A 461,373-nucleotide genomic window follows, 5' to 3' on the forward strand; every position below is an offset into this window, starting at 1 on the left:
CGCGCTGCAACCGGCGCGGACGCTGCAATACGAATTGCTGATCCTCGGCGTTTTCGCCGCCATCGTTTTCGGCCTGGTGGCTTATTACCTGGCGCTGTACCTGAGTCGCCCGATCGAACAACTCGCGCACTCGGCCAAACAGGTGCAGAACAACCAGTCCGGCGCGCAATTCCAGCTCCAGCATCCGGTACTGGAAATTGCCCAGCTCGGCCAGTCCATCGACGCGATGACGCAATCACTGCTCGGCAAGGAACGCGAACTGCAGGAAGCCAACGCCTCGCTGGAAGCCACCGTGGCGCAACGCACCGCCGCACTCACCGAAGCCAATGCCGAGCTGCTGAGCCTGGCCACCCACGACGGCTTGACCGGCGTCTACAACCGCCGCCGATTTGACGAAAAAATCACTGAGTACTCACTGCTGTCCCGGCGCACTGGACGCCCGTTTGCCCTGCTGCTGATTGATGCCGATTACTTCAAACGCATCAATGACAGCCACGGCCACGCGGTCGGTGACGAGGTCCTGCAACAACTGGCGACCTTGATCCAGAACAGCGTACGCAGCACCGATTTCGTCGCTCGCTACGGCGGCGAAGAATTCGCCGTACTGCTGCCGGAAGTGGCGCAACCCGACACCCCGGAAGTCGTCGCTGAAAAGATTCGCGCAGCGGTAGCCGACGCGGAGTTTCCCGGCGTCGGCAACGTTACCGTGAGTATTGGCCTCGGCCTGGCAGATCCGGCAGACAACAACCACACGGCCCTGATCAAACGTGCCGATCAGCAGCTGTACCAGGCGAAGGCTGCAGGGCGCAATCAGGTTGCGTTTCATGCCCACTGACACCGGCGTAGACAGGTCGACTTGCCGGCCCCATCGCTGGCAAGCCAGCTCACACAGGGATTGAGTACACCTGCTATTCACCAGCGTTTTTGAGATACCTATCGCGAGCAGGCTCACTCCTACAAGAGCAAGAGCAAGAGATCGCAGCCTTCGGCAGCTCCTACAGTCCCACGTTCACCTATAGGCCGAGTGTCAGCTCGCCTGCTCTTGATCTTGATCCACCGGCGACGTCGGAAGGCTGAGTGGAGGGATTGATCCGGGCGTGGGAGCGCAGCGACCGTCTGGCGAAGCCAGACACAGCGGAAGGAGGTGCAGCGAAGCAAACCGTAGCCGCTGCGCCTGGATCGATCCCGCAGCGAAGGAACCCGAGCCTGCGAGGGCCGAACGTAGGAGCAAGCGTTTTTTTGCTTACTTTTTTTAGGCGTTTGTAAAAAAAGTGAGTCGCCGTAAGGGCGAAACCCTAAGCAGCCGTTACCGCAGCAATGGATATGTACCCGGTCAAAACTACCAAAACGCCCTGGAACGGCGCGTTCCCGTAATTATTCAGCACTGAACTTCTGCAGATAAGCCAACAGATTCTCCAGCTTCTCCTCATCACTCAGCCCCCAGAAAATCATCCGCGTCCCCGGCACCACCCCTTTCGGATCCTCGAGATACGCCTTGAGCGTCGCCCGATCCCAGGTAATCCCCGAGTTCTTCATCGCATCGGAATAAACATAATTGGCCGAAGTCCCCGCAGCCCGGCCAATGATGCCGTTCAACTGCGGACCAAACCCCGGACGAGCCGACTCGCCAACCTGATGGCAACCGCCGCACAGACGCGGAAAGATTTTCGCCCCGGCCTCAGGATCGCCTTCAGCCTGAGCGCTGGTGCTGAAGAGCAAAGCGAGAAACAGTGTTGTGGTGAATTTCATTGAACAGTCCAAACTGGCTTTTCATGGCGTGGGCGCAGTTTACAGATAAGCGCCGACAATCGTCCTGACAGTGATCAACGCCTGACGCAACACCTGCATGTCCACCGACCCGAGCGCCAGACGAATCGCATGGGGCGTATTGGCCAACAGCGAAAACGGCTCGGCGGTGGTTACGGAAATCTGCTGCTGCATCAACTCGACCACGACCTGATCGGCACGCACGTCTTCGGGCAACGGCAGCCACAGAAAATAAGAGGCCGGATGAGCGCTGTAGCGCAGCCCATTCAGCAACTCGGCCGCCAAGGCCTGTCGGGCCATGGCATCGTGGCGTTTCTGCTGTTCAAGCAGTGTCACTGTACCGTCATCGAGCCAGCCGCAGGCGATGGCGGTCATGACCCCGGGCGTGTTCCACGTCGTTGCGCGAATGATCCGCTCCAGTGCGGGCACTTGAGGCAGCGGCGCGGCAACGAAGCCGACCCGCAATCCGGTGGCAATGTTTTTCGACAGCCCCGATACGTAAAACGTCCGTTCCGGTGCCAGTTCAATCAGCGGACATGGCGGGTTCTCGACCAGAAACGCGTAGGCCGCGTCTTCAATGATCGTCAGATCGTGCCGACGCGCAATCGCGATCAATTGCTCGCGCTGTTCCAATGGCATGACCCAGCCCAGCGGATTGTGCAGCGTCGGCATGCAGTACACGGCGCGCACTGCACGCTGGCGACAGAGTCTGTCCAGTGCCGGCAAGTCCGGACCCTGTTGCGTCATCGGAATCGCCAGCACTTCCAGATGCAACGCGTCGGCCAGCACCTTGAACCCGGAATAGGTCAGCGCATCGGCGGCGATCACATCGCCGGGTTTAAGCAGCGCCATCAGCGTTACCGCCAGACCCTGCTGAGCGCCGTTGACAATCAGCACCTGCGCAGCTTCGACCGTCACGCCGCGTGCCGACAAATGTTGCGCGACCGCGGCGCGCTCGTGGGCACGCCCGGCGTGGGGCTGATAACGCAGCAGTGCTTCGAGATCACCGGACAACGCCAGTTGACGCAACGCAGTACGCAACAGCTCGGCCTGACCGGGCAACGATGGATAGTTGAAATTCAGGTCGATCATGCCGACCGCCACGTCCTTTTGATCGATGCCCTGCCCCGGCGCCAGCGACGTTTCCCGGACAAAAGTGCCACGCCCGGCTTCGCCGCTGACCAGGCCCATCGCCTCAAGCTCGGCGTAGACCCGTGATGCGGTCACCAGCGCCAGTCCTTCCTGCGCTGCCAGTTGCCGATGCGTTGGCAATCGCGTACCCGGCGCCAATCGTCCGCCACGAATGTCCGCCGCGTAACGGTCTACCAGAGTTTTGTAACGGGAACGGGGCATGTCGGCTGTATCCATGACAATTTTTTGATTGTGCTGATTCTCAGCCCTAGGATCACAGCGACACAAGCCACTTCTTGAGCGCGACCGACATGCACACAACATCGACTGCGGCCAACCCGACGCTGGAAAAAACCAGCGGCTGGATCAACGGTTTTATCGGCGTGCTGATTTTCAGCGGTTCGCTGCCGGCGACACGTCTGGCGGTGCTGGAATTCGATCCGGTATTTCTGACCGTCGTGCGAGCAGCCATTGCGGGAGCGTTGGCGGTGGCGCTTTTGCTGATGTTCAAACAGCGGCGACCGGCGCGTCATCAGTGGCTGTCGCTGTTGATTGTGGCGCTGGGCGTGGTGTTGGGTTTTCCGCTGTTGACTGCGTTGGCATTGCAGCACGTAACGTCGGCGCATTCGATCGTGTTTGTAGGATTGCTACCGCTGGCCACGGCGATGTTTGGAGTCTTGCGTGGGGGTGAGCGGCCACGACCGGTGTTTTGGATCTTCTCGATACTAGGCAGTGCGCTGGTGGTGGGCTTCGCCTTGTCTCAAGGGCTGAGCGCCTCGCCGACCGGGGACTTGCTGATGCTCGCGGCGATCCTGGCCTGCGGCCTTGGTTACGCCGAAGGCGCGAAACTGTCACGCAGCCTCGGCGGCTGGCAGGTGATCTGCTGGGCGCTGCTGTTGTCATTACCGCTGATGGCGCTGCTGAGCCTGTGGCTGGCGCCCGCCTCGTTTGCCAACATCAGCGTGTCGGCGTGGCTGTGCCTGGGATATGTGTCGTTGTTCAGCATGCTGATCGGCTTCGTGTTCTGGTACCGCGGCCTGGCTCAGGGCGGGATCGCCGCGGTCGGGCAGCTGCAGCTGCTGCAACCGTTTTTTGGTCTGGCACTGGCGGCGACATTGCTGCATGAGCAGGTCAGTGTCGGCATGCTCGGCGTCACACTGGGGGTGATTCTTTGCGTGGCCGGAGCGAAGAAATTCGCCAGGTAATGTTCAGTGTCCGGCTTTCCATTGCCGTGGACTGAGCCCGGTCTTGCGCCGAAACGCCCGGGCCAGCGCCGACGGACTTTCGTATCCAACCTCCTCGGCAATCAGTGCAATCGGGCGGCCTTCGCGCAGGCGTTTCTGCGCGAGGCTGACGCGCCAGCTCAACAGGTAATCGGCCGGCGTCTGCCCGACCACGCGGCGAAACTGCTCGGCGAAACCGGCGCGGGACTGGTTCGCTGCAGCGGCGAGGTCGGCAACGCTCCACGGTTTGTGGGGTTGCTCGTGAATCAGGTTCAAGGCGCGGGATAAACGTGCGTCAGCCAGCCCGGCCATCATGCCCGGCTGCTGATCGCGACTGCCAATCAGATGGCGCAGCAGCAAAATCACCAGCAATTCGAACAGGCGATCCATCACCGCCACCCGCCCACAGTGGCCCTCAAAGGCCTCGCTGAACAACCAGTCAAGGGTGCTGCGCAATTCCGGAATATCGGTGAGTTTCAGTACCAGATAGTCGGGTAACGCAGCGGCCAGGGCATTGCCCGAACCGCCGTCGAAGGTCAGCGAGGCGCACACCACTTGGCTGGCCATGGCTTCGTCGGCAGACATCCGGTGAGTGAAGGGCCGGGGAAAGAAAATCAGTGACGGTTCGTCCAGACGGATCTCCCGCTCGTTGCCCGGTTTGAGCAGCAACGCCCCGGCTTGCAGAACATGCACATGGCCGACCGGTTCGCCTTCGTGAATGCTCACGCCACAAAACGCGCCGCTATGGAAGGTGCCGGCGTTCACGCCGAAATGACTGAGTAATGTGGAAAGGCGATCCATGGCTGACTCCCGAAGGCATATCTGGACGATCTGCCGCATATCCTCGACGATTTGCCGCCAAAGCGCCATTGGCAGCCCCTAAGATCTCTCCATCGCCGCTGCACTTCGCTGCGGAATTTCGGAGAATCACCATGAGCCGCATCCCTGCAATCAGCCTCGACACCGCCACCGATGCCACCCGTCCTGCACTGGAAGGCGTGCAGAAAAAAATTGGTTTCCTGCCCAACGTTTTTACCACCCTCGCCCAGGCGCCGGTCGCCCTCGACACTTACCTGCAAGCCTCGGCCATCCTCGGCAAGACCTCGTTGAGCGGCAAAGAGAAAGAAGCCGTTTACCTCGCCACTTCGCAGGTCAACGGTTGCGACTATTGCCTGTCCGCACACACCGTGTTTGCCGGCAAGGCCGGGCTGTCGGCGGAGGACATCATCGCGGCCCGTCAAGGCGAACTGAATTCCTACGCCGCCCTTGCCCGCCAACTGACCGAAACCCGTGGCCACTTGAGCGATGAACAATTGGCCGCTGCCCGCGCTGCCGGTATCGATGACCGCAAGATCATCGAAGTGATTGCCCTGGTGGCCGTGCAGACATTGACCAACTACCTGAACAACACCGCGCTCACCGATATCGACTTCCCGGCAATCGATGCCTGAGCAGTGGTTCAAAAAACCGCGAAATAACCGCTGGCGAAGGGGCACCCACTTTCGCCAGCGCACATTTTTGCTGCCATCATGCATGTCCAGAGATCCTGTTGCGCAAACAAGTGCCTGCTGTGCTGAAACCAAACACCCTGCGCGAAGGTCTTTGTCTCAGACAGACGCCCGGAAAAGCACGAACCCCATGACAGACTGGTTGCAGGACAATGGCGAGATGGCCGGGCAGATTCGCCGTCACGACTGGGCGAATTCGCCCCTCGGCCCGTTGGAAAACTGGCCCGATGTACTCAAGACCACCGTCTCGCTCAGTCTCGCGTCGCATTTCCCTCAGGCGATCGTCTGGGGCCCACAACTGATCACCCTTTACAACGACGCCTTCGTACCGATTCTTGGCGACAAGCCGCACGCGTTGGGACGTCCTTTCAGCGACATCTGGAAGGAAGCCTGGCATGAGATCAGCCCGATCGCCGAGGCCGCGTATGCCGGCCAGGCCACTTACATCGAAAACTTCGCCCTGCAGATCGAGCGCGGCAAGGGGCCGGAGCAGGCGTTCTTCACTTTCTGCTACAGCCCGATTCGCGACTCCCACGGCAATGTCGTCGGCATGATCGACACCGTTACCGAAACCACCCAGACCGTTTATCTCAACCGCCGCCTGGCCGTCCTCGATGCCATTGGCAACGCGGTAACCAACGCTACGGATGCGCAAGCGATCCTGGCGGCGAGCACGCGGCTGATGGTCGAGCAATTGCAACTGTCCAACTGCGCCTACGCCGACATGGATGCCGACGAAGACGGTTTCACCATTCGTGGCGATTACGCGGCGCAGGGTTCACCGAGCATTGTCGGCCATTATCAATTGCGCGATTTCGGTGAGAAGGCAGTGCGTCTGCTGCGCGCCGGTGAACCGCTGGTCATTCACGACAACCGCAGCGAGTTGCCGCCGGAGGAATCGGCGACCTTCCAGGCCATTGGCATCACCTCCACCATTTGTGTGCCGCTGATCAAGCAAGGTCGCCTTACTGCGTTAATGGCCATCCACGACAAAGTACCGCGCATCTGGTCGGAATTCGAACAGGCGCTGCTCAACGAAGTCACCGAACGTTGCTGGGCGCATATCGAACGGGTGCGTGCCGACGCCAACGTGCGCGAAGGTTTACTGGCGCTGGCCGAACTGAATGCCACACTGGAACAGCGGGTCGAAGAACGCAGCCTGCGTCTGGCTCAGGCCGAATCGGCGTTGCGCCAGTCACAAAAGCTCGAAGCCATCGGTCAACTGACTGGCGGCGTTGCTCATGATTTCAACAATCTGCTGACGATCATTCGCTCGTCGGTGGATTTTCTGCGCCAGCCCAACCTCTCCGAAGAACGCCGCCAGCGCTATATGCGTGCGGTGTCCGACACGGTCGAGCGTGCCTCGAAACTGACCAGCCAACTGCTCGCCTTCGCCCGCCGCCAGCCGCTCAATCCGCAAGTGGTCGATGCCGGCGAACGTCTGGCCAATATCGGCGAGATGCTCGAATCGGTCACCGGCGCGCAGATACACGTGTGCGTCGAGCGCCCGGATCACCCCTGCTACATCCGTGTCGACCTCAGTCAGTTTGAAACCGCGTTGATCAACATCGCGCTGAACGCCCGCGACGCCATGGACGGTCAGGGTGAATTGAAGCTACGCCTGGAATGCCACAAACCGCTGCCGGCGATTCGCGGCCACGCCGGTTCCAACGGCCACTTCGTGTCGATTGCCCTGGCCGACACCGGTGCCGGCATCGACGCACACGCCCTGGAACATATTTTCGAGCCGTTCTTCACCACCAAAGCGGTCGGCAAGGGCACGGGGCTGGGGCTGTCGCAGGTGTTCGGCTTCGCCAAGCAATCCGGAGGTAACGTCGATGTCTCCAGCGTGCTCGGCCAAGGCACCGAGTTCACCTTGTACCTGCCGGAGGTACCTGCGGACGAGGCTGAGGTGGATGACACGAAGGACGATGGCGAGGTGCATGCGGCGTGCGAAAAACGCCGGGTGCTGGTGGTCGAGGACAATCTCGATGTCGGCCGTTTCGCCAATCAGATCCTCCAGGATCTGGGCTATGAAACCGCGTGGGCGACCAACGCCGAAGAAGCCCTGCAATTGGCCGGCAGCGATGCCATGGCGTTCGACGCGGTGTTTTCCGACGTGGTCATGCCGGGCATCACTGGTGTCGCTTTGGCCAAAGAACTGCGCCAGCGCCGCCCTGATCTGCCGGTGATTCTGACTTCCGGCTACAGCGAAGAGCTGGCTCGCAGTGGTTACGAAGGTTTCGAGTTTCTCGCCAAGCCCTACTCCGCCGAACAGGTCTCGCGAATTCTCGGCAAGACCTGGCTGAAGGACGCAACGCCAGCGGCGTCAGTCGTGATCGACGCCAGCGCGCTTGAGTAATTTCTTGCAGCGTTCCGACAGATGAAACACCTGTAAATGCTTGCCAGCCTTGGCGTAGCGTTCACGCAGGGTTTTCAACGCGGCGATCGCCGAATAATCGACAAAGCTCAGGTGTCGGCAGTCGAGAGTGACTTTGGCCGGGTCGTTGGCCGGATCGAACTGGTTGAGAAACGGCGTGGTCGAGGCGAAGAACAGCGTGCCGTGCAGGCGATAGAGTTTGCTGCCATCGGCCTCCAGATGTTCATCGGCGTACAGTTCGCGCGCCTGCTGCCAGGCAAAGTTGAGCGCGGCGATGATGATCCCGCACAGCACCGCCGTGGCCAGATCGGTGAACACCGTGATGGTGGTCACGGCGATAATCACCAGCACATCGTGCGCCGGCACCTTGTTGATCACGCGCAACGACGCCCAGGCGAAGGTCTGCTGCGACACTACGAACATCACGCCTACCAGCGCGGCCAGCGGAATACGCTCGATCAGCGGCGACAGAAACAGAATGAACAACAGGATCAGCACGCCAGCGACCACGCCTGACAAACGCCCGCGCCCGCCGGAGCTGAGGTTGATCACGGTCTGGCCGATCATTGCGCAACCACCCATGCCGCCGAACGCGCCGGACACCATGTTCGCCGCGCCGAGCGCCACACATTCACGATCCGGGTAGCCACGGGTTTCGGTGATTTCGTCGGTCAGGTTCAGTGTCAGTAAGGTTTCCAGCAGGCCGACCATCGCCATCAGAATCGCGTACGGGGCGATGATGCGCAGGGTTTCCAGGCTCCATGGAATGTCCGGCATGGCGAACGTCGGCAGACCGCCGGCAATGTGCGCCATGTCGCCGAGCGTGCGGGTCGGCAGGCCGAACAGGTAGACCAGCAGGCCGACACCAAGGATTGCCACCAGGGCCGGCGGCACCGCTTTGGTCAGGCGCGGCAGGATGTAAACGATGGCCATGGTCAGCAGTACCAACCCGGTCATCAGGTACAACGGCGTACCGCTGAGCCAGTGCTCGCCGCTCTTGAAATGCTCCAGTTGCGCCAGAGCAATGATGATCGCCAGGCCGTTGACGAAACCGAGCATCACCGGATGCGGCACCATGCGCACCAGTTTGCCCAGGCGCAACAGCCCGAACGCCATCATGATCAGACCGCCGAGCAGCACCGTCGCCAGCAAATACTGCACGCCGTGTTGCACCACCAGCGCGACGATCACCACCGCCATCGAACCCGCCGCACCGGAAACCATGCCTGGCCGGCCGCCGAACAATGCGGTCAGCGTACAAATGATGAACGCGCCGTACAGGCCCATCAGCGGGTTGAGATGCGCCACCAGCGCAAAAGCAATGCATTCGGGCAACAGGGCAAACGAGGTGGTGAGTCCGGCGAGGACATCGGCGCGCAGACGAATCGGTTTCATGGCTTACCTGACTGAGCGGCCGTCGGGCACGGCCGCTGTTTTCGCGAAAAAAGAGGGAGGCGAATGTTACGGAATTGTTCGGCCTCGGGCCAGTGAAACGCTGACACCGATTGGCGCGGGGCTTATCCTTGCCGACTTGCCCATTGAATCGAGTTGCAGCATGTCAGCGTCTTTGTCCGCCCGGGATGTGTGTCAGCGTTTGCGCGAAGTGGCGCTGGGCGTGCTTGCGTTCGAAGTCTGCGAGGTAATGTCCGAGTCCGGGCTGATTGCCGTTGATATCGAGGGTTGGCATCTGCTGCTGGACCTCGCCGACGGACACTTGCATCACTGTGAATTCGCTCGCAACTGGGCCGGGGATGAAGCGACGCTGGACACGTGGCAGCGTTATGGCACAGACCCGGTGAGCCTGCTCTGCACGTGGGAACTGGCGCAGATCGAGCGGTTATTGCGTGAGGCGAATCGGCTCGACGTTCAGGGCACCATTTCCAGAATCGGTGAATGATTTTCCTGCATGCGGTCGTACCAGCCCTGCAGCACATCGGGCAGGCGATTCTTCCACTTCGTCACGTTGGTGTAGTACCGCAGATGTTCCTGGCCCTGGTCATCGTAGCTTTTGAAGATCAGCCAGACCTGCGCGTCGGCCGCGCTCATCAGGATGCCGATGCCGCCGAGACCGCGCATCCACATTTCCACGACCTGTGTATCAGGTACATCCTTTGATTCCTCGCCGACCTGCAAGGAACCCGAGGTCTCTACCAGCTTCTGGTAATCATTCTTGAGCAGCGAACGCAATACCTGGTCTTCTGCGGGTGTGCGAGCCAGACCCAGGCTGAGCAGATCGTAATCCAGGGTCAGCGGTTGTTCGGAGGCGATATAGCGACCGGCGTAATACACGCCCATGCCACCGCCGCAGTCGGAATCCGCACCGGTTTGCGTGACGTTCAGTACGCCATTGATGGGCGTGAAGGTGAGTTTGCAGGCGTCCAGGGCGTAAACGGCTGTTCCATCCTTGAGCGTTGCGACTCCGGTCAGATCACCGGAATTGGCGCCCTCGCCCGCTGAGATATCGATGGCGATGTGCGTAGCATCGCGACGCTGCGTAACGATGGTCGCCGAAGTTGAGGTGCTGGGCGGGATCAATTGCCAAGTGGCGTCCCAACTGAACGGCTTGACCGCATGTTCGAGTTCGGTGAGGCGCATCAGATATTCACGACGCAGACACGCGCTCTGGGTACCGCAAGCGTTGCGGTTTTTCAGCCATTGGCGTTGGTCGGTTTTCAGGGCTTTGGGATCGGCAACGTTGCCCAGCGTGGTCCGCCATTGTTCAGCGAGTTTGTCGTCGAGGCTCGAGAGGTACGGGTCGTTGCAGACGGCTGTTTCGGCTTTGCCGGCGGCGCTGGTGCAATCGAAACTGCTGGCGTGGGTGCTGCAGGCCAGCGCGAGCGTTGCCAGCGCCAGGGTGTTACGCAGGGAGATAGCGAACATCGAGAGATTCCATTCTTCGGATGGCGGGGAGTATGCCGGTGCTGCTGCCGTAAATCGCCGTTGTCGTAGAACACTCAGTCACCTTGGAGCGAGCCTGCTCGCGAAGGCGGTGTGTCAGCCACAAATAAATTGCCTGACCTGCCGCCTTCGTGAGCAAGCCCACTCCCACAGGATTCCGCGCTACACCCGCGATCCCCGGCAACCCACAAAACCAATGTGGGAGCGAGCTTGCTCGCGAAGGCGGCGTGTCAGCCACCGATAAAATGCCTGACCTGCCGCCTTCGTGAGCAAGCTCACTCCCACAGGATTTCGCGCTACACCCGCGATCCCCGGCAACCCACAAAACCAATGTGGGAGCGAGCTTGCTCGCGAAGGCGGCGTGTCAGCCACCGATAAAATGCCTGACCTGCCGCCTTCGTGAGCAAGCCCACTCCCACAGGATTTCGCGCTACATCCGCGATCCCCGGCAACCCACAAATTCACTGTGGGAGCGAGCCTGCTCGGGAAAGCGGAATGTCAGCCACAAATAAATTGCCTGACCTGCCGCCTTGGTGAGCAAGCTCACTCCCACCAGATTACGCGCTACACCCGCGATCCCCGGCAACCCACACAACCAGTGTGGGAGCGAGCCTGCTCGCGAAAGCGGAATGTCAGCCACAAATAAATCGCCTGACCTGCCGCCTTCGTGAGCAAGCCCACTCCCACAGGATTTCGCGCTACACCCCGATTCCCGGCAACCCACAAAACCAATGTGGGAGCGAGCTTGCTCGCGAAAGCGGTGTGTTAGCCACAGATAAAATGCCTGACCGGCCGCCTTCGTGAGCAAGCCCACTCTCACAGGATTTCGCGCTACACCCGCGATCCCCGGCAACCCACAAAACCAATGTGGGAGCGAGCTTGCTCGCGAAGGCGGCGTGTCAGCCACCGATAAAATGCCTGACCTGCCGCCTTCGTGAGCAAGCCCACTCCCACAGGATTTCGCGCTACACCCCGATTCCCGGCAACCCACAAATTCACTGTGGGAGCGAGCCTGCTCGCGAAGGCGGCGTGTCAGCCACCGATAAAATGCCTGACCTGCCGCCTTCGTGAGCAAGCCCACTCCCCCAGGATTTCGCGCTACACCCCCGATCCCCGGCAACCCACAAATCCACTGTGGGAGCGAGCCTGCTCGCGAAAGCGGAATGTCAGCCACAAATAAATCGCCTGACCTGCCGCCTTCGTGAGCAAGCCCACTCCCACAGGATTTCGCTACACCCGCGATCCCCGGCAACCCACGAAACCAATGTGGGAGCGAGCCTGCTCGCGAAAGCGGAATGTCAGCCACAAATAAATTGCCTGACCTGCCGCCTTCGTGAGCAAGCTCACTCCCACCAGATTACGCGCTACACCCGCGATCCCCGGCAACCCACAAAACCAATGTGGGAGCGAGCCTGCTCGCGAAAGCGGTGTGTCAGCCACAGATAAGTTGCCTGACCGGCCGCCTTCGTGAGCAAGCCCACTCCCACAGGATTTCGCGCTACACCCCCCATCCCCGGCAACCCACAAATCCACTGTGGGAGCGAGCCTGCTCGCGAAAGCGGTGTGTCAGGCACAGATAAATTGCCTGACCTGCCGCCTTCGTGAGCAAGCCCACTCCCACAGGATTTCGCGCTACACCCCGATTCCCGGCAACCCACAAATTCACTGTGGGAGCGAGCCTGCTCGGGAAAGCGGAATGTCAGCCACAAATAAATCGCCTGACCTGCCGCCTTCGTGAGCAAGCCCACTCGCACAGGATTTCGCGCTACACCCGCGATCCCCCGGCAACCCACAAAACCAATGTGGGAGCGAGCTTGCTCGCGAAGGCGGCGTGTCAGCCACAGATAAATTGCCTGACCTGCCGCCTTCGTGAGCAAGCCCACTCCCACAGGATTTCGCGCTACACCCACGATCCCCGGCAACCCACAAAACCAATGTGGGAGCGAGCCTGCTCGCGAAAGCAGTCTGTCAGCCACAAATAAATCGCCCGACCTACCGCCTTCGTGAGCAAGCCCACTCCCACAGGGCAACCCACAAAACCAATGTGGGAGCGAGCTTGCTCGCGAAAGCGGTGTGTCAGCCACAGATAAGTTGCCTGACCGGCCGCCTTCGTGAGCAAGCCCCCTCCCACAGGGCAACCCACAAAACCAATGTGGGAGCGAGCTTGCTCGCGAAAGCGGTGTGTCAGCCACAGATAAGTTGCCTGACCGGCCGCCTTCGTGAGCAAGCCCACTCCCACAGGGCAACCCACAAAACCAATGTGGGAGCGAGCCTGCTCGCGAAAGCGGTGTGTCAGCCACAGATAATTGCCTGACCTGCCGCCTTCGTGAGCAAGCCCACTCCCACAGGATTTCGCGCTACACCCGCCATCCCCGGCAACCCACAAGGTGGGGTGTGTACGGTTAGAAAGTGATGTCGGCGGCCGGTTTTACGTCGATCCGAGCCACGGAACTGGTGAGGGCCGCAAAGTCCCTGTTGTGTTGGGCAATGATGTCGTCGGCGCTCATGTTGCCGTTGTCGACCGTCGAATGTGCATCTCTCGCAACAACGACGTCGTAGCCCAGCTCATGCGCACTGCGAACTGTGGCGTTGACGCAGTAATCGGTCTGCAAGCCGCAGATGACCAGTCGCTCAAAATCTTCGCTGGGCAGCAGCTTGCCGAGATCGGTCTGGTAGAAAGAGTCCCCGGTGGTTTTGTCTACGTTCAGGTCTTTCGTCGAAGTCACCAGATCTTTGGCCAGTTGCCAACCGTCAGCACCGCGCACAAACGGACCGTCCTTTTCTTCGTGTTGAATCAGCACCACCGGAACGCCGGCATCGCGGGCGCGTTGGCTCAGACCATTTATCGTGGCGATCACACGGTCGATTTCAAAACACTGATATTCACCAGCACACAACGCCTGCTGGACATCGATGATCAGTAATGCGGTGGTCATGTCGAGCCTTCCTTGATCAATCCTTGAGAATGGGGCGGACCTGAGCCCGCCCCTTTTTACTCCGCTCAGTAACCCAATGACAAGCCGGTATTACGCCGTGGATCGTTGGCGCCGTAGAAGCGATTCTTGCCAACCGGTTTGCCTCCCAGCGACGGCGCTCCCACCAGAATTGCAGCAATGTGGTTGGGGTCTTGCGGGCCGGCAAACTTGTGGCCCCAGCTTTCCAGGATCTTTTTCGTATCCGGGCTGGCGGCGAAGTCTTCGAGGTTGGTTTCTTCCGGCATCCATTGCTGGTGGAAGCGCGGCGCGTCGACCGCTTCCTGCAGGCCCATGCCGTAGTCAATGACGTTGAGCATGGTCAGCAAGGTTGCGGTGATGATCCGGCTGCCACCCGGCGTGCCCACCACCATCACCACCTTGCCGTCCTTGGTGACGATGGTCGGACTCATCGACGACAGCGGCGCCTTGCCCGGTGCGATAGCGTTGGCCTCGCCTTGAACGAGCCCATACATGTTCGGCACGCCGACCTTGGAGGTGAAGTCGTCCATTTCGTCGTTGAGGATCACCCCGGTCTTGCTCGCCATGACGCCCGCGCCGAACCAGTCATTGAGGGTGTAAGTCACCGAAACGGCATTGCCCCACTTGTCGACGATCGAATAGTGCGTGGTGTTGCTGCCTTCATGAGGCGCGACGCCGGGCTTGAGTTCAGCCGAGATGCCGGCCTTTTGCGGCTGGATGGCGTTGCGCAGTTTGGTCGCGTAGTTCTTGTCCAGCAGATGCTCGATCGGGTTTTTCACGAAATCCGGATCGCCCAGATAGCTGTTGCGATCGACGTAGGCATGGCGCATGGCTTCGATCTGGTAATGCATGCCCTGAGCCGAATGGAAGCCCAGGTCCTTCATCGGATAGCCTTCGAGAATATTCATGATCTGGCAGATCACCACCCCGCCGGAGCTTGGCGGCGGCGCCGAGACCACGTGATAGCCGCGATAATCGCATTCCACCGGGGCCAGTTCGCGGGTTTTGTATTTGTCGAGGTCAGCCTGGGTAATGATGCCTTTGTTGGCCTGACTGGAGGTAACGATGGCATCGGCGACCCAGCCTTTGTAGAAGCCGTCGGCGCCCTTGTCGGAAATCGTTCGCAGGGTTTTCGCCAGATCCTTCTGCACCAGTTTCTGCCCCACCTGCATCGGTTCGCCGTTGCTGAGGAAGATCGAGCCGGAATCGCGCATGTCCTTCTTGAACACGTCGGTGGCGTACTCCAGCAGTTCGACATCGCCCTGCTGCAGCTCGAAACCGTCTTCGGCCAGTTTGATCGCCGGGGCAATCATGTCCTTGCGCTGCTTGGTGCCGTATTTGCTCAGGGCCAGCTCCATGCCAGACACGGTGCCCGGCACGCCGACCGCCAGGTGACCGCGCGTGCTCAGGTCCGGAACGACATTACCGTCCTTGTCCAGATACATGTTCGCCGTCGCTGCCAGCGGGGCTTTCTCACGAAAATCGAGAAAGGTCTTGCGCCCGTCTGCCAGTTGGATGGTCATGAACCCGCCGCCGCCAAGGTTGCCCGCAGCCGGATAAACCACCGCCAGTGCATAGCCCACGGCCACCGCCGCATCCACGGCATTGCCGCCGTTTTTCAAAACGTCGACACCCACGTGGGTCGCCAGATGTTGCGCGGTGACCACCATGCCGTTTTCCGCCGCAACCGGCGCCACGGATGCCGCGTGAGCCATGAGACAGCTGAGCGCCAGGGAGGTCGCAATGAGCGATCTGGCCAAAGGTTCGTACTTCATGAGTCGATCTCTTTTTTGTTGTTGAGGACTGCGCCAAACGCAGGGCAACGCTTCAGGAGCAACAAGCAGTATGGTCGGCTTTGCGTATTGCGCCTCCCCGTTCAGCCAGTATGCTGGGCCGCATTAATGCCCAGCTCTGGAGTCGCCATCATGTCTTGCACGTTCATCACCCTGCCCTCGCCGGTCGGTGAGTTGAAGCTGGTCGCGAACGGCAGCCGACTCGCCGCCATCCTCTGGGAAAACGACAAACCGAACCGGGTGAGGCTGGGACCGATGAGCGAAGCCCCGGACAATCCGGTCCTCATGAAGACCGCGCGGCAACTCGATGAGTATTTCGCCGGCACGCGGAATCGCTTCGACCTGGAACTGGAATTTGTCGGCAGCGAATTCCAGAAAAAAGTCTGGGCCGCCCTCCTGACCATTCCGTTTGGCGAGACACGCACCTACAGCCAGATAGCGCTGCAAATCGGCCATCCGACGGCGGTCCGAGCGGTCGGCGCCGCCAACGGGCGCAATCCGATTTCCATTGTTGCGCCGTGTCATCGAGTGATCGGTGCTTCGGGAAAGCTGACGGGTTTCGCCGGTGGGCTGGAGGCTAAAGAGCGGTTACTGATGCTCGAAGGTGGCCAATGGTCAACGTTCGGGAAAACAGGCGAGCTGTTCTGACTCAAGCAACGAAGAGGTTATTCATCGCTGCGTACTGCAACAACATGATGGTCTTCGCATCGCAGATCTCGCCGCGCTGAAACGCCGCCAGCGCCTCATCGAATCCCCACTCGAGCACTTCCAGTTCTTCGGTTTCCTCTTGCAGGCCGCCACCCTCGCTGACCTTGGAGGCGGCATCGTATTCAGCGACAAAAAAGTGCAGCTTCTCGGTCACTGAACCGGGGCTCATGTACGCCTCGAATACCTTCTTCACGTCATGCACGCGGTAACCGGTTTCCTCCTCGGCTTCGTCACGAATGCGCTGCTCAGGCGCGGCACCTTCCAGCAACCCCGCAGCCACCTCGATCAGCAATCCATCGTGACCATTGACGAAGACTGGCAAGCGGAACTGTCGGGTCAGCACTACCGTGCGCTTTTCGCGGTTGAACAGCAGAATCGCCGCGCCATTACCGCGGTCGTAGACCTCGCGGGTCTGACGTTGCCATTCGCCATTGTTGCGGTGGTAATCGAAGGTGATTTTCTTCAGCAGATACCAGTCGTGGGACAACACCTGAGTGTCGACGATGTTGACCCGTTCGGCTGTGTTGGACATCGCGTCTGATCCTGTCTTCATGAATGGACGGCCATGGTCGGACAATTGCGCTGACAAAAAAAGCCCGGCAGCGCTACCGGGCTCGTTCAGCCGCCGCTGTTACTGGAAGTCGACGTCGAAGGCCTGATAGAACGCGTTGCCGGTGTTGGCAACGATCCACATCAGCACAATGACGTGGTGGCCCTTCTTGTTCGCCGGCAGTTGCACTTGGTGATCGACCTTCGCCTTCAATTCACCGGCATGGCTGTAATACGGCACCTGCGGGTAGAAATCCTCGAAGAACGGCTGGGTTTCCAGTTGTGCACGAGTGATGCGTTGCTGAGGATCCCAGCTGTCATTGGTGATCAGCCAGCGATAACCCCGAGTGGTGTGCGGCGCTGTGTAGGCCCAAGTGACTTTGAGCATCTGCCCCGGATCGACATTAAGCAGCGGCCAACTGAACGAACGACCGAGCTTCTTGCTCATCTCGTCGCTGGTGTAATTGACGCAATCGCGGGCATCGGTCTTGCCGCCGCTGAGAATGTAACCGTCGGCCGGCGGCGCGACGCTGGCGGAGTCTGTCTCGAAAGGTGACGGAAACGGTCCGGCTTCCATGGCCGGAAAGTTCTTGCCACCTTCCATTTCATTGACTTGCCAGGCGCCGAGCAAGCCGAGGTCGATGGCGACCGCGCCGCGACTCGCTGGCGAGATGACGCGACCGTGTTTCAGTTGGGTTTGTGCAGTTGCCTGATTCATGTTTTTCACTCCGTTGATTTGAGAACTCTCCTTCCCGAGGAGAGGCCTTCAAGCTAACGGAGGTGGATTTTTTGTCCATCGGCGCTTTTGTCGCAGCGCTACCGGAAGGACGAATGAAATCCTGCAAACACTGGATGAATGAACAGTGCTCGACGAAACTTCGTACTCAACGCATAGCTGAACACCTACACGTCAAGTTGACGAAACGGCTGGAGGCCGATCAACGCAGTTGCGCCTGATACTCCTTTTCGTACTGTCCAGCCAGTTGGGTTTTCTGTTTATCGTCGAGCAACTTGCCGGCCATCTGGAAGAACTTATGCTCTTCTTCCTCGAGGTGGTGATGGACCTTGTCCGATAGCTTCTTTGCCGTTGCCAGCCAGGCCGGGCTGGACATCTCGGTCTCGTCGAGCTCTTCCATCATCTCGTCCATTTCATGGTGTTCGGCGATGGCGTGGCGGCTCAGGTCAACGCCTTCGTCAATTTCCATCAACGGGATGTAGAAGTGCCGCTCTTCGGCGGTTTCGTGCGCTTGCAGTTCGGCTTTCAGTTGTTTGTAAGCCTCGACCCGCTCAGGGCTGTCGCCGCTGGTCGCGATCAGAGCTTTGGCATAAGTGCGCTGGCGCTCGTGGCTTTCGCGCAGGGCTTCAAAAATATTCACGGGATGTCCTCATCAATCGCGCTCAGGGAAAGACGCGATAAAAGCCTAGACCGCAGCGCTGGTTTGACGGTTCCGCTTGTTTGATCGGAGGGTTGGAGGCACCTGTGTGGACGCGGTAGGCTGACCGCTCCATTACACAAGGAAGTCATGCATGAACTTGCGTATCGAGTTGACGCAGAACCCTACCGAAGAACAGCGCGCAGCGATTCTTGCGCCCTTGCGCGCGCACAACGTTGCCAAGGCCGGGCCATCCACGTGGGAGCCGATTGCCTTGCTGGTGCGTAACGAAAACGACGAGATCCTCGGCGGCCTGTATGGCCACACGTTCTACCGCTGGTTGTTCATTGAATTGCTGGCGGTCCCGGAGCAAGGTCGTGGTCAGGGTATCGGCACAAAACTGATGCGCATGGCCGAGGACTTTGCCAGGGAGAAAAACTGCGTGGGCATTTGGCTCGACACCTTTTCTTTCCAGGCGCCGGCGTTTTACAGAAAGGTCGGATACAGCGAATGTGGCGAGATTGTCGATTATCCGCTGGGGCACAAGCGGCATTTTTTCCAGAAGCGGCTGATCGATTGACTGTGTCGCTCTTTTGCGCGAGCAGGCTCGCTCCCACACTGGAAAGCATTTCAACTTGTGGGAGCGAGCCTGCTCGCGAAAGCGCCAGCCGCCTCGACACACAGTCAGAGGCAGGTCGCCATCGCCGCCATCCGTCGCATCGCGACAAAATCACTCTGTTGTGCGTAGTAATTCAAAGTCGTACCCGAGGCTTCGGTAAGCACATCGACAAACGACTCTGCCGAACGCGTGTAGACCGTAGTGCCGCCGGACTCGCGCGGCTCCAGATAGGCCGCCGCGTCGACGCCAAACACCGCTTCGTCCTGCCAGGCGAATTGCACGCACCGGGCGACGTCTTTCTCCGGCTTGTCCGAGGTCAGGACCTTGTCCGGGCTCTTGGTGCGAGCCTCGTTCATCACCGAACCGGCACATCCGGCCAACAGGGCCGCCGCCAGCGCTACCATCAGCATTCGCATTGCATTCGCTCATCGAGAAAAAAGCGGACTGTAGCACTGCAAGGCAGCAAATCGTTCTGCTTTACTGTTTTTATGCGCGACACGCGCGAGCAGCTGCGGCACCCTGAGATCTTCAGCCACACAAGGACATTACATGGCGCCTAGCGACCAGCGACATGAACAGGCTCTGAAACTGTTTCTCGATGCGCGACCCGAATTGCGGGAAACCCTCGATCACCTCAACCCGCTGCTGGCTCAGGCCAAGGGCGAAACCCAGGCACAGTATCGCGAAGAACGCCTGCATGAGGCATTCGAGGCCGAGGCGGAAAGCCAGGGATTATTTGCCTGGGAACTGACACTGCAATTGACGGCTGACTCGCCCGAGGACTATCAGGCGCAACGGCTTGAGGTGCATCGGGAGGTTGCGGAGATGGCCGGGATGGACTGGGTCGAGTATTGCGATCTTTACGGCATTACCCCCTAATCGATGTAGGAGCAGCCGAAGGCTGCGATCTTTTGATCTTAATCTTGAAGAGCAGAATCAAAAGATCGCAGCCTTCGGCAGCTACTACAAAGGAATCTGCGTAAAACTGGGGTTTCGCGGCTGCCGCAATAAAGCTTTATCATGGCCGCAGTTTCGCTGATCGAGTCCATCATGAAGTTCGCCATTGCGCTGTTTTCCGCCGCCCATGCGCCCTCCTCGCGCCGTGCCCTGCTGTTTGCCCAGGCCGCGCTGGCTGGCGGACATGAGATTGTCCGGCTGTTTTTCTATCAGGACGGCGTGTTCAACGCCTCCGATGCGGTGGTGACGCCGCAGGATGAACTGGACTTGCCCAAGCAATGGCGCGCCTTTATCAACGAAAAGCAACTCGACGGCGTGGTCTGCATCGCCGCCGCGTTGCGCCGTGGTGTGTTGAACGAAGAAGAAGCCAAACGTTACCAGCGAGAAGCGACTTCAGTGAGCGCGCCGTGGGAACTGTCCGGTCTTGGGCAATTGCACGATGCCGTGCAGGACGCTGACCGCCTGATCTGTTTCGGAGGCGCGTGAACATGGCCAAATCGCTGTTGATCATCAGCCGCCAGTCGCCCTGGTCTGGCCCCGGCGCACGGGAAGCGTTGGATATCGTACTTGCCGGTGGCGCCTTCGATCTGCCGATCGGTTTACTGTTTCTCGATGACGGCGTGCTGCAACTGGCCGCCGGACAGAACGCCAAGGCCTTGCAGCAGAAAGACCTCAGCGCCAATCTGCAGGCGCTGCCGATGTTTGGTGTCGAAGAACTGTTTTATTGCGCGCAAAGCGCCAGTGCTCGCGGCCTCGGCAACGTGTCGCTGGAAGAAGCGCAGCCGCTCGCCGCTGAGCAAATCACCGCCCTTATTGACCGCTACGATCAGGTGATCACCCTCTGATGTCGACTTTGCATGTGTTGTCTCATTCTCCGTTCGGCGACGATCGCCTGAGCAGTTGCCTGCGCCTGCTCGGCAGCGCCGATGCTGTGTTGTTGTCCGGCGATGCGGTGTATGCGCTGCAACCGGGCACTGTGGCGTTTTCTGCTTTGCAAGAGCGAACCATCAAGCTGTTTGTATTGCTTGAGGACGCACAGGCGCGTGCGATCGACATTCCGGACTGGGCCGAGGCCATCGACTACCCGGCCTTCGTCGAACTGTCGATTCATCACGCCAAGGTCAACAGCTGGCTATGAACTCCCTTACCGTCGGCGCCCGCGCCATCGAACTGGACAAGGACGGCTTTCTCGTTGACCTCAACGACTGGTCGGCTGATGTCGCCAGCGCCCTCGCCGCCGCCGAAGACATCGAGTTGACGCCCGAACACTGGGAAGTCCTCGAGCTGCTGCGCAGTTTCTATGCCGAGTTCCAGCTTTCGCCGGCGACGCGACCGCTGATCAAGTACACCGCATTGAAACTCGGCGCCGACAAAGGCAACAGCCTGCACCTGAACCGACTGTTCAAAGGCACCCCTGCCAAACTCGCCGCGAAACTGGCGGGCCTGCCCAAACCGACGAATTGCCTATGAACGACTTTTCTGCATTGACCCTCGAAACGCCTGCCGAGCACCCGTTCGCACAATTCGTGCGCATTCTCGGCAAAGGCAAGCGCGGCGCCCGCGACCTGACGCGCGAGGAAGCCCGCGAGGCCATGGGCATGGTGCTCGACGACAAGGTCGAAGATACGCAACTCGGGGCCTTCCTGATGTTGCTGCGGCACAAGGAAGAAAGCGCCGAGGAAATGGCCGGATTCACCGAAGCCCTGCGCGAACGCTTGCAGGCGCCGGCATTGAATGTCGACCTGGACTGGCCGACCTATGCCGGCAAAAAACGCCATCTGCCGTGGTATCTGCTGGCAGCCAAGTGCCTGGCACTGAACGGCGTGCGCATCTTCATGCACGGCGGCGGCGCACACACGGGCGGGCGCCTGTACAGCGAACAACTACTGGGGGAACTGAACATTCCCCTGTGCCGCACCTGGCATCAAGTCGGCGCGGCGCTGGATAACGGCGGACTGGCTTTCATGCCGCTGATGGACTGGGCGCCGCAATTGCAGAAGATGATCGACCTGCGTAACACCCTGGGCCTGCGTTCGCCGATTCACTCGCTGGCGCGAATCCTCAATCCGCTCGGTGCACGTTGTGGCCTGCAGAGCATTTTCCATCCCGGCTACCAGGCGGTGCATCGCGATGCCAGCGGCTTGCTCGGCGACACGGCAATTGTGGTCAAGGGCGATGGCGGTGAAATCGAGATCAACCCCGATGCCACCAGTCATCTTTACGGCACCAGCGGTGGTCAGAGCTGGGACGAGGAATGGCCACAGCTGTCAGCGCAGCGCCACGTCAAACCCGCCTCGCTGGACATCGAACACCTGAAGGCCGTTTGGCGTGGGGACGTGGTCGACAGTTACCCGCAAATGGCCCTGATTGCGACCATGGCCCTCGCCCTGCGCGGCCTTGGTCAAGATCGCGAGCAAGCCTTCGCCACGGCCGAGCAGTATTGGGCAGCGCGAAATACATCGATCTAACCGATCATTAGCGCCCGATCTTTGCGCTTTTTGTTCGAACTCATCGGAATAGACTCGACTCCAACGAATATTGGTTTTCAGGAGTCTTGATCATGGGTTTACTCGTCGACGGCCACTGGCAGGACAAGTGGTACGAAAGCAGCAAGGACGGCGCATTCCAGCGCGAACAAGCGCAACGCCGCAACTGGGTGACCGCCGATGGTCAGCCAGGCCCCAGCGGTGAAGGCGGTTTTGCTGCCGAAGCCGGGCGCTATCACCTCTACGTTTCGCTCGCCTGCCCATGGGCGCACCGCACGCTGATTCTGCGCAAACTCAAAGGTCTGGAAAGCCTGATCGACGTTTCGGTCGTCAGTTGGCTGATGCTGGAAAACGGCTGGACCTTCGACAAGGCGCTCGGTTCGACCGGCGACAAACTCGATGATTTCGATTTCATGCACCAGCGCTACACCGCTGATACCCCCGACTACACCGGGCGCGTGACGGTGCCAGTGCTGTGGGACAAGCAGCTCAAGCGCATCGTCAGCAATGAATCGGCGGAGATCATCCGCATGTTCAACAGCGCCTTCGACGGGCTCACCGGCAACGATCTGGACTTCTACCCGGCGCCGCTACGCAACGAGATCGACGCCCTGAACGAGCGGATCTATCCGGCGGTGAACAACGGTGTCTATCGTGCCGGGTTCGCCACGTCGCAGCAGGCCTACGAACAGGCATTCGATGAAGTGTTCGCCGAACTCGACCATCTGGAGCAACTGCTAGGTGCCAATCGCTACCTGAGCGGCGAATACCTGACCGAAGCGGATGTGCGCCTGTTCACCACGATGATTCGCTTCGACGCCGTGTACCACGGGCACTTCAAGTGCAACCTGCGGCGGATTGCCTATTACCCGAACCTGTCGAACTGGCTGCGCGAGATGTATCAGTGGCCGGGAATCGCCGAAACCGTGGATTTCCAGCACATCAAGCATCACTACTATGGCAGCCACAAGACGATCAACCCGACCGGTGTGGTGCCGAAAGGTCCGAAGCAGGACTTCACCGGACCGCATGATCGGTCGCGCTTGAGCGGCAACGGCGTCTGGCGTCGAGGTTGATCGTCGACGAGCTTCTGTGGCGCGTGCTGCACTTGCACGCGGCCACAGGCGTTCGTACTGCCATCAGGATTCAGAGAGCCTTTTGAAACCGCCGAAGATCATCCGTTGGCCATCAAAACCCATCGGATTGACGTCGGGCCGCATGCGCGGGTCTTCCATCATTTTCGCCATACCTGCATCGCGGGTGGCCTTGTCTGGCCAGATCAGCCAACCGGACGAGACGGTTTCACCCTCCCTGAGTTTGACCGCTAGCGGGAACGACGTGAGCTTGCCCTCCGGTACGTCGTCACCCCAGCACTGGACGACATCCACGGCGCCATATTCCTTGAACAGCCTGGCGGCGATCTCACAGTGTTTTTTGTATTGCGCATGATTGGCGTCAGGCACCGGCGCCACGAAGATATCGATGTAAGCCATGTTCATTCTCCTTTCAGGTTGGGTTCGATCTGCTGACTGGTCGATTGCGGCGGGCGCCATTCGACGTGATTGTTTCCCAGCCCGACGGACGGCTCTGCGCCAGCGCTCAAATTGCCCTCGACCTGCCCGGCGATGTGCAACGTGCCCGCCATCACTCCTGTGGTCGGATTCTGCAGCAACTTCTGCCAGGCTTTGTCGAAGGTATTGCCGAGGCTGCTGCGGATCAGTGCTTCGCTGTCCGGACGGTCGTTGGCCTGGATGATTGCGCGGATGCCGGCCACACCGACGGAAATCATCGCCCCGGCCAGTTTCCCGGCGGCCGCCGCCACCGCACTGGCGGCGCCGCGTGGGGCCATTTCCGCTTCGATGCGCTGGCTGGCGCGCTTGGCCACCGGCGCCATCGCCGCGTCGGTGGAGGAAATGCCCTTGGCGCCGCCGTCCGTGTGGATCTTGTCGATCAGCGCGGCGTACGCCGGCAGGGTGTTCAGCGGCTCGGTGCTGATGACTTTGAACAATGAAGCATCCCGTGCCGGCGGTGGGCCGAGGGCAATGGCCGGGATCTGCTGCAAGCGTCCGTTGAGCTGTGCGATCGGCACGCCATGGCGCTGGGCGATGAGCGGCATCTGCTGCGCCATCAATTGCGCGTAGAACGCCGTGGACTGAGCCAGGATCGCGTCCGGATCAATCTCCACTGCCACCGGCGCAAGGACTTTTTCCTGATATTGCTCAAGTAGATACGCCGCCAGGCGTTTCGCCGAAGCGTCCTGCTCGCCGCCAGCACTGATCGTGTACCAGCTGACCTTCATCGACAGCCATTCCTGAGTCCAATAGCTGCTGAACCAAGGGATGAAATTTTCTTCAGTTTGCTGATAGATCCGCGTGCGCCAATGTTCCATCGAGCCACGAGCGAACAGCTTGACCTGCTCGGTGGCCTGCTGCGAGGCGCTGATGATTTCGCGGTCGATCTGCTGCCAGGTTTGCGCCGACACCACCACCGCCTGTGGCGCACTGACCGGTGCCCGGGCCGAGGTGGCGCAGCCAGCCAGCAGAAACAGTGCGGCGACGACCAGCGCGCGCGGGTTCACGGTGGTGGTGTCCTTTGGCTTGGGGAAGTGCAGCTTTGAGTATAGGCATGTGACTGCTTGGCTGATAACCAATGTGGGAGCGGGCTTGCTCGCGAAAGCGGTGCATCAGTCACCACATGTATCAACTGACACACCGCTTTCGCGAGAAAGCCCGCTCCCACAGGGGATCCTGTTCATCATCACTGTCGTCGATATCCACCATCGCCACGATTGCCTTCCGCCCACCCTTCATGAACGGCACGATTGGCACATCCGACACACAACGAGGCGTTCACATCATGACCCACACTCAAGTCACCCTCTCCGTGAGTTTCCCGGTGTTCGGCAGCAACTACTACCAACAGCACGTCGTGCCGCGCAAGGCGCAGACGCTGGTGTTCAACGAAGATTTCGACGATGTGCTGATGCCCGCCGCCAGCAACCACTTCAGCAATGAAGTGGTCGGCATCAACGATCAGTTCCGTTTTCTGAGCGACATCCTCGCCACCCATTTGCTCGATCACGAGGCCTCGGTGCCTGCGCGATCCCGCGTCCAGGCGAACGCTCGTTTTTTCAATTGAAGGCTGATGCACAGAGGGCGTTCCTTTAACGGGAACGCCCTCTTCATTCAATCAGTCGTCATCGCGATCACGGTAATAACGACGGCCATCGCGGCGGTCGTCATCGCGGTCATCCCAGCGTCGGTCGTGATCGTAATTGCGGCCATGGTCGCGGTCGTAATGCCGGCCGTGCCGGTGGTCATCATCAAAATCCGCAATACAGCCGCTGAGCAATACGGCGGCAGTCACAGTGAGCAGCATGGTTGTCGCTTGCTTCATTCAACACTTCCCTAAACGCAAGGTCTTGACGACGGAAATCGCCACGCTGCCCGCGTCTTCAGGACGCCGTGCGCGCAGCCGCAGATACGACCGGGCAAAAGCGCGTTGATTCACTGGCCACTATGGACCGTTTGTCGGCTCGTTCGTCGCAGCCGAACAGCGGCGTAACGCCACCTATACTGCTTGCAACCTACCCCCATGCAATGGATCTGCACCCTCAATAACAACAAGCAGAGGTGGACCATGGTCTGGCAGCAAATCTATGACCCGTTCGGCAATCCGGTGCTTTCCACGCTGATGGCTGCGGTGCCGGTGGTGGTAATGCTCGCGGCGCTGGCGTTCTTTCACGTCAAGGCGCATCTGGCGGCGTTGCTGGCGCTGGCGTCCGCCCTGCTGATCTCGATTTTCGCCTTCGACATGCCAGCGGGCATGGCCGGTTCGGCGGCGTTGTTCGGCGCGGCGAACGGCTTGCTGCCGATCGGCTGGATCGTCCTCAACATCATCTTTCTGCATCGCCTGACCACCGAGAACGGTTCGTTCAAAGTGCTGCAGGATTCCCTCGCGCGCATTACCGATGACCGGCGTTTGCAGCTGCTGCTGATCGCCTTCTGCTTTGGTGCGTTCTTCGAAGGCGCGGCGGGGTTCGGTACGCCAGTAGCGGTGACCGGCGCGATCCTGATCGGCCTGGGTTTTTCGCCGCTGGCCGCATCGGGCCTGGCGCTGATCGCCAACACCGCACCCGTGGCTTTCGGCGCCCTGGGCACGCCGATCATCACCCTGGCCAAAGTCACCGGGCTGGACGAAATGGAACTGTCGATGATGGTCGGCCGGCAGCTGCCGTTTTTCTCGGTGCTGGTGCCGTTCTGGTTGATCTGGGCGTTTGCCGGGTGGCGCAAGATGCTCGAGGTGTGGCCGGCGATTCTGGTGGCCGGGGTGAGTTTCGCCATTCCACAATTCCTCGTCTCGAACTATCACGGGCCGATGCTGGTGGACGTGATCGCCGCGCTGATTTCCATGGCCTGTCTGACGCTGTTCCTCAAGGTGTGGAAACCGGCAACCATCCACACTTCGGCGGCGCTGTCCGGTCGCGTCGACAACTCCAGAGTCGAGGAAGAAAAAGTCACCGCCAGCGCCGCGTTCAGCGATCAGGCGCGCCCGGCAGTGATGCGCGCGTGGATGCCGTGGATCATTCTCACGGTGTTCGTGTTTGCCTGGGGCACGCAGGGCTTCAAGAACATGTTCGATACGCGCCCGGTGATCGACCCGGTCACGCAATCGGCCAAGCTCGACCCGCAAGGCAAACCGGTACGCGAGGCCAATCCGATCTTCGCCCCGGCGGTAACCTTCACCAGCCTGCATCTGCAGATCGAGAAGGTGCCGCCGGTAGTCGCGGCGCCGAAAGCCGAGGAAGCGATTTACAAGTTCACCTGGCTCACCGCGACCGGCAGCGGAATCTTGTTGGCAGCGATTGTCGGCGGTTTGCTGATGGGTTATTCGATCCCGCAGCTGATCAAGCAATACCTGCGCACGTTGTGGGTGGTGCGGTTTTCGTTGATCACCATTGCGGCGATGCTCGCGCTGGGCTTCCTCACGCGCTATTCGGGGCTCGATGCGACCATGGGCCTGGCGTTCGCGGCGACGGGGATTTTCTACCCCATGTTTGGCACCCTGCTCGGCTGGCTGGGGGTGGCGCTGACCGGCTCGGACACCGCTTCGAACGTGCTGTTTGGCGGCCTGCAACGAGTGACCTCGGAACAGCTGGGTATCAGTCCGGTGCTGATGGCGGCGGCGAACAGTTCCGGTGGCGTGATGGGCAAGATGGTCGATGCGCAGTCGATCGTCGTCGCCTCCACCGCGACCCGCTGGTACGGGCATGAGGGCGAGATCCTGCGTTACGTGTTCTTCCACTCGATCGTACTGGCGATCCTGGTCGGCGGGCTGGTGACGTTGCAGGCGTATGTCGCACCGTTTACCTCGATGGTGGTGGGGCAGTAACTGAAAGAACACCTCTCTACTGTAGGAGCGAGCCTGCTCGCGATAGCGGTCTGTCAGTTGGACAGCTTCAAGCTTCAAGCGGCAAGCTTAAGGCGACCGCGTTCGCTTGAAGCTTGTAGCTTGCAACTTGAAGCTGCTTGGATAGACCGCTATCGCGAGCAGGCTCACTCCTACACAGTTTTGGGTGATCTGCAGATTGATGAGCTCAGCACATAACTCTTTAGCGCAAATCCGACAAAACCTTTTCCCTCCCGCTGCGGTCACTCCTTTTACGAGACTGGCATGCATGCCGGCGCGCCCGTTTGGGCCTTTTGCAATCCTGCCGCCCGATGAGAGACAAGGAATCGAACCATGCCGATTTCCCGACGCAATTTCATGATCCTCGGCGCCGTAACCGCGACGGCGTTCGCCATGCCCCCCTTTATCAGCCTCAAGGCCTACGCGGCCAGTCTGGAGCAACCGGCCATGAGTCAAGTAACCCTGCAAGTCAACGGCAAACCACAAACCCTCGAAGTCGACACCCGCACCACCCTGCTCGACGCCCTGCGCGAACACCTGCACCTGACCGGCACCAAAAAAGGCTGCGACCACGGCCAGTGCGGCGCCTGCACGGTGATCGCCGATGGTCGGCGGATCAACTCCTGCCTGACCCTGGCGGTGATGCACGAGGGCAGTGAGGTGACCACCATCGAAGGCCTCGGCATGCCGGACAAGCTGCACCCGATGCAGGCCGCGTTCATCAAGCACGACGGCTATCAGTGCGGCTACTGCACGCCGGGGCAGATCTGCTCGGCGGTCGCTGTGCTCAAGGAAATCCGCGACGGCATTCCCAGCCACGTCAGCCCGAGCCTGACCGAGCCGCCGAAGCTGATCGCCGCCGAACTGCAGGAGCGCATGAGCGGCAACATCTGCCGCTGTGGCGCTTACTCGAACATCATCGAAGCCATCACTGAAGTCGCGGAGGTGCCGGCATGAGAGCCTTCAATTACAGCCGCGCCGACTCGCCGGCGGCAGCCGCTTCCCAGGCTGCGCAAGTCGAGGGTGCCAAGTTCATCGCCGGCGGCACCAACCTGCTCGACCTGATGAAACTCGACATCGAAACCCCGGTGCACCTGATCGACATCAACCACCTCGGCCTGGACCAGATCGAAGCCACGCCCGAAGGGGGATTACGCATCGGCGCGCTGGTGCGCAACACCGATCTGGCCGCCGACGCGCGGGTGCGCAAGGACTACGCCCTGCTCTCCCGCGCCTTGCTCGCCGGGGCTTCCGGGCAGCTGCGCAACATGGCGACCACCGCTGGCAACCTGCTGCAACGCACCCGTTGCCCCTACTTTTACGACACCCACCAGGCCTGCAACAAACGCAACCCCGGCAGCGGTTGCGCGGCGATCGGCGGCGTCACCCGGCAGCTGGGGATCATCGGCGTCAGCAACGCTTGCATCGCCACCCACCCGAGCGACATGGCCATCGCCATGCGCGCGCTGGATGCGCAGATCGAAACAGTAAAGCCTGACGGCAGCACCCGCAGCATCCCAATGGCCGATTTCCATCAGTTGCCAGGCAACACGCCGCACATCGAAACCAGCCTGACGCCCGGCGAGTTCATCACCGCCGTGACCCTGCCCGCACCGGTCGGCGGTACGCACATTTATCACAAGGTTCGCGATCGCTCGTCTTATGCGTTTGCTCTGGTCTCGGTCGGTTTGATCCTGCAAAAGGACGGCACCGGCCGCGTCGCCGTGGGCGGCATTGCGCCGAAACCGTGGCGGGTCGAAGCCGCTGAAGCGCTGCTGCCCAAGGGTGCCAAAGCGGTCAGCGAACGCCTGCTTGAAGGCGCGACGCCCACCGAGGACAACCAATTCAAACTGACACTGGTCGAGCGCACGCTGGCTTCGGTGTTGGCGCAAGCGAGGGAAACCGCATGAAATTCGACACGCCCGCCACCACCAATCCCATCGACCGCCTGAAGGTCGTCGGCCAGCCCACCGCGCGCATTGAAGGCCCGTTGAAAACCAGCGGCCAGGCCACTTACGCCTATGAACAACATGAAGCGGCAGCCAATCAGGCCTACGGTTTCATGGTCGATTCGGCAATCGCCAAAGGGCGGATCAAAGCCATTCATCTCGACGAAGCCAAAGCCGCGCCCGGCGTACTCGCCATCGTCACTGCCGAGAATGCCGGCAAGCTCGATAAAGGTGATTACAACGCCGCGCATCTGCTCGCCGGTCCAGAAGTGCAGCATTACCAACAAGCCGTTGCACTGGTGGTTGCCGAGACCTTCGAACAGGCCCGCGCCGCTGCGCAATTGGTCAAGGTCGATTACGAAACCATTGAGGGCAAGTTTGATCTGGCCAGCGTCAAAGACCTCGGCGTCGAGCCGAAAGACGAGCTGCCGGACGTCAATCACGGTGACTTCGACAACGCTTTCGCCGCTGCACCGGTGCAGTTCGATCAGACCTACACCACGCCGGACCAGTCCCACGCGATGATGGAACCGCACGCCACATTGGCCGCATGGAAAGGCGATCAACTGACCGTTTGGACCTCGAACCAGATGGTCGCCTGGAGTGTCGGTGACATTGCGAAAACCCTCGGCCTGCCGAAGGAAAAAGTCCGTTTGGTCTCGCCGTACATCGGCGGTGGCTTCGGCGGCAAACTGTTCATCCGCGCCGACGTGATCCTCGCCGCTCTCGGCGCGCGCATGGCTGGACGGCCAGTGAAAGTCGCCCTCGCCCGCCCGCAGATGGCCAACAACACCACCCATCGCCCGGCGACGATTCAGCGCATCCGCATGGGCGCCACGGCCGATGGCAAGCTGACCGCCATCGCCCACGAAGGCTGGTCTGGCAACCTTGCCGACGGCAAGGTCGAACTCGCCGCGCAACCCAGTCAATTGCTGTACGCCGCCGAAAACCGCCGCGTCAGCATGCGCCTGGCCCCGCTTGACCTGCCCGAAGGCAACTCCATGCGCGCACCGGGTGAAGCGCCGGGGCTGATGGTGCTGGAAATCGCCATGGACGAAATGGCCGAACAGCTGAAGATGGACCCGGTGCTGTTCCGCATTGTCAACGACACTCAAGTCGATCCGGTGAAAACCGAGCGGCCGTTTTCTCAGCGTCAACTGGTGAAATGCCTGCGGATCGGCGCCGAGAAATTCGGTTGGGACCAGCGCAAGGCGCAGCCGGGCACACGGCGTGAGGGCCGCTGGCTGATCGGCATGGGCGTGGCGGCGGCGTTTCGCAACAACCTGCTGGTCAAGTCCGGCGCCCGCGTACGCCTGGAGCGCGACGGCAAGGTGGTTGTCGAAACGGACATGACCGACATCGGTACCGGCAGCTACACGATCATCGCGCAGACCGCTGCCGAGATGATGGGCGTCGGCCTCAAGGATGTCGTGGTGCGTCTGGGCGATTCGGACTTCCCTGTTTCGTCCGGTTCCGGAGGCCAATTCGGCGGCAACTGTTCGACCGCCGGTGTCTACGCCGCCTGCGTGAAACTGCGCGAAGCGGTGGCGGACAAGCTCGGGCTGGCGGCGGATCAGGCTGAGTTTGTCGATGGCCAGGTCCGCGTCGGCAGCAAGACCCTGCCGCTGCGCAATGCGGCTGAAGGCGGCGCGCTGGTCGGCGAGGACAGCATCGAATTCGGCGATCTGGCCGAGAAGTATCAACAGTCGACGTTCGGCGCGCATTTCGCCGAAGTCGCCGTCGATGCCGCCACTGGCGAAGTCCGCGTGCGGCGCATGCTCGCGGTGTGCGCGGCGGGGCGAATTCTCAACCCGACGTCGGCGCGCAGTCAGGTGATCGGCGCAATGACCATGGGTGTCGGCGCGGCATTGATGGAAGAGCTGGCGGTGGACAAGCGCCTGGGCTTTTTCGTCAACCATGACCTGGCCGGGTACGAGGTGCCGGTGCACGCCGACATTCCGCATCAGGAAGTGATCTTCCTCGAAGAAACCGACCCGATTTCTTCGCCGATGAAGGCCAAGGGCGTAGGTGAATTGGGGATTTGCGGCGTGAGTGCAGCGGTGGCGAACGCGATCTACAACGCCACCGGCGCGAGGGTGCGGGAGTATCCGATTACGCTGGACAAGATTCTGGATTCGTTGCCGGAGATGATCTGAAGAAACGTCGACGTTAAAACACCCCTGTAGGAACTGCCGCAGGCTGTGATCTTCTGATCTCCAAAGCAAGATCAAAAGATCGCAGCCTCGTTGCACTCGACAGCGCCTACAGGGTGTTTTGCTTAACGCGGGTATTGCTCATCGCTGACCTGCTCCATCCAGTCCACCACCTTGCCATCCAGCACTTCGGCAATCGCGATATGACTCATCGCCGTTGTCGGCGCCGCTCCGTGCCAATGCTTGGCGCCCGGGGCAATCCACACGGTATCGCCCGGGCGAATTTCACGAACCGCCTGGCCCCATTCCTGTACGAACCCAGCCCCCGAAGTCACGATCAACGTCTGCCCCAACGGATGGGTATGCCATGCCGTCCTCGCACCCGGCTCGAACGTCACGGTCGCGCCGCTGACCCGCGCATCGTCGGTACCTTTGAACGGCGCATCCACGCGCACCGTGCCGGTAAACCAGTCAGCCGGCCCTTTGGCCGATGGTTGCGAGCCATTTGGCGTGACGGTGACGCGTGGGTTTTCAGTGGCTTGTACCTCACCGGCCAGCAGCGAGAGCGTCAGTGCAGATGCAGCGATCGGGTTCATGGCGGTTCCTCCGGATAAATAATGCACCCACTCTAGCGAATCGCACTCATTGGATAATCGACTAGAATCCGAAAAAACTTATGCAGGACGATCATCAATGCTTCGCGAAAACGCCACCGACCTGCTCGCCTTTCTCGCCGTTGCCCGTGAGCGCAGTTTCACCAAGGCTGCGGCGAAACTCGGCGTGTCGCAATCGGCGCTCAGCCACACCATTCGCAGCCTCGAGGCGCGACTCGGCCTACGCCTGCTGACCCGCACCACGCGCAGCGTGTCGCCGACCGAGGCCGGCGAACACCTGCTGCAAACCATCGGCCCGCGCTTCGAAGAAATCGAGGTGGAACTGGCCGCGCTCAGCGACCTGCGCGAGACCCCGGCGGGGAAGATCCGCATCAGCGCCACCGACCACTCGCTGAACTGGATCCTGCGTCCGGTGTTGCAGACATTCCTGCCGCAGTACCCGGACGTCGCCGTCGAGGTCTGCTGCGATTACGGCTTCGTCGACATCGCCGGCCAGGGCTTCGATGCCGGCGTGCGCCTGGGCGAAGACGTCGCGCAGGGGATGATCGCCACACGCATCGGTCCCGACATGCGCATGGCCGTGGTCGGCTCGCCCGCCTACTTCGCCCGATGCGCTGCGCCGCAGACCCCGCGCGACCTGACCGACCACGCCTGCAACAACCTGCGCCTGCCAACCAATGGCGGACTGTACGCTTGGGAATTCGAAAAGGAGGGCGAAAGCCTGAAAGTTCGCGTCTCCGGCCAGGTCACCCTGAATGGCGTGTACCCGTTGCTCGACGCCGCGCTGGATGGTTTCGGGCTGAGCTACATCCCGGAAAATGTCGTTGCGCCATTTCTGGCCGACGGCCGCCTGATACAGGTGCTTGGGGACTGGTGCCCGGCATTCTCCGGTTATCACCTGTACTACCCGAGCCGACGCCAGGCAGCGCCGGCATTTGCGTTGTTGCTGGAGGCGTTGCGCTATCGCGGTTGACCCGGCTCAGCCGAGCAACGCAATCAACTGATGCCGCTGCGCATCGGTCAACGCTGGCCCGAAACCAGCCTTGACGTTGTCAGCCATGTAGCGCGGATTGCTGGTTCCCGGAATCACACAGGTCACCGCCGGGTGCGCCAGCAGAAATTTCAGTGCCAGTTGCGCCCAGCTGCTGACCTGCACGTCCGAAACCCATGCCGGCAGCGGCTTGCCCTTGAGCCGGGCGAGCAAATCACCGCCGCCAAACGGCCGATTACAAATCACCGCGACCCCACGCTCGCGGCACAGCGGCAGGATGCGTTTCTCGACCGCACGATCATCCAGAGCGTAGTTGATTTGCAGAAAATCCAGCTTCTCGGCTTTCAGCACGGCCTCGACATCGTCATAGGCCGACGAGGTGTAATGGGTGATGCCGATGTAGCGAATCCGCCCCTGCTCCTGCCATTCGCGCAGGGTCGGCAAGTGGGTTTGCCAGTCGAGCAGGTTGTGAATCTGCATCAGGTCGATGCGCTCGGTTTGCAGCAGTCTGAACGACTGCTCCATCTGCGCGATGCCCTCCTCGCGCCCGCGCGTCCACACCTTGGTGGCTAGAAACGCCGGCGAGCGCGGTTCGTGGATCGACAGCAGTTCACCAGTGGTTTGCTCGGCGCGGCCGTACATGGGTGAGCTGTCGATCAGCGTGCCGCCCTTCCTGAACAGCTCATCGAGCACGGCGGGCAATTGCCTGTACACCGGATCACCGGGCGCGACGTCAAAACCGCGATACGTGCCCAATCCGACCACGGGCAGTGCTTCGGCGGAGCTGGAAGGGATGACGCGGGTCTGCATGGTCTGGTCTCCTGCCATATGCGGCGCAGTGAAGGTTGGTGGCACGCCGCTGGCCAACGCCCGATCAATGGTAAACAGCGCCGCAGCCTCGGCAGCCAGCGTGAGCAGGCGGCGACGGGAATAACCCTCAGTGTGGCGCATGCGGCTCCTCCTGCTGCGCGGATCTGTTGCATCGTGTGTGCGCCGGCTGTCAGGCGCAGTCGCTGAACTGCACTGCCACAGCCAACCTTTCTCCCCGTTAAAAGTAGCCGAATGTCCCGAACCCTGATGTCACTCGTCGTTTTCATCGTTGCCGTGTACCTGCTGGTGTGCGCCGCGCTTTTCTTGTTTCAGCGTTCGCTGATCTGGTTCCCCCAGCCTGCCGCCGTGGTTACAGCGCACTCGCGAATGAAACTGTCGATGCCGGACGCCGAGGTCTGGGTGACAACTCGAGAGCGCAGCGGATCGCGCGCGCTGATCTATTTCGGCGGCAATGCCGAGGACGTCTCGCGCAATATGCCGGAATTCGCCGAGGCGTTCCCTGACTATGCGCTGTATTTCCCGCACTACCGGGGCTTTGGCGGCAGCACCGGCTCGCCATCGGAAGCGGCGATTGCCGAAGATGCGCTGGCGTTGTTCGATCAGGTCTATGCCAGCCATCCGCAAATTGCAGTCATCGGGCGCAGTCTCGGCTCGGGCGTGGCGGTGCGCCTGGCCAGCCAGCGACCGGTGCAGAATCTGATTCTGGTAACGCCGTTCAACAGCCTTGCGGAAATCGCCGAACGGCAATACCCGTGGGTGCCGGTGAACTGGTTGCTCAAGGACCGATTCGAATCGGGCAAGTATGCGGCGCATATCCGCGTGCCGACGTTACTGCTTGCGGCCAGTGATGACGAAGTGATTGGTCGCAGCAGCACGCAGCGGCTGCTCGAGAATTTTCCCGCGGGGGTGGCGACGCTGAAGGTGGTGCCGGAATCGGGGCATAACTCGATTTCCGAGCGAGGGGAGTATTTGTGGTGGATGGGGGATGTGTTGAATCGCTGAAGGATGCGGCGATCAAGCAGACGCCTTCGCGAGAAGGCTCGCTCCCACATGAGATTTTTTGTGTGGCCCGGATTTGAGTACAACCAAAAACCCTGTGGGAGTGGGCTTGCTCACGAAAGCGGCGGGTCAGGTGATTTAGCTGTGTCTGACACACTGCCTTCGCGAGCAAGCTCGCTCCCACATGAGATTTGTGGGGTTGCCGAGCTTTTGTGTACAACCAAAAACCCTGTGGGAGTGGGCTTGCTCACGAAAGCGGCGGGTCAGGTGATTTAGCTGTGTCTGACACACTGCCTTCGCGAGCAGGCTCGCTCCCACATCGGATTTGTGGAGTTGTCGGGCATTTGAGTACACCCGCAAACCCTGTGGGAGTGGGCTTGCTCACGAAGGCGGTGGGTCAGGTAATTTAGCTGTGTCTGACACACTGCCTTCGCGAGCAGGCTCGCTCCCACATCGGATTTGTGGAGTTGTCGGGCATTTGAGTACACCCGCAAACCCTGTGGGAGTGGGCTTGCTCACGAAGGCGGTGGGTCAGGTAATTTAGCTGTGTCTGACACACTGCCTTCGCGAGCAGGCTCGCTCCCACATGGGATTTGTGGGGTTGTCGGGCTTTTGTGTACAACCAAAAACTCCGTGGGAGTGGGCTTGCTCACGAAAGCGGTGGGTCAGGCAAATTATCTGTGTCTGACACATCGCCATTGCGAGCAAGCTCGCTCCCACATGAGCTAACGCTAGAGGCTAAGGCTGACTGCGGCTTCGGGCATTTTCATCGCCAGAGGTGGCCGGGCGCGGCATGACGTGTTGATGGCCGGTCGGGTCGTTGAGCTGCACGGCATTGCCCTTCTGCCACGCATCCGCTCCTGGTGCGACAGGCGCCGGTTTGATCTCGGAACGGGCCTTTTTCTTCTCGGCACTGTCAATGCCCAGCCGCTGATCGCGCTGCCGGACCATTTGTGCATCCGCTTGACCATCAGCGGTGAAGCCCATCATCAACTGCGGCACGCCCAGCGGGAGTTGCTTGTCCTGGTCGGTGTGCCAGGTGTGCCAGGTCTTGCCGTAGGTATTGGCGAGTTTTTCCATCAAGCGCGTTTCTGCCACTTGCGGGATGCCCGGCGCGACCAGTTGGCCAGAACTGACTTCGTGAGCGTGGCTGTGCCACAGGGCTCTTTCTTTCGCTGGCAATTGCGTGAACAGGCGCTGACTGATGATGTATTCGACGCCCATCAGCTTGGCTTCAGCAGTGTTGCCGTCGTAGATCACGCACTGGAAGACTTCCTCGTTCAGCGCCGAGCAGTAGTGGTGCGCTTCCATCTGCGCGCCGGGATGGCCGTTGTAAAAATGAAAGCCATCAAGGTACATGTTCAACGCGCGGATCGGCGGTTTGTCCTGCAACCACTGCGCGCCGACTTCGAGCATCTCAGTGTCGGAGGCCTTGGCCTGGCCGGGCGTCTGCACCGGCGAATCGGTATTGCTCATCGCGCAACCGGTCAACGCGGCGACCATCAAACCAACGGGAACCCAACGTCCCTGCGAGGTTGTCGTACGCATGTTTCACTCCTCGAACTTTCAGTGACGGGCGCATGCTGGCCCTGTTCTGCAACTGAAAGCAGGAGAACGGCAGAGTTCGAAAAAGCTGCGCGCGGATCAGACTGGAGAGATCGTCGCCAGCACGCCAATCAGAATGGTCAAGGTCAGGAAACCGCCGAGGAAAATCGCCATCTTGTACATGTTGCGCTCCTTGATGCTGAGTGTGCGGTGCACCGGACGCTGCGGGATGAGGTCGGAGGGTGATTGGCCGCACTGCCGGGGCATTCTGAGCCTGTCGCTGTACTGGATACAGAGGCAGATGAAACAGAAAAATACGGATCAGATACATATCTGATCCGCTTCGCGCATGAACCGGTATTCAGCCTCAAGCTTGAGGATCCGCTTTCTGCCCGGTTGATCTACAGTCATTGCCGACCGACAACAATAAAAACCGGAGTGACCATGCCCGACCTCGTTTTGCAGCCCAACGTCGCCGCGTCCCTTGAGCGCTGGCACGAGATGATCCGCAGCGGCAACCTCAAAGCCCTGCCTGAATTGCTCGATCCGCAAGCTGTGTTCCGCTCGCCCATGGCCCATACGCCCTACCCCGGCGCGCCAGTGGTGGCGATGATCCTCAATACCGTGTTCGAAGTTTTCGAAGATTTCGCCTATCACCGCGAGTTGTCGACAGCGGATGGCCTGAATGTGATCCTCGAATTCAGCGCCAGGGTCGGCAGCAAAGAACTCAAGGGCATCGACATGATTCGCTTTGATGAGCACGGCAAGATTGTCGAGTTTGAAGTGATGGTACGACCGCTGAGCGGGTTGCAGGCACTGGGCGAAGAAATGGGTCGGCGCCTGGGGGCCTACCTTGCTTCTGCAAAAGCCTGAATCCACCCCGAATAAAAAAACCCACTGACCGTCGCCGGTTCAGTGGGTTTTGTGTGTCAGGGTTCTAATTACAGAGCCATGTCACGTGCAGCATTTTCCTTCGGTGCTACGGCTTTTTCAGCCGCAGGTGCCGCCGGAGCAGCTACCTGACCGATCACCGGAGGCGTCGGCAGTTCGAGGATCTTCGCGGTGTAAGCCCACTCGGCAGCCACTTTGGCCGGATCGCTGTTCAGCTGGGTGCCGTAGCTTGGCACGATCTGGTGCAGCTTGGTCTGCCACTCAGGGGATGCGACTTTGTCTTTGAAGACTTTCTGCAGCACGCTCAGCATGATCGGTGCAGCGGTCGACGCGCCTGGCGAGGCGCCCAGCAGGCCGGCGATCGAGCCGTCTTGCGAAGCAACGATCTCGGTGCCCAGTTTCAGCACGCCGCCAGCGGCTTCATCACGCTTGATGATTTGCACGCGCTGGCCGGCTTGCCACAGGCGCCAGTCTTCGGCTTTGGCGTTCGGGAAGTATTCCTTCAGCGCGTTCAGACGGTCTTCATCCGACAGCATCAACTGACCGGCAAGGTACTCGACCAGCGGGTATTCCTTGATGCCGACCTTGGTCATTGGCCAGATGTTGTGGGTGGTGGTGCTGGTCAGCAGGTCGAAGTACGAACCTTCCTTGAGGAACTTGGTGCTGAAGGTCGCGAACGGGCCAAACAGAATGACGCGCTTGCCATCCAGAACACGGGTGTCCAGGTGCGGAACGGACATCGGTGGCGCGCCAACCGAAGCTTTACCGTAGGCCTTGGCCAGGTGCTGCTCGGCAATCGTCGGGTTCTCGGTCACCAGGAACGAGCCACCAACCGGGAAGCCTGCGTATTCCTTGGCTTCAGGAATGCCCGACTTCTGCAGCAGGTGCAGGGCACCGCCGCCAGCGCCGATGAACACGAACTTGGCGTCGGTTTCGGTCTTGGTACCGTCTTTGAGGTTTTTGTAGCTGACACGCCAAGTGCCATCGGCGTTCTTGGTGATGTCTTCGACTTCGCTCGACAATTTCAGATCGAAGTTAGGCTTGGTCTGCAGGTGAGCGGCGAACTGGCGGGTGATTTCGCCGAAGTTCATGTCCGTACCCAGCGGGCTCCAGGTGGCCGCGATTTTCTGGTTCGGGTCGCGCCCTTCCATCATCAGCGGTACCCACTTCTTGATCACTGCCGGATCTTCGGAGTACTGCATGCCGGCGAACAACGGGCTCGCCTGCAACGCTTCGTAGCGCTTTTTCAGGAACTTGATGTTGTCATCGCCCCACACGAAGCTCATGTGCGGAGTGGTATTGATGAACGAGCGAGGATTCTTCAGCACGCCCTGCTGAACCTGCCAGGCCCAGAACTGACGGGAGACCTGGAACGCTTCGTTGATCTCGACGGCTTTCGGGATCGTCACGTTGCCTTTGTCGTCTTCCGGGGTGTAGTTCAGCTCGGCGAGGGCGGAGTGACCGGTACCGGCGTTGTTCCAGCCGTTGGAGCTTTCCAGGGCGACGCCATCGAGGCGCTCGACCATTTCCATCGACCAGCTCGGTTCCAGCTCATTGATCCACACACCCAAGGTGGTGCTCATGATGCCGCCGCCGATCAGCAGGACGTCAACTTTCTTGGCTTCGGCAGCATTGGCAGACGACATCCCCATCGCCAAAGCCAGACCGAGCAAGGCTGTGTTCACTTTCTTAAACATCTGTTGCACCTATGATAAAACGCCTTCCGCCCGTCGTTGTTATCAGTCTGCGTTGCGCTTTGCTGACGCTCAGGCTGGCGTCGCGCAATCGGCACACTTCAATATTGACGGGTGGGCACACAAGGCCGACATGTGGCATCGACCTCAGTTAATGTCCCTTCTGAACTGACTTCTTATCATTATTGGCTTCAGCTGCTTGAGCGACAGGGATCCCGTCGGCCCGCCCGAAAGGCCGGCCAACCGAATTAGGTCAAAGCAAATTGGCGCGGAGAATATCACGTCAGGGCGAACTCGGGCGTCTGTTCCCGACTTGAAAGTCTTTTTCCGCTCAGGGACTTATCGGCCATCGCCGAGCAAACATGACTGCGATCAGGCATTGGTCTGCAAAGTTTTTTGCGCGATGCGCATCGCAACTTGATAAATCAGTGCCAAACGCGCGTTGTTCATGCAGAAAATAACCTGCTAAGTTGTACGATGACTGACGAACTACACGCCAGTCATCACGATCTCAATAACAACAAGGAAACAACATGACCAAGTCCCGCCTTCTCATCGGCCTGTTTTGCGCCTTCAGTGCCTGCGCCATCGCCGCCCCTGCCCCAGCGGAAAAAGAAGTGGCCCAAGCGGTTGATCACCTGACCCAAGCGATGCTGCACAAAGACATCCCCGAACTGAACGCTCTAACCGCGCCGAACCTGACCTACGGCCACTCCAGCGGCAAGATCCAGGACAAGCAGGAGTTCATCGCCGATATCGAAACCGGCCGCAGCGCATTCAAGACTTTGGAGATGCAGAAGCAGACCATCACGATGTCCGGCGATACCGCATTGGTGCGCCACCACTTCTCTGCGCAGGCATTGAAGGGGACCGAGGTGATTCCGACCGAGATCGAGAATTTTCAGATCTGGCAGAAACAGGGTGGGAAATGGTTGTTGGTCGGGCGACAGGCGTTCAGGTTCTGATTGAGGGCACATTGGCCTGATTCAGTGTTGCCCGAGCTGGCCTCATCGCGGGCAAGCCCGCTCCCACAGTGGATGATGGTCTACACACCGTTGCATTCACAACATCAGACCCTGTGGGAGCTGGCTTGCCAGCGATAAGGCCGTAATAGACACCAGAAATGTAATGGGTCCTACCGCTATCACAACCGAAACCGATCCACCGACCGCGCCAACTGCCCCGCCAGATTCGACAATTCATCGGTAGTCGTCGCCGTCTGCCCGATCACCCGGCTATTGCCCTCGCTCATTCCCGCAATCATCTCCACCTGATGGGCGATTTCGTTACTGGCCATGCTCTGCTCGCCAATCGTGCGCGTAATGTCATTGACCAGTTGCGTGGTGCTCAGCGTGGCATCAAGGATTTCGCGGATCGCCCGCTCGACTTCCGCCGTCACCGCCATCCCCTTGTCAACCTGCGCCACGCCCGCCTCCATGCTGCTGACCGCCTCGCGCGTGCTGTTCTGAATGCGCGCAACCATCGCTGCAATTTCCTGGGTCGAGGCGCTGGTGCGTGCAGCCAGACTGCGCACTTCATCGGCGACCACGGCAAAGCCACGGCCCTGGTCACCCGCCCGCGCCGCCTCGATCGCCGCGTTGAGAGCCAGCAGGTTGGTCTGGTCGGCGATGCTCTTGATCACCTGAATGATGTTAAAGATCGCCTCGGATTCCTGGTCCAGCGTGCGGATCACCTGCGCTGACTGCTGCGCCGAACGGGCGATGTCGTCCATATCGCTGACCACCTGGTGGATCACCCCGCCCCCCTCCTTGGCCAGGTTTTCGGCCTGATTGGCCATGCTCAGGGCGCGTTCGGCGTGACGGGTGATTTCTTCGATGCTGGCAGTCATTTGGCTGGCGGCGGCCGCCATGGTCCCCGCCGCGACGCTTTGCCGCTGGCTGCTGTCGGCGACCTGATGGCAGCCGTGGCTGAGCTGCTCGCTCATGCCGCTGACACCGTGGGCGTTGCGTCGAACCACGTCGATCATGTTGCGCAGGTCGCGCTGCATGGTCGCCAATGTGCGGATCAAGACGCTGGCTTCGTCCTTGCCGCCGGGCTCGACAATCGGCTCGCTGAGATTGCCATGGGCAATGCTCTCGGCGATGCGGCTGGCAGACTTCAGCGGCCCGAGGATGCTGCGCATCACCCAGCGGCCCTGGACCAGCAGCAACAGCAGACCGGCGATCAGCACGACGCCGAGGGCGAGATTGGCATTGCGAATGGCCGCTTCGGTGCCTTCGCTGGTTTGCCGGGTGTTGGTTTCGATCAACTCGCTGAGCGCCGCCATTTGCTCTTCGAGCTGAGTAAAGGCGCTATTGAACGTGCCCAGCTGCTGTTGCGCGGCATCCGGATTTTCCAGTGCCACGCCGACGATCTGCTCGGCGGATTTGATGTAGGTATCGAGGCTCGGCTTGATCTGCTCCAGCGCCGTGCGCAACTGCGGGTTGATCGGCAGCTTCAGGTTGTCACCCAGCACTTCACGAAAATGCCCGGCGTGCTCAGTGAGCGAATCGCGCACCTCAGCCGCACTTCCGGTGCTTTTGCCCAGGCCGACCAGCATCGCCGAATAGACATCGGCGCGCAGGGCGTCGTGCATCATGTCGGCTTCCATGTGATTGCGCAGCGCGCTCATGCTCACCGTGTTATCGCCGACCGCCGTGGCCATCCGCAGATTGCCGACGTAACTGACCAGACTCACGATCAGCGCCGTCAGCAGGCTGGTCGCAATCAGCAACACCAAACGCAGTTTGATCGACACCGTGGAATCTCCCGTGGGCACGCTGGATTGCGCTTGTCGGATTTCAGTTAAGCCTATGTACAGGGAACTGCCGACACAGAGCGTATCGGCTGATGTCAGCGGCGACTTGAATCCGGCAAAACTTTTGCATCGAGCGGCCAGTCACACCTTGCAGCACCGCTGGATAACGCCTTCATCGCCGGTTAATCGCGGCAGGCTATCAATCCGGCGTCTCGAACATTCATGCAGCTGAAGGAAACGCTTATGAAACGCGCACTGTGGTTTGGTCTGCTCGGCACCCTGGCAATCGGCACCGCACAGGCGGCAACGGAGAAAGTCGCGATCAATCTGGTCAGCGCCGACGGTGCGCCGCAGGCGATCGGCTCGATCACTGTCAGCGAGACGCCGTACGGTCTGCTGTTCACCCCGGACTTGAAATCGTTGCCGGCCGGCATTCATGGTTTCCATGTTCATGAAAACGGCAGTTGCGAAGCGGGCATGAAGGATGGTGTCAAAGGCGCGGCGCTGGCCGCTGGCGGACACTTCGATCCGGCGAAAACCGGCAAGCACCTTGGCCCGTACGCCGATGGGCACCTGGGGGATCTGCCGGCGGTGTACGTGACGGCTGACGGTGTCGCCAATTATCCGGTGCTGGCGCCGCGTCTGAAGAAGCTGTCAGAGATCAAGGGCCACGCCCTGATGATTCACGCCGGCGGCGATAACCATTCCGACATGCCCAAGCCACTGGGCGGTGGCGGTGATCGCATGGGCTGCGGGGTGATCTGATCCCTCAGCGCGGCGTGCGACGCCAGCGCGTCAACACCAGCAAGGACAGCCCGGCGCCCAGCAGCGCCAGGGCCATGTCCTTCTGCGAATCCCACGGATCATTCTGCGCACCGACGAAAGCCTGGCCGGTGTCATCGCCCAGATAAGCGCCGCCCACCCACTCGATCAATTCGTACAACGCCGACGTCGCCAGCACCACATTCAAGGTCAACAGCGCCAGCCATGCGCCGCGCAACGGTGTCAGGCGCAGCAGCATTTCGCGCATCGGCCAGACCAGCAGCAATCCATAGCTCAGGTGCACCAACCGATCATAGTGATTGCGCTCCAGGCCCAAGACTTTGTTGACGCTGACGCCGGTCAACAGCGTGCTCCATTGATCGTAGGGCACGCGGGAATAGGTGTAATGCGCGCCGACTTCATGGATGCACAGGAACGCGAAGATCATCCCCAGCGACAGTGTCGACAGGCGAAAACGCCGATGCGTCAAGAGCAGGGTCAATACCAGCGCCAGCGCCAGGACATTTTCCAATAGCCAGTCGACACGGCTGCGTGGGGAGATGCCGAGAGCAAAGGTCAGGAAGACGAATCCGCCGAGCAATAGCGCTTCGATTCGCGTGTCTGCCGGGCGGGCTACATTGTCGCTGACGCTGACGAGCATGGGGTCGATTCTCAACAATACGGGCAAGCGGTAGACCTTTCCCGGTTTTGCCCGGTTCCTCGCCGCTGCGTTTTCGACGCTTACGGAACTCCGGTGCACGGCGCACCTCTGAGCTAATGTAGTCCCTTCCCTTTTTGCTTAGCGCTTGTGGAGGAACACGTCATGCGCAAGTTAGTCCTGATTTCTTCTCTTATGCTTTGCCTGCCGGTCGGTTCGGCACTGGCCCGCGTCGATGCGGGTGACGTCGCCACATCGGCAGGTGTTTCCGCGTCGCTGTACTCGACCTTCAAGGACGACAAAATGGTGATTCCGGCCCGTGACGACGTGTCTGCGTTTGTCGCCAGCGGCGGGGCCATTCGTGGGGTTTATCTTGAGTCGGTACTGCAACAGGTGCGTCAGGCCAACCCTGGCTTGAACGCCAGCGATGAAGACCTGGCCAACGCCATCCTGGTGCAATACGAAGGCGTACATCAGTAGTCACCAGGGACGCAGCGGCCGATGGATGGCCGCTGAGTGCGCATAGGCAAAACCGTCCGACGGCCTCTATGATGGAGGCCATGACGACGACCGTACCCTTGCGTTCCCCCTGCCCACCCGGCGCCTGCATCTGCGGGCGCGATCCGTTGCTGGAATCGCCCGGCGCGGATCTGCGCATCCTGCGCCTGACTCGCGCCGAGGAAAAAATCCTCCTCGCGCGCCTGGAACAACTCAAAGATCTCGACGACCTCAAACGCCTGCAACAGCGCATGTACGAGCAACTCGGCATCCGCGTCGACGTTGCCCCTGGTTTCAACGAAGTACGCACCATGCGCGGCATTGCCATTCAGATCGGCGAATTACCGGGCCTGTGTCGCAAGACCCGGGCGGCGATCCCGGCGGCGATTCGCAAGGGCCTGGAAAACCACCCGCAAATCGCCTTCGAACTGCTCAACGCCCACGACTTGCTGCGCGACACCTGATCACTTTTTCATGCCGACGCGCTTGCGCATCTCGGCGGTGATGGTCTGACGGGTTTTCTTCATGTCCGCCCAAGGTTCATCGCCGACCTCGGTCAGACGCTCGTGAACGTTGTAGATGTTCCAGTGATTACCGCCCTTGATTTCAGCGACTTCCTCTCGGTACAGCGGCACCGACACCGGCATGCCTTCCCGCGCGCGTGCGGCGTAGGCGCAAATGGTGGTGGCGCCGAGGCCGTTGCGCAGGTAATCGATGAAGATCCGCCCGACGCGGTTTTTCGGCCCGGACACCGCTGAAATACGATCCGGCAGCAACTTGGCCATGTGGCTGACGATGGCGTGGCTGAAGTCCTTCACTTCGTCCCAGCCATGCTTGCGGGTCAATGGCACCACCAAGTGAATGCCTTTGCCGCCGCTGGTTTTCAGGAAGGCTTTGAGGCCCAACTCATCGAGCACGGTGAGGGTCAGTGCGGTGGCTTCCACCATGCTTTTCCATGGCAGCGCCGGGTCCGGGTCGAGGTCGAGGACGAAGCGATCGGGCTTGTCCAGATCCACTTTCGTGGCATTCCAGGTGTGCAGCTCCACCGTGCTCATCTGCACCGCGCCCACCAGCGCTTCGGGATTGTTGATCATCATTACCGGCTGGCCGGTAACGTCCTTGTCCAGTGCGGTGATGCCGGGAATGGCCAGGCGGTCGGCGTTCTTCTGAAAGAACAATTCGCCAGCGATGCCGTCCGGCGCACGCACCAGTGCCACGGGGCGATCCTTGAGTTGCGGCAGGATGTATTCGGCGACGCTGGCGTAATACTGCGCCAGTTGCATTTTGGTCGTGCCGCTGACGGCGTCGATCACCCGATCGGGGTGGGTGATGCGTACCTTGCCGCCGGCCAGTCCTGATTGCGACGGTGCAGTCTCGGCTTTTTTGCTGGCGGCGGTTTTCTTTGCCGGCTGCTTGTCGGCGGCTTTGGTCTTTTCGGTTTTTTCGGTCTTTTCGGACTTGGCAGCTTTCACAGGCTTCGCTCGCTCCTCAGTAATGTCCTTGGCAGGTTTGTCATCGCGCAAACCATGGAAGACGGCGTGGCGCACCGAACCGTCCTTGGTCATTTCGGCGAATGCCACCTCCGCCAACAATTTTGGTTTGAGCCAATGCACGCCCTTGGCCTCGAAACCGCTGGGCGGATTGACCACCGCCGCGCTTTTGGTTTGCAACGGTTTGAGTTGGGCGAGGATGCTTTTCAATGTAGTTTCGTTAAACCCGGTGCCGACCTTGCCGGCGTAACGCAACTCGCCGCTGTCACGGTCGTGCAGGCCCAGCAGCAAGGCACCGAAAGCACTGCGCGCACCTTTCGGATCGGTATAGCCGACGATGACGAATTCCTGGCGATGCTTGCATTTGAGCTTGATCCAGTCGCCGCTGCGCCGCGACACGTAAGGCGAGCCGAGACGCTTGCCGATCAGGCCTTCCATCTGCATCTGACAGGCGCTGTTGAGCAGCGCGTCCGGGGTTTCCTCGAAAGCTTCGGAGAAGCGCAGCGTTGACGATTCTTTCTGCGCGCCGAGGATGGTGCTCAGCGCGGCACGGCGTTCTTCGACCGGTACGTCGCGCAGGTCGACGCCATTGAGATACGGCACGTCGAACAGGTAATAGACGATGTTGCCGCTGCGCCCGGCATCGAAGGCATTCTGCAGCGCCTGAAAGTCCGGAACGCCCTGCTCGTTGGCCACGACCATTTCGCCGTCCAGCCAGGCCGATTCCAGCCCCAGCGCCGCCAGTGCCTTGGCCTGCTGCGGCAGTTTGTGCGTCCAGTCATGGCCATTGCGGGTGAACAGTTGCACCTCATCGTGATCGATCCGCGCCATGATCCGGTAGCCGTCGAATTTGATCTCGTAGCTCCACTGCCCTTCAGGCGCGCTGTCGACCAGCGTCGCCAGTTCCGGCTTGATCAGCGCCGGCAACTTGGCCTTGCGTGCGCCGGTAAGCTGCCCGGACGCCTGCTTGCGCGGCTTGGCCGGGGCTTTCTTCACGGGTTTGGCCTTATCGGCGGCAGTCGCCGATTTGCCGACAATCGTGCGCTCGCTGAGCACGCTGTCGGGCTCGGCGACCAGCACGTCGAAATCATCCTGCGGTCGCGCGGCGTTGTCCTGATGCTTGATCAGGAACCATTGCTCCTTCTTGCCCGGCATGTGCGTGCGCACCAGATTCCACACGCCGCCGAGCTTCTCGCCTTGCAGCTCGAACTTGAGCCGGCCCTTGGCGTAGGCCTTGTGCGGATCCTCGAGCGGAATCCACACGCCGCGATCCCAGACGATCACATCACCGGCCCCGTAATGCCCCTCGGGAATGCTGCCTTCGAACGTCGCATAATCGAGCGGATGATCCTCGACATGAATGGCCAGACGCTTGACCGAGGGATCCAGCGACGGCCCCTTCGGCACCGCCCAGCTCTTCAACGCGCCATCCAGTTCCAGGCGAAAGTCATAATGCAGGTGCGAAGCGTCGTGCTTCTGGATGCAGAACTGCAGCGCATGATCCTTGGCCGACTTGCGGCCCGAGCGCTTGACCGCGGCCGGTTCCGAAGTCGCAGAAAAATCACGCATGCGGTTGTAATCGTCGAGGTTCCTGTTCATGAGCACACCGATGGCAGACGGGTTCTGTTATGCAGAAGAGCGATACGGCGGCGGAAAAATTCAATCGACATAAAAAAGCCCCAGACGGATGGAATGGCCGGGGCTGTTGATGTCCGGGTTTTTTACAGCGGGTCAGGCTTGCCCTTTGGCCTGCTGTTCCAGATGGACCTGCAGATCCGGATCAATCTGTAAGGCCGCGGCCAGCTCATCGAGATAACTGCGTTCGGCGTCCTGTTGGTCGTCCACCAGCATGACGCTGGCCAGGTACATTTCGGCGGCTACGGCCGGATCACCATTAGCCGATTGCGCCACTTCGCTGGGATCCAGCGGCTTGGCGACTTCGGCGTCGAGCCATTGCTGCAACTGCGGGTCGGCGGTGTGTTTGCCGATTTCGCTGCTGATCAAGTGTTTTTCCGCTTCATCGATGCGCCCGTCAGCCTTGGCCGCGGCGATCAAGGCGCGCAGTACTGCGTGGCTGTGGGTTTCGATTTGCGGGCCGGCGAGCAGGTCGGCGGTTTGTGGCAGTTCTTGCGGCGCTTTGCTGGCCTGGCTGCGTTGCCAGGCTTGATACGCCTGGTAGGCCATCATCCCCAGCGAAGCGAGTGCGGCGTAATTGGTGCCGCCGGAACGACTTCGGCTACCGCCACCAAGAGCGCTTCCCAACCCGCCACCGCCGAGCAAGCCGCCGAGCAAACCACCCAGGCCGCCGAGGCCACCCGCAGCAGCCACGCTGCCCGCTCCGGTCTGACTGCCGCCGCCCAACAAGCCGCCAAGCAATCCGCCCAGGCCCTCGCCGGCTGAAGCCCCACGTTGTTGTCCCGCCGAGGCCTGGCCTCGCAGCAGTTGTTCGAGCAAATCGCTGGTGTTCATGACGTCATCCTCAAGGCCCCGGCCCGATTGCGTCAGGCAACAATAGACCGGCACGGCCATAGCGCCAGCACCGTTGGGCTGACGCCCGATAATCGATAAATCGCCGCGCGAGAAATTTTCCGCGAGCCAGCTAAGATTCAAGGGTGGTGAACCTTATCCTGGCCAAACCGGTCGATAGCTGCAACCCGACCCGGTTTGCCGGCGCCCTTTCTGACGATGGGCGATCCCGGCTTGCTTCACTTTCTGGAGAACGCCCCCGTGATATCCACCGTACACATCGCCAGGCTCAAAGCATGGGGCGCCCATGGTTTTACCGCGACCGGAGTGGTCACAGCCTTTCTGGCGACCCTCGCCCTGCTGGAAAACCAGCCGATCCATTGCCTGATGTGGCTGGGCGTGGCGCTGATCGTCGACGGCCTCGACGGCGCACTGGCGCGCAAGGTCAATGTGCAATCGGTGCTGCCGAGTTTCGACGGTTCGATCCTTGATCTGGTCATCGATTACCTGACGTATGTTTTCATCCCGGCACTGTTTATCTACCGCTACATTCCCCTGCCCGACTACACCCTGCTGCTGACGGTGTCAGTGATTCTGGTGTCGTCGCTGTTCTGCTTCTGCAACGTCAACATGAAGAGCAAGGACAACTACTTTGTCGGTTTCCCGGCGGCCTGGAACGTGGTTGCGCTGTGCCTGTACATCATTGGCCCGGGGCCGTGGATCACCTTTCTCACCGTGATCGGTCTGGCATTGCTGACGGTGACACGGATGAAGTTCCTGCACCCGTTCCGCGTGCGTCGTTTCATGCCAATCAATATCGCGGTGACGGCGATCTGGCTGTTATGCAGCCTTTCGCTGGTGCTCAATCACCCGGTAATCAACCCGCTGGTGATGGGCTTGTGGTTGCTGATGTCGGCTTATTTCCTGGGGATCTGCATCTGGCGCACGGCGCTGGAGTGGTTTGATCGACCACAGGTGAAATAGGAACCTGGACTGAAATACATATCCTGTGGGAGCGGGCTTGCTCGCTCCCACATTCGATTGTCGTAGCCTGACGAATCGAATCGAACGTCAGCGCTTGGTAATCACCACTTCCAGATACTCACTCGGCACCACCAGTGACGTCTCTCCCGCTCGATTCGATCGGTTGAGCAACTCGGTCAGATCCTCCTCCAGCGCTTGCCCGGCCTCCGGCGACAGCACCGCAAATGCCTTGTGCACCGGCCCGTACCAGTGGCGGAAGATGTCAATGAAATGCGCCGCCGAGCGATAGCGGAAATTGAACTGGCTGCGGGTGACCCGAACAAGAAAATCGCGATCATCGAACTGCTTGTGCAGCCATGCATCCGAGCCCCAGTTCGATGGTGGCTGGGCAACCGCAGGCGGTGGCAGATGCTGGCCGAGAATTTTGAACATCTGCCCGACGAAGCCCTCCGGCGTCCAGTTCGCCATCCCGATCCGCCCGCCGCGACGACAAACCCGTCCCAACTCACTCGCAGCAGTCGCCTGATCGGGCGCAAACATTACACCAAACGTGGACAGTACGGCGTCGTAGCTCTCGTCGGGAAACGGCAGTGCCTCGGCATCGGCTACCTGAAAAATCACCTCGAGATGCTCGGCCCGCGCGCGGTCCTGACCACGCTCCAGCAGTGCGGCGACGTAATCGGTCGAAGTCACCACACAACCGCGCCGCGCCGCTGCCAGGGTTGCGTTGCCGTTACCGGCGGCGACATCCAGCACTTGCTCATCGCAGCGCAGATCGCAGGCCTCGGCGAGGCTTTCGCCGACGATTTGCAAGGTGGTACCGATCACGGCGTAGTCGCCACTGGCCCAAGCAACTTTCTGACGTTCCTTCAGGGCAGTGAGATCAATCGGGGTACTCATGACAGCGAGCTCCGTGGCAGAGAGAAAGCACAGGCTGCGACGCGGACCGTGCTTGCTCACTATCGCGCCGAGGCTGCCCGGCGTCCCTGTCAATCGTCCGGCGAGCCCAGAAATAGGGCACTTTGCCGATGAGTGGCGCAAATCTGTCAAGCACCTGATACACCTTGCGCATTGCCAGCGTCGCGGGATTGGTTTCTGATGCCGGTTCGCCTCTGAAACGGATCTGACTGATGGCATTGCAACTGGATTGGCTCGCCGCACACATGCAGCACAGCGATCGCTATGCGGCGTGGATTCACCAACAATTTCATTACGAATACGCCGATCAACCTTTGGCTCGATGGCAACGAGAATTTGCCGAAGGCCAAAGCAATGGCGATTGGTCATGCCTGATTGCCCTCGACGGTGAGCGACTGCTCGGCGGTGCGGCACTGGCGCGGGATGACCTCGCTGATCGACCCGATCTCGGACCCTGGCTGGCCTGTGTCTTCGTGGATCCCGAGGCGCGGGGTCAAGGCCTGGCCGAGCGGTTGATTGAAGGGATATGCGAAGAGGCGAAAAAACGCGGGGTGGCGCGCCTGTATCTGCATACGCAGGACAAACACGACTACTACGGCAGACGCGGTTGGCAGTTTTTGGAGCGTTTCCGGGCGTGGGAGAAAACACAATGGCTCATGGTCCGCGACCTCTGAGCCATTGCGTTGTCTTGATCAGGCGGCCGGTGCCCTGGCCTCCTCCAGCAATTGCTTGATCATCTGCTCCTGCTCGGCATAGCGACCTTCACCAAAGTGGCTGTAACGCACCTGGCCCTTGGCGTCGATGAGGTAATGCGCCGGCCAGTATTGATTGTCGAAGTGGCGCCAGATCGCGTAGTCGTTGTCGATCGCTACCGGGTAGGTGATGCCGAGCTTTTTCACCTGTTCCTTGACGTTGTCGATGATGCGCTCGTAGCCGTATTCAGGCGTATGCACGCCGATGACCACGAGGCCGTCCTTCTCGTATTTCTTCGCCCAGTCTTTGACGTACGGCAGGGTGTGCTGGCAGTTGATGCAGTCGTAGGTCCAGAAGTCGACCAGCACCACTTTGCCGCGCAGGGATTCAGCGTTGAGCTCCGGCGAGTTGAGCCACTGCACAGCGCCTGACAGCGACGGCATCGCGCCCTGGGCTTGGTCCAGCATCGAATCGGCGCGGACCTTGCTGACAAAGTAGTCGACCACTTTCGGCACGTTCTCCAGAACGTTTTTCTCGACGCTGGCCACGCCTTCCGAAGAGGTACTGGCGAGCAGGGTTTTGTCAGCGCCGGTCGAAATCACCGCGACCGTAGCAAGTACCGCAACCCCGGCACCACGGCGCAACCAGCCACTGAACGGGATCGATGGTTTCAGCCGATTGACCAGACCGCGCCCGGCGAAAATCAACGTACCCAAGGACAAGGCACTGCCGACGCCATAAGCCAGCAGCAACAGGCTGGTCTGCGCATTGGCGCCTTGCAGCATCGCGCCGGTGAGAATCACCCCAAGAATCGGCCCGGCACAAGGCGCCCACAACAGGCCAGTGGCGACACCGAGCATGATCGAGCCCATCGGCCCCGCTCGTTTGCGCGTGTCTTGATCGAGGCGATTGCCCAGCGCGACAAAGGGCCGGGTCAACCAGTCACCAACCCGGGCCGAGATCAGCGACAGGGCGAACAATGCCATCACGAACAAGGCAATGTGGCGGCCGGTGTTGCTGGCCTGGATCACCCACTCGCTGCTGACCACGGCGAGGCTGGAGATCAGCGCAAAGGTCAATGCCATGCCGGCGAGGGTCAGCAAGATCGAGGAGCGTGTACGGTTGGCGCCAGCGAACAGAAACGGTACCACCGGCAGGATGCACGGACTGAGGACGGTGAGAAGACCGCCGAGAAATGCGATGAGGTACATAGGGTCACCTTGAAATGGGGGCTGGGCGCGCAACCGGGCAGCGAGGGAAACGCCCCTCGCTAGCCTGCTTTATTTACGCCATGGCTCATGCGGTCTGGCCGTCGAGCAACTGCCCTTGCGGCGTGCGACTGGCACCGTTCTCCGCGACCAGTTGGCCCTGCGGCGTGCGGCTTGAGCCATCAGCGGCAAGCGTCTGTCCCTGCGGTGTACGGCTGGAGCCGTCAGCGGCGATCAAGGCATCGCTGCCCTCCTTCGCTACCGTGGTCAGCTGGAAGCAGGTGCTGCTGGCGCAACTGCTTTGTTCTACAGCACTGTTGGCGTGAGCGGCGGCACCGGTGTAGGCGAAGGCGGCTGCGGTCAGAAAGCGCGAGACGTTGTTCATGGCAAAACTCCTTGCAGAAAAAGTGGGGGTGACTCAGTTCTGGTTGTTGCAGCCGTCAGCGAATTTGCTGTAATCCAGCTCGCGGGTTTTGCCGGCTGAATCGAGGTAGGTCATGCGCGCTTCGGTGATGCCGCAGGTCACCGAAGTGTCCTCGGTCATCGACAGCACTTTCTGGATATCCAGATGCGTGCCGTAGGTGTAGGTTTGCCGGCTGACGTCAGCTTCGGCGTGGGCCGACAGGGTGCAGATGTTCAGAGCGGCGAACAGGCAGGCGGCGAATACGGATTTGTTGTTCATGGTGTAGTCCTCAAGGCTTCAGTGGGTTTGAGCCGAGGCGGTCTGTGTGTGCCTCGATGGAGCCTATTTGAGGCCTTCGAGGTATCGCGTCTGTGTCAGGAAAGGACGAGAATCACTCGTTGTGTATCCATGCAGTGTGTAGATACACAGGGATACAAAACCCCGAAAAAATCGTGATTTTGCGTCGGTGTGTATCCGCCGTTGCGGCAGATACACTGCAATACAAAGGCAGGCAGGCGTGCGGTCAACGGCGCTATAGACTGCACGGCATTCCCCTTTTACAGAGGCTTGAACCGATGGAACATGTCGATCACATTCTCATCGTCGACGACGACCGCGAGATCCGTGAACTGGTAGGCAACTACCTGAAGAAAAACGGTCTGCGCACGACAGTCGTCGCCGATGGCCGGCAGATGCGCAGTTTTCTCGATGCCAATACCGTCGACCTGATCGTGCTCGACATCATGATGCCCGGCGACGATGGTCTGCAGCTGTGCCGCGAATTGCGCGTCGGCAAACACAAGGCGACGCCGGTGCTGATGCTCACCGCGCGCAACGATGAGACCGACCGCATCATCGGCCTGGAAATGGGCGCCGACGATTACCTGACCAAACCCTTCGCCGCCCGTGAACTGCTGGCGCGGATCAACGCTGTGTTGCGCCGCACACGCATGTTGCCGCCGAACCTGGTGGTCACCGAAGCCGGACGTCTGCTGGCGTTCGGTCGTTGGCAACTGGATACCTCGGCCCGGCACCTGCTCGACAGTGACGGCACCATGGTTGCTCTCAGTGGCGCCGAATATCGCTTGTTGCGGGTATTTCTCGACCACCCGCAACGAGTGCTCAGCCGCGATCAACTGCTCAACCTGACCCAGGGCCGCGAGGCCGATCTGTTCGATCGTTCCATTGATCTGCTGGTGAGCCGTTTGCGTCAGCGGCTGCTCGACGATGCCCGTGAGCCGGCCTATATCAAGACCGTGCGCAGTGAAGGTTATGTGTTTTCGCTGCCGGTCGAACTGCTCGGGGCGTCGGCATGAAACTGAAGCTGCAATGGCCGCGTACCCTTGCCTCGCGCCTGTCGCTGATCTTTCTGATCGGGCTGATTCTGGCGCAGGGCCTGTCGTTCGGCGCGCAGTATTACGAGCGTTACCAGAGCGCGAAAAGCACCATGCTCGGCAACCTCGAAACCGACGTCTCGACCTCGATGGCGATCCTCGATCGCCTGCCCGCCGCCGAACGCGAAGCCTGGTTGCCGCGTCTGGCCCGGCGCAACTACGGCTACCTGCTCAATGAGGGGGAACCGGGCATGCCGGTGACCTCGGCTGAAAAGTCCGTTGCAATCGCCTCGATTACGGCCGCCATCGGCGACACTTATCCCATCGTGTTTACCGAAGTTCCCGGCGGTCCGAGACAACATTTCCAGGGCCACTTGCGCCTGAGCGACGGCAGCCCGGTGACCATCGATATCCGTCCGGCGATGGTGCCGTTGTCGCCGTGGTTGCCGGTGGTGCTGCTCGGCCAACTGGCGTTGCTGATCCTCTGCACCTGGCTGGCCGTGCGCATCGCCATCCGTCCCCTCACCCGCCTCGCAAACGCGGTGGAAACCCTCGACCCCAACGCCCACCCGATCAAACTCGACGAGCAAGGGCCGACCGAAGTGGTCCACGCCGCACGGGCCTTCAACGCAATGCAGACGCGCATCGCCGCCTACCTCAAAGAACGCATGCAACTGCTGGCGGCGATTTCCCATGACCTGCAAACGCCGATCACCCGGATGAAATTGCGCGCAGAGTTCATGGACGACTCGGTCGAGAAAGACAAACTGAGCAGCGATCTCGGCGAGATCGAGCATCTGGTGCGCGAAGGCGTGGCGTATGCCCGCAGCATTCACGGCGCCACCGAAGAAAGCCGCCGTACCGATCTCGACTCGTTCCTTGACAGCCTGGTCTTCGACTATCAGGACATGGGCAAGGACGTGCAGCTCGGCGGCAAAAGCAAAGCGGTAATCGAAACCCGTCCGCAAGCCCTGCGTCGGGTGCTGGTGAACCTGACCGACAACGCCCTGAAATTCGCCGGCGCCGCGCAATTGCAGGTCGAAGCGCAGGGCAACAGCCTGTCGGTGAAAGTCCTTGATCGCGGCCCGGGCATCGCCGAGGCCGAACTGGCGCAGGTGCTGGAACCGTTCTACCGCGTGGAAAACTCGCGCAATCGCGACACCGGCGGTACCGGGCTCGGATTGGCGATCGCCCAGCAATTGGCGATGGCGCTGGGTGGCTCGCTGCTGTTGAGCAATCGTGAAGGCGGCGGGCTGTGCGCTGAACTGAAGTTGCCGCTGCACGGCTGACAGCCACTGTTTAAATTTCCCTCCTGCCGCCCTGCTGTTTCCATCCGAACAGCAGGCATCTGCCTACAACCTCGCCGGAATTTCCCGACTGTTGCGCCCGGGCGAAGCCCCCTATGGTTATGCATGCGCAGACGCCTCGCTACTGTCAGACCTGACAGTAGCGAGGCGTCTGCCCTGTGCTGTTTGATGACGGCTCGCGAACCGTAACGAGGATCAGCCATGACTCTGCTCGAATCCGTCACCCAGGTATGTCATCGGCTGGCGCCCGGCGGCTGGCGTTCGCTGATGTTGGCCCATGGCCTTGATCTGTTGGCAGAGCCACTGGCAGCCGAGCTGCGACGACCACTGACGGTTAATCGCTGCCTGAGCGGATTCGAAGATTTCGACCCCGACGGAGTCTGCGCAATCGAAGCGGCGGCGCCCTCGCGCAGCTTGCTGTATCACGCGCTGGCATCACCGCAAGTGACCGTCGACGAAACCGGAACGGATCTGCTGCTGTTGCCGACTCAGGGCGAAATCGAAACCGTTCTGAACTATGTCTACAGCATCGCCCCGCCCACCCTCGATCAACTGCGCCTGACCGCCGCTGGCGCGCCCTTGGCGGTAGTGGCCTTTGCCAGTGAATATCGCTGCGCGGCCGACACCGTGCACGGCCGACACGCCGATCTTTGCTTTTCGCGCACCGGCATTGCCCGCGTCGGCACGATGCCTGCCCGGTATGACGCCAGACAGCGATGCTTCCTGCCCTTTGTCGACGGCGACGCCCATGGCATCCGGGTCATGCCGGTGCGCTACAGCGCGTACATTGCCATGCAATTGCGTGGTGATGCGCAGCGCTTCGGGCCGATGGACTTTCAGGCCGACGTCGATCCCGAGCTGGATTTCTGGGTGCCGCTGCACAAGCTGTTCGATGGCGACCAGTGCCTGGCCGGCCTGCAACTGGCGGTGACCCTGGAAAATCATCAGATCAACGAGAAGTTGCGGCACATCCATTTACGTCACAGTGGCACCGGCTGGGCGGAACCGCAGATCAGCCAGCCGCCCTTTGTCGTGACCGATGATCTGGCTGCCTGGGCAACTGTGGAGGATTTCGGCACCGGCCTGCTGCTGCCAGAGCCGAAAGCACGGCTGGTCGAGCCCGCCAGACTCGAGGGCCGACCGCTATCGTTTCTGATGCCAGCCAACACCGGCGGCATGGTGCATGGCCGACACAAGGTTGACGCAGACGGCAGCATCAATGATTTGAACAACCACCCCGATGTCGAAGCGCTGGTGCGTGCAGGCGGTTATGAGGCCCTGCACTACCAAGACGCGACAGCTGACGGATGGGTTCGGCCACACTGCCCGGTCCTCAACGACCTGCTGCCGACGGTGGCTGCCTATTCGATTATCGGCCCTCCGGATTTTTACCCACTGTGCAGTCAGCGCAAACTGCTGCGCTGGGTCCGCGAAGAGCCGCTTTTCCCCGATCCCGACATTTGGCACGCCCGCCTCGAAGCGCTTTCCAACGTGCGGTATTGCGCCAACCTGAATTTCAAGGATCAGTTGTTTTCTGACAAGGATCGAGGGGTGACGGCGATTGTCGCTTCGGCTGAACCGCGCCTGCGCGCGTCATCGCATATGCCGCTCGCTCAGAGTTCGCGACCTTCCTCGCTGCCCGACGGCGCCGCCGGGGTTTTCGGTCCGGGCTGGGAAGTAGGCTGGATTCGACAGAAAACTTCCGATGCGCAATGGATCAATGTGTTGGCCGGCTATCAGATGGCAAGCCCGTTTCCCGAAGATGCGAAAATCTGCGCGGCTCTGGGCTCCTTCTGGCCGGGGGTGGCACCGGACTCGGTGCGCGTTTTCGAACCACGTTCAAGTCTGCACACCATCATCCCGTTGACCGATCAGGAAATTAACCAGCACGGAGCCATTGCCTGGGACGATCAGCCGGGTCCGCAACTCATCGTTCAAGACAATCGCCTGTTTGCCCAGTACCACGCCTATGCCCACGCCGATTACACCCAGGTCGCCCTGGACGGGCTTTTTTCCCTGAGCCTGACCGGCCGCACATCACAACCCGCGTATGAGCGGCGGGTCGTTTCGATGCATCGGGTTTATCAGGTGCTTGGCGCTGACGATGACAACGCCCAGCGCAATGCCTGGCCGCTGCTGTCGTTTCTCGAGGTGCAGCAACCGGACAACGAACTCGATACGGCCCAGCAGGAAGCCGGCGTTGTTCTCGAGGGCTGGGTGCAGCGTTTTTCGATGTACAAGCGCGGGGCTGTCAGCACTGCCGATGATGATTTCAAATTGCGTCACGTCGAAGTGGAGCGACAGGTCCTGTTGTTCGTCAGCGCCGATACCATCCTGATGAAACAGGATGCAGGGGCCTGGCAGATCGCTGATGAAACACTTTGATGTTGTGGTGATTGGCGCAGGCCCTGCGGGCTGCGCCAGCGCCATCAGTTGTGCCCGCCGAGGGTTGCGCGTGGCTTTGCTCGAACGGCACGCGTTTCCCCGATTCCGCCCCGGCGAAAGCCTGCATCCGGGGATCGAACCGTTATTGCGACAGCTCGGCATCGCCGATCTGCTCGGTGCCTCGTCGACTCTGCCCTTTGAAGGCCAATGGGTGCACTGGCACGGCCCGGCGCGTTTCAACGCTTTCGGCACGGATGCAAATGGCCCATGGCGCGGCTTCCATATCAGCCGCGCGCAATTGGACAGGGCGTTGTTGCAGCAAGCGGCGTCCACGGGGGTCGAGGTGTATCAGCCATGTCGGGCGCAGCAGGTGCTCACCCATGGGCGCCGAGTCATCGGTGTGGAGACCGACAGCGGCTGCCTTTCTGCCTCGTATTTGATCGACGCCAGTGGAGCTACCGGCTGGCTTGGCCGCAAACTGCACCTGACGGAACAAATCGATTCTCCTGCGTTGGTGGCTCGCTACGGTTATTTGCAGGGTCGCTGCGAGCCCTACGCAAGCCATCCGCATTTGCTGGCTACCCCTGATGGCTGGACCTGGATCGCTCAGGTCAAGGCACAGTTGCTGCACTGGACACACCTGACGCTGGAAGCCGAGGCTACGCCGGGGATAAATCCTTGCCTGCGAATATTGCCCGCAGACCTGCAGGCATTACCGCAGGCGGGCCCGATACGCGGTGCGGATGTGAGCTGGCGCATAAGCGAGGTTGTGGCCGGTGATGGGTACTTTCTTGTGGGTGATGCTGCAAGCCGGCTCGACCCGGCTTCGGCGCACGGGGTGCTCAAGGCGTTGATGAGCGGCATGCAGGCCGCTCAAGCCATTCACGACGGCTGGTTCCGACCGCTACTGCGACCGCTCGCACAAGCACAGTATCAGCGATGGCTGCGCTGCTGGTATGAACACGACCTGACACAGCTGCGCAGTTTCTATGGTCAACACCCGTTCCCGCCCCGATGGCTGGGCACTGATTGAGCAAAAGGAGTCTAGACTCATTCATTACCCAGTCGAGGGGGCCGCAGGACTTCTGCTGTGCCCTGCCCCTATCCGTGACCACCGCCCGGTGGCGCCTGCCTCGACATTCAACGCCGCCGGACGGTGATCCTGTTTCAGGAGCACACGTGATGAATGAGGCGAAGCTCAACGAATTCATGGGCAAACTGGTCAACGACATGGGTGGCGCGGCGATGCTGGCCAATGTCATCGTTGGCGAAGAGCTCGGTCTGTACCGGGCCATGGCCGACAGCCAACCGATCAGCCCCGAAGCCCTCGCAGCCAAAACCACCTGCAATCCGCGCCTGGTGCGCGAATGGCTCAGCGCCCATGCCGCATCGGGCTATATGGAACACCTTGACGGTCAGTTTCGCTTGCCGGAAGAACAGGCGCTGGCGCTCGCCGTGGAAGATTCCCCCGTGTACGTCGCCGGTGGACTCGGCGTGGTGGCGTCGTTTTTCCATGATAAAGACAAACTGGTCAAAGCCATGCGCGGCAATGGTGGTCTGTCCTGGGGCGATCACCACCCCTGTATGTTCAGCGGCACCGAACGCTTCTTCCGCCCCGGCTACAAAGGTCATCTGATCGCTGAATGGCTACCGGCACTGGACGGTGTAGTGGCCAGACTGGAGCGCGGCGCCAAGGTTGCCGACGTCGGCTGCGGACACGGCGCCTCGACGGTGATCATGGCTCAGGCGTTTCCCAAATCGCAGTTTTTCGGCTTCGACTTCCACGCGCCGTCAGTCACGGTCGCCACGCAACGCGCCGAAGAAGGTGGTGTGGGCGACCGCGCCACATTTTTCGAGGGCACGGCAAAAAACTACCCCCGTGGCGACTACGACCTGATTTGCTTTTTCGACTGCCTGCACGACATGGGCGACCCGGTCGGTGCTGCTCGGCATGCTTACGCATCGCTGAAAGACGATGGCACGGTGTTGCTGGTCGAACCGTTCGCCAACGACAAACTGGACGACAATCTCAACGCGGTCGGGCGTCTGTTCTACGCCGCCTCGACATTTATCTGCACACCCAATTCGCTGTCTCAGGAAGTCGGCCTGGGGCTCGGTGCACAAGCCGGGGAAATGCGCTTGCGCAAGGTATTCACCGAGGCTGGGTTCAAGCAGTTCCGTCGCGCCACGCAGACACCGTTCAACCTGATTCTGGAGGCGCGCAAGTAACCGATGCGGATCGCGTGCTAACCTGCGGGCACTGCCCATTCTGGAGTGCTGAGCATGCTTGACAGCCCGATCCGCGAACACTTCGACACGCTATTGCAGGCCATGGCCGAGGATAATTTTCTGGTATTGACCGGCGCTGGCATCAGCACGCCCTCGGGGATTCCGGACTACCGCGACAGCGACGGCGTCCGTCGCGGGCGGCAGCCGATGATGTATCAGGAGTTTCTCGCCGCCCCGGAATCACGCCGGCGCTACTGGGCACGGGCGATGCTCGGCTGGCCGCGCGTGCGCCAGGCCCGGCCGAACGCCGCGCATGAGGCGCTGGCGACGCTGCAGCAGCGAGGCCGGATCAGCGCGTTGATCACGCAGAATGTCGACACCCTGCACGATCAGGCCGGTAGCCACGATGTCATCGAACTGCATGGCAGGCTGGATCGTGTGCTGTGTCTGGATTGCGGGCAGCGCAGCCAGCGCGATGTGATCCAGCAGCAGATGGAAGCACAGAACCCCTATTTGAGAGGCGTCGACGCGATGCAGGCGCCGGATGGCGATACCTTGCTGGATCCAGCATTTGAAGCGCGCTTTCAGGTGCCGCAGTGCCCCCATTGCGCAGGTGAGCGGATGAAGCCGGATGTAGTGTTTTTCGGCGAAAACGTGGCGCAGCCGACGGCGGCACGGGCGATGGCGGCTGCCGAGAATGCAGCGGGGTTGCTGGTGGTGGGGTCGTCGTTGATGGCGTATTCGGCGTTTCGCCTGTGCCGGGTCATCGCCGAACGGGGCAAGCCGCTGATTGCGATCAACCTGGGCAAAACCCGCGCGGATGATCTGCTCGATTTGAAGATTGAAGGATCATGCGAAGCGCTGCTGCCGTTGCTGGCACAGCGACTCGACGCCTGAAACTCTATTGCAGGGGAGATCAGGGAAATAGACGTTCACTCAGGTTTTCCTGCTGGAGAATATCGAACAAGGCCTGCGCCGCCGCCGACAGCTCATTGCCCGGTTCGGTCAACACACCAATTGCCCGCTCGACCGAATCATTCAAGGTCAGACAGTGCGCGCCCAGCTCGCGCATTTGCCCCGCACACAACGCCGGCACCGCGCTGACTCCGAGCCCGCTGGCCACCATCCGGCCGACCGTTGCCAATTGGTGACTTTCGAATTCCACCGGCAATTTCATTCCACGCGCCTGCAGATGCTCTTCCAGCATGACCCGCACCGTCGATGGCCGCTGCAGGGTGATGAACGGTTCCTGCAGCAGGGTTTGCCAGTCGATATCAGAGCGCTCGGCCAACGCTGAATCCGCTGGCACCACAGCGACAAAACGGTCGACATACAACGGTGTGAAGTTCATCGAAGTGCTTTGCATCGGCGCGAACGCCACGCCAAGCTCGACCTGGCGATCGCGGACCATTTCCAGCACCTGCTCGTTGATCACGTCATTGACCGTCACGTTGACGTTTGGATAACGCGCGCGAAAAGTCTTGAGGATCGGCGGCAGCAGATTGCCGGCGAACGAAGGCATCGCCGCCAGCGTCACGCGCCCCCGTTGCAGGCTGAAACGCTGACGCATTTCGTCTTCGGCGTTGTCCCAGTCGGCAATCAACCGGCGCGCCAGCGGCAGCAGAGACTCGCCTTCCGGGGTCAGCGCGACATTCCGGGTGTTGCGGCTGAACAGTCGACCGCCGAGGCCCTCTTCCAGCGCTTTGATGGTCAGGCTGAGCGCCGATTGCGACAGGTGCAAGCGCTCGCAAGCCACGGCAAAGCTCAGGCTATGGGCGACGGCGAGAAAGGCACGGATCTGTTTGATGGTCATGGTCGCTTTGCTCCAGTTGCAAGCGTCAAGCTTTAAGCTGCAAGTCGTGATTACTGATCGTTCCCATGCTCTGCGTGGGAACGCAGCCCGTGACGCTCCACGTCACTGGACGCAGAGCGTCCCTAGAGGCATTCCCACGCAGAGCATGGGAACGATCATCTCAGCCACTGGTGAGTTTTATCAATCAATCAACCGTAAAAATCAACTTAACAAATATATCCCACAGAGCGACACTCCAGTCATTCGGCTAGCCAGCCGCCCGCAAATAATAAAAGAGGTGCCTATGGCAGGTTTCGACAAGCGTGTGTATTCCTACGAGGAAGCGATGGCCGGGCTGGAAGACGGCATGACCGTCATCGCCGGCGGCTTCGGCCTGTGCGGCATTCCGGAAAACCTGATCGCCGAGATCAAGCGCAAGGGCACCCGTGACCTCACCGTGGTTTCCAACAACTGCGGCGTCGACGGCTTCGGCCTCGGCGTGCTGCTCACCGACCGCCAAATCAGCAAAGTCATCGCCTCTTACGTCGGCGAAAACAAACTGTTCGAAGAGCAACTGCTCAAGGGCGACATCGAAGTCATCCTCACCCCGCAAGGCACCCTGGCCGAGAAGATGCGCGCGGGCGGTGCCGGCATTCCGGCGTTCTTCACTGCCACAGGCGTCGGCACCCCGGTTGCCGAAGGCAAGGAAGTGCGTGAATTCAAAGGGCGAAAGTACCTGATGGAAGAGTCCATCACCGGCGACTTCGCCATCGTCAAAGGCTGGAAGGCCGACCATTTCGGTAACGTCGTTTACCGCCACACCGCGCAGAACTTCAACCCGCTGGCCGCCACCGCCGGCAAGATCACCGTGGTCGAAGTCGAAGAAATCGTCGAACCCGGCGAACTCGACCCGACGCAAATCCATACCCCGGGCATCTACGTCGACCGGGTCATTTGCGGCACGTTCGAAAAACGCATCGAACAGCGCACCATCCGCAAATAATTCAGGCCTACGGAGAACAACAACATGGCACTCACCCGCGAACAAATGGCTCAGCGCGTCGCCCGCGAAATGCAGGACGGCTACTACGTCAACCTCGGCATCGGCATTCCGACCCTGGTCGCCAACTACATCCCCGAAGGCATGGAAGTCATGCTGCAATCGGAAAACGGCCTGCTCGGCATGGGCCCGTTCCCGACCGAAGAAACCATCGATGCCGACATGATCAACGCCGGCAAACAAACCGTGACTGCGCGAATCGGCGCGTCGATCTTCAATTCCGCCGAATCCTTCGCGATGATCCGCGGCGGCCATGTCGACCTGACCGTCCTTGGTGCCTTTGAAGTGGACGTCGAAGGCAACATCGCTTCGTGGATGATCCCGGGCAAGCTGGTCAAGGGCATGGGCGGCGCCATGGATCTGGTGGCCGGTGCCGACAACATCATTGTCATCATGACCCACGCATCGAAGGACGGTGAGTCCAAGCTGCTGGCCAAATGCAGCCTGCCGCTGACCGGCGCCGGTTGCATCAAACGCGTGCTGACTGACCTCGCCTATCTGGAAATCGAAAATGGCGCTTTTGTCCTCAAGGAACGCGCACCTGGCGTCAGCGTTGAAGAAATCGTCGCCAAAACCGCTGGTAAACTGATCGTCCCGGATCACGTACCGGAAATGCAGTTCGCTGCCGAGTGAGGAATTCGAAAATGCAAGACGTCGTCATTGTTGCCGCCACGCGTACCGCGATCGGCAGTTTTCAGGGCTCTCTGGCCAATGTATCCGCAGTCGATCTGGGCGCGGCGGTGATCCGCCAGTTGCTCGAGCAGACCGGACTGGACGGTGCGCAGGTCGATGAAGTGATCATGGGTCAGGTGCTGACCGCCGGTGCCGGGCAGAACCCGGCACGTCAGGCCGCGATCAAGGCTGGTCTGCCCCACGCGGTACCGGCGATGACCCTGAACAAGGTCTGCGGTTCGGGCCTGAAGGCGCTGCATCTGGGCGCGCAGGCGATTCGTTGCGGCGACGCCGAGGTGATCATTGCCGGCGGCCAGGAAAACATGAGCCTGTCCAACTACATCATGCCGGGCGCCCGCACCGGTCTGCGCATGGGCCACGCGCAAATCGTCGACACCATGATCAGCGATGGCCTGTGGGATGCGTTCAACGATTACCACATGGGCATCACTGCCGAGAATCTGGTCGAAAAGTATGAGATCAGCCGCGAACAGCAGGACGCCTTCGCTGCCGCGTCCCAGCAAAAAGCTGCGGCTGCGATCGAGGCCGGGCGCTTCGTTGATGAAATCACGCCGATCCTGATTCCCCAGCGCAAAGGCGATCCGGTGGCGTTCAAGGTCGATGAGCAGCCACGCGGCGATACCACCGCAGAATCCTTGGCGAAACTGCGCCCCGCGTTCAAAAAGGACGGCAGTGTCACCGCTGGCAACGCCTCATCGCTGAACGATGGCGCTGCTGCCGTGATTCTGATGAGTGCCGAGAAAGCCAAAGCGCTGGGCCTGCCGGTTCTGGCGAAAATCGCTGCCTACGCCAATGCTGGCGTCGACCCGGCGATCATGGGCATAGGCCCGGTATCGGCCACCCGCCGCTGCCTGGACAAGGCCGGCTGGAGCATCGATCAGCTCGACCTGATCGAGGCCAACGAAGCGTTCGCCGCGCAATCGCTGGCCGTGGCCAAGGACCTGCAATGGGATCTGGCCAAGGTCAACGTCAACGGCGGCGCCATCGCCCTCGGCCACCCGATCGGCGCATCAGGCTGCCGCGTGCTGGTGACATTGCTGCACGAAATGCTCAAACGCGATGCGAAAAAAGGTCTGGCGACCCTGTGCATCGGCGGCGGTCAGGGCGTGGCTTTGGCGCTGGAACGCGCCTGATACAGAGTTCAAGGTTGACGGCGGATCCACGACATCCGCTGTTGGCTGGCAACAAAAAACCCGGTGCGATTTGCGTTGCACCGGGTTTCTTTTTGCCTGTCCCAAATCGGCGGTGAATGTTCTGGCCCCTTCGCGAGCAGGCTCGCTCCCACATTCTTCAACGCATTTCTCTGTGGGAGCGAGCCTGCTCGCGAAAGCGCTTGTTCAGCCGCCAACCACTCAAGGCTTGCGCAGCAGATAGGTATCCATGATCCACCCATGCTCCGCCCGCGCCGCTTTGCGCACCCGTTTGATCTCATCGGCCACATCCGCCAGCCTGCCGCGGATCAGTATCTCGTCTGGCGTGCCCAGGTAAGCGCCCCAGAAAATCTCGGTCTGCCGATCTGCCACCTGCTGATAGGAATCTTCGGCATCGAGCATCACCACCAGACTGTCCGTCTCACTCACCTGCCCCGCCGCCAAACGCCGGCCTGTGGTGATTTCTACCGAGCGGCTAATCGTGTTCAAGGGTATTTTGTGCTGCGCAGCCAGGGCCTGAACGCTGGTGATCCCCGGTATCACCTCGTATTCAAACTCACGGCGGCCTGATGACTGGATCGCCTGAAGAATCCGCAACGTGCTGTCGTACAGCGCCGGATCGCCCCAGATCAGGAAACCGCCGCACTGGCCGTCAGACAATTCTTCATCGATCAGCCGCTCGAAGGTCTGTTGCTTGGCGCGGTTCAGTGTATCGACGCTCGCCGTGTAGTCGACATCGCCGCGCTCGCGCTCCGGACTGCTGGCTTCGACGAAGCGATAAGCGTGATCGGTAATGTAGCGCTCGCAAATCTCGCGGCGCAGATCGATCAGCGTCTGCTTGCTCTGGCCTTTATCCAGCAGGAAGAATACATCGACCCGGTTCAGCGCTTTCACCGCCTGCATCGTGATGTAGTCAGGATTGCCGGCGCCGATGCCGATGACCAGCAGCTGTTTCATCAGAATTCCTCTTCGAGGGCCATGCCCGGCAAGCGTAGGCGCCAGATGCCATTGAAGCGCAGGTCGATCGTCGCCAGCGGCTCGATGTCGATCGCATTGAACGCCGCGCTTTGCAGCACCTGCGTCAGCGCTGCGCGCATGACGAACGGATGAGTGATTGCCACGACATGCCCCGGCGTTGCAGCGATTGTGTCCAGCCACGTCGCTACTCGCTGCATCAGTTGCGAGACCGATTCGCCGCCATGGGGCATCATTTCTGGATCGGCCAGCCAGGCTTGCAACGCGTCGGCGTGATTGGCCTGCAAATCCTTGATCGATTGGCCGTGCCAGTGTCCCCAATCGCAATCGCGCAGGCTCTGGTCGATTTCGGCATCGGCCCCCAACCACGCTGCTGTTTGCCGAGTCCGCAACTCCGGCCCGCAAATCAACTGCCGTGGCGGGGCGAACCGCGCCTTGAACGCGTCAGAAACCTCAGGCAAATCTTCAACAGGCTCATTCGTAGGAAAACGCGCCAGTTTCTGTGCGACGGTTCGTGCATGGCAAATCAATGTCAAACGGCTACTTGGCACAAGCAGGTTTCTCGGTTGAAAGTTGAAACAAGCGACGGCAGAGCCGATCCGCTAGTCATTGTGCCGCAAACCGGAGGCCCTGAGCGTGACCGCCTGCCAGGCGCTCACTCGTCTATACGAAATGTCTGACACCGCCATCGGCAATGGACTACAACACTGAGCGACTCCGGCCTAAGCCTTATTAAACGGGCGCCTTGCACGCTTTTGGTGCTCGCTGAACCTATACAAAAATTCGCTAGACATGTAGCGCACATTACATAAATACTCTTTTAACGGATTGTGAAACGAATTCGACACCCCATCCAGCAGGAGCCCGGATGCCCCCTCTCAGAGACCTGATCACCGACCCTGGCCTGGACTTGACGCCGTCAGAGCGCAAAGTCGTCCGCGCCCTGCTCGATCAGTATCCGCGCAACGGTCTAGGGCCTATGGCGCGGCTCGCCGAACATGCCGGTGTGAGCGACCCGACCATCGTGCGTCTGGTGAAAAAGCTCGGTTTCGGCGGTTATGCTGAATTCCAGGAAGCCTTGCTCAGCGACATGGACCATCGCCTGCGCTCGCCACGCACGCTGTTGCAGCCGCGTTCGCAGCAGAACAAGGACGATGCATGGGCGCACTATCTGGCCGACAGTCAACGTTTGCTGGTCGACACTCAAGCCCTGACCCAACCCGAAGACGTGCGCATCCTCGTGGAGTGGCTGCTCGATAGCCGCCATCAGGTGTACTGCTTCGGTGGCCGTTTCAGCATTCTGATGGCCAATTACCTGCTCAACCACCTGCGTCTGCTGCGTCCCGGCTGCTTCGCCCTCGAAGACAACGCCCTGCTGCCTGATCGTTTATACGATCTGCAACGCCAGGACGTGGTGCTGGTGTTCGACTACCGGCGTTACCAGACCCAAGCCCTGCGCGTTGCGCAGGCGGCGAAGAACAATAACGCGCGGGTAGTGCTGTTCACCGATGTCTACGCCTCGCCGCTGCGCGAATTGGCCGACTTGATCATCAGCGCGCCGGTGGAGTCGGCCTCGCCGTTCGACACCATGGTGCCGGCGCTGGCGCAGGTCGAGGCGCTGATTGCCTGCCTGACCTTGCGCGTGCCGGACCCGGCCGATCGCCTGGAAGGCATCGATGCCCTGCGCAATGACTTTGCGACTCACCTGATGGAGGAAAAATAAGGATGTTCAGCCTTCCCCACCGCTCGCCACGGGACCTGCCGTTTGCGTTCGACCACACCGCTTTGTTGCTGGTAGACATGCAGCGCGCCTGGCTCGAGCCGCAATTCGACCCGCACCTGAGCGGGCCGGAGGCCGAATATTTTCTCCACCGCGCGCGCAGCCAGGTGGTGCCCAACCAGCAACGTCTGCTCGGCGCCTTTCGCCAGGCGCGGCAAAACGTACTGCACACCATCATCGAAAGCCTGACCGCCGACGGTCGCGACCGTTCGCTGGATCACAAGCTGTCGGACATGCACCTGCCCAAGGGCAGCGCGCAAGCGCAGGTCATCGCTGAACTGACCCCGGCCGAGAACGAAATCGTGCTGCCAAAGACCTCCTCGGGGGTGTTCAACTCGACCAACATCGACTACGTACTGCGTAACCTGCAGACCCGTCATCTGATCATCGCTGGCATCGTCACCGACCAATGTGTCGACATGGCCGTGCGCGACGCTGCCGACCGGGGCTATCTGGTGACGCTGGTCGAAGACGCCTGCGCCACTTACACAGCCGAACGCCACCACGCCTGCCTCAACGCGATCAAGGGTTACTGCTGGATCACCGACACTGAAACCGTGCTTGGCCGTTTACGGGAGATGCAGCCATGAGCGCACGCCTGACGCCGCTGCCGATGACTACGCTGGTCACCACCGACCTGATCGGCATTACCCGTGGCCGCTCGTTTCCTACCGATGAACTGGAGCACTACCAGGCAGCAGGTTGCGGCTGGGTTCCGGCCAACAGTGCGTTGACGCCGCAAGACATCATCGCCTCGAGCAGTCCTTGGGGCGCGTATGGCGACCTGCGGCTGATACCCGACCTGGACAGCCGCGTGACCGTCGGCAACGGCCCCGACGCCAATGCGCCGGTGCTGGATTTCATCCACGCCGATATTCGCGAGACCGACGGTCAAGCCTGGGGCGCCTGCCCACGTACGCTGTTGCGCGATGAAATCGAACGCTATCGCGATGAGCTGGGTTTGCAAGTCAACGCCGCCTTCGAACATGAGTTCAACCTGCACGCGGGCGTAGCCGAACATGCTGCGTTCTCTCTTGAAGCACAGCGTCAAGGCGCCGAGTTCGGCGGCTGGCTGCTCAGCGCCCTGCGCGCCGGCGGCGTCGAGCCGGAAATGTTCCTGCCGGAATACGGCAAGCACCAATACGAAATCACCTGCCGCCCGACCCTTGGCGTCGCGGCGGCCGATCGCGCGGTCAACGTGCGGGAAATCACCCGGGAAATCGCCCGGCAAATGGGCCTGGATCTGAGTTTTGCGCCGAAGACCGCCGCCGAAGCGGTTTGCAACGGTGTGCACCTGCACGTGAGCCTGCTCGATCTGGCCGGCCAGCCGATGCTGTACGAGGCTGGCACCAGCAACGGCCTGTCGAGCATCGGCCAGCACTGGGCTGCCGGCGTCCTGCATTATCTGCCGGCGCTGTGCGCGTTCACCGCGCCGACGCCGCTGTCGTACCAGCGATTGCAGCCGCACCACTGGAGCGCGTCGTACGCCTGCCTGGGGCAGCAGAACCGTGAAGCGGCGCTGCGCATCTGCCCGACTGTGACCTTGGGCGGCAAGTCTGCCGCGCAGCAGTTCAACCTGGAATTCCGCGCCATGGACGCCACCGCCTCGCCGCATCTGGCCATGGCCGCGTTGCTGATCGCCGGGCGGCTGGGCATCGAACAGCGTCTGGCGCTGAACGCGGTTACCGATGAAATTCCCGATTCACTCAACGACGAGCAACGCAAGGCCCGGGGCATCGTCGCCCTGCCCGCCTCGCTGGCCCAGGCGCTGGATTGCCTGCGTGACAGTGCAGCCTTCAACGAATGGCTGCCCAAGCCGTTGCTCGACACTTATTACGCCCTGAAAACCGAGGAACTGGCGCTGACGGAACAGCTCTCGCCCGCTGACCTGTGTGAGCACTATGCACGCCTGTACTGAATCCGCCGAGCTGGGGTTGTACACCCGACCGGTCTACAACCTGAGCCGCGAGGACTCGACGAATCCGTTGATCCTCGTGTGCGAGCACGCCAGTCGTTACATCCCCGAAGCCCTGAATAACCTGGGCCTGGACGAGGCGGCCGCGCGCGAACACATCGCTTGGGACATCGGCGCGCTGCAACTGGCTGAACAGTTGTCGCAACAGCTTGGCGCCACCCTGCTCAGCGCCAATTATTCACGGCTGTTGATCGACCTCAACCGACCGCGCCATGCGCCGGACAGCATCCCGCTGCAAAGCGAGGTCTACCAGATACCCGGCAATCGCGATCTGGACGAAGCGGCCCGAGAGTACCGGCGCCAAACGCTGTTCAAACCGTTTCATGCGCGCTTGCAGACGTTGATCGACGAGCGCATTGCCCAAGGCCGGCCGGTGCGTGTGGTCGGTATTCACAGTTTTACCCCGGTGTATTACGGCCAGCGGCGACCACTGGAAGTCGGCGTATTGTTCGGCCAGGCCAAAGACTATGCCGAGCGTCTGCTCGACGGGCTGCAAGCGCACCCGCTGAAGGTGGCGGGCAACCAGCCGTACAGAATTGATCCCTTGGGCGATATGACCGTGCCGGTGCACGGCGACGCCCGCGGCCTTGAAGCAGTGCTGATCGAGGTGCGCAATGACTTGCTGCGCAGCCCCGAAGCCGTATCGCGCTGGGCCGGCTACCTCGCGCCTTTGCTGTAGGAATCGCGGTAAATGATGGACCGATAGAACAACTAATACGACCGATGGCTGACAAGGAGTTGCGCTTCATGGAAATTGAAGAATTCGGCTACAAGCAAGAGTTGAAACGTAGCCTGACGCTGACCGATCTGGTGGTGTACGGGATGATTTTCATGATCCCCATCGCCCCGTTCGGTGTGTATGGCTACGTCAACGCCGAAGCACCGGGGATGGTGCCGCTGGCGTACATCATCGGCATGGTCGCGATGCTGTTCACCGCGCTGAGTTACGGCAGCATGGCCAAGGCCTTTCCGATAGCAGGCTCGGTGTATTCCTACGCGCAACGCGGCCTTAACCAACACGTCGGTTTCATCGCTGGCTGGCTGATGCTGCTCGATTACCTTTTGATTCCACCGCTGCTGTACCTGTATGCGGCGATGGCGCTCAACCACCTGTACCCGGACATCCCCAAGGTCGGCTTCATTCTGGCGTTCCTGGTCAGCGCGACATTCGTCAACCTGCGCGGCATCACCTTCACCGCGCGAATGAACATCCTGTTCCTGCTGGCACAACTGGTGGTGCTGGGCATCTTCCTGTTCTACGCCTGGAACGCCCTGCACAACGGTGGCGGTAACGGCGAGCTGACCATGGCGCCGCTGTATCACCCGGAAACCTTCAACTTCGCCCTGCTGATGCAAGCGGTGTCGATCGCCGTGCTGTCGTTCCTCGGCTTCGATGCGATCTCGACCCTCGCCGAAGAAATCAAGGAAGACCCCGGCCGCAGCGTCGGTAAGGCAGCGCTGATCACGCTGGCGGTGATGGGCACGATTTTCGTGGTACAGACGTGGATTGCCACCGATCTGGCGGCGGGCATGGGCTTCAAGTCCGCCGACACCGCCTTCTATGAAATCGCTGAAATCGCCGCCGGCAGCTGGCTGGCAACGCTGACTGCGGTGGCGACAGCACTGGCGTGGGGCGTCGCGGTGGCGATCACCTCGCAGGCTGCGGTGTCGCGTCTGCTGTTCGGCATGGCCCGCGACGGCAAACTGCCGAAGGTGCTGGCCAGGGTTCACCCGAAACACAACACGCCGTACCTGAGCATTTATCTGGTGGCGGTGCTGTCGCTGCTGATCTGCTACTTGTTCCTCAATGCGGTGGACATTCTCACCTCGCTGATCAACTTCGGCGCACTCAGCGGTTTCATGCTGCTGCACCTGACGGTGATCAACCACTACTGGCGTCGGCAGAAATCCGGGCAAGTTGTACGCCATCTGCTCTGCCCGGTGATCGGCTTCATCATCGTCGCCGCCATCATGTACAACATGGGCGTCGATGCGCAGAAACTCGGTCTGATCTGGATTGCCCTGGGCCTGATGTACCTGTTCTTCCTCAACAAGCTCGGCGCCAGCACTGCGCTGCCCGATCCGAGCAAAGGCTGACAAGAAAAAGAGCGGCGTCTGACAACAAATCAGGCGACCGCCGATTCAACGCGTGGAAACCGACAGTGATAGTCAGGTTCGGCGAACGGGCCGAACCTTTTGATACAGGAGTACATCCATGCTGGTCTTACGCCCAGTCGAGCAGAATGATCTGCCCCAGCTACAGCGCCTGGCTCGCGAGAGCCTGATCGGCGTGACTTCGCTGCCGGATGACAGCGAACACCTGCGCGAGAAAATCGCCGCGTCGTGCGTGTCTTTCGACAGCGCCGCGGCAGCGCAGGGGCCGGAGAACTATTTCTTCGTGCTCGAAGATCTCGAACGCCAGCAACTGGTCGGCTGCTCGGAAATCCTTGCCACCGCCGGTTTCAAGGAGCCGTTCTACAGCCTGCGCAACCGCCATTTCACCAGCGCTTCGAGGGAATTGAACATCGAGCACGGCGTGCCGGCGTTGTCGCTGTGCCATGACCTTAGCGGGCATACCTTGCTGCGCGGTTTCCACATCGACGCCACGCTGGTGCGCACGCCGTTTTCCGAACTGCTGTCGCGGGCGCGCCTGCTGTTCATTGCCGCGCATGCGCAGCGGTTCTCCGAGGCGGTGATCACCGAGATCGTCGGCTACAGCGACGAACAGGGGCATTCGCCATTCTGGGATGCGCTGGGCAAGCATTTCTTCGATCTGCCCTACGCGGAAGCCGAGCGTTTGTGCGGGTTACAGAGCCGCACGTTCCTTGCCGAACTGATGCCGCAATACCCGATCTATGTGCCGATGCTGCCGCAAGCGGCGCAGGACTGTATTGGCCGCGTGCATCCGGACGGCCAGGAAGCATTCGATATCCTTGAACGCGAGGGCTTCGAAACCAACAGCTACATCGACCTGTTCGACGCCGGCCCGACCCTCTATGCGCGCACCGCGAACATTCGCTCGATCGCTGACAGCCAGACCGCCGTCGTCCGCCAACAAGCATCGACTGACGCCTGTGGCCGTTACCTGCTGAGCAACGACGCCCTGCATGGCTACCGAGCGATCGTCACCGAACTCGACTATCAGCCCGACCAACCGCTGCCACTGACGCCTGCCATCTGCTCGGCACTGAACGTCAGCGACGGCAGTTCGATACGGTTGGTCGCACTGTGAGCCGCGTTTGCCGTCCGTGCCTGCAAGGAGTTGGAGCATGATTGTCCGTCCGGTAAAAGTCAGCGACCTGCCTGCCTTGATGACCCTCGTCGAACAAGCCGGACCGGGTTTTACTACCCTCCCGGTCAACGAGGACCGCCTCGCGCACCGAGTGCGCTGGGCGCAACGGGCCTTCGCCGAACAGGTGGAACGGGCCGATGCCGATTACCTGTTTGTGCTTGAGGACGATGAACAGCGCGTGGTCGGTGTCAGCGCGATGGCTGGCGCCGTTGGCTTGCGCGAACCCTGGTACAACTACCGGCTCGGCGTAACCGTCAGTTCGGCGCCGGATCTGGGCATTCAGCGGCAGATTCCGACGTTGTTCCTCAATAACGAACTGACCGGCCAATCCGAGCTGTGCTCGCTATTCCTGCGCCATGACCAGCGCAACGGCAGCAATGGCCGCCTGTTGTCGCTGGGGCGTCTGCTGTTCGTCGCCGAATTTCCGCACCTGTTTGGCGAGAAGATGATCGCCGAACTGCGCGGCAGTGCCGATGAAAACGGTTGCTCGCCGTTCTGGGACAGCCTCGGCCGGCACTTTTTCCAGATGGATTTCACCCACGCCGATCACTTGTCGGGCCTGGGCAACAAAGCCTTTATTGCCGAGCTGATGCCGCGCCAGCCGCTGTATACCTGCCTGTTGACCGAACAGGCGCAGGCCGCGATCGGCCAGACGCATCCGAACACTCAGCCAGCGCTGAAAATTCTTCAGGCCGAAGGCTTTGCGCACCAGGGCTACATCGATATTTTCGATGGTGGCCCGGTCATCGAAGCGCCGATCCGCAGCATCCGCACGGTGCGTGACAGTCTCGAACTGACACTTAGCCTCGGCACCCCGGACGAGCGGGCGCCGCTGTGGCTGATTCACAACCGCCGCCTGGAAAACTGCCGCATTACCGTGGCCCCCGGTCGACTGGTAGGCAACAGCCTGGTGGTCGATCGTCTCACCGCCAAACGCCTGCAACTTCAGCCGGGCAATTCGGTGCGTGCGGTGCTCCTGCCCCATCAACAGCAGCACGCCGTGGCGGCCTGATTTTTCCAGCGCAGGAGGTTAAACCTTTCAGCCGCCAGTCCCACTGAGCAAATTCGTCATGATTCTTGACCCATTCGCGTGATAGCCTTTTCATTCTTCGGCGTTGACACCTTTGCTCAAGCCTTTCCATTCCTTATGTATTGGTGGAACTCGTATGACCAGGCTTTCCCATCAAGATTTGCGCCGTAATTTCCGTCAGCTGCTGGCCTCCGACACCTGCTATCACACGGCTTCGGTGTTCGACCCGATGTCCGCCCGCATCGCCGCTGACCTGGGTTTTGAAGTGGGTATTCTCGGCGGTTCCGTGGCCTCGCTGCAGGTACTCGGCGCACCGGACTTCGCCCTGATCACCCTCAGCGAATTCGCCGAACAGGCCACGCGCATTGGCCGCGTCGCCCAATTGCCAGTGATCGCCGACGCCGATCACGGCTACGGCAACGCCCTTAATGTGATGCGCACCATCGTCGAACTGGAACGCGCCGGCGTTGCTGCACTGACCATCGAAGATACCCTGCTGCCCGCGCAATTCGGGCGCAAATCCACCGACCTGATCACCGTAGCCGAAGGCGTCGGCAAGATCCGCGCCGCGCTGGAAGCCCGGGTTGACACCGAGATGGCAATCATCGCCCGCACCAACGCCGGCATTCTGCCGATCCAGGAAATCATCAGCCGTACCCGCCAATATCAAGCGGCCGGCGCTGACGGTATCTGCATGGTCGGCGTGCAGGACTTCGACCAACTGGAACAAATCGCCGAGCACCTGACCGTGCCGCTGATGCTGGTCACGTACGGTAACCCGGCCCTGCGCGACGACAAACGTCTGGCAGAACTCGGGGTGCGCGTGACCATCGACGGCCACGGCGCCTACTTCGCTGCGATCAAAGCGACTTACGACAGCCTGCGCGAACAGCGGCAGATCTTCACCCAGGCCTCGGACTTGAGCGCGACCGAACTGACGCACACCTATACCCAACCCGAGGAATACATTCTCTGGGCCAAGGAGTATATGAGCGTCAAGGAGTAAACGTTGGCTGGGCCAGCGCCATCGCTGGCAAGCCAGCTCCCACAGGGTTTGCGTTGAACCATCGATTGATGTTTAACGCGCAACCTGTGGAGCCTGGCTTGCCAGAGATGAGGGTAGCCGTGACCGCGCTGAACCGGCGTAAGTAACTGAGCAACGTCTCGGCTAATCGATCAATACCGATAAACCGCTGCCGCCCCCGTCTCGGTCGGCATCGAGCGTTCCGGCGGTACAACCACCACCTCACCGCCCTGGCGGATCACCGCCAGAATCAGTTCGTCGAGTACGTCCTTCGAATGAATTTTGCGGCTATCGGCAGCCTCGCGGTTCAGCGCATTGGCCGCAATGGTCCCGGCAATTTCACGTTCAGCCTCAACCAGCAACAAAGCTACCCTGCCCTCTACCGCTGCCTGGGCAATCTCCGACAAATGTTGCCCCACCGCTCCCTGACCGAGCGCCACGCCATAGCGATCGAATGCTTTGTTCAGCCCATCGTCATGACGCTTGCGCAACACAACCGCGCAGGCTGCCGCCAGTTGCGCGGGCTGAAGCGTCGCCGGATCCCGCTCGATGCCGTCGGGTAACAGAAACGGGTTATGGCTCACCGTACGGAAGACCGCCTGGTTCTCCGGCAGCGCAACGAGCACCAGCGGCAGGCTGGACCGGCGCGAGCAATGCTCGGTGACAGCTTTATCGACCGCGCGGAAAAACCGCTCTCGATCGAGGTTGATTTCATCCTGCTTACCGCCACCACCCGACTCGTGCATCATCGGATCACCACGCTCCCCCCCACCGCTGAAGCCATCGGGGTGGCCCTGCTGATCACGTGGCGTGAGCTCGTTACCGAGCGCATCCGCCAGTCGGGTGGGCACCGCTTCGGGCAGCTCGACCTCCTGCATCTGCTGCCCCGTCCCTTGATACATCTGCACGCTGTCACGGGACAGGCACAGCACTTGGCAACGATCAATCACCGGCGCCAGGCGCAGCAACGGCTTGAGATACGGATGGCTGTTGACGATGACCACTTCGCGAACCGCCTGATGCAGGCCGACCACGATGAAATGCTCCTCGCCGCCGAAAACTGCGATGGACTCGGGGCAGGTGTTCCAGAAGGACTGATCGTCCAGCAGCTCATGAAATGGCGCGAGCACGATGTCCCTGGGCGACTCGGGAGAATGTTGTTCGAGCAAACTTTCGAGTTGCCTGACCAGATTCTTGAAACGGATCGGGTCTTGCGAGCGTTCCGGAAAGGTTCGATGCGCCGGCATGTACAGGCTGAGGTTGAGACGGTCATTCAGGGCCAACAGTGTGCTCAGCGTTTCGTGGGTAAAGGTTTGAATCCGGGCCATGACGACACTCCCTACTCTTTTTCCAGGTCAGCTTGTCTGGCGAGAAACTCGTCTTCGAGCATGGCGTCGATTTCCGCTGGCGAATCCTCCCGGACCGGCGGTGCCGTCAGGCGTCCGGTCGATTCGACGCGCGGCGACAGGCGCCCCACCAGGTGCTCCAGCGCATGGGCAATCTTTTTTGCCGCTCCGGCGACGGCCAGCTCCAGACTTTCGGCATGATGGCTGGCCGACAGCGAGGTGTGCCCTTTGGGATGCGCCTCGATCTGGCAGCGCTTGTCTTGCGCACCGGATTTCTGTGCGTTGACGTCGCCGACGTGGATCTCCAATCGGGTCAGAAAAGACGAATAGCGGTCCAGTTCATCGACCACCGTACTGCCCACCCAGTCCTGCAGTTCGGCGCTGCCTTCGATATGGTTGCTGTCTACTTGTACTTGCATGGTGAAATACTCCGCGTGCTCTGGGCTTGAGGGGCAATCAGCAGCTTCCCGGCGGGATGCCGTCCTTGTTGAAGTCCTTCAGGCGCTCGCGCTCCTCTTCGGTGGAATGCGCAGGCATGGTGTCGTTCGGCTGATTGTTCGGCGGGTTGTTCGGTTGATCTTTTTTTTCATCAGTCATGATGACGCTCCCGTTGGTTGATACACATGCGGCACCTTGCGGTCGCTGAGGCTGTTCGTCTTCGTGGCCTTTCGGTAGTCGAAGCGACGAGATTTTCAGACAATCGCGCTGCTCACGCGCGAGGCTCTCGAGGGTAAATTCACGCGCGTCATCCGCCGCGTTTATCAGCAACTGCCAATCGTCACGAGTGATCCATTCGTGCAGCAGCAATTCGTCGGCACGCTGGATCAGGGTGCGGTGATAATCCCCGGGGAAATCCAGGCGATAGGCGTCGTCCTCCAGCAACAGACGCCACGCTTTCAGTTCCATTTCAAGGTCGGTTTCACTCACGGCGGTGTCCTTCTCGGATCGGTGGTTGCACGTTGAACGCATCGTCGTCGAGCTTGCTGATCGGTTTGCCAGCGAGCTCTCGCCAAGTGAAAATCTGTTTGTCCAGCGGGGTGCCTTTGTTGTCCAGCAGCGTGTCAATTCTTGTCATCTGTCGCTCTCCTCATCAGTCAACACGCAGCGCCTGTCGAGGGTCACCGTGCAAAGTCGACTGCGCCTATCGTGCGCTCATTCCTCTGCGTCGACGGACGGCGTGATACAGCGAAACGGCCGTATTGAAAGGGCTGCGGTCTCATGGAGATGACAAGCAAGCAATCAGGAAGCTTCGGTTTTTTTGCACTGAAAACCGATGAGCGGTGTGTAGCTTTAATGGGATTGAAGCGCAGCGAGGTTGGCAGAACCGGCACAATCTCAGCGCTTGTGCCGGTATTCCAGTGCGCCCGGAACCGTCTCAAGCACAGGCGCAGCTCACTGAGGAGCCGCGCTCTGTTTTTTACCGACTGGTGTTCTGATCGTGCCCAAAATCAAGACACCCGTAGCTTCAACGCGGCTTGGCCAGTTCCATGATCATCCGCGACAACAGATAGATCCGCGGCGCCACGCTCGCCACTTCGGCATATTCTTCCGGCGTATGAATATTGCCGCCGACAATCCCGAAGCCATCCAGAGTCGGCGTGCCAACCCCTGCGGACAGACTGGCATCCGCCGCGCCACCACTGCCCTCCTCGGTCAGCTTGCGGCCAATCTCGCCGTAAATTCCCTGGGCCATGGCCATCAGGCGATCCGACTCGGCCGTTTGTGGCATCGGCGGTAAACCGCGCTGCAAGGACGTTTTCACTTCGGTCTCGGCAATCAACTTGTCCTGCGACACCCGCGCCAGATCCTTCTCGATGCGATCAAACTCCTCCGGCACCGCCGCGCGCACATCCGCCTTGGCCGTGGCCTGATCAGGAATTACGTTGGTGCGATCGCCGGCCTTGAGCACGGTGAAGTTGATGGTGGTCTTCTTCGCTTCATCGCCGAGCTTGCCCAGTTGCAGAATCTGATGCGCCGCTTCCATTGCCGCGTTCCGTCCCAGCTCTGGCGCGACACCAGCGTGGGCGGCTTTGCCTTTGACTTCGACCAGCGCCGTCGCACTGCCCTTGCGCCACACCACCAGGCCATCGGCCGGGCGGCCCGGTTCGAGGTTGAGGGTCACATCGTGCTGTTTGGCGGTTTTCTTGATCAGGTCGGTAGCGACGTCCGAGCCGGTTTCTTCGCTGGCGTCGAGCAGGAAGGTGATCTGCGCATAGTCTTTGAAATCGAGGTTCTTCAGCACTTTCAGCGCATAGATGCCGGCGACGATGCCGCCCTTGTCGTCCATCACCCCCGGCCCGTAGGCGCGGCCGTCCTTGATGTGGAATGGCCGCTCGGCAGCCGAGCCTTCCTTGAACACCGTGTCCATGTGCGCCATCAGCAGGATTTTTGCCTTGCCGGTGCCTTTGAGCGTGGCCAGCACGTGGTTGGATTTTTCCGGCGTGTTGGGTACCAGTTCGATGGTTGCGCCGAGTTTTTTCAGCTCATCGATGGCAATGTCGCTGACCTGTTTCAGGCCCGGTTCATAACCGGAACCGGAGTCGATATTGACCAGTCGCTCCAGTAACTTCAGGGCTTCGGGCTGGTACTGCTCGGCATCGGCGAGCACTTGTTTATGCGGTTCGGCGAAAGCGTTTACGGCCGAGAACGCGAGGGACAGACCGAGGCTGGCGGCCAACAGGGAGCGGGGAAATGAGAACGTCATGAAGCAGTCCTTGTTTCGTGTCGGAGGGATTCAACCGTAACCGACATTGGCGCAAGGCTCTATAGCGGATGCGACACTGATCTAACCGACAACACATACCCCGGTGGGAGCGAGCCTGCTCGCGAAGGCGTCGTGGCAAACGATATTGATACCGACTGACCCAGCGCTTTTGCGAGCAGGCTCGCTCCCACAGGCATCAGCAACCCTCGTCAGACCGAATCCAGCACCACCTGCCTCGGCTTGTTGTCGCTGTTGCAGATCACCCGATTGCGCCCACTGGCCTTGGCTTCGTACAACGCCTGATCGGCCTCATCCAGCCAACGCGTGGCGTCGGCATGGCCAGGGTCATACGCGGCCAGGCCAATGCTCAGACTTACCTTCAGCGCCGGGTTCTGCTCATAGCCCAGAAGCGCGAAACGCTCGCGCAAGGCTTCCATGGCTTGGGCGGCATTGAACAGCGGCAGCTCCGGCAGGATCACGCAGAACTCATCCCCGCCGTATCGTCCGGCCACGTCCGTGGCGCGCAGATTCTGTTTGAGCAGTTTGCTCAACTGGCGCAGGACAATATCGCCGGCGACGTGGCCGTAGGTGTCGTTGATCGCCTTGAAGTGATCGATGTCGATCAAGGCAATCGCCGCGCCCTGCTGCTGGCGGTTGCAGCGCTGGAACGCGAGGTTCAGTTGATCCTTCCACGCGCCGTGATTGAGCAGACCGGTGAGGCTGTCGGTACGACTCAACGCCAATAATTCACGCTTGTGCCGACCGAGGGTCGAGGCCTGACGAAAGCAGATCCAGCCCAGCGCCAGCGGATACAGCAACAGCAATGGCAAACAGGCGTAAAGCTGCAGCGCCGTTGTTGGCGGGATGAACGCCGGCGCAAACACCACCAGCCCGACGCCGATGCCCAATAGCTGCGCCACCGTGCCCGCCAGCAAAAACCGCCCACCGCCAATGGCGACGTTGTTCATCGCCATCATCGAAATCGTGGTCGCACTGGGCAGCGGATTGAACTGCATGGCGGCGACCCAGAAGCCGCCCATGAACGCGTCGATCAGCAAATTGCGGTGTTCGGCGCGAAACGGCACGCTCGAACGGCGCGCCCATTGAAAGGCCAGATGTGGCCAGACCAGGCCGTTGAACAGCATCAGACCCCACACCCACAGCGGCGGATCGAGCGCATGCATCGCCACACTGACACACATCAGCCCGAGCAGCAGCCCGAACACCCGCGACGTATACAGCCTCCTGGCCAGTGAAAGTCCCTTTCCTCGCGTATTTCCCATAAGGGCCTCGACCGCGCGATGCATGGTTACACCCAGACACGGTGTGTTCGGAGTCTATCAGGGCACCGTTAAATAGCCATCACCGGCCAGCGGCCTGAATAGAGCGCCATCAGCGCCGCACACGCGGCCCAGACTTGGCTATAAATGAAAGAGGGGAAATGGAAAAACAACTATAAAAAGGGGGCACATGCATACCTACGCTGTGTTGATCATCGGCAGCGGTTTCGGCGGCCAGTGCGCGGCCGTCAACCTGCTCAAGGCCGGGATCGACGACTTTCGCATTCTAGAGCGACGCGACTTCTTCGGCGGTACCTGGTGCCAGAACACCTACCCCGGCGCAGCGGTAGACGTGCCGTCGCCGCTGTATTCGCTGTCATTCGCACCCTACCGCTGGTCGCAGATGTTCGCCGAACAGGCGGAACTGCAGCGCTACACCGAACAGGTGATCGAGCAATTCGGTTTGCGCGAGCGCGTGGAACTGGGAGCCGATGTCGAGCGCGTCGAATGGGACGAAGCGGAAAAGCATTGGTTGGTGCACACCCGCGCCAGAGGTACTTTCCGAACCCAATTCCTCATCAACGCGTCCGGGCCGTTGAGTCAGCCGGTCATCCCACACTTTCCAGGGATGGATCGCTTTCAAGGCAAGACTTTTCACACAAATAATTGGGATCACAGCTACGACTATCGCGGTAAACGCGTGGCGATCGTCGGCAGCGGTGCCAGCGCCGCGCAGGTGATCCCGGCGATTGCGCCACAAGTCGAACACCTGCATGTGTTCCAGCGCACGCCACATTGGGTGCTGCCCCGAGCCGATCGCAAATTCGGCCGTTTCCAGCGCTGGCTGCTCGGCTTGAAGCCGGCTTACAAGCTCCTGCGCTGGCTGATCTACTGGCAATTCGAAACCCGGGTGATCGCTTTCAAATACTCGAAACCGGCGATTCACCTGGTTCAGCAACATGCGCTGCGTTTTCTCAAACGCCAGGTTCCAGACCCGCTGCTGCGACAGAAACTCACCCCGGATTTCACCATCGGCTGCAAACGGGTGCTGGTGTCCAGCACGTATTATCCGGCGCTGAGCCGCGCCAACGTCACACTGCACAGCCGCGAGCATGGCATCGCTTCGATCGATGAAAGCGGGATCAACACCGTGGACGGCGAGCATCTCGATGTTGATCTGATCGTCTGGTCAACCGGTTACGACGCCACCGATGGGGTGATTTCCTACCCGGTCAGCGGCAAAAACGCGGTGCAACTCAGAGATGTCTGGGCCGAATACCCGCGCGCCTACCTCGGCACCAGCCTGCCGGATTTCCCCAACCTGTTCATTGTCACCGGGCCGAACACCGGCATTGGCCACACCTCGGCGCTGTTCATCATCGAATCGCAGATGAACTACATCCTCGACTGCATCCGCACCGTGCAGGCCAAAGGCCTGCGCAGCATCGAAGTGCGCCCTGACGCGGAACGTACCTACACTGCAATGATCCACCGGGAAATGCAGCGCACGGTATGGAAGTCCGGTGGCTGCCACAGTTGGTACCAGAGCAAGAGCGGCCATGTAATCGCGATGTTTCCCGGCTTCAGTTTCAGCTATCACCTGCTGACCCGGGCGCTGAAACCGGCCGACCATATTTTGTCCTGAACACGTATAAGGAAGACGTCGATGCTTTTGCTGTTTGTCGCACTCGCGGTTTTCGTGGCCTGGAGCTGGCTGAGTTATCCGGCGGTCGGCCATTGGTTGTACAACCTGGCCATGGCCAGCGAGGCCAGGTTGTACAAATTGCACAAGATCGAAGTGCCGATCGCCGAGATGACCGTGTCGACCTGGCAAGGCGGGCCGTACGAGGCGTCCAGCGCGATCCTGATGCTGCACGGCTTCAGCGCCGACAAAAACCTCTGGCTGCGCTGCGCCCGGCACTTCGTGCGCCAGTATCGGGTGATCATTCCGGATCTGGCCGGCCACGGTGAGACTGGCTTCAAGGCTGGCGGCGGTTACGACATTGCGGTTCAGGCCAAACGCATGATTCAACTGCTCGATGTCTGCGGCGTGGAGAAAGTCCATGTCATCGGCAATTCCATGGGCGGCTATATCGCCGCGTGGCTGGCGGCGACCTATCCGGAGCGAATCGTTTCGCTGGCCTTGATCGACCCGGCCGGCGTCACCGCACCGGAGCCCAGCGACATGGAGCGCCATCTGGCGCGCGGGCACAATCCGTTCCTGATCAACTCCCGCGAAGAATTTCAGCGCTTCTACGCGATGACCATGGAGTCGCCGCCGTGGGTACCGAAGCTGGTGCTGGACGCCGTCGCCCAGCGCTATGAGCAACAACGTGACGAGCTCGAAGAAATCTTCCGCGACTTCCGCGCCAGCCCGCCGATGGAGCCGAAACTGGCCGAGATCAAATGTCCGGCGCTGTTGCTGTGGGGGCGCAAGGATCGCCTGATCGACGTCAGCAGCGTGCCGGTGTGGAGCAAAGGCATCGCCAATCTCGAAGTGGATGTGTGGGATCACGTCGGGCATATGCCGATGGTCGAACAGCCGGGAAATACCGCGCGGCTGTACGGGGAATTTCTGGAACGACAGCGATGAACCTGGATATTCGCAACGCCCCAGGTGGCGCAACTGATCGTTCCCATGCTCTGCGTGGGAACGATCAGCGGAGACAGAAGGTTGGCTTTCCCATGAACATCCTTTACGACGAACGCCTCGACGGCCCGTTGCCCGAGGTGAACAAGGGCGAATTGCTCAAGGCCCTGCAACAAGCCCTGCCGGACCTGGACATCCTCTGGCGCGAGGATGAACTCAAACCCTACGAATGCGACGGCCTCTCCGCCTACCGCACCACGCCGATGCTGGTCGCCCTGCCCCGGCGTCTGGAGCAAGTGCAAACCCTGCTGAAACTCTGCCATCAGAACAACGTGCCCGTGGTCGCGCGGGGTGCCGGCACAGGATTGTCCGGCGGCGCCCTGCCTTTGGAAAAAGGTCTGATGCTGGTCATGGCGCGGTTCAACAACATCCTGCACATCGACCCCGCTGCACGTATCGCGCGGGTTCAACCGGGGGTGCGCAATCTCGCCATATCTCAAGCGGCGGCCCCGTTCGGCTTGTATTACGCGCCCGATCCGTCGTCGCAAATCGCCTGTTCGATCGGCGGCAACGTCGCGGAAAACGCTGGTGGCGTGCATTGCCTCAAGTACGGCCTGACCGTGCACAACGTGCTGAAAATCGAAGTGCTGACCATCGAGGGTGAACGCCTGACGCTGGGCTCCGAGGCGCTCGATTCAGCCGGTTTTGACCTGCTCGCCTTGTTCACCGGCTCCGAAGGCCTGCTGGGGATCATCACCGAAGTCACGGTGAAATTATTACCCAAACCGCAAGTCGCCAAGGTCCTGCTCGGCAGTTTCGATTCAGTGGAAAAGGCCGGCCGTGCGGTTGCCGAAATCATCGCAGCAGGGATCATTCCGGGTGGTCTGGAAATGATGGACAACCTCGCCATCCGCGCCGCCGAAGACTTCATCCACGCCGGTTACCCAGTCGACGCCGAGGCGATTCTGCTGTGCGAACTCGACGGCGTCGAAGCCGACGTGCACGACGATTGCCAGCGCGTACGGGAAGTGATGACAGCGGCCGGCGCCAGCGAGGTGCGCCAGGCCCAGGACGAAGCCGAGCGCGTGCGTTTCTGGGCCGGGCGCAAAAACGCGTTTCCGGCGATTGGTCGGTTGTCGCCGGATTATTACTGCATGGACGGCACCATCCCGCGCCGCGAATTGCCCGCTGTGCTGCAAGGCATCTCGCGTCTTGGCGAAGAATACGGCTTGCGCGTGGCCAATGTGTTCCATGCCGGCGACGGCAACATGCATCCGCTGATCCTGTTCGATGCCAACCAGCCGGGGGAGCTGCATCGCGCCGAGGCACTGGGCGGCAAGATCCTCGAATTGTGCGTGAAAGTCGGCGGCAGCATCACCGGCGAGCACGGCGTCGGTCGCGAGAAAATCAATCAGATGTGCGCGCAGTTCAACAGCGACGAGTTACGGCTGTTTCATGCGGTGAAAGCCGCATTCGATCCGCAGGGCTTGCTCAATCCTGGCAAGAACATTCCGACCCTGCATCGCTGCGCCGAATTCGGCGCCATGCACATTCACGCCGGGCAACTGCCCTTCCCCGAGCTGGAGCGATTCTGATGGCTGATTTCGATGCCGCCGAGGCCCTGCTCGATCAGGTCAACGCCGCGCGGGCCAATGCCACGCCGCTGAAGATTCAGGGCGGCAACAGCAAGGCCTTTCTCGGCCGCGAGGTGGCCGGCGAAGTGCTCGACACCCGTGCTCATCGCGGCGTCGTCCAGTACGACCCGACCGAACTGGTGGTCACCGCACGTGCCGGCACGCCATTGTCCGAGTTGCTCGCGGCGCTGAATGACGCCGGGCAAATGTTGCCCTGCGAACCACCGTCCTTCGCCGACAGCGCCACGGTCGGCGGCATGATCGCCTCGGGACTGTCCGGACCACGCCGGCCGTGGTCAGGCTCGGTACGCGACTTCGTTCTCGGCACGCGGGTGATCACCGGCCTCGGTCAGCATTTGCGCTTCGGTGGCGAAGTGATGAAAAACGTCGCCGGTTATGACCTGTCGCGGCTGATGGCCGGCAGTTTCGGTTGCCTCGGAGTGCTCACCGAAGTGTCGTTGAAAGTCCTGCCGAAACCACGGCAGTGCCTGAGCATTCGCCTCGATATCGACTGCGCTCGGGCCTTGAGCAAACTTGCCGAATGGGGCCAGCAACCGCTGCCGATCAGCGCCGCGTGTCACGATGGCCAGAGTCTGTATCTGCGTCTGGAAGGTGGCGAAGGTTCGGTGACCGCTGCGCATCAACGCCTCGGTGGTGAGCCGCTAGATTCGGTTTTCTGGCGCGACCTCAACGAACAGCGCCTGAGTTTTTTCGACGAAGGTTTGCCGCTGTGGCGCCTGTCATTGCCGAACAACCTCGGCCCGCTCGAGCTGCCCGGCGAGCAACTGATCGATTGGGCCGGTGCGCAACGCTGGGTGAAATCCGAAAGCTCTGAAATTCACGCACTCGCCCATTCCTTGGGCGGCCATGCAACGTGCTTTACCCACGGCGTCACCGATTCGCCGTTTCAACCCTTGGCACCAACCCTGCTGCGCTACCACCGGCAACTCAAGGCACAACTCGACCCGCAAGGGCTGTTCAACCCCGGGCGAATGTACGCGGAGGTCTAGCCATGCAAACCACCCTCAGCGAGCAATCGCGCCAACTGCCCCGCGCTGACGAAGCGGAAAAGATCCTGCGCACCTGCGTGCATTGCGGCTTTTGCAACGCGACGTGCCCGACGTATCAATTGCTCGGCGATGAACTCGACGGGCCGCGCGGGCGCATTTATCTGATCAAGCAAGTGCTCGAAGGCACACCGGCCACCGAACAGACGCAACTGCATCTGGATCGTTGCCTGTCGTGCCGCAACTGCGAAACCACCTGCCCGTCCGGCGTCGATTATCACAACCTGCTCGACATCGGCCGCGCGGTGGTCGACAGCGCGGTGCCACGCCCCGCCGCACAGCGCTTGCTGCGCGAAGGCTTGCGCGCGTTGGCGCCGAATCCGGCTGTGTTCAAAGGCTTGCTGCGCATGGGCGCGACCTTTCGGCCACTGCTGCCGCGCCTGTTGGAAAGCAAACTGCCGCAGCGCTTGGGTGTTATGGGGTCGCGCCCTGCTCCTCGGCATACGCGCCGGGTGTTGTTGCTCGAAGGTTGCGTGCAACCGGGCCTGTCACCGAATACCAATGGCGCGACGGCGCGGGTGCTCGATCGTTTGGGCATCAGCGTCACCCCGGTGAGCGAGGCCGGTTGCTGCGGCGCCCTCGACTATCACCTCGACGCTCAGGCCAAAGGTCTCGACCGCGCTCGGCAGAACATCGACGCCTGGTGGCCTCATTTGCAGAACGGCGCCGAAGTCATCGTGCAGACGGCCAGCGGTTGTGGCGCGTTCATCAAGGATTACGGGCATATGCTCGCTGGCGATCCGGACTATGCCGGTAAGGCCCGGCAGATCAGCGAAATGACAAGGGACCTGGTGCAGGTCATCGCACAGGAACCGCTGGAACAAGTGTGCGCCGCCAGCGAACGACGCATCGCCGTGCATTGCCCGTGCACGTTGCAGCACGCGCTGAAACTCGGCGGCGCGGTGGAAGCAGTGCTGACCCGACTCGGCTTCAACCTCACGCCAGTGCCGGACGGCCATTTGTGCTGCGGCTCGGCGGGCACTTACTCGCTGACCCAACCGGTGCTGGCGCGGCAACTGCGTGACCAACGACTTAACGCCTTGGAAAGTGGCCGCCCTGAGTTGATCGTCACCTCCAATGTGGGCTGTCAGAGCCATCTGGCCAGCGCCGGGCGAACGCCGGTCAGGCACTGGATCGAGCTAGTGGATCAGTCATTGGCAGAATGAAGTCCGTAGGATTCTTCGTTTGCCCGCGTGGGCGAAGGCTGCGATCTTTTCCGGTATCCATTTCGTCACCGTGGCAGGAATTTTTTTCATGACCGTGCAGCCGTTCGTCAGCCCTGACCTGATCCGCCAACGCTTTTCCCGAGCGATGTCTGACATGTATCGCGAAGAGGTGCCGCTGTACGGCGCGCTGATGGAACTGGTGGAGAAAACCAACCGCGACGTGCTGGCACGCCAGCCTGAGATTGCCGGACAGCTCAAGCGCACCGGCGAAATCGAACGCCTGGACATGGAACGCCACGGCGCCATCCGCGTCGGCACCGCGAGCGAACTGGCCACCCTTGCCCGCTTGTTCGCGGTGATGGGCATGCAACCGGTGGGTTATTACGACCTGACTCCGGCCGGTGTGCCGGTGCATTCAACGGCGTTTCGTGCGGTGCATGAAGAGGCGCTGCAGGTCAGCCCGTTTCGCGTATTTACCTCGCTGCTGCGCCTGGAGCTGATTGAAGATGCTGAACTGCGTTCGTTTGCCGAGTCGGTACTGGCCCGTCGTTCGATTTTTACTGAAGAGGCGTTGCGCCTGATTGAACAGGCGGAAACGGCAGGCGGACTGAATGACGACGAAGCCGCAGAATTCGTCCGACAGGCACTGGAGACTTTTCGCTGGCGCCACAGCGCCACCGTCACTGCTGCGCAATACCAGAAACTCAGCGCTCAGCACCGCTTGATCGCCGATGTCGTTGCATTCAAAGGCCCGCACATCAATCATCTGACCCCGCGCACGCTGGACATCGACACCGTGCAGCAACAGATGCCCGCCCATGGCATTACACCCAAAGCGGTGATCGAAGGCCCACCGCGCCGCAACTGCCCGATCCTGCTGCGCCAGACCAGCTTCAAAGCGCTGGACGAGCCGATCGCCTTCACCGATCAGCCCGAAACCCGTGGCAGCCACAGCGCGCGGTTCGGCGAAATCGAACAACGCGGCGCAGCTCTGACACCCAAGGGGCGCGCGCTGTATGACCGTTTATTGAACGCCGCACGGGATGAACTGGGCGACTTTCCCAATGAAGCCAATGCCGCACGCTACAACGAGCTGATGACTCAGCACTTTGCCGAATTTCCTGACAGCATCAAGGGCATGCGCGAACAGGGGCTGGCGTACTTTCGTTATTTCGCTACGGAAAAGGGTTTGGCGGCGGACGGACCTGGCGAATTGTCACTGGAGGATTTGCTGCGCGAGGGCTACGTGAAAGCGGAGCCGCTGGTGTACGAAGATTTCCTGCCGGTGAGCGCGGCGGGAATTTTTCAGTCAAATCTCGGCGATTCTGCGCAGACTCACTACGCCGAACATTCCAATCGCCAGGCTTTCGAACAGGCACTGGGGCGTTCGACTATTGATGAGCTGGGCTTGTATGCCGAGACGCAACGGCGGTCGATCGAGGAATGTGCCGAAACTTTGGGTATCAAGCTGACCTGACGTTTTCCCTTGTAGGAGTGAGCCTGCTCGCGATAGCGCTGTAACAGTCACCCCTGCGTTGCCTGACCCGCCGCCTTCGCGAGCAAGCCCGCTCCCACATATTCCGGGGTGGGTTCAATATTGCGGGCAAACCACAGATCCCTTGCAGGAGTGAGCTTGCTCGCGAAAGCGGTGCGTCAGTCGCTGATGTTTTGCCTGAACAGACGCCTTCGCGAGCAGGCTCGCTCCCACAGGTGTTGTGGTGGGCTCAAGATTGCGGCTAGCCAAATCCCCTGTGGGAGCGAGCCTGCTCGCGAAGCAGTCACCTCGGTCCCGGCAAATCCCCAACTGCGCAAGAAGTTGCGCAGTAGGTCGTAATATTTCAGGGGTTAAATCCTCTGCAGCCCCCACCGTTCAAGCCCTGCAGCCAAGTGCGCAAGAAGTTGCGCAGTACTGCGCAACTTCTTGCGCACTTTCTCCCGGTTATCGCGGTGAAAATCGCCGCGAATGATGACCAACTACCGCGCCGCCCCCGCCATCCGGGCATCGCACAAAACCTGGCACGCTCCTTGATAACAGTCAGCCACCCACCGGGCGATTTCGCCTCCGGGCACCCTAACTTTATCCGCAAGGAGAGCACCCCATGGCAACACCAGCGTACATGTCGGTTACCGGCGAAAAACAAGGCCTGATCACTGCCGGCGCTTTCACCGCCGACTCCGTTGGCAACACCTACCAGGAAGGCCACGAAGACCAGGTCATGGTTCAGGCTTTCACCCACGACGTGATCATCCCGCGTGACCCGCAATCCGGTCAGCCAACCGGTCAGCGCGTTCACAAGCCAGTTGTGATCACCAAGGTCTACGACAAGGCTTCGCCACTGCTGCAAGCAGCACTGACTTCCGGCGAGCGCATGAGCGAAATCGTTATCCAGTGGTACCGCACTTCGGCTCAAGGCACCCAAGAGCACTACTACACCACCAAACTGGAAGACGCGATCATCGTCGCCATCAACAACAAAATGCACAACTGCCAGGATCCAGGCAACGCGCACTTCACCCACCTGGAAGAAGTGCAGTTCACCTACCGCAAAATCACCTGGACCCACGAAGTATCCGGTACTTCGGGTTCCGATGACTGGCGTGCTCCAGTCGTTTAATTACGGCTGACCGTTACACGCATCGGCCAGCTCTGCTGGTCGATGTTGTTTACGCCCCTCCAGAATTTCGCGTACGTTGAGCCGCTTTTTTGCGGCCGTCGACGAGCGCCGCTGTACAGCACGAGGAACAAGGGATGTTCGCGCCGGCCAATGAAACCCACTTTGCCCTGACCATCGAAGGGCTTTCCGCCGATTTTCAGGTATTCACCCTGACCGGCCGGGAAGCCATCAGCCAGCCTTTTGTCTTTGAGGTGGAGCTGGTCAGTGAACAGCCGTCTCTGGACCTCGAAACCCTGCTGCACAAACCGGCCTTCCTGCAGCTGTCGCCTGACGGCAGCGGCATCCATGGCCAGATCTACCGCGCCGCGCAAGGCGATTCCGGCAAGCGCCTGACCCGTTATTCGGTGACCTTGCGCCCGCAACTGGCCTACCTCGCGCACCGCATCAACCAGCGCATCTTCCAGAACCTCAGCGTGCCGAAAATCATCGGCATGGTGCTGGAAGAGCACGGCATCCAAGGCAACGCCTACGAATTCAAGACCGGCTCGATCTATCCCGAACGCATCTACTGCGTGCAATACGACGAGTCGGATCTGCACTTCATCCAGCGCCTGTGCGAAGAGGAAGGCATTCACTTCCATTTCCAGCACAGCGCCACGGCGCACAAGCTCGTTTTCGGCGATGACCAGACGGTGTTCCCGAAACTGGCACCCGTGCCCTATCAGCAAGACTCCGGCATGGTCGCCAGCAACCCGGTGATCAAGCGTTTCGACCTGCGCCTGGAAACCCGCACCAGCCGCACCACCCGCCGCGACTACGACTTCGAAAAACCGCGCCTGACCCTGGAAAGCGAGAACCGTGGCGACGCCCTGCCCGACCTTGAAGACTACGATTACCCGGGCCGCTTCATCGACCGTGAGCGCGGCAAGCACCTGGCCAAACGCGCCCTCGAACGCCACCGCAGCGACTTCCAGCTCGCCGAAGGCAAGAGCGATCAGCCGTTGCTGGTCAGCGGCCACTTCCTCGCCCTGACCGAACACCCGAAAGCCAAGTGGAACGACCTCTGGCTGCTCACCGAAGTCCTGCATGAAGGCAAGCAACCGCAAGTGCTCGAGGAGTCGGTGACCAGTGACACCACCGCACTCAAAGACGATTTCCACCAGGGCTACCGCAACCGCTTCCAGGCCACGCCGTGGGACGTACCCAATCGCCCGCCCCTGCGCCACCCGAAACCGCGCATCCTCGGCAGCCAGAGCGCCGTGGTCACCGGCCCGAAAGGCGAAGAAATCCACTGCGACGAATACGGCCGCGTCAAAGTCCAGTTCCACTGGGACCGCGAAGGCCAGGCCGACGACAAGACCAGTTGCTGGCTACGCGTCTCCAGCGCCTGGGCCGGCGCCCAATACGGCGGCATCGCCATCCCGCGCATCGGCATGGAAGTGCTCGTCACCTTCCTTGAAGGCGACCCCGATCAACCGCTGATCAGCGGCTGCCTGTACCACAAGGAAAACACCGTCCCCTACGCGCTGCCGGCGAACAAGACCCGCAGCACCTTCAAGACCCTGAGTTCGATGGGCGGTGGCGGCTACAACGAACTGCGCATCGAAGACAAAAAAGGTCAGGAACAGATCTACCTGCACGCCCAGCGCGACTGGGACGAGAACATCGAGCATGACCAGAAAATCCGCGTCGGTAACGAACGCCACGACACCGTCGAGCAAAACAGCTACAGCGAATTCAAAGCCGAAGAACACCACACCGTCTACGCCGACCGCAAAGTCGAAACCCGCGCCAACGACCACCTCACCGTCGGCGTGAATCAGCACATCAAGATCGGCACCGGCCAGTTCATCGACGCAGGCCAGGAAATCCACCTGAGCAGCGGCATGAAAGTGGTGATGGAGGCTGGTGCGGAGCTGACCCTGGTGGGTGGTGGCAGCTTCATCAAGATCGACGCCGGCGGCGTGACCATGAGCGGGCCGGTGATCAACATGAACTCTGGTGGCAGCCCCGGCAGTGGGACTGGTGCTGCGCCGTTGATGCCGGGCGTGTTGAAACAGGCGGATGCCGACAAGGCTGGTCAGGTCCTGACCCCGGCGCAAATCAACACCCTCAAACGTAACGCGCCGTTCTGCGAAGAATGCGAAAAATGCAAGGCAGGTGCCTGTGCCATCTGAACGAATCACCCCCAAGGACTGGCTGGCGCAACAGCCGCTGCAAAGCGGCGAGCGCCTGTACCTGATCATCAGCGCCGCCAGCGACGCCGATGCGCTGAAAACCCTGTACCTCACCGAACCCACCGCCCAGCTCATCCCGATTTGGGGCGGCACGCCCTACTCCACCTGGCAACCGGTGATGCCCTACCTCACCGAACTCAAAGCCAACTCCGCCTTCCTGCCATGGATCGCCGAAACCGACGCCCTCGACTGGGGCTGGCTGGCGGTATCGCGTTCAGAACCGAACGAAGTGTTCGAACATCTGCGCAGCCTGACGCAGGTGAAAATGCCGGATGGCACCGAGGTGTTTTTCCGGTTTTGGGATGGACGGCATATTTATCCGATTCTGCGGGGACTTGGGGAGAAGGCTGGAGAAGTGCTGCCGGTGTTTGAGCGGTATCTGATTAATGGACAAGCGCTGGAAGTGGGCACGCGGGTGGTGCCGAAGGTGCGGGACTGGCCGTGGTGGGAGGTGCCGAAGGGGTTGTTGGAAGGATTGAGCAAGGACAATCCGGCGACGCTGGTCAGCAACCTGATGCAATGGCTGGAAGAAGACCGCCCGGACCTCTACACCGCGTGGCCCGAGAACAATTTGAAGCTGAAAATCACCCGCTTCGTGCGCCGCCCGGATGCGCCGCAAAATCTTAAAGAAGCATTGATAAACCACCTGATTCTGGAGCAAGGCTGATGGATCGCGTTGCCTTTGTTGACAACCAACTGAACACCTTCAAGGACAGTCTGAAGCTGTATCAGGAGCAAACCAAAACCTGGTATGCACAGGCCCTCGACAAGGGTAGCCGTGCCGCTGACATGCCGTCTTTGCTGGGCATGGAGCGTGTCATCAAGGCGGGCAACACCAGTAAAGCGGTGAGCATGACCGACGGTAGTTTTACGTCGAACGTGGCTCAATGTCCGCTCAAGGGACCGTTGCTGATCGAGAGCAAATTCGAATCGGTTTACGACATTCCCGTCGGCGATATCGAAGTCGAAATCGTGGCGGTGGACGGTGGTGCGATCAGCAAGGTAAAACTCGACGCCCAAGGCAAGGCCGCGTGGACCGGGGGTGTACCCGGCAAGTTCTACACGATTCGCGTCCATAACGAAGTGACCCCGGCGCAGATCGACGCCCTCTTCAGTTCCTACAGGGGTGTGACTGCGGACCTTGAAGGTTTCCTACGCAAGGAATGGGCCGGCTTCAAACCGCAATGGTCGAATCTCTCAACCTCCGGCACAGCCATGGCCATCGGCAACGGCATTCTTGAAGGTGGCTGGGAAGCGATCAAGGGCGTATGGGACGGCATCAGTCTCGTGCTCGACATCCTCCAGGACCCAGGAAAGTTTGCGAAGGATCTCGGCGCTGGCGCAGACGAACTGATCAAAGTCGCCAAAAGCTCGCCTGACATCATGAAAAAAGCCATGTTGCTGGCAAGTGACGAAGCTGCTTTGTTTTTGCTGGTACGCAGTGCGGTGATCTGGCTGGCGGGCTTGCCGCCGATGAAAATGGCAGGCGATGTAGCAAAGATGACCACGGCAATTGTGGTTGGCATTGCGATCGACATCGTGATCGGCGTGGTATTGACCATCGCGGCAGAAGGTACCGGCGTCATCTACCTTGCGGCCCGACTGAAGAAGTACGGAGAGCTTGTCATCAAGGCCGTGATCGGCTTCGTGAAGTCGGTGTTCAAGATCATCAACGGCTTTATGGAGTATGTCGCCAAGTACACCGCAGTGGCCGCCCGAGGGGTGACGGCGAAGGTCAGGAACGGGATTTCCGAGTTGCGTTTTGATGGGAAGAAAAACGCCAGACTTGCTGAAGGCAGAGTCGCTGATGATGTATCGACCCAGGCGACAAATCCCGCCGAAAAGAGCGCAGAACCTGCTGCAAAGACTTGCACTAGCGGCTGCCCTGTTTCGATGGTCACTGGCGAAGAGTTACTGACGTTAACTGATGGCCACCTCGACGGCCTGCTCCCATTTGAATGGACCCGCCTCTATCGCACCAGTGCTGTGGAAATCGACTGCGGTCTGGGCTATGGCTGGAGCCACGCGCTCGCTCATCGCATCGAGATCAACGGCGACGAAGTCATCTGGACCGACCAGGAAAACCGCTCCACGGTGTTTCCGCTTCCAAGTGAGCAGCGTCCGGCCATCACCAACAGCCTTTCACGTGCTGCCATTTTCCTGGGTGACGATCCAGCCGAATTGATTTTGGCTCAGGCAGGCAAGCGTCCATCGTTCTACCATTTCCGTCATGACAGCAAAGGCGCCAGCCTGATCGCCATCAGCGACAGCTATGGCAATCGGCTGCACGTCACCCGCGACATCCACGGCCGCATCAAGCGCCTCGACAACGGCGCCGGTCGCGCCTTGCTTCTGCGCTATGACCGCAAGCACATCATCGCCGTCGATTATCAGCAGTTTCTGCCCGCCGATAATCTGGAAGACGTCTGGACTACCGTGCAAACGCTGGTCACCTATAGCTACGACGCGCAATATCGCATGGTCGAGGCGAAGAACCCCGCCGGCGAAGCCGAACGCTATCGCTACAACGACCAGCATGTCATTCTCGAGCGGCAATTGGCAGGCGGCGCGGCGTTCTATTGGGAATGGGAAAACGAAGGCAAGCTGTCTCGCTGCACCCGTCACTGGGCCAACTTTTCGCAGATGGAAGCGCAGTACATCTGGGACGACAAAGGCAGCGTCACCGTAACCAACGCCGATGGCAGCGAAGAGGTCTACACCCACGACGATCAGGCCCGATTGATCCGCAAGATCGACCCGGACGGCGCCGAGCATCTCAAGGCCTACAACGACAAAGGCCAATTAATCGCCGAAAAGGATCCGTTGGGCGCCGTTACCGAATATCGCTATGACGATAACGGATTGATAACCGCGGTCATCCCGCCGGAAGACGAAGCCACCACTTACGAATACATCAATGGTTTCGTCAGCGACGTTCGTCGCGGCAAAGCCAGTTGGAAGTATCAACGCAACCGACAGGGTGATGTCACTGCGCAGATTGACCCGGACGGCAATGCCACCCATTACAGCTATGACCCGCAGGGTCGTCTGTTGGAAATCCGTCACCCGGACGGCAGCCGTCATCAACTCGGTTGGAACAATCTCGGTCAACTGCTTGAAGAACGTCTTCCCGACGGAGGTCAGCGCAAGTACCGTTACGATGCACTAGGCAGGCAGATCACTCGCCAGGAAGAGTCCGGCGCGATCACTCATTACCAATGGGATGCTGCCAATCGCCTTGCCCAAGTTACGCTGCCCGGCGGCGCCACTCGCGCATTCAGCTACAACGCCTATGGCAATGTCACTGCTGAACGTGACGAACTTGGCCGTATCACCCGCTATGAATATGCCGACAATCTTCACCTCGTCAGCCGCCGCATCAATCCCGACGGCAGCCAACTGCGCTACCGCTACGACAACTCGCGTCTGTTGCTCACTGAAATTGAAAACGAGCGCGGCGAGCACTATCACCTTGATTACTACGCCAACGGCCTGATTCAACAGGAAACCGGCTTCGATGGTCGTCGGACTGGCTACGAGTACGACCTCAACGGCCAACTGCTGAAGAAAACCGAGTTCGGCGACGACGGCAGCGAACTGGTCACCGAATATCAGCGTGATGCCGCAGGCCGGTTGCTTGCAAAAACGCTGCCCGACGGCGAAGAGATTCACTACAGCTACGACGCGCTTGGCCGCCTCGTTAACGTTGACGACGGCCACTGGCCGCTCGCCTACAAATACGACCTGCAAGACCGACTCATCGAGGAGCACCAAGGCTGGGGCACTCTGCGCTACGAATACGATAACGTCGGCCAGCTCAAGCACTGCCGCTTGCCCGATGGCAGCAAACTCGATTACCGCCACCAGCCTGGCGGGCAACTCACCAGCATCGACCTCAACGGTTCTCGCCTGACCTCTCATCAGTTCAACGCCGGTCGAGAGCAACAGCGCCAACAAGGTCTGCTGCTTAGCCAATACCAATACGATGAACAGGGACGTCTGCAAGCGCACAGCGTTAGCCAACGGGACAAGCACCTGTTCCAGCGTCGCTACAACTACGACGCCAACGGCAACCTCGCCGGAATCGACGACAGCCGCAAAGGCAACCGCAGCTTTCACTACGATCCGCTCGACCGATTGATTAGCGTGCGCGGCGCCATGCCAGAGAGCTTCGCCCATGACCCGGCAGGCAATCTGCTAGGACAAAATGACCTGCCCGTTGCGAATCTCGCCAACGTCAAAGGCAATCGCCTGCTCATGCAAGGCGACCGCCACTACGATTACGACGCCTATGGCAACCTGACCCGTGAAAGTCGCGGCACCGGACAAAAACTCGTCACCGAATACCGCTACGATTGCCAACACCGCTTGATTGGCGTCAGCCTCCCAGGCGGCAGCACCGCCACCTACAAATACGACGCCTTTGGCCGCCGCATCGAGAAAACCGTCGACGGCCATACCACTGAATTCCTCTGGCAAGGCGAACGATTGATCGCCGAAAGCGCACAAAATCGTTATCGCAGCTACATCTACGAACCGGGCACCTTCCGCCCGTTGGCAATGCTCGACGGCGAAGGCCCGCTAAAAGCGGCCCCGTTCTATTACCAACTCGACCACCTCGGCACACCGCAGGAACTGACCGACTACAGTGGCGAAATCATGTGGTCGGCGAAGTACCGCGCCTACGGCAATCTCGCAGCGCTGGATGTCAGTGAAATCGACAATCCGCTGCGCTTCCAAGGTCAGTATTTTGACGCCGAGACAGGCTTACATTACAACCGCCACCGCTACTACAATCCGGGTACTGGGCGGTTCTTGACGCCGGATCCGATCAAGCTTGCGGGCGGGTTGAATAGCTACCAGTACGTGCCTAACCCTACTGGGTGGGTGGATCCGTTGGGGTTGAGCAGCAATAACTGCCCTCCCAAGCGCGTTGATACTAGCGATTACCAGACGCGTAAAGATCTACGAACAGATATTTATGATGCGAAACGTCCAGAAGGTAGGCATGCGACAAAGCACACAAATGCACAATCGGCAGAACAAGCGAAATCGCTAAGTCTAGGCCAAGGCACCAGAGACGGAAAACCTGAGGCCTCCTATCTTCCCGATATCGCTAATAATGTGAGCGGATTTGAGAAACAAGCAGCGTACTCAGCAGTGCGCGATGGAAATGTGTTTGATCACGGCGGCTCAAGATATATGTTCTATAGATCAGAAACTCCAGTCGGCTACAACAATGGAGAACTGACAAACTGGGTCAGGATAGAGCTATCCAAAGCCGGCGAGCCTGTCATCCATAGTTTTCCAGCCGCCCCTGAACAGGTAAAAAAATATATGGGCAATGTGAAATGAGACCAAAACTAGAGCACAAGCTTCACCCTATACGCGTGCCAAGCGGTTGGACGATAACAATCAACAACCTATTTGAAGTCGAGCTTACACCTGATACAAGTGAATGGTTCTCCAGCTCGGTTTTGATTGGTGGAGTCCGCCGAAGCACTGGGCACTGTTTTGATTCTAGAGTGGAGCCGGAAGGTGATCCCGAAGGGTATTTTGTAATTGACTTTCTAACAATTGAATATGACCACAAAGGGAAACCGATAAAAAACTCAGAAATTTTCCTTGGAGAATTCAGAACCAAGAGCAAACTTGAATTTATCGAGAAGATCGAATCCTTTATGTTGGAAGTGTAAAAAATTTAGAAAAATGGAGGCAGATTTACTTTTTAAGCACTGAAATAAGTCTGTCCCCATTTGTCTGTGGTCAGCGAAGTACCGCGCCTACGGCAATCTCGCAGCGCTGGATGTCAGTGAAATCGACAATCCGCTGCGCTTCCAAGGTCAGTATTTCGACGCCGAGACAGGCTTACATTACAACCGCCACCGCTACTACAATCCGGGTACTGGGCGGTTCTTGACGCCGGATCCGATCAAGCTTGCGGGCGGGTTGAATAGCTACCAGTACGTGCCTAACCCTACTGGATGGGTGGATCCGTTGGGGTTGAGCAGCAATAACTGCCCTCCCAAGCGCGTTGATACTAGCGATTACCAGACGCGGAAAGAGTTAAGATCCGACGTCTATAACGCGCAGAGGCCAGGAGGCTTCCATAAAACGAAACATCTGAATGCGAAATCTGCCGACCAAGCCAGAGAATTGAGTTTGGGTAATGGATCACGTGGTGGTCAACCTGAAGCTTCTTATCTGCCCGACATCGCAAACAATGTTAAAGGATTCGAAAAACAAGCTGCATATGGGGCGATAAAAGATGGAAACGTATTCGACCACGGTGGCACTCGATTCATGTTTTACAGATCCGAACACCCTGTGGGCTACAACGAGGGACAACTTAAAAACTGGATAAGAATTGAACTAACTGATGGAGGAAATAAGCCTGTGATCCACAGCTTTCCGGCATTACCACAGCTAGTAAAAAAATACATGGGTAAAGCAAAATGAAAAAACTTGAATTCGAACTACAGCCACTCCGAGTGCCTAGCGACTGGACAATAACGATAAATAATTTGTACGAAATAGAACTAACACCGGAAACCGCGCACTGGTTTAGCAGTTCTATTTTATTAGGTGGTGCAAGACAAAGCACAGGCTATTGCTTCGATTCTAGAGTAGAACCTGAGGGAGACCCAAAGGGCGAGTTCGTGGTAGAGTTTCTTACAATTAAATACGATCGAAAAGGCGAACCAATCGGCGACTCTGCCAAAACCTTGGAAATATTCCGAACAACATGCAAAAAAAAATATATTGAGAAAATAGAGCGATACATGCGCGAAAATTGAAAACAACGAGCCAATCATTAATAAACTACGCATGCTATTTTTCATCAAAAACAAAACCAACCTCAACACTGTTACCTACAGAAGCTTTGGCTTCGGAGAGGCTTCAACCCCTACGAATTTAGGAATACAAACTAAATCATTCACGCAGATCAAATGAAAACTGTATAACCGCCAGCTGGCGGTCACCTGACTAGCATCGGCCTCAAGGTTCACGCCTCACGTCTCACCAATTCAACGCCGGTCGCGAGCAAGAGCGGCAGCAAGGCTTGCTGCTCAGCCAGTACCAATAACGATGAACAGGGCCGACTTCAAGCACACAGCGTCAGCCAGCGGGACAAACACCTGTTCCAGCGCCGCTACAACTACGATGCCAACGGCAACCTCGCCGGCATTAACGACAGCCGCAAAGGCAACAGCAGCTATCACTACGATCCACTGGATCGCCTGCTCAGCGTACGCGGCGCCATCCCAGAGAGCTTCGCTCACGACCCGGCAGGTAACCTGCTCAGCCAAAATCAACTGCCCGCAGCCAACCTCGCCAACGTCAAAGGTAATCGCCTGCTCATGCAGGGCGACCGCCACTACGACTACGACGCCTACGGCAACCTGATCCGCGAACGTCGCGGCACCGGCCAAAAGCTCGTCACCGAATACCGCTACGACTGCCAGCATCGCCTGATCGGCGTCAGCCTGCCGGGAGGCCGCACCGCAAGCTACAAATATGACGCCTTCGGCCGCCGCATCGCGAAAAGCTTCGACGGCCACACCACTGAATTCCTCTGGCAAGGCGAACGCCTGATCGCAGAAAGCGCCGAGAACCGCTACCGCAGTTACATCTACGAACCGGGCAGCTTTCGCCCGTTGGCAATGTTCGACGGCGAAGGCCCGTTGAAAGCCGGCTCGTCTACTACCAACTCAAGCACCTCCGTTTCCCTCAAGGACTCGTCTGCTACACCGGCAAGATCATGTGGTCGTGAAGTACCCGGCCTACGATAATCTCGCGACGCTGCACTCAGCGAACTCGCTAGCATCGCCAGAAAAAATGAACCAGGGAATTTGAGACTGAAAACCCAAATGAATACCCGTCAGATAACGCTTGCAAATCGATGGACCGCAACCTTTCACAACATCGGTGAGTTTCGCATGGGCGTCGAGGGCTGGAGCTTGCTTCTACAGGGTCCGGATAACCAGACGATCAAATACTTCGCAGACCAGATTGTTCTAGCGAACGATGGGGACGGCAACCAAGCCAACACCTGCATCCTGCTCTCGGGCGATGGTGTTTACGGCTATTTGCGTACGGCCATAGACGGCGACTGGGTGATCGATTTTGCGCGAGGGATGATTGCCCCTCATCGAGTAACGATTCGCCACCATCACGACGCTTACGACGAAAGCCTTGCACTATACGAACAGCCGGCCTTCAAACGTGCGCGCCAGTACATCAGTGTTGTCGGCAAACACATCTATCTGACTTTTCCGCTAACCAGAGATGAGGATTTTCCCAAGGTATGGGACGAATACCTGGCAATCCGCAAACGCCAACTGGATGAGCTTTACTTCGGAACCTGGCAAACGCATGGAGAGGTCCGGTAGTCATCTCCAACCATATACGTCGTCATATTCCCGCAGGTCCAACCCTCCCAAATTAAGCTTCACCTAAGCTTCCCCCGCTAGCATCCCGGCTCATCAACCTGTCGTCTTGAGCCGTGGATGAGTCCCTCCGACATGAAAGCCTTCGATCTACCCTCCCAGCCGCAATCCAACTTCAGCCTCGTCCTGGTCAATTACAAAACCCCGGACATTACCCGAATGTGTCTGGAACTGTTGCGTGAGCATGTCCAGGCGCAGGGCATTCCAGTGTGGGTGGTGGACAACGATTCGGCGGATGCCAGCCTTGATTACTTGCGTTCGCTGGACTGGATCAATCTGATCGAGCGGCCGTCGCCGGGTAAGGAAATGGGGCATATTGCCCATGGCAAGGCGCTGGATCTGGCCTTGGCGAAAGTTGAGACCGATTACTTGTTTCTGCTGCACACCGACACCTTTGTCTACGACATGGAAGTGTTCGCGATGATGATGCGCGAATGCACGAAAAGTGCGGACATGGTGGCGGTCGGTTGTGTTGAGCAGCTTGATCGTGGGTGGCTGCGAGATACCTGGCGGTTAACTTCGCGTTTCTGCAAACATCATGTTCGTCGACTCAAAGTTCATGTTGGCCTGCGTTCGAAACCGCCACGTCCGTATAAAGAAACCCATCTGAAAAGTTTCTGCACGCTGTGGAATGCGCGTTTGATGAAGTCGCTGGGTTTGCACTTCTGTATGGATGAGGAGGTACCTGGTTACACGCTTCAGGATCGGATGGTCGAGTTGGGCTATGGCGTCAGGTTCCTCTCGCCGCGGAGGATCTTTCGCTATCTGGATCACATCCAGGCCGGCACCGTTGCGGCGGCGGGCACGTATGGCAAGGATCATCGCCGGACAAAAATGTACCAGCAGACCCTCAAACGCTTGCAGGCGCAGCACGGCAAAGCCGGCATGCAAGCTTCGACTTGATCGAAAGCAATAAAAAGGGCGACTGCAAAGTCGCCCTTTTTGTTCTGCAGATTCTGTATACAACTTTTGCAAGTAGTGGAGTTCGCCCAGTGTTACGGCCTGGCAATCCTTGCACCGGTAAAGAGCCCTGACACTGGGCGAACGCCGAGGATTTTAATTCAAACAAGTGGATATGTCGTCCTGGGGAAACATGAAATTTTTGAACTGAAAAGTTAAAAACTGTGTTTTACCGATTTTCCCCGAGAATTGTCTTACAAAAAACTTTACATGATTGCTCTCATACATAAAGCTGTACAAGAGCAATAAACTTGTAGAGCTACTACTCAACTATCGTGCTGACTGGTCACTTTCAAGATATCGGTATAAGTGACAATAACGCTCTGCCCTACTTTCAGATCCTTCAACTTGGCCTGAATCTCCGGCCTCTGCACATCGAGCGTCTTCGATTGTCCCGACGGATTTTCCAAGGTGACCTGATGGGTCTTCAAATCGATTTTGCTGATTTTCAACTGCACCTGAACCTGCCGATAAGCCTCACCGCCCGGGTTGTCGCTGCCCGGAGCCTTGCGCAGTTCGCCGGTACGTTCGGTGGTGCCTGGCAGACCTTTATCCACATCTGTATCGAGATAAGCGGCGACAGATCGCTGCACCTCGATCTTCACCAAGTCCCCTACTTTAAGATTGGCGAGGTTTTTCGCTTTGTCGCTGAGCTGAACGTGGACTTGTCGCCCCTCGGGGCCTTCCAGCACGACTTGATGATTGGCCGGGTCAACGGAGAGCACTTTGGTGGTAACGGAATCGGCCTCAACGGCGGCGGATAACGGAATGTCGGCAGCCAGAGCGCCGAAACTGGTGGCAGAAAGCAGCGTTGCGAGGGTGATGGCCTTGGCCAGAGCGTCGAGCTTCATATGCATTACTTTCCCTGTGATGAAATGGCGACGCCCGCTGCCGAATCGACTTCAGCGACGGGCGTGCCGGTGAGCATAGACGCTGTTCAGGGCTTGACTTGGGTTTGTGGGCCGCGGGTATGTGGCTCGGCGGACTCTTGCGCCGTGGATTCGCCACTTGGCGTGCCTTTGCCGCTGTCCTGTCGCTGCTTGGGATCTGTCGGGCGTAGGGCGTCGTTATCGCGTTCGGTTTCGCCGGCCGGGCGCGGTTCGTCGGGGTTGTCGTTCTGGCTGATGGTGGTATTCATGGCAGGAGTCCTCAGGCTTCGGGATCGTCGAGTTCGCGGGCGACGTTGACCTCGGGTGACTGCTTGTGCAGATCGTCGGCTTTGGCGCGTAGCAATTGCCATTGCTCAAGGTCGATCGCGCCTTGGCCGAGCAGGTCATCGGCGATGCGCTGCAAATCGAAATAGTGAGCGTCGGGCGATTGCTGCCAAAGAGTCTGATCGTCGAACAGGCGTTGCCAGGTGTTGAGGTCTGGGAGTTGCACGTCGTCGCTCATGGGTGAGTCCGAAAATGGCGGGTTTCTGGGTAGAGCGTATTGGCGAAGGGAGAGTTCCGAGCGGTTTGATTAGTGGTGACCTTGATGGCGCCATCGCTGGCAAGCCAGCTCCCACAGGGATTGGGGTTAAGCTGTAATTCATCGGTGTTTTTGAGATAGCTATCGCGAGCAGGCTCACTCCTACAAGAGCAAGAGCAAGAGCAAGAGCAAGAGCAAGAGCAAAAGATCGCAGCCTTCGGCAGCTGCTACAGTCCCACGCTCACCTATAGGCCGAGTGTCAGCTCGCCTGCTCTTGGTCTTGATCCACCGGCGACGTCGGAAGGCTGAGTGGAGGGATTGATCCGGGCGTGGGAGCGCAGCGACCGTCTGGCGCAGCCAGACACAGCGGAAGGAGGTGCAGCGAAGCAAACCGTAGCCGCTGCGCCCGGATCGATCCCGCAGCGAAGGAACCCGAGCCTGCGAGGGCCGAACGTAGGAGCTAGCGTTTTTTGCTTACTTTTTTAGGCGCTTGTAAAAAAGTAAGTCGCCGTAAGGGCGAAAACCTAAGCAGCCGTTACCGCAGCAACGGATATGTACCCGGTCAAGCAGAACAAATCATCGCTCGACAAAAAGCCTTCGCGAGCAAGCTCGCTCCCGCAGGGAAACTGCACCTACCGTTAATACCCGGTCATTTCCAGATAGCCCTGGCCAGGATGGCTGCCATCAATCTTCACCGGACCTTCCCAGTAGGGAATACGCAAATCCATCCACGCATTGCGATTGAGCGCATCAACGCTGATATCGAGTTGCTTGTCAGGAATGCGGATCGACCATTTCACCGGCATCGGTCGATCAGCCACCTTGGCCGTGTCCTGCGGCGCAAGGCTGATCTGCTCGCTGCGCAATGTCTGAATCTGCCCGTCAGCGGCGATCCACGTGCCGGTCAGATAAGGTGCGCCGTCCTTCTGCCGCATGCGATAGAGCATCACATGTTCGCCGCTGTCCAGATGCAGCGAGAACCAGTCCCAGCCGGTCTGATTAGCGGTCAGCGGCTGACTGCTCCACTCGCGATCGAGCCACGCCGGGCCGCTGACGGTATAGGTCTGGCCGTCGATCTGCAGCGTGCCGCTGGCTTGAAAAAACGGCTGGCTGTAGTAATACGAGGCCTGACCTTCTTCAGATTTCTGGCTGAAACCCTGGTCGCCCTGCAGCACCAGCGGGCGGCTTGAGGTGAGGCGCAGTTGATAAGCAAAATTTTTGTCACGAGCACTGAGTTGCATGTCGCGCAACGGATCCTGCGCCTGGCTGGCAAACATCCAGTCGTCGATCCACGCCTCGAACGGCGCCAGCCGCACGCCGGCCTGCCCTACTCCGCCCCGGGCGTAGCGCTCGGCGGCGTGGTGCACCGAGCGCGAAGTAACCGCCGCATGGCCCAGCCAGATTGTTTGATTGCCCCACCCGGCTTGCTCGGCAACCGGTTTCAGGGCACTGCGAAACAGCGTCCATTGCACGCCGAAATCATTGCCTTGCTGATCCTTCAGATTGGCAGTGACGTACCACCACTCGATGCGAAAACCATCATGCGCGCCGTGATCGGCGGGAAAACTGAACACCCGACCGGGCACCACCGGGGTGAAGGATTGCGCCTGATCGCCCATGCCGGCAAAGCCCTTCTCCTCGGGTGCAGGCTGATCGCAGCCACCGAGCAGCAGCACCAGCACCAGCATCAACACGATGCTGTTAATCCTCATGGGCAAAGGTCCTCAGCAAGTCCGCCGGTTGCGTGCGGTACAGCGAATACAGCGGCCATGCCGAAGCCAGTAAAGTCGCGAGCAAGGCCAGGCCCATCAGTTGCAACAACTGCAACGGAAACACCCGCAACGGCAAGCGCCAGCCGAACGCCTGCACGTTGATCACCGCATCCAGGCACCACGCCAAGGCGATGCCCAGCGGCAGCGCCAACAGCAACGTCAATACGGCGAGCAGCCAGGTCTGGCCGAGGTTGAGCAGCATCAATTGTTTGCGCGTCACGCCCAGCGCCCACAGCGGTGCGAGTTGACTGAGCCGACTCTGGCTCTGGGTCAGCAGACTGATGAACAGGGCCACGCCGGCGACGGCCAAGGTCAGGCTGTTCAAGGCTGCCGTCGCGGCAAAGGTGCGTTCGAAGACTTGCACCGACCAGCCCTTGAGCCGGGCCTGATCGACGATGTGGTTGTCATCCAGCTCAAAGCGCGCCTGCAAGGCGTTGAGCAACGCCGGAATCTTTGGCGGATCGATGCGCAGATTGAAGCGGTTCGGCGTGAGCTGCGGCCAGCCGCGCAACAGGTGCTCGCTGCTGATCAGCACGTGCCCTTTCGGATTGCCATAGTCGGCGTAGATGCCGACGATGCGCGGCGACCACGTGCCGTTCGGTGTCGGAATACGCAGATGCTCGCCCGCCTTCACTCTCAGCCGTCGTGCCAGTTGTTCGCTGAGCATCACCGCATCATCCGTCGCCAGTTTGCCCCACGGATCGCTGCCACTGCTGTCGAGCAACGGCCAATGCTGGCGATAGTGCGGGTGGTCGATGATGCCGTAGACATCCGCCGGCCAGCCTTGCAGCGTCACCGAAACCTGCCAGTTGGGCAGCACAGCGGTGACCGTCGGCTGCTGCTTGAGCCAACTGTGCATCTCGCGGGCCTGCGCCGGGTTGGCCGGGTTGATGTACAACTCGGCGCTCAGGCGTTGTTCGAGCCAGTCGTTGAAGGTCTGGCGAAAACCGGCGGTCATGCTGCCAGCGCCGATGTTCGCCGCGAGCGCCAACAGCAGCGCCATCAGCGCCAGACTCAGGGCAGGCAGTTGCTGGCGGCAGTCGGCGAGAAACCACTGGCCGAGCACCGACCGACTGCGCCCCAGCAACGGGTTCAACAACGCGCTGAGCAGCACCGGCAAGGCCAGCGCGGCACCGAGCAACAGCCCGGCCATCAGCACGAAACCGCTGCTCAGGCTGTCGCCCCAGATCAGCGCCGCCAGTGCAATCGCCAGCAGTGCCGTCGCCAGCCAACCCTGTCGGCGCAACCAGCGCGAATATTGTTGATGCCACGCCTGCGGATCGGCCACCGCCAGCAACGGCAGGCGCGCCGCCCGCAGCAGACTGTTGGCCCCGGCCAGCAAGGCGCCGAGCAGGCTCAGACCGATGCCGCTGAACCACCACCAGGGGCTCAAACGCAACTGCCCCGCCACTTCTGCGCCATATAAGCCGCGCAGGCTGGCGGCGACGTCCGGCAGCAGAACACTGGCCAGCCAATAGCCGCTGATCACACCGAACAACCCACCGATCAGCGCCAGCACACCCAGTTCAACCACCAGACACGCGATCAGCATTCGCGCACTGACGCCGCAAGCACGCAATGTGCGCAGCAAGCCTCGGCGCTGTTCCAAAGCGAGGCCGATGGCGGCGTGGACGATGAACAAGCCGACCAGAAACGACAGAAATCCAAGCGCATCAAGATTGAGGTGAAAGCTCTCGGTCAGCCGCGCCAGATTGTTTTCTTCACCGCTGCTTTTGAGCTGCAAGCGTTCGTTGAAACTCGCTGGTAATTCCTGACGAAAATCCTTGGGCAACAGCAGCCGTGACAATTGCTCGGGTTGTTCGAGCAGGCGTTGCGCGGCACCGATGTCGACCAGTAACAGGCCCGGCGCCATGTCCTTCTGCGCGAGCAGCGGCGGCAGGGTCTGGCCGTTCGCGGTTTGCGCTGTATCACCTTCGCGCAAGCCGAGCATTTGCAGGGTGTCCGGAGAAATCCAGGTGCTGCCCGGCGGGCTGAAAAATTCGACGATGCGCTCAATCGGCATCGCCTGCCCGGCCACTGCGGAATCCCCCGGCAGCGACACCGGCTCGATGCCCATCACCTGAATCCGCTGATCTTCGTGGCCCTTGAGCGTTAGCCGGCCCTGCAACACCGGCGACACCGGCCAGCCCTGACGGCGCAGCTCGATAAACCAACGCTGGGGAAATGGAGCACCATTTGGTGTGCTCAGGCTGGCTTGCGGTTCGCCGCCGATCATCTGGCTGGCCCGCGCGTAGCTGTCGCGGGCCTGGCTGTTCAGCGCCTCGACGCCAGTGAGCAGACTGGTGGCCAGCCACAACCCGGTCAGCACACTGAAAAACTGCACGGGATGACGCCGCCAGTGGCTGAGCAGCGCACGCAGGGTTTGCCGCCAGATCATCAGGCCACCCGCCCGTTCGACAACACCACACGCTGGGCCAATCGCGCCGCGACGCGCTGGCTGTGAGTGACCATCAGCAGGGTCGTCGGCGTGTCATCGAGCAATTCCAGCAACAGCCGCAGCACTTCATCACTGGTCGCTTCATCGAGGCTGCCGGTGGGTTCATCGGCCAACAGCAATTTCGGCTGCGAGGCCAATGCTCGGCCCAATGCGACCCGCTGCTGCTGGCCGCCGGAAAGTTGTTCGGGATACCGCGAGAGCAGATCGCCCAGCCCCAGACGCTGCACCAGATGCGCCTGCCACCGCGGCTCATGGCGCCCAGCCAGGCGCGCCTGAAACGCAAGGTTGTCTTCCACGCGCAAACTGCCGATCAGGTTGAACTGCTGAAACACCAGACCGATTTCCGTGCGGCGCCAGTTCGCCAGTTGCCCTTCGCTCATGGATTCCAGGCGATGTCCGCCGCTGCGAATGCTGCCGCTGTCGACCTTGTCCAGCCCGGCCACCAGATGCAACAGCGTGCTTTTGCCACTGCCCGATTCACCCATCAGCGCGAGGCTGCCACCGGCCTCCAGCGTCAGGTCGACGCCTTGCAGTACCGGCAACGAACCCTGGGGCGTGGCATAGCTTTTGAAAACGTCGCGAACCTCAAGCATGAGCAAACCCGATCATTGAACCTGGGCCAAGGATAGCGGCCCGGAGCGGTATTTGTCCGCTGGTCATCTGTTTCATTGAACAACAGCTGAGAGTGTCGCTGCCTGTGCAGGCCTCTTCGCGAGCAGGCTCGCTCCCATAGGGAGATCGCGTTCCAATGTGGGAGCGAGCCTGTTCGCGAAGAGGCCCGCCCGAACAATTCAAAAACTCACTGCCCCGAAGCCACACTCGCCGGCGCCCGCTCAGGCGTCACGATGCTGCCCAGATCGATATGTTTCCACTCGGGCTTGGCCCCCAGCCGCGCATTGAAGCGGTAGTTGAAAGTGAACTCATCCGCCGTCGGCATGCTCAGCGGTTTGCCATACACCGCCTCAATCCCCGCCAGGTCGTAACCCATCACCTGCAACAGCGTCGGGAAAATGTTGTAGTGGCTGGAGCGGTCCTTGTTTGTCGGCAAATTCGCCGCCCAGTCCGGTGTCTGCAATCCTCGGCCCTGAATCACCACCAGCGGCACCAGCCCTTCCTCTTCCACCGGGTCGCCGCCGCAGTGGGTATTCAAGCCCGGGTTGCCGCGCTCATGCAGATCCTGACCATGATCGGAGGTGTAGATCAGCAGCGCGTTGTTCAGGTTGGCCTGGGCAAACACCCGGGCGAAAAATTCGCCAACGTTCCACAACAGCGTGTTCTTGTAGGCGTTGCGATACAGCACCCAGTCATCCGGCTGGCCATTGAAACCGGCGCGTTCGCCAGTGTCGGCGACTTCGGTGAACTGCCCGCGTGGCAGCGTTGGCCGGTAAGCCATGAACGCGTCCGGGTATTTGTCATGCACCGGAAAATGCGCGCCGACCTTGTTGATCACGATCAGCTCCGCGTGATCGTCGTTGAGCAATTCGATCAGCTTCGCCGCTGCCGCCATATCGCGGTCGCGCACGCTGGTCTGGTCGAATTGCACGAAACTGTCGATGTCGTTTTTCTCGGCAGCGGTCATCATGTTCTGCAGATTGCCGGCCGTGCGCTGGGCGTCGATGTACACCGTGCCGAGCCCGGCCTTTTTCGCGTACTGCCAGATCGACGGCAACGTGCTGTTCATGCGTCTGTAGTCGGCGCGGGTGCCGCCGTAGCGCAAGGTGACGTTGGTGTCGGCGCTGCAATTGGCAATGGACGCGGCATAACCGAAGTTGAAGACATCAACCCCGGCCGGTGCTTGCTTGAGGTTGCTGTGCACACCGAACGGCGCGTTGATATCGAGGTAATTGCCGGAAATGCTTTCGTCGATGATCAGCACGATGTCGTGGTCAATGGCAGGTGCGGAGCGTATGAGCGTCACTGGTTCACGCGGGCCGACGGTGTCATGCAGCGCTTCGTAGGCAAACAGATTCAGGTAGGCCAGCGGCGTGTACATGATCGGCAGTCCACGCGCGCCCTCGCCCGCCCGTAAAAACAGCAATCCGCTGAGCACTAACACGCCGATGACCGGAGCCGCTACTCGCAACGTATTGGGGATGAACAGCGCATGACGCGGTTTGAGCCCGATGCCGAACAACAGCAACAAGCCACTGAGCACCGCGCGCAGGATCGCATCGCGGTACTGATACGCGGCTTCCTGAATGAAGCCGCCGGAGTACACCAGCGAGACAAAATCGCTGTACCTCAGGTAATCCGCGGTGACCCGGGTGTAAACATCAAAAAAAACTGCTGCGGCAAACATCGTTAATGCGAATGCATGTCGAACGAGAGCCTGACGTATATACGCACTTAGATATAACGCGAAAGTAAGCGCCAAAAACATCGCGCCAAAAACAAGTGCATTGCGACCCCACCCGATAGCATTTAACCGATCCAGATAATAGTCGGAAAAGAGCAACAGATAGGCAACTAAGAGCAGTTCCTTGGCGTACTTGATCATGGCGATACCGGTGGTCGGAAAAGGGCAGATGTCAAAGGTTTGTCGGTCAGAACCTGACACTAGCACCCGGCCATCAAAGCGCAAGAAATGACTGATAGCCGGGCAAAGCGTCAAAAAAACGGTGACTCAAATCTGACACACCCTCAGCGCTTAAAGCCTTTAATTTCGGGGACTTAGACCGTCTGTCGGTTAAATTGAATCTGAACAAATCTGTAAAAAAACAACAAATCCAATCGCAGCAATGACTTGATGGCCAATCGCCAAAAACACCTCAAGTGTTATACCCGTGCAACATGTCATTTTGCTGACACGCTTTCCAAACGCTGCGCTATACCCCTTTAACCAACTTCTTCCGAACTTCTTCTTTTCGTTTTATCGAGGGTGCGCAGATGGACGTGAGCGTATTTGGCACTGGCTATGTCGGACTTATACAAGCCGCTGCACTTGCCGATGTCGGCCATCGGGTTTTATGCATTGATATTGATCCGAACAAGATCAAACAATTGCAACAAGCGGTTCCGCCCATTAGTGAGCCAGGCCTGTCCGCGACGCTTGAAGAAAACATCAAGGCCGGTCGCTTGTTGTTCAGCACTCAGGCCAGTGATGCGGTGACTCACGCCGAGCTGATTTTCATCGCTGTGGGCACCCCGGCGGACGAAGACGGCTCTGCCGACCTCAGCCATGTGCTCAATGTCGCCCGGCAGATTGCCGGCCTGATGGAGGCCGATCGCACGCTCATCATCAAATCCACGGTGCCGGTCGGCACTGCCGATCAGGTTCTGGCCACGGCCACCAGCGAATTGCTGTTGCGCGGCAAAACCGAGCTGCAGGTGCGCGTGGTATCCAACCCGGAATTTCTCAAGGAAGGCAGCGCCCTCGCCGACTGCATGCGCCCGGACCGGATCATCATCGGCACCCGCGACGACGCTGCCCGCGAGCAGATGAGCGAGCTGTACGCGCCGTTCTGCCGCAATCACGAAAAACTGATGTTCATGGACAACCGCAGCGCCGAGCTGACCAAGTACGCGGCCAACGCGATGCTCGCCACCCGCATCAGTTTCATGAACGAACTGGCCAACCTCACCGAGCTGCTCGGCGCCGACATCGAAGCGGTGCGCAAAGGCATCGGCTCGGACCCGCGTATCGGCTACCACTTCATTTATCCGGGCTGCGGCTTCGGTGGCTCGTGCTTTCCCAAGGATCTGCGGGCCTTGCTGCACACTGCCGAACACAACGGCATGCCGCTGAAATTGCTGCGCAGCGTCACCGATGTCAACGACAGCCAGCGGCACATCCTGTTCAGCAAATTGCGCGCGCAGTTTCCGCAAGGCCTGGCCGGCAAATCCATTGCGGTCTGGGGCCTGGCATTCAAACCGAACACCGACGATATGCGCGAAGCCCCGAGCCGTTATCTGATGGACGCGTTGTGGGCCGAAGGCGCCAGCGTGCAGGCCTACGATCCGGAAGCCATGTCCGAGTGCCGGCGCATCTACGGCTACCGCAACGACCTGCACCTGTGCGCGACCCGCGACGACACCCTCGAAGACGCCGACGCGCTGGTGATCTGCACCGAGTGGAAGAACTTCCGCGTGGTCGATTTCGAGCTGCTCGCCGAGAAGCTGCGTTCGAAGGTGATCATCGACGGCCGCAACCTGTACAACCCGGAACAGGTTGCCGCCGCCGGCCTGCATTACAGCGGCATCGGTCTGCGCCACATCGCCCCCGAAGGGCTGCGGCCATGAAGATTCTGGTGACCGGTGCCGCCGGTTTCATTGGTGCCCATTGCGTCCTGCGTTTGCTGCGCGACGGGCATTCGGTGGTCGGCCTGGACAATTTCAACCACTACTACGACCCGCAGCTCAAGCACGACCGCGTGCAGTGGGTGCGCGAGCAGGTGGGCGATTTTCCGCTGGCCACGGTGGATCTGGCCCACGCTTCGGCGATCGACGCACTGTTTGCCCGCGAGCAGCCACAAGTGGTGATCCATTTGGCGGCGCAGGCCGGGGTGCGTTATTCGCTGGACAACCCACGGGCGTATCTGGACAGCAACCTCAACGGCTTTCTGAACATTCTCGAGAGCTGCCGGCATCACCCAGTCGAGCATCTGATCTACGCCTCGTCGAGTTCGGTGTACGGCGCCAATCAACACACGCCTTACTCGGTCAAGGACGGGGTCAATCACCCGCTGTCGCTGTACGCCGCGACCAAAAAAGCCAACGAGCTGATGGCGCACAGCTACAGCCATCTGTTCGGCATTCCCTGCACCGGCCTGCGCTTTTTCACCGTGTACGGGCCTTGGGGCCGGCCGGACATGTCGCCGATCCAGTTCGCCCGGGCGATCAGCGAAGGCGAGCCGCTGAAGCTGTTCAATTACGGCGAGCACCAGCGCGACTTCACCTACATCGACGACATCATCGAAAGCATCGCTCGCCTCATCGATCAGCCACCGCAAGCCAACCCGCAGTGGGATCGCGAACAGCCCGACCCCGCCAGCAGCATGGCGCCGTGGCGCCTGTTCAACATTGGCGGGCAGCAACCGGTCGCACTGAAAACCTACCTCGCGCTCATGGAAAAACACCTCGATCGCAAAGCCATTGTCGAGCTGCTGCCGCTGCAACCGGGCGACGTGCTCAACACCTGCGCCGAGGCCAGCGATCTGGCCCAGGCCACCGGATTCCAGCCCCGGATAGAACTGGATGAAGGACTGGGCCGCTTCATCGCCTGGTTCCGCAACTACTACCCCACTGCCCGTGCGCCGCTTGCGGCTGAATGAATGCGGAGGACGCCATGACTGGACATGAAAGAAGTGTGTCGATTGCACAGATGCGCCCTGACAAGCGCGTCGACCCGGAACATCGCATGCGCCTCGACGCGGCGATCCATCGTCAGGGTCGCGGCTGGCTCAGCGGCCGCGATGGCGGCCGCCCATGGCAGCTGTCGCGGACCAATCGCGTAGTCGCCTGCCTCGGCGCGCTGACGATTCTCGTGCTGATCTCGCCGGTGCTGCTGGGTCTGGCCCTGGCCATCAAATTCACCAGCCCGGGACCGGTGCTGTTCGTGCAGAAACGCACCGGTTATCGCGGGCGCAAGTTCGGCATGTTCAAGTTCCGCACCATGGTCAGCAACGCCGAAGAACTCAAAGAGTCGCTGCGCCACCTGAACAAGCACGGCGCGGACGCCATCGACTTCAAGATCGACAAGGACCCGCGCGTCACCGGCATCGGCAGCTTTCTGCGGCGCACCAGCCTCGACGAGCTGCCCAACCTGATCAACGTGGTGACCGGCGACATGCGCCTGGTCGGCCCTCGCCCGACCTCGTTCAACGCCTACCGCTACAAGGACAATCACCTCGCGCGTCTGGCGATCTACCCCGGCATGACCGGTCTGTGGCAGATCTCCGGACGCAGCAACATCGACTTCGACCAGCGCGTTGAGTTGGACCTCAGCTACATCGCCGAGCAGAGCCTTCTGCTTGATCTGAAGATTCTGTTGAAAACCCCCTTCAAAGTATTCAGCGGCCACGGAGCAAGCTAATGGACGGTTCAACCAATAAAAGCCTGAGCATCGCCAGCCCCAGCGAATCGAATCTGACGTCGACCGTGCTGGATCTCGACCTGCGCATTCTGTTCCTGACCGCCGCCAACCCCGGCGCCGGCACCACCACCAGCGCTGTGGCACTAGCCAGCCAACTGGCACAGATGAGCAGCGGCCAGGTGCTGCTGGTCGATGCCAGCCAGTCGGCGAACAACCTTACCCAGCAGATGAACCTCGGCAAGGAGCGCGGCCTGCGCGACCTGCTGTTCAACCCGGACAACCCGCCGCTGTTGCAGGACTGCGTGGTGCAGGTCTCGAGCCTGCCCTTTCATGTGCTGCCCAACGGCCGGCCGATCCGCACGCTGGAACACCTGACCGCCGAACGCCTGAGCCCGTTGCTCGACCAGTTGGGCAGCCAATATCGCTTCGTGGTGATCGACGGCGACGCGGTGTACTCCGCCGCCGACACCCTGGTCATCAGTACACAGGTTGACGGCGTGGTGTTTGTCGTCCGCGCCGAAGACACCCGCTGGGAAGTCGCCCAGGCCGCTGTGCAACGCCTGACTCAGGCCGGGGCGAAAGTGGTCGGCAGCGTGTTCAACCGGCGCAAGTACTACATGCCCAAATGGCTTTACAAAAACCTGTAAGCGAACGCAAAGGATGACGCCATGAACGCCAGAATGCTTGTCCTGCTGTTGCTGCCGCTTGCGGGCTGCTCCAGCAATTCCGACACCCAGAACATGCCGGTGAATATTCTCACCGCCTCCCCGGCCAACGCCCAGGCGACCGACATGCCGAAGATCGAGCAGACCCTGCGCCCGCAGGATGTGCTGGACGTGATCTTCCATATCAGCACCAGCGGCTCGGACGCTTACCGCGTGCAATCGGGCGACCAGATCGGCCTGAATTTCACCGCCGCCAGCCAGCTCAACGGCAATCAACTGGTGCTGCCCGACGGCACCATCGAGCTGCCGGGCGCCAACACCTCGGTGAAAATCGCCGGGTTGACCAGCGAAGAAGCGCGCCAGGAAATCCAACGCGTCTATCAGCGCAAACAGCTGTTCCAGCCCAACCGCAACCAGCTCACCGTGCAGATCATCAGCCCGCTGAGCAATGAGCAGAACCTGAAAAGCGCGCTGAACCACCCGGCCACCGGCATGAGCCGCGAGATCACCGTCGGCACTGACGGCTACGCGAGTTTTCCGGAAATCGGCGCCGTGCCGCTGCAAGGCATGACCGTCAATCAACTGGAATCCTTCCTCAACAAAAAGTACGCGCAACTGCCGGGCCGCATGACCGTGGACGTGCTGCTCAAGTCCACCGCGGGCAACGAGATCTATGTGCTGGGTGAAGTCGCACAACCGGGCTCGTATCCGATCCGCCGGCCGGTGTCGGTGCTCGAGGCGCTGACCCTGGCGCGCGGCACCAATGTCAAGGCGCGGCTGGATTCGGTGGTGATCATGCGGCGCAACGGCAATCAGGTGAAAGCCGTGCGCTACGACGTTGAAAAAGCCCTGTCCGGCGATGCCCCGCAAATCGCTTACCTGCAACCGGACGACATGCTCTACGTGCCAAAAACCAAACTGGCCAGCGCCGGCGAACTCGCCCGCCAACTGGCTGATGTGGTGCTGTTCCAGGGCGTCGGTTTCAGCTTCGGCTACCGCGTCGACAACAAAGACAGTGACAACTAACTCACAGGTGACCGACATGAACCCAAAGGAAAACTACCTGCATGAGTTCTTCAGGATTTTCTTCGCCAACAAGCAACTGGTGAAGCGCGTCTTCCTGACCTTTGCAGTCATCGCCCTGCTCCTGCCACTGCTGCTCAAACAGAGCTTCGACATCACCGCGCAGGTCATCGTGCAGTCGAAAAAACTCTCTCAGGGCGACGCCACTACGTCGCTCACGGTGGACAACGCGACCTTCATTCCACCGTCACTGGCGGACATGGAAACCGAGAGCAACATCCTTCGCTCGCCAGCGCTGATCCGCCAGACCATCAGCGAACTGCGCGACAACGGTGAATACAGCCCGCCACCTGGGGTGTTCGCCAAACTGCTCGGCGAACCGTTCAAGCGCTATGTCTCGACACCGCTGCGCGAGTACGTGATCAACCCGTTGCGCAACGGGCTCGGCATGGAAACCGATCCGGTGCGTGACACCACCCTCGACGCCCTGACCCAGCAAGCCGTCGACAGCCTGAAAATCGAAACCCTGCCCGGCTCCAACGTGATCTCGATCACCTACAGCTTCCCGGATCCGCGCCAAGGCACGACATTCGTCAGCGCCCTGCTGCAGAACTATCTGGTCAGCCGTCAGGCGTTGCAATCGATCGATTTGCCGCAGTCGTTCTACGAGACCAAAAAGCACCAGTACCAAGTGCGTCTCGATGGCCTGGAAGGTAACCGCCAAGCACTGCTGGAAAATGTTGGCGCGGCGGATCCGAAGGAAGAAATCACCTTCCGTCTCAATGCAATCAACACTGAAGAACAGGCGCTGAACCTGTATCAGGATCGCCTGCTGCAAAGCCAGCGTTGGCTCGAGTATCTGAAAACTGCGCTGGCCGCCGCCAGCAGCAGCAAGCTCAACGACTACACCTTTCCCTACACCTTCACCACCACCGTCGACAACGTGGCGTTCGAGGATCGGGAAATCAAACAGATGGGCGAGCAACTGACCAGCCAGGTCAGCCGTTACATGAACGATCTGGCGGTATTCCAGCCCGGCAGCGAGCCGATGCTGTTGACTCGCGAACAGATCGCCCGCACCCGTCAGCAGTTTCTCAAAGTGGTGAGCAACCGCATCCAGGAACGCACCGCCGACCTGGCCGTGGTCAAGCAGGTGATCGAGCAGAAAACCGCGCGCATCGCCGAGTTCAAGAGCCGCATCCGTGACCTGCAGCAGACTCAGAGCAAACTGCGTCAGATGGACACCGAGATCGATGCGCTGCACGCAGCGTTTTCGACCTATGCCCAGCGCTTCGCCGAAAGCAGCACCACGCGCTCGCTCAACGATGACCTGTCCAACGCCCGGGTGCTCAGCCCACCGTTCGAACCGACCGAGGCGGCGTTCCCGAAACCGCTGCTGATCATTCCGTTCGGGCTGTTCACCGGCCTGCTGCTGGCGATCGCCTTCGTCTACGTTCGTGAATTCTTCGATCACCGCTTCAAGCATCCGGCGCAAATCAGCCATGAGCTGGGCCTGCCAGTGCTGTTGGTGCTCAACGAAGAAACGTCGCAGCCGGGCAATCCGCACAAGAACTGGACCATGCCGAGCCTGGTTCACTGGGTGCGCAATTGAACGCGGTGTCCACCCCAATCGTCGCCCTGCCGATCATTCATTTGCTCAGCAGCGGCGGCTTCTACGGGGCCGAGCGGATGTTGCTGGATCATTGCCTGGCCACGCCGGGGCAGCACCAGGTGCTGTTCCTCGACGCACCGCCGGAACTGATCGCGCGCTTTCGTGAGGCTGGGGTGGAGGCCCGTGGTTGTGCCGGGCTGGGGGAGCTGTTGCGGCACTTGCGTCAGCGCCGGGGCGACAAGCCGTTGCTCAATACGCACAACTTCAAAGGGCTGCTGTTCGGCTGGGTCGGCGCCATGCTGTTGCGCCTGCCGCTGGTGATCACTCAACACGGCTTCACGCCGCGCAGCCGCAAACAGAAGTTCTACACCTGGCTGAGCCTGCAACTGTGCCGCACGGCGTCGGTGAAACGGGTGGTCTGCGTGGCGCAAAGCATCGCCACGCTGCACCTCAAGGCCAACGTCCGGGCGGAGAAGTTGCAGGTGATTCCCAACGGTTTGCCAGCAGCACCGGCGATGCAGCCGGTGGCAGATCGGCAACGCTGGCTGGCCGGTTACGTCGGTCGGTTGAGCAGCGAGAAAGGCCCGGACCTGTTCCTCGATGTGCTGATTGCCCTTTGTCACCAGCATCCGCAACTGGACGCGGTGATGCTCGGCGACGGCCCGGAACGCGAGGCCTTGCAAGCGCGCATCGATGCTGCCGGTTTGCAGCAGCGGATTCGCCTGCCGGGCTACCAGACGGCGATGCAAGGCTGGTGGCAGCAACTCGATGCGCTGGTGATCAGCTCGCGCACCGAGGGCACGCCGATGATTCTGCTCGAAGCGATGCAGGCCGGCGTGCCGGTGGTGGCGTTCGCGGTCGGCGGCATTCCCGATGTCTTGCAGGACCGCCACAACGGCCTGCTCGCCGCGCCGACGGACACCGCCGCCCTCGCCCGCCAGCTCGACACCTTGCTGGCCGAACCGAAGCTGGCGGCGCAGTTGCGCGACAACGCCAGACGCACCCAACAGGAGCGCTACGACCTCAAGGCTTTGGCCGAACGCTGGTCGCAGCTCTACATCCACACGGCACGGGAGACACGCGCATGATTTTCCCGCTCTCGATCGTCAGTCTGTTTGCTCTGGTCAGCTTGGGTTTGCTGGCCAGTCCCTGGCCTTATCTGGCTCCGGGAGCGGTGATTGGCCTGGTCGGTTTTACCGTCCTGTACCGCAAGCCGACCTGGGGCCTGCTCGGCATTGCCGCGCTGGTGCCGTTCGAAGGTTTCTTCAAGGACAGCTCGGTGTCGGGGAGCAAGTTGCTCGGCGCCTCGCTGGCGGTAATCGTGATGCTGCAACTGGCGCTGCATCAGATTCCGTCGCAACGCCTGCGCAGCAACCTCTGGCATTGCCTGATCGGCTTCATGGTTCTGTATTTTCTCAGCCTGCTCAATACCGACGACATGGGCATGTCGCTGGGGCACCTGCGCGAACTCAGCGTCGGCCTCGTACTTTTTGTCATCACCCTGTTGATCGGCCGCGAACTGAACCTCGACCTGTTCGCCCGCCTGGTGACCCTTGCCGTCACCGCAACCTGCGCCATGGCGATGTTCTCGGCGAAGTTTCAGGATCAGGGGCGCGCCGCCGGCCTGCTCGAAGACCCCAACGCCTTCGCCATGCTCATCGCCTTCGCCATTCCTCTCGGACTGCTGCTGGTGATCCGCAGCCCGAACCTGCTGCACCGCTTGTTCTGGGGCGCTTGCTGCCTGCTGTTGCTGGGTGGCATGACCAAGACCGAATCGCGGTCCGGGCTGGTGGTATTGGCGTTGAGCCTGCTCATCGGCATCTGGCACTACCGCGCGCAACTGACCCACATCCGTCCACGGCACCTGGGCTTCGTCATGCTCGGTGCGGCCATCGTGATCCCGCTGGCGATCTACGCCATGCCGGCCGGTTACATGGCGCGGATCCAGTCATTGAGCATCCTCAGCGCCGGCTCCAAGGCGCAGGACGAATCCCTCGGCCGGCGTGCTTCCTACATCGTCGTCGGCAGCCAGATGATCCGCGAGCACCCGGTGCTCGGCTCCGGCCCCGGCACCTTCCCGCTGCATTACGCGACCACCGGTTACGCCAAGGCGTTTTCCGCCAACCGCAAGATCGGCGACCTGTACCGCCGCGCTCACAACACCTATCTGGAAATCTTCAGCGAACTGGGCGTGCCCGCCGGGCTGTTCTTCGTCGGCATGCTCGGGCTCGGTCTGTACAACCTGATCCGCGCGCGGGCGGCGTGGATGCTGCGCGGTGATGGACATCGGGCAGACATGATGACCCACCTGGGGGTGAGCTTTCTGTCGCTGACCCTGTTCCTGATGTTCCTCAGCGCGCCGAACCAGAAATACGTGTGGATCATGCTGGCACTGACCAGCGTGCTGCGCGTCAAGGCCGAGCAGGCGCCACTGACTACGGAGACGCAGGCATGAAGCGGATCAGCATCGTCATTCCGATGTACAACGAGGCGCGGCACATTGGCCGTACCCTGCTCGCCGCCCAAAAAGCTGCACACGCGGCCAACGTCGAGTGCGAGCTGATCGTGGTCGACAACGGCTCGAGCGACCAGGGCCCGCACATTGCCCGGCAATTCGGCGCAACCGTGCTCAGTTTGCCGGGGCTGTTGATCGGCGCGCTGCGTAATCGCGGCACGGCGATCGCCAGTGGCGAATGGCTGGCGTTCATCGATGCCGACGTGGAAATGCCGGAAACCTGGTTGCAGCCGTTAATCGACATCGAAGCCAGTGGCCAGGCCGATGTGTTCGGCCTGGACCTGCACACCCCGGCCGAGGCGCCATGGTTCGCCACGGCCTGGCAGCGTCGCACTTCGCAGGCGTCGCACCGCGTCAGCCACAGCGTCGATTGGCTGCCCAGTTCCAATCTGCTGATGCGTCGCGAATGGTTCGACAAGGTCGGCGGTTTCAACGAGGCCCTGCGCACTGGCGAAGACAAGGAATTCACCCTGCGCTTGCACAAACAGGGCGCGTGCCTGCTGTCGGTCAACGACCTCGTCGCCCTGCACTGGGGTTATGAAATGAACTGGCGCGAATGGATGGGCAAAGAAATGTGGCGTCAGGGCAGCCACCTGCAACTGCTGCGCACCCATGGCATGAGTCTGCGCCTGCTGCGCTTCCCGATGCTGTCGCTGTTGGTCTGGCTCCTTGATTTCCTGGCAATTTCCGCGTTGTTCGACGGTTTTCCTCATCACGCGGCGGTAATGGTCGCGCTGACCGTGATTCCCGGTCTGATCCTCAGCGTTCGCCAGAGTCTCAAGCACCGTGATCCGCTTCTGACCCTGCAACTGTGGGGCCTGCACTGGCTGCGCCTGCACCTGGCCGGGGCCGCTTTCATCCTGAGTCTGTGTCAGTGGAACGCAAGGAGGCCTGCCCGTGGCTGAGTTCATTTTCTGGATGTGCCTGTTGCTGCCGGTCTACGCCTACGTCGGCTACCCGCTGTTGCTGACGATCCTCGCGCCGCTGTTTCCGGCGTGGCGACATACGCCGGCACCGCCGCTGCCCGTCAGCATCGTCATCGCTGCACACAACGAGGCGCGGCATATCGAGCACAAGTTGCGCACGCTGCTGGCCCAGGATTATCAACCGGCGACGTTGCAGATCATTCTTGCCAGCGACGGCTCTACCGATGACACCGTGGCCTGCGCGCACAAAGTGATTGATCCGCGCATCACCGTGCTCGACCTGCCGCGTCAGGGCAAAGCGGCCACGTTGAATGCCGGCGCGGCCCTGAGCACCGGCGACATTCTGGTGTTCACCGATGCCGATAACCAATGGTCGCGCGACACTCTCGGCCACTTGCTCGCGCCGCTGAGCGACCCGCAGGTCGGTGCCTGTGCGGGGCACATGGTGATCCCGGTCACCGGTGGCGGCTTGAGCGTCGGCGACAGCCTCTATCGGCATTACGAAGGCTGGTTGCGCCGGGTCGAGAACCGTACCGGCTGCATGGTCTCGGCCGACGGCGCCCTGCTCGCCCTGCGCCGCGAGTTGTTCCAGAACGTACCGGCCGAAGTCAACGACGACTTCTTTATCAGTACCTGCGCACCGGTGGCCGGCAAGCGCATCGTCTACGTGCCCGAAGCGCAGGTTATCGACCATGGCGTCGACGAGGCGGACAAACAGTTTCGCCGCCGGCAGCGCGTCACCGTCGGCGGCCTGCAAAGCCTGGCTCAGCGCCGCGAGCTGCTCAATCCGCTCAAGCATGGCCTGTATTCCCTGGCGTTGATCAGCCACAAGCTGATCCGCCGCCTCGCGCCGGTGCTGCTTCTGCCATTGCTGCTGAGCAATTGCTGGCTGTGGGACGAGCACGGCTTCTATCGCCTGAGCCTGGTCGCGCAATTGTTCGGCTACAGCGTGGCGATTGCCGGGCTGCTGGATGGGCAACACCGCTTGCCGAAACCGTTCCGCCTCGCCGCGTTTCTGCTGGTCACCCTCGCCGGGATGAGTCTTGGCCTGTGGCAGTTCCTGCGCGGCCAGCGGTATGCCCAGTGGAATCCGGAACAGAACCGTTAAGAGGACCGAAGCCATGGCGATCAAACAACTGATAAAAAGCACCAGTGGCTGGCTCTATCTCAACTCGCCCGTGGGTCGTCAGCAGTTGCAAGGCGCGGGGGTGATTCTGATGCTGCACCGCGTGCTGTCCAACGACCGCGCCGCCGACCTGCCGCACCGCAATGAACTGTGCGTCGGACCGAAAGCGTTCGAGCACTTGCTGGTGTGGCTGCGCAAGCATTTCGACTGCGTGCCGCTGATGGAAATTCTCCAGCCCAACGCCCTGCGCAGCGAGCGCCCACGGGTGGCGCTGACTTTCGACGATGGCTGGCGTGACAACGCCGTCAACGCCTTCGCGCTGCTGCAAAAACATCAAGTGCCGGCGAGCATTTTCCTCTCTACCGATTTCATCGGCAGTCGCCAACGGTTCTGGTGGGAAAGCCTCGGCGAAACCCTCTGGGGCAGCCACGGTGAAAAGGCACGCATGCACCTGATCGAATGCCTGCATGCGCACAAACATCCGCTGCCAGTGCTGCTCGATGACATTGATGTCGAGCGCCGCAGTCTGGCGTTGCTGCATTACCTGCAAGGGCTGAAAAGCCTGGCCCCGCAGGAACTGGAACAGCTCACCGACGAATGCCCGAAGGACTCGCTGCCACAGGCACTGGACTGGCATCAGGTGCGTGCGATGGAAGCTTCCGGGCTGGTGCGGTTCGGCCCGCACGGCGCCAGCCACGCGATCCTCACCGGCCTCGACGATGTACGCCTGAGCGAAGAAATCCGCCGCAGCCGCGAGGCCTTGAACAACGGCTGCAACCGACCTCTACCGGTGTATTGCTACCCCAACGGCGACAACGATGAGCGCGTGCGCCAGCAGGTCGCTGATCACGATTATCCGTTTGCGCTGGGCACCGCCACCGGGATTTATCGCGGCGACGGCGACCCGCTGGACCTGCCGCGTTTTGGCGTCAGCCAGCGCACCGCGCGCCATCCGCAATTGCTGTCGTGGCGGATCTACCGGGGAGCGCGGCCATGAGCCGAGGCAACTACCTCAAGCACCTGGCGCTGAGCATGGGCACCAAACTGGCGATGATCGCCCTGCGTTTGCTGCGCAACGTGTTGCTTGCGCGGATTCTCGGGCCCAGCGAGCGCGGCTTGTTCGCCCTGCTCAGCACTTTGCCGGACCTGATCAGCGCCGCCACCAGCGGCGGATTGAATTCGGCGGTCGGTTATCAGGCGGCGAAGCAGCGGCCGATGGGTTTGCTGTTGAGCCAGGTGCTGGTGTTCGGTTGCCTATTGGCCGGTTTGCTGACGTTGCTGGTGGTCGCGCTGGTGCGCGAATTCGGCGCGCAATTGGACGTGACCATGCAACTGGGCCTGCTCGCCTGGCTGTTGCTGCTGGCGGTGCCGTTGACCGTGTTGAAAAGCGGCCTGCTGACGCTGCACAACGCCTCGGGTGGCGTGGTCGCGTTCAACGTCTTGCGCCTGATCGAATCGCTGGCGCCGCTGTTGCTGTTCGTCGCGCTGTTCTGGATGTGGCAGAGCGCAGCGCTGGAGGCGGCGCTGATCAGTTGGCTGGCCGGAATCAGTCTGGTGGTGCTCGCCGGTTGGGTCTGGCTGAAGCGGGCGCAACCGTTGCAGCTGCAATGGGATCGCGCCAGCCAGAACGAACTGCTGCGCTACAGCGCACGCAGCCATCCCGATCTGTTGTTCCAGCAAGTGATTCTGCGCTCCGATTACCTGTTCATCGGCGCCCTGCTCGGCAGCACCGCGCTGGGCCATTACGCGATGGCCAGCGCTGCTGCCGAATTGCTGCTGATCGTTCCCGAAGCGGTGACCACACCGCTGATGAAACGCCTGCTGCAACAGGATGAAGGCATGGACAAGGTCACTCCGCTGGCGCTGCGCCTGACCGCGACGGTAATGCTCGGCGCCTGCCTGAGCATGGCCGTGATCGGCGAATGGTTGATCGTCACTCTGTTTGGCGCTGCTTACCAACCGGCATATCCGGCGCTGCTGGCGTTGCTGCCGGGCCTGCTGGGTCTGTGTTACGCGAGCATTCTGCGCCTGGACTTGCTGGGCAAGAATCGCCCCGGCACGGTGTCGTTGTTGATGGGGTTGGGGGCGCTGCTCAATCTGGCGTTGAATCTGGTGCTGATTCCGGCCTACGGCATTGTTGGCGCCGCTGCCGCCTCATCGATCGCCTATCTGGCAGTCACCGTGGCCATGCTCGTGCTGTATTGCCGTTTGAGCGGCGTGCCGTTCTGGCAAACCCTGATCATCCTGCCCCGCGACGTGCTGCCGATGTGGTCGATGCTGCAGAGGAAGCCGGCATGAAAGGCTGGTACCTGCTGTTCGGTCTCGGCTTGTCGCTGGACGCTTTGGCGGCGTCGATGCGCTGGGGCGAGATTCGGGACGGCAGTCTGTTCCTGCAAACCGATCAGCCCGACAGCGTGACCGTGCGCTGGACCCCGGCGTGGCAAGCGGATGCCAACGAAGAGCAGTTGTACCTGCTCGACGGTCGCGGCAAATTGCTCGGCGAACGCTTGATCAAGGCCAGCGAAACCCGTGGCAGTCAGAGCTGGCCGCTGCTGCCCGGCGCGGCGAGTTATCGGCTGGAAATTCCTGGCTACAGCTTCCGCCACTACCGCATCGAACACGATGCGCGCACCGTCGCCCTGTTTGCCCCGGCCAAAGTGCACTTCAGTGCCGAAAGCAAAAATGGTGACGTGCTGTATTTCAAAGTCGCGGCCGGTGAGCACGCGGTGCTCGCCGGCAAATTCCATGGCGGCGTCACCGTACTGCAGGCGCAGCGGGTCGGCGACCACCAGGCGCTGTCCCTCGCATTGAAACCCTATCGAGCCTATTGGCAGTTCGATCAGGTGGCGTTGCCGGTCAGCCAGCGCGAGCAAGTCTGGCGTCTGAAGCTGCAAGGCAGCGGCAAAGCGGCGTTCTGGCTCGATGGCACGGCCAATCTGTTTGCGCAGAATCCGCAGCAACTGCAACCGCTGCGTGAAGAGGTCGGAGATGTGCGGCTGGTGCTGCATGACAAAGTTCTTGGGCGCACGCCGGATCTGGGCATTGCTCTGCCCTACGTGATGCCGCCCGCAGCCAGCCATGCGCTGCTCGATGCGCTGAAACCGACGGCGGCGAGCTATTACAGTTTCGTCGACGTCACGGCGCAGAATCCGCAGTTCGAAGACGCGTTTCGCCGGGTCTATCAGCAACGCTTCGGCATCCGCAACGACATCACCCTGCTGGCCGGCAGTCAGCGTCAGGCCGATCTGCGCGCCGACGTGCAGAGCAACAGCGGCCTCGACGCCTGGCTGGCGAGCACCCGCGCCCTCGGCGGCAACGGCACGCATTACATCGGCTTTGCCGACGAGCCCAATCTCAACTACTCCAGCTATGAGCAATATCAGGCGATTTTCGCCAGCATGGCCCGTCAGGTGCGCAGCGACCCGGCGAACGCCCGCGCCGGTGTACGCATCGCCATGCCGGCCAGTTCGCGACTGATCAACGGCCCGTTCGCCGATAACGCGGCGGACAAGCGCGGGATCGATTGGGCGCGGCGCCTGCTCAGCGAGTCGGCCGATCAGGTCGATGCAATGGCCTGGCATGAATGGATGATTCGCGATCTGCTCGCCACCCGCGTCTACCGCGACAGCGTGCGCCGCGCCGCCGAACTGGTCGGCCTCGACGCCAATGGTCAGCCGCGCAAGGCCTTGCTCCTCGATCAGACCAACCTGTCGAGCGGCTCCAGCCTCAGCCCCTACGATCAGGAAACCCACTACACCTCGCTGTGGTGGGCGTCGGTGGTGATCAACGCCTCGCAGGACGGTTTGCTGAGCATGCTCAACTGGTTTCAGGCCGCCGATGAGCCGCAATACCCCAAAGGCATGTTGCGCATATTGGGCGAGGATCGCTTCGAGCTGAAACCGGTCGGTCTGGCCCAGCAATTCATCGCCCGCCACTGGCTGCGCCAAGTGCTGCAACTGGACAACGACGCTTTCGAGGTGGATGTGCTGGCGATGGCCGGCGAAGAGCAGCGCGCGTTGCTTGGGGTGAACAAAGGCACGCGCCTGCAACGCGTCGATCTGAGCGGCGCTCGCTGCCCGCTCAACCATGGCGCGCTGCGTTACTTCGGCGCCGACAATCACAGCCGCGACGCACCATTTGCCTGCGACAACGGGCGCGTGCGTTTCGAATTGCCAGGGCAAACCCTGTTTGCCCTGCGCTGGAGCGCTTCATGAGCCGCCCTTTGATGCTCTGCCGCGCGGTCTTGATGCCGCGCATGGCACCCTCATCAGGAGAAGAGACCATGGATGTTTTGCAAAAACTCAGCGGACATATTCGTCGTAAAGGCCTGCGAGCGACCTTGGGCAAGATCCGCAAACTGTACCTGTATTCCCATCAGCAGCTGCTGTGGATGGAGCGCGACCTGGTCAGCCCGGTGCCGCCGCACCGCCTCAAACCCTATCCGCCACTGCGCGTGGTCAGGATCACTGCGGACAACGCCAGCGCGTTCGCGCGTTACTTTGGCGACCGTGTCGGCACGATGGCCGAACTGGCCAAAGAGGGCCACACCGGGCACATGCATGTCGACGAGCAAGGCGATGCCGTGGCGTTTATCTGGGGCACCCCGCGCGATTACTTCGACCGGCATTACTACGGCTGCCGGTTCCCGGTGAAACCCGGTGAGTTCTTCGAATTCGGCGGCGAACTGGCCCGGGCGTACTGGGGGACGGAGCTGTCGGTGGACCTGCAATTGCGCCTGTGGGAAGCCATGGCCGCCCAGGGCTGCCGCAAAGTGGTCGATGTCTGTGAGTCGACCAACATACCGGCGCTCAAGCTGCACCTGCGCATGAGCTATACCGAACAACAGCGGATCATGAATATCTACACGCTGTTCGGTCGCTGGCGCTTCTTTCGCGAAACCCGCTACAGCGGTTCGCGCCTGGCGGCGCTGGGTAAAACTTCCCGTCCACCTGTCAACGCAACGGCGGCCTGAACCTATGGTGATGCGATTCGAATGGCGCACGTCGCTGTGCGCCGCCGACTTCCCGGCAACCGCGTATGAAACGCTGCGCCTGGGCGTGACCGACCATACGCCGTTCAACAATCTCGGTTGGTTGTGCGCGGCGGAACAGGCCCTGCGCGAGGATCAGCGCCTGCACATTCTGCTCGGTTGGGAAGCGGCAGAATTGCGTCTGTGCCTGCCGCTGGTGGCCAGCCGCGAGCGCTTCGCCGGCGTGCCGTTTCGGGTCTTGCATCACTTGGGTTATCCGCTGGCCGATCGTCTGGCTTTGCTGTCGCTGCTCGGCGGCGAGGACATGCGCGAGGCGCTGGTGCTGATTCGCCAGCGCCTGCCGCATGCGCTGTTGCAACTCAATGAGCTGTCGGAACCGGCGGGTGAAGAAAGTACCATCACCGCATGGATGGCGCGCAGCTCCACGGCCGAACGACGCCTGAGTTGCCGGGTGCCGGTGCATTTGATCAGCGAAGCCGACCATCAGGAAGTCTCCGGCGACCCGCGCTACAAACTGCGTCGTGCACGCAAACGGATTGCCGCGTGCGGTGCGCAGATCCGCCGGATCACTCCAGATGCGCTGAGCATGGCTGCCTTGTTGCAGACCATCAGCGAAGTCGAAGCGGTGAGCTGGAAAGGCGATGAAGGCGTCGGGATTTTCGCCACGCCGCGCAGTCGCCAATGGATCGAACGCGCCTTCACCGCCCTCGCCGGCCAAGGCTTGGTACGCGTGGTGATGCTTGAGCTGAACGGCCGTTGCATCAGCTATCGCCTGGGCCTGCTCGAACAGGGCCGGCTCTACGATTACAACCTCGCATTCCTGCCGCAATACGCCGACCTGGGCAGTGGCCGGGTGTTACTGGAGGAATGGATTCGCTGGGGCCTGGATGAACACTGGCGCTGGATAGATGGCTCGCGGGTCAGCCTGGAAAACTCCAGCCATCAACTGCACGAACGCATGACCGGGCAACTGGAACACTGGCGCTGGAGTTTCTATTCGTGGCGCCCAAGTGGGCTGGCATTGGGTCTGGCACTGCGCATCTGGTACCGCTGCAAGCCCGCCGTACAACAATGGCGTGCCAGGCGCGCAAACAAAAAACCTGCAGCGCTGGTGCAACCTGTCGCAATCACTCCGGAGGGCGGCCATGCCTCGCCAAGTCATAGTCAACGCTGATGACTTCGGTCTCAGCGCCAATGAAAACGCGGTCATTTTTGCTGCCTTTCAGGCCGGCCTGATCAGCTCGGCCACGGCCATGGCCAACATGCCGGCGTTCGAAGCTGCCTGCGCCATGGCTCGGCATCCGGCGCTGCAAGGGCGGATCGGCCTGCACTTCAACCTGACCTATGGGCGCCCATTGAGCCAGGCGATCCTGGGGCGGCAAACTTTCTGCGATGGCAACGGCGTGTTCGACCTCAACCTGCCCCGCCACAGCCTGTGGCTGGGTCGCGCAGACCGGGACGCGGTGCGCGCCGAATTGCAGGCGCAATGGCAACGCTGCGTCGATCACGGCATGCGTCCGAGCCATATCGACTCGCACCAGCACGTCCACAACATCTGGCCGATCGGCGAAGTCGTCGCGAAGTTTGCCGCCGAGCAAGGCGTACCGATCCGGCTGGCGCGCAACCTTGGGCACAACCTCACGCTGCCCAAGCGCATATTCAAAGGTTTGCTTAATGGCCGTCTGCAGAATCTGGCACGGCTCACCGCCGATTACGTCTGCACCCCGGTGGATCTGCGCAACGCGAGCGTCCCCAGCGACGGCGTGCTGGAAATCGTTGCCCACCCGACCCGCCTCGGCGTCGATTTCGGCGATGCCTATCTCGACTCCGGCGAGTCTTTGAGCGAGGTCCTCGAACAGGGTTTGAGAGGCGTTGCGCGAGTCTCGTATGCCGACCTCAATCGAGAAGAAACGCAGGGCGCCACGGCGCTCGAATGAATCACCGCTGTAACGACACTCACCACAACATCCGGGCCAAGACCCTGGAGGGGCATCATGAGCATCATCACCAAAGTGCAAGATCGCATCAGACAGAAAGGCCTGGGCCGCACCGTCGGTACGTTGTGGAAACGCTACGTGTTCTTCCACTGGGAACTGCTGTGGATGGAGCGCGACCTGGTCAGCCCGGTGCCACCGCACAAACTGCGCCCATATGAAGGCCTGCGCAAAGTCGACATCACCGCGCAGAATGCCGTGGCGTTCAGCAAACACTTCGGCGACCGCGTCGGCACCATGGCCGAACTGGCTGCCGAGGGCCACACCGGGCACATGTACCTGGACGCCGATGGCCACGCCGTGGGCTTTATCTGGGGCAGCATTCGCGACTATCACGACCGCCACTATTACGGCTGCACCTTCCCGGTCAAACCCGGTGAGTTTTTCGAATTCGGCGGCGAGATGACCCGAGCCTACTTCGGCAGCAGCCTGTCGGTGGACGTACAGGTTGCGCTCTGGCAAGCGATGGCGGCGCAAGGTTGCAACAAGGTGGTCGATGTCTGCGAAACCCACAACATCCCGGCGCTGAAACTGCATATCCGCATGGGCTATCAGGAACAAGGCCGGGTGACCCACGTTTATTGCCTGTTCGGCCGCTGGAAATTCTTCCGCGAAACCCTCTACGAAGGATCACGCCTGGACCCGCTGCGCAAACCGGGCCGGCCGGTGGTGAGTGCAGCGGCGCAGGCTTGATCCGGCCTTGTGAAATGTGGCGGTCGCAAGGCCGCCATCGCGAGCAGGCTCGCTCCCACACTGGAATGCGTTTCCCTGTGGGAGCGAGCCTGCTCGCGAAGAGGCCAGTAGCTGCACCCGCAGCTCTCACAAGCGATTGGCTGGTTGCCTACAAACTGTGACGACACTTCCAACATCCAGTAAAGACTTGGCCGACTGTTTTTCCGTATCCACTTGGATACAGTCGAGCAATGACTTATCTTATCCAGCAAACCGCAATATTCCAGGCTTGGCACCGTTCGATTAGAGACTTGCGCGCCAAAGTGGCTATCGCCCGGCGTATTGATCGGGCGTCAACAGGCAATCTCGGCGACGCCAAATCGGTGGGCGATGGAGTCTCTGAGATGCGTCTGGATGTTGGCGCGGGCTACCGGGTGTATTTCACAATCCGCAATGGCGCAGTAATCATTCTGCTGGCCGGAGGCGACAAATCCTCACAAAGCGCAGACATCCGACGCGCACAAAAAATGGCAAAGGAGGTTTAACCATGAGCCAGACTTTGACGAATTTCGACATGGTCGCGCTGCTCGACAGTGATGAAGCCATCAGTGAGTACCTGTCACAGGTGCTTGCAGACGGAGACAGCGAAGAATTCCTTCGCGCAATCGGCTACGTGTTAAAGGCGCGAGGAATGACGCAGATCGCCAAGGATTCAGGCATGGGTCGTGAAAGTTTGTACAAAGCTTTTGCTCCCGGAGCGAAGCCGCGCTTTGACACAGTGTTGAAGGTGATTCATGCGCTGGGCATTGATCTTTATGCGCAGCCGGGGCACGCAGTCAATCACGCCGTTCCCTGAATTTTCTGGCGGTCACAAGGCCGCCATCGCGAGCAGGCTCGCTCCCACATTGGGATGCGTTTCCCTGTGGGAGCGAGCTTGCTCGCGAAGAGGCCTGTCATCGCAAAAAAGGTTCTCAGGCCTTGCTCGCCACCAGGCTAAAGCACATCGGCATCTGCGCCTGCTGGTTCAGGTAGCAGTCATACACCTCTTCCCGATTCGAATGCGCATACTCCTGAAAATCCGAAATGCTCAGCCCCGCTCCAATGGCGCCGCTGAAAATCGCGCCCAGCGTATGCACGAACCAGTACGACTTCGCCGCCGGCTGCTCGACTTTACCTACGTAAACGATCGGTTCTTCCTGCACAAACGGCTCGGCACGGAAGTACGAACTGGCGAGGCGGTAGGGATCTTCAGCCTGCGGATCAACCATCTCCAGAAACGGATGGGTTTCGTAGATCACCAGTTTGCCGCCCGTCTTCAGCACCTGCGCGACATGACGGAAGAATTCGCCGATGTCAGGCATCCAGTTGAGTACGCCAATGGTGATCAGGGCAACATCGAAGCGGTTATGCAGCGATGCGGGCAGATGGTGGATGTCGCTCTCGACGAATTCGGCAGTGTGCGGCGAGCGGCTGTTTAGCTCGCGGGCCTGTGCGAGAAAGGCTGCGGATTGATCCACGCCGACCACGCTGCGCGCACCCAGCGCAAACAGCGACAGGCTCTCGCGACCGTTATTGCAGCCCAGTTGAATCACGTCTTTGCCGTCGACGTCCAGCAAGCCGCGCAAGGTGTCATCAAGGCAGCAAAACTCCGCCTGCACGACGTCGCTGAGCAATGCCTGCCAGTCCGGTGAGTCCTGATGATGGCGGGCGGAATCGTTCCACGCCTGTCGATTGCTCTCGACGGCGGTTTTGGGGTTGGGCACTTCCATGTCGCACTCCGGATGAGGCTCGTGATTGAGCGGATCCAAGTCTAGATCAGCCTGATCACTTCGGTTGTTGCAAACGTGTAAGGCAACCCGCGCCAGGGTTGCAGCAGGCTGCGATCTGAAGATGTTGAAAAGCAGGATCAACAGATCGCAGCCTTCGGCAGCTCCTGCGTGAATTTCGTCCGAGGCAGCTATAGTTAACAGCCTTGGGGAAAAACGCATTCGCAGGTGCCGCCATGCTAAAGCTCGATCGGCTGCTGTTGACTGGTTGTCTGCTCGCTGCCACTGAGGCGCAAGCGCTGGACAGCAATTTCAGTTATTACGGGCCCAACCAGCCCTTCGCCCACCCTGCTCCGTACTCGCTGAGCGCTACGCCGCCCAGACCTTACGAGGACACCGCGCCCGCAGACTTCATCGTGCTGCCGGGAGGCCAGGAGTTTACCGATTCACAATTGCCGACCGTGGCGGATGCGACGGTGCGGGTGTTTATCCGCACCTACGATGCCGAGCGCGGGATTTACGTGAATGACGAAGTGCTGGATCCGAGTTGCGTGCTGGAATGTCTGAGCCGGCAGCAACATTGAGGCCACACCTCTTGCAGACATCAGGCGCTGCGTCCGCTTTACCACGGCCGCTTGTCCGGACGGGCCAGGCCGAGTTTTTCAATGCGGTAACGCAGCATGTCGCGGCTCAGGCCCAGCAGGCGTGCGGACTTGGTCACGTTCCAGTCGGTTTTGTCGAGCATCTTGCGCACCATGTCGCGCTCGACTTCCGGCAGGTTCATCGACTCGGTATTGCTCGCCGGGCGCGGTTCGTAATGCAACGGCGCCTCATGCACATGCAACGGCGGCTCATCGACCAGGCTCATGCACACGTTCAACTGATGCGCGGCGATGGTATCGCTGGGTGCCAGCAGCACGGTTTGCTCAAGCATATTGCGCAGTTCCCGCACGTTGCCGGGCCAGGTGTAGCTCAACAACAATTCCTCGGCCTGCTGACTGAAATGCAGATTCGGTTTGCCATACCGCTTGCCATGGCTGGCGAGGAAATGCCTGGCCAACAACAGGATGTCTTCACCACGGGCGTACAGGCGCGGGACCTTGATCGAGATGATGCGCAAACGGAAAAACAGATCGCGCCGGAACTTGCCCTGCTGAACCATTTGTTCCAGATTGCAGTTGGTGGCGCTGATCACCCGCAGATTGACCTTGCGCTCTTTCACCGAGCCCACACGGCGAATCGTCCGGTCTTCGAGCAGTTTGAGAATCTTCGCCTGCAGCAATAAATCCATTTCGCCGATTTCATCGAGAAACAGCGTGCCGCCATCGGCCGCTTCGACCAGCCCGACCCGACGATCCTTGGCGTCAGTGAAGGCGCCCTTCTCATGCCCGAACAATTCCGACTCGACCAGATTCGACGGGATCGATGCGCAGTTGAATTCAATGAACGGCCCCTTGCTGCGCGGGCCATCAAAGTGCAGCGCCCGGGCCACCAGTTCCTTGCCGGTGCCGGTCTCGCCTTCGACCAGAACCGGCGGCAGATCGGTGTTGGCCATGCGCCGCTCGGCGTCGAGCAACTGTTCGATGGTGTGTTTCAGATACTGCATCGGCGACGAATCGCCGATCAGCGCCTGCACCCCGGATTTCTGCGCCTCGCGTTCCTGATAGAACGACAGCGTGCGTTCCAGCCGCTCGGTGGCCAGGGCTTTGTCGAGGAGCAATTTGAGTTCCTGCAGTGCGACCGGTTTGGTGACGTAATGAAAAGCGCCCTCCTTCATCGCCACTACGGCGTCTTCGACGTTGCCGTAACCGGTCATCATGATCACTTTCAGATCCGGTGCGCTGATGCGCAGCTTCTGGATCAGTTCGTGACCGCTCATGCCCGGCAACGAGTTATCGGTCAGGACGATGTCCGGCATGAAGCTGCCCAGTTGTTCCAGCGCGTCTTCGGCCGTATGGCAGACAGTCACCTCGAAGTCCTTGCGCTCCAGGTAGGTCTGAATATTCTCGGCCAGCAGTTCGTCATCCTCGACCAGCAGAATGCTGTGTTCCATATTCCCCTCCCGATGCCACTTTGAAGTTGAGACTGACGCGGGTTCCCTCCTGCTCGCGACTGGTCAGGACGACCGAGCCCTGGAAACGCTCCATGATGCGTTTGACCAACGCCAGGCCAACCCCGAGGCCGCCCTGTTTGGTGGTGAAAAATGGTTTGAACACCGACAACTGCTGCTGTGCGCTCATGCCCTTGCCAGTGTCGCTGAGGGTCATGCGCACGCTGTCGGGTTGCGGCGTTTCGAATTCGATGCTGAGCACCCCGCCCTTGGGCATGGCTTCGAGGGCGTTGGCAAAAAGACTGTTGAGAATCTGCGTGAGTAGCACCTGCTGGCTGACGATCGCCGGACAGTGCTGCCGGCTGAATCGCACCTCGACGTTGCTGCGTTTGATCAACGCATCGAACGCGCCAATCGTATCCTCGACCGCCATCACCAGATCCACCGCTTCGCCGTCGTCACACATCGGCCGCAGCGACACCAGCAATTCGCGGACCCAGCGCGACATACGGTCGACCTGACTGATGATGTCGCCGATGTTGCGCTGCGCCGCAGGGCTGGCGATGTCCTGGGCCAGTTCGGCGCTGGAGCGGATAGTCGCCAGTGGGTTGCGCAGGCTGTGCGCGACCGCCGAGGACATCTCGCCCAGGGCGACAAAGGTTTCGTTGCTGACCAGCTGTTGCTGTTGGCTCTGCAGCAGCTTCGCCGCCCGTCGCACAATCCAGAACAAAGCGAGAAAAATCGCTGCGCCACCGAAAAACGTGGCGGCCCAGATCGAGGCGAAACCGCGATCGATGCGATCGACCAGATCCGACGGTTCCTTGTACACCTCGACCATGGCGATGACTTTGCTTTTGTCGGCATTGAACATCGGGATGTAGTTTTCAATGAACAGGTATTTCGGCTCACGCAGCAGGCGCTGTTCCGGGCGCTCCTCGTCAATCTTGTGATAGCTCGAGGAGACCGGCACTTTCATTTCGAACGACTCGTCGAGTTCATCGTCATCCTCAATGTGCACGCCGATCAGCTCCGCATTGGTCGACCAGATCACCGTGCGATCGAGCGCGTAGACGGTAACGAGAAGGATGTCCGGCAGATGCTCGACATGATCGAGAAATTCAGTGCGGGCCGAGACATGTGCAGCCGGATCGACATCGGGATAGTGGTTGTCCTGACGGGGATCGAGCATCTCGCCCATGGTCCGCGCAGGAGTGATATTGGCGTGGCGCATTTCCGCCTCACCGATGGCCTGGATGAATTGCGCGGTCAGCAACGCGTCGCGCTCGACACTCTCGGTCACCACAAACCGCGTGGAGATATAGCCCAGGCCCAGCGCGACCGCAGCGATGATGGAAAAACTCGCGAGCGAAAACCAGCGCAGCAGATTGAACTGTTCGCGCCAGCCCTTGACGGTCGTTGCAGGCGCCTTTCGTGCTTCCAGTCGCTGCATGGGAATGCCCCGGGAGATTATCGCGAGTCGCTGACAACCATCAGTGTAGGTGGCTCTGACCGCGACACACGGCTCAGTGATTGTATTTTGCCGCTATTGCATACGACTGACGGCTGCGGCTCCAGCGCCAGCCGTCACAGCGTTGACGGACGGCTGCTGGCGCTCGGTTTCATCCGCAAGAAATTCAATGATCGATTGCACGGCCGATTCGTCGAGGCGCAGGTTGGGCATCGGGATTCGCTCGAATTGTTCGTAGAGTTGCAGGGCAATCGGATCTTTTTCAGCGAGCAGGCGATCCGGCTCGCGGATCCAGCGGTTGAGCCACTGCGGATCACGCTGGCGGGTCACACCCATCAGGTCCGGACCGATGCTGCGCATGCCAATGCCCTGGCCATCCATCGGCCCGAGGCTGTGACACGAGGCGCAGCGTGTGCGAAACAATTCTTCGCCACTGCTTGGCGGTCGAATATCCGGAGCGTTGACGTAGCTTTGCTCGGTACTCGGCTGTTTCCAGTTCTGCAGGGTGTTGGCCAGTTGATCGGCGAGGATCCATGGGTTTTCGAACGGCGAAGCCTTCATCCAGCGCCCGGTGCTCTGGTTGCCGACAATCAGGCTGAGGTTGTGATCCTTGCTGCGGCCGTTGTCGACGCCATCGATAAACAGGCCAAGCGTCTTGCGCAGCTCGGTGACGTCTGCCAATTCGCCAGTGAGAAACTTCCAGCCGGGGCCGACCTTGAAGCGTTGCGCGTAAGCCTTGAGCACATCGGGCGTATCGCTGAGAGGGTCGATGCTGATCGAATAGAAGAAGATGTCCTGGCCGACCCGATCACCGAGCAGCTTCTGTACCTGACGCAGGCGCGCGGTTTCCAGCGGGCAGGAATCGCTGCAGGAGGTGAAGATGAAATTGATCACCACCACTTTGTCTTTGATCAGGTCATCAAAAAACCGTAGCTGCCGACCATCCTGATCGGTCAGCAACGTGTCGGGAAAATAATCGCTGCCCCACGGTGTGGCGGTTTCGCTGGCCATTGTCGCCGCGCCGGAGCTGGCCTGGTGCGCCAGCAGCACGCGGCTGCCGAGCACGCAGGCCACCAGGATCAGCACCAGGTGCATGCCCAGCGCCCGGGAGCGCGGAGTATGCCAAGTCCGGTAAGCGTGCCGGCGGTTCATGGCTTGACCACCACTTGCGGTCCCATGCCATCGCCATTGCGGAAGGTCGGCAGCGCGGCGGAATTGACGTAACGCACGCCATCCCAGCTCGGCAGCGGTGTCGGCATCAGCTGCAACTGCCCGGGTTTCTCCAGGTCCCAGCGCAGCAACATCGAATTGTCCTCATGCTGGGTGTTGTGACAATGCTCCATGTAAGTGCCGGCAAACTCGCGGAAGTTGATCGCCATTTCCACACTGTCCAGACCATCACGTTCCGAACCGATGCGATAGACATCCTTGCGCGCCCATTTTTCCCACTCTGGCGGCGCCTTGCCGCCGCGACTGAGGATGATCCCCTCTTCGAAATGCACGTGCACCGGATGGCTCCAGCCCGTGCCGCCGGCCTTGATGTTCCACACCTCCAGGGTGCCGAATCCGGTGACGCCAGCATCGGTAGGGCCGCTGGAGAGCTGGGTCGAGGCATTCAGCCGACGCGGATCCATGTGGAAGCCGAAGCCGCCATCCGTCTTGACCGTCCACGGTGCCTGATCGGTGCCGTCGGATCGGCCGAAAGTGAAGGTGCGATGCCGGGCGTTGGCCAGCAGCGCTTTGTCGGCAGTATTGTCACGGTGAATTTTCAGCGGAATCATCACCAGCCCTTCGGCCTTGCCCGGTTTGGCCGGTTCATAGGCTGCCGGGTTCATCGCCAGATCCTGACCGGTATAAGCCTTGACGTTGAGCTGCAGAACCTTGCCCACCGCCGGATCGCCCCGATCCCATTGCGGGCCTTTACTGGTCTGTTTGATCACCGCCAGATATTTCTCGGAAAGGATGTCGGCCAGTGGAATGACGTCTTTCGGTCCCTTGCCGTCGTCATGAGCCTGCATATTGACGAAGAACAGCTTATCGCCCGGCTTGATGCCGTTTTTTGAAAAGTTGACGATGATATCGAAGCGCTCGGCGATACCCTGGGTCGGCAGAATCGCGTTGTGATTCTGCTTATCGCCGTCGGCGTCGAGGTCCATGCTGCCGTCGAACGGCACGCTGTGTTCCATGATGTTGCCGTCATTGGCAATCATGTGGAACGGCACGCGGCTATACGACACGCCGCCATTTTTCGGCCCCGCAAACTCGCCGCCACTGCCTTTGATTTCTCGCACCAGCGCCAGTTTGAAGTAGCGCGACACCGAACCGTTGAGCATGCGCAAGCGATAACTGCGCGCACGCACGTCGAGGCTTGGTTTCCATTGCCAGTTGACCAACACCTGATCGCCGAGGAAGCCATCGGTGTTGAACGGGTTGAACCACAACTGGCCTTCCTGATCCCACGCCTTGTCGGCGAAAACCAGGTTGACGTCGTAGTCGCGGTTGCCCCACGGCAAGGCGCTGCCGCTGGGCAGACGCAGATTGACGCCATCGTTCACCGACTCGTTACCGCGATCCAGGGCGCTGTAGTAGTTCATCATCGCCGCGTTGCCCTTGTAGACGTTTTGCGCGGTGAAATCGAGCATGTGGTCGTGGAACCAGTGGGTGCTCATGGTTTCACGCCAGTCGCCACGGATCTTGATGGTGCCGTTGTCACAGGTCTTTTTCGCCGGGGTGAGGTCGTTGACCCACAGGGTTTCCCCCGGCGCGCAGGGGAACGCCGCGCGCGGATCTTCAGCCTTGGTATTGATGCTGTCGTAGCCGGCGAGCTGGATCGGCCAGCGATAGTCGTAGAACTGCCCCGGAAAGAAGAACGCATTGGCATAGCCGTCGCTCTCCGCCGGCGCGTGGCCGTTGTGTTCGTGGGTGCTGATGGTGTGCAGACCGAAGCCCCGATTGGCCGACGGATCGATCGGCAGGCCATTGTAATGGCGCATCAGCACAGGCTGGCCGTAGCGCACCATCAACAGTTTCGGCGGCAGTGTGCCGTCGAAGGTCCACACCGCATTGTGGTTTTGCACCGGCATGTTCGGGTGAAAACGAGGGTCGACACCTTTTGCAGTGCCGTCGGTCGCCGGTAGGCCGGCCACGTTGTGATACAGCCCGCCGGGGCCGAACTCGCCCAGCGCATAGCCGTGCATCTGCAGGCTGTCACGCAGGCCTCCATTGAGGCGCGCCCCGGTCTGCACGGTCTTATAGGCCGCTTGCGGATAAAACTCGTTCCAGCGCTGATGCGCCCAGCCTTTTCCCGGCGGGCGCCCTTCTGCTGATGAGCCGATGTGGCGGTTGAGGAAGACTTCGATCTGGGTTTGCCAGGGATTGCGGTCAACCACGTTGGAAAACTGGCTGGGAAACGGTGTCAGTCCGGGCTGGCGCAAAAAGGCATCGAGCGCACTGCCGGGCGGCGCGCTGCGGGCAACATTGTTCGGATCCTGCGCGGGCGCCGGGCCAATCGCGACCGACGGGAACGGCAATAATGCCGCCGGTGTGGCCGGGTCAAGCTTTTCCGGGCCGAACTCTTCGAACAAGGTCAGCTGTTGAGTAAACGGCTGCGCACCATACAGCGGACTGGGTTTGCCATTGGTGGGGTAATTGAAACTGGTCTGCACTGTCGGCGGCAGCACGTTCTCGATCCGCGTCGAATCACGCGAGCCTTTGACGCCGTCCGGCAGATCGAATGAGTCTTCGTTGGCCTCGGGCATGGTCAGGATGGCATTCAGCGCCCCGGCGCGATCAGCGGGCTCGTCGTAGTAGGCCGATGGATCAGAGATTTCCGGCTGTCGCTCGTCATCGATCGGACTGGCCCGAACGCCCCCGACCATGCCAAGCGTCACCAGCAAAAAGACGCTCATGGGGGTCAGCAGAAAGGTATTACTCGGATCACGCATTGCTCTGTCCATCACCAGCCACCTCAGCAAGGAAGGGGTGATGGAGTTCTGCAACGAGCGCGCCAATAAATCATTTCTTTTTGTAACAGTGACTTGGAAGGACTGAGTGATTCCCCATTCCCCAGCGACCGGGGCTTGACACCCATTAACGGGGGGAGTTCATAAATATTCGTGATTTATATAAATCCGTGTAGGAGCTACCAAAAGCTGCGATCTGTTGATCAGGGGACTGGCTGAAAAACCAGGCGAACGTTCGTGCCTTCGCCTTCGCGGCTGTCGAGTGTCACACCACCGCCGAAGCGTTCCATGATGCGTTTGACCAGCACCAGACCGACCCCCAGGCCACCGGTCTTGGTGGTAAAAAACGGTCGAAACGCCATGGTGCGCTGTTCTTCGTTCATGCCTTTGCCGGTATCGCTCAGCATCACGCACACGCGTCGATCGTTGCTGGGTTCAAGCTGGACGGTCAAGGTACCACCCTTGTCCATGGACTCGAATGCATTGGCCAAAAGGCTGTTGAGGATCTGTGCCAGCTGCACCGGCTGGCTCAGTACCATGGGTGTGCTTTGCGGTTGAAACACTACGCGCACACCGGTTCGGGCGATCTGCTGTTCGAAAGCGACGAGGCATTCGTGCAGCGTCGCCACCAGGTTGACCGGCTCAGGGTCATCGCTGAGCGGACGCAGGGACTGCAGCAACTCGCGCACCCATTTCGACATGCGGTCGACCTGACCGATGATGTCGTGGATGTTTTTCTGCGCCGGGCCGCTGTCAAACTCCAGGGCCAGCTCGGCACTGGAGCGAATCGTCGCCAGCGGATTGCGCAAGCTGTGCGCTACGGCGGAAGACATCTCACCCAGCGCGACAAAGGTTTCATTGGCGATCAGCTGCTTCTGCTGGGCGGCGAGCAGAATCGCTGCGCGCCGCACGATCCAGTACAAGCCCAGATAGATCAAGCCACCGCCCAGCGCGGTCGCCAGCCAGATCAGCGCCAGGCCGCGCTCCATACGGGTGATCAGGTCCTTGGGTTCTTTATAGATCTCGACCATCGCCGTGACGTTCTTGCCGTCGGCGTCGAACAACGGAATGTAGTTTTCGATAAAGATGTAATCCGGCGGCGTGACGAATTTCTGCTCCTCTCGCGCCTTGTCGACGTTGTGGTAGCTGGCCGACACCGGGATCTTTTGATTGAAGGCACGATCGAGATCTTCATCGGCATGAATGTTGGTGCCGATCAGCGCTGGATTGGTCGACCAGATCACTTGCCGGTCTGGTGCGTAGATATTGGCCAGGATGACGTCCGGAAGATGCTCGATGTGGTCCAGGAACTCGGCGCGGGCAGCCGCACGGGCTTGCGGGTCGACGTCGGTAAAGGATCGGTCCTGACGCGGGTCGAGCAATTCGCCCATGGTTCGGACATTGGCAATGGAAACGTGGCGCACCTCGGCCGAGGCGATGGCCTGGATGAACTGCGCCGTGAGCAAGGCATCGCGCTGCACGCTTTCTTCGATCACGAACCTCGTCGAAACGGTGCCTAGCGCCACCGCTACGGTACCGATCACAGCCATGCTGATCAGCGAAAACCAGCGCAGCAGATTGAACGGCCGCTTGCGCGAGCCCGACTGCCGCTTGTCCCCCTGTAGCGCAAGCGAACTGGACTGCATGTTCATGGCGGCGATTCCCGAGGCGTCTCCATAGGTATAGCCCACGGTTGGGGGATTGCCCGGATACGGGGACAGCGGTGCGTTCCCCCGAACACCATCCCTCTCTGTGGGAGCGAGCCTGCTCGCGAAGGCGGTGGTTCAGTAGACATATGCCTCCCAGGATGTTCCTTTCGCGAGCAGGCTCGCTCCCACAGGATCTACACCGACAGCCGTTCAGTGTTCATCCCCAGCGCCCCCAACTCTGGGGGCATTCGCCCTGTCCCCGCAAGCCACGAAGCTGATCATGTTGCCCGCCAGGCCCTCTATCCCGGCCATTTCCCGTCCATCCACCCCACCTTGGCATGGAAGGTGTACAGCCCCCTGCAACTGACCCGTCCCCAAGGGGCAGGCACTTCGATAGAGGGCTTAACTCATGCACCCTTTACTGTCCAAAACCGCGACCGTCCTGGTCGTGAGCGCCTTGGCCCAGGGCATCGCCCAGGCCGCTCTGTTTGCTGTCGATCCCGGCCCGTATGCACCGGCGACCGGCGGTTTCGCCAGTTGGTATCAGGATTCCCATGGCCGCACCCTGGACCTGTGCCTGTCGAAGGCGCTCAGCTCCCGCGTACCGAGCGCTCCCGGCGCGCCGTCGTACATGTGCTCGCTGCTGCCGACCCCCGGTGTTTTCGACGACGCGCAACCGATCGTCTTCCCGACCAATTTCCCTGACGAAGCGTTCTGGTTCACTGGCGAGACCGCCATCGTCGACGCTGCGCGCGGAATCGATCTGGGGTATGTCAGCGCCATCGAAGCCGCGTTCGCTGCCGAGGAACCGGTAGAAGGTGATCAAGTCAGCTTCGCGCGGATCCGCATTCGGGTCGACGTGCCCACCGCCGGCACCTACGTCATCACCCACCCCTACGGCGTCGACGTGTTCAATATCGATACCCCCGGGCGGCGCGCGATCAACATGACCCGCGACATCGGCATCGGCACGCCGAAAACCTACGACGGCGCGCTCAAGGGCGACATCGGCCCGTTCCTGCGCAGCGTCAACGGCCCGTACACCGAGACCAACCCGGTATCCGGTGCCGCCGAGCAATTCGTTGGCGATCCGAACCTCAACGAAGCCGTCACCGGCAGCCCGTTCAACACCAACTTCGTGCGTATCGAAGGGCCCAACGGCCTCGACCTGCGAACGACCACGTTCGCCGTCTCGGGCAAATTATCAACTGTGGTGCGGCCAACGCCGCTGATCACTCAGCGCAGCACTTACTCACGCAAGGCCGGCGCCAGTGCACCCGTGGCGCAACAGGACGTTTTCGTCCTGGCGCCACCGGCCCCCGGCACCGCAGCAGTCACCAGCAGCACGCCGGTGCTGAACATGACCGAAGCCAATTCCACCGGCAGTTGGTATGCGCAATCGCCCGCCAACCCGACCTTGCCGACCACGCTGCAAGTGACCGCTGACAACCACCTGGCTATCGCCAGCAGCACCCCGACCACCCTGCCGATGACCCTCACCGATCTGGTGGTGATCCAGCGCGCCGAATACAGCCTGAGTTCCGGGCAGTTGACGCTGGTGGCATCGACCAGTGACGAAACCTCGCCGCCAGTGCTCACCGCCAGTTCCGTCAGCGGCGCCGCTATCGGTGCGTTGGGCGGCGACGGCGCGGTGAAAACCCTGGCCACCGGCATCTCGCCGATCCCGCCGGCCAAGGTTCGCGTGACGTCGTCCAACGGCGGCAGCGATACCGAAGAAGTGGTCATCGTGCAATGAACGCTCACATGCCCAGATCCGCATCAGGAGGCATCATGAACAAGTGGCCACGCTTTGCGCTCAACGCGCTCGGGCTCGCTCTTTCGCTGACCGGCAGCGCTTATGCGCAACTGGCCGCCGTCGACCCCGGCCCCTACACCTTCGCCACCGGGAAATTCCCGATGTGGTATCAGGACAACAATCTGCTGTCGATGGAACTGTGCCAGTCGCGCGCCGCCAGTTCGCGGGTGCCGGTGAGTACGCCGCCGGCCTACATGTGCATCCTGCTCGCCGAGCCGGGCATCTTTGATGATGCCCAACCGATGATTTTCCCGGACAACTGGCCGCCGGAGGCGTTCTGGTTTCTGGCCGAGACAGCGATCCCGCAGGTCGGCAACAGCGGTTACGAACTCGACGCCTACGTCGCCGGGATCGAAGCGGCGTTCGCTTCGGAGAACCCCATCGATGGCGATCAGGCCAGCTTCGCGCGCATCCGCATTCGCGTCTCGGTGCCGACCGCCGGCACCTATACCATTACCCACCCGTACGGCGTTGAAACGGTCAATGTCACCACGCCCGGTCGCCGCGCCATCAATATCACCCGCGACATCGGCATCGGTGCACCGGGCAATTTTACCGGTGCGATCAATGGTGACCTCGGTCCGTTCCTGCGCAGCGTCAACGGTCCCTACACCGAAGTGAACCCGGACACCGGCGCCACGGAAACTTTCGTCGGCGACCCCAACCTCAACGAGGCGGTGACCGGCAGCCCGTTCAACACCAACTTCGTGCGCATCACCGGCCCGGCCGGGACGATCCAGTCGAACCTGTTCAGCCTGTCCGGCAAGGTGCTCGACAACCGTCAGCAGACCCAGGTCGACATCGACCGCGCCACCTATCGCCGCACCGCTGCAGGTGTGCGCGCCGAGGTCTTCGCCAAAGCAGACAGCAGTTCCTCACTGTGTTTCAGGGAAAGCATCGCGCTGTTGCCCGGGCCGCCCGCCACGCCGTGCCAGACCAGTCTTCTGGGTGACAACAACGGTTTGTTCTTCGGCCAGCGTCTGGGCTCCGGCCCGGTACCTGCGGTGATCGTGGTCACCGCGACCAACCCGACCGGCACCACCCGGCCGACGGCGGTATCGAGCAAACTAACCGATGTGGTGAAAGTGCAGACCGCACGCTACAGCTGGGACAACCACAGCCTGTTGATCGAGGCGACATCGAGCGATGAAGTGGCGATTCCGGACATGGTTGCCCAAGGCTATGGACGCCTGTCGAAGAGCGGCACCTTGCAGCGCATCACCGTCGCCGACCTGACCCAGCCTCCGGCTACCGTGACGGTGAAATCTGCTGCAGGCGGCAGTGACACCGAAGCCGTCGTCGTGGTCGGCACTGCGCCGGACACCGGTGAAAATCAGGCGCCGATCAGCAATGCGGACAGCGGCAGTACCAGTTTCGGTGTGCCGATCACCCTCAGCGTGCTGACCAACGACAGCGACCCCGACGGCAATACGCCGCTGGGCATCACCGCGCTGACGCAACCGCCAACCGGCCAAGGCAGCGTCGTATTGAGCGGCACGGCAGCGGTGGTCTATACCCCGCCAGCGGTAGTCAATGCACCGCTGACCACCAGCTTCACCTACAAGGCCCAGGACGCCAAAGGCCTGGCCTCGGTCAACCCGGCGACCGTGACGATCACCGTGGCCCCGAACCAGGCCCCGACCGCCGTCGCGGACAGCGTCGCCACCCTGGGCGTGGCAATCCCTATCAACGTGCTGGCCAACGACACCGATCCGGAAGGCAACGTGCCGCTGGGCGTCAACAGTCTGACCCAACCGGCAGCCGGCCGTGGCACGGTCAGCACCGACGGCACAGTGATCACCTACACCCCACCGGCCACCGTGACCACGGCGTTCACCACGACCTTCACCTACATCGCCCGGGACAGCTTCGGCGCCCTGTCGACGCCGGCCACGGTCACGGTGCAAGTGTCGCCACGGCCAGCGGCGGAAACGTTCACCGTCACCGCGTCCACGGTGCAGGCGCGTTCCGGCGGTCGCTTCAACTGGGACTTCACCGGCACCTCGTCAGTGACTACCGGCAACACCATCACAGTGCAGGTCAGCACGCCAACCGGCGTCGTTACGCTGGGCAGCACCACGGTACCGGTGACCGGACGCTGGCGGCTGACGCTGAACAACACGCTGGTGGTGCCATCGGCCAACCCGACTGCGACGATCCGTTCATCCCAGGGCACCGTGCGCACGGTGTCGGTGACCACGCTCTGAGCCTGCGCCCCGGCCGCTTGCGAGCGACCGCGGCGCGGTCTTGAAGGTTAACGCCTGAAAGGATTTACACCATGAACACGTCGACCGCCGCCCTGCTTTGCCTGCTTGTGCTGTGCAGCACAGCGGGCGCGCGTGCCGATGACTTGATGGAAAACGACGATCTGGCAGCCACCAGCTCCGACCTCGGCGAACTGCCCGCACCTGTGGGTCAGCAAGCCCTGATCGATCAACTCGGCCAGGCCAACGTCGCCCTGCTGCAACAGAACGGTCAGTCGCTGCTCGGGCAGATCGTGCAAGCGGGCAGCAATCAGGAGGCGTACATCCTGCAACAGGGCAGCGACCTGATGGCGCTGATCAACCAGAACGGTTCCGGCAACGCCGCCTACATCACGCAGAACGGCAGCCACAACCGCGCGCAGATTTCGCAAAACGGCAACAACAACGACGCCAGCATCGAGCAGGCCGGCACGGGGCTGCAAAGCGCCGTGACCCAGTCGGGCAACGGCATGAGCGTTTCGGTCAAGCAATATCGCTAAGCACTGCACTCATCGGAGAGTTCATCATGTTCAAACTGACGCCCCTCACCGCCGCCCTGCTGGTCATGATCAGTGCCCAGGCCATGGCCGACGACAGCCTGTCCAACCAGAGCCAGGCCGGTACGGCCAACATCGCAGATGTAAAACAGACCCAGGCCCCTCTCAGCAGCGCCACCCAGACCCAATTGGGCCAGGGCAACGACGCCGCCGCCGTGCAGGATCACGCCAGCAGCGTGATTACTCAGGACGCCGTCGGCGACTACAACGCGGCCTACGCCGAACAGCTTTACGAAGACAACGCCACCATCACCCAGCAACAGGTCGGCGCCTTCAACACCACCCACGCCAGCCAGTCGCTGGGTTTCGGCTCAGCGAACAGCGCGCTGCAACAGCAGCAAGGCACTGGCAACTTCTCCTTCGTCTACCAGGATTCGCAAAACGGCAGCGAGGCGAAAACCCTGCAGTTCGGCGACAGCAACGAAGCCAACATCGAACAACTCTACGAAGGGGTCGGCAACAGCTCGGTGATCACCCAATACGGCACCGCCAACTACGGCACCGCCGAACAGGTCACCCACAATGGCGGCCAGATCGGCATCAACCAGGCCGGCGAAAGCAACTACGCCTACGGCGATCAGCGCAACGGCACCGGTGGCAGCATCACCATCAACCAGTTCGGCAGCCTGAACGGCACCGAGATCTGGCAAGACGCGCAAACCGCCAGCCAGGCCACCGTCAACCAGTATGGCGACAGCAACGAAACCGTGGTCGACCAGAGCTTCGGCGAAAACAACGCCGCCGCCGTCACCCAGGTCGGCAATGCCAACGCGATCTACGCCGACCAGTTCGAGTCGGTCAACTCGACTTTGGCGCTGTATCAGGTGGGCAACGGCAACGTGCACTTCACCTACCAGAACGGCGACAGCCACGTGCTCAACGCTACCTCCGTGGGCAACGACAACAAGGTCTACGCCAGCAATTGGAAAGGCCCGCAATCGGGCGGTCAGTTCGGCAGCGGCCAGCGCGCCACCGTCACCCAGGCGGGCAATGGCAACATCGCCAGCTTCACTCAGGATGGCGTCGGCCATGTAATGACCACCAGTCAGACCGGGACGGGCAACAAAACCACGGTCAGTCAGGCCGAGTCGTATAACGAGCTGTACTTTGATCAGAATGGCAGTGACAACATTCTGATCTCGGATCAGCGCGGCACGGGCAACCTGGTGCAGGGCTCTTCGAATGGCACCGGCAACAGCGCATCGTTTGATCAATCAGGCTCGGGCAACCAGGCGTACACCGCGCAACTGTATGGCAGCGACAACATGATCACGGTTAAACAGGCAGATACGATGAACGTGGCGTATGTCACCCAGGGCGGGACGGGCAACATTGCCAATGTCGATCAGAGTGGGGTTACGCAGACGGCGAATATTCAGCAGTTCGGGTCGGCTAACCAGGCGACGGTTTTGCAGCAGTAGCGGTTGGGTGTTGATTGGCCGCGATTCTCTGGTGAGGGGGGGTCGCGGTTTTTTGTGGGCTCTTTGTAGGAGCTGCCGATCATGCCCCGAGCCTTCGGCAGCTCCTACTAAGCCCATCAATCTGGCATTGAACGAATGATGTCGGCCAGATCATCCTTGGTTAACTCGTTGGCCTTAATAGCGGCTGCGATATCTTTTTTGGAAAGCGGAAAACGCTTGAAAATTTCTTTCAAAGTATCCGCATCCACATTTGCCAGCCAGAGTGGATCAATAAAAGAACCACCATACTCAGGCTTCATGGGCACTTCTTCGTGAGCAATCACGCCCTTATGATTTAGATACACCACATAACGATCGTGACCTTCAGGAAAGCTTTTATCGTGGTAGAGCGTAGTGCCCAGAGGCAGGACATAGAAATTATCGTCGCCATTTGGACCTTCGATAAGCAACGGTTCTTTAGTTTTGATCATTTTCATATCGTGTCGATTTAAATAATCGCTACATACGATCAACGCCAACAACGCCGCATTCACCGATAGAACTGCCACCAAACCAAAACTGACTCGCCTGTTCGTAAAAAATTTCCCTTTCATTTTTTGCCTCGTTATTCCCTTCGAACACGGCTGGCAGATCAGCGGACGTGAAAACGCTACAGTGTATCGCTGCCTTCCTCGATTCGTGTGGAACTGAAACCCGCTTATGACGCAGAGCGTCAAGGGCTGCATTCCCACGCAGAGCGTGGGAACGATCAATTGGTGTGTTCAGTTCTTGAGTTCGACGTGATCAAGGGCTTGGTTGACGGCCAGTTCGCCCAGCATGACGACCTGCGCGATGCCCAGCGCGGTCTTGCGGTGCGAGGGATCCAGGGAGGCGGCGAAGTTGTTGAGCATTTCACTGGCCGAGCCGAGGGTTTCACTGGCGTTGGCGAGCAGGGATTCGGTGTTGTAGCTGGGCTCCGGCTCGTTGGCGCTGGCCATGATGCGGGCGGTGGGATTGAGGTAGTAATCGAGGGCGCGGTCGGCGGCTGTGTGGAGTTTTTTGCTGTCGACGCAGGCGTAGGGGGATGTGGTGTTGATGTCTGGTTCTGGGGGGTTGGGGTTTGGTTTTTTCATGGTGAATCTCCGATCCTGAAGTGAAGCTGGCCCATTCGGTTTCCGAACGAATAGGTGGCAGCTGTACGCAGGCTGCAAACCCGGGGAACGGAGAACCCGGTTGACCCGAAGGTCTCCCGCGCACAGCCGCCATAACGGAGTGCACACAATAAAGGTGCGCAAGCATGCGTCATGAAAAGCGCAAATGCGCTCGGTTCACGTCGGGGTTCCCAATCCCGGTCACTGATTTGGCAGCGACGAACACAGGCTAGAGACCGGACGTCCGACGGACAACCTGAAAACCCTGTGGGAAAGTTCTGCAAAATCGAAACAACCTTTAAACATTCCGAATTGAAATACGCACGGGTAGGAGCTGCCGCAGGCTGCGATCTTTTGATCTTGATCTTAAAAAATCAAAGTCAAAAGATCGCAGCCTTCGGCAGCTCCTTGTATGTTCCCCAGACACCAGCATGAATGAGATCTAAGCTCGCTGGTGCGACATACGAAGATGTGTTTCTGGGGGAGACCGATCGCTCCTTAAGGCAGGACTTGCTCCTGACCTTGTCTGTAGAGAGGTCCCCCCGCCTCATTGCCCACCACGAAGAGTATCGAGAAGCCGACGAGTCGGACTTCGCATTACAAGGTTGCAGTGGCATGAAGTTCGAGGTCAGGGGAACCAGGAAGCATTTTTAACTCAGTTCTCTTGGAGTTGAAAGCATGAACATGCACGTCGGTTTGGATGTGGGATCTCGCACTACAGCGATGGGCTGGCGCAATGGCGGCCGCTTTGCAGGTCAGTGCAATATCGACCAGACGCCGGCGGGGCGCAAGGCTGCTGTCGGCAAATTGCTTGAGCTCAAGCCGATATCTGTGGTGATGGAAGCCACCGGTATCTACTACCTGGACTTGGCCATGGAGCTCGCTGCGGCGGGTTTGCCAGTCTCGGTTATCAATCCGAAGAGTTTTCACAACTTTGCAAAGCTGATGCTGAAAAACAGCAAAACGGACGCAATCGATGCCCAATTATTAGCTGAATACGGCGAACGGATGAGCCCAAGGTTGTGGACGCCGCCCACTTCAATACAGCTTGAGCTGCGTGCTATCGGCCGCCACATCAATCGTTTGACAGGTCACCGCACCCGCGCCAAAAACGAGCTGCATGCGCTAAAAGCTACTCAAACAACACTCCCGATGCTGATTGAGGATGAAGAAGAGGCCATCAACGCCTTTGACAAACGAATCGAGCGTTTCCGTGTCGCTGGTCGGGCATTGATCGACAACTGCCCAATGTTGAGCGCCCAGTTTGGACACATGATTGCCGCTCCAGGCATGGGTGAGATCTCAGTATTTGCAGCGCTGGCTGAACTGACGACCTTACCGGTGACGCTTAAATCCGCGCAGGTTAGCCGCCATGCCGGACTCGATGTCCGACTCACGCAATCAGGAAGCAGCATTGATAAACCCGGCCGGATAAGTAAGGGCGGCAATGCCTATTTGCGCTCAGCGATGTACATGCCTGCGCTGACCGCCATACGTTGCGACCCGAACGTGAAAGCGTTTTACGAAGCGTTGGTGGCCCGAGGAAAGAGGAAGATGCAAGCTATCGTCGCAGTCATGCGCAAATACCTGACCGGACTATGGGCCTGCATGCAGGCCGGAGAAGACTTCGACACGGCCAAGCTTTTTAGCGGTAAACACGTCCAAAAAGCTTGACCGTGAACAGAGTATCTACAGTGAATGTGTGCAACCGGCGGGAATTGGTCGGCTCATAGATCGCCATCGCTGGCAAGTCGAATCGTCGCACCGCAGCTCCCACAAGGATTTGGGTGCATCCGCAATAGCAACTGAGTCTGAGAGATAGCTATCTCGAGCAGGCTCACTCCTACAATTGAATCGTATGTTGTCAGCAAGAGATTGGGGGCTGTCAGGCCGCCTTCGCGAGCAGGCTCGCTCCCACAGTTTTAATGTCGTACAACCCAAGCGGCAAAGCCGCCCCACTCAACAGGATGAGCGTTAGCTCGAGTGCTTTTGATCTTGCTTTTGATCCACCGGCGACGTCGGAAGGCTGAGTGGAGGGATTGATCCGGGCGTGGGAGCGCAGCGACCGTCTGGCGCAGCCAGACACAGCGGAAGGAGGTGCAGCGAAGCAAACCGTAGCCGCTGCGCCCGGATCGATCCGGAGCGAAGGGACCCGAGCTTGCGAGGGCCGAACGTAGGAGCAAGCCTTTTGGGTTACCTTTTTGGCGTTTGAAAAAGGTGACCCGCCGTAAGGGCGGAACCCTAAGTGGCCGTGACCGCAGCAACGGAGATGTACAAAGAACAAAAAATCAGCGCCTGAAAGAAAGCCATCGCCAGCAGGCTGGCTCCCACATTGGAACTGGGTACATCTGCCAGAGCCTGGTCGGCTGTAAGGCCGCCATCGCTGGCAAGCCAGCTCCCACAAGGATTTGGGTACACCCGCAATAGCTACTGTGTCTGAGAAATAGCTATCGCGAGCAGGCTCACTCCTACAATTGAATCGCGTGTTGTCAGCAAGAGATTGGGGGCTGTCAGGCCGCCTTCGCGAGCAGGCTCGCTCCCACAGTTTTAATGTCGTACAACCCAAGCGGCAAAGCCGCCCCACTCAACAGGATGAGCGTTAGCTCGAGTGCTTTTGATCTTGCTTTTGATCCACCGGCGACGTCGGAAGGCTGAGTGGAGGGATTGATCCGGGCGTGGGAGCGCAGCGACCGTCTGGCGCAGCCAGACACAGCGGAAGGAGGTGCAGCGCAGCAAACCGTAGCCGCTGCGCCCGGATCGATCCGGAGCGAAGGGACCCGAGCTTGCGAGGGCCGAACGTAGGAGCAAGCCTTTTGGGTTACCTTTTTGGCGTTTGAAAAAGGTGACCCGCCGTAAGGGCGGAACCCTAAGTGGCCGTGACCGCAGCAACGGAGATGTACACAGAACAAAAAATCAGCGCCTGAAAGAAAGCCATCGCCAGCAGGCTGGCTCCCACATTGGAACTGGGTACGTCTGCCAGAGATTGGACGGCTGTGAGGCCGCCATCGCTGGCAAGCCAGCTCCCACAAGGTCTGAGTGCATTCGCGATATCGTCGATGCCCAATAGATAGCTATCGCGAGCAGGCTCACTCCTACAAGTTGAACCGGTTTCGACCGAGAGAGCCTGGTCGGCTATCAGGCCGCCAAGCTCAACAGCAAAAACCTCACTCAGCCTCAGGATCAATCTTGTTCTGAGTCAAATACCGATTCAGAACATCCTCCTGCCCAGGCGAAGAAACATCCCCCGCCACCTGCCACAAGCGCCGCTCAATGCCCTGCGCCACCATATGCCCCACCGCCGCCTCGATCGCCGACAACACACAAAGCTGCGCCGGTTCATTGGTGGTATACCCCACCTCAGCCTCCAGCAACTTCTTGAACTCGATAAACTTGAAAATCCCGGCACTGCGCGCCACCGAGTAAATCGTCTTGCTGGTCATCACGTTCGACAGCACCTGCCCACTGCGCACATCCACTGCGCGAAGATTCACGGTCACCTGATCCACCCGATACTCACGTTGCAAATCAATCCCCAGATACCGCGCCCCTTCCCCACCGCTGCGCACATTGGTGTCATAGGCAATGATCCCGCCCTCAAGCATCATGTTCGCCGCCTGCAACGGCGGCAGCTCACCCTGAATATTCACCGGCGTATTCGGCTTCTTCTGCGAAGCGCGAATGATCTTGCGTTCGGTCAGCAGATTCTGCAGCCCTTCACGCTCCAGCACGACAAACCAGCCGCTGGCCTGCATCGCGTCCATCAACATCGACGCCGCGCCCTGGGTCACGCTGGTGGAAAACGAACTCGCCGGGGTCGGTTTGTATTGCCCGGTCTGGTCACGGAAACCGTACACCACCGCCATCAATCGCCCCTTGGGTCGCGGCATCTTCAGCAAGTCGTAATAGGTCGAGGCCCTGGGGGTCAGGGTCGGGGTTTCGGTGTCCTGCTCGGCCGACATCGGCTCACGCAGACTGCACCCTTGTAATGTCGCCAACAGCAGCCCTAGCGCGATGATCTTTTTCATGTCCGTCACTCCCCGGAACCGTCAGCCCGTCATGGGTTGAGGCCGTTCACCTGAATTTCCGAAACCTCACCGGTCGCTCGATCGGTCACTTCAATGCTCAGTGCCCCGGAGTCGTCGATGACGTTGACGATAAATGAGTCGGTGGACAGGCTCCCCGTGTTGCCGGTGGAGATGTTGTCCAGCAACTGCCCTAGCAGCCGCGATTGCAATTGACTGGTGAAGCGCTCCAGTGCCGAAGTCCCGGCCACGGCCGAGCGGCTCTTGATGTCCGGGTCGTCGTGATCGTTTTGTGCCTGCGCGTTGTTGAGCAACCAGGTGCCGTTCAGCGGGTTGCCGCCGAACGACGGGTTGACCGGCGTATAGACCAGCTCGGTGGCCTGGACGGCGGCAGTGCCGGCAAGGCCGATCAACAACCCCGAGATCCAGAATCCGCTGCGCCGTGAGAACGTTGTGTTGTTCATAATTCGTCCTTCTCAAGGTCGGTGGTGTCCTGCAACAGTGCCTCCAGCTTGCGCTGGACAACCTGGCGGCGAACCCAGTCGGCGGCCGCGTAGGCCTCGTCCTTGAGCTCCACGGTGTTCGGCGGCAGGAAGCGCCGATAGACCAGGCGTTGCTGATATTCCACGGTCACCAGGCTGCCCCAGCGCGCGTCGGGGCGCTCGCGCACCACCAGGTTGAAATCCATCGGGCTGGTGTCGCGCAGGCGTTCGGTGAACGAGTAGTAAAAGTCGTGGCCGATGTGCGAGATCGTGTCGTCGACGACGAACCCCATCATTTCGTCTTCTTCAGCAGCGCACGCGCCGCCAGCCGCAAGCATCACGATCAGCGCGCACCACCAATGGCGAGTCATGGCTGCAATGCCTGGGGCTGCTTCGACTGCCCTTTCGCCGGGCCGTTGGCGCCGTCGAGGAAGGCTTTTTCGGCAACGAACTGCCAGTCCGAATAACGCTGCATACCTTGGAAATCCGACCATTGCGTCGGGAAGTTCGCCTGCTTCAACGGCACCTCGGTCGAGGCGCTGTTGAGACCGGTGATGCGTCCGTCAAAACCGCGTTGCAGCGCCCATTCACCCTGTCCGATCGGATCCGGATAGAGCTGACGCAGGTGATGTTTCGCCTCGGGAAAACGTTGATCGTCGAGCAGGTCGGCCAGTTCTTTCGGGTACTGCGCCAGCCCCGGCGAGCTGCGGTAGTAGCTGCGCAGCGCCTGCGCATACTGGGTCCCGACCCAGAGCAACTGGTGTTCACGGTCGCGACGCGCAGTGGTCGACCACAACTCGCCGGCACTGGCCAACCCCATGCCCATCAGCACAATCAGCAACAGCACGCCCAGGTAAGTAAAACCACCTTGCTGCGCGCAGTTACCACTCGGAATACTGGCTGCCATCACGCGCCCTCCCGGTAGCACCGCTCTTGATATCGGCCACGCCACCGGCGACACCGTCCGGTGGCGCGATCAGCACCCACTGGTCTTTGCGTTCGGTGATCGGGTCCAGTGGCGCATTACGCAGGTATCGTTGCTCGATCAATTGCTCGATGGAATCGGGATAGCGGCCGGTGTCGCCGTAGAAATGATCCAGCGCTTCGCGCATGGCCGACAGGCTCTGGCGCAGCGTGGTTTCCTTCGACGCTTCGAGGCTGTTGAAGTAGCGCGGCAACGCAATGGTCATCAATGTCGCGATGATCGCCATCACCACCATCAGCTCCAGCAAGGTAAAACCTTTTTCCCGGCGCATGAGCTTCACCACTCGCGGTAGGCAATGCCGTTGAGGCCCTTGCCCCGCGCGTGGGAATAGACATCAAAGACGTCTTCGCCATCGCGCGGATTCTGAGCCGGACTGTCGTAGGCGCGCAGGCCCCAACCCCCTTCATCGTCACGTTTGGCCGGCACCAGCGGATCACGCGGGATGCGGCGTAAAAAGTAGAACTTGGCGCCCTTCGCGCTGCGTACATCGCGCACGCCCTCGACCAGCACTTTCAGGTTCGGCGGGTAGCCGCTGCTGTTCAGCGACTTCTCGATGTAACCGGCATCGAACGCACGTTTGTAGGCGTCGATGGCATCGCGAATCTGATACAGCGCATTGCGCAATTCCTGCTCCTTGCCGCGTCGAACCAGGGTCTCGGTCAGCGGCGCGGCCATGCTCGCCAGCAGGCCGATCAGGGCCAGCGTCACCACCACTTCGATCAGCGTGAAACCGCGTTGGCAGGCGTTCATGATCAAGGCTTCTCGACGGTGACACGGGTAGTTGCCACGGCCGAGTCGCCGACTGCACGCGGCTGCGCGGCAGGTGACGGCACCACGTAGCTCTGCGAACGATCCGGGGCCTGAATGTGCATGCTGGTTTCGGTGCCGGTGGAGAACTCCATGTCCGAGGGGCTCTGGTACGGCAGGTTGCGCACGACCCGAGGGGTAATCGACAACACCAGCTCGGATTTGCCGACAGTGTCCTTGTTGCTGCCAAAGAGCCGGCCCAAACCGGGAATGTCACCAAGGCCAGGAATCTTGTTACCCGTAGCGCCGTGGTCGTTGCGCACCAGCCCGGCAAGAATTTGCGTTTCGCCGTCATGCAAGCGCAGCGTCGTCTGCGCATTGCGGGTGTCGACCTGCACCGGGATCGTGCCCTGACGGGTCGGTTCCAGCGGCGTGGCGTTACTCACTTCGAGGGCAATCTTGATCGCCACTTCGTTGTTCAGATGCACCGTCGGTTGCACCTCGAGTTTCAAACCGACGTCGAGGTAAGTGACGCTTTCGGTGATCACCGGGCCTTGAGTCGATGGCACCGACGTGGCGCTGATGATCGGCACGCGCTGACCGATGTGAATCCGTGCCTGTTCACGGTTGCTCACGCGAATCACCGGGCTGGCGAGTGTGTTGATGTCGTTGTCCTGCGCATTGATCTTGGCCTGTGGCGAAGGCGAGATCGAGATGCGGCTGGAGTTGATTCCTTTGAGCTGATCGAGCAGGGTCACCGCCGAACCGTCGCTGTTGACCACGCCGAAGGTGTTCGGCCATTGCAGGCCGAGGTCGAGAATGCGCTGGGTGGCGACTTCCATCACTTCCACTTCAAGCACCACTTCCGGATTGGACTGGTCTTGCGACTGCAGGAGTTTTTCGGCCATGCGCACGGCATCTTCAGTGTCGCGCATGGTCAGGGTGTTGAGGCGTTCGTCGACAAACACGTCGCGGGTCTTGAGCATGGTTTTCACCATGTTCAGGGCGGTGTTGGCGTCGATGCTGGTCAGGTAAAAGGTGCGCATCACCAGTTCCTGGTAATCCTTCACTTTCTGCGGCGAATCCGGGTAGATCAGCAAGGTGTTTTCGTTCACCACTTTCTGGTGCAACTGGTTCTGTTGCAGCAGCAGGGTCACCGCGTCTTCGATGCGCACGTCCCGCACGAAGATGGTGGCTTTCATGTCCGGGCGCAGGTCCTTGTCGAAGATGAAATTCAGCCCGGCGACCTGCGACAGCACTTCGAAAATGGTCTTGAGATTGGCGTCGCGAAACTCCAGGGTCACCGGGCGATCAAGCTTGGTGCGCAACTGCGGATAGACGATGACGTTGCGGCTTTGCACCAGACGGATGTTGCCCTGCAGCTCCAGCGCGCCTTCGTTGTTCGGGTCGAGTTCGAGGATCTGTTTGACCTGGCGGTCGGCGCCGTAGATGTCGCCGCGACGCAGGTCGCCACGGGCCAGTTCAAGCTTCTCGTCCATGCTGCGCAGATAGTCCATCTGCTTCAGGGCATCCTGGGCGCGGCGGTTATTCGGTTCGATGGTCAACACGCGGTTGTAGGCGACCCGCGCGGAAGCAAAATCGCGCCGTGCGCGGTCAGTGTCGCCAGAGGTCAGCAACGCCGTGATTGCCTTGGCCCGACCACTGTTGAGCAGCAGGTGCAATTCGGTGTCACGCGGATCTTCGCGCAACCCCTCCTCGATTCGGGCCAGCCCCGCCTCGTATTGCCCCTGTTCAATCAGGTCGGCGGCTTCCTTGTTGGCCACTTGTGCGGTGCTGCAGGCAGCCAGCCCGGCGCACAGGCCGACACTCATCAGCAAACGGGATCGGTTCATTGCGTGCTCCCCACAGACAGGGTCTGCGACAAATGCAAAGGCAGGTAGACCAGACTCAGTTCCAGATCGGAAATGCCGGTGATCTTCCAGGTGTCGTCGATCACATCCCCGTTGCGCACGACGTAGATTTTCTCACCGCTCTGCAAAAACACTTGCAGGTCGCTGCGGTCATGCAGCCTGCCGACGAATTGAAACGGCAGCGGTGGCAGGCTCGGGGCTTGCACCACCGGGGCGGGGTTGACGGCAATTTCAGTGACGGTGGCCAGGGTCGGCGCGGCTTTCCAGGTCTTCGCCGCGAACAGGTCGCCGGCCGGGCCGAGGTCCTTGATTGGCGCTGTCTTGACCCTGCCTGCCTGGGCGCCATGGCTGGCAGATTTCACCGGCGTGGCCACGGCCACTTCGGCCGATTCCGGGTCTTCGCCTGGCGTGAAGTACTCGGGCAACCAGGCCAGCGCCGCTGCCACACCGAAGAACCCCAGCCAACCGGTCACGCGCTTGCTATTCATCACGACCTCGACAGGTAGAGGGTCAAACGGATCCGCCCGTTGAGGTCGGTGTCACCAATCTTCTTGCGCTGCAGTTCGAGGTCTTCCACCACCACCGCCGGCAACTGCCCGAGCAAGGCATGCAGGAAGCGCCGCAGTTGCGGATAACTGCCACGCACCGGCAAGAGGATCTGATAGCGCGCCAAGTGGGTTTTCGGGTCGACGCCAAGCGCGTACTCGCCGCGCGCCAGGGTGATGTGTTCCTGCGCCGCGAGCGCATAGATGCGATCGATCGCCACGGTGGCCTGCGGTTGCGCCGGCAGCTTGTTGCGAAAGTCATCAAGCTGACGTTGCGGTACCACGGGCGGCGCGACGCTGCCGTCTTCGACCTGGGCCAGATAGTCGCTGGCCTCCTGCGTCTGTGACGTGAGTTGCTGCAGCGACTGCCAGCCCGGCAGCAAGCCAGCGAGTGCCCAGGCCAGTGCAACCAGTAGCAGCGCCAGCCCGGCCAGACCCGGAATACCGAGGCCCTGCAGGTATTCGTGGACGATCAGTCTAGGGATTCGCATCGCCTGTCTCCCAGGTCGCCGACAGGTTGAATTGCACCGGTTGTTCCGGCGATTTGACGACGATTTCGTGGCTGAGCAGCGACACGTCGGACAGTTCGTCACTGGCTTCCAGACGCTTGTGAAAATCGAGCATGGCTTGCAGATCCCGCGCTTCGGCACTGATGCGCACCTGGCCCTTGCGCGCATCCGGGGTCAGGCTCAGCAGCGCGACGTCGTCACGCGGCAGCGCTTCGAGCATGGCGAACAGGCGTTCCCAGGGGCGCCGCAGTTGCTGGGAAACCTTGCGCATTTCGGCGAGGTTCTGCGCCTGCTCGCGGGTTTCTGCCGGGCTTAACGTGCTCTTGCTGCTGTTATCGCCAGTGAGCTGGCGCTGGGTCGTCTGCAAGTGACCTTGCTGTTGTTCGGATTGGCCATCGAGATGCTGTTGCACGCCCAGGCACAGCAGCGCCAACACCACACCGCCGCCGAGCAGCCCCCAGCCCAGCGGGCCGGAACGTGGCCGTGGCTGAAAATCCAGATTGAGCGCGCGCATGTCAGGCCACCGCCCGGGACATGGCGTACAAGCCGTCACGCACGTTCATCGACGCGTCTTCAAGGCTGCGCAATTGCACGCCAGGCAAGTCTGGCTGCGCATCGAGGCGCGCCGGCGCGTGCAGGTAAACGTTGAAGGCGCGCTCGCTGGTCGAGGCTTGCAGCTGCCGTTCGCGACCGATCAACGCACTCAGCGCGCCATCGCTGTCACTGCCGCCGACCGAGCGCACACTGGCCCAGCGCCCTTCCCTTGCGAGCAACAAGACGCTGCGTTGCGGCTCGGCCACCACGAACAGGAAATCGCCGGCATCCAGGCTTTTGTCGAAACGGTTGAACGCCGCCATCAAATACGGTTGCACCGAGCGCAGGCGCAGACCGCGAGCGCTGACCAGTGTGCGCAAGCGATCGAGCAAATCCTGCGGCAAGGCACTGGCGATGCGGTCGTAACCTGTCGGTTCGGCGGACAGCACCAGACTCCACGCCTGAGTCGTCGCGCCGAACAAGTCTTCAAAACACAGTCGGGCAAAGCCGCGCAGTTCTTCAGGGCTGCTGATCTGCGCGCTCCACGGCACCAGGCAGAAACGGCTGAAGTGGCCGGAAATCACTACGCTGACTTCGGCGCCGGCGCGGGCGTGTTCACCGAGCAAGCGATCGAGGGTGTCGAGCGCCACCGCGTAGCTCTGGAAGCCTTCGTCGATGTAACCGACACTGCCCAGCCAGAGAGTGTCGCTACCGCGCCGCTGCCCCAGGCCAACACCGCTGGCGCCGAGCACGGCGATAAAACGCTCACGCGATAAAAGTGACACGATTGATCTCCTCCAGCGTGGTGCGGCCCTGCTCTACCAGCTCCAGCGCCGATTCGCGCAACAGGCGCAAACCACGGGCGCAGGCCAGAGCCTTGATTTGGGTGATCGGTTGACGCTCGACGATCATCTGCCGCAGTTCGTCGTCCAGGTGCAGCAACTCGGCAATCGCCGTGCGCCCGCGATAACCGCTGCCCCGGCAGTGGCCGCAGCCCTTGCCGTGGACGAAGTGGTAGTGCTCGACTTTTTGCGGATCGAGGCCCGAGGCGCGCAGCTCTTCATCGCTCGGCCTGACCGCTGCGCTGCAACTGGTGCAGACCAGACGGATCAGGCGCTGAGCAAGGATCGCGTTGAGCGCCGAGACCAGGCTGTAGGGGTCGATTTCCATTTGCGTGAAGCGGCCAATCACGTCGAAGACGTTGTTGGCGTGGATGGTGGTGAATACCAGGTGACCGGTGAGCGCTGATTGCACGGCGATCTGTGCGGTATCCGGGTCGCGGATTTCGCCGACCATGATCTTGTCCGGGTCATGGCGCAGGATCGAGCGCAGACCACGGGCGAAGGTCAGGCCTTTCTTCTCGTTGACCGGAATTTGCAACACCCCCGGCAGTTGATATTCGACCGGGTCTTCGATGGTGATGATCTTGTCCACGCCATGGTTGATCTCGGTGATCATCGCGTACAGCGTGGTGGTCTTGCCGCTGCCGGTCGGGCCGGTCACCAGCACCATGCCGTAGGGCTCGGCGGCGAGGCGGCGCAACTGGCGCAAGGTTTCGTCTTCAAAACCCAGCGCCTGCAGTTGCACGCCGCAGATCTTGTCCGCCAGATCCTGTTTGTCGAGCACCCGCAGCACCGCATCTTCACCGAAAATGCTCGGCATGATCGACACACGAAAATCGATCTGCCGGCCACTGATGCCGATCTTGAAGCGGCCATCCTGCGGCACACGCTTTTCGCCGATGTCCAGCTCGGCCATGACCTTGACCCGCGAGATCACCTGCTCGGCGAACTCGCACCCCTGGACCTTGCTGATGTTGTTGAGCACGCCGTCAATGCGGTACTTGATCACCAGGCCATTGCCGGTGGTGCCGAGATGGATGTCGCTGGCGTGCATTTTCAGCGCGTCGTACAGGGTCGAGTTGACCAGTTTCACCACGCTGCTGGCGTCTTCGCTGATACTCGTCAGCGACAGGCTTTGCAGGGTGTCGATTTCGTGATGGGTGTCGCCCTGGGCATTCAGCGAGTCGACGGCGTGGAAGCTTTCTTCATGGCGGGCCAGATAGGCCTTGAGGTCATCGGCGTGCACCAGATACAGCGGCGCCCCGTGCAGGCAGTCGTCTATCCAGGCCAGCCGCGCCGACTCGAAGGGGTCGGCGAATACACCAATGACTTCGTCGTTATGACGCAGCAGGATGAATTCACGTTTGAGGCATTGCGCAAGGTTGATCCGGTCGAATACCGGCGTCGCCTGGAACAGGCTGTCGGTGGCCAGCACCGGGTAATGCAGGGTCGCGCCGAGGCAATCAATGAACGGCATCGGCGCCAATTCGCAGAGCACGGCGAGCGCATCGAGGACGCGTTCGCCCGAGGTGGTGGCCCGTGCCCGGGCCTGAGCCAGCTGTTCACAGGTAAACCGCTCTGCAGCGGTTTGCGCCTGCGGTGGTTCGACGACAACGGACAGACGTTCCATGGCTTGCTCTCCAACCGGGGCCTGAAGCCCTGTCGGCGCGGCAAACTCTGGCGGCTAGTGCCGGAACGTCTGATCGCGCCATTACTCCCCGGTGAGCATCTGATCGTCGTCCGGTGCCATGGCCGTCGCGCGACTTCGTCGCCGATCCGCCAACACCCAACTGCCATCGTACAACTGCAACGGGAAGCTCTCGGTCCTGCTCTGGCGTCGTTCGACAAACCCTTCGGAAGGGCTCGCACCGGGTTTCGCTTCACGCTTGATGCCTAAAAGGTCGCAGACAGCTCGGGCCAGTTCCGCCAAGGGAAACGGTTTGAACAGGATGTGGCTGACCCCCAGTTGCCGCGCCCGCTCACAGACTTCGGCGGTCGGGTGACCCGTTATCAGCACAAAATGGCACGTCCTGTTCTGGCGGACGGCGTCGAGCACCTCAAAACCTTCCATATCGGGCAAGCGGTAATCGAACACCAGTACATCGGGAGCAAACGCTTCGGCCAAACCGATACCCGTCGCTCCGTCATGTGCAATCCGGACGTCCAGCCCTTGCGCCGACAGATAATCCTGAAGGTTCTGTGCAAGCAGCTGTTCGTCTTCGACAACCAGTACTTTGTTAACCAAGGTCGACTCCTTGAAGCAGCAGATCCGGCAGATGAAACCTTGAGCCCGGGTCTGGTGGAGTGTGCCTTACTCTCGGTAACGCACACTTCATGCCAGGCGCAATGCCAGTATTTTTAAGTCTTCATGTCCTTGAATTCAATGACAATGCCCGCTCGTCCCGGTACCCCGTTCCCCAGAAACGGGGAAGCACCTGAATGGGCATCGAAGCCATTCCCCACTATTGGGGGGGAAGCTTCAATCGTCGTCAATTCGTTCGATCCTGTTCTGCGCCCGCAATTGTGCGAGCACCTGACGACGAGCCTGGGCCTGTTGCTGTCGAGCGCGTTCATCCCCGACTGATTCCAGCCCTTGCATACGTGGGACATCGCTCGCCTCCCAGTGGTTCTCTAGATAGACCAGGTGCCAGCCGAATGGTGAGCGCACCGTTGCGCTGACGAAGCCTGCAGAGGCAATGATAGACGCTCGCATCTGTATCAAGCGTAGCTGCGCTTGTGCCTGGGTGGTGGCATCGGCATTCGGCGCAACCTTGATCAGCAGTTGCTGAGTGCGGGTGAAACGCTGACGCAGCAATGCGGCAAACATTTGCTGCGCGGCCAGTTCACGAGCCAGGTAATCGCGGTACGACGCCTCGTCGAAGCCGGCGTCCTGTAACCGCCGACCGAAGGGCTCAGCGCCGCCGAGTGCGGTGCGTGTCTGATTGATCTGTTGCTGGAGCGTTTGCTCGTCAATGAGCACACCGCGCTTGCGTGACTCCTGCCACAGCAGCTCGCGGTCGATCAGCGCATCCAGCGCAGCCCGGCGCAGCTGCCTGTAGGCCTTGGGATTGCGAATGCTCGCAACGGCGCGGCCCTGATCTTCCAGGTATTCGGCGAAATAGCGCTCGAGACGAAACTGCGAAATTTCCTCGCCATTGACCCGCGCCGCCGCCGGCCCGTTGCCGGCCCACGCCGCCGGCAAACAGCAGATCAGCAGCCACATCAGGGTTATGAGCTTCATGAGCGGAGCCTCCGTCAGGGGCTGGCAACCATCGGTTTATACGGCGCCACCAGATAGAAGCGCTGATCGGGCAAATCCACGGTCACCACATGGGCGCCGTTCAAGCCCAGGCGCCGCCCGGGACCGAAGTTCAGGCGCGGCGTCAGGCCAGTGTCGAAATCATGCAGGCCTTCGAGCGCGGCGACGAGTTTTTCCCGGCTGGCATCCCGGCCGGCCTGCTTCATGCCTTCGCCGAGCAACAACATCGAGGCGTAGGCGCCGACTTGCAGCACCGCATGTTGCGCGCCCAGCCCTTGCCCCTCACGCAACGTCGACAACGCCATGCGCCCGCTTTGCGTCCAGTCGCTGGGCACGAAGGGATAGGCGAGAAACACGCGCCGGGAAAAGCCTTCCGGCACTTGCAGCAGATCGCCGGCGACCTGGCTCGAAGCGGCAAACAGATACGGCACCTGGCCGGCGTTACGCAGGCGCGTGGCCAAGCGACTGAAACCGCCGCCGCTGCCCAGATAGAACACCGAGCGCGACCCGAGGGGCAGTTGCTCGGCCGCCGCGTCGTAGGCGTGCAAGCTGACTTTTTCCCAGCCATGCCCCTGCAGATATAGACCGAGGCTTTGCGCCGCTTGCGCCTGTACCGGGTCATCGGGATAGGCAATCAGGGTCGGCCCCTGCAACACCCGCAAGCTGCCCGTGGCGTAATCGGCCAAGGCCAGCAGTTGCTCGCGCAGCCCGGGCAACGGCGCGAAAATCTGCACGCTGGTCTGCAGGGCGCCAGGCATCGATAACGGACCGATCAGCGGTACGCCGGCCAGTTCCAGCAGCGTCGCCAATTCGCTGTCGAGGGCCGGCGCCAGCGGTGCGATCAAGGCGAACACCTGCTCCTCCTCGATCAATTGACGCAAGGCCAGTTCGGCACTGGCGCGATCAGGTCCGGGATCGATCACCGTCAAACGCACCTGCCGGCCATGAATGCCGCCCGCCCGATTGATCCGCGCGACACTGCCGTTGAGCACCGCTGCCACCGTCATGCCCTCCTCGGCCAACGGCCCCTGGCTGGGCAGCAAGGTCCCCAGGTGCAAGGTCTCGTTGTCGAGGCCGGGGTCGCGCTCGTCGGCGAGCCGCTTGAGGTACGCAGTGAGGTTGCGCTGGTCCTTCATCGACAGGACGAAGCGCGGCATGCTCGGGTCGAGGCGATTGCCTGCCGGATCGCGGCCCTGTTCGATGACCCTCGCCAGGCTGGTTTCGGTGTAGGCCGGGTAGCGCCGACCGTTGACCTGTTGCTGGCCGTAAATGCTGGTCAGCCGTGCCCAGTTCAGTGGTGGCGGACGCACACCGCCTTCAGGCCGTCCGAGGCCATCGGCGCCGTGGCAGTTGGCGCATGGCAGGCTGGTCGCCGGCAGCGCCACGTCTGCCGCGCCTACCCGCGCCATGACCGGCTCGCCGCTGTCCGACAGCCCTTCGCGGTACAAGCGCTTGCCGGCCGCCTCCTCAAGCGTCAGCGGCTGAGCTGTTGCGCCAAGGCTGATGCCAAGGAGCAGAATCAGCGCGAGCGAGCGGCCAGGGTTCATGGCGCAGGCTCAGCGGCCGGCCACGGGCATTGTCAGCAATTGCAAGCGCTGGGCAATGGCGGCGGCCGGGGCATCGGGGCGGATCTTGCTCCAGCGCTTTTTGGCGACGTCGCCGACGATCAGCTGGGTGGAGTGCTGCTCCGGGGTTGGCACGATCTGGCCGATGCGGCTCAGCACCAGGTCCATCTGCGCCTTGTCGCCGGTGAGAAAAAGCCAATGAGGGTCATCGGAACCCTGCTTCAAGGTGTAAGCCTTGAGCACCGCCGGCGTATCGCGCAGCGGGTCACTGGTAAGGGAAATGAAAGTGATCGCGTCGGCCTGGTCGCCCAGCAGCTCGCGGACTTCCTTGAGCTTGCGGGTGATCAGCGGGCAGGCATCGTTGCAACTGGTGAAAATCACGTTGAGCAGGACCACGCGGTTCTGCAAGGCGTCGCTGTAGAAGCGCAAGGTCTGGCCGTTCTGGTCCAACAACGGCGTGTCGGTAAACCATGTCTGCGCGTCGTGAGTGCCTTTGGCCGGTGCGGCGACCACGCTCGTCGGGGCGTCGGGCGCGTGGCCTTCATGGGCAAACGCGACGTTGCTGAAAATCCAGAAACACACGCTCAGCGAAATCCAGTCGAGCATTCTCATGGCTGATGCTCCATGGCGATGGCGGTATGTCTGGCGTGGGTGCGCAGGCCGCTGAGCTTTTCCACTTCCTTGCTGAGCAGCGCCGGATCGGTGAAACCGTAGTAGCGCGTCCAGTGGCGGCTGTCGCCATCGCCGACCAGAATCAGCGGCTGGTGGCTTTTGAAATCGCCGCTGAAACTGCCGAGACCTTTGAGGGTTTCGTTGATCGACTGTGGCGAGCCGGTCAGCCAGCTCCACCCCGGCCCCTGCTGAAAGCTGCGGGCATATTCCTGCAGGCGCTTGGGATCGTCGCGCTGGGGGTCGATGCTGATCGACACCAGTTGCACCTCATCGCCGACCCGTGCACCGAGTTGTTTCTGCACTTTGCCCATGATCGACGAGACCACCGGGCACACCGTGGTGCAACTGGTGTAGATGAAGCTCATGACGACAATCTTGCCCTGCACCAGATCCGGCTCAAGGCGTACGCTCTTACCGTCCTGATCAAACAATGGCACGTTGGCAAACTTCACCTGGGCGTGCTCCTGACTGCTGCGTGGCGGCGCCGTATGCCCGGCATGTTCGTCTGCGGAATGGGCCTGGGCTTGTTGAATGCCGAAGCTCAACAGACACAGGGTCAGCACGCCACTGGATACAAATCGGTTCATGGTGAAACTCCTCTTCAGGGCTTCTGGCCCGGGGCGACCCGGACACTGGCAAACGTCTTGTCGTCGAAACCGGCCCCCAGCGACGCCGCGCGCACATGCAGGTACCAGGCGCCACTGCGGTCGAGGGTGATCGGCGCTTCATACACGCCGGCGGAAACTTCCTGCGCGGCGACCTCACGCGGGTGAGAGGTGGGCGCCAGGTAATAGCGCAATTGCACGTCTTTCACACCGCTGCGCTGCAGTTTCTGTTTGCCCTGCACGATGCGAAAACGCACCACGTACGGGTCATTGAGCGCAGCAGTGGTCTTGTCCAGAAGAAACTCGACTTGCGGCTGGCCGAAGTGTTTCGCCACCGCGCCATCGGCTTCGATCAGTGCGCTGAAGCAGTGAATGATGTTCGGTTGATTGAGCAGGAACGCTACATCGAAACGCCCGGCTGGCGGCAGCTTCACCCGGGCGCTGTAAAGTCCCGGCGAGACCTCACGCAGGCTACGGTCGATGACCATGGCCGCGCGGGCGATCTGGCCGCGATTGGGATAGCCGGACATCGGCGCGTTCATGCCTTCGGCGTAGAAGTAAGTGGTGTTGTCCACCGGGTTGACGACGAACACCGCGTTGTCGTCGCGCGATACCGCAAGGCTCGACGCGAGCGGCAGATCACCGGCCATGCGCGGTGGTTGCGGGCCGGCTTCGAAGCCCTGGATGATGGGCTGGCGCCCCTCGCCCAACGAAGACAGATTGATCATGCTGACCTTGGGCGAGGCCAGTCCGCGCACGTAGGCATAGGCTTGGGTGAACACCAACTGGTAAGGCTCGGCGGAGACTTCGAGGTCATGGATAGCCGTGTCAGTGGCCGCGTCGATCACACTGGCGCGGTTCGCCAGGGTGTTGAGTACCACGCCGAAACGCCCGTCAGCGCTGAAACCCATCGGGCCGAGACCTTGCTGCAACGTGATCACCCGGCGCACGGCGTGGCTGTTGGCGTCGATCACCGTGACGGTGCCGTCCTTGCCGTCAGCCACGTACACCGCGCCGGACAATGCCGAATAGGCAACCGACAAAGGGTGGGAGCCGGTTCTGACCTGCTTGACGATGGCCAGGCTGGCGCTGTCGATCACGCTCAACGTGCCGTCGTCGCGGTTACTGACAAAGGCGAAACGGCTGTCCTTGCTGAAGCTGATTTCGTGATGACCGCGCCCGGTCGACAAATGTTTGAGCGGCTTGAGGCTTTGGCTGTCGATCACTGTGACGCCGGAGTCTTCGCCTTTGCTGGCGTTATTGCCGACCCAGAGCAGGCGTTCATCCGGTTGCAGCGCGACGCGCACCGGTTGGCTGCCGGCCTTGATCGAATCGAGCACCTTGAACTGCTCGCTGTCGATCACTGCCACTTCGCCGGCGCTGGGCATCGATACGAATACACGTTTGTTGTCGGTCGGGGTGACCCAATCCATCGGCGGCTGTTTGAGCTCGATCCGCGCCAGGGTGCTGGTGATGCCGCCGACCGACACCGAGGGATCGACCACGGCGATGCTGGCGTCACGGTTCATGACCAGCAGGAAATAGCTGTTGAGGTCGAGCAGCGGGCGCGCGCCGATGTTGGATTTGAGGAACACACCGACGCGCGCCTTGCAGCTCTGATCGCGGCCCTGGGCCTGATCAGCGGCGACCGTTTGCGCATCGATCCACGCCCCCGGCGCCACACCGGACAAGGCCTGCCCGGAAGCACTGTCGGTCACGCGAAACTGCACATCGGCGAATTCGCCTTCGCGCAGTTTGCCGTCAGCGGCAAGCGGTTTGAGGGCGAAGTCCACCGTCACGCCGTCCCTCTTGAGCGTCTGCTCGCCAGCGGTTTGCGCCACGGCAATCTCGCTCAGCGTCAGCACCGCCCCGACCATGGCCAGCGTGCAAATACCGATGATGTTGATGATCCTGTTCATCTGGCACTCCCCTACCTCTTCATCTGGCAAAACACCGGCCCCTGTGGGAGCGAGCCTGCTCGCGAACGCGTCTTCAGCGCCACCCTCGAACCCGAATTGCCCCCATTCGCGAGCAAGCTCGCTCCCACAAGGGATTTGCATCCATCCCACTCTCTCACTGCCACCATTGCCCACTGTGGGAGCGGGCTTGCTCGCGAAGGCGTCTCCAGCGTCACCCCTAAAAAATCGAGCTGCCCCCATTCGCGAGCAAGCTCGCTCCCACAAGGGATTTGCATCCATCACACTCCCTCACTGCCACCATTGCCCACTGTGGGAGCGGGCTTGCTCGCGAAGGCGTCTCCAGCGTCACCCCTAAAAAACCGAGCTGTCCCCATTCGCGAGCAGGCTCGCTCCCACAAGGGATTTGCATCCATCACACTCTCTCACTGCCACCATTGCCCACTGTGGGAGCGGGCTTGCTCGCGAAGGCGTCTCCAGCGTCACCCTTAAAAACCGCGTTGCCCCCATTCGCGAGCAGGCTCGCTCCCACAAAGGATTTGCATCCATCACACTCCCTCACTGCCACCATTGCCCACTGTGGGAGCGGGCTTGCTCGCGAAGGCGCCTCCAGCGTCCCCCCTAAAAAACCGAGCTGCCCCCATTCGCGAGCAAGCTCGCTCCCACAGTTTTTTGCATTTACAGGCCTTGCGTTTGTGCCTACTGCCCCTGCGGTGCCGGTTCCGGTTCGTTGGTCACGCGCAACAGTCCCCATAGCCCGGAGGTGTTGCCGTAGGCGCCGTAGTCGCGGAACAGGTAATCGCCCGGTATTGCGTTGCTGCCGCCGGCGCTGGGGATCATGAAGCTGAAGTGCGCCGCCGGGAGGATGCTTTCGTGGGCGCCGATGTACATCGACATCGGGTTGTAGCCGAAGCGCACTGAACCCACGCCCGGACTGCCCATCGGATAACCGCCGGTGTCGCTCTTCTCGGCCTGGAACGGGTTGACCGACCAGACATGTCCATCGAGCTGGAAGGTGCTGCCACGACTGCCGCCGCTGGGCATCAGAATATGCGTGCGCAACGGTTGCCCCGGTTTCGCGTAGAGCACCGGCGTTTGTGGATCGCCGCCGACCAGCGCATTGCTGTAAGCCATGTGCGCGTTGGCCATATCGCCGTAACCGGCGCCGTCGGCATGCCCGAACGGTGCGTCAGGCGCAAGGCCGAAGCGATACCACAGCGGTTCGGTTTTGTAGTTGATCGCCATGCTCGAGTTGTCCTGCGGATCGGTCGGCACACCCAAGCCTTCAGCCGCAATGCCCTCGACAGGCCGGCCATTGGCCCAACGGGTGTTCAACGCCTTGTGCCAGACCATCGCAAAATCGCGGTAGCTGGTTTGCCCCGGCGCGGTGACCGTGGCGTTGACCTTGCGTACATCGTCAACCCAGGTCGCGCCGATCGGCAGGATGCTCATCGCTGCGCCAAGACCTTTTTGCGGCTGCTTGATCACGTCCGCCGGGGTGATGTTGAGCCCGCCGAACTCCACCGCCGTGGCGTTGATGTTGTCAACACTGCGGCCCAACTGCGTCACCGGTTTGCCTTCACGCTCCAGATGCCCGGCGTAGTACTGATAGGTCCGGGTCGGATACGCGCCACTGTTGCCGACGCGCGGTGGCACGGTCTGGATCGGGTTGGCGCCGACGTTGGCACCGTCGGATTTGGTGATGTCGTAGGCCAACAGCTGCGCGTGCAGACCGACGTGGCTGGACGGCCGCATCAGGTTGTTGCTGAAGGTGGTCGAGCCCAGACCACTGTTGCGATCGCGCTTGACCATCCCCTGCATGACAGCGGTCTGAGTCAAATCAGGCATCACGCTCGGCAAACGGTTTTCCAGGGTGATATTGATGCAATCCCCCGCCGCTGCGCGCAGCACCAGCGGCTCGACCGGGATGCCGGGCTTGAGCTTGCCGCTGAGCGGATCCAGATCGGCTTTGCGCACATACAGAATCGCGGTCGGGTCGTGCAATGGCCCGCTCTGACCGCCAATGGTGATGGTTTCGCCGTCCTCCGGATCGGTCACCGTGACTTGGGGAATGCTCACCGTGCGCGAGTTCAGCACCAGGGTTCCACCGGCCGGATTCAGCGGCCCGCCGACATGCTGGCCGAGTCCTGCGGAATCGCCGATGGTCAGGCCCAGGGCATTGCCGAGAATGTCATTGGCCAGCGCGGCGACCACTTCATAGGTGCGCTGCACAGTGGGTCGCGTGCCGATGCCGTTGGGGTTGGCGCTGATCCGCGGACAACTGCCCTCGAAAGCGACCGTGTTACGCATGCCCGCCGGGCTCGGGTTGTTGGGAATCGCAAAAAGGTCATTGCGCTTGGCGGTGTAGTTGCGCATCACTCCCCAGATACCGCTCCAGTAGCCTTCGATCGAAGCGTCCATCGAGTACAGATAGTCGCCCGTGGTCGCCGCAGAGCTGGAGAGCATCGACACCGGCGCAATGAAGCCCATCTGTTCGGAGATGCCGATCATCTGCGAGGCGCGCCAGCCGGAGTTGGAGCTGTTGCCGAAACCGGAACCGCTCTGCAGCCATTTCACGCCATGCAGGGTCACGTTGTGTTCCTCCTCATGGCCCCCGGCATGCACCCGCAGCCGCACGTTGTCGCCGGTGTAGGTGCGCAGCATCGGCGTGAACGGATCGCCCGGTTCGGCACCGCCCTTGTTGATGTGCGGCGGGAACAGCGTAGTGCCGCCGGTTGGCCCGGTGGCCGAGGTGAGCAGGTTCGGCGCCAGGTTCATCGCCGGGATCGCCCGGTCGGTGCGGCTTTGCATGGCGAACGACAGATCTCCGCCGAGGCCGTCGGCCTGCATGCCGCGCTTGCCATCCGGGCCGACTTTGTTCGGGTCGTACACGCGCAGGGCCAGCGGCTCGTTGCGGTAATTGACGACGAACATGCCTGGGTCATCCACCGAAATCGCCTGCGGACACGGCCGGCTCGGACAGCCCGGCACCTGACCGCCCTGCACTTCCAGCACGCCTTCAAGCAGAGTGCTGGCGTTGTTGCGCACTGGCGGATTGATCGCGTAGCGGAAGCTGTCGGCGGTGGCCGGGAACGCTTGCGCATTGGGCACGCCATTGGGTCCGGCACCGACGTAGACGCCGGCTTCATAGGCGTGCTGGAAGTCGCTGTATTCAAGGAAAAACTCGCGGAAGCTGTCGTTCTTGCCGTCGCCATCGAGGTCACCGGTGTTGATCACCGCTTGCCACGACGTCGGCCCGCCGTCCTGACGCGCGCCGCTGTACAACGGCTCGCCGGTCTCGGCGTGCAGCCAAGTCGAACCGGCCGGTTCCGCCAGCACCGTGGCGTACAGCCCGATCTGCTGGTGCGTCGATGGGCCCAGGTGGTCGTGGGTGAAGATCGTGCCGAGGCCGCGATCGACACCTTTGATGTTCACCACCGGGTCGACGAACCAGCGCTGCATCGCCGTGCGCGCGCCAACCCAGTCAGCCCGCCCGTACTGACCGAAGAACGGGTGTGCCTTGGCTTTCGGGCAGGCTTGAGTGCCGTCGCGCGGGTCACTGCCCTCGCACTGGTTGAACGCACGGATGGCGTGAATGCGTTCCTGCACAGCGCCCGGGGAAAGCACGCCGTCCTCATAATTCCAGCCGTTGGAAGAACCGTCGGCGGAAGTCAGGTCCCACTTTGGCAAGTGGATGTGCTGACCGATCACGTCAGTCGGTGTGCGCACCTGATAATCGTCCATCTCGTACGTGGCCGGCACCAGGTTGGTTTGCTGGTACTGCACGCAGTCGAAGGTGTTCATGCGCATCACCAGCGGCTCTGGCGGACGCTGTTTGGTGATCACCGGCCAGGCGTCTTCCCACAGCGCGAGAATGCGCGCCTGCGGGAAGTGATAACCGACTTTGTTGTACACCGCGTCGAACTGAATGTTGGCAGCCTTGTAAATCCGTGGCCGGTCGGCGGTGAACGTCGAGGCACCGACAAACGACAGGCCATCGATGCGCTCGCCGCTGTTGAATTCACCGCTGCCGGCGCTGTTGGTCAAGCGTTTCTGCCGGTCGTCCATGCACGGTTCGTAGTAAGGCGCGCCGGCCATCGGCAAGGCGCCGTTGGTACGGAAAGCCTTGGCCACCACTTGATTGCCGGGCAGCAAGGCATAGCTCGGGTGATCCTTTTTCGCGTGGAAGGCCATTGCGGCCTGTTCGACCTCGGTGCCCTCCTCCGGCATGTAGATCGGTTTGGCCCGCACCACTTCCTTGGAGAAGTCCAGCGAAGTGGTCACCGTATGCGCCTCGCCTCCGGCCGCCACGCCGTCGAGAGTATGCCGTTGCAGGCCGCCGTCCCAGCCACCGGACTGCGCCGGGTCGAGGTTGGCCCACAGCGCCTTGCCGCTGGCCTTGAGCGCTTGCGCGGTGGCCGCGTCGAGCATGTCCAGTGGCGGGGTTGGCGGACGTTGGCCGACCGAGCTTTCCATGCCGCCGATCCAGAACGGATAGCCAGGGTTTTTCAGGCTGCCGTCGGCATTGCGGTTGGCTTCGCTGCGATCGACCAGCGCCAGGGAGCCGATGGCTTGACCACCAGCGTTGCCGCCATGGTGTTCACCGTCATCATCGCCCTCTTCTTCGTCATCCTCGTCATCATGGCCGGCGACCAGGGTTTCACCGATTTTCGGCACTACCACGACTTTGCCCGGCATCGGCGCCATGGCTTTGCCCGGCAGCGGCACGATCGCCGGAATCGGTGTGCCGGCGACGATCTCGCCGTCCGGCAAGGCGCGCGCGCCGGCCGCCGGTTTGCCGCTGCGCAGGGCAAACGGTTCGCTGTGATAGCCATCGGCGCCTTGCTGCGAAACGTCGAGCCGGGTGCCCTCTTCGAACACATCATGCACCCGCCACATCGACCACATGCCCTGGGCAAAGTGCGGATAGAAGTGGCAGTGATAGATCGCATCGCCCGCTACCCGATTGCGGTTGCCTGAACCGCCATTGGCGATTTCATAGGTGTAACCGGCACCGGGACCGATGCCCTGGGCGTCGACGTAATCGGAGTTGTCGTCGTTGGGATTGAACAGCCACTGATGGCCGTGCAGGTGGAAGATGTGCTGCTCGTGACCGTTGTGGGTATTGCGAAATTTGACGAAGTCGCCGATGTAGCTGTGATTGACGTTCGACGGCTCCGACGGGAACAGCGCCATGGTCGCCTTCACGCCAATCTGATCGGCGTTCGGGGTCTGCCCGGGAGCGATGTTTTCCAGCCCGGCGTTGGCCGGTACGTCAACCAGCATGGCGACGTCGCCAACGGTGTGCGAGCTGAGGAAAAATTCCTCATAGGCACAGGACAGGCAATCGTGCATCGGCCCTACACCCAAGCGATTGGCGACGACTTCGGCGCCCATGCCGCCGGAGCCGTAATTGATCATGAACGAATCGCGGGTCGGTTCCAGCACATGGGCCATCACCGGGTCGGCCCAATAGGCGGGGAATGCCTGGGTGGCAGCGGTTTCATCCTGGAATTGCGAAGCGAAATCGCGGAACGGCTCCAAGCGATTCGGGATCGCCGGGTTGCGTTTGCCCACCGACTCCAGCGGATAGGTGCTGGGCGGGAAGCTGCCGTCGGCGTTGCTGCCCATCACGATCGCGTCACTTTCACTGGAGATGATTTCGTTGCCGTCGACCATGTTGATGATCGGCGTGCCGGCCTTGCCTTCGCGCAGCCACGGCTCGCGCTGCGGATAGCGTGCCTGGTAATCGACAATCGGCTGCCCGGCCGGCGTGCGCCCGCTGGTGGCCAGGCGCATCTCTTCTTCGCTCAGCGTGTTGCGGTAGCTGCGGCCGCCCTTGGGCAGCACGACCACTTGGCCGAACAGCCCGTTGGCGACGTTGCCCGCAGCGCCTTCGCCACCAAACGTGGCGCCTCGACTGCTCACGGCAAACGCGCCTTCGCGCTCGGCAAACAGGGTGTAGGAACGGCTGGCTCCCGGCACGATCAAGGTGTTGGGGTTACGCCCGGTGAACGATGAAATATCGTCGATACTGTTGACCGCTTGCAGGCCGTTGACCTGGAAACCGATGTGGCGGTCAGCCACTTGCTCATCGACCTTGAACGCGTCGATCGCGTTGGGGTTTTCCTCAGCTTCCGCCCCTTCGACATGCTTGTTCGGGTTGGCCTGATAGTCGAGCAGGTTCTGCAGATTGATCGTCAGACAGTCCCCAGCCGCCACCCGCAATACCAAGGGCCGTGGACGCTTGTCAGGCCGCAACGCAACCTTGCCTGGCACCGCCGCGCCACCGTAAGCCAGCGACACGTCGTGCTCATCGACCACGTCGCGGCGCAGGGCGAACATCATGCCGTTGGCGTTTTGCGCACCGAGGCGGTTGAACATCAGCGGCTGATCGAACGCCACGACGTTGGCCACCAGGTTGCGCTCGCAACGTACCGCCGCGCCGGCCAGTTCGACGCTGAGCAGCGAGGCCATTATCAACAACCCGTTAATCAGGGATGGAACGTGAGGAAAGCCAGCCATGATCGGTAACCTCGTAGTGGGTGCTCTTTGGAACACTTCTGGACAAATGCCCCGGAGCAAGCCGCGTGCCACAAAAAATCCTTCTGCATATCAGTCAGTTAAAGCGCCGACCTGAGAATCCGGGGGATATTCCCCACCCGTTTGCCCCACTTTCCGGGCCTGCCCGGTTGGCCCCGAAAGTGGGGAATCGGGTAAAGGGCTCACAACGGCGCATCCATCGCCAAGCCCTGCAGACGCCGGTACTGGCGCAGCACATTCGGCACATAGCGCTGGGTTTCGGCGAACGGTGGAATCACCCGACCACGGCTGAGCACCGCATCCGGGCCGGCGTTGTAAGCCGCCACGGCAAGAGCGATGTCGTTGTTGAACAGGGTCATCAGGCGCTTGAGGTATCTGGCCCCGCCCTGGATGTTGGCCTTGGGGTCATAAACGTCGGTCACGCCCAGCTCGCGCGCGGTGTCGGGCATCAATTGCATCAGCCCACCCGCGCCTTTGGCTGAAGTGGCGCCGGGGTTGTAATGCGACTCGGCGTTGATCACCGCGTGCAACAGCGCCTCGGGCAACTGGTTGACTTTGGCCGCTGCGGAAACCAGCTCTGCGTAAGGCTGATTGGCGATCATCTGTGGCTGCTGATCGAGGCTGGCCACTGCCGCGTCCGCCTCGTGAATGACTCGTTCGTAAGTGCGTCCGGGCCGATGCACGTTGGACAGCACGTAGCTGCCCTTGGCGTCCACGGAGATGAAGACATCGGCTTGCGCGGCGCCGCTGAGCAGCGCACATCCGAGCAATCCACTGGCGAGAAATTTCATGTCGGGCCTCCCCGGACCGGCCCCCGATAAATTGGGGGAAATGCCCCAGTGGCCGATCACGATCGAGCTCTACGCAAGCACTGTGCCGTTTTCTGAAAGGCCCGAATAACAAGGCCTCCAGCGCGGCAGATGATTTCCTGCGGGGCTGAGCATGGCAATTGCATAGGCCCCTATGGCGACTCGATTGCCATCTACGGGAGATCATCATGAAGCGGCCCTTTCGCCCGCGTGGCCAACGCGGTTTTACCCTGCTTGAATTGCTCGTGGTGCTGGTGGTGCTCGGCCTGCTGGCCGGTATCGTCGCGCCGAAATACTTCGCCCAGCTCGGTCGCTCCGAGGTCAAGGTGGCCAAGGCGCAAATCGAAGGTTTGAGCAAAGCGCTGGATCTGTACCGCCTGGAAGTCGGCCATTACCCGTCGACCGAACAAGGCTTGCAGGCGCTGGTACTGGCACCCAGTGATGAGGCGAAATGGACCGGCCCATACCTGCAAAAAAAGCTGCCGCAGGATCCATGGGGCCGTAATTACGCCTACCGCTACCCCGGCGAAAACAGCGAGTACGACTTGCTGTCGATGGGCAAGGACGGCCAGCCCGGCGGCGAAGGCGAGAACGCTGAAGTCACCAATTGGCAATGAGCGGAGCGCGGCCCCATGCGATTTCATCTCAAAGCGGTCGGCAAGGCCGGCGTGGTGTCGATGCGCGTCGAAGCGCCGGGAGACAGCGAAGCGCGGCGGATTGCCGAGGACCAGGGTCTGCGGGTGCTCAGTGTGCACGCCGACAAGCACTGGCGTGCGCTGAAACTGCGTCAGCGCGAGACCTTCAACCTGGTGCTGTTCAGCCAGGAACTGACCACCCTGCTCAACGCAGGCCTGCCGCTGATCGATGCGCTGGAAAGCCTCGCCGAAAAGGAAAGCGCCCCCGCTGCGCGCAAGACCCTCAGCGAATTGGTGCGCCTGCTTTACGAAGGCAAATCCTTCTCGCAGGCGCTGGCGCAGTTGTCGGCAGTTTTTCCGCCGTTGTACGTGGCGCTGGTGCAGTCCAGCGAGAAGACTGGCGCGGTCGGCGATGCCTTGGGGCGTTACGTCAGTTATCGCCAGCGCATGGACGAGGTGCGGCAGAAGATCATCAGCGCTTCGATCTACCCGATGCTCTTGCTGGTGGTCGGCGGTGGCGTGGTGTTGTTCCTGATGGGCTACGTGGTGCCGCGTTTCAGTCTGGTATTTGAAGGGCTGGGCAATAACCTGCCGTGGCTGTCGCAGGTATTGATGAGCAGCGGCATGTTTCTGCATGCGCACCAGGCGCAGTTCTTTGGCGCCTTGGCGGCGCTGGTCATTGCCCTCGCCGTGGCGCAGAAACAGCCGGCGTTTCGCCGTGGGCTGGATCGCCTGGCGGAGAAACTGCCGGCCGTGCATCAACGAATTTTCATGTATGAGCTGGCGCGGTTCTATCGTTCGCTGGGGATTCTGCTGCAGGGCGGAATTCCACTGGTGACGGCAATGGGCATGGTTCGAGGCTTGCTCACCGTGGCCTCGCGCACGCGCCTGGATCAAGCCTGCGAACGGGTCCGCGAGGGCCAGTCCTTGTCAGCCGCGCTGGAACTCAATCACTTGGTGACGCCGGTATCGCTGCGTCTGCTGCGGGCAGGCGAGCAGTCCGGCAACCTCGGTCAAATGATGGAGCGCAGCGCCGACTTCTACGACGAGGAAATCAGCCGCTGGCTGGAATGGTTCGTGAAACTGTTCGAGCCATTGCTGATGACTTTCATCGGCCTGCTGATCGGCGTCATCGTGATCCTGATGTACATCCCGATTTTCGAGTTGGCCTCGAGTATTCACTGACCACGGGAACGGGTCGGATCCCGGCAGCAACGCACTGTGCGTTCCCAAACAAAACCATAAACACGGAGAACGATATGCAGATCAAAAAGCTCGTTCTGGCAATGGCCATCGGCGCCGTTCTGTCAGCGTCTACCGTACTGATTCCGGACAGTTTGTCCGGGGTGTCCAGTGCACATGCCAAAGATGGGGGGAGCGGTGGCGGAAGTGGTGGAAGCGGAGGTAGCGGGAGTGGAGGTGGAGGTGGCGGCAGTCATGGTGGCAATGGTGGCGGGAGTGGCGGTAACGGCAGTGGCGGAGGAAGCGGTGGCGGCGGCAGCCATGGCGGAGGCGGCAACAGCGGCAGCGGAGGTGGCGGCAACAGTGGCCACAGCGGCAGTGACCATGGCTCGGGCCACTCGGGCAACAGTGCGTCTTCCTCCTCCGGCCGCAGCGGCACCCACGCCGAACCTGGGGATGACCATGGCGTCCATCGCGCCGGTGAAGTGGGCGATGACCATGGCGTGCATGTCGGCGGCGAACCAGGCGATGACAAGCGCGCCAACTGAGCGACTTTGAATGCACCGACAATCTACTGTGGGAGCGAGCCTGCTCGCGAAAGCGTTGGTTCAGTCAGCACCTCAGCGTCTGGATGATCGCCTTCGCGAGCAGGCTCGCTCCTACAGTTCGGTCGGCGTAGGGATCAAAGATTCACGTGGCTCTGGTTAAGCCGTTCACGCAAAAATTCCACCAGCGCCTGCACCGGCCTTGAAGCCTGACGGTGCTGCGGATATACCGCTGACAAGGTCAGTGGCTCCGGGCGTAAATCATCCAGCACCGGTAGCAGCCGCCCGTCCTTCAGCGCTGCGCCGACAATGAAAGTCGGCAGATAGGTAATCCCCATCCCTTGCACCGCTGCGTCTCGCAGCAGTTCGCCGTTGTTGACGCGCATGCGCCCGGCGACGTTGATCAGTACCGGTTTGCCCGGCGCTTCGTTGAAGCGCCATTGCACCGAGCGTCCGTGACCGTACGGCAGGCAGTCATGGCTGTGCAGGTCTTCGGGTTTGAGCGGTGTGCCGCGTTCAGCGAGGTAGGCCGGGCTGGCGCAGTAGACCCGCTCGATACTGGCGATGCGGCGGGCGATCAGTGTCGAGTCCTCCAGTACGCCGATGCGCAGGGCCAGGTCGTAGCCCTCGCCGAGCAGGTCGACCGGGCGATCGCTTAAATCGACCTCGACGGTGACTTCGCGATAACGCTGCAGGAACAACGGCAGCAGACAACCCAGATGCGCCACGGCAAACGACAGCGGCGCGCTCAGGCGAATCGTGCCGCGCGGCTCGGCGGTTTCGCCAGCGATGCCCTGCTCGACCTGCTCCACTTCTGCGAGCAAGCGCAACGCCGATTCGTAATAGCTCTGCCCCAGAGGCGTGACGTCGAGGCGGCGGGTCGAGCGATTCAACAAGCGCACACCGAGGCGCTCTTCGAGTTGCATCAAACGGCGGCTGACGAACTGCTTGGACAGGCCCAACTGATCGGCCGCGGCGGTGAAGCTGCCGGAGTCCATGACCTGGCAAAAAATACGCATGTCTTCGAACGGGTTCATTGTCACTCTCTGGTGGACAGTTAAACGCTTTATAGCCGCTTTTTCGCTTTTCAGCAGCCCATTAATCTGTGCTCACGGTGTTGCTGAGGCCACAAACCCGGTGCCACAGCAGCCCGCAACTCAGGCAAACAATCAAAATCATTCAAAAGGATTTCCACCCATGAACATCGTCAAGAAAACCCTCGCCGCGTCGCTCCTCGCCCTCTCCGTCAGCAGCGCTTTTGCCGCTGGCAGCCCCGGCGTCGAACACAACACTCAAGCGTTCCTCGACGCCCTCGCCGCTGGCGGTGGTCGTCCGCTGGAGCAACTGAGCCCAAAAGACGCCCGCGCAGTGCTGACCGGTGCGCAGGCCTCGGTGAAGGTTGATCTGTCCGGTGTGGAAATCAGCGACAAGGCAATCAAGGTCGATGGCCAGACCCTCAACCTGAAAGTGGTGCGTCCGGCCAAGGTCAAAGGCGAGTTGCCGGTGTTCATGTTCTTCCACGGTGGTGGCTGGGTGCTCGGTGACTTCCCGACGCATCAGCGCCTGATTCGTGATCTGGTGGTCGGCTCGGGCGCTGTTGCGGTGTATGTCGATTACACGCCATCGCCGGAAGCGCAGTACCCGACCGCAATCAACCAGGCTTACGCTGCGACCAGATGGGTGGCCGAGCACGGCAAGGACATCGGTGTCGATGGCAAGCGTCTGGCGGTGGCCGGCAATAGCGTCGGCGGCAACATGGCGGCGGTCGTGGCGTTGATGGCCAAAGAGCAGAAAGCCCCGGCGCTGCGCTTCCAGCTGTTGATGTGGCCGGTGACCAATGCACGGTTCGACGACGGGTCGTACCAGCAATTTGCCGAGGGCCACTTCCTCACCAAAGGCATGATGCAGTGGTTCTGGGACAACTACACCACCAACCCGGCCGAGCGTGCGCAGATCCATGCCTCGCCGCTCAACGCCAGCGCCGAACAGCTCAAGGGCCTGCCCGCTGCGCTGGTGCAGACCGCCGAGTTCGACGTGCTGCGTGACGAAGGTGAAGACTATGCGCGGCACCTGGATGCGGCCGGCGTGCCGGTGACCTCGGTGCGCTACAACGGGATGATTCATGACTTCGGTCTGCTCAACCCGCTGAGCCAGATACCAGAGGTTAAGGCTGCGGTGCGCCAAGCGGCAGCCGAGCTGAAGACTCATCTGAATCCATAAAAGCAAAAGATCGCAGTCTGCGGCAGCGCCTACCCTGGAATACGATTCCCTGTAGGAGCCGCCGCAGGCTGCGATCTTTTTTCTCACCAGCGTCGCGGAGTACCGGTCATGAGTCTTTTCTACGCCCACCTGCTGTCCTGGAGCGCTGTGCTGTTGCTGCTCGACGCCGCACTCTGGCATTTCTCGCCCTTCACCCATCGCGCACCGCGAGTCGGCGTACGTCTGGCGTTGTTTCTGGCGTTCAGCGCGCTGGTGATCAACGCCGGTGTCAGCCCGTTGCAGGCGCCGCTGTTCGCCGATGATCGCGTGGCACAACTGGGGGCGACGGCGCTGGGGATTCTCTGGTGGCTGTACGCAGCAAGAGTGCTGACCGAAGTGATCGGCCTGGCGCTGATGCGCCGCATCGGTCACAGCGGTCGCCTGTTGCAGGATGTCATCGGCGCGCTGGTGTTTCTGGTCGCGATTGTCGCGGCGGCCGGTTACGTGCTTGAGCTGCCGGTCAAAGGCCTGCTGGCCACCTCCGGGGTGGTCGCTATCGTGGTCGGTCTGGCGCTGCAAAGCACTCTCGCCGACGTGTTTTCCGGCATCGTCCTCAACACCACCAAGCCGTATCAGGTGGACGATCTGGTGATGATCGACGGCGTCGAAGGCAAGGTGTTCGATATCGACTGGCGCGCCACGCACCTGCTGACCAGCGCCGGCACCATGGCCGTGGTGCCGAACTCGGTGGCGGCCAAGGCGAAGATCGTCAACCTCAGCCGGCCGAGCAACATGCACGGCGTATCGATCAGCATCCAGGTGCCCAATCACATTCGTCCGCGGCGGGTACTCGATGCCCTTGATCGCACCTTGCAGGGCAGCAGCTCGTTGTTGCTCAGCCCGGCGCCGAAAGCCGTGCTCAAAGAGGCTGGCGAAACCATGTCGGAGTACGTTGCCAGCGGGTTCATCGCCGAGCTGGGCAAGAAGAGCGAAGTGCGCAATCAACTGTTCGACCTCGCCCATCGCCATCTCGAAGCGGCGGGCATTTCCCGGCATCCCGACGGCGTGATCGAACCGTCGAGCCGTGCTCGTGCATTGCTGGATGAAGTGAAAATTTTCCGCTCGCTGAGCAGTGAGGAACGTGATCGCCTCGCTGAGTCGATGGTCGCGCAGCAGTACACGGCGGGTCAGGTGGTGCTGGATCTGGACGAGGTGCCGGACAGTCTGTTCGTGATTGCCACGGGCGTGGTCAGCGCGACGGTGCCGGACGGCAATGGCCAGACCGAGGCCGGACGCATGGGGCCGAGCGAAGTCATGGGTGAGCAGAGCATTCTTGCCGATACGCCGTCGCAGGCGACGTTCACGGCGTTGACGTCGAGCATCATCTATCGTCTCGACAAGCAGTTGACCCGTGAGTGCATGGACAAGCGCAGCGAAGTCGGCCGGGCCTTGAACAAGTTGCAGGCGGTGCGTCAGCAGAACAGTCGCCTCGCGTTGATGGCCAAACCGGTGGCGGTGAAAAAAGGTGGTTTTTTGGGTTGGTTGCAAAAACGCTAACAGCAAAAGATCGCAGCCTTCGGCGGCTCCTACAGGGAAAATGCGTTCCCATGCAGGAGCTGCCGAAGGCTGCGATCTTTCGATTTTCTTACTTGGCAGTGAACTTGGTGTAGCTGTTGATCAGGTTGCGATAGTTAGGCAGACGCTCGGACAGCAGATGCGCCAGACCTTCCATGTCGTTGCGCCAGTCGCCTTGCAGCTCGCAGGCCACAGCGAACCAGTTCATCAGGTGTGCACCGGCGGCGGACATACGCGCCCACGCCGCTTGTTGCACGGTGGTGTTGAAGGTACCCGACGAGTCAGTCACGACGAACACTTCGAAGCCTTCAGCAATCGCCGACAGGGTCGGGAAAGCTACGCAAACGTCGGTCACTACACCGGCGATGATCAGTTGCTTGCGGCCGGTGGCCTTGATCGCTTTGACGAAGTCTTCGTTGTCCCAGGCGTTGATCTGGCCTGGACGCTGAATAAACGGCGCGTCAGGGAATTGCTCGAGCAGCTCAGGCACGATCGGGCCGTTGGGACCTGCGTCGAAGCTGGTGGTCAGAATGGTCGGCAGCTTGAAGAACTTGGCGATGTCGCCCAGTGCCAGCACGTTGTTCTTGAACTCGTTCGGCGAGAAATCCTGCACCAGCGAGATCAGACCGGTCTGGTGGTCGACCAGCAGGACGACGGCATCATCTTTGTTCAGACGCTTGTAAGGAACGCTCATGGCAAAACTCCTGGATGGATGGTTGTTGCGGGAAGCGCCGGCCCTGATGACCGGCGCTTTTTTCAAACTCAGAACGCGAAGCAGGAACAGCCGAACGCGCCCCAGAAACCGGCGAAATCGCTGACCGGCGCATTCGACATACGCGCTTTTTCATGGCTGTGGGTGTGCACGGCGCAAGGCCCGCTGCACTGGTGAACCTGCGCCTGCAACGGCGAGTTCGGGCGCCAGTGGCCCGGCACCTTGACCACGGGCGACCAGTCCGGCAGCACCGGAATCGAACGCGGGCCGAGGTCTTCGAAATCGCCGGCGGCGTAGACGATCTTGCCGCCGACCACGGTCATCACCGACTCGATCCACTTGATCGCTTCTTCTTCAACGCTGAAGAAGTCCGCGCTCAGTGCCGCGAGGTCTGCCAGTTGACCAACGCGAATCTGACCCTTCTTGCCCTGCTCCGAGGAGAACCAGGCGCTGCCGTGGGTGAACAGTTCCAGCGCGGTGCTGCGTGGCAGACCTTCTTCGTACAGGGCCAGACCGCCAACGGTGCGGCCGCTGACCATCCAGTACAGCGAGGTCCACGGGTTGTAACTGGACACGCGCGTGGCGTCGGTGCCTGCACCAACCGGCACACCTTCAGCGAGCATGCGCTTGATCGGTGGCGTGGCTTCGGCGGCTTGTTTGCCGTAGCGATCGACGAAGTATTCGCCCTGGAACGCCATGCGATCCTGAATCGCAATGCCGCCGCCCAGCGCTTTCACACGTTCGATGTTTTGCGGGGTGATGGTTTCAGCGTGGTCGAAGAACCACGGCAGACCGTTGAACGGAATGTCGCGGTTGACCTTCTCGAACACGTCGAGCATGCGGCTGATTGATTCGTTGTACGTGGCGTGCAGACGGAACGGCCAGCGCTGCTCGACCAGGTGGCGCACCACCGGCTCCAGTTCCTGTTCCATGGTCTGCGGCAGGTCCGGACGCGGTTCGAGGAAGTCTTCGAAGTCGGCGGCAGAGAACACCAGCATTTCGCCGGCGCCGTTGTGGCGCAGGAAGTCATCGCCCTGATGCAACTTGACGCTGCCGGTCCAGTTCTGGAAATCGGTCAGCTCTTCTTTCGGCTTCTGGGTGAACAGGTTGTAGGCGATGCGCACGGTCAACTGGTCGTCTTTGGCCAATTGTTCGATCACTTGGTAATCGTCCGGATAATTCTGGAAACCACCGCCGGCGTCGATCGCACTGGTCAGGCCGAGGCGATTGAGTTCGCGCATGAACTGACGAGTAGAGTTGACCTGATATTCCAGCGGCAGCTTCGGCCCCTTGGCCAGAGTCGAGTAGAGAATCATCGCGTTCGGCCGAGCGACCAGCATGCCGGTCGGGTTGCCATTGCTGTCGCGCACGATCTCGCCACCTGGTGGGTTCGGCGTGTCGCGGGTGTAGCCGGCCACACGCAGAGCGGCGCGGTTGAGCAAGGCGCGGTCATACAGGTGCAGGATGAACACCGGGGTGTCCGGCGCGGCCTGGTTGATTTCTTCCAGGGTCGGCATGCGCTTTTCGGCGAACTGGAATTCGTTCCAGCCACCGACCACGCGCACCCATTGCGGGGTTGGCGTGCGATCGGCCTGATCCTTGAGCATGCGCAGCGCGTCGGCGAGCGACGGCACGCCTTCCCAGCGCAGTTCGAGGTTGTAGTTCAAACCGCCGCGAATCAGGTGCAAGTGCGAGTCGTTGAGACCAGGAATGACGCAACGGCCCTTCATGTCGACCACTTGTGTGGCGCTGCCTTTGAGGGCCATGGCCTCGGCGTCGTTGCCAACGGCGACGAAGCGGCCGTCCTTGATCGCCACGGCGCTGGCCAGTGGTTTTTCCCGGTCTACGGTATGAAATTGGCCATTGAATAAAATCAGATCGGCGCTCATCGCAGTTCCTCAAGCAAAAGTGAAAAGAAGCAAACCCCGCTCAACGCGGCGAGGTTTCTTGGGAATCGAGGTGTTCGTGGGCCTGGCTGGCTTCCAGCCACGGGGTGAACAAACAGGTGACCGGCGGCATCACCACGTAGACCACCGAAAGGACGATGGTCAGGGTGATCAGGAACGTGGCGACCACGTAGTTGGAAAGCAAAGGATGCAGCGCCAGCAAAGGGCCCCAGATCAGCGGCACCAGCAAGGTGTGCGGCAGAATCACCAGCAGCGAGACCACGGCCTGCTTCCAGCGCGGCGGCGGCGAAGCGGCATCGCCCAGGGGCGAGAACCAGAATTCGTTGACCGGGGCGACTTCGGTCTGATCACCGTCAGCCAGCATCGGCGCGGCTTCAGCCACCAGCGCCTGACGCTCGGAGGATTCCAGCCAGCCCTGCATCGCTTCGGTGGAGCTGAAGCGCAATACGCACGTGTAGAAATCCAGACGTCCGCGCTTGCCGCGTACCACATCCACACCCAAATGCCCTGCGCGCTGGCCGGCGACGCGCACGATGTTGCGCAGCCACGCTTCATACGCTGATTCGAAACCGGCCTTGACCGAGTGTTTGATGATCAACGTGACGGTCTCATCGGCCCCCGGTGCTTGTTGATTAAGGACTTCAGGCATAACGCAGCACTCCGGGCAAACGAACAGGAATCGCCAGCCGTCCGGGCCCGGCGATCAATACAGTGGTGAAAAGAATCATCAGCAACCAGCCGAACTGCCCTTCGGCCACACTCCATTGCGGATGCACGACCAGCAACGCCACCAGGAGCACAAAGAGAATAGGCAAGCAGGCCAATCGCGCCAGCACACCGGCGACGATCAGTAGCGGGCAGAGAACTTCGGCGAAGATCGCCAGGCTCAGAGTCAGGTGGGCGCCGAGGTGGAACGGGTCTTCGATCAGTTGCAGTTGCGCCGTGAAGTCGAGCAACTTGGGCAAGCCGTGCACCCACAACAGAAACAACCCACCGCTGACCCGCAGGAACAGCAACCCGATGTCGCGCGCCTGTTCATCCCTCGTAGCAATCATGACCCGACCCTTTGAATGTCATTGACGGGAATCATGCCAATGCCGGGGCGGAAGAAATTGGATGGGTGTGCTTAGTTGCGTTTCAGACCACCGGACACTCTGCTGCCAACCACAAAACAATGTGGGAGCGAGCCTGCTTGCGAAGGCGGCGGGTCAGTTACATCTTCGTTGACTGGCATACCGCTTTCGCGAGCAAGCCCGCTCCCACAGGGATTGGCGGCGCGCATTCAGTTTGCAGACCATCACGAAACAATGTGGGAGTGGGCTTGCTCGCGAAGGCGTCAGGTCAGTCACATCTATGTTGACTGGCATACCGCTTTCGCGAGCAAGCCCGCTCCCACAGGGATCTGCGGCGTGCATTCAATTGGCTGACCATCACAAAACAATGTGGGAGTGGGCTTGCTCACGAAGGCGTCAGGTCGGTTACATCAATGTTGACTGGCAAAGCGCTTTCGCGAGCAAGCTCGCTCCCACAGGGATTGGCGGCGTGCATTCAGTTTGCAGACCATCACAAAACAATGTGGGAGTGGGCTTGCTCACGAAGGCGTCAGGTCAGTCACATCTATGTTGACTGGCATACCGCTTTCGCGAGCAAGCCCGCTCCCACAGGGATTGGCGGCGTGCATTCAGTTTGCAGACTCACAAAACAGTGTGGGAGGGAGCTTGCTCGCGAAGGCGTCAGGTCGGTTACATCCATGTTGACTGGCATACCGCTTTCGCGAGCAAGCCCGCTCCCACAGGGATCTGCGGCGTGCATTCAATTGGCTGACCATCACAAAACAATGTGGGAGTGGGCTTGCTCGCGAAGGCGTCAGGTCGGTTACATCCCTGTTGACTGGCATACCGCTTTCGCGAGCAAGCCCGCTCCCACAGGGATCTGCGGCGTGCATTCAATTGGCTGACCATCACAAAACAATGTGGGAGTGGGCTTGCTCACGAAGGCGTCAGGTCAGTCACATCTATGTTGACCGGCATACCGCTTTCGCGAGCAAGCCCGCTCCCACAGGGATTGGCGGCGCGCATTCAGTTTGCAGACCATCACAAAACAATGTGGGAGTGAGCTTGCTCGCGAAGGCGTCAGGTCAGTCACATCAATGTTGACTGGCAAAGCGCTTTCGCGAGCAAGCTCGCTCCCACAGGGATTCGCGGCGTGCATTCAATTGGCTGACCATCACAAAACAATCTGGGAGCGAGCCTGCTCGCGAAGGCGTCAGGTCAGTCACATCCATGTTGACTGGCATACCGCTTTCGCGTGCAAGCTCGCTCCCACAGGGATCTGCGGCGTGCATTCAATTGGCTGACCATCACAAAACAATGTGGGAGTGGGCTTGCTCACGAAGGCGTCAGGTCAGTCACATCCATGTTGACTGGCATACCGCTTTCGCGAGCAAGCTCGCTCCCACAGGGATCTGCGGCGTGCATTCAATTGGCTGACCATCACAAAACAGTGTGGGAGTGGGCTTGCTCACGAAGGCGTCAGGTCAGTCACATCTATGTTGACCGGCATACCGCTTTCGCGAGCAAGCCCGCTCCCACAGGGATTGGCGGCGCGCATCCCATTTGCAGACCATCACAAAACAATGTGGGAGTGGGCTTGCTCACGAAGGCGTCAGGTCGGTTACATCCATGTTGACTGGCAAAGCGCTTTCGCGAGCAAGCCCGCTCCCACAGGGATTGGCGGCGCGCATCCCATTTGCAGACCATCACAAAACAGTGTGGGAGTGGGCTTGCTCACGAAGGCGTCAGGTCAGTCACATCTATGTTGACCGGCATACCGCTTTCGCGAGCAAGCCCGCTCCCACAGGGATCTGCGGCGTACATCGCATTTGCAGACAATCACAAAACAATGTGGGAGTGGGCTTGCTCACGAAGGCGTCAGGTCAGTCACATCCATGTTGACTGGCATACCGCTTTCGCGAGCAAGCCCGCTCCCACAGGGATCTGCGGCGTACATCGCATTTGCAGACAATCACAAAACAATGTGGGAGTGGGCTTGCTCACGAAGGCGTCAGGTCAGTCACATCCATGTTGACTGGCATACCGCTTTCGCGAGCAAGCTCGCTCCCACAGGGATCTGCGGCGTGCATTCAATTGGCTGACCATCACAAAACAATGTGGGAGTGGGCTTGCTCACGAAGGCGTCAGATCAGTCACATCCATGTTGACTGGCAAAGCGCTTTCGCGAGCAAGCCCGCTCCCACAGGGATTGGCGGCGCGCATCCCATTTGCAGACCATCACAAAACAGTGTGGGAGTGGGCTTGCTCACGAAGGCGTCAGGTCAGTCACATCTATGTTGACCGGCATACCGCTTTCGCGAGCAAGCCCGCTCCCACAGGGATCTGCGGCGTACATCGCATTTGCAGACAATCACAAAACAATGTGGGAGTGGGCTTGCTCACGAAGGCGTCAGGTCAGTCACATCCATGTTGACTGGCATACCGCTTTCGCGAGCAAGCCCGCTCCCACAGGGATCTGCGGCGTACATCGCATTTGCAGACAATCACAAAACAATGTGGGAGTGGGCTTGCTCACGAAGGCGTCAGGTCAGTCACATCCATGTTGACTGGCATACCGCTTTCGCGAGCAAGCCCGCTCCCACAGGAGAACTGCTTGTGTAATCGAGATGGGTTAAAGCGCTGGAATATCCAGCGGCGCCGCCATGAACTGACTGATGCGCGAGCGTAGCCACTTCTCCGCCGGGTCGTTGTCATGCACCCCGCTCCAGGCCATCGACAATTGCGCCGCATCAATCGGAAACGGTGGATCTTCGGCACGCAGGGCGCAGCCTTCGACCAGTGCACAGGCAGCGTAATCCGGCACGGTGGCGATCATCTCGGTACCGGCGAGCAAGGCCCGCAAGCCGCTGAACTGCGGCACACCGAGAACGACGCGGCGGCAGCGGCCGATCTTGGCCAGATCCAGGTCGATGTTGCCGCTCAGATCACCGGAGAACGACACCATCGCGTGCGGACGCTCGCAATATTCATCGAGGGTCAGCGGCCCCGGACGATCATCGCCGCGCAGGACTTTGCAGGGAATATCACGCAGCTTCTTGCGCTTGGCGTTGGCCGGCAGATCTGTGGTGTAGCTGACACCCACGGAGATTTCTCCAGAGGCCAACAGCGCCGGCATCAATAGATAATTGGCGCGGCGCACTACCACGACAATCCCCGGCGCCTCCTGCTGAAGCTGGCGCAACAGCGGCGGAAACAGACCGAACTCGGCGTCGTCCGACAGACCGATGCGAAACACGTCGCAACTGCTCGCCGGTTCGAATTCCTTGGCGCGGCTGACCGCACCGGAAATCACATCCATGGCCGGTTGCAGCTCCTTGAGGATCGCCAGCGCCCGCGCCGTCGGCTCCATGCCGCGACCATTGCGCAGCAACAACGGATCGTCGAACAGATCACGCAAGCGCCCCAGCGCAGCACTGACCGCCGGCTGGCCCATGAACAGTTTTTCGGCAACGCGGGTCAGGTTCTTTTCGAACATCAGCGCTTCGAAAATCACCAGCAGGTTCATGTCGACGCGGCGCAGATCGTTACGGTTCATGGGCGTGGTTTCCTTATCGGTGTCAGACGCTTTTTGCCACAGGCGCTGGGCACTTTACTCGATCAACGGCACTTTCGCCGCACGTTTATACGGACCGTACTCCACCGGTACCCACTGAAAATGTTTGCCCTCGGCGGTGATGTGGCCGATGCCCGGGAACGGCAAATGCGCGGCCGTCACCCAGGTCTTGCTCGCGGCCGCAGCACGGAACACTGCCTGCCGACTGCTGATCGCTTGCTGACTGTTGACGTCGAAACCGATCGACACTTCCGGGTGCAGAAACTGCACCGCCAGGTTGTGCACCAGATCGCCCATGAACACGATGCTCTGCTGCTGCGAGGTGAAGCGATACGTAGTGCTGCCCGGCGTGTGCCCGGCTTCGAGGGTGGCTTCGACCAAGCCTGGCAACGGCGACTGCCCGGGGGCGAAAGTCTTGAAGCGACCGGCGGCAACGTAGGCCGCGGTGGAATCCTGGGCGATTTTGAAAAACTCTTTGGCGCCGGCGGGAGCCTTGGCCAGCGCTGCCGGATCGAGCCAGTAGTCGGCCTCGGCCTTGGCCGCGTACACGGTGGCGTTGGCAAACAGCGGTTTTTTCTCTGCATCGACCAGACCACAGACGTGATCGAGGTGCAGGTGCGTCAAGAGAATCGTGTCGACCTGCTCAGGCTTGTAGCCGGCGGCCTGCATGTTGGCCGAAAGCTGCCCGGCGGTGGCGCCGATGCACTGCCCGGCGCCGGTATCTACCAGAATCAGCTGTTTGCCGGTGTTGACCAGGAACGCATTGAACGCGGTCTGCACCCCTGGGGTTTCGATCGAACGGCGTGCGAGCAGCGCGCGAATCTGGCTCTGGCTCATGCCCTGCAACAACTTCGGCGACAAATCGTTGTAGCCGTCGAACAATGCCGTGACTTCGTAATCGCCCACCGCCAAACGGAAATAACCCGGCGCCTGAGTGCCCACCTGCGGCGCCTGCGCCATCGCGCCGGACATTGCCAGCATCATCGCCACGGTCGTCGCTGCTTTAACCAAGACTTTCATTGCATTCCCCTTGAACCTGGCCGATGGCGGCCGTGCTTGGTCGACATCGTCGCGCAAAGCGCCGGGCGCTGACTTGCAAGGATGTGCTGAGTTCCAGCCTCAGCAAGGAAATTAACAACGATTAACTCGTCAGCCTCACGCCCTCACCCAACAATGAAGACCTCTGCGCAGCGTTGCTTTTTTGACCTGAGGGAATGCGCCGACCGTGTATTCCCCACCGACACGGACCTTGGCCATGGCTTATCTACAGCAAACCGTCGCCCTCGCCCCTGCCTGCGAACCGCGGAAAAACGCGACTGGCGGACTCAGTCCGCAGCGCGAACGTCAGATCAAACAGTTGATCCTCGATCGCCTGGGCGAAAGTCTCGAAGTGGCTGAACTCGCCCGTGCCTGTTCACTGTCACGCAGTCATTTCTCCCGGGCGTTCAAGTGCAGCACCGGCCTGTCCCCACAGGACTGGATTCGCGCCCAGCGTCTGGCCCGGGCCAAGTTGCTGATCCAGCACACCGACCTCAGTCTGACGCAAATCAGCCTGGAATGCGGCTTCTGCGATCAGGCGCACTTTTGCCACATGTTCACCCGCAGCGAGGGCATCAATCCCTTCGCCTGGCGCTGTCGGGTCATGGGCAAACCGAAAAACACCGCCGCGCAGCCTGCGGTGTTTTGACTGCTGCCGTTACGCCACCCGTTGCACTGATGCCAAAACCTGAGGATTATGCCCGGACACCCCGGATCAGACGGCCTGCGCATGTGCCAGGCACTGGTTCGCCCTGTCCGTCGCATTACCGCAGGAGCGCGCTGTTGAGTTTTCCCCCGAATCAGGCCATTGCCTTTGGCCCCTATCGGATTCATCCCGAGCAACGACTGCTACTTGAAGGCCAACAGCCTTTGCGCCTGGGACGGCGGGCGATGGACATCCTCCTGATTTTGCTGGCCCACGCCGGTGAAGTGGTGAGCAAGCAGCAACTGATGGTCGGGGTCTGGCCAGACAGTGTCGTTGAAGACATCAACCTGCGCGTACACATGGCGGCGCTGCGCAAGGCGCTGGGCGACGGACAGAACGGTCAGCGCTACATCGTCACCGTGGCGCAGCGCGGCTACAGTTTTGTCGCCCCCATCCTCCTCGACAGCATCGAACAAAAACCGGCGATGCCCGTCGCCAGACACAACCTGCCGCTGCGCCGCACGCGAATGATCGGCCGCCAGCCGGTGGTCGATCACTTGATTGCGCAACTGCCGCGCCGACGCTGCATCACCCTGGTCGGCCCTGGCGGCATTGGCAAGACCACCGTCGCCCTGCGCGTCGCCGAACAGCTGATTGGCCAGTATCGCGACGGCATCCGCCTGGTGGACTTGGCGCCGATCGCCGATCCCGCGCTGATCGGCTCGCACCTGGCGGCGCTGCTCGATCTGTCCGCCTCCGAAGACGATGCACAGGCGGGTCTGGTCGACGGCCTGCGTGAACGGCAAATGCTGCTGGTCATCGACAACTGCGAGCACTTGATTGATGCGATCGCGGCGCTCAGCGAGCAGATTCTGCGCGGGGCGCCCAAGGTGCATATCCTCGCCACCAGCCGCGAGAGCCTGCGCGCTGAGGGCGAGTTTGTGCAGCGTCTGGAGTCACTCGAATGCCCGTCCATGTCGACGCCGATGGACCCGGCCCAGGCGCTGGGCTTTGCTGCGCTGCAATTGTTTGTCGAACGCGCCACGGCTGCCCGGGAAAGCTTTCACCTGAGCCACGCCGAACTGCCGCAAGCGATCGAGATCTGCCAGCGCCTGGACGGCATTCCGTTGGCACTGGAACTGGCCGCCGCTCAGGTCAGCGAATTGGGCATGGACGGACTGCTCAAACAATTGCGCGAAGGCCTGCCGCCGCTGTCCGCCGGCCACCACAGCAGCGCCAACCGTCACTTGACCCTGCGCGCGACGATGGACTGGAGTTTCAACCTGCTCAATGTCTGCGAGCAAACCTGTCTGCGGCGATTGGGCATTTTCCGTGGCAGCTTCAGCCTCGCCTCGGCAGCAGCAGTAGTAATCGGCCAGCAGATCGATCCCGGCGCGGTGTTCAGCGCCGTCACACAACTGGTCGCCAAATCCATGCTGAGCGTCGAAGTGGGCGACGAAGATGTCTTCTACCGTTTGCTCGACACCACGCGCCACTACGCACTGGAAAAACTCGAACAGGCCGACGAGCTCAGCGCAACCCGCCAACGCCACGCCGAGCGCTGCCTGACACTGATGCAGCAGGCGCAAGCGGATTGGGATAACACCCCCACCGTGCTGTGGATGGAGCGTTATGCCCGGGGTCTGGAGGACTTGCGCGCGGCGCTGGACTGGAGCCTCAACGGGCCGGGACCCGATGAGCTGGGCGTGCACCTGGCTGCCGCTTCGGCACCGTTGTGGCAGGAGCTGTCGTTGCTGCGCGATTACAGCCGCTATGTGCGCCGGGCGCTGAGCCTGCTGGAGCCTTCGCGAGCAGGCTCGCTCTCACAGCCCTGCCCTCGCCTGCAAATCGCCTTGAAACTGGCGCTCGGCAGCGCCAGCTATCACACCTGGGGCGGCACGCCACAAACCATCCAGGCGTTCGTCGACGCCTGCCGATTAGCCGAAGAACATGGCGATCTGGCCGGGCAACTGCGTGCGATATCGGGGCACATGGCGGTCAACCTGAGCTGCGGACACTACCGCATGGCACTGGCGCAAAGTGAGCAGTTCGACCGCATCGGCGTGCACGGCGAGCCACTGCTATCACTGAGCACACATCGTTTGCGGGTGCTGGCCTTGCACTATGCCGGCGACCAACCGCAGGCTCGCGTGCATGCCGAGCAGGTATTGCAACGCATGGCCCACAGCGGCCATCTCAATCGCTTCACCCATGGTTTTGGCGTGCAGTACGACCAGAGTGTTGCTTCACTGACGGTACTGGCACGAGTGCTGTGGCTGCAGGGTCTGCCCGAGCAGGCTTGGCGCGCCGCACGGCAGGCGCTGGATATTGCCGTGCAGATCAACCACGGGACCTCGATCTGCTACACCCTGGCGCTGGCCAGTTGCCTGATCGCCCATTACAACGGTGACCGCGACAATGCCCGCGCCTTGCTGCAATTGTTGTTGGAACAATCACAGAAGCATTCGGTGCTGCTGTTCAATAACTGGGGGCGGCAGTATGCCCAAGTGATCGATCCAGACAATGCCGCGCCGGTATCGACGCAGAGCAGCGGTTTGATCCGGGAAGTGATGGTTACGCTGGATGAGCGCTTTGTCGATGAGGCAATGATCGAGCGAGCACGCAATGGGGACGCGGGTTGGAGTACGGCGGAAATATTGCGGGCACGGGCGGCGGCATTGTTGAAGCATTCACAAACGCCGCTTCGCGAGCAGGCTCGCTCCCACAAGGGGTCGTCGTCGGGCGCAAATTCCGGGTTGTGCGTTGAATCCTGCGGGAGCGAGCCTGCTCGCGAATCGGCCCGCTCGGACACCGCTGCAACCCAAGCCGAACAAACCCTGCAACAAGCTCTCGACATTGCCAGAAACCAGGGCGCGCTGGCCTGGGAACTGCGTAGCGCCACGGATCTCGCTGAACTGTGGCTCCGCCAATCGCGCCACCGCGAAGCACTGGATCTGCTCACGCCGATCTACCAGCGCTTTACCGAAGGCTACGCCACCCCGGACTTGCGCAAGGTGCGTGGGCTAATCGACAGCCTGCGCGAGAAATGCCCGGCCTGACGCATTGCGCGTGCGGCTGAGATAGCGCGCATGACGCCGTTCCAGTTCAAGCCACGCGTCGCTGCGCTCAAGCTGATCACGCGCATAGCGGCGCACGGTGTTGAGCATCCAATAGCGAACCTTTGCCTGGATGGGTTGCTGAATCAGCAACGATTTGCGCGCCAGGGCTTCGATGATTGAGGTTAACCTGGAGCCGGCCAGATCCGCACAGCTGACCACGCTCACTGCAGCTTCCAAGGTAAACCCGCTGCCGAACACTGACAGACGCAGCAGCACGCGCTGCTCCGTTTCCGTCAGGTACTGAAAGCTCCAATCGATGGCAGCCGCCATCGACTGATGGCGCGGTTCCGCCGTGCGCCGGCCTTGACCAAGCAACTGCAGACCGTTTTCAACCTGGGCCTGTAGACCGATCAAACCCAGCGCGTCGATCTGCGCTGCGGCGAGTTCGATCGCCAGCGGCAGACCGTCCAGTTGACGGCAGATCTCGCGCACACCCGGCAAATCCTGTTCACGCAAACTGAAGCCATGCTGCCGCGCTCGCGCCCGATTGACGAACAACTGCACCGCCGGATAGCCCAAGGCTTCTTCGACGGTGTTCAATGTCGAGCGCTTGGGGATCGCCAACAGCGGCACGAAATGCACGGTCTCGTGCGCGACATGCAAGGCTTCGCGAACGGTGACCAGAATCGACAAGCGAGGAGCCGCGTGCAACAGAGTTTCAACCAGAGCCGCGCAGCTGTCGCGCTGGTGGTCGCAGTTGTCCAGTATCAACAAGGCGTGCCGGCCGGTCAGCGTGGAAAGGTCTGTCTTCAGGGCGCGCAACACGTAATCGAGCAGCGATTTTTCATCTTGGAGGTTGGCAAGGTCGATCCACCAGGCGCCATCGCGGAAATATTGCAGCAGCAGTTCTGCCACGCGCAGTGCCACCGTGGTTTTGCCAACACCTGGCGCACCGGTAATCGTCATCAAGCGGCACACCGGCATTTGTCGAACCAGACTGCCGACCAAAGCGTCGCGACCACTGACGGGTGTCAGTCGTGCCGGAAGATTGTGCAGCGGCGTGAGCCCGGCGGCGGGCATGGGCAGCGCATCATTTGGGTCCTGCTCCACCGGGGCGATAAAACTGTAGCCGCATTGCGCCACGTGAATGATGTAACGCTGGCCTTTGGTGCCATCGCCGAGTGCACGGCGCAGCGCCGCAATGTGCACCCGCAGATTGATCTCTTCGACAATCGACGTCGGCCAGACCTGAGCAATCAACTGCTCTTTGCTGACCACCCTGCCCGCGTGCTCGAGCAGCACCTGCAGAATGTCCATGGCGCGCCCGCCCATGCGCAGCGGTTGCTCTCCCTCGAGAACCAAGCGTTGGCGCACATGAAAGGTGTAGGGGCCAAAACGCAGCACCCGACCGTGGTTTGTGTCGTTGTGATTAGTCATGCCAGACATCTTGGCACCCTTGCGTGACGATACAACCGCCACAGCCGACGCGGTACGGACATCCGGCTGCGCCAGACGGACAGAACCGCTCTAGCTGAACTGTTCCCGGTATTGCAACGGTGTAAGACCAAGCTTTTCGGCGAACAGCGAGCGCATGTGCCGAACGCTGCCGAAGCCACTTTTATAAGCAATGGTCTTCAGGGGCAGATCGCTGGTTTCCAGCAGGCTGCGCGCGCAGTCGATGCGGGCATTCTGCAGAAACTCCATTGGAGTCATGTTGACGTCACGGGCGAACAGCCGAGCGAAGTGCCGTGCGCTCATATTCGCCAATCCGGCCATGCGCTCGACGGTAAAGGCTTCGTCCAAGTGTTCAAGCACGTAATTCTGTACGCGGGTGACAGGCGTCTCTTGCGGCGAGACTGCTGCCATCAAAGGGCTGAATTGCGCCTGCCCACCCTGGCGTTTCATCACCACCAACAAGACCTTGGCCACATCCTGGGCGATTTTCTTGCCGTGATCCCGGGCCACCACCGCCAGCGCCAGATCGATGCCAGCGGTCACGCCCCCCGACGTGATCAGATTGCGATCCTCAACGTAGATCTGGTCGGTGGTCACCGTAGTTTTTGGAAAAGCCTTGATCAGGCGCTCGGTGTAATTCCAGTGCGTGGTGACGCGATAGCCATCGAGCAGGCAGGCATGGCCGAGGATAAAAGCGCCAGTGCAAATCGAACCGTAGCGTTCGGCGCGCGGCACGGCGTTTCTCAACCAGGCGAACAATTCGGGAAATCTCTGGTTGTAGGCGCCAGGGCCGCCGGGCACCAATAACAGATCATAGTGTTCGGCCGCTTCGTCGATGTGCAGATCAGCCTGGACCTGCACGCCATTGGAAGCCCTCAGCAAGCCGCGCTCCGTGCCTAACGTCGTCAGTTGATAGTGCAAATCAGATTTCAGATAACGGTTGGCGACTGAAAACACCTCCAGCGGCCCGGCCATGTCGAGCATCAGAAAGTCAGGAAACAGCACCATTGCCACGGTTTTCATGGAGGGCATCACACATTTCAAGGGTCAATATTTACGCTGCAGCCGGGGCATCAAGGCTGACTCCGGCGTGATCAGCATAATCGAATGGGTGAACCATAACGCAAAACTGTCAACCTGAACCGGACAGTCTTTCAATTTCCATCTACTTATTGCCTCGTCGGGTAACCAGTAACCTTCTCCTCACTCGGACGAATTCACGTCCCGCCAGGAGATTTCATCATGCTGACTCTTCGCAAAGCCTCCGATCGCGGCCTCGCCAATCACGGCTGGTTGAAGTCGTTTCACACCTTCTCTTTCGCCAATTACCGCAACCCGCGGGAACAGGGTTTCTCCGACCTGCTGGTGATCAACGATGACCGGGTCGCCGCCGGTAAAGGTTTTGGCCAACATCCGCACCGCGACATGGAGATTTTCTCCTACGTGCTCGAAGGCGCGCTGGAACACAAGGACACTCTCGGCACTGGTTCGGTGATCCGCCCCGGCGATGTACAGTTGATGAGTGCCGGCAGCGGCGTGGCGCACAGTGAGTTCAACCACTCGGCCACCAAGCCCGTGCACTTTCTGCAAATCTGGATTGTGCCGGACGTCAGCGGCGCCAAACCGCGCTACCAACAGGAACACTTCAGCGCGGAGAAAAAACGCGGTCGCCTGCAACTGATCATCTCGCCGGAGGGCAACAACGGCTCTCTGAAAGTCCGTCAGGATGCGCGGGTGTACGCCGGGTTATTCGACGGCAAGGAAAGTGCCACGCTGAAATTGCCGGCCAATCGTTACGCGTACGTGCACATAGCTCGTGGCAGCGTAGAGCTCAATGGCCAACTCTTGCAGGAAGGCGACGGTGTGCGGGTTCGTGAAGAACAGTTGCTTACCTTGAGCAACGGCGTCGATGCCGAAGTGCTTGTGTTTGACCTGCGGCCTCAGGAGTTGCCGGAAATGCCATGATCTGGCGCGATGCACAACGGCCTTCCACTGAAGGCCGTTTTTTATTGCGGCGGCAGCGTAATGGTTCGTTCAACTGGTTTGGGTGCAGACACCTCTTTGCCAATCTGAATTGCTGCCAAGGTGGTTTGTATCGTGGTCAACACCGCCGCCTGATTGGCGAAATGCGCGCCAACCAGCAAAGAGGCCACGCCGAGGAAATGCACGGTGGTGGCCGCCCAGTAATTGGCCTTTACCGTCGATGCCTGCCTGATCGCTGCCCGCGATTCGTCGGCAATTTTCTGCACGCCCATCCACATCACGTCATAACGCTTGTCCCGCTCCTGCAGGGCCTTGTCCCGCTCTGCCTGAGCAGCGAGGAACCCGCGAATGTCGGCGCGCATTTCTGCCACGCGGCCGTCCATCCTCGTTTCGATGGTCTCTATCCTGGCATCGAATTCTTCGCGACTTATGCTGCTCATGGTTTGCCTTTTCTGACCTGCGTCCGATCTGTCCGTGCCTGCATATTGATTCACTTCCCTGATTTTCAATTCGACACCTTTATGGCTACCGAGGCCTTCCCTGGCTCTTCGTTTCGATGCGGGACCGAGGTCTGCATCCAACTGCAGTCACAATAGATTTCATCGCCCTCGGCGACAAGCCGGCCCATTCTGCCTCGGACGTAGGCTGTTTCGTCAGACGTTGTAGCCTCGGCAAAATCCTGAATCCACTATTGGTTTACCAGCGCAAAAGCCTCAACGATCTGCTCGATGACCGCACGTACTCGCGCGGTGTGACGCAGGTCGGCGTGAGTGACCAGCCACACTTCATACGGCAACGGCCGGGTCCGCTCCGGCCAGAGTCTGACCAGGCCGTCGCGTTCGCCCATGTTCACAGGAATCTCCCCTACCCCGAGGCCGGCGGCAATGGAGCGACGCACCAAAAGGCTGGAACTGAGCGTGGCGACGATGCGCCCACGGCTTAACGGCTCGGACACCAGCGTGAGGTCTTTTTTGCTCTGCAAATACGGCTGATACACCACCAGATCGTGGCCCTCGAAAGCACTGCCGGACTGCGGTTCGCCATGCCGGTCGACGTAGGCCCGTGCAGCGAAAAGTCCTACAGGCCAGCGGGCGATTCGCCGGGCGATGAGATCCGGGTTATCCGGCCGGGTATTGCGTACGGCGATATCGGCCTCGCGCTTGGCCAGACTGAGAATCCGCGTCGACGCATCCAGTTGGATCTGCACATCCAGATGCTGATCATGCAGGCGCGCCATCGCCGGGATGATGAAGTCGATGGCGAGCGAGTCGGTGGTGCTGACCCGTACGTTACCGGTCAGCCGATCATCCAGCCCATGAATGTGCCGCTCCAGTTCCAGCGCCGAATGCTCCATTTTCTCCACACTTCTGAGTGCCGCCTCGCCGACGGCGGTCAACGCGTAACCATCGGATGTGCGCAAAAACAGCGTCGCGCTCAACGACTTCTCCAGCGCGGTGACACGCCGTCCGACCGTGGCCTGGTCGACGCCCAGAACCCGCGCAGCCCCACGCAATGTCGACTCGCGACAGACCGCCAGAAACACTCGCGCATCATCCCAATTCATGCTGATCCTCTTAGAAGCATTTCTGCATCAGTGTGCCGCTTAATCGCTGCATATGCGCAGCAACGATAGCCGATAAGCTGAGCGCCATACACCTCTTGTGAGATCGCTATCATGCGTACTTCAAAATCTTCAGGTATCTGGCTGCCGATTTTCGCCGGACTTTGCGCCAGCCTGGTCAGCATTGGCCTGGCGCGTTTCGCTTACACGCCATTGATCCCTTCGCTGATTCAGGCGCAGTGGTTTTCGGCCAACGATGTCGTCTATCTCGGCGCGGCCAATCTGGTCGGTTACTTGATTGGTGCCCTCCTCGGTCGGCCCATGGCTCATCGACTGGGTAACCGTAACGCCTTGCGGCTGATGATGCTGGCTGTCACGGCAGCGTTTTTTGCCTGTGCTTATCCGCTGTCGGTGAGCTGGTTCTTCGGTTGGCGCTTGCTGTCCGGCATTGCCGGTGGGGCGATCATGGTGCTGGTCGCGGCAACCGTGCTGCCTCACGTTCCGGCTTCTCGCAGAGGTTTGGCCAGTGGCGCAATCTTCCTTGGCATCGGCCTCGGGATTGCCGGTTCCGGAACCCTCGTGCCGCCGCTGTTGGCTCTTGGTTTGCAGGCAACCTGGCTGGGGCTGGGCGCGCTGGCGTTATTACTGACCGCGTTGAGCTGGTTCGGCTGGCCTGCCGATACCGCGCATACCGCGGCGGCGCACACGACGCTGGCCCATGAGCCGACACCGCCGGGCGTTTACCTGTTGTTCGCTCAATACGCGTTCATGGCTGCCGGGCTGGTGCCTGCCATGGTGTTTCTGGTGGATTACGTGGCCCGCGGACTCAGCGCGGGGGCGCATATCGGCGCACTGGTCTGGGTCATGTACGGCCTGGGGGCGATTGTCGGACCGGTCACGTACGGTTTTCTGGCCGACCAGCTTGGCGCCCGCGCTGGCATCCGTCTGGTGTTGGTGGTGCAAGCGGTTGCGTTGGGTCTGCTAACCGTCTCCGATTCGTTTCTGGCGCTGGCGTTACTCGCGGTGATCCTCGGCTCGTTCCCGCCGGGCATCGTACCGCTGGCGTTGGCGCGGGTGCATGAGCTGGTGCCGTCGCATCACCATCAGCAGATCGCCTGGAGCCGCGCAACCGTGTCGTTCGCTACCTTTCAGGCACTGGCGGGGTTTGCCTATTCGGCGCTGTTCAATGCTTCGGGCGGCCAGCATACGCTGCTGTTTGTGATCGCCGCCGGCGCGATCGTGATTGCCCTGCTGCTGGAGCAAGCCATGCGCTGGCTGCCCGCTGCGACTCAAACTCGTTGCGCGGCGAACTGAAGGGAATCATTGCGCGCTCGCAGCGCTCCCATCTACACGACCTTTTTCACAGGAATCGACAATGTCACTGCCCAATGAAATGACCCGTATTGAAATCACCGAACCCGGCGGCCCGGAAGTATTGCAAGCCAGACGCGTGCCTCTGCCAAGCGTTGCCGAAGGCCAAGTGCTGATCCACGTTCACGCCGCCGGTATCAATCGCCCGGACGCCCTGCAGCGTGCCGGCAAGTATCCGATGAAACCCGGCATGGACCCGATTCCCGGCCTGGAAGTGGCTGGTGAAGTGGTTGCACTGGGGGCCGGAGTAACTCGGTTCACAGTCGGCGATCGCGTCTGCGCGCTGACCAATGGCGGCGGTTACGCCGAATACTGCGCGGTTCCAGCCGGCCAGACTTTGCCTGTGCCGGACGGTGTCGACTGGATTCAGGCCGCCGCGATTCCGGAAACCTTTTTCACCGTATGGGCCAACCTGTTCGGCCTCGGCGGGGCCAAGGCCGGCCAGCGCGTGCTGATTCACGGCGGCACGAGCGGCATCGGCACCACCGCGCTGATGCTCTGTCGCGAATTCGGTATCGAGGCCTTCGCCACCGCAGGCAGCGCTGAAAAATGCGCTGCAATCAGCAAACTTCACGGGCAGCCGATCAACTATCGAGAAGAGGACTTCGCCAAGGTCGTTGCCGAGAAGACCGCAGATCAAGGCGTGAACGTGATTCTCGACATCATGGGTGGCTCGTATCTGAACGGCAACATCAGCGCACTGGCGATGGACGGCCGACTGGTGATGCTCGGTTTCCTCGGCGGCGCCCGCGCCAATGACATCGATCTGCTGGCGATCCTTGGCAAACGCGCCGTCGTCACCGGTTCATTGCTGCGTGCACGCACCGCTGCGGAAAAAGCCGCCATCGCCGATCAACTGCAAGAACACGTGTGGCCTGCCCTCAGCGCCGGGCGCTGCCTGCCGATCATCGATAAAGTATATCCGCTGGCTGACGCGGCTCAGGCCCATGCCCGCATGGAGGACGGCGATCATATCGGCAAGATCGTGCTGCAAGTGGCATGAGCGATTGCAGCATCTTGTAATCGTTGCGCACGCACGGCGGTCGAAAATAATCCCGCGCAGACCGAGGCATCTGGTAAAAAGCGTTCTTTGTCTGCGCAGTGGTGAAACGATTAATGTTCCTGTCTTTCCTGACTCGTCTGCGACGCCGCCGCCTGGCCTTCGCCATGATGGCCGCGCTGATTATTGGCGTGCCGACGAGTTGTGCCGTACTGGAACACACCGAGCGCAAGTTGCTTTTTCGCATCGAGCCGGGGACTGCCGGCTGGTATCGCGGTCTGCCGGGCAGTGTTCAGGAACTCGATCTGCAACCGAAGAGCTTCAAGGCCGGGCAGAACATCCATGCCTGGTGGTGGCCGGCGGAACGTGCCAATGCCCCGGCAATCCTCTATTTGCATGGCGTGCGCTGGAACCTCACCGGGCAACTGTTTCGCATCGAACAGCTGCGGGCGGCGGGTTATTCGGTGTTGGCTATCGATTATCGCGGGTTTGGCCAGAGCAAGGGCGATCTGCCGTCGGAGAGCAGCGTTTATGAAGATGCCCGCGTTGCGTGGGAACGCTTCCAACTGTTGCAACCGGATCCGAACAAACGCCTGATCTACGGTCACTCTCTCGGTGGCGCAGTGGCGATCGATCTGGCCGCTGAGCTCGGAAAGAACGCCGCGCGTAACCACACGCCTCTGCCGGTGCGCGGTCTGGTCATTGAGTCAACCTTCACTTCTCTGGCTGATGTCGCCGCCGCCGTAGCGAATACCTCGCTGCCGGTGCGCTGGCTGCTTTCACAGAAATTCGATTCCATCGACAAGATTGCCGACATTCACATGCCGCTGCTGGTGGTGCATGGCCTGGCTGATGCCTTCGTGCCGCCGCGCTTCAGCGAGCAGCTGTTCAATGCCGCTGAGCAGCCCAAACGCCTGCTGATGGTGCCCGGAGCGACGCACAACAACAGCATGGCGCTCGGTGGCCAGGGTTATCGTAAGGCTCTGGATGCGTTGATGCAAAGCAAACCGCTGCCCAAGGTTGCCGGACCAGCAGTGGCCAAAGGCTCTAGCGACTCCTGACCGACGTACTGGCATACTGGCGCCGCTTCCGACACCACAAAAAGGACTGAGTGTGTTAACCCGCCCCAACGCCCGATGGATTTACTACCCGATTTGCTGGCTAGCTGTACTTTCACTACTGCTGCACAGCGCTTTCTATGACTGGAATCTGCTGACCCCGATCGACGTCGGCGGTACCTTCATGGGCGGAATCGGTGGACAACTGTTCGCCAGTGGATGGGTCGCGGCCACTGTAGCTTTGTTGTTGGCCATGCTGGCGCGCATACCGGGAGCAATTAATGCCTGCATACTCGCGGGCCTTATGCCTTTGGCCATCGGCATGTGGTGGCAGATCAACTATCCCGACGACGCGGAACAGCGCATCTACAGCATCAGTCCTCACGAAATCGGTAGCGCGATGCTGATCGGTGCGTTGTTGTTGGTACTCGGCCTGTTTTTGCGTTCCAGACTGAGGAAGCAACGCGCGCCCTCGCTTTGGGCGATGATCGGGAGATTGGCCACGGCGATTCTCATATTGACGGTATTTATTGGCGTGCCCATTTATGTCGCCAGGCAAATGTCGCTGCCCCATTGTGCGTTCACCGAAGATGGTCAGCAGTTGACCATATGCTTGAGTGACGACGACAACGAACGTGTGATCGTCGACTGAATACATCACTAGCGCCCAGGCACCCAAAAGCCCAACCTGGTCAGGTCGGGCTTTCGCTTATCGCCTTGCCAATTCGTGGCGTACGCATTGCTCGTAATAGGTCTGCTTGACCGCTGCCGGTTTGAGCTTCGAACTGCTGTTGTAGGTCTGCTCGGTAATGCCCATCGCGGTCATGCGCATCCACGGCTGCTGGAAGCGGCGAACCTGCAGTTGCTTGCGCGCGCCATACAGCGAAACCCCTGACAGCTTGGATTGCTGCGCACCGGCAGCAATGTCCGAGCCCCAGGTACAGGCAAAGCGATGGCCTTTGCTTAACTCTCTTGCCTGCACTCCCGAGGCGATCAAAGCCAGGGAAAACGCCGCAACGGTGATGACAATCGTCCGCATATTGCCAGCCTAACCTTTTGAAAAGAGGCGATTTTGCCGGGGTGCATTGCGTCTGGGGGCCAGCAATTTGCCTGCTGTCGGGATTTTTTTATCGAAGGTGAATTCGCCGCTCGTCCAGTACCGCGCACCTTTGGCCGGCAGGCCGATCCAACGCAGCACATCCCACCGCGTAGAAGGCCAATGTGATGAACAAGAAAATGCTCGCCCTGTCGTTTTCCAGCCTGTGCCTGCTTGGCCCGCTTCACGCTTGGGCAGCCGAAACGACAGCGGGTGCCGCGACCCCTGCCACCGCCCTGCCCGGTGTCAATCATGCAGAAAGCTCTCGCGACCATGATGAGAAGGCGAACAAGAAAGGCGAAGAGTCGTCAGGCGCCAACGCAGGTTCACAGCCGCATGAGACAGAGAAGGATGCCGCGACGTCGAGCGACTCCAGCGACATAGATAAAAAACCCGCTCAGTAAGAGTGGTTTCGCTTTTAGTAACGAAAACCCGATGTCGAAACTAGCGCAGCACAGGGTGATATCAATATGATGCGCGCACTGGCGACCATAGAGGGTGGCCAGAGAAAAATACACCCAAGGAATGCAAATGAAAGATTTCGTCATCGGCGTCAACAACATCGTTCTCTACATCGCACTCGCAGTCATCCTGATCGTGTCTCTGTTCATGATGAGCCAGAGCTTTCTTTCGGGTCTCGGCATGTTCGTAGGCGGCACCCTGGGCTGGTGCATCGTCTCCGGCTTCTGGTTCGTGCAGTCGGCGACCTACGAAGAACTGCGCAAGCTGAACTCGAAAAACAGCTGATCTGCGCCGAGTATTCGTTATAGAGAAAAGGCCAATGTCATCGACATTGGCCTTTCTTTTTTTAGCGGCGAAGAGACTGGTTATTCATTGCTTGGTGCACTGAGCGCCCAGCCCCATGCCCATGGAACCCAGGGCAACCATCGGGCCGCTCGGCAGTTCGCACGTATATTCACCGCTTTCGGTTTGAGCGGTATAGAAAGTTGTATTGAAGTCGCTGCGGATGTTCGACACCTTGATTACAGGTTTGCCAATGGTGGTCTGTGCGCGATTCTTGAGATCACTCTCTCCCGGCTTTACGGTCTGGCATCCAGTAACTGCGAGCGCCAATGTTGCGAGTAAAACGAGAACCGGGATAGTCCTTGATGAGTTCATGCAGATCGACCTTTTTGATTTTCATACCGGAAAAATTCTGGCAATTAGATGCCAAGCGAAAGGACTTTAAAGTCGAGCCGGAACAGGGGCAATTAGGTCGGATGTGCTAATGGCTGAAGGCTAGCGGCGCGCTCAGCGAAGCTTTGCGACTGCCTTCCGTATCGCAGGACGCTGCTAATCGGTTTGTAAAATGTCTATCTGCAAGCGATCGCGGCCCTCCTCTCGGCAATCGAAACGAACCGGCAAAAACATCTGAATGACTTCAATGTTGCTGCGTAAATGATCCGTCATGCGTGGCGTGGTGAACGATCCGCCGCCGGCCAGCGCCATTGGCAACAGCAACTGATCGGCCAGGTGCTCCGCGACCGCCGCATCACTGCGCAGCCAGTCTGCAGCCTGATTGATCGCGGCATCAGCGACCTTCTCGGCGCGCAAGGACACTTGCCCAAACGCGCTGAACACCTCAGTGACATGTTCGAAAACATATTCCAGCAATAACACATTGCCCGGGCCGCGTTCCGGATCAATCGTCACCGGTAGCAGCGCCGCCGATGGCCAGTTCAAACGCTTGGCCACCTGACTCAGTTCTCGTTGAGCGACAGTGGGCGCAAGTCCGGCAGTCAGCGCCAGAGCCTGTTGTGAAAGCGCCTCGCCGCGCTCACACAGATCCAGACGCATCAGGCTCGAAGGCTGCACTCGCACTTCAACCTCACCACCGCCGGCCGGCGCAAAACCATGACGCACCAAGTCCAGTTCGACAACCCCGCCCATGCGTCGCAGCAGCGGTAGCCAACTGCGCGAGAGGAATTCAGTCGGGGGCGCCAGCGGATTGTGCGTGCCGCCAGAGATCGTCACTCGACTGGCCTGCGGTGCCCGCATCAGGGCTGGCAGCAAAGTCTGCAGAACCAGCGTGCAACTGCCCGCCGTGCCGATGGCGAACTTGAAATCACCTGCGCGGATTGCGCCCGGTTCGAAGCTCAAGGCCTGCGAGCCCAAATGCGCACCGCAGATCCGTGCACCACAAACCTCGGCCGCCGCCATCACGGCTGTCAGATGCTGACGCAGCAATCCAGGACGGCTGCGTCTGGCGCGAATCTGTTTAATGCGAAACGCCCGGCCTGTCACCATCGACAGGCTCAGCGCACTGCGCAACACCTGGCCGCCACCAATGGCGCCGTCCAGTTCAATCATTTCTTTCATTGCCAATCCTTATGCGTACGGCGCGACGGTGTTCCTGAGGTATCGATGCAGCCGTCGCAGGTATTACTGAGTTCTGAATAATGTCGGGATTTCGCGCTAGAGTTCAGCTGCGATGCACCAGTAACAGAGCCAGGCGACTTCGCAGGCGTTCTCGCCAGCACGGGTTGCTATCCCTTGACGCACACCACCTGACGCAAGGTGTGCAGCACTTCCACCAGCTCACGCTGGGCGTGCATGACTTTGTCGATGTCCTTGTAGGCCATCGGAATTTCGTCGATGACCGCTTCGTCCTTGCGGCACTCCACGTGGGCAGTGGCGCGAATCTGATCGGCGACGGTGAACGTATTTTTTGCCTTGGTACGGCTCATGGTGCGCCCAGCGCCATGACTGCAGGAATTGAACGACTCCTCGTTGCCCAGCCCGCGAACGATGAAGCTCTTGGCCCCCATCGAGCCCGGAATAATCCCCAGTTCACCCTTCTTCGCCGACACCGCGCCCTTGCGCGTGATCAGTACGTCTTGACCAAAATGCCGCTCCTTCTGCACATAGTTGTGATGGCAGTTCACCGCTTCGATCGCGACCTCGAAAGGCTTGCGAATGATCTGCCGCGTCGCCTGAATCACCGCACGCATCATCAGTTCGCGGTTCTGTCGGGCGAAATCCTGCGCCCAGCCCACAGCCTCCACATAGTCATCAAAATGTCGGCTGCCTTCTTCGAAATAGGCCAGGTCACGGTCCGGCAGGTTGGCGATGTGCTGGCGCATATCGGCTTGGGCCAATTGGATGAACAGGTTGCCGATGGCGTTGCCGACACCACGCGAGCCACTGTGCAACATGAACCAGACCCGGTTGGCTTCATCCAGGCACACTTCGACGAAGTGGTTGCCGCTGCCGAGCGTCCCCAGATGCCCACGATTGTTGGTGTTGGCCAATTTCGGATACTTGTCGGTGATCAGCTTGAAGCGCGGCTGCAACCCCGCCCAGGCCTGATCAGCCTGCTGAGGAATCTCGTCCCACGCGCCTTTGTCTCGCCCCGAACGATTGGAACTGCGGCCATGTGGCACCGCTTGTTCGATTGCAGTACGCAATCCATGCAGGTTGTCTGGCAGATCTGCAGCCGTCAGCGACGTACGCGCAGCGATCATGCCGCAACCGATGTCGACGCCCACCGCTGCCGGAATGATCGCGCCAACTGTCGGGATCACGCTGCCGATGGTCGATCCCTTGCCTAAATGCACGTCAGGCATGACCGCCAGATGCTTGAAGATGAATGGCATTTTTGCCGTGTTCATCAACTGTGCGCGGGCTTCGTTTTCAACTGGGACACCTTCGGTCCAGAGTTTGATTGGCTTGCCGTTGGCGACTTCGAGGAGCTGGTAGCTTTGATCTTTCATAAATCGTTGTCCCTGTTTGTTTCCATGAACATTGCAGCCGCTGTGCCAGCTTCGCATGTCGCGCCTTGCTATTTAACGCATCCACTTGATTTAGAACGAATTATTAATTTTTTGAGTCGGTCTCGGCGAGCAATCGACGACAAAACCGACTCAAAGAAATTATCATTGCCTATCGTCATTTATCTTCTGAGATAAGCATGTCTGAAAAACTCACGGTCGCTATCGGATTTATCGGAGCCACGCTCGATCGCGTCGGTAAAGGCGCAAACCGTTGGAGCCACTGGCGTCCCACAGTCGGCCTGTGCCAACAAGCCAATCTGCCGATCCATCGGCTTGAACTGATTCACGGCCTCGATGCGCGCGACGTCAGCCTCGCGGAGCGCGTTACTGTCGATATTCAGCAGACATCTCCAGGGACCGAAATGCGCCTGCATCCGATGTTGCTGCGCAATCCCTGGGATTTCGAGGAGGTCTACGGCGCCCTGCACGATTTCACCACGGCTTACAACTTCGACACCGAGACCGAGGATTACCTCGTACACATCACTACCGGCACCCACGTCGCACAAATCTGCTGGTTCTTGCTCACCGAGGCGCGCTATCTGCCGGCCCGACTGATCCAGACCTCCCCCGCCAAGCGCAACAGCGATAACGAGCCCGCCTGCGGTACGCATGCGCTGATCGATCTCGACCTGTCGCGTTATGATCGCATCGCCTCACGCTTCGCCAGCAAGCGCCTGGAAGGCCTGGAGTTTCTCAAGTCCGGCATCGCCACGCGCAACTCTGCATTTAACCGTTCCATTGAACAGATCGAACGCGTAGCGGTGCGCTCCAAAGCACCGATGCTGCTGATCGGTCCGACCGGCGCCGGCAAATCCTTCCTGGCCCGACGCATCTACGAACTCAAACGCAATCGCCATCAGATGCAGGGACGCTTTGTCGAAGTGAACTGCGCCACCCTGCGTGGCGACGGTGCGATGTCAACCCTGTTCGGTCACGTCAAAGGTGCCTTCACCGGTGCGCAAAACGCTCGCGATGGCCTGCTGCGCGCCGCCGATGGGGGAATGTTGTTTCTCGATGAAATCGGCGAGCTCGGCGCAGACGAACAAGCAATGCTGTTGAAGGCAATCGAAGAGAAACGCTTCTTCCCGCTGGGCTCGGACAAGGAAGTGGAGAGTGATTTCCTGATCATCGCTGGCACCCACCGCGACCTGCGCAGCCGGGTCGCCGAAGGCGCGTTTCGCGAGGACCTGTACGCTCGGATCAATCTATGGACGTTCGACCTGCCCGGCCTGGCCGGGCGCCGCGAGGATATCGAGCCAAATATCGATTTCGAACTGGAACGCCATGCTCGCGAGCATGGGCAGCGGGTGCGCTTCAATCTCGAAGCGCGCCGACGCTACCTGGCCTTCGCCGGCTCACGCGAAGCAACTTGGCTGGGCAACTTTCGCGAACTGTCCGCATCGATTACACGGATGGCGACGTTGGCCGACAGCGGGCGTATCGATGAAGCACAGGTGGACGATGAGATTGATCGATTGCGGTATGCCTGGGGCTTGGCGCAACCCACTGCAGTGTCAGCTGACTTGCCGGGAGATGGCGAGAGCATGGACTTGTTCGACCGCTTGCAACTGAAGGCGGTTATCGACGTATGTCGGCAGGCGGATAGTCTGTCAGATGCCGGTCGACAGCTGTTCGGTGTTTCCCGGCAGGCCAAGGCGCAGCCCAATGATGCCGATCGCTTGAGGAAGTATTTGGGGCGGTTCGGACTTGAATGGGCTGAGATCGCAGGCACGAAGTGAAGTGCAACGCCCATGAACACATAGCCTCAATGATGACCGTAGAAAAAATGAATTAGCCGCCTGATCTCTCGGTCAAGAATTATGAACGCAGTAAATCTGACGAGGTGACAGCAATGACTATCCAGGCAGAGACACTCGTACAATTGACCGAAGCGCTTCAAGAGCGCGGCATGAAGATGGTCTCAGACGTCCATTTCACTCGTGCGCCTTACCGCTACAACCACCGCTGGATCTGCATCGTCGAGTGAACATGCTAGTTGCCGGCGCCTGGATCGAAACGTCCAGCGCCGGCGCCGTTTGGCATCAATCATTCGAAGGCGTTCCGCTCAAACCCAGATCACCGTCTCAGTATTGATCTCGGCCACGTCTGTAGAATCAACCTGCCGCTGGCGATGCAGACGGTCGCGCATTTTTGCAAAGTCGATTTTCTTGCCCCCGAAGTCTTTCAGGACCAAGCCGGAAATCCTGTAAATGCCGCAGTCCGCACAATCGATAAGTTCGCCGCCATGAGCTTCTTCCGTTGCCCGCACCTCAAGGCCGCATAGATAACATTTCATCGCCAATCTCCTGTTTGCTGGTGCTCAAGAGATCGTCTTGTTGCCAAGGAAGTTTCAACTGAACGTGTCTTGTCCGGCGATTGTATTCCCGCTGTTACTCCAAGGACGACAGCAATAAATAAACCCGGCGCAATGGCCGGGTTTTCTGAACGTTTGAGTTCATGACCCCTACTTCGCGCCGCCATTGTCGCGGCCCGTCTGGGCATCTTGATCGGAGCCAGGATTACCGGGTGGCGGATTCCAGTCTTCTGGTCGTTCGTCCGCACCCTGCTTTGGCTCAGACTCAGCTTGCTCCAGACCGGAATCATGACCCTCGCCAGAGTCAGGGGTTTGCTCGCCCGGGCCCGGATATGGCGCTTCTGGGCCGTTGTTGTCGTCGATCATCATTTTCTCCTGTCAGTGGCGCAGGGGGCTGCGCTTAATAGTGAGAGAAGATGCGCACACCTGGAGTGCGATCCGCTCGACGAGCGGACATAAAAAAGCCCCGCTCTACGACGGGGCTCAACTATCCGATAAATCACTTATTCCGTTGCAGCCAACCTATCAACATGAATGCCAAGCCAGGTATCAATAGCCCAGGCGCGATATATGCAAAGGTTCCGCTGACAAGAAGACCATTGAGGCCGAAAACCAAGCCGCATATTGCAAGTGGCAGCCCAACAACAAACATTGGCTGCTTGAACGCCTTGCCCATGACTCGACTCCTTTCAAGAATTTGGTATTAAACAACATGGCTGCGCGTGCATGGCGGAAAAGGATGCCTTGATCGATGCGTTTTCTACCTGCCTTCTGGCAACAGTAGGGGAGCCATCCTGGAGTTGAAGGCTTGATCGTAATCCAGAAGTCGCGCAAATCTTACGCCCATGAAAAAGGCCAATGCTTTGAACATTGGCCTAAGTCATTGAAAAATATGGTCGGGACGGAGTGATTCGAACACTCGACCCCTAGCACCCCATGCTAGTGCGCTACCGGACTGCGCTACGCCCCGACTGATGTTGCGTTGCGTTCTTCACCTCGAAGAACGCTCAAGAATATATCGCAAGCGTTTGAAAACTGGAAGTATTCAAACGCAGCTTTTTATTTCTTGAGCACCACCAGCACGTCTTCCAATTCCGCAATCATCTGCCGGATCATCTGCTTGTACTGGGTGGTGTCGTCTTTGGCTTCGTCGCCGGACAGGCGCAGACGTGCGCCGCCGATGGTGAAACCCTGATCGTAAAGGAGCGCACGGATCTGCCGGATCATCAGCACGTCCTGGCGCTGATAATACCGGCGGTTTCCGCGGCGTTTGACGGGGTTGAGCTGAGGAAACTCCTGCTCCCAATAGCGCAGCACGTGTGGCTTTACGGCACACAGCTCGCTGACTTCACCGATGGTGAAGTAGCGTTTGCCCGGGATGACGGGTAGTTCGTCGTTATGACTTGGTTCCAGCATAAGCCTCAACTCGGGCCTTCAACTTCTGCCCTGGACGAAAGGTGACCACACGGCGAGCCGTGATCGGGATTTCTTCCCCCGTTTTCGGGTTGCGGCCAGGCCGCTGGCGTTTGTCCCGAAGGTCAAAATTGCCGAAACCGGACAATTTGACCTGCTCGTTGTCTTCAAGAGCGTGCCTGATTTCCTCGAAAAACAGTTCTACCAATTCCTTGGCTTCCCGCTTGTTCAGGCCCAGCTCTTCATACAGACGTTCCGCCATCTCAGCTTTCGTCAAAGCCCCCATACGTCACTTCCTTAACGTGGCGTTCAACCTTTGTTCGAGCGAGGTGAGGATATTTTGCGTCGTCGAATTCACCTCATCGTCATTAAGAGTGCGCGATGGATGCTGCCAGGTCAAGCCGACTGCAAGGCTTTTTCTATCAGGATCAATACCTTTACCCTGATACACGTCAAACAGCCTGAGCTCTGTGAGCCATTCGCCTGCATTTTCACGGATTACGTCCAGCACCGCCGAGGCCGCGACGTCTTTATGTGCGATCAGTGCAAGGTCACGACGCACTTCAGGAAAGCGCGACAACTCGTGGAATTTCGGCATTTTACCGAGCGCCACTTCCGCCAGCACCAGCTCGAAGACGAACACCGGACGATCCAGACCCAGCGTTTTCGAGAGCTCAGGGTGAATGGCACCGATGAAGCCCACTTCACGACCCTCACGCTCTATGCGCGCGGTCTGACCTGGATGCAGCGCCGGGTGTTTACCCGGAGCAAAGGTGAACGAATCCAGGGCGCCAGCGAAACCCAGTACTGCTTCCACATCAGCCTTGACGTCGAAGAAGTCGACGGTATCGCGACCCTGCGCCCAGCCTTCCGGCAAGCGGCTGCCGCAGACAACCCCGGACAGCATTGGCTCTTGCTTCAAGCCGTCAAGCTGACCCACGAAACGCAGTCCGCTCTCGAACAGACGCACGCGATCCTGCTGACGGTTGAGGTTGTGCTGCAGCGCTTTGACCAGACCCGGCCACAGCGACGAACGCATGGCCGCCATGTCGTTGGAGATCGGATTGGCCAGCAACAGCGGCTCGACGCCCGGATTGAACAGTTCGAACTGACGAGGATCGATGAAGCTGTAAGTGATCGCTTCCTGATAACCACGAGCAACCAGCAGACGACGCAGCTCAGGCAGATCACTACGCGCTTCGGCTTTGGCTTGTGGCGCCAGACGCGCTTGCGGGTAGCGAACCGGCAGACGGTTGTAACCGTAAAGACGAGCCAGCTCTTCGATCAGGTCGACTTCCAGACTGATATCGAAGCGGTGGCTTGGCACTTCAACGCGCCACTGCCCTTCCCCTTCAGCGGTAATGTTCAGGCCCAGGGCGCTGAGCAGTCGCTCGACCTGAGCCGAATCCATTTCCATGCCGAGCATCTGAGTGATGCGCTGGGCACGCAAGGTGATCGGCGCAATCGACGGCAGATGTTGCTCGCTGACAGTTTCGATAACCGGACCAGCTTCGCCACCGGTGATTTCCAGCAGCAGGCCAGTGGCGCGCTCCATGGCTTCACGGGCCAACTGCCAGTCAACGCCACGCTCGTAGCGATGCGAAGCGTCGGTGTGCAAGCCGTAAGAACGCGCCTTACCGGCAACAGCGATCTGATCGAAGAACGCAGATTCAAGGAACACATCGCGCGTGGTCGCGGAAACACCGCTGTGCTCGCCACCCATGACGCCGGCGATCGCCAGTGCACGAGTGTGGTCGGCGATGACCAGCGTATCGCTACGCAGGCTGACTTCCTGACCATCGAGCAGAACCAGCTTCTCGCCCTCTTCAGCCATCCGCACACGAACGCCGCCATTGATTTCGGCAAGATCGAAAGCGTGCAGCGGCTGACCCAGCTCGAGCATCACGTAGTTGGTGATGTCGACCGCAGCGTCGATGCTGCGCACGTCGGCGCGGCGCAGACGTTCAACCATCCACAGCGGCGTAGGCTTGGACAGGTCGACGTTACGGATGACCCGGCCCAGATAACGTGGGCAGGCTGCGGGCGCCAGCACCTCGACCGAACGCACTTCGTCGTGTACCGCTGCAACCGCAGCCACTACAGGGCGAGTCACCGGCACGGCGTACAGGGCGCCGACTTCCCGGGCCAGACCGGCCAGGGACAGGCAGTCGCCACGGTTCGGGGTCAGGTCAACCTCGATGCTGGCGTCTTCCAGATCCAGATACACGCGGAAATCTTCGCCCACCGGCGCATCGGCCGGCAGCTCCATCAGACCGTCGTTGCCTTCACCGACTTGCAACTCGGCTTGCGAGCACAGCATGCCGTTCGACTCGACGCCGCGCAGCTTGGCCTTCTTGATCTTGAAGTCGCCCGGCAGTTCCGCGCCGATCATGGCGAACGGAATCTTCAGGCCCGGGCGCACGTTTGGCGCTCCGCACACGACCTGGAAAGTTTCCGTACCATTGCTGACCTGGCACACGCGCAATTTGTCGGCGTCCGGATGCTGCTCGGTGCTCAGCACCTCACCCACCACCACACCACTGAATACACCGGCGGCCGGCGTAACGCTATCGACCTCAAGACCGGCCATCGACAGACGAGCAACCAGCTCATCGCGATCTACCTGCGGGCTAACCCAGCCGCGCAGCCATTGTTCACTGAATTTCATCCTGCTCTCCTAAGAATTCGTTACGACTAGCGAAATTGCGCAAGGAACCGCAAGTCGTTGTCGAAGAACAGACGCAAGTCATTCACGCCGTAACGGAGCATGGCCAGACGCTCGACGCCCATGCCGAAGGCAAAGCCGGAGAACTCCTCCGGGTCGATGCCGGACATGCGCAGCACGTTCGGGTGAACCATGCCGCAGCCCATCACTTCTAGCCAGCCAGTCTGCTTGCAGACACGGCAGCCTTTGCCGCTGCACATCACGCATTCCATATCGACTTCGGCGGATGGCTCGGTGAACGGGAAGTACGAAGGACGGAAACGCACGGCCAGTTCTTTCTCGAAGAACACCCGCAGGAATTCTTCGATGGTGCCTTTGAGATCGGCAAAATTGATATCGCGATCGACCAGCAGGCCTTCGACCTGGTGGAACATCGGCGAGTGGGTGATATCGGAGTCGCTGCGATACACGCGGCCTGGGCAGACGATGCGGATCGGCGGCTGCTTCGATTCCATGGTGCGGACCTGTACCGGCGAGGTATGGGTGCGCAGCAACATGTTGGCATTGAAATAGAAGGTGTCATGCATCGACCGGGCCGGGTGATGGCCTGGGATGTTGAGCGCTTCAAAGTTGTGATAGTCGTCCTCGACCTCAGGGCCTTCGGCGATGCCGTAGCCAATGCGGGTGAAGAACTGCTCGACGCGCTCCAGAGTCCGGGTGACCGGATGCAGGCCGCCAGAGGTCTGGCCACGGCCCGGCAATGTCACGTCAATGGATTCGGCAGACAGTTTGGCAGCCAGCTCGGCTTCTTCAAACAATGCCATGCGCGCATTGAGAACGCCTGTAACACGCTCCTTGGCAACGTTGATCAGCGCGCCGACTTGCGGACGCTCTTCTGCCGGCAGATTCCCCAGGGTCTTCATCACCTGAGTCAATTCGCCCTTCTTGCCAAGGTATTGAACCCGGATTTGCTCCAGGGCATTGATATCTTCAGCGCTTTGCACAGCCTCTAGTGCTTGAGAGACCAGCGCATCCAGGTTTTCCATGTACAGACTCCAGATACAAAATAGGGGAAGAGCTTGAAGGCTCTTCCCCTATTTATGACGTTTAACACCTGGCCCCACAGAGGTGAGGCCGGGTGACTGTCGGGGGTACTTAAGCCAAGGTGGCTTTAGCTTTCTCGACAATCGCAGCAAACGCCGCTTTTTCGTTCACTGCCAGATCAGCCAGAACCTTACGGTCGATCTCGATGGACGCTTTTTTCAGGCCAGCGATGAAACGGCTGTAGGACAGACCGTTAACACGAGCACCAGCGTTGATACGAGCGATCCACAGAGCGCGGAACTGACGTTTTTTCTGACGACGGTCACGGTAGGCGTATTGGCCTGCCTTGATTACCGCTTGCTTGGCAACACGGAATACGCGGGAGCGTGCGCCGTAGTAGCCTTTAGCAAGTTTCAGAATTTTTTTGTGACGCTTACGGGCAATGACGCCACGCTTTACACGAGCCATGAGTTACTTCCTCTATTCTTGACTAAATTAACGAAGGCGCAGCATGCGCTCGACTTTTGCCACGTCAGACGGATGCAGCAAGCTGCTACCGCGCAGTTGACGCTTACGCTTGGTCGACATTTTAGTCAGGATGTGGCTCTTGAAAGCGTGCTTGTGCTTGATGCCGTTAGCAGTTTTCAGAAACCGCTTGGCAGCACCACTTTTGGTTTTCATTTTTGGCATGTTCGGATACTCCGCATTCAGTTGATAAACATAATCAGAAGGCCTGCCGTGCCCTGTTGATTACTTCTTCTTTTTCGGGGCGATGACCATGATCAGCTGGCGTCCTTCCATCTTAGGATGCTGTTCGACCGAACCGTACTCAAGCAGGTCTTGTTCAACCCGCTTGAGGAGTTCCATCCCCAGCTCCTGGTGGGCCATCTCACGGCCGCGGAATCGCAAGGATACCTTGGCCCTGTCCCCGTCACTCAGGAAACGTACCAGGTTGCGCAGTTTTACCTGGTAATCCCCTTCCTCCGTCCCTGGACGAAACTTGATTTCTTTAACCTGAATCTGCTTCTGGTTTTTCTTCGCCGCGGCAATCTGCTTCTTCTTTTCGAAGATCGACTTACCGTAGTCCATCACCCGGCAAACAGGTGGGACTGCATCTGCGGAAATTTCCACCAGATCAAGCTTTGCTTCTTCAGCGATACGAAGCGCTTCATCAATCGAGACGATGCCAATCTGCTCGCCATCAGCGCCAATTAACCGAACCTCGCGTGCCGAGATATTCTCGTTGATCGGGGCTTTCGGTGCAGCTCGTTTATCTTGTCTCATTTCACGCTTAATAATAATTACTCCGAATCTGGGCGACCACGCCGGGAAACCGCTTGCGCGAGAAACTCAGCGAACTGGGCGACGGGCATCGAGCCCAGGTCAGCACCTTCACGAGTACGCACAGCGACAGTCTGCATCTCGACTTCCTTATCTCCGATAACCAAAAGATAGGGAACCTTGAGCAAAGTATGCTCGCGGATTTTAAAGCCGATCTTTTCATTTCTCAAGTCGGACTTGGCACGAAATCCGCTTTCGTTGAGAGTTTTTTCAACCTCTGCAACAAAATCTGCCTGTTTATCAGTGATATTCATGATCACCGCCTGGGTCGGCGCTAGCCACGCAGGGAACGCACCTTCGTAGTGCTCGATCAGAATCCCGACGAAACGCTCGAACGAACCGAGGATCGCACGGTGCAACATCACAGGGTGTTTGCGGCTGTTGTCTTCAGAGACGTATTCAGCGCCCAAACGGACAGGCAGGTTAAAATCGAGCTGCAAGGTACCACACTGCCAGACGCGACCGAGACAATCTTTCAGCGAGAACTCGATCTTCGGCCCGTAGAAGGCACCCTCGCCCGGCTGCAGATCGTACGGCAGGCCAGCAGAATCAAGGGCTGCAGCCAATGCTGCTTCAGCGCGATCCCAGAGTTCATCGGAGCCGACGCGTTTTTCCGGACGAGTGGACAGTTTCATCTCGACTTCGGTAAAGCCGAAATCGCGATAGACATCCATGGTCAGCTTGATGAACGCAGCGGACTCGGCCTGCATCTGCTCTTCGGTGCAGAAGATGTGCGCGTCGTCCTGAGTGAACGCTCGCACGCGCATGATGCCGTGCAGCGCACCCGACGGCTCGTTACGGTGGCACGCACCGAACTCGGCCAGACGCATCGGCAGCTCGCGGTAGCTCTTCAGGCCCTGATTGAACACCTGCACGTGACACGGGCAGTTCATCGGCTTGATGGCGTAGTCGCGGTTTTCCGATTGAGTGGTGAACATGTTGTCGGCGTAGTTGGCCCAGTGCCCGGACTTTTCCCACAGGCTGCGGTCGACAACTTGAGGAGTCTTGATCTCAAGATAGCCGTTGTCGCGCTGGATCTTGCGCATGTACTGCTCGAGCACCTGGTAAAGCGTCCAGCCGTTCGGGTGCCAGAACACCATGCCCGGGGATTCCTCCTGGGTGTGGAACAGGCCCAGGCGCTTGCCGATCTTGCGGTGATCGCGCTTCTCGGCTTCTTCGATGCGCTGGATGTACGCCGCCAGCTGCTTCTTGTCAGCCCAGGCGGTGCCGTAAACGCGCTGCAATTGCTCGTTCTTGGCGTCGCCGCGCCAGTAGGCGCCCGACAGCTTGGTCAGCTTGAAGGATTTCAGAAAGCGTGTGTTCGGCACGTGCGGGCCGCGGCACATGTCGACATATTCTTCGTGATAGTACAGACCCATGGTCTGCTCGTTCGGCATGTCTTCGACAAGGCGCAGCTTGTAGTCTTCACCGCGAGCCTTGAACACTTCGATCACTTCAGCGCGCGGAGTGACTTTCTTGATGACATCGTAATCTTTCTCGATCAGCTGCTGCATGCGCTGTTCGATGGCCGCCATGTCTTCCGGCGTGAAAGGACGCTCATAGGCGATGTCGTAATAGAAGCCTTCGTCGATGACCGGGCCGATGACCATCTTCGCGGTCGGGTACAGCTGTTTGACCGCGTGGCCAACCAGGTGCGCGCAAGAGTGGCGAATGATCTCCAGCCCCTCTTCATCCTTTGGCGTAATGATTTGAAGGGTCGCGTCGCTGCTGATGATGTCGCTGGCGTCGACCAGTTGGCCATTGACCTTGCCGGCGAGTGTGGCCTTGGCCAGACCTGCACCAATGGATGCGGCCACCTCGGCTACGGAAACCGGGTGATCGAATGAACGTTGACTGCCGTCGGGAAGAGTAATAGTTGGCATGGCGCCTCCTCTCCTAGTGGTGACCCCTACCAAAGGTCACGTGGGTTGGGATGAGCCAGTACAAGATCCGATCCAGGCCATTCAATGACGAACGCCTGCCTTACAGCGGCAGGAGCCTTGCGGCCAACCGGAAAACCGAACCAGAGTGACTGGGATTCAAATCGAAAAATTCGCACGCCGACCGCTTCGGGACTGAAGGTCATCCTAAGCCTGAGAACGCTTGAGCCCGGCATGCTAGCACAGATGAGCGGTCGCCCACGCCTTGATTTGGCAGAAGGCGAAATGTCCGTTTTTATGCCAGAGTGCTGAACTTGATCGGCCCTCGCGCCCTCAGATAACAAGACATTGACCCACAAGGAGCATCCTCGCATGCGTCTGAAAAGCTTATTCGCCCTCGTCGCCCCCGTCGTTCTGCTTTTGCCACTGAGCGCCCATGCCGACTGGCCAAAAGGCGAGCGCGAGAAGTACATGGCCCAGTGCACTCAGGCTGCGACCCAGCAAATCGGTGCTGCCGCGGCGAAATCCCACTGTGCTTGCGGTGCCGACGCTATCAAGTCCTATCCGGCCAGCGATATTCAGGCACTGATGGACAACAAGGCGACTCCTGAACTGCAACAGAAAGCCCTCGGCCAGATCGCCAAATGCAAGGCAAATCCTCCGGCGAAAAAATAATAAAACCGCGCATTCTGGTCGGCTGAAAGGCGGAAAAAAGTGCTGGAAATGAAGCTTTTCAGACGATTTATGCAGGTTTTACAGGTTTTTTTATCGTCTTTACGTTTCGCTGCAAGCCTTTCAAACCGGGGCTTTCAGCAGAAACAGGCGGTAAAGAAAACACGACTGATTGGCAAACAGCACGTCCGGGGGGCTCCCAAAGCGAACATTTCGACTATGATACCCGGGTGTGCCCAGTTGGCCTGAGCAGCACAGTACTACTGAAAATATATGTTTCTTGGAGATACACCATGTCTAATCGCCAAACCGGCACCGTTAAATGGTTCAACGATGAAAAAGGCTTCGGCTTCATCACTCCTCAAGGTGGCGGTGACGACCTGTTCGTACACTTCAAAGCTATCGAAAGCGACGGTTTCAAAAGCCTGAAAGAAGGCCAGACTGTTTCCTTCGTGGCTGAGAAAGGCCAAAAGGGTATGCAAGCTGCACAAGTTCGCCCAGAGTAATTTCTCGGCGCACTAAAAAAACCCCGTCCTGGTGACGGGGTTTTTTATGCCTGAAAAAAAGACTTAGCCGCAGTTGACGCGGGTGACCACCAGGTTGTTGTCGGTGTTCAGGTTCAGGCGGTCGGAGCGGTATTCCAGGGTGATCATGTCGTTCGGCTTGAGGAAGCGCGCATTTTGCGCCCCAGCCTTGGCACGTGCCTGATCCAGCAATTCAGGGGATGCCTTCTTGCCGATGGCGAATTGCGCTGCCGATGCTTCGCAGCGGCTGTTTCCCGATTCAGCAGCCACGGGTTCCTTTGCCGACTCGCTGGAGGTTGTGCTGCAACCAGCCAACAGCGTAGCGGCCATCAGTGCACCCAGTGTCGCGAACTTCAAAGGCATGAAGCCTCCTTGTTTTCAAATGTTTAAGCAGAGATCGTGCGACCGCCAATGCGGCGTTTGGTTTCAAGGCGCAAGCCATGCCCTGCCCCACGAGCGGAAAAATGCCGAGTGTGCCTGAGCTGCGCGCGGCGACTCAGCAAACAATCGTGACTGAATATTAACGACGCTCAATAAACGTCGATGTAGTCATACGGCGGATTCGGCCAGTTGTCCCTGAGGGCGTTGAAAATCTGCGTCACCCAGACTTCATCGCTGGCTGCGACGTTGCCTACATAGCCCGAGCCCTTTGCCCAGGTTTCCAGGCGAAACCGCAGACCGTCAATATCCTGCCCGCCGGTCACGGTGGACAGATAGGCGATGCCATCTTTGCTCACGCGCAACTGGTTGTGTACGTCGTCACTGGCCGAGGCGAGCAATTGGCGCACTGCTTCGAGCGTGAGGCCGTCAGGGCTATTCAGATCGATTTGCACAACAAGGTCCTTGGAAGCCGGAAAAGACCAAGTGTCGCATAGCGCCCCGCTCATGCCTAAGTCGCAGTGCCAAACACCGCGCAAAATGGTTAACTCGAAAAACCGACATCCTGACCTTTCGAGCCTTCTCATGACCAGCCTCAGCATCGACGCCGACATCAAAGCCAAATGGGCGGACGGCCACAGCTCTTACAGCCCCGGCACGACGGAGGAGCTGGCGCTGATCGGCATTGATCTATTGGTCAAGGAGCTGGGAATCGAGGCGGCGCAGCAATTCATCAACCAGGTATTCGAACGCTACCGCATCGTAGCGGCCGAACACACGCAGTGAAAACCCGCAGGCAGTGACCTGCGGATCAGAGGGCTTATTTAAGGCGTTTCAGGCGCTCGGTCAGCAAATCGAAGAAACCCTGCGCGTCGCCATTTTCAACCCAGAATGCATTTTTCGGCGCTTTCAAACCGTCGTACCAGTCAACGATGGTCTGACCAAATGTCGGCCCTTCCCGGCTGTCCACCACGACGTTGACTGCCCGACCGGTGAACAGCTCAGGCTTGAGCAGATACGCCACAACAGTCGCGTCATGCACCGGGCCACCGGGAATGCCGTAATGCTCCATATCGCCCTTGATGTATTCGTTGAGAATGTCGCCGACGATCTTGCTGGCATTGTTGTTCAGCGCGGCAATCTGCTTCAGGCGCGCGTCACTGGTCAAAATCTTGTGGGTCACATCGAGCGGCAGATAGGTGAGTTTCACCCCGCTCTTGAGCACCACCTCGGCAGCCTGCGGATCAGCGAACAGGTTGAATTCAGCCACAGGGGTGATGTTGCCACCGTTGAAATGCGCCCCGCCCATGATCACCACTTCCTTGATGCCCTGAACGATCTCCGGCTCTTGGATCAACGCCAGCGCCAGGTTGGTCTGCGGGCCGAGCATGGCGATGGTGACGCTGTGCGGTTTGGCCGATTTAAGCGTGTCGATCAGATAATTGACCGCATTTCCTTTCGCCAGGCCTTTCTTCGGCTCGTGGACCGTCACGCCCGACAAGCCTTCCTTGCCATGAATATTCTCGGCGTAGATCGGCGTACGCATCAGCGGTTTCGGCGCACCGGCGTAAACCGGTACATCTTCGCGCCCTGCCCATTCGCGAGCCAGCCGTGCGTTACGCGAAGTCTTGTCCAGGCGCACGTTGCCGGCAACGGTGGTCAGGGCACGGATGTTCAATTCATCCGGCGACGCCAGAGCGAAGAGCAAGGCGACCACGTCGTCAGCGCCGGGATCGGTATCGATGATCAAGTCGATCTTTTCCGCCGCCTGGGCGCCGGTCGCAGTTATCACGGACAAAAGCAGCAGGCTCCGGATCAGTTGGTGAATTTTCTCAGCATAGCGTTGCATGGCGCATTCCTTGTGCAGGTGAAATCGGAAATCAGAATGTAACCCCGGCGACCAGAACGATGTTGCAGTACGGCTGACATTCTCCTGTACGAATGATCGCCCTGGCCTGTCGGCTAAGCACCTTGAACTGCTCGTGGGTGAGCAGATCCCTACGGCCCAGCGCGCCCTCTTCGTTCATCGCGTCCAGATCGGCCAGCGCGGAGGGCCGCTTATCGAAGATCTCTCTGGCCAGCACATGGCTTTCTACCTGCATTTCGCTGAGCACGACTTTCAGGGTGCTGACGAAGTCAGGGATACCATGGGTCAGCGCCAGATCGATCAACTCGACGCCCGGCGGCACCGGCAAACCGGCGTCGCCAATCACCACCATGTCACCGTGGCCAAGAGACGCGATCAGTCGCGACAGCGCGACGTTAAGCAAAGGAGTCTTTTTCATGCGGGTCTGAACGCCTGTACTTCGGACATGGTTGGAATCGACGGTTGCGCACCGGCGCGGGTAACCGACAGTGCAGCGGCGACCTGACCGTAGCGAATCGCCTCGGCCTCGGACTTGCCGCTGGCCAGGGCTGCGGCGAAACCACCAACAAACGTGTCGCCTGCCGCCGTGGTATCGACCGCCTTCACGGTCGGCGCGGGGAAATGTTCGAAGCCTTTGCCATCGGCGAACAACGAGCCCTGCGCGCCCAAGGTGACGATGACTTTGCTGGCGCCCATGGCAATCAATTGGTTGGCAGCCGTTTCTGCCGACTGCAGCGAGTCGACCGCGATCCCGCTCAATGCGGCCGCTTCGCTCTCGTTGGGAATCAGATAATCGATCGCCGCGAACCAGTCTGCCGGCAAAGGACGGCTGGCCGGGGCCGGGTTGAGGATGACGGTTTTACCCAGTTCACGCGCACGCTTGAGCGCATGACCGACTGTCGCATCGGGAATCTCGAGCTGACAGATCACCACATCGGCGGCTTGCAAAACCGCATCAAAACGGTCAATAACTGCTTCCGTCATTGCGCCGTTGGCACCGGCGACAATGACGATGGCGTTCTGGCTGTGGTCATCCACCACAATCAGCGCCACGCCACTGGAATCCTCGACGACACTGACAGCCTGGCAGTCGATGTGCTCGGCGAGCAAGGCATCGCGCAATCGCACACCGTAGTCGTCATTTCCGACGCAACCGAGCATCGCCACCTGCGCGCCCAGACGAGCAGCGGCAACCGCCTGATTGGCGCCCTTGCCTCCCGACACGGTGGCAAAGGAATGTCCGATCAGCGTTTCACCGCCGCGCGGCAGCCTTGGCGCCCGGGTGACCAGGTCCATGTTCAGACTGCCTATTACCACTACATTTGCTGGCATACATCACTACTCATCAATTCGGTTTCAGCGATATTCGGTGAACACGCCGGACAGCGGCGCGGTCGATTCGCGCAGGACAATGCTCGGGGTCACGATGCGTTGATCGGTGCCGGAATCCGGCACAGCAATCCTGCGCAACAGCACCTCGGCGGCCATCTCGCCCAATTGCAGGATCGACTGGCCGACCGTGGTCAGCGCCGGATAGACATAACGGCTCATCTGAATGTCATCGAAGCCGATCACCGACAATTCGGCCGGCACTCGCACGTTACGTTCGGCCGCCGCACGCAGCACACCGATACCAATCATGTCGTTGCCAGCAAAAATCGCACTCGGCGGATTGCTTTCAAGCAAGCGGGCAGCGGCGTTGTAACCTCCGGTGCTGGTGAAGTCGCTTTCCAGCATGCGCTCTTCGCGCACTTCTATTCCTGCCTCTTGCAGCGCTCGGCAATAACCGGCCTGACGCATTTGCGCCACGCTGGTACTGGCCGGGCCTCCAATCGTGGCGATGTCGCGATGACCCAACTCGAGCAGGTGACGGGTTGCCAGATAAGCGCCGTATTCGTGGTCAATGCGCACCAGATCGGCATTCACACCCTCCAGGCCGCGGTCGACAATGACCATCGGCGTTTTCACACCCGCCAGCCCTTCGGCCAGACCACTGTCACCACCAGCGGAGGCAACGATCAAACCGTCGATGCGTTTTTCCAGCAACACGCGTAGATAACTGCGCTGCTTGTCCGGATTGTCGTCGGAGTTGCAGAGGATCACGCAGTAGCCGTTACGCTCGCAGTAATCCTCGATTCCCCGCGCCAGTTCGGCGAAGTACGGGTTGAGACTGTTCGGTACCAGCAAACCGATGGTCGCGGTGGTCTTGGCTTTCAGCGAGCGCGCCACGGCACTGGGCACGTAGTCGAGACTCTTGATCGCCGCCTCGACTTTGCGCCGCACTTCCTGACTGACCGGACGGGTATTGTTCACCACGTGCGACACGGTCGTGTAGGAAATGCCCGCGAGCGCCGCTACATCCTTGATCGTTGCCATGGTTCAGCCCCGGCGACTGGCGCGTTGACTGCGATAGGTGTCGAGCACCACAGCGATAACGATTACCGCACCGGTGATGATGCGCTTGGTCGGCTCCGTCGCACCAATCTGCGCGAGTCCGGCCGCGAGCACGGAAATGATCAACACGCCGAAGAACGTACTGATCACCGAACCGCGCCCGCCCATCAGGCTGGTGCCGCCGATAACCACCGCTGCGATCACTTGCAGTTCCAGGCCAGAGCCTGCGTTCGGGTCAGCCGCTTCCAGACGCGAAATCTGAAACAGCGCGGCAACGCCCGCCAGCAAACCCATAAGGCTGAACACCAGAATCTTGTAGGGTTTGGGATTGATCCCGGCCAGACGCACCGCCTCTTCGTTGGTACCGATGCCGATCAGGTAGCGGCCGAAAACAGTGCGGGTCAAAACTGCCTGCGCGATAAAGATCACCAGCAAAGCAATGATGAACGACGGGGAAATGCCGAACGCGATCGGATTCGACAGCCAGGCAAACGCATCGCCAATGTAAGCAGTGCGCGACCCGGTCATCTGATAGGCCAAGCCACGGGCCATTTCCAGCACGCCGAGGGAGACGATGAACGATGGAATCCGCCAGGCCACGGTGATCGAGCCGGTAATAGTGCCGGCCAGAGCCGCCACCGCCATGCCGAGCAACGCCGCTGGCAAAACGCTCCAGCCCCAGCCGAGAATCGCAACGCTGACTGTTGACGCGGCCAGGGCCAGCACCGAGCCGACCGAAAGGTCGATGCCGCCGATGATCAACACAAAGGTCATGCCCACCGCCAGCACCATCAGGTCGGGAATCTGGTTGGCCAGGGTGCTGAAAGTGTTGTACGAGAGGAAGTGGCTGCTCAGAACCGAGAACAGCGCAATCATCGCCAGCAAGGCACCGGCCAGACCGAGATAAGTACCCAGGCCGAAGAAATTGCCACTACGTTTACTGGCAGGAGATGCAGTTTTCATGGGAGATCCCTAGGCGCCGCTTCATTGAGCAACGCATCACGTTTTTGGTAGCCGGCGAATGCGGCGGCAAGCAAATCATCCTGGGTCCAGCTGTCGCGCTCGAAAGTGTCGATCAGGCGCCCTGCCGAAAGCACGCCGATCCGGTCACAGATCAGCATCAACTCGCGCAAGTCACTGGACACCACCACCAACGCCTTGCCCTGCCGGGTCAATTCGCCGAGCAGACCATAGATGTCGAACTTGGCGCCGACATCGATTCCGCGAGTAGGCTCGTCGAACAGCAGTACCGAACAGTCGCGCTCCAGCCAGCGGCCGATCACGACCTTCTGCTGATTGCCGCCGGACAGTTCCGAGACCAATTGCGTCGGGCTCGAACTGCGGATGCGCATGGCCTCGATCTGACGCTGCGCCAGGGAAATTTCGTCGCCGTTGTTGACGAAGCCGCCACTGGAGATTTCCGGCATGTTGCCCAAGGCGATATTGGCGCTGATCGACTGACTGAGCAGCAGCCCTTCGCCCTTGCGATCCTCGGTGATCAACGCGATGCCATTGCGTACGGCATCGACAGGCGAGCGAACACTCACGACTTTGGCCGGCGAGCCAAGCGCGATGGTGCCGCTGTCGGCGGCATCGGCACCGAAGATCAGCCGCAGCAACTCTGTGCGCCCTGCCCCGATCAATCCGGAAATGCCGAAAATCTCCCCGGCACGCACTTCGAAGGAGACGTCGCGGACTTTGTCCGAACGCGTCAGGCCTTTGACCGTCAACGCCGGAGCGCCGATCTTGCGCGGCCCCATATCGATGTGTTCGCCCAATTCGCGACCGACCATCAAGGTGACCAGTTGCTCGCTGTTGTAGTTGGCCATCGGCTCGACGCAGACCAGATTGCCGTCACGCAGCACAGCAATACGCTGGGCCACCCGCGCCAGTTCTTCGAGGCGATGGGAAATATAAATGATGGAAACACCACGGGCCTGCAATCGGGTGATCTGCTCGAAGAGCATTTCGACTTCGCGCGCCGTGAGCATCGCGGTCGGCTCATCAAGGATCAGCACGTGGCAATCGCCAATCAGGTTGCGCGCGATTTCGACCATCTGTTGATGACCGATACCCAACTCGCCAACCAGTGTGTCCGGGTCGATCGCATCGAGGCCGACCTGCGCCATGGCTTCGATCGCCGCCTTGCGCAACTGCTTGCGACTGATCCAGCCAGCGCTGCTCGGCAGATTATCCAGAAACAGGTTTTCCGCCACCGACAGCGTCGGCAACAGATTGAGTTCTTGCATGACCATGCGCACGCCAAGCTCTTCAGCCTGGGTACGGCTGCCCGGACGATAGTCCTTGCCGTGGAATTGCATCTGGCCGGTGGTCGGCGTGACCAGACCACCAATGATCTTTGACAGGGTACTTTTGCCGGCACCATTTTCGCCGGTCAGCGCCAGTACTTCACCGCGCATCAGCGTCAGATCGATGCCAGTGAGCACCGGTTGCGCATAGGTCTTGCCGATACCGCTGACCGAGAGGACAGCGTTCGGGGCGGAAACTGACATAGAAATCTCCATGCGCTCGCCCGGACGGACGAGCGCCGTTGTGTCGCCAGATGACTTACTGGGTGACCAGCTCGACCGGTGTTTCGATTACGCCGTTGGCACCGCTGTCGACTTTCTCGCCCTTGATGATCTTCAATGCGGTTTCGATGCCGAACACTGCTTGTTTCGCAGCAAACTGGTCAGCTGTCGCCAGCACGCGGCCGTCCTTGAGCATCGGCTTGATCGCATTGATGTTGTCGTAACCGACGACTTTTACCTGCCCTGCCTTGCCGGCAGCACGGACTGCGGAAACGGCGCCGACCGCCATGCTGTCGTTACCGGCCAGCAGCGCTTTGACGTCCGGGTATTCACTGAGGATCGAAGCGGCAACCTTGTTGCCCTTGTCGATTTCCCAGTCACCGGATTGCAGCGAGACTACTTTGATCTGTGCAGCGTCCATCGCGTCCTTGAAACCGGCCGTGCGTGCCTGCGCGTTGGTGGTGGTGGACACGCCTTCGATGATGCCGACCTGGTCGCCCGCCTTGAGTTGCTTGGCGAGGTATTCGCCGACCAGACGAGCACCCTTGCGGTTGTCCGGACCTACGAACGGGACGTTGATGTTTTTGCTTTTGACCACGGCAGGATCGAGCTGGTTATCAATGTTGATCACCGTGATACCGGCGTCTACGGCCTTCTTGATCACTGGCACCATGGCTTTGGAGTCTGAAGGTGCGATCACGAGCGCGTTCACCTTGGCCAGGATCATTTGTTCGACGATGCGGGTCTGCCCGGCGGTGTCGGTTTCGTCTTTGATACCGTTGGAAATCAGATCGAAATCGGCGGAGTGTTCTTTCTGGTAGGCCTTGGCGCCGTCTTCCATGGTCAGGAAGAATTCGTTGGCCAAAGATTTCATGACCAGCGCGACTTTGGGTTTTTCTGCGGATTCGGCGAACGCCGAGGAGACGGGTAGTGCGGCGGCTGTGGCAGCCAGCATAGCGACAGCAAGAAGACGTGCGGCGAAGGGCAGCTTCATGGGTTCACTCCGATCTTATGATTATTGTGAGCAACGTTTGCGCTGACGTAAGCTACGTCACAGCTCCGGGAGAAAATGCCCTTCCAAGCCGCGCAAACGTTTGCGTAGACCGAACTATGAGAATCCCGCCGACATTTGTCAACAATCACAAATCGTCATCTGTTGTAGGGCGAATCGCTGACTCGCCCAAACGACAGATCAAGCAGTGGTGTTGACCAGCCCACCACTGGCGCCCTTGGACATTTCCTTGACCAGCGCGCCCGCGACTTCGGTCATTGCCGCGCTGGTCTGCGCGATCTGTCCCTGGATGGACATGATCGCCTGGGACTTGGCTTCTGGAGTTGGATAGCTCGCAGCCTGCGCTGCTGCCAATTGCTGTTGCTGTTCCTGAAGCTGCTTCTGCAACTCCTGCATGCGCTTGAGCAACGTCTTGACCGTGACGCTCTGATTGCCGCCGCTCTCGGCCTTGCTGTCTTCCTGAACAGGACCGCCACCGGTTCTGACCTGATTTGTTTCGGTTTTCTCGGTACCCAGCGCCTGCGCCGATGCCTCATTGGTCGCGTCGTTCAGGGTGTTGATCGTCGCTGCAGTTTTACCGCCAATGGTGACTGCAGCGGGATTGGCAAAACCGACCGTCAGTGACATGTGAACTCCTAAGATTTGGTTTCCTTGAGGACGCATCGGCCCGGGCGCGCATTTCTTTAGCGGGTATTTGCTATTCAGCAGGCGTTTAGCGGTTGCCCATCGGTGAGCCGAACACGAATCCGTCCGTTGTTCGGAATACCGGATGGAACGGTCTGCAAGAATGTTCTGACTCCAGACAAATGTTGATTTAAATCATCGAGTTAAACATTTTCCGCAGGCACATTACGCATGGTATGAATCCTGCTCCCTTCGTTGCACCTCAAGCATTCAGATCGGCTTGGGGCGCATCTAGATGAACCTGCATCAGCACCGTCTACGACTAGAGAGAAAAATAATGAAATCTGCTTTCAATACCTTGGTTCCGGGCGCATTGGCCCTCCTCCTGCTCCTGCCCACCGCCCTTCAGGCAAAAGAAGTCGAAACCCAGACCAAACTGGCCAACGTCGTTGTACTGGCAACGGGCGGCACCATCGCCGGCGCCGGGGCAAGTGCTGCCAACAGTGCCACCTATCAAGCGGCCAAGGTCGGCATCGAACAACTGATCGCCGGCATTCCCGAGCTGAGCAAACTGGCCAACGTGCGTGGCGAGCAAGTCATGCAGATCGCTTCGGAAAGCATCACTAATGACAACCTGCTGCAATTGGGTCGTCGAGTTTCCGAGCTGGCAGACAGCAAGGACGTCGATGGTATCGTCATTACCCACGGTACAGACACACTGGAAGAAACCGCGTACTTCCTGAACCTGGTTGAAAAGACCGACAAGCCAATCATCGTCGTCGGCTCGATGCGTCCGGGCACTGCCATGTCGGCAGACGGCATGCTTAATCTGTACAACGCCGTCGCCGTGGCGAGCAGCAAAGAAGCGCACGGCAAAGGCGTGCTGGTGACCATGAACGACGAGATCCAGTCCGGTCGCGACGTCAGCAAAATGATCAACATCAAGACCGAAGCGTTCAAAAGCGCCTGGGGTCCGCTGGGCATGGTCGTCGAAGGCAAATCCTACTGGTTCCGCCTGCCGGCCAAGCGTCACACCATGGATTCGGAATTCGACATCAAGAACATCAAGAGTCTGCCTGATGTAGAAATCGCCTACTCTTACGGCAACGTCAGCGATACCGCCTACAAGGCGTTGGCGCAATCCGGTGCCAAGGCGATCATCCACGCCGGCACTGGCAACGGCTCGGTGTCTTCGCGTGTGGTCCCGTCCCTGCAAGCCCTGCGCAAGGATGGCGTGCAGATCATTCGTTCGTCCCACGTCAACGCCGGTGGCTTTGTCCTGCGTAACGCCGAACAGCCTGACGATAAATACGACTGGGTTGTCGCTCACGACCTGAACCCGCAAAAAGCCCGCATCCTGGCGATGGTCGCGTTGACCAAGACCAACGACAGCAAAGAACTGCAGCGGATGTTCTGGGAATATTGATTGACCTTCGCCTGATCAGTTCTCGATCGGGCATTGCGCACCACCTGTCAGCTTGGCAGGTGGTGCCCCGCTGACACCCTTCAAGCATTTTTCCCACAAAAAACTTGCCGAGTCCTACACCAAAATCGGAAACTCGCTGTCAGAGGATTTTCTTGAATTTTAAGCAGTTGCGAAATCGCTTACAGTTAAATACTGTATGCACGTACAGCTTAATAAGGATAACCTCGTGGCCACCTCTCCTGCTGCTCCTGACGCTTACGAACGCATGGGTATGCGCGTTCAGAAAATCATCAATTCCCCCACCGCACAAAAAGCCAAAGCCGCACTGATTTTCCGTTTGCCGGATGAGCCAATGGACGACTGGGAGCGCTTGCTCGAGGAAATCGACGAGAACGACAACGTTACCCTCGCTTATCGCGATGACGGTGGCGTGCAGATTTTTTGGGTTGTGCCGAAGGAAGATTGATTCAATGAGTGTCCGCTGTGTTGCTTTGCTGTTGTTGTTTTTCGCCATGGGCGCCCAGGCTGGCGCCCCACGAACCTTTTCGGAAGCCAAGAAAGCCGCGTGGAAACTTTACGCACCGCAGTCCACCGAGTTTTATTGCGGCTGCAAGTACACCGGTAACAAGGTCGATCTGAAGGCTTGCGGTTATGTGCCGCGCAAGAACGCCAAACGCGCATCGAGAATCGAATGGGAGCACATCGTGCCGGCCTGGCAGATCGGTCACCAGCGACAGTGCTGGCAACAAGGCGGACGCAAGAATTGCACCCGCTACGATCCGGTGTATCAAAAGGCCGAAGCTGATTTGCACAACCTGGTGCCGAGCATTGGCGAGGTCAACGGTGACCGCAGCAACTTCAGCTACGGCTGGTTGCCGGTACAATCGGGCCAGTACGGTTCCTGCCTGACGCAGGTCGATTTCAAAGCGAAGAAGGTCATGCCCCGTCCTTCGATTCGCGGCATGATCGCCCGCACGTATTTTTATATGAGCAAACAATACGGACTGCGCCTATCGAAGCAGGATCGGCAGTTGTACGAGGCGTGGGACAAGACCTATCCGGTGCAGGACTGGGAGCGTCAGCGTAATCAAAGCGTGGCGTGCGTGATGGGACGAGGCAATGAGTTTGTCGGCTCGGTAAATCTGAAAGCCTGCGGTTGATTGCAGCACAAATAGAAAGGCCTCGAGCGCTATGCTCGAGGCCTTTTTCATGTCCGGCGTTCAACCTGCGTTGAAGGCGCTTCGTTTATGGCGTAAGCGGATGCTCAATCACCACTGACTCAATGTTCTGTTTTTTGGCTTTTACCAACGCCGCATCAACCTGCACCTTGCGCGCCTCAGCCTCGGCCTGCGAGTTGAAAGGACCGATCAGAATGCGTGTTTTACCGTTGCCGTCCTTGACGACCGTCGGAACGAAAGCGTGCTCGATCAACCAGCCGCTCAGGTCACTGACTGCCTGAGGCGTTTCGCCACGCACTTCCAGATCCCACTGTGGCGCAGCGGCCGCCGGCGTTGCCGCGACCTTCGTCTCAGGCTTCGGCGCATCTACATTCTTGCCTTCACCGCAGCCTGCCAATGCCAGTGCCGCTACCAGCCAAACCAATTTGCGCACAACGCTTTCCTCGGAATTCGTAAAGCGGCGATCTTATCATTCATAAATACTTCGCGAGCCCCGCAAAATGGGCGCAAAACAACGAGAATGATGATTGCAGCCTCTGTATAGTTACGCCCTGGGAATTAATGCCGCATCTGCGCGTCAGAAAGAGGCACCCAAACCGTGAGACTTCGCACTAATCTATAGATACCACCGACCTCTGCACTGTCTGAATCAGGTGCCCTACAAAGCAATCAAGGAGAAGACCATGCTGATACTCACCCGCAAAGTCGGTGAAAGCATAAACATTGGTGATGACATCACGATCACCATCCTCGGAGTCAGCGGCCAACAGGTTCGCATCGGCATCAACGCTCCGAAAAACGTGGCAGTGCATCGTGAAGAAATTTACCAACGCATCCAGGCCGGCCTGACCGCTCCGGACAAGCCGCAAACCCCCTGAGCCACACCGCCTCACGTAGCCAGTCGTTTTGCCGTCGCGCAAGACTGGCTAAAGATTCACGCGCCGTTTAGCCATCCGCATTTCACCCCGCTGGGCACGGCGCCTGAAGCATGCTGACTCCCTTCACTTGCCCCTCCCTCCTTTCTTGCGCCGATATTACCTTTCACTCCTGGAGCTGGCTGTCGGACGTTTCCGATAGAGCGCGGAGAATCCCGCCTTCTAAGCGAATATCACGCCACGCGCCATGCCTGTCGCCGCGACCATTATCATGATCAGCAGCAGCGCTTCAACATGACTGATTCGCGCGTACAATTTCGCACGTCCGCTATCAAGCGCTACCCCGCGCGATGATGCGATGCGCCATTTGATCAGTGTGATCATGGGCGCAAGCTCTATCAGCAGGATCAGCACAAACAACGTCATCTTCAGATGAAACAGCGGCTGATGCAGGTAATAGTCAGAGCCTTTCTCGTAACCACCGAACGCACGCATCGCTCCGGTGATAAGCAGCGTCAAGGCTGAAAGCCCCCACAAGTTATCCGCGAGCAGAACGCGCTTGACCTCTCCCGTGCCCGCCGAGAGCTGGCTGAGCGCTGTGCCGCGCGTCAGCACCGCCCAGAAAGCCAAGGCAAACGCGAATAGATGAACAGCCGCAAGGATCCACTGGCTCAGCATCGAAGTGCCCCCTTATAAGGAGATGAAAATCAGCTGACAGTAGTAGACGAAATAACGGCGCTTCGCGCGCGGGTGAAGGGGAACCGATGCCAAACGCCAAATCGCAGGCAAAAAAAATCCCAAGCAGCTGATGGAAGCTTGGGATTTAAAAATGCATAAACCGTGGTGGTGAACGCGGGACGGATGTTACTTAAATTCCCAACTTGCAACAAGGCTTTTTCGATAACTGGTTGGAGAAAAAGCGCTGTAAACCTTTGGATATTCAGGTGTTTTCAACAACGAAATGGAAGAAGAACGCACCAAAATGGCGCTTGATCATTTTGCGCAAACAGTAATGAATGGAGAGCTGGTCAGAGCGAAGCGGAAATGACCGGGAACAAGCGCTGCGCAAATCGCAGACAACAAAAAAGGGCCCACCTTTCGGTGAGCCCTTCTAGACCGCCCAGCAGAGCGGATTTTGTTTGGTAGGCGCGATTGGACTCGAACCAACGACCCCCACCATGTCAAGGTGGTGCTCTAACCAACTGAGCTACGTGCCTGCTGTGAGGCGGCATTCTACGGAATTCCGGAGGGGTGTCAACACCTTTTTTTCACCTAACCCTATGAATATGCAAAATATTTAATTTCGGCTCAGCGACGAAGATTTTCCGGTGGCTGGCGGAGGTTTTTCAACTCGGGTAGGATCGACGCACTCGTAAAATATATTAAACAGAGGCGGCAGGATGGCGAACACCCAATACCCAGAGTCTTATTACGCTGCGTCGGCCAATGCCGTGCCGCCACGTCCTGTGCTGCAGGACGATGTGGAGACGGACGTCTGTGTGATCGGCGCCGGGTATACCGGGCTTTCCTCTGCTTTGTTCCTGCTGGAAAACGGCTTCCGCGTGACGGTACTGGAAGCGGCCAAAGTCGGTTTTGGCGCCTCGGGCCGAAACGGTGGGCAGATCGTCAACAGTTATAGCCGCGACATCGATGTCATCGAACGCACCGTCGGCCCCAAGCAGGCGCAACTGCTCGGTGAAATGGCCTTTGAAGGCGGCCGGATCATTCGCGAGCGTGTGACCAGATACAACATCCCGTGCGACCTGAAAGACGGCGGTGTATTCGCCGCCCTCTCCGCCAAACAAATGGGGCATCTGGAATCGCAAAAGCGCCTTTGGGAGCGCTTCGGCCACACCCAACTTGAACTGATGGATCAACGCCGCATCCGTGAAGTGGTGGGTTGCGATCAATACGTCGGTGGCATGCTCGATATGAGCGGCGGACACATCCATCCGCTGAACCTGGCGCTCGGCGAAGCGGCGGCAGTCGAATCTCTCGGCGGCACTATCTATGAGCAATCACCTGCCGTGCGCATTGAGCGCGGTGCCAATCCGGTTGTGCATACACCGCAAGGCAAGGTCAGGGCCAGGTTCATCATCGTCGCCGGCAACGCCTACCTCGGTAATCTGGTGCCGGAACTGGCGGCCAAATCAATGCCGTGCGGCACTCAAGTGATCACTACCGAGCCACTGGGCGATGAGCTGGCGAAGGCGCTATTGCCGCAGGATTACTGCGTGGAGGACTGCAACTATCTCCTCGACTACTACCGCCTCACCGCCGACAAGCGCTTGATCTTCGGCGGCGGCGTGGTTTATGGCGCTCGCGATCCGGCGAACATCGAAGCGATCATCCGCCCGAAGATGCTCAAGGCGTTCCCGCAACTCAAGGACGTGAAGATCGACTACGCCTGGACCGGCAACTTCCTGCTGACCCTGTCGCGCTTGCCGCAGGTCGGGCGCCTGGGCGACAACATCTATTACTCGCAGGGCTGCAGCGGTCACGGCGTCACCTACACGCACCTGGCGGGCAAGGTCCTCGCCGAAGCGTTGCGCGGTCAGGCCGAGCGCTTCGATGCCTTTGCCGACCTGCCGCACTATCCCTTCCCCGGCGGGCAATTGCTGCGCACACCGTTTGCCGCGCTGGGCGCCTGGTATTACGGACTGCGCGATAAATTCGGGATGTAAAAAAGGGCCGCAAATCGCGGCCCTCTTCATTTCTGCATAAAGGTCAGAGCTGATCCCGGGCGATCCCGCTACGAATCCGCAGGATATCCGCCAGTACAGCCAGCGCAATTTCCGCCGGCGTCTTGCTGCCAAGGTTAAGACCGATCGGCGCATGAATTCGCGCCAGCTCCGCCTCGACCAGACCGCCAATGCGGCGCAAGCGCTCGAAGCGCTTTTGCGACGTCTGCTGCGATCCCATCACACCTATGTAAAACGCCTCGGTGCGCACCGCTTCCATCATCGCCAGATCGTCGATACGCGGATCGTGGGTCAGCGCCACCACTGCTGTGTCGCGATGGCAGCCACCGTCGGCAATGAACACCGAAGGCAACTGCCGACGGATTTCCACGCCATTGAGCACCACACCTTCAAGCACTTCATCGCGCGGATCGCAGAGAATCACTTCAAAGCCAAGCCCCACCGCGAACTCGGCACAGGCCTGCGCCACACTGGAGTAGCCAGCGAGCAACAAGCGCTGCGCCGCGCCGATACGGATGCGCACCCGATCGATCTCACGCTCGATCCGCGCGCCCTGCTCGCGATCAGCGAACAGAGCGCGCGCACCGCTGGCCAGATCGACTTCGCGAAGCAGACGACGCTGCCCCAGCAGCGCCGACTCCAGTTCACGCAGATGCGCCTGCACCGCGCAGTCGGCGTCAAGTTTCTCCACCAACACATCGAGAATGCCGCCACAAGGCAGGCTGACCCGCGAACGCGGATCATCGCCTTCGCCATAACGCACGACGCCGACCGCTTCGAGAAACGCACCTTCGGCGACGCGCTGAAGAAAATCCTCCTCGACGCAACCGCCGGACAGCGAGCCGATCCACTGCCCGCCTTCATTCACCGCGAGCAGCGAACCCGGCGCGCGCGGTGCCGAGCCGTAGGTGGCCAGCACGGTGCTCAGCCAGATGCGCTGCCCGGCCACCGACCATTCCAGCGCCCGACGCACCACTTGCAGATCGAGATGCTGCATATCAGTGGGCCTTGTGCTCGACGCTCGGCGCGTCGGCTTGCAGCTTCTGCACTTCGCTTACCGCCAGTTCAGCGCTCTGCCCGCCCCAACCCTGACGCAGGTAGTTGAGCAGATCGGTCAATTGCTCAGGACTGAGCTTTTCAGCAAAACCCGGCATCGGCTGCATGTGCTCGAACCCGGAGAACTTCTGCTCACCGATACCGTCCTCGATCACTCGCAACAGATTGCGCGGATCTTCCAGACGCAACGTGGTGTTGCCGCGCATGGCCACGGCGATGTGCGGCTTGCCTTCACCGCCAGCCGCGTGGCAACCGGCGCAGACGTTCAGGTATTCCTGACGGCCGCGCTGCGCACTTGGGCTGAGCTTGTCCAGCGGCACCTCGACGAGTTCTTTGGCCGGCGCCGGTTGCTCGCCGAGAAGGAATGTCGCCATTGCTGCCAGATCAGCATCGCTCAGACCTTGAGTGCTGTTGTGAAATACCGGGAACATCTCGTTGAACATCGTCCCTTGCGCGCTCATGCCGTGCTTGAGAAACGTGCTCAGATCCTGCTGATTCCAGCCACGCTCGGCCAGGTCGGTAGCCAGCAGGCTCGGCGCCAGATAACCATTGAGGATGCCGCCGGTCATGCGCTTGTCCATTTGCATCGCGCCGGGCAGGCCGCGTGGCGTATGGCATTCGCCGCAATGACCAAGGACGTCGACCATATATTGGCCGCGCTTCCACGTCTCACTCTTGCCTTCCGCCGGTTCCAGCTTTACGTCTTTGCCATAGATCATGTTCCAGCCGGTCAGGCCCAGACGCACATTGAACGGAAAGCTCAGGCTGGTCACCGGTGCGGCGCGTTCGATCGGCTCGACGGTTTTCAGATACGCGTGAATCGCATCGGAATCGGCGCGCGGCATCAGGTGATACGAGGTGTACGGCATCGCTGGATACAGATTCGCACCGTCGCGACGCTTGCCTTCGGTCAGCGCAGCGAAGAACTCGTCATCGTTGTACAGACCGATGCCGTGCTCTTTGCTCGGGGTGATGTTGGTGCCGTAGATCGTGCCGAATGGCGAGACGATCGGCAGGCCGCCGGCATATGGCGCGCCACCCGGTGCGGTGTGGCAAGCCATGCAGTCGGCGGCGCGAGCGAGGTATTCGCCGCGCTTGATCTGATCGTCGGCGTGGGCCGCCAAAAGCGGCGCAGCCAGTCCGACCGCGAAAGTCAGGCGGGTCAGTAAACGCTTCATGCTCAACCCTCCTTAACCAGGCCGAGATCGGTCAGCACGTTGCGCGTGGCGTTGTAATAACGCACGTAGCCAGTGCAGCGGCAGACGTGATGGCCGAGGCTGTCCTCGATCACCTGTTCCAGCTGACTTTTGATGATCGGCTGGCGCTGCAGCTTCTCGACCAACACCGTCGCGGCGTTGACGAAGCCTGGCGCGCAGTAGCTGCACTGGAAAGCGAACTCGTCGACAAAGCGCTGCTGGATCGGATTGAGCTCGGTGACCTGGCCCTGCTCGTCGCGAGTGGCATGGCCTTCAATCGTGCGGACTTTCTTGCCCTCGAAGTAATGCGCACCGGTGATGCAGGTGCGCACTTCTTCGCTGGTGCCGTCGGGGTTGTCGACGATCACCACACAGGCGTGGCAGATCCCCTGACCGCAGCCCAGACGCGAGCCGGTGAGATTTTTGTATTCGTGCAGATAGTCGATCATCGGCAGGTCATCAGGGATGTCCACCGGGCCGACGGATTGACCATTGAGGGTCAGTTGAAGCGGACGGTTAGCCATTGAGGGCCTCCTTGATGCGCGCAGCGGTAATAGGCAAGTCACGAACACGTTTACCGATGGCGTGCGCCACGGCGTTACCGATGGCACCGACAATCGGGATCATCACCACTTCGGCGATGCCCTTGGACGGATCGCTCGGCGACAGCGGCGGCAGGATCTCCGCAGTCTGCTTCCACACCGCAACGTGACGCGCCATCGGCAGACGGTAACGGTTGAAGTTCCAGTCACCCTCCCCCGGCCCGCCTTCGTACAACGGCATCTCTTCCATCAACGCATGGCCAATACCCATGGCGATACCGCCTTCGAGCTGGCCCTTGACCAACTCTTCAACCAGCACACGACCGCACTCGATCCACGAATGGTGGTTGAGCACCTGAACTTCCGCCGAGCCTTTGTTGACCTTCAACTCGACCAGCGTCGCGACCGGGCTGTAATAGGTCACGGCAGCGTTGTTCAACTGCACTACCGGGTAGTTGACGTTCTGCCGATCGAGCAGATGGAAGCCGGCGCTGTTCATCTGCGCTTTCTTCGCTTGCGGCGCGCCATCGCCGTATTTCACCGCCAGACCGTCGAGCGGCAGGCGCTCGCGCACGCCGTCGATACTGTACTCGGCCTCGGCCCAGCTCCAGCGGTTGAAACCATGCACCGTAGCGCCCGTCACCAGACCGCGCTCGTGGGCGCGCTTGGCCAGCTCTTCAAAACTCAGCGGCTGCATGCCGTTGGCGGTCAGCTTGCCATCGACCCAATGCGCATCTTCGCGGCGCACTACGTAAGGGTTGGCCTGGCCGCCGTACGGACCTTGGCGCCAGATCTCCAGTGCCGCCGGCCACAAGCCGTGGTTGAACAGCACGCGCGCCGCTTCACGGGTCGCATGGCTGAAGTAATAGGCCGAGTTGGTCGCCGAAGACGCCGACGCCAGCTTGCCGACCCAGCGCGGGTTGCGCAGCAGATTGTCCTGCTCGGCCTGACTCATGATGTACGGGTTGCCGCTGGTGATCAGCTGCATTTCCTGCCATTCGGTTTCGCCGGTTTTCACCTCGTGCGCCGGGCTGCCGAGGAAATCCGCGACGACCAGGGCTTGCGAGGTGGACATGCCGGTACCGATTTCGATGCCGATGTGGCGCAGAGTGATGCGCCCGTCTGCGGTGAATTCGATGCTGGCCATCGGCGCTTCGGAGCCAGTGCCGAAGTCTTTCTGGCAGATGGCGAAACCGATGCCGTACCAGTTATCCGGATCTGCCGCTTCACGCTGTTGCTTGATCGCGTCGCGGTTTTTCCAGACCTCGTGCACCGAGGCCTTGTCGAGAATTTCGTGCAGGCGCAGTGCACCGGCCGGGATTGCACCCTGGGTGTTTTTCATCCCCGAACGCAGGGCGTTGCGACGGCGCAAATCGATCGCGTCGACACCCAGACGATTGGCGATCTCGTCGACCATCATTTCGGTCGCCGCCATGCTCTGCAGGGTGCCGTAACCGCGCATCGAACCAGCTTCGACTGCGCGCGAATGATAGGCGGTGACCTGCAGGTCGTTCTGCGGCATGTAGTAGATCGACTGCGCAGCCGTGGCGCCAACCGCCGCCACCGATGGGCTGTAGTTGACCCGGCCGCCGCCGTCGACGCTCATTTCCGCGCGGAAGATCTTGAAGGTGTAGTCGTTCTTGTCCACGGCCAACTGGTAGCGAATGTCGAACGGGTGACGCTTGATGCCGCTCTGGAACTGCTCGTAGCGGTCGTTGGCCAGACGCACCGGCACGCCGGCGCCGTACAGCGCGGCCAAGGCTGCATAGTAGACAAAAATGTTGTGGTCTTTGGAGCCGTACCCGACGGTATAGCCCGGGTGCATGTTCAGATTGGCCAGGCCAAAACGCGACGGCCCGATCATCTTCGCGGTCTCGGTCGCAACCTCCAGCGGGCACTGCGTCGCAACGACGAAATGCAGGGTTTTGGATTTCGGGTCGTACCAGCCGTTGCCGTTATCCGGTTCGAGGGCAGCCGGTTCGATCGACGGGGTTTTATAGCGCTCGTCGAACACCAGCCAGTTATCCGGCGGCGTGTCGATTTCCTGCTTCATGCGATCGGCGTAGAACAGGCCGCGCTCGGTGAGGTTGCCATGCAGGTTCGGCGATGCATTCCACACCGGCCGGCGGTTTTTCAGCATCGGGAACAGGATCGAGTCCTTGAGGCTGGCGAACTCGTCTTCGTCCGCCGAGGTTGCGCCGCCAACGCGCACGTAGCGGAAGCTGCCGTAGGGATCACCTTCATAGAACGGCACTTTGGCGCCGTAACGAATCGCTTTGTCATTGAATTTGAGTTGATTCTTGGCCTGACGGAAACGCTCGAAGTCGTTCCAGATCAGGATCGCTACCGGGTGACCGATGAACATCGGCACTTTGCCTTCCGGCAGCAATGGATCAGGCGCGTGCTCTTCGGGGAAAACGATACCGTCCTTGTCCAGATCGGCAGCGGTAACGATGCGGTCCGGCTGCAGATCGGCGCCGAGCCATGACAGGTCGTAGCCGGCGTAGATACGGTCGGCCTTGATGGTTTTCAGCAGCATCGCGTGGCCTTGTTGCTCAGGCCAGCCGGGCATGTCCTTGGCACGGATGTCGCGGGCAAAAACCTTGCTGCCGCAGACCTTGGACAAGGCATCGTTGCGTTGGCGCGCCTTGCCGTTATTGCCGAGCCATTTCTCGGACGGCACGGTGACGCTGTTTTCCATCAAGGCAGCCAGCGCCTGACTGCTGAGCGGCGTAAGCGTAACGCTCACACCCGCCACCAGCCCGCCCTGGAGGAACGAGCGCCGGGATATTTCACGGTTGGACATGGATCATCCTCTGGGCGGTTATAGGTCCGCCCTTTTGGTTATCTACTGGGGATCTCGAGTCGTGCAGAAGCTCTTTCTGGCGAAGCAAAGAGCTGTGTTGACAGTGCAAAGCTGACCGAAAGGTTAACTTTAAAGGTTTCTGCGCCCGCAGCAAACAACCAGTTACAAAAACCCCACTAAATAATCAAAAAAATCAATGCGACGTGGCACCGCATCCGATCCGCCGAGACGACAGAGCGTGCCTATGGTGGATTGAGCCTCCTCGCGAAAGCGATTTTCAGGCAATACAGATTTTGAATGTGCAGACGCTTTCGCGAGCAGGCTCGCTCCCACAGGAATTTGCATTGGCTTCAGGAGCGAGGAATAGGAATAACCAAATTTCAGACACAAAAAACCCCGGTCTTTCGACCAGGGTCTTTGCTATCGATCCGATTCAGCCGATGACTGGTTTCGGCGCTTCAAGGCGTTCAGTGGTCCTTGAAACAGATATGGCGCAGCGGACGGGACTCGAACCCGCGACCCCCGGCGTGACAGGCCGGTATTCTAACCGACTGAACTACCGCTGCGTATCGCTTTGAGCTTGCGCTCAAGTAACTCGTTTTGATTGCCGGCTTCGGTGCCTGGCAATCGCGAATCAGATATATCTGATTCGTAAAATATGGCGCAGCGGACGGGACTCGAACCCGCGACCCCCGGCGTGACAGGCCGGTATTCTAACCGACTGAACTACCGCTGCGCGTCGGTGCAGGCACTTTCAGCCTACTCTCTTGCTTGCGCAAGCTTCTCGGGAGTGGTGGGTGATGACGGGATCGAACCGCCGACATTCTGCTTGTAAGGCAGACGCTCTCCCAGCTGAGCTAATCACCCGTTTGCATCTCCGAGGCCGCGAAATTTACGCAGGTGGCGAAGCTAAGTCAATAGCAGGATTAGAGTTTTTTTCGAAAACAGATTTTAGCTGCAAGCTGCAAGCTTCAAGAAAAAGCAAGATCAGCGAAAGCAGGCACACTACCATCATGCTTCTGCTTGCCGCTTGAAGCTTGAAGCTGCTACTGCTCGTAAATCATCTTCTTGGTCATGCCGCCATCGACGACGAATTCCTGCCCGGTGACAAATCCCGCATTCCTCGACAGCAACCACGCGACCATCGCCGCCACGTCCTCGACCGTCCCTACCCTGCCGGCCGGATGCTGGGCATGATCGGCATCGGCCAAAGGTTCGGCGCGACGCACCGAGGGATCACGCGCGTCGATCCAGCCCGGACTGACTGCGTTCACGCGGATTTCCGGCCCAAGGCTGATTGCCAGCGCATGGGTCAGCGCCAACAGCCCGCCCTTGCTCGCCGCATACGCCTCAGAGTCCGCCTCCGACTGTCGCGCACGGGTCGAGGCCAGGTTGACGATCGAACCGTTGTGCGCACGCAGATACGGCGCACAGTGCTTGGCCAGCAACATCGGCCCGCTGAGATTTACCGCCAGCACCCGGTTCCAATAGGCCAGATCGAGGCTTTCCAGGGTGATGTTGTGCGGATCGGCCACCGCTGCATTGCAGACCAGCGCATCAAGGCGACCAAACTGCCCCAGCACCTCGGCCACGCCCAGCGCGACCTGATGTTCGTCTGCGACGTCCATGGCGATGAACCAGGCGTTCTCGCCCAGCACCTTCGCCACTTTCGAACCTCGCGCCCGATCGAGATCGGTCAGCACCACCTGCCAGCCTTCGCTGATCAGCCAAGCGGCAATTCCGAGGCCGATCCCGCGTGCAGCGCCGGTGACCAGCGCCACGCGACCATTGGTATTGGCCGCCGGTGTGGACAACTCGATCACAATGCCGCCAGACCGCGCGCCAGGTCGGCCTGCAGGTCAGCCACATCTTCCAGACCGACCGCGACGCGGATCAGGCTGTCACGAATGCCTGCCGCTTCACGTTCCTGCGGCGCCAAACGGCCGTGGGAGGTGGTGCTCGGATGGGTGATGGTGGTTTTGCTGTCGCCGAGGTTGGCAGTGATCGAAATCAACCGCGTGGCATCGATAAAACGCCAGGCGCCTTCTTTGCCGCCCTTGACCTCGAAGCTCACTACGGCACCAAAGCCCTTCTGCTGGCGCTGGGCCAACTCGTGCTGCGGATGGCTCTTGAGGCCGGCGTAATGGACTTTCTCGATGCCGTCCTGCTGCTCCAGCCATTCGGCCAGCGCCTGAGCGTTGGCGCAATGCGCTTTCATGCGCAGGTTGAGGGTCTCGAGGCCTTTGAGGAAGATCCACGCGTTGAACGGGCTGAGGGTCGGCCCGGCGGTCCGCAGGAAACCCACCACTTCTTTCATCTGTTCACCGCGACCGGCGACAACGCCGCCCATGCAGCGGCCCTGACCGTCGATGAACTTGGTCGCCGAGTGCACGACAATATCCGCGCCGAGCTTCAGCGGCTGCTGCAACGCCGGGGTGCAGAAGCAGTTGTCGACCACCAGCTGCGCGCCCTTGGCATGCGCGATTTCTGCCAGTGCGGCGATATCCACCAGTTCGGCCAACGGATTGGACGGCGATTCGACAAAGAGCAGTTTGGTATTGGATTTGATTGCCGCATCCCACCCCGACAGATCGGCCAGCGGTACGTAATCGACTTCGACGCCAAAGCGCTTGAAGTACTTCTCGAACAGGCTGATGGTCGAGCCGAACACGCTGCGCGACACCAGCACGTGATCGCCCGCGCTGCACAGGCTCATCACCACCGCCATGATCGCAGCCATGCCGGTTGCCGTGGCGACGGCCTGCTCCGCGCCTTCCAGCGCGGCGATGCGCTCTTCGAATGCGCGTACGGTCGGGTTGGTGTAACGCGAATAAACGTTGCCCGGCACTTCGCCGGCAAACCGCGCCGCCGCATCGGCAGCGGTGCGGAACACGTAGCTGGAGGTGAAGAACATCGGATCACCGTGCTCGCCTTCCGGCGTGCGGTGCTGACCGGCACGCACGGCCAGAGTATCGAACGCTACGCCTTCGAGGTCGCTGTCCAGCCGACCGGCATCCCATTCCTGACTCATGCTGTCACTCCTTGCTGTGTTCTTGAAAAATGTCAGATACAAAACCGGCCCCTCAGGGCCGGTGGAAACTCAGTTGTTGTACAGATCGATGATCGCACTGACTGCCTGGGTCTTGACCTTCGAGGCATCGTTGCGCGCCTGCTCGATCTTGTCCAGATAAGCCTCGTCGACGTCACCGGTCACGTACTTGCCATCGAATACGGCGCAATCAAAGTTTTCGATTTTGATCTTGCCGCCGCCGACCGCTTCGATCAAGTCAGGCAGGTCCTGATAGATCAGCCAGTCAGCACCAATCAGATCAGCCACGTCCTGGGTCGAACGGTTGTGTGCGATCAGTTCGTGGGCGCTCGGCATGTCGATACCGTAGACGTTCGGGAAGCGCACCGCAGGTGCCGCCGAGCAGAAGTAGACGTTTTTCGCACCGGCTTCGCGGGCCATCTGGATGATCTGCTTGCAGGTGGTGCCGCGCACGATCGAGTCATCGACCAGCATGACGTTCTTGCCGCGGAACTCAAGCTCGATGGCGTTGAGCTTCTGGCGTACCGACTTCTTGCGCGCGGCCTGGCCCGGCATGATGAAGGTGCGGCCGATGTAACGGTTCTTGACGAAGCCTTCGCGGAATTTCACACCCAGGTGATTGGCCAGCTCCAGCGCCGCAGTACGGCTGGTATCCGGAATCGGGATGACCACGTCGATATCGTGTTCAGGACGCTCGCGCAGGATCTTCTCGGCGAGCTTTTCGCCCATGCGCAGACGCGCCTTGTACACCGAGACGCCGTCGATGATCGAGTCGGGACGCGCCAGGTAGACGTGTTCGAAAATGCACGGAGTCAACGACGGGCTGGTGGCGCACTGACGGGTGTGCAGCTTGCCATCTTCAGTGATGTACACCGCTTCGCCCGGCGCAAGGTCGCGGATCAGGGTGAAACCGAGCACGTCCAGCGAAACGCTTTCCGAGGCAATCATGTACTCGACGCCTTCGTCGGTATGACGCTGGCCGAACACGATCGGACGGATGCCGTGCGGGTCGCGGAAACCGACGATGCCGTAACCGGTAATCATCGCAACGACGGCGTAGCCACCCACGCAACGGTTGTGCACATCGGTCACGGCGGCGAACACGTCTTCTTCGGTCGGCTGCAGCTTGCCGCGCTGGGCCAGCTCGTGGGCGAACACGTTGAGCAGCACTTCCGAGTCGGAACTGGTGTTGACGTGACGCAGATCGGATTCGTAGATTTCTTTGGCCAACTGTTCAACGTTGGTCAGGTTACCGTTGTGCGCCAAGGTGATGCCGTAAGGCGAGTTGACGTAGAACGGCTGGGCTTCGGCCGACGTCGAGCTGCCGGCAGTCGGGTAACGGACGTGTCCGATACCCATGTGGCCGACCAGACGCTGCATGTGACGCTGCTGGAACACGTCACGCACCAGGCCATTATCCTTGCGCAGGAACAACCGGCCATCATGGCTGGTCACGATACCGGCAGCGTCCTGGCCGCGGTGCTGGAGCACGGTTAGCGCGTCATACAGCGCCTGATTGACGTTCGACTTACCGACGATACCGACGATGCCACACATGCGACGCAACCCCTACTTAATGGATCTGAACTGAGCAACACTCACTGAGGCGTTTTCGCCGCCGGCAAGAGCTGCTCCTTGAACGGAATCTCAGCGGGTACGCTGATTCCGCTGGCAAGCCACTGACTGCTCCACCCGAGTATCAGGTTTTTGGACCAGTCGGCGACCAATAGAAACTTGGGCACGAGCTGTGATTCTTTCCACCACCCGTCCTGCTGTACCGGCCCCAGGCTCAACAGCCCGACTGCCACGACCACCAGCAACACGCCACGCGCTGCGCCGAAGGCCATGCCAAGGAATCGATCGGTCCCGGACAACCCGGTGACGCGAACCAACTCGCCGATAAGATAATTGATCATTGCGCCCACGATCAGTGTGGCGACAAACATGATGGCACAGCCCGCGATCACGCGAGCCGATGGGGTTTCGATGTATCCGGCGAGGTACTCGGACAGTGAGCCACCAAACATCCAGGCAACCGCTCCTGCGATGATCCAGGTCAGCAGCGATAACGCTTCCTTTACGAAGCCGCGGCTCAGACTGATCAATGCGGAGATGGCGATGATTGCAACGATCGCCCAGTCAACCCAGGTAAATGGCACAGTGCAGCCTACAGACGGATAAGGCGGCGCATTTTAGCAGAGCGCATGGCTGTCGGTAAGCTGCGATTGTCAGTGCTTTTCAATCGAGGTGATAGATTTCAGCCACGTTCAGGCTGAAAACGGACAACGAAGCCCTTGAGGTTCTGTTGACGGCTCAGCAGATCACGCAAACGATCGGCCTCGGCACGCTCGATCAGCGGACCGACGAACACCCGATTCTTGCCATCCGCCGAACGGATATACGCGTTGTAACCTTGGCTGCGCAGGTTCTTCTGCAGGCTTTCGGCACTGGCGCGGCTCGACAGACTGGCCAGTTGCACCGACCAGCTCACCGACAGACCGTTGGCATCGACGCGGCTCTGCGTGGCATCAGGTTTGCTGGTTGCGGAGGTGATCGGCTGGGCCGGCGCCGGAATCGGCTTGGCCACCGGTGGCGGCGTTGCCGGGCGCGCAATCTGCGCCGGGATGGTCGGTGCTGGGGCGGCCGGAGCAGCAGCCGGAGCAGCAGGCACCGCTTCTTCAGCGACCTCCTCGTCCGTTGGCACCGGCTCCTGTGGCAAAGCCTGCGGCTCAGGCACGGCGACCGGATCCATTTGCACTTGCGGCATGGCCGAAGGCTGAGGCGCAGCCGGGGCCTCGACGATCACCTGACGCTGCTCGTCCTGACGGGAAAACAGCATCGGCAGGAAGATCACCGCCAGCGCCACCAGCACCAACGCGCCAACCATGCGCTGCTTGTACGCTTTATCCAGCAAAGCCATTTGCCGCTTCCTCCGTGGAGCGCCGGGCCAGCCATTCAAGGGCCTCGGCGACACAATAAAATGATCCGAACAAGAGAATCTCGTCGTCGCTGGTCGCAACCGCGCACTGCCCTTCCAGAGCGGCCGCGACGCTGGCGTAAGACGTAACCGAAGCGCCAAGGTTCTGCAGCGCTGCCTCAAGCTCAGCCACGGGACGCGCGCGCGGCGAATCCAGCGGCGCGACAGCCCAATGCGCGACACTAGCATTCAATTCGCCAACAACACCATCGAGATCCTTGTCCGCCAGCAACCCGAACACCGCCAGACGCTTGCCAACCGGCGGCCGCGCAGCCAGACGTCGAGCGAGATATTCAGCGGCATGCGGATTGTGACCAACATCCAGCAACAGGTTCAGGCGCTTGCCGTTCCATTCGAACGAACGACGATCGAGGCGCCCGACCACGCGCGTCGCCTGCAGCGCCGCGACAATCTGTTCGGCGTTCCACGGCAAACCCGTCAGCAGAAAGGCTTGCAGCGCCAGCGCGGCGTTTTCCATTGGCAGATCGAGCAACGGCAAGTCACGCAACTCGACCACTTGGCCCTGCGCATCGGTGCCGCGCCATTGCCAATGCTGCTCGGTGATACCGAGATCGAAATCGCGACCACGCAGGAAAAACGGGCAAGCCAGTTCGCGCGCCTTGTCGAGCAGTGGTTGTGGAGGATTCAGATCGCCACACAAGGCTGGCTTGCCCTGGCGGAAAATTCCAGCTTTCTCGTAGGCTACGGATTCGCGGGTATCGCCCAGATAATCGGCGTGATCGACGCCAATGCTGGTGACCAGCGCGATGTCGGCATCCACCACATTGACGGTATCCAGACGCCCGCCCAACCCGACTTCTAGCACCACAGCGTCAAGCGCGGACTGTTGGAACAGCCAGAACGCCGCCAGAGTGCCCATTTCGAAGTAAGTCAGGGAAGTGTCGCCGCGGCCCGCCTCGACCGCAGCAAAGGCTTCACACAGCTGGGCGTCAGTGGCTTCGACGCCGTTGAGCTGCACCCGCTCGTTGTAACGCAGCAGGTGCGGAGAATTGTAGACACCAACGCTCAGGCCCTGCGCGCGTAGCAACGAAGCCACGAACGCGCAGGTCGAACCCTTGCCGTTGGTGCCGGTGACCGTGATCACCCGAGGCGCCGGCTGGCCCAGCCCCATGCGGGACGCTACCTGTTGCGAACGCTCCAGGCCCATGTCGATGGCCGACGGATGCAACTGCTCGAGGTAGGCGAGCCATTCACCAAGGGTGCGCTGGGTCATACGTTGGCAGGCACCGGCGGCACCACGATCGGCTCGATCGGCGCGGCGACGAATTTCGGCGTCGGCTTGCCGGTCATCTGCGCCAGCAGGTTACCCAGACGCGGGCGCAGTTCCTGACGGTGGATGATCATGTCGATAGCGCCGTGCTCCAGCAGGAATTCGCTGCGCTGGAAGCCTTCCGGCAGTTTTTCGCGCACGGTCTGCTCGATCACACGCGGACCGGCGAAGCCGATCAAAGCCTTCGGTTCGCCAACGATAACGTCGCCAAGCATCGCCAGACTGGCGGAAACACCGCCGTAGACCGGGTCGGTCAGTACGGAAATGAACGGAATGCCTTCTTCACGCAGACGTGCCAGCACGGCCGAGGTCTTGGCCATCTGCATCAGCGAGATCAGCGCTTCCTGCATGCGCGCGCCACCGGAAGCGGCAAAGCAGATCATCGGGCAGCGGTTTTCCAGTGCGTAGTTGGCAGCGCGAACGAAGCGCTCACCGACGATGGCGCCCATGGAACCGCCCATGAAGTTGAATTCGAATGCCGAAACCACCACCGGCATGCCCAGCAGGGTACCGCTGACCGAGATCAGCGCATCTTTTTCGCCGGTCTGCTTCTGCGCAGCAACCAGACGATCCTTGTACTTCTTGCCGTCGCGGAATTTCAGACGGTCAACCGGCTCCAGGTCAGCACCCAGTTCGTTGCGGCCTTCCGGATCGAGGAAAATGTCGATGCGCGCACGTGCGCCGATGCGCATGTGATGGTTGCACTTGGGGCAAACGTCCAGGGTCTTTTCCAGTTCCGGACGGTACAACACCGCCTCGCAGGATGGGCATTTGTGCCACAGACCTTCAGGCACCGAGCTCTTCTTGACCTCCGAGCGCATGATCGAAGGGATCAGTTTGTCTACTAACCAGTTGCTCATGCTTTCTTTCTCCAGTACCGGCGGCCCGAACGCTCTGGTTCGCAGCCCCGCGTATGCCCTTGAGCTAAATTCATGTGTGTGTGGCGATGATTGATGAAGAGTCGCGGTCAGCGCGGAACATGACCTGCGTACGATTCAGCAACCCTCAGCCGCGCCTGCTTTGTACAAGTGCATTGATGGACGGCGGCAGACTGCCAGCCGTCACATCGACGATGTATTGCCGCGCACCGCGTTGATGAATGCGCGAATCTTGTGGTGATCCTTGATGCCTTTGCTCGCTTCTACCCCGCCGCTGACATCCACCGCGTAGGGCTGGACCCGCGCAACCGCGTCGGCAACGTTTTCCGGCGTCAGGCCACCGGCGAGGATCAGCGGCTTGCTCAAATTTTGCGGAATCAATGACCAGTCAAACGCCTCGCCGGTTCCGCCGGGCACCCCTTCGACATACGTGTCGAGCAGCACGCCACTGGCGCCGGGAAAGGCGTCGCAGGCGGCAACAATGTCATCGCCAGCCTTGACCCGCAGCGCTTTGATGTACGGACGATGCCAGCCTTCGCACGCCTCCGCGCTTTCGTCGCCATGAAATTGCAGCAGATCAAGCGGCACCGCATCGAGGATTTCCCCCAGCTCGCAACGGCTGGCATTGACGAACAGGCCCACGGTGGTAACGAACGGCGGCAACGCCTTGATGATCGCCCTTGCCTGCTGCACGCTCACTGCACGCGGGCTGTTGGCGTAGAACACCAGACCGATCGCATCGGCACCGGCTTCGACGGCGGCCAGCGCATCTTCGATGCGGGTAATGCCGCAGATCTTGCTGCGAACGGCTGACATGTCAGGAAATCCTCAAGACAAAATCGAAAAACGTCCCGGATGGTAACAAAAGCGCTCGAGGGCGTCAGCCGTCAAGTTCGGAGAAACCCGTAAGGAAATGTGGCCCGATAAAACGCTCGGGCAACGGGAATTCGTCGTGGTACTCGACCTGTACCAGATACAGCCCGTACGGATGCGCCGTCACCCCGCCGGAGCGCCGCTCGCGACTTTCCAGCACTTCCTTCATCCATTCCACCGGACGCTCGCCTGCACCAATAGTCATCAGTACACCGGCAATATTGCGCACCATGTGATGCAGGAAAGCGTTGGCACGAATGTCGAGCACGATCATCTTGCCGTGACGGGTTACGCGCAGGTGATGCATCTTCTTGATCGGTGACTTGGCCTGGCATTGACCGGCCCGGAACGCGCTGAAGTCGTGCGTGCCGATCAGGTACTGCGCGGCCTCGGCCATGCGCTCGGCGTCAAGCGGGCGATGATTCCAGGTGATTTCCTCATTGAGGTGCGCCGGGCGAATCTGATCGTTGTAGATCACATAGCGATAACGCCGAGCGATGGCTTTGAATCGCGCGTGAAAGTGCGCCGGCATAATCTTGGCCCAACTGACGCTGATGTCGTGGGGCAGATTGATGTTGGCGCCCATGACCCAGGCCTTCAACGAGCGATCGACCTGAGTGTCGAAGTGCACCACTTGGCCGCAGGCGTGCACGCCAGCATCGGTACGCCCGGCGCATTGCAGGGAAACCGGCGAATTGGCGACTTTCGACAAGGCTTTTTCAAGCTCTTCCTGCACCGTCGCCACACCGGTCAACTGACGCTGCCAGCCGCTGTAGCGCGAGCCTTTATACTCAACGCCCAGCGCGACGCGGTAAAAGCCGTCGGGCGCCATTTCGGCGACCGGGTTATCTATGTTTGCCAAGGTGGGACAGCCTGCTGATTTGCAAAGGCGGGCATTATAAAGCGGTGGGCTGGGGATGCCAGAGTTCTCTATCGGCAGTACCGCCCCCTTCGCGAGCAGGCTCGCTCCCACAAGGGGTACGCGTTTCAACTGTAGGAGTGAGCCTGCTCGCGATAGCGATCTTCTGAACACCGCAGAAACGGGCACAAACAAAAACGGCAGCCCCACCGGGCTGCCGCTTGTTGTTTACCGCTGAACTCAGACCAGATTGGACAGCATTTCCTTGGCTTCGCCCCGCTGCTTCTCGTCACCCTCGGTCAACACTTCGTTGAGGATGTCGCGCGCACCGTCGGCGTCGCCCATGTCGATATAAGCCTGGGCCAGATCGAGCTTGGTCGCCGCTTCGTCAGTGCCGGCGAGGAAGTCGAAATCGTCTTCGCCCAGATCATCCCCCAACGCAGCGTCCGCTTCAGTGAAGCTCGGCTCGGCCATGCTTTGCGACAGGCGATCCAGCTCGGCATTGACGTCGTCCAGCTCGGCCGCGAAGGCGTCCGGCTCGGCGGCTGGGTTGGTGTCCATTTCGTCGGCCAGCGACAGGTCGAAATCGGCTGGGAGCTCCAGATCGTCCTGCGGCACGTCGGCGACCGCCGGCGTTTCGACCGGAGGCAGATCTTTCACACCGTCATCAAGATCCAGCAGGAAGTCATCTTCAGCCAACGTGGCCGGCGATGGTTCGGCGCCCAGATCCATGTCCAGATCGAAGTCCGACAGATCGTCGAGATTGTCTTTCATCTCGGTCTGTTCCTGCAGCACCGAGGCGAAGCTCAGATCGTCTTCGGCCGGGAATTCATCCAGCTCGACCGGCGCTTCTGGCTCAGCCACTGGCGCAGGATCGACCGGGGTGATGTTGTCGAGATCGTCCAGGCTCAAATCGAACGCAGTGTCGAGGTCGTCAGCGGCAGTCTCGGGCGCTTGCGGCTCGTCCTGCAGCAGTTCCTTGACGTACTGCGCGTCCAGCTCGGCAGCGACAGCAGCCGCCGCCAAGCCACCGGCAGCAACCACGGCCATGGCCGGGAAGCGGCTTTTCAGTGCTTCGACCTTGGCGAAGTTGTCGCCGTTTGCCACCAGTTGGCGCTCTTGCGCGACGAACGCATCGCGGTCGCCCTGCTGGCCGTAGACTTCCATCAGTTTCAGGCGCAGATCGCTGCGTTCCGGCTCGAGGCTGACGCCCTCTTCCAGCAGCGCGGCGGCCTGATTCAGGCGACCGGCGTTGATGTGCGACTGCGCTTTGTCTAGCACGTCATCCGATCGCTCGCCGGCCGGGGCCACCAGCGGCGCGGCAATCGGCGCAGCCATCACCACCGGAGCAACGACGGGTGCCGGGGTTGGCGCAGGTGCTGGAGCTGGCGTATTGAGTTTGACGCTGGCCGCTGGGGTTTCCAGGCCAGAGAAGCTGCTTTCCGGCAGATCCTGCTCAGCGGAGAACTCTTGCTCTTCAGCCAGAGCGCGGGCCATGCGCAGGTGCTTTTCGGCTTCCTGCTGGGCTTTGCGACGACGCGCCAGCAGCAACAGCAGAAGCAGCAGAACCACCGCACCGCCGCCGATCAGGCCGAGCAGAATCGGATTGGTCAGCAGTTCATTGAAGGCTTTGTCGTCATCGGCGGCAGCAGGCGGCGTAGTTTCATCCACCGGTTCGACGACTGGCTCAACCGGGGTTTCCGCTGGCGGCGCGATGGCCGACTCTGGGGTTGGTGAGGCCGCTGCGGCGTCGGCCGGAGTGGCTGGCGGTGTCGCGGCCAGTTCGGCAGTGATCGCCGGCACCGGCGGCACAGCACCATTGGCGCCAGGCGCAGCGCCGGCACTGTCGGCTTGCATCTTCGCCAGTTGATTGTTTTTCAGCTCAATGAGCTTCTGAAGCTTGTCGAGCTGGCTCTGCAGATCAGCCATGCGGCTTTTCAGTTCCTCGTTGTCACGACGGGTCGTGTCGAGGTTTTCCTGGGTGATTGCGAGTTTATTGCTCAGCGCCTTGGCGTCGCCGGCCGGGCCTTTCGCACCGGGCTTGGCGCTTTCCGCCGAGACCAGGCTCAGGTTGTCCTGAGCGTTGGCCGCTGTACCGGTATTGCCACGACCGCGATTGGTTGCATCCAACTGCTGCTGACCGGTGCCAGGCTTGGCCACGTAACGACGGCCCTGACGCCAGGCTTCGTTCTGCGCCGCCACTTCAGCGATGGCTGCCGACTGCGGCAGCGCCGTGCTTTGTACCGGATCCGGCAGACGCAGCACCTGGCCGGTTTTCAGGCGGTTGATGTTGCCGTCGATAAAGGCATTCGGATTGAGCGCCTGAATCGCCAGCATGGTCTGCTGCACCGAGCCGCCGTTGCGTGCTTTCGCGGCGATTTCCCACAAGGTGTCGCGCGGCGTGGTGGTGTATTGATTGCGATGGGTGGCGCCAGTGGTTGGCGCGGAGATGGTCTGCGACGGTGCCGGTTGCGCGGCAGCGTCAGCGGTCTGCGGCGAGAACTTCGACGGATCGAGCAGCACGCTGTAATCACGCAACAGGCGGCCATTGGGCCACATCACCTGCACGAGGAACTTCACCATCGGTTCCGACAGCGGTTGGCTCGAAGTTACGCGCAACACGCTTTTGCCGTTGGCGTTGAGCACCGGGGTGAAGGTCAGATCATTGAGAAACGCCTGGCGGTCGACGCCAGCCTTGGCGAAGTCTTCGGGTGAAGCCAGGCTCGGTACCACCTCGGCGGCAGTGAGATCCTTGACGTCGAGCAGCTCGATTTCAGCCACCAACGGCTGGTTCAGGGTCGACTTCAGGGTCAGCTCCCCGAGCCCGAGGGCATGCGCCATACCGGAGGACAGCGCCGAGGCGGCCGCTATTGCTAACACCAGTTTGCGAACTTGAACCATAGCCTCATCCTTTGTTTGAACGTTCCTCGGCCAGCGAGAAGCTTTTGAATACCGCTGCCGTAAGGCATTGCACGCGACGACGAGGGTCGCCGCGCGCGATCATTTCTGTGCTGCCCCGGAAAGTCCCGGAGGGTGACTCGTCATTGACGCGCTTCGGGCAAGCATAGCGCTCACCTAGAATCAGTCGACAAATTGTTGCCAAGTATCTTTTACAGCAGGTCTTTTATCAACAACTCAGCCAGTTGCACGGCGTTGAGTGCCGCGCCTTTGCGTACGTTATCTGACGTCAGCCAAAGATTTAGTTCCGCCGGGTCGTCGACGCCACTGCGCACGCGGCCGACGTAGACCACGTCCTGCCCCACCGCATCGCCAACCGCGGTCGGATAATCGCCGGCATCAACCAGCTCGATGCCCGGTGCTGCCTCAAGCGCGGCGTTGACCTTTTCCAGGTCAACAGCGCTGCCTGACTGCAAGGTCACGCTAAAGCTATCGCCAAAAAACACCGGGGCTTGAACGCAAGTGGCGGAAATCTTCAATAAAGGTTTCGCCAGGACCTGGCGCAACTCGCGTACCAGACGTTTTTCCAGCAGCGTGTGGCCTTGTGCATCCGGCGTGCCGACCTGGGCCAGCAGGTTGAAAGCCATCTGCCGATCAAAGAAGGTCGGCTCCAGCGGGCGCATGTTCAGCAGCTCGGCGGTCTGCCGCGCGAGCTCGGTGACCGCCTCGCGACCTTGGGCGGAAACGGCCAGGTTGGCTGTGACGTTGAGGTATTGCAGATCGAGCAGATCAAGCAACGGCGCCAGCACCACCGCAAGCGTAGTGGCCGACGGGCTTGGGCTGCTGATCTGGAATGGACTTTTCAGACTGGCGAGGATCTCGGCATTGGCCTCCGGCACCACCTGGGGCGCCTGATCGGCCGGCAAGGCGCCGGAGAGATCGATCAACGAGCAACCGGCAGCGTGCGCGCGAGCGGCGTAGCTCAGCGACACCGCAGCGCCCGCGGCGAAGAACACCAGTCTGACCTTGCTGAAATCGAACTCGTCGACCTCGCGCACGCGTACGTTTTTGTTGCGGAACAGCACCGAGCTACCGGCTGATTCACTACTGGCCAGCAAGTGCAAATTGCCGACCGGGAAGTCGCGCTCTTCGAGAATCTGTACGAGGGTTTCGCCGACAGTACCGGTGGCGCCGATAACGGCGATATCGAAAGTCTGGGTCATGGAACTACCTCTGGCAAAACGGGGGGAGCGGCACTTTACCGGGTGGGTGGCGCACAGGCAATTTCTGCCCGTACCGATCGTTCCCACGCTCTGCGTGGGAATGTCTCAACGGACGCTCCGCGTTCTGCTTTGGAAGGGACGCAGAGCGTCCCGGGATGCATTCCCACGCGGAGCATGGGAACGATCACTGCGCATAAAAAAACCCGCACCTCTTTCAAGGCACGGGCTCGTTCATTGCTTCAAGCGATCAACGCTCCAGCAGGATCCGCAGCATGCGCCGCAGCGGTTCGGCCGCGCCCCACAGCAGTTGGTCGCCGACGGTGAAGGCGCCGACGAACTGCGAACCCATGTTCAGCTTGCGCAGACGACCGACCGGGACATTCAGGGTGCCGGTAACCTTGGTCGGGCTCAGCTCCTGCATGCTGATTTCGCGATTGTTCGGCACCAGTTTGACCCATGGGTTGTGCTGGCTGATCAGCCCTTCGATATCGGCGATCGGTACGTCTTTGTTCAGCTTGATGGTCAGCGCCTGGCTGTGGCAGCGCATGGCGCCGATGCGCACGCAGATGCCGTCGACAGGAATCGGGCTCTTGAAGCGACCGAGAATCTTGTTGGTCTCGGCCTGGGCCTTCCATTCTTCGCGGCTCTGGCCGTTCGGCAGTTCCTTGTCGATCCACGGGATCAGGCTGCCGGCCAACGGTACGCCGAAGTTTTCGGTCGGATACGCTTCACTGCGCATGGCGTCGGCCACGCGACGGTCGATGTCGAGGATCGCGCTGGCCGGGTCAGCCAGTTGATCGGCGACAGCGGCGTGGGTCGCGCCCATCTGCTTGATCAGTTCACGCATGTTCTGCGCGCCGGCACCGGAGGCCGCCTGATAGGTCATGGCGCTCATCCACTCGACCAGACCGGCCTCGAACAGACCGCCCAGCCCCATCAGCATCAGGCTGACGGTACAGTTGCCGCCGATGTAGTTCTTGGTGCCCGCGTCCAGCTGCTGGTCAATGACCTTACGGTTGACCGGGTCGAGAATGATCACCGCATCATCGTTCATGCGCAGGCTCGACGCCGCGTCGATCCAGTAACCCTGCCAGCCGGCTTCGCGCAGCTTGGGGAATACTTCGCTGGTGTAGTCGCCGCCCTGGCAGGTCAGGATCACGTCGAGGGTCTTCAGCTCGTCAATGCTGTAAGCGTCCTTGAGCGGAGCAATGTCCTTGCCCACGGACGGGCCTTGGCCACCAACATTGGACGTGGTGAAAAACACCGGCTCAATAAGATCGAAATCCTGCTCTTCCAGCATCCGCTGCATGAGCACGGAACCGACCATCCCGCGCCAACCGATCAGACCTACACGTTTCATCGCAACTACACCTTCTTGAAAAGTGGGCCGCTGCTTTGTATTGAATTTCGCAGCGGGCCCGAGAGATTACAGATTCCGCAGCGCGGCGACTACTGCGTCGCCCATTTCCTGCGTACCGACTTTGGTACAACCGGCCGAGTAGATGTCGCCGGTGCGCAAGCCCTGATCGAGCACCACACTGACGGCTTTTTCGATGGCATCGGCAGCGTCGTGCAGATTGAAGCTGTAACGCAGCATCATCGATACCGACAGGATCGTCGCCAGCGGGTTGGCGATACCTTTGCCAGCGATGTCCGGCGCCGAACCGTGGCACGGCTCGTACATGCCCTTGTTGTTGGAATCCAGCGAGGCCGACGGCAGCATGCCGATCGAACCGGTGAGCATCGACGCTTCGTCGGAGAGGATGTCGCCGAACATGTTGTCGGTGACGATCACGTCGAACTGCTTGGGTGCACGCACCAGTTGCATGGCGGCGTTGTCGACGTACATGTGGCTCAGTTCGACTTCCGGGTAATCCTTGGCCACCTGCTCGACCACTTCGCGCCACAACTGGCTGGATGCCAGCACATTGGCTTTGTCCACCGAGCAGAGCTTCTTGCTACGAACCATGGCCATGTCGAAACCGACACGGGCGATGCGGCGGATTTCGCTTTCGCTGTACGGCAGGGTGTCGTAGGACTGACGCTCGCCGTTGTCCAGCGTACGGGTGCCACGCGGCGCGCCGAAGTAAATGCCGCCGGTCAGCTCACGGACGATGAGGATGTCCAGACCGGCAACGATTTCCGGTTTCAGGCTCGACGCGTCGGCCAGTTGCGGATAGAGGATCGCTGGGCGCAGGTTGCCGAACAGGCCCAGTTGCGCACGGATTTTCAGCAGACCGCGTTCAGGGCGGATATCACGCTCGATGGTGTCCCATTTCGGCCCACCGACAGCGCCCAGCAGTACGGCGTCGGCAGCCCGTGCACGATCGAGGGTTTCGTCGGCCAGCGGCACGCCGTGCTTGTCGATGGCCGCGCCACCGATCACGTCGTGGCTCAGCTCGAAGCCCAGGCTGTACTTGTCATTGGCCAATTCCAGCACCTTGACCGCTTCGGCCATGATTTCCGGACCAATGCCGTCACCCGGGAGAATCAGAATCTGCTTGCTCATGCTTTCCTCGTGTCTTCAAGCGGTGCGCCACTGAACGGCGCGCCGGGAAAAATTCTTAGCGCTCGGCCATCAGTACGATCACATCGGTACTGAACGAGCCGTCGGCATCTATCTCAAAATACTCACGCACTTCGTTGCCCATCGACTGCTGCAACTGGCGGATCGCCGCGCGCATCACGTCAGGTGTGCGCATGCGCTCGACCCAACTGCTGTACTCCAGGCGCAGGCGCTGACGCGTGGTGCTGCGCACATGCAGACCGGCCTCGCTGACCTGACGCAGCCACTCGGCGGCGGAGTAGTCGCGCACATGGCTAGTGTCGCGCAGCACTTCAACGCTTTGCAGGTAAGTGTCGAACAATGCACTGCCCGGTGACAACACATCAACGAACGCCGCCACCCCGCCGGGCTTCAGCACCCGACGCACTTCGCGCAAGGCCAGACCGAGATCGCTCCAGTGATGCGCCGAATAGCGGCTGAACACGAAATCGAACTCGCCATCGGCGAACGGCAAGCGCTCGGCAGCACCGTTGACGGTAGTGATGTTGCTCAAGCCGCGATCGACGGCAGCGCCGGCAACCACGTCGAGCATTTGTTGCGACAGGTCGTAAGCCACCACTTCCCTGACCAGCGGTGCCACATGAAAGCTGACGTGACCGGCGCCACAACCCAGATCCAGCACCCGCGCACCGCCCTGCCCGGTCAGCTCAGCCTGCAGCAGTGCGAATTCACTGCCTTGGGCGTGAACGGCGCTGCTCAGGTAAGCGGCGGCCTGATCGCCGAATTGCTTCTGGACGACCTGAGTGTGTTGGGCGGTGCTGGTCATGGTCACATCCTGGTATCTATGTTGTTTGGGCTGCCGTCTTCGCGAGCAGGCTCGCTCCCACAGGGGAATGCATTCCAAGGTGGGAGCGAGCCTGCTCGCGAAGGGGTCCGCCTTGACTACATCAATCTCGAATCAGGCGTCGCGGAACAACCACGGCTGGCTAACCCGATGTTTTGCCTCGAACGTCGCAATCGCGTCGCCGTCCTGCAAGGTCAGGCCGATATCGTCCAGACCATTGAGCAGGCAGTGCTTGCGGAACGCGTCGATTTCGAAGCCATACACCTTGCCATCCGGGCGGGTCACGGTCTGCGCCTGCAAGTCGATCTGCAATTGATAACCCGGCTCGGCTTCAACCTGCTTAAACAGTTCATCAACTTCTGCATCGCTGAGAATGATCGGCAGCAGGCCGTTCTTGAAACTGTTGTTGAAGAAGATGTCGGCGTAACTCGGCGCGATGATGCTACGGAAACCGTACTCTTCCAGCGCCCACGGCGCGTGTTCACGGCTAGAGCCGCAGCCGAAGTTCTCGCGGGCGAGCAACACGCTGGCACCCTGATAACGCTCGGCGTTGAGGACGAAATCCTTGTTCAACGGACGCTTGGAGTTGTCCTGATACGGCTGGCCGACATCCAGATAACGCCACTCGTCGAACAGGTTCGGACCGAAACCGGTGCGCTTGATCGACTTCAAGAACTGCTTGGGAATGATCTGATCGGTGTCGACGTTGGCACGATCCAGAGGCGCGACAAGACCCGTGTGCTGAGTAAATGCCTTCATCTTTACTGTGCTCCTTGGATCAATTCACGAACGTCGATGAAACGGCCGTTCACCGCTGCTGCCGCCGCCATGGCCGGGCTGACCAGGTGGGTACGGCCACCGGCGCCCTGACGGCCTTCGAAGTTACGGTTGGAAGTCGAGGCGCAATGCTCGCCGGACTCCAAACGGTCCGGGTTCATCGCCAGGCACATCGAGCAGCCCGGCTCGCGCCATTCGAAACCGGCCTCGAGGAAAATCTTGTCGAGCCCTTCGGCTTCGGCCTGCGCCTTGACCAGACCTGAGCCCGGCACGACGATCGCCTGCTTGATGGTCGAGGCGACCTTGCGGCCCTTGGCGATCACCGCAGCGGCGCGCAAGTCTTCGATGCGCGAGTTGGTGCAAGAACCGATGAACACGCGATCGAGCTGAATGTCGGTGATCGCCTGATTGGCGGTCAAACCCATGTATTTCAAGGCACGGACGATCGAGTCGCGCTTGACCAGATCCATTTCCCTGGCCGGGTCCGGCACCTTCTGATCAACAGCCAAAACCATCTCAGGGGAAGTGCCCCAGCTGACTTGCGGCTTGATTTGCGCAGCGTCGAGCTCGACCACCGTGTCGAACTTGGCATCGGCGTCGGAAACCAGGTCTTTCCAGGCTTCGACGGCCATGTCCCACTGCTCGCCTTTCGGCGCGAATGGACGACCTTTGACGTAGTCGATGGTCTTCTGGTCCGCCGCCACCAGGCCCACGCGGGCGCCGGCTTCGATGGACATGTTGCAGATGGTCATGCGGCCTTCAACGGACAGATCGCGGATCGCGCTGCCGGCAAACTCGATGGCATGGCCATTACCGCCAGCGGTGCCGATCTTGCCGATCACCGCAAGGACGATGTCCTTGGCGGTCACGCCGAACGGCAACTGGCCTTCGACGCGCACCAGCATGTTTTTCATTTTCTTGGCGACCAGGCACTGGGTGGCGAGGACGTGCTCGACCTCGGACGTGCCGATGCCGTGAGCCAATGCGCCGAATGCGCCGTGGGTCGAAGTGTGCGAGTCGCCGCAGACCACGGTCATGCCCGGCAAGGTCGCGCCCTGCTCCGGGCTGATCACGTGAACGATGCCCTGACGCACGTCGTTCATCTTGAATTCGACGATGCCGTATTCATCGCAGTTGTCGTCGAGGGTCTGCACCTGCAAACGCGAGACCTGGTCGGCAATGGCTTCGATACCGCCCTTGCGCTCCGGAGTGGTCGGTACGTTGTGGTCCGGGGTCGCAATGTTGGCATCGATGCGCCAAGGCTTGCGCCCGGCCAGGCGCAGGCCTTCGAAGGCTTGCGGCGAAGTCACTTCGTGGATGATGTGACGATCGATGTAGATCAGCGCCGAGCCATCGTCGCGCTGCTTGACCAAATGCGAATCCCAGAGCTTGTCGTAGAGCGTTTTGCCGGCCATCAGACGGTTCCTCATCAGCTTGTTTCTATGCCCTGGGCTTATCAATAACCCTTTGGCTTGTGAGGCCGATCCTATGGGGTTAGATTAAATAACTCAAATTCATATTTTTTATGCTTTGGATAACCAACTGGAATGCGACATGGACTTGGCTAACCTCAACGCTTTTATTGCCATCGCCGAGACCGGCAGTTTTTCCGGCGCTGGCGAACGCCTTCATCTGACCCAACCGGCGATCAGCAAGCGCATCGCCGGGCTTGAGCAGCAATTGAAGGTGCGGCTGTTCGACCGACTGGGTCGCGAAGTAGGCCTGACCGAGGCCGGTCGTGCCCTGCTGCCACGGGCTTATCAGATTCTCAATGTGCTCGACGACACCCGCCGCGCCCTGACCAACCTGACCGGTGAGGTCAGCGGTCGCCTGACGCTGGCCACCAGTCACCACATCGGCCTGCACCGCTTGCCGCCTCTATTGAGGGAGTTCACCCGCCGCTACCCACAGGTTGCGCTGGATATTCAGTTCCTTGATTCGGAAGTGGCCTACGAGGAAATTCTCCACGGCCGCGCCGAACTGGCGGTCATCACCCTCGCGCCAGAGCCACACACCTTGGTCAAAGCCACGCCGGTATGGGACGACCCGCTGGATTTCGTCGTCGCCCCGGAGCACTCGCTGATCAATAACGGCGTCGTCAGTCTGGCGGACATTGCCGGTCATCCGGCGGTTTTCCCCGGCGGCAACACCTTTACTCATCATATCGTCCAGCGTTTGTTCGAAGCCCAAGGCCTCACGCCGAACATCGCCATGAGCACCAACTATCTGGAAACCATCAAGATGATGGTCTCCATTGGCCTGGCCTGGAGCGTGCTGCCGCGCACCATGCTCGACGAACAAGTGGCAAGCATCGCATTGCCGGGCATACAGCTCACTCGCCAGCTAGGCTATATCTTGCACACCGAACGGACGCTATCGAATGCAGCTAGAGCCTTCATGGCCCTGCTGGATGCACAAATCGATCGGCCAGGGATCCCGGCCTGACTTGTGCTACTTCTATAGAGCCGCTCCTGTGCCTAACGCCACTCAGCTCAAGGCCCGCTGACAATGCCGAAATCCGTTGACCGAACTCCGCCGATGCCGCGAATCCAGGCCGTCGATCCGCGCCATTCCGAGCAGAGCTGGGAAAGCGCGCCGCAACTGCTCGCTGCACTCAACGGCGCGCGTCTCGGTGCCTGGTATTGGGACATCGAGCGCGGCCAGATCAGCTGGTCGCGGGGCACCCAGGCGTTGTTCGGTTTCGATCCACGGCAGCCGTTGCCCGCCGACCTGGAATACCTCGACCTGCTGCCGCCGGAAGACCGCGCGAAAACCGTGCGCGCGTTCCACGCAGTGATCGCCGGCGCCCCGCTGGAGCAGGCGATGCATCACCGCATTCGCTGGCCCGACGGCAGCCTGCACTGGCTGGAGATCAGCGGCAGCCTGTTGCCGGACAAGAACGGTCGGCCCCGAATGATCGGGGTGATTCGCGAAATCACCCACCAACGCCAGCGCGAGCAGGCCCTGAGCAGCTCGGAGAAACGTTTCGCTACACTTTTCCACCTGTGCCCGAACATGGTGCTGCTGACCCGTCAGGAGGACGGCCTGATCAGCGAGGCCAATCAGTATTTCGAAAGCCTGTTCGGCTGGCCGGTGCAAAGCGCGATCGGCCGCACCACCCTGGAACTGGGCTTGTGGGTGCATCCCGAGCAACGTGCCGAACTGGTGAAAAAAACCAAGGCCAAGGGCGAACTGATCAGCATGGAAGTGCAGTTCCGCGCCAGCAACGGCCAAGTCCACGACGGCATCCTCAGCGCGCAGAAAGTCGAGCTCGAGGGCCAGCCCTATCTGCTCAGCACGTTCCTCGACACCACCGAACGCAAAGCCGCCGAACTGGCCTTGAAGGACAGCCAGGAACGCCTCGACCTGGCGCTGGATTCAGCACAACTTGGCACCTGGGACTGGCACATCCCCAGCGGCATGCTTTACGGCTCGGCGCGCGCTGCGCAATTGCACGGGCTGGAGCCGATTCCATTCCATGAATCATTCGAGGAGTTTTTCGAAGGCGTGCCGGGCGAGGAGCGCGACACTATGCGCGACGCCTACCGCAGCCTGCGCGAGGGCCCCGCCGGCAATTATCAACTGACCTATCGCGTGCAATTGCCCGACGGCAGCTCGCGCTATCTGGAAAGCCGCGCCCGCCTGTACCGCGACGACAACGGCGCGCCGCTGCGCATGGCCGGCACGCTGCTGGACATCACCGATCAGGTCGAGCGGGAGCAGCGGCTGGTGGCATCGGAAGAAAAATTCGCCACGCTGTTCCAGGTCAGCCCCGATCCGATCTGCGTGACGCGCCAGGAAACCGGGGAGTTCATCGAGATCAATTCGAGCTTCAGCCAAACCTTTGGCTGGAGCGCCGCCGATGTGATCGGCCACACCGCCGAGGAAATCGGCCTGTGGGACGCCTCGGCGAAAAGCCTGCAACGCATCGAACGGGTGATTCGCGAACAAGGCCTGAGTAACGTGGCCATTCTCGTCCAGCACAAGGACGGCCAGTCGCTGACCTGCGTGATTTCCAGCCGGCAGATCAGCGTCGGCGATCAGCCGTGCATCGTCACCACCCTGCGCGACATCACCCAGCAACAGCGCTCGGAAGCGGCGCTTAAGGCCAGCGAAGAAAAATTCGCCAAGGCGTTTCACTCCAGCCCCGACGCCATCACCATCACCGAGCGCGACACCGGGCGTTATCTGGAGGTCAACGATGGCTTCTGTCGCCTCACCGGCTACCGCGCTGACGAAGTAGTGGGCAAAACCGTTTATCAGGTGGGGATCTGGGCCGAAGAGAAACAGCGCTCGACCTTACTCGCCGAATTGCAGATCAAGGGCCGCGTGCATCATCAGGAAATGCTCGGGCGCAACAAGCGCGGCGAATTGCTCACCGTGGAAGTCTCGGTCGAGCCAATCACCCTCAATGAAACCGCGTGCCTGCTGCTGACCGCGCGCGACGTCAGCCTGTTGAAGAACGCCGAAGCGCAGATTCGTCACTTGGCCTACCACGACCCGCTGACCAACCTGCCCAACCGCGCGCTGCTGATGGATCGCCTGAGTCAGCAGATCGCCCTGCTCAAGCGCCACAATCTGCGCGGCGCCTTGCTGTTTCTCGACCTCGATCACTTCAAGCACATCAACGATTCCCTCGGCCACCCGGTCGGCGACACCGTGCTGAAAATCATCACCGCGCGGCTCGAAGCCAGCGTGCGCATGGAAGACACGGTGGCGCGCCTCGGTGGCGATGAATTCGTGGTATTGCTCAGCGGCCTCGAAGGTTCGCGCAGTGAGGTCAGCGAGCAAGTACGTGCCCTGGCCGACACCATTCGCGAATTGCTTTCGGAGCCGATGTTCCTCGATGGCCAGCGCCTGCAAGTGACGCCGAGCATTGGCGTTGCATTGATTCCCGATCATGGCTCGACGCCGACCGACCTGCTCAAACGCGCCGACATCGCCCTGTACCGCGCCAAGGATTCCGGGCGCAACACCACGCAGATGTATCACAACACCATGCAGAAAGCGGCCAGCGAACGCTTGCGCATGGAGACCGATCTGCGCCTGGCGCTATCACGCGGCGAGTTCAACGTGCACTTTCAGCCGCAAGTCGATGCCCGCGACAACCGCATCATTGGCGCCGAAGCCCTGGTGCGCTGGAACCATCCCGAACTCGGCGCGCAATCGCCTACTGAATTCATCAAAGTGCTGGAAGACAGCGGTCTGATCCTCGAAGTCGGCACGTGGATCCTCGATGAAGCCTGCAACGCCTTCAAACAACTGATCGCGCTGAAACTGGTCGACCCGCACAACTTCAGCCTGTGCGTGAACATCAGCCCGCGGCAGTTCCGCCAGAACGATTTCGTCGAACGCATCGAACACAGCATGACCAGCCACGGCCTGCCCTGCTCGCTGCTGAAACTGGAGATTACCGAAGGCATCGTCATTCAGAATCTGGACGACACCATCAGCAAAATGCGCCGCTTGAAAAAGCTCGGCGTGAGTTTCGCCATGGACGATTTCGGCACCGGTTATTCATCACTGACGTACCTGAAACGGCTGCCGGTCGACACGCTGAAAATCGACCAGTCGTTTATCCGCGATGCGACCACCGACTCCAATGTCGCTGAGATCATTCGCGCAATTGTCGCGATGGCCCGCAGCCTCGAGCTGGAAGTCATTGCCGAAGGCGTGGAGACGCCGGAGCAGTTGGCGTTTTTGCAGGGGTTGGACTGCCATTTGTATCAGGGCTATTTGCACAGCCGGCCGGTGGCGCTGGAGGATCTGAAGAAACTGCTCGAATAGCGGACGCAAAAAAGGGCGCCATCGCTGGCGCCCTTTTTTGTTGCCCTGGGTTATTGCAGAACGGGCTGCTGCGCTCCATTGATCGGGATGCGCTTGGCTTTCGCTTCTTCCGGGATCACACGGAGCAGGTCAATGCTCAGCAGGCCGTTGCGCAGGGCAGCGTCCTTGATCTCGATGTGATCGGCCAGACGGAACGACAGCTTGAAGGCTCGCTGGGCGATGCCTTGATGCAAGAACGTGACGCTCTCGTCAGTGTCACGCTTGCCGCCACTGATGGTCAGCACACCCTTCTCGACTTGCAGGTCCAGGTCTTCTTCCTGGAAACCGGCGGCCGCAACGACGATACGGTATTGGTCATCACCGTGTTTTTCGACGTTGTAAGGTGGGTAGCTGCTGCCTGGCTCGTTGCGCAGGGCGGTTTCGAACAGGTCGTTGAAACGGTCGAAACCTACCGAGGAACGGAACAGTGGCGCGAGAGAAAATGCAGTACTCATGATTCAAATCTCCTGAAAACAATCAGCAAGGTTTTGTGTCTCCGCGACCCGAATTCGGCATCGCGTAACCCTTAGATAGGGACCGCTGTTTTGATTTCAAGAGATTATTTTGAGATTTTTTATGCGGCCTCGACGAGCGGCAATCCGAGCAAACGCGAGACCTGATCCGGCTCGGTTTCGCGGCGCAGAACGGTGAAAAGCTCGACGGCTTGCGGGTAGTTGCGCGTCAGCATGGCCAGCCATTGCTTGAGGCGACCGGGCGATTGGCGCGCGGTCATTTGCGCCTTGGCCTGCAGCCAAAAGTCCTGAATCAGCGGCATCAGCTCGGCCCAGGTCATCTCGACGACCTCTTCGCCAGCACGCGCCGCAGCGATCTGCCGAGCGAGATCCGGGCGGGAGACCAGACCCCGACCGAGCATGATGTCTTCGACACCGCTGATTTCGCGGCACCGACGCCAGTCTTCGACGCTCCAGATGTCCCCGTTGGCAAACACCGGCACCTTGACCACGTCCTGCACACGCGGGATCCACTCCCAATGAGCAGGCGGTTTGTAGCCGTCCATTTTCGTCCGCGCATGCACGACGATGTGCTCTGCCCCGCCTTCGGCCAGCGCCGTGGCGCAGACCAGCGAGCCGTCAGGGCTGTCGAAACCCAGACGCATTTTTGCCGTGACCGGGATGTGCGCCGGTACGGCGCGACGGACGTGCTCGACGATCTGGTTGAGCAGTTCCGGTTCCTTGAGCAGCACGGCACCGCCGCGGGATTTGTTGACGGTCTTGGCCGGGCAGCCGAAGTTCAGATCGATCACTTCCGAGCCAAGCTCGCAGGCCAGCGCGGCGTTTTCCGCCAGGCACACCGGATCGGAACCGAGCAATTGCACGCGCAGCGGCACACCGGACGCGGTGCGAGCACCGTTGAGCAGCTCGGGGCCGAATTTGTGGAAGTAAGCCGGGGTGAGCAACTGGTCGTTGACCCGAATGAATTCGGTCACGCACCAATCAATGCCGCCAACGCGGGTCAGCACGTCGCGCAGGATGTCGTCGACCAACCCTTCCATGGGCGCCAGAGCAATTTGCATGGGGAAACACTACTTGGAGAAAAACGTGCGGCAGTTTACTGGATATCGCAGAAAACCGCAGGACAACACATATCTCTGTGGAAGCGAGCCTGCTCGCGAAGACGGTCTGTCAGCTCATGCATGCGTGACTGACCTGACGCTTTCGCGAGCAGGCTCGCTCCCACGGGTGAGATTTACATCGCCTCTGCAATATGGATCGCCGGGCCATAGCCTTCGATAAATTCAGCGGGCATGCGCTTCGGCTTGCCGGTCGACAGTTCGATGCAAACAAATGTGGTCTGCGCGCGCAACAGGGTGGCGTTGTCGCTGGGGCGTTTGAGTTGGAAATGCCGGGTCATTTTCAGGCGCTGATCCCAGTCGACGATCCAGGTCGCCAGTTGCAGTTCATCACCTTCATAGGCGGCGGCCAGGTAATCGATTTCGTGGCGGACGACAGCCATCGCCCGATCCAGCCGCCGATACTCGACCAGGTCCAGGCCGAGGCGCTGCGAGTGGCGCCAGGCGCAGCGCTCGAGCCAGGTCACGTACACCGCGTTGTTGGCGTGCCCGAGCCCGTCGATGTCTTCGGCGCCTACTTGCAGATCAATGGTAAACGGCGTTGCCCGATCCCAGCCCATGCCCCACTCCCGGTCAAAGTTTTCAACCGGGGCAGTGTAACGGAGCTCAGGCCGATTGGCGCGCCTGAAGGCTGCGACCGGCAAGCAGTGATAACACACCATCAATCACTCGAGGGTCGGCCAGCACGCGTTGATGGCCGCCGCTTTCCAGGCGCAGCAGGCGACTGTCGAACCAGGCTTCGTGAATCAATTGCGATTCCTTTACCGAGACGAAATTGTCGTCCTCGGCATGCACGATCAGGCCGGGCATATCCAGTTGATAGTGGGCCACGTCAAGCGTCGCGGCGCGCATGCCGACGTCCTGCTCGACTTGACGAATGAACGCCGAGCGCGCGCGCGGCGGCATGCCGACCATGCGCGCGAATCCGCGCAGTACACCGAGAATGCGCGACGGTGCGGCGATGCTGACCAGGGTTTCGGTGCGCAGGCCCAATTGCACGGCGAGCATCGCGCTGGCGCCGCCCATGGAATGGCCGATAACCGCTTGCAGCGGCGGCAATTCGGCAGCGGCTTCAAGCATGGCGCGAGCGAACAGCACCACATTGGCTTCGCGCCCAGGGGAGCGACCATGGGCCGGGCCGTCGAGTGCGACGACTGTATAACCGGCATCGACCAGCGCATTGATCAGCGAAGCGAATTGCGTTGGCCGCCCTTCCCAACCATGCATCAGCAGCACCGTAGGGCCTTGGCCCCAGCGCAGCGCCGACAGGCCGAAGCGCAACGTGATGCGTTCGGAGCTGGCCAACAGCGGCAGTTCCCAATCCCGCAGCGGTAGCGCGCGGGGCGTCATGAACGCCAGGCGCATTTTGCTCGCCACCAGTTTCGGTGCAAACCAGCCCAAGGTACCGTTAACGCCACGAACCCACTTCAACGCGTTCATCGCTCTCTCCTCAGGCTTGCTGCCTTCAGGTCAACGCACCGCCGACTTGGCAGCGCGCAGCAGTCGATCGGATAACTCTCCCGGGCCCAGCGCTCTTGCCAGCGCCAGACCGCCCACCATCAGCGCGACGTCGGCCAGAGCCTTGTCGGTGTCTTCCGGGCTGGCCGCCAGTTGCGCGACCATCAGCTCCAGATGCTCGTTCAGCGCGATGCGGAACGATTCCGGCAAACGCCCCAACTCACCAATCGAAGCCGGAATCGGGCACGCCGCGTCGCTGGAATCACGGTGTTTGCGCGACAGGTAAAACGCAGCCACCAAGGCGCGACGCTCTTCGCCGGTCAGATCGGCATCCATGTCGGCAATTAAGTCGCGACGGCGGCCCAGCAGTTGCTTGAACGCTTCGAGCATCATCGCGTCCTTGCTTTCGAAGTGTGCGTAGAAGCCGCCGACGGTCAGGCCGGCTGCGCCCATCACTTCGCCCACGCTCGGATCTGCAGGGCCGCGCTGGATCAGTGCGGCGCTGGCAGCCTTGAGGATGCGTTCGCGGGTTTGAGCTTTTTTATCGTTCATCGTTGCCTCCGAATATTACGACTAGAATATTATTCGCATAATAATATTCCGCAAGTCATGAATATGACCGCTGGTCTGAAGCACAGTGTAAGGAAAATAGAGAATTGGCCAAACGCCAGACAAACAAAAGGGCCATTCAATAATTGAATGACCCTTATAAAATCCCGCAGAGCGGGTAATCGTGGCGTCCCCTAGGGGACTCGAACCCCTGTTACCGCCGTGAAAGGGCGGTGTCCTAGGCCACTAGACGAAGGGGACACAAACCCTTCTATACAACTGATCAGTGCTGAGAGCTGATCGATTCAAGGCCGGTGTGGCCAGACCTTGAACTGTAAAATTGGTGGAGCTAAGCGGGATCGAACCGCTGACCTCCTGCATGCCATGCAGGCGCTCTCCCAGCTGAGCTATAGCCCCGGATTTTTCGCCTCGCGGCGGAGTGATCTCTTGCAACATCACTTCTGTAAAACTGGCGTCCCCTAGGGGACTCGAACCCCTGTTACCGCCGTGAAAGGGCGGTGTCCTAGGCCACTAGACGAAGGGGACGCAAACCCTTCTATACAACTGATCAACGCTGAGTGTTGATCGCTTCAAGGCCGGTGTGGCCAGACCTCGAAGTGTAAATTGGTGGAGCTAGACGGGATCGAACCGTCGACCTCTTGCATGCCATGCAAGCGCTCTCCCAGCTGAGCTATAGCCCCTCATCGCTGAGGACGGGGCGAATCTTAAGGGCGTATCGAAAGCCTGTCAAACTTATTTTTGAAAAATTTCAAAATTTTTTGCCGGGATAACAATCACTTACCGCCCTCCCCCGTAAATTCGGGAGAAACGCCGAAGGCAGGATCAAAAGATCGCAGCCTTCGGCAGTCCTGCAAAGAAGCAAAAGCAATCAGGCGATGGCGCCCAAGAGCTTTTCCCACTCTTTGTTTTCTTTCTTCGACACGCCACCCAGCAGGTCAATCGCCTGTCGCAAGCGGAAACGGGTCAGGTCCGGGCCGAGGATTTCCATCGCATCGAGCACCGACACCGAACTCGCCTGCCCGGTGATGGCAGCAAACATCAGCGGCATCGCGTCGCGCAGTTTCAATTCGAGGGATTCGACTACCGCCTGGATCGTCGCGGTGATGCTGTCCTTCTCCCACTGACGCAGGCTTTCCAGCTTCCACAGGATCAACTGCATCAACTGACGAACCTGATCGCCGGAGAGTTTTTTCGACTCGAACAGCTTGGCATCCGGACTCACGCCGCCGGCAAAGAAGAACCCCGCCAGCGGTGCGACCTGGCTGAAGGTTTCAACCCGGCCCTGCACGTGCGGCGCGATCTTCATCATGTATTCGGAATTGAACGCCCACTTCTGCACGCGGGCGGCAAACTCTTCCACCGGCAGATCGCGCAGCCACTGGCCGTTGAGCCACGACAGCTTCTCGATGTCGAAGATCGGCCCGCCGAGGGACACCCGCTTGAGGTCAAAATTGTCGACCATTTCCTGCAGCGAGAACTTCTCGCGCTCGTCCGGCATCGACCAGCCCATGCGCCCGAGGTAGTTGAGCATCGCTTCCGGCATGAAGCCCATACGCTCGTAGAACGTCACCGAGGTCGGGTTCTTGCGCTTGGACAGCTTGCTCTTGTCCGGGTTACGCAGCAGCGGCATGTAGCACAACTCCGGTTGTTCCCAGCCGAAGTATTCGTACAGCAGAATCAGTTTCGGTGCCGATGGCAGCCATTCTTCGCCACGCAGCACGTGGGTGATGCCCATCAGGTGATCGTCGACCACGTTGGCGAGGAAGTACGTCGGCAGGCCGTCGGTCTTCATCAGCACTTGCATGTCCATGCGATCCCACGGGATCTCGACGTCGCCACGCAACATGTCCGGCACCACGCAGACGCCTTCGCTCGGCACCTTCATGCGGATCACGTGCGGTTCGCCAGCAGCCAGGCGCGCCGCGACTTCTTCCTTCGACAGCAGCAGTGCACGGCCGTCATAGCGCGGGGTTTCGCCGCGAGCCATTTGCTCGGCGCGCATCTGATCGAGTTCTTCAGCGGTGCAGAAGCACGGGAACGCATGGCCCATGTCGACCAGTTGCTGGCAGTACTTCTGATAGATATCGCCGCGCTCGCTCTGCCGGTATGGGCCGTGCGGGCCGCCGACGTCCGGGCCTTCGCTCCAGTCGATGCCGAGCCAGCGCAGGGCGTCGAAGATCTGCTGTTCGGACTCGCGGGTCGAACGCAACTGATCGGTGTCTTCGATGCGCAGGATGAACTCACCGCCATGCTGCTTGGCAAAGCAGTAGTTGAACAATGCGATGTAAGCGGTACCTACGTGGGGGTCCCCGGTAGGCGATGGCGCGATGCGAGTGCGGACGGTGGTCATGGCTTGTCTCGAAAAAATGAAGAGCAGAACAATCAAGCGGCGAATGGTAACAGGCGACACCCGCCCCGCTCCAGCGGGCAGGGTATTTAAGCCAGATACCCTAAGGCCTTCCGATTGTGTGAAGGCCATTCGCGAGCAGGCTCGCTCCCACAGGGAACGATCCCTTATACCGTAAGCAATCGCTCGCGCAGCTTGGCAATCTCATCGCGCATCTGCGCCGCTGCTTCGAATTCCAGATCCCGCGCCAGTTGGTACATCTTCTCTTCCAGCGCGCGGATGCGTTTGGTGATTTCGCTGGGCGAGCGCAACTCGGCTTCGTACTTGGCGTTCTCTTCGGCGGCCTTGGCCATGCCTTTGCGCTTCTTGCTGCGCGAACCCGGCACGGTGGCGCCTTCCATGATGTCGGCAACATCCTTGATCACGCCTTTCGGGGTGATGCCGTTCTCAAGGTTGAAAGCGATCTGTTTCTCGCGACGGCGCTCGGTCTCGCCAATCGCCCGCTCCATCGAACCGGTCATGCGATCGGCGTAGAGAATCGCCCGGCCATTGAGGTTACGCGCAGCGCGACCGATGGTCTGGATCAGCGAGCGCTCGGAGCGCAGGAAGCCTTCCTTGTCGGCGTCGAGAATCGCCACAAGTGACACTTCCGGCATATCGAGGCCTTCACGCAGCAGGTTGATCCCGACCAGCACATCGAACACGCCGAGGCGCAAGTCGCGGATGATCTCGACGCGCTCGACGGTGTCAATGTCCGAGTGCAGGTAACGCACGCGCACGCCGTGGTCGGCGAGGTAATCGGTCAGGTCTTCGGCCATGCGCTTGGTCAGCGTGGTGACCAGCACCCGCTCTTCTATCGCCACGCGTTTGGTGATTTCCGAGAGCAAGTCATCGACCTGGGTCAGCGCCGGCCGCACTTCAACCTGTGGGTCGACCAGACCGGTCGGCCGCACTACTTGTTCGACCACGCGCCCGGCGTGCTCGGCTTCATAGTTGCCGGGCGTCGCCGAGACGAAAATGGTCTGCGGGCTGACCCCTTCCCACTCGTCGAAACGCATGGGCCGGTTATCCAGCGCCGAAGGCAGGCGGAAGCCGTACTCGACCAGGGTTTCCTTGCGCGAACGGTCGCCCTTATACATCGCACCGACCTGCGGCACGCTGACGTGGGATTCGTCGATGACCAACAGCGCGTCGGCGGGCAAGTAGTCGTAAAGCGTGGGTGGCGCCGCGCCGGATGGACGCCCGGACAGGTAACGTGAGTAGTTTTCGATGCCGTTGCAGTAACCCAGTTCGAGGATCATCTCCAGATCGAAACGGGTGCGCTGTTCCAGACGCTGGGCTTCCACCAGTTTGTTGTTGCTGCGCAGGTATTCGAGGCGCTCCTGCAATTCGACCTTGATGCCTTCGATGGCGTCGAGCAGGGTTTCCCTAGGCGTCACGTAGTGGCTCTTCGGATAGAAGGTGAAGCGCGGCATCTTGCGGATGACTTCGCCGGTCAGCGGATCGAAGGCGGAAATGCTCTCGACCTCGTCATCGAACAGCTCGATACGAATCGCTTCCAGATCCGATTCCGCCGGGAAGATATCGATCACGTCGCCGCGCACGCGGAACGTTGCCCGGGCGAAATCCATGTCGTTGCGGGTGTACTGCAAGTCCGCCAAGCGCCGCAGCAGCGCGCGCTGATCGAGCTTGTCGCCGCGATCCACGTGCAAGACCATTTTCAGATAGGTTTCAGGACTGCCCAGACCGTAGATGCACGACACCGTGGTGACGATGATCGCATCCTTGCGCTCGAGCAACGCTTTGGTTGCGGACAGGCGCATCTGCTCGATGTGGTCGTTGATCGACGCGTCCTTCTCGATGAAGGTGTCGGACGACGGCACATACGCTTCGGGCTGGTAGTAGTCGTAGTAGGAAACGAAATATTCCACGGCGTTGTTCGGGAAGAACGCCTTGAACTCCCCGTACAACTGCGCGGCCAGGGTCTTGTTCGGCGCCAGCACCAGCGTCGGACGCTGTACCTGGGAGATGACGTTGGCGATGCTGAAAGTCTTGCCCGAGCCGGTCACACCGAGCAGTGTCTGGTGCGCCAGCCCGGCTTCAATGCCTTCTACCAACTGGCGAATGGCTTCCGGCTGATCGCCGGCGGGCTCGAAGCGGGTGACTAGCTGGAATTCCGACATACACACCTCTGGAATCGCGGCATTTCCGAGTCAGACGGAGCACCGCGAGGACGACCGCAAACGACCGATGTCGCGCAAGAAAAATCTGGATTGTGCTTAATGTGGTGGCGATTGCCCGGGCTTTCAAGGCAAACGTCCTACATCTGGTAAAGACTCTGACAAAGTCAATCGACTAACGGTCAAGAAATAATCGGAAAAACTTACCGCAAAAGCCGATTCGCCTGTCGCCATTGCGCGGTGATGGCCTCTATACTAGCTCCCCGTTTGTGCACCGCTCTAGTGCATTCGGCTGGAGCGCTACACGTCCCTCCACTCTCCATTCAGAGCCGCCGTAATAATGAGCCTGTTCTCCGCTGTCGAAATGGCACCCCGCGATCCAATCCTGGGTCTCAACGAAGCATTCAACGCCGATACCCGGACCACCAAGGTCAACCTGGGTGTGGGCGTCTACTGCAACGAAGAGGGGCGAATTCCACTGCTGCGCGCAGTGATCGAAGCCGAGACGATTCGCGTCGCGCAACACGCTTCGCGCGGTTACCTGCCAATCGATGGCATCGCTGCCTACGACCAGGCTGTGCAGAAGCTGCTGTTCGGCAACGACTCGCCGCTGATCAGCGCCGGTCGCGTCATCACCACTCAGGCCGTCGGCGGCACTGGCGCACTGAAAATCGGCGCCGACTTCCTCAAGCAACTGCTGCCGAACGCCGTCGTGGCGATCAGCGACCCGAGCTGGGAAAACCACCGCGCGCTGTTCGAGACCGCTGGTTTCCCGGTGCAGAACTACCGTTACTACGACGCTGCCACCCATGACGTGAACCGTGCCGGCATGCTTGACGACCTCAACGCCCTGCCAAACGGCTCGATCGTTGTCCTGCACGCTTGCTGCCACAACCCGACCGGCGTCGACCTGACCCCGGCGGACTGGAACAAGGTACTGGAAGTGGTCAAGGCCAAAGGTCACGTGCCGTTCCTCGACATGGCCTATCAGGGCTTCGGCAACGGCATCGATGAAGACGCCGCCGCTGTGCGCCTGTTCGCTGAATCCGGCCTGACCTTCTTCGTCTCGAGCTCGTTCTCCAAGTCGTTCTCGCTGTACGGCGAGCGCGTTGGCGCGCTGTCGATCATCAGCGAATCGAAAGAAGAAAGCGCGCGCGTGCTGTCGCAGGTCAAACGCGTGATCCGCACCAACTACTCCAACCCACCGACCCACGGCGCCAGCATTGTTGCTGCGGTGCTGAACAGCCCGGAACTGCGCGCGCAGTGGGAAGCCGAGCTGGCCGAAATGCGCCTGCGCATTCGCGGCATGCGCGAGCAGATGGTTGCCCTGCTGGCGGAGAAAGCGCCGGGCCGCGATTTCAGCTTCGTCGGTCGTCAGCGCGGCATGTTCTCCTACTCTGGCCTGACCACCGAACAGGTGCACCGCCTGCGCAACGAGTTCGGCATTTACGCCCTGGACACCGGCCGCATCTGCGTGGCTGCGCTGAACCAGAGCAACATCAAGGCTGTGACGGACGCGATCGTTCAGGTCATCTGATTTCGCCGCGTGATGAAAAACGGGAAGCCTTTTGGGCTTCCCGTTTTTATTTGTCTCTGGAAACGCCTTGCAACCTCTAGACTGCACACAATTCAAATCTGTGGGAGCGAGCCTGCTCGCGAATGCGGTCGACCAGTTGATGTTATGTCAGCTGACAAGACGCTTTCGCGAGCAGGCTCGCTCCCACAGGACATGAGCCGAACCCGGAACCTTGCGAGAACCCACATGAAAAACGACAACCTGCGCGCTGACCGTGACGATCTGGATGATTTCATCCCGCGCGCTCCGGTCAAGCGTGAAAAGAGCCTGGTGCTGCAAGTCGCCACCGGAGTATTCCTCGGTGGCCTGGCCCTGTGGCTGGTGCAACTGGCAGCGACGGCAGCCTATGCCAAGCTCATGCTCGGCACGATCACCTTCGGCAGTTAAGTCAGCTCGGCCGAGCGTTGAGTGGCAGCATCGTCGTAAATCACATACAGCGATTCGGCGACCTGGCTCTTGATGGCCTTGCTGCTTTCAAGACCAAGGACGAAACCTTCGGCCTTGCCGCCAGCGCGGTTCAATTCTTCGGCGGTGCTTGCCCCAGTGATTGCATCGAAGAGTTTTTCGGCGTGCGGGCCGATGCCTTTGGGCAGGCTGATCTGTGCAGTGCTCATGCGAGCAACTCGGTGTTACGGGTGATTTGAGTCATGGCGCGTACCTTTGCGGCGAATGGCCGGCAGCGCGTGTGACCACTTCCGGGCTGCCATGGTAGACCTCTGAGGCCTTTCTGGTAACCGCCAATCGCCGACAAAATGCCGTCCGTCCTGACGAATCGTAAAAGTTACCAACCCGCGCTTGACTTCTCTTTCTGAATCAGTAACATACGCACCAATTCCGCAATAGCTCAGTTGGTAGAGCAAGTGACTGTTAATCACTGGGTCCCTGGTTCGAGTCCAGGTTGTGGAGCCAAATAGCAAAGCCCCTGAATCGCAAGGTTCAGGGGCTTTTTTGTGGGTGCTCGAAAAATATTAAGAGGCCGATCTGCGTGGGCAGAGCGGCCTTTTCTGTTTCAGCAGTGGCGGTCAGACATGTTCGCTGCTTTTCACTTGCACCTTCGGCGCGCCGTGCCCATGGTCGTGGTCATCCGGCTCGATCACCGGCACTTCCTTGCCATCGCAATCATGCAGCTTGCCGTCGCTGAAGTAGTCGCCTTCACGCAGCGCGGCCAGATCGCGGTAGCGCAGGGTGCGCTCTTCCGCAGCGGCGAACACCGACTGCTGATCCGAGTTGCCGGTCGTGAAGTGGTTGAAGGCCAGGTTGAGCAGGATCGCCATGATCGCTGATGAACTGATGCCCGAATGGAAAATCGTCGCGAACCAGCTCGGGAAATGATCGTAGAAGTTCGGCGCGGCGATCGGGATCATGCCGAAACCGATCGAGGTGGCAACGATGATCAGATTGACGTTGTTGCGATAGTCCACCTTCGACAAGGTGCGAATGCCGCTGGCCGCCACGGTGCCGAACAGCACGATCCCGGCGCCGCCAAGTACCGACGTCGGCACCGCTGCAATCACCCGGCCCATGAACGGCAACAGGCCGAGGATCACCAGGAACACGCCGCCGGTGGCGACCACGAAACGGCTCTTGATCCCGGTCACCGCCACCAGACCGACGTTCTGCGCGAAAGCACTTTGCGTAAACGAACCGAAGATCGGCGCAAACATGCTCGACAGCATGTCGGCGCGCAGGCCGTTGCCCAAGCGCTTGGAGTCGACCTTGGTGCCGATGATCTCACCGACGGCGAGGATGTCCGCCGAGGTCTCCACCAGGGTCACCATGACCACAATGCACATCGACAGAATCGCGGCGAAATGGAAGGTCGGCATGCCGAAGTGGAACGGTGTCGGGAAGCCGAACATGGGGCCGGTGGTGACGCTGGAGAAATCCGCCATGCCGAGGAACACTGCCAGCACCGTGCCGATGACCATGGCCAGCAGAATCGACAACCGCGAAATGGTCGAACTGCCAACCTTGCTCAGCAGCAACACCAGCACCAGCGTGACCGCCGCCAGACCGATGTTCTGCATGCTGCCGAAGTCCGGCGCATGGCTGTTGCCGCCCATCGCCCAGCGTGCGGCCACCGGCATCAGCGTCAGGCCGATGGTGGTGATCACAATGCCGGTGACCAGCGGCGGAAAGAACTTGGTGATGCGTGAAAACACCGGCGTGATCAGCAAGCCGATCAACGAGGCGGCAATCACCGCACCCAGCACCGATTGGAAACCGCCCTCCCCGCCGCTGCTGACGATCGCGACCATGGTCGCTACGCCGGAGAACGATACGCCCTGAACCAGCGGCAGCTGACAGCCAAAAAACGGCAGACCCAGGGTTTGCAGCAGTGTCGCCAGCCCCCCCGCAAACAATGAAGCAGCAATCAACAGACCAATGTCCGCCGGCGACAGACCGGCCGCCTGGCCAATGATCAGTGGCACCGCAACGATACCGCCGTACATGGTCAGAACATGTTGCAGGCCGTAAGCCATATTCGCGCCGACCCCGAGGTTTTCGTCCTCGGGCCGTTGGTGTGAAACATGGGGCGTTTTCATGGTGGGGGGTTCCCTGGTTTTTGTTATGCGCACACTGTATTCAATACTCAGGACAAATGTCCATAGAGTTGTATACAACTTATCGGTCACATAATGGTTAGGTAGCCATCCAACCTTCTAGCCTGCACTTCTTGCCCCAACAAACCCGGCAACAATATCCCCGCTGCGTCCGCACCAGTGCCCACTAGGCTGAAGTGTTCACGGCGACCGACGGTACAGTCGCGCTCTTTTTTATACATATAAAGTATGCATAATGAAGTCATTCAAGATTCAGTACGACAAAAGCAAAAACGCAGCCAACAAACTCAAGCACAAAGGCATCAGCCTCGCCGAAGCCGAACCGGTTTTCCATGACGAACGCGCACTGACACTTGAGGACAACGACCATGACGAGCAACGCTGGATTACCCTCGGCCTCGATGCCAAAGGTCGTGTGCTTGCCGTTGCTTACAGCTACCGCGAAGCCAATGTTGTTCGAATCATTTCCGCACGTCTCGCCACACCCAGCGAACGGCGCGCGTATTTTCAGGAGGCTTGACCGATGAAAGACGAATATGACTTTTCCGCAGGTAAACGCGGCGCAGTAGCGCCGAACAAGGGCAAGACCCGCATCACCATCATGCTTGACGACGCGGTGATCGAAGCGGCGCGTACGGCCGCAGAAGCCGAGGGCTTTGGCTACCAGACTGTGATCAACAACACCCTTCGCCATGCTTTGCTTGATGGCGCACGTCAGCTGGACCGCTCTGACGATTCGGGCCTGTCGGGGCAATTCAAGAAAGGCATCACCGCCACCGATCTCAAGAGTCTCGAGCGAAAGCTGTCGGCGGCCATCGGCGAGATTCGTCGCGTATTGGAGCCTGACGTAAAGCCTTAGATGGAGGCTGGTGCGATTACCCGAGCCAGCGCTTGCCGCACACGCGGAGAATCAGGCACCTGAAGGTCAAACTCACGCCGTAGCAATTTCATCAGCTCGTCGACGTCCGCCACCTCGCGCCGCTCACTGTCCGCGCCCATGTAATGAATGGCAAAACTGCCGTTGTTCAGAGTTTTGCGCCAGCCGTCGCCAGTGCGCGCGACCATCAGGCGCTGGGCAAAGGGTGAGTCGGGATGCGTCGAGACGTACCAGTTACCAACGGTGTAGTCGATGTGTTCCTGGCGCTGCAAATCGAACAGATACATCGGCCGCCACTCGCCCGCGACGACTTTGGCGCGCAGCAGGTAGCCGTCGATCAGCTTTTCGATGCAATAGGGTTCGTGCGGGGTGGGTTGCTCATCTTCACTGTCGAGCAACAGCGGTGCGGTCGGCACCATGCCGCCGAAGCCGACGTCGGCGATGTAGCGCACGCCGTCGATGGTGACCAGGCTCAAACGATGAGTTCGCGCTGTCCAGCTGCCTTCCGGTTGATTCATCACCACGCGCCCGCTGATTGCCCGCGCGTCGAAGCCCAATTCCAGCAACAGTGCGAAGAACAGGTGGTTGAGTTCGTAGCAATAGCCGCCGCGACCGCCAAGCAGGGTTTTCTCTTCAATGGATGGCAGATCGATCAATACCGGTGCCCCGGTGATGGTCGCCAGATTCTCAAACGGAAAGACGCCTGTGTGGCGCAACTGCAATTGACGCAACGTATCCAGCGTCGGCGGCGGCGCTGTGTCGAAACCCAGGCGTTGCAGGTACAGATTGGTATTGGTCAGCCGTGGTGCACTCATTGCTCGATCCTTATGCATGGGGTCGCAGAACACTGCGCCGATGTTGCCCTGTATACGGGATCAGGCACGGCTTTCGACAATTGATTTCGCCAATCATCCGGTCAGCGCTTCTTCCGCGAGCCGATGCGAATCCATGTCGGCGCATGGTCACTGGCATGCGGTTCGTTGCGCACCCAAGCGTCGACGCCGGCGTCGTGCAGATACGGGCTCAATGCCGGGTTGAGCAGCAAATGGTCGATGCGCAGGCCGGAGTTGGTTTGCCAATGATTGCGGAAGTAATCCCAGAAGGTGTAAAGGCGTTCTTCGGGATACACGTGGCGCAGGGAGTCGGTCCAGCCCTGATCCAGCAGTCGCTGGTAGCACTCGCGGCTTTCGGGTTGCAGCAAGGCGTCCTTGAGCCATGAGCGCGTGTTGTAGATATCCATGTCGGTGGGCACGACATTGAAATCACCGGCGAGTACCACCGGGTGATCGCTGCTCTGCAAGTCTTTTGCGTAATTGATCAGGCGTTCGAACCAGGCCAGTTTGTAATCGAATTTCGGCCCCGGCTGCGGGTTGCCGTTGGGCAGATACAGGCAACCGACCAGCACGCCATGCACCGCCGCCTCGATATAGCGACTGTGGGTGTCATCGGGATCGCCGGGCAAACCGCGTCGGCTCTCCAGCGGCTGCGCATCGCGCGCCAGAATCGCCACGCCATTCCATGACGCCTGGCCCTGCCAGATCGCGCCGTAACCGGCGGCTTCCAGTTCGGCGGCGGGAAATGCACTGTCGACTGATTTGAGCTCTTGCAGGCAGACGATGTCCGGTTGCTCGCGCTTGAGCCATTCCAGCAGATTTGGCAGCCGTGCACGCATGCCATTGACGTTGAAGGTGGCGATCCGCAGGTTTTTCATTGTCCGCAACTCCTGCCCGGTGGGAATGAAAATTGTGACCCTGAGAGCGCTGCGCAGGTTGCATCGAATGACAACGCAATAGCTCAGACGCGATTACGCAGCCACTGCAGGAAGCCTCTTTTCGGCGCGATCACGGGCGTTTCCTCGGTCAGCGACTGCGCCTTGTGCAGGCGGAAATCGAGCAATGCCTGCATCGCATCGTGAATGTCATGGCGCGCGTCCAGGCACGGTTTCAGGTAGGACTTCTCGATGCGATACAGCGCGCAGAAAGTCTTCGCGGAAAAATCCGCCGGCAACGCGGTGTCCGAGAGAATGCCGGCCTCGCCGATCACCTCGCCCGGCCCCATGCGTCCCGATTCCAGCGGCGCACCGTGGCGCTTTAGCGTCACCGAAACCACGCCGGATTCAATGATGAACAAATGATCGCTGACCTCCCCGCCTGCCAGGATCGTCTCGCCGGCGCGAAAGGTTTGCAGGGTCATGTTCTGGCTGAAAGTGTCTTTCTCTTCCTCGCGCAGCGTCGAGAAGATCGGTGAGCTTTCCAGCAGCGACCGTGGCCGCGACAACTGCGGCACGGCGCTGGTCTCGTTGCTCGACAGCAGATTGACCCCTGAGGCCTGCAAATGCCGGTAAGCGAGGTCGAACAACTGATTGCGCACCACGCGCTTCTCACCCATCGAGGCAACAAATCCGCTGATTTCATATTCCGCGCCGCCGCTGGCAGAACTTTTCAGCGACACGCTCGGCGCCGGTGTGTCGAGCAATTGCCGGCAGCCTTGCATCGCCCGCTCCAGCGCCTCGATCACCGAGCTGGGCCGGGCATGGGGGCTGACGGGAACGCTGACCGAAACCCCGAACATATTGCTCGGGCGACTGAAATTGATGATTTTGGCTTTCGCCGCCAGCGAGTTGGGAATCACGGCCATGCTGCCCTGGCTGGTTTGCAGGCGCGTGGCGCGCCAGTCGATATCGGTAACGCGGCCCTCGGTGCCGTCGATGGAGATCCAGTCATCGAGTTGATAGGGTTTGGTGGTGTTGAGGACGATGCCGGAGAACACGTCGCTCAACGTGCTCTGCAGGGCCAGACCGACAATGATCGCCAACGCGCCGGACGTCGCCAGCACACCTTTGACTGGCAGGTCGAGCACGTACGCCAGCGCTGCAATGATCGCGATGAGGAAGATCACTGCCCCCAGCAAGTCCTGCAACAGTCGGCCGGTGTGGCCGACCCGTTGCATCATCACCGCGCCGATCAACACCGTCAGGGTGCGCGCGCCAAACAGCCACCAACCGATCTGCAACCCGGTCGCCGCCAGATGCAGCGGCACGTTGTCAGCCCACGGCGCCGGCTCCATCGGGTTGAGGCCTTCGTTGAACAGAACAATGCTGAACAGGGCAAAAATCAGCACCCGCACCAGCAGTTTCCATTCGCTGCCGCGAGAGCTGATCAGCCGCCACAGGCCCAGATCGAGCAGAATCAGGATCAACGCGCAAAACAACGGATGTTCGGTCAGCAGAGACAGCATCAAACAACTCCGACAAGGGCCAATCGCGAGAAGATCGCACAGATTGGCACAGTGTAGGAGCAATTGATTTCGGCGGATGAACAGCGTCTCGAAAACGCTGAAAAACCTGTGGGAGCGCGCCTGCTCGCGAAGGCGTCCTGGCAGTCACTACCGCTTGGACTGATCAGAGCATTCGCGAGCAGGCTCGCTCCCACAGGGGCGTTTCAGTTGCCAGTAAAGCTCAGCGTCAGGCGTGCATCCGGCCAAAGCGTCCGGACTGGAAGTCGGCAAAAGCCTGGTGGATTTCCTGCTCGGTGTTCATCACGAACGGGCCATGGCCGACGATCGGCTCGTCGATCGGCTCGCCGCTGAGCAGCAACACCACCGCGTCCTCGCTGGCCTTGAGAGTGAGTTGATCACCGTCGCGCTCGAACAGCGCCAACTGCCCTACCCCAACCGATTCCGCGCCGTTGACCTGCACCGAGCCTTTCAATACCACCAGTGCGGTGTTGCGTCCTTCGTGCAGATCGAGCGTCAGCAGCTTGCCGGCATTGAGGCGCAGATTCCAGACGTCGATCGGCGTGAACGTCCGCGACGGTCCGGTGTGTCCGTCGAATTCACCGGCGATCAGCCGCAGGCTGCCAGCGTTGTCGTTGAGCGCGATGCTCGGAATGTCGCGGTCGAGAATGGTCTGGTAACCCGGCGCAGCCATTTTATCCTTGGCCGGCAGGTTGACCCATAACTGGACCATTTCCAGCTTGCCGCCCGTTCTGGCGAAGTTTTCCGAGTGAAATTCCTCGTGGAGGATCCCGGACGCTGCGGTCATCCACTGCACGTCACCCGGGCCGATGGTGCCGCCACTGCCAGTGGAATCACGATGCTGCACTTCGCCGTCGTAAACAATGGTCACGGTTTCGAAACCACGATGCGGGTGCTGGCCGACGCCACGCTGCTCGGTGGTCGGGGTGAATTCGGCGGGACCGGCGTGATCGAGCAGCAGAAACGGGCTGATGTGCTTGCCCAGGTTGTCGTAGGAAAACAGCGTGCGTACCGGGAACCCATCGCCGACCCAATGGCCGCGCGGGCTGGTGTAGATGCCGATGATGTTTTTCATGGGGTCTCCAATGTGGGGATTCATTGGATTAAGCCTAAGGGCATATCGAATATTCGACTAGAGGGCTAGAACCGGCTGGAGTGTTCCACGAGTAGAACAATTCATTCAGCGGTACGCGCTTCGCGAGCAGGCTCGCCCCCACAGGAAACTGCATTGGATCAGAGACAGTCCGCCAGGCCACGCATGGCTTCGCGCAACTTGTCGATAGCACGCTTGACTCCCGCGTGTTTACTGTCTCGGCAAGCCCGTTCCAGTTCTGCACACGCCGCAACAACCCGCGCGGCCCCGACCATCTGCGCGCCACCCTTGATGTGGTGGGCCAATTCGCGCAAACCGTTGCGGTCGGCAATCGGCAACTGGTCCAGAGCTTGCAGGTCGTCGCGAAGGCTTTTGCCGACCTGCTTGCGCAAGCGTTCGATCAGCGAATGATCGGCCCCAGCCATCTGTTCCAGCGCGCTCAGATCAATCTCGACTGGCTCGGCGCCTGGCTGTTGATCTTCGTGCGGCTCGCAACGGCGAGCGTCTTTCAAGGCTTCGGCCAGATCATGCAAGCGAATCGGTTTGAACAGACAGCCGTCCATGCCGGCATCCAGACAGCGCAGGCGTTCTTCAATCTGCGCATTGGCAGTAAAGCCGAGAATCAGGCACGGCCCGCGTCCCGTAACGGCTTCTTCAGCGCGAATGCTGCGCGCCAGTTCATAGCCATTGCGTCGCGGCATGTTGCAGTCGGTGATCACCACATCGAAGGCCTGGATCCGCCAGCGGTCCAGCCCCTGTTCGCCATCGCTGAGGTCCACCGTTCGATGCCCCAGTTCGCTCAGTTGCCAGCACATCAGCAAGCGGTTGACCGGGTGATCGTCCACCACCAAAACGTTCAATGCACAGGCAGCGGGCGCCGCGTCGGGCGTTGCCGCTGTGGGCGTCGTTGCGGGCAGCAGCGGCAATTGCAGGTTGATTTCCACGCGCGTGCCTTGCCCCAGGTCACTGTCGAGGCGCAACGTGCCGCCCATCATGTCGCAGAGGTTGCGGCTGATCACCAGCCCCAGACCGGAACCGCTGCGCGCCGGTTGTGGGCTATTGCCGGCTTGAACGAACGGACTGAACAGCCGCTTCTGGTCTTCGACACTGATGCCGATGCCGCTGTCTTCGATCAGGACCTGCACCTCCACTTGCTGGTCCGATGTCGCGAGAATCTGCAGCCGCAAGCTGACCTCGCCTGTCTCGGTGAATTTGATCGCATTGCTCAGCAGGTTCGACAGCACTTGTTTGAATCGCGTCGGATCGATCGATACATCAATGTCAGCGCACGGATCAAGTTCGATGCGCCACACCAAGCGCTTCTGCCGCGCCAGCCCTTCGAACACACGGCATACCGAAAACACCGCCTCGCGTAGATTGGCCCGCTCGGGGGCGAGGGACAAATGCCCCGACTCGATGCGCGCGATATCGAGAATGTCGCCAATCAACGCCAGTAATTGCTGGCCAGCATTGGATGCCACTTGAATCGCCAAGCGGTCGGTCGCGCCCTCCTCTGCACGTTTGAGCGCCAGTTCGAGCATGCCGATCAGGGCATTCATTGGCGTGCGGATCTCGTGGCTCATGGTCGCCAGAAAGGTGCTTTTGGCTCGATTGGCCTCGTCGGCCGCGTCCTTGGCCTGCTGCAGTTGCAACAACCATTGCTGACGCTGCTGAATCTGCCGACGCTGCCAACCGATCCAGAGTAGCGCCACGAGCAGCAAGGCCGCTACGCCGGCGAACCCCAGCAGAATTTCCTGACGATGGCGCAGCCAGTAGCTGTCCTCGACCACCACGTCGTGGCTCCAGCGCTCGACCAGTTCATCCATTTGCTGCGGCGCGATGCTCAGCAACGCCTTGTTCAGGATCGAGTGCAGCAACGCCGATCGAGGTGCGGTAGCGAGCGCGATGCGCGCCGGCTGGTCGCCAACAGTGCCGGTGATACGCAGGCGGTCGCGATACTGCCGGGCGATCAGAAAACGCGCCACCAGCAGCGAGCTAACCGTTACGTCGACCTGTCCCCTGGCAATCAGCGCCATGCCTTCGGCAGGGCTTCTGACCTCGACCAGGCGCAGGCCGGGCACGCGTTGCAACAGGTAATCGCGCAAAGGATGGCCGCGATAGATCGCCAGACGTTTGCCGGCCAACGCGTCGAGAGGCAGTGGATGCGGCCCATTCGCCGCGCTGACCAGCACGAACGGATTGTTCAAGTAGGCGCGGGTGAATTGCAGCTGCGCTTCACGCTCGGTGCTCGGCGTCACCACGGGCAAAACATCAAGCGCACCGGCCTGCAGTTGCTCGAACTGATCGTTCAGTGAGCTGCCACGCACGATCTCGAAATGCAGGCCACTGCGCTGCGCAATCAGGTTCAACAACTGCGCCGCCAGCCCATTGAAGCGCCCGTCGCCATCGAAAAACGCCAACGGCGCGAAATCTTCGACGGCGCCCACGCGCACCACCGGGTGCTGATCCAGCCACTGCTGCTCGGCGGCACTGAGCTGGACCCGCGATTGTTCGGCCATCTCGGCGAGGCCGGCGCTCCAGCGCTGTTCGATCAGATGCCGACGCTCCATGGGCACAGCCAGCAGGGCCTTGTCGACGATGCGCTTGAGCACCACGTCGCTGCGCAACAACGCAAAAGCGAACGGATTGGCGTCAAGCCCCGCCGGCCCGGCCAATTGCAGGTCATTGCGGTAATTGATGTTGATCAGATAGTTGGCGCTGATGAAATCGCCAAGATAAACGTCGTCAGCACCGAAGGCGACCGCCCCGAGTGCATCCATGGCTGAAGCATATAGCTGCACCTGAGCGCCGGGGTAAAACGCCTGAACATGCGCCAGCGGCAGGTAATCTTCGACCATGGCAATGCGCCTGGCTGAACGATCAGCCGGCAGTTTCTCGTCGTGACGCGTGACCAGCATCGGCTGATCTTCAGCGTACGGCCGCGACAGAATGAAGGCCGGATCTGCGGCTTCGAAACTGTTCGAGGTGCCCAGCAGATCGACATCAGCGCGCTTGAGCGCCGCCATCAGTGCGGGCCGATCGGCGAATCGCCGCACTTCAATCCTGATGCCGAGCAGTTGTGCCAGCAGATCGGCGTAATCGGCTGTCAGCCCTTCCAGCTCATGCTGATTGCGGGTGATTTCGAAGGGCGGGTAATCCGGGCCGGAGATGCCCATGCGTAACACTGGATGCTCACGCAGCCACTGACGCTCACCATCATCCAGACGAACCTGGACATTGCCCGGTTCGAGACGGGCCAGCACCTCCAGCGTCTGTGGCTGGTCATTCGCCCAGACCGAGGCAACGAATCCGAGCCACAGCCATGAAATCCGCAGTCCCTGCTTCATGTCGGCTCACTCAGATCAGGTGATTGCGCTTGGCGAACTCACGCAGGAGCACCAGTGAACCCAGGCCAAGTTTCGCCATCATGCGGGTTTTGTAGGTGCTGACGGTCTTGTGACTCAAGTGCATCTCCTGGGCGATGGCCTTGTTCGGCTTGCCCAGCGCCAGATTGACGAAAATACATAGCTCTCGATCGGAAAGCTGCGCGATCAGCTCCTTTTCAGTGCGTTGCACAGCGTTGTATAGACCGCTGGTATTGGGCAATGCGCAGAAATAGGTGTGGCCGGACATCAGTGCCTTGATGGCTTCGTGCAGCAGCGTTAGCTGATTGCTCTTGGTCACGTAGCCCCTCGCCCCGGCACGCAGGCAGCGCTCCTGATAATGCGTGGGCTCATGCATGCTGAATACCAGCACCCGGCAGCGCGCCGTCGGCGCCTTGATCTGGATTCGTGTCAGCACTTCCAGCCCGTCCATGGACCCCAGCCCCAGATCAAGCACGACCAGATGCGGATCATGCGCGCAGATCAACGGCACGACTTCATTGCCACTGGACGCTTCATGAATCCGGGTAAAGCCTTGAGCCTGCAGGACGATTCGAATGGCCGCGCGCACAACTGGATGATCATCGACGATCAGCGCTGACTTCATTGACACTCCTGCAAGATCGAAGACATCGCAACATTCTGTTCCGGAGTCGGTGGCTGCGCCGGCACTGTTACATGGATGGGCAAAAGAATCACCTGTCAGGTCTGACAGTTGTGCAGATTGGTTTTTTATGCATTGGCATGGCGCAACAACCAGTGTGAGTCAGGCGCTGCGTGGTGTTCTTCCGCTGCTTCGACTCTTGCCATTACCTGCCCGACGAGTGATGAATTAGGCAGTGGCGCCGGACTGATCTGCACATTTTCCTGAGCGAACCCGGCATCGTTCTGCAAGGGTGCTGACGGTTCGTTGTAGATCAGAGCGTGGCGAACTTGCTGGTTATCGAGCACAAAGCCCTGCAAATCGAGGGCGCCTGCCGCCAGTTCAGCATTGATCACCAGCACATCGAACGGCTCGCAGCCGTAGTCGACGAGGGTCAACAATTCGCCGAGATTCTGCACCGGGGCTACGCGGTAGTAGCCGAGCGCGTTGAACATGCGCTCGATCTTCATGCGATGAAAGTGCTGCGGGTCGGCGATCAGGATGCGCAACGCTTTATTGCTCATGGTCATTCTCCCGGTGAGGTTTGGGGAGGGCAAGACTACGCAAGCGCCGAGGATAGCTCTGTAGGACTTTTCCTAAAAAGCAGGCCATTCATCCGGCGCCCCAGACACAACAATATTCCCTGTGGGGGCGAGCCTGCTCGCGAAGGCGGTATACCCGTCAGAGATGTATTGACTGACACGACGCCTTCGCGAGCAGGCTCGCTCCCACAGGGGAAAGCATTCCATGGCGGTTATTGCCAGCCGAACCGGCGGATGTAGAAGCCTTTAACAGCTTGGGTGAGCGCCATGTACGCCAGCAGAATCACCGGTAGAAACACGAAATACAGCGACGGCAGCGCCTGCAATTTGAAGTAATGCGCCAGCGGGCCCATCGGCAGGAAAATCCCGACCGCCATGATGACCCCGGTCATGACCAGCAGCGGCATGGCGGCGCGGCTTTGCAGGAACGGGATTTTCGGCGTGCGGATCATGTGCACGATCAGCGTCTGGGTCAGCAGACCGACCACGAACCAGCCGGACTGGAACAGCGTCTGGTGATCCGGGGTGTTGGCGTCGAACACGTACCACATCAAGGCGAACGTGGTGATGTCAAAGATCGAACTGATCGGGCCGAAGAACAGCATGAAGCGCCCGACGTCAGCCGGCTGCCAGCGCTGCGGCTGTTTGAGCATCTCGTCATCGACGTTATCGAACGGAATGGCGATTTGCGAAATGTCGTAGAGCAGGTTCTGCACCAGCAGGTGCATCGGCAGCATCGGCAGAAACGGAATGAACGCGCTGGCAACCAGCACTGAGAACACGTTGCCGAAGTTGGAACTGGCGGTCATCTTGATGTACTTGAGCATGTTGGCGAAGGTGCGCCGCCCTTCGAGCACGCCCTCCTCCAGCACCATCAGGCTTTTTTCCAAGAGAATGATATCCGCCGCTTCCTTGGCGATGTCCACCGCGCTGTCGACGGAAATGCCGATGTCGGCGCTGCGCAGTGCCGGCGCGTCGTTGATGCCATCGCCCATGAACCCGACCACATGGCCGTTGCCCTTGAGAATGCCGACGATGCGCTCTTTGTGCGACGGCGTGAGTCTGGCGAAGACGTTGGTCGTCTCGACCGCCACGGCCAGTTCGGCATCGCTCATGCGCTCGATATCATTGCCCAGCAGCAGCCCCTGTTGGGCGAGGCCGACCTCACGGCAGATTTTCGCCGTCACCAGTTCGTTGTCACCGGTCAGCACCTTCACCGCCACGCCATGCTCGGCCAAGGCCTTGAGCGCTGGCGCGGTGCTTTCCTTCGGCGGATCGAGAAACGCCACGTAACCGATCAGCGTCAGCGCCTGTTCATCGGCCAGGCTGTAAGTCTCGCGACCTGCTGGCATTGAGCGAGCCGCGACCGCCACCACGCGCAGACCCTCGGCGTTGAAGGCTGCGGTAACCTGGCGAATCCGCGCCAGCAGTTCATCGCTCAGCGCTTCATCGACATCGCCGTGACGCACGCGGCGGCACACCGCCAGCACTTCTTCCACCGCGCCTTTGCAGATCAGTTGATGGGGCTGACCGCGGCCCTCCACCACCACCGACATGCGCCGGCGATTGAAGTCGAACGGGATCTCATCGACCTTGCGAAACGCGCTGCCGACCTTAAGGTCGCGATGGACTTCCACGTGTTCAAGCACCGCAACATCCAGCAGGTTTTTCAGGCCGGTCTGGTAGTAGCTGTTGAGGTAGGCCAGTTCCAGCACAGCGTCAGAATCCTCACCCCAGACGTCGACATTACGCGCCAGAAAGATTTTGTCCTGAGTCAGGGTGCCGGTCTTGTCGGTGCACAGCACGTCCATGGCGCCGAAGTTCTGGATCGCGTCGAGGCGTTTGACGATGACTTTCTTGCGCGACAGAAACACGGCGCCTTTGGCCAGCGTCGAGGTGACGATCATCGGCAGCATTTCCGGGGTCAGGCCGACGGCAATCGACAGCGCGAACAGCAGCGCTTCGCTCCAGTCACCCTTGGTGAAACCGTTGATGAACAGCACCAACGGCGCCATGACGAACATGAAACGAATGAGCAGCCAACTGACCTTGTTGACGCCCTGCTGAAACGAGGTCACTGCCCGGTCCGTCGCGCCGACCCGTTGAGCCAGCGCACCGAAGTAGGTGCTGTTGCCGGTGGTGAGAATCAGTGCAATCGCGCTGCCGGAAACGACGTTGGTGCCCATGAACAGAATGTTGTCCAGCTCCAGCGGGTTACGCGTGTCGCGATCGATCTGCCGGGTGAATTTTTCCACCGGCATCGATTCACCGGTCATCGCTGCCTGGCTGACGAACAGGTCCTTGGCGCTGAGCACGCGGCAATCGGCGGGAATCATGTCGCCGGCCGAGAGCACGATGAGATCGCCGGGCACCAGTTGCCTGATCGGCAATTCCCGGCGTGGCGCATCCCGGCGCAGCACCGTGGCGGTGTTGCTGACCATGGCTTTGAGCGCATCGGCGGCCTGATTGGATTTGCTTTCCTGCCAGAAGCGCAGCAGCGTCGACAGCACCACCATGGAGAAAATCACCACGGCAGCCTTGAGGTCTTCGGTCAGCCAGGAGATCACCGCGAGCAAGGTCAGCAGCAGGTTGAACGGATTTTTGTAGCAGTGCCACAGATGGGTGCACCACGGCAGCGGCTGCTCGTGTTCGACCTCGTTGAGGCCATGTTGCGCGCGCAGTGCATCGGCCTCGACCTCGGTAAGCCCTTCGCCGTGCGTGCCCAACGATGACAGCATCGCAGCGCTGTCTTCATGGGCGGCAGCGACCAGCGTACTGGCCAGCGTCGGCGGCACTTCACGGCTGACCGATGTGTCATTGATCGAATCCAGCAACGCGAGTCGACGGAAGTGCCGGGCGATGTGGCGGCTGCGCAGAAAGCCTGCGAACAATTCCTTGAGCGTGAGTTTCATGGCTGTGTCCCCTGTGGTCAGCCGGGAAACCGTCGAGCAGGTACCGCCGCGCCCTGGCACCGGGAAAACCGGCACGGCAAGGCGTGGCACGCCGGTCAGAAACAGGCGTGTCGATAGGCAGCGATGACGACTGAGGTCGCCACCACGCTTGGTTCAGCGTCGATGAGAAGGACGTCGAGACACGACCCAGGACTGGCCGTGCACGGGATGCCGCTGCTCGCTGTTACGGCGAGACAACGGCAGGGAAAGGCTGCGCGTTATCTTGCCGAGAATCTGCCGGTGATCGAGACCGGCCGACAACTGTCACTCGAACAAGTACCCACTGTGGGTCTCCGCAATTGATGAAAACGCGCGCAGCTTACGCCCGCAGCGAAACGGCTGGAAGAGGTGTTTTCGGGGAATGTGGGGGGTGTTCAGGAGGGGTTCAGGATTCCCTCTGCGATCGTTCCCACGCTCTGCGTGGGAATGCAGCCCGGGACGCTCCGCGTCCCTTCCAAAAGCCGAACGCGGAGCGTCCGTTGAGGCATTCCCACGCAGAGCGTGGGAACGATCATATGTGGGGCTTTTCATGGCCCCTTCGCGAGCAGGCTCGCTCACACATTTTGGCCTGCGTTCACAGAACCATTGTGGGAGCGAGCCTGCTCGCGAAAGCGGTATGTCAGGCAATGCAGATTCAGCTGGCAGTCGCCAACAGCAACTCCGCCACCGAACGGCTGTGCCCGCGCTGTTTGCCATGCTCGTACAGCGAGCCAGCGATTTCATCGGCGCGAATCGGCAGCACCGACAGCAGCGTATCGCTCAGGCCATGGCTGGCCTGGCAGAAGCCCTGCATATATATGCCGGCCTTGCAGCGCTCGTCAGTGATCAGTTTGTAGTTGCGATCGACCTCGAACTCTCCGAGGTATTCCTCCAGCGGCGCGAGCAACTTGCGGTGCATCTGCCGCTCGTAACCGGTCGCCAGCACCACGGCGTCGTAAATCCGTACCGTGACTTCACCGGTGGCGTTGTTGCGCACGGCCAGTTCGATGCCGTTTGCCGTGGCAGTGGCGCTCTCGACGGTGGTCAGGGTGCGGAACGCATGGCGGGCAATCCCGGAAACTTTCTGCCGGTAGAAGATGCCGTAGATGCGTTCGATCAGGTCGATGTCGACCACCGAATAGTTGGTGTTGTGGTACTCGTTGACCAGACGCTCGCGCTCGACGCTGTTCTGCTGGAACACCAGATCAGTGAATTCCGGCGAGAACACTTCGTTGACGAACGGGCTATCGTCCGCAGGCTTCAAGGCCGAGCCGCGCAGGATCATGTCGACCTGCACCGACGGGAACGAATCATTCAGGTCGATAAAGGCTTCCGCCGCGCTCTGCCCGCCTCCGATGATGGCGATGCTCATCGGTTGATTGTTCACGCACGGCTGCCTGCCCATTTGCGACAGATACTGCGAATGGTGGAACACCCGATGGTCGCCCTTCAGCGCTTTGAACGCCTGCGGAATACGCGGCGTGCCGCCAGCGCTGACCACCACCGAACGCGTGGTGCGCACGAACTGTTGGCCTTCACCATCACGGGAAATCACCCGCAAGGCTTCGACCTGCTGGTTGTGCAGAACCGGTTCGATGAACTGCACTTCTTCGCCATAACGGCTCTGCTCGGTGAACTGCCCGGCCACCCAGCGCAGGTAGTCGTTGTACTCCATGCGGCATGGATAAAAGGTGCCGAGGTTGATGAAGTCGACCAGACGCCCGTGGTGCTTGAGGTAATTGACGAACGAGTACGGGCTGGTCGGATTGCGCAGGGTCACCAGGTCCTTGAGGAAGGAAATCTGCAATTCGCTCTGCGTCGACAAGGTGTTGCCGTGCCAGCTGTAATTGGCTTGCTTGTCGAGGAACAGCACATCCAGTTCGCCCTGAATCCGGCCGCGTTCCTGTAGCGCGATGGCCAGTGCCAGGTTCGAAGGGCCGAAACCGACGCCGATCAGGTCGTGAACGATGGGCGATGCAATTGCCTGTGTCATTTCCAGTGTCCTCTGGATGAACCCCTCAACGCGGGGAAATAAAGCCTGGGTGGCCTGACCGGCCTGAATCAGGTCAGCAGGTCGTCTGTTGAGTAGGAACGAGGACGATGAAAGGAAATTTAACCGGCGCGGATCACTGGCCATCCCATTGCTGGATGCGCAAGCGGCAATGTTTCATGGCGTTGACGATGTGTTTTTCCACCAGCGCCCGGGAGATGCCGAGGGTCTGAGCGATTTCCGGATGGGACATTCCTTCGATCTTGCGCAGCAGAAAACTGTCGCGGCACAGCGGCGGCAACTCGGCCAGTGCGCGCTGGAGCATTTCCAGGCGCTGGCCGTGATCAAGGTTGCCGTGGGGGGACGGGGTGAAATAGCGCTCTTCGTTGTCGAGCACGTCCAGCGATTCGACCTGGCGCAAGGCATTGCGGCGGTGATCGTCGATGACCAGATTCAGCGCGGTGCGATAAAGGAAGGCCCGGGGTTGTTCGATCGGTACTTCACTGGAGCGTTCGAGCACGCGTACATAGGCGTCATGCACCACATCCTCGGCGACCTGGCGGTTGCCCAGTCTGGCGTTGAGGAAACACACCAGCTCACGATAGTAGTTTTCCAACATGACTCCCGACCGCATCGATGCCGTTTCTGTCCTTGAGCGCACTGATCAGACCTGCGGATCACGCAGTAGCAAGATAGTGGCAACTTAAGGTGCGTAATTTATAGTAATTCTCATATAGATTTAAAGACTTGATTCCATATCCCGGACAAATAGTGCTGGCCGGCCCGCGGTAACTGGATGTGTCTGCGGCTAAATTCCCTGGCACATGCCTCGTTTACAGGACAGCCCCTGTGTCTGTCGTGCCTTGCGACGGGCCGCAACCACTGGCCGGAACCCTGCATGAATCGTCCCCGCCCCGCCCGTCGCGCGCTGTTCGCCGCCCTCTGTCTGATTCCCGTGATCGCCGTTGCTGCCTGGCAAGTGTTGCCACCCGGTCGCGACTCAGTTGTCACTTTGAAGGTCAGTCGCGGCGATATCGAAAACAGCGTAACGGCGCTCGGCACCCTGCAGCCGCGCCGCTACGTGGATGTCGGCGCGCAGGCCTCGGGGCAGATCCAGAAGATTCACGTCGAAGCCGGCGATACGGTCAAGGAAGGCCAGTTGCTGGTGGAAATCGACCCGTCGACACAGAAAGCCAAGCTCGATGCCGGGCGCTTTTCCATCGAAAACCTCAAGGCGCAGCTGCAGGAGCAACGCGCCCAGCACGATCTGGCGCAGCAGAAATACCAGCGCCAGCAGAAACTCGCCGCCGGTGGCGCCACCCGCGAGGAAGACGTGCAGACCGCGCGCGCCGAGGTACGCGCAACGCAGGCGCGCATCGAAATGTTCCAGGCGCAGATCCGCCAAGCCCAGGCCAGCCTGCGCAGTGACGAGGCGGAACTCGGTTACACGCGCATCTATGCGCCGATGAGCGGCACCGTGGTTGCCGTCGGTGCGCGCGAAGGCCAGACCCTCAACGCGCAACAACAAACCCCGCTGATCCTGCGCATCGCCCGGCTGTCGCCGATGACGGTGTGGGCCGAGGTGTCGGAGGCCGACATCGGCCACGTCAAACCCGGCATGACCGCCTACTTCACCACCCTCAGCGGTGGCACTCGGCGCTGGAGCAGCACCGTGCGGCAGATCCTGCCGGTGCCGCCGCGTCCGCTCGAACAGAATCAGGGCGGCAGTCCCACCAGCGGCCGCAGTGGCAGCGAACGGGTGGTGCTTTATACCGTGCTGCTCGACGTCGACAATACCGATCACAGCCTGATGACCGACATGACCGCCCAGGTGTTCTTCGTTGCCGAACAGGCGCAGGACACCCTGACCGTGCCGACTGCCGCCCTGCAACCGGGTTCCCGTCCGCAGTGGCAGCGGGCGCAGATCGTCGCCGCCAACGGCGATATTCAAACGCGGGAAGTGCGCATTGGCATCAACGATCGTCTGCGCACCCAAGTGCTGGAAGGTCTGGCCGAGGGCGAACATATTCTCAGCGCACCGGCCAGCGGTCATGGGGGCTGAATGCACACGCCTCTGATCGACCTGCGGCAGATCCGCAAAGCCTACGGCGGCGATGACAGCCCGCTGGTGGAAGTGCTGCGCGGGATCGATCTGTCGATCCACGCCGGCGAATTCGTTGCGATTGTCGGCGCCTCCGGTTCGGGCAAATCGACGCTGATGAATATCCTCGGTTGCCTCGACCGTCCCACCAGCGGCGAGTATCTGTTCGCCGGGGAAAATGTCGCGCAGCTGGACAGCGATGAACTGGCCTGGCTGCGCCGCGAAGCGTTCGGTTTTGTCTTTCAGGGCTACCACCTGATCCCGTCCGGCTCGGCGCAGGAAAACGTCGAGATGCCGGCCATCTACGCCGGCACCCCGGCCGCCGAGCGGCATGCCCGCGCTTTTGCGCTACTGGAGCGGCTCGGCCTCGGTACGCGCACCGGCAACCGTCCGCATCAGCTTTCCGGCGGCCAGCAACAGCGAGTGTCGATTGCCCGTGCGCTGATGAACGGCGGGCACATCATTCTCGCCGACGAGCCGACCGGCGCCCTCGACAGCCACAGCGGCGCCGAGGTCATGACCCTGCTCGACGAACTGGCCGAGCAGGGTCATGTGGTGATCCTCATCACCCACGACCGAGAAGTGGCGCAACGGGCCAAGCGCATCATCGAAATTCGCGACGGTCTGATCATCAGTGACAGCGCCGAGCATGCGTCCACGCCCTCTGCGACCAATCCCGGCGCGCTGCAAGCGGTCGATCTGCGCCAGCGCCTGAGCAGCGGCAGCAGCCAGACCGGCGCCTGGAAAGGTGAACTGCTCGACGCCGTGCAAGCTGCGTGGCGAGTGATGTGGATCAACCGCTTTCGCACGGCGCTGACGCTGCTGGGCATCGTCATTGGCGTGGCCTCGGTGGTGGTGATGCTGGCCGTTGGCGAAGGCAGCAAGCGCCAGGTCATGGCGCAAATGGGTGCGTTCGGCTCCAACATCATTTACCTCAGCGGCTCGGCACCGAACCCGCGCACGCCCGAGGGCATCATCACCCTCGACGATGTTGCCGAACTGTCCGCCCTGCCCCAGGTGGAACGAATCATGCCGGTCAACGGCTCGACCGCCGGGGTGCGCTTTGGCAACGCCGATCACAGCAGTTACGTCGGCGGCAATGACACCAACTTTCCGCAGATTTTCAACTGGCCGGTGATTCAGGGCAGCTACTTCACCCAGGCCGACGAGGACAGCGCCGCCGCCGTCGCGGTGATCGGCACCAAGGTCCGCGACAAATTGCTCAAGGATGTCGCCGACCCGATCGGCCAATACATCCTCATCGAAAACGTGCCGTTCCAGATCCTCGGCGTGCTCGCGGAAAAAGGCGCCAGCTCCGGCGATTCCGACAGCGACAACCGCATCGCCGTGCCCTATTCGGCGGCGAGCACGCGCCTGTTCGGCAGCCGCAATCCGCAATACGTGGTGATTGCCGCCAAGGACGCGCGCAAGGTCAAGGACGCCGAACAGGCCATCGAGCAGGCGATGTTGCGTCGGCACCACGGCAAGAAGGATTTCGAGCTGACCAACAATGCCGCGATGATCCAGGCCGAAGCGCGCACGCAGGGCACGCTGTCGCTGATGCTGGGGGCGATTGCGGCGATTTCCCTGCTGGTCGGCGGTATCGGCGTGATGAACATCATGCTCATGACCGTGCGCGAACGCACCCGCGAGATCGGTATTCGCATGGCCACCGGCGCACGTCAGCGCGACATCCTCCGACAGTTTCTCACCGAAGCGCTGATGCTCTCGGTGGTCGGCGGAATTGCCGGCATCGGCCTGGCGCTAGTGGTCGGCGGCGTGTTGTTGGTCAGCGGCGTGGCGATTGCCTTTCAGGCGCTGGCGGTGGTCGGTGCGTTTGCCTGTGCGCTGGTCACCGGCGTCATTTTCGGCTTTATGCCGGCCCGCAAAGCTGCCCGGCTCGACCCGGTCACGGCCCTCACCAGTGAATGATCGACCTATGAAAGTGCGACTGACGTTTCTCGCCGCCAGCCTGTTGCTGGCGGCCTGCAGCAGCCCGGCGCCGCGCCTGGACAGCGGCGTGCAGCCACCGAGCGCGTGGCAGTCCGCCGCCAACCATGGCGCGCTGCAGAGCAATCGGCAATGGTGGACGCAATTCGGCAGCCCCGAACTGGAGCGGCTGGTGGAACAGGCGCGGCTGGGCAGCTACGACCTCGCCGCCGCCGTGGCTCGGGTCAGACAGGCCGAGGCCAGCGCAACCATTGCCGGCGCCCCGCTGCTGCCCGAACTCAAGGCCGGGCTGAACGCCAACCGGCAGAAATTGATCCACGGCAAGGGCTACAGCCAATTGGATGTCAGCCCGGAGAATCGCTCGCTGGATTATTACGATGCCGAGCTCAGCGCCAGTTACGAAATCGACTTCTGGGGCGGCAAGCGTGCCGCCCGCGACAGTGCCGTGTTCGGCGTGCAGGCCAGCGAGTTCGACCGCGCCACCGTCGAGCTGACCTTGCTCAGCGGCGTCGCCAACAGTTACACCCAGGCCCTGGCCTTGCGTGAGCAGGCGCGCATTGCCGGACTCAATCTGGCCAATGCGCAAAATGTCCTGCATCTGGTGCAGACCCGTTTCGACGCCGGCAGCGCCACCGCGCTGGAACTGGCCCAGCAGAAAAGCCTGGTGGCCGAACAACAGCGCCGCCTGCCGCTGGTGCATCAACAGGCGCGCGAAGCACTGATCAGCCTCGCCGCCCTGCTCGGCCAACCGGTGCAAACCTTGCCGTTGCCCACGCAATCCTTCGCCCAATTGCACTGGCCAGACATCGCCAGCGGCGTACCGAGCGACTTGCTCAGTCGGCGTCCGGACATTGCCAGCGCCGAGGCCAGGCTCGCCGCAGCCCAGGCTGATGTCACCGTCGCCCGCGCCGCCATGCTGCCGAAAATCACCCTGACGGCAAGCCTCGGCAGCGGCGCTGATCTCGCCGCCGATTTGCTGCGCACGACGTTCTACAACCTGTCCTCGGGGCTGACCGCGCCGATCTTCAACAACGGCCGCCTCAGCGCCGAACGCGACAAGGCCAAGGCCCGCCAGGATGACCTGCTGGAGACCTATCGCGGGGCGATCATCAACGGCTTCGCCGACGTCGAAAAAGCCCTCAGCAGCATTCGTGGCCTCGACGAACAGCGGCAATGGCAAAGCGAAGAACTGAACCAGGCACAAACCGCCTTCGACATCGCCCAGAGCCGCTACCAGGCCGGCGCCGAAGACCTGCTCACCGTCCTGCAAACCCAGCGCACGCTGTATGCGGCGCAAGACCTGAACGTGCAACTGCGCCTGTCGCGGTTGCAGGCGAGCATTGCCTTGTACAAAGCGCTGGGTGGGGGCTGGGAGGTGATCTGACGGAGATGCGTCGACTGGACTGACGCCTTCGCGAGCAAGCCCGCTCCCACAATGAAATCCGGGTCAGGCCAAATACTTCGCCCGACCATGCCCACTCTGTGGGAGCGAGCCTGCTCGCGAAGAGGCCGTGTCAGTCAAAGATGTAACGGATGACCCACCGCATTCGCGAGCAAGCCCGCTCCCACAATGAAATTCGGGTCAGGCCAAAAACTTCGCCCGACCATGCCCACTCTGTGGGAGCGGGCTTGCTCGCGAAGAGGCCGTGTCAGTCAAAGATGTAATGGATGACCCACCGCTTTCGCGAGCAAGCCCGCTCCCACAATGAAATTCGGGTCAGGCCAAAACCTTCGCCCGACCATGCCCACCTGTGGGAGCGGGCTTGCTCGCGAAGAGGTCGTGTCAGTCAAAGATGTAACGGATGACCCACCGCTTTCGCGAGCAAGCCCGCTCCCGCAATGAAATTCGGGTCAGGCCAAAACCTTCGCCCCGACCATGCCCCCCTGTGGGAGCGGGCTTGCTCGCGAAGCGGCCGTGTCAGTCAAAGATGTAACGGATGACCCACCGCTTTCGCGAGCAGGCTCGCTCCCACAATGAAATTCGGGCCAGGCCAAATACTTCGCTCCGACCATGCCCACTCTGTGGGAGCGGGCTTGCTCGCGAAGAGGTCGTGTCAGGCAATGATGCACTGGATGACCCACCGCTTTCGCGAGCAAGCCCGCTCCCACAATGAAATTCGGGCCAGGCCAAATATTTCGCCCCGACCATGCCCACTCTGCGGGAGCGAGCCTGCTCGCGAAGAGGCCGTGTCAGTCAAAGATGTAACGGATGACCCACCGCATTCGCGAGCAAGCCCGCTCCCACAATGAAATTCGGGTCAGGCCAAAAACTTCGCCCGACCATGCCCCCCCCTGTGGGAGCGGGCTTGCTCGCGAAGAGGCCGTGTCAGGCAATGATGCACTGGATGACACACCGCTTTCGCGAGCAAGCCCGCTCCCACAATGAAATTCGGGTCAGGCCAAAACCTTTGCCCCGACCATGCCCACTCTGTGGGAGCGAGCCTGCTCGCGAAGAGGCCGTGTCAGTCAAAGATGTAACGGATGACCCACCGCATTCGCGAGCAAGCCCGCTCCCACAATGAAATTCGGGTCGGGCCAAATACTTCGCCCCGACCATGCCCACTCTGCGGGAGCGAGCCTGCTCGCGAAGAGGTCGTGTCAGGCAATGATGCACTGGATGACATACCGCTTTCGCGAGCAAGCCCGCTCCCACAATGAAATTCGGGTCAGGCCAAAACCCTTGCCCCGATCATGCCCCCCCTGTGGGAGCGGGCTTGCTCGCGAAGAGGCCGTGTCAGTCAAAGATGTAATGGATGACCCACCGCATTCGCGAGCAAGCCCGCTCCCACAATGAAATTCGGGTCAGGCCAAAAACTTCGCCCGACCATACCCACCCTGTGGGAGCGAGCCTGCTCGGGAAGAGGCCGTGTCAGTCAAAGATGTAATGGATGACCCACCGCTTTCGCGAGCAAGCCCGCTCCCACAATGAAATTCGGGCCAGGCCAAAACCTTCGCCCCGACCATGCCCCCCCTGTGGGAGCGGGCTTGCTCGCGAAGAGGCCGTGTCAGTCAAAGATGTAACGGATGACCCACCGCTTTCATGAGCAAGCTCGCTCCCACAATGAAATTCGGGTCAGGCCAAAAACTTCGCCCGACCATGCCCCCCTGTGGGAGCGGGCTTGCTCGCGAAGAGGCCGTGTCAGTCAAAGATGTAACGGATGACCCACCGCATTCGCGAGCAAGCCCGCTCCCACAATGAAATTCGGGCCAGGCCAAAACCTTCGCCCCGATCATGCCCCCCTGTGGGAGCGGGCTTGCTCGCGAAGAGGCCGTGTCAGGCAATGATGCACTGGATGACCCACCGCCTTCGCGAGCAGGCTCGCTCCCACAAGGGGATTGCGACCTATTCTGAGTGTGTGTGTGTTGAACCGATCTAAAGCTGTCGGCCCTTGACCTTCAGATTCCGTGCATACCACGGGCGCTGTGGGACTTTGCGGAACAGCTCGGTCATGTTGTCTTCGTCGCCGAAGGTGATGCGCAGCGCCAGTTTCATGGTTTCCGGGTCCATCTCCACCGAGCGCCCGACCTGCAGGCCGGGCACGGTGCTGCAGCCGTGGGTGTCCGGGCCGAGCCAGGGATCGGCGACTTCCACCCAGCGCCCCGGTGCAAACCACGGCACGCCGTTGACTTGCAAACGGCTCACTTCGCCCGGATGAAAACGTTCATGGGCGCGGAACCAGTCTTCCAGGCGATCATCGATCCAGCCGTGAAAGCGCCAGAACACCGGGTTCACATGGGACGAAAACGGGTCGCCGAGAAAGTCGTTTTCCGGCGCATACCATCGCGCGCCGAAATCCGCCTGATCGCGCGCCATCGGCACCGGAATGTCGTTGGACGGATCGCGCGCCACCGAAGCCCAGCGCATGTGCAGCCAGTCGTGCAGGCCCAGTTCGACTTCCGAACCGAACTGGCCAAGGGTCAATTTCGATAAGTAGCGCGGGTCACGGTACTGCGATTCCCAAACCAGAAAATTGCTCTGAAAAGTCTCCGCCGCTTTGATGTCGCTGACCCACTTGGTGTACTCGTCATCGCCCTCGGCCAGCCAGGTCGGCGGCAGCGAATTGCCGTCGTGATTGTCGAAATAGCGGGCGAAGCCCTGGCGGTCACGCTCCAGCTCAGGCTGCGGCTGCGGGAACGCCGGCCAGGAAGGCAAATCCTGCATCGAACGGGCGATGCCTAGCATGTGCCGATGCATAAAGAAAAAATCCACGCCCGAGCCATTGCGATCCTTGCTTGGCCCACGGGCGTCGCGCTCCTTGTCACGCGGCCCGGGCTGCCAGCCGATGCCGCGCAGCGCTTCGCGTTTTTTCTCCGAGAGCTTGTGCCACTTGTCGCGGGTGGCGTGCCAGAGCTGATGGAACAAACGATGTTCGGGCGCCACCAGCCAGGCCAACAGTCGCGGATTGAGACCGGTGCGTTCACGGGCCTCGGGAAAACGCCGTTTGATGGCGATGAACTGATTGTCCAGCTCGGGCCACGCCAACGGCCGGTCCAGACGCAGCACTTGCCCGGTGAACGTGGCGCTACCGGCATTGCCGAACGCCGCCCAGACCTCATCCAGTTTGACTTTGAATTCATACACCGGCGGCGCCAGCGGCGCATCGGTGCGCAGCAGGCGCCAATACATCTCGGCGCCGTTGCCCGGTGCCAGATCGCCGATCACTTGATAACGCGCAGGCCCCTCGGCACGCAGATTGGTCCCGGTGTCGAGATAACCACGCAGGCCGCGCCCACGATGGGCAATGTCGAGAAACAGCTCCAGGCCTTGCGCTGGCAAACCATCAAGCCCCGCTGCCGCACCGGTAAAGCGAATGTCCCAGACCCCACGCAAATTGTCCGCCAGCTGCTGCCCGGCGGTGTCCGCCAGATCGACCGTGGCTTCGCCCGGGGTGATCGGAAACTCCTCGCGGGTCAGTTCACGATGTGCATAAAAAGCGGCAGGCAGCGCGGCGCCCGTAAGTGCCATGCCCGCCATGAACCAGCGTCGAGAGATCGTCATTGCCCTACCTGTGTCAGCCATGAAGCAGGCTTTATCCAAGCTAGAACGTTTGCTCGGCGGGGAAATTTACGCTGCCGGCAAAACATCACGACGGTGCCGCCGAGCATTTGTAACGCGCGCCTAAATTAGCCCTGCAGCCACTCGTTCTTCCCAGATAGCAAAGGCCCCTGCGCCTGTACCTCGACGGCGAACTGAATGAGATGGCAATGACAAAACCGCGTTGGAAAAAGGCTCTATTCATCGGCCTGCCGCTGGCCCTGGCGATCAGTGCCGGCGCAGGATTTCTGGCCTGGGATTACCTGAACAACCCCGGCTACCCGGTGAAAGTGATGAAACAGGCGACCGAGTTGCAGGATCGCCTGCTGTCGTTCGACAGCCACATCACCGTGCCGCTGAGTTTCGGCAGCCACGATCACGAAGCCGACAAGGATGGCTCGGGCCAGTTCGACCTGGTCAAGGCCAATCGCGGGCGCCTGTCCGGTGCGGCGCTGACGGTGTTCGGCTGGCCGGAAATGTGGAACGGCCCGAACGCCCCGCACCGTCCGACCGAGGGCTTTGTCGAAGAGGCGCGCAACCAGCAGGAAGTGCGCTACAAGATCATCTCCGGGATCGTCCGCGACTTCCCCAATCAGGCCGGCATCGCCTACACGCCGGATGATTTCCGCCGACTGCACGGCGAAGGCAAGTTTGCGATTTTCATCAGCATGCTCAACGCCTACCCGCTGGGCAATGATCTGAGCAAACTCGACCTGTGGGCCGGGCGCGGCATGCGCATGTTCGGCTTCAGTTACATCGGCAACAACAGCTGGGCCGACTCGTCGCGGCCGCTGCCGTTTTTCAACGACTCGCCCGACGCCCTCGACGGGCTTTCGGAAATCGGCAAACAAGCGGTGCAACGTTTGAACGATCTGGGCGTGATCATCGATGTTTCGCAGATGTCGACCAAGGCCCTCGAGCAAGTCGCCGAACTGAGCCGTACACCGCTGGTGGCCTCGCACTCGGCGCCAAGGGCGGCAGTGGATATTCCGCGCAACCTCAGCGACAAAGAGCTGCAACTGATCAAGAACAGTGGCGGCGTGGTGCAGGTCGTCGCCTTCTCGCAGTACCTGAAACCGTTGACCCAGGTCACGCAGGACAAACTCAATGCGCTGCGTGCGCGCTTCGATCTGCCGCCACTGCCTAATTTGGCCATGGCGCTGATGCCGGGCGATCCGATCATCACCGCCTGGTCGGAGCAGAAGCTCGGCCAGTACGCCAGCGGCCTCTACGCGATCCTCGAAGAGGAACCGAAAGCCACCCTCAAGGACTTCGGCGACGCCATCGATTACACGGTACGCAAGATCGGTATCGACCACGTCGGCATTGCTTCTGACTTCAACGATGGCGGCGGCATCAAGGGCTGGGAAAACGTCGGCGAAATCCGCAACGTCACCGCCGAACTGCTGCAGCGCGGCTACTCCGAAGCGGACATCGCCAAGCTCTGGGGCGGCAACTTCATGCGCGTCTGGGATCAGGTGCAGAAAGCCGCGAAACCGGCACTGGCGTCGCGCCAGGAGGTGGCCCGGCCATGACTGATCGTCGCACTTTTCTGAAACACGCCGGCCTGCTCGCCGCCGCCCTGCCCCTGGGCGCCAGCCTGACTGCACCGGCGGCCATCGCTGCCGCGCAGAATGCCTCGCGGGACAAATGGGCGCAGTTGCGTCAGTTGTTCGATCAGGATCCCCAAGCCATCCACTTCGCCAATTTCCTCGTCACCTCACACCCCAAACCGGTGCGCGAAGCCATCGAACGCCATCGCGCGGCGCTGGATCTGAATCCGGGTCTGGCGATGGATTGGGATCTGGGCGTCACCGAGAAGCGTGAAGAAAACGCGCGCCAGTGGGCCGGCCAGTACCTGCAAGCCAAACCGGCGCAGATCGCCCTGACCGGCAGCACCACCGAAGGCCTGGCGATGATCTACGGCAGTGTGCAGGTGCGCGCGGATCAGGAGATCCTCACCACGGTTCACGAGCATTACTCGACGCGCAACATTCTCGATTTCCGCAGCCGGCGTGACGGCACGCGCGTGCGCAAACTCACCCTGTTCGAAACCCCGCAAAGCATTTCTCTGGATCAGGTGCTCGACACGATCAACCGTAATATCCGCCCCGAGACCCGCGTGCTGGGCATGACCTGGGTGCATTCCGGCAGCGGCGTGAAACTGCCGATCAGCGAGATTTCGCGGCTGGTCGATGAGCACAACCGCCAGCGCGACGACCAGGATCGGCTGATTTACGTGGTCGATGGCGTGCACGGTTTCGGCGTCGACGACCTGAGTTTCCCGCAGATGAACTGCGACTTTTTCATCGCCGGCACCCACAAGTGGATGTTCGGCCCGCGTGGCACCGGCATCGTCTGCAGCCGCACGGAAGAACTGAAATACGTCAGCCCCAGCGTGCCGACCTTCTCCGAGGCCACGGCTTTCTCGACCATCATGACCCCGGGCGGCTACCACGCCTTCGAGCATCGCTGGGCGCTGGACGAAGCCTTTAAGTTGCACCTGCAACTGGGCAAGGCCGAGGTGCAGACACGCATTCATCAGCTCAACAGCTACCTAAAGGAGCGCTTGCAGGAGCACCGCAACATCGAATTGGTGACCCCGCTCGACTCGCAGTTCTCCGCCGGTTTCACCTTCTTCCGGATCAAGGGCCAGGACAGTGACGAAGTTGCCGCTTATCTGATGCAAAACCGGGTGATCTGCGACGCGGTCAGCCGCGATGTCGGGCCGGTGATTCGCACCGCGCCGGGCTTGCTCAACAGCGAAGCCGAAGTGGATCGCTTCATGGACATCCTCGGCAAAAAGCTGCGCGCCTGACCCTCGACTGCCGTTTTCCTTTCAAAGAGACGACCCATGAAAAAGCCTCACGCGTCACACCTCTCCAAAGCCCTGCCCGCACTGGCGCTGAGCGCCCTCTGCGTCGCACTGACTCCCGGCAACGCGCTGGCAGCGACCGCGCCCGCTGCTGGCAAAGTGTTCAAGGACTGCAAGGACTGCCCGGAAATGGTCGTGCTGCCGACCGGCAGCTACACCATGGGCACGCCGGATGATGAAGTCGGCCGTCAACCCGACGAAGGCCCGCTGCACACCGTGACTTTCAGCAAACCGTTGGCCATCAGCCGCTCGCAGGTGCTGGTGGGCGAATGGGACGCCTATGTGCGCGAGACCGGCAACAAGCCCTACGACTTCGATGATCGCCCCGGCCGCCGCTGCACCGCCGGCAAGCCGGAATTCAAACAGACGCCCCGCGACCCGGCCGTGTGCATGAACGTCGCCGAAGCCCAGGGCTACATCGACTGGTTGTCGAAAAAGACCGGCCACGCCTATCGCCTGCAAAGCGAATCGATCCGCGAATACGCCGCCCGTGGTGGCAGCGCCGGGCCTTTCCCCTTTCCGTTCGATGAGGGCAAGGATTACCAGATCTCCAGGCACGCCAACACCTACGGCGCGGCCGACGGCTACAACTTCACCTCGCCCGCCGGTTCCTTCCCGGCCAACGCGTTTGGCGTGTTCGACGCCCACGGCAACGTCTACGAATGGACCGCCGATTGCTATCACCCGGACTACTCCGGCGTGCCCGCCGACGGTCGCCCATGGACCCAGGAAAACTGCGAACGCCAAGTCATGCGCGGCAACGATTGGGGCGAGGCGCCGATCTTCTCGCGCTCGGGCAACCGCAACAGCAGCTGGCCGACCAGCAAGGGCGACTGGCTGGGCTTTCGCGTAGTGCGCGACCTCTGACACTGCCCTCGACGAGCGCAGCCACGCCTGCGCTCGGTTAAAGAAACTCCGCGACCATTCGTTTTCCTTAAGTACCGGCACTCCCTCCGCATCGAAGCAGGAATCCTCCATGACCAAGCCTACGCGTGGGGCGATCAACGAATTGTTCGCCCTGCTCAAGCCCTTCCGCCTGATCGTCTCGGCGTCCATCGTGCTCGGCATGCTCGGCGGCCTGAGCGTCACCGTGCTGCTGGCGACCATCAACAACGCCCTGCATTCCGATGACGGCCTGACCCGCACGGTGGTGATGATTTTCGCCGGCCTCTGTGCCCTGGCCCTGCTGACCACGATCCTGTCGGACATCGGCACCAACTATGTCGGCCAGCACATCATCGCCAAACTGCGCAAAGAGCTGGGGGAGAAAGTCCTGTCGGCGCCGATCGACCAGATCGAACGCTATCGCAGCCATCGCCTGATTCCGGTGCTGACCCACGACGTCGACACCATCAGCGACTTCGCCTTCGCCTTCGCGCCGCTGGCGATCTCGATGACCGTGACCCTTGGCTGTCTCGGCTATCTGGCCATGCTGTCGTGGCCGATGTTCCTGATGATGCTGGTCGCCATCGCCATCGGCACCACCATCCAGGCGATTGCGCGGGCCAAGGGCATGCGCGGTTTCTACGCCGCCCGCGACTCCGAGGACGAACTGCAAAAGCATTACAACGCTATCGCCGAAGGCGCGAAGGAACTGCGCATCCACCGCCCGCGCCGTCAGCGCATGTTCGTCGCCGGCATTCAGAAAACCGCTGAGAAAATCTGCGACACCCAGATCAGATCGATCAACACTTTCGTCATCGCCAAGTCGTTTGGCTCTATGCTGTTTTTCGTGGTCATCGGCATGGCCCTGGCCCTGCAATCGCTGTGGCCGAGTGCCGACAAAGCGGTGATGAGCGGTTTCGTTCTGGTGCTGCTGTACATGAAGGGGCCGCTGGAGCACTTGATCAGTACCCTACCGATCATCAGCCGCGCGCAGATTGCCTTTCGCCGCATCGCCGAGCTGAGTGAACAGTTCTCCTCGCCGGAACCGCACCTGTTGCTGCAGGATCAGGGCAGCAAGCCGGCCGCCGTCAACAGCCTGGAACTGCGCAACGTGCGCTACGCCTTCCCGCCCGTGGAAGGCAGCGAGCCGTTCCGCCTCGGCCCGGTGAACCTGCGCATCGAACAGGGCGACATCGTGTTCATCGTCGGTGAGAACGGCTGCGGCAAAACCACGCTGATCAAATTGCTGCTGGGCCTGTACGCGCCGACCGAGGGCGAAATCCGCGTCAACGACAAGCCGATCACTGCGGTCAGCCGCGACGATTACCGCCAGAACTTCACTACGATCTTCGCCGACTACTACCTGTTCGACGACTTGATTCAGGGCGATCGTGAGGTACCGCAGGATGCCACCCGCTACCTCGAACGTCTGGAGATCGCGCACAAGGTCAGCGTGCGCGACGGCGCGTTCAGCACCACCGACCTGTCCACCGGCCAGCGCAAACGCCTGGCACTGGTCAACGCCTGGCTCGAAGAGCGGCCGGTGCTGGTGTTTGATGAATGGGCGGCGGATCAGGACCCGACCTTCCGGCGGATCTTCTATACCGAGCTGCTGCCCGACCTCAAGCGTCTGGGCAAAACCATCATCGTGATTTCCCACGACGACCGTTACTTCGACGTTGCCGATCAGCTAGTGCGCATGGAGGCCGGCAAGGTCCACAGCGAACTGCAACCGGCCTGATCTGAAGAAGCCGCGACCGGGCCGGAAAAAAACTTTTCCGGTTTGCCGCGGCTTCCTCGTCTTAATGAGATGAATAAGAACCATTAACAACTATACCTGCCAAGGTCTTAACCTCATGTCCGCATCCCGTTTCATGCTTCGCCCTCTGACTCGAGCCCTGCTGATGCACGGCGCGACCCGCACACGCCTGGCCGGTAGCGGCCTGGGTCTGGCACTGAGCCTCGCGGTAGCGCCGTATGTCCAGGCCCAGGAATGGACCCTGAACATTCCTGCCCAACCGCTGGCCCAGGCCCTGCAGACCCTCGGTCAGCAGACCAGCCTGCAAATCGTTTACAGCCCGGAGAGCCTGCAAGGCCTGCGCTCCAGCGCCCTCAACGGCCGCTATCAGGACGACGAGTCGCTCAAGGCGATGCTCAGCGGCACCGGCATTCGCTATCAGCGTGACGGCAACACCGTCACCGTGCTCGGCCCGGCCACCAGCGGCAGTGCGATGGAACTGGCCCCGACCAACGTCAACGCCAACCGCCTCGGCGCCACCACCGAAGGCAGCAACTCCTACACCACCGGCGGCGTGACCATCGGCAAGGGCGTGCATTCGCTGAAGGAAACGCCGCAGTCGGTCACGGTGATGACCCGCAAGATGCTCGATGACCAGAACCTCAACACCATCGAACAGGTGATGGAGAAGACCCCGGGCATCACCGTCTACGACTCGCCCATGGGCGGCAAGTATTTCTACTCGCGCGGTTTCCGCATGAGCGGCCAGTACCAGTACGACGGCGTGCCGCTGGACATCGGCAGCAGCTACGTGCAGGCGGACAGTTTCAACAGTGACATGGCCATTTACGACCGCGTGGAAATCCTCCGCGGCGCGGCCGGCATGATGAAGGGCGCGGGCGGCACCGCCGGCGGCGTCAACTTCGTGCGCAAGCGCGGCCAGGACACCTCGCACACGCAGCTGTCGCTGTCGGCCGGGACCTGGGACAACTACCGCGGCCAGGTCGACACCGGCGGCCCGCTGAACGACGCCGGCACCGTCCGTGGCCGCGCCGTGGTGACCCAGCAGACCCGGCAGTATTTCTACGATGTGGCTGAACGCCGCGATCAGATCTACTACGGCGCCCTGGACTTCGACCTCAGCCCCGACACCACCCTCGGTCTCGGCATGGCCTATGAAGACGTCGATGCCACCCCGTGCTGGGGCGGCCTGCCGCGCTACGCCGACGGCTCCGACCTGCACCTGAAACGCTCCACTTGCCTGAACACCTCGTGGAACAACCAGCGCAGCAAACGCGCCACCTACTTCGCCGACGTCAAACACCAGTTCAACGATGACTGGTCGCTGAAAGTCGCCGGTGTGTACTCGCGCAACACCCAGGACATGGAATATTCCTTCCCGAGCGGCACCGTGCCGTTGGGCGCCACCGCGACCAACACGCTGATGCTCGGCAGTACCTATGATTACGACCAGCGCGACTACGGTTTCGATGCTTACGTCGACGGCAAATTCGCCGCCTTCGGCCAGCAGCACGAACTGATCGTCGGCGCCAACGCCAGCCGTTCGCACAAGGACGACTTCTACGCGGTGGCGGCATTGCCACAGCGTCAGAACGTGTTCAACCCGAACCACAACATCCCGCAGCCAGATGAAAGCTACTACCTGGCCAACGCCTCCCGTGGCGGCCCGGTGGACATGCACATCAAGCAATACGGCGCTTACTCGATCGCCCGCCTGAAACTCGCCGACCCGATGACCCTGGTACTCGGCAGCCGGGTCAGCTGGTACAAATCCGACACCGACTCGGTGCAGTACTTCCGCGGCGAAGGCACCGAGGTCAACACCCAGTCCACCGAATCCGGCCAGGTCACGCCGTTTGCCGGCCTGCTCTACGACCTCAACGACAACCTGACCGCCTACGCCAGCTACACCGATATCTTCACCCCGCAAGGCTCGTACAAAACCATCGACGGCAGCACGCTCAAGCCGCTGATTGGCCAGAGCTACGAGCTGGGGATCAAGGGTGAGTGGTACGACGGTCGTCTGAACACCACGTTCAACCTGTTCCGCACCATCCAGAAAGACGCGGCCCAGGATGACCTGCGGTGCGAAGACAGTTCCTGCCAGATCAACTCGGGCAAGGTCCGCGCCCAGGGCTTTGAAGCTGAAGTCAGCGGTGAAGTGATCGACCGCCTGCAATTGCTCGCCGGTTATACCTACACCCAGACCAAAGTGTTGGAAGATGCCGACGCCACTCAGGATGGCGCGGTGTACAACTCCTACGTGCCGCGTCACCTGTTGCGCGTGTGGGGTGATTACGCCCTGAGCGGACCGCTGGACCGTGTGACCATTGGTGCGGGTGTCAATGCACAGACGGGCACCTACCGCGTTTCGCCTCTGGGCGGGGACAATGTCGACGGCGCGGGTTATGCGGTCTGGAACGGTCGCATTGGTTATCGGATCGATGACACCTGGTCGGTGGCGTTGAACGGCAACAACCTGTTCGACAAGCGTTATTACGCGACCATTGGGACCGAGGGGTTCGGTAACTTCTATGGTGAACCGCGGAATTTTGTGATGTCGGTGAAGGCTGATTTCTGATTTTTTGATTTGAGCTGTGAGAGAGCCCCGCATTGTGAGATGTGGGGTTTTTTTTGTTTTTTGGGGATTGGGAGCTTATCCGTTGCTGCGGGTGTTGCCGCTGGCGGTTTCGCTCTTACAGCGAGTCACCTTTTTCAAACGCCAAAAAGGTAACCCAAAAGGCTTTGCCCCGGCGTACGGCCCGCTCGCTAAAGCTCGGGGTACCTTCGTTACGGGACCGATCCGGGCGCAGCGGCTACGGTTTGCTTCGCTGCACCTCCTTCCGCTGTGTACGACTGCGTCGTACGGTCGCTGCGCTCCCTCCCCCGGATCGATCCCGTAACGAAGCCTGCCGAAGGGGCAAAAGATCAAAAGCCGGATCAAAAGCCAAAGCAAAAGCCAGATCAAAAGATCGCAGCCTTCGGCGGCTCCTACAGTTGGATCAGGTGCGGGCATAGAGAAATCGGTCGGCTGTCATGCCGCCTTCGCGAGCAGGCTCGCTCCCACAAAAGCAAAAGCAAGGCAGCGCAGCTGCCCGCGGCGAAGCCGCACCACTCAACAATGAGCGCAAGCTCGAGTGCTCTTGATCTTGATCCACCGGCGACATCGGAAGGCTGAGTGGAGGGATTGATCCGGGCGTGGGAGCGCAGCGACCGTTCGACGAAGTCGAACACAGCGGAAGGAGGTGCAGCGAAGCAAACCGGAGCCGCTGCGCCCGGATCGATCCCGTAGCGAAGGAACCCGAGCCTGCGAGGGCCGAACGCAGGAGCTAGCGTTTTTTGCTTACTTTTTTTGGCGCCGGTGCGTGTCAACGTATCTGTCGCTTCACGGCTGTTTTAGGAGTCTATTACGCCCTTGTTTCAGGGCGCTCTGGATTCAGGTAAACAGCGTTTGCGAGTTTCCAATTACTTACTTCGCCGCTCCAACGGCTAGGGTTAGTTGCTTTGGCTGCCTTGTAAAGATTCTCCCGTGCCTGCAGTAACGCAGGTGCCTTGCCTTCGTGACGCTCATTGGGCGTCACGTATTTCAAGGCGCTATGACGATGCTCGTCGTTGTACCACTCAACGAATTTCTGCACCCAGAGTCGTGCTTCCGTGAGGTTGTCGAAGGGCCGCTCGGGCCACAGCGGGCAATACTTAGCCGTACGAAAAAGCGCTTCGGCATAGGCGTTGTCATTGCTTACTCGGGGTCGGCTGAACGACGGTTCGACGCCCAATGCAATCATGCTTTCTCGAAGAAGCGAGCCTCTCATTACGTGACCGTTGTCCGAGTGCAGTACCAGCGGACGACCCGCCGTACGCTCTCGTAAGCATCCTTTTTCAAGCAGTACGCATGCATGTTCTGCGCGTTCGGATTCGTGTACTTCGTTGGTCACTAATTTGCGGCTATAGATGTCTTTGACCATGTACCAGTAGTAAAAGCGACCTTTAACGGTGGTGGGTAACCACGTGATATCCCAACACCAAACTCGATTTGGGGCATCAGCACAATGTGTGGTCAAAGCTCGGCGCTTCGGAGCTTTGGCTCGGCCTCGACGGCTATTCTGATTTGCCTCTTTCAGCACCCGATAGAATGTTGATTCCGATGCCAGATAGATACCTTCGTCAGCTAACTTCGGGACAATCTGGTGCGGTGTCAGACTCGCGTAGCCAGGTTGATTAGCAGCATCCAAAACAGCCTGACGCTCTGCGACGCTGAGTTTGTTGGACGGTGCTTCGCGCTTGATGATCTGGCGCTTGTCGGCTTCGCAGTGTCGCCAACGCTGAACCGTCCGCAAACACAGCCCGATCTCTTTGCATGCACGAAACCGACGAGCACCACTTGCTACTGCCTCAGCGATCAGGCCCAAAGCCTGCACACGATCAGGGGCGCTGATCAGCCTTCCTTGTCCTTGCCCCAGATCGCATTGGCTTTTTTTCTGAGTTCCAGTAAAGCGACCGCCTCCTTGCAATCAGCATCGGATCGAAGCAGTTGTCGCTCCAGCTCCTTTATCCGTATTTGCTCGGTGGTCGGTTTTTTGTTGGGCTGAGGCTCCATCGCAGTGTTGGCATTCTGGCAAGCTTGGCGCCATTGCTGAATCTGCTCAGGATAAATGCCCTTGATTCGGCAATATTGTGAAAGCTCTACCTCGCTCAACGGCGCGGTTTCCAGAACGGCGTTGAATTTGTCGGCGCTGGACCACTGATTGCTGGTTTTATTATTCCCAGGAACAATCAATCCTTTATCTCTAGCCATTTGCCTCCAGTTTCGCAGTGACTGTGGGGTGACGCCGATTGCAACGGCGAGCTCTGCTACGGAACGGTTTAAGGGCGGCATCATTTGAAGAACAGCCCAGTCTCTGAAGTCATCGTCAAAACGCTTCGGCATTGCTAGACACCTTCGCCCCCATGAATGGTTGAGTCAATCAACAGAGGTGACAGGTAGGCTGACACGGGGGGGCGCTTGTAAAAAAGTAAGTCGCCGTCAGGCGAAACCGCCAGCAGCCGCTACCAAAGCAACGGATATTCACCCAACCTCAAAAGCCCGCGCAAGCGCCCCACCCATCCGCAAATAAACCTCCAGAACCCCAGGCACCACCGCCCCCAACCGCAACAAATCATGAGTCAACCCGGCACAAACCTCGACCTCGACCTCAACCCCCTGCCCACGCAGCCTGTCGACATAAGCCTGCCCCTCATCCAGCAACGGATCAAACCCGGCCAATACCGCAATGGCCGGCGCCACCCCACGCAAATCCTCCGCCAGCAATGGCGAAAAACGCCAATCGAGATAATCCTCCGGCCCACGCGCATAGTGCTGATAAAACCACTCCAGCGTGTCGTTCTCGAGCAAATACCCCTCGCCAAACAACAGCCGAGAATCATGCACCCGCGAAGCATCCGTCACCGGATAACACAACAACTGCGCCTTCGGCGCGATAGCCATCGTGTGCGGTTGCCGCACCGCCTGAATGGCCAACACCGTCGCCAACGTCGCGCCTGCGCTGTCGCCGCCAAACGCAACGCGCGAACCATCCAGGCCGAGACTCGCAGCCTGTTCCGCCAGCCAGGCTACAGCGTCCTCGCCATCCTCCAGCGCCGTCGGAAAGCGATGCTCCGGCGCCAGCCGATAACCGACCGAGAGCACCGCACACGGCGTGCGCTGGCAAAACTCGCGGCAGACGCCGTCGTGGGAATCCAGACTGCCAACGACAAATCCGCCACCGTGGAAATACACCAGCACCGGCAGCGGCGATTCAACGCCGTTGGGCCGATACAAACGTAACGCCAGCGCCGCGCCATCCCGGGCCAGTGTCTCAATCTCGCTGACTTCAAGATCCTGCGGCGCCGGCCAGCGCAGTTGCGCGGTGGTCTGTTCGAATATGGCGCGGGCCTCGCTCGGGCTCAGCTGGTGCATGGCTGGCAGGCCGGCGTCCTGGCTGTCTTGCGCGAGGTCGAGGAAAGCTTCCAGATCAGGGTGTAACGACATCGATAAAAATCCTTGTATCCGCAATAGGACGGGCGCGCCTGAGTAGCGCCCGCGCAAAAGACCGGGCGATCAACCCACCCGTGCCATGCAATGCTCGATCAACGCTTCAAGCTCACGCTGGTAATCGCTCATCAGCGCATCCATGGTGCCGGCGCGGTAACGCTGACTGCTGTAAATGCAGCGCAACGCCAGTTGCCCGTCATAGACCTGGCCGACGATTTCCAGCCAGTTGCCCAGGTTCGCCTTGAGGCTGTAGTTGTCGCCGGTCTCTTCCAGTGCCGGCACCAGCAACGCCTGTTCATCGAAGCTCTGGTCGAACTGCCCGAGGTAGTTGAAGGTAACCCGTGCCTGCGGCAATCCGGCCAGTTGCGCCGAGATTTCCGGCCCGGCCAGATGACGCAACACGCCGTAGCCGATGCCCTTCTGCGGTACGCCCGCCAGTTGCGCCTGCACATCGATGATCGACTGGCCGATGTCGTCGCCGTCCGGGCGCAAACGCACCGGGAACATGCTGGTGAACCAGCCGAGGCTGCGGCTCAGGTCGATCGATTCGAAGAGGTCTTCGCGACCGTGCCCTTCAAGCAGGATCAGCGCCGACGGTTGCTGGCTCCAGCGGCACAGGGCACGGCTGAGCGCTGACAACAGCAAGTCGTTGATCTGCGTGCCGTACACCGCCGGGGCCTGTTTGAGCAGTTGTTCGGTGTGCTCGCGGGACAGTTTGAGCCGTGCCTGCGCCTGTTGCCGCACAAGGTTCTTGCCGCGCGGGTTGTCGCACGGCAGATCAACGCCCGGTTGATCCAGTTGCTCCAGCCAATAGTTCAATTCCTGATCGGCAATCACCGGCGCCTGCGCCTGCAATGCCTCGGCAAACGAACGGTAACTGCTGGTGCGAATCGGCAGTTGCGGCGCCAGCCCCTGCACGCACGCCTCATAAGCGACTTTCAGGTCGTCGAGCAGAATTCGCCACGACACGGTGTCGACCACCAGGTGATGAATCACCACCAGCAACCGCACCTGACCATCCGGCAAGGCCACATGCATGACCCGCCAGACCGGTCCGTCATCGAGTCTGAGGCTGCGCTGCGCGAGGTTGGCCAAGGCTTCGACCTCTTCGCTGCTTTGCGCTTCACGGCGCCACAGCACAGCCTCGTCGGAGGCGCTGGTGCTGTAGCGCTGCAACCAGCGTCCGCCGTCGTTGGAAAAACGCAGACGCAACGAATCGTGATGCTGTTCGATCAAGCCCAGCGCCTGTTCCAGTGCATCGAGATCCAGCGGCTGACGTGCGCTGAGCAGCAACGACTGGTTGTAGTGATGCGCCTCGGCCATGCCTTCGGCGAAGAACCACTCCTGGATCGGCAGCAGATTGAACGCGCCCTCTGCGGCAACCTGAGTCAGGTCCGGCAGCGCTTGCCCAGTGCCCTCCTTCGCGACTTGCTGCTCGAGAATGCCGGCGATGGTTTGATAGCGCATCAGATCGCGCAGCTTCAGCTCCATCTGCAGGGTCGGATGGTTTCTCACCCGCGAGATCACTTGCAGGCTGAGGATCGAATCGCCGCCCAGTTCGAAGAAGTTATCGCTGATACCGACCTGCCCGACCTGCAACACCTGCGCCCAGATTTCCGCCAGCAGGCGTTCCTGCTCGGTGCGCGGGGCAACATATTCGTCGCTTTTGAACTCCGGCTCCGGCAGTGCCTTGCGATCGAGTTTGCCGTTGGGCGTAACCGGGAACGCGCTGAGGCAGACGATCTGCGCCGGCACCATGTATTCCGGCAGCGAAGCACGCAGCCCGGCCTTGAGTTCATCGCCGATATCATCACCCGTGGCGGTGACCACATAACCGATCAGTTGCTTGCCGGAGGCATTGTCGCGGGCAATCACCAGCGCATCGCTGACTGCCGGCAACTGACGCAGGCTGGCCTCGACTTCGCCCAGCTCGATGCGGAAGCCGCGCACCTTGACCTGATGGTCGATGCGCCCGACGTAATCGACCACGCCGTCCGGGCGGCGGCGCACCAGATCGCCGCTGCGGTACAGGCGCTCGCCGGCCGCAAACGGGTTGGGCACGAAGCGTTCGCCAGTCAGGTCGGGGCGCCCGTAATAACCGCGAGCGACGCCGTAACCGCCGATGTACAACTCACCGGCAAAACCCGGCGGCAGCGGATTCAGATCGTCGTCGAGCACGTACAGCGAGCGCGCACCGACCGCGCGGCCGATCGGCGCATACGCCGCTTCGCAGTGCTCGCTGATGGCGACTTTCCAGAGCATCGGCGTGACCACGGTTTCGGTCGGGCCATAACCGTTGGTGAAGTACTGCGGACGCAACGCGGCTTTGACCTGTTCGAAGGTCTGCTCCGGCACCGCATCGCCACCGAAGCAATAGATGCGCACCGGCGGCGGTGCAATGCCACTGGCGGCCGCGTACTCGGCCAGTTGTTTGAGATAGGCCGGCGGGAAGCAAGCGATGGTCACGCCGTAATCGTGCAAGGCCTGATAGGTCTGCTCCGGGGTCCACAGGCATCCGTCGCGAATCACCAGACGACCGCCGCTGTACAAGGTACTCAGCCAGCGTTCGTGAGCGCCGTCGAAAGCGAACGACATGAAGTGCAGCTCGCAACTGCTGGCGTCCATTTCGTACAGTTCGGCGATGGCCTGGCAATGCATGCTCAGCGGGCCTTGAGTAACGGCCACGCCTTTCGGCCGTCCGGTGGAACCGGAGGTGTAAACCAGATAGGCCAGGCTCTGCTCGTAAACATCGCAGACCGGGGCGGCATCGCTGTAAAGACTGCGATCGAGTTGATCGATTTCCAGACGCCGCACGCCTTGTGGTGCAGGCAACGTCGCGCGCAGGCTGGTTTGCGTCAGCAGCAGGGCCATGCGCGAATCTTCGATCATGTACGCCAAGCGCTCGGGCGGATAATCGATGTCCAGCGGCACGTACGCCGCACCGCTCTTGAGCACGGCGAGGAAACTCACCAGCATTTCCAGCGAGCGCGGCAACGCCACGCCGATCACCACTTCCGGCCCAGCGCCATGGGCGATCAGGCACTGCGCAAGTCGATTGGCCTGCCGCTCCAGCTCTGCGTAGGTCAGGCTTTCGCCGGCGCATTGCACCGCGATCGCGTCGGGCTGCTGTTGCGCATGACGACCGATCAACTCCGGCAACAGGCGAGGCTCATGGCGGTGCGCCGGCTCGGCGCTCCAGGCCTGCGCCGCTTGCCATTGTTCGGCGGACAGACGCTGCAAGTTGCCCAGTCGCTCATAAGGCGCGGCCATCATCGCCGCGAGGGTGTTTTCCAGGGTCAGGCGAATGCCTTCTACCGCCTCGGCGCTGAAGTGACTGCGCAGGTACAGGTACTCGATCGACAACTCGTCGCCGAGCATCACCGCAAGGTCCATCGGCACGTTGGTCACGCCGTGGCCGATGGATTTGCCGAAGGTCAGCTCGGTGTCGGTTTCTTCCTGCAAGCGCTCGTCGATCGGGAAGTTCTCGAATACCACGATGCTGTCGAACAGCGCCTGACCACCAAGGTTCGACCAGCGCTGCACATCGGCCAGCGGTGCCTGGGAGTAATCGCGAATGTCCAGGTTGTAGGCCTGCACTTGCCCCAGCCAGTCGGCCAGACGCTGATCGGCCTGTGGGGTCTGAATGATCGGCAAAGTGTTGATGAACAGGCCGAGCATGTTGCCGACATTCGGCAGGCTTTCCGGACGCCCCGACACGGTGGCGCCGAACGTCACCGTCTGCTGGCCGGTATAACGCTGCAACAGCAGCAGCCACGCGCCCTGAATCAGCGTGTTGGGGGTGATGCGCAGGTCGCGGCAGAACTCCAGCAGACGCGCGGTTTGCGCTTTGTCCCAGTTCGAATAGAGCGCATCGTGACCCGTAACGTCGGCACTGTGACGCGGGTGCATCGCCTGACTCAGCGCGGTCGGTTCGTTGACCACCGCCAGACGCGCCTTCCAGAACAGCTCTTGCGCATCCTGATCCTGCGCCTGCAACCAGGCGATGAAGTCGCGATAACGGCCATTTTCGCCAGTCACCTCGCCCGTGGAGTAGTACTGCAAAACCTCGCCGAACAGCCGCGAACTGCTCCAGCCGTCCATCAGAATGTGGTGGCTGGTCCAGATCATCTGGTACTGCTCGGCGCCCAGATGCAGCAGGGTCACCCGCTGCAAACGCACTTCGGCCAAGTCGAAGCCCAATGCGCGGTCGGCGCTGGCGAACTCGGCAATCGCCGCCTCGCTGCAGTCCTGCCCACGCCAATCGAGCACCTGCATCTGCAACGGCGCATGGCGATGCACCACCTGCAGCGGTTTGGCCAGACCGTCCTGCCAATGGAAACTGGTGCGCAGGATCGCCTGACGCACAATGATGAATTCCCAGGCCTGGCGGAAACGCTCCACATCGAGGCCCTTGATCGGCAGGCTGACCTGTTGCACATAAAGGCTGCTGCCGTTATCCGACAGGGTGTGGAAGAGCATGCCCTCCTGCATCGGCGACAGCGGATAGACGTCTTCGATCAGCTCCGCCGGCACCGGCAACGCATCGAGCTGCGCCTGATCCAGTTGCGCCAACGGGTAGTCGCCGGCGCTGGCGGATTGTGCGTCTTCCAGCGAAACCACTGCGGCCAGTTTCTGCACCGTCTGCTGCTGGAACAGGTCTTTGGGCGTGAAGCAAATGCCCTGCTGCCGCGCGCGGCTGACCAATTGAATCGAGATGATCGAATCACCGCCGAGGGCGAAGAAATTGTCGGTCACGCCGACCTGCTCGATCTTCAGAATGTCCTGCCAGACCTCGGCCAACTGCTGCTCCAGCGGCGTCGACGGCGCGACGTAATCGCGTTGTGCCTGGCTGGCATCCGGTGCCGGCAAAGCCTTGCGATCAAGTTTGCCGTTGGGTGTCAGCGGCAATTGTTCGAGGAACAGCCACTGCGCCGGCACCATGTAATCCGGCAGATGCGCCTTGAGCGCGGCTTGCAACTCAGCACTCAGCGAGTCCAGTTGCGCCAGGCTTTGATCGGCCTCGGCCGGCACCACATAAGCCAGCAGTTGCTGGCCGCCAACGCCATCCACCGCCAGCACCACGCCTTCGCGCACGCTGGCCTGGGCCAGCAGACGCGCTTCGATTTCGCCGAGCTCGATACGGAAGCCGCGCACCTTGACCTGATGGTCGATGCGGCCGACGTATTCAATACGGCCGTCGTCCATGAAACGCGTCAGGTCGCCGGTGCGGTACATGCGCTCGCCATTGTTCGCCAACGGATTCGGCACGAAACGTTCGGCGGTCAGGCCCGGGCGCAACAGATAGCCACGGGTGATGCCCTCGCCGGCCAGATACAGCTCCGCTGCAATGCCGACTGGGGCTGCCAGCAATTGCTCGTCGAGCAGGTACGCGGTGGTGTTGCGCAATGGCCGGCCAATATTGGCCTGGCCGCCGAGTTCGCGGCGGGTCCAGGTCGAATACGTGGTGTCTTCGGAAGGCCCGTACAGATCGTAAACGTGGGCGACCGAAGTCTCGCGGTACAAGGTGTCGACCAGCGCCTGCTTGAGCGGCTCGCCGGCCAGATTGATGATGCGCACGCCCGGCGGGATCTGGCCGATGCGTTGCAATGCGGCAATCGCCGACGGCACGGTGTTGATCAGGCGCACCTGATCACGCTCGGGCAAGTCCGGCAGCTCCAGAGCATTGCGCGCCATGACCATGGACCCGCCGCGCGCCAGGGTGACGAAAATCTCCCACACCGACAGGTCGAAGCACACCGACGTCGAGGCCAGCACGCCTTGCAGATCGTCCTCGCTGTAGACCTCGGCGGACCAATGAATCAGCGCCTGCACGTTGCGATGGGCGATGGCCACACCTTTTGGTTTGCCGGTGGAACCGGACGTGTAAATCACGTAGGCGAGACTGCTCGAGTCAGCGCGCGCCGGCAGGTTGTCCGGTGCCTGCGCGGCGAATGCCTCGCCGCCGGCCTCGACCAGCACCACTTGCGCTTCGCTGGACGGCAGTTGCCCCAGCAACGCTTGCTGGGTCAGCAGGACTTTCGCCTGGCTGTCATCGAGCATGTAGGCCACGCGGTCGGCCGGGTATTCCGGGTCCAGCGGCACGTAGGTGCCACCGGCCTTGAGCACCGCCATCAGGGCGATCACCAGTTCCGCCGAACGCGGCAGCGCCACGCCGACGCGTACTTCGGCGGTGACACCCAGCGTCACCAGATGCCGGGCCAATTGGTTTGCGCGGCGGTTCAGTTCGCCGTAGCTCAGGGCCACGCCGGCATGACTCAACGCCAGTGCCTGCGGATGCGCCGCCTCCCGCGCTTCAAAGCTCTGTGAAATCAGCCGCTCAGCCGGATAAGCCGCGTAATTGTCGTTCCACTGCGCCAGCGTCTGACGCTCGGCCAGCGGCAGTAGAGCGATCTCGCCGAGTGCCCGCTGCGGCGCCTGGATAAATTGCTCCAGCACCTCGCGCAAATGCGCCGCCAGAGCAAGCACGTTGCGCTCGGCAAAGTGTTCGGTGAGGTAGTTGAAATCAAGGTTGAGCACTTCGCTGGCGCCAGCGATCAGGGTCAGGCCATAGTTGGTCTGCTCGCGATGCTCCAGACCGGAAAAACCCAGCCCGCCAGGATTGGCCTCCAACGCATCGGACACCGGATAGTTCTCGAACACCAGCAAGGTGTCGAACAACGCTTCGCCACTCAATGCGGCCAGACGCTGAATGTCTTGCAACGGCGTCTGTTCGTAGTCGCGCAACAGCAGGTTCTTGTCCTGCACGCTGCGCACCCAATCGCCGACGCTGAGGCTGGCCTGCGGGCTGGCGATCACCGGCAAGGTGTTGATGAACAGCCCCAGTTGCTCCTCGATGCCCGGCAAATCCACCGGACGCCCGGATACCGTGGCGCCAAACGCAACGGTGGCCTGCCCGGTGTAGCGCTGCAACACCAGCAGCCACGCTGCCTGCACCAGACTGTTGAGGGTCACCTGTTGCTGACGGGAGAAGCTGTTCAGACGCTGGGTCAACGCTTCATCGAAATGCAGACGATGCATCTGTTTGCCCGGCCCCGGCACGGTGCGTCCGTGGCAGGCCGAGGCCAGTCGAGTCGGCTCGTCGAGTTCGGCCAGTTGCCCGCGCCAGAAGTCCTGCGCGGCAGCCTTGTCCTGGCCCTGCAGCCAGACCAGAAAATCGCGATAGCGGCCCTGTGCGCTCGGCACCGGCTGGCCGGCGTAATCCTGCAGCACTTCGCCGAACATCCGCGAGTTGCTCCAGCCATCCATGAGGATGTGGTGGCAGGTAAAAATCAGTCGATGGCGATCGTCGGCAGTGCGCAGCAGGCACAGGCGCAACAACGGTGGATTCTGCAGATCGAAGCCGCGTTCGCGGTCGGCCTGCGCCCGCGCTTCAAGCAGCGCCGGCAGATCGGCGGCATCGCGCACATCGATTTCCCGCATTTCCAGGGTCAGTTGGCGGTTGATCACCTGCAACGGTGCATCGAGGCCATCGCGGCCCCAGATGAAACCGGCGCGCAGCACTTCATGGCGATCGACCACCCGTTGCCAGGCTTGCTGGAACCGCGCAACGTCGAGGCCGTCGATGTCCAGCAGCATCTGATAGACGTAGGCGCTGGCGTCGGCGTCGTACAGGCTGTGGAACAGAATGCCCTGCTGCATCGGCGCCAGCGGATAAATGTCCTCGATGCGCTGGGCGGCAATCGGCAGGCTGTCCAGATGCGCCTGGGACAAACCGGCCAGCGGCACGTCAGACGGCGTGAGGCCGCCCGCATGGCTGAGGCAGTGGTCGATCAATTCGTTCAGTGCCACTTCGTAGGCGCGGGCAAGAGCGGCAATGGTCGCCTCCTCGAAGACGTCGCTGCTGTAGGTCCAGGTCAGGCTCAACTGGCCCCGATAAACCCGGCCATCGATGGTCAGCCAGTTGGCCATCGGCGCGCTTTCGTCCTGACCGGCGCCCTTGTCCTCGGTGGCCGGCCGCCACAAGGCGTCTTCATCGAAGTTGTTATCGAACTGGCCGAGGTAGTTGAACGTCACCTGCGGTTGCGCCAGTTCATGCAACGCCGCTTGTGCGTCGGCGGTGCCGAGATAACGCAGCAAGCCATAGCCGATGCCCTTGTTGGGAATCGCGCGCAGTTGCTCCTTGATGCCTTTGATCGAGCTTTCCAGGCTGGCGTTTGGTGTCAGGCGTACCGGGAACATGCTGGTGAACCAGCCCACGGTGCGGCTCAAGTCGATGTCATCGAAGAGGTCTTCGCGGCCATGGCCTTCGAGCTGCACCAGCGCGCTGTCGCTAGCGGTCCACTCGCAGAGCACCCGCGCCAGTGCGGCCAGCAGCAGGTCGTTGACTTGAGTGCGATATGCCGCCGGGGCCTGTTGCAGCAATTGGCGGGTACGTTCGGCGTCCAGCCGCGTGTCGACGCTGCGTTCGAAGCGGTTGTTCAATTGGCCCTGCGGATTATCCAGCGGCAAACCGAGCGGCGCGTCGCGCAACTGCTCGCGCCAGTACACCAGTTCGCTTGCCAGCGCCGTGCTGCGCGCATGTTCTTGCAGGCGCGAACCCCAGTCCTTGAACGCGCTGGTCTTGGCCGGCAGATGCACGCGCTGTCCGCTGCTGATCTGCTGATAGGCGCTTTGCAGGTCTTCGAGCAGGATTCGCCACGACACGCCATCGACCACCAGGTGATGAATCACCAGCAGCAGACGCTGACTGGTGTCCGGCAAATCGATCAGCGCCGCGCGGATCAGCGGGCCGTTGTGCAGGTCGAGGCTGCGTTGCAGGTCAAGGCACAGCGCTGGCAATGCCGCGCTGTCGTCCAGCGTAAAGCTGCGCAACAAGTCTTGTGGCTGATCCGCCGCGCCGTGGCTTTGCTGCCAGCCCTGCTCGGTTTGGCGATAACGCAGACGCAAGGCGTCATGCTGTTTTTGCACCTGCGCCAGGGCCTGTTGCAGCGCAGTGGCTTGCAGGGTTTTCGCCGGGGTCAGCAGGATCGACTGGTTCCAGTGATGCCGCGCCGGGATGTCGCTGTGGAAGAAATACTGCTGGATCGGCGTCAGCGGCGCGTCGCCAAGCACTTCGCCCTGCTCCGTCTGCACCGCGTCGCTCTGCTGCGCCACGGTGGCCAAGCGCTGCACGGTCTGATGCTGAAAAATGTCCTTGGGCGTAAAGCGAATGCCGGCCTGCCGCGCGCGGCTGACCACTTGAATCGAAATGATCGAATCGCCGCCCAGCTCGAAAAAGTTGTCGTGAAGCCCGACCCGTTCGACTTTGAGCACGTCCTGCCAGATCTCCGCCAGACGCTGCTCCAGTTCACTGCGCGGCGCCGCGTAGGCCTCCTGCACTTGCGCCACATCCGGTTGCGGCAGTTGCTTGCGATCGAGCTTGCCGTTAGCGGTCAGCGGCAGTCGGTCGAGGAACGCCCAACTGACCGGGGCCATATAATCCGGCAGGGTTTCGCGCAGGTGCGCCTTGATCGAATCACGCAGCGCGCCCTGCTCGTCGCCGTTCAATGTCTCAACCGGCACGACCCAGGTCGCCAGTTGCTGGCCGCTGAGGCCGTCCACCGCCAGCACCACCGCTTCGCGCACCTGTGGATGCTTGAGCAGTTGCGCTTCGATTTCACCGAGCTCGATACGGAAGCCACGAATCTTCACTTGGTGGTCGATACGGCCGATGTACTCGATCACCCCATCGCCGCGCAGGCGTGCGAGGTCGCCGGTACGGTACAGACGTTGGCCGGCCTTGCGGTTGAACGGGTCGGGCACGAAGCGGGTGGCGCTCATGCCGGCCTGATTCAGATACCCACGAGCCAAACCGGCGCCAGCAATGTACAACTCGCCGATGCAGCCTTGCGGCACCAGGTTCAGCGAGCTGTCGAGCAAGTACCACGACAGGTCGACAATCGGCGCGCCAATCGGGCTGCTGTGGTTGCTCTGCAGATCCGCCAGCGACAACGGCCGGTAGGTCACGTGCACGGTGGTTTCGGTGATGCCGTACATGTTGATCAGCGTCGGCGCGCGGTCGCCAAAACGCTCGAACCACGGACGCAGATTTTGTACTTCCAGCGCCTCGCCGCCGAACACCACGTAACGCAGGGCATTGCTGCGGCTCGACTCGCAGGCGACCTGCATCAGTGGTTTGAATGCCGAAGGTGTCTGGTTCAACACCGTGACGTTTTCATCGCACAGCAGCGTGTAGAAATCTTCCGGCGAACGGCTGACATCGTGCGGCACCACCACCAGTTTGCCGCCGTACAACAGCGCGCCGAAAATCTCCCACACCGAAAAGTCGAACGCGTAGGAATGGAACAGCGTCCAGCTGTCCTGCGGGCCAAAATCGAACCAGTGCTCGGTGGCGCTGAACAGGCGCATCACGTTGCCGTGCGGCAGCAGCGCGCCCTTAGGTTTGCCGGTGGAACCGGAGGTGTAGATGACGTAGGCCAGATTGTCCGGCGTGGTCAGGCATGGCGGGTTGCTTGCGATGCCGTGTTCCGGCGTTTGATCCAGATCGAGGCAGATCAGCCCCGGCGGCAGCGGCAATTGCCCGAGCAAATGCCCCTGGGTCAACAGCAAGTGAATGCCGCTGTCGTCGATCATGTAGCTCAAGCGGTCATCCGGGTAGCTCGGGTCCAGCGGCACATAGGCGCCGCCGGCCTTCAGCACCGCGAGAATGGCGACGATCATGTCCAGCGAACGCTCGACCGCAACGCCGACGCGCACGTCCGGGCCGACGCCCTGCTCGATCAGCGTATGCGCCCACAGGTTGGCGCGGTGATTGAGCTCGGCGTAAGTCAGGCGTTGCCCGGCACAGCTCACCGCCAACGCATCGGCATGCCGCTCGGCCTGGGCCTCGATGGCTTGCTGGAGGCACTGGGTCAGCGGTTGTTCAATCAGCGGCGGATTCCATAGGGCTAACAGCTGTTGCTGCTGGCCTGCATCGAGCATTGGCAACTGGCCGATGCGCTGGGCCGGCTCGGCGACGATCGCCTGCAGCAGCGCAGTCCAGTGCTGCGCCAGGCGCTCGATGGTCGCTGCGTCGAACAGGTCAGTGGCGTACTTGAGCACCGCTTCGATGCCGTGGGCCTGTTCGGTGGTGTTAAGGGTCAGGTCGAATTGCGCGGTCTGGCTCTGCCATTCCAGCGGTTCGATGTTCAGGCCGTTCAGGCGTGCGGCGACGCTGGCACGGCGCTCGGCCTGGTGGTTGAACATCACCTGGAACAGCGGACTGTGGCTGAGGCTGCGGCCCGGTTCCAGCGCTTCGACCAGTTGCTCAAACGGCAAATCCTGATGCGCCTGCGCCTCCTGCGCGGTCTGTTTGACCTGACGCAGCAGTTCGATAAACGGCAGCTCTGCGTCGATGTCCGCCTTGAGCACCTGGGTGTTGACGAAGAAGCCAATCAACCGCTCGATTTCCACCCGGCCACGGTTGGCCACCGGCACGCCGACACGGATGTCGCTTTGCCCGCTGTAGCGATGCAGCAAGGCCTGAAACGAAGCCAGCAGCAACACGAACAGGGTGACGTTTTCCTGCCGGGCAAAGGCCTTGAGGGAATTGCTTAGCGCCGTGTCGAGAATCAGGTTATGGCTGGCGCCGGCAAAGCTTTGATCGACCGCGCGCGGGCGATCCAGCGGCAGTTCCAGCACCGGTTGTTCGCCGCCGAGCTTTTCCTGCCAGTAGGCCAGTTGTCGCTCCTGCTCACCGGCCTCCATCCACTGGCGCTGCCACAAGGCGTAATCGGCGTATTGAATCGGCAGGGCCGGCAGACCGGCGTCGTGACCGAGGTTGAAACCGGCGTAGAGCTGCACCAGTTCCTCGATCATCACTTGCAGCGACCAGCCATCGGAAACGATGTGGTGCAGGGTCAGCACCAGCACATGCTCAGCGGGGTTGACCTGCAGCAGCGCGGCACGCAGCAACGGGCCGTGCTGCAGATCGAAAGTCTTCTGGCTCTGGGTCTGGACGAAAGCTTCGATCGAGTGCTCCGGGTCATTCGCCAGATCAGCGCTCAGGTGATGAATATCGAGAGTAAAAGGTCCTGCGGGCAGGACCACTTGCAAGGGTTGCGCGCTGTCTTGAGAGAACACCGTGCGCAGGGTTTCGTGGCGCTCGATCAGCGCCGCGATGCTGCGCTCCAGTGCCGGCACATCCAGCGGCCCCTGCAAGCGCAGGGCCGTCGGAATGTTGTAGGCCGCGCTGTGCGGTGCCCACTGCCAGAGGAACCACTGGCGCTGCTGAGCGTAGGACAGCAACAACGGCTCTTCAGCCGTGCGCTTGAAAACCGGGGCAATGTCAAAGAGGTTGACGCCTTTCTGCTTGAGCAGAACCGCCAGAGCCTTTCTTTGCTTAGCCGAAAGTTGTCCTACCGACTCGATTAACTCTTGCACGCGTTTTTCCCTCTCAAGAAATCAGTTTTTCCAGATCATCGAGGGATAGACGTTTGAGGGCCTCCAGCGATTTAGCCAATTCATCCTGAACGGGCGACATTTCGACGCGCAGCGCTTCGATCCGCGCGCAGAAATCCTTGAGGGTGTCGGTCTCGAACAACGCCTTCAGTGGCACCTTGTCGCCGAGGCGCTCCTGCACCCGGGTCACCACCAGCGTCGCCAGCAACGAATGGCCGCCGAGCTGGAAAAAGTTGTCGGCCAGCCCTACCCGCTCGACTTCCAGCACTTCCTGCCAGATCGTCGCCACCTCCCATTGCAGATCGCTTTGCGGCGCCTGGTATTGCTCCTGCGTCGGGCTCTCGCCCAACGCCATCAGCGCCTTGCGATCGAGCTTGCCGTTGGGCGTCAGCGGGATCGCGTCGATCAGGTGCAGATGCCCCGGCAGCATGTGCGCCGGCAAGCGACTGGCCAGCGCATTGCGTACCCGCTCGGTCAGTGTCGACCGCTCGCTGTCCGGCGCAGCGACGAGGTAGGCATGCAGGTGTTTGCCGGCGGCGCCGTCCTGCGCCAGTACCACCGCCTCGCGAATATCGTCGAGTTCCAACACGCGCGCTTCGATCTCGCTGAGCTCGATGCGGAAACCGCGAATCTTCACCTGATGGTCGGCGCGACCGATGTACTCGATGTTGCCATCGTCGCCCTGGCGCACCAGATCGCCGGTGCGGTACAGGCGCTCGCCATTGGCTGCGTAAGGATTCGGCACAAAGCGTTCGGCGGTCAGCGCGGCGCGGCGCAGATAGCCGCGCGTCACCCCGGCGCCAGCGAGGTACAGCTCGGCCGCCACGCCCTCGGGCAGCACCTGCAACTGACTGTCGAGCAGGTAGGCCACGGTGTTGTCCAGCGGCCGGCCAATGTTCGCCCGGCCCTGCGGGTTGCGCAGGGTGAAAGTCGAATAAGTGGTGTCCTCCGACGGGCCGTAGAGGTCGTAGACCTGCCGCACCTGAGTGCTGGTGTAGAGGCTGTCGACCAGACTCTGCTTGAGCGGTTCGCCGGCCAGATTGATGGTGCCGACCGACGACGGAATCTGCCCGGCCCGTTGCAACGCGGCAATCGCCGACGGCACGGTATTGATCAGCGTGACCTGCTCGCGCGCCGGCAAATCGGCCAGCGCCAGGGCGTTGTCGGCCAATATCAGACAGCCACCGCAGGCCAGCGTGACGAAGATTTCCCACACCGACAGATCGAAGCAGATCGACGTCGAAGCGAGCACGCCGCGCAATTGTTCTTCACGATAGACCCCAGCCGACCATTGAATCAGCGCCGACAGATTGCCGTGGCTGATGGCTACGCCTTTCGGCTTTCCCGTGGAGCCGGAGGTGTAGATCACGTACGCCAGATTGTCTGCCGCGATATTCACCACAGGCGCAGTGGCCGGGCATGCGCTGGCGACGTTCTCGTCCACCAGCAGCACCTGTGCGCTCAAAGTTTCAGGCAGCATCGCCAACGCCGCTGGCTCAGTGAGCAGCACCGCCGCGCGACTGTCGTCGAGCATGTGCAGCAAGCGCTCCTGCGGGTAATCCGGGTCCAGCGGCACGTAGGCGCCACCGGCCTTGAGGATCGCCAGCAAGCCGACCAGCATCTGCGGCGTGCGGCGCATGCACACGCCGACGCGCACTTCCGGCCCGACGCCCATGCCTTGCAGCTTGTGCGCCAGACGATTGGCCCGGGTATCGAGGCTTTGGTAATCGATGGACTGCTCAGCGAACAGCACCGCGTTCGCCTGCGGCTGACGTTGCACCTGCGCGGCGATGTGCGCCAGCACCGTGCGTTGATCCGGCGTGGCAACCGGCGCCTTGCCCCACTCAATTACTTGTTGCCGTTGTGGCTCGGCGAGCAGTTGCAGCGCGCCTAGCGGCTGCGTGGCGTCGGCGAGGAACTGCTCGAGCAGGCCTTGCAACTGCGCACTCAACGCGCGGATCGCTTGAGCGTCGAAGCTGGCCTGATCGTAACTTACGCCCAGACTCAGCTCGCGGCCGGTGATCGCCACCAGCGTCAGCGGATAGTTGGTCTGCTCCTGCCGGCGGATTGCCGAGAACTTCAGGCCCGTCTCAGGGCCCTGCGCCAACGCCTCGGCCATCGGGTAGTTTTCGAACACCAGAATGCTGTCGAACAACGCCCCGGCGCCCGTACCGGCCCAGCGCTGAATGTCATACAGCGGCGTGTGTTCGTGCTCGCGCACGGCCAGATTGAGGTTTTGCACCTGTTGCAGCCATTGGCTGACGCCGATCTCCGGCGATGGCGCTGCCACCACTGGCAAGGTGTTGATGAACAGACCGATCTGTTGTTCGACGCCCGGCAAATCGGTTGGCCGTCCGGCGACCGTCGCGCCAAACGCCACGTGATCCTGGCCGGTGTAGCGCTGCAACAGCAGCAGCCACGCCGCTTGTACCAGCGTGTTGAGGGTGACTTTCTGCTCGCGGGCGAAGCGGTTGAGATCGGCGGTCAGCGGCTCGCTGAACACATGCTCGTGATCGGCATAGCCGCTGGCCGCGTGCCGGACCGGCATGGCGCTGGCCAGTCGCGTCGGCTGTTCGAGGTCCGCCAGCGCCGCGCACCAGAACTGCCGACTGGCTTGCTGATCACGCTGGCCGAGCCATTCGATGTAATCGCGATAACGCCCCTGCCCTGCGCTCGGCACGATGCCGGCGTAACGCTGCAGCACTTCGCCGAACAACTGCGAAGTGCTCCAGCCGTCCATCAGGATGTGATGGCAGGTGTAGATCAGGTGATGGGTGTGTTCAGCGCTGCGCACCAGCGTCACGCGCAACAGCGGCGCGTCGAGCAGATCGAAGCCACGTTGCAACTCTTCAGCGGCGAGATGATCAAGCGCGGCATCCAGGTCAGCGCGACCGCGCCAGTCCTGCACTTGCCACGGCATCTGCACGCGGCTGCGCACCACTTGCACCGGCGCGGCGGCATCCTGCGGCCAGACGAACGCCGTGCGCAGAATATCGTGAGCATCGAGGGTCTGCTGCCAGGCCTGGCGGAAGCGCTCGGCGTCGAGTTGCTCGACGTCGACACGCAGCTGATTGGTGTAGGCCGGGCTGTCCGGCTCGTTGCGGCTGTGGAACAGAATGCCTTGCTGCATCGGCGACAGCGGGTACAGATCGACGATGTCACGCGGCGCCATCGGCAGCGCCGACAACTGCGCCTGGGTCAGGTTGGCGAGGTTGAAGTCCGAAGGTGTCACGCCACCGGCGCCGCTCTCGCAGCAATGTTCGATCAGGCGTTCCAGCTCGCGGCGATAAGCCTCGGCCAGTGCCTCGATGGTCTCGGCGCAGTACATGCCGGTGCCGAAGGTCCAGGTCAGTTCCAGCTCACCGCCGAGGACCTGACCGTCAACACTCAGCCAATTGCCCAGCGGCGCTTGCCCATCCTGATTGGCGCAGGTGCTGTCGCTGCTCGGCAGGAACAACGCGCCCTGCTCAGCGCTGAACGCGCCGTCGAACTGGCCGAGATAATTGAAGGTCACCCGTGGTTGCGCCAGCGTCTGCAACTCGGCAGCACGCGTGAGGTAACGCAGCACGCCGTAACCGACGCCTTTGCCCGGTACGGCACGCAGTTGCTCCTTGATCGCACACAGCGATGCAGCGGGACTCGTCTGTGGGGTCAGGCGCACCGGAAACAGGCTGCTGAACCAGCCGACCGTGCGGCTCAGGTCGACGTCGTCGAACAGGTCTTCTCGACCATGGCCTTCGAGCTGGATCAACACTGAAGGCTGCTCGCTCCAGTCGCACAACACCCGCGCCAAAGCCGTGAGCAACAGGTCGTTGATCTGCGTGCGGTAAGCCGCCGGGGCGACTTTCAGCAGTTTGTCGGTCAGTGTCTGGCTCAGGCGCGTACTGGCGCGGGCGGCCTGGGCGCGGGTCTGGCTGTCCACGGCGAAATCCCGTGGCAATGCCGAGTTATCCGCCGCCAGAGTCTGCTGCCAGTAAGCGCTTTCGGTCGCCAGCGTTTCGCTCTGAGCATAACGGTGCAATTGCCCGGCCCAGTCGTGCAGCGAATTGCTCTGGCTTGGCAAAATGGGCGCCGTCCCCGCCGCCAATGCCTGGTAAGCCAGCTGCAAGTCTTCGAGCAGAATGCGCCACGACACGCCGTCGACCACCAGGTGATGAATCACCAGCAACAAGCGCTGCTCGGCGTTCGGCAGAGTGACCAGCACCGCGCGCAGCAAATGCCCGCGTTGCAGGTCCAGGCTGCGCTGCGCCGCGTCGGCCAGCGCTGGCAAAGCGTCGAGGCTGTCCAGCTCGCGTGCCCAGAGCAGTTCGGGATCGCGCTGAATCTGCGGCAACGCCTGCCAGCTATCGCCCACTTTTACAAAGCTCAGGGCCAGCGCCTCGTGCTGATCGACCAACGTCGCCAGCGCCTTGCGCAAATGCACGGCGTCCAGCGCCAGGGTCGGTTGCAGCATCACCGACTGATTCCAGTGCTGGCGCTGGGTAATCGGCGTGTCGAAGAAACGCACCTGAATCGGCAGCAACGGCAGCGGACCGCGTGCCACTGGTGCCGCGATGGCAGCCGGTTTGGCTTCGATCAGTTTGGCCACAGCGGCCAGTTGGCCGATGGTTTGTTTTTCGAATAGCTGCTTGGGGCTCAGCTTGATCCCCTGGCGCTTGGCCCGGGCGATGATCTGCAAGCTGAGGATCGAGTCGCCGCCCAGTTCAAAGAAGTTATCGCTGCTGCCGACCCTTTCGAGCTTGAGCACCTCGGCCCAGATCGCGGCGAGTTTTTCCTCGATATCACCGACCGGCGCGACGAACTGCTGGCTGACCACGCCGGGCACTGGCAACGCACGCTTGTCGAGCTTGCCGTTGGCAGTCAGCGGCAAGTGCTCGAGCAACAGCAACTGCGCCGGCACCAGGTAATCCGGCAGCCGCGCCTGCAATTGCTCGCGCAGATCCTGCGCCTGCACCTTCGCGCCTGCCGCCGGCACACACCACGCCAGCAGTTGCAGGCGCGCCGGATCGTCATCCAGTGGCAGCGCGAGCACCGCGGCTTCGCTGACGCCATCGAGGCTGAGCAACAGCCGCGCGACTTCCGCAGGCTCCACACGGTAGCCGCGCACTTTGACCTGATCGTCGGCACGACCGATGAATTCCACTGCCTGCTCGCGATTGCGCCGGACCCGGTCGCCGCTGCGGTAGACCCGCGCGCCCGGTGCGCCGAACGGGTCGGGCAGGAAGCGTTCGGCGGTCAGTGCCGGCTGATTCAGGTAGCCAAGGGCAACGCTGTCGCCGCCGATGTACAGCTCACCGGCAACCTGATCGGCCACCGGGTTGAGCACATCGTCGAGCACATAGACATGGGCACCGGCCAACGCCGTGCCGACCGGAACGCTGCGTGCTTGTGCGGCAAGCACTTCGACCTCATGAGTCAGCACACCCACGGTGGTTTCGCTCGGCCCGTAGTGGTTGATCAAGCGACAGTCCGGTTTCAGTTGCCGCACGCGTTCGACCAGCGCCGGCGAACAGGCTTCGCCGCCGACGATCAGCGCGTGTTCCGGCAGCACGTCGGCAGGCTTGGCCGCCTGCAACAGTGCGGCGAGATGGCCGGGGACGATTTTCAGCACGCCGACGCGGTGGCGGGCCATGTATTCGGCAAAGCGGTCCGGGTCGAAACCGAGTTCTTCCGGCAGCACATGCAGCAGTCGGCCCGAGCACAGCGCGCCGAACAGCACGGTGAAGCCCAAGTCGGCGGCGATGGTCGAGACCAGCGCCATGCTCGCCTCGGGCGCCGGCGCCAGACGTTCGAGTAAGCCGCGCACGTAACTGCCCAGCGCGCCGTGGCTGACCAGCACGCCCTTGGGTTGCCCGGTGGAACCGGAGGTGTGAATCACGTAGGCCGGCGACTGCGCATACAGCGCCAGCGCAGGCGCGGATGCCGGCAGCGAATGCCATTGCCCCGGTGTAAACGTCAGGCCCTGACAGCCCTCACCCGCCAATTCGCTGAGCCGTGCATCGCCTTCAGCACCGATCAGCGCACGGGCCTGCGCAGCGCCGAGCATCTGCTTCAGGCGCGCGCTCGGCGCCTTGACGTCGAGCGGCATGTACACCGCGCCAGCCTTGAAAATCGCCAGCAGGCAAGTCAGCCAGTCCAGCGAACGCTCGAGCAGCACCGCCACCGGGTCGCCGACATTGACGCCCTGCGCACGCAAATAATGGGCGAGACGATTGGCCTCCTCATCCAGCGCCTGGAACGTCATTGTCTTCTGCAAATCACGAGCCGCCAGCGCCTGCGGCTGCCGAGCCACTTCACGCGCCCAGTGTTGCAACACCGTCAACGCTGGTTCGCGGTGAATGGCAAGCGCAGCAGGCCGTGGTGTGGCAACCGTGTGCAATGGCGCCTGCGGCGAGTTGAGCAACTGTGTAAACAGATCCAGCAACATCGGTACAAAACCGGCGACCGTTTCCGCCCGATAGAGATCGCTGGCGTAGGTCAGCTGGCCATGGATCAGTGCGCCGTCGTCGGTGATGTCCAGCGCCAGATCGAAGTGCGTGCCGTCCTTGGCCAACGGATATTCGCTGACGGTCAGGCCGGGCAAGGCCATCGAGCGCTGTTTCTGCATGCCGACGTTCTGGTTGAACTTGGCCTGGAACAGCGGGTTGTGGCCCAGGGTGCGTTCGGCGACCAATTCGTCGACCAGTTGCTCGAACGGCAATTCCTGATGCGCCTGCGCGCCGAACGCCGCTTCACGCACCTGCGCGAGCAAATCGGCGAAACTGCCGCGCTCATCGACCTGGCAACGCAGCACCTGGGTGTTGACGAAGAAACCGATCAGCCCCTCGACTTCGGCGCGGCCACGGTTGGCATTCGGCACGCCGACACGAATGTCGCGCTCGCCGGCCAGACGCGAAAGGAACAGCGAGAACCCGGCCAGCACCAGCATGAACAGGCTGATGCCCTGGCTGCGCGCGAAGACGTTGAGCTGTTGTGACAGATCGGTGCCGAAATCAAAGCTCAGGGTATGCCCGGCGAAGCTCTGGGTCAGGGGGCGGGCAAAGTCCGGTGCCACTTCCAGCAGCGGATGCTCGTCGCCCAGTTGCTGACGCCAGTAGTCGAGCTGGCGCTCGCCCTCGCCGGCCTCCAGCCAGCGCCGCTGCCAGATCGCGTAGTCAGCGTATTGCAACGGCAGCGCCGGCAATTGCGGTTCGCGCTGCAGACTGAACGCCTGATAGCACTGCACGAACTCCTTGACCATGACGTCCATCGACCAGCCATCGGAGACGATGTGATGCATGCTCACCACCAGCACGAACTCATCGTCGGCCAGAGCAAACAGACTGGCGCGCAACAACGGGCCGTGGCGCAGATCGAACGGTTGCGCGGTGACGTCTTGCACGTGTTGCGCGAGCAGTTCTTCGCGCTCTTGCGCGGCGGTACCGGTCAGATCGAAGCGTTCCAGCGCAATACTTTGCTGCTCGAGAATCAGCTGATGCGCTTGATCGCCGTCGGTGTGAAACACCGTGCGCAACACTTCATGGCGCGCCAGCAGATGATCGAACGAGCGGCTCAGGGCCGACTCATCCAGCCGGCCTTTGAGACGCAAGCCTGCGGCCATGTTGTACGCGGCGCTGTGCGGCTCCAGTTGCCAGAGAAACAGCAGGCGCTGCTGGGCGAATGAAAGGGGAATCTGCGCGCAGTCGTGGCGGCTGACCGGCAGCGGCAACAGGCTGAAATCCTTGCCCTCCTCGCGCAGCTTGGCGAGAAACAGCCGACGCTGTTCCAGCGGCAGGCCGACGAATCTTTGCGCAATACGTTCCGCCATCGTGCCGCTCATACTTCTTCTCCTTGCAAAGCATTCATGAACTGATCCAGGTCGGACCAGTCGTCGTCGCCGCTCGCCTCGGCCAGTTGCCCGAGCACTTCAGCGAGATCCGCCAGCAGCGGTTTTTCGAACAGGCTGCGCAGCGGCAGCACCACGCCCATCTGCTCCTTGACCCGGGCAATCACCTGCGCGGCCAGCAACGAATGGCCGCCCAGTTCAAAAAAGTGATCGTCCAGGCCCACACGCGGCACGTGCAGCACCTCGGCCCAGACCTGCGCCAGACACTGTTCGGCCGGCGATTGCGGGGCGCGGTAATCGCCCTGCAACTGCGCCGGATCCGGCGCTGGCAAGGCCTTGCGGTCGAGCTTGCCACTCGGTGTCAGCGGCAGGTTCGCCAGCAACAGCAGATGCCCCGGCACCATGTAATCCGGCAGGCTGGCTTGCAGCGCGGCGCGGGTCTGCTGACGGAACGCCGTTTGCGTCGCCGCCCTGGCAAGCATCGCAGGCTCCGTCACCACGTAGGCGACCAGTTGCGCACCGCCGGCGAACGGCACCGCCAGCACCACCGCTTCGCGAACGCCGGGACATTGCTGCAGGCGCGATTCGATCTCGCCCAGTTCGATGCGGAAGCCGCGAATCTTCACCTGATGATCGACCCGACCGACATATTCCAGCGCGCCATCGCTGCGCAGCCGTGCACGGTCGCCGGTGCGGTACAGGCGCTGGCCGTCGGCAAACGGGTCGGCGATGAAACGCTCGGCACTGAGGCTCGGCTGACGCTGATAACCGCGCGCCAGCCCCGGCCCACCGATGTACAACTCGCCCACCGCACCTTGCGGCAGCAGGTTCAGATCATCGTCGAGCACGTACAGACGCCGCGCTGCCAGTCCGAGGCCGATCGGCATGCCGCGCCACGACACGTCCTGCGCGGTCAGCGCGGTGCAGTCATGAATCGTCGAGACCACCGTGGCCTCGGTCGGGCCGTAGGTGTTGAGCAAACGCACATGCCCCAGGCCGGCCTGCTGCCACAAGCGCAAACCGTCCACCGCCATGGCTTCGCCGCCGACGTGAATCTGCCGCAGCGCGCCGAAACTGGCCGGCGGTTTCGCCGCGTATTCCTGCACCAGCCAATACCAGTAGGCCGCCGGCAGGTCGGCCAGAGTGATGCCCTGATCGATGATGACCTGATGCAGCGTCGCGCTGTCCCACAACGGCGCGTCGCGCATGACCACGCTCGCGCCATGGCACAGCGGCGGGAAAAACTGCTCGACGAAACCGTCGAAGCTGCTGGTGGCGAATTGCAGAACCCGGTCACCTTCGCGCAGATCGCTGTAGTCGATGGCGCGGGCGATGAACTCGCTCAGCGCGCCATGACTGACCGCCACGCCTTTCGGCCGCCCGGTGGAGCCAGAGGTGTAGATCACGTACGCGAGGTTGTCAGCCTCGATAGTGACCGGCAGGTTGTCACTCTGCTCGCTGGCGGGCAATTGCTCCAGACACAGGCACTCGATGCCGTCGAGTGGCGGCAGGCTGGCGAGGCTTTGCTGGTCGCTGAGCAATAGTTTCAAACCACTGTCAGCGAGCACATGGCGCAAGCGTTCGGCCGGGGTCTGCGGATCCAGCGGCACATAGGCACCGCCGGCCTTGAGCACGGCCAGCAGCGCCACCGCCAGTTCCAGCGAACGCTCCAGCGCGACGCCGACCAGCACGTCCGGGCCGACACCCTGTGCGCGCAACTGATGGGCCAGACGATTGCTGCGGCTGTTGAGCTCGTCGTAGCTGAATGTCGGCGCAGGCGCTGTGGCCAACAGCACCACCGGGGCTTGCGCAGTCCGTGCGACTTGCGCTTCGAACAGGCTCTGCACGCTAGTGAAACGAGGCGCTGGCGCGGTGGCCTGGATCAACCCGTGGCGTTCGCTGTCGGCGAGCATCGCCACTTCGCCGATCAACTGCTGCGGATCGCGGCACACCGACTGGAGAATGTTGCGCCAATGCCCGGCCAGCGCGGCGATGGTTGAAGCATCAAAAATATCCGTGGCGTAAGTGAAGGCGGCGAACAGTTGCTCGCCCTCCTCGCGGGTGTCGAGCATCAGGTCACTGGTGGCCGCGTGTTGCCGAGCGCTGCCGGCCAGTTGCTCTTCGCTCAAATAACCCACGCGCAAGCCTGAAGCGAGTTGCACCTGATGCAAATCGGTAACCAGCGGCTGGTGGTTGAACATCACTTGAAACAGCGGATTGTGGCTTTGGCTGCGCGCCGGTTGCAGGGCTTCGATCAAGGCGTCGAACGGCAGATCCTGATGGGCCTGAGCGCCCAGTGCAGCCTGGCGCAGGTTCTGCAGCAACTCAGTGAAGGGCGTTTGTGCGGTGACCGCGCTGCGCAGGATCTGCGTGTTGACGAAGAAGCCGATCAACCCTTCGGTTTCACTGCGGGTGCGGTTGGCGATCAGCCCGCCGACACGAATATCGGTCTGGCCGCTGTAGCGATGCAACAGGGTCTTGAACGCTGCCAGCAACACCACGAACAAGGTCACGCCCTGACGCTGCGCAAGGTTTTTCAGCTCTTCGCGCAGGGCTGCGTCGATCACCGTCTCCAGGCGTGCGCCCTGATGGCTGGCTTGCGCCGGATAAGCGCGGTCGGTGGGCAATTCCAGCACGGGATGTTCGTCGCCCAGTTGCGTGCGCCAGTAGTCCAGTTGCCGCTCGCGCTCACCGGCCTCCAGCCAGCTGCGCTGCCACAGCGCGTAGTCGCGGTAATGCACGGTCAGCGGCGCCAGGGTCGGTTCACGCCCGGCGACCAACGCGTCGTAGGTGCGCATGAATTCGTCGATCAGAATGTTCATCGACCAGCCGTCGGCGATGATGTGATGCAGGGTCAGCAGCAGCACGTGTTCCTTGGCGGCCAGACGCAACAGCCGCAGACTCAGCAGTGGGCCGTTCTGCAAATCGAAAGCCTGGGTCGCCTCGACCATCATGTGCTGCTGCGCCAGCGGCCAGCGCTGGGCTTGGGGCAACTCGCTCAGGTCAGTCACGGGCAACTTCAGTGGCTTTGGTTCGGCCACACGCTGGAAGGCCCGCTCGCCGTCCTGGCCGAAGGTGGTGCGCAAACATTCGTGCCGCGCCGCCAGACGGCTGAAGGCCTGTTCCAGTGCCTCGACGTGCAACTCACCATCCAGACGCACCGCCATCGGCAGGTTGTAGGCAGTGCTGGTCGGTTCCAGTTGCCAGAGAAACCACATGCGCTGCTGCGCGTAAGACAGGCCGTCGCGCTCGGCGATGCCGTCGCAGGCGGTCATCGGAAGCTGCGCAAAATCGATGCCCTCGCGGGCCATACCGGCGAGGAACAGACGGCGTTTGTCCTGGGGCAATTCGATAAAACGGCGGGCTAGTTTCTGTGCGTCTGCGGCATTCATGCGTGGAGTCCTTGCTGATCGGCGGCGTGACCTGGAGACCCGGTCGTATCAACAAGAACGAATGGCCCGCGCGACGATTTAGCGCGCCAGCGGCAATCACGGCCCGACGGCACATAGGCCACACAGACAAATGCCGAAGCCGGTGCATGACCGGCTTCGGCATTGAGTTGAACAGTTGCGAAGTGCTTAGCGTGCGTCCAGCGAATGCCCCTCGGCCATCGCCACGATGACTTTGCGCGGCCCTTCGAACGGTGATCGCGCGTGAGCGGACAACATGTTGTCGAGCATCAGCACATCGCCCTCCTGCCAGGGAAAACTGATCGCACAGTCGTCGAGCACCGCACGAATCTGCGCCAGCACTTCGTCTTCGATCGGCGAGCCGTCGCCGTAATAGACGTTACGCGGCAGGTCTTCTTCGTCGACGATGTCGAGCAGGCTTTCGCGCACGTCCGCTGGCAGGTTGGAGATGTGAAACAGGTGCGCCTGATTGAACCAGACGTGGTCGCCGGTCACCGGGTGAATCGCCACCGCCTGACAGGTCTGCCGTGTGCGCAGTTCACCGTCGTCCTTCCATTCGCAGACAATGCCGTGAGCCTTGCAGTAGGCCTCGACGACTTCACGGTCTTCGGTGTTGAACACGTCTTCCCACGCCACGTCGAGGCCATTGCCGAAGTTGCGCACATACATCAGGCCTTTGCTGACGAAACGCTCGCGGATCGCCACGGGGATGCGCCGGTAGACTTCGCGGCTGTCGGCAATCGGCGTCTCACCGCCGGACCTGGCGGCGATCATGCTGTAGAACCAGATCTTCATCGGCCAGTCGCGGGAATACGCCTGTTCGTTGTGCAACGGAATGCTTTGGTGCGCCGGGTATTCGGTGGAGGTGTACACGCCTTGGGTGACGTTGGTGCGCGGCGTCGAGCCGAACTCGTAGTTCAGCAATGGATGGCCGAAACTCGCGGCGAACTGGCGGAACTGCTCGGCGCCGTCGAGGCGGAAGCCGCGAAACAGTACGCCACCGTCGCGCAGCAGGTGCTCGTCGACCAACGCCTTCAATTCATCGAATACCGCCAACAGATCGGTGTCGGCATCGCCCGCCTCGACCAGCAGCGGCAAGCGCCCGCGCTCAGGCAGCAGCGGCCGAACGGAAAATCCCAGAGCAACAGCCATGACTGGCCTCCTGAAAATGCGTGATAGATGAGTCGCGTCTCAGAACGCCGGTTGCGCGGCCTGCGCAAGGCGCCGGTGATGCACTTCCAGATGCGTCTTGATCGTGCGAATGACCCGCGCTTCATGTTCATGAATGAAGAAATGCCCGCCGGTCATCATGTCCACCGAGAAACTGCCCAGGGTCTCTTTGCTCCAGCCGATCAATTGTTCGGTGGTGGCGCGGTCTTCCTTGCCACCGAGCACGTGCACCGGGCAATTGAGCAAGGGCCGCTGGGCAGGCGTGAAGCGCCCGCACATCATGAAATCGGCGCGCAGCACCGGCAGGGTCAGGCTCATCAACTCTTTATTGGCGAGGACTTCTTCGCTGGTGCCCTGAAAGGTGCGCAGCTGTTCGATGAGTTCTTCATCACTGCGCGGTTCGGCAAAGCCGCGGTCGTAATCGCTGCGCATCGTCGGTGCGGCGGTGCCGGAGGCAAATAGCGCCAGCGGCTCGGGCATGCCGAGTTCGCGAAAGGCATGGGCCATTTCGCAGGCGAGCAACGCACCCAGGCTATGCCCGAACAACGCATACGGGCCTTGCAGCCCCGCTTTGTGCTCGCGCGCCAGTTGCCGCGCCAGTGCGCGCATGTCGGTTTGCAGGGGCTCATCGAACCGCGCGCCACGCCCCGGCAGTTCCACCGGTTGCAATTGCAGCCACGTCGGCAGTTGACGCCGCCAGCGGCTGTAAACCATGGCGCTGGCGCCCGAATAGGGCAGGCACAGCAATGTCAGCTTGGTCACCGCGCTTTCCTTGAAAAATGTGTCTGCAAGAAAGACGGATCACTCGCCGGACAAATTAGTCGCCCGCCCGCTAAATTCCGCCGCCAGCCGCTCGTTGCCTGTTCAGGAAAAAAACAACAATCGCGAGGGCATCACCGTGGACCTGCAGAGCATTCTGGGCAAGTTGTTCGCCAACGCCGGCGCGGTCGGCATTGAGGGGGTTTTCCAGTTCATTTTCAGCGCGCAGCAGGCGTACTGGTATGACATCAAGACCAGCCAGCGCACGGAAGTCGGGCGTCACCCGCGTCCGAACGTGACCATCGAAGTCGCGGAAAAAGACTTTCTCGGGATCATGGCCGGCGTGGTCAACGTCGAGGAACTGTTCGCCAGTGGGCGCCTGAAGATCGACGGCAACATGGGCCTGGCGACGATGTTGCCGCAAATTATCGACCACGCCCGCCAGGGTGGCGGCACGGTGGAAAAGGTCGACATGAACAAGCGCTACCCGACGCCGCCGCGCTTCAGTGAAAAGCTCACTGCTGCGCTGCCTCAGCAGACCAGCATCGAACGGCGTGCGCGCGCCGAGTTGAGCCGACACGAATTCGAAACCCGGTATCTGCCCAACGGCATTCCGTTGGTAATCAGCAATGCGCTGCACGACTGGCCGCTGTTCAGCCTGAGCCGCGAACAATCGCTGGTGCATTTCGCCGAACTGCAGGGCATCACCCGCCATGGCGATTATGTGAAGAAGACCTTTTCTACCGAGCGTGATTTCCGCTCGACCTCGATGGCCGAGTTCATCGCCTCGCTGGACGGCCCGGCAGTCAAAGGCGCGGACGGCGAGCCGCCGTCGTACATGGGCAACAACATCCTGCCGGCGCAGTTGCTGGAGCAGATCCAGTACCCGCCCTACTTCGACACGTCGCTGTTCATCCCGCCACGTATCTGGATCGGCCCCAAGGGCACGCTGACGCCGTTGCACCGCGATGACACCGACAATCTCTTCGCCCAGGTCTGGGGCCAGAAGAAATTCACCCTCGCCGCGCCGCATCACCGCGAAGCGCTGGGCACCTGGTCGACAGCGCCCAAGGGAGGCCTGGATGGCTGCGATTTCAACCCGGACGCGCCGGACTATGAACGGTTCCCGGCAGCGCGGGAGGTGACGTTCTTGCGGGTAACGCTGGAGGCTGGGGATTTGCTGTTCTTGCCCGAGGGGTGGTTCCATCAGGTGGAGTCGGTGTCGACTTCGCTGTCCGTCAACTTCTGGGTCGACTCAGGACGCGGCTGGTAACACCGCAAAATAACTGTGGGAGCGAGCCTGCTCGCGAATGCGTTGTATCAGGTATGAAGATATTTACTGACACACCGCCTTCGCGAGCAGGCTCGCTCCCACAGTGGAATTTCATTTCAAGTGACGGAAACTTTGAAACGCTGAAACCAGCACCACCGCCCCCGCCGCAATCGCCAGCCAGAAGCCGCTACGCGCGCCGAACGCATCCACCAGCGCGCCGGAGCCGGCGGCGCCGATTGCCACGCCGATGCTCAGCCCGGTCACCAGCCAGGTCAGGCCTTCGGTGAGTTTGGCCGGCGGCACGATCCGTTCGATCAACGCCATCGCGACAATCAGCGTCGGCGAAAAGAACAGCCCGGCGATGAAAACCGCGATCGACAAGCCGAGAATGTTGCTCGCCAAAAGCAGCGGCAGCGTGGTCACTGCCGTCGCCACGCCGCCGTAGAGAAACAGGCGCGGCAACGGCAGTTTCGAGCGCATCGCACCGAAGGCGATGCCGGCCAGGCACGAGCCGATGGCATACACCGACAAAACAATACTCGCCGCTGCCGGCTGGCCCTGATGTTGAGCGAAGGCGACGCTGACCACATCGATGACCCCGACGATCACGCCCATCGCCAGCATCAACGCCAGCAGCCATTGCACGTCAGTCGAGCGAATGATCGAGCCCTGATGCTGCGACTCCTGCGCGTGCACCGGTGGTTCGGTGCTGCGCTGGGCGACAAACGCCGTCACGCCGATGGCCAGTGCCAACAACGCCGCCAACGGCCCGGCCTCGGGAAACACCGCAACGGACAGCCCCACCGACAGCGGTGGCCCGACGATAAAACACACTTCGTCGAGCACCGACTCCAGCGCATACGCCGTCTGCAATTGCGGCTGGCCACGATAGATCTCGGTCCAGCGCGCCCGCACCATCGCCGACATGCTCGGCATGCACCCGGCCAGCGCGGCGAAGACGAACAACGTCCAGTCCGGCGCCTGCAAACGCGTGCACAGCAGCAACATCAATAACCCACCGCCACCTGTCAGCGCTGCGATCGGCAGCACCCGCCCCTGCCCGTAGCGGTCAACCAGTCGCGATACCTGTGGCGCGCAAAAAGCCGTGGCCAAGGCAAACGTCGCCGCCACCGCACCCGCCAACGCATAACCGCCGTTCAACTGCGCAAGCATGGTGATCAGGCCGATGCCGGTCATCGAAATCGGCATGCGCGCCAGCATCCCGGCCAGCACAAACGCACGGGCACCGGGGGCGGTGAACAATTCGCGGTAGGGATTTGCCATGGTTTGCAGCCTCATCAAGGGCGGCCAAGTTGCCATAGCCTTGAATGCCGTGGAAGCGCGCAATTGTTAGCGGTCTGTGAAGGCCCTTCGCTCGCACATTCGAATTGCCGTCCCCGCTGGGAGCGAGCCTGCTCGCGAAGGGGCCAGCGCAATCACGCACCCAGCAAATGAACTCTCAGCGTCTGCCATCAGTCAGCTACTTAAGTCTCTTGAACCAAGGCGCGAATCGTCATGCAGATTTCCCTCGCTCATCAGGTGGCGCTGGTCACGGGTGCCAGCTCCGGCATCGGCCATGCCGCCGCTAAAGCACTGGCCGCCGCCGGCGCTGCGGTCGTGATCAACTACAACAGCAGCGCCAAACCCGCCGAAGAACTGGCTGCACAGATCAACGCCGAAGGCGGCAAGGCCCTCGCCATCGGCGCCGATGTCTCGAAGGAAGAAGAGGTCGAAAGGCTGTTCGCCAAGACCGTCGAAGCCTTCGGCTCGCTGGACATTCTCGTCGCCAACTCCGGCCTGCAGAAAGACGCTGCCGCCGTGGACATGACCCTCGACGACTGGAACACGGTAATCGGCGTCAACCTCACCGGGCAGTTCCTCTGCGCGCGGGCGGCGTTGCGGATTTTCCAGCGTCAGGGTGTGCGCGAAGGCGTGTCGCGCGCGGCGGGCAAGATCATTCACATGAGTTCGGTGCACCAGCGCATTCCGTGGGCCGGGCATGTCAATTACGCGGCATCGAAGGGCGGCGTCGATCAGTTGATGCAGAGCCTCGCCCAGGAAGTCAGCCACCAGCGCATCCGCATCAACAGCATTGCGCCCGGTGCGATCAGCACGGCCATCAACACAGAAGCCACTGAAGGCGCGGCCGGCGAAAAACTCCTCGAACTGATTCCCTACGGGCGCATTGGCGATGTCGAGGATGTTGCCAACGCAGTGGTTTTCCTCGCTTCCGATGTGTCTGACTACATCGTCGGCACCACCCTGTTCATCGATGGCGGGATGAGCCTCTATCCGGAGTTCCGCGGCAATGGCTGAGCCTGAAGTGGAACAACAAAGTCCCATCGGTGCCCACGGCATCATCGGCGACATGCGCAGCGCCGCACTGGTCAACGACAAGGGCAGCGTGGATTTTTTCTGCTGGCCGGAGTTCGACAGCCCGACGATCTTCTGCTCGCTGCTCGACACCCCTGAAGCGGGGATTTTCCAGCTCGCGCCGGACTTGCCGGATGCGCGCCGCGAACAGATTTACCTGCCCGACACCAACGTCTTGCAGACCCGCTGGCTGAGCGAACACGCGGTGGTGGAAGTCACCGATCTGCTGCCCATCGGTGACGATGTCGACGCCCTGCCCCTGCTGATGCGCCGGGTGCGCGTGGTCAGCGGCTCGGCGACGTTCAACCTGCGTTGCGCGGTGCGCCACGACTACGGTCGCGCCGACACCCGGGCAGAGATGGACGCCAAGGACGTGACGTTCCACGCCGCTGGCCAGCCGTCGATACGCCTTGCCTCGGATCAGGCGCTGCAAATCGACGCGCAAGCGGCCGTCGCGCAGTTCACCCTCGAGCACAACGAAACCGCCGCATTCATGCTCGGCGGCAGCGACGACCCGCGTTTTACGGAAGGCGCCGCCGAGCTGTGCATGCAGCGCACCCTGAAATTCTGGCGTGGCTGGATCGGCCAATCCAACTATCGCGGACGCTGGCGGGAAATGGTCAACCGCTCCGCCCTCGCCCTGAAACTGCTGACCTCACGCCGCCACGGTGCAATCCTCGCCGCTGCCACCTTCGGCCTGCCGGAAACTCCCGGCGGCGAGCGCAATTGGGATTACCGCTACACGTGGATCCGCGATGCCTCGTTCACCGTTTACGCGTTCATGCGCCTGAGCTTCGTCGATGAGGCCAACCATTACATGCAATGGCTACGCGGGCGGGTCAGCGATTGCTGCGGCAAACCGATGAAACTCAACATCCTCTATGCCATCGACGGTCAGCAGGAATTGCCGGAAACCGAACTCGCGCACCTGTCAGGCCACGGCGGCGCGCAACCGGTGCGCATCGGCAACGGCGCTTATGACCAAATCCAGCTCGACATCTTCGGTGAGCTGATGGACGCCGTGTATCTGGTCAACAAGTACGGCGACGCGATTTCCCACGAAGGCTGGCGGCACGTCGGCGAGGTGGTCGATCAGGTCTGCGAGACCTGGCAGAGCGAAGATGTCGGCATCTGGGAAATGCGCGGTGAGACCCATCACTTCCTGCACTCGCGGCTGATGTGCTGGGTGGCGCTGGACCGGGCGATCCGTCTGGCCTCCAAGCGTTCGCTGCCGGCACCGTTCGCCCGTTGGGATCAGACCCGGCAAGCGATCTACACCGACATCTGGGACAACTTCTGGGATGAAGAACGCGGGCATTTCGTCCAGTACAAGGGCGGCACCGCGCTGGACGGCTCGATGCTGTTAATGCCGCTGGTACGTTTCGTCAGCGCCAAGGACCCGCGCTGGCTGTCGACCCTCGAGGCGATCGAAAAAACCCTGGTGCGCGACGGCATGGTCTATCGCTATCGCAACGAAGACGCCAACATCGATGGCCTCAGCGGCACCGAAGGCGCGTTCGCTGCGTGTTCGTTCTGGTACGTCGAATGCCTGGCTCGGGCCGGGCAAGTAGAAAAGGCTCATCTGGAGTTCGAGCAATTGCTGCGATACGCCAACCCGCTTGGGCTGTACGCCGAAGAGTTCGACAGCCATGGCCGCCACCTGGGCAACACGCCGCAAGCGCTGACGCATCTGGCGTTGATCAGTGCGGCGAGTTTTCTTGACCGCAAGCTGAGTGGCGAGAAGAGTTCCTGGCAGCCGTAGCGATGTTTTTTCGTCAGCGCATGTCAGACCGATCTCTGATCGACAGGTATGTTTCCACAACGGGCCTGCATGCCAGACAACTGGCTCAGGCCCGTATCCGCTGTTAAACCCGTACGCCGGTTACGTCTGGCGACAGTCTGTGTAAAAACCGCACCTGCAAAAACCACTCACGTCACGTTGAAACGCCTCACGCAACGTACGCTTACACGCCGAAATACCTTGTTGCCAGCCGTTACATCCACACCTACCATCCAACGCAACGGGCACAGCGGAGCTGTCCAACCACCCCCGAATTCAAGGAACCGGAATGCCTCACCACATCCAGCGCAGCATCGACTCCCCCCTTCGCACCGGGCTGAGCCGCACCCAGCTCTGGGAAGCCGCCGACCAAGGCCTGATCAAATGCTGGGAAATCGGCCGCCAGCGCGCCGAACGCTTTCCCGAACTGGCCCAGCGCTGCCTGGCCGGTGAATTGCCGGTGCTTGGCTGGAAGGGTGGCGTGAGTCGCAGCCTGAAGAAAAACGAGAAGTACGGCTCACTGAAATATCTGGCGCAGTGGCAGGGTCTGCGCGGTGAGGATCTGGATATTGATCTGGCGCAGGAGCGTTCGCTGATGTGTTCGCGGACGAAGATGAAGGTGACGTTTACGCCGGATCGGACGAAGTATTTCAATCAGATCGCGGAGCTTGAGGCTTAGCCGTGCGGAAGTCCGGGCGGTAGCAATCCGGGTACAGGGCACAGACGCCGTACTGGGCGTCCAGATCGGCCATGTGCTGGTAGAACTGCTCGATTTCCCAAAACGTTTCATCCGCAACGGTCATCAGGTAGAAGTAACTGAGCTGATGGTCATTGGGCAGCACCAATGGAAACTCTGCCAGCGCGTCCATCCTCGGGGCATTGGCCAGCGCCGCGAGCATTGGCGTCGGTGCCAGGGATAATTGCTCGAAGTACTTCTGCTTGTATGCCGCCAGACCGATGGCTTCACCTTTTGCTCTGGCATCGATAAGTTGCGCAAGGTTTGCACGGCGCTGCTCCCAGTACGCCGCCGGCAGGTCTACATTCATTTGTTGCTTATGGCTGGCCAATGCCTCATCGGCGCTGAGCTGGCGTTGCGGTTCGCCCGGCACGGTGGCGGATCGTGCGTCCAACTCCTTGAAGGACAGCATGATCGTCGACTTGGCAAACATGCGCTCCATCAGTTCACGGCGCTGCGGGGTGTCCGGCAATGCCGGTGGCGGCGATGCGCAACCGGTCAGTATCACGACAAGTGCCAACATAACAAGCAGCGTTTTGAGTGACATGTAGCGTCCTTGAAGCCAGTCGACAGAATGAGCTGCGCAGTCTATCCGATGGTCTAGGGTTTGGAAGACGTTTGCACGGAGTTGACAGTCATGATTCAGTCAGTCCTTACGCCTTTTCTGACCATTGCCTACGAACAGCATGGCCCGAACAACGGCGCCCCGGTAATTCTGCTCCACGGCTTCCCCTATTCCCCGCGCACCTTCGACGAAGTCGCCCCGGCGCTGGCCGCGCAAGGCTACCGCGTCATCGTGCCGTACTTGCGCGGTTACGGGCCGACCCGGTTCAACAGTGCGCAAACCCTGCGCTCCGGTCAGCAAGCTGCGATGGCGCAGGACTTGCTCGATCTGATGGATGCGCTGGGCATCGAACGGGCCACGCTTTGCGGTTATGACTGGGGCGGTCGGGCGGCGTGTATTGTCGCGGCGTTGTTTCCGGCGCGGGTGCGCGGGCTGGTCAGCGGCGACGGCTACCTCGTGCAGGACATCGCCCATGCGAACCAGCCGTTGGACCCGGAAGACGAGCATCGGCTCTGGTATCAGTACTACTTCCACACGTCGCGAGGCATCGAGGGCCTTAGGCAGAATCGCCGGGCGTTGTGTCAGTTGCTTTGGCGGCTGTGGTCGCCGACGTGGGCGCGCAAGGACGAACGCTTCCCGCTGACCGCTGGCGCTTTTGATAATCCTGATTTTGTCGACGTGGTGATTCATTCCTATCGGCATCGCTTCGGATACGCCCCGGGCGATCCAGCCCTGGAGTGGATGGAGGAAGCGCTCGCCAGACTGCCGGTGATCAGCGTGCCGAGCATTTCGCTGTGCGGTGGCGATGATGGCGTCGGCCCGCCATCGCTGATTGATGAAGATGCCGAGCATTTCAGCGGCTTTTATGAGCGGCGCGTGCTGGCGGGTGTCGGCCACAACATTCCCGAAGAAGCGCCGCAGGAAACCCTCAAGGCGATACTGGATCTGTTGCAACGCTGACCGAAAACCGCTCCCGATAAGCCTGCGGCGTCACGCCAATGGCACGGAGAAAACTGCGCCGCAGTGTCTCTTCACTGCCAAATCCGCAGTTGGCTGCAATGCGTTTCACCGGCAAACCGGTATCGCTGAGCAATCGCCGGGCGGTTTCGACGCGGATCAATTCGATCGCCCGCGCCGGGGTCTGGCCGGTGTCGGCGCGGTAGTGGCGGATGAAGCTGCGTTCGCTCATGCCGGCCTGTTCGGCAAGGGTCGGGATGCCGAGGTCGCAGGTCAGGTTTTCGGCGATCCAGGCGTGCAGTTCATCGAAGCGGTTGCCCTGTTGTTGCAGCGACAGCGTCACGCTGAATTGCGACTGCCCGCCCGGGCGTTTCAGGAAGACGACCAAGTGCCGGGCGACGTCGAGGGCGATATCGCGGCCGAGGTCTTCTTCGACCATGGCCAACGCCAGATCGATGCCTGCCGTGACCCCGGCGGACGTCCACACCGGGCCGTCGTTGATGAAAATCGGATTGGCTTCCACGTGCAGATTCGGATGTTGCGCGGCCAGTTGCTCGCAACGCGTCCAGTGCGTCACCACGCGGCGGCCATCGAGCCAGCCGCTGGCCGCGAGCAGAAAGGCCCCGGTGCACACCGAAGCCACGCGCCGGCAATGAGTGCCGTGCTCGCGCACCCAGTCGACCAATTGCGGGTCTTCGGCGGCAGGATAAATGCCCCAGCCGCCAGCGATGATCAAAGTGTCGCTGGGCGTTTGTGGCAAGGGTTCGGCGAGCACCGCCAACCCCGCCGATGACATCACCGCCCCGCCGCCACTGGCGATCACGCTCGGCGCATAGGGCATCGGCAAACCGCGCTGGCGGGCCAGATCGTTGGCCGAGGCGAACACCTGCAGCGGTCCGGTGACATCAAGAATCTGCATGTTGGCGAACGCGAGGACGTGAATGGCTTTAGGCATTTGGCGTAATTCGTGGGGTGATTGGCGTATGCGCCAGAACCTACCCGCCTACAGTGAAGTCGTCCACTTCTTTCAACGGAGCAAGAACGATGACGCTGCAGATCGGCTTTCTGTTATTCCCGCAGGTTCAGCAACTCGACCTGACCGGCCCTTATGACGTGCTCGCCTCGTTGCCCGGCGTGCAAGTGCATCTGGTCTGGAAGGATCTGATGCCAGTGACGTCCAGCACCGGCCTGCTGCTGAAACCGACCACGACCTTCGACGACTGCCCGGCTCTCGATGTGATCTGCGTGCCCGGCGGCGGTGGCGTCGGGCCGTTGATGGAGGATCCGCAGACGCTGGATTTCATCAAGCGCCAGGCCGCGCAGGCACGTTATGTGACCTCGGTGTGCACCGGCTCGCTGGTGCTCGGCGCGGCTGGCCTGCTGCAGGGCAAGCGCGCGACCACGCATTGGGCATATCACGAGTTGCTGCCGACGCTGGGGGCGATTGCGGTGAAGGATCGGGTGGTACGCGACGGCAATCTGTTTACCGGTGGCGGAATTACCGCTGGCATCGATTTCGCCTTGGTGCTGGCGGCGGAACTGGTCGATGCCGACACGGCGCAACTGGTGCAGTTGCAACTGGAATATGCCCCGGCCCCGCCGTTCAATGCCGGCAGCCCGGACGTGGCGCCGACTGCGGTGGTCGATGAAGCACGGTTGCGCGCGGCGCCTTCGTTGAAACTGCGCACCGAAATTACCGAGCGCGCGGCGGCGAAACTGGGCCTGCGCTGATACCGAACGCCCACCGATTTCTGATTGAAATGATCCAATGTGGGAGCGGGCTTGCTCGCGAATGCGCTGTGTCAGTCACCTGTTCTGTATCGGTGACACCCCATTCGCGAGCAAGCCCGCTCCCACATTGGGTTCTGTATATGACTATCCAGCGTTACGTTGTCCCGGTTTGTCGCCACACCTTCACTTGTCCCACCTCCCTCGCCCGTGTAGAAAGCCCCTTCCCAGAAATCTCGCACAAGGACTTTCGATGAAGGCGCTGCCCTGGCTTTATCTCGCGCTGCTCGGCCTCGGTTATGGATTGGCCCTGAGCTATGGCCAACTCGGTTGGCTGGCATTGATCTCCGTGGGGCTTTTGCTGTTCGCCGCGTTCGCTGTGCGCCAGCAACAAGTACCGTTTGCGCGCTGGCTCGGCCATGGCCTGTTCATTGTTTTGGCCGTGGCACTTGCGCTGCACTGGTTACCGGGCTTCGCCAACGGGCGCGCGATCGACCCGCAACGCTTCACTGACAACGCCGTGCCGTTTGCGATGTACCTCAACCTCGACAAACCGCTGGTGGGCTTCTGGCTGCTGTTGGTCTGTCCGTGGATCGTCGCCCGGCGTTCGTTGCGCCTGACGGTCTATGCCACCGCCCTCGCCTTGACGCTGTGCGCAATTCTCGCCCTCGGCGGCGCGCTGTTGCTGGGCGTCATCGCCTGGGCGCCGAAGTGGCCAGATCAGGCCTGGCTGTGGGCGCTGAACAATCTGCTGCTGGTGACGCTGGTCGAGGAAGCGCTGTTTCGCGGTTATATACAGGGCGGACTCAGCCGTCGCCTTAAACACCTGCCCTACGGCGATAACCTCGCACTGCTGTCGGCCTCACTGCTGTTTGGTCTGGTGCATGCCGGCGCCGGCTGGACCTGGGTGTTGCTGGCGGGACTGGCCGGGGTCGGCTATGGTCTGGCCTATCGTTTCGGCGGACTGGGCGCGGCGATCGCCACCCATTTCGGCCTGAATCTGTTGCACTTCGGCCTGTTCACCTATCCGATGCTGGCCAGTTGACGCAAGCGCGGTTTTGCGACGGCGTACATGAATCTGAAAAAAAACTTCAATAAAAACCTGTCAGCGCCGACAACCTTTCAAAGCCTTGCGGATTGAAAAACCATGCGTAACAACCAGCCCATTACACAACGCGAGCGGACCTTTCCAGCTCAGCAACGGTTGATTTCCACCACCGATGCCAAGGGCGTGATCACCTACTGCAACGACGCATTCGTTGAAATCAGCGGGTTTTCGCGGGAGGAACTGATCCGGGCGCCGCACAATCTGGTCCGTCACCCTGACGTGCCGTCGGCGGTGTTCTCGCACATGTGGGGCACATTGAAACAAGGCTTGCCATGGATGGGCATCGTCAAGAATCGCTGCAAATCCGGTGACCACTATTGGGTTAACGCCTACGTCACGCCGGTGTTTGATGGCAGCCAGGTGGTCGGTTACGAGTCGGTGCGCGTCAAGCCCACCGCCGAACAGATCCGCCGCGCCGAAGCGCTTTACCAACGCATCAACCAGGGCAAGTCGGCGATTCCTTCGACGGACAAATGGCTACCGATCCTGCAGGATTGGCTGCCGTTCATTCTGGTCAGCCAGCTGAGCTTCATGATCGGCGCGACGCTGAACTCGCAATGGGGCTTTGCCCTCGCCGCCGCGCTGTCGGTGCCGCTGGGCCTGATGGGCCTGCAATGGCAGCAACGCGGCCTCAAGCGCCTGCTGCGCCTGGCCGAACAGACCACCTCCGACCCGCTGATCGCGCAGATGTACACCGACAGCCGCGGTGCGCAGGCGCGTCTGGAAATGTCGATCCTCAGCCAGGAAGCGCGCCTGAAAACCTGCCTGACTCGCCTGCAGGACACCGCCGAACACTTGACCGATCAGGCCAAGCAGTCCGACGCCCTGGCGCACAACAGCTCGACCGGCCTGGAACGCCAGCGCGTGGAAACCGAACAGGTTGCCACCGCCGTCAACCAGATGGCCGCCACCACCCAGGAAGTCGCCAGCCACGTGCAACGCACCGCTGACGCCACCCAGGAAGCCAACCGCCTGACCGGCCGCGGCCGCGACATCGCCGGGGAAACCCGCGAAGCGATTCAGCGCCTGTCGGTGGTCGTCGGCGAAACCGGCCTGACCGTGACGCAACTGGCCAAGGACAGCGACGAAATCGGCGGCGTGGTCGACGTGATCAAAGGCATCGCCGACCAGACCAACCTGCTCGCCCTCAACGCCGCCATCGAGGCTGCACGTGCCGGCGAAATGGGCCGAGGTTTTGCGGTCGTGGCTGACGAAGTCCGCCAACTGGCACAACGCACCAGCGAATCGACCGGGCAGATTCATGCCCTGATCGCCAAGTTGCAACAGACCGCCTCCAGCGCCGTGCAAACCATGGAAGCCGGGCATCGCCAGGCCGAAGAAGGCGTGGCGCGGGTACTGGAAGCGGATCAGGCGTTGGTCGGCATCAGTGAAGCGGTGGCTAATATCACCGACATGACCACCCAGATCGCCGCCGCGACCGAAGAGCAAAGTGCCGTGGCTGAGGAGATTAGCCGCAACATCAGCAATATTTCGGAACTGGCGGATCAGACGTCCGAGCAAGCGCACAACTCGGCGTTGCTCAGTGAAGAACTGACGAAGACGGCCAACACGCAGTATTCGTTGGTGGCGCGGTTTAACCGCTGATTGGATGGCTGGAATGAAAAAAACCCGGATGGCGCGAGCTTTCCGGGTTTTTTTTTGCCTGCTGCAATTGGCGGTCTCCGGTAGAGCGCTTTCGCGAGCAGGCTCGCTCCCACATTGGAACTGCGTGGGACCACAGTTTTGTGTCCGACGACAATCCCCTGGAGCGAGCCTGCTCGCGAAGAGGCCTTCTTTGCCGAAGTCGATCTCCCTCAAGCAATGCAGACACTGCCTACAACTCGCCCAGAATGAGCCGACTGGTGCTCGCTGAGGCTAGGTTCTATCGTTTGCCGGTCAAAACTTATTCACATAAGCTGGTCAGCATGAATACACATCCTTCGGAGGCTCCGATGGCCACCACCCGAAAAACCGACAAACCCAGCAAAAAGGAAGTTCGTGAAGAACTGACATTCCTCGATGTTCGGCAAGCCGCGCGTGATGGGCAGAAAGTGTTCGATAAATTTGTGATCACTGGCAGGCTACCGATCACAAAGTAGGCATGAATGCCAGCAATCAAAATCTCTGCACTTTTTGAACGAATCAATAACTGGCAAAAACTTCGCTGCACACTTCTACAACTACAAAATCTGCGATGAATTACCTGCCATTTTCGGACGGGATGAACGACTCGATCTGAACGACATGCACCATATCCACCTTGCCAGTACACAGGCACTGCAGGCTCGATGGGCAAAAATCAATCGTCAGTATTACCGGACAGCATTGGTAAATGATGCTGACAATGACTTTTGGCTGATTTATGCCTATGACTCTTTTCGGGATGAGTACTTGCTACTGACGATCACCGGCCCGGATGCCCATAACCGAAGCGAGTGGGGGTCATTTTTGCGCACCGTGCATTGTGAAATCGTTGAACCCTGGGCATTAGGCAGGATTATCTTTCCCGATCTGGATGATTTGTGACTCAAAGAGCTGATCGAGATCAGCAACAAGCGAAAGATCGCTACCTGCGCACCGTCCATGCCGATGATTTGTAGGGGCTGTGGCAGGCTGCGATCCTTTGATACTGCAAAACCGGGCAGCGAAAGCTTCCGGTTTTTTTAATTGCGTGTCTGAAATTGATAGCGCTTGGCAGACCACCTTCGCGAGCAGGGCTCGCTCCCACTTTGGAACGTAGTGGGATCACAGATATGTGCCCGACGACAATCCCCTGTGGGAGCGAGCCTGCTCGCGAAGAGGCCATAACAGCCAATGAAATTATTGAGGCAGCTTGAGCTTGTCCAGCAACCGATTGACTAACAGTTCGTTGAGCATGATCACCTGTTGCAGCGCCAGCAGTGGTTTGCGTTCCGGGCCGCCTATCGAGTTGGCGATATTACCGGCCATGGCATGCGCGTATGAAAGCGACTCGCAGGCCTCGACCAACAGGGTTTCGTCATCCAGCGTGGGGTCCACAACATAGACCGGGCGATATTTTGGCGAACTTGGCGGAGCTGCCAGGTCTTCAGGCTTGAGGTAGTAATCGAGGGCGCGGTCGGTGGCTTCCTGGATTTTTTGCGGGTCTAGTGCGCGGTCGTGGGAGGGTGGCGGGTTGGGGGTTACTTTGAACATGATGAAACTCCTATTGCAGATTCAAGGAGCCATCACCTTCGCTACCAAACGAGGGTGGCGGCCATACGCGGGTTGGTAGACCGGCTGCAATAGGAACCCGGCGCCCGCGAACGAGCCCCACGCATGACCACCATATAAACCGAGCCCTCAAAAAAGGACGGCATCAAGGCGTAGACATACGGCCATCACAGACGGGCTACCAAACCCGATCACTGCTTTGTGTCAGTGACCGAGAAACGATATAGCCAACCTCACGGCGCGTAAGCCGGCGGATTCTGGCGTACGCGTAGGCAACGGCGCAAGGAGTTGTAGCCGGGATGGCGTAACGGATCGTGTAGTTTAAACGTTGGTATTTGATGATGTTTAAGGGCAGGGATGGCCTCTGACAGGCTTGTAGTTTGATGTCGTCTGGAAGAGCGCTTTCGCGAGCAGGCTCGCTCCCACATTTGGACCGAGTACGTCAGTGAGGGATTGGTCGACTGTGAGGCCACCATCGCTGGCAAGCCAGCTCCCACAGGGATTTGGTCCAAACGGTAGAGATTGGGCGACTGGGAGGTCGCCATCGCTGGCAAGCCAGTTCCCACAGGGATTTGGTCCAAACGGTAGAGATTGGTCGACTGGGAGACCGCCATCGCTGGCAAGCCAGCTCCCACAGGGATTTGGTCCAAACGGCAGAGATTGGGCGACTGGGAGGTCGCCATCGCTGGCAAGCCAGTTCCCACAGGGATTTGGTCCAAACGGCAGAGATTGGGCGACTGGGAGGCCGCCATCGCGAGCAGGCTCACTCCTACAAGGGGCGCGGTGTACATCAGGAAAAATCAGGTCGGCTGTCAGGCCGCCTTCGCCAGCAGGCTCGCTCCCACAGAAAAGCAAAGCAGCGCAGCTGCCCGCGGCAAAGCCGCCCCACTCAACAATGAGCGCAAGCTCGAGTGCTTTTGATCCACCGGCGACGTCGGAAGGCTGAGTGGAGGGATTGATCCGGGGGTGGGAGCGCAGCGACCGTCTGGCGCAGCCAGACACAGCGGAAGGAGGTGCAGCGAAGCAAACCGGAGCCGCTGCGCCCGGATCGATCCCGCAGCGAAGGGACCCGAGCCTGCGAGGGCCGAACGCAGGAGCTAGCGTTTTTTGCTTACTTTTTTTGGCGCTTGTAAAAAAGTAAGTCGCCGTCAGGCGAAACCGCCAGCCGCAGCGCCCGAAGCAACGGATATGCCCCCAGGAGCAAGATCAACAGCTACCCCAACCCTCTCCCCCCAAGGGGGCGAGGGGGAAAGGGAGCGGATCTCCATGGAGAACAGAATCTCGGTCAACCCTTGAGAAACTCGGATACTTTCTGCGCGGCGCTGGCCAAATGCTGTTCATGCGTAAACCCAGAAACCTTCAGCGGCTTCAAATCATGATCCCCTGCCGCCAGCCAAGTCACCTCAATACTCGGTGACAAGCTGTAAGCCGCAACCGCCTCGCGATTCCCCAGAGCATCCCGCTCCCCCTGCACTATCAACGCCCGCGTACGCAACGAAGCCAAATGCTCAACCCGCGGCTTCTCCGGCTTCCCAGCCGCATAAAACGGATACCCCAGACACACCAACGCATCAACACCCAACTCATCCGCCACCAGACTCGCCATCCGCCCGCCCATCGATTTCCCGCCAACCGCCAAAACCCCAGCGACATGACGCCGCACAACCGCAAACACCTCCCGCCAGCACTCCAACAGTTTCGCCGCAGGATTCGGCGGCCGCTTCACCCCATCCACCCGCCGCTGCGCCATATAGGGAAACTCAAACCGCAACACGTTGACCCCAAGCCCGGCAAGACGCCCAGCCATGTCGTTCATCCAGTCGCTATCCATCGGCGCCCCCGCCCCGTGGGCCAGGATCAAAGTCGCCGAAGCCTCACCAACAGCGGCATCCCAAAGCCACCCATGATCGCGCACACACTGCGCCCATTGATCCCCGTCAATACTGGCCTTGTGCTGTTTGTCCATGCTTGCCTCGCTTTTAGTCTGCCTATAACTCCAGGCGAAGGATTCGCGCCGTTTGCGCGCTCACTTCGGCTGAACCGTGGATGGGGAACCATGAACACTTCTATCAGTACCGCCTACAACTACAAGGTGGTCCGCCAATTCGCCATTATGACGGTGGTGTGGGGCATCGTCGGCATGGGCCTCGGGGTTTTTCTCGCGGCGCAATTGGTCTGGCCGGAACTCAACTTCAATCTGCCCTGGACCAGTTTCGGCCGTCTGCGCCCGCTGCACACCAACGCGGTGATCTTCGCCTTCGGTGGCTGTGCATTGTTCGCCAGTTCGTTCTACTCGGTGCAACGCACCTGCCAGACGCAACTGTTTGCACCGAAAATCGCCGCGTTCTGCTTCTGGGGCTGGCAACTGGTGATCCTGCTGGCGGCGATCAGCCTGCCGCTGGGTTACACCAGCTCCAAGGAATACGCCGAGCTGGAATGGCCGATCGACATTCTGATCACCATCGTCTGGGTTGCCTACGCGATCGTGTTTTTCGGCACGATCATGCAGCGCAAGACCAAACACATTTATGTCGGCAACTGGTTCTTCGGCGGTTTCATCATCACCGTGGCGATCCTGCACATCGTCAACAACCTTGAGCTGCCGGTAAGTTTCACCAAGTCCTATTCGCTGTACGCCGGTGCAACCGACGCGATGGTGCAGTGGTGGTACGGCCACAACGCCGTGGGCTTTTTCCTCACCGCCGGCTTCCTCGGCATGATGTATTACTTCGTGCCGAAACAGGCCGAGCGTCCGGTGTATTCGTATCGCCTGTCGATCGTGCACTTCTGGGCCTTGATCACCCTGTACATCTGGGCCGGCCCGCACCACTTGCACTACACCGCGCTGCCGGACTGGGCGCAATCGCTGGGCATGGTGATGTCGCTGATTCTGCTGGCACCGAGCTGGGGCGGCATGATCAACGGCATGATGACCCTGTCGGGCGCTTGGCATAAGTTGCGCAGCGACCCGATCCTGCGCTTCCTCGTGGTGTCGCTGGCGTTCTACGGCATGTCGACGTTCGAAGGGCCGATGATGGCCATCAAGACTGTCAACGCCCTCTCCCACTACACCGACTGGACCATCGGCCACGTTCACGCCGGCGCGCTCGGCTGGGTGGCAATGATATCGATCGGCGCGCTGTACCACATGATCCCGAAAATCTTCGGCAAGGCGCAGATGCACAGCGTCGGCCTGATCAACGCGCATTTCTGGCTGGCGACCATCGGCACCGTGCTCTACATCGCCTCGATGTGGGTCAACGGCATCGCCCAGGGCCTGATGTGGCGCGCGGTCAACGAGGACGGCACGCTGACCTATTCCTTCGTCGAAACCCTGGTGGCCAGCCATCCGGGATTTGTCGTGCGGCTGATCGGCGGGGCGATTTTCTTAAGCGGCATGTTGCTGATGGCTTACAACACCTGGCGCACCGTGCGGGCCTCGCAGCCTGCTGATGTCGTTGCTGCCGCGCAGATGGCCTGAGGAGTCCGCCATGAAACACGAAACGATTGAAAAGAACGTCGGCCTGCTGATGCTGCTGATGGTGTTCGCCGTGAGCATCGGCGGCCTGACCCAGATCGTCCCGCTGTTCTTCCAGGACGTCACCAACAAACCGGTGGAAGGCATGAAGCCCTACACCGCGCTGCAACTGGAAGGCCGCGACATCTATATCCGCGAAGGCTGCGTCGGTTGCCATTCGCAGATGATCCGCCCGTTCCGCGCCGAAACCGAACGCTACGGGCACTACTCGGTGGCCGGTGAAAGCGTCTGGGATCACCCGTTCCTGTGGGGTTCGAAACGCACCGGGCCGGACCTCGCCCGGGTTGGTGCGCGCTACTCGGATGACTGGCACCGCGCGCATTTGTACAACCCGCGCAACGTCGTGCCGGAATCGAAGATGCCGGCCTATCCGTGGCTGGTCACCCAAGCGGTCGACAGCAGCCACACCGAAACCAAGCTGAAAACCATGCGCACCCTCGGCGTGCCGTACACCGATGACGACATCAGCGGCGCGGTCGCCAGCCTCAAGGGCAAGACCGAAATGGACGCCCTCGTTTCCTACCTGCAAGTGCTCGGCACTGCAATCAAGAGCAAGAGGTAAGTCATGGTCATTGAAATGAGTGCAGGCCTGATTCGCGGCCTCGGCACGGTCGTGGTGTTCGTCGCCTTCGTCGGCCTGACCTTGTGGGTGTTCAACCGCAAGCGCACCCCGGAATTCGCCGAAGCACGGCTGCTGCCCTTCGCCGACGAACCACTACCCGAAACAATTTCAGCCCCTGAAACAAGGAGTACCCGGCCATGACCACCTTCTGGAGTACGTGGATCTGCGTACTGACCATTGGCAGCCTGATCGGCCTGACCTGGCTGCTGATCGGCACCCGCCGGGGCGAGACCAAGGGCAGCGTCGACCAGACCATGGGCCACAGCTTCGACGGCATCGAGGAGTACGACAACCCGCTGCCGCAGTGGTGGTTCATGCTGTTCGCCGGCACGCTGGTGTTCTCGGTGGGTTATCTGATTCTGTATCCGGGCCTGGGCAACTGGAAAGGCATCTTGCCCGGTTACGAGGATGGCTGGACCGGCGTGCACGAATGGGAAAAGGAAATGAACAAGGCTGACGCCCGGTTCGGTCCGATCTTCGCCAAATTCGCGGCGATGCCGCTGGAAGAAGTGGCCAAGGATCCACAGGCGCTGAAAATGGGTGGTCGTCTGTTCGCCTCCAATTGCTCGGTGTGCCATGGCTCGGATGCCAAGGGCGCGTTCGGCTTCCCTAATCTCGCCGACAGCGACTGGCGCTGGGGTGGCGATGCCGAGACGATCAAGGCCACCATCATGGGCGGCCGCATGGCGGCGATGCCGGCCTGGGGCGAAGTGCTCGGTGAGGCCGGGGTGAAAAACGTTGCCGCGTATGTGCGCCACGAACTCGCCGGCCTGCCGCTACCCGCCGACAGCAAGGCAGATCTGCAAGCCGGGCAGCAGGCGTTCAGCACTACTTGCGTTGCCTGTCATGGCGCCAGCGGCCAAGGCACTGCAGCGATGGGCGCGCCAAACCTGACTCATCCGGCCGGCTTCATTTATGGCACCAGTCTTACCCAGCTTGAGCAGACCATTCGCCATGGTCGCCAAGGGCACATGCCAGCGCAGAACGAGATGTTGGGCAACGATAAAGTGCAATTGCTTGCAGCTTATGTGTACAGCTTGAGCAACAGTTTGAATACAGAAAAACTTGCAACTGAAGACACAGCCAAATAAATCTTGCGCACATAACTGCCGCGACTTTCTCGTCGCGGCAGTTTCCCGCCCCCTTGCGACGCATTGTCGCACCCCTTGCCACCTCACCTTTCGGTTCGCCTGATTCGGGTCTACGCTTGTTCGAAAGCGGACCGGTGCGTGACGGTTTCCGATGACTCTCAAGCGATGCGTCCGATAAACCGGCCGATGGATTTGCCGCAAAGGCAGGCAGTTAACGGCTGTTACGCCGATTGCCTTGTGAAACCCGATCAAGACCTGTCAGCGGGCATCGTTGACGGCGATCCGGACCCGGAGTTTTTTTCACTCACGGCGACATTTTGTCAGAGGCCATTTTTGACCCTACGCGGCGCATGGAAAGGCCGCAGAATCAGCGTTGGAAAGCATTGACCCAGGTCATGGCGCGTTGCAATGACCCCCTGCTTTATACATACTTGCGGCCGATTTTATCCCTATAAAAATACCCAAACCGTGGAACCTTAGAATGAGCACAGCAATCAGTCCGACTGCTTATAACTATAAGGTAGTCCGCCAGTTCGCCATCATGACGGTGGTCTGGGGGATCCTTGGCATGGGGCTCGGTGTCTTCATCGCCTCGCAACTGGTCTGGCCGGAACTGAACTTCGGTCTGCCGTGGACGAGCTTTGGACGCTTGCGCCCGTTGCACACAAACCTGGTGATTTTCGCCTTCGGCGGTTGTGCACTGTTTGCCACTTCCTACTATGTCGTGCAGCGAACCTGCCAGACGCGACTGATTTCCGACAGCCTCGCGGCCTTCACCTTCTGGGGCTGGCAAGCGGTCATCGTCGGCGCCATCGTTACGTTGCCGCTGGGTTACACCACCACCAAGGAATACGCCGAGCTGGAATGGCCGATCGCGATCTTGCTGGCGATTGTCTGGGTCACCTACGGTCTGGTGTTCTTCGGCACCATCACCAAGCGCAAAACCAAACACATCTATGTCGGCAACTGGTTCTACGGTGCGTTCATCGTCGTCACCGCGATGCTGCATATCGTCAACCACATGTCGCTGCCGGTCAGCCTGTTCAAGTCTTATTCGGCTTACTCCGGTGCCACTGACGCGATGATCCAGTGGTGGTACGGCCACAACGCCGTGGGTTTCTTCCTGACCACCGGTTTCCTCGGGATGATGTACTACTTCGTGCCGAAACAGGCCGAACGCCCGATCTACTCCTATCGTCTGTCGATCGTGCACTTCTGGGCGCTGATCACCCTGTACATCTGGGCCGGCCCGCACCACCTGCACTACACCGCCCTGCCGGACTGGGCACAATCGCTGGGCATGGCGATGTCGATCATTCTGTTGGCGCCAAGCTGGGGCGGCATGATCAACGGCATGATGACCCTGTCGGGCGCCTGGCATAAATTGCGCACCGACCCGATTCTGCGCTTCCTCGTGGTGTCGCTGGCGTTCTACGGCATGTCGACCTTCGAAGGGCCGATGATGGCAATCAAGACCGTCAACTCGCTCTCGCACTACACCGACTGGACCATCGGCCACGTCCACGCTGGCGCCCTCGGCTGGGTGGCGATGATCTCGATCGGCGCGATCTACCACATGATTCCGAAACTGTTTGGCCGGGCGCAGATGCACAGCACCGGGCTGATCAATGCGCACTTCTGGCTTGCCACTATCGGCACCGTGCTCTACATCGCCTCGATGTGGGTCAACGGCATCACCCAGGGCCTGATGTGGCGGGCAATCAACGATGACGGCACCCTCACCTACTCGTTCGTCGAAGCGCTGCAGGCCAGCCACCCGGGCTTCATCGTCCGCGCGCTGGGCGGTGCTTTCTTTGCCAGCGGCATGCTGCTGATGGCTTACAACGTGTACCGCACCGTACGTGCGTCGGATCCGGTTGAAGCCGAAGCCGCCGCCAAGATTGCCGTCGTTGGAGCTCACTGATGAAGCATGAAGCTGTCGAGAAGAATATTGGCCTGCTGGCCTTCTTCATGGTCATCGCCGTCAGTGTGGGCGGCCTGACCCAAATCGTTCCGCTGTTCTTCCAGGACGTCACCAACAAGCCGGTCGAGGGCATGAAGCCCCGCTCGGCGCTGGAACTGGAAGGCCGCGACGTGTACATCGCCAACGGTTGTGTCGGCTGCCACTCGCAGATGATCCGCCCGTTCCGCGCTGAAACCGAACGCTATGGCCACTATTCGGTTGCCGGTGAAAGCGTCTGGGACCACCCGTTCCTGTGGGGATCCAAACGTACCGGGCCGGACCTGGCCCGCGTGGGCGGTCGTTACTCCGATGACTGGCAACGTGCGCACTTGTACAACCCGCGCAACGTGGTCCCCGAGTCGAAAATGCCGGCTTACCCGTTCCTCGTGGAAAACAAGCTCGACGGCAAGGAAACCGCGAAAAAAATGGAAGTCTTGCGCACCCTCGGCGTGCCGTACACCGACGAAGACATCGCCGGTGCACAGGATGCCGTGAAGGGCAAAACCGAAATGGACGCGCTGGTGGCCTATCTGCAAGGCCTGGGCACCATCATCAAAAGCAAACGGTGAATCTGATGGATATCGGGATGATTCGAGGCCTGGGCACCGTGGTCGTGATGGTGGCCTTCATTGGTCTGGCCTTGTGGGTGTTCAGCCCCAAGCGCAAGTCGGAATTCGACGACGCGACCATGCTGCCTTTTGCCGATGATCCCGAAGCCATCAAGCACGTCGAGCAAGCTTCTAGGAGTAACAAAGAATGACTACATTCTGGAGTCTGTACGTCACAGTCCTCAGTCTCGGTACGATCTTCGCCCTGACCTGGCTGCTGCTGTCGACCCGCAAGGGCCAGCGCAGCGAACAGACGGACGAGACGGTCGGCCACTCCTTCGACGGGATCGAGGAGTACGACAACCCACTGCCGAAATGGTGGTTCATGCTGTTCGTCGGCACCATCGTGTTCGCCCTGGGTTACCTGGTGCTGTACCCGGGTCTGGGCAACTGGAAAGGTCTGCTGCCGGGCTACAATTATCTGGATACCGAGAAGCAGACCGCGTTCGCCAACGGCCAGACCGGCTGGACCGGCGTCCACGAGTGGGAAAAGGAAATGGCCCGTTCCGACGCTCGCTTCGGTCCGATTTTCGCCAAGTTCGCGGCGATGCCGATCGAAGAAGTCGCCAAGGATCCGCAAGCACTGAAGATGGGTGGCCGTCTGTTCGCGTCCAACTGCTCGGTGTGCCACGGTTCCGACGCCAAGGGTGCCTATGGCTTCCCCAACCTGACCGACGCCGACTGGCGCTGGGGCGGCGAGCCGGAAACCATCAAGACCACCATCATGGGCGGCCGCCACGCGGTGATGCCGGCGTGGGCTGAAGTGATCGGTGAGCAAGGCGTGGCTGACGTAGCCGCCTTCGTGGTGACCAATCTCGACGGGCGCAAGCTGCCGGAAGGCGCCAAGGCCGACCCGGCCAATGGCCAGAAACTCTTCGCCGCCAACTGCGTGGCTTGCCACGGCCCTGCCGGCAAAGGAACGCCGGCCATGGGCGCGCCTGACCTGACCCATCCGGGCGCGTTCATCTACGGCTCGAGCTTCGCGCAACTGCAGCAGACCATCCGCTACGGCCGTCAGGGCCAGATGCCAGCGCAGGAACAACTGCAGGGCAATGACAAGGTGCACCTGCTGGCGGCGTATGTTTACAGCTTGTCACATGGTGAAAAAGCAGCGGAAGCGCAGGCCGAGTAACGCCAACGCTTGAAGCGTAAAAGGCCCCGCCAATGAGATTGGCGGGGCCTTTTTTCATGCCGGCATTCATGATTCGAAACGTTTGTTCAATGGACCTGAGCTGCGATGCCCGGTAGGTTTTTTCGGCCCCGATAAGCCATATCGGGTCCACTTCAAGGATGAAGCCCTAATGTCGAAAGATGATCAACGCACGCAGCAGAATCAGCCTCACACCAGCTCTGCCCACAGGGCAAGGTTCGAACGAACCTCTGCCAAACCGTTACCTAAGGTTTCGCAGCAGACCATGAACAGCCCCGGTAACGGTGGCGGACTTGACGGCCTCGGCGGCGGTCGACTGCTCTGACAAGGGCGAACCCGAGCGCACCGTCATCACGCCTCGCAGCGTGGATCTTTGCTGATGTTTCTACTGGATACCCATGTAGTTTCCGAGCTGCGAAAAATTGCCGACTTCCAGCTCAGCGGCGTCCCTCTGATCAACCCATGGATCGCCGCGAATAACTGGTAGATAGACACCCCGCGCCCGATCATCGGCGGGGCGTTTTTCATGGGCGTTGGGCAAAGATTGAATGCACCGCCGTGGTGTCGATCAACGTCCGATTGCGCCACTGGTTGTTTTCCACCAGATAAACCTGCAGATGCTTGCGGTCCTCGGTGAAGCTAGCGGTCAGATAGGTCTGCTGAGAGGTACTGCCGCTCAGGTAAACAGGCACGTTCCCCTCCTGATACGCATCACCGCCATCCTTATGCAAATGGCCAGCAAAGATCGCCGTCACTTGATATTTGTTGACCATATCGCGGAAGCGTTTTTGTTGCGTATAGCTCCCCTTGTGGTCCAACGGTTTATGCATATTGATGATGATGGCGTAACCCGACGCTCGGGCCAGTCTCAGATCGGTCTCGAGCCAGTCAAGGGCATCATTGATTTCAAATGTCGTCGGATTCAATGGATGAGCAATCCGGGCGGTGTAGGTCGGCTCGTTGTTGAGCTGAACCATATGCACTTCGCCGATATTTTTCGAATAGGCGAGGCTTCCGGAATACGTCTTGCCCAGAAAGCCGCTGGCTATCTTCAGATCGAAGTTATCGACTTTACGCTCATGATGCTCCTTGAACTCGACGATACTCCCGGCAGCACAGCTATTGGTAAAGCAATCGTCGACGTTATTTTCATAATCGTGATTGCCCAGCCCATACAAATAATCACCAGCGAAATACTTGTTCAAAGTGGCCTTCATATAAGACCGCTGCCAACCGTGCCCAAAAGCGGTTATATCGCCATTGATCATCAAAGGAACCTGCGCTAGAGAGCCGTGTTGATTTCTGAATTCGGCAATGCTCGCGAGTTGGGTTTCAACCAGCCATTTCGAGCGTTCCTTGAAGTCTGAATCCGATTCGGGCTCGCGACTGTCGGTCTTGTCGGTCCACGGATACTGAGTATCCGAAGCAAATACCATGTGTTTCGGCATGTCAGTAGCAGCCTGAGCGGAAATAGCCGAAGCGACCAGGCAAGCACTGATAAAGAGGCTCATTAGATTATTCAAAGTCATGCTTTAAATTCCATTTAAGTTAACCGTCGATGCGCAAAATAATTTTCGCGAGAACAAAACTTATGCGAATACAGCGAAAACTTCAAAGCATTCACCAACAACAATCAAGTTTATATATTTCAGACCCGACGACTTACAACATGCGGCGCCATTGGAACCTGTTAGAACTTGTAATGGCAGTGATAACTAGCGCCGGATTATCATTCAACTTTGCGAAATCAAAGCCTGCGACTTGAACATGCGATTGAAAAGATGAACTAGCCGCTTCGGCAAAACCGTCCATACTCACTTAGTCAATTGATCTGCGTCAGGCTTTCGCGCAATCGCTACACCATCTGCATTTTTTACCCAACGCGACCAAAGGTCGCACCCTTGAGCCAGAGCGGCAGGCGTATCATCGCGCTACTGCAACAGCCCTTTTTGACTTCGGTTGGCACGTATCGACCGAGGCATTTTTCCACTGCCGTGGGATGCAATGATGAGCAATCAGATTCCGGTACACGACGTCACGCCGCCGAGCAAGAACGCGAACAACAGCGTCGACCTTTATGCCTCACGAGAAAAAATCTACACCCGTGCTTTCACCGGCCTGTTCCGCAATCTGCGGATGCTCGGCGGTGCGGCGTTGTTTCTGCTGTATTTCGGCACGGTGTGGCTGAACTGGGGCGGCCATCAGGCGGTGTGGTGGAACCTGCCGGAGCGCAAGTTCTTCATCTTTGGCGCGACTTTCTGGCCACAGGATTTCATCCTGCTCTCCGGTCTGTTGATCATTGCTGCATTCGGCCTGTTCTTCATCACCGTCTATGCCGGGCGCGTCTGGTGCGGTTACACCTGCCCGCAGAGCGTATGGACGTGGATTTTCATGTGGTGTGAAAAGGTCACCGAAGGCGACCGCAATCAGCGCATCAAGCTCGACAAGGCGCCGATGAGCGCCAACAAATTCCTGCGCAAACTGGCCAAGCACTCGTTGTGGCTGCTGATCGGTTTCGTCACCGGCATGACCTTTGTCGGCTACTTCTCGCCGATCCGCGACCTGGTCATCGAGTTCTTCACCGGCCAGGCTGATGGCTGGTCGTATTTCTGGGTCGGTTTTTTCACCCTCGCCACGTACGGCAATGCCGGCTGGTTGCGTGAGCAGGTGTGCATCTACATGTGCCCGTATGCGCGCTTCCAGAGCGTGATGTTCGACAAGGACACGCTGATCGTTTCCTACGACCCGCGCCGTGGCGAAAGCCGTGGGCCGCGCAAGAAAGGCATCGACTACAAGGCGCTGGGGCTGGGCGATTGCATCGACTGCACGATGTGCGTGCAGGTCTGCCCGACCGGCATCGACATCCGCGATGGCCTGCAGATCGAGTGCATCGGCTGCGCTGCGTGCATCGACGCTTGCGACAGCATCATGGACAAGATGGATTACCCGCGCGGGCTGATCAGCTACACCACCGAGCACAACCTCTCCGGGCAGAAAACCCATAAACTGCGTCCGCGCCTGATCGGTTACGCCGTGGTGCTGCTGGCAATGATCAGCCTGTTGGTCGCCGCGTTCTTCATGCGCTCGCTGGTCGGATTCGATGTCAGCAAGGACCGCGTGCTGTACCGCGAAAACGCTGAAGGGCGGATCGAAAACGTCTACAGCCTGAAGATCATGAACAAGGATCAGCGCGACCACACCTACCTGCTGCAAGCCGAGGGCCTGCCGGACCTGCGCCTGCAAGGCAAGCGCGAGATCAAGGTGGCCGCCGGCGATATCGTCAGCATGCCGGTCGAGTTGTCGAGCGCGCCGGAACAACTGCCATCGAGCACCAACGAGGTGAAATTCATCCTCAAGGATGCCGATGACGACAGCGTCCACGTTGAAGCCAAGAGCCGATTCATCGGCCCACAAATCCGTTGAGAGAATTTTGAACATGCCCGCTGCAAACGCCGCAAGTCCCTGGTACAAGCACCTCTGGCCGTGGATCATCATCGCCATCCTCGCCTGCTCGGTGGCCTTGACCCTGTCCATGGTGACCATCGCGGTGAACAACCCGGACAATCTGGTCAACGACAACTATTACGAAGCGGGCAAAGGCATCAACCGTTCACTGGATCGCGAGTTGCTGGCGCAGACCCTGAAACTGCGTGCGGCGGTGCATCTGGATGACGTGACCGGTGAAGTCGATCTGCGCTTGAACGGTGACAGCCAGCCGCAAACCCTGGAACTGAACCTGATCTCGCCGACCCAGCCGGAGAAGGATCGCAAGATCGTGCTGACCCGCAGCGCAAGCGAGAGCGGGCGCTACATCGGCCAGTTGGGTGACAAGGTTGAAGGTCGGCGGTTTGTCGAATTGCTTGGCAGCCAGGATGAGCACGTGTGGCGCATGTTTGAAGAAGAGCTGGTCAGCCATGACAAGGAACTGCTGCTGGGTGATGAGCCATTGCAGGGTGCGGAAGACCTGAAAAACTAAGCCTTTTACTCTGATCGTTCCCACGCTCTGCGTGGGAACGCAGCCAGGGACGCTCCGCGTCCCAGCCAAAGCGGACGCGGAGCGTCCGGGGAGGCATTCCCACGCGGAGCGTGGGAACGATCATCGGAACGCGCACCATGACCAGCCCAACCCCCTGCTACCACTGTGCCCTGCCCGTCCCGTCCGGCAGCCGCTTCACCGCCGTCGTCCTCGGGCAGGCCCGCGAGTTCTGCTGCCCTGGCTGTCAGGCCGTGGCCGAAGCCATCGTCGCCGGTGGTCTGGAAAGCTATTACCAGCATCGCAGTGAAGCCTCGGCCAACCCCGAAGCGCTGCCGGTGCAACTGAGCGATGAACTGGCGCTGTACGACCGCGCCGACGTGCAACAACCCTTCGTCCGCCACGAAGGCGACCTCGCTGAAACCACCTTGTTGATGGAAGGCATCAGTTGCGCCGCCTGCGGCTGGCTGATCGAGAAACACCTGCGCACCCTGCCCGCCGTCGCCGAAGCGCGGTTGAACCTGTCCAACCATCGCCTGCACGTACGCTGGGCCAACGCACAATTGCCGCTGAGCCAGATCCTCGCCGAACTACGCCACATCGGTTACGCCGCCCATCCGTACCAGTCCGACCGCGCCAGCGAACAGCTGGCCAGCGAGAATCGCCTGGCCCTGCGCCAGCTCGGCGTCGCCGGTCTGCTGTGGTTTCAGGCAATGATGGCGACCATGGCCACCTGGCCGGAATTCAACATCGACCTCAGTCCCGAGCTGCACACGATCCTGCGCTGGGTCGCGCTGTTTCTGACCACACCGATCGTGTTCTACAGCTGCGCGCCGTTCTTCAAAGGCGCGATGCGCGATTTGCGCACCCGCCACCTGACCATGGACGTGTCGGTATCGCTGGCGATCGGCAGCGCTTATATCGCCGGAATCTGGACGTCGATCACCGGCGTCGGCGAGCTGTACTTCGATGCGGTCGGCATGTTCGCGCTGTTTCTGCTCGCCGGGCGTTATCTGGAACGCCGCGCCCGCGAACGCACCGCTGCCGCCACTGCGCAACTGGTCAACCTGTTGCCGGCCTCGTGCCTGCGCCTGGATAGCGACGGTCAGAGCGAACGCATCCTGCTCAGCGAATTGCGCGTAGGCGAGCGGATTCTGGTGCAGCCGGGCTCGATTCTGCCGGCCGATGGCAAGATCATCGACGGCCAGTCGAGCATCGACGAATCGCTGCTGACCGGCGAATACCTGCCGCAGCCACGCACGCTCGGCGATGCGGTTACTGCGGGCACGCTTAACGTCGAAGGCGCATTGACCGTGGAGGTGCAGGCGCTGGGACAGGACACGCGTCTTTCCGCGATCGTGCGCCTGCTCGATCGCGCTCAGGCGGAGAAACCGCGTCTGGCGGAAATCGCCGACCGCGCCGCGCAATGGTTCCTCCTGCTGTCGCTGATTCCGGCAGCAGTGATCGGCCTGCTGTGGTGGCAACTGGATTCCTCTCGGGCGTTCTGGATCGTCCTCGCCATGCTGGTGGCGACCTGCCCGTGCGCGCTGTCATTGGCGACGCCGACCGCCCTCACCGCCGCCACCGGCACCCTGCACAAACTCGGGCTGCTGCTGACCCGTGGCCATGTGCTGGAAGGCTTGAACCAGATCGACACGGTGATTTTCGACAAGACCGGCACGCTCACTGAAGGCCGCTTGGTGCTGCGCTCGATTCGCCCGCTCGGCGCGCTCGACAGTGAGCAATGCCTGAGCCTCGCTGCTGCGCTGGAAAACCGTTCGGAGCACCCGATCGCCCGGGCGTTCGGCCGTGCGCCACTGGCCGCCGAGGACGTGCACAGTACACCGGGGCTGGGCCTGGAAGGCGTGGTCGGTGAGCAACGCTTGCGCATCGGTCAGGCCGAATTTGCCTGTGCCCTGAGCGACGCGGCGCTGCCGTCGCTGCCCGATGAAGCCGGGCAATGGCTGCTGCTCGCCGACAGCCACGGGCCGCTGGCGTGGCTGGTCCTCGATGATCACCTGCGTGACGACGCCCCCGCCCTGCTCGCGGCCTGCAAGGCGCGCGGCTGGCGCACGTTGTTGTTGTCCGGCGACAGTTCGCCGATGGTCGCCAGTGTCGCCGCCGAACTGGGCATCGACGAGGCCCGTGGCGGCTTGCGCCCCGATGACAAACTGCACGTGCTGCAACAACTGCACGAGGAAGGGCGCAAGGTGCTGATGCTCGGTGATGGCGTCAACGACGTGCCGGTATTGGCGGCGGCCGACATCAGCGTGGCCATGGGCTCGGCCACCGATCTGGCGAAAACCAGCGCCGATGCGGTGCTGCTGTCCAACCGCCTCGACGCCTTGGTGCAAGCCTTCACACTGGCGCGACGCACGCGCCGGGTAATCATCGAAAACCTGCTGTGGGCGGCGCTGTACAATGGCCTCATGTTGCCGTTCGCCGCCCTCGGCTGGATCACTCCGGTGTGGGCGGCGGTCGGTATGTCGATCAGTTCGCTGACCGTGGTGCTCAACGCCCTGCGCCTGACTCGCCTGCCGAGCGCGCCGGCCGCCGGCAGCCCGACCCAAACCCGCCCGCTGCCGGCCTGAGCCGCGCGGGCCTGGAGTTACCGATGCCAGCTCTCTACGTGATGATTCCCGCTGCCTTGCTCATCGTCGCCATCGCCGTGTACATCTTCTTCTGGGCGGTGGACAGCGGTCAGTACGATGACCTCGACGGCCCGGCGCACAGCATCCTGTTTGACGATCAGGATCCCAATCACACCGCTGCCGTGGACGAAGCCAACGCCGGCAAACCGGACGACAAGGCGCCGCCCCATGCTTGAACTGGCGCCTCTGCTGGTCTCGGCGCTGATCCTCGGCCTGCTCGGTGGCGGCCATTGTCTGGGCATGTGTGGCGGCCTGATGGGCGCGCTGACCCTGGCGATCCCCAAAGAGCAGCGCAGCCGGCGCTTTCGCCTGTTGCTGGCGTATAACCTCGGGCGGATTCTCAGTTATGCCACGGCGGGATTGCTCATCGGCCTCGCCGGATGGGCCGTCGCCAACAGTCCGGCGGCGCTGTTCATGCGCGTATTGGCCGGGTTACTGCTGATCGCCATGGGTTTGTATCTGGCCGGCTGGTGGAGCGGGCTGACCCGTATCGAAGCGCTCGGGCGTGGCTTGTGGCGTTTTATTCAACCGGTGGCGAATCGCTTGCTGCCGGTTTCCAGCCTGCCGCGCGCCTTGCTGCTCGGTGCGCTGTGGGGCTGGCTGCCGTGCGGACTGGTTTACAGCACGCTGTTGTGGAGCGCGAGCCAGGGCAATGCGCTGGACAGTGCATTGCTCATGCTCGCTTTTGGCCTCGGCACCTGGCCGGTACTGCTCGCCACCGGGCTGGCGGCTGAACGGGTCACGGCCATTTTGCGCAAACGCAGCGTGCGCATGGCGGGTGGCTTGCTGGTGATTCTGTTTGGCTTGTGGACCTTGCCCGGGCCGCATCAGCATTGGCTTATGGGCCATTAAACCAGCGGCGTGGCCTTCGCGAGCAAGCTCGCTCCCACAGGGGATTTGAGGCGTACACAAAATCTGTGGGAGCGAGCTTGCTCGCGAAGAGGCCCGCAGGATCAACACACCTCCTCCTGTTGATGCAAATCAACAGCCCCATCGCCGCCCCCCGATAGACTCGCCACACTGCCAGCCTATCCGGGGGAATGCCCGCATGCTCGACGCCATTCGTTGGGACTCTGATCTGATCCGCCGCTACGATCTGGCGGGGCCACGCTACACCTCATATCCGACGGCCGTGCAATTTCACGGTCAGGTCGGCACTTTCGACCTGTTCCATGCCCTGCGCGACAGCCGCAAGGCGCAGCGGCCGTTGTCGCTGTACGTGCATGTGCCGTTCTGCGCGAACATTTGCTACTACTGCGCCTGCAACAAGGTCATTACCAAGGATCGCGGGCGTGCGCAGCCGTATCTGCAACGGCTCGAGCAGGAAATCCAGTTGATCGCCTGCCACCTCGACCCGGCGCAAAAAGTCGAGCAACTGCATTTCGGTGGCGGCACACCGACCTTTCTCAGCCACGATGAATTGCGTCAGCTGATGGCGCACCTGCGCAAGCATTTCAATCTGCTCGATGACGATTCTGGTGACTACGGCATCGAAATCGACCCGCGCGAAGCCGACTGGTCGACCATGGGCCTGTTGCGCGAATTGGGATTCAACCGGGTCAGCATTGGCCTGCAAGACCTTGACCCGGCGGTGCAGCGCGCGGTCAATCGCCTGCAAAGCCTGGAAGAAACCCGCGCGGTGATCGATGCGGCGCGAACCCTGCAATTTCGCTCGATCAACATTGATCTGATCTACGGCCTGCCAAAGCAGACACCGGACAATTTCGCTCGCACCGTCGAGGAAGTGATCAGCCTGCAACCGGATCGTCTGTCGGTATTCAACTACGCGCACCTGCCGGAACGCTTCATGCCGCAACGGCGGATCAACAGCAGCGAACTGCCGAACCCGGTGCACAAGCTGGAAATGCTCCAGCGCACCATCGAGCAACTGACCGCTGCCGGTTACCGTTACATCGGCATGGACCACTTCGCCCTGCCCGATGACGAGTTGGCGATCGCTCAGGAAGAACACACCCTGCAACGCAACTTTCAGGGCTACACCACCCACGGTCACTGCGACCTGATTGGTCTGGGCGTGTCGGCGATCAGCCAGATCGGCGATTTGTACTGCCAGAACAGCAGCGACCTCACGGCTTATCAGAACAGCCTCGCCAGCGCGCAACTGGCGACCAGTCGCGGCCTGGTGTGCAACGCCGACGATCGCTTGCGCCGCGCGGTGATTCAGCAGCTGATCTGTAATTTCAAACTCGATTTCGCTGAAATCGAGCAGCAGTTCAACATCGATTTTCAGGGCTATTTCGGCGCGCTGTGGCCGCAACTGCAAGGCATGGCCGCGGATGGCCTGATCAAACTCGAGCGCGAGCGCATCGAGGTGTTGCCGGCGGGCCGATTACTGGTGCGTTCGGTATGCATGGTCTTCGATGCGTACCTTGAGCAGCAGAACCGCCAGCGTTTTTCCCGAGTGATTTAAGGTTTGTTCAGCAACGAGCCGACCTTGAAATTCTGCTCAGGAGTCAGCGCCGACTGGTTCATCACTTTCGACAAGGCGAGGTTGGCGGTGATCAGGCCACTGTTGAGCGCGGCGATGGCACCACGCAATGCGGCGAGCTTGTTGATCTTTTCTTCAGCGGAAAGCGTTCTGTCGGACATGACCGCCGCCATGCGCGCTTTCTTCTCGATGATCTCCTTCTGGATTTTTCGGATCATCTTCAGCAATTGCTGGATGTTCTCCGGCAAGCCGCTGTTATCGACGTCGCTGTTCTCGCCGCCGACAGCAGCGGATTTGGCGATGGCCGCGCCAGACAGCGACACTTTGACGCCCTCGACCAAGGTCGGGGTTGCCGTGTTCGACAAGTCGTCATCGCGGTTGATCGCAGCGTCGGTATTGTTGATCTCCGGCGCGGCAGCAACGCCGCTGCTACCGGGGCCTAGCGTGCCAATGGCGGTCATCGGGGCCTTCCCTGAATGGATGCTGATAGCTGTTTATCGGCCGCAGGTGCTGCGGCTTTATGTCTGTGGGACAACGCCGCCGCGTGCTGGCCTGAATGTCCTCGCGTGAGTTACCCTTACGGCTTATGTGTGTTTTCCCACAAGGATTGAAGAAATGTCCGAGCCAGTCAAACTGCGCGCTCACAACCAGGCCCATTGCAAGGATTGCAGCCTGGCCCCGCTCTGCCTGCCACTTTCGCTGAATCTGGAAGACATGGACGCGCTGGACGAAATCGTTAAACGCGGCCGCCCGCTGAAGAAGGGCGAGTTCCTCTTCCGCCAGGGCGACACCTTCGATTCCGTTTATGCGGTTCGCTCCGGCGCCCTGAAGACTTTCAGCCTGAGCGATGCCGGTGAAGAGCAACTGACTGGCTTCCACCTGCCGAGTGAACTGGTCGGACTGTCGGGCATGGACACCGAGAAACACCCGGTGTCGGCCCAGGCGCTGGAAACCACTTCTGTCTGCGAAATACCTTTCGAGCGCCTCGACGAACTGGCCCTGCAATTGCCGCAACTGCGCCGCCAGTTGATGCGGGTGATGAGCCGCGAGATTCGCGACGATCAGCAAATGATGTTGCTGCTGTCGAAGAAGACCGCTGACGAGCGCATCGCGACCTTCCTGGTCAACCTTTCGGCCCGCTTCCGCGCTCGCGGCTTCTCGGCCAACCAGTTCCGCCTGAGCATGTCGCGCAATGAAATCGGCAATTACCTGGGCCTGGCGGTGGAAACCGTGTCGCGGGTGTTCACCCGTTTCCAGCAGAACGAGCTGATTGCCGCCGAGGGCAAGGAGATTCACATTCTCGACCCGATCCAGCTGTGCGCACTGGCCGGCGGTTCGATCGAAGGCTGATCACGACCCGCGGTTGAGCGAATCGTTTCAGCCGCGGGTATACTGCGCCGTTTGCAGCCCTGCCAGGACACCCCGATGGTCTTCGACTCCTTCGACATCAAATCCCTGATCCGCCCCGTGATCGACTTCCCGAAACCGGGTGTGATCTTTCGCGACATCACCCCGTTGTTCCAGTCGCCGACGGCGCTGCGCCTGGTGATGGACAGCTTCGCCCACCGCTACGTCGAAGCCGACTTCACCCACATCGGCGCCATGGACGCCCGTGGTTTTCTGATCGGTTCGGTACTGGCCTATCAGTTGAACAAACCGCTGGTGCTGTTCCGCAAGCAAGGCAAACTGCCGGCGGACGTGCTCGCCGAAGGATATGCCACCGAATACGGCGAAGCGTTTCTGGAAGTGCACGCCGACAGCCTGTGTGAAGGCGATTCGGTGGTGATGTTCGATGACCTGATCGCTACCGGCGGGACGTTGATTGCAGCGGCCAACCTGATTCGCCGCATGGGCGCGCGGGTGCATGAAGCGGCGGCGATCATTGATCTGCCCGAGCTGCAAGGTTCGCAGCGCTTGCAGGACATGGGCATCCCGACGTTCTGCCTGACGCAGTTTGCGTTGACTGATAAATAATCAAGATCTAAAGATTGATCGTTCCCACGCTCCGCGTGGGAATGCCTCAAGGGACGCTCTGCGTTCCAGCTTGCGATAGGGACGCGGAGCGTCCCGGGCTGCATTCCCACGCAGAGCGTGGGAACGATCATGCATCGGACGATCTTTTGCTTTTAAAGCCCCATCTGCTTGCTGATGATTTCGTTCATCACTTCCCGCGTCCCGCCGCCAATCGACAGAATGCGGTTATCCCGATACAGCCGCTCCACCAGGCTTTCACGCATGTAACCGAGCCCGCCAAGAATCTGCACGGCTTCGGTGGTGATCCGGTCCGAGGTGTCGGTGGCGAAGTTCTTCGCCATGGAAATCTCCTTGATCACACTCTGCCCCGCCGCCATTTTTGCCGCTTGCCGATATGTGAACTCCCGCGACACTTCCAGCGCCGTGGCCATTTCGGCGAGCCGATGTTTGATCACCTGAAATTTGCCGATGGGTTTGCCGAACGCCTCACGCTCGCGCGCCCACTTCAGGCTCTCCTCCAGCGCCAATTGCGCAGTCATATTGGCCATCAATGCCAGCGCCAGGCGTTCGCTCTGGAAATTGCCCATGATGCAGGCGAAGCCCATGTTCTCCGCGCCGATCAGGTTGCCTGCCGGCACGCGGCAGTCATCGAAGAACAATTCAGCGGTGTCCGACGCCCACCAGCCCATTTTCTTCAATTGCCGACCGACACTGAAACCCGGCGTGCCCTTCTCGATCAGCAACAGGCTGATACCGCCGAACCCCGGCGCACCGGTGCGCACCGCGACCGTGTAGAAATCCGCGCGCACGCCGCTGGTGATAAAGGTCTTGCTGCCGCTGACCCGGTAGAAGTCACCGTCACGCACGGCGCGGGTTTGCAGGTTGGCGACGTCGGAACCGCCACCGGGCTCGGTCACCGCCAGGGCGCTGATCTTTTCGCCGCTGAGCACTTGGGGGACGACCCGCTCCCGCACCTCAGGCCGCGCCCATTTGACGATCGGCGGCAAACCGATATCCAGCGAGCCCAGCCCCGCCACCAGCCCACCAGAGCCACAGCGCATCAGCTCTTCACTGGCGGCGACCTTGGCGAACAGATCGCCTTCATGGCTGCCGCCAAGCGCTTCGGGATAGCCGATACCGAGAATGCCTGCGGCACCGGCCTTGAGGTACAGCTCACGGGGAAAGCTTTCGGCTTCTTCCCACTGATCAATGTCCGGCAGGATCTCGCGTTCGACGAAACGTCTGACGCTGTCGCGGACCAATTGGTGGCTGGGGTCGAAGTATTCCTGAAAGGCAGGCATGGGCGAGCTCCACGGAAGGGTTCGCCGACGTTAACCGAGCGCTTGCTTGGTTATCAATGAAATTGTGCGAATCAGATGGAGCGCGGCGCGCCCATCGCTGGCAAGCCAGCTCCCACAGGGTTCGGTATGGACACATATGCTGTGGGTCACATCCAACACTGTGGGAGCTGGCTTGCCAGCGATGTGGCCCGAAAGGGCGATAGAGACTTACAGGGAGATAGGTTTACGCCCGGCAAACGAATGCGCCAGCGTGCCGCCATCGACCAGTTCCAGCTCACCGCCCAGCGGCACGCCATGGGCAATCCGCGAAGCGATCAGACCTTTGTTCTGCAACAACTGCGCAATGTAATGCGCCGTCGCCTCGCCTTCGACCGTCGGGTTGGTGGCGAGGATGACTTCAGTAAAGGTTCCCGCCTCTTCAATGCGCGCCATCAATTGCGGAATGCCGATCGCTTCCGGCCCCAGGCCGTCCAGCGGCGACAGATGCCCCTTGAGCACGAAATAGCGACCACGGAAACCGGTCTGCTCCACCGCATAGACATCCATCGGCCCTTCGACCACGCAGAGCAGCGTGTCATCGCGGCGCGGGTCGGCGCATTGCGGGCACAGGTCATCTTCGGTGAGCGTGCGGCACTGGCGGCAATGGCCGACGCCTTCCATGGCCTGGCTCAAGGCCTGAGCCAAACGAGTGCCGCCGCTGCGATCACGTTCTAGCAACTGCAACGCCATGCGCTGAGCGGTTTTCTGACCCACGCCCGGCAAGGTGCGCAAGGCGTCGATCAGTTGGCGAATCAAAGGGCTGAAGCTCATGGGTAAACAGTCCGACTAAACAACGAGACGCGGTTTATACCCGCGCCTCTGGCCAGCGTCAAATCCTCAGTCCTGGGCGACCCGGACCACCAGTTTGCCGAAGTTGCGCCCTTCCAGCAGACCGATGAACGCCTCGGGCGCCTGCTCCAGACCTTCGACCACGTCCTCGCGGAACTTGACCTTGCCGTCGCGTACCCACGGCACCATGTGGCTGATGAATTCCGGCTGACGATCACCGTAATCGTCGAAAACGATGAAGCCCTGAATACGCACACGCTTGGTCAGTAGAGTGCGTTGCAGCATCGGCAGGCGGTCCGGGCCAGTCGGCGCCTCGGCGGCGTTGTAGCCGGCGATCAGGCCGCACAGCGGGATGCGCGCCTTGGGATTGAGCAACGGCACGACCGCGTCGAACACGTACCCACCGACGTTCTCATAATAAATGTCGATGCCGTTGGGGCAGGCCTTGGCCAGTTGCTCGGCGAAGTCGTCGGCCTTGTGGTCGATGCAGGCATCAAAACCCAGCTCCTCAACGACGTATTTGCACTTCTCGGCCCCACCGGCTACGCCGACCGCGCGCAGGCCTTTGATCTTCGCCACTTGGCCGACCACCGAGCCGACGGCGCCGGACGCCGCAGCCACCACCAGGGTTTCGCCTTCTTTCGGCTGACCGATGTCCATCAGCCCCATGTACGCGGTCATGCCTGGCATGCCCAGCACCCCGAGGGCCATCGACGGGCTCGGCAGGCCGGCCGGGATCGGCATGATGTTGCGACCGTCGCTGATGCTGTGGCTCTGCCAGCCAGTCGCGCCGACCACCAGATCACCAACATGAAATTTCGGATGATTGGATTGCTCGACCCGGCTGACGGCGCCGCCGGTCATGACTTCGCCGATCTGCACTGGCGCAGCGTAGGACGGTGCGTCGCTCATACGTCCGCGCATGTACGGGTCGAGCGACAGGTACAGGGTTTTCAGCAACACCTGACCGTCCTGCAGATCCGGCAGCGCCTCACGCTCCAGACGGAAGTTCTCCGGGGTCGGTGCGCCGGTCGGGCGCGAGGCGAGGACGAAACGTTGGTTGAGGGTGAGAGGGTCGGACATGTCAGCGTCTCCTGTGAATGGGGAATTCGGTGTATAGGGAGCAGACCTTGGTAGCGGTGGTGTGTTCGATGTTTCTGCAGTTTTGACCGAGGCTCGCTCCCACTGATCGTTCCCACGCTCTGCGTGGGAATGCAGCCCGGGACGCTCCGCGTCCCAATCGCAAGCTGGAACGCGGAGCGTCCCCAGAGGCATTCCACGCAGAGCGTAGGAACGATCCGCGCCGGTCAGAAACAAAAATGCCAGGCGCGATGCCTGGCATTTTGTGTAGCCCATCTGCCGCCAAATGGCGAATCAGAATGGCAGTTTCATACCCGCTGGCAGGTTCATGCCGGCGGTCATGCTGCCCATTTTTTCCTGGCTGTTGGCTTCGATCTTGCGCACGGCGTCGTTGACGGCGGCGGCGACCACGGCTTCCAGCATCTCTTTGTCGTCTTCGCTCAGGCCTTCGACCAGGCTTGGGTCGATGCTCACGCTTTTCACGTCGTGACGACCGGTCATCACCACGGTGACCATGTCGCCGCCGGCCTTGCCGGTGACTTCGGCGTTGGCCAGTTCTTCCTGCATCTTGGCCATTTTTTCCTGCATCTGCTGCGCCTGCTTCATCAGGCCGGCCATGCCACCTTTCATCATGGGAATCACCTCAAACGTACTTGGATAAAACAGCGCCCGGCCATCGAGGCCGAGCACCTTCAGTTATTAGCCTTGGGTGACCAAGGCGTCGACAGGTTCAATAGTATCGCTTCGCACCACCGCGCCGAACTGCTGAACCATCTGCTGGATGAACGGATCACCGTGGATCGACTCCTCCGCCTCGCGCTGGCGATTGGCGCGGCGGCGCGAGGCGGCCTGGGCCGGGGTTTCCTGCGCGGGCTTGATCAGCTCGATGGTCAGCGTCAGCGTGTGCCCGTGAAACTGGTTCAACGCCTCATTGAGACGACGCTGTTGCGTGGCGTTGAACAGTGCACTGTGGGCCGGATCCAGGTGCATCAGCCAATGATCGCCATCGACCGCAATCAACGTGCAGTTGGCGGCGATGCTGCCGGTCATGCCGGAAATCGGCAGTTTCGGGAACAGCTCCAGCCATTGCAGGGCCAGACCGGTTGCCGGCGCAGCAGCAGGTTCCGGCTCGGGTTCAGGTTCGGGATCGGCGGCGTGTTCGCTGGCCAGTTCGTCGAGGTAGCTGTAGGCCGAATCCATGTCCGGCTCGATGTAATCCTCGTCCAGCGGCGGTTCGTCGTCCATATCCATGCCTGGCGTAGCGGCATCGACGTCAGCGACGGACGGCTCGGGAATTGGCGCAGCGGCCCACTCCGGCGCATCCGGCACCACGCTGTCCGGGGTCGGCAGCGGCATCGGCGGCAGTTCAGGCTGCTCGCCGGCGGTTTCCAGTACCGGCTCGACGGCGGGTTGCTGGAGCGGCGCGGGCTCGGGCTCGGCTTCCACCGGGTCGTTCCACGGCAGATCGACCACGGCCTCGATAGCGACCGGCTCAGGCTGCGGTTGCGCTTCGCCAACCGGCGCAACGGGTTCTGGCTCGGCAGCCGGCGCCGCTACGGGTGCGGGCGCAGGTGTGGGCGCAACAGCCGCAGCGACCACCGGCGCAGGCTTCGGCGCGGCAGCCACTGAGTTTGCGGAATCAACTGTGGCCTGGCTGATCCCCACTGGCTTTAGCGCTTGCCTCGGCGCGTCCGCCGTATCCGCCGGGCGGAACGCGAGCATCCGCAGCAGGACCATTTCGAAACCGCCGCGCGGGTCCGGCGCCAGCGGCAAATCGCGGCGACCGATCAGGCCCATCTGGTAATAGAACTGCACGTCTTCGGCCGGCAGTGCCTGGGCCAAGGCCAATACGCGATCACGGTCGCCGTGGCCATTGTCGACACCTTCCGGCAGCGCCTGAGCGATGGCCACGCGGTGCAGCACGTTGAGAATTTCCGAGAGCACGCCGTTCCAGTCCGGGCCTTGCTCGGCCAGATGCCGCACGGCTTCGAGCAGCGCCTTGGCATCGCCTTCGATCAGTGCATGCAGCACGTCATAGACCTGACCGTGATCCAGCGTGCCGAGCATCGCGCGCACGTCGGTAGCGAGCACCTTGCCTTCACCGAACGCGATGGCCTGATCGGTCAGGCTCATGGCGTCACGCATCGAGCCGTCAGCCGCGCGGCCGAGCAGCCACAGTGCATCGTCTTCGAACGGTACGTTTTCTGCGGTCAGCACGTGAGTCAAATGCTCGACCACACGCTCGGGCGTCATGTTCTTCAGGGAGAACTGCAGGCAGCGCGAAAGAATCGTTGCCGGAAGTTTCTGCGGATCGGTGGTCGCCAGGATGAACTTGACGTAGGGCGGCGGCTCTTCGAGGGTTTTCAGCAGCGCATTGAAGGAATGGCTGGACAGCATGTGCACTTCGTCGATCAGGTAGACCTTGAAGCGCCCACGGCTTGGCGCGTACTGCACGTTATCGAGCAGTTCGCGGGTGTCCTCGACTTTGGTGCGGCTGGCGGCGTCGATCTCGATCAGGTCGACAAAACGCCCTTCATCGATCTCGCGGCACACCGAACATTCGCCGCAGGGGCTGGAGGTGATACCGGTCTCGCAGTTCAGGCACTTGGCAATGATCCGCGCGATGGTGGTCTTGCCGACCCCGCGCGTCCCGGTGAACAGGTAGGCGTGGTGCAGCCGTTGGCTGTCCAAGGCATTGATCAGAGCCTTGAGCACATGGGTCTGGCCGACCATTTCGCGGAACGAGCGCGGACGCCATTTACGTGCAAGAACCTGATAACTCATCGAAAACCGTCGCAGCGAAGGAAGCAGAAGCGGCTAATGCTAGCGGAGCAAGGGCAAAATTGCATCCGGTGTCCTCGTCTAATATGGCTAAGCTGCATCAGCAGAGGCTTTTATCAGCTCGGGATGGGGAATTACCGGAGCGTCTATGCGGTGGGCCGTGGCGGCATTGCTGGGTATCAGCCTCAACGCGATGGCCGCGCAAGCGCCGTTGCGCTTCGCCGTGCCGGATAGCTGGGCGATGCCGATGGTGCAACTGCAAGGCGGCAGACCGACCCAGGGCATCCTGCACGACATCCTGCTCAGCCTGGCGACCCAGGTCGGCGCGCCGGCGCAATTCATCGTCCTGCCGCGCGCGCGGGTCCAGAGCGCCATGGAGCACGGCGACATCGACGTGCGCTGCTATGCCGCACAGTCGTGGCTGCCGAATCAGTCCGGCGATTACATCTGGAGCGTACCGCTGTGGTTCCAGCGCGACCTGCTGATCAGCCGCGAGGATAAGTCAGCGCAGATCAATCCCGCCCAGCTGCCGCGCCAGGCCATCGGCACCGTTCTCGGCTACAGCTACCCTACCCTGCAACCGCTGTTCGACGCCGACCAGTTGCAACGCGAAGACGCGCGCAATCAGGAACAGGTGCTGGAAAAGCTCCTCGCCGGACGCTACCGCTACGCGGTGAGCAATCAGTGGACGCTGGACTGGATCAACCAGCGCCTGTTGCCGGAGCAGCAGTTGCGAGGGGTCGCGGTACTGCAGGAGCAGAATATCGGTTGCTATGTGAGGAACGACCCGAAGGTGCCGGTGCAGCGAATTTTGCGCACGTTGCTGCGAATGAAGATGTCGGGCGAGATCGACGACATTATCCGGCTCTACACCGGCGCCTCATCAACCACACCCTAACCCCATGTGGGAGCGAGCCTGCTCGCGAAAGCGGTATGTCAGGCGACACAGTTGTTGAACACGCCGACGTCTTCGCGAGCAGGCTCGCTCCCACAGGGTTGGCCGGGTCAATAACCGTGCGATTCGCGGAATTTCTGATAATCGTGAAAGTCGATCCACTCGACCACGTCGTAAGGCAGATAAAGCTGCTCTCGGGCGCGGGAAATGGCGATGTACACGGCGCAGATGCGCTGATCGAACTCGTAGGCGTCCTTGAATTTCTCGTTACTGAGCAACGCCCGGGTCAACAGCACGCGCCTGAACTCCATGCCGCCGGCCTGCTCCGCCATCATCAACAGGCAGGCCTTGCCCGGCTCGATGATCTTCTGGCTCAGTCGCGTCAGGTCGGCAATCATGAAGCCGTTTTGCAACTGTGCTTCGATCCACAAAAAGGCTTCATCGAACTGGTTGGCGGCGCGCACCTGCTGCCAGTCAGCCATGTCGCTGAAATACGGGTGCGGTCCTTTCTCGCTGGACCCGGCGTTATAGAAATCGCGGCGGAACAGCTCGATGGCGGTGGTCATGAAATGCTTGATGTCATCCTGCGCTTCCCTGTCGGGGAAACTGAAGGCGCAACTGGAATCGTGCAAGTGGATGGCCCACATCATCGTGTCCCACGGTGACGCGGTCAGCACCACGCAACCTTCGGGCGGCACGAAGGCTTCCGGGTAGTACTCGATATCGACGTCGGCATGACGAGCCCCTTCGAACGGCACTTTGCTCTTCTGCGTATGGCGCGAGATCAGTGGATTGACCAGGCGCTCGACATTGCGCCCCGAGCGCACCGAATAGCAGATATCGCTCTGGCGAACTTCACGCTTGCGCTTGAGCGGCTCGCCCTTGGCCTGCTGGTATTCATCGCCGAGGGTGATCAGCACCTGCTGCCCGCGCTCGATGATTTGCAGCAGCGACGCCGGCACATCCTGGCTTTCATCGATGATCACATGGGTGTAGCGCGGCGGGACGCGGCAACCGGCGAGACTGGCGCGCTTGATCATCAACAACGTCTGAAACCCGCTCTGGCTGGCCCAGGCCGGATTGGCCTGCAGATACACCCACAGGCGACTGGAGTATTCCAGCAGCGCTTGCGAGTCTGCGCCGGTCAAGGGCTGCTGGAAGTGCGGCAAGTGCCTAGCGGACAGCGTGTGGTCTCTTGAGGCGCAGTACAGCTCTAGCACGCGCAGACAGACCTCGAGGGTGCCCGGCCCGTCGTGGTGGCGAAAGCCGAACATATTCAGCTCCTGCGCCAGCGCCTGCTTGCTCGGAAGCCGATTCGGGGCCTTGGCCACATGCAGGCGCGGACCAAGCAATTGCGCCTGGGCAAATTCGAAAAAGGTCTGGCCGATTTCCGTGTCATGCACCTGCACGATGTGCTTGCGCAACGTCGCCAGTTTCGCCGGGGTGCGCGCCAGTACCAGCGTGCGTTTCGAGCGCAGGCACTCGATCAGCGCGCTGAGCATGTAGCTCTTGCCGATCCCCGCATACCCCTGCACATGCAGGTCTTCGTCGAGGTTGGCGCGAAAAGTCCGCAGCAGCTTGTCCTGCGCCGCGCTCAACCAGTGCTCGCGCTCGCGGGGCGTGACCATCTGCTGGCGGAACGGGTTGTTCTGTTGCTGATGGCGAATCTTGAAGTCGACATCCCATTGCCCATCGGGCAACAGGTAGTGCTGCGCAGCGACTTCATCGGTCATGAGAAACCGCAGGTTCAGGCCTTTGAGCGCATTAAGGCCGAAGTACAATTTGCGCGAATCGAACAGACGCCGCGCCTCTGCAAGCAGTCCCGCCGATCCGGAGCGCCGAGCGGTGACGGACCAGTCAATGAGTTTGGCGAGAATCTTCTCCGCAGCGCTAGCGCTCAAGTCCTGTTCCGTGGCCTGGGCGAGGTTCTGGATGACCAGCACCGCCGCCAGCTCCGGGTCGCTCAGGTTGGCCAGTGCCGCGTCACCGTCGGGCTGCAACAACGCCGTACACGCATCATGTGTTATCGGCAGAAGTACTGGTGTGGCCAGATCAAAATGTTCCGGGTGCATACAACCTCGCCGCTTGGGCTTTAATACAACACCAGATCAGTCCTGATCATTCTTGTCGTGCATTTCATGGGACTGCGGCAGGTTTCCCTCACTGCCGGCCTCGGGGCTGATCCGCAGCTCGAAGGAGTAGCCGCCGAGCGTGCCGGACATACCGCGTCGATCTGCACCGTTAGCCAGAGGGCCTGCATCGATTTGCGCCTGTACTTCGTAGAACGCCATTTCCAGCAGTTTGCGCAGGTGTTCAGGGCTTTGAGCGGTGGCGTGCAGTTGCAGGTTGTATTGGCCGGTTGCCGACGCTGATTCGGGCTCAACGATGGTCGACAGTACCTCCACCGGATCCGGCTGTTCGCTCTCTTCGGCCGCGTTGAAAGCGGCAGATGCCGCCAGAATCGCAGCGTGCTCTTCGTCCATCAGGTCGAGCACTCGCGACAGCTCCAGCGTGCGCTCGGGCTGATCCTGCATCTGCGCTTTGACTTCCAGACGACGTAACTGCCATTCGCGCAGTTTCTCTCGGGTCAGATCGTCAATTTCAGCCACTTGCCTTACCTCTCGTTGCCAGGCGAGGGAGTATGCCACTGTTCGGCGTCGACAGCCGCACGGGCACCGGGACGCTGCGCTGCTGTTCCGCGCGTTTCTGATGGCGGATCAACGCCAAAGGCCAAATCGCAGGCATAAAAAAACCGCAGTGGGCGAAACCCATGCAGTTCTCTTTGCAGCCTTTGGTTCGTTAAGGTGGTGCCCCCACCAGCCACACCCCGGCACACAATGTTCCCGCTGTGGCTGCTTCCTTCCGGATCTGACCAGGTTCACGGGTAATCGTTGCGGGGGGACCGATGGGGTCACCATAACGACGCTTGCCTGTCGGCGAGCCGCGCCATTGTACCTGTCTGAGATGAAGTTACAACCGTTGGTTGCAGATAAAAAATACCAACAGGTTCAAGGACATGCGAAGACGGCGAAAGATCGCAGCCTGCGGCAGCTCCTAGAGGGCCAGGACTTCGTCTGCACGACCGCCAGCCTGCTGGATCACCAGATGAATGAAGTGCAGCTTGGCAATTGCCGCTGCCGGCAGTACGAACGGGTAGAAATCCGGCTGGCCCATGCTGCGCGACAGTTCGTTGAGCATGCCGGCCAGTTCGATCCACGCATTGACGAACGACAGGAATGCCGTACCGCCCGGGTGCTCCGGGTCGTAAAGGGTGCTGGTCGGAAAGGGCTGATAGTCGAAGTCCATTTCCCGCGCGCTCATGCCAAAGCCGAGCGCCGTGTCCACCGCGTCCATCATGTGCAGGTAATGCGCCCAGGTTTCTGCCCAGTCTTCCCACGGATGCATGGTCGCGTAGGCGCTGACGAAGTGCTGCGGCCAATCCAGTGGTGCGCCTTGCTGGTAATGCCGGTCCAGCGCCTCGGTGTAACTGGCGCGCTCGTCGCCGAACAGGGTGCGGAATGCGCCAAGCCAGGGGCCGTTGGCGATGAGGCGATCCCAGTAATAATGGCCGACCTCGTGGCGAAAATGCCCGAGCAGCGTGCGGTAAGGTTCGTGCATCGCCGCCCTGACCTGCTCACGGTGAGCGTCGTCGGCCTCTTTGATGTCGAGGGTGATCAGGCCATTGGCATGGCCGGTCATCGGCGCGTTGCCTTCCAGGTCGACACCGATGAAGTCGAACGCCAGCCCTGTTTCTTCATCCTTGGTTTTCGGGATGACCGGCAAGCCGAGGGTGATCAGTTGCGCGACCAGTCGACGCTTGGCGATTTCAACCTTGCGCCAGCGTTCGGGATTTTCCGCGACGGACAAGTCGGGAATGGTGCGGTTGAGGCTGCAAGCGATGCACAAGGTGTCGTGATCGTTGGCCGACAGCAGCCAATTGCACGCGGCGGGCATGTCGAGGTTGGCGCAGCGGCGGAACAGGCCGGCGTCGGGATCGACGTCGAGTGTCCAGGTGCCCTCTTCCGGCCCCGGTTGCAGCGAGGTCAGGCGACTGTGTTCGGGTTGATAGCCAAGCAAAGCGTTACAGGCCAGGCACTGACTGTTGCGGAAGAACAGCGACTGGCCGCAACGGCACGGCCAGACTTTGCTGTTGCGCGAGGATCCGGCCACGAACGGCGCGATGATGCGGGAACTGAGCTGCTCGAAAAAGCGGTGCATGGCGATCTCTCCCTGGGACTGGCCAAGACTAGATCATCCTGAAGACAACATCGTTCCCACCCATAACCGCGGAGTCGGGTGATAGCACTATTGTGGTGAGGGGATTTATCCCCGCTCGACTGCGCAGCAGTCGCCAAAAACCGTACACGCGATACAGATGAAATGATCGCTCGCAGGGTTTTGGGGTCGCTGCGCAACCCAGCGGGGATAAATCCCCTCGCCACGGGTGTCGCCGAACGGGGATAAATCCCCTCGCCACAGGTGTCCATCCGAAGAGGGATAAATCCCCTCACCACAGGAGTTCATCCGCTCAGACAGCGACGCCGTGGGTTTTGAGGAAGGCGATAAACGCTTCTTCGTCCATGACCTTCACACCCAGCTCATTGGCCTTGGTCAGTTTCGAGCCAGCACCCGGGCCTGCGACCACACAGTGGGTTTTCGCCGATACCGAGCCTGCGACTTTCGCACCGAGGCTTTCCAGATGCTCCTTGGCCACATCCCGGCTCATCAGTTCGACCTTGCCGGTCAGCACCCAGGTTTCGCCGGACAGTGGCAGACCTTCGACAACTTTCTTCTCGCTCTGCCAATGCATGCCGAAATCGCGTAGTTGCTGCTCGGCCTGCTCGGCCAGTTGCCGATGCTCGGGCAAGGCGAAGAACTCGCGCACCGAGTTGGCCTGCTTCTCCGGCAATGCCTGGCGCATGTCCAGCCAGTCAGCGTTCATCACCGCTTGCAGCGAGCCAAAGCGGTCGGCGAGTTTCTGCGCACCACCGGGGCCGACGAAAGGAATGTGCAGTTTGTCGAGCAAGCCGCCCAGCGTAGTGCTGGCGGCGAACTCGGCACCCAGTTCGCCCTGATCCTGAATCTGCAGACCATGGCCGAGCAATTCGCTGATGACCTGTTGGTTGTGCGCATCCTCAAAGAAACTGTGAATCTCGTGCGCCACTTCCAGGCCGACGTCCGGCAGGTAGGTCAGCACATGCGGCAAGGCCTGTTGCACGCGCTCCAGCGAACCCAGCGAACGCGCCAGCACCTTGGCCGTCTCTTCGCCGACATCGGGAATGCCGAGGGCGTAGATGAAACGTGCCAGGCTTGGTTGCTTGCTGTCCTCAATGGCTTTCAGCAGCTTGTTACTGGAAACCTCGGCAAAGCCCTCCAGATCGACAATGTCATCGAATTTCAGTGCATAGAGATCGGCCGGCGAACTGACCAGACCCTCGTCAACCAGTTGCTCGACGCTCTTGTCGCCCAAGCCTTCGATATCCATGGCCCGACGCGAAACAAAGTGGATGATCGCCTGCTTCAATTGCGCGCCACAGGCCAGTCGGCCGACGCAGCGATACACCGCGCCTTCGCTGAAGGTTTCCCTGCCCTTGCTGCGCTTGACCAGTTGCGTGCGTTCAACGTGGGAGCCGCACACCGGGCAGCTTTCAGGAATGGCGACGGGCCGAGCGTTGTCAGGACGACGCTCGCTGACTACCTGCACCACTTGCGGAATCACATCACCGGCGCGGCGGATGATCACCGTGTCGCCGATCATCAGACCCAGCCGCGCAACTTCGTCCATGTTGTGCAACGTAGCGTTGGCCACGGTGACGCCGGCGACTTTCACCGGTTTCAGACGCGCCACCGGAGTGACGGCACCGGTGCGGCCGACCTGGAATTCCACGTCGAGTAGCTCGGTGAGTTCTTCCATCGCCGGGAATTTGTGCGCGATCGCCCAGCGCGGCTCGCGGGCGCGAAAGCCCAGTTCACGCTGGTCGGCGATGCTGTTGACCTTGAACACCACACCGTCGATTTCATAGGCCAACGAGTCACGGCGCGCGCCGATGTCGCGGTAATACTCGAGGCACTCGTCGATGCCCTTGGCCAGCTTCAGTTCATGACTGATTGGCATGCCCCACTTCTGCAACTGCTTGAGGTTGCCGATGTGGGTGTCGGCAATATCGTGGGACACCTGGCCAATGCCGTAGCAACAGAATTCCAACGGCCGGTTGGCGGTGATTTTCGAGTCGAGCTGGCGCAGGCTGCCTGCTGCCGCGTTGCGCGGGTTGGCGAAGGTCTTGCCGCCGATTTCCAGTTGCGAAGCATTGAGGCGCTCGAAACCGGCCTTGGACATGAACACTTCACCGCGCACTTCCAGCGTCGCCGGCCAGCCTTCGCCGTGCAGCTTCAGCGGAATGTTGCGCACGGTGCGCACGTTGACGCTGATGTCCTCGCCGGTGGTGCCATCGCCTCGCGTGGCGCCGCGCACGAGCAAACCGTCCTGGTACAGCAGGCTGACCGCCAGGCCATCGAGCTTCGGCTCGCAGCTGTATTCCACCGCCGTGCCGCCACCGAACAGATCGCCAGCCGGGACGTCGAGGCCTTCGTTGACGCGGCGATCGAACTCGCGCATGTCGGATTCTTCGAAGGCGTTGCCGAGGCTGAGCATCGGGATTTCGTGGCGCACCTGAGTGAACGCGGTCAGCGCCATGCTGCCGACGCGCTGGGTCGGCGAGTCGCTGGTGATCAGGTCCGGGTTGGCCGCTTCCAGCGCCTTGAGCTCGTGGAACAAGCGGTCGTACTCGGCATCGGGAATGCTCGGCTCGTCGAGAACGTGGTAGCGGTAGTTGTGCTGGTCGAGTTCAGCGCGCAGCTCGAGGATGCGGTTTTTGGCGGCGGTCATGGTGTTCTCTCATAAAGCAAAAGAGCAGCCGAGGCTGCTCCAGTGTTATTCCATATCGGCGATGGGGCCAAAAGATCGCAGCCTCGTTGCACTCGTCAGCTCCTACAGGCCCAAGGCTGCGATCTTTTGATCTTGCCCTTAGCGCTTCTGGGTCAGGGCGCGGCGCTCGAATTCAACGATGCGCTGACGGTAGTGCTCGATCGTCTGCGCGGTCAGTACGCTGCGCTGATCGTCTTTCAATTCGCCGTTCAGTTCCTGGGACAGCTTGCGGGCTGCCGCGACCATTACGTCGAAAGCCTGCTTCGGATGACGCGGGCCTGGCAAGCCGAGGAAGAAGCTCACCGCCGGGGTGCTGAAATGGTCGATGTCGTCCAGATCAAAAATACCCGGCTTGACCGCATTGGCCATGGAGAACAGTACTTCGCCGTTGCCGGCCATGCTTTCGTGGCGGTGGAAAATGTCCATCTCGCCGAAACGCAGGCCGCTTTCGAGAATGTTCTGCAACAGCGCCGGGCCCTTGAAGCCGGCCGGGTCGCGGCAGATCACGCTGATCACCAGGACTTCTTCGGCTTGCGGCTGATCTTTTTCCGCCACGGCCGCTGCAGGCTTGCTGTCTTCGGCGAAATCGTCATCGCGGCTGCTGAAGCTCGGGCCGCCGTCCAGATCGAGGTCGAGGTTCAGGTCGCCCTGCGCCGGGCCGTTGCTGCCACGCTTGCCACGTTTCGAACCGGATTCACGCGGCTCGCGGGCTTCGCGGTTGGGCATGCTCACCGACGGCAGATCGTGCTCGTCCAGTTGCGGCTCTTTGTGCGTGTCCAGGACGCGGGCCGGGCCCAACAGCTCGGCGCTGGTGTCCTCGTCCGGCAGATTGGACAGGCTCCGGTCGAGACGGAATTTCAGCTTTCCCTTGCCGCCGCGCATACGGCGCCAGCCATCGAAAAGAATACCGGCTATCACAATGATGCCGATGACGATCAGCCACTCGCGCAGACCGATTTCCATGTAATCCCGTGCCTCTATAAAAAATGCTGAAAAATAAGGGGTTTACACTGCGTAAACCGCTTTAAAACGTGGCGCCAACTCTATGTTCTGACAGGCGTTTTGCCCACGTATACGAAAAATTGACATTAAACTAGCACGATCAAAGGCTTCGCAGCTACAAGCTTTAAGCTCCAAGCCACAAGCCGTCCACTTGCAGCTTGGAGCTTGTCACTTGCAGCTGCGCCGCTAGGCATCCACCATCGCCATCGCCTCCTCGACATCCACCGCCACCAATCGCGAACAACCCGGTTCATGCATGGTCACGCCCATCAACTGCTCGGCCATTTCCATTGCGATCTTGTTGTGGGTGATGTAGATGAACTGCACGGTCTGCGACATCTCTTTGACCAGGCGTGCGTAGCGTCCAACGTTAGCGTCATCCAGTGGCGCGTCAACCTCATCGAGCATGCAGAACGGCGCCGGGTTCAACTTGAAAATGGCAAAAACCAGGGCCAGAGCAGTCAGGGCTTTTTCGCCGCCGGAGAGCAAATGGATGGTGCTGTTCTTCTTCCCGGGCGGCTGCGCCATGATCGTCACCCCTGTATCGAGTAGATCTTCGCCCGTCAGTTCCAAATACGCGCGCCCGCCACCGAAAACTTTCGGGAAAAGTGCCTGTAATCCGCCGTTGATCTGATCAAAGGTATCTTTGAAACGGTTGCGGGTCTCCTTGTCGATCTTGCGGATGACGTTTTCCAGAGTCTCCAGCGCTTCGACCAGATCGGCGTCCTGCGCATCCAGATAACGTTTACGCTCCGATTGTTGCGTGTATTCATCGATGGCCGCGAGATTGATCGCACCCAGGCGCTGAATCCGCGCGTTGATGCGTTCGAGTTCTTCTTCGGCTTCGCGTTCACTGGCTTGCGCAGTCAATGTCGCGAGCACGCCGTTGAGATCGTAGCCATCTTCGAGCAATTGATCCTGCAAAGCCTTGCGGCGCACGGTCAGGGCTTGCCATTCCATGCGTTGCTGTTCGAGCTGGCCGCGAATCAACTGCGACTGCTGTTCGGCCTGAGTGCGGCGTTTTTCCGCGTCGCGCAATTCACGATCGGCGTCTTCCAGTGCGATTTGTGCGGTCTTGAGCTCTTCATCGACGGTCATGCGTTTGTCGAGCAACTCTTCGAGCTTCAGGCGCAGTTCTTCCAGCGGCGCCTCACCCTCCTCCAGATTCAGACTCAACTGTTCGCGCTTTTCAGTCAGGCGCTCGGCCTGCATTTCCAGGCGCTCCAGCGCCTGTCGCGTGGAGTCGTGCTGGGCACGCAGCGAACCGAGACGCACGGCCAATTGATGGGCATGATCCTTGTGCTGCCGCGCTTCCTGCCGCACACGATCAAGACGTTCGCGCAGGCTGTCGCGCTGGGCCAGCAGCAGCTCGCGCTGCTCGGTGTCGAGCGCCATGGCATCCAGCGCTTCCTGCAATTGCATGCGCGCTTCGCCGACCTGCTCGTGCTCAAGCTCGCGCTGCTCGCCGAGTTCGACCAGCTCTTCATCGAGACGGGTGCGGCGCAATGTCAGCTGTTCGGCCTTGGCTTTGCCAGCGGACAATTGTGCTTTCAGTTCGCCTTGCTGGCGCGCTTCGTCCTGCAGCAAGCGGCGCAGATGTTCGCGGCCGTTTTCCTGCTGGCGCTGTTGCGCGCGCAAGGTTTGCAGGCGGGTTTCCATGGCCTCGACCGTGGCTTCGCGCTCTTCGCGCTCCAGTTGCAGGTCTTCGATTTCCTGGCCACGGGCGAGCATGCCGCTTTCCGCTTCGCTGGCCCGGCGCACGCGCAGGAAATGCCGACCGACCCAGTAACCGTCGCGGCTGATCAGGCTCTGGCCTGCACTCAACTGACCGCGCAAGGCCAGTGCCTGCTCAAGGCTGTCGACCGGTTTGACCTGGCCAAGCCACGGCGACAGATCGATCTGCGCCTCGACTTTATCCAGCAGACTGCCCGCCACCCGCACGCCATCGCTGGCCGGGCTGAGCAGGCGCAGATCGCCCTGAGTGAAACCGGACAGATCAAAACCGCTGAAATCGTCGACCAGCACCGCTTGCAGATCGGCGCCGAGCACGGTTTCCACTGCCAGCTCCCAACCGGCCTCGACCTTCAGGCCTTCGGCCAGACGCGGACGCTCGGCGAGATTGTGTTCTTTCAACCATTCGGCGGTGCCGGTGCCCGGATCGAGCGCGGCCTGCTGCAAAGCTTCCAATGAAGCCAGACGCCCGTTGAGCCGCTGCAGATCGCCCTGCGCCTGCTGCTGCGCGGTCAACGCCTGCTGCAATTCCTGACGCAGTTGTTCGAGCTTTTCGACCTGCGCTTCTTCGCTGGTCTGCAAATCTTCCAGGGTCGCTTCGGACTCGGCGAGCTGCTCGTTGAGCGCCATGATTGCCGCGTCTTCCGGGTCGGCGGAAAGCAACGCGCGCTCTTCGGCGAGACGTTTCTGCCGGTCGGCCAGGCGCTCCATGCTGCTTTCCAGCTGCTGGATCCGCGACTGTTGCACTTCGGCCTGACGGCGCGGTTCGGCAGCGGTCAGGTTGAAAGCGTCCCACTGCTCCTGCCAACCGTGCATGGTGGTTTCGGCTTCTTCGAGGGCCGCGGCGGCTTCCTCGGCGGCGGCGCTGGTGACTTCCTGTTCTGGCGTGAGCATGTCGAGCTCTTCGCCAAGGGTCAGCAGCAACGTGCGGTCGTGGCCCAGGTGCGACTCGGTTTCCAGACGCGCGCGCTCGGCTTCTTTCAGATCGTCCTGCAACTGGCGCAGACGCTGCTGACCGTGCTGGATACTTTGCTCGACCCGGGCGATGTCGCCGCCGACCGAATAGAAGCGGCCCTGCACCAGATTGAAGCGCTCGGACAAGTCGTGGTGGCCGTCGCGCAGGCGTTCGATGGCCGCATCAGCGTTACGCTGTTCAGCGACCAACGCTTCGAAACTGACTTCCTGGTTGCCGATGATCGACTCGCGCTGGCCGACCTGCTCGTTGAGATCCTGCCAGCGCAGCGCCGACAGTTGCGCCTTGAGCTGACGCTCTTCGGCCTTGAGTTCCTGATACTTTTTCGCCGCCTCGGCCTGACGGTGGAGACGTTCGAGCTGGCGCTCCAGCTCTTCGCGCAGGTCGGTCAGGCGGGCGAGGTTTTCGTGGGTACGGCGGATACGGTTTTCCGTCTCGCGGCGACGCTCCTTGTACTTGGAGATGCCCGCCGCTTCTTCGATGAAATTGCGCAGGTCTTCCGGCTTGGATTCGATCAGCTTGGAGATCATCCCCTGTTCGATGATCGAGTAGCTGCGCGGGCCGAGGCCGGTGCCGAGGAAGATATCGGTGATGTCGCGCCGACGGCATTTGGTGCCGTTGAGGTAATAGGTGGTCTGGCTGTCGCGAGTGACTTTACGGCGGATGGAAATTTCCGCGTAGGCCGCGTACTCACCTAGCAGCGTGCCGTCGGAGTTGTCGAACACCAGTTCGATGCTCGCCTGGCTCACCGGTTTGCGGCTGGTCGAGCCATTGAAGATGACGTCGGTCATCGACTCGCCACGCAGGTTCTTCGCCGAACTTTCACCCATCACCCAGCGCACGGCGTCGATGATGTTCGACTTGCCGCAACCGTTCGGCCCGACGACCGCCGCCATGTTACTGGGGAAGTTCACCGTGGTCGGGTCGACGAAGGATTTGAACCCCGCCAGTTTGATGCACTTTAGCCGCACGCTCAGGCAACCGTCAGCGCAGACACCACCAGATCGCAGCTGCGCTGGGCATACGCCGTGAGCACGATGCGGATCTGCGGCAAATCACGGGCGAGGACGGCGGCGAGCAAGCGTTCGAACAGTTCGAGGAATTCGCTCATTTCCGCCTTGCGCTGTTCGAGAGCGAGGAAATACGCGCGGCTCATCGCCGGCTGGAGGTTCTCGACGGTTTCTTGCAGGTACGGATTGTTGGCAAACGGATAGGCGGCGCGCATCACCGCAAAGCTGTCATCGACGAAGCTGCGGATATCGCCGCGTTCGTAATTGGCGGTCAGGCGCTGCTGGATCTGCACGAACGGCGCCATGTCCGACTGCACTTGCCAGCCATTCGCCACCGAATTGCCAAGCAGGATGTACAGCTCGCTCATCAGCGTGCACAGGCTCTGCACCTTGTGCGGCGTCAGCTCGGTGACGTGGGCGCCACGACGCGGCAGGATCGCGATCAGGTGACGGCGCTCGAGGATCAGCAAGGCTTCGCGGACCGAACCGCGGCTGACGTTGAGCGCCAGCGTGACCTTCTGTTCCTGGATGCGCTCTCCCGGCTTCATTTCGCCACGAATGATGCGTTCGGCGAGGTGGTGAGCGATTTGCTCGGCGAGGCTGTCCGGCGCCTTGAACGTCATGGTTGTCCTTCAAACTCTATCGATCTGCACAAGCGGCGCAGTGTAGCGCATAAGCACGGTCATGGCGGAGTGCCCACTCAGCGGTTTTTGGCACGAATCCCGCAAAAAAGCGCAGTGACCGATGAAGGTCAATACTGAATAGACACGCTGTTGATCGACGAAACGGATTTTCCTGACCTTTAAGTCAGAAAACCATTGACCGAAAAGTCAGACCTGCTAAATTCGGTTCACGTCGGTTAACAACAATAATGAGTCTGCGAGGCCTTCCGTGATCCAGTTTTTACTTAACCAGGAACTCCGTAGCGAGCACGCCCTGGACCCGAATCTGACTGTGCTCAATTACCTGCGCGAACACGTGGGCAAGCCCGGCACCAAAGAAGGTTGCGCCAGCGGCGACTGCGGCGCCTGCACTGTGGTGATAGGCGAGTTGCAGACCGATGAAACGGGGCGTGAACACATTCGCTATCGCAGCCTCAATTCGTGCCTGACTTTCGTCTCGTCCTTGCACGGCAAACAACTGATCAGCGTTGAAGACCTCAAGCACAAGGGCGAACTGCACAGCGTGCAGAAAGCCATGGTCGAGTGTCACGGTTCGCAGTGCGGCTTCTGCACCCCCGGTTTCGTGATGTCGCTGTTCGCCCTGCAAAAGAACAGCGATGCGCCGGATCAGGCCAAGGCCCACGAAGCACTGGCCGGCAACCTCTGCCGCTGCACTGGCTACCGGCCGATTCTCGCCGCTGCCGAACAATCCTGCTGCGCCAAGCCTGCGGATCAATTCGACGCCCGCGAAGCCGAAACCATCGCCCGCCTCAAGGCCATCGCGCCGACCGATATCGGTGAACTCAACAGCGGTGACAAACGCTGCCTGGTGCCGCTGACCGTCGCTGACCTGGCCGACCTCTACGACGCTTATCCACAAGCGCGGCTGCTCGCCGGCGGCACCGATCTGGCGCTGGAAGTCACCCAGTTCCACCGCACCCTGCCGGTGATGATCTACGTCGGCAACGTCGCCGAAATGAAGCGCATCGAAACCTTCGCAGACCGCATCGAAATCGGCGCCGCCACCGCCCTCTCCGACTGCTACGAGGCGTTGAATGCCGAATATCCGGACTTCGGCGAATTGCTGCATCGCTTCGCCTCGCTGCAAATCCGCAACCAGGGCACCCTCGGCGGCAACATCGGCAACGCCTCGCCGATCGGTGACTCGCCACCGCTGCTGATCGCCCTCGGCGCGCAGATCGTGCTGTGCAAAGGCGAGACCCGCCGCACCCTGAACCTGGAAGATTACTTCATCGACTACCGCGTCACCGCGCGGCAGGAAAGCGAATTCATCGAAAAAATCATCGTCCCGCGCGCCAGCGCCGAGCAGTTGTTCCGTGCCTATAAAGTGTCGAAGCGCCTGGACGACGACATCTCCGCCGTCTGCGCTGCCTTCAATCTGCGCGTGGACAATGGCGTGATCAGCGACGCCCGAGTGGCCTTCGGCGGCATGGCGGCGATTCCGAAACGCGCTGCGCACTGCGAAGCCGTGTTGCGAGGCGCGCCGTTCAACAACGCCGTGATCGAACGCGCCTGCGCCGCGCTGGCCGAGGATTTCACACCGCTCTCGGACTTCCGTGCCAGCAAGGAATATCGCCTGCTCAGCGCGCAGAACCTGCTGCGCAAATACTTCATCGAACTGCAAACACCGCACATCGAGACTCGGGTGACCGCTTATGTCTAACCATCACGCCGTAGAGAAGACCCAGGCTGAACTGGCCGAACTGTTCGCCCAGGACCTGACCACCGGTGTCGGCCGCAGCGTCAAGCACGACAGCGCCGCCAAGCATGTGTCCGGTGAAGCGCAGTACATCGATGATCGCCTGGAATTTCCCAATCAGTTGCACCTCTATGCACGCCTGTCAGACCGCGCCCACGCGAAAATCCTTAGCATCGACACGCAGCCGTGCTACGCCTTCGAAGGCGTGCGCATTGTCATCACCCACGAAGACGTGCCGGGCCTGAAAGACATCGGCCCGCTGATGCCGGGCGATCCGCTGCTGGCCATCGATGACGTGCAGTTCGTCGGCCAACCGGTGCTGGCGGTCGCGGCGAAAGATCTGGAAACCGCGCGCAAAGCGGCGATGGCGGCGATCATCGAATACGAAGATCTGGAACCGGTGCTCGACGTCGTCGAAGCCCTGCGCAAACGCCATTTCGTGCTCGACAGCCACACCCATCAGCGCGGCGATTCTGTCTCTGCACTGGCCACGGCCGAACACCGCATTCAGGGCACGCTGCACATTGGCGGCCAGGAGCACTTTTATCTGGAGACACAAATCTCCTCGGTAATGCCCACCGAAGACGGCGGCATGATCGTCTACTGCTCGACGCAGAACCCGACCGAAGTGCAGAAACTGGTCGCCGAAGTGCTCGACGTGTCGATGAACAAGATCGTCGTCGACATGCGCCGCATGGGCGGTGGTTTCGGTGGCAAGGAAACCCAGGCCGCGAGCCCGGCGTGCCTGTGCGCGGTGGTCGCGCACCTCACCGGCCAGCCGACCAAGATGCGCCTGCCGCGCGTCGAAGACATGTTGATGACCGGCAAGCGCCACCCGTTCTACGTCGAATACGACGTCGGTTTCGACAGCAGCGGCCGTCTGCACGGGATCAACATGGAGCTGGCCGGCAACTGCGGCTGCTCGCCGGACTTGTCCGCCTCGATCGTTGATCGGGCGATGTTCCACTCGGACAACTCCTACTACCTCGGCGATGCGACCATCAACGGCCATCGCTGCAAGACCAACACCGCGTCGAACACCGCTTACCGTGGCTTCGGTGGCCCGCAAGGCATGGTCGCCATCGAAGAAGTGATGGATGCGATTGCCCGGCACTTGAAGCTCGACCCGCTGGCGGTGCGCAAGGCCAACTATTACGGCAAGACCGAACGCAACGTCACGCATTACTACCAGACCGTCGAGCACAACATGCTCGAAGAGATGACCGCCGAACTGGAAGAAAGCAGCCAGTACGCCGAGCGTCGTGAAGCGATCCGTCGCTACAACGCCAACAGCCCGATCCTGAAAAAAGGTCTGGCGCTGACGCCGGTGAAGTTCGGTATTTCCTTCACCGCCAGTTTCCTCAATCAGGCCGGTGCGCTGATCCACATCTACACCGACGGCAGCATCCACTTGAACCATGGCGGCACGGAAATGGGTCAGGGCCTGAACACCAAAGTCGCGCAGGTCGTGGCGGAAGTGTTTCAGGTCGAAATCGACCGTGTGCAGATCACTGCGACCAACACCGATAAAGTGCCGAACACCTCGCCGACCGCAGCCTCCAGCGGCGCCGACCTGAACGGCAAAGCCGCGCAGAACGCAGCACAGACGATCAAGCAACGCCTGGTCGAATTCGCCGCACGGCACTACAAGGTCAGCGAAGAAGACGTCGAATTCCGCAACGGTCACGTGCGGGTGCGCGAGCAGATTCTGACCTTCGAAGCGCTGATCCAGCAGGCATATTTCAATCAGGTTTCGCTGTCGAGCACCGGCTTCTACAAGACCCCGAAAATCTACTACGACCGCAGTCAGGCTCGGGGTCGTCCGTTCTATTACTTCGCTTTCGGCGCGGCCTGCTGCGAAGTGATCGTTGACACCCTGACCGGCGAATACAAGATGCTGCGCACCGACATCCTGCATGACGTCGGCGCCTCGCTGAACCCGTCGATCGACATCGGTCAGGTCGAGGGTGGCTTTGTCCAGGGCATGGGCTGGCTGACCATGGAAGAGCTGGTCTGGAACAACAAAGGCAAGCTGATGACCAACGGCCCGGCCAGCTACAAGATCCCGGCGGTGGCGGACATGCCACTGGATCTGCGGGTGAAACTGGTGGAAAACCGCAAGAACCCGGAAGACACGGTGTTCCACTCCAAAGCCGTCGGTGAGCCGCCGTTCATGCTCGGCATCGCCGCGTGGTGCGCGATCAAGGACGCGGTGGCGAGCCTCGGTGATTATCAGCATCAGCCGCAAATCGACGCCCCGGCCACACCGGAGCGGGTGTTGTGGGGCTGCGAGCAGATGCGCCAGCTCAAAGCGGTGAAAGCCGTCGAAGCTGAAACCGAGCTGGCTCCGCTCTAGGACCGAGGCGCGGCCATTCGCTGGCAAGCCAGCTCTCACAGGGTTTTGTGGTGCTCACAGAATTTGGATTCAACACAAATCCTGTGGGAGCTGGCTTGCCAGCGAATAGGCCCGAACAGACAACGATGTTGTAGGGGTGACATATGTACAACTGGATCGACGCCCTCGCCGACCTGCAGAACCAGGGCGAGCCCTGTGTGCTGGTGACGATCATCGAAGAACTCGGCTCGACGCCACGCAACGCCGGCTCGAAAATGGTCGTCAGCGCCGACCGCCTGTTCGACACCATCGGTGGCGGGCATCTGGAATTCAAAGCCATGCAGATCGCCCGCGAGATGCTCGCCAGCGGCAAGCAGGACACCCATCTGGAGCGCTTCAGCCTCGGCGCCAGCCTCGGCCAGTGCTGCGGCGGCGCCACGGTGTTGCTGTTCGAACCAATGGGCCAAGTCCAGGCGCAGATTGCCGTGTTCGGTGCCGGCCACGTCGGTCGCGCCCTCGTCCCGCTGCTGGCCAGCCTGCCCTGCCGGGTGCGCTGGATCGATTCGCGCGAGGCCGAGTTCCCTGAACACATCCCCCACGGCGTGCGTAAAATCGCCAGCGAAGAACCGGTCGATGAAGTCGATGACCTGCCCGCCGGCAGCTACTGCATCGTCATGACCCACAACCATCAGCTTGATCTGGAACTGACCGCCGCGATTCTCAAGCGCAACGATTTCACCTGGTTCGGCCTGATCGGCTCGAAAACCAAACGCGCCAAATTCGAACACCGCCTGCGCGATCGTGGTTTCGAGCCGAGCGTGGTGCAGCGCATGCGCTGCCCGATGGGCATCGGCGAAGTCAAAGGCAAACTGCCTGTGGAAATCGCCATCTCCATCGCCGGCGAAATCATCGCCACCTACAACGCCAACTTCGGCCAGCACAGCGCCCGCGCCGAACCGATTGCCCGACTGCTGCCCGCCTCGCGCCGCAGCCAGTCCGCCAAACTCAAAGCCTCAAACTGATTAGAGAACCCTCATGCCTTTGACTCGCAAAGCCTACCGCGCCGCCATTCTGCACAGCATTGCCGACCCTGCCGAAGTCGGTATCGAAGCCTCCTATGAATATTTCGAGGACGGCCTGCTGGTGGTCGATGACGGCAAGATCAGCGCCCTCGGCCACGCCAGCGAACTGCTGCCAACCCTGCCGGCGGATATCGAGATCAACCATTATCAGGATGCGCTGATCACCCCGGGCTTTATCGATACGCACATTCACCTGCCGCAAACCGGGATGGTCGGCTCCTATGGCGAGCAATTGCTCGACTGGCTGAACACCTACACCTTCCCCTGCGAAAGCCAGTTTGGCGACAAGGCCCACGCCGACGAAGTGGCCGATATTTTCATCAAGGAACTGCTGCGCAACGGCACCACCACGGCGCTGGTGTTCGGCAGCGTGCATCCGCAATCGGTGAATTCGTTTTTCGAGGCGGCCGAGAAGCTCGACCTGCGCATGATCGCCGGCAAGGTGATGATGGACCGCAATGCCCCGGATTATCTGGTCGATACCGCTGAATCCAGCTACGTCGACAGCAAGGCGCTGATCGAGCGCTGGCACGGCAAGGGCCGTTTGCACTATGCGGTGACGCCGCGCTTCGCCCCCACCAGCACCCCGGAACAACTGACCCTCGCCGGGCAACTGCTCACGGAATATCCGGATCTGTACATGCAGACCCACATCAGCGAAAACCTCAAGGAAATCGAGTGGGTCAAAGAGCTGTTTCCGGAGCGCAAGGGCTACCTCGACGTCTACGATCACTACCAGTTGCTCGGCGAACGCTCGGTGTTTGCCCACGGCGTGCACTTGTGTGACGAAGAATGCGCGCGACTGGCAGAAACCGGCTCGGCGATCTCGTTCTGCCCGACCTCGAACCTGTTCCTCGGCAGCGGCCTGTTCAACCTGCCGATGGCGGAAAAACACAAGCTCAATGTCGGCCTCGGCACCGACGTCGGCGGCGGCACCAGTTTCTCGCTGCTGCAGACGCTGAACGAAGCGTACAAAGTGATGCAACTGCAAGGCGCGCGCCTGAGCCCGTTCAAGTCGCTGTACCTGGCAACGCTGGGTGGCGCGCGGGCGCTGCGCCTGGAAGACAGGATCGGCAACCTGCAACCGGGCTCCGATGCCGACTTTCTGGTACTGGATTACAACGCCACGCCGCTGCTGAGTTATCGCTTGAAGCAGTCCAATAACATTGCCGAGACGTTGTTTGTGTTGATGACCTTGGGTGATGACCGGACGGTGCAGCAGACTTACGCTGCGGGGGCGCTGGTGCATCAGCGATAAGCCTCTTCGTGCTGATCGTTCCCACGCTCTGCGTGGGAATGCCTCAAGGGACGCTCCGCGTCCAGTGACGCGGAGCGTCACGGTCTGCATTCCCACGCAGAGCGTGGGAACGATCAGTCAGGCAAAAAAAATCCCCCGCACCTTTCCAGCTGCGGGGGATTTTTTTTAATCAATGAGATCAGAGCTTGGCCGCTGGACGCCCTGGCTTCTTGGTCTGCAACAAATGCGAGAACACCGCATGCAGATCATCCGACGCGCCTTCCTCGTCGAGGTTGAGCTTGCTGTCGATGTGATCCATGTGATGCATCATCAGGTTCACCGCCAGCTCACCGTCGCGTTTCTCGATCGCGTCGATCAACTGGGTGTGTTCATCGTACGAGCAATGCGAGCGGTTGCCGCTTTCGTACTGGGCGATGATCAATGAAGTCTGCGACACCAGGCTGCGCTGGAAGCTGATCAACGGCGCGTTCATCGCCGCCTCCGCCAGCTTCAGGTGGAATTCGCCCGACAGCCGAATACCGGCGCCGCGATCGCCGCGCGAGAAACTGTCGCGCTCATCGTTGACCATCTGCCGCAGCTCGGCGATCTGCTCGGCAGTGGCATGTTGCACCGCCAATTCAGTGATCGCCCGCTCGACCAGACGCCGGGCGAGAAACACCTGACGCGCTTCCTCAACACTCGGGCTGGCGACGACGGCGCCACGGTTCGGCCGCAACAGCACCACTCCTTCATGGGCCAGACGCGACAGCGCGCGGCGAATGATGGTGCGGCTGACCCCGAAGATTTCCCCCAGCGCTTCTTCGCTCAATTTGGTGCCGGGCGCCAGACGCTGTTCGAGGATGGCCTCGAAGATATGCGCGTAGACAATATCGTCCTGGGTTCCGCTGCGGCCGGCTTTGCCTGCTCGCGGTTGTTTCTTGAGGGGTTGCAACTGTTCGTTCATGGGCACTCGAGTCGGGAAAGCTGCGGCGAATAGACCGTGACTGTAATACGGCACAGTAGGTCGCTGGCAAGTATCGCGTAAAAAACAGCGCGATTGTACACAATGAATGGTGGCAACACGACTGTACGGCTGTTTGCGCCTGCGGCTGTATTGCAACGGTTTGTCAGGTTTGAGTTTAGGCTTGATCGCAGAATCCGCTGCATGACCGCGATCCTCCCACAGAGGTTCTGTGTTGTGGCGGACATCTCCATTGCTATAAGGAACACCGCCGTCATGACCGACGCCACCCACGCCCGCCTGCGCCCTCTTGCCGACACTTCGCCTTCCGCCATCGTCGCCGGTTTCATCGCGATGATGACCGGTTACACCAGCTCGCTGGTGCTGATGTTCCAGGCCGGACAAGCGGCCGGCCTGAGCAGCGTGCAGATTTCTTCGTGGATCTGGGCGATTTCGATCGGCATGGCCGTATGTTCGATCGGTCTGTCGCTGCGCTATCGCACACCGATCACCATTGCCTGGTCGACCCCCGGCGCGGCATTGCTGATCACCAGCCTGGGCGGTGTCAGTTACGGCGAGGCGATCGGCGCCTATGTCACTTGCGCGGTACTGGTGACGATCTGCGGCCTGACCGGCAGCTTCGAACGTCTGGTGAAAAAGATCCCGGCCTCTTTGGCGGCCGCTCTGCTGGCAGGGATTCTGTTCAAGATCGGCAGCGAAATCTTCGTCGCCGCGCAACACCGTACCGGACTGGTGCTGGGGATGTTTTTCACCTATCTGGTGGTCAAGCGCCTGTCGCCACGCTATGCCGTGCTCGCGGCGCTGCTGATCGGCACTGCACTGTCGGGCTTGATGGGGCTGCTGGATTTCAGCGCCTTTCATCTGGAAGTGGCCACGCCGGTCTGGACTACGCCACATTTTTCCCTGGCGGCGACCATCAGCATTGGCATTCCGCTGTTCGTGGTGGCGATGACCTCGCAGAACATGCCCGGCATCGCCGTGCTGCGTGCCGATGGCTATAACGTCCCGGCCTCGCCACTGATCACTACCACCGGCATCGCCTCGCTGTTGCTGGCGCCGTTCGGCTCCCACGGCATCAACCTCGCGGCCATCAGCGCAGCGATCTGCACCGGCCCGCATGCCCACGAAGATCGCAGCAAGCGTTACACCGCCGCGGTGTGGTGCGGCGTGTTCTACGGGATTGCCGGGGTGTTCGGCGCGACGCTGGCGGCGTTGTTTGCCGCATTACCGAAAGAACTGGTGCTGTCGATTGCCGCGCTGGCGTTGTTCGGTTCGATCATCAATGGCTTGAGCATTGCCATGACTGAGGCGAAGGAACGTGAAGCGGCGTTGATCACCTTTATGGTCACGGCGTCGGGGTTGACGCTGTTTTCCATCGGTTCGGCGTTCTGGGGGATTGTTGCGGGGGTGGTGACGCTGGTGATTTTGAATTGGCGTAAAGCCTAAAAGCAAAGATCGCAGCCTTCGGCAGCTCCCACAGGAGATCGCGTTCCCCTGTAGGAGCTGACGAGTAAAACGAGGCTGCGATCTTTTGATCCACGAAAAAAAACGGCGACCCGAAGGTCGCCGTTTTTTCAGTATCACTTGGCCGCGTTGATCGGCTTTTCTGGATACCACACGTCCAGCAGCGGGCTGACTTCGTACTTGGTCAGCTCGGAGCGGTTTTTCAGCCAGGCTTCAACGGCAGCGCGCTGCTCTTCGTTGACCGAGCCACGCTTCTGCAGGCACACCAGACCGAAGTCGTCGCCGCCAACATAACCCAGACCGTTGGCTTCCATGGCTTCTTTGATGAATGCTTCGAGGAAAGCGTCAATGGCTTCTTCGGACAAGTCTTCTTTGAAGTCCAGGTTCAGTTCGAAACCCAGCTCTTGAAATTCATCAACGCACAGTTTTTTGCGCAGACGCTGGGAACGGTTAGTCGCCATTGGAACAATCCTCTTAAGTAATAACGGCCGGCACTTTACCAGTTTAAGCCAGCGATTGCCCGACTCTCTGGCCGCTGCAGCCGACCGCCTGTAAAAAAATAAGCGTTTGGCCGGTCCCCACACGGCACAAGCTGTTACAGCTTGGGGCATAATGCCGACACTTTCATGACCACTGAGGGCCTTTTCATCCATGTCCTCGTCTTTTTTCCCCTCTTTAGCAGGGTTTTATTGCATATGATCAAATCGTTGCGTCCACTGTTTCTCGCCGGCCTTCTTCTGCCTCTGGCCTTGCCTGTCTCCGCTGCCACCATCAACACTTCCCTCACCCCGAACGTCGAAAAAGCCCTCAAGGCCAGCAAGCTGCAGCCCACCGCGCTGTCGCTGGTGATGGTGCCGCTCGACGGTCCGGGTACACCGACCGTGTTCAACGCCGACGTGTCGGTCAATCCGGCGTCGACGATGAAACTGGTCACCACTTATGCGGCGCTGGAAATGCTCGGCCCCAACCATCAGTGGAAAACCGAGTTCTACACCGACGGCGACCTGAGCGGCGGCATTCTCAACGGCAACCTCTACCTCAAGGGTGGCGGTGACCCGAAGCTGAACATGGAGAAACTCTGGCTGTTGATGCGCGACCTGCGCGCCAACGGCGTGACGCAGATCACCGGCGACCTGATCCTCGACCGCAACTTCTTCGTGCAGCCGCAATTGCCGGAATTCAACGATGACGGCAACGACGACAACAAGCCGTTCCTGGTCAAGCCCGATTCGCTGCTGGTCAACCTCAAGGCCCTGCGCTTCGTCGCGCGCAATGACGGTGGCCGCGTGTTGATTTCGGTGGAGCCGCCGATTGCCAGCATTCGTATCGAAAACACCGTCAAGGCCCTGCCGTCCAAGCAATGCACCGGCGGCGTGCGCTACAACCCGGTGCCGCAGGCCGATGGCAGCGTGACCGTGACCGTTGGCGGCCAGTTGGGCGAAGGCTGCAGCTCGCAGACTTACCTGTCGCTGCTCGACCACGCGACCTACACCGCCGGCGCCGTGCGGGCGATCTGGAAGGAACTGGGTGGCAGCATTCAGGGCAAGGATCGCCTGGCGCCAACGCCGAGCAGCGCCAAACTGCTCGCCCGCGCGTACTCGCCGGATCTGGCCGAGATCATCCGCGACATCAACAAATACAGTAACAACACCATGGCCCAGCAGCTGTTCCTCAGCCTTGGCCAGCGTTTCCGCAACGATGCCGACGGTGACGACGCCCGGGCCGCGCAACGCGTGGTGCGTCAGTGGCTGGCGAAGAAAGGCATCACCGCGCCGCATCTGGTGATGGAAAACGGCTCCGGTCTGTCGCGGGCCGAGCGGGTCAGCGCGCGTGAGATGGCCAACATGCTGCAGGCCGCCTGGCACAGCCCGTACGCCGCCGAGTACATCAGCTCGCTGCCGATTGCCGGTACCGACGGCACCATGCGCAAACGCCTGAAAACCACGGCGATGCGCGGCGAAGCCCACGTCAAGACCGGCACGCTGAACACCGTGCGCGCGATCGCCGGTTTCAGCCGTGACGTGAACGGCAATACCTGGGCGGTGGTGGCGATCCTCAACGACAAGGCCCCGTTCGGCGCCTCGTCGGTGCTCGACCAGGTGCTGCTGGATCTGTACAAACAGCCAAAACTGCCGCAGACCGCTTCGGTGCTGTAGGCGCAGCAGATGCAATTGTGGGAGCGAGCCTGCTCGCGAAGGCGTCAGGTTCAGTCAGCATGTTCAGTGACTGTCACACCGCTTTCGCGAGCAGGCTCGCTCCCACAGAAAATCAGCGCCAGATCCCCTCTGCCCCACAGGGTCAGGTGTCAGGTTCGAATCAGCTCATCTCCCGCTCAACCCGATCCCGGCCATTCTGCTTCGCTGCGTAAACCCCTGAGTCAGCGCGCAGCAACAACGCATCCGCGCCCTCCCCCGGCCGCCAGCTGGCGATGCCGAAACTGGCGGTGACCACGCCAACCACATCCACCGGCGCGCTGCGCAGGCCTTCCCACAACTCCATCGCCAGCATGTACGCGTGCTCGCCGTCGATGTCCGGGCACAGCACCATGAACTCTTCGCCGCCCAAACGGCAGAACACATCGGTGCGACGCAGACGATGGCCAATTCGCTCGCAGACTGCTTGCAGCACACGGTCGCCGACGGCGTGGCCGTAATGGTCGTTGATGCGTTTGAAGTGGTCGATGTCGAGCATGATTACCGACAACTCGCCGCCGCCCCGCTCGACCCGGGCCATTTCCGTGGTCAGGCGTTCCTGGAAATAGCGACGGTTGTGAATGCCGGTCAGCGAATCAGTGATCGACAACGCGCGCAATTCTTCTTCCACGCGCTTGAGGTCGGAAATGTCCGAGATGTAGCCGTGCCACAGCACCCCGCCACCGGGCAGTTCCTCCGGCGTCGCTTCTCCGCGCACCCAGCGCAAGCCGCGCTCGGGCAGTTGCACGCGGTACTCCTCGCGCCACGGGCTGAGATTTTCCGCCGATTCACGGATCGATGAGCGCACGCGAATGGCGTCCTGTGGGTGGATGCGGCTGAAGATCGCCTCGGCGTCGAACAGCAGCGCGTCCGGCTCCAGCTCGTAGATCTCGCGGATGCCGTCGCTGGCATAGATCACGCTGAAACGCCCGTCGAATTCCATCTTGAACTGATAGATGCCGCCCGGAACATGGGCGCTGAGCTTCTTTAGCAGAATGTCCCGCGCCGCCAGTACTTCGTGAACGCGCTTGCGTTCGGTGATGTCGATGCAGATCGCCAGATGCCCGACCCACAGGCCTTGTTCGTCGAGCACCGGCGTAGCGAGCATGTTCACCGGCAGATGACTGCCGTCGCTGCGCACCAGCGTCCACTCGCGTGCTTCATGGCCGCCGACTTCGCCGCCCTCGACCAGCATCGCGTGGCAGGTCGGAATACTTTTGCCATAGCGTGCGCTCAACTCGGCGGAACGCGCCGCCAGCTCGCGAGGTAGATGCAGGTTTTCCAGGGTCATGCGCCCGACCACTTCGGCGCTGCTGTAGCCGAGCATTTGCTCAGCCCCGGGGTTGAAAGTGTTGATCACTCCGCGCAGGTCGGTGGCGATGATCGCGACCTGGGTGGCGGCATTCAATACACCGCGCAACTGGCCGTGGGTGCCGCGCAGTTCCTGCTCACGCTCGTGCAGTTCCTGGGTGCGTACCTCGACCAGCCGCACCGCGCGCTGGCGCTGACTGACCAGCACGTAAAGCAAGGCACTGAGCAGCGCGCTGAGCAAGCCGCCGAGAATGATCACGCTGCCCACCGAAGAATGGTTGGCCTGCATGAACGCGTAACTTGGCAAGATATCGACCTGATAATCGTGATCGGCCATGCGCAGCAAACGCGTCGCCGCCAGATCGCCGGGCACCGCCTCGTTGGTCGACTCGAACAACGCCTCGTGCTGACCCTGGGTCGACAAGTCGAGAATCCGCACCGACAGATAATCGTGCAGGGCATCGGGCAGACCGTCGGCGAGCAACTGGCGCATGCTGATCACCGCCATCACGTAACCGAGCGGCTGCGACTCGCCCGGGCGAATGACCGGTGCCAGCAGCAAAACCCCGCGCGCGTAGGACGACTCGATGCCTACCAGATGCATCGGTTTTGACACGACCATGCTGCCGAGGTGGTCGGCGCGCTGCAGTGTTTCGCGGCGCAAGGGTTGGGCGAGCAAGTCGTAGCCCAGCGGGGGCGCCAGTCGACTTTGGGTCTGGGTATAGAGCACCGGCACGTATGCGTCACGCGGCGGCGCCAGTTGCAATTCGCCTTTGGCGTCCAGTTCACGAATGGTGAAATCGCTCAGGCCTTCATCACGCACGCGCTGTTCGAACGCAGCCCGATCGGCGCCAGCGACTTTCGGGGCGTAGGTGTAGGCTTGGGTGCGCAGCAACAAGGGGCGGGAGTAACCGTCGAATTCGGCGCGGGACACCGATTCGGAGTTGGCAAAAAACCGGCGCAGACCATCGAGACGTTGCTCCTGGTCCTGAAAACGTTCGGCGATGCGGCTGTAGCGTTCATTGGCCAGCAGCTGGAAACGCTGACGCGATTGTTGCTGAAACTGATTGAAGGTGCCCCATGCGAGCAGCCCGGTGAGAATCCCGCCGGCAAGCAATACCAACAGCGCGACCAGCCAGGCTGAGACGTCTTCGCTGATGAAACCGAGGATTTTCGGGCGCACGGGGTGCAACGGCATAAGCACGACTCACTCCGCCAGATTCCCGGGAAAAACCCCATTGGCGGTGAGTGAGTTATAGCTATTAGCCACTAATTTAGCTAGCACCGCTGGATCCACCGAGCCGTTAAAAATCAACGCTCTGTGGATCCAACCGGCGAAAGCGTCAACGAGCCGTGATTTTCCAGGCGCGGTGGATCTTGGTATTGCGGGCAAAATCCGGATCAATGGTCTGCGCGCTGATTTCCTCGACCGCATAACGCTCGGCGAGATTTTCCTCCAACTGGAACTTGCGGAAGTTGTTGGAGAAATACAGCACGCCACCCGGTGCCAGACGCGCCATGGCCAGGTCAATCAACTGCACCTGATCGCGCTGCACGTCGAAGATGCCTTCCATGCGCTTGGAGTTGGAGAACGTCGGCGGGTCGATGAAGATCAGGTCGTATTCGTCGCGGCTGCTTTCCAGCCACGCCATGACGTCGCCCTGCTCCAGACGGTTCTTGTCCGAGAAGCCATTCAGCGACAGGTTGCGCCGCGCCCAGTCCAGATAGGTTTTCGACAGGTCGACGCTGGTGGTGCTGCGCGCGCCGCCCTTGGCCGCGTGCACGCTGGCAGTCGCGGTGTAGCAGAACAGATTCAGGAAGCGTTTGCCGGCCGCCTCTTTCTGGATACGCATGCGCATCGGCCGGTGATCGAGGAACAGGCCGGTGTCGAGGTAATCGGTAAGGTTGACCAGCAGCTTCACGCCACCTTCATTGACCTCGACGAACTTGCCCTGCGCAGCCTGACGCTCGTACTGTTTGGTGCCACTCTGGCGCTCGCGGCGTTTCACCACCACGCGGTTCTTGTCGACATTCAACGCCTGCGGAATGGCCGCCAGCGCATCGAACATACGCGCCGAAGCCTTTTCCGGGTCGATGGATTTCGGCGCGGCGTATTCCTGAACGTGCACCCAGTCGTGGTACAGATCAATGGCCATCGCGTATTCCGGCATGTCGGCATCGTAAACGCGGTAGCAATCGATGGCTTCGCGCTTGACCCACTTGCCCATTGCCTTGAGATTTTTCTGCAAGCGATTGGCAAACATCTGCCCGCCTTCGCTCAGGCGCGGCTGTTCGATCACTGGCGCCGGGGCTGGCGTCGGCTTGATCGGGTTACCGTTCTTGTTGAACTTGCGCTCTTGCGGTTCATCCGGGGTCTGATCGTAAGCGGCTTGCTCGCGCTCGGCCTGACGCTGTTCCGGGGTGCGGCGTTCGCCAGTGACGAACTGATCCGGCAAGACCTTGATCAGCAACAGCTTGCACGGCAGCGCGCCGTTCCAGAACGAATATTGCTTATGGCTGCGAATGCCCATGCGCTTGCCCAGATCCGGGGCGCCGGTGAACACCGCCGCTTCCCAGTTCAGGCAGGCCTGACGCAGACGCTCGCCCAGATTCTGGTAGAGATAAAGCAGGCTCGCTTCGTCACCGAGACGCTCGCCGTACGGCGGATTGCAGATGACCAGGCCTTTCTGGTTTTGATCCGGGCGCGGCTCGAAGGTCGCCACTTCGCCCTGGTAGATCTTGATCCACTCGCTGAGGCCGGCGCGTTCGACGTTGTTGCGGCCCGGCTGAATCAGACGAGGGTCAGCTTCATAACCGCGAATCCACAGCGGTGGCTTGGCCAGGCCAGCAGCGGCGCGCTCGGCGGCTTCTTCATGAAGTTTTTTCCACAGCGCCGGTACGTGACCGAGCCACGCGGTAAAGCCCCACTGCTCGCGACGCAGGTTCGGCGCCATGTCGGCGGCGATCATCGCTGCTTCGACGAGGAATGTGCCGACACCGCACATCGGGTCAGCCAGTGCGCCACCTTCGGCAGCAATACGCGGCCAGCCGGAACGAATCAGGATGGCGGCGGCAAGGTTTTCCTTCAGCGGCGCCGCGCCCTGCTGCAAGCGGTAGCCGCGCTGGTGCAGGCTGTGGCCGGACAGGTCGAGGGACAGAATCGCTTCGCCGCGATCCAGACGCAGGTGAATGCGCAAGTCCGGGTTGAGCTTGTCGATCGACGGGCGGTCGCCCTGCGGCGTGCGCAGCTTGTCGACGATTGCGTCTTTGACTTTCAGCGCGCCGAAATGGGTGTTGTCGATGCCCGAGCCGTGGCCGCTGAATTCGACGGCCAGGGTGCCGTCGCTGAGCATGTGATCCTGCCAGTCAATGTCGAGCACGCCGTGGTAGAGGTCTTCGGCGTCTTTCATCGGGAAACGCTTGAGCACCAGCAACACGCGGTTCGCCAGACGCGACCAGAGGCACAGGCGATAGGCGGTTTCCATGGTTGCCATGCCACGCACGGCGGAGGTGTGCTCGCGCGCTTCTTCAAGGCCAAGCCCGACGGCTTCCTCGATGAGCAGGCCTTCAAGGCCTTTGGGGCAAGTGAGGAAGAGTTCGAAACGATCGGACATGGTAATTCCAGAGCCTTTGGCTAGTGGGCCGGCAACGCATTGCCGACCCGGTTTTCAATCAGGCGCTTTTCTGAAAGAGCGCCCGCGTGGCACGAAGGTGTGCCGTTCCATCCCCGCTGCTCGGGTTAAAAGAGCTTAGATGCCGGGACAGATAAAAAAGTTGGTGCAACAAAAAGACTGAAAGCGACCCTTCGTCGAATAGTACCCAAGCGCAAACGTGGGTCATTCTCACTAAGGATTGACCCGCTGGATCAGCGGGGCGCCGATCATACCGGGGTTTGCGCAATGCACGTTGAATAAATACGCAGTTACTTATCGCCATAGCATCCTTTCCGTTACGTGCTTATGACAAAACGATCATTCCCTCGATGTGACTCATTGGTTAGAACTGAGCGCAGGTTGACGTCGCAACGGCGTCAACACCTTGGCTCGCCACGCCGGCAGCGAGCCGCACAATGGCAGGTTTTTTTCTGCCAGACCTCAATTGAGGTCAACGCGACACTACAGTCAACAAGTGAGGGAAACACCCTATGAGAAGACTTAAGCGTGATCCGTTGGAAAGAGCATTTTTGCGCGGATATCAATATGGCGTTGGTGGTAAATCCCGTGAGCTTTGCCCATTTACTCTACCGTCGGTACGCCAAGCCTGGATCAACGGCTGGCGAGAAGGACGCGGCGACAACTGGGACGGTATGACCGGCACTGCGGGAATCCACAGACTCAACGAACTTCACGCCGTCGGCTGACACAGGGCATTTATTCCGACACGACAATCTGAATCTGCATTGAATTAACCACGCACGTCCTTCCCGGACGGCGGGCTACGGCCCAGGGGCTCCTTCGAGGAGCCCTTTTTATTGCCTGCAAAAAAGGTTAATCGGGATCCACGTGGCGAGGGGATTTATCCCCGCTCGGCTGCGCAGCAGTCGCGAAGTCGGAACTTCAATTTAACTGGCATATCAATGTGCAAGGTTTGGGGCTGCTGGGCAGCCCAGCGGGGATAAATCCCCTCGCCACAAAGGCTCCCACAAGGCCTCCGCAATCCTCAGCGCAGCGCGGCGATGGCGTCTACCGATTCACGAATCAGCGCCGGGCCTTTGTAGATGAAGCCCGAATAGATCTGCACCAGGCTCGCGCCGGCAGTGATCTTCTCCGCCGCATGCTTGCCTTCGGTAATACCGCCCGCAGCGATGATCGGCAAACGCCCGGCCAACTCGCCCGCCAGCACTTTCACCGTGTTGGTGCTCTTCTCACGCACCGGCGCGCCGGACAGACCACCCGCCTCGTCGCCATGCTCCATGCCTTCGACGCCGACACGGCTCAGGGTGGTGTTGGTGGCGATGACCGCGTCCATGCCGGTTTCGATCAACGCCTGGGCCACCTGCGCAGTTTCTTCGTCGGTCATGTCCGGCGCGATCTTGATCGCCAGCGGCACATGCTTGCCGTGACGCAACGCCAGTTCAGCGCGGCGCGTGGCCAGATCCGCGAGCAATTGCTTGAGCGAATCACCGAACTGCAGGCTGCGCAGGCCCGGGGTGTTTGGCGAGCTGACGTTGACGGTGACGTAGCTGGCGTGGGCGTAAACCTTGTCCAGGCAGATCAGGTAATCGTCGACCGCACGCTCGACCGGGGTGTCGAAATTCTTGCCAATGTTGATGCCCAGCACGCCCTTGTATTTTGCCGCAGCGACCCGCGCCAGCAAATTATCCACGCCAAGGTTGTTGAAACCCATGCGGTTGATGATCGCGTCGGCTTCCGGCAGGCGGAAGATCCGTGGTTTCGGGTTACCCGGTTGTGGACGCGGGGTCACGGTGCCGATTTCAACGAAGCCAAAGCCCAGTTGCGCAAAACCATCGATGGCCGCGCCGTTCTTGTCCAGGCCTGCCGCAAGCCCCACCGGGTTCGGGAACTCCAGCCCCATGACGGTCACCGGCATCTTTGCCGGTGCCTTGCACAACAAGCCGTTGAGGCCCAAACGTCCACCCGCGCCGATCAGATCCAGCGACAGATCGTGGGAGGTTTCCGGGGAAAGTTTGAACAACAGCTGACGGGCCAGGGTGTACATGGGCGGCAATGACTCGGGCGGCGAAAAGAGGCGGCGATTATAGCCGGGCATCGTCGCCCGGCGCGAGGCGCCTGCGCGAATCAGGCGACTGGCATATGCCTTGCACCGCCCTGCTCATCAGTCTGCCGACCAATGACGGCGCGCAGGCCAGGACAATGGCGTCGTCCCCGGTTTTGCCTGCGCAGAATCCGGGACGGCGTTTTTTTTGAGGTAGCGTATGAACGAAACGTCCTTGGGGCCTCTGGCCTGGGTCAACGGCAGCGATGCGCCGGAAAAAAGCGCGATCAATCTCGGCTTCATGGCGCTGAGCGACTGCGCCTCGGTGGTGGTCGCCGCCACTCAGGGCTTCGCCCAGCCCTACGGCCTGACTCTGAACCTCAAGCGTCAGGCATCTTGGGCCAACCTGCGCGACAAACTGGTCAGCGGCGAACTGGATGCCGCGCACAGCCTGTACGGGCTGATTTATGCGGTGCACCTGGGCATCGGCGGCGTCGCCCCCACCGACATGGCGGTGCTGATGGGCGTGAACCAGAATGGCCAGAGCCTGAACCTGTCCCATGGTTTGCAACAGGCTGGCGTGAACAGTCCTGAAGCGCTCGATCGGCATGTGCACCAAAGCCGCGCAAAACTGACCTTCGCCCAGACCTTCCCCACCGGCACACACGCGATGTGGCTGTACTACTGGCTGGCGAGCCAGGGCATTCATCCGTTGCAGGACGTCGACAGCGTGGTGGTGCCGCCGCCGCAAATGGTCGCGCACCTGCAAGCCGGGCGCATCGACGGCTTTTGCGTCGGCGAACCGTGGGCGGCCAGCGCCGTGCAGCAGGACCTCGGCTTCACCCTGGCGACCAGCCAGAGCATCTGGCCCGACCACCCGGAAAAAGTCCTCGGCTGCACCCGCGAATTCGTCGAGCAATATCCCAACACCGCGCGGGCGCTGGTCATGGCCATTCTTGAGGCCAGTCGCTTCATCGAAGAAAGCCCGGAAAACCGCCGCAGTACCGCGCAATTACTCAGCGCCACCGAATACCTCGACACCCCCGCCGCGTGCATCGAGCCGCGTTTTATGGGCGACTACGCCGATGGCCTCGGTAATCGCTGGCAGGATCCGCATGCGCTGCGTTTTCATGGCGATGGCGAGGTCAATCTGCCCTACCTTTCCGACGGCATGTGGTTCATGACCCAGTTCCGTCGCTGGGGTCTGTTGCGCGAGGATCCGGATTATCTGGCCGTCGCCCGCCAGGTTCAGCGCCTGGATTTGTATCGCGAGGCAGCGAGCGCTGTCGGCGTAGCGTCTTCCTGCGCAGACCTGCGCAGCAGCCAATTGCTCGACGGCAAGGTCTGGGACGGCAGCGATCCGGCGGGCTATGCGCGCAGTTTCAAGCTGCATGCCCTGAGCGACGCCGCCCCGCTTCTCGCCCAGCGCTGACAGGAGACCGCGAACATGTTGCGCATTCTGCTGATCAACGATACCGCGAAAAAAGTCGGACGCCTGAAAGCGGCGCTGACCGAGGCCGGCTTCGAAGTGATCGACGAGTCCGGTCTGACCATTGACCTGCCGGCGCGCGTCGAAACGGTGCGCCCGGACGTGATCCTGATCGATACCGAGTCACCGAGCCGCGATGTCATGGAGCAAGTGGTACTGGTCAGCCGCGACCAGCCCCGGCCAATCGTGATGTTCACCGACGAACATGATCCGGGGGTGATGCGTCAGGCGATCAAGTCCGGGGTCAGTGCCTACATCGTCGAAGGCATTCACGCACAGCGGCTGCAGCCGATTCTCGATGTGGCGATGGCGCGCTTCGAGAGTGACCAGGCTTTGCGCGCGCAATTGCAGGCCCGTGATCAGCAACTGGCCGAGCGCAAGCGCATCGAACTGGCCAAGGGTTTACTGATGAAGATGAAGGACTGCAACGAAGAAGAGGCCTACACCCTGATGCGCCGCCAGGCCATGAGCCGCCAGCAGAAGCTGATTCAGGTGGCGGAGCAGATCATTGCCATGAGTGAGTTGCTGGGCTGAATGATCGTTCCCACGCTCCGCGTGGGAATGCATCCCGTGACGCTCTGCGTCACTTCGCAAGAGCGGACGCGGAGCGTCCATGGCGGCATTCCCACGCGGAGCATGGGAACGATCTGATCCTCCTGTAGAAGCTGACAAGTGCAACGAGGCTGCGATCTTTTCAAGCCTTGGCACAAATCTCGCTAAGCAAACCGCACAGGTAACCAACGGCGGTTGCCCCACCTACGACAAAGACGTCGCTCACCCCGTTTGCCCCTCGGCGAATCAGGTAGCGGCGTTTTTGCGTTTTGGCCCCACAGAGCGGGGCCGGTGGTGCGGCCGTGAGGCGCTCCACCTGCTGTGCATGACTCCTTTCGAGACTCTTTTCAGCCGAGGTGCGCGATGAATTCAAGCTTCTGGAAATCCGGCCATACCCCGACCCTGTTCGCGGCCTTCCTGTATTTCGACCTGAGCTTCATGGTCTGGTACCTGCTCGGCCCGCTGGCGGTGCAGATTGCCGCCGACCTGCACCTGACCACCCAGCAACGCGGCCTGGTCGTCGCCACGCCGATTCTCGCCGGCGCGGTGTTGCGCTTCGCCATGGGCATGCTCGCTGATCGCTTATCGCCCAAGACCGCCGGGCTGATCGGCCAGGTCATCGTCATCTGCGCGCTGTTCGGTGCCTGGAAACTCGGCATCCACAGCTATGAACAGGCGCTGATCCTCGGCCTGTTCCTCGGCATGGCCGGCGCCTCGTTCGCCGTGGCCCTGCCGCTGGCCTCGCAGTGGTACCCGCCAGAGCATCAGGGCAAAGCCATGGGCATCGCCGGTGCGGGCAACTCCGGCACCGTGTTCGCCGCGCTGCTGGCGCCAGTGATTGCCGCTGCGTTCGGCTGGAGCAATGTTTTCGGTTTCGCCCTGATCCCGCTGGTGCTGACTTTGCTGCTGTTCGCCCTGTTGGCAAAAAACGCCCCGCAGCGGCCAAAACCGAAAGCGATGGCCGACTACTTCAAGGCCCTCGGTGATCGCGACAGCTGGTGGTTCATGTTTTTCTACAGCGTCACCTTCGGCGGCTTCATCGGCCTGGCCAGCGCCCTGCCCGGTTACTTCAACGATCAATACGGTCTGAGCCCGGTGACCGCTGGCTACTACACCGCGGCCTGCGTGTTCGGCGGCAGCCTGATGCGGCCGTTGGGTGGCGCGCTGGCCGATCGCTTCGGCGGCATCCTCACTTTGCTGGCGATGTACACCGTCGCCGCCATCTGCATCGCCGCCGTGGGCTTCAATCTGCCAAGTTCCTACGCGGCGCTGGCGCTTTTCGTCTGCACCATGCTCGGCTTGGGCGCCGGCAACGGTGCGGTTTTCCAACTGGTGCCGCAGCGTTTTCGTCTGGAGATCGGCGTGATGACCGGGCTGATCGGCATGGCCGGCGGTATCGGCGGCTTCGCCCTCGCGGCCGGCATGGGCGCGATCAAGCAAAGCACCGGCAGTTATCAACTGGCGCTGTGGTTGTTCGCCAGCCTCGGTGTGCTGGCATGGTTTGGCCTGCACGGCGTCAAGCGTCGCTGGAGAACCACCTGGGGTTCGGCGGCAGTAACAGCGGCGCGGGTCTGAGGCCTCAATGGCTCTGCAACTGAGCTTCGCCGAAGCCAGCGCCACCGGCCCTCGCGCGGAGAATCAGGACGCCCTGCGTTCGGTGACACCGGCGCCGGCACTAGCGGTGAGCAAGGGTTATCTGTTCGCCATCGCCGACGGCGTCAGCCAGTGCGCCGATGGCGGCCTCGCCGCGCGTTCGACCTTGCAGGCGTTGGCGCTGGACTACTACGCGACGCCGGAAACCTGGAGCGTGGCCCAGGCGCTGGATCGCCTGCTGCTCGCGCAAAATCGCTGGCTGCAGGCCAACGGTGGTGGGCAACCGCTGCTGACCACGGTCAGCGCGCTGGTGATGCGCGGTCGACGCTTCACCCTCGCCCACGTCGGCGATTGCCGGGTTTATCGCTGGCACGCCGAGCGCTTGCAGCGCATCAGCGAGGATCACGTCTGGGAGCAACCGGGCATGCAGCACGTGCTCAAACGTGCGCTCGGGCTCGATCAGCATCTGGTCCTGGATTTCCTCGACGGCGAACTGCGTGAGGGCGAAAGCTTCGTGCTGCTCAGCGACGGCGTCTGGTCGACCTTGGGCGATACCGCAATCGCGGCGATTCTGCGCGATCAAGCGGACCTGCCCAGCGCCGCGCAAACCTTGGTCAACGCCGCGCATCTGGCCGGTAGTCAGGACAACGCCAGTGCCCTGCTGGTGCGCGTCGATGCGCTGGGCGAATCGAGCATCGGCGATGCGCTGGTGCAACTACAGCAATGGCCACTGCCGCCAGCGCTGAAACCCGGGCAAGCGTTCGAAGGCTGGCAAGTGCAGAGCATCGTCGGTCAGAGCCAGCAATCGCTGCTGTATCGCGTGCTCGATGGTCAGGGCCAGCCTTGGTTGTTGAAGACCTTGCCAGCGCGGCTGGCCGACGATCCGCAAGCCGGGCAGGCGCTGCTGTCGGAAGAATGGTTCCTCAAGCGCGTGGCCGGCCGGCATTTTCCGCAAATCCATGCCTGCACTCAGCGTCAGCATTTGTATTACGTCATGCGCGAATATGCCGGGACGACGCTAGCCGAAGGTTTTCAACACAGCGGCCCGTTGCCATTGGCGCAGTGGCAGGACATCGCCGAGCGCCTGTTGCGCGCGGTCGGGCTGCTGCATCGGCGGCAGATTCTCCATCGCGACATCAAACCGGAAAACCTGCTGCTGGGGGATGACGGCGAGCTGCGCCTGCTGGATTTCGGTCTGGCTTACTGCCCGGGACTGTCGGAGGACGCGCCGTCGACCCTGCCGGGAACGCCTAGTTTCATCGCCCCGGAAGCGTTTCGCGGGGATTCCCCGAGCGCCCAACAGGATTTGTATTCGGTGGGCGTCACCCTGTATTTCCTCCTCACCGGGCATTTTCCTTTTGGTGAGATCGAAGCGTTCCAGCGTCCCCGATTTGGCGTGCCGGTGAACGCCAGTCGCTATCGCCCGGACTTGCCGGAATGGCTGGCGCAAAGTCTGGAACGTGGCGTCGCGACCGATCCGCAGCACCGCTTTGAAACCGCCGAAGAGTGGCTGCTGGTGCTGGAACAGGGTGAGCGGCAAAGTTTGAGCGTGCGGCCCCGGCCATTATTGGAGCGGGAGCCGTTGAAGGTCTGGCGGACCATGGCATTGGTGGCGTTGCTGGGGAATGTTGTGCTGCTGGTTTTGTTGTTTCACAGTTGAACCGCGCCGCGCCATTCGCGAGCAAGCTCGCTCCCACAGGGGATTTTTTTCGTTCGCAGATACCTTGTGGGAGCGAGCCTGCTCGCGAAGGCATTCGGCGTCACACCGCATAACCCCCAGAATTAACGCGCCACGAACGAGCAACACGCCTCGATTCGGTGCAAAAAAACCTTTTCTCACAACCCGAATTCCCAATAAATCCGCGTCCACCCAAGTTGGCACAACCACTGCATTACCCTGTTCACCATACATAAAGCCCAACCTTCAACGACGAAGGCTGCGCTTCCCGAGAGAACGGGACCAGGACAAAGGCGTCCTCGCTAGGCAACTAGCGGGACGCCTTTTTTTGTTTGCGCAAAATTTGTCGAGCAAGGCCCGACGGCCCACCAGAGGCCAGCCGCAGCTCCCGGAGAACCTGATGAAAAAACTCAAACTGGTGATGATCGGCAATGGCATGGCCGGAGTGCGTACCCTGGAAGAACTGCTCAAGCTGAGCGACGAGCTCTACGACATCACCGTCTTCGGCGCCGAACCGCACACCAACTACAACCGCATCCTGCTGTCGCCGGTGCTGGCCGGCGAGCAGACTTTCGAAGAGATCGTCCTCAACGACCTCGACTGGTATCTGGAAAACAACATCAAGTTGCTGCTCAACCGCAAAGTGGTGGAGATCGACCGGGTCAAACGCCGAGTGATTGCCGAGGACGGCACCGAAGCCGAGTACGACCGCCTGCTGATCGCCACCGGCTCGACCCCGTTCATCCTGCCGATTCCCGGCAACACCTTGCAGGGTGTGATCGGTTACCGCGACATCGCCGACACCCAGGCCATGATCGACACCGCCAGGACCCACAAGCACGCCGTGGTCATCGGCGGCGGCCTGCTCGGCCTCGAAGCGGCCAATGGCCTGATGCTGCGCGGCATGCACGTCACCGTGGTGCACCTCGGCGAATGGTTGCTGGAGCGGCAACTGGACAAAACCAGCGGCCAGCTTCTGCAATCGGCGCTGGAATCCCGTGGCCTGCATTTTCGCCTGTGCGAACAGACCCAAGCCCTTCACGACGCCGGCAATGGCCGGGTCGGCTCGGTGCAGTTCAAGAACGGCGACATCATCCCTGCCGACCTGGTGGTGATGGCCGCCGGCATCCGTCCCAACACCGAACTGGCGGAAAAGGCCGGCATCCCGTGCAACCGCGGGATTCTGGTCAACGACACCCTGCAAACCTACGATCCGCGCATCTACGCGATCGGCGAATGCGCCAGCCATCGCGGCATCGCCTACGGTCTGGTGGCGCCGCTGTTCGAACAAGCCAAGGTCTGCGCCAATCACCTCGCGCAACTGGGTTTCGCTCGCTATCAGGGCTCGGTGACTTCGACCAAATTGAAAGTCACCGGTATCGACCTGTTCTCCGCCGGCGACTTCATGGGCGGCGAAGGCACCGAGACCATCACCCTCTCCGACCCGATCGGCGGTGTGTACAAAAAACTGGTGATCAAGGATGACGTGCTGGTCGGCGCCTGTCTGTACGGCGATACGGCAGATGGCGGTTGGTATTTCCGGCAGATTCGTGAGAATCACGCCATCGGCGAGATCCGCGATCACCTCATGTTCGGCGAAAACGCTTTAGGCGACGTAGGACATCAGGGCCAGGACAAAGCCATGGTCATGGCCGACAGCGCCGAAGTCTGCGGCTGCAACGGTGTGTGCAAGGGCACCATCGTCAAGGCGATTCAGGAACACGGCCTGTTCAGCGTCGATGAAGTCAAGAAACACACCAAGGCTGCCAGCTCCTGCGGTTCCTGCGCCGGCCTTGTTGAACAGATCCTGATCAATACGGTGGGTGGCGCGGCCGACGTCAAACCGAAAAGCGAAAAAGCCATCTGCGGTTGCAGCGATCTCAACCACGGGCAGATTCGTCAGGCGATCCGTCAGGAACACCTGCTGACCATCGCCGAGACCATGAGTTACCTGAACTGGCGCACGCCCAATGGCTGCGCGACCTGTCGCCCGGCGCTCAACTACTACCTGATTTCCACCTGGCCGGGCGAGGCCAAGGACGACCCGCAATCGCGTCTGATCAACGAACGCGCCCACGCCAACATCCAGAAGGACGGCACCTATTCGGTGGTACCGCGCATGTGGGGCGGCGTGACCAACCCATCGGAACTGCGGCGGATCGCCGATGTGGCCGACAAGTACAACGTGCCGATGGTCAAGGTCACCGGCGGTCAGCGCATCGACTTGCTGGGGATCAAGAAGCAGGATCTGCCCGGCGTGTGGAAAGACCTCGACATGCCGTCCGGCCACGCCTACGGCAAATCCATCCGCACGGTGAAAACCTGTGTCGGTAGCGAGTTCTGCCGCTTCGGCACACAGAACTCGACGCAACTGGGCATCGAACTCGAGCACGACCTGTTCAACATGTGGTCGCCGCACAAAGTGAAGCTGGCCGTGTCCGGTTGCCCACGCAACTGTTCGGAAGCGGGCATCAAGGACGTAGGAATTATCGGCGTCGACTCCGGCTGGGAGATGTACATCGGTGGCAACGGCGGGATCAAGACCGAAGTCGCCGAGTTCTTCGTCAAGCTCAAGACTGCCGAAGAAGTCCGTGAATACAACGGCGCGTTCCTGCAGCTCTACCGCGAAGAAGCCTTCTACCTCGAGCGCACCGTGCACTACCTGCAACGGGTCGGCATGGAACACATCAAGAAGAACGTGCTTGAAGACGCCGAGCGGCGCAAGGCCTTGAACGAGCGCCTGCAATTCTCCCTGTCGTTCGAACAGGACCCATGGAAAGAGCGCCTGGCGCAGCCGCAACTGAAGAAAGAATTCGACGTGATCCCCGTGAAAAACCTGGAGGTGCCGGCATGAACTGGCTCGACATCTGTGCGCTGGAAGAAATCAACGCCCTCGGTTCGCGGATCATTGCCGGTCCGAAAGGTGACATCGCGATTTTTCGTACAAGCGACGACGAGGTTTTCGCCCTCGATGACCGCTGCCCGCACAAGGGCGGGCCGCTGTCGCAAGGCCTGATCTACGGCAAGCGCGTGGCCTGCCCGCTGCACAACTGGCAGATCGACCTCGAAACCGGCGAAGCTCAGGCGCCAGACATCGGCTGTGCCCATCACCATCCGGCGCGGGTCGAGAATGGCCGGGTGCAACTGGCCCTGCGGGACGCCATCTGATGAACCGCCAGACGACCGCCTCGACCTGCTGTTACTGCGGGGTCGGCTGCGGCGTACTGATCGAGCATGACGGCGAGCGCATCCTCGGCGTCAGCGGCGATCCGGCGCACCCGGCCAACTTCGGCAAACTGTGCAGCAAAGGCTCGACGCTGCACCTGACCGGCGATCTCGCCGCCCGCGCCTTGTACCCGGAACTGCGCCTGGGCAAAGGCCTGGCGCGCGGCCGCACCGACTGGAATACGGCACTGGAACACGCCGCCAACATGTTTGCCGAAACCATCGCCGAGCACGGCCCGGACAGCGTAGCGTTCTATATCTCAGGGCAGTTGCTCACCGAGGACTACTACGCTTTCAACAAACTGGCACGGGCGCTGGTCGGCACCAACAACATCGACAGCAATTCGCGGCTGTGCATGTCCTCGGCGGTGGTCGGCTACAAACGCAGCCTCGGCGCCGACGCACCGCCGTGCAGTTACGAAGATCTGGAGCTGAGCGACTGCGTCATGATCGTCGGCAGCAACATGGCCTACGCCCATCCGGTACTTTTCCGTCGTTTGGAGGAAGCCAAATCCCGCCGCCCGCAGATGAAAGTCATCGTCATTGACCCGCGTCGTACTGACACCTGCGATTTGGCTGACCTGCATCTGGCGATTCTTCCGGGTACCGATGTCGCCTTGTTCCATGGGATTTTGCATCTGCTGTTGTGGGAAGACTGGATCGATCGCGATTTCATCAAGGCGCACACCGAAGGCCTCGCCGAGCTTAAAACGCTGGTACGCGATTACACCCCGCAGATGGTTTCGCAGCTGTGTGGCATCAGCATCGAGCAATTGCAGCAGTCCGCGGAATGGGTCGGCACTGCGCCGAGCTTCCTGTCGCTGTGGTGCATGGGCCTGAATCAGTCCACCGCCGGCAGCGCAAAGAACAGCGCGCTGATCAATCTGCACTTGGCCACCGGGCAAATCGGCCGTCCCGGTGCAGGACCTTTCTCACTTACCGGTCAGCCGAACGCCATGGGCGGGCGGGAAACCGGCAGTCTTTCCAATCTGCTACCGGGCCATCGCGATGGCGCCAACCCGGAACATCGCGCCGAAGTGGCGGCGTACTGGGGCGTGGAGAGCTTGCCCGAGGCGCCGGGCCTGAGCGCCATCGAGCTGTTCGAAAGCGTGAGAAGCGGCAAGATCAAGGCGTTGTGGATTGCCTGTACCAATCCGGCACAGTCGATGCCCGATCAAAGCGCAGTCCGCGCAGCGCTTGAGGCCTGTCCGTTTGTGGTGTTGCAGGAAGCCTTTCGAACCACCGAAACCGCTGCGTTTGCCGACCTGCTGTTGCCGGCCGCCAGTTGGGGCGAGAAGGAAGGCTCGGTGACCAACTCCGAGCGGCGCATTTCCCACGTGCGCAAAGCGGTTGTCGCACCGGGCGAAGCGCGGCCGGACTGGGCCATCACGGTGGATTTCGCACAGCGTCTGGAGCAACGCCTGCGCCCCAAGCAGCCAAGCCTGTTCGCTTTTGATCACCCGTCGCAGTTGTTTGATGAATTCAAAGCGCTGACCCGTGGGCGAGACCTGGATCTGTCCGGGATCAGTCATGCCTTGATCGACGAGATCGGTCCGCAGCAATGGCCCTTCCCTGCCGGCGCCCGCCAAGGCACGCCACGCTTGTATGGCGACGGCATTTTTCCTACAGCCAATGGCCGCGCGCAGTTCACTGCCGATCCGTATCGCGCCGCCAAGGAACAACGCGACGCGCGCTTCCCGCTGACCTTGATCACCGGTCGCCTGCGTGACCAGTGGCACGGCATGAGCCGCACCGGCACCGCCGCGCAATTGTTCGGCCACGTCAGCGAAGCCGTGCTGAGCCTGCACCCTGACGAAATGCGCCGGCACCGCTTGCAGCCCGGCGATCTGGTCAATCTGAAAAGCCGCCGTGGCGCGGTGATTGTTGCGGTCGGCAGCGACGACAGCGTGCGTCCGGGCCAGGCGTTCCTGCCGATGCACTGGGGCGATCGTTATCTCAAGGGCGGCGTTAACACGCTGACCTTGCCGGCGTTTGATCCACTGTCCAAACAACCGGAGCTCAAGCACAGCGGCGTGCGTCTGGGGGCAGTCAACCTGCCGTGGCAGCTGTTCGCCTTGATCGAGGGTGATGTTCAACGGCATTTGGAGACGCTACGACCGCTGTGCGAGGCATTTTCCTACGTCAGCCTCAGCCTTGTCGGTCGTGAGCGGCCAGCGTTGCTGATACGCGCTGCACACGCCGAGGCGCCGGATCCACAGCTGCTGGGTGAGATCGACCAGTGCCTGTCCCTGCTGGATGGCCCGGTTCTGGCCTATGACGATCCGCGTCGCGCCATTGGCAAGCGAGTGCGCATCGAAAACGGCCGTATCACTGCGATTCGCCTGGCCGGCGAAACCCTTGCGCAACACTGGTTGCAGAGCCTGTGGCTGGAGGGCCGCGCCGACCAACAACTGCGGCGCTGGCTGCTCGCGCCGATGAGCGCGCCGCCGGGCACTGTCGGAGCCATTGCGACCGACAAGACCTTGTGCAACTGCGAAAACGTCAGCCTCAACGCAGTCTGCGCCGGCATACGCCAGGGCCTGGATCTGCAAGGTCTGAAAAACACTCTCCGATGCGGCACGCAATGCGGTTCCTGCGTGCCGGAAATCAAGCGTGTGCTGGCTGCCGAAGCGCGGCCGGTCGCGGTCATTTAACGAGGACAACACCATGAATGCGAAAGTCTGGCTGGTGGGCGCAGGCCCCGGCGATCCGGAGTTGCTGACGCTCAAAGCGGTGCGCGCGTTGCGCGAGGCCGATGTGGTGATGATCGATGATCTGGTCAACGACGCGGTGCTGGAGCACTGCCCGGCTGCGCGGGTGATCCCGGTGGGCAAACGCGGCGGCTGCCGTTCGACCCCGCAGGCGTTTATCCATCGGCTGATGCTGCGTTATGCACGCCAGGGCAAATGCGTCGTGCGGCTCAAGGGCGGCGATCCGTGCATTTTCGGCCGCGGTGGCGAAGAAGCGCAGTGGTTGCGCGAGCGCGGGGTTGAAGTGGAATTGGTCAATGGCATCACCGCCGGTCTGGCCGGGGCGACGCAATGCGATATTCCGCTGACGTTGCGTGGTGTCGCGCGCGGCGTGACGTTGGTGACTGCGCACACTCAGGATGACAGCCAGTTGAACTGGCAGGCGTTGGCGAAAGGCGGGACGACGCTGGTGATTTACATGGGCGTGGCCAAACTGGGGGAAATTCGTGATCAGCTGTTGGCCGGAGGGATGGCGGCGGATACGCCAGTGGCGATGATCGAAAACGCTTCTTTGGCGCATCAGCGTGAATGTCGCAGTGATTTGACTGCGATGGCTGAGGATGCCTCGGCGTTTGAATTGAAGAGCCCGGCGATTCTGGTGATCGGTGCGGTGGCGGCTGTTACTCAAGAGCAAAAGATCGCAGCCTTCGGCAGCTCCGGGACGGCGTACAACGTGCAGGCGCTTTAAGCGTCAAAGCCAAATCGCAGACAAAGAAAAGCCCGGCCTGAGCCGGGCTTTTCCATCAGCGGCAGCTAATTACTTAGCTTGAGCTTCAACCTGCGCTTCTACGCGACGGTTTACAGCGCGGCCAGCGTCAGTTTTGTTGTCAGCAACTGGGCGGGATTCGCCGTAGCCAACAGACTGAACGCGGGACGATTCAACACCGTACTGGTTGGTCAGAACTTGCTTAACGGCGTTTGCACGACGCTCGGACAGTTTCTGGTTGTAAGCGTCAGGACCGACGGAGTCAGTGTGACCTTCAACAGTAGTGGTGGTGGATGGGTACTGCTTCATGAAGTCAGCCAGGTTTTTGATGTCGCCGTAGCTGTTTGGCTTGACTACCGACTTGTCGAAGTCGAATTTCACGTCCAGCTCAACACGAACAACTTCAGCAACTGCTGGGCAGCCATCAGCGTCAACGGTTACGTTGGCTGGGGTGTCCGGGCACTTGTCAACGTTGTCGCAAACGCCATCGTTGTCGCTGTCGGAGCAGACTTCAGCAGGTGCTGGAACTGGAGCAGCAGCTGGCTTGGAGCCGCCACCGAAGTTCACACCGATACCGACGCTAGGAGCCCACTCGGTGTCGCCCTGGTCGATGTTGTACTGAGCTTCAACGCCGGCACGGGCGTAGAAGTTCTCGGTGAAGTACAGCTTGGCACCGCCGCCAACGTTGGCGAAGGTGGAACGGTTACGACCGTTCGAACCGTTCTGGTCGATGCTCTGGTCAGAGAAACCGGCCGAAACGTATGGACGAATCATGTCGCCTGGGTTGTTGAAGTGGTACAGAGCGTCCAGAGCGGTGTTAGCGCCTTTAACGTTCTTGCCATCGTCGGCACGTACGTTGTGCACTTCGTCGTAGCCCAGACGCAGTTCAACGTCGTCGGTCAGGAAGTAACCGATCGAACCGCCGAACAGGTTGCCGTTGTTCTTGAAGTTACGAGCGCTGTCGAATTGTTCTTTCTTAGCGAAGCCTTCGATTTCAACTGCGCCTTGGCCTTGTGCCAGAGCGCCGAACGAAGTGGCGGCAATCAGAGAACCAATGGCCAAGCCCAAGGTGTTTTTCAGTTTCATCCGTTAAATCCCCATCTGGTGATTGTGAAGCAGTCCCGCAAACCGGGGGACAACTCGGCGGCAAGTCTATCAGAACTTGCCTACACGTAAGAGATATTTGCGCTGAACTAAGTTTCAGCAATGCCTGCAAATTTCTCACGCAATTTATCTAGAGCGCGTTTGTAACGCATTTTTGTCGCACTCAAACCCATGTGCATGATGTCTGCGATCTCCTGAAACTCCAGCTCTGCGACAAATCGTAGCACCAGAATTTCGCGGTCAATCGGATTCACATACACCAGCCAGCGATCAAGCCCACCCTTCTCCTCCGGCTTCGGCGCCTTTTCTTCAGACGCTTCTTCAAGAGGGTCCAGACTGAGAGCGTCCATCAAGCGACGCTTACGCCGTTCCTTCCGATACTGCGTGATGCATTCGTTGTAAGTGATGCTGTAAAGCCAGGTTTTGAACTTCGATTTCCCCTCGAAGTTCTTCAGGCCGTACAGCACCTTCAGCATCACTTCCTGACAGACATCGTCTGCGTCGCGATCGTTCCCAAGATATCTCGCGCAGACGTTAAATAATGTTCGCTGGTAACGCCGCATCAACTCTTCGTAGGCGCGCGTTACGTGAAACAGCTCGGTATGCGAGCGCGCGACCAACTCCTCATCAGAGAGCTCGCGGGGGTCGTAGCGCGTGGATAGCGGTTGGGCTTTATTCAAAACAAGTCGTGCCGACAGTCAGGTCAATGTCCGCCACAACCAGCCTCGGCTGGCATTTTGCGGCGGCATACATTAGCAGGGTTTGCCGGTTTAGCGGCTACTCACATGCTGTTCCAGCAGGATCCGATTGGAAAGAGAGACTAGCTCACCCTCATCGGTCAGCAATGTGGTTTTAACCGTGCCGATCTCTTCGATCTGGCCTTCGACCTCGCCAACACGCACTTGTTGCCCAACCTCATACAGCTCACGCACATAGATTCCCGCAAGAATCTGACCGGCAATTTCCCGGCTTCCCAAACCCATTGCCAGCGCAACTGCCAGACCAACGGTAATCAATACGATGACAATCACATGGTTCAGCAGGTCAGTCTTGACCTCGAGCTGGCTGATCGCAACCGAGATGCTGATGATGATCACCAGCCCTTGGGCGATCCGCCCCAACCCGGAAGCGTAGTCCAGGCCTACGCCTTCTGCTGCGCCGCGCACCAGCCCGTTGGCCAGTTGCGCCAGCAGGACCCCGACCAGCAACACCAGCGCGGCGCCGAATACTTTCGGCAGATACAACGCCAGCATATCCAGCGTAGCTGAAACTCGCTCAAGGCCAAGGGATTCTGCCGCAGAAACCAGAAAGATCAGCAGAACGAACCAATAAACGATTTTACCGATCAGTGTCGAGATCGGCACCTGCAGCCCGGCGCGCGACATCAACTTGGTCAACCCGGTGCCGCCCATCAGGCGATCGAGGCCCAGTTTGGCGAGCAATTTGGAAAGCAAGGTGTCGAGCAGTTTGGCCACGACGAAACCCAACAGCAGCACAACCAGTGCGCCGAACAGGTTCGGAATGAAATTGGCGACTTTGGTCCACAACGCAGTCATTGCAGTGACGAGGCTCTGAGTCCAGAGATCAAGTTCCATATTCAATCAGCCTTATCAGCAGTGCGAGCAGTGGTTTTACGGAGACGGGAAACCGGCGAGACATGCGCCGAGCCATTGTTCAGGGCGATCATCAGCGCGGGCAGCCAGCGGCCCAGCAGGCTGAACAGATCGCCGGCGCCGACCTGGCGGTTGGCGGTTTTGAGTACGCGGCCCAGGCACGCATCGTCGTCGCGGCTGGACGGCGAAGCGTTGAGCATGTCGCGCAAAGACTGTTCAAACGGATCGTGCATACGCACCTCTCGTGATGTCTGTGAAAGACGCGGGCAGATTTGCTCGGGTCACATGCGCCATGTTCACACCCAGCGCAATCGACGGAACAACCACCACTGGCCGAATGCCAGGGCGAGTACCGTCAGGCAGGCAATCAGGAAACCATACGGGCTCTCGGCGAACGGAATCCCGCCGACATTGATACCCAGCAGACCGGTGATGAAACTCATCGGCAAAAAGATGCAGGTAATGATGCCGAAGCGGTACATGGTGCGATTCATGTGCACGCTCAAACGCCGGTCTTCGGCCTCCAGCACAAGCCCCACGCGCTCTCGGGTCAATTCGAGCTCTTCCAGATAACGGGTCAGGCTGTTGTTCAATTCGTTCCAGTAGTCGGCGTCGTCTTCAACGAACCAAGGCAGTTTTATCCGCGTCAGTTGTCCGAAAATGTCCCGCTGCGGCGCAAGAAAGCGCTTCAGCCCGGCTGCCCGACGGCGGATGTGCAAAATGGCGCCATGCTCGGGGGTATACCGTTCGTCGGCATCGAGTTTTTCTTCCTCTTCATCGACCACTTCCGAGAGACACGTGACCAGATCCTGCACTTTATTGGTGAGGAACTGCGCCAGATACAGCATCAATTCAGAGGAGGTTTTCGGGCCTTTGCCCTCGCCAAGCAGCGTCATCAGCTCATCCGTGGCGCGCAACGGACGCAAACGCAGGGAAATCACCCGCTGAGCGGAAGCGAAGATCCGCACCGAGACCATGTCTTCCGGCTCGGCGCCGGGGTTGAGATTGACCCCGCGCAAAAACAACAGCAGCTCGGAGTCGGGCAACGGCAACAGACGCGGCCGGGTATTTTCTTCCAGCAGCAGATCGCAGGTGAATTCATTGAGCCCGCTGGACTTGCGCAGCCAGGTCTGGGTCTGCGGATGGCTGCGGTCCCAGTGCAGCCACAGGCTTTCATGGGCCTGCAACTGCAAATCGTCGAGCTCAGTCCGGGCTATCGAACGCGCACCGCCCTTGCCATCCAGCACCAGGGCATGCACCAGCCCCCATTGCGCGTTTTCTTCCTCGAACATCCGCATCCCTTGTCGAAAAGCTTATTCAGGCATTTTCAGCGGAGTCGGCGAAACAATCACGCCGTTGTTGTCCGCATAAATGTACTGACCGGGGTGAAACGTCACGCCGGCGAAGGTCACTGGAACATTGAGGTCGCCGATGCCGCGCTTGTCGGTTTTCATCGGGTGACTGGCCAGCGCCTGCACGCCGAGATCGGTCTGCGCAATGACGTCGACGTCACGGATGCAACCGTAGATCACCAGCCCTTCCCAACCGTTCTGCGCGGCCTTGGCGGCAATCATGTCGCCCAGCAGGGCGCGGCGCAGCGAGCCGCCACCGTCAACCACCAGCACTTTGCCCTTGCCGTTGAGCTCGGCTTGCTCCTTGACCAGCGAATTGTCTTCGAAGCACTTGATGGTCACGATTTCGCCGCCGAAGGAATCACGGCCGCCGAAATTGCTGAACATCGGTTCCAGCACCTGCACCAGCTCCGGGTAGGCGTCGCACAGATCAGGCGTAAGGTAATGTTCCATCGAAAAACTCCTGTAACAAGGAAGACGATCAAGGGATGCCGCATTCTGATGAGACGAGTTCCGGCGGTCGCTGTTTACCTTAGTCCATGCCATGGTCGCTGACGCAACCTGAACAAACCCTGAAACGTAATCGCTAAACAGTCACGAAATATGACCGGAACCGCACAATGCGTCATATCTTAGCCGCAAGCCAGGCTGAACGGAACGCCCCTCACCCTGCAGCGGCCAGATCCGCCGTCTGCGCCAGCAACGGCGTCTGCTGATCGTTCAACCAGCGCGCCACCAGCGGCCACACCTCAGCCTGCGCCGCTTTGCTCACCAGCATTTCGACATGACCGAAATTATCCGAGAAGCCCTGCTCGCGGCCCAGACTGATGAACTGCTTGTGCTCGGAGCCGATCTGCTCGAACAGCTTGCGGCAGGCCCACGCCGGATCCTGATGATCCCCCGCTGCCGCCACGGCCAACACCGGCACCTGAACCTCGGCGAGCCCCGCCCACCAGTCCTTGTCCTTGTCGCCGAAGCGGCCGAACAAGCCGTACCAGCGCATGCTTTCGATGGCCAGGCCGATCGGCTCGTCTTCCGGGCCGCGCTTGAGGCGTGAGCCGGACAACTGCGCGAAACGCTTGAGAATAAAGCGCCCGCCCCACTCCACCGGTGGGATTTTCAACGGCCAATAGGTGCGACTGACCTGAGTGCCGAAAAACGCCGCCGAGGCCACGGCCGGTTCGCCAAGGTATTCGCCGCCGAGCGCTGCTGCCAAGGTGATGCCGCCCAGCGAATGGCCGATCCAGTGCGGGATCTGCCCGCTCTGCTCACGCACGAACGCGGCAATCGCCGGCAGATCGTAACGGGCGTAGTCGGCCACGCGGTTGCGCCGGTAGTCTTCGTTGCGCTGTGACAGGCCGTGACCGCGCATTTCCGGGATCCACACGTCGAAGCCCAGCCGCGTCAGATACGCGCCGAGCCCGAGGCCTTTGGGGGAAAACCAGAAGCGCCGATTGGAAAAGCTGCCGTGCAACAGAATCACCGGCACGCCGCGTGGCGCCGTGTCATCGGCCATGCCCAGGCGGGTGACGGCGATTTCCACGGACCAGTCCGGGCTGTTGCCGGGTTTCAATCGATAGACGTCTTCGCTCAGATCGCCGCGCCGCTCGGCGCTGATCAGCGCGACAGGAAACAGGTTGCTGCTGCTTTGCATAATGCTCTTGCACAAAAAAGGGCGGCATCCGCTGGAGCCCGCCCTACTTCAATCTCAAGGCCCGGCCCATGTGGGAGCGAGCCTGCTCGCGAAAGCGGTGTATCAGCCAACATCCATGGGTGAATGTTGCTGCGTCTTCGCGAGCAGGCTCGCTCCCACATGGGGCGCGGGCCAATTACATACTGATCAAGCCTGACCTTCGGCGAGGAAGAACCAGGTTTCCAGCACGGTATCCGGGTTCAGCGACACGCTTTCGATGCCCTGTTCCATCAGCCACTTGGCCAGATCCGGATGGTCGGAAGGACCCTGACCGCAGATGCCAATGTACTTGCCGGCCTTGTTGCAGGCCTGAATGGCATTGGCCAACAGCTTCTTCACCGCCGGATTCCGCTCGTCGAACAGGTGCGCGATGATCCCCGAGTCACGGTCCAGACCCAAAGTCAGCTGGGTCAGGTCGTTGGAGCCAATCGAGAAACCGTCGAAGAATTCGAGGAATTCCTCAGCCAGAATCGCGTTGGATGGCAGCTCGCACATCATGATCACGCGCAGACCGTTCTCGCCGCGCTTCAAGCCGTTTTCGGCGAGCAGATCGACCACTTGGCTGGCTTCGCCGAGAGTACGGACGAACGGCACCATGATTTCCACGTTGGTCAGGCCCATCTCGTTGCGCACGCGTTTCAGCGCGCGGCATTCGAGTTCGAAGCAGTCGCGGAACGATTCGCTGATGTAACGCGAAGCGCCACGGAAGCCCAGCATCGGGTTTTCTTCTTCCGGCTCGTAGAGCTTGCCGCCGATCAGGTTGGCGTATTCGTTGGACTTGAAGTCCGACAGACGCACGATGACTTTTTTCGGCGTGAACGCGGCAGCCAGGGTGCTGATGCCTTCGACCAGTTTGTCGACATAGAAGTCGACCGGGTCGCTGTAACCGGCAATACGCTTGTCGACGCTGTCTTTGATTTCCTGCGGCAGGCCGTCGTAGTTCAACAGCGCTTTCGGGTGCACGCCGATCATGCGGTTGATGATGAATTCCAGACGCGCCAGACCGACGCCGGCGTTCGGCAATTGGGCGAAGTCGAAGGCGCGATCCGGGTTGCCGACGTTCATCATGATCTTGAAAGGCAGCTCCGGCATGGCGTCGACGGAGTTCTTCTTGATGTCGAAGCCCAGTTCGCCTTCGAAGATGTAACCGGTGTCGCCTTCGGCGCAGGACACGGTCACGCCCTGGCCATCCTTCAGCAACTGGGTGGCATTGCCGCAACCAACCACGGCCGGAATGCCCAGCTCGCGGGCGATGATCGCCGCGTGGCAGGTACGCCCGCCACGGTTGGTGACAATGGCGCTGGCGCGCTTCATGACCGGTTCCCAGTCCGGGTCGGTCATGTCGGAAACCAGCACATCGCCCGGCTGGACTTTGTCCATTTCCGAGACGTCTTTGATGATCCGTACTTTACCGGCGCCGATGCGCTGGCCGATCGCCCGACCTTCCACCAGCACGGTGCCGGTTTCTTTCAGCAGGTAACGTTCCATGACGTTGGCCTGGGTGCGGCTTTTCACGGTTTCCGGACGCGCTTGCACGATGTACAGCTTGCCGTCGTCACCGTCCTTGGCCCACTCGATGTCCATCGGGCAGCCGTAGTGTTTTTCGATGATCATCGCCTGCTTGGCCAGCTCGCTGACTTCGGCGTCGGTCAGGCAGAAACGCGCGCGCTCGGCCTTGTCGACATCGACGGTCTTGACCGAACGACCGGCCTTGGCTTCGTCGCCGTAGATCATCTTGATGGCTTTGCTGCCCAGGTTGCGCCGCAGGATCGCCGGCCGACCAGCCTCCAGCGTGCCTTTGTGTACGTAAAACTCATCCGGGTTGACCGCGCCTTGTACGACGGTTTCGCCCAGGCCGTAAGCGCCGGTGATGAACACCACGTCACGGAAACCCGATTCGGTATCGAGGGTGAACATCACGCCGGCGGTGCCGGTTTCCGAACGCACCATGCGTTGCACGCCAGCCGACAGGGCGACCAGTTTATGGTCGAAGCCCTGGTGCACGCGGTAGGAGATCGCACGGTCGTTGAACAGCGAAGCGAACACCTCTTTGGCGGCGCGGATAACGTTTTCCACGCCACGGATGTTCAGGAAGGTTTCCTGCTGACCGGCGAAGGAGGCGTCCGGCAAGTCTTCGGCGGTGGCGGAAGACCGCACGGCCACGGCCACATCAGGATTACCGGCCGACAGCGCAGCGAACGCGGTGCGGATCTCGGTATTGAGCTTTTCAGGGAATTCGGCGTCCATGATCCATTGACGGATCTGCGCGCCGGTCTTGGCCAGAGCATTGACGTCGTCGACGTCAAGCGCGTCGAGGGCCTTGTGGATCTGCTCGTTCAGGCCGCTCAGTTCGAGGAAGTCACGATAGGCCTGAGCCGTCGTGGCGAAGCCGCCGGGGACCGAAACACCGGCGCCTGCCAGGTTACTGATCATCTCGCCCAGGGATGCGTTCTTGCCCCCCACATGCTCAACATCGTGTTTGCCGAGCTTATCGAGGGAAACTACGTACTCTACCAAGGTGATCTCTCCACTAACTGTGTTGGAAAAGCTCAGAAACCGGCGGCCCGGGGGAGCCTTGGCCGGTTGTATGGCCTGGACCTGGAAAATAAGTGAGAATGCGGGCCAATGGCGGCCGGCAAATCGCGCCTATCATATCCAAGAATGTTCATTAGTCTAAGGCCCAAGGTGCAAATGAAACGATCTGCTTTCTTCATCTCCGATGGCACCGGCATTACCGCCGAAACCCTGGGTCAAAGCCTGTTGGCGCAGTTCGAAAACATCACCTTCAGCAAATTCACGCGGCCTTACATCGACAGCGTGGAAAAAGCGCGGGCCATGGTACAACAAATCAACAAAGCCGCTGAAACCGACGGCTTTCGCCCGATCATCTTCGACACCATCGTCAATCAGGACATTCGTGAGATTCTCGCAACGTCCAATGGTTTCATGATCGACATTTTCTCGACCTTCCTCGCGCCGCTCGAACAGGAGCTCACCGAGCATTCTTCCTACACCGTGGGCAAGTCGCACTCCATCGGGCACAACTCCAATTACATGGAGCGCATCGAGGCGGTGAACTTTGCCCTCGACAACGATGACGGCGCGCGCACCCACTATTACGACAAAGCCGATCTGATACTAGTGGGCGTGTCGCGATGCGGCAAAACGCCGACGTGTCTGTACATGGCCATGCAGTTTGGCATCCGAGCGGCCAACTATCCGCTGACCGAAGACGACATGGAACGCCTGACCCTGCCCACCGCCCTGCGCGCCCACCAGCACAAGCTGTTCGGCTTGACCATCGACCCCGACCGCCTCACCGCGATCCGCAACGAGCGCAAGCCCAACAGCCGTTATTCGAGCTACGCCCAGTGCGAGTTCGAAGTGCGCGAAGTGGAAAACCTGTTCCGCCGCGAGAACATTCCCCATATCAATTCCACGCATTTCTCGGTGGAAGAGATTTCGGCGAAGATTCTGGTGGAAAAAGGCGTTGAGCGGCGTTTCAAGTAGGTTTGCGGTGCCAGATCTGACGCCTTCGCGGGCAAGCCCGCTCCCACAGGGTTTCGTGGTGGATACAACATTGCAACCAGCCTGAAAAACCTGTGGGAGCGGGCTTGCCCGCGAAGGCGGTGGCACATTCAGCATCAATGGTGTCTGACCCACCGCTATCGCGAGCAGACTCACTCCTACAGGTGCTGAAGGCGTTCACAATTCCTGTGTTCATCACGAAACCCTGTGGGAGCCAGCCTGCTGGCGAAGAACGATAACGCGCTCTGTCAGATCACAAACAGATCAATGAATCGATTCACCGCTGTGGCTTCCAGCCGCGCCTGATCCTCACAGAGCGCAAATATCTCAGCGCAACGCTGCCCGGCAAACCGTGTGGCCAGGTTGGCCTTGAACTTGTCCTCCAGCAACGGAATGCCCTCGGCGCGGCGGCGGCGATGGCCGATCGGGTACTCCACCACCACGTTCTCGGTGCTGCTGCCGTCCTTGAAAAAAACCTGCACGGCATTGGCAATCGAGCGTTTGTCGGCTTCGAGGTATTCGCGGGTGAAGCGCGGTTCTTCGACGATGACCATTTTCTCGCGCAGCACATCGATGATCGGGTGCGCGTTGTGGAAGTCGTCTTCGTAGTGCTCGGCTATCAGATTGCCGAAAGCCAGCGGCACGGCGGTCATGTATTGCAGGCAATGATCGCGGTCGGCGGCGTTGGCCAGCGGGCCGACCTTGGAAATGATGCGGATCGCCGATTCATGGGTGGTAATGACGATGCGGTCGATCTCATGCAGGCGATTGCGCACCAGCGGATGCAAGGTCACCGCCGCCTCGCAGGAGGTCTGCGCATGGAATTCTGCGGGGAAGCTGATTTTGAATAGCACGTTTTCCATCACGTAACTGCCGAACGGCCGGGAAAAGCTGAAAGCGCGCTTGTCCTCGGGCTTCAGCGCCAGATCATTGTTGGTGTGGCTGAACGATACCTCATAGAAGCCCCACTGCTTCGCGCTCAACACACCGGGAATGCCCATCTCGCCGCGCATGGCGATGTCGGCCAGCCTTACACCACGACTCGCCGCATCCCCCGCCGCCCACGATTTGCGCGAGCCGGCATTCGGCGCATGGCGATAAGTGCGCAGCGCCTGACCGTCGGCGAAGGCATGGGACAGCGCCGACAGCAGCTGCTCGCGATTGGCGCCCATCAGTCGGGCGCTGACGGCAGTCGAGGCGACTTTCACCAAAATGACGTGATCGAGTCCTACCCGGTTGAAAGAGTTTTCCAGAGCGATCACGCCTTGGATCTCATGAGCCATGATCATTGCTTCCAGCACATCGCGGACCGTCAGCGCCGCTTCGCCGTTGGCGACGCGTTTTTGCGACAGGTGATCGGCAACGGCGAGGATGGCGCCGAGGTTGTCCGACGGATGGCCCCATTCGGCGGCGAGCCAGGTGTCGTTGTAGTCGAGCCAGCGGACGACGCAGCCGATGTCCCACGCGGCTTTGACCGGGTCGAGACGATAACTGGTGCCCGGCACTCGTGCACCGAACGGTACAACCGTGCCCTCGACGAGCGGGCCAAGGTGTTTCGTGCATTCGGGGAAACGCAGGGCTAGCAAGCCGCAGCCCAGCGTGTCGATCAGGCAATTACGCGCGGTGTCCAGCGCCTCGGCGGAGTCGGGCTTGAAGGTGAGGACGTAGTCGGCGATGTCCTGCAGGACTGCGTCGTAATCGGGGCGATTGTTCAGGTCGACGTTGGCGCTCATGTTCGATTCACTCGTGAAGTGGTTCGTTGATGGGACCTCGGTTCAGGGCTAACGATTTCTTATGATTGAAATGCAATCCACAGTGGGAGCGAGCCTGCTCGCGAAGGCTGAGTGTCAGTCAACATTTGCATGTCTGATGCATCACTTTCGCGAGCAGGCTCGCTCCCACAAGGATACTGCTGTTGCTTAAAAGCAATCACCGGGCACGCGGACGTAACCTTCCATGAGCACCCGCGCACTGCGGCTCATGATGGCTTTTTTCACCATCCACTCGCCATTCTCCAGCGTCGCCTCAGCGCCCACGCGCAACGTCCCGGACGGATGCCCGAAACGCACCGCATTGCGCTCAATCCCACCAGCAGCAAGATTTACCAACGTGCCGGAAATCGCCGCCGCCGTGCCGATCGCCACCGCTGCCGTGCCCATCATGGCGTGGTGCAGCTTGCCCATCGACAACGCGCGCACCAGCAGATCCACGTCACCAGCAGCGATCGCTTTGCCACTCGACGCCACGTAATCCGCAGGTTTGGCAACGAATGCGACTTTCGGCGTGTGCTGCCGCTTGGCGGCTTCTTCCAGATTGGCGATCAGGCCCATGCGCAACGCACCGTAGGCACGAATCGTCTCGAACATCAGCAGTGCTCGCGGATCGCCGTTGATCGCGCCCTGGAGTTCGGTGCCGGTGTAGCCGATGTCTTCGGCGTTGACGAAGATCGTCGGGATCCCGGCGTTGATCATCGTCGCCTTGAACGTGCCGACACCCGGAACCTCGAGTTCATCGACCAGATTGCCGGTGGGGAACATCGAGCCACCACCGCCCTCTTCTTCCGCCGCCGGATCCATGAATTCGACCTGCACTTCGGCCGCCGGAAAGGTCACGCCGTCGAGTTCGAAATCACCGGTTTCCTGCACTTCGCCGTTGGTGATTGGCACGTGGGCGATGATGGTTTTGCCGATGTTGGCCTGCCACACGCGCACCACCGCCACACCGTTGTCCGGGATGCGGCTAGCGTCGACCAGACCGTTGCTGATGGCGAACGAACCGACCGCGGCCGAGAGGTTGCCGCAATTGCCGCTCCAGTCCACGAACGGCTTGTCGATCGAGACCTGACCGAACAGGTAGTCGACGTCGTGATCGGCACGGGTGCTTTTCGACAGGATCACGGTTTTGCTGGTGCTCGACGTCGCGCCGCCCATGCCGTCGATCTGCTTGTCGTACGGGTCGGGGCTGCCGATCACCCGCAGCAATAAAGCATCGCGGGCCGGGCCTGGAACCTGCGCGGCTTCGGGCAGATCCGTGAGGCTGAAGAACACGCCTTTGCTGGTGCCGCCGCGCATGTAGGTGGCGGGGATCTTGATTTGTGGTGCGTGAGCCATATTGCTCCTTACCGAAAGCATGGGACTTGAAATCCCATGCCCACATCAGTTGATTTAAACGGCAACCGCCGACTCTTCGAGGAAGTCCTGTGCGAAGCGCTGCAACACGCCGCCGGCCTCGTAGATCGACACTTCTTCAGCGGTATCGAGGCGGCAGGTCACCGGCACTTCGACGCGCTCGCCATTCTTGCGGTTGATCACCAGCGTCAGATCCGCGCGCGGCTTGCGCTCGCCGATCACGTCGTAGGTTTCGCTACCATCGATGGCCAGGGTGTGGCGATTGGTGCCGGGTTTGAATTCCAGCGGCAACACGCCCATGCCCACCAGGTTGGTGCGGTGAATACGCTCGAACCCTTCAGCGGCAATCGCCTCGACACCGGCTAGGCGTACGCCTTTCGCCGCCCAGTCACGGGAGGAACCCTGACCGTAATCGGCGCCGGCAATGATGATCAGCGGCTGCTTGCGCTGCATGTAGGTTTCGATCGCTTCCCACATGCGCATGACCTGGCCTTCCGGCTCGACGCGCGCCAGCGAACCCTGCTTGACCTCGCCGTTTTCCACGACCATTTCGTTGAACAGCTTCGGATTGGCGAACGTTGCGCGCTGGGCGGTCAGGTGATCGCCACGGTGGGTGGCGTAGGAGTTGAAGTCCTCTTCCGGCAGGCCCATTTTCGCCAGGTATTCGCCGGCGGCGCTGTCGAGCATGATCGCGTTCGATGGCGACAGGTGATCGGTAGTGATGTTGTCCGGCAGCACCGCCAACGGGCGCATACCCTTCAATGGACGGGCGCCGGCCAGTGCGCCTTCCCAGTACGGCGGACGGCGGATGTAGGTGCTCATCTCGCGCCAGTCGTACAGCGGCGCGACTTTCGGCCCGGTGTCTTCATGCACGGCGAACATCGGAATATAGACCTGACGGAACTGCTCAGGCTTGACCGACGACTTCACCACCGCATCGATTTCTTCATCGCTCGGCCAGATGTCTTTCAGGCGGATTTCCCGACCATCGACCACGCCCAGCACATCCTTCTCGATATCGAAACGGATGGTCCCGGCGATAGCGTAGGCAACCACCAGCGGCGGCGAGGCGAGGAAAGCCTGTTTGGCGTACGGGTGAATGCGCCCGTCGAAGTTGCGGTTGCCGGAGAGCACGGCGGTTGCGTACAGATCGCGGTCGATGATCTCTTGCTGAATCAGCGGATCAAGGGCGCCGGACATGCCGTTACATGTGGTGCAGGCAAACGCCACGACGCCAAAACCGAGTTGTTCCAGCTCAGTGGTCAGCCCCGCTTCGTCGAGGTACAGCGCCACGGTTTTCGAACCCGGCGCCAGCGAAGATTTCACCCACGGCTTGCGGGTCAGGCCGAGCTGGTTGGCATTGCGCGCCAAGAGGCCGGCGGCGATGACGTTGCGTGGGTTGCTGGTGTTGGTGCAACTGGTGATAGCGGCGATGATCACTGCGCCATCGGGCATTTGCCCCGGCACGTCATCCCATTGGCCGGAGATGCCTTTGGCGGCCAGATCGGACACCGCGACGCGGGCGTGCGGGTTGCTCGGCCCGGCCATGTTGCGCACCACCGAGGACAGATCGAAAGTCAGGCCGCGCTCGTATTGCGCGCCTTTCAGGCTGTCAGCCCACAGGCCGGTGAGCTTGGCGTATTGCTCGACCAATTGAACCTGCTGGTCTTCACGACCGGTCAGTTTCAGGTAATCGATGGTCTGCTGGTCGATGTAGAACATCGCCGCCGTGGCGCCGTATTCCGGGGCCATGTTGGAGATGGTCGCGCGGTCGCCGAGGGTCAGCGCTGCCGCGCCTTCGCCGAAGAACTCCAGCCAGGCACCGACGACTTTCTGTTTGCGCAGGTATTCGGTCAGGGCCAGGACCATGTCGGTAGCGGTGATGCCCGGTTGCAGCTTGCCGGTCAGTTCGACGCCGACGCTTTCCGGCAGGCGCATCCACGACGCGCGGCCGAGCATCACGCTCTCGGCTTCGAGGCCGCCGACACCGATGGCGATCACGCCCAGCGCATCGACGTGCGGCGTGTGGCTGTCGGTGCCGACGCAGGTGTCGGGGAACGCCACGCCTTCACGCACCTGAATCACCGGGGACATTTTCTCCAGATTGATCTGGTGCATGATGCCGTTGCCCGGCGGGATCACATCGACGTTCTTGAAGGCCTTTTTGGTCCAGTTGATGAAGTGGAAACGGTCTTCGTTGCGGCGATCTTCGATGGCGCGGTTCTTCTCGAAGGCCTGGGCATCGAAACCGCCCGCCTCGACGGCCAGCGAGTGGTCGACGATCAATTGCGTCGGCACCACCGGGTTGACCTGTGCCGGGTCACCGCCCTGCAAAGCGATGGCATCGCGCAGGCCAGCGAGGTCGACCAGCGCGGTCTGGCCGAGGATGTCATGGCACACCACCCGCGCCGGGAACCACGGGAAATCCAGATCGCGCTTGCGCTCGATCAGTTGCTTGAGGGAATCGGTGAGCGTGGCCGGGTCGCAGCGACGCACGAGGTTTTCCGCCAGCACGCGGGAGGTGTACGGCAGGGTGTCGTAGCTGCCAGGCGCAATCGCCTCGACCGCCGCGCGGGTGTCGAAGTAATCCAGCGGCGTGCCGGGCAGGTTCTTGCGGAATTCTGTGTTCATCGGGTCAGGACTCGGGTCACGGTGATTACAAGTGATGGGCGTTACACCGGCACTGAAGTGGACTCGGTCAACTGTGGGAGGGGGCTTGCTCGCGAATGCGGGGTGTCATTCAACCGATTTGTCGACTGATACACCGCATTCGCGAGCAAGCCCGCTCCCACATTGGTTACCGGTTTATCCAGCTACCCGTGTTTCACACTCACCCACTAGCGACGTTCGATTGGCACGAACTTGCGCTGTTCGACGCCGGTGTATTCGGCGCTTGGACGGATGATGCGGTTGTTGGCGCGTTGTTCGAACACGTGCGCGGCCCAGCCGGTCAGGCGCGAGCAGACGAAGATCGGCGTGAACAGCTTGGTCGGGATGCCCATGAAGTGGTACGCCGAGGCATGGTAGAAGTCGGCATTCGGGAACAGTTTCTTCTGCTCCCACATGGTCTTGTCGATGGCCTCGGAAACCGGGAACAGCACCTTGTCGCCAACCTCGTCCGCAAGTTTTTTCGACCAGCCCTTGATCACCTCGTTGCGCGGGTCGCTGTCCTTATAGATCGCGTGGCCGAAGCCCATGATCTTGTCCTTGCGCTCGAGCATGCCGAGGGTGCCTTTGATCGCCTCTTGGGGCGAGGCGAAGCGCTCGATCATTTCCATCGCCGCTTCGTTGGCGCCGCCATGCAACGGACCGCGCAGCGAACCGATGGCCGCGGTCACGCACGAATACAGATCCGACAAGGTCGAAGCGCAAACACGCGCGGTAAAGGTCGAGGCGTTGAATTCATGTTCGGCGTAGAGGATCAGCGACACGTTCATGACTTTGACGTGCAATTCGCTCGGTTTCTTGCCGTGCAGCAAGTGCAGGAAGTGGCCACCGATGGTCGGCTCGTCGCTGACGCAATCGATGCGTTTGCCGTCATGGCTGAAGCGATACCAGTAGCACATGATCGCCGGGAACGCGGCGAGCAGACGGTCGGTCTTGTCGCGCTGTTCGGAGAAATCGTTCTCCGGTTCGATGTTGCCGAGGAACGAGCAACCGGTGCGCATGACGTCCATCGGGTGGGCGTCGGCGGGAATGCGTTCAAGCACTTCTTTAAGCGCCTGCGGCAGGTCGCGCAGCTTGCTCAGTTTGCGTTGATAGTCGGCCAGTTGCGCTTTGGTCGGCAGTTCGCCGTACAGCAGCAGATAGGCGACTTCTTCAAATTGCGCGTCGGCGGCCAGTTCACGCACGTCGTAGCCGCGATAGGTCAGCCCGGCCCCGGCCTGGCCCACGGTGGACAATGCGGTTTGCCCGGCCACCTGGCCACGGAGCCCGGCGCCACTGAGTACTTTTGCTTCGGCCATTGTGTTCTCCAATCTTCTTGAATTTGTATGGGGAAACTTGTGGGAGCGAGCCTGCTCGCGAAAGCGCTGGTTCAGTCGACATCAATCTTGGATGTCAGTCCGTCTTCGCGAGCAGGCTCGCTCCCACAGGGTTTTGTTCAGCCTTTTTTCTGTGCAAACAACGCATCGAGCTTCTGCTCGAACGTGTGGTAGTCGATACGATCGTAGAGCTCCATGCGAGTCTGCATGGTGTCGATGACATTCTGTTGCGTGCCATCGCGGCGGATAGCGGTGTAGACGTTTTCCGCAGCCTTGTTCATCGCGCGGAACGCCGACAGCGGGTACAGCACCAGCGAGACGTCGGCGCCGGCCAGTTGTTCGGTGGTGTACAGCGGCGTTGCGCCGAATTCGGTGATGTTGGCCAGGATCGGCGCTTTTACTCGATTGGCGAACAGCTTGTACATGTCCAGTTCGGTAATCGCTTCGGGGAAGATCATGTCGGCGCCGGCCTCGATGCACGCCGCTGCGCGATCGAGTGCCGATTCCAGCCCTTCCACTGCCAGCGCATCGGTACGCGCCATGATCACAAAGCTGTCGTCGGTGCGCGCATCGACGGCGGCTTTGATGCGATCGACCATTTCCTGCTGGCTGACGATTTCTTTATTGGGGCGATGACCGCAGCGCTTGGCGCCGACCTGGTCCTCAATGTGAATCGCCGCCGCGCCGAACTTGATCATCGACTTGACCGTGCGCGCCACGTTGAAGGCCGACGAGCCGAAACCGGTGTCGACATCCACCAGCAGCGGCAGGTCGCAGACATCGGTAATCCGCCGCACGTCGGTGAGCACGTCATCCAGCCCGGTGATGCCCAGGTCCGGCACGCCGAGCGAGCCTGCGGCTACGCCGCCGCCGGACAGGTAGATCGCCTTGAAACCGGCGCGCTTGGCCAGCAGCGCGTGGTTGGCGTTGATCGCGCCGACCACTTGCAAAGGATGCTCGCTGGCGACCGCATCGCGGAAGCGCTGGCCCGGCGTGTTCAGGTTGGAAGTCATGCATCACCTCGTTCAGTGGCTGTCTGGTTGTGGGCGCCGTCCTCGTAGTGACGGGCGATGTTGCGTTTCGAGGCGCCGATGTGGCGGCGCATCAACAATTCCGCGAGCTCGCCGTCGCGGTCGGCGATCGCATCGAGAATGCGGTGGTGTTCGGCGAAGGCCTGGTGCGGGCGGTTCGGCGTGGTGGAAAACTGGATGCGGTACATGCGCACCAGTTGATACAGCTCGCCGCAGAGCATCTGCGTCAGCGTGCGATTGCCGCTGCCCTGGATGATCCGGTAATGAAAGTCGAAATCGCCTTCCTGCTGGTAATAACCGACACCGGCCTGAAACGCCGCATCGCGCTCGTGGGTTTCCAGGACCCGGCGCAGTTCGTCGATCTCCTCGACGCTCATGCGCTCGGCGGCGAGGCGGCAGGCCATGCCTTCGAGGGATTCGCGGATTTCATAGAGCTCGATCAATTCGGCATGGCTAAGCGAAACCACCCGCGCCCCAACATGTGGCACGCGCACCAGCAGGCGCTGGCCTTCCAGACGATGGATCGCCTCGCGCAACGGCCCCCGACTGATGCCATAGGTGCGCGCCAGTTCCGGCTCGGAGATCTTGCTGCCCGGGGCGATCTCGCCTTTGACGATAGCGGCCTGGATGCGCCGGAAGACGTTTTCCGACAGCGTCTCGGAATCGTCGCCACTGATGACCGGGGGATCGAGTTGATCCAGCATGATTGTCGACACCTTTAAATCCAATGCGGCAAAAACTAGCCAATAAGACGCAATGAGTCAAAGGATAAATAGGTATTGTCGACAATCGTCTAATAACCACAATCAACTGGGCACTCAGCCAATGTGGGAGCGAGCTTGCTCGCGAAAGCGGAATGTCAGTCAACGTTGCTTCGAATGGCACGCCGCCTTCGCGAGCAAGCTCGCTCCCACAGGGGCTCCCACAGGGATAATTGCTCAACGCCCATGGAGCGGCCCAAGCGCTGGCGCCATAAAACCACCGTGCTAGAATGCCGCCCGCATTTGCGGGTCTTTGTACGGCTTGCCATAAAAAGCTGCTAGGCACACGCGGGGGTTTGCGCACGGTTGTGCGGGGCACCTGAACCGATAACGGAACGCTGCGCACCAGGATTTATGAGACTCAAGCCTTTCCCCACCTTTTTTGCTCTGTTTTGCCTGCCCGGCCTCGCCGCCGCGGGGGAAAAAACCGTGTACGGCCTCAACGAATACGCTTCGCTTGACGGCATCAATCTCGAAGTCGCGGCCAAGCTCGACACCGGCGCGAAAACCGCCTCGCTGAGCGCTCGCGACATCAAACGCTTCAAACGCAACGGTGAATCCTGGGTACGTTTCTACCTGGCGATCGACGCCGCGCATTCGCACCCCATCGAACGGCCGCTGGCGCGGGTCAGCAAGATCAAGCGCCGCGCCGGCGACTACGATCCGGAAGAAGGCAAGCAGTACACCGCACGCCCGGTGATCGAGCTGGATATCTGCATGGGTTCGGCATTGCGCAGCATCGAAGTGAACCTCACCGACCGAAGTGCGTTCCAATATCCGCTCTTGATCGGCTCCGAGGCGCTGAAACGCTTCGACGCGCTGGTCGACCCCAGTCTTAAATACGCTGCCGGCAAACCTGCCTGCACCATCGCCGCTCATACCGCCGAGTAATTTCCATGCGTTCTCTTACCTTCCACCTGAAAATCCTGATCGCCGTGCTGGTGCTGCTGGGCGTTTCGGTTACGGCCTATCAGATTTTCGTGCTCGGCATCCCGGTGACCGAAGACGCCACCGACGACCTGTGGAACATCGACGCCAAGGTCGAGTTCGTCGCCAGCACCAAGGATCCGGTGAAGATCCAGATGTTCGTGCCGCCATTGAGCCGCGACTACGTCAGCCTCAACGAGAGTTTCATCTCCAATAATTACGGCGTCGCGGTCAACCGCGTCGACGGCAACCGCAAGGTGACCTGGTCGGCCCGCCGCGCCAAGGGCAACCAGACGTTGTATTACCGTCTGGTGCTGACCAAGCGCTACACCGCGGAAAAGTCCAAGGTCAAAGGCCCGACCTTCCGTGACAGCATGGTCATCGAAGGCCCGGAAAAGATCGCCGCCGAAGCCCTGCTCGCACCGATCCGCCAACATTCGGCCGACGTCGAAACCTTTATTGGCGAGGCGATCAAGCGCGTCAACAATGTCAACGACGACAACGTCAAATTGCTGCTGGCCGGCGATCCGTCGACGTCGCACAAAGCCAAGATCGTCGAACTGCTGCTGTCGATCGCCCACGTTCCGGTAGAAAAAGTCCACACCATCCGCCTCGTCGCCGATCAGCCACAGACACCCGAATTGTGGTTGCGCAGCTTCAACGGCAACGACTGGCTGTACTTCAACCCGGAAACCGGTGAGCAAGGCCTGCCAACCGACCGCCTGCTGTGGTGGACCGGTGACGAAAACCTGATCACCGTCGACGGCGGCAAGAAAGCCAACGTGACTTTCAGCCTGAACAACAGCGAGATGAACGCGATTCGTCTGGCCAAGCTGACCGACGAAAACACCGACGCCAACTTCCTCGATTACTCGCTGTACGGCCTGCCGCTGCAGACCCAGCAGACCTTCATGATCATGGTGATGATCCCGATCGGCGTGCTGGTAATCCTGATCCTGCGCAACCTGATCGGCCTGCAGACGCTCGGCACGTTCACCCCGGTGCTGATCGCCCTCGCCTTCCGCGAAACGCAGCTGGGCTTCGGCATTCTGCTGTTCACGGTGATCACCGCGCTGGGCCTGTCGCTGCGCTCGTATCTTGAACATCTGAAACTGCAGATGCTGCCACGCCTGTCGGTGGTACTGACCTTTGTCGTGGTGTTGATCGCGGCGATCAGCCTGTTCAGCCACAAGCTTGGCCTTGAGCGTGGCTTGTCGGTGGCGCTGTTCCCGATGGTGATTCTGACCATGACCATCGAACGCCTGTCGATCACCTGGGAAGAACGCGGCGCCAACCATGCGCTGAAAGTCGCCATCGGTACGCTGTTCGCCGCCTCCCTGGCGCACCTGATCATGACCGTGCCGGAGCTGGTGTACTTCGTCTTCACCTTCCCGGCGATCCTGCTGATTCTGGTCGGCTTCATGCTGGCGATGGGTCGCTATCGCGGCTACCGCCTGACCGAGCTGGTACGTTTCAAGGCCTTCCTGAAGAAGGCTGACGCCTGATGTTCGGTTTCTGGAAGACTTGGAAGGCCCTCGAGGCGCGCGGCATCATGGGCATCAACCGCCGAAACGCGGACTACGTGCTCAAGTACAACAAGCGCAGCCTGTACCCGATCGTCGATGACAAGATCCTCACCAAGGAACGCGCCATCGCCGCCGGCATCCACGTGCCGGAGCTGTTCGGGGTGATCTCCACCGAGAAGGAAATCGACAAGCTCGACGAGATCATCGGCGGGCGCAACGACTTCGTGATCAAACCGGCGCAGGGCGCGGGCGGCGACGGCATCATCGTCATCGCCGACCGCTTCGAAGGCCGCTATCGCACGGTGTCGGGCAAGATTCTCGCCCACGAAGAGCTCGAGCATCACATCTCGAGCATCCTCACCGGCCTGTATTCGCTGGGCGGCCACCGCGACCGCGCGCTGATCGAATACCGCGTGACCCCGGACCAGATCTTCAAGAGCATCAGCTACGAAGGCGTGCCGGACATCCGCATCATCGTGCTGATGGGTTATCCGGTAATGGCGATGTTGCGCTTGCCGACGCGCCAGTCCGGTGGCAAGGCCAACCTGCACCAGGGCGCCATTGGCGTTGGCGTCGATCTGGCCACCGGTTTGACTCTGCGCGGGACTTGGCTGAACAACATCATCACCAAACACCCCGACACCACCAACGCGGTGGATGGCGTGCAACTGCCCTACTGGGACGGTTTCATGAAACTCGCCGCCGGCTGCTATGAGCTGTGCGGGCTGGGTTACATCGGTGTGGACATGGTGCTCGATCAGGAGAAAGGCCCGCTGATTCTTGAGCTGAATGCGCGGCCGGGGCTGAACATCCAGATCGCCAACGATTGCGGGCTGACCTTGCGTACCCACGCGGTTGAAGCGCGGCTGGAAGAGCTGAAGGCGCGGGGCGTAAAGGAATCGGTTGAAGAGCGGGTGGCGTTTACCCAGGAGATGTTTGGGCATATTCCTGCGGTCGAGGGCTGATCCTCCACATTGATCGTTCCCACGCTCTGCGTGGGAATGCAGCCCGTGACGCTCCGCGTCACAGTGGACGCAGAGCGTCCATGGCGGCGTTACCACGCGGAGCGTGGGAACGATCAAAGAACCCGAGCTTCAACTCTGCCGCCCATCTGCCAATCGCCGACATCTCCTCTAGGAGCAATTCCCGCAGAGGACTACAATCGCCACCCCGCCTCAACGGCCGATCTGCCCCGCCCATGTTGACCTGTTCCGTACACCCACTGCCCTACCGTGCCAATCCCGCCGACTATTTCGCGGCTATCCGCAATGCCCCCGGCGCTGTGCTGCTCGACAGCGGCCGGCCGAGCGCCGAGCGCGGCCGTTATGACGTGCTCAGCGCCTGGCCGCTGGAACAACTGGCGGTGTTGCCGGACGAAAGCGGTGCACACTTCCTCCAGCGCCTGCGTGACAACCTCAGCCGCTTGGGCGACGCGCAGGTGCCTGCCGGGTACGAATTGCCGTTCGCCGGCGGATTGATCGGTTATTTGAGCTACGACTTCGGCCGGCATCTGGAAAACCTGCCGAGTCAGGCGCTGGATGACCTGCAACTGCCCGATGCGCGTTTCGGCCTGTACAACTGGGCGCTGATCAGTGATCACCACGGGCAAACCAGCCAATTGGTCTTTCATCCATCGCTTGTCGACAGTGAACGGCAACGACTGATCGCGCTGTTCACCCAGCCTCAAGTTGACGCCCTGGCTCCCTTCAAACTGAACGCCCCGATGGCCGCTGATCTCTCGGCCGACGATTACCGTCAGGCGTTCGAGCGCATTCAGGACTACATCCAGGCCGGCGACTGCTATCAGGTCAACTTCGCGCAACGCTTTCGTGCTGAATGCCAGGGCGATCCGTGGCTGGCTTATTGCGCATTGCGCCAAGCCTGTCCGACGCCGTTTTCCGGCTTCCAGAGCCTGCCCGATGGCGGCGCAGTGCTGAGCCTGTCACCGGAACGCTTCGTCAGAGTCAGCCAGCGTCAGGTCGAAACCCGCCCGATCAAAGGCACCCGCCCCCGTGGCGTCACCCCAGTCGAAGACGCGGCCAACGCCGCCGAACTCTTGGCCAGCCCCAAGGACCGCGCGGAAAACCTGATGATCGTCGACCTGCTGCGCAACGACCTCGGGCGCACCTGCCGCATCGGCTCGGTGCGGGTGCCGGAGTTGTTCAGTCTGGAGAGTTATCCGAATGTGCATCACCTGGTCAGCAGCGTGACCGGTGAACTGGCGGCGGATCGTGATGCGCTGGACCTGATCGCGGGCAGCTTCCCCGGCGGCTCGATCACCGGCGCACCGAAGATTCGGGCGATGCAGATCATCGACGAACTGGAGCCGACCCGGCGCGGTTTGTATTGCGGATCGTTGCTGTACCTGGACGTGCGCGGCGAGATGGACAGCTCCATCGCCATTCGCAGTCTGTTGGTCAAGGATGGCCAGGTGTGCTGCTGGGGCGGCGGCGGGATTGTCGCCGATTCGGACTGGCAGGCGGAGTATCAGGAGTCGATGACCAAAGTCAGAATTCTCTTGGAAACCCTGCAAAACCTCTGAGGAATGATCGTTCCCACGCTCCGCGTGGGAATGCAGCCCGGGACGCTCCGCGTCCCATCCAAAGCCGAACGCGGAGCGTCCGTTGAGGCATTCCCGCGCAGAGCGTGGGAATGATCATCGTGTGGGAGCGAGCCTGCTCGCGAAGACGTCCTTCCAGACGACTACAAACTCAACTCTCTATTAGAGGCTTTGAGGAACTCCTGCTTCAGCTCTTCAAACGAATGCACCGCCGGGAACTGCGGAAACTCGCGAATCACGTTGTCCGGCGCATGAAACAGAATCCCCGCATCCGCCTCGCCGAGCATGGTCGTGTCGTTGTACGAATCACCCGCCGCGATCACCCGGTAGTACAGGCTCTTGAACGCCAGCACCGACTGGCGCTTGGGATCTTTCTGTCGCAGTTGATAACCCGTCACCCGACCGCTTTCGTCAGTGATCAAGCGATGGCAGAGCAAGGTCGGGAAACCCAGTTGGCGCATCAGCGGCTGCGAGAATTCATAAAAAGTGTCCGAGAGAATCACCACCTGGAAACGCTCGCGCAGCCAGTCGACGAACTCCACCGCGCCGTCCAGCGGTTTCAGCGTGGCGATGACTTCCTGAATGTCCGAGAGCTTGAGACCGTGCTCATCGAGGATGCGCAGACGCTGCTTCATCAATACGTCGTAGTCGGGAATGTCCCGGGTGGTAGCCTTGAGGGCGTCGATTCCGGTTTTTTCGGCGAAGGCGATCCAGATTTCCGGTACCAGTACCCCTTCAAGATCCAGGCAAGCAATTTCCACAAGACACTCCCGTTTGTAGTGATTATTGAGTCGAGCGAGGCCGAACTCTAGCGTCTGCACCAGACGCGCGCAACGCAGAGGACGCCCCGAGCGCGGCAGCTTTTTGTTACCATCGGCCCCCTATAGAGCGCCCGAGCGCCATTGACCTGTAGGAAGCCGCCCTGATGAGCCCAACGTTCGACGTCGTGGAACTCGCCACGACCTATGCCAACAAATCCGCCCAGGACATCCTCAAGCTCGCGTTCGCCGAGTTCGGCGATGACTTGTGGATATCTTTCAGCGGCGCCGAGGACGTGGTGCTGGTGGACATGGCGTGGAAGCTGAACAAGAACGTCAAAGTCTTCAGCCTCGACACCGGCCGCCTGCATCCGGAGACCTATCGCTTCATCGAGCAAGTGCGCGAGCATTACAAGATCGATATTGAAATCGTCTCGCCGGACTACACGAAACTCGAACCGTTCGTGAAGGAAAAAGGCCTGTTCAGTTTCTACAAGGACGGCCACGGCGAATGCTGCGGCATCCGCAAGATCGAGCCGCTGCGGCGCAAGCTGTCCGACGTCAAAGCCTGGGCCACCGGCCAGCGCCGCGATCAGAGCCCGGGCACCCGCAGCGCTGTGGCGGTGCTGGAAATCGACACGGCGTTCTCGACACCGGAACGCACCCTGTACAAGTTCAACCCGTTGGCGCAGATGACCAGCGAGGAGATCTGGGGTTACATCCGCATGCTTGAGCTGCCGTACAACAGCCTGCACGAGCGCGGTTTCATCAGCATCGGCTGCGAACCCTGCACCCGCCCGGTGCTGCCGAACCAGCACGAGCGCGAAGGCCGCTGGTGGTGGGAAGAAGCCACGCAGAAGGAATGCGGACTGCATGCGGGGAATATCATCAGCAAGAGCAAGGTTTGATCCCCCATTTATAGAAAGACCTGTGGGAGCGAGCCTGCTCGCGAAAGCGCCGTTCCAGTCAACGTTTCAGTTGCTCGATCCACCGCATTCGCGAGCAGGCTCGCTCCCACATTGATATGTGCCAGGCACATAAAAGGTGTACACAAGGTTGTCACCATCGGTGCCATTTATGTGTGCACTTTCAGTTCTGACGCCCTGAAAAGTTACACTCCCCAGCAGAATCCCAATCTGCTTGCCTCTATGCAAACTCCCTCCCCTGAAAAAAATTCCTGCCCGATCGATCAATTTATATCGCCTGTTTTTCAGCCACTTATGCCGCATTGATAACTATTCGAAATGAGCCCTGCCGCTTATAGATTGGCAACTGGCACAAATCTGGCTTTATCGCATACATGTTTTGTATACAAAACTGCAAAACATGCACACTTTCGATCCGCAAGCCTGAAGCGCCCTATCCCGTACAGGCTGCAGATGCCCCGTAACCAGTGATGTTTTCACCGCCGCGACGAAGATTTGTCGAGCCTGAGCGCTCATGCACAGTCATCGCGGTGGCGAACGTCAGGAGCCTGCCGGAATGCGTACAAATCTTTCGAATAACATCGCGCTGAATCTGCCCTCCGCCACGCTCGATCAACCGTTGCCCCATGACGGACTGAGCGAGCCGCTGCAACTGAGCCCGCGTCTGCACAACAGCGATCTGGCGCCGACCAAAGCCGAAGGCCGGCGTTGGGGCCAGTACAGCATCTTCGCCCTGTGGACCAACGACGTGCACAACATCGCCAACTACTCGTTCGCTATCGGCCTGTATGCGTTGGGCCTGGGCGGCTGGCAGATTCTGTTGTCGCTGGGGATTGGCGCGGCGCTGGTGTATTTCTTCATGAACCTGTCCGGGTACATGGGGCAGAAAACCGGGGTGCCGTTTCCGGTGATCAGCCGGATCAGTTTCGGCATCCACGGTGCGCAAATCCCTGCATTGATCAGGGCGGTGATCGCCATCGCCTGGTTCGGTATTCAGACGTACCTCGCCTCGGTGGTATTCCGCGTCTTGCTGACTGCCGTGCATCCGGGCTTCGCTGAATACGATCACAACTCGATTCTCGGCCTGTCGACTCTGGGCTGGGTGTGCTTCGTTGCCATCTGGCTGGTGCAACTGGCGATCCTTGCCTACGGCATGGAGATGGTGCGCCGTTACGAGGCATTTGCCGGGCCGGTGATTCTGCTGACCGTTGCTGCCCTCGCCGGGTGGATGTACTTCCAGGCCAACGCGACCATTGCCTGGTCGATCCGCGAGCCGCTGACCGGTGGCGAGATGTGGCGCAACATCTTCGCCGGCGGCGCGTTGTGGCTGGCAATCTACGGCACGCTGATCCTCAACTTCTGCGATTTCGCCCGTTCTTCGCCGTGCCGCAAAACCATCAAGGTGGGAAATTTCTGGGGTTTGCCGGTGAACATTCTGGTATTTGCCGCGATTACCGTGCTGCTGTGTGGCGCGCAGTTCCAGATCAACGGGCGAATCATCGAAAGCCCGACCGAAATCATCGCCTCGATCCCCAACACGTTCTTCCTGGTACTCGGCTGCCTGGCTTTTCTGATCGTCACCGTCGCGGTGAACATCATGGCCAACTTCGTCGCCCCGGCGTTCGTCCTCAGCAACCTGGCGCCGAAGTACCTGACCTTCCGCCGCGCCGGGTTGATCAGCGCGACCATTGCCGTGCTGATCCTGCCGTGGAATCTCTACAACAGCCCGCTGGTGATCGTGTATTTCCTGTCGGGCCTCGGCGCCCTGCTCGGCCCGCTGTACGGAGTGATCATGGTCGACTACTGGCTGATCCGCAAAGGCCGGATCAATGTGCCGCAGCTCTACAGCGAAGACCCCAACGGCGATTATTACTACAGCCGTGGCATCAATTTCCGCGCGGTGGCGGCGTTTATTCCTGCAGCGCTGATCGCCATCGTCCTGGCCCTGGTACCTGGTTTCCACAGCGTTTCGCCGTTCTCCTGGCTGATCGGTGCCGGTATCGCCGGCATGCTTTACCTGATCATCGCCAAGCGCCAGACGCATTACGCCGAAGTCAGCGGCGAATGCATCGCTGTGGATAACGTCAGCCACTGATCCCTTCGCGGCCCGGTTTTCGGGCCGCACCACTGCCCGCAATAAGGATTTTCAATGCGTATTCTCGTGGTCAACGTCAACACCACCGAATCCATCACCGACGCCATCGCCCGCTCGGCGCAGGCCGTCGCTTCGCCCGGTACCGAAATCGTCGGCCTGACCCCGTACTTCGGCGCCGAATCGATTGAAGGCAATTTCGAAAGCTACCTGGCCGCCATCGCCGTCATGGACCGGGTGATGGCCTACGACCAACCCTTCGACGCCGTGATTCAGGCCGGCTACGGTGAGCACGGCCGCGAAGGCTTGCAGGAATTGCTCAACGTGCCAGTGGTAGATATCACTGATGCGGCGGCCAGCACCGCGATGTTCCTCGGCCATGCCTACTCGGTGGTGACCACGCTGGATCGCACCGTGCCGCTGATCGAAGATCGACTGAAATTGTCCGGTCTGTGGGATCGCTGTGCCTCAGTGCGCGCCAGTGGTCTGGCGGTTCTGGAGCTGGAACACGAACCGCAGCGCGCACTGGAAGCGATCGTGCAGCAGGCCGAACTGGCGGTGACCCAGGACAAGGCCGAGGTGATTTGCCTGGGCTGCGGCGGCATGGCCGGGCTGGACGAGCAGATCCGCCGGCGCACCGGCGTGCCGGTGGTGGATGGCGTGACAGCGGCGGTGACGATTGCCGAATCGCTGGTGCGCTTGAAGTTGTCGACGTCGAAGGTGCGCACGTATGCGACGCCACGGCCGAAGACCATTATTGGCTGGGCGCAGCGCTTTGCTCGATAGACCGAGTTGCGTTTATCGCGAGCAGGCTCACTCCTACATTTGGAATGCGTTCCCCTGTGGGAGCGAGCCTGCTCGCGAATGCAAACGACTCGGTTCCAAGCCTTACTTAGATGGCACTAAACCGCCGCCCTAGTCCCTGCTCAGCAAACTGCTCAATCACAAAATCCACGAACGCCCGGGTCTTGCCCGGCAACAATTTGTGCTCGGCGTAATAGATCGAAATGTTGCCGTCATCGACAAACCAGTCCGGCAGCACCCGCTGCAGTGTCCCCGCCTGAAGATACGGCACCGCAAAGGGCATGCTCACCAGCGCAATGCCCAAACCTTGCATCGCCGTCGCGCACGCCGCCTCGGAATCACTCATGGTCATCCGCGCCCGCAATGTCAGCGGACTGTGTTGCTGATCGCGGTGAGTCAGTTGCCAGGAACGCACGCGCCCGGTCTGCGGTGAGCGAATCAGAATGCCGTCGTGTTGCCTGAGGTCATCGGGATGGCTGATCGGCGCATGTTTTTGCAGATAGTCCTCAGATGCCACCAACACCCGATGCGCCGGTGTCAGCCTGCGCGCAACCACGCCTTGTGGCAGTTCAAAGCCGCCGCCAATCGCCGCGTCGAAGCCCTGCCCGATCAGGTCGACCTGGCGGTTATCGAAATGCCAGTCCGGGTTGATCGCCGGATAGCGCCGCAAGAACTCACCGAGCAGCGGCACGATATACAGACGACCGAACACCGTGCCCATGCTGACTTTCAGCGTGCCGGCCGGTTGCCCGCCGGCACTGGCCAGATTGGCCACGGCATTCTGGATGGTGGTCAGGCTGGCGCTGACTTCACTCAAAAACAGCTGCCCCGCTTCGGTCAGGGTCAGGCTGCGTGTACTGCGCTGGAACAGCCGCACGCCGAGCCGCGCCTCCAGTTTCGCCACGCTTTTGCCCACTGCCGCCGGGGTCAGGCTCAAGCGTCGCGCGGCTTCGGCAAAGCTGCCGACTTCGGCGCTGCGCACAAAGCATTCGATACTGCTGAATGTTTCCATGATCGCCACTATAAACTTCTGGTTTACACAGACTATAGCAATCATGGTCTACCCGGTTGTCGATGCCAGGCCGATACTCGGCACCAACACCAAGGCATTCCGCCTTGAACACTTGGAGATCGAACATGACCACTCAACACCTCAGCGGCAAGGTCGCTCTGATTCAAGGCGGTTCGCGCGGCATCGGCGCAGCCATCGTCAAACGTCTGGCCGCTGAAGGCGCCGCCGTCGCTTTCACTTACGTCAGCTCCGCCGCCAAAGCCGAAGAACTACAGAACAGCATCACCGGCAACGGCGGCAAAGCCTTGGCGATCAAGGCTGACAGCGCCGACGCCAGCGCGATTCGCCACGCCGTCAGCGTCACCGTCGAAGCGTTTGGGCGCCTGGACATTCTGGTCAACAACGCCGGCGTGCTGGCCATCGCGCCGCTGGAAGACTTCAAACTGGAAGACTTCGATCAGACCCTGGCCATCAACGTGCGCAGCGTGTTCATTGCGTCCCAGGAAGCGGCGAAACACATGGGCGAAGGCTCGCGGATCATCAACATCGGCAGCACCAACGCCGACCGCATGCCCTTCGGCGGTGGCGGCGTGTACGCAATGAGCAAATCGGCACTGGTCGGCCTGACCAAAGGCCTGGCCCGCGATCTCGGCCCACGCGGTATCACCATCAACAACGTGCAACCTGGCCCGGTCGACACCGACATGAACCCGGCCCACGGCGAATTCGCCGACAGCCTGATCCCGCTGATGGCCGTCGGTCGTTACGGCACCGCCGATGAAATCGCCAGCTTCGTCGCCTACCTGGCCGGGCCGGAAGCCGGCTACATCACCGGTGCCAGCCTGACCATCGACGGTGGTTTCGGCGCCTGACAGAACGGCAAAAAAAAGCCGCCCTTCTTTATAGGAAGGGCGGCTTTTTTGTTTGAGCGGTCAGGCCAGTTCCAGCGTCGGCAGGCCAAATGCGCTTGGCCTGAAGTCTTTCAGCGAGCGGATAATGCCGTCAGCGTGAGCATATTTCTCATCGGCCATCGCCGCGTCCGGGATGGCGATTGCGGTCATGCCTGCCGCTTTCGCAGCAGTGACCCCAAAAGGCGAATCCTCGAACACCAGACAATCCTTGGGCGCGACGCCCAGACGCCGAGCGGCGGTGAGGAAAATATCCGGCGCCGGTTTGGCCGCGCCGACTTCCGGATCGTCCGCTGTGACGATGAAATCGAACAACGCGAACCAGTCGCGGTGCAAAGTGGTTTTCTGCCCGAACGACTGGCGCGACGAACTGGTGCCGACCGCGATCGGAATGTTGTGCGCCTTGAGGTGACGCACCAGTGCTTCGGCCCCCGGCATCGCCTGGGCCTTGGGGAAACGCTCGCGCATCAGCGGCTCGCGAATCTCCAGGAACTCTTCCGGGCTGATCGGTAACTCCAGCGCCTGCACCACGTAATTGGCCAGGTCATTGGCCCCGCGACCAATGATGTTCTGCTTGACGCTCCAGTCGAAGGTTTTCCCGTAGCGCCCGGCAATCAGCGAGGTGACCTCGGTGTAAATGCCCTCAGTGTCGAGCAGCAAACCGTCCATATCGAAAATCACGGCCTTGATCGGGCCGAACGTCTTCAGCGGTGCATTCATCATCGGATCCGTTAACAAAGACATCCCGGGCGACAGGCAATGTGCCGCAACGCGGATCTGATTAATGGGTTCAGCAGCATAGCGAGGCGGATGGACATTGAGCAACGGGCAACACCATCGACGCCCTTTCGCATTTAGCGAAACCTCCTACAGATACTGCCTACTTACCCGACTTCTTTCCTTTTTGATCCCCTGCAAAGTCCGCGCTCCCGTTTCTTCATATGCGCGAGCGACTGCGAATGTTTCAACCCGATCGGCTCCTGGCCCTGAACAACAGCATCGGACTGCTGGTGGTGGCCGCCCTGAATCCCCAGCAGCCAGATTTCGAAGCGCTGATCGATGAGTTCCGCCTGTGCCTGAACAACTACGACGCCTGGGCCGAGCAGTTCTGGACCGGGACCGCGCTGGACATCGAGCAGGTGTTCAAGGTTGGCAATGACGTACAACTGAGCGCGCCGATCACCTCGCGCGCACCTGTCAGCTCATCGGTGGTCATGTGTCCGGCCAGCGGGCCGCTGACCCTGGTGCATGTGTTTGAAGCCGCGCGCTTCGTGCCGATCGGCGACACGCCGGTGAGCCTCGAACCGCTGCTCAGCGACGTCGACGGTGTGCTGACTTTCGGCGAACCACTGCGCTACACCATCGGCCCGAGCGGGATTCTGGAGGTGACCGATTGCGTGCGGAGCCAGCGCTACCGCATCACCTTCTTTCCCGATGTTTCTACCGACCATGTCCGCGCCCTGTATGCCTCATATGAAGGCGTGATTGCCGGGCTTGAAGGTTGGCTGCGCGGCGAATGGACGGGCTTCCAGCCGCAATGGACGGAGTTTTCCCGCGCCGGTTTTCTCGATCGTTACGGGCAGTTGCAGCGGGCCGATTGGCGTGGCCTGGAAAAAGCCCTGAATGGCGTCTGGGATGACATTCAACAGCTGTTTGCCCTCCTTGCCGATCTGCAGGAGCACAGCGCAAAGCTTCTGGAATACCTCAGCGAAGTCGAACTTGAGGCGCTGCTGGCGGCGTCCAGCGAGGCGATTGCCAACGCCTTGTTGATGCTCAGCGACGAGCCGTGGCTGTTCATTCATCTGGCCGCGTTCACCAGTTGGCTGAAGATGCTGCCGCCGCAATACCTTGCCGAGGTGGTGGCCGAAGTTCGCACCGAGTTGCTGATCAGTTTCCTGTTGATGCGCGTGGCAGGCGGGGCCGGCGTATCGCTGCGTTTGAGCAGCAAGGTCCTGGCGAAGATCAAGTCGCCAAGGGCGCGGGAATGGCTTGCCGCCTCAGCCCTGCGTCTGACTGAGCTCACTTCGACGCAGGAGCTCAAGCAGCACGCGAGCACGCTGAAGCCGCTGATGTTTCATGCGCGCGAGGTGGAGCTGAAGCCGACACCGTCGATTCCGCTGAACATTCGCCAGGCCGACACAGTGGTGTTGAGCGTGCCGAATCCGGCGCCACTCGCGCGGGAAAAAACCCAAGGTATGGCCCGTCTTGAGCGCCACGAGCCCCACGACGACGCTCCCGATCAGGCGAAAAACCCCAACGGCGACGCCGCCGACTGCGTACCCAACACCTGTACCAACGGCTGCCCGGTGTCGATGGTCACCGGCGAAGAACTGCTGACCCTGACCGACGCCGTGCTCGACGGCGTGTTGCCCTTCGAGTTTACCCGTTTGTACCGCAGCAGCGCGGTCGAGATCGACATCGGCCTGGGTTTTGGCTGGAGCCATACGCTCGCGCATCGGCTGGCCTTCGATGGCGATGGCGTGACCTGGATCGACCACGAGAACCGCCGCACCCGCTTTCCCCTGCCCAATGTCGAGCGCCCGGCAATCCACAACAGCCTGTCGCGGGCGGCGATCTTTCTCGGCGATGAGCCGGAAGAACTGATTCTGGCGTTGGCCGGCGACAGTGCGCGGTTTTACCATTTTCGCGCCGGCCGGCTGACGGCAATCAGCGATGTCTACGGCAATCGTCTGACCCTGCAACGCGATCGCTCCGACCGCATTCAGCGTCTGGACAACGGCGCCGGACGCGCCCTGCTGTTGCGTTATGACCGCGCGCAGCTGATGGCGGTCGATTATCAGGTGTTTGTTCAGGGCGAGTGGACCACCGAACAAAACCTTGCCACCTACAGCTTCGATGCGCGGCAACGCCTGCTGGTCGCGACCAACGCGGTCGGCGACAGCGAGCGCTACGACTACGACGACCACCACGTCATCCTCCAGCGCCAGTTGACCGGCGGCGCGAGCTTCTTCTGGGAGTGGCAGCGCGAGGGCAAAGCCGCCCGCTGCGTGCGGCACTGGGCGTCGTTCTCGCAGATGAACACCCGTTACGTCTGGAACGATGATGACGCCAGCGTGACCGTGCATTACGTCGACGGCACCGAAGAAGTCTACGTCCACGACGAGCGCGCGCGGCTGGTGCGCCAGGTTGCGGCCGATGGCGGCGAGCAGCTCAAGGCCTATGACCAGCAGGGGCGCTTGATCGCCGAGCAGGATGCGTTGGGCGCGGTCACCGAATATCGCTACGACGAACTCGGACGGCTGATCGCGCTGATTCCGCCGGACGATGCACCAACGTCCTACGAGTACCGCAACGGTTTTCTCTACAAGCGTTGTCGTGGTGATGCGGTGTGGATTTACCGGCGCAACGCTGAAGGTGCCGTTACCGAAGCGGTCGATCCCGACGGCCAGGTCACCCATTACTACTACAACCTGCGCGGGCAATTGCTGTCGCTGCGTTATCCGGACAGCAGCCGCCACCGCTGGGTGTGGAACGAGCTGGGTCAGCTCATCGAAGAAACCCTGCCCGATGGCGGCGTGCGGCGCTTTTCCTACGATGCGCTGGGCCGGCGGATTACCACCCAGGACGAATTTGGTGTTGTCAGTCGTCAGCAGTGGGACGCGGCCGGCCGACTGATCCTGACGACTTCTCCTACGGGCAGCACGCGCGCCTACAGCTACGGCGCCTACGGCCAGATCACCGCCGAACGCGATGAACTCGGGCGCATCACCCGTTACGAATATGACGACGACCTGCATCTGGTCTCGCGGCGGATCAACCCTGACGGCACCCGCGTGCAGTATCGCTATGACCATGCGCGGCTGTTGCTGACCGAGATCGAAAACGAGTCAGGGGAAAAATACTGCCTGGATTACACGCCGACCGGATTGATCCGACAGGAAACCGGGTTTGATGGGCGGCGTACGGCTTACGTCTACGACCTCAACGGGCACCTGCTGGAGAAGACCGAGTTCGGCGAGCAGGGTTTATCGCTGGTCACCCACTACCAGCGCGATAAGGCCGGGCGTTTGCTGGTCAAGACCCTGCCCGATGGCGCCAAGATCCGCTATGACTACGACCGCCTCGGCCGATTGATCGGTGTCGATGACGGCCAGAACCATCCGCTGGCCTTCGAGTATGACCGTCAGGATCGCTTGATCACCGAGCATCAGGGCTGGGGCACCTTGCGCTACGCCTATGACGCCTGCAGCCAGCTCAAGCGGATGCGCCTGCCGGACAACAGCAAGCTCGACTATCACTATGCCAAGGGCGGTGCGCTGAGCGCCATCGACCTCAACGGCACGCCGCTCACGCGCCACGTCTACCAGTCCGGTCGCGAGCAGCAACGCCAGCAAGGTCTGCTGCTCAGCGAATACTCCTACGACGATCAGGGCCGCTTGCTTGCCCACGCTGTAGGTCATCGCCACGCTTCGCTGTACCGCCGCGATTATGCCTACAGCGCCAACGGCAATCTCGAGCACATTGCCGACAGCCGCCACGGCCAGCGTACTTATGGCTACGACGCCCTCGACCGGTTGATCCGCGTACGTCACTCACGCGACGAACTGCCCGAATCCTTCGCCCACGACCCCGCCGGCAACCTGCTGATGCAGGACCGCCCCGGTCCCGCGCAGATCAAAGGCAATCGCCTGCTGATGCAGGGCGACCGTCATTACGACTACGACGCCTTCGGCAACCTGATCCGCGAACGCCGAGGCCACGGCCAGACCCTGGTCACTGAATACCGCTACGACTGCCAGCACCGCCTGATCGGCCTGACCCGCCCGGACGGCCAGACCGCCACTTATCACTACGACGCCTTCGGCCGGCGCATCCGCAAAACCGTCGACGGCGCCGTCACCGAATTCTTCTGGCAAGGCGAGCACCTCGTCGCCGAAAGCAGCGCCACGCAATACCGCAGCTTCCTTTACGAACCCGGCACCTTCCGCCCACTGGCGATGCTCGACGGCAAAGGCCCGAAAAAGGCCTGCCCGTTCTACTACCAACTCGACCACCTCGGCACCCCGCAAGAGCTCACCGACTACAGCGGCGAAATCGTCTGGTCCGCGCAATACGACGCCTACGGCAAAGTCGCCGCCGTCACCCTCGCTGGCGAGGATTACCTCGACCAACCGCTGCGGTTTCAGGGGCAGTATTTCGATGTTGAAAGTGGGCTGCACTACAACCGGCATCGGTATTACGACCCGAGGCTTGGGCGGTATCTGACGCCGGATCCGGTGAAGCTCGCGGGTGGGTTGAACCAGTACCAGTACGTGCCGAATCCGACGGGGTGGGTGGATCCGTTGGGGTTGACGTCCAATTGTCCGCCAAAAGGCCGAAAAACGACCGGCTGTCCAAAACCTAATGAAGTCGAGCCCCCGCTGGTTTCTCGGCGAGGCGCGTTCAGAAAGGCAAAACTTGACTCGGGAATACCAAAAGGGCAGCAGCCCGACATTCAAGTCGATGAGATCAGCGGCAAGCAGAAGCAATTCACTTATGCCAACATGACAGATAGGAAAGGCAATAACATCTTGGACAGTAGTGGAAAGCCAATCATAACTAGAGAATATAAATACACCAGAGAGGATGGCTTTATATTGATCCTCCAAGATCATTCCGCGGGCCATAAATACGGAGATATAAATAACCGGGGAGATCAAGGCCCTCACATAAATGTGCGACCTGCGGATGACAGGCGGAATGGCAAGGTAAAAAACACAAGCGATCATTACCCATTCAGGAGATCACGATGAAAAACTGGAACGAAATAGAGGGAAGCAAACTTTTCAATATGGTATTCAGCAGACTTATACCTATCTCAGAGATTAAGCTATTCGCTCTGAACATAGACAATAACCTTTCAACACTGACCTTGGCATTTGACATCAGAGAAACACCAGACACTCCTCCAAAGAAATGGGATCTCATAGGATACAATGCTTGCCGTATCGGAATAACGTGCAGTGAAGTTCGAGGCTTGACAACATCAAACATTCCAACGCAAGAAACATTAAACCTATCCATCCAACTCATTGGGGATAGGTACTCTGTTTCCGCCACATCCATGTCGTCAGAGTTAAAATTCACTACATCATCATTAAGATTGAGAGAACCAAGTGTGTACTTAACAGAAACACCTTTCTAGACCATTCAATAATCAAACGCTTTTTTGCAGGTGATATTTTGTCTCTTGAGGACTTGATCAAAGGCTTCCTCAGTAAAGTCGAAGAAGGAACAACGCTTCTGAAGAAAAAATTTGGTACACGAAACATTCTTAGGCTCTGGCGAAGTGGCCAAATAGAACGTTGCGGAGAAATTATTGATGGCGTGGAGTATGAGTTGCATGGCGTAGGCTGTGCTATCCATTTTCCCACAGAGTTAGTAGATTTCGATTACGGACCAAACAACAGGATCGACGGCTTTGACGTGTGGCGTCTTTATATGTACGCCGCCGACAGGCCTGAAGAGTACAAAAAATACACTGACATCAATTTTCTTGAGAGCGAGTTCAAGTCTTATATAGACTCAGGCAGAATCAAAAAAATATCGCCCTCCGATGACCTCTATGAATTAATCGACCCGCCGGTAAACCTCTGAAAACGAGGGCATGGCTCGCAGATGACTAAGAAATATCCCGCGCATATTGTAGAGATCGACCCAATCATCGAAGAAATGGTCCTGCTCAGCATCAACGGTGTGACTGTTAGATGTTTCGCAGGCCACTGCCCGTCAGTCATCGAAGTAGGTGAGACCTACTCAGCCGAGTTCGAAATGGTGCTACCGGACGAAATTGACATCGCAAAATGTGAAAACAGCGAAACATATGTCGAGATGCTTGACGACGGTTTCTCATGCGAGATTCAGGGGCGCTTAGAAGGCGATACGCTCAAGTCGTTCGTCGAATTTGCGGATCAAGATATCCACTTCGATTTTCCGCACCTCAATGGTCAGTTTGTAAAAATCAGAGCACAAAGAATCGACGTCTCGTTCTGAGGAACAGATTTTCTGCAGGGCCTGCTGAGTCAGGCCCTTAAACCATCATTCAAACCCTCAGCACCCCCTCACTGCTCATCCCCATCCTCCTCATACTCCATATCCGCCTCATCCGCATCGTTCAACGGCACCGTCGCATCATCCATCAGCGAGCCCGGATCTTCGTTCCCCGGGTCATTGATAAACGGCAATCCACTCGGGCCCTTCTCTTCTTTGCCTTCGGTTTCTGGAGTCATGGCGCACCTCTTGAGCGTGTGGGTTGTATGACGTTCGAAAAGCCCTATCGCCAATCGTTCCTCTGTCTGACGGCCAGACACGAAAAACCCGGCGCCAGGCCGGGTTTTTGTTGATCAATCAGCGATGTTTATTTTTGTGTTTGTTCTTGTGCTTGTGGCCGCCGGAATGAGATCCGCCGTCGTCGTCGCCAAGATTGTTACCTACCGCGCCGCCTGCTGCGCCGCCCAGGCCCGCGCCGATGGCGGAGCCGGTGGAGCCGCCGAGGCTGTTGCCGACGACCGAGCCGCCTGCTGCGCCCAGACCGCCGCCAATCGCGGCTTCGGTGCGGTTGCGTTTGTTCGCGCCGACGGCACTGCCCGCCGCGCCGCCTACACCCGCGCCGACCGCTGCGCCCGTGCTGCCGCCAAGTTGTCCGCCAACCACATTACCCAGCGCACCGCCGAGACCACCGCCTACGGCAGCGGTGCCATCTCCGGCCGCCATCGCGCCCTGCGCCACGACCAAGCCAAAAAACAGTGCAGATAATGACAATCGCATATGAACCTCGCAGTTCCCGAATCGGGACAGTCCGCCCAAGCGGGGCGTATGCAGATTGGAGATGATTTCGCACGAAACGTTCAGCCATGAAAAAGCCCGACATCGAGTCGGGCCTCTTCTGACAGCGTTCGGGATTAGTGGCGCTTATGGCCTTTGCCCAGATTGCTGCCGACTGCGCCGCCGGCCGCACCGCCCAGACCCGCGCCGATGGTGGCGCCGTTGCGGCCGCCCAGGCTGTTGCCGATCACCGAGCCACCGGCTGCACCGACACCGCCGCCGATCGCCGCTTTGGTGCGGCTGCCCTTGCGCGCGGCGACTGCGCTGCCCGCTGCGCCCGCGACGCCGGCGCCAATGGCGGCGCCGGTGCTGCCGCCCATTTTCTGACCGACCACGTTACCCAGCGCGCCACCCAGGCCACCGCCCAGCGCCGCGGTGCCATCACCGGCAGCCATCGCACCTTGAGCAACCAGAAGGCCAAGAACCAACGCAGGCAATGTTAAACGCATGACGAAAACCTCAAATAAACAGGATGACGAGAAGGAGCGGGATTTAATGTGCTCGGCGCAGGAAAGTCCAGACGCAGGCGGCAGCGTCGATTGGACCGCGCTCAGGAAAAAGGTTTAATGCCGGGCAAAAAAAAGCCCGCTGGGGAGACGGGCTGGAGACTTGCTTTCTAACGGATGGCTTCACCCTACGTTGACCAACGTGAAAAGTTTGTGAAAAAAAACCGACATTAATGTCAACGCCCGCCAGGCATTTCCGATCCGCACTCCCGCGCACGTAAAAAACCCCGTTCAGTGACGGGGTACGGGATGAAATCACTTTCTGGCCCTTGCCGTGACCCTGGGCAGGAATTTCGCTTTCGGCCCTTTCGGGGCCGTGGATTTGATTTTGCCGGTGCTCACCGGATCTTCGCCAAAACCCGACTGATACTCCGTTTGACCGCAGCGCACACAGTTGTTGAAGGAAAACTCAGCGCCATCGTCTTCGATATATGGACCTGTCATAGCCTCTCCCCTGCGGAACCGGGCCGATACTGGCAAAACTGTTTTGCCTGAAAAATATCGACCTCCGAGGATTTTGAGACTAGCCGGTCATTCCGGGACTAGCCGTACACGAAGCCTGGTCTCCGACGAGCGGAGGATCCGCCCCAATTGGACAATTGGAGCCCTATCGCCCAAGACCGTTGGCCTTGGAGACGATTTCCTCTACGCAGGCCGAGACTGACATTTGACTTGCATCGAAAACCAAGGCGGGAGATTCAGGCACTTCGTAAGGTGCGCTGATCCCCGTAAACTCCGGGATCAGACCAGCGCGGGCCTTGCGATAAAGTCCCTTAGGATCCAGCCGCTCACATACATCGAGTGGCGTGTTCAGATAGACCTCAAGAAAACGCTCGTCGCCAATGATGGATCGGGCTTTTTCACGGCTCACTCTGGTCGGAGAGATACATGCCACCATCACGGTGATACCCGCGTCATTCATCAAACGCGCTACTTCAGCGATACGGCGAATATTTTCGGAGCGATCCTCAGCACTGAAACCCAAGTCGCTGCAAAGTCCGTGACGAACATTATCGCCATCCAGCACGAAGGCAGGCTTGCCACTTTCAATCAGCTTTTTTTCAATCGCGAACGCCAGCGTCGATTTGCCTGAACCGCTCAATCCGGTAAACCAAATGGTAAAAGGCTTCTGCGCCACGGCACGCTCCCGATCACTGGGAGCAACTTGCGTAGGGTGCAGAACGACATTCTCAGGCACGCTGTTTTTTTCGCTTGTCATACGTTTCCTCATCTCGCGTAGAGTCTGAGTTCAAACACGTTGGTCTTGAGCGGCAACTCGCCGCTCAAAAGCCGTAGATCGGGCCAGACATCATGATTGACCGTTATTCGATAAACCGGCTGATAGTCGAACCGATCCAGCGAATACCCAATGAGCCCTCGAGAAAAGGCAGCCTGGCTGCGTCTACGGTAAGACGCCATTCGTCATTCAGATAAAATTCCAGCCCTGCTTCACTTGCTACCACGCGAACGTCACCGCTATGAGGAAGTCCCGTCACCTGCACGTCGGGCTCGGGATTCCAGTGCGCGCCATCATTTGTCCAAAGTACCAGTCCGGCCTCGACATCATTGATAGGCTGTATCAGCAGTGCATTCATATCCGTATCACCGCCACTGCCCTGATAAGTCACCACCGCAACGTGAGAATCGGTAGATGGCGTGTCCAACGAATAACTGAACGCCAGGCTGCGTTGTGCTTGCGAAACGTCTTCAATCTTCTTGATCAGACACAGGTTACCAAGGATGGCCTCTTTGCCGCCGTCTTCGAGTGTCTTCGGCACGCCGTAGACGAGTTCGACGCCCGCCCACTCCTGCTGAATGTTTTTCGAACGCTGGCAAGCAGCCAGGCGCTCTTCAGACTTACGGTTGAACAGACTTCGCTCGAACAACTCCGATACAAACGGAAAAGTATGGCCGTGGTGAGCATAGTCTTTTACGTTCAACAAGCGGACTTCGTTGACGGCGCCGTAAGGACCAAGGCAGATGTAGTCCAGTGCTTTATAGGTGCCCCGTTCCAGAACCCACAAACCGCTCATGGAGCTGCGGCGCAAATCACGTCCGGTCATCTGGCTTTCTCCCACCAGCACGATGTCGGACGAAACGGCCAGGCCTCGCGTATAGATTGGACTCCCCGACTCCCAGAGAACTTCGTTGCTTTCCAGATCGATCAGCGCACCGATATTGCTGTGGCAGGCAATTTTCTGCCCTTCGTCCGATACCCACACATTGTGCAGGCCCGTACGTCGCTCAATGGGCTTGACACTGACCAGCTCCAACGCCGGGTAAGTCAGTACTGCCATTAACGAACCGTTATGGTGGCCGTGAGCGATGACATAAAGATGACCATCTTTTTCGAATACGGAATTGAGATGATCGCCGGTGATTTCTTCCAGTGAAAGACGATCCCAGCGAACGTTGCTCAGCCGCTTTTCCTGAAAATGCCCGGGCTTTTCCAGGTCGACCACAGTGATCGCGTTACGTCCGGTGTTGGTACACACCACGCGACCGTCAGATGCGCAGAGCAGCTGGTGTGGTTCCGAGAGAAAGGTTTCGGAATGGAAACTACCGCGCGAAAGAAATCCCACTTCTGAGGTCGCGTAGGTCTGGATATCCTTCAGCTTTACGTTATCCAGCCCAGAGTGGCTGAGCACAAAATCCTTGCCCCCCGGAAACCATGAAACGCCGTAGTATTCAGTGCGTTCGTTCTCGAGCGGGATAACTTTTCTGGAATGCACCTCGACGAGGAGCAAATATCCTGTGGTCGCAACGACTGCAAATAGCGGTTCCACTACTCTCTACCTCAGTAATGTAAATCTCGACCCTTGTTGATGCAGCGAGTGACGCAGAGCCATGAATGCGGCCATTCTAACTGGTCAGTACAATAGTTCAACGCCAACAAAACCGGATTTCGACCCCTGCGCGCAGCCGATCAATGAGCAGCAAATGATGACCGAGCAATTTTCGAACACGCAGAAAGCAAAAAACCCGACCTCTTTCGAAATCGGGTTTTTTGATATTCAATGTGGCGGTGAAGGAGAGATTCGAACTCTCGATACAGTTTCCTGTATACACACTTTCCAGGCGTGCTCCTTAAGCCACTCGGACACTTCACCGTATCTCTGCAGACATGTTCTGTCTGTCGAGGCGCGCTAATGTAGTCGAAAGCTTTCCTGATGGCAAACTTTTTTTCAGAATTTTCATGCGCTTAAGAGAGCACGCTGCGTTCGGTCGGTGAGCACGATGGCAAACCCGCCAATCTCGGGTGAGGCGCGCGCTTCCTTTATAGAAGGCAAGAGGTGTGCGGCGCAGGCTGAACGCCGAAATGGTGACCGGCAGGTCAGTCACGGCGCTTTACCTGGCCTGCGACGGTGGGTAACGTCTGCCCATCTTTCTAATAAGGAATAGCGTCATGAGCGAGTTGATTGCCTACCACCTCGAAGACGGTATCGCGACCCTGACCCTGAACAATGGCAAGGTCAACGCGATTTCTCCGGATGTGATTGCGGCGTTTAACGCGGCGCTGGATCAGGCGGTGGCGGATCGCGCCGTGGTGATCATTACCGGGCAGCCGGGGATTCTGTCGGGTGGTTATGATCTGAAGGTGATGACCGCCGGCCCGAAAGAAGCCGTTGCGCTGGTAACGGCCGGTTCGACCCTGGCCCGCCGTCTGCTCTCTCACCCGTTCCCGGTGATCGTTGCTTGCCCGGGGCACGCTGTGGCCAAGGGCGCTTTCCTGCTGTTGTCCGCCGATTACCGCATTGGTGTCGACGGCCCGTTCAGCATCGGTCTGAACGAAGTGCAAATCGGCATGACCATGCACCACGCCGGTATCGAGCTGGCGCGTGATCGCTTGCGGCGTTCGGCTTTCCATCGCTCGGTGATCAATGGCGAGATGTTCGATCCGCAAAGTGCCGTTGATGCAGGCTTCCTCGACAAAGTCGTCACTGCCGAAGAATTGCAAGGCGCCGCGCTGGCTGCCGCGCGTCAGTTGAAGAAGATCAACATGCTGGCGCACAAGAACACCAAACTCAAAGTGCGCAAGCAGCTGCTGGAAACCCTCGATGACGCCATTGTCCAGGATCAGCAGCATTTAGGCTGATTCGTCCGAGATCTGCGCGCTAGCGAAAAGCCCGATCCGCGTGTCGGGCTTTTTCTTACATGCCGCGTTGAATATTCACTGGAAGCTCTAGGACGCGCCTGACAGGCAATACTGAAACATGCGCTTAAACATCGGCCATCTCCGGACTCTATAGCGGCAATTGCCGAAAACAGTGCACATCCGTACACTGCGCCACCTTTTGTCCCGGTGGGCCTGTAAAAATGCTGTTCGTGCTTCGTATGTTGTTGATGGGCCTGCACTTTATTTTGGCGGGCGTGCTCGGCGTGATCCTCGGATTGTGCCGCCCGTTCAACCCGGACAACAGCCGACTCTGCGCCCGTCTCTACGCTTTGCCGGCGATGTGTATCTTGCGTTTGCGGGTCAAGTCGGAGGTCAACGGCTTGATGAACAAGCCCGACAGTTGCGTGATCATCGCCAACCATCAGTCCAACTACGATCTGTTCGTGTTCGGCAATGTCGTCCCTCGTCGCACCGTGTGTATCGGCAAGAAAAGCCTGAAGTGGGTGCCGTTGTTCGGCCAGTTGTTCTGGCTGGCCGGCAATGTGTTGATCGACCGTGGCAATGCGCACAAGGCGCGACAGTCGATGCTGACGACCACCCACACCTTGCAGAACGAAGACACCTCGATCTGGGTGTTTCCGGAAGGCACCCGCAACCTCGGTGAAGATTTGTTGCCGTTCAAGAAAGGCGCGTTCCAGATGGCGATTGCCGCCGGCGTGCCGATCGTTCCGGTGTGCGTGAGCAGCTATATAAAGCACATGCGCCTGAATCGCTGGCGCAGTGGCAACGTTCTCATACGTTCCTTGCCGGCGATTCCTACAGTCGGATTGACCATGGACGACATGCCCATGCTCATTGAGCGATGCCGCGAGCAGATGCGCGAGTGCATCGAGTCGATGGATCGGCAACTGCAAGCCGCGTGAAAAACAAACCCGCCCTGTGCGGGTTTTCTTTTGCCAGATGAACTGTAGAAGTTTCACTGACTCTCAAGCAGCGACACGGCTAAGCTGAAGCCTTGTTCTCCTGCCATCTGCCAAGAAGAAGTGAACCACCACCATGGGTCGAGTTGTTGCTGCTGCGGTGTACAGCGAGGGTAAGAAAGTCACCAATATTTCGCTGGACGAAGGTGCTGCGTGGGCGGCCAAGCCCGGCCACTTCGTCTGGATCGGTCTGGAAGAACCGGACGCACAGGAATTGTCCAACTTGCAACGCCAGTTCAACCTGCATGAACTGGCCATCGAAGATGCGCTGGAAAAACACAGCCGACCGAAACTGGAAACCTTTGGTGACGCTCTGTTTATCGTCACCTACTCACCGGTCCGCGAAAACGGCGTTTTGCAATTCATCGAAACGCATATCTTCGCTGGCAGGGGTTACATCATCACTGCTCGCAACGGCCACTCCGCGTCGTATGCCTATGTGCGCCAACGCTGTGAAGCGCGCCCGCTGTTGCTTGAGCACGGGGAGGATTTCGTCCTGTATGCGCTGCTCGATTTCGTCATCGAGAATTATCAGCCGGTGGGCGAAGCGATCCACGCCGAGATCGATGAGCTGGAGCGCAACGTGCTGTGCAGCGCCCTAAACGAGCGAGACATCCAGAAGCTGCACGGTTTGCGCCGTGATGTGGTGCGCTTGCGTCGCTACGCGGCACCGATGGTGGAAATCGGCGAAGAGCTGCAAAAGCTCAGCTTCCCGTTCATCGACAAGAACATGCGCCCGTACTTTCGCGACGTGCAGATTCACGTGACGCGGCAGATGGAAGACCTGAGCACGCTGGCGGACATTGCCAGCCAGACCATCGAAATTGGCGTGTTGCTCGAGGCATCACGGCAGAGCGTGGTGCAGCGCAAGTTTGCAGCGTGGGCGGCAATTCTCGCGTTCCCGACAGCGGTGGCGGGGATTTACGGGATGAACTTCCAGAACATGCCGGAATTGACCTGGCATTACGGTTATTTTGCGGTGCTGGGGTTTATTGCGGTGGGGTGTGTGAGTTTGTGGGCGAGTTTCAAGAAGTCGGGCTGGTTGTAGAAAGCAAATGATCGCAGCCTTCGGCAGCGCCTACAGAATGTCAGTGTAGGAGCTGCCGAAGGCTGCGATCTTTTGATCTTGCAATTGTCAGGCAGCTTCTGGTTTGTGCGCCACAAACCGCATCATCCACTCCGCTACTGTAGCGCCGTGGTGCTCCTGCTCAAGGCTTGCCACACCCTTGCTGTAGATCTGCGAACCCAGCGCTTCCTGGCGCAGATCAAGCAGCGCGCGCGAGTAATCGTGAATGAATTCCGGGTGGCCCTGAAAGCACAGCACTTGATCGTTGATGTGATACGCCGCGAACGGGCAGAAATCGCTGGAGGCGATCACCGTCGCATTCTCTGGTAGTTCGGTTACCTGATCCTGGTGGCTGATCAGCAGTGTCAGCTCTTCGCGCACCGGGCTCATCCACGGTGCTTTGGCCGCCAGCTTGTAGTTGTGGGTGCCGACGCCCCAACCCTGGGATGCGCGCTCGCTCTTGCCGCCAAGCAGCAGCGCCAGCAATTGATGGCCGAAGCACACGCCGAGCAATTTGTCGCCGCGTTCGTAGCGATTCAAAAGATAGGTTTTGAGGGTCTGGATCCACGGATCCGTGCCGAACGAATCAGCCTTGCTACCGGTGACCAGATACGCATCGAAGGTTTGGTCGTCGCTTGGGTATTCGCCATTCACCACGTTATATACAGTGAACTCAGCGGCGATCGGTTGCTGCGAGAACAGGCGCTGGAACATCTGCCCATAGCCCTGATATTGGTCAATCAGTTCGGGCCGCAGGATGTCGGTTTCGAGAATGCAGATGCGCAGCGACATAAAAAATACCTGACACGTGATGGGAATAATGAACACCCCAGAGCCTGCCTTGAAACACGTGGCCAAGGCAAGCCCCGAAATGCTCGCTGGCCCTAGAACATTTCACCTTTCGCCGCTTTGTCCAGCAGCAGCGCTGGCGGGGTAAAACGCTCGCCGTATTGCTCGGCCAGATACTGCGCGCGGGCGATGAAGTCCTTCAGGCCATACTGGTTGATGAACTGCAGCGCACCGCCGGTCCACGCGGCGAAACCGATGCCGAAGATCGAGCCGACGTTGGCATCCGCCGTCGAGGTCAGCACACCCTCCTCCACACAGCGCACGGTTTCGATGGCCTGCACAAACAACAGCCGATCACGCACATCCTTCGCAGAGATCTGTCCGTCGGCCTTCTCGAAGCGCGTTTTCAGCTCCGGCCATAAATGCTTCTGGGCACCGGCTGGATACTCATAAAAACCGCCTCCGGCAGCTTTACCCGGTCGCTTGAATTCATTGAGCATCAAGTCAATCACGGCAAAGGCCGGGTGCTCAATCAGCGGTTTCCCTTCAGCCTGTAGGTCCTTGGCCGTCTGTTGACGGATATGGCTCATCAGGCTGAGGGAAACTTCGTCGGAGATTGCCAGAGGCCCGACCGGCATCCCGGCCTTGCGCGCTTCGGTCTCGATCATCGGCGCACTGACGCCCTCGCCGAGCATGGCAATGCCTTCGTTGGTGAACGTGCCGAACACCCGCGAGGTAAAGAAGCCGCGACTGTCGTTGACCACGATCGGAGTTTTCTTGATTTGCAGGACGAAATCGAAACCGCGTGCCAGGGTTTCGTCGCTGGTCTGCGCACCCTTGATGATTTCCACCAGCGGCATTTTTTCTACCGGACTGAAGAAATGCAGGCCGATGAATTTGCTTTGATCGGGCA

General features: G+C 60.6%; 385 protein-coding genes, 11 tRNA genes, 1 other RNA gene and 3 pseudogenes (2 of these 400 cut by a window edge). 184 read left to right on the forward strand and 216 right to left on the reverse strand.

What is annotated here, in order from left to right; all coding sequences use genetic code 11:
* Nucleotides 1–835: the 3' portion of a diguanylate cyclase gene (locus ACMYUN_RS03710; protein WP_415762918.1), read on the forward strand. 821 nt of this gene lie to the left of the window's left edge; only the last 835 of its 1,656 coding nucleotides appear in the window; the start codon falls outside the window, past its left edge; the stop codon is at nt 833–835.
* A gap of 539 nt (nt 836–1,374) precedes the next feature.
* Here ACMYUN_RS03710 and ACMYUN_RS03715 read toward each other — a convergent pair.
* Both ACMYUN_RS03715 and ACMYUN_RS03720 read right to left on the reverse strand, forming a co-directional pair.
* The gene (locus ACMYUN_RS03715) at nt 1,375–1,749 is read right to left on the reverse strand and encodes a c-type cytochrome (protein WP_415762919.1); all 375 of its coding nucleotides are present in this window, start codon (nt 1,747–1,749) and stop codon (nt 1,375–1,377) included.
* Nucleotides 1,750–1,788: 39 nt separating this feature from the next.
* Nucleotides 1,789–3,120 (reverse strand): PLP-dependent aminotransferase family protein, encoded by a 1,332-nt coding sequence (locus ACMYUN_RS03720; protein ID WP_415762920.1) that lies wholly within the window; start codon nt 3,118–3,120, stop codon nt 1,789–1,791.
* Between the two features lie 89 nt (nt 3,121–3,209).
* Here ACMYUN_RS03720 and ACMYUN_RS03725 point away from each other — a divergent pair, with 89 nt between their 5' ends.
* Nucleotides 3,210–4,103 (forward strand): DMT family transporter, encoded by an 894-nt coding sequence (locus tag ACMYUN_RS03725; protein WP_415762921.1) that lies wholly within the window; start codon nt 3,210–3,212, stop codon nt 4,101–4,103.
* A 3-nt stretch (nt 4,104–4,106) separates the two neighbouring features.
* Here the strand turns inward: ACMYUN_RS03725 and ACMYUN_RS03730 are convergent, their stop codons facing one another.
* A complete protein-coding gene (locus ACMYUN_RS03730; RefSeq protein ID WP_039762273.1) occupies nt 4,107–4,922 on the reverse strand; it encodes an AraC family transcriptional regulator in 816 nt (271 codons plus the stop codon).
* 131 nt (nt 4,923–5,053) lie between these two features.
* Between ACMYUN_RS03730 and ACMYUN_RS03735 the strand changes: the two genes are divergently transcribed.
* The gene (locus ACMYUN_RS03735) at nt 5,054–5,572 is read left to right on the forward strand and encodes a carboxymuconolactone decarboxylase family protein (RefSeq protein WP_415762922.1); all 519 of its coding nucleotides are present in this window, start codon (nt 5,054–5,056) and stop codon (nt 5,570–5,572) included.
* Between the two features lie 187 nt (nt 5,573–5,759).
* Nucleotides 5,760–7,991, forward strand: coding sequence for a response regulator (locus tag ACMYUN_RS03740; protein WP_415762923.1), 2,232 nt, complete (start codon nt 5,760–5,762; stop codon nt 7,989–7,991).
* Here the strand turns inward: ACMYUN_RS03740 and ACMYUN_RS03745 are convergent.
* Nucleotides 7,959–9,404 (reverse strand): SulP family inorganic anion transporter, encoded by a 1,446-nt coding sequence (locus tag ACMYUN_RS03745; RefSeq protein WP_415762924.1) that lies wholly within the window; start codon nt 9,402–9,404, stop codon nt 7,959–7,961. The two genes, ACMYUN_RS03740 and ACMYUN_RS03745, sit on opposite strands and share 33 nt — an antisense overlap.
* A gap of 160 nt (nt 9,405–9,564) precedes the next feature.
* Between ACMYUN_RS03745 and ACMYUN_RS03750 the strand changes: the two genes are divergently transcribed.
* Complete coding sequence (locus ACMYUN_RS03750; RefSeq protein WP_415762925.1) at nt 9,565–9,906, forward strand: hypothetical protein; 342 nt, start codon at nt 9,565–9,567, stop codon at nt 9,904–9,906.
* Here ACMYUN_RS03750 and ACMYUN_RS03755 read toward each other — a convergent pair.
* From ACMYUN_RS03755 to ggt, 3 genes are all read right to left on the reverse strand, one after another.
* Nucleotides 9,876–10,889, reverse strand: coding sequence for a lysozyme inhibitor LprI family protein (locus ACMYUN_RS03755; RefSeq protein WP_415762926.1), 1,014 nt, complete (start codon nt 10,887–10,889; stop codon nt 9,876–9,878). The two genes, ACMYUN_RS03750 and ACMYUN_RS03755, sit on opposite strands and share 31 nt — an antisense overlap.
* Before the next feature lie 2,420 nt (nt 10,890–13,309).
* A complete protein-coding gene (locus tag ACMYUN_RS03760; protein ID WP_415762927.1) occupies nt 13,310–13,843 on the reverse strand; it encodes a cysteine hydrolase family protein in 534 nt (177 codons plus the stop codon).
* 65 nt (nt 13,844–13,908) lie between these two features.
* Nucleotides 13,909–15,636 carry a gamma-glutamyltransferase gene (gene ggt / locus ACMYUN_RS03765; RefSeq protein ID WP_415762928.1) on the reverse strand — a complete coding sequence of 576 codons (1,728 nt, stop codon included), beginning with the start codon at nt 15,634–15,636 and terminating at the stop codon, nt 13,909–13,911.
* A 150-nt stretch (nt 15,637–15,786) separates the two neighbouring features.
* On the opposite strand from ggt, the gene ACMYUN_RS03770 reads away from it, so the two are divergent.
* Nucleotides 15,787–16,302, forward strand: coding sequence for a methylated-DNA--[protein]-cysteine S-methyltransferase (locus tag ACMYUN_RS03770; RefSeq protein ID WP_310408928.1), 516 nt, complete (start codon nt 15,787–15,789; stop codon nt 16,300–16,302).
* 1 nt (nt 16,303) lies between these two features.
* On the opposite strand, the gene ACMYUN_RS03775 is transcribed toward ACMYUN_RS03770, so the two are convergent.
* The 3 genes from ACMYUN_RS03775 to ACMYUN_RS03785 form a co-directional block, all read right to left on the reverse strand.
* A complete protein-coding gene (locus ACMYUN_RS03775) occupies nt 16,304–16,894 on the reverse strand; it encodes an NUDIX domain-containing protein (protein ID WP_415762929.1) in 591 nt (196 codons plus the stop codon).
* A gap of 99 nt (nt 16,895–16,993) precedes the next feature.
* Nucleotides 16,994–17,629, reverse strand: a complete 636-nt coding sequence (locus ACMYUN_RS03780) for a lytic polysaccharide monooxygenase auxiliary activity family 9 protein (protein WP_039762388.1) — start codon at nt 17,627–17,629, stop codon at nt 16,994–16,996.
* Nucleotides 17,630–17,849: 220 nt separating this feature from the next.
* Nucleotides 17,850–18,287 carry a hemerythrin domain-containing protein gene (locus ACMYUN_RS03785; RefSeq protein ID WP_039762387.1) on the reverse strand — a complete coding sequence of 146 codons (438 nt, stop codon included), beginning with the start codon at nt 18,285–18,287 and terminating at the stop codon, nt 17,850–17,852.
* A gap of 151 nt (nt 18,288–18,438) precedes the next feature.
* Here ACMYUN_RS03785 and ACMYUN_RS03790 point away from each other — a divergent pair, with 151 nt between their 5' ends.
* Nucleotides 18,439–18,864: a GNAT family N-acetyltransferase gene (locus ACMYUN_RS03790; protein WP_039762386.1), complete on the forward strand. Its 426-nt coding sequence runs from the start codon at nt 18,439–18,441 to the stop codon at nt 18,862–18,864.
* Between the two features lie 104 nt (nt 18,865–18,968).
* Here the strand turns inward: ACMYUN_RS03790 and ACMYUN_RS03795 are convergent, their stop codons facing one another.
* Nucleotides 18,969–19,319: a hypothetical protein gene (locus ACMYUN_RS03795; RefSeq protein ID WP_039762384.1), complete on the reverse strand. Its 351-nt coding sequence runs from the start codon at nt 19,317–19,319 to the stop codon at nt 18,969–18,971.
* A gap of 133 nt (nt 19,320–19,452) precedes the next feature.
* On the opposite strand from ACMYUN_RS03795, the gene ACMYUN_RS03800 reads away from it, so the two are divergent.
* From ACMYUN_RS03800 to ACMYUN_RS03830, 7 genes are all read left to right on the forward strand, one after another.
* Complete coding sequence (locus ACMYUN_RS03800) at nt 19,453–19,782, forward strand: DUF6388 family protein (RefSeq protein WP_130000162.1); 330 nt, start codon at nt 19,453–19,455, stop codon at nt 19,780–19,782.
* 171 nt (nt 19,783–19,953) lie between these two features.
* On the forward strand, nt 19,954–20,346 hold the full coding sequence (gene tusD, locus ACMYUN_RS03805; protein ID WP_039762396.1) for a sulfurtransferase complex subunit TusD: 393 nt from the start codon (nt 19,954–19,956) through the stop codon (nt 20,344–20,346).
* A 2-nt stretch (nt 20,347–20,348) separates the two neighbouring features.
* Entirely contained in the window at nt 20,349–20,705 is a 357-nt protein-coding gene (gene tusC, locus ACMYUN_RS03810) for a sulfurtransferase complex subunit TusC (protein WP_039762381.1), read from the forward strand.
* Nucleotides 20,705–20,998 (forward strand): sulfurtransferase complex subunit TusB, encoded by a 294-nt coding sequence (gene tusB, locus ACMYUN_RS03815; protein WP_415762932.1) that lies wholly within the window; start codon nt 20,705–20,707, stop codon nt 20,996–20,998. Before tusC ends, tusB begins: the two co-directional genes overlap by 1 nt.
* Nucleotides 20,995–21,330: a TusE/DsrC/DsvC family sulfur relay protein gene (locus tag ACMYUN_RS03820; RefSeq protein ID WP_039762378.1), complete on the forward strand. Its 336-nt coding sequence runs from the start codon at nt 20,995–20,997 to the stop codon at nt 21,328–21,330. The genes tusB and ACMYUN_RS03820 overlap by 4 nt, the downstream gene beginning before the upstream one ends.
* Nucleotides 21,327–22,328 carry a glycosyl transferase family protein gene (locus ACMYUN_RS03825; protein WP_415762933.1) on the forward strand — a complete coding sequence of 334 codons (1,002 nt, stop codon included), beginning with the start codon at nt 21,327–21,329 and terminating at the stop codon, nt 22,326–22,328. The genes ACMYUN_RS03820 and ACMYUN_RS03825 overlap by 4 nt, the downstream gene beginning before the upstream one ends.
* Before the next feature lie 92 nt (nt 22,329–22,420).
* The gene (locus tag ACMYUN_RS03830) at nt 22,421–23,422 is read left to right on the forward strand and encodes a glutathione S-transferase family protein (RefSeq protein ID WP_415762935.1); all 1,002 of its coding nucleotides are present in this window, start codon (nt 22,421–22,423) and stop codon (nt 23,420–23,422) included.
* Between the two features lie 63 nt (nt 23,423–23,485).
* On the opposite strand, the gene ACMYUN_RS03835 is transcribed toward ACMYUN_RS03830, so the two are convergent.
* Together ACMYUN_RS03835 and ACMYUN_RS03840 are read right to left on the reverse strand one after the other, a co-directional pair.
* On the reverse strand, nt 23,486–23,839 hold the full coding sequence (locus ACMYUN_RS03835; protein WP_415762936.1) for a DUF1428 domain-containing protein: 354 nt from the start codon (nt 23,837–23,839) through the stop codon (nt 23,486–23,488).
* Nucleotides 23,840–23,841: 2 nt separating this feature from the next.
* Nucleotides 23,842–24,924, reverse strand: a complete 1,083-nt coding sequence (locus tag ACMYUN_RS03840) for a hypothetical protein (RefSeq protein WP_415762938.1) — start codon at nt 24,922–24,924, stop codon at nt 23,842–23,844.
* 278 nt (nt 24,925–25,202) lie between these two features.
* Between ACMYUN_RS03840 and ACMYUN_RS03845 the strand changes: the two genes are divergently transcribed.
* The gene (locus ACMYUN_RS03845; protein ID WP_415762940.1) at nt 25,203–25,484 is read left to right on the forward strand and encodes a hypothetical protein; all 282 of its coding nucleotides are present in this window, start codon (nt 25,203–25,205) and stop codon (nt 25,482–25,484) included.
* A 51-nt stretch (nt 25,485–25,535) separates the two neighbouring features.
* Here the strand turns inward: ACMYUN_RS03845 and ACMYUN_RS03850 are convergent, their stop codons facing one another.
* On the reverse strand, nt 25,536–25,742 hold the full coding sequence (locus ACMYUN_RS03850) for a hypothetical protein (RefSeq protein ID WP_130000157.1): 207 nt from the start codon (nt 25,740–25,742) through the stop codon (nt 25,536–25,538).
* Nucleotides 25,743–25,985: 243 nt separating this feature from the next.
* Here ACMYUN_RS03850 and ACMYUN_RS03855 point away from each other — a divergent pair, with 243 nt between their 5' ends.
* The 4 genes from ACMYUN_RS03855 (at nt 25,986) to paoC (ending at nt 31,860) form a co-directional block, all read left to right on the forward strand.
* Nucleotides 25,986–27,737: an L-lactate permease gene (locus ACMYUN_RS03855; RefSeq protein WP_130000156.1), complete on the forward strand. Its 1,752-nt coding sequence runs from the start codon at nt 25,986–25,988 to the stop codon at nt 27,735–27,737.
* A 351-nt stretch (nt 27,738–28,088) separates the two neighbouring features.
* Nucleotides 28,089–28,712, forward strand: a complete 624-nt coding sequence (gene paoA / locus ACMYUN_RS03860; RefSeq protein ID WP_039762367.1) for an aldehyde dehydrogenase iron-sulfur subunit PaoA — start codon at nt 28,089–28,091, stop codon at nt 28,710–28,712.
* Nucleotides 28,709–29,665: an FAD binding domain-containing protein gene (locus tag ACMYUN_RS03865; RefSeq protein WP_130000155.1), complete on the forward strand. Its 957-nt coding sequence runs from the start codon at nt 28,709–28,711 to the stop codon at nt 29,663–29,665. The genes paoA and ACMYUN_RS03865 overlap by 4 nt, the downstream gene beginning before the upstream one ends.
* A complete protein-coding gene (gene paoC, locus ACMYUN_RS03870) occupies nt 29,662–31,860 on the forward strand; it encodes an aldehyde oxidoreductase molybdenum-binding subunit PaoC (RefSeq protein ID WP_415762943.1) in 2,199 nt (732 codons plus the stop codon). Before ACMYUN_RS03865 ends, paoC begins: the two co-directional genes overlap by 4 nt.
* Before the next feature lie 122 nt (nt 31,861–31,982).
* Here the strand turns inward: paoC and ACMYUN_RS03875 are convergent, their stop codons facing one another.
* Complete coding sequence (locus tag ACMYUN_RS03875; RefSeq protein ID WP_415762945.1) at nt 31,983–32,453, reverse strand: cupin domain-containing protein; 471 nt, start codon at nt 32,451–32,453, stop codon at nt 31,983–31,985.
* 97 nt (nt 32,454–32,550) lie between these two features.
* Between ACMYUN_RS03875 and ACMYUN_RS03880 the strand changes: the two genes are divergently transcribed.
* Nucleotides 32,551–33,444 (forward strand): LysR family transcriptional regulator, encoded by an 894-nt coding sequence (locus ACMYUN_RS03880; protein WP_415762946.1) that lies wholly within the window; start codon nt 32,551–32,553, stop codon nt 33,442–33,444.
* 6 nt (nt 33,445–33,450) lie between these two features.
* Here ACMYUN_RS03880 and ACMYUN_RS03885 read toward each other — a convergent pair whose 3' ends face one another.
* Nucleotides 33,451–34,413, reverse strand: a complete 963-nt coding sequence (locus ACMYUN_RS03885; RefSeq protein ID WP_310408898.1) for an aldo/keto reductase — start codon at nt 34,411–34,413, stop codon at nt 33,451–33,453.
* 111 nt (nt 34,414–34,524) lie between these two features.
* Here ACMYUN_RS03885 and ACMYUN_RS03890 point away from each other — a divergent pair, with 111 nt between their 5' ends.
* Entirely contained in the window at nt 34,525–35,295 is a 771-nt protein-coding gene (locus tag ACMYUN_RS03890) for an alpha/beta hydrolase (RefSeq protein ID WP_415762948.1), read from the forward strand.
* 735 nt (nt 35,296–36,030) lie between these two features.
* Here the strand turns inward: ACMYUN_RS03890 and ACMYUN_RS03895 are convergent.
* A complete protein-coding gene (locus ACMYUN_RS03895) occupies nt 36,031–36,840 on the reverse strand; it encodes an OBAP family protein (protein ID WP_415762949.1) in 810 nt (269 codons plus the stop codon).
* 441 nt (nt 36,841–37,281) lie between these two features.
* Between ACMYUN_RS03895 and ACMYUN_RS03900 the strand changes: the two genes are divergently transcribed.
* Nucleotides 37,282–37,710 (forward strand): nuclear transport factor 2 family protein, encoded by a 429-nt coding sequence (locus ACMYUN_RS03900; RefSeq protein WP_415763954.1) that lies wholly within the window; start codon nt 37,282–37,284, stop codon nt 37,708–37,710.
* Nucleotides 37,711–37,778: 68 nt separating this feature from the next.
* On the opposite strand, the gene mqo is transcribed toward ACMYUN_RS03900, so the two are convergent.
* Entirely contained in the window at nt 37,779–39,425 is a 1,647-nt protein-coding gene (mqo, locus tag ACMYUN_RS03905) for a malate dehydrogenase (quinone) (protein ID WP_130000149.1), read from the reverse strand.
* Between the two features lie 530 nt (nt 39,426–39,955).
* On the opposite strand from mqo, the gene ACMYUN_RS03910 reads away from it, so the two are divergent.
* Nucleotides 39,956–40,387, forward strand: coding sequence for a nuclear transport factor 2 family protein (locus ACMYUN_RS03910; protein WP_415762952.1), 432 nt, complete (start codon nt 39,956–39,958; stop codon nt 40,385–40,387).
* A gap of 179 nt (nt 40,388–40,566) precedes the next feature.
* On the opposite strand, the gene ACMYUN_RS03915 is transcribed toward ACMYUN_RS03910, so the two are convergent.
* Both ACMYUN_RS03915 and ACMYUN_RS03920 read right to left on the reverse strand, forming a co-directional pair.
* Nucleotides 40,567–41,430, reverse strand: a complete 864-nt coding sequence (locus tag ACMYUN_RS03915) for a methyl-accepting chemotaxis protein (RefSeq protein ID WP_415763955.1) — start codon at nt 41,428–41,430, stop codon at nt 40,567–40,569.
* Nucleotides 41,425–42,201: pseudogene (locus ACMYUN_RS03920) on the reverse strand (MCP four helix bundle domain-containing protein); the annotation flags it as partial. The pseudogene ACMYUN_RS03920 and the gene ACMYUN_RS03915, both read right to left, overlap by 6 nt.
* A 222-nt stretch (nt 42,202–42,423) precedes the next feature.
* Here ACMYUN_RS03920 and sodC point away from each other — a divergent pair.
* Complete coding sequence (gene sodC, locus ACMYUN_RS03925) at nt 42,424–42,945, forward strand: superoxide dismutase [Cu-Zn] SodC (RefSeq protein WP_415762954.1); 522 nt, start codon at nt 42,424–42,426, stop codon at nt 42,943–42,945.
* A 4-nt stretch (nt 42,946–42,949) separates the two neighbouring features.
* On the opposite strand, the gene ACMYUN_RS03930 is transcribed toward sodC, so the two are convergent.
* Nucleotides 42,950–43,603 (reverse strand): DUF2238 domain-containing protein, encoded by a 654-nt coding sequence (locus ACMYUN_RS03930; protein ID WP_415762956.1) that lies wholly within the window; start codon nt 43,601–43,603, stop codon nt 42,950–42,952.
* A gap of 162 nt (nt 43,604–43,765) precedes the next feature.
* On the opposite strand from ACMYUN_RS03930, the gene ACMYUN_RS03935 reads away from it, so the two are divergent.
* The gene (locus ACMYUN_RS03935; RefSeq protein WP_039762352.1) at nt 43,766–44,080 is read left to right on the forward strand and encodes a DUF2388 domain-containing protein; all 315 of its coding nucleotides are present in this window, start codon (nt 43,766–43,768) and stop codon (nt 44,078–44,080) included.
* Between the two features lie 80 nt (nt 44,081–44,160).
* Nucleotides 44,161–44,562, forward strand: coding sequence for a hypothetical protein (locus ACMYUN_RS03940; protein ID WP_165368441.1), 402 nt, complete (start codon nt 44,161–44,163; stop codon nt 44,560–44,562).
* Here the strand turns inward: ACMYUN_RS03940 and ligD are convergent, their stop codons facing one another.
* Nucleotides 44,563–47,187 (reverse strand): DNA ligase D, encoded by a 2,625-nt coding sequence (ligD, locus tag ACMYUN_RS03945; protein WP_130000144.1) that lies wholly within the window; start codon nt 47,185–47,187, stop codon nt 44,563–44,565. It abuts the gene before it with no gap.
* Nucleotides 47,188–47,319: 132 nt separating this feature from the next.
* Complete coding sequence (locus ACMYUN_RS03950; RefSeq protein WP_415762959.1) at nt 47,320–48,057, reverse strand: tellurite resistance TerB family protein; 738 nt, start codon at nt 48,055–48,057, stop codon at nt 47,320–47,322.
* Between the two features lie 258 nt (nt 48,058–48,315).
* On the opposite strand from ACMYUN_RS03950, the gene pcsA reads away from it, so the two are divergent.
* Nucleotides 48,316–49,038, forward strand: coding sequence for a phosphatidylcholine synthase (pcsA, locus tag ACMYUN_RS03955; RefSeq protein ID WP_130000142.1), 723 nt, complete (start codon nt 48,316–48,318; stop codon nt 49,036–49,038).
* Nucleotides 49,039–49,125: 87 nt separating this feature from the next.
* Here the strand turns inward: pcsA and ACMYUN_RS03960 are convergent, their stop codons facing one another.
* Entirely contained in the window at nt 49,126–49,938 is an 813-nt protein-coding gene (locus ACMYUN_RS03960; RefSeq protein WP_130000141.1) for a class I SAM-dependent methyltransferase, read from the reverse strand.
* A 230-nt stretch (nt 49,939–50,168) separates the two neighbouring features.
* On the opposite strand from ACMYUN_RS03960, the gene ACMYUN_RS03965 reads away from it, so the two are divergent.
* Nucleotides 50,169–50,630: a GNAT family N-acetyltransferase gene (locus ACMYUN_RS03965; protein WP_415762961.1), complete on the forward strand. Its 462-nt coding sequence runs from the start codon at nt 50,169–50,171 to the stop codon at nt 50,628–50,630.
* Between the two features lie 18 nt (nt 50,631–50,648).
* Here ACMYUN_RS03965 and ACMYUN_RS03970 read toward each other — a convergent pair whose 3' ends face one another.
* The 3 genes from ACMYUN_RS03970 to ACMYUN_RS03980 form a co-directional block, all read right to left on the reverse strand.
* Nucleotides 50,649–51,860 carry a cytochrome c biogenesis protein DipZ gene (locus tag ACMYUN_RS03970; protein ID WP_310408872.1) on the reverse strand — a complete coding sequence of 404 codons (1,212 nt, stop codon included), beginning with the start codon at nt 51,858–51,860 and terminating at the stop codon, nt 50,649–50,651.
* A gap of 85 nt (nt 51,861–51,945) precedes the next feature.
* Nucleotides 51,946–52,242 (reverse strand): hypothetical protein, encoded by a 297-nt coding sequence (locus tag ACMYUN_RS03975; RefSeq protein WP_415762963.1) that lies wholly within the window; start codon nt 52,240–52,242, stop codon nt 51,946–51,948.
* Nucleotides 52,243–52,275: 33 nt separating this feature from the next.
* Nucleotides 52,276–52,539: a DUF2790 domain-containing protein gene (locus ACMYUN_RS03980; protein WP_016775158.1), complete on the reverse strand. Its 264-nt coding sequence runs from the start codon at nt 52,537–52,539 to the stop codon at nt 52,276–52,278.
* Between the two features lie 296 nt (nt 52,540–52,835).
* Here ACMYUN_RS03980 and ACMYUN_RS03985 point away from each other — a divergent pair, with 296 nt between their 5' ends.
* From ACMYUN_RS03985 to ACMYUN_RS04010, 6 genes are all read left to right on the forward strand, one after another.
* Entirely contained in the window at nt 52,836–53,576 is a 741-nt protein-coding gene (locus tag ACMYUN_RS03985) for a response regulator (RefSeq protein WP_039762337.1), read from the forward strand.
* A complete protein-coding gene (locus tag ACMYUN_RS03990; RefSeq protein ID WP_039762335.1) occupies nt 53,573–54,883 on the forward strand; it encodes an ATP-binding protein in 1,311 nt (436 codons plus the stop codon). Before ACMYUN_RS03985 ends, ACMYUN_RS03990 begins: the two co-directional genes overlap by 4 nt.
* Before the next feature lie 219 nt (nt 54,884–55,102).
* Nucleotides 55,103–57,286, forward strand: coding sequence for a hypothetical protein (locus ACMYUN_RS03995; protein WP_415762966.1), 2,184 nt, complete (start codon nt 55,103–55,105; stop codon nt 57,284–57,286).
* Nucleotides 57,273–58,319, forward strand: coding sequence for an NAD(P)/FAD-dependent oxidoreductase (locus tag ACMYUN_RS04000; RefSeq protein WP_415762967.1), 1,047 nt, complete (start codon nt 57,273–57,275; stop codon nt 58,317–58,319). Before ACMYUN_RS03995 ends, ACMYUN_RS04000 begins: the two co-directional genes overlap by 14 nt.
* A gap of 149 nt (nt 58,320–58,468) precedes the next feature.
* Nucleotides 58,469–59,515, forward strand: coding sequence for a class I SAM-dependent methyltransferase (locus tag ACMYUN_RS04005; RefSeq protein ID WP_039762328.1), 1,047 nt, complete (start codon nt 58,469–58,471; stop codon nt 59,513–59,515).
* Nucleotides 59,516–59,569: 54 nt separating this feature from the next.
* Nucleotides 59,570–60,412 carry an NAD-dependent protein deacetylase gene (locus ACMYUN_RS04010; RefSeq protein ID WP_039762325.1) on the forward strand — a complete coding sequence of 281 codons (843 nt, stop codon included), beginning with the start codon at nt 59,570–59,572 and terminating at the stop codon, nt 60,410–60,412.
* Between the two features lie 19 nt (nt 60,413–60,431).
* On the opposite strand, the gene ACMYUN_RS04015 is transcribed toward ACMYUN_RS04010, so the two are convergent.
* Complete coding sequence (locus ACMYUN_RS04015) at nt 60,432–61,328, reverse strand: LysR substrate-binding domain-containing protein (protein ID WP_415762969.1); 897 nt, start codon at nt 61,326–61,328, stop codon at nt 60,432–60,434.
* Between the two features lie 283 nt (nt 61,329–61,611).
* Between ACMYUN_RS04015 and ACMYUN_RS04020 the strand changes: the two genes are divergently transcribed.
* The 3 genes from ACMYUN_RS04020 to ACMYUN_RS04030 are packed head-to-tail and all read left to right on the forward strand — an operon-like array spanning nt 61,612 to nt 64,193.
* Nucleotides 61,612–62,310: a CoA transferase subunit A gene (locus ACMYUN_RS04020; protein WP_076567492.1), complete on the forward strand. Its 699-nt coding sequence runs from the start codon at nt 61,612–61,614 to the stop codon at nt 62,308–62,310.
* A 24-nt stretch (nt 62,311–62,334) separates the two neighbouring features.
* On the forward strand, nt 62,335–63,000 hold the full coding sequence (locus ACMYUN_RS04025; protein WP_039762320.1) for a CoA transferase subunit B: 666 nt from the start codon (nt 62,335–62,337) through the stop codon (nt 62,998–63,000).
* A gap of 11 nt (nt 63,001–63,011) precedes the next feature.
* Nucleotides 63,012–64,193: an acetyl-CoA C-acetyltransferase gene (locus tag ACMYUN_RS04030; RefSeq protein WP_415762970.1), complete on the forward strand. Its 1,182-nt coding sequence runs from the start codon at nt 63,012–63,014 to the stop codon at nt 64,191–64,193.
* A gap of 219 nt (nt 64,194–64,412) precedes the next feature.
* On the opposite strand, the gene cobF is transcribed toward ACMYUN_RS04030, so the two are convergent.
* Together cobF and ACMYUN_RS04040 are read right to left on the reverse strand one after the other, a co-directional pair.
* On the reverse strand, nt 64,413–65,168 hold the full coding sequence (gene cobF / locus ACMYUN_RS04035) for a precorrin-6A synthase (deacetylating) (RefSeq protein ID WP_415762972.1): 756 nt from the start codon (nt 65,166–65,168) through the stop codon (nt 64,413–64,415).
* Nucleotides 65,168–65,737, reverse strand: a complete 570-nt coding sequence (locus tag ACMYUN_RS04040) for a histidine phosphatase family protein (protein WP_415762974.1) — start codon at nt 65,735–65,737, stop codon at nt 65,168–65,170. The genes cobF and ACMYUN_RS04040 overlap by 1 nt, the downstream gene beginning before the upstream one ends.
* A gap of 317 nt (nt 65,738–66,054) precedes the next feature.
* Between ACMYUN_RS04040 and ACMYUN_RS04045 the strand changes: the two genes are divergently transcribed.
* From ACMYUN_RS04045 to ACMYUN_RS04080, 8 genes are all read left to right on the forward strand, one after another.
* Nucleotides 66,055–66,909: a MurR/RpiR family transcriptional regulator gene (locus tag ACMYUN_RS04045; RefSeq protein ID WP_130000178.1), complete on the forward strand. Its 855-nt coding sequence runs from the start codon at nt 66,055–66,057 to the stop codon at nt 66,907–66,909.
* Between the two features lie 2 nt (nt 66,910–66,911).
* Nucleotides 66,912–67,556: an isochorismatase family cysteine hydrolase gene (locus ACMYUN_RS04050; RefSeq protein ID WP_415762976.1), complete on the forward strand. Its 645-nt coding sequence runs from the start codon at nt 66,912–66,914 to the stop codon at nt 67,554–67,556.
* Entirely contained in the window at nt 67,553–68,884 is a 1,332-nt protein-coding gene (locus tag ACMYUN_RS04055) for a glutamine synthetase (protein WP_415762978.1), read from the forward strand. Before ACMYUN_RS04050 ends, ACMYUN_RS04055 begins: the two co-directional genes overlap by 4 nt.
* A complete protein-coding gene (locus tag ACMYUN_RS04060) occupies nt 68,868–69,620 on the forward strand; it encodes an N-formylglutamate amidohydrolase (RefSeq protein WP_415762980.1) in 753 nt (250 codons plus the stop codon). Before ACMYUN_RS04055 ends, ACMYUN_RS04060 begins: the two co-directional genes overlap by 17 nt.
* Nucleotides 69,621–69,688: 68 nt before the next feature.
* A complete protein-coding gene (locus ACMYUN_RS04065; RefSeq protein WP_415762982.1) occupies nt 69,689–71,038 on the forward strand; it encodes an APC family permease in 1,350 nt (449 codons plus the stop codon).
* A 118-nt stretch (nt 71,039–71,156) separates the two neighbouring features.
* Complete coding sequence (locus ACMYUN_RS04070) at nt 71,157–72,173, forward strand: arginine N-succinyltransferase (RefSeq protein ID WP_415762984.1); 1,017 nt, start codon at nt 71,157–71,159, stop codon at nt 72,171–72,173.
* A gap of 37 nt (nt 72,174–72,210) precedes the next feature.
* Entirely contained in the window at nt 72,211–73,245 is a 1,035-nt protein-coding gene (astA, locus tag ACMYUN_RS04075) for an arginine N-succinyltransferase (RefSeq protein WP_415762986.1), read from the forward strand.
* A gap of 154 nt (nt 73,246–73,399) precedes the next feature.
* Entirely contained in the window at nt 73,400–74,269 is an 870-nt protein-coding gene (locus ACMYUN_RS04080; protein ID WP_039762306.1) for an isocitrate lyase/PEP mutase family protein, read from the forward strand.
* A 170-nt stretch (nt 74,270–74,439) separates the two neighbouring features.
* Here the strand turns inward: ACMYUN_RS04080 and ACMYUN_RS04085 are convergent, their stop codons facing one another.
* From ACMYUN_RS04085 to ACMYUN_RS04110, 6 genes are all read right to left on the reverse strand, one after another.
* A complete protein-coding gene (locus tag ACMYUN_RS04085) occupies nt 74,440–75,615 on the reverse strand; it encodes a hypothetical protein (RefSeq protein ID WP_415762987.1) in 1,176 nt (391 codons plus the stop codon).
* Nucleotides 75,616–75,626: 11 nt separating this feature from the next.
* Complete coding sequence (locus ACMYUN_RS04090; protein WP_415762988.1) at nt 75,627–76,052, reverse strand: HPF/RaiA family ribosome-associated protein; 426 nt, start codon at nt 76,050–76,052, stop codon at nt 75,627–75,629.
* Nucleotides 76,053–76,089: 37 nt separating this feature from the next.
* Nucleotides 76,090–76,560: a hypothetical protein gene (locus tag ACMYUN_RS04095; protein ID WP_415764024.1), complete on the reverse strand. Its 471-nt coding sequence runs from the start codon at nt 76,558–76,560 to the stop codon at nt 76,090–76,092.
* Nucleotides 76,553–76,708: a hypothetical protein gene (locus ACMYUN_RS04100; protein WP_262138678.1), complete on the reverse strand. Its 156-nt coding sequence runs from the start codon at nt 76,706–76,708 to the stop codon at nt 76,553–76,555. The genes ACMYUN_RS04095 and ACMYUN_RS04100 overlap by 8 nt, the downstream gene beginning before the upstream one ends.
* 390 nt (nt 76,709–77,098) lie before the next feature.
* Complete coding sequence (locus tag ACMYUN_RS04105; protein ID WP_415762989.1) at nt 77,099–78,337, reverse strand: M20/M25/M40 family metallo-hydrolase; 1,239 nt, start codon at nt 78,335–78,337, stop codon at nt 77,099–77,101.
* A gap of 209 nt (nt 78,338–78,546) precedes the next feature.
* Nucleotides 78,547–79,620 (reverse strand): diguanylate cyclase, encoded by a 1,074-nt coding sequence (locus tag ACMYUN_RS04110; RefSeq protein ID WP_415762990.1) that lies wholly within the window; start codon nt 79,618–79,620, stop codon nt 78,547–78,549.
* Nucleotides 79,621–79,807: 187 nt separating this feature from the next.
* Between ACMYUN_RS04110 and ACMYUN_RS04115 the strand changes: the two genes are divergently transcribed.
* The 17 genes and pseudogenes from ACMYUN_RS04115 to ACMYUN_RS04195 all read left to right on the forward strand — a co-directional run bounded on the left by ACMYUN_RS04115 (nt 79,808) and on the right by ACMYUN_RS04195 (nt 100,279).
* Complete coding sequence (locus ACMYUN_RS04115) at nt 79,808–81,262, forward strand: flavin-containing monooxygenase (protein ID WP_415762991.1); 1,455 nt, start codon at nt 79,808–79,810, stop codon at nt 81,260–81,262.
* A gap of 21 nt (nt 81,263–81,283) precedes the next feature.
* Nucleotides 81,284–82,210, forward strand: a complete 927-nt coding sequence (locus ACMYUN_RS04120) for an alpha/beta fold hydrolase (protein ID WP_415762993.1) — start codon at nt 81,284–81,286, stop codon at nt 82,208–82,210.
* 92 nt (nt 82,211–82,302) lie between these two features.
* Entirely contained in the window at nt 82,303–83,802 is a 1,500-nt protein-coding gene (gene glcD / locus ACMYUN_RS04125; RefSeq protein ID WP_415762994.1) for a glycolate oxidase subunit GlcD, read from the forward strand.
* Nucleotides 83,802–84,851 (forward strand): glycolate oxidase subunit GlcE, encoded by a 1,050-nt coding sequence (gene glcE, locus ACMYUN_RS04130; RefSeq protein WP_415762995.1) that lies wholly within the window; start codon nt 83,802–83,804, stop codon nt 84,849–84,851. The genes glcD and glcE overlap by 1 nt, the downstream gene beginning before the upstream one ends.
* A 2-nt stretch (nt 84,852–84,853) precedes the next feature.
* Entirely contained in the window at nt 84,854–86,074 is a 1,221-nt protein-coding gene (glcF, locus tag ACMYUN_RS04135; protein ID WP_415762997.1) for a glycolate oxidase subunit GlcF, read from the forward strand.
* 88 nt (nt 86,075–86,162) lie between these two features.
* Nucleotides 86,163–87,551: a VOC family protein gene (locus ACMYUN_RS04140; protein ID WP_415762998.1), complete on the forward strand. Its 1,389-nt coding sequence runs from the start codon at nt 86,163–86,165 to the stop codon at nt 87,549–87,551.
* A gap of 622 nt (nt 87,552–88,173) precedes the next feature.
* Nucleotides 88,174–88,689 carry an Hcp family type VI secretion system effector gene (locus ACMYUN_RS04145; RefSeq protein WP_007949952.1) on the forward strand — a complete coding sequence of 172 codons (516 nt, stop codon included), beginning with the start codon at nt 88,174–88,176 and terminating at the stop codon, nt 88,687–88,689.
* Nucleotides 88,690–88,823: 134 nt separating this feature from the next.
* Entirely contained in the window at nt 88,824–90,866 is a 2,043-nt protein-coding gene (gene tssI / locus ACMYUN_RS04150; protein WP_415763000.1) for a type VI secretion system tip protein TssI/VgrG, read from the forward strand.
* Entirely contained in the window at nt 90,856–91,593 is a 738-nt protein-coding gene (locus tag ACMYUN_RS04155) for a DUF4123 domain-containing protein (RefSeq protein ID WP_129999826.1), read from the forward strand. The genes tssI and ACMYUN_RS04155 overlap by 11 nt, the downstream gene beginning before the upstream one ends.
* Entirely contained in the window at nt 91,593–96,281 is a 4,689-nt protein-coding gene (locus ACMYUN_RS04160) for an RHS repeat-associated core domain-containing protein (RefSeq protein ID WP_415763003.1), read from the forward strand. Before ACMYUN_RS04155 ends, ACMYUN_RS04160 begins: the two co-directional genes overlap by 1 nt.
* Complete coding sequence (locus ACMYUN_RS04165) at nt 96,278–96,622, forward strand: hypothetical protein (RefSeq protein WP_167351290.1); 345 nt, start codon at nt 96,278–96,280, stop codon at nt 96,620–96,622. Before ACMYUN_RS04160 ends, ACMYUN_RS04165 begins: the two co-directional genes overlap by 4 nt.
* A 64-nt stretch (nt 96,623–96,686) precedes the next feature.
* A pseudogene (locus ACMYUN_RS04170) lies at nt 96,687–96,950 on the forward strand (RHS repeat-associated core domain-containing protein); the annotation flags it as partial.
* Entirely contained in the window at nt 96,930–97,385 is a 456-nt protein-coding gene (locus tag ACMYUN_RS04175) for a hypothetical protein (protein WP_415763005.1), read from the forward strand. The pseudogene ACMYUN_RS04170 and the gene ACMYUN_RS04175, both read left to right, overlap by 21 nt.
* Nucleotides 97,382–97,723: a hypothetical protein gene (locus tag ACMYUN_RS04180; protein WP_415763007.1), complete on the forward strand. Its 342-nt coding sequence runs from the start codon at nt 97,382–97,384 to the stop codon at nt 97,721–97,723. The genes ACMYUN_RS04175 and ACMYUN_RS04180 overlap by 4 nt, the downstream gene beginning before the upstream one ends.
* Nucleotides 97,724–97,900: 177 nt before the next feature.
* Nucleotides 97,901–98,741 (forward strand): annotated as a pseudogene (locus ACMYUN_RS04185) (RHS repeat domain-containing protein); the annotation flags it as partial.
* A gap of 56 nt (nt 98,742–98,797) precedes the next feature.
* Nucleotides 98,798–99,319: a hypothetical protein gene (locus ACMYUN_RS04190; RefSeq protein ID WP_415763009.1), complete on the forward strand. Its 522-nt coding sequence runs from the start codon at nt 98,798–98,800 to the stop codon at nt 99,317–99,319.
* Between the two features lie 132 nt (nt 99,320–99,451).
* Nucleotides 99,452–100,279, forward strand: a complete 828-nt coding sequence (locus ACMYUN_RS04195) for a glycosyltransferase family 2 protein (protein WP_415763956.1) — start codon at nt 99,452–99,454, stop codon at nt 100,277–100,279.
* 323 nt (nt 100,280–100,602) lie between these two features.
* Here ACMYUN_RS04195 and ACMYUN_RS04200 read toward each other — a convergent pair whose 3' ends face one another.
* The 7 genes from ACMYUN_RS04200 to ACMYUN_RS04230 all read right to left on the reverse strand — a co-directional run bounded on the left by ACMYUN_RS04200 (nt 100,603) and on the right by ACMYUN_RS04230 (nt 108,473).
* Nucleotides 100,603–101,187 (reverse strand): hypothetical protein, encoded by a 585-nt coding sequence (locus tag ACMYUN_RS04200; protein WP_415763011.1) that lies wholly within the window; start codon nt 101,185–101,187, stop codon nt 100,603–100,605.
* A gap of 86 nt (nt 101,188–101,273) precedes the next feature.
* Nucleotides 101,274–101,474, reverse strand: a complete 201-nt coding sequence (locus tag ACMYUN_RS04205; protein ID WP_415763012.1) for a hypothetical protein — start codon at nt 101,472–101,474, stop codon at nt 101,274–101,276.
* Nucleotides 101,475–101,485: 11 nt separating this feature from the next.
* Complete coding sequence (locus tag ACMYUN_RS04210) at nt 101,486–101,728, reverse strand: hypothetical protein (RefSeq protein ID WP_016774112.1); 243 nt, start codon at nt 101,726–101,728, stop codon at nt 101,486–101,488.
* Between the two features lie 656 nt (nt 101,729–102,384).
* Complete coding sequence (locus tag ACMYUN_RS04215) at nt 102,385–103,458, reverse strand: lipocalin-like domain-containing protein (RefSeq protein ID WP_415763014.1); 1,074 nt, start codon at nt 103,456–103,458, stop codon at nt 102,385–102,387.
* Nucleotides 103,448–105,916: an ABC transporter permease gene (locus ACMYUN_RS04220; protein ID WP_415763016.1), complete on the reverse strand. Its 2,469-nt coding sequence runs from the start codon at nt 105,914–105,916 to the stop codon at nt 103,448–103,450. The genes ACMYUN_RS04215 and ACMYUN_RS04220 overlap by 11 nt, the downstream gene beginning before the upstream one ends.
* A complete protein-coding gene (locus tag ACMYUN_RS04225) occupies nt 105,916–106,569 on the reverse strand; it encodes an ABC transporter ATP-binding protein (protein ID WP_415763018.1) in 654 nt (217 codons plus the stop codon). The genes ACMYUN_RS04220 and ACMYUN_RS04225 overlap by 1 nt, the downstream gene beginning before the upstream one ends.
* Nucleotides 106,570–106,775: 206 nt before the next feature.
* A complete protein-coding gene (locus ACMYUN_RS04230; RefSeq protein ID WP_415763020.1) occupies nt 106,776–108,473 on the reverse strand; it encodes a sulfatase-like hydrolase/transferase in 1,698 nt (565 codons plus the stop codon).
* Nucleotides 108,474–108,862: 389 nt separating this feature from the next.
* Between ACMYUN_RS04230 and ACMYUN_RS04235 the strand changes: the two genes are divergently transcribed.
* The 19 genes from ACMYUN_RS04235 to ACMYUN_RS04325 all read left to right on the forward strand — a co-directional run bounded on the left by ACMYUN_RS04235 (nt 108,863) and on the right by ACMYUN_RS04325 (nt 128,386).
* A complete protein-coding gene (locus ACMYUN_RS04235; RefSeq protein ID WP_016774103.1) occupies nt 108,863–110,215 on the forward strand; it encodes a UDP-glucose dehydrogenase family protein in 1,353 nt (450 codons plus the stop codon).
* Complete coding sequence (locus ACMYUN_RS04240) at nt 110,212–111,246, forward strand: NAD-dependent epimerase (RefSeq protein WP_415763022.1); 1,035 nt, start codon at nt 110,212–110,214, stop codon at nt 111,244–111,246. The genes ACMYUN_RS04235 and ACMYUN_RS04240 overlap by 4 nt, the downstream gene beginning before the upstream one ends.
* 14 nt (nt 111,247–111,260) lie before the next feature.
* The gene (locus ACMYUN_RS04245; RefSeq protein ID WP_110646483.1) at nt 111,261–112,007 is read left to right on the forward strand and encodes a sugar transferase; all 747 of its coding nucleotides are present in this window, start codon (nt 111,261–111,263) and stop codon (nt 112,005–112,007) included.
* Nucleotides 112,007–112,654, forward strand: coding sequence for a CpsD/CapB family tyrosine-protein kinase (locus tag ACMYUN_RS04250; protein ID WP_039762796.1), 648 nt, complete (start codon nt 112,007–112,009; stop codon nt 112,652–112,654). Before ACMYUN_RS04245 ends, ACMYUN_RS04250 begins: the two co-directional genes overlap by 1 nt.
* A gap of 21 nt (nt 112,655–112,675) precedes the next feature.
* Nucleotides 112,676–113,698 (forward strand): polysaccharide biosynthesis/export family protein, encoded by a 1,023-nt coding sequence (locus ACMYUN_RS04255; RefSeq protein WP_129999083.1) that lies wholly within the window; start codon nt 112,676–112,678, stop codon nt 113,696–113,698.
* Nucleotides 113,699–113,714: 16 nt separating this feature from the next.
* Nucleotides 113,715–115,307, forward strand: coding sequence for a GumC family protein (locus ACMYUN_RS04260; RefSeq protein WP_039762801.1), 1,593 nt, complete (start codon nt 113,715–113,717; stop codon nt 115,305–115,307).
* Nucleotides 115,304–116,395, forward strand: coding sequence for a glycosyltransferase family 4 protein (locus ACMYUN_RS04265; protein WP_415763025.1), 1,092 nt, complete (start codon nt 115,304–115,306; stop codon nt 116,393–116,395). The genes ACMYUN_RS04260 and ACMYUN_RS04265 overlap by 4 nt, the downstream gene beginning before the upstream one ends.
* Complete coding sequence (locus ACMYUN_RS04270; protein ID WP_415763027.1) at nt 116,392–117,762, forward strand: O-antigen ligase family protein; 1,371 nt, start codon at nt 116,392–116,394, stop codon at nt 117,760–117,762. Before ACMYUN_RS04265 ends, ACMYUN_RS04270 begins: the two co-directional genes overlap by 4 nt.
* Nucleotides 117,759–118,727 (forward strand): glycosyltransferase, encoded by a 969-nt coding sequence (locus ACMYUN_RS04275; protein WP_415763029.1) that lies wholly within the window; start codon nt 117,759–117,761, stop codon nt 118,725–118,727. Before ACMYUN_RS04270 ends, ACMYUN_RS04275 begins: the two co-directional genes overlap by 4 nt.
* Nucleotides 118,720–119,856, forward strand: coding sequence for a glycosyltransferase family 2 protein (locus tag ACMYUN_RS04280; RefSeq protein WP_415763031.1), 1,137 nt, complete (start codon nt 118,720–118,722; stop codon nt 119,854–119,856). Before ACMYUN_RS04275 ends, ACMYUN_RS04280 begins: the two co-directional genes overlap by 8 nt.
* Nucleotides 119,857–119,869: 13 nt before the next feature.
* Nucleotides 119,870–120,871, forward strand: coding sequence for a polysaccharide deacetylase family protein (locus ACMYUN_RS04285; RefSeq protein WP_310408799.1), 1,002 nt, complete (start codon nt 119,870–119,872; stop codon nt 120,869–120,871).
* Entirely contained in the window at nt 120,868–122,172 is a 1,305-nt protein-coding gene (locus ACMYUN_RS04290; RefSeq protein WP_039762809.1) for an oligosaccharide flippase family protein, read from the forward strand. The genes ACMYUN_RS04285 and ACMYUN_RS04290 overlap by 4 nt, the downstream gene beginning before the upstream one ends.
* Nucleotides 122,169–124,088 (forward strand): hypothetical protein, encoded by a 1,920-nt coding sequence (locus ACMYUN_RS04295; protein ID WP_415763033.1) that lies wholly within the window; start codon nt 122,169–122,171, stop codon nt 124,086–124,088. Before ACMYUN_RS04290 ends, ACMYUN_RS04295 begins: the two co-directional genes overlap by 4 nt.
* Nucleotides 124,089–124,156: 68 nt before the next feature.
* Nucleotides 124,157–124,846, forward strand: a complete 690-nt coding sequence (locus ACMYUN_RS04300) for an N-acetyltransferase (RefSeq protein WP_415763035.1) — start codon at nt 124,157–124,159, stop codon at nt 124,844–124,846.
* Between the two features lie 4 nt (nt 124,847–124,850).
* Entirely contained in the window at nt 124,851–126,038 is a 1,188-nt protein-coding gene (locus ACMYUN_RS04305; RefSeq protein ID WP_415763037.1) for a GNAT family N-acetyltransferase, read from the forward strand.
* The gene (locus ACMYUN_RS04310; protein ID WP_039762827.1) at nt 126,010–126,801 is read left to right on the forward strand and encodes a ChbG/HpnK family deacetylase; all 792 of its coding nucleotides are present in this window, start codon (nt 126,010–126,012) and stop codon (nt 126,799–126,801) included. Before ACMYUN_RS04305 ends, ACMYUN_RS04310 begins: the two co-directional genes overlap by 29 nt.
* Before the next feature lie 57 nt (nt 126,802–126,858).
* Nucleotides 126,859–127,551: a GNAT family N-acetyltransferase gene (locus tag ACMYUN_RS04315; RefSeq protein ID WP_415763039.1), complete on the forward strand. Its 693-nt coding sequence runs from the start codon at nt 126,859–126,861 to the stop codon at nt 127,549–127,551.
* 230 nt (nt 127,552–127,781) lie between these two features.
* A complete protein-coding gene (locus ACMYUN_RS04320; protein ID WP_076567390.1) occupies nt 127,782–128,075 on the forward strand; it encodes a type II toxin-antitoxin system RelE/ParE family toxin in 294 nt (97 codons plus the stop codon).
* Between the two features lie 2 nt (nt 128,076–128,077).
* Nucleotides 128,078–128,386, forward strand: a complete 309-nt coding sequence (locus ACMYUN_RS04325; protein WP_076567387.1) for an addiction module antidote protein — start codon at nt 128,078–128,080, stop codon at nt 128,384–128,386.
* 115 nt (nt 128,387–128,501) lie between these two features.
* Here ACMYUN_RS04325 and ACMYUN_RS04330 read toward each other — a convergent pair whose 3' ends face one another.
* A complete protein-coding gene (locus tag ACMYUN_RS04330) occupies nt 128,502–129,299 on the reverse strand; it encodes a class I SAM-dependent methyltransferase (RefSeq protein WP_415763041.1) in 798 nt (265 codons plus the stop codon).
* Nucleotides 129,300–129,532: 233 nt separating this feature from the next.
* Here ACMYUN_RS04330 and ACMYUN_RS04335 point away from each other — a divergent pair, with 233 nt between their 5' ends.
* Nucleotides 129,533–129,880, forward strand: a complete 348-nt coding sequence (locus ACMYUN_RS04335; protein WP_415763042.1) for a hypothetical protein — start codon at nt 129,533–129,535, stop codon at nt 129,878–129,880.
* A 38-nt stretch (nt 129,881–129,918) separates the two neighbouring features.
* Here the strand turns inward: ACMYUN_RS04335 and ACMYUN_RS04340 are convergent, their stop codons facing one another.
* The 5 genes from ACMYUN_RS04340 to ACMYUN_RS04360 form a co-directional block, all read right to left on the reverse strand.
* Nucleotides 129,919–131,349, reverse strand: coding sequence for a sigma-54-dependent transcriptional regulator (locus ACMYUN_RS04340; RefSeq protein WP_415763043.1), 1,431 nt, complete (start codon nt 131,347–131,349; stop codon nt 129,919–129,921).
* Nucleotides 131,318–132,796 carry a sensor histidine kinase gene (locus ACMYUN_RS04345; RefSeq protein WP_415763045.1) on the reverse strand — a complete coding sequence of 493 codons (1,479 nt, stop codon included), beginning with the start codon at nt 132,794–132,796 and terminating at the stop codon, nt 131,318–131,320. The genes ACMYUN_RS04340 and ACMYUN_RS04345 overlap by 32 nt, the downstream gene beginning before the upstream one ends.
* 93 nt (nt 132,797–132,889) lie before the next feature.
* Nucleotides 132,890–133,966, reverse strand: a complete 1,077-nt coding sequence (locus ACMYUN_RS04350; RefSeq protein ID WP_415763047.1) for an SCO family protein — start codon at nt 133,964–133,966, stop codon at nt 132,890–132,892.
* The gene (locus ACMYUN_RS04355; protein ID WP_415763049.1) at nt 133,963–136,770 is read right to left on the reverse strand and encodes a multicopper oxidase domain-containing protein; all 2,808 of its coding nucleotides are present in this window, start codon (nt 136,768–136,770) and stop codon (nt 133,963–133,965) included. Before ACMYUN_RS04355 ends, ACMYUN_RS04350 begins: the two co-directional genes overlap by 4 nt.
* 209 nt (nt 136,771–136,979) lie before the next feature.
* The gene (locus ACMYUN_RS04360; protein WP_415763051.1) at nt 136,980–138,428 is read right to left on the reverse strand and encodes a sensor histidine kinase; all 1,449 of its coding nucleotides are present in this window, start codon (nt 138,426–138,428) and stop codon (nt 136,980–136,982) included.
* Nucleotides 138,429–138,834: 406 nt separating this feature from the next.
* Here ACMYUN_RS04360 and ACMYUN_RS04365 point away from each other — a divergent pair, with 406 nt between their 5' ends.
* The 4 genes from ACMYUN_RS04365 to ACMYUN_RS04380 all read left to right on the forward strand — a co-directional run bounded on the left by ACMYUN_RS04365 (nt 138,835) and on the right by ACMYUN_RS04380 (nt 144,462).
* A complete protein-coding gene (locus ACMYUN_RS04365) occupies nt 138,835–140,181 on the forward strand; it encodes a hypothetical protein (RefSeq protein ID WP_415763052.1) in 1,347 nt (448 codons plus the stop codon).
* Nucleotides 140,182–140,216: 35 nt separating this feature from the next.
* On the forward strand, nt 140,217–142,448 hold the full coding sequence (locus ACMYUN_RS04370; protein WP_415763054.1) for an Ig-like domain-containing protein: 2,232 nt from the start codon (nt 140,217–140,219) through the stop codon (nt 142,446–142,448).
* Nucleotides 142,449–142,519: 71 nt separating this feature from the next.
* Complete coding sequence (locus ACMYUN_RS04375) at nt 142,520–142,984, forward strand: curlin (RefSeq protein WP_415763056.1); 465 nt, start codon at nt 142,520–142,522, stop codon at nt 142,982–142,984.
* A gap of 26 nt (nt 142,985–143,010) precedes the next feature.
* A complete protein-coding gene (locus ACMYUN_RS04380) occupies nt 143,011–144,462 on the forward strand; it encodes a curlin (protein WP_415763058.1) in 1,452 nt (483 codons plus the stop codon).
* Between the two features lie 116 nt (nt 144,463–144,578).
* On the opposite strand, the gene ACMYUN_RS04385 is transcribed toward ACMYUN_RS04380, so the two are convergent.
* Nucleotides 144,579–145,055, reverse strand: a complete 477-nt coding sequence (locus ACMYUN_RS04385) for a hypothetical protein (protein WP_415763059.1) — start codon at nt 145,053–145,055, stop codon at nt 144,579–144,581.
* A 168-nt stretch (nt 145,056–145,223) separates the two neighbouring features.
* Nucleotides 145,224–145,574, reverse strand: a complete 351-nt coding sequence (locus tag ACMYUN_RS04390; protein WP_415763060.1) for a DUF6124 family protein — start codon at nt 145,572–145,574, stop codon at nt 145,224–145,226.
* A gap of 696 nt (nt 145,575–146,270) precedes the next feature.
* Here ACMYUN_RS04390 and ACMYUN_RS04395 point away from each other — a divergent pair.
* A complete protein-coding gene (locus ACMYUN_RS04395; protein WP_310408833.1) occupies nt 146,271–147,266 on the forward strand; it encodes an IS110 family transposase in 996 nt (331 codons plus the stop codon).
* 1,490 nt (nt 147,267–148,756) lie between these two features.
* Here the strand turns inward: ACMYUN_RS04395 and ACMYUN_RS04400 are convergent.
* From ACMYUN_RS04400 to ACMYUN_RS04495, 20 genes are all read right to left on the reverse strand, one after another.
* The gene (locus ACMYUN_RS04400; protein ID WP_415763061.1) at nt 148,757–149,617 is read right to left on the reverse strand and encodes a CsgG/HfaB family protein; all 861 of its coding nucleotides are present in this window, start codon (nt 149,615–149,617) and stop codon (nt 148,757–148,759) included.
* A 29-nt stretch (nt 149,618–149,646) separates the two neighbouring features.
* Nucleotides 149,647–150,078, reverse strand: coding sequence for a curli assembly protein CsgF (locus ACMYUN_RS04405; protein ID WP_415763062.1), 432 nt, complete (start codon nt 150,076–150,078; stop codon nt 149,647–149,649).
* Complete coding sequence (csgE, locus tag ACMYUN_RS04410) at nt 150,075–150,467, reverse strand: curli production assembly/transport protein CsgE (RefSeq protein ID WP_415763063.1); 393 nt, start codon at nt 150,465–150,467, stop codon at nt 150,075–150,077. Before csgE ends, ACMYUN_RS04405 begins: the two co-directional genes overlap by 4 nt.
* A complete protein-coding gene (locus ACMYUN_RS04415; protein WP_415763065.1) occupies nt 150,464–151,003 on the reverse strand; it encodes a type II secretion system protein in 540 nt (179 codons plus the stop codon). Before ACMYUN_RS04415 ends, csgE begins: the two co-directional genes overlap by 4 nt.
* Nucleotides 150,978–151,352 (reverse strand): type II secretion system protein, encoded by a 375-nt coding sequence (locus ACMYUN_RS04420; RefSeq protein ID WP_007919395.1) that lies wholly within the window; start codon nt 151,350–151,352, stop codon nt 150,978–150,980. Before ACMYUN_RS04420 ends, ACMYUN_RS04415 begins: the two co-directional genes overlap by 26 nt.
* Nucleotides 151,353–151,357: 5 nt before the next feature.
* Nucleotides 151,358–151,831 carry a type II secretion system protein gene (locus ACMYUN_RS04425; RefSeq protein WP_415763066.1) on the reverse strand — a complete coding sequence of 158 codons (474 nt, stop codon included), beginning with the start codon at nt 151,829–151,831 and terminating at the stop codon, nt 151,358–151,360.
* Between the two features lie 2 nt (nt 151,832–151,833).
* Nucleotides 151,834–153,681 (reverse strand): secretin N-terminal domain-containing protein, encoded by a 1,848-nt coding sequence (locus tag ACMYUN_RS04430; RefSeq protein WP_415763067.1) that lies wholly within the window; start codon nt 153,679–153,681, stop codon nt 151,834–151,836.
* Nucleotides 153,678–154,187, reverse strand: a complete 510-nt coding sequence (locus ACMYUN_RS04435; protein ID WP_415763068.1) for a hypothetical protein — start codon at nt 154,185–154,187, stop codon at nt 153,678–153,680. The genes ACMYUN_RS04430 and ACMYUN_RS04435 overlap by 4 nt, the downstream gene beginning before the upstream one ends.
* Complete coding sequence (locus ACMYUN_RS04440) at nt 154,187–154,735, reverse strand: GspMb/PilO family protein (protein ID WP_415763069.1); 549 nt, start codon at nt 154,733–154,735, stop codon at nt 154,187–154,189. The genes ACMYUN_RS04435 and ACMYUN_RS04440 overlap by 1 nt, the downstream gene beginning before the upstream one ends.
* Entirely contained in the window at nt 154,722–155,267 is a 546-nt protein-coding gene (locus ACMYUN_RS04445) for a PilN domain-containing protein (RefSeq protein ID WP_415763070.1), read from the reverse strand. Before ACMYUN_RS04445 ends, ACMYUN_RS04440 begins: the two co-directional genes overlap by 14 nt.
* A 1-nt stretch (nt 155,268) precedes the next feature.
* Entirely contained in the window at nt 155,269–156,072 is an 804-nt protein-coding gene (locus tag ACMYUN_RS04450; RefSeq protein WP_415763071.1) for a hypothetical protein, read from the reverse strand.
* Nucleotides 156,053–157,759 (reverse strand): GspE/PulE family protein, encoded by a 1,707-nt coding sequence (locus tag ACMYUN_RS04455; protein ID WP_415763072.1) that lies wholly within the window; start codon nt 157,757–157,759, stop codon nt 156,053–156,055. Before ACMYUN_RS04455 ends, ACMYUN_RS04450 begins: the two co-directional genes overlap by 20 nt.
* Nucleotides 157,760–157,840: 81 nt before the next feature.
* The gene (locus ACMYUN_RS04460; protein ID WP_122700545.1) at nt 157,841–158,374 is read right to left on the reverse strand and encodes a response regulator; all 534 of its coding nucleotides are present in this window, start codon (nt 158,372–158,374) and stop codon (nt 157,841–157,843) included.
* 234 nt (nt 158,375–158,608) lie between these two features.
* Nucleotides 158,609–159,370, reverse strand: coding sequence for a SurA N-terminal domain-containing protein (locus ACMYUN_RS04465; protein ID WP_415763073.1), 762 nt, complete (start codon nt 159,368–159,370; stop codon nt 158,609–158,611).
* Between the two features lie 14 nt (nt 159,371–159,384).
* The gene (locus ACMYUN_RS04470) at nt 159,385–160,935 is read right to left on the reverse strand and encodes an ABC transporter substrate-binding protein (RefSeq protein ID WP_415763074.1); all 1,551 of its coding nucleotides are present in this window, start codon (nt 160,933–160,935) and stop codon (nt 159,385–159,387) included.
* A 9-nt stretch (nt 160,936–160,944) separates the two neighbouring features.
* Nucleotides 160,945–161,565, reverse strand: coding sequence for an SCO family protein (locus tag ACMYUN_RS04475; protein ID WP_415763075.1), 621 nt, complete (start codon nt 161,563–161,565; stop codon nt 160,945–160,947).
* Entirely contained in the window at nt 161,562–162,212 is a 651-nt protein-coding gene (locus tag ACMYUN_RS04480; protein WP_415763076.1) for an SCO family protein, read from the reverse strand. Before ACMYUN_RS04480 ends, ACMYUN_RS04475 begins: the two co-directional genes overlap by 4 nt.
* A gap of 14 nt (nt 162,213–162,226) precedes the next feature.
* Nucleotides 162,227–164,149: a YncE family protein gene (locus ACMYUN_RS04485; protein ID WP_415763077.1), complete on the reverse strand. Its 1,923-nt coding sequence runs from the start codon at nt 164,147–164,149 to the stop codon at nt 162,227–162,229.
* Nucleotides 164,150–164,845: 696 nt separating this feature from the next.
* Nucleotides 164,846–170,671, reverse strand: coding sequence for a manganese-oxidizing multicopper oxidase MnxG (mnxG, locus tag ACMYUN_RS04490; protein WP_415763078.1), 5,826 nt, complete (start codon nt 170,669–170,671; stop codon nt 164,846–164,848).
* A gap of 200 nt (nt 170,672–170,871) precedes the next feature.
* Nucleotides 170,872–171,480, reverse strand: a complete 609-nt coding sequence (locus tag ACMYUN_RS04495; RefSeq protein WP_415763080.1) for a lytic transglycosylase domain-containing protein — start codon at nt 171,478–171,480, stop codon at nt 170,872–170,874.
* A 206-nt stretch (nt 171,481–171,686) separates the two neighbouring features.
* Between ACMYUN_RS04495 and gspG the strand changes: the two genes are divergently transcribed.
* The 3 genes from gspG (at nt 171,687) to ACMYUN_RS04510 (ending at nt 173,863) form a co-directional block, all read left to right on the forward strand.
* On the forward strand, nt 171,687–172,115 hold the full coding sequence (gspG, locus tag ACMYUN_RS04500; protein ID WP_122610277.1) for a type II secretion system major pseudopilin GspG: 429 nt from the start codon (nt 171,687–171,689) through the stop codon (nt 172,113–172,115).
* A 15-nt stretch (nt 172,116–172,130) separates the two neighbouring features.
* Entirely contained in the window at nt 172,131–173,318 is a 1,188-nt protein-coding gene (locus tag ACMYUN_RS04505) for a type II secretion system F family protein (protein WP_415763081.1), read from the forward strand.
* Between the two features lie 74 nt (nt 173,319–173,392).
* Nucleotides 173,393–173,863 (forward strand): hypothetical protein, encoded by a 471-nt coding sequence (locus tag ACMYUN_RS04510; protein WP_415763082.1) that lies wholly within the window; start codon nt 173,393–173,395, stop codon nt 173,861–173,863.
* 134 nt (nt 173,864–173,997) lie between these two features.
* Here ACMYUN_RS04510 and ACMYUN_RS04515 read toward each other — a convergent pair whose 3' ends face one another.
* A complete protein-coding gene (locus ACMYUN_RS04515) occupies nt 173,998–174,897 on the reverse strand; it encodes a LysR family transcriptional regulator (RefSeq protein WP_415763083.1) in 900 nt (299 codons plus the stop codon).
* A 160-nt stretch (nt 174,898–175,057) separates the two neighbouring features.
* Between ACMYUN_RS04515 and ACMYUN_RS04520 the strand changes: the two genes are divergently transcribed.
* Entirely contained in the window at nt 175,058–176,080 is a 1,023-nt protein-coding gene (locus tag ACMYUN_RS04520; RefSeq protein ID WP_415763084.1) for an alpha/beta hydrolase, read from the forward strand.
* A gap of 108 nt (nt 176,081–176,188) precedes the next feature.
* Nucleotides 176,189–177,616: a mechanosensitive ion channel domain-containing protein gene (locus ACMYUN_RS04525; protein WP_415763085.1), complete on the forward strand. Its 1,428-nt coding sequence runs from the start codon at nt 176,189–176,191 to the stop codon at nt 177,614–177,616.
* Between the two features lie 88 nt (nt 177,617–177,704).
* On the opposite strand, the gene ycaC is transcribed toward ACMYUN_RS04525, so the two are convergent.
* From ycaC to ACMYUN_RS04555, 6 genes are all read right to left on the reverse strand, one after another.
* Entirely contained in the window at nt 177,705–178,328 is a 624-nt protein-coding gene (ycaC, locus tag ACMYUN_RS04530; protein WP_016774080.1) for an isochorismate family cysteine hydrolase YcaC, read from the reverse strand.
* Nucleotides 178,329–178,396: 68 nt separating this feature from the next.
* On the reverse strand, nt 178,397–180,235 hold the full coding sequence (locus ACMYUN_RS04535) for an amidohydrolase (protein ID WP_101159884.1): 1,839 nt from the start codon (nt 180,233–180,235) through the stop codon (nt 178,397–178,399).
* A gap of 40 nt (nt 180,236–180,275) precedes the next feature.
* Entirely contained in the window at nt 180,276–180,902 is a 627-nt protein-coding gene (locus ACMYUN_RS04540) for an antibiotic biosynthesis monooxygenase (protein ID WP_415763086.1), read from the reverse strand.
* The gene (locus ACMYUN_RS04545) at nt 180,895–181,308 is read right to left on the reverse strand and encodes a DoxX family protein (RefSeq protein ID WP_415763087.1); all 414 of its coding nucleotides are present in this window, start codon (nt 181,306–181,308) and stop codon (nt 180,895–180,897) included. Before ACMYUN_RS04545 ends, ACMYUN_RS04540 begins: the two co-directional genes overlap by 8 nt.
* Before the next feature lie 2,629 nt (nt 181,309–183,937).
* The gene (locus tag ACMYUN_RS04550) at nt 183,938–184,861 is read right to left on the reverse strand and encodes a LysR family transcriptional regulator (protein WP_039762138.1); all 924 of its coding nucleotides are present in this window, start codon (nt 184,859–184,861) and stop codon (nt 183,938–183,940) included.
* Between the two features lie 54 nt (nt 184,862–184,915).
* A complete protein-coding gene (locus ACMYUN_RS04555; RefSeq protein ID WP_415763088.1) occupies nt 184,916–185,899 on the reverse strand; it encodes an MBL fold metallo-hydrolase in 984 nt (327 codons plus the stop codon).
* A 235-nt stretch (nt 185,900–186,134) separates the two neighbouring features.
* On the opposite strand from ACMYUN_RS04555, the gene ACMYUN_RS04560 reads away from it, so the two are divergent.
* Both ACMYUN_RS04560 and ACMYUN_RS04565 read left to right on the forward strand, forming a co-directional pair.
* Nucleotides 186,135–186,566, forward strand: coding sequence for a helix-turn-helix domain-containing protein (locus tag ACMYUN_RS04560; protein ID WP_039762133.1), 432 nt, complete (start codon nt 186,135–186,137; stop codon nt 186,564–186,566).
* A gap of 134 nt (nt 186,567–186,700) precedes the next feature.
* Nucleotides 186,701–189,622, forward strand: a complete 2,922-nt coding sequence (locus tag ACMYUN_RS04565; protein ID WP_415763089.1) for an ATP-binding protein — start codon at nt 186,701–186,703, stop codon at nt 189,620–189,622.
* On the opposite strand, the gene ACMYUN_RS04570 is transcribed toward ACMYUN_RS04565, so the two are convergent.
* On the reverse strand, nt 189,587–191,059 hold the full coding sequence (locus ACMYUN_RS04570; protein ID WP_415763090.1) for an ATP-binding protein: 1,473 nt from the start codon (nt 191,057–191,059) through the stop codon (nt 189,587–189,589). The two genes, ACMYUN_RS04565 and ACMYUN_RS04570, sit on opposite strands and share 36 nt — an antisense overlap.
* 90 nt (nt 191,060–191,149) lie before the next feature.
* Nucleotides 191,150–192,100 (reverse strand): GlxA family transcriptional regulator, encoded by a 951-nt coding sequence (locus ACMYUN_RS04575; RefSeq protein ID WP_415763957.1) that lies wholly within the window; start codon nt 192,098–192,100, stop codon nt 191,150–191,152.
* A 219-nt stretch (nt 192,101–192,319) separates the two neighbouring features.
* On the opposite strand from ACMYUN_RS04575, the gene ACMYUN_RS04580 reads away from it, so the two are divergent.
* Nucleotides 192,320–193,042: a pirin family protein gene (locus ACMYUN_RS04580; protein WP_415763091.1), complete on the forward strand. Its 723-nt coding sequence runs from the start codon at nt 192,320–192,322 to the stop codon at nt 193,040–193,042.
* 41 nt (nt 193,043–193,083) lie between these two features.
* Here the strand turns inward: ACMYUN_RS04580 and ACMYUN_RS04585 are convergent, their stop codons facing one another.
* Both ACMYUN_RS04585 and ACMYUN_RS04590 read right to left on the reverse strand, forming a co-directional pair.
* The gene (locus tag ACMYUN_RS04585) at nt 193,084–193,569 is read right to left on the reverse strand and encodes a hypothetical protein (protein WP_415763092.1); all 486 of its coding nucleotides are present in this window, start codon (nt 193,567–193,569) and stop codon (nt 193,084–193,086) included.
* A gap of 179 nt (nt 193,570–193,748) precedes the next feature.
* On the reverse strand, nt 193,749–194,624 hold the full coding sequence (locus tag ACMYUN_RS04590; protein ID WP_415763093.1) for a LysR family transcriptional regulator: 876 nt from the start codon (nt 194,622–194,624) through the stop codon (nt 193,749–193,751).
* A 111-nt stretch (nt 194,625–194,735) separates the two neighbouring features.
* Between ACMYUN_RS04590 and ACMYUN_RS04595 the strand changes: the two genes are divergently transcribed.
* From ACMYUN_RS04595 to ACMYUN_RS04610, 4 genes are all read left to right on the forward strand, one after another.
* On the forward strand, nt 194,736–195,935 hold the full coding sequence (locus ACMYUN_RS04595; protein WP_415763094.1) for a YbfB/YjiJ family MFS transporter: 1,200 nt from the start codon (nt 194,736–194,738) through the stop codon (nt 195,933–195,935).
* Between the two features lie 61 nt (nt 195,936–195,996).
* The gene (locus ACMYUN_RS04600) at nt 195,997–196,995 is read left to right on the forward strand and encodes an NAD(P)H-quinone oxidoreductase (protein WP_415763095.1); all 999 of its coding nucleotides are present in this window, start codon (nt 195,997–195,999) and stop codon (nt 196,993–196,995) included.
* Between the two features lie 113 nt (nt 196,996–197,108).
* Entirely contained in the window at nt 197,109–198,053 is a 945-nt protein-coding gene (locus ACMYUN_RS04605; protein WP_039762121.1) for an alpha/beta hydrolase, read from the forward strand.
* Between the two features lie 52 nt (nt 198,054–198,105).
* Nucleotides 198,106–198,702 carry a hypothetical protein gene (locus ACMYUN_RS04610; protein WP_415763096.1) on the forward strand — a complete coding sequence of 199 codons (597 nt, stop codon included), beginning with the start codon at nt 198,106–198,108 and terminating at the stop codon, nt 198,700–198,702.
* Nucleotides 198,703–198,759: 57 nt separating this feature from the next.
* Here ACMYUN_RS04610 and ACMYUN_RS04615 read toward each other — a convergent pair whose 3' ends face one another.
* The gene (locus ACMYUN_RS04615) at nt 198,760–199,089 is read right to left on the reverse strand and encodes a hypothetical protein (protein WP_039762119.1); all 330 of its coding nucleotides are present in this window, start codon (nt 199,087–199,089) and stop codon (nt 198,760–198,762) included.
* Nucleotides 199,090–199,274: 185 nt separating this feature from the next.
* On the opposite strand from ACMYUN_RS04615, the gene ACMYUN_RS04620 reads away from it, so the two are divergent.
* Together ACMYUN_RS04620 and ACMYUN_RS04625 are read left to right on the forward strand one after the other, a co-directional pair.
* Nucleotides 199,275–199,550: a hypothetical protein gene (locus ACMYUN_RS04620; RefSeq protein ID WP_415763097.1), complete on the forward strand. Its 276-nt coding sequence runs from the start codon at nt 199,275–199,277 to the stop codon at nt 199,548–199,550.
* Nucleotides 199,551–199,677: 127 nt separating this feature from the next.
* Complete coding sequence (locus ACMYUN_RS04625; RefSeq protein ID WP_039762117.1) at nt 199,678–199,893, forward strand: hypothetical protein; 216 nt, start codon at nt 199,678–199,680, stop codon at nt 199,891–199,893.
* An 84-nt stretch (nt 199,894–199,977) separates the two neighbouring features.
* On the opposite strand, the gene ACMYUN_RS04630 is transcribed toward ACMYUN_RS04625, so the two are convergent.
* The 3 genes from ACMYUN_RS04630 to ACMYUN_RS04640 all read right to left on the reverse strand — a co-directional run bounded on the left by ACMYUN_RS04630 (nt 199,978) and on the right by ACMYUN_RS04640 (nt 202,859).
* A complete protein-coding gene (locus ACMYUN_RS04630; protein WP_415763098.1) occupies nt 199,978–200,265 on the reverse strand; it encodes a hypothetical protein in 288 nt (95 codons plus the stop codon).
* Between the two features lie 174 nt (nt 200,266–200,439).
* Complete coding sequence (rtcA, locus tag ACMYUN_RS04635; protein WP_415763099.1) at nt 200,440–201,465, reverse strand: RNA 3'-terminal phosphate cyclase; 1,026 nt, start codon at nt 201,463–201,465, stop codon at nt 200,440–200,442.
* 167 nt (nt 201,466–201,632) lie between these two features.
* Nucleotides 201,633–202,859 carry an RtcB family protein gene (locus ACMYUN_RS04640; RefSeq protein ID WP_415763100.1) on the reverse strand — a complete coding sequence of 409 codons (1,227 nt, stop codon included), beginning with the start codon at nt 202,857–202,859 and terminating at the stop codon, nt 201,633–201,635.
* Between the two features lie 197 nt (nt 202,860–203,056).
* On the opposite strand from ACMYUN_RS04640, the gene rtcR reads away from it, so the two are divergent.
* The gene (rtcR, locus tag ACMYUN_RS04645; RefSeq protein ID WP_415763101.1) at nt 203,057–204,661 is read left to right on the forward strand and encodes an RNA repair transcriptional activator RtcR; all 1,605 of its coding nucleotides are present in this window, start codon (nt 203,057–203,059) and stop codon (nt 204,659–204,661) included.
* Nucleotides 204,662–204,774: 113 nt separating this feature from the next.
* A complete protein-coding gene (locus tag ACMYUN_RS04650) occupies nt 204,775–204,909 on the forward strand; it encodes a hypothetical protein (protein WP_024012411.1) in 135 nt (44 codons plus the stop codon).
* Nucleotides 204,910–204,987: 78 nt separating this feature from the next.
* On the opposite strand, the gene ACMYUN_RS04655 is transcribed toward ACMYUN_RS04650, so the two are convergent.
* The 12 genes from ACMYUN_RS04655 to thrS all read right to left on the reverse strand — a co-directional run bounded on the left by ACMYUN_RS04655 (nt 204,988) and on the right by thrS (nt 213,582).
* Entirely contained in the window at nt 204,988–205,218 is a 231-nt protein-coding gene (locus ACMYUN_RS04655; protein ID WP_415763102.1) for a hypothetical protein, read from the reverse strand.
* Between the two features lie 168 nt (nt 205,219–205,386).
* Complete coding sequence (locus ACMYUN_RS04660; RefSeq protein WP_129999112.1) at nt 205,387–205,602, reverse strand: hypothetical protein; 216 nt, start codon at nt 205,600–205,602, stop codon at nt 205,387–205,389.
* Between the two features lie 133 nt (nt 205,603–205,735).
* On the reverse strand, nt 205,736–205,912 hold the full coding sequence (locus ACMYUN_RS04665; RefSeq protein ID WP_415763103.1) for a hypothetical protein: 177 nt from the start codon (nt 205,910–205,912) through the stop codon (nt 205,736–205,738).
* Between the two features lie 217 nt (nt 205,913–206,129).
* Nucleotides 206,130–206,206 (reverse strand) — tRNA-Pro (locus tag ACMYUN_RS04670).
* An 89-nt stretch (nt 206,207–206,295) separates the two neighbouring features.
* The gene (locus tag ACMYUN_RS04675) at nt 206,296–206,652 is read right to left on the reverse strand and encodes a MerR family transcriptional regulator (RefSeq protein WP_003179985.1); all 357 of its coding nucleotides are present in this window, start codon (nt 206,650–206,652) and stop codon (nt 206,296–206,298) included.
* A complete protein-coding gene (gene ihfA / locus ACMYUN_RS04680; protein WP_002553164.1) occupies nt 206,633–206,935 on the reverse strand; it encodes an integration host factor subunit alpha in 303 nt (100 codons plus the stop codon). Before ihfA ends, ACMYUN_RS04675 begins: the two co-directional genes overlap by 20 nt.
* A gap of 3 nt (nt 206,936–206,938) precedes the next feature.
* A complete protein-coding gene (pheT, locus tag ACMYUN_RS04685) occupies nt 206,939–209,317 on the reverse strand; it encodes a phenylalanine--tRNA ligase subunit beta (protein WP_415763104.1) in 2,379 nt (792 codons plus the stop codon).
* Between the two features lie 26 nt (nt 209,318–209,343).
* Entirely contained in the window at nt 209,344–210,360 is a 1,017-nt protein-coding gene (pheS, locus tag ACMYUN_RS04690) for a phenylalanine--tRNA ligase subunit alpha (RefSeq protein WP_003226365.1), read from the reverse strand.
* 109 nt (nt 210,361–210,469) lie between these two features.
* Nucleotides 210,470–210,826 (reverse strand): 50S ribosomal protein L20, encoded by a 357-nt coding sequence (rplT, locus tag ACMYUN_RS04695; protein ID WP_002553161.1) that lies wholly within the window; start codon nt 210,824–210,826, stop codon nt 210,470–210,472.
* 27 nt (nt 210,827–210,853) lie between these two features.
* Entirely contained in the window at nt 210,854–211,048 is a 195-nt protein-coding gene (rpmI, locus tag ACMYUN_RS04700; RefSeq protein WP_002553160.1) for a 50S ribosomal protein L35, read from the reverse strand.
* A 60-nt stretch (nt 211,049–211,108) separates the two neighbouring features.
* Nucleotides 211,109–211,660, reverse strand: a complete 552-nt coding sequence (gene infC / locus ACMYUN_RS04705; RefSeq protein ID WP_169432615.1) for a translation initiation factor IF-3 — start codon at nt 211,658–211,660, stop codon at nt 211,109–211,111.
* The gene (thrS, locus tag ACMYUN_RS04710; RefSeq protein WP_039762094.1) at nt 211,660–213,582 is read right to left on the reverse strand and encodes a threonine--tRNA ligase; all 1,923 of its coding nucleotides are present in this window, start codon (nt 213,580–213,582) and stop codon (nt 211,660–211,662) included. The genes infC and thrS overlap by 1 nt, the downstream gene beginning before the upstream one ends.
* A 369-nt stretch (nt 213,583–213,951) precedes the next feature.
* Here thrS and ACMYUN_RS04715 point away from each other — a divergent pair, with 369 nt between their 5' ends.
* Both ACMYUN_RS04715 and ACMYUN_RS04720 read left to right on the forward strand, forming a co-directional pair.
* Nucleotides 213,952–214,254: a hypothetical protein gene (locus ACMYUN_RS04715; RefSeq protein ID WP_039762092.1), complete on the forward strand. Its 303-nt coding sequence runs from the start codon at nt 213,952–213,954 to the stop codon at nt 214,252–214,254.
* A gap of 290 nt (nt 214,255–214,544) precedes the next feature.
* Nucleotides 214,545–214,757, forward strand: coding sequence for a cold-shock protein (locus tag ACMYUN_RS04720; RefSeq protein ID WP_003179963.1), 213 nt, complete (start codon nt 214,545–214,547; stop codon nt 214,755–214,757).
* A gap of 63 nt (nt 214,758–214,820) precedes the next feature.
* Here ACMYUN_RS04720 and ACMYUN_RS04725 read toward each other — a convergent pair whose 3' ends face one another.
* Both ACMYUN_RS04725 and ACMYUN_RS04730 read right to left on the reverse strand, forming a co-directional pair.
* Nucleotides 214,821–215,138, reverse strand: a complete 318-nt coding sequence (locus ACMYUN_RS04725; protein WP_039762089.1) for an I78 family peptidase inhibitor — start codon at nt 215,136–215,138, stop codon at nt 214,821–214,823.
* Nucleotides 215,139–215,305: 167 nt separating this feature from the next.
* A complete protein-coding gene (locus ACMYUN_RS04730) occupies nt 215,306–215,608 on the reverse strand; it encodes a hypothetical protein (protein WP_039762088.1) in 303 nt (100 codons plus the stop codon).
* Between the two features lie 130 nt (nt 215,609–215,738).
* Here ACMYUN_RS04730 and ACMYUN_RS04735 point away from each other — a divergent pair, with 130 nt between their 5' ends.
* Nucleotides 215,739–215,939 (forward strand): hypothetical protein, encoded by a 201-nt coding sequence (locus ACMYUN_RS04735; RefSeq protein ID WP_039762086.1) that lies wholly within the window; start codon nt 215,739–215,741, stop codon nt 215,937–215,939.
* Nucleotides 215,940–215,973: 34 nt separating this feature from the next.
* On the opposite strand, the gene ACMYUN_RS04740 is transcribed toward ACMYUN_RS04735, so the two are convergent.
* The 8 genes from ACMYUN_RS04740 to ACMYUN_RS04775 all read right to left on the reverse strand — a co-directional run bounded on the left by ACMYUN_RS04740 (nt 215,974) and on the right by ACMYUN_RS04775 (nt 223,584).
* Nucleotides 215,974–217,002: a nucleoside hydrolase gene (locus tag ACMYUN_RS04740; RefSeq protein WP_415763105.1), complete on the reverse strand. Its 1,029-nt coding sequence runs from the start codon at nt 217,000–217,002 to the stop codon at nt 215,974–215,976.
* A 31-nt stretch (nt 217,003–217,033) separates the two neighbouring features.
* Nucleotides 217,034–217,438 carry a D-ribose pyranase gene (gene rbsD / locus ACMYUN_RS04745; RefSeq protein WP_039762084.1) on the reverse strand — a complete coding sequence of 135 codons (405 nt, stop codon included), beginning with the start codon at nt 217,436–217,438 and terminating at the stop codon, nt 217,034–217,036.
* A complete protein-coding gene (gene rbsK / locus ACMYUN_RS04750) occupies nt 217,435–218,352 on the reverse strand; it encodes a ribokinase (protein ID WP_415763106.1) in 918 nt (305 codons plus the stop codon). Before rbsK ends, rbsD begins: the two co-directional genes overlap by 4 nt.
* Nucleotides 218,353–218,376: 24 nt before the next feature.
* Nucleotides 218,377–219,396: a LacI family DNA-binding transcriptional regulator gene (locus tag ACMYUN_RS04755; RefSeq protein ID WP_039762082.1), complete on the reverse strand. Its 1,020-nt coding sequence runs from the start codon at nt 219,394–219,396 to the stop codon at nt 218,377–218,379.
* A 3-nt stretch (nt 219,397–219,399) separates the two neighbouring features.
* Nucleotides 219,400–220,377, reverse strand: coding sequence for an ABC transporter permease (locus ACMYUN_RS04760; protein ID WP_415763107.1), 978 nt, complete (start codon nt 220,375–220,377; stop codon nt 219,400–219,402).
* Nucleotides 220,374–221,927 carry a sugar ABC transporter ATP-binding protein gene (locus ACMYUN_RS04765; protein WP_039762077.1) on the reverse strand — a complete coding sequence of 518 codons (1,554 nt, stop codon included), beginning with the start codon at nt 221,925–221,927 and terminating at the stop codon, nt 220,374–220,376. Before ACMYUN_RS04765 ends, ACMYUN_RS04760 begins: the two co-directional genes overlap by 4 nt.
* 55 nt (nt 221,928–221,982) lie before the next feature.
* Complete coding sequence (locus ACMYUN_RS04770; protein ID WP_039762075.1) at nt 221,983–222,939, reverse strand: sugar ABC transporter substrate-binding protein; 957 nt, start codon at nt 222,937–222,939, stop codon at nt 221,983–221,985.
* A gap of 198 nt (nt 222,940–223,137) precedes the next feature.
* Complete coding sequence (locus ACMYUN_RS04775; RefSeq protein WP_039762074.1) at nt 223,138–223,584, reverse strand: hypothetical protein; 447 nt, start codon at nt 223,582–223,584, stop codon at nt 223,138–223,140.
* A 334-nt stretch (nt 223,585–223,918) separates the two neighbouring features.
* Here ACMYUN_RS04775 and ACMYUN_RS04780 point away from each other — a divergent pair, with 334 nt between their 5' ends.
* From ACMYUN_RS04780 to ACMYUN_RS04790, 3 genes are all read left to right on the forward strand, one after another.
* Nucleotides 223,919–225,007: an asparaginase gene (locus ACMYUN_RS04780; protein ID WP_039762072.1), complete on the forward strand. Its 1,089-nt coding sequence runs from the start codon at nt 223,919–223,921 to the stop codon at nt 225,005–225,007.
* A gap of 196 nt (nt 225,008–225,203) precedes the next feature.
* Nucleotides 225,204–225,473, forward strand: a complete 270-nt coding sequence (locus ACMYUN_RS04785; RefSeq protein ID WP_016774035.1) for a DUF1654 domain-containing protein — start codon at nt 225,204–225,206, stop codon at nt 225,471–225,473.
* A 4-nt stretch (nt 225,474–225,477) separates the two neighbouring features.
* On the forward strand, nt 225,478–226,167 hold the full coding sequence (locus tag ACMYUN_RS04790) for an endonuclease (RefSeq protein ID WP_024012402.1): 690 nt from the start codon (nt 225,478–225,480) through the stop codon (nt 226,165–226,167).
* Nucleotides 226,168–226,252: 85 nt separating this feature from the next.
* Here the strand turns inward: ACMYUN_RS04790 and ACMYUN_RS04795 are convergent, their stop codons facing one another.
* Nucleotides 226,253–226,618, reverse strand: coding sequence for an SPOR domain-containing protein (locus ACMYUN_RS04795; protein ID WP_415763108.1), 366 nt, complete (start codon nt 226,616–226,618; stop codon nt 226,253–226,255).
* 250 nt (nt 226,619–226,868) lie between these two features.
* Between ACMYUN_RS04795 and csrA the strand changes: the two genes are divergently transcribed.
* Nucleotides 226,869–227,063: a carbon storage regulator CsrA gene (gene csrA, locus ACMYUN_RS04800; RefSeq protein ID WP_003179932.1), complete on the forward strand. Its 195-nt coding sequence runs from the start codon at nt 226,869–226,871 to the stop codon at nt 227,061–227,063.
* Between the two features lie 219 nt (nt 227,064–227,282).
* Here the strand turns inward: csrA and ACMYUN_RS04805 are convergent, their stop codons facing one another.
* Nucleotides 227,283–227,738: a DUF2214 family protein gene (locus ACMYUN_RS04805; RefSeq protein ID WP_415763109.1), complete on the reverse strand. Its 456-nt coding sequence runs from the start codon at nt 227,736–227,738 to the stop codon at nt 227,283–227,285.
* A gap of 462 nt (nt 227,739–228,200) precedes the next feature.
* Nucleotides 228,201–228,277: transfer RNA gene (locus ACMYUN_RS04810), tRNA-Val, on the reverse strand.
* A 183-nt stretch (nt 228,278–228,460) separates the two neighbouring features.
* Here ACMYUN_RS04810 and ACMYUN_RS04815 point away from each other — a divergent pair.
* Nucleotides 228,461–229,744, forward strand: a complete 1,284-nt coding sequence (locus tag ACMYUN_RS04815) for an NAD(P)/FAD-dependent oxidoreductase (RefSeq protein WP_415763110.1) — start codon at nt 228,461–228,463, stop codon at nt 229,742–229,744.
* A gap of 43 nt (nt 229,745–229,787) precedes the next feature.
* Here ACMYUN_RS04815 and ACMYUN_RS04820 read toward each other — a convergent pair whose 3' ends face one another.
* From ACMYUN_RS04820 to leuC, 23 genes are all read right to left on the reverse strand, one after another.
* Complete coding sequence (locus ACMYUN_RS04820; protein WP_415763111.1) at nt 229,788–230,759, reverse strand: XdhC family protein; 972 nt, start codon at nt 230,757–230,759, stop codon at nt 229,788–229,790.
* A 1-nt stretch (nt 230,760) separates the two neighbouring features.
* The gene (locus ACMYUN_RS04825) at nt 230,761–231,996 is read right to left on the reverse strand and encodes a c-type cytochrome (protein ID WP_415763112.1); all 1,236 of its coding nucleotides are present in this window, start codon (nt 231,994–231,996) and stop codon (nt 230,761–230,763) included.
* Nucleotides 231,997–231,998: 2 nt separating this feature from the next.
* Entirely contained in the window at nt 231,999–232,538 is a 540-nt protein-coding gene (locus tag ACMYUN_RS04830; protein ID WP_415763113.1) for a (2Fe-2S)-binding protein, read from the reverse strand.
* Complete coding sequence (locus tag ACMYUN_RS04835) at nt 232,531–235,362, reverse strand: xanthine dehydrogenase family protein molybdopterin-binding subunit (RefSeq protein ID WP_415763114.1); 2,832 nt, start codon at nt 235,360–235,362, stop codon at nt 232,531–232,533. Before ACMYUN_RS04835 ends, ACMYUN_RS04830 begins: the two co-directional genes overlap by 8 nt.
* Before the next feature lie 489 nt (nt 235,363–235,851).
* Nucleotides 235,852–235,928 (reverse strand) — tRNA-Asp (locus ACMYUN_RS04840).
* A gap of 93 nt (nt 235,929–236,021) precedes the next feature.
* Nucleotides 236,022–236,098: transfer RNA gene (locus tag ACMYUN_RS04845), tRNA-Asp, on the reverse strand.
* Nucleotides 236,099–236,153: 55 nt separating this feature from the next.
* Nucleotides 236,154–236,229 (reverse strand) — tRNA-Val (locus tag ACMYUN_RS04850).
* A 179-nt stretch (nt 236,230–236,408) separates the two neighbouring features.
* Nucleotides 236,409–237,185 carry an SDR family oxidoreductase gene (locus ACMYUN_RS04855; protein WP_415763115.1) on the reverse strand — a complete coding sequence of 259 codons (777 nt, stop codon included), beginning with the start codon at nt 237,183–237,185 and terminating at the stop codon, nt 236,409–236,411.
* The gene (locus tag ACMYUN_RS04860) at nt 237,182–238,393 is read right to left on the reverse strand and encodes an O-succinylhomoserine sulfhydrylase (protein ID WP_129999125.1); all 1,212 of its coding nucleotides are present in this window, start codon (nt 238,391–238,393) and stop codon (nt 237,182–237,184) included. The genes ACMYUN_RS04855 and ACMYUN_RS04860 overlap by 4 nt, the downstream gene beginning before the upstream one ends.
* Before the next feature lie 69 nt (nt 238,394–238,462).
* Nucleotides 238,463–239,968, reverse strand: coding sequence for an amidophosphoribosyltransferase (purF, locus tag ACMYUN_RS04865; RefSeq protein ID WP_039762055.1), 1,506 nt, complete (start codon nt 239,966–239,968; stop codon nt 238,463–238,465).
* Nucleotides 239,969–240,009: 41 nt separating this feature from the next.
* Nucleotides 240,010–240,570, reverse strand: a complete 561-nt coding sequence (locus ACMYUN_RS04870; protein WP_129999126.1) for a CvpA family protein — start codon at nt 240,568–240,570, stop codon at nt 240,010–240,012.
* 98 nt (nt 240,571–240,668) lie between these two features.
* The gene (locus ACMYUN_RS04875; protein ID WP_039762054.1) at nt 240,669–241,331 is read right to left on the reverse strand and encodes an SPOR domain-containing protein; all 663 of its coding nucleotides are present in this window, start codon (nt 241,329–241,331) and stop codon (nt 240,669–240,671) included.
* On the reverse strand, nt 241,315–242,622 hold the full coding sequence (gene folC / locus ACMYUN_RS04880) for a bifunctional tetrahydrofolate synthase/dihydrofolate synthase (RefSeq protein ID WP_039762052.1): 1,308 nt from the start codon (nt 242,620–242,622) through the stop codon (nt 241,315–241,317). Before folC ends, ACMYUN_RS04875 begins: the two co-directional genes overlap by 17 nt.
* Nucleotides 242,619–243,539: an acetyl-CoA carboxylase, carboxyltransferase subunit beta gene (gene accD / locus ACMYUN_RS04885; RefSeq protein WP_016773939.1), complete on the reverse strand. Its 921-nt coding sequence runs from the start codon at nt 243,537–243,539 to the stop codon at nt 242,619–242,621. The genes folC and accD overlap by 4 nt, the downstream gene beginning before the upstream one ends.
* A gap of 201 nt (nt 243,540–243,740) precedes the next feature.
* Nucleotides 243,741–244,373 (reverse strand): phosphoribosylanthranilate isomerase, encoded by a 633-nt coding sequence (locus tag ACMYUN_RS04890; protein WP_415763116.1) that lies wholly within the window; start codon nt 244,371–244,373, stop codon nt 243,741–243,743.
* Nucleotides 244,374–244,437: 64 nt separating this feature from the next.
* Nucleotides 244,438–245,262 carry a tRNA pseudouridine(38-40) synthase TruA gene (gene truA / locus ACMYUN_RS04895; RefSeq protein WP_039762050.1) on the reverse strand — a complete coding sequence of 275 codons (825 nt, stop codon included), beginning with the start codon at nt 245,260–245,262 and terminating at the stop codon, nt 244,438–244,440.
* A 267-nt stretch (nt 245,263–245,529) separates the two neighbouring features.
* Nucleotides 245,530–248,190, reverse strand: coding sequence for a FimV/HubP family polar landmark protein (locus tag ACMYUN_RS04900; RefSeq protein WP_415763117.1), 2,661 nt, complete (start codon nt 248,188–248,190; stop codon nt 245,530–245,532).
* A gap of 209 nt (nt 248,191–248,399) precedes the next feature.
* The gene (locus tag ACMYUN_RS04905; RefSeq protein ID WP_415763118.1) at nt 248,400–249,410 is read right to left on the reverse strand and encodes an aspartate-semialdehyde dehydrogenase; all 1,011 of its coding nucleotides are present in this window, start codon (nt 249,408–249,410) and stop codon (nt 248,400–248,402) included.
* Nucleotides 249,411–249,657: 247 nt separating this feature from the next.
* Nucleotides 249,658–250,770: an aspartate-semialdehyde dehydrogenase gene (gene asd / locus ACMYUN_RS04910; protein WP_039762046.1), complete on the reverse strand. Its 1,113-nt coding sequence runs from the start codon at nt 250,768–250,770 to the stop codon at nt 249,658–249,660.
* 66 nt (nt 250,771–250,836) lie between these two features.
* Nucleotides 250,837–251,919, reverse strand: coding sequence for a 3-isopropylmalate dehydrogenase (gene leuB / locus ACMYUN_RS04915; protein ID WP_415763119.1), 1,083 nt, complete (start codon nt 251,917–251,919; stop codon nt 250,837–250,839).
* 55 nt (nt 251,920–251,974) lie between these two features.
* Entirely contained in the window at nt 251,975–252,742 is a 768-nt protein-coding gene (locus ACMYUN_RS04920; protein WP_415763120.1) for a class I SAM-dependent methyltransferase, read from the reverse strand.
* Between the two features lie 132 nt (nt 252,743–252,874).
* A complete protein-coding gene (gene leuD / locus ACMYUN_RS04925) occupies nt 252,875–253,519 on the reverse strand; it encodes a 3-isopropylmalate dehydratase small subunit (RefSeq protein WP_310407354.1) in 645 nt (214 codons plus the stop codon).
* 2 nt (nt 253,520–253,521) lie between these two features.
* Nucleotides 253,522–254,952, reverse strand: a complete 1,431-nt coding sequence (gene leuC, locus ACMYUN_RS04930) for a 3-isopropylmalate dehydratase large subunit (RefSeq protein ID WP_310407352.1) — start codon at nt 254,950–254,952, stop codon at nt 253,522–253,524.
* Between the two features lie 139 nt (nt 254,953–255,091).
* Here leuC and ACMYUN_RS04935 point away from each other — a divergent pair, with 139 nt between their 5' ends.
* Together ACMYUN_RS04935 and ACMYUN_RS04940 are read left to right on the forward strand one after the other, a co-directional pair.
* Nucleotides 255,092–255,982 carry a LysR family transcriptional regulator gene (locus ACMYUN_RS04935; protein WP_039762039.1) on the forward strand — a complete coding sequence of 297 codons (891 nt, stop codon included), beginning with the start codon at nt 255,092–255,094 and terminating at the stop codon, nt 255,980–255,982.
* A 63-nt stretch (nt 255,983–256,045) separates the two neighbouring features.
* Nucleotides 256,046–259,324, forward strand: a complete 3,279-nt coding sequence (locus ACMYUN_RS04940; RefSeq protein WP_415763121.1) for a PAS domain S-box protein — start codon at nt 256,046–256,048, stop codon at nt 259,322–259,324.
* 50 nt (nt 259,325–259,374) lie between these two features.
* Here ACMYUN_RS04940 and ACMYUN_RS04945 read toward each other — a convergent pair whose 3' ends face one another.
* From ACMYUN_RS04945 to uvrB, 11 genes are all read right to left on the reverse strand, one after another.
* A complete protein-coding gene (locus tag ACMYUN_RS04945) occupies nt 259,375–259,818 on the reverse strand; it encodes an Hsp20 family protein (protein WP_039762036.1) in 444 nt (147 codons plus the stop codon).
* A 119-nt stretch (nt 259,819–259,937) separates the two neighbouring features.
* The gene (locus ACMYUN_RS04950) at nt 259,938–260,897 is read right to left on the reverse strand and encodes a tRNA dihydrouridine synthase (RefSeq protein WP_039762034.1); all 960 of its coding nucleotides are present in this window, start codon (nt 260,895–260,897) and stop codon (nt 259,938–259,940) included.
* Nucleotides 260,898–261,070: 173 nt separating this feature from the next.
* Nucleotides 261,071–261,514, reverse strand: a complete 444-nt coding sequence (locus tag ACMYUN_RS04955; protein WP_129999133.1) for an acyl-CoA thioesterase — start codon at nt 261,512–261,514, stop codon at nt 261,071–261,073.
* 46 nt (nt 261,515–261,560) lie between these two features.
* On the reverse strand, nt 261,561–262,394 hold the full coding sequence (locus ACMYUN_RS04960; RefSeq protein WP_016773922.1) for an alpha/beta fold hydrolase: 834 nt from the start codon (nt 262,392–262,394) through the stop codon (nt 261,561–261,563).
* Nucleotides 262,395–262,424: 30 nt separating this feature from the next.
* Nucleotides 262,425–262,964, reverse strand: a complete 540-nt coding sequence (locus tag ACMYUN_RS04965; RefSeq protein WP_039762033.1) for a TetR/AcrR family transcriptional regulator — start codon at nt 262,962–262,964, stop codon at nt 262,425–262,427.
* Between the two features lie 182 nt (nt 262,965–263,146).
* Nucleotides 263,147–263,222: transfer RNA gene (locus ACMYUN_RS04970), tRNA-Glu, on the reverse strand.
* 80 nt (nt 263,223–263,302) lie between these two features.
* Nucleotides 263,303–263,378: transfer RNA gene (locus ACMYUN_RS04975), tRNA-Ala, on the reverse strand.
* Nucleotides 263,379–263,431: 53 nt separating this feature from the next.
* Nucleotides 263,432–263,507, reverse strand: a tRNA-Glu gene (locus ACMYUN_RS04980).
* A 79-nt stretch (nt 263,508–263,586) separates the two neighbouring features.
* A tRNA-Ala gene (locus ACMYUN_RS04985) sits at nt 263,587–263,662 on the reverse strand.
* Between the two features lie 188 nt (nt 263,663–263,850).
* Nucleotides 263,851–265,332, reverse strand: coding sequence for a glutamate--tRNA ligase (gene gltX / locus ACMYUN_RS04990; RefSeq protein WP_110598731.1), 1,482 nt, complete (start codon nt 265,330–265,332; stop codon nt 263,851–263,853).
* 164 nt (nt 265,333–265,496) lie between these two features.
* Nucleotides 265,497–267,512: an excinuclease ABC subunit UvrB gene (gene uvrB, locus ACMYUN_RS04995; RefSeq protein ID WP_039762031.1), complete on the reverse strand. Its 2,016-nt coding sequence runs from the start codon at nt 267,510–267,512 to the stop codon at nt 265,497–265,499.
* A gap of 337 nt (nt 267,513–267,849) precedes the next feature.
* Between uvrB and ACMYUN_RS05000 the strand changes: the two genes are divergently transcribed.
* The gene (locus tag ACMYUN_RS05000) at nt 267,850–269,046 is read left to right on the forward strand and encodes an amino acid aminotransferase (RefSeq protein WP_415763122.1); all 1,197 of its coding nucleotides are present in this window, start codon (nt 267,850–267,852) and stop codon (nt 269,044–269,046) included.
* A gap of 225 nt (nt 269,047–269,271) precedes the next feature.
* Nucleotides 269,272–269,472, forward strand: coding sequence for a hypothetical protein (locus ACMYUN_RS05005; protein WP_415763123.1), 201 nt, complete (start codon nt 269,272–269,274; stop codon nt 269,470–269,472).
* On the opposite strand, the gene ACMYUN_RS05010 is transcribed toward ACMYUN_RS05005, so the two are convergent.
* Nucleotides 269,469–269,699, reverse strand: a complete 231-nt coding sequence (locus ACMYUN_RS05010) for a hypothetical protein (RefSeq protein WP_039762028.1) — start codon at nt 269,697–269,699, stop codon at nt 269,469–269,471. The two genes, ACMYUN_RS05005 and ACMYUN_RS05010, sit on opposite strands and share 4 nt — an antisense overlap.
* Nucleotides 269,700–269,918: 219 nt before the next feature.
* Here ACMYUN_RS05010 and ACMYUN_RS05015 point away from each other — a divergent pair.
* Nucleotides 269,919–269,994, forward strand: a tRNA-Asn gene (locus ACMYUN_RS05015).
* A 113-nt stretch (nt 269,995–270,107) separates the two neighbouring features.
* On the opposite strand, the gene ACMYUN_RS05020 is transcribed toward ACMYUN_RS05015, so the two are convergent.
* The gene (locus ACMYUN_RS05020) at nt 270,108–271,631 is read right to left on the reverse strand and encodes a nucleobase:cation symporter-2 family protein (RefSeq protein WP_415763124.1); all 1,524 of its coding nucleotides are present in this window, start codon (nt 271,629–271,631) and stop codon (nt 270,108–270,110) included.
* Nucleotides 271,632–271,884: 253 nt separating this feature from the next.
* Between ACMYUN_RS05020 and ACMYUN_RS05025 the strand changes: the two genes are divergently transcribed.
* A complete protein-coding gene (locus ACMYUN_RS05025) occupies nt 271,885–272,169 on the forward strand; it encodes a BrnT family toxin (protein ID WP_041478522.1) in 285 nt (94 codons plus the stop codon).
* A 3-nt stretch (nt 272,170–272,172) separates the two neighbouring features.
* Nucleotides 272,173–272,508 (forward strand): BrnA antitoxin family protein, encoded by a 336-nt coding sequence (locus ACMYUN_RS05030; protein ID WP_129999138.1) that lies wholly within the window; start codon nt 272,173–272,175, stop codon nt 272,506–272,508.
* Here the strand turns inward: ACMYUN_RS05030 and ACMYUN_RS05035 are convergent.
* From ACMYUN_RS05035 to ACMYUN_RS05080, 10 genes are all read right to left on the reverse strand, one after another.
* Nucleotides 272,505–273,341, reverse strand: a complete 837-nt coding sequence (locus tag ACMYUN_RS05035; RefSeq protein WP_415763125.1) for an arylamine N-acetyltransferase family protein — start codon at nt 273,339–273,341, stop codon at nt 272,505–272,507. The two genes, ACMYUN_RS05030 and ACMYUN_RS05035, sit on opposite strands and share 4 nt — an antisense overlap.
* A gap of 101 nt (nt 273,342–273,442) precedes the next feature.
* The gene (gene xth / locus ACMYUN_RS05040; RefSeq protein WP_130887377.1) at nt 273,443–274,237 is read right to left on the reverse strand and encodes an exodeoxyribonuclease III; all 795 of its coding nucleotides are present in this window, start codon (nt 274,235–274,237) and stop codon (nt 273,443–273,445) included.
* A gap of 83 nt (nt 274,238–274,320) precedes the next feature.
* Complete coding sequence (locus ACMYUN_RS05045) at nt 274,321–275,763, reverse strand: mechanosensitive ion channel domain-containing protein (RefSeq protein ID WP_415763126.1); 1,443 nt, start codon at nt 275,761–275,763, stop codon at nt 274,321–274,323.
* 226 nt (nt 275,764–275,989) lie between these two features.
* Entirely contained in the window at nt 275,990–276,856 is an 867-nt protein-coding gene (locus tag ACMYUN_RS05050) for a pirin family protein (protein ID WP_415763127.1), read from the reverse strand.
* A 158-nt stretch (nt 276,857–277,014) separates the two neighbouring features.
* Nucleotides 277,015–280,221, reverse strand: a complete 3,207-nt coding sequence (locus ACMYUN_RS05055) for a transporter substrate-binding domain-containing protein (RefSeq protein ID WP_415763128.1) — start codon at nt 280,219–280,221, stop codon at nt 277,015–277,017.
* A gap of 10 nt (nt 280,222–280,231) precedes the next feature.
* Nucleotides 280,232–280,864, reverse strand: coding sequence for a response regulator transcription factor (locus ACMYUN_RS05060; protein WP_129999143.1), 633 nt, complete (start codon nt 280,862–280,864; stop codon nt 280,232–280,234).
* A gap of 125 nt (nt 280,865–280,989) precedes the next feature.
* Nucleotides 280,990–281,424: a chemotaxis protein CheY gene (locus ACMYUN_RS05065; protein WP_415763129.1), complete on the reverse strand. Its 435-nt coding sequence runs from the start codon at nt 281,422–281,424 to the stop codon at nt 280,990–280,992.
* 230 nt (nt 281,425–281,654) lie between these two features.
* The gene (mgtA, locus tag ACMYUN_RS05070) at nt 281,655–284,354 is read right to left on the reverse strand and encodes a magnesium-translocating P-type ATPase (protein ID WP_415763130.1); all 2,700 of its coding nucleotides are present in this window, start codon (nt 284,352–284,354) and stop codon (nt 281,655–281,657) included.
* A 673-nt stretch (nt 284,355–285,027) separates the two neighbouring features.
* Nucleotides 285,028–286,365, reverse strand: coding sequence for a lysine N(6)-hydroxylase/L-ornithine N(5)-oxygenase family protein (locus ACMYUN_RS05075; RefSeq protein WP_415763131.1), 1,338 nt, complete (start codon nt 286,363–286,365; stop codon nt 285,028–285,030).
* A 133-nt stretch (nt 286,366–286,498) separates the two neighbouring features.
* Entirely contained in the window at nt 286,499–286,981 is a 483-nt protein-coding gene (locus tag ACMYUN_RS05080; RefSeq protein ID WP_129999145.1) for a sigma-70 family RNA polymerase sigma factor, read from the reverse strand.
* A gap of 279 nt (nt 286,982–287,260) precedes the next feature.
* On the opposite strand from ACMYUN_RS05080, the gene ACMYUN_RS05085 reads away from it, so the two are divergent.
* Genes ACMYUN_RS05085 through ACMYUN_RS05095 form a run of 3 tightly spaced genes read left to right on the forward strand, consistent with a single transcriptional unit; the run spans nt 287,261 to nt 291,797 of the window.
* A complete protein-coding gene (locus ACMYUN_RS05085) occupies nt 287,261–288,424 on the forward strand; it encodes an efflux RND transporter periplasmic adaptor subunit (protein WP_415763132.1) in 1,164 nt (387 codons plus the stop codon).
* Nucleotides 288,425–290,395: a MacB family efflux pump subunit gene (locus ACMYUN_RS05090; protein WP_415763133.1), complete on the forward strand. Its 1,971-nt coding sequence runs from the start codon at nt 288,425–288,427 to the stop codon at nt 290,393–290,395. It begins immediately after the preceding gene.
* 7 nt (nt 290,396–290,402) lie between these two features.
* Nucleotides 290,403–291,797 carry an efflux transporter outer membrane subunit gene (locus ACMYUN_RS05095; protein WP_415763134.1) on the forward strand — a complete coding sequence of 465 codons (1,395 nt, stop codon included), beginning with the start codon at nt 290,403–290,405 and terminating at the stop codon, nt 291,795–291,797.
* Between the two features lie 1,989 nt (nt 291,798–293,786).
* On the opposite strand, the gene ACMYUN_RS05100 is transcribed toward ACMYUN_RS05095, so the two are convergent.
* Nucleotides 293,787–295,412, reverse strand: a complete 1,626-nt coding sequence (locus ACMYUN_RS05100; RefSeq protein WP_415763135.1) for a PvdJ/PvdD/PvdP-like protein — start codon at nt 295,410–295,412, stop codon at nt 293,787–293,789.
* 206 nt (nt 295,413–295,618) lie between these two features.
* Between ACMYUN_RS05100 and pvdM the strand changes: the two genes are divergently transcribed.
* From pvdM to ACMYUN_RS05125, 5 genes are all read left to right on the forward strand, one after another.
* A complete protein-coding gene (gene pvdM, locus ACMYUN_RS05105; RefSeq protein WP_415763136.1) occupies nt 295,619–296,983 on the forward strand; it encodes a pyoverdine-tailoring dipeptidase-like protein PvdM in 1,365 nt (454 codons plus the stop codon).
* Complete coding sequence (locus ACMYUN_RS05110; protein ID WP_415763137.1) at nt 296,980–298,266, forward strand: aminotransferase class V-fold PLP-dependent enzyme; 1,287 nt, start codon at nt 296,980–296,982, stop codon at nt 298,264–298,266. The genes pvdM and ACMYUN_RS05110 overlap by 4 nt, the downstream gene beginning before the upstream one ends.
* Nucleotides 298,267–298,302: 36 nt before the next feature.
* A complete protein-coding gene (locus ACMYUN_RS05115; protein ID WP_415763138.1) occupies nt 298,303–299,190 on the forward strand; it encodes a formylglycine-generating enzyme family protein in 888 nt (295 codons plus the stop codon).
* Between the two features lie 109 nt (nt 299,191–299,299).
* Entirely contained in the window at nt 299,300–300,949 is a 1,650-nt protein-coding gene (locus tag ACMYUN_RS05120) for a cyclic peptide export ABC transporter (protein WP_039763060.1), read from the forward strand.
* Nucleotides 300,950–301,064: 115 nt separating this feature from the next.
* Nucleotides 301,065–303,548, forward strand: coding sequence for a TonB-dependent siderophore receptor (locus ACMYUN_RS05125; RefSeq protein WP_415763139.1), 2,484 nt, complete (start codon nt 301,065–301,067; stop codon nt 303,546–303,548).
* Between the two features lie 826 nt (nt 303,549–304,374).
* Here the strand turns inward: ACMYUN_RS05125 and ACMYUN_RS05130 are convergent.
* From ACMYUN_RS05130 to ACMYUN_RS05160, 7 genes are all read right to left on the reverse strand, one after another.
* Nucleotides 304,375–305,894 (reverse strand): IS3 family transposase gene (locus tag ACMYUN_RS05130; protein WP_415763140.1). Its coding sequence is split into 2 segments (ribosomal slippage): nt 304,375–305,429 and nt 305,429–305,894, totalling 1,521 coding nucleotides; the frame shifts between segments, so codons are not numbered across the junction.
* A gap of 138 nt (nt 305,895–306,032) precedes the next feature.
* Nucleotides 306,033–306,995 carry an alpha/beta hydrolase gene (locus ACMYUN_RS05135; protein ID WP_415763141.1) on the reverse strand — a complete coding sequence of 321 codons (963 nt, stop codon included), beginning with the start codon at nt 306,993–306,995 and terminating at the stop codon, nt 306,033–306,035.
* A gap of 69 nt (nt 306,996–307,064) precedes the next feature.
* Nucleotides 307,065–319,379, reverse strand: coding sequence for a non-ribosomal peptide synthase/polyketide synthase (locus ACMYUN_RS05140; RefSeq protein WP_415763142.1), 12,315 nt, complete (start codon nt 319,377–319,379; stop codon nt 307,065–307,067).
* Between the two features lie 13 nt (nt 319,380–319,392).
* Nucleotides 319,393–327,216 (reverse strand): amino acid adenylation domain-containing protein, encoded by a 7,824-nt coding sequence (locus tag ACMYUN_RS05145; RefSeq protein ID WP_415763143.1) that lies wholly within the window; start codon nt 327,214–327,216, stop codon nt 319,393–319,395.
* Entirely contained in the window at nt 327,213–330,614 is a 3,402-nt protein-coding gene (locus tag ACMYUN_RS05150) for an amino acid adenylation domain-containing protein (protein WP_415763144.1), read from the reverse strand. Before ACMYUN_RS05150 ends, ACMYUN_RS05145 begins: the two co-directional genes overlap by 4 nt.
* Before the next feature lie 186 nt (nt 330,615–330,800).
* On the reverse strand, nt 330,801–331,784 hold the full coding sequence (locus ACMYUN_RS05155) for a TauD/TfdA family dioxygenase (RefSeq protein WP_415763145.1): 984 nt from the start codon (nt 331,782–331,784) through the stop codon (nt 330,801–330,803).
* Between the two features lie 39 nt (nt 331,785–331,823).
* Nucleotides 331,824–332,564, reverse strand: a complete 741-nt coding sequence (locus ACMYUN_RS05160) for a thioesterase II family protein (protein WP_039763053.1) — start codon at nt 332,562–332,564, stop codon at nt 331,824–331,826.
* Nucleotides 332,565–332,700: 136 nt separating this feature from the next.
* Between ACMYUN_RS05160 and ACMYUN_RS05165 the strand changes: the two genes are divergently transcribed.
* A complete protein-coding gene (locus tag ACMYUN_RS05165; RefSeq protein ID WP_415763146.1) occupies nt 332,701–333,834 on the forward strand; it encodes a cupin-like domain-containing protein in 1,134 nt (377 codons plus the stop codon).
* Nucleotides 333,835–333,945: 111 nt separating this feature from the next.
* On the opposite strand, the gene ACMYUN_RS05170 is transcribed toward ACMYUN_RS05165, so the two are convergent.
* Entirely contained in the window at nt 333,946–335,118 is a 1,173-nt protein-coding gene (locus ACMYUN_RS05170; RefSeq protein WP_039763051.1) for an MFS transporter, read from the reverse strand.
* 231 nt (nt 335,119–335,349) lie between these two features.
* Between ACMYUN_RS05170 and ACMYUN_RS05175 the strand changes: the two genes are divergently transcribed.
* The 3 genes from ACMYUN_RS05175 (at nt 335,350) to ACMYUN_RS05185 (ending at nt 338,666) form a co-directional block, all read left to right on the forward strand.
* Nucleotides 335,350–336,150 (forward strand): SDR family oxidoreductase, encoded by an 801-nt coding sequence (locus ACMYUN_RS05175; RefSeq protein ID WP_415763147.1) that lies wholly within the window; start codon nt 335,350–335,352, stop codon nt 336,148–336,150.
* Entirely contained in the window at nt 336,143–337,969 is a 1,827-nt protein-coding gene (locus tag ACMYUN_RS05180) for a glycoside hydrolase family 15 protein (protein ID WP_415763148.1), read from the forward strand. The genes ACMYUN_RS05175 and ACMYUN_RS05180 overlap by 8 nt, the downstream gene beginning before the upstream one ends.
* A gap of 307 nt (nt 337,970–338,276) precedes the next feature.
* Nucleotides 338,277–338,666 (forward strand): hypothetical protein, encoded by a 390-nt coding sequence (locus ACMYUN_RS05185; protein ID WP_016773888.1) that lies wholly within the window; start codon nt 338,277–338,279, stop codon nt 338,664–338,666.
* On the opposite strand, the gene ACMYUN_RS05190 is transcribed toward ACMYUN_RS05185, so the two are convergent.
* Nucleotides 338,638–339,270, reverse strand: coding sequence for a hypothetical protein (locus ACMYUN_RS05190; protein WP_415763149.1), 633 nt, complete (start codon nt 339,268–339,270; stop codon nt 338,638–338,640). The two genes, ACMYUN_RS05185 and ACMYUN_RS05190, sit on opposite strands and share 29 nt — an antisense overlap.
* A 90-nt stretch (nt 339,271–339,360) precedes the next feature.
* Between ACMYUN_RS05190 and ACMYUN_RS05195 the strand changes: the two genes are divergently transcribed.
* The gene (locus tag ACMYUN_RS05195; protein WP_415763150.1) at nt 339,361–340,248 is read left to right on the forward strand and encodes an alpha/beta fold hydrolase; all 888 of its coding nucleotides are present in this window, start codon (nt 339,361–339,363) and stop codon (nt 340,246–340,248) included.
* On the opposite strand, the gene ACMYUN_RS05200 is transcribed toward ACMYUN_RS05195, so the two are convergent.
* Nucleotides 340,217–341,200: a GlxA family transcriptional regulator gene (locus ACMYUN_RS05200; protein ID WP_129999165.1), complete on the reverse strand. Its 984-nt coding sequence runs from the start codon at nt 341,198–341,200 to the stop codon at nt 340,217–340,219. The two genes, ACMYUN_RS05195 and ACMYUN_RS05200, sit on opposite strands and share 32 nt — an antisense overlap.
* Nucleotides 341,201–341,289: 89 nt before the next feature.
* On the opposite strand from ACMYUN_RS05200, the gene inhA reads away from it, so the two are divergent.
* From inhA to ACMYUN_RS05225, 5 genes are all read left to right on the forward strand, one after another.
* A complete protein-coding gene (inhA, locus tag ACMYUN_RS05205; protein ID WP_415763151.1) occupies nt 341,290–341,976 on the forward strand; it encodes an isonitrile hydratase in 687 nt (228 codons plus the stop codon).
* Nucleotides 341,977–342,226: 250 nt separating this feature from the next.
* On the forward strand, nt 342,227–343,018 hold the full coding sequence (locus tag ACMYUN_RS05210) for a lysostaphin resistance A-like protein (RefSeq protein WP_415763152.1): 792 nt from the start codon (nt 342,227–342,229) through the stop codon (nt 343,016–343,018).
* Between the two features lie 102 nt (nt 343,019–343,120).
* Nucleotides 343,121–344,686: a methyl-accepting chemotaxis protein gene (locus tag ACMYUN_RS05215; RefSeq protein WP_129999168.1), complete on the forward strand. Its 1,566-nt coding sequence runs from the start codon at nt 343,121–343,123 to the stop codon at nt 344,684–344,686.
* A gap of 347 nt (nt 344,687–345,033) precedes the next feature.
* Nucleotides 345,034–345,180 carry a hypothetical protein gene (locus ACMYUN_RS05220; RefSeq protein WP_163005103.1) on the forward strand — a complete coding sequence of 49 codons (147 nt, stop codon included), beginning with the start codon at nt 345,034–345,036 and terminating at the stop codon, nt 345,178–345,180.
* Between the two features lie 34 nt (nt 345,181–345,214).
* Nucleotides 345,215–345,607 carry a type II toxin-antitoxin system YafO family toxin gene (locus ACMYUN_RS05225; protein ID WP_415763153.1) on the forward strand — a complete coding sequence of 131 codons (393 nt, stop codon included), beginning with the start codon at nt 345,215–345,217 and terminating at the stop codon, nt 345,605–345,607.
* A 294-nt stretch (nt 345,608–345,901) separates the two neighbouring features.
* Here the strand turns inward: ACMYUN_RS05225 and ACMYUN_RS05230 are convergent, their stop codons facing one another.
* Both ACMYUN_RS05230 and ACMYUN_RS05235 read right to left on the reverse strand, forming a co-directional pair.
* Nucleotides 345,902–346,255, reverse strand: coding sequence for a DUF6124 family protein (locus tag ACMYUN_RS05230; protein ID WP_024012339.1), 354 nt, complete (start codon nt 346,253–346,255; stop codon nt 345,902–345,904).
* A 1,303-nt stretch (nt 346,256–347,558) separates the two neighbouring features.
* On the reverse strand, nt 347,559–348,239 hold the full coding sequence (locus tag ACMYUN_RS05235) for an alpha/beta family hydrolase (RefSeq protein WP_415763154.1): 681 nt from the start codon (nt 348,237–348,239) through the stop codon (nt 347,559–347,561).
* 90 nt (nt 348,240–348,329) lie between these two features.
* Between ACMYUN_RS05235 and ccoN (ACMYUN_RS05240) the strand changes: the two genes are divergently transcribed.
* The 8 genes from ccoN (ACMYUN_RS05240) to ccoP (ACMYUN_RS05275) all read left to right on the forward strand — a co-directional run bounded on the left by ccoN (ACMYUN_RS05240) (nt 348,330) and on the right by ccoP (ACMYUN_RS05275) (nt 355,227).
* Nucleotides 348,330–349,754, forward strand: coding sequence for a cytochrome-c oxidase, cbb3-type subunit I (ccoN, locus tag ACMYUN_RS05240; protein WP_415763155.1), 1,425 nt, complete (start codon nt 348,330–348,332; stop codon nt 349,752–349,754).
* Nucleotides 349,755–349,764: 10 nt separating this feature from the next.
* Nucleotides 349,765–350,373 (forward strand): cytochrome-c oxidase, cbb3-type subunit II, encoded by a 609-nt coding sequence (gene ccoO, locus ACMYUN_RS05245; RefSeq protein ID WP_003223389.1) that lies wholly within the window; start codon nt 349,765–349,767, stop codon nt 350,371–350,373.
* A gap of 3 nt (nt 350,374–350,376) precedes the next feature.
* On the forward strand, nt 350,377–350,574 hold the full coding sequence (locus ACMYUN_RS05250; protein WP_016773878.1) for a cbb3-type cytochrome oxidase subunit 3: 198 nt from the start codon (nt 350,377–350,379) through the stop codon (nt 350,572–350,574).
* Complete coding sequence (ccoP, locus tag ACMYUN_RS05255; protein WP_129999172.1) at nt 350,571–351,524, forward strand: cytochrome-c oxidase, cbb3-type subunit III; 954 nt, start codon at nt 350,571–350,573, stop codon at nt 351,522–351,524. The genes ACMYUN_RS05250 and ccoP (ACMYUN_RS05255) overlap by 4 nt, the downstream gene beginning before the upstream one ends.
* Before the next feature lie 481 nt (nt 351,525–352,005).
* The gene (ccoN, locus tag ACMYUN_RS05260) at nt 352,006–353,448 is read left to right on the forward strand and encodes a cytochrome-c oxidase, cbb3-type subunit I (protein ID WP_039763035.1); all 1,443 of its coding nucleotides are present in this window, start codon (nt 352,006–352,008) and stop codon (nt 353,446–353,448) included.
* A complete protein-coding gene (gene ccoO, locus ACMYUN_RS05265; RefSeq protein ID WP_007917161.1) occupies nt 353,448–354,056 on the forward strand; it encodes a cytochrome-c oxidase, cbb3-type subunit II in 609 nt (202 codons plus the stop codon). The genes ccoN (ACMYUN_RS05260) and ccoO (ACMYUN_RS05265) overlap by 1 nt, the downstream gene beginning before the upstream one ends.
* 5 nt (nt 354,057–354,061) lie before the next feature.
* The gene (locus ACMYUN_RS05270) at nt 354,062–354,247 is read left to right on the forward strand and encodes a CcoQ/FixQ family Cbb3-type cytochrome c oxidase assembly chaperone (RefSeq protein ID WP_016775513.1); all 186 of its coding nucleotides are present in this window, start codon (nt 354,062–354,064) and stop codon (nt 354,245–354,247) included.
* Nucleotides 354,244–355,227, forward strand: coding sequence for a cytochrome-c oxidase, cbb3-type subunit III (gene ccoP, locus ACMYUN_RS05275; protein ID WP_039763034.1), 984 nt, complete (start codon nt 354,244–354,246; stop codon nt 355,225–355,227). Before ACMYUN_RS05270 ends, ccoP (ACMYUN_RS05275) begins: the two co-directional genes overlap by 4 nt.
* Nucleotides 355,228–355,769: 542 nt before the next feature.
* On the opposite strand, the gene ACMYUN_RS05280 is transcribed toward ccoP (ACMYUN_RS05275), so the two are convergent.
* A complete protein-coding gene (locus tag ACMYUN_RS05280) occupies nt 355,770–356,774 on the reverse strand; it encodes a metallophosphoesterase family protein (protein ID WP_415763156.1) in 1,005 nt (334 codons plus the stop codon).
* 478 nt (nt 356,775–357,252) lie between these two features.
* On the opposite strand from ACMYUN_RS05280, the gene ccoG reads away from it, so the two are divergent.
* The 6 genes from ccoG to hemN all read left to right on the forward strand — a co-directional run bounded on the left by ccoG (nt 357,253) and on the right by hemN (nt 364,300).
* Nucleotides 357,253–358,668 carry a cytochrome c oxidase accessory protein CcoG gene (gene ccoG / locus ACMYUN_RS05285; RefSeq protein WP_415763157.1) on the forward strand — a complete coding sequence of 472 codons (1,416 nt, stop codon included), beginning with the start codon at nt 357,253–357,255 and terminating at the stop codon, nt 358,666–358,668.
* A 13-nt stretch (nt 358,669–358,681) separates the two neighbouring features.
* Entirely contained in the window at nt 358,682–359,221 is a 540-nt protein-coding gene (locus tag ACMYUN_RS05290) for a FixH family protein (RefSeq protein ID WP_415763158.1), read from the forward strand.
* A gap of 137 nt (nt 359,222–359,358) precedes the next feature.
* A complete protein-coding gene (locus ACMYUN_RS05295) occupies nt 359,359–361,809 on the forward strand; it encodes a heavy metal translocating P-type ATPase (RefSeq protein ID WP_415763159.1) in 2,451 nt (816 codons plus the stop codon).
* A 23-nt stretch (nt 361,810–361,832) separates the two neighbouring features.
* Entirely contained in the window at nt 361,833–362,045 is a 213-nt protein-coding gene (ccoS, locus tag ACMYUN_RS05300) for a cbb3-type cytochrome oxidase assembly protein CcoS (RefSeq protein WP_039763029.1), read from the forward strand.
* Nucleotides 362,038–362,721 carry a sulfite exporter TauE/SafE family protein gene (locus ACMYUN_RS05305; protein ID WP_041479091.1) on the forward strand — a complete coding sequence of 228 codons (684 nt, stop codon included), beginning with the start codon at nt 362,038–362,040 and terminating at the stop codon, nt 362,719–362,721. Before ccoS ends, ACMYUN_RS05305 begins: the two co-directional genes overlap by 8 nt.
* 196 nt (nt 362,722–362,917) lie before the next feature.
* On the forward strand, nt 362,918–364,300 hold the full coding sequence (hemN, locus tag ACMYUN_RS05310; protein WP_415763160.1) for an oxygen-independent coproporphyrinogen III oxidase: 1,383 nt from the start codon (nt 362,918–362,920) through the stop codon (nt 364,298–364,300).
* On the opposite strand, the gene ACMYUN_RS05315 is transcribed toward hemN, so the two are convergent.
* Nucleotides 364,297–364,779 (reverse strand): hypothetical protein, encoded by a 483-nt coding sequence (locus ACMYUN_RS05315; RefSeq protein WP_129999177.1) that lies wholly within the window; start codon nt 364,777–364,779, stop codon nt 364,297–364,299. The genes hemN and ACMYUN_RS05315 overlap by 4 nt on opposite strands.
* 154 nt (nt 364,780–364,933) lie before the next feature.
* On the opposite strand from ACMYUN_RS05315, the gene fnr reads away from it, so the two are divergent.
* Nucleotides 364,934–365,668, forward strand: a complete 735-nt coding sequence (fnr, locus tag ACMYUN_RS05320; protein ID WP_016773865.1) for a fumarate/nitrate reduction transcriptional regulator Fnr — start codon at nt 364,934–364,936, stop codon at nt 365,666–365,668.
* Between the two features lie 75 nt (nt 365,669–365,743).
* Nucleotides 365,744–366,292, forward strand: coding sequence for an adenine phosphoribosyltransferase (locus ACMYUN_RS05325; RefSeq protein WP_024012326.1), 549 nt, complete (start codon nt 365,744–365,746; stop codon nt 366,290–366,292).
* Between the two features lie 152 nt (nt 366,293–366,444).
* Here the strand turns inward: ACMYUN_RS05325 and ACMYUN_RS05330 are convergent, their stop codons facing one another.
* The 5 genes from ACMYUN_RS05330 to dnaX form a co-directional block, all read right to left on the reverse strand.
* Nucleotides 366,445–367,593, reverse strand: a complete 1,149-nt coding sequence (locus ACMYUN_RS05330) for an acyl-CoA dehydrogenase family protein (RefSeq protein ID WP_122602422.1) — start codon at nt 367,591–367,593, stop codon at nt 366,445–366,447.
* A gap of 207 nt (nt 367,594–367,800) precedes the next feature.
* Nucleotides 367,801–368,403 (reverse strand): recombination mediator RecR, encoded by a 603-nt coding sequence (recR, locus tag ACMYUN_RS05335; protein WP_064363871.1) that lies wholly within the window; start codon nt 368,401–368,403, stop codon nt 367,801–367,803.
* Nucleotides 368,404–368,469: 66 nt separating this feature from the next.
* Nucleotides 368,470–369,504 carry an NADP-dependent oxidoreductase gene (locus tag ACMYUN_RS05340; protein WP_415763161.1) on the reverse strand — a complete coding sequence of 345 codons (1,035 nt, stop codon included), beginning with the start codon at nt 369,502–369,504 and terminating at the stop codon, nt 368,470–368,472.
* 291 nt (nt 369,505–369,795) lie between these two features.
* Entirely contained in the window at nt 369,796–370,134 is a 339-nt protein-coding gene (locus ACMYUN_RS05345; protein WP_003223337.1) for a YbaB/EbfC family nucleoid-associated protein, read from the reverse strand.
* Between the two features lie 66 nt (nt 370,135–370,200).
* The gene (gene dnaX, locus ACMYUN_RS05350; protein WP_415763162.1) at nt 370,201–372,285 is read right to left on the reverse strand and encodes a DNA polymerase III subunit gamma/tau; all 2,085 of its coding nucleotides are present in this window, start codon (nt 372,283–372,285) and stop codon (nt 370,201–370,203) included.
* A 145-nt stretch (nt 372,286–372,430) separates the two neighbouring features.
* Here dnaX and ACMYUN_RS05355 point away from each other — a divergent pair, with 145 nt between their 5' ends.
* Nucleotides 372,431–373,180, forward strand: coding sequence for a substrate-binding periplasmic protein (locus ACMYUN_RS05355; protein ID WP_415763163.1), 750 nt, complete (start codon nt 372,431–372,433; stop codon nt 373,178–373,180).
* A gap of 107 nt (nt 373,181–373,287) precedes the next feature.
* On the opposite strand, the gene ACMYUN_RS05360 is transcribed toward ACMYUN_RS05355, so the two are convergent.
* The 8 genes from ACMYUN_RS05360 to ACMYUN_RS05395 all read right to left on the reverse strand — a co-directional run bounded on the left by ACMYUN_RS05360 (nt 373,288) and on the right by ACMYUN_RS05395 (nt 385,441).
* Entirely contained in the window at nt 373,288–375,249 is a 1,962-nt protein-coding gene (locus ACMYUN_RS05360) for a hypothetical protein (RefSeq protein WP_415763164.1), read from the reverse strand.
* A 36-nt stretch (nt 375,250–375,285) separates the two neighbouring features.
* On the reverse strand, nt 375,286–375,786 hold the full coding sequence (locus ACMYUN_RS05365; protein WP_415763165.1) for a hypothetical protein: 501 nt from the start codon (nt 375,784–375,786) through the stop codon (nt 375,286–375,288).
* 202 nt (nt 375,787–375,988) lie between these two features.
* An RNA gene (ffs, locus tag ACMYUN_RS05370) (signal recognition particle sRNA small type) lies at nt 375,989–376,085 on the reverse strand.
* 146 nt (nt 376,086–376,231) lie between these two features.
* Nucleotides 376,232–377,395: a putative zinc-binding metallopeptidase gene (locus ACMYUN_RS05375; RefSeq protein ID WP_415763166.1), complete on the reverse strand. Its 1,164-nt coding sequence runs from the start codon at nt 377,393–377,395 to the stop codon at nt 376,232–376,234.
* Between the two features lie 310 nt (nt 377,396–377,705).
* Entirely contained in the window at nt 377,706–380,063 is a 2,358-nt protein-coding gene (ligA, locus tag ACMYUN_RS05380; protein WP_415763167.1) for an NAD-dependent DNA ligase LigA, read from the reverse strand.
* A 138-nt stretch (nt 380,064–380,201) separates the two neighbouring features.
* Nucleotides 380,202–381,065: a cell division protein ZipA gene (gene zipA / locus ACMYUN_RS05385; protein ID WP_016773851.1), complete on the reverse strand. Its 864-nt coding sequence runs from the start codon at nt 381,063–381,065 to the stop codon at nt 380,202–380,204.
* Between the two features lie 225 nt (nt 381,066–381,290).
* The gene (gene smc / locus ACMYUN_RS05390; RefSeq protein WP_415763168.1) at nt 381,291–384,779 is read right to left on the reverse strand and encodes a chromosome segregation protein SMC; all 3,489 of its coding nucleotides are present in this window, start codon (nt 384,777–384,779) and stop codon (nt 381,291–381,293) included.
* A 2-nt stretch (nt 384,780–384,781) separates the two neighbouring features.
* On the reverse strand, nt 384,782–385,441 hold the full coding sequence (locus ACMYUN_RS05395) for a GntR family transcriptional regulator (protein WP_039763015.1): 660 nt from the start codon (nt 385,439–385,441) through the stop codon (nt 384,782–384,784).
* A 268-nt stretch (nt 385,442–385,709) separates the two neighbouring features.
* Between ACMYUN_RS05395 and xdhA the strand changes: the two genes are divergently transcribed.
* From xdhA to guaD, 4 genes are all read left to right on the forward strand, one after another.
* Complete coding sequence (gene xdhA, locus ACMYUN_RS05400; protein WP_415763169.1) at nt 385,710–387,164, forward strand: xanthine dehydrogenase small subunit; 1,455 nt, start codon at nt 385,710–385,712, stop codon at nt 387,162–387,164.
* Nucleotides 387,157–389,556: a xanthine dehydrogenase molybdopterin binding subunit gene (gene xdhB, locus ACMYUN_RS05405; RefSeq protein WP_415763170.1), complete on the forward strand. Its 2,400-nt coding sequence runs from the start codon at nt 387,157–387,159 to the stop codon at nt 389,554–389,556. Before xdhA ends, xdhB begins: the two co-directional genes overlap by 8 nt.
* Before the next feature lie 143 nt (nt 389,557–389,699).
* A complete protein-coding gene (gene xdhC, locus ACMYUN_RS05410; RefSeq protein ID WP_415763171.1) occupies nt 389,700–390,557 on the forward strand; it encodes a xanthine dehydrogenase accessory protein XdhC in 858 nt (285 codons plus the stop codon).
* 13 nt (nt 390,558–390,570) lie between these two features.
* Complete coding sequence (gene guaD / locus ACMYUN_RS05415; protein WP_056784189.1) at nt 390,571–391,875, forward strand: guanine deaminase; 1,305 nt, start codon at nt 390,571–390,573, stop codon at nt 391,873–391,875.
* A 178-nt stretch (nt 391,876–392,053) separates the two neighbouring features.
* On the opposite strand, the gene ACMYUN_RS05420 is transcribed toward guaD, so the two are convergent.
* On the reverse strand, nt 392,054–392,818 hold the full coding sequence (locus tag ACMYUN_RS05420) for a GntR family transcriptional regulator (RefSeq protein WP_007918375.1): 765 nt from the start codon (nt 392,816–392,818) through the stop codon (nt 392,054–392,056).
* A 273-nt stretch (nt 392,819–393,091) separates the two neighbouring features.
* On the opposite strand from ACMYUN_RS05420, the gene ACMYUN_RS05425 reads away from it, so the two are divergent.
* Entirely contained in the window at nt 393,092–394,282 is a 1,191-nt protein-coding gene (locus tag ACMYUN_RS05425) for a benzoate/H(+) symporter BenE family transporter (RefSeq protein ID WP_415763172.1), read from the forward strand.
* 134 nt (nt 394,283–394,416) lie between these two features.
* Here ACMYUN_RS05425 and ACMYUN_RS05430 read toward each other — a convergent pair whose 3' ends face one another.
* The gene (locus tag ACMYUN_RS05430; protein ID WP_016773843.1) at nt 394,417–394,761 is read right to left on the reverse strand and encodes a YggL family protein; all 345 of its coding nucleotides are present in this window, start codon (nt 394,759–394,761) and stop codon (nt 394,417–394,419) included.
* 234 nt (nt 394,762–394,995) lie between these two features.
* Between ACMYUN_RS05430 and dacB the strand changes: the two genes are divergently transcribed.
* Nucleotides 394,996–396,456 (forward strand): D-alanyl-D-alanine carboxypeptidase/D-alanyl-D-alanine-endopeptidase, encoded by a 1,461-nt coding sequence (dacB, locus tag ACMYUN_RS05435; RefSeq protein WP_039763007.1) that lies wholly within the window; start codon nt 394,996–394,998, stop codon nt 396,454–396,456.
* A 160-nt stretch (nt 396,457–396,616) separates the two neighbouring features.
* Here dacB and ACMYUN_RS05440 read toward each other — a convergent pair whose 3' ends face one another.
* Together ACMYUN_RS05440 and rlmKL are read right to left on the reverse strand one after the other, a co-directional pair.
* Nucleotides 396,617–399,001 carry a diguanylate cyclase gene (locus tag ACMYUN_RS05440; protein ID WP_415763173.1) on the reverse strand — a complete coding sequence of 795 codons (2,385 nt, stop codon included), beginning with the start codon at nt 398,999–399,001 and terminating at the stop codon, nt 396,617–396,619.
* 145 nt (nt 399,002–399,146) lie between these two features.
* The gene (gene rlmKL, locus ACMYUN_RS05445; RefSeq protein WP_415763174.1) at nt 399,147–401,417 is read right to left on the reverse strand and encodes a bifunctional 23S rRNA (guanine(2069)-N(7))-methyltransferase RlmK/23S rRNA (guanine(2445)-N(2))-methyltransferase RlmL; all 2,271 of its coding nucleotides are present in this window, start codon (nt 401,415–401,417) and stop codon (nt 399,147–399,149) included.
* A gap of 530 nt (nt 401,418–401,947) precedes the next feature.
* On the opposite strand from rlmKL, the gene rmf reads away from it, so the two are divergent.
* Nucleotides 401,948–402,163, forward strand: coding sequence for a ribosome modulation factor (gene rmf / locus ACMYUN_RS05450; protein WP_003223300.1), 216 nt, complete (start codon nt 401,948–401,950; stop codon nt 402,161–402,163).
* A 299-nt stretch (nt 402,164–402,462) separates the two neighbouring features.
* On the opposite strand, the gene ACMYUN_RS05455 is transcribed toward rmf, so the two are convergent.
* A complete protein-coding gene (locus tag ACMYUN_RS05455) occupies nt 402,463–403,482 on the reverse strand; it encodes a quinone-dependent dihydroorotate dehydrogenase (RefSeq protein ID WP_415763175.1) in 1,020 nt (339 codons plus the stop codon).
* 217 nt (nt 403,483–403,699) lie between these two features.
* Between ACMYUN_RS05455 and ACMYUN_RS05460 the strand changes: the two genes are divergently transcribed.
* From ACMYUN_RS05460 to cobA, 8 genes are all read left to right on the forward strand, one after another.
* Nucleotides 403,700–404,911, forward strand: a complete 1,212-nt coding sequence (locus ACMYUN_RS05460) for a CmpA/NrtA family ABC transporter substrate-binding protein (RefSeq protein WP_415763176.1) — start codon at nt 403,700–403,702, stop codon at nt 404,909–404,911.
* A 15-nt stretch (nt 404,912–404,926) separates the two neighbouring features.
* Nucleotides 404,927–405,502, forward strand: a complete 576-nt coding sequence (locus ACMYUN_RS05465; RefSeq protein WP_007916390.1) for an ANTAR domain-containing response regulator — start codon at nt 404,927–404,929, stop codon at nt 405,500–405,502.
* Nucleotides 405,503–405,883: 381 nt separating this feature from the next.
* Nucleotides 405,884–407,095: a nitrate/nitrite transporter gene (locus ACMYUN_RS05470; protein ID WP_415763177.1), complete on the forward strand. Its 1,212-nt coding sequence runs from the start codon at nt 405,884–405,886 to the stop codon at nt 407,093–407,095.
* A gap of 7 nt (nt 407,096–407,102) precedes the next feature.
* Nucleotides 407,103–408,773, forward strand: coding sequence for a protein kinase domain-containing protein (locus tag ACMYUN_RS05475; RefSeq protein WP_415763178.1), 1,671 nt, complete (start codon nt 407,103–407,105; stop codon nt 408,771–408,773).
* A 418-nt stretch (nt 408,774–409,191) separates the two neighbouring features.
* On the forward strand, nt 409,192–411,645 hold the full coding sequence (gene nirB / locus ACMYUN_RS05480) for a nitrite reductase large subunit NirB (RefSeq protein WP_016773837.1): 2,454 nt from the start codon (nt 409,192–409,194) through the stop codon (nt 411,643–411,645).
* Nucleotides 411,642–411,959 carry a nitrite reductase small subunit NirD gene (gene nirD / locus ACMYUN_RS05485; RefSeq protein WP_016773836.1) on the forward strand — a complete coding sequence of 106 codons (318 nt, stop codon included), beginning with the start codon at nt 411,642–411,644 and terminating at the stop codon, nt 411,957–411,959. Before nirB ends, nirD begins: the two co-directional genes overlap by 4 nt.
* Nucleotides 411,959–414,670 (forward strand): molybdopterin-dependent oxidoreductase, encoded by a 2,712-nt coding sequence (locus ACMYUN_RS05490; protein ID WP_415763179.1) that lies wholly within the window; start codon nt 411,959–411,961, stop codon nt 414,668–414,670. Before nirD ends, ACMYUN_RS05490 begins: the two co-directional genes overlap by 1 nt.
* A gap of 13 nt (nt 414,671–414,683) precedes the next feature.
* The gene (gene cobA / locus ACMYUN_RS05495; protein ID WP_415763180.1) at nt 414,684–415,454 is read left to right on the forward strand and encodes a uroporphyrinogen-III C-methyltransferase; all 771 of its coding nucleotides are present in this window, start codon (nt 414,684–414,686) and stop codon (nt 415,452–415,454) included.
* A gap of 69 nt (nt 415,455–415,523) precedes the next feature.
* Here the strand turns inward: cobA and ACMYUN_RS05500 are convergent, their stop codons facing one another.
* The 8 genes from ACMYUN_RS05500 to ppsA all read right to left on the reverse strand — a co-directional run bounded on the left by ACMYUN_RS05500 (nt 415,524) and on the right by ppsA (nt 423,751).
* On the reverse strand, nt 415,524–416,558 hold the full coding sequence (locus ACMYUN_RS05500; protein WP_016773833.1) for an OmpA family protein: 1,035 nt from the start codon (nt 416,556–416,558) through the stop codon (nt 415,524–415,526).
* Nucleotides 416,559–416,665: 107 nt separating this feature from the next.
* The gene (sigX, locus tag ACMYUN_RS05505) at nt 416,666–417,256 is read right to left on the reverse strand and encodes an RNA polymerase sigma factor SigX (RefSeq protein ID WP_016773832.1); all 591 of its coding nucleotides are present in this window, start codon (nt 417,254–417,256) and stop codon (nt 416,666–416,668) included.
* A gap of 90 nt (nt 417,257–417,346) precedes the next feature.
* A complete protein-coding gene (locus tag ACMYUN_RS05510; RefSeq protein ID WP_016773831.1) occupies nt 417,347–418,171 on the reverse strand; it encodes a mechanosensitive ion channel family protein in 825 nt (274 codons plus the stop codon).
* Between the two features lie 2 nt (nt 418,172–418,173).
* Nucleotides 418,174–418,422 carry a hypothetical protein gene (locus ACMYUN_RS05515; protein WP_003223293.1) on the reverse strand — a complete coding sequence of 83 codons (249 nt, stop codon included), beginning with the start codon at nt 418,420–418,422 and terminating at the stop codon, nt 418,174–418,176.
* A gap of 63 nt (nt 418,423–418,485) precedes the next feature.
* Nucleotides 418,486–419,481 carry a zinc transporter ZntB gene (locus ACMYUN_RS05520; RefSeq protein ID WP_039762997.1) on the reverse strand — a complete coding sequence of 332 codons (996 nt, stop codon included), beginning with the start codon at nt 419,479–419,481 and terminating at the stop codon, nt 418,486–418,488.
* Nucleotides 419,482–419,502: 21 nt separating this feature from the next.
* Nucleotides 419,503–419,994 carry a ribonuclease E activity regulator RraA gene (rraA, locus tag ACMYUN_RS05525; RefSeq protein WP_039762996.1) on the reverse strand — a complete coding sequence of 164 codons (492 nt, stop codon included), beginning with the start codon at nt 419,992–419,994 and terminating at the stop codon, nt 419,503–419,505.
* Nucleotides 419,995–420,205: 211 nt separating this feature from the next.
* Entirely contained in the window at nt 420,206–421,195 is a 990-nt protein-coding gene (locus ACMYUN_RS05530; RefSeq protein ID WP_415763181.1) for an alpha/beta fold hydrolase, read from the reverse strand.
* Between the two features lie 186 nt (nt 421,196–421,381).
* Nucleotides 421,382–423,751 (reverse strand): phosphoenolpyruvate synthase, encoded by a 2,370-nt coding sequence (ppsA, locus tag ACMYUN_RS05535; RefSeq protein WP_039762994.1) that lies wholly within the window; start codon nt 423,749–423,751, stop codon nt 421,382–421,384.
* A gap of 174 nt (nt 423,752–423,925) precedes the next feature.
* Between ppsA and ACMYUN_RS05540 the strand changes: the two genes are divergently transcribed.
* The gene (locus ACMYUN_RS05540; RefSeq protein WP_016773826.1) at nt 423,926–424,744 is read left to right on the forward strand and encodes a pyruvate, water dikinase regulatory protein; all 819 of its coding nucleotides are present in this window, start codon (nt 423,926–423,928) and stop codon (nt 424,742–424,744) included.
* Nucleotides 424,745–425,010: 266 nt separating this feature from the next.
* Here ACMYUN_RS05540 and prpD read toward each other — a convergent pair whose 3' ends face one another.
* The 6 genes from prpD to ACMYUN_RS05570 form a co-directional block, all read right to left on the reverse strand.
* Nucleotides 425,011–426,495, reverse strand: coding sequence for a 2-methylcitrate dehydratase (gene prpD, locus ACMYUN_RS05545; RefSeq protein ID WP_415763182.1), 1,485 nt, complete (start codon nt 426,493–426,495; stop codon nt 425,011–425,013).
* Between the two features lie 186 nt (nt 426,496–426,681).
* Nucleotides 426,682–427,872 (reverse strand): 2-methylaconitate cis-trans isomerase PrpF, encoded by a 1,191-nt coding sequence (gene prpF / locus ACMYUN_RS05550; protein WP_415763183.1) that lies wholly within the window; start codon nt 427,870–427,872, stop codon nt 426,682–426,684.
* Nucleotides 427,873–427,926: 54 nt separating this feature from the next.
* Nucleotides 427,927–430,521, reverse strand: a complete 2,595-nt coding sequence (acnD, locus tag ACMYUN_RS05555) for a Fe/S-dependent 2-methylisocitrate dehydratase AcnD (RefSeq protein ID WP_415763184.1) — start codon at nt 430,519–430,521, stop codon at nt 427,927–427,929.
* Nucleotides 430,522–430,727: 206 nt separating this feature from the next.
* Nucleotides 430,728–431,855, reverse strand: a complete 1,128-nt coding sequence (gene prpC, locus ACMYUN_RS05560; protein WP_415763185.1) for a 2-methylcitrate synthase — start codon at nt 431,853–431,855, stop codon at nt 430,728–430,730.
* 137 nt (nt 431,856–431,992) lie between these two features.
* A complete protein-coding gene (gene prpB / locus ACMYUN_RS05565; protein ID WP_024012298.1) occupies nt 431,993–432,886 on the reverse strand; it encodes a methylisocitrate lyase in 894 nt (297 codons plus the stop codon).
* Complete coding sequence (locus ACMYUN_RS05570; RefSeq protein ID WP_185757875.1) at nt 432,883–433,605, reverse strand: GntR family transcriptional regulator; 723 nt, start codon at nt 433,603–433,605, stop codon at nt 432,883–432,885. The genes prpB and ACMYUN_RS05570 overlap by 4 nt, the downstream gene beginning before the upstream one ends.
* A gap of 414 nt (nt 433,606–434,019) precedes the next feature.
* On the opposite strand from ACMYUN_RS05570, the gene ACMYUN_RS05575 reads away from it, so the two are divergent.
* The 4 genes from ACMYUN_RS05575 to pabB all read left to right on the forward strand — a co-directional run bounded on the left by ACMYUN_RS05575 (nt 434,020) and on the right by pabB (nt 438,660).
* Entirely contained in the window at nt 434,020–434,556 is a 537-nt protein-coding gene (locus tag ACMYUN_RS05575; protein ID WP_039762988.1) for an ATP-dependent zinc protease, read from the forward strand.
* A 5-nt stretch (nt 434,557–434,561) separates the two neighbouring features.
* Nucleotides 434,562–436,097 (forward strand): inactive transglutaminase family protein, encoded by a 1,536-nt coding sequence (locus ACMYUN_RS05580; protein ID WP_116659146.1) that lies wholly within the window; start codon nt 434,562–434,564, stop codon nt 436,095–436,097.
* Nucleotides 436,097–437,083 (forward strand): alpha-L-glutamate ligase-like protein, encoded by a 987-nt coding sequence (locus ACMYUN_RS05585; RefSeq protein WP_415763186.1) that lies wholly within the window; start codon nt 436,097–436,099, stop codon nt 437,081–437,083. Before ACMYUN_RS05580 ends, ACMYUN_RS05585 begins: the two co-directional genes overlap by 1 nt.
* 233 nt (nt 437,084–437,316) lie before the next feature.
* Nucleotides 437,317–438,660: an aminodeoxychorismate synthase component I gene (pabB, locus tag ACMYUN_RS05590; protein WP_415763187.1), complete on the forward strand. Its 1,344-nt coding sequence runs from the start codon at nt 437,317–437,319 to the stop codon at nt 438,658–438,660.
* A 161-nt stretch (nt 438,661–438,821) separates the two neighbouring features.
* On the opposite strand, the gene thrH is transcribed toward pabB, so the two are convergent.
* Nucleotides 438,822–439,439 (reverse strand): bifunctional phosphoserine phosphatase/homoserine phosphotransferase ThrH, encoded by a 618-nt coding sequence (gene thrH / locus ACMYUN_RS05595; protein WP_129999206.1) that lies wholly within the window; start codon nt 439,437–439,439, stop codon nt 438,822–438,824.
* Between the two features lie 164 nt (nt 439,440–439,603).
* Here thrH and ACMYUN_RS05600 point away from each other — a divergent pair, with 164 nt between their 5' ends.
* From ACMYUN_RS05600 to ACMYUN_RS05610, 3 genes are all read left to right on the forward strand, one after another.
* On the forward strand, nt 439,604–440,344 hold the full coding sequence (locus ACMYUN_RS05600; protein WP_041479156.1) for a phosphoadenylyl-sulfate reductase: 741 nt from the start codon (nt 439,604–439,606) through the stop codon (nt 440,342–440,344).
* 574 nt (nt 440,345–440,918) lie between these two features.
* Nucleotides 440,919–442,457, forward strand: a complete 1,539-nt coding sequence (locus ACMYUN_RS05605; RefSeq protein WP_415763188.1) for an NCS1 family nucleobase:cation symporter-1 — start codon at nt 440,919–440,921, stop codon at nt 442,455–442,457.
* A 54-nt stretch (nt 442,458–442,511) separates the two neighbouring features.
* Complete coding sequence (locus ACMYUN_RS05610; protein ID WP_122506523.1) at nt 442,512–443,240, forward strand: aspartate/glutamate racemase family protein; 729 nt, start codon at nt 442,512–442,514, stop codon at nt 443,238–443,240.
* A 106-nt stretch (nt 443,241–443,346) separates the two neighbouring features.
* Here the strand turns inward: ACMYUN_RS05610 and ACMYUN_RS05615 are convergent, their stop codons facing one another.
* Entirely contained in the window at nt 443,347–444,270 is a 924-nt protein-coding gene (locus ACMYUN_RS05615; RefSeq protein ID WP_073473947.1) for a LysR family transcriptional regulator, read from the reverse strand.
* A gap of 125 nt (nt 444,271–444,395) precedes the next feature.
* Here ACMYUN_RS05615 and ACMYUN_RS05620 point away from each other — a divergent pair, with 125 nt between their 5' ends.
* Nucleotides 444,396–445,142 carry a 3-oxoacyl-ACP reductase family protein gene (locus ACMYUN_RS05620; protein WP_415763189.1) on the forward strand — a complete coding sequence of 249 codons (747 nt, stop codon included), beginning with the start codon at nt 444,396–444,398 and terminating at the stop codon, nt 445,140–445,142.
* A gap of 60 nt (nt 445,143–445,202) precedes the next feature.
* Here ACMYUN_RS05620 and ACMYUN_RS05625 read toward each other — a convergent pair whose 3' ends face one another.
* The gene (locus ACMYUN_RS05625) at nt 445,203–445,898 is read right to left on the reverse strand and encodes an HAD-IA family hydrolase (RefSeq protein ID WP_039762976.1); all 696 of its coding nucleotides are present in this window, start codon (nt 445,896–445,898) and stop codon (nt 445,203–445,205) included.
* Nucleotides 445,899–446,137: 239 nt separating this feature from the next.
* On the opposite strand from ACMYUN_RS05625, the gene ACMYUN_RS05630 reads away from it, so the two are divergent.
* The 4 genes from ACMYUN_RS05630 to ACMYUN_RS05645 are packed head-to-tail and all read left to right on the forward strand — an operon-like array spanning nt 446,138 to nt 452,171.
* On the forward strand, nt 446,138–450,931 hold the full coding sequence (locus ACMYUN_RS05630) for an RHS repeat-associated core domain-containing protein (RefSeq protein ID WP_415763190.1): 4,794 nt from the start codon (nt 446,138–446,140) through the stop codon (nt 450,929–450,931).
* Entirely contained in the window at nt 450,928–451,323 is a 396-nt protein-coding gene (locus tag ACMYUN_RS05635; RefSeq protein WP_415763191.1) for an Imm50 family immunity protein, read from the forward strand. The genes ACMYUN_RS05630 and ACMYUN_RS05635 overlap by 4 nt, the downstream gene beginning before the upstream one ends.
* 38 nt (nt 451,324–451,361) lie before the next feature.
* Nucleotides 451,362–451,775, forward strand: coding sequence for a DUF6896 domain-containing protein (locus ACMYUN_RS05640; protein ID WP_415763192.1), 414 nt, complete (start codon nt 451,362–451,364; stop codon nt 451,773–451,775).
* 21 nt (nt 451,776–451,796) lie between these two features.
* Nucleotides 451,797–452,171: a hypothetical protein gene (locus ACMYUN_RS05645; protein ID WP_415763193.1), complete on the forward strand. Its 375-nt coding sequence runs from the start codon at nt 451,797–451,799 to the stop codon at nt 452,169–452,171.
* Between the two features lie 68 nt (nt 452,172–452,239).
* Here the strand turns inward: ACMYUN_RS05645 and ACMYUN_RS05650 are convergent, their stop codons facing one another.
* From ACMYUN_RS05650 to ACMYUN_RS05680, 7 genes are all read right to left on the reverse strand, one after another.
* Nucleotides 452,240–452,407, reverse strand: a complete 168-nt coding sequence (locus tag ACMYUN_RS05650; protein WP_016773805.1) for a hypothetical protein — start codon at nt 452,405–452,407, stop codon at nt 452,240–452,242.
* Between the two features lie 118 nt (nt 452,408–452,525).
* Nucleotides 452,526–452,945 (reverse strand): YMGG-like glycine zipper-containing protein, encoded by a 420-nt coding sequence (locus ACMYUN_RS05655; protein ID WP_024012287.1) that lies wholly within the window; start codon nt 452,943–452,945, stop codon nt 452,526–452,528.
* A gap of 134 nt (nt 452,946–453,079) precedes the next feature.
* Nucleotides 453,080–453,451 carry a hypothetical protein gene (locus ACMYUN_RS05660; protein ID WP_016773803.1) on the reverse strand — a complete coding sequence of 124 codons (372 nt, stop codon included), beginning with the start codon at nt 453,449–453,451 and terminating at the stop codon, nt 453,080–453,082.
* Nucleotides 453,452–453,763: 312 nt separating this feature from the next.
* Nucleotides 453,764–453,952, reverse strand: coding sequence for a hypothetical protein (locus tag ACMYUN_RS05665; RefSeq protein WP_129999216.1), 189 nt, complete (start codon nt 453,950–453,952; stop codon nt 453,764–453,766).
* Nucleotides 453,953–454,115: 163 nt separating this feature from the next.
* Complete coding sequence (gene cysC / locus ACMYUN_RS05670; RefSeq protein ID WP_415763194.1) at nt 454,116–454,727, reverse strand: adenylyl-sulfate kinase; 612 nt, start codon at nt 454,725–454,727, stop codon at nt 454,116–454,118.
* 103 nt (nt 454,728–454,830) lie between these two features.
* Nucleotides 454,831–456,294: a hypothetical protein gene (locus ACMYUN_RS05675; protein WP_415763195.1), complete on the reverse strand. Its 1,464-nt coding sequence runs from the start codon at nt 456,292–456,294 to the stop codon at nt 454,831–454,833.
* A 234-nt stretch (nt 456,295–456,528) separates the two neighbouring features.
* Nucleotides 456,529–456,618, reverse strand: a tRNA-Ser gene (locus ACMYUN_RS05680).
* 296 nt (nt 456,619–456,914) lie between these two features.
* On the opposite strand from ACMYUN_RS05680, the gene ACMYUN_RS05685 reads away from it, so the two are divergent.
* The 3 genes from ACMYUN_RS05685 to ACMYUN_RS05695 all read left to right on the forward strand — a co-directional run bounded on the left by ACMYUN_RS05685 (nt 456,915) and on the right by ACMYUN_RS05695 (nt 459,653).
* Nucleotides 456,915–457,604, forward strand: a complete 690-nt coding sequence (locus ACMYUN_RS05685) for a crotonase/enoyl-CoA hydratase family protein (RefSeq protein WP_039763863.1) — start codon at nt 456,915–456,917, stop codon at nt 457,602–457,604.
* A 221-nt stretch (nt 457,605–457,825) separates the two neighbouring features.
* A complete protein-coding gene (locus ACMYUN_RS05690) occupies nt 457,826–458,548 on the forward strand; it encodes a lysophospholipid acyltransferase family protein (RefSeq protein ID WP_415763196.1) in 723 nt (240 codons plus the stop codon).
* Nucleotides 458,549–458,681: 133 nt separating this feature from the next.
* Complete coding sequence (locus ACMYUN_RS05695; protein ID WP_325715188.1) at nt 458,682–459,653, forward strand: magnesium and cobalt transport protein CorA; 972 nt, start codon at nt 458,682–458,684, stop codon at nt 459,651–459,653.
* Nucleotides 459,654–459,740: 87 nt separating this feature from the next.
* Here ACMYUN_RS05695 and ACMYUN_RS05700 read toward each other — a convergent pair whose 3' ends face one another.
* On the reverse strand, nt 459,741–460,463 hold the full coding sequence (locus ACMYUN_RS05700) for an amidotransferase (RefSeq protein WP_415763197.1): 723 nt from the start codon (nt 460,461–460,463) through the stop codon (nt 459,741–459,743).
* Nucleotides 460,464–460,555: 92 nt separating this feature from the next.
* A protein-coding gene (locus ACMYUN_RS05705) for a 3-hydroxyacyl-CoA dehydrogenase NAD-binding domain-containing protein (RefSeq protein WP_415763198.1) crosses the window boundary here: on the reverse strand, nt 460,556–461,373 show its end. 1,327 nt of this gene lie beyond the right edge of the window; only the last 818 of its 2,145 coding nucleotides appear in the window; its start codon lies off the right edge, out of view; its stop codon occupies nt 460,556–460,558.

It is taken from the genome of Pseudomonas sp. CP4 (assembly GCF_047758505.1).
Taxonomy (GTDB): Bacteria; Pseudomonadota; Gammaproteobacteria; order Pseudomonadales; family Pseudomonadaceae; genus Aquipseudomonas; species Aquipseudomonas fluorescens_AO.

What these genes read in the sequence shown, in the direction of transcription:
- ACMYUN_RS04145 (WP_007949952.1), top strand. Translation starts at nt 88,174, where the DNA reads ATGGCAACACCAGCGTACATGTCGGTTACCGGCGAAAAACAAGGCCTG.
- ACMYUN_RS04325 (WP_076567387.1), top strand. Translation starts at nt 128,078, where the DNA reads ATGAGCCAGACTTTGACGAATTTCGACATGGTCGCGCTGCTCGACAGT.
- glcE (WP_415762995.1), top strand. Translation starts at nt 83,802, where the DNA reads ATGGCTGATTTCGATGCCGCCGAGGCCCTGCTCGATCAGGTCAACGCC.
- ACMYUN_RS04340 (WP_415763043.1), bottom strand. Translation starts at nt 131,349, where the DNA reads ATGGAACACAGCATTCTGCTGGTCGAGGATGACGAACTGCTGGCCGAG.
- ACMYUN_RS04010 (WP_039762325.1), top strand. Translation starts at nt 59,570, where the DNA reads ATGCTTGACAGCCCGATCCGCGAACACTTCGACACGCTATTGCAGGCC.
- ACMYUN_RS04060 (WP_415762980.1), top strand. Translation starts at nt 68,868, where the DNA reads ATGCACGCCTGTACTGAATCCGCCGAGCTGGGGTTGTACACCCGACCG.
- ACMYUN_RS04355 (WP_415763049.1), bottom strand. Translation starts at nt 136,770, where the DNA reads ATGGACAGAGCAATGCGTGATCCGAGTAATACCTTTCTGCTGACCCCC.
- ACMYUN_RS04860 (WP_129999125.1), bottom strand. Translation starts at nt 238,393, where the DNA reads ATGAGTCAGGAATGGGATGCCGGTCGGCTGGACAGCGACCTCGAAGGC.
- ACMYUN_RS05135 (WP_415763141.1), bottom strand. Translation starts at nt 306,995, where the DNA reads ATGTCGTTACACCCTGATCTGGAAGCTTTCCTCGACCTCGCGCAAGAC.
- ACMYUN_RS04370 (WP_415763054.1), top strand. Translation starts at nt 140,217, where the DNA reads ATGAACAAGTGGCCACGCTTTGCGCTCAACGCGCTCGGGCTCGCTCTT.
- ACMYUN_RS03835 (WP_415762936.1), bottom strand. Translation starts at nt 23,839, where the DNA reads ATGGCTTACATCGATATCTTCGTGGCGCCGGTGCCTGACGCCAATCAT.
- ACMYUN_RS03985 (WP_039762337.1), top strand. Translation starts at nt 52,836, where the DNA reads ATGGAACATGTCGATCACATTCTCATCGTCGACGACGACCGCGAGATC.
- ACMYUN_RS03825 (WP_415762933.1), top strand. Translation starts at nt 21,327, where the DNA reads ATGAACGACTTTTCTGCATTGACCCTCGAAACGCCTGCCGAGCACCCG.
- ACMYUN_RS05215 (WP_129999168.1), top strand. Translation starts at nt 343,121, where the DNA reads ATGCGTAACAACCAGCCCATTACACAACGCGAGCGGACCTTTCCAGCT.
- ACMYUN_RS04665 (WP_415763103.1), bottom strand. Translation starts at nt 205,912, where the DNA reads ATGGGCAAGGCGTTCAAGCAGCCAATGTTTGTTGTTGGGCTGCCACTT.
- ACMYUN_RS05605 (WP_415763188.1), top strand. Translation starts at nt 440,919, where the DNA reads ATGCGTACAAATCTTTCGAATAACATCGCGCTGAATCTGCCCTCCGCC.
- ACMYUN_RS04470 (WP_415763074.1), bottom strand. Translation starts at nt 160,935, where the DNA reads ATGAACCCTGGCCGCTCGCTCGCGCTGATTCTGCTCCTTGGCATCAGC.
- ACMYUN_RS04480 (WP_415763076.1), bottom strand. Translation starts at nt 162,212, where the DNA reads ATGAACCGATTTGTATCCAGTGGCGTGCTGACCCTGTGTCTGTTGAGC.
- thrS (WP_039762094.1), bottom strand. Translation starts at nt 213,582, where the DNA reads ATGCCAACTATTACTCTTCCCGACGGCAGTCAACGTTCATTCGATCAC.
- nirD (WP_016773836.1), top strand. Translation starts at nt 411,642, where the DNA reads ATGAACTGGCTCGACATCTGTGCGCTGGAAGAAATCAACGCCCTCGGT.
- ACMYUN_RS05655 (WP_024012287.1), bottom strand. Translation starts at nt 452,945, where the DNA reads ATGCGATTGTCATTATCTGCACTGTTTTTTGGCTTGGTCGTGGCGCAG.
- ACMYUN_RS04430 (WP_415763067.1), bottom strand. Translation starts at nt 153,681, where the DNA reads ATGAACCGATCCCGTTTGCTGATGAGTGTCGGCCTGTGCGCCGGGCTG.
- ACMYUN_RS05110 (WP_415763137.1), top strand. Translation starts at nt 296,980, where the DNA reads ATGACTGATCGTCGCACTTTTCTGAAACACGCCGGCCTGCTCGCCGCC.
- ACMYUN_RS04520 (WP_415763084.1), top strand. Translation starts at nt 175,058, where the DNA reads ATGAACATCGTCAAGAAAACCCTCGCCGCGTCGCTCCTCGCCCTCTCC.
- ACMYUN_RS04825 (WP_415763112.1), bottom strand. Translation starts at nt 231,996, where the DNA reads ATGAAGCGTTTACTGACCCGCCTGACTTTCGCGGTCGGACTGGCTGCG.
- ACMYUN_RS05180 (WP_415763148.1), top strand. Translation starts at nt 336,143, where the DNA reads ATGGCTGAGCCTGAAGTGGAACAACAAAGTCCCATCGGTGCCCACGGC.
- ACMYUN_RS05095 (WP_415763134.1), top strand. Translation starts at nt 290,403, where the DNA reads ATGAAAGTGCGACTGACGTTTCTCGCCGCCAGCCTGTTGCTGGCGGCC.
- ACMYUN_RS05090 (WP_415763133.1), top strand. Translation starts at nt 288,425, where the DNA reads ATGCACACGCCTCTGATCGACCTGCGGCAGATCCGCAAAGCCTACGGC.
- guaD (WP_056784189.1), top strand. Translation starts at nt 390,571, where the DNA reads ATGCCTTTGACTCGCAAAGCCTACCGCGCCGCCATTCTGCACAGCATT.
- xdhB (WP_415763170.1), top strand. Translation starts at nt 387,157, where the DNA reads ATGTCTAACCATCACGCCGTAGAGAAGACCCAGGCTGAACTGGCCGAA.
- tusC (WP_039762381.1), top strand. Translation starts at nt 20,349, where the DNA reads ATGGCCAAATCGCTGTTGATCATCAGCCGCCAGTCGCCCTGGTCTGGC.
- ACMYUN_RS03915 (WP_415763955.1), bottom strand. Translation starts at nt 41,430, where the DNA reads ATGCAGCGCGACCTGCGCAACATGATCGACGTGGTTCGACGCAACGCC.
- ACMYUN_RS03760 (WP_415762927.1), bottom strand. Translation starts at nt 13,843, where the DNA reads ATGACCACCGCATTACTGATCATCGATGTCCAGCAGGCGTTGTGTGCT.
- ACMYUN_RS04615 (WP_039762119.1), bottom strand. Translation starts at nt 199,089, where the DNA reads ATGCGGACGATTGTCATCACCGTTGCGGCGTTTTCCCTGGCTTTGATC.
- ACMYUN_RS04875 (WP_039762054.1), bottom strand. Translation starts at nt 241,331, where the DNA reads ATGGCTTTGCTGGATAAAGCGTACAAGCAGCGCATGGTTGGCGCGTTG.
- ACMYUN_RS04090 (WP_415762988.1), bottom strand. Translation starts at nt 76,052, where the DNA reads ATGCAAGTACAAGTAGACAGCAACCATATCGAAGGCAGCGCCGAACTG.
- ACMYUN_RS04375 (WP_415763056.1), top strand. Translation starts at nt 142,520, where the DNA reads ATGAACACGTCGACCGCCGCCCTGCTTTGCCTGCTTGTGCTGTGCAGC.
- ACMYUN_RS04270 (WP_415763027.1), top strand. Translation starts at nt 116,392, where the DNA reads ATGATTTTCCCGCTCTCGATCGTCAGTCTGTTTGCTCTGGTCAGCTTG.
- ACMYUN_RS04220 (WP_415763016.1), bottom strand. Translation starts at nt 105,916, where the DNA reads ATGATCTGGCGGCAAACCCTGCGTGCGCTGCTCAGCCACTGGCGGCGT.
- ACMYUN_RS03865 (WP_130000155.1), top strand. Translation starts at nt 28,709, where the DNA reads ATGAGAGCCTTCAATTACAGCCGCGCCGACTCGCCGGCGGCAGCCGCT.
- ACMYUN_RS05210 (WP_415763152.1), top strand. Translation starts at nt 342,227, where the DNA reads ATGAAGGCGCTGCCCTGGCTTTATCTCGCGCTGCTCGGCCTCGGTTAT.
- ACMYUN_RS04390 (WP_415763060.1), bottom strand. Translation starts at nt 145,574, where the DNA reads ATGAAAAAACCAAACCCCAACCCCCCAGAACCAGACATCAACACCACA.
- ACMYUN_RS04940 (WP_415763121.1), top strand. Translation starts at nt 256,046, where the DNA reads ATGCCGAAATCCGTTGACCGAACTCCGCCGATGCCGCGAATCCAGGCC.
- ligA (WP_415763167.1), bottom strand. Translation starts at nt 380,063, where the DNA reads ATGACCGCCGCCAAAAACCGCATCCTCGAGCTGCGCGCTGAACTCGAC.
- ACMYUN_RS04400 (WP_415763061.1), bottom strand. Translation starts at nt 149,617, where the DNA reads ATGAAAAAGATCATCGCGCTAGGGCTGCTGTTGGCGACATTACAAGGG.
- ACMYUN_RS04440 (WP_415763069.1), bottom strand. Translation starts at nt 154,735, where the DNA reads ATGCGAATCCCTAGACTGATCGTCCACGAATACCTGCAGGGCCTCGGT.
- ACMYUN_RS03745 (WP_415762924.1), bottom strand. Translation starts at nt 9,404, where the DNA reads ATGAAACCGATTCGTCTGCGCGCCGATGTCCTCGCCGGACTCACCACC.
- ACMYUN_RS04495 (WP_415763080.1), bottom strand. Translation starts at nt 171,480, where the DNA reads ATGAAATTTCTCGCCAGTGGATTGCTCGGATGTGCGCTGCTCAGCGGC.
- ACMYUN_RS04575 (WP_415763957.1), bottom strand. Translation starts at nt 192,100, where the DNA reads ATGAAAACCGTGGCAATGGTGCTGTTTCCTGACTTTCTGATGCTCGAC.
- ACMYUN_RS04830 (WP_415763113.1), bottom strand. Translation starts at nt 232,538, where the DNA reads ATGGCTAACCGTCCGCTTCAACTGACCCTCAATGGTCAATCCGTCGGC.
- ACMYUN_RS04360 (WP_415763051.1), bottom strand. Translation starts at nt 138,428, where the DNA reads ATGAACATGCAGTCCAGTTCGCTTGCGCTACAGGGGGACAAGCGGCAG.
- ACMYUN_RS04630 (WP_415763098.1), bottom strand. Translation starts at nt 200,265, where the DNA reads ATGAACTCATCAAGGACTATCCCGGTTCTCGTTTTACTCGCAACATTG.
- cobF (WP_415762972.1), bottom strand. Translation starts at nt 65,168, where the DNA reads ATGAAACAGCTGCTGGTCATCGGCATCGGCGCCGGCAATCCTGACTAC.
- ACMYUN_RS05425 (WP_415763172.1), top strand. Translation starts at nt 393,092, where the DNA reads ATGACCGACGCCACCCACGCCCGCCTGCGCCCTCTTGCCGACACTTCG.
- ACMYUN_RS04590 (WP_415763093.1), bottom strand. Translation starts at nt 194,624, where the DNA reads ATGAATTGGGATGATGCGCGAGTGTTTCTGGCGGTCTGTCGCGAGTCG.
- ACMYUN_RS04105 (WP_415762989.1), bottom strand. Translation starts at nt 78,337, where the DNA reads ATGACGTTCTCATTTCCCCGCTCCCTGTTGGCCGCCAGCCTCGGTCTG.
- ACMYUN_RS04760 (WP_415763107.1), bottom strand. Translation starts at nt 220,377, where the DNA reads ATGAAAACTGCATCTCCTGCCAGTAAACGTAGTGGCAATTTCTTCGGC.
- ACMYUN_RS03990 (WP_039762335.1), top strand. Translation starts at nt 53,573, where the DNA reads ATGAAACTGAAGCTGCAATGGCCGCGTACCCTTGCCTCGCGCCTGTCG.
- paoC (WP_415762943.1), top strand. Translation starts at nt 29,662, where the DNA reads ATGAAATTCGACACGCCCGCCACCACCAATCCCATCGACCGCCTGAAG.
- ACMYUN_RS04245 (WP_110646483.1), top strand. Translation starts at nt 111,261, where the DNA reads ATGACTGGACATGAAAGAAGTGTGTCGATTGCACAGATGCGCCCTGAC.
- ACMYUN_RS04945 (WP_039762036.1), bottom strand. Translation starts at nt 259,818, where the DNA reads ATGAGTACTGCATTTTCTCTCGCGCCACTGTTCCGTTCCTCGGTAGGT.
- ACMYUN_RS04555 (WP_415763088.1), bottom strand. Translation starts at nt 185,899, where the DNA reads ATGAAAGTCTTGGTTAAAGCAGCGACGACCGTGGCGATGATGCTGGCA.
- uvrB (WP_039762031.1), bottom strand. Translation starts at nt 267,512, where the DNA reads ATGTCGGAATTCCAGCTAGTCACCCGCTTCGAGCCCGCCGGCGATCAG.
- ACMYUN_RS05220 (WP_163005103.1), top strand. Translation starts at nt 345,034, where the DNA reads ATGGCCACCACCCGAAAAACCGACAAACCCAGCAAAAAGGAAGTTCGT.
- ggt (WP_415762928.1), bottom strand. Translation starts at nt 15,636, where the DNA reads ATGAAGTACGAACCTTTGGCCAGATCGCTCATTGCGACCTCCCTGGCG.
- ACMYUN_RS03775 (WP_415762929.1), bottom strand. Translation starts at nt 16,894, where the DNA reads ATGTCCAACACAGCCGAACGGGTCAACATCGTCGACACTCAGGTGTTG.
- ACMYUN_RS03850 (WP_130000157.1), bottom strand. Translation starts at nt 25,742, where the DNA reads ATGAAGCAAGCGACAACCATGCTGCTCACTGTGACTGCCGCCGTATTG.
- ACMYUN_RS05685 (WP_039763863.1), top strand. Translation starts at nt 456,915, where the DNA reads ATGAGCGAGTTGATTGCCTACCACCTCGAAGACGGTATCGCGACCCTG.
- prpC (WP_415763185.1), bottom strand. Translation starts at nt 431,855, where the DNA reads ATGGCCGAAGCAAAAGTACTCAGTGGCGCCGGGCTCCGTGGCCAGGTG.
- ACMYUN_RS03750 (WP_415762925.1), top strand. Translation starts at nt 9,565, where the DNA reads ATGTCAGCGTCTTTGTCCGCCCGGGATGTGTGTCAGCGTTTGCGCGAA.
- ACMYUN_RS04620 (WP_415763097.1), top strand. Translation starts at nt 199,275, where the DNA reads ATGAACAAGAAAATGCTCGCCCTGTCGTTTTCCAGCCTGTGCCTGCTT.
- ACMYUN_RS05460 (WP_415763176.1), top strand. Translation starts at nt 403,700, where the DNA reads ATGAACGAAACGTCCTTGGGGCCTCTGGCCTGGGTCAACGGCAGCGAT.
- astA (WP_415762986.1), top strand. Translation starts at nt 72,211, where the DNA reads ATGATTGTCCGTCCGGTAAAAGTCAGCGACCTGCCTGCCTTGATGACC.
- ACMYUN_RS04595 (WP_415763094.1), top strand. Translation starts at nt 194,736, where the DNA reads ATGCGTACTTCAAAATCTTCAGGTATCTGGCTGCCGATTTTCGCCGGA.
- hemN (WP_415763160.1), top strand. Translation starts at nt 362,918, where the DNA reads ATGCTCGACGCCATTCGTTGGGACTCTGATCTGATCCGCCGCTACGAT.
- ACMYUN_RS04965 (WP_039762033.1), bottom strand. Translation starts at nt 262,964, where the DNA reads ATGAACGATAAAAAAGCTCAAACCCGCGAACGCATCCTCAAGGCTGCC.
- dacB (WP_039763007.1), top strand. Translation starts at nt 394,996, where the DNA reads ATGATCAAATCGTTGCGTCCACTGTTTCTCGCCGGCCTTCTTCTGCCT.
- ACMYUN_RS05510 (WP_016773831.1), bottom strand. Translation starts at nt 418,171, where the DNA reads ATGGAACTTGATCTCTGGACTCAGAGCCTCGTCACTGCAATGACTGCG.
- mqo (WP_130000149.1), bottom strand. Translation starts at nt 39,425, where the DNA reads ATGTTTAAGAAAGTGAACACAGCCTTGCTCGGTCTGGCTTTGGCGATG.
- rplT (WP_002553161.1), bottom strand. Translation starts at nt 210,826, where the DNA reads ATGGCTCGTGTAAAGCGTGGCGTCATTGCCCGTAAGCGTCACAAAAAA.
- ACMYUN_RS03975 (WP_415762963.1), bottom strand. Translation starts at nt 52,242, where the DNA reads ATGAACAACGTCTCGCGCTTTCTGACCGCAGCCGCCTTCGCCTACACC.
- ccoN (WP_039763035.1), top strand. Translation starts at nt 352,006, where the DNA reads ATGAGCACAGCAATCAGTCCGACTGCTTATAACTATAAGGTAGTCCGC.
- ACMYUN_RS04660 (WP_129999112.1), bottom strand. Translation starts at nt 205,602, where the DNA reads ATGATCGACGACAACAACGGCCCAGAAGCGCCATATCCGGGCCCGGGC.
- ACMYUN_RS03965 (WP_415762961.1), top strand. Translation starts at nt 50,169, where the DNA reads ATGGCATTGCAACTGGATTGGCTCGCCGCACACATGCAGCACAGCGAT.
- ACMYUN_RS04785 (WP_016774035.1), top strand. Translation starts at nt 225,204, where the DNA reads ATGCACGTACAGCTTAATAAGGATAACCTCGTGGCCACCTCTCCTGCT.
- ACMYUN_RS04515 (WP_415763083.1), bottom strand. Translation starts at nt 174,897, where the DNA reads ATGAACCCGTTCGAAGACATGCGTATTTTTTGCCAGGTCATGGACTCC.
- zipA (WP_016773851.1), bottom strand. Translation starts at nt 381,065, where the DNA reads ATGGAAATCGGTCTGCGCGAGTGGCTGATCGTCATCGGCATCATTGTG.
- ACMYUN_RS04960 (WP_016773922.1), bottom strand. Translation starts at nt 262,394, where the DNA reads ATGAACGCGTTGAAGTGGGTTCGTGGCGTTAACGGTACCTTGGGCTGG.
- ACMYUN_RS04230 (WP_415763020.1), bottom strand. Translation starts at nt 108,473, where the DNA reads ATGATCAAGTACGCCAAGGAACTGCTCTTAGTTGCCTATCTGTTGCTC.
- rraA (WP_039762996.1), bottom strand. Translation starts at nt 419,994, where the DNA reads ATGGAACATTACCTTACGCCTGATCTGTGCGACGCCTACCCGGAGCTG.
- leuB (WP_415763119.1), bottom strand. Translation starts at nt 251,919, where the DNA reads ATGAGCAAGCAGATTCTGATTCTCCCGGGTGACGGCATTGGTCCGGAA.
- ACMYUN_RS04225 (WP_415763018.1), bottom strand. Translation starts at nt 106,569, where the DNA reads ATGCTTGAGGTTCGCGACGTTTTCAAAAGCTATGCCACGCCCCAGGGT.
- glcF (WP_415762997.1), top strand. Translation starts at nt 84,854, where the DNA reads ATGCAAACCACCCTCAGCGAGCAATCGCGCCAACTGCCCCGCGCTGAC.
- ACMYUN_RS04025 (WP_039762320.1), top strand. Translation starts at nt 62,335, where the DNA reads ATGGCACTCACCCGCGAACAAATGGCTCAGCGCGTCGCCCGCGAAATG.
- ACMYUN_RS04780 (WP_039762072.1), top strand. Translation starts at nt 223,919, where the DNA reads ATGAAATCTGCTTTCAATACCTTGGTTCCGGGCGCATTGGCCCTCCTC.
- ACMYUN_RS03735 (WP_415762922.1), top strand. Translation starts at nt 5,054, where the DNA reads ATGAGCCGCATCCCTGCAATCAGCCTCGACACCGCCACCGATGCCACC.
- ACMYUN_RS05295 (WP_415763159.1), top strand. Translation starts at nt 359,359, where the DNA reads ATGACCAGCCCAACCCCCTGCTACCACTGTGCCCTGCCCGTCCCGTCC.
- ACMYUN_RS04805 (WP_415763109.1), bottom strand. Translation starts at nt 227,738, where the DNA reads ATGCTGAGCCAGTGGATCCTTGCGGCTGTTCATCTATTCGCGTTTGCC.
- prpF (WP_415763183.1), bottom strand. Translation starts at nt 427,872, where the DNA reads ATGGCTCACGCACCACAAATCAAGATCCCCGCCACCTACATGCGCGGC.
- ACMYUN_RS04345 (WP_415763045.1), bottom strand. Translation starts at nt 132,796, where the DNA reads ATGCAGCGACTGGAAGCACGAAAGGCGCCTGCAACGACCGTCAAGGGC.
- ACMYUN_RS04100 (WP_262138678.1), bottom strand. Translation starts at nt 76,708, where the DNA reads ATGACAAGAATTGACACGCTGCTGGACAACAAAGGCACCCCGCTGGAC.
- ACMYUN_RS03855 (WP_130000156.1), top strand. Translation starts at nt 25,986, where the DNA reads ATGGTCTGGCAGCAAATCTATGACCCGTTCGGCAATCCGGTGCTTTCC.
- ACMYUN_RS05195 (WP_415763150.1), top strand. Translation starts at nt 339,361, where the DNA reads ATGATTCAGTCAGTCCTTACGCCTTTTCTGACCATTGCCTACGAACAG.
- ACMYUN_RS05585 (WP_415763186.1), top strand. Translation starts at nt 436,097, where the DNA reads ATGTTCGGTTTCTGGAAGACTTGGAAGGCCCTCGAGGCGCGCGGCATC.
- ACMYUN_RS05230 (WP_024012339.1), bottom strand. Translation starts at nt 346,255, where the DNA reads ATGTTCAAAGTAACCCCCAACCCGCCACCCTCCCACGACCGCGCACTA.
- ACMYUN_RS04740 (WP_415763105.1), bottom strand. Translation starts at nt 217,002, where the DNA reads ATGCAACGCTATGCTGAGAAAATTCACCAACTGATCCGGAGCCTGCTG.
- pvdM (WP_415763136.1), top strand. Translation starts at nt 295,619, where the DNA reads ATGACAAAACCGCGTTGGAAAAAGGCTCTATTCATCGGCCTGCCGCTG.
- tssI (WP_415763000.1), top strand. Translation starts at nt 88,824, where the DNA reads ATGTTCGCGCCGGCCAATGAAACCCACTTTGCCCTGACCATCGAAGGG.
- ACMYUN_RS03780 (WP_039762388.1), bottom strand. Translation starts at nt 17,629, where the DNA reads ATGAATCAGGCAACTGCACAAACCCAACTGAAACACGGTCGCGTCATC.
- ACMYUN_RS05200 (WP_129999165.1), bottom strand. Translation starts at nt 341,200, where the DNA reads ATGCCTAAAGCCATTCACGTCCTCGCGTTCGCCAACATGCAGATTCTT.
- ACMYUN_RS04790 (WP_024012402.1), top strand. Translation starts at nt 225,478, where the DNA reads ATGAGTGTCCGCTGTGTTGCTTTGCTGTTGTTGTTTTTCGCCATGGGC.
- ACMYUN_RS05150 (WP_415763144.1), bottom strand. Translation starts at nt 330,614, where the DNA reads ATGAATGCCGCAGACGCACAGAAACTAGCCCGCCGTTTTATCGAATTG.
- ACMYUN_RS05145 (WP_415763143.1), bottom strand. Translation starts at nt 327,216, where the DNA reads ATGAGCGGCACGATGGCGGAACGTATTGCGCAAAGATTCGTCGGCCTG.
- ACMYUN_RS04550 (WP_039762138.1), bottom strand. Translation starts at nt 184,861, where the DNA reads ATGAACCGTAACGATCTGCGCCGCGTCGACATGAACCTGCTGGTGATT.
- asd (WP_039762046.1), bottom strand. Translation starts at nt 250,770, where the DNA reads ATGAAACGTGTAGGTCTGATCGGTTGGCGCGGGATGGTCGGTTCCGTG.
- ACMYUN_RS04765 (WP_039762077.1), bottom strand. Translation starts at nt 221,927, where the DNA reads ATGTCAGTTTCCGCCCCGAACGCTGTCCTCTCGGTCAGCGGTATCGGC.
- truA (WP_039762050.1), bottom strand. Translation starts at nt 245,262, where the DNA reads ATGGCGCCCGACGGCTTTTACCGCGTCGCGCTGGGCGTTGAGTATAAA.
- ACMYUN_RS05185 (WP_016773888.1), top strand. Translation starts at nt 338,277, where the DNA reads ATGCCTCACCACATCCAGCGCAGCATCGACTCCCCCCTTCGCACCGGG.
- ACMYUN_RS05305 (WP_041479091.1), top strand. Translation starts at nt 362,038, where the DNA reads ATGCTTGAACTGGCGCCTCTGCTGGTCTCGGCGCTGATCCTCGGCCTG.
- ACMYUN_RS05250 (WP_016773878.1), top strand. Translation starts at nt 350,377, where the DNA reads ATGGTCATTGAAATGAGTGCAGGCCTGATTCGCGGCCTCGGCACGGTC.
- ACMYUN_RS04215 (WP_415763014.1), bottom strand. Translation starts at nt 103,458, where the DNA reads ATGAGGATTAACAGCATCGTGTTGATGCTGGTGCTGGTGCTGCTGCTC.
- ACMYUN_RS04605 (WP_039762121.1), top strand. Translation starts at nt 197,109, where the DNA reads ATGTTCCTGTCTTTCCTGACTCGTCTGCGACGCCGCCGCCTGGCCTTC.
- pheT (WP_415763104.1), bottom strand. Translation starts at nt 209,317, where the DNA reads ATGAAATTCAGTGAACAATGGCTGCGCGGCTGGGTTAGCCCGCAGGTA.
- ACMYUN_RS04350 (WP_415763047.1), bottom strand. Translation starts at nt 133,966, where the DNA reads ATGAACCGCCGGCACGCTTACCGGACTTGGCATACTCCGCGCTCCCGG.
- ACMYUN_RS05010 (WP_039762028.1), bottom strand. Translation starts at nt 269,699, where the DNA reads ATGAGCACTGCACAGATCAGCCTGCCCAAAGGCATCGGCCCGCACGCC.
- ACMYUN_RS05080 (WP_129999145.1), bottom strand. Translation starts at nt 286,981, where the DNA reads ATGTTGGAAAACTACTATCGTGAGCTGGTGTGTTTCCTCAACGCCAGA.
- ACMYUN_RS05690 (WP_415763196.1), top strand. Translation starts at nt 457,826, where the DNA reads ATGCTGTTCGTGCTTCGTATGTTGTTGATGGGCCTGCACTTTATTTTG.
- ACMYUN_RS04160 (WP_415763003.1), top strand. Translation starts at nt 91,593, where the DNA reads ATGGATCGCGTTGCCTTTGTTGACAACCAACTGAACACCTTCAAGGAC.
- ACMYUN_RS05175 (WP_415763147.1), top strand. Translation starts at nt 335,350, where the DNA reads ATGCAGATTTCCCTCGCTCATCAGGTGGCGCTGGTCACGGGTGCCAGC.
- ACMYUN_RS04275 (WP_415763029.1), top strand. Translation starts at nt 117,759, where the DNA reads ATGAAGCGGATCAGCATCGTCATTCCGATGTACAACGAGGCGCGGCAC.
- ACMYUN_RS04055 (WP_415762978.1), top strand. Translation starts at nt 67,553, where the DNA reads ATGAGCGCACGCCTGACGCCGCTGCCGATGACTACGCTGGTCACCACC.
- ACMYUN_RS05085 (WP_415763132.1), top strand. Translation starts at nt 287,261, where the DNA reads ATGAATCGTCCCCGCCCCGCCCGTCGCGCGCTGTTCGCCGCCCTCTGT.
- ACMYUN_RS05650 (WP_016773805.1), bottom strand. Translation starts at nt 452,407, where the DNA reads ATGACTCCAGAAACCGAAGGCAAAGAAGAGAAGGGCCCGAGTGGATTG.
- ACMYUN_RS05440 (WP_415763173.1), bottom strand. Translation starts at nt 399,001, where the DNA reads ATGCCGTTGCACCCCGTGCGCCCGAAAATCCTCGGTTTCATCAGCGAA.
- ccoG (WP_415763157.1), top strand. Translation starts at nt 357,253, where the DNA reads ATGAGCAATCAGATTCCGGTACACGACGTCACGCCGCCGAGCAAGAAC.
- xdhC (WP_415763171.1), top strand. Translation starts at nt 389,700, where the DNA reads ATGTACAACTGGATCGACGCCCTCGCCGACCTGCAGAACCAGGGCGAG.
- ACMYUN_RS04625 (WP_039762117.1), top strand. Translation starts at nt 199,678, where the DNA reads ATGAAAGATTTCGTCATCGGCGTCAACAACATCGTTCTCTACATCGCA.
- ACMYUN_RS04950 (WP_039762034.1), bottom strand. Translation starts at nt 260,897, where the DNA reads ATGCAAATTGCTCTGGCGCCCATGGAAGGGTTGGTCGACGACATCCTG.
- ACMYUN_RS05055 (WP_415763128.1), bottom strand. Translation starts at nt 280,221, where the DNA reads ATGAAGCAGGGACTGCGGATTTCATGGCTGTGGCTCGGATTCGTTGCC.
- ACMYUN_RS03720 (WP_415762920.1), bottom strand. Translation starts at nt 3,120, where the DNA reads ATGCCCCGTTCCCGTTACAAAACTCTGGTAGACCGTTACGCGGCGGAC.
- ACMYUN_RS04045 (WP_130000178.1), top strand. Translation starts at nt 66,055, where the DNA reads ATGCCCCCTCTCAGAGACCTGATCACCGACCCTGGCCTGGACTTGACG.
- ACMYUN_RS04435 (WP_415763068.1), bottom strand. Translation starts at nt 154,187, where the DNA reads ATGAATAGCAAGCGCGTGACCGGTTGGCTGGGGTTCTTCGGTGTGGCA.
- ACMYUN_RS04720 (WP_003179963.1), top strand. Translation starts at nt 214,545, where the DNA reads ATGTCTAATCGCCAAACCGGCACCGTTAAATGGTTCAACGATGAAAAA.
- xth (WP_130887377.1), bottom strand. Translation starts at nt 274,237, where the DNA reads ATGAAAAACCTGCGGATCGCCACCTTCAACGTCAATGGCATGCGTGCA.
- ACMYUN_RS04260 (WP_039762801.1), top strand. Translation starts at nt 113,715, where the DNA reads ATGAACCCAAAGGAAAACTACCTGCATGAGTTCTTCAGGATTTTCTTC.
- ACMYUN_RS04455 (WP_415763072.1), bottom strand. Translation starts at nt 157,759, where the DNA reads ATGGAACGTCTGTCCGTTGTCGTCGAACCACCGCAGGCGCAAACCGCT.
- rtcA (WP_415763099.1), bottom strand. Translation starts at nt 201,465, where the DNA reads ATGAAAGAAATGATTGAACTGGACGGCGCCATTGGTGGCGGCCAGGTG.
- ACMYUN_RS04485 (WP_415763077.1), bottom strand. Translation starts at nt 164,149, where the DNA reads ATGAACAGGATCATCAACATCATCGGTATTTGCACGCTGGCCATGGTC.
- ACMYUN_RS04890 (WP_415763116.1), bottom strand. Translation starts at nt 244,373, where the DNA reads ATGTCAGCCGTTCGCAGCAAGATCTGCGGCATTACCCGCATCGAAGAT.
- ACMYUN_RS04190 (WP_415763009.1), top strand. Translation starts at nt 98,798, where the DNA reads ATGAATACCCGTCAGATAACGCTTGCAAATCGATGGACCGCAACCTTT.
- ccoS (WP_039763029.1), top strand. Translation starts at nt 361,833, where the DNA reads ATGCCAGCTCTCTACGTGATGATTCCCGCTGCCTTGCTCATCGTCGCC.
- ligD (WP_130000144.1), bottom strand. Translation starts at nt 47,187, where the DNA reads ATGAACAGGAACCTCGACGATTACAACCGCATGCGTGATTTTTCTGCG.
- ACMYUN_RS04140 (WP_415762998.1), top strand. Translation starts at nt 86,163, where the DNA reads ATGACCGTGCAGCCGTTCGTCAGCCCTGACCTGATCCGCCAACGCTTT.
- ACMYUN_RS03875 (WP_415762945.1), bottom strand. Translation starts at nt 32,453, where the DNA reads ATGAACCCGATCGCTGCATCTGCACTGACGCTCTCGCTGCTGGCCGGT.
- ACMYUN_RS03910 (WP_415762952.1), top strand. Translation starts at nt 39,956, where the DNA reads ATGACCAAGTCCCGCCTTCTCATCGGCCTGTTTTGCGCCTTCAGTGCC.
- ACMYUN_RS04570 (WP_415763090.1), bottom strand. Translation starts at nt 191,059, where the DNA reads ATGACTAATCACAACGACACAAACCACGGTCGGGTGCTGCGTTTTGGC.
- ACMYUN_RS04535 (WP_101159884.1), bottom strand. Translation starts at nt 180,235, where the DNA reads ATGAGCGCCGATCTGATTTTATTCAATGGCCAATTTCATACCGTAGAC.
- cysC (WP_415763194.1), bottom strand. Translation starts at nt 454,727, where the DNA reads ATGACAAGCGAAAAAAACAGCGTGCCTGAGAATGTCGTTCTGCACCCT.
- pabB (WP_415763187.1), top strand. Translation starts at nt 437,317, where the DNA reads ATGTTGACCTGTTCCGTACACCCACTGCCCTACCGTGCCAATCCCGCC.
- ACMYUN_RS03820 (WP_039762378.1), top strand. Translation starts at nt 20,995, where the DNA reads ATGAACTCCCTTACCGTCGGCGCCCGCGCCATCGAACTGGACAAGGAC.
- ACMYUN_RS03800 (WP_130000162.1), top strand. Translation starts at nt 19,453, where the DNA reads ATGGCGCCTAGCGACCAGCGACATGAACAGGCTCTGAAACTGTTTCTC.
- ACMYUN_RS05575 (WP_039762988.1), top strand. Translation starts at nt 434,020, where the DNA reads ATGAGACTCAAGCCTTTCCCCACCTTTTTTGCTCTGTTTTGCCTGCCC.
- ACMYUN_RS05050 (WP_415763127.1), bottom strand. Translation starts at nt 276,856, where the DNA reads ATGAAAAACATCATCGGCATCTACACCAGCCCGCGCGGCCATTGGGTC.
- ACMYUN_RS04240 (WP_415763022.1), top strand. Translation starts at nt 110,212, where the DNA reads ATGAAGATTCTGGTGACCGGTGCCGCCGGTTTCATTGGTGCCCATTGC.
- ACMYUN_RS05695 (WP_325715188.1), top strand. Translation starts at nt 458,682, where the DNA reads ATGGGTCGAGTTGTTGCTGCTGCGGTGTACAGCGAGGGTAAGAAAGTC.
- ACMYUN_RS05190 (WP_415763149.1), bottom strand. Translation starts at nt 339,270, where the DNA reads ATGTCACTCAAAACGCTGCTTGTTATGTTGGCACTTGTCGTGATACTG.
- ACMYUN_RS04295 (WP_415763033.1), top strand. Translation starts at nt 122,169, where the DNA reads ATGAAAGGCTGGTACCTGCTGTTCGGTCTCGGCTTGTCGCTGGACGCT.
- nirB (WP_016773837.1), top strand. Translation starts at nt 409,192, where the DNA reads ATGAAAAAACTCAAACTGGTGATGATCGGCAATGGCATGGCCGGAGTG.
- ycaC (WP_016774080.1), bottom strand. Translation starts at nt 178,328, where the DNA reads ATGAGCGTTCCTTACAAGCGTCTGAACAAAGATGATGCCGTCGTCCTG.
- ACMYUN_RS04425 (WP_415763066.1), bottom strand. Translation starts at nt 151,831, where the DNA reads ATGAACGCCTGCCAACGCGGTTTCACGCTGATCGAAGTGGTGGTGACG.
- ACMYUN_RS05375 (WP_415763166.1), bottom strand. Translation starts at nt 377,395, where the DNA reads ATGCACCGCTTTTTCGAGCAGCTCAGTTCCCGCATCATCGCGCCGTTC.
- ACMYUN_RS04315 (WP_415763039.1), top strand. Translation starts at nt 126,859, where the DNA reads ATGAGCATCATCACCAAAGTGCAAGATCGCATCAGACAGAAAGGCCTG.
- ccoP (WP_039763034.1), top strand. Translation starts at nt 354,244, where the DNA reads ATGACTACATTCTGGAGTCTGTACGTCACAGTCCTCAGTCTCGGTACG.
- sodC (WP_415762954.1), top strand. Translation starts at nt 42,424, where the DNA reads ATGAAACGCGCACTGTGGTTTGGTCTGCTCGGCACCCTGGCAATCGGC.
- ACMYUN_RS04905 (WP_415763118.1), bottom strand. Translation starts at nt 249,410, where the DNA reads ATGACCCAGACTTTCGATATCGCCGTTATCGGCGCCACCGGTACTGTC.
- recR (WP_064363871.1), bottom strand. Translation starts at nt 368,403, where the DNA reads ATGAGCTTCAGCCCTTTGATTCGCCAACTGATCGACGCCTTGCGCACC.
- rpmI (WP_002553160.1), bottom strand. Translation starts at nt 211,048, where the DNA reads ATGCCAAAAATGAAAACCAAAAGTGGTGCTGCCAAGCGGTTTCTGAAA.
- gspG (WP_122610277.1), top strand. Translation starts at nt 171,687, where the DNA reads ATGAAGCGGCCCTTTCGCCCGCGTGGCCAACGCGGTTTTACCCTGCTT.
- ACMYUN_RS03725 (WP_415762921.1), top strand. Translation starts at nt 3,210, where the DNA reads ATGCACACAACATCGACTGCGGCCAACCCGACGCTGGAAAAAACCAGC.
- ccoP (WP_129999172.1), top strand. Translation starts at nt 350,571, where the DNA reads ATGACCACCTTCTGGAGTACGTGGATCTGCGTACTGACCATTGGCAGC.
- ACMYUN_RS04380 (WP_415763058.1), top strand. Translation starts at nt 143,011, where the DNA reads ATGTTCAAACTGACGCCCCTCACCGCCGCCCTGCTGGTCATGATCAGT.
- ACMYUN_RS04310 (WP_039762827.1), top strand. Translation starts at nt 126,010, where the DNA reads ATGCCTCGCCAAGTCATAGTCAACGCTGATGACTTCGGTCTCAGCGCC.
- ACMYUN_RS05065 (WP_415763129.1), bottom strand. Translation starts at nt 281,424, where the DNA reads ATGAGCAATAAAGCGTTGCGCATCCTGATCGCCGACCCGCAGCACTTT.
- ACMYUN_RS05030 (WP_129999138.1), top strand. Translation starts at nt 272,173, where the DNA reads ATGAAAGACGAATATGACTTTTCCGCAGGTAAACGCGGCGCAGTAGCG.
- pheS (WP_003226365.1), bottom strand. Translation starts at nt 210,360, where the DNA reads ATGGAAAACCTGGATGCGCTGGTCTCTCAAGCACTAGAGGCTGTGCAA.
- ACMYUN_RS03950 (WP_415762959.1), bottom strand. Translation starts at nt 48,057, where the DNA reads ATGAACACCAGCGATTTGCTCGAACAACTGCTGCGAGGCCAGGCCTCG.
- ACMYUN_RS04600 (WP_415763095.1), top strand. Translation starts at nt 195,997, where the DNA reads ATGTCACTGCCCAATGAAATGACCCGTATTGAAATCACCGAACCCGGC.
- mgtA (WP_415763130.1), bottom strand. Translation starts at nt 284,354, where the DNA reads ATGAAACTCACGCTCAAGGAATTGTTCGCAGGCTTTCTGCGCAGCCGC.
- ACMYUN_RS05115 (WP_415763138.1), top strand. Translation starts at nt 298,303, where the DNA reads ATGAAAAAGCCTCACGCGTCACACCTCTCCAAAGCCCTGCCCGCACTG.
- ACMYUN_RS04560 (WP_039762133.1), top strand. Translation starts at nt 186,135, where the DNA reads ATGGCTTATCTACAGCAAACCGTCGCCCTCGCCCCTGCCTGCGAACCG.
- ACMYUN_RS04775 (WP_039762074.1), bottom strand. Translation starts at nt 223,584, where the DNA reads ATGTCACTGACGGTCGGTTTTGCCAATCCCGCTGCAGTCACCATTGGC.
- ACMYUN_RS05045 (WP_415763126.1), bottom strand. Translation starts at nt 275,763, where the DNA reads ATGCTGTCTCTGCTGACCGAACATCCGTTGTTTTGCGCGTTGATCCTG.
- ACMYUN_RS04655 (WP_415763102.1), bottom strand. Translation starts at nt 205,218, where the DNA reads ATGAAATGTTATCTATGCGGCCTTGAGGTGCGGGCAACGGAAGAAGCT.
- ACMYUN_RS05100 (WP_415763135.1), bottom strand. Translation starts at nt 295,412, where the DNA reads ATGACGATCTCTCGACGCTGGTTCATGGCGGGCATGGCACTTACGGGC.
- ACMYUN_RS05455 (WP_415763175.1), bottom strand. Translation starts at nt 403,482, where the DNA reads ATGTACACCCTGGCCCGTCAGCTGTTGTTCAAACTTTCCCCGGAAACC.
- ACMYUN_RS05025 (WP_041478522.1), top strand. Translation starts at nt 271,885, where the DNA reads ATGAAGTCATTCAAGATTCAGTACGACAAAAGCAAAAACGCAGCCAAC.
- ACMYUN_RS05615 (WP_073473947.1), bottom strand. Translation starts at nt 444,270, where the DNA reads ATGGAAACATTCAGCAGTATCGAATGCTTTGTGCGCAGCGCCGAAGTC.
- ACMYUN_RS03935 (WP_039762352.1), top strand. Translation starts at nt 43,766, where the DNA reads ATGCGCAAGTTAGTCCTGATTTCTTCTCTTATGCTTTGCCTGCCGGTC.
- ACMYUN_RS04000 (WP_415762967.1), top strand. Translation starts at nt 57,273, where the DNA reads ATGAAACACTTTGATGTTGTGGTGATTGGCGCAGGCCCTGCGGGCTGC.
- ACMYUN_RS05610 (WP_122506523.1), top strand. Translation starts at nt 442,512, where the DNA reads ATGCGTATTCTCGTGGTCAACGTCAACACCACCGAATCCATCACCGAC.
- csgE (WP_415763063.1), bottom strand. Translation starts at nt 150,467, where the DNA reads ATGACTCGCCATTGGTGGTGCGCGCTGATCGTGATGCTTGCGGCTGGC.
- ACMYUN_RS04330 (WP_415763041.1), bottom strand. Translation starts at nt 129,299, where the DNA reads ATGGAAGTGCCCAACCCCAAAACCGCCGTCGAGAGCAATCGACAGGCG.
- ACMYUN_RS04180 (WP_415763007.1), top strand. Translation starts at nt 97,382, where the DNA reads ATGAAAAAACTTGAATTCGAACTACAGCCACTCCGAGTGCCTAGCGAC.
- ACMYUN_RS04415 (WP_415763065.1), bottom strand. Translation starts at nt 151,003, where the DNA reads ATGGCAGCCAGTATTCCGAGTGGTAACTGCGCGCAGCAAGGTGGTTTT.
- ACMYUN_RS04820 (WP_415763111.1), bottom strand. Translation starts at nt 230,759, where the DNA reads ATGCAGCATCTCGATCTGCAAGTGGTGCGTCGGGCGCTGGAATGGTCG.
- ACMYUN_RS03730 (WP_039762273.1), bottom strand. Translation starts at nt 4,922, where the DNA reads ATGGATCGCCTTTCCACATTACTCAGTCATTTCGGCGTGAACGCCGGC.
- ACMYUN_RS04305 (WP_415763037.1), top strand. Translation starts at nt 124,851, where the DNA reads ATGGTGATGCGATTCGAATGGCGCACGTCGCTGTGCGCCGCCGACTTC.
- ACMYUN_RS04420 (WP_007919395.1), bottom strand. Translation starts at nt 151,352, where the DNA reads ATGCGCCGGGAAAAAGGTTTTACCTTGCTGGAGCTGATGGTGGTGATG.
- mnxG (WP_415763078.1), bottom strand. Translation starts at nt 170,671, where the DNA reads ATGGCTGGCTTTCCTCACGTTCCATCCCTGATTAACGGGTTGTTGATA.
- ACMYUN_RS03795 (WP_039762384.1), bottom strand. Translation starts at nt 19,319, where the DNA reads ATGCGAATGCTGATGGTAGCGCTGGCGGCGGCCCTGTTGGCCGGATGT.
- ACMYUN_RS03755 (WP_415762926.1), bottom strand. Translation starts at nt 10,889, where the DNA reads ATGTTCGCTATCTCCCTGCGTAACACCCTGGCGCTGGCAACGCTCGCG.
- ACMYUN_RS04650 (WP_024012411.1), top strand. Translation starts at nt 204,775, where the DNA reads ATGACTATCCAGGCAGAGACACTCGTACAATTGACCGAAGCGCTTCAA.
- ACMYUN_RS04200 (WP_415763011.1), bottom strand. Translation starts at nt 101,187, where the DNA reads ATGAAGCTCGACGCTCTGGCCAAGGCCATCACCCTCGCAACGCTGCTT.
- ACMYUN_RS03940 (WP_165368441.1), top strand. Translation starts at nt 44,161, where the DNA reads ATGACGACGACCGTACCCTTGCGTTCCCCCTGCCCACCCGGCGCCTGC.
- ACMYUN_RS05005 (WP_415763123.1), top strand. Translation starts at nt 269,272, where the DNA reads ATGAAAAACGACAACCTGCGCGCTGACCGTGACGATCTGGATGATTTC.
- ACMYUN_RS04320 (WP_076567390.1), top strand. Translation starts at nt 127,782, where the DNA reads ATGACTTATCTTATCCAGCAAACCGCAATATTCCAGGCTTGGCACCGT.
- ACMYUN_RS04250 (WP_039762796.1), top strand. Translation starts at nt 112,007, where the DNA reads ATGGACGGTTCAACCAATAAAAGCCTGAGCATCGCCAGCCCCAGCGAA.
- ACMYUN_RS03790 (WP_039762386.1), top strand. Translation starts at nt 18,439, where the DNA reads ATGAACTTGCGTATCGAGTTGACGCAGAACCCTACCGAAGAACAGCGC.
- ACMYUN_RS05665 (WP_129999216.1), bottom strand. Translation starts at nt 453,952, where the DNA reads ATGACAGGTCCATATATCGAAGACGATGGCGCTGAGTTTTCCTTCAAC.
- ACMYUN_RS04205 (WP_415763012.1), bottom strand. Translation starts at nt 101,474, where the DNA reads ATGAATACCACCATCAGCCAGAACGACAACCCCGACGAACCGCGCCCG.
- rmf (WP_003223300.1), top strand. Translation starts at nt 401,948, where the DNA reads ATGAGAAGACTTAAGCGTGATCCGTTGGAAAGAGCATTTTTGCGCGGA.
- ccoN (WP_415763155.1), top strand. Translation starts at nt 348,330, where the DNA reads ATGAACACTTCTATCAGTACCGCCTACAACTACAAGGTGGTCCGCCAA.
- ACMYUN_RS05325 (WP_024012326.1), top strand. Translation starts at nt 365,744, where the DNA reads ATGGTCTTCGACTCCTTCGACATCAAATCCCTGATCCGCCCCGTGATC.
- ACMYUN_RS04735 (WP_039762086.1), top strand. Translation starts at nt 215,739, where the DNA reads ATGACCAGCCTCAGCATCGACGCCGACATCAAAGCCAAATGGGCGGAC.
- ACMYUN_RS05120 (WP_039763060.1), top strand. Translation starts at nt 299,300, where the DNA reads ATGACCAAGCCTACGCGTGGGGCGATCAACGAATTGTTCGCCCTGCTC.
- ACMYUN_RS05355 (WP_415763163.1), top strand. Translation starts at nt 372,431, where the DNA reads ATGCGGTGGGCCGTGGCGGCATTGCTGGGTATCAGCCTCAACGCGATG.
- inhA (WP_415763151.1), top strand. Translation starts at nt 341,290, where the DNA reads ATGACGCTGCAGATCGGCTTTCTGTTATTCCCGCAGGTTCAGCAACTC.
- leuC (WP_310407352.1), bottom strand. Translation starts at nt 254,952, where the DNA reads ATGGCCGGCAAAACGCTCTACGACAAGCTCTGGGATTCGCATTTGGTC.
- ACMYUN_RS04540 (WP_415763086.1), bottom strand. Translation starts at nt 180,902, where the DNA reads ATGCCTGAAGTCCTTAATCAACAAGCACCGGGGGCCGATGAGACCGTC.
- ACMYUN_RS05125 (WP_415763139.1), top strand. Translation starts at nt 301,065, where the DNA reads ATGTCCGCATCCCGTTTCATGCTTCGCCCTCTGACTCGAGCCCTGCTG.
- ACMYUN_RS04015 (WP_415762969.1), bottom strand. Translation starts at nt 61,328, where the DNA reads ATGACCATCAAACAGATCCGTGCCTTTCTCGCCGTCGCCCATAGCCTG.
- ccoO (WP_007917161.1), top strand. Translation starts at nt 353,448, where the DNA reads ATGAAGCATGAAGCTGTCGAGAAGAATATTGGCCTGCTGGCCTTCTTC.
- ACMYUN_RS03970 (WP_310408872.1), bottom strand. Translation starts at nt 51,860, where the DNA reads ATGTACCTCATCGCATTTCTCGGCGGTCTTCTCACCGTCCTCAGTCCG.
- ACMYUN_RS04285 (WP_310408799.1), top strand. Translation starts at nt 119,870, where the DNA reads ATGGCGATCAAACAACTGATAAAAAGCACCAGTGGCTGGCTCTATCTC.
- ACMYUN_RS04725 (WP_039762089.1), bottom strand. Translation starts at nt 215,138, where the DNA reads ATGCCTTTGAAGTTCGCGACACTGGGTGCACTGATGGCCGCTACGCTG.
- ACMYUN_RS05580 (WP_116659146.1), top strand. Translation starts at nt 434,562, where the DNA reads ATGCGTTCTCTTACCTTCCACCTGAAAATCCTGATCGCCGTGCTGGTG.
- ACMYUN_RS04445 (WP_415763070.1), bottom strand. Translation starts at nt 155,267, where the DNA reads ATGCGCGCGCTCAATCTGGATTTTCAGCCACGGCCACGTTCCGGCCCG.
- ACMYUN_RS05075 (WP_415763131.1), bottom strand. Translation starts at nt 286,365, where the DNA reads ATGACACAGGCAATTGCATCGCCCATCGTTCACGACCTGATCGGCGTC.
- ccoO (WP_003223389.1), top strand. Translation starts at nt 349,765, where the DNA reads ATGAAACACGAAACGATTGAAAAGAACGTCGGCCTGCTGATGCTGCTG.
- cobA (WP_415763180.1), top strand. Translation starts at nt 414,684, where the DNA reads ATGAATGCGAAAGTCTGGCTGGTGGGCGCAGGCCCCGGCGATCCGGAG.
- ACMYUN_RS05270 (WP_016775513.1), top strand. Translation starts at nt 354,062, where the DNA reads ATGGATATCGGGATGATTCGAGGCCTGGGCACCGTGGTCGTGATGGTG.
- ACMYUN_RS04580 (WP_415763091.1), top strand. Translation starts at nt 192,320, where the DNA reads ATGCTGACTCTTCGCAAAGCCTCCGATCGCGGCCTCGCCAATCACGGC.
- ACMYUN_RS04070 (WP_415762984.1), top strand. Translation starts at nt 71,157, where the DNA reads ATGCTGGTCTTACGCCCAGTCGAGCAGAATGATCTGCCCCAGCTACAG.
- ACMYUN_RS04050 (WP_415762976.1), top strand. Translation starts at nt 66,912, where the DNA reads ATGTTCAGCCTTCCCCACCGCTCGCCACGGGACCTGCCGTTTGCGTTC.
- ACMYUN_RS05345 (WP_003223337.1), bottom strand. Translation starts at nt 370,134, where the DNA reads ATGATGAAAGGTGGCATGGCCGGCCTGATGAAGCAGGCGCAGCAGATG.
- ACMYUN_RS04955 (WP_129999133.1), bottom strand. Translation starts at nt 261,514, where the DNA reads ATGGGCTGGGATCGGGCAACGCCGTTTACCATTGATCTGCAAGTAGGC.
- ACMYUN_RS03830 (WP_415762935.1), top strand. Translation starts at nt 22,421, where the DNA reads ATGGGTTTACTCGTCGACGGCCACTGGCAGGACAAGTGGTACGAAAGC.
- ACMYUN_RS04835 (WP_415763114.1), bottom strand. Translation starts at nt 235,362, where the DNA reads ATGTCCAACCGTGAAATATCCCGGCGCTCGTTCCTCCAGGGCGGGCTG.
- ACMYUN_RS03980 (WP_016775158.1), bottom strand. Translation starts at nt 52,539, where the DNA reads ATGAACAACAAATCCGTATTCGCCGCCTGCCTGTTCGCCGCTCTGAAC.
- rlmKL (WP_415763174.1), bottom strand. Translation starts at nt 401,417, where the DNA reads ATGTCCGATCGTTTCGAACTCTTCCTCACTTGCCCCAAAGGCCTTGAA.
- ACMYUN_RS04475 (WP_415763075.1), bottom strand. Translation starts at nt 161,565, where the DNA reads ATGAGAATGCTCGACTGGATTTCGCTGAGCGTGTGTTTCTGGATTTTC.
- ACMYUN_RS05490 (WP_415763179.1), top strand. Translation starts at nt 411,959, where the DNA reads ATGAACCGCCAGACGACCGCCTCGACCTGCTGTTACTGCGGGGTCGGC.
- prpD (WP_415763182.1), bottom strand. Translation starts at nt 426,495, where the DNA reads ATGAGCGCCAACGTCGACCTGAACAATCGCCCCGATTACGACGCAGTC.
- ACMYUN_RS04405 (WP_415763062.1), bottom strand. Translation starts at nt 150,078, where the DNA reads ATGAACAACACAACGTTCTCACGGCGCAGCGGATTCTGGATCTCGGGG.
- ACMYUN_RS05645 (WP_415763193.1), top strand. Translation starts at nt 451,797, where the DNA reads ATGACTAAGAAATATCCCGCGCATATTGTAGAGATCGACCCAATCATC.
- ACMYUN_RS03930 (WP_415762956.1), bottom strand. Translation starts at nt 43,603, where the DNA reads ATGCTCGTCAGCGTCAGCGACAATGTAGCCCGCCCGGCAGACACGCGA.
- ACMYUN_RS04120 (WP_415762993.1), top strand. Translation starts at nt 81,284, where the DNA reads ATGCTTTTGCTGTTTGTCGCACTCGCGGTTTTCGTGGCCTGGAGCTGG.
- ACMYUN_RS05430 (WP_016773843.1), bottom strand. Translation starts at nt 394,761, where the DNA reads ATGGCGACTAACCGTTCCCAGCGTCTGCGCAAAAAACTGTGCGTTGAT.
- ACMYUN_RS03740 (WP_415762923.1), top strand. Translation starts at nt 5,760, where the DNA reads ATGACAGACTGGTTGCAGGACAATGGCGAGATGGCCGGGCAGATTCGC.
- ACMYUN_RS05280 (WP_415763156.1), bottom strand. Translation starts at nt 356,774, where the DNA reads ATGACTTTGAATAATCTAATGAGCCTCTTTATCAGTGCTTGCCTGGTC.
- ACMYUN_RS05315 (WP_129999177.1), bottom strand. Translation starts at nt 364,779, where the DNA reads ATGACCGCCATTGGCACGCTAGGCCCCGGTAGCAGCGGCGTTGCTGCC.
- rtcR (WP_415763101.1), top strand. Translation starts at nt 203,057, where the DNA reads ATGTCTGAAAAACTCACGGTCGCTATCGGATTTATCGGAGCCACGCTC.
- ACMYUN_RS04900 (WP_415763117.1), bottom strand. Translation starts at nt 248,190, where the DNA reads ATGGTTCAAGTTCGCAAACTGGTGTTAGCAATAGCGGCCGCCTCGGCG.
- ACMYUN_RS05625 (WP_039762976.1), bottom strand. Translation starts at nt 445,898, where the DNA reads ATGAATGCACCGCTGAAGACGTTCGGCCCGATCAAGGCCGTGATTTTC.
- ACMYUN_RS05035 (WP_415763125.1), bottom strand. Translation starts at nt 273,341, where the DNA reads ATGAGTGCACCACGGCTGACCAATACCAATCTGTACCTGCAACGCCTG.
- ACMYUN_RS04300 (WP_415763035.1), top strand. Translation starts at nt 124,157, where the DNA reads ATGGATGTTTTGCAAAAACTCAGCGGACATATTCGTCGTAAAGGCCTG.
- ACMYUN_RS05520 (WP_039762997.1), bottom strand. Translation starts at nt 419,481, where the DNA reads ATGTTCGAGGAAGAAAACGCGCAATGGGGGCTGGTGCATGCCCTGGTG.
- rbsK (WP_415763106.1), bottom strand. Translation starts at nt 218,352, where the DNA reads ATGCCAGCAAATGTAGTGGTAATAGGCAGTCTGAACATGGACCTGGTC.
- ACMYUN_RS05420 (WP_007918375.1), bottom strand. Translation starts at nt 392,818, where the DNA reads ATGAACGAACAGTTGCAACCCCTCAAGAAACAACCGCGAGCAGGCAAA.
- ACMYUN_RS03845 (WP_415762940.1), top strand. Translation starts at nt 25,203, where the DNA reads ATGACCCACACTCAAGTCACCCTCTCCGTGAGTTTCCCGGTGTTCGGC.
- ACMYUN_RS05515 (WP_003223293.1), bottom strand. Translation starts at nt 418,422, where the DNA reads ATGCACGATCCGTTTGAACAGTCTTTGCGCGACATGCTCAACGCTTCG.
- ACMYUN_RS03890 (WP_415762948.1), top strand. Translation starts at nt 34,525, where the DNA reads ATGTCCCGAACCCTGATGTCACTCGTCGTTTTCATCGTTGCCGTGTAC.
- dnaX (WP_415763162.1), bottom strand. Translation starts at nt 372,285, where the DNA reads ATGAGTTATCAGGTTCTTGCACGTAAATGGCGTCCGCGCTCGTTCCGC.
- ACMYUN_RS05470 (WP_415763177.1), top strand. Translation starts at nt 405,884, where the DNA reads ATGAATTCAAGCTTCTGGAAATCCGGCCATACCCCGACCCTGTTCGCG.
- ACMYUN_RS04210 (WP_016774112.1), bottom strand. Translation starts at nt 101,728, where the DNA reads ATGAGCGACGACGTGCAACTCCCAGACCTCAACACCTGGCAACGCCTG.
- ACMYUN_RS04640 (WP_415763100.1), bottom strand. Translation starts at nt 202,859, where the DNA reads ATGAAAGATCAAAGCTACCAGCTCCTCGAAGTCGCCAACGGCAAGCCA.
- prpB (WP_024012298.1), bottom strand. Translation starts at nt 432,886, where the DNA reads ATGACTTCCAACCTGAACACGCCGGGCCAGCGCTTCCGCGATGCGGTC.
- ACMYUN_RS04525 (WP_415763085.1), top strand. Translation starts at nt 176,189, where the DNA reads ATGAGTCTTTTCTACGCCCACCTGCTGTCCTGGAGCGCTGTGCTGTTG.
- ACMYUN_RS04385 (WP_415763059.1), bottom strand. Translation starts at nt 145,055, where the DNA reads ATGAAAGGGAAATTTTTTACGAACAGGCGAGTCAGTTTTGGTTTGGTG.
- acnD (WP_415763184.1), bottom strand. Translation starts at nt 430,521, where the DNA reads ATGAACACAGAATTCCGCAAGAACCTGCCCGGCACGCCGCTGGATTAC.
- leuD (WP_310407354.1), bottom strand. Translation starts at nt 253,519, where the DNA reads ATGAAGGCATTTACTCAGCACACGGGTCTTGTCGCGCCTCTGGATCGT.
- gltX (WP_110598731.1), bottom strand. Translation starts at nt 265,332, where the DNA reads ATGACCACCGTCCGCACTCGCATCGCGCCATCGCCTACCGGGGACCCC.
- ACMYUN_RS03885 (WP_310408898.1), bottom strand. Translation starts at nt 34,413, where the DNA reads ATGCGCCACACTGAGGGTTATTCCCGTCGCCGCCTGCTCACGCTGGCT.
- ACMYUN_RS04935 (WP_039762039.1), top strand. Translation starts at nt 255,092, where the DNA reads ATGGACTTGGCTAACCTCAACGCTTTTATTGCCATCGCCGAGACCGGC.
- ACMYUN_RS05600 (WP_041479156.1), top strand. Translation starts at nt 439,604, where the DNA reads ATGAGCCCAACGTTCGACGTCGTGGAACTCGCCACGACCTATGCCAAC.
- ACMYUN_RS03770 (WP_310408928.1), top strand. Translation starts at nt 15,787, where the DNA reads ATGTCTTGCACGTTCATCACCCTGCCCTCGCCGGTCGGTGAGTTGAAG.
- ACMYUN_RS05170 (WP_039763051.1), bottom strand. Translation starts at nt 335,118, where the DNA reads ATGGCAAATCCCTACCGCGAATTGTTCACCGCCCCCGGTGCCCGTGCG.
- ACMYUN_RS04085 (WP_415762987.1), bottom strand. Translation starts at nt 75,615, where the DNA reads ATGGCCCGGATTCAAACCTTTACCCACGAAACGCTGAGCACACTGTTG.
- ACMYUN_RS03715 (WP_415762919.1), bottom strand. Translation starts at nt 1,749, where the DNA reads ATGAAATTCACCACAACACTGTTTCTCGCTTTGCTCTTCAGCACCAGC.
- ACMYUN_RS04770 (WP_039762075.1), bottom strand. Translation starts at nt 222,939, where the DNA reads ATGAAGCTGCCCTTCGCCGCACGTCTTCTTGCTGTCGCTATGCTGGCT.
- ACMYUN_RS05635 (WP_415763191.1), top strand. Translation starts at nt 450,928, where the DNA reads ATGAAAAACTGGAACGAAATAGAGGGAAGCAAACTTTTCAATATGGTA.
- ACMYUN_RS04510 (WP_415763082.1), top strand. Translation starts at nt 173,393, where the DNA reads ATGCAGATCAAAAAGCTCGTTCTGGCAATGGCCATCGGCGCCGTTCTG.
- ACMYUN_RS04235 (WP_016774103.1), top strand. Translation starts at nt 108,863, where the DNA reads ATGGACGTGAGCGTATTTGGCACTGGCTATGTCGGACTTATACAAGCC.
- ACMYUN_RS05395 (WP_039763015.1), bottom strand. Translation starts at nt 385,441, where the DNA reads ATGACGTTCAAGGCGCCGGACAGCCTCGCCGAGCAAATCGCTCACCAC.
- ACMYUN_RS04165 (WP_167351290.1), top strand. Translation starts at nt 96,278, where the DNA reads ATGAGACCAAAACTAGAGCACAAGCTTCACCCTATACGCGTGCCAAGC.
- ACMYUN_RS04255 (WP_129999083.1), top strand. Translation starts at nt 112,676, where the DNA reads ATGAACGCCAGAATGCTTGTCCTGCTGTTGCTGCCGCTTGCGGGCTGC.
- fnr (WP_016773865.1), top strand. Translation starts at nt 364,934, where the DNA reads ATGTCCGAGCCAGTCAAACTGCGCGCTCACAACCAGGCCCATTGCAAG.
- ACMYUN_RS04545 (WP_415763087.1), bottom strand. Translation starts at nt 181,308, where the DNA reads ATGATTGCTACGAGGGATGAACAGGCGCGCGACATCGGGTTGCTGTTC.
- ACMYUN_RS04005 (WP_039762328.1), top strand. Translation starts at nt 58,469, where the DNA reads ATGAATGAGGCGAAGCTCAACGAATTCATGGGCAAACTGGTCAACGAC.
- ACMYUN_RS05155 (WP_415763145.1), bottom strand. Translation starts at nt 331,784, where the DNA reads ATGGCTGTTGCTCTGGGATTTTCCGTTCGGCCGCTGCTGCCTGAGCGC.
- ACMYUN_RS03995 (WP_415762966.1), top strand. Translation starts at nt 55,103, where the DNA reads ATGACTCTGCTCGAATCCGTCACCCAGGTATGTCATCGGCTGGCGCCC.
- ACMYUN_RS04195 (WP_415763956.1), top strand. Translation starts at nt 99,452, where the DNA reads ATGAAAGCCTTCGATCTACCCTCCCAGCCGCAATCCAACTTCAGCCTC.
- csrA (WP_003179932.1), top strand. Translation starts at nt 226,869, where the DNA reads ATGCTGATACTCACCCGCAAAGTCGGTGAAAGCATAAACATTGGTGAT.
- paoA (WP_039762367.1), top strand. Translation starts at nt 28,089, where the DNA reads ATGCCGATTTCCCGACGCAATTTCATGATCCTCGGCGCCGTAACCGCG.
- ACMYUN_RS04675 (WP_003179985.1), bottom strand. Translation starts at nt 206,652, where the DNA reads ATGCTGGAACCAAGTCATAACGACGAACTACCCGTCATCCCGGGCAAA.
- ihfA (WP_002553164.1), bottom strand. Translation starts at nt 206,935, where the DNA reads ATGGGGGCTTTGACGAAAGCTGAGATGGCGGAACGTCTGTATGAAGAG.
- ACMYUN_RS05660 (WP_016773803.1), bottom strand. Translation starts at nt 453,451, where the DNA reads ATGCGTTTAACATTGCCTGCGTTGGTTCTTGGCCTTCTGGTTGCTCAA.
- ACMYUN_RS05290 (WP_415763158.1), top strand. Translation starts at nt 358,682, where the DNA reads ATGCCCGCTGCAAACGCCGCAAGTCCCTGGTACAAGCACCTCTGGCCG.
- ACMYUN_RS04110 (WP_415762990.1), bottom strand. Translation starts at nt 79,620, where the DNA reads ATGGGAAATACGCGAGGAAAGGGACTTTCACTGGCCAGGAGGCTGTAT.
- tusD (WP_039762396.1), top strand. Translation starts at nt 19,954, where the DNA reads ATGAAGTTCGCCATTGCGCTGTTTTCCGCCGCCCATGCGCCCTCCTCG.
- ACMYUN_RS03900 (WP_415763954.1), top strand. Translation starts at nt 37,282, where the DNA reads ATGCCCGACCTCGTTTTGCAGCCCAACGTCGCCGCGTCCCTTGAGCGC.
- ACMYUN_RS05020 (WP_415763124.1), bottom strand. Translation starts at nt 271,631, where the DNA reads ATGAAAACGCCCCATGTTTCACACCAACGGCCCGAGGACGAAAACCTC.
- ACMYUN_RS05340 (WP_415763161.1), bottom strand. Translation starts at nt 369,504, where the DNA reads ATGTCCGACCCTCTCACCCTCAACCAACGTTTCGTCCTCGCCTCGCGC.
- ACMYUN_RS04920 (WP_415763120.1), bottom strand. Translation starts at nt 252,742, where the DNA reads ATGACCAGCACCGCCCAACACACTCAGGTCGTCCAGAAGCAATTCGGC.
- ACMYUN_RS04365 (WP_415763052.1), top strand. Translation starts at nt 138,835, where the DNA reads ATGCACCCTTTACTGTCCAAAACCGCGACCGTCCTGGTCGTGAGCGCC.
- ACMYUN_RS05540 (WP_016773826.1), top strand. Translation starts at nt 423,926, where the DNA reads ATGAAACGATCTGCTTTCTTCATCTCCGATGGCACCGGCATTACCGCC.
- ACMYUN_RS04755 (WP_039762082.1), bottom strand. Translation starts at nt 219,396, where the DNA reads ATGGCAACGATCAAGGATGTAGCGGCGCTCGCGGGCATTTCCTACACG.
- ACMYUN_RS04715 (WP_039762092.1), top strand. Translation starts at nt 213,952, where the DNA reads ATGCGTCTGAAAAGCTTATTCGCCCTCGTCGCCCCCGTCGTTCTGCTT.
- ACMYUN_RS04030 (WP_415762970.1), top strand. Translation starts at nt 63,012, where the DNA reads ATGCAAGACGTCGTCATTGTTGCCGCCACGCGTACCGCGATCGGCAGT.
- ACMYUN_RS04115 (WP_415762991.1), top strand. Translation starts at nt 79,808, where the DNA reads ATGCATACCTACGCTGTGTTGATCATCGGCAGCGGTTTCGGCGGCCAG.
- ACMYUN_RS04395 (WP_310408833.1), top strand. Translation starts at nt 146,271, where the DNA reads ATGAACATGCACGTCGGTTTGGATGTGGGATCTCGCACTACAGCGATG.
- ACMYUN_RS04815 (WP_415763110.1), top strand. Translation starts at nt 228,461, where the DNA reads ATGGCGAACACCCAATACCCAGAGTCTTATTACGCTGCGTCGGCCAAT.
- ACMYUN_RS04335 (WP_415763042.1), top strand. Translation starts at nt 129,533, where the DNA reads ATGCTAAAGCTCGATCGGCTGCTGTTGACTGGTTGTCTGCTCGCTGCC.
- purF (WP_039762055.1), bottom strand. Translation starts at nt 239,968, where the DNA reads ATGTGTGGCATCGTCGGTATCGTCGGTAAGTCGAACGTCAATCAGGCG.
- ACMYUN_RS05330 (WP_122602422.1), bottom strand. Translation starts at nt 367,593, where the DNA reads ATGCCTGCCTTTCAGGAATACTTCGACCCCAGCCACCAATTGGTCCGC.
- ACMYUN_RS03895 (WP_415762949.1), bottom strand. Translation starts at nt 36,840, where the DNA reads ATGCGTACGACAACCTCGCAGGGACGTTGGGTTCCCGTTGGTTTGATG.
- ACMYUN_RS04020 (WP_076567492.1), top strand. Translation starts at nt 61,612, where the DNA reads ATGGCAGGTTTCGACAAGCGTGTGTATTCCTACGAGGAAGCGATGGCC.
- ACMYUN_RS03880 (WP_415762946.1), top strand. Translation starts at nt 32,551, where the DNA reads ATGCTTCGCGAAAACGCCACCGACCTGCTCGCCTTTCTCGCCGTTGCC.
- rbsD (WP_039762084.1), bottom strand. Translation starts at nt 217,438, where the DNA reads ATGAAAAAGACTCCTTTGCTTAACGTCGCGCTGTCGCGACTGATCGCG.
- ACMYUN_RS05620 (WP_415763189.1), top strand. Translation starts at nt 444,396, where the DNA reads ATGACCACTCAACACCTCAGCGGCAAGGTCGCTCTGATTCAAGGCGGT.
- ACMYUN_RS04465 (WP_415763073.1), bottom strand. Translation starts at nt 159,370, where the DNA reads ATGAAGCTCATAACCCTGATGTGGCTGCTGATCTGCTGTTTGCCGGCG.
- ACMYUN_RS05475 (WP_415763178.1), top strand. Translation starts at nt 407,103, where the DNA reads ATGGCTCTGCAACTGAGCTTCGCCGAAGCCAGCGCCACCGGCCCTCGC.
- ACMYUN_RS05530 (WP_415763181.1), bottom strand. Translation starts at nt 421,195, where the DNA reads ATGCAAAGCAGCAGCAACCTGTTTCCTGTCGCGCTGATCAGCGCCGAG.
- ACMYUN_RS05235 (WP_415763154.1), bottom strand. Translation starts at nt 348,239, where the DNA reads ATGGACAAACAGCACAAGGCCAGTATTGACGGGGATCAATGGGCGCAG.
- accD (WP_016773939.1), bottom strand. Translation starts at nt 243,539, where the DNA reads ATGAGCAACTGGTTAGTAGACAAACTGATCCCTTCGATCATGCGCTCG.
- ACMYUN_RS04065 (WP_415762982.1), top strand. Translation starts at nt 69,689, where the DNA reads ATGGAAATTGAAGAATTCGGCTACAAGCAAGAGTTGAAACGTAGCCTG.
- ACMYUN_RS03960 (WP_130000141.1), bottom strand. Translation starts at nt 49,938, where the DNA reads ATGAGTACCCCGATTGATCTCACTGCCCTGAAGGAACGTCAGAAAGTT.
- glcD (WP_415762994.1), top strand. Translation starts at nt 82,303, where the DNA reads ATGAACATCCTTTACGACGAACGCCTCGACGGCCCGTTGCCCGAGGTG.
- ACMYUN_RS04290 (WP_039762809.1), top strand. Translation starts at nt 120,868, where the DNA reads ATGAGCCGAGGCAACTACCTCAAGCACCTGGCGCTGAGCATGGGCACC.
- ACMYUN_RS05465 (WP_007916390.1), top strand. Translation starts at nt 404,927, where the DNA reads ATGTTGCGCATTCTGCTGATCAACGATACCGCGAAAAAAGTCGGACGC.
- tusB (WP_415762932.1), top strand. Translation starts at nt 20,705, where the DNA reads ATGTCGACTTTGCATGTGTTGTCTCATTCTCCGTTCGGCGACGATCGC.
- ACMYUN_RS05060 (WP_129999143.1), bottom strand. Translation starts at nt 280,864, where the DNA reads ATGAAGTCAGCGCTGATCGTCGATGATCATCCAGTTGTGCGCGCGGCC.
- ACMYUN_RS05630 (WP_415763190.1), top strand. Translation starts at nt 446,138, where the DNA reads ATGTTTCAACCCGATCGGCTCCTGGCCCTGAACAACAGCATCGGACTG.
- ACMYUN_RS04505 (WP_415763081.1), top strand. Translation starts at nt 172,131, where the DNA reads ATGCGATTTCATCTCAAAGCGGTCGGCAAGGCCGGCGTGGTGTCGATG.
- folC (WP_039762052.1), bottom strand. Translation starts at nt 242,622, where the DNA reads ATGACCCAGCGCACCCTTGGTGAATGGCTCGCCTACCTCGAGCAGTTG.
- ACMYUN_RS05000 (WP_415763122.1), top strand. Translation starts at nt 267,850, where the DNA reads ATGAGCCTGTTCTCCGCTGTCGAAATGGCACCCCGCGATCCAATCCTG.
- ACMYUN_RS04080 (WP_039762306.1), top strand. Translation starts at nt 73,400, where the DNA reads ATGACCAGGCTTTCCCATCAAGATTTGCGCCGTAATTTCCGTCAGCTG.
- ACMYUN_RS05700 (WP_415763197.1), bottom strand. Translation starts at nt 460,463, where the DNA reads ATGTCGCTGCGCATCTGCATTCTCGAAACCGACATCCTGCGGCCCGAA.
- ACMYUN_RS05500 (WP_016773833.1), bottom strand. Translation starts at nt 416,558, where the DNA reads ATGAAACTGAAAAACACCTTGGGCTTGGCCATTGGTTCTCTGATTGCC.
- ACMYUN_RS05360 (WP_415763164.1), bottom strand. Translation starts at nt 375,249, where the DNA reads ATGCACCCGGAACATTTTGATCTGGCCACACCAGTACTTCTGCCGATA.